391 protein-coding genes, 14 tRNA genes, 3 rRNA genes, 12 pseudogenes and 1 riboswitch (2 of these 421 cut by a window edge) are annotated in these 461,373 nt (G+C 38.9%); of the genes and pseudogenes, 234 read left to right on the top strand and 186 right to left on the bottom strand.

The window, feature by feature from the left end:
* The 6 genes in view from ABLC00_RS16085 to ABLC00_RS16060 are tightly spaced (at most 42 nt apart) and all read left to right on the top strand, a layout consistent with a single transcriptional unit that may run on beyond the window.
* Positions 1 to 1,385, top strand: the 3' portion of a protein-coding gene (locus ABLC00_RS16085; protein ID WP_006582626.1) for an acyclic terpene utilization AtuA family protein. Its footprint begins 421 nt before the window's first position; only the last 1,385 of its 1,806 coding nucleotides appear in the window; its start codon lies off the left edge, out of view; it ends in the stop codon at positions 1,383 to 1,385.
* Positions 1,386 to 1,405: 20 nt separating this feature from the next.
* Positions 1,406 to 2,317, top strand: a complete 912-nt coding sequence (locus ABLC00_RS16080) for an SDR family oxidoreductase (RefSeq protein ID WP_002048713.1) — start codon at positions 1,406 to 1,408, stop codon at positions 2,315 to 2,317.
* A gap of 11 nt (positions 2,318 to 2,328) precedes the next feature.
* Complete coding sequence (locus ABLC00_RS16075) at positions 2,329 to 3,942, top strand: acyl-CoA carboxylase subunit beta (protein WP_004882879.1); 1,614 nt, start codon at positions 2,329 to 2,331, stop codon at positions 3,940 to 3,942.
* A 42-nt stretch (positions 3,943 to 3,984) separates the two neighbouring features.
* Positions 3,985 to 5,142: an acyl-CoA dehydrogenase family protein gene (locus tag ABLC00_RS16070; protein ID WP_004882880.1), complete on the top strand. Its 1,158-nt coding sequence runs from the start codon at positions 3,985 to 3,987 to the stop codon at positions 5,140 to 5,142.
* 15 nt (positions 5,143 to 5,157) lie between these two features.
* Positions 5,158 to 5,994 (top strand): enoyl-CoA hydratase/isomerase family protein, encoded by an 837-nt coding sequence (locus tag ABLC00_RS16065; protein WP_006582628.1) that lies wholly within the window; start codon positions 5,158 to 5,160, stop codon positions 5,992 to 5,994.
* Positions 5,995 to 6,012: 18 nt separating this feature from the next.
* Complete coding sequence (locus ABLC00_RS16060; RefSeq protein WP_004882884.1) at positions 6,013 to 7,953, top strand: acetyl/propionyl/methylcrotonyl-CoA carboxylase subunit alpha; 1,941 nt, start codon at positions 6,013 to 6,015, stop codon at positions 7,951 to 7,953.
* Between the two features lie 51 nt (positions 7,954 to 8,004).
* Here ABLC00_RS16060 and ABLC00_RS16055 read toward each other — a convergent pair whose 3' ends face one another.
* From ABLC00_RS16055 to rplM, 9 genes are all read right to left on the bottom strand, one after another.
* Positions 8,005 to 8,424 (bottom strand): roadblock/LC7 domain-containing protein, encoded by a 420-nt coding sequence (locus tag ABLC00_RS16055; RefSeq protein ID WP_000949092.1) that lies wholly within the window; start codon positions 8,422 to 8,424, stop codon positions 8,005 to 8,007.
* Positions 8,417 to 8,977 carry an ATP/GTP-binding protein gene (locus ABLC00_RS16050; RefSeq protein WP_000586671.1) on the bottom strand — a complete coding sequence of 187 codons (561 nt, stop codon included), beginning with the start codon at positions 8,975 to 8,977 and terminating at the stop codon, positions 8,417 to 8,419. Before ABLC00_RS16050 ends, ABLC00_RS16055 begins: the two co-directional genes overlap by 8 nt.
* 8 nt (positions 8,978 to 8,985) lie before the next feature.
* Positions 8,986 to 9,951 (bottom strand): hypothetical protein, encoded by a 966-nt coding sequence (locus ABLC00_RS16045; protein WP_004882894.1) that lies wholly within the window; start codon positions 9,949 to 9,951, stop codon positions 8,986 to 8,988.
* Positions 9,952 to 10,036: 85 nt separating this feature from the next.
* Positions 10,037 to 10,396, bottom strand: a complete 360-nt coding sequence (locus tag ABLC00_RS16040; RefSeq protein WP_001096608.1) for a hypothetical protein — start codon at positions 10,394 to 10,396, stop codon at positions 10,037 to 10,039.
* Positions 10,397 to 10,737: 341 nt separating this feature from the next.
* Positions 10,738 to 11,394, bottom strand: coding sequence for a hypothetical protein (locus ABLC00_RS16035; RefSeq protein WP_002048692.1), 657 nt, complete (start codon positions 11,392 to 11,394; stop codon positions 10,738 to 10,740).
* 17 nt (positions 11,395 to 11,411) lie between these two features.
* On the bottom strand, positions 11,412 to 11,840 hold the full coding sequence (locus tag ABLC00_RS16030; protein WP_004882895.1) for a ClpXP protease specificity-enhancing factor: 429 nt from the start codon (positions 11,838 to 11,840) through the stop codon (positions 11,412 to 11,414).
* A gap of 6 nt (positions 11,841 to 11,846) precedes the next feature.
* On the bottom strand, positions 11,847 to 12,500 hold the full coding sequence (locus tag ABLC00_RS16025) for a glutathione S-transferase N-terminal domain-containing protein (RefSeq protein ID WP_002048702.1): 654 nt from the start codon (positions 12,498 to 12,500) through the stop codon (positions 11,847 to 11,849).
* Positions 12,501 to 12,670: 170 nt separating this feature from the next.
* Entirely contained in the window at positions 12,671 to 13,057 is a 387-nt protein-coding gene (rpsI, locus tag ABLC00_RS16020) for a 30S ribosomal protein S9 (RefSeq protein ID WP_002048725.1), read from the bottom strand.
* Positions 13,058 to 13,069: 12 nt separating this feature from the next.
* The gene (gene rplM / locus ABLC00_RS16015) at positions 13,070 to 13,498 is read right to left on the bottom strand and encodes a 50S ribosomal protein L13 (protein ID WP_002048731.1); all 429 of its coding nucleotides are present in this window, start codon (positions 13,496 to 13,498) and stop codon (positions 13,070 to 13,072) included.
* A gap of 173 nt (positions 13,499 to 13,671) precedes the next feature.
* On the opposite strand from rplM, the gene pdxA reads away from it, so the two are divergent.
* From pdxA to ABLC00_RS16000, 3 genes are read left to right on the top strand one after another with little or no spacing between them, the layout of a single operon-like run.
* On the top strand, positions 13,672 to 14,655 hold the full coding sequence (gene pdxA / locus ABLC00_RS16010; protein ID WP_004711896.1) for a 4-hydroxythreonine-4-phosphate dehydrogenase PdxA: 984 nt from the start codon (positions 13,672 to 13,674) through the stop codon (positions 14,653 to 14,655).
* A gap of 23 nt (positions 14,656 to 14,678) precedes the next feature.
* Positions 14,679 to 15,491 carry a 16S rRNA (adenine(1518)-N(6)/adenine(1519)-N(6))-dimethyltransferase RsmA gene (rsmA, locus tag ABLC00_RS16005; RefSeq protein ID WP_004882897.1) on the top strand — a complete coding sequence of 271 codons (813 nt, stop codon included), beginning with the start codon at positions 14,679 to 14,681 and terminating at the stop codon, positions 15,489 to 15,491.
* On the top strand, positions 15,492 to 16,331 hold the full coding sequence (locus ABLC00_RS16000) for a symmetrical bis(5'-nucleosyl)-tetraphosphatase (RefSeq protein ID WP_004882899.1): 840 nt from the start codon (positions 15,492 to 15,494) through the stop codon (positions 16,329 to 16,331).
* 38 nt (positions 16,332 to 16,369) lie between these two features.
* Here ABLC00_RS16000 and ABLC00_RS15995 read toward each other — a convergent pair whose 3' ends face one another.
* The 4 genes from ABLC00_RS15995 to hflX form a co-directional block, all read right to left on the bottom strand.
* A complete protein-coding gene (locus ABLC00_RS15995; RefSeq protein ID WP_002048729.1) occupies positions 16,370 to 16,813 on the bottom strand; it encodes a DUF2147 domain-containing protein in 444 nt (147 codons plus the stop codon).
* An 82-nt stretch (positions 16,814 to 16,895) separates the two neighbouring features.
* The gene (locus ABLC00_RS15990) at positions 16,896 to 17,570 is read right to left on the bottom strand and encodes an LrgB family protein (RefSeq protein ID WP_000480818.1); all 675 of its coding nucleotides are present in this window, start codon (positions 17,568 to 17,570) and stop codon (positions 16,896 to 16,898) included.
* 10 nt (positions 17,571 to 17,580) lie between these two features.
* The gene (locus tag ABLC00_RS15985) at positions 17,581 to 17,952 is read right to left on the bottom strand and encodes a hypothetical protein (RefSeq protein WP_002048719.1); all 372 of its coding nucleotides are present in this window, start codon (positions 17,950 to 17,952) and stop codon (positions 17,581 to 17,583) included.
* 42 nt (positions 17,953 to 17,994) lie between these two features.
* Complete coding sequence (gene hflX / locus ABLC00_RS15980; protein WP_002048698.1) at positions 17,995 to 19,329, bottom strand: ribosome rescue GTPase HflX; 1,335 nt, start codon at positions 19,327 to 19,329, stop codon at positions 17,995 to 17,997.
* A gap of 203 nt (positions 19,330 to 19,532) precedes the next feature.
* Here hflX and ABLC00_RS15975 point away from each other — a divergent pair, with 203 nt between their 5' ends.
* Complete coding sequence (locus ABLC00_RS15975) at positions 19,533 to 20,342, top strand: 1-acyl-sn-glycerol-3-phosphate acyltransferase (RefSeq protein WP_002048714.1); 810 nt, start codon at positions 19,533 to 19,535, stop codon at positions 20,340 to 20,342.
* Here the strand turns inward: ABLC00_RS15975 and ABLC00_RS15970 are convergent, their stop codons facing one another.
* Positions 20,343 to 21,968, bottom strand: a complete 1,626-nt coding sequence (locus ABLC00_RS15970; RefSeq protein ID WP_348941256.1) for a phospholipase D family protein — start codon at positions 21,966 to 21,968, stop codon at positions 20,343 to 20,345. It lies immediately after the preceding gene.
* A gap of 106 nt (positions 21,969 to 22,074) precedes the next feature.
* On the opposite strand from ABLC00_RS15970, the gene ABLC00_RS15965 reads away from it, so the two are divergent.
* A complete protein-coding gene (locus ABLC00_RS15965) occupies positions 22,075 to 23,085 on the top strand; it encodes a metallophosphoesterase (RefSeq protein ID WP_004882906.1) in 1,011 nt (336 codons plus the stop codon).
* Positions 23,086 to 23,132: 47 nt separating this feature from the next.
* On the opposite strand, the gene ABLC00_RS15960 is transcribed toward ABLC00_RS15965, so the two are convergent.
* From ABLC00_RS15960 to ABLC00_RS15950, 3 genes are read right to left on the bottom strand one after another with little or no spacing between them, the layout of a single operon-like run.
* Complete coding sequence (locus ABLC00_RS15960) at positions 23,133 to 23,612, bottom strand: OmpA family protein (RefSeq protein WP_001097560.1); 480 nt, start codon at positions 23,610 to 23,612, stop codon at positions 23,133 to 23,135.
* 14 nt (positions 23,613 to 23,626) lie between these two features.
* A complete protein-coding gene (locus tag ABLC00_RS15955) occupies positions 23,627 to 24,850 on the bottom strand; it encodes a diguanylate cyclase domain-containing protein (protein WP_004711907.1) in 1,224 nt (407 codons plus the stop codon).
* Between the two features lie 5 nt (positions 24,851 to 24,855).
* The gene (locus tag ABLC00_RS15950; protein WP_033847069.1) at positions 24,856 to 25,359 is read right to left on the bottom strand and encodes a YfiR family protein; all 504 of its coding nucleotides are present in this window, start codon (positions 25,357 to 25,359) and stop codon (positions 24,856 to 24,858) included.
* Between the two features lie 541 nt (positions 25,360 to 25,900).
* Between ABLC00_RS15950 and ABLC00_RS15945 the strand changes: the two genes are divergently transcribed.
* From ABLC00_RS15945 to rrf, 5 genes are all read left to right on the top strand, one after another.
* Positions 25,901 to 27,438: ribosomal RNA gene (locus tag ABLC00_RS15945) — 16S ribosomal RNA — on the top strand.
* A 59-nt stretch (positions 27,439 to 27,497) separates the two neighbouring features.
* Positions 27,498 to 27,574 (top strand) — tRNA-Ile (locus ABLC00_RS15940).
* A 55-nt stretch (positions 27,575 to 27,629) separates the two neighbouring features.
* Positions 27,630 to 27,705, top strand: a tRNA-Ala gene (locus tag ABLC00_RS15935).
* Positions 27,706 to 28,045: 340 nt separating this feature from the next.
* Positions 28,046 to 30,936, top strand: a 23S ribosomal RNA gene (locus tag ABLC00_RS15930).
* A gap of 179 nt (positions 30,937 to 31,115) precedes the next feature.
* Positions 31,116 to 31,230 (top strand): 5S ribosomal RNA (gene rrf / locus ABLC00_RS15925).
* The 16S, 23S and 5S rRNA genes sit together here with 2 tRNA genes alongside, the layout of an rRNA operon.
* A 155-nt stretch (positions 31,231 to 31,385) precedes the next feature.
* Here rrf and ABLC00_RS15920 read toward each other — a convergent pair.
* Complete coding sequence (locus tag ABLC00_RS15920) at positions 31,386 to 32,759, bottom strand: dihydrolipoyl dehydrogenase (protein ID WP_033854188.1); 1,374 nt, start codon at positions 32,757 to 32,759, stop codon at positions 31,386 to 31,388.
* A gap of 147 nt (positions 32,760 to 32,906) precedes the next feature.
* Here ABLC00_RS15920 and ABLC00_RS15915 point away from each other — a divergent pair.
* Positions 32,907 to 34,387: pseudogene (locus ABLC00_RS15915) on the top strand (hypothetical protein).
* A gap of 291 nt (positions 34,388 to 34,678) precedes the next feature.
* On the opposite strand, the gene ABLC00_RS15910 reads toward ABLC00_RS15915, so the two are convergent.
* A complete protein-coding gene (locus ABLC00_RS15910; RefSeq protein WP_002051574.1) occupies positions 34,679 to 35,014 on the bottom strand; it encodes a TIGR01244 family sulfur transferase in 336 nt (111 codons plus the stop codon).
* A 192-nt stretch (positions 35,015 to 35,206) separates the two neighbouring features.
* On the opposite strand from ABLC00_RS15910, the pseudogene ABLC00_RS15905 reads away from it, so the two are divergent.
* The 5 genes and pseudogenes from ABLC00_RS15905 to ABLC00_RS15885 all read left to right on the top strand — a co-directional run.
* Positions 35,207 to 35,650 (top strand): annotated as a pseudogene (locus ABLC00_RS15905) (alpha/beta hydrolase); the annotation flags it as partial.
* A 75-nt stretch (positions 35,651 to 35,725) separates the two neighbouring features.
* Positions 35,726 to 36,934, top strand: a complete 1,209-nt coding sequence (locus tag ABLC00_RS15900) for an IS256-like element ISAba26 family transposase (RefSeq protein WP_004832869.1) — start codon at positions 35,726 to 35,728, stop codon at positions 36,932 to 36,934.
* A gap of 36 nt (positions 36,935 to 36,970) precedes the next feature.
* Positions 36,971 to 37,429: pseudogene (locus ABLC00_RS15895) on the top strand (alpha/beta hydrolase); the annotation flags it as partial.
* A complete protein-coding gene (trxC, locus tag ABLC00_RS15890) occupies positions 37,430 to 37,867 on the top strand; it encodes a thioredoxin TrxC (protein WP_002051446.1) in 438 nt (145 codons plus the stop codon).
* Between the two features lies 1 nt (position 37,868).
* Positions 37,869 to 38,285: an acyl-CoA thioesterase gene (locus ABLC00_RS15885; protein WP_002051216.1), complete on the top strand. Its 417-nt coding sequence runs from the start codon at positions 37,869 to 37,871 to the stop codon at positions 38,283 to 38,285.
* A gap of 66 nt (positions 38,286 to 38,351) precedes the next feature.
* On the opposite strand, the gene ABLC00_RS15880 is transcribed toward ABLC00_RS15885, so the two are convergent.
* The 3 genes from ABLC00_RS15880 to ABLC00_RS15870 form a co-directional block, all read right to left on the bottom strand.
* A complete protein-coding gene (locus tag ABLC00_RS15880; protein ID WP_002051498.1) occupies positions 38,352 to 38,858 on the bottom strand; it encodes an ester cyclase in 507 nt (168 codons plus the stop codon).
* Positions 38,859 to 38,930: 72 nt separating this feature from the next.
* The gene (locus ABLC00_RS15875; protein WP_004885247.1) at positions 38,931 to 39,428 is read right to left on the bottom strand and encodes a DUF4442 domain-containing protein; all 498 of its coding nucleotides are present in this window, start codon (positions 39,426 to 39,428) and stop codon (positions 38,931 to 38,933) included.
* Between the two features lie 35 nt (positions 39,429 to 39,463).
* Complete coding sequence (locus ABLC00_RS15870) at positions 39,464 to 39,952, bottom strand: YajQ family cyclic di-GMP-binding protein (RefSeq protein WP_002051423.1); 489 nt, start codon at positions 39,950 to 39,952, stop codon at positions 39,464 to 39,466.
* A gap of 91 nt (positions 39,953 to 40,043) precedes the next feature.
* Here ABLC00_RS15870 and ABLC00_RS15865 point away from each other — a divergent pair, with 91 nt between their 5' ends.
* Positions 40,044 to 40,358 carry a rhodanese-like domain-containing protein gene (locus ABLC00_RS15865; RefSeq protein WP_002051246.1) on the top strand — a complete coding sequence of 105 codons (315 nt, stop codon included), beginning with the start codon at positions 40,044 to 40,046 and terminating at the stop codon, positions 40,356 to 40,358.
* A 51-nt stretch (positions 40,359 to 40,409) separates the two neighbouring features.
* On the opposite strand, the gene mnmC is transcribed toward ABLC00_RS15865, so the two are convergent.
* Genes mnmC through ABLC00_RS15845 form a run of 4 tightly spaced genes read right to left on the bottom strand, consistent with a single transcriptional unit; the run spans position 40,410 to position 43,737 of the window.
* A complete protein-coding gene (mnmC, locus tag ABLC00_RS15860; protein ID WP_004885248.1) occupies positions 40,410 to 42,278 on the bottom strand; it encodes an FAD-dependent 5-carboxymethylaminomethyl-2-thiouridine(34) oxidoreductase MnmC in 1,869 nt (622 codons plus the stop codon).
* A 23-nt stretch (positions 42,279 to 42,301) separates the two neighbouring features.
* Positions 42,302 to 42,781, bottom strand: a complete 480-nt coding sequence (locus ABLC00_RS15855; RefSeq protein WP_004885249.1) for a hypothetical protein — start codon at positions 42,779 to 42,781, stop codon at positions 42,302 to 42,304.
* A gap of 4 nt (positions 42,782 to 42,785) precedes the next feature.
* Positions 42,786 to 43,088 (bottom strand): YciI family protein, encoded by a 303-nt coding sequence (locus ABLC00_RS15850; RefSeq protein WP_002051453.1) that lies wholly within the window; start codon positions 43,086 to 43,088, stop codon positions 42,786 to 42,788.
* A 34-nt stretch (positions 43,089 to 43,122) separates the two neighbouring features.
* Positions 43,123 to 43,737 carry a septation protein IspZ gene (locus ABLC00_RS15845; RefSeq protein WP_002051143.1) on the bottom strand — a complete coding sequence of 205 codons (615 nt, stop codon included), beginning with the start codon at positions 43,735 to 43,737 and terminating at the stop codon, positions 43,123 to 43,125.
* 44 nt (positions 43,738 to 43,781) lie between these two features.
* Between ABLC00_RS15845 and ABLC00_RS15840 the strand changes: the two genes are divergently transcribed.
* Positions 43,782 to 44,633, top strand: a complete 852-nt coding sequence (locus ABLC00_RS15840) for a PHP domain-containing protein (protein ID WP_004885250.1) — start codon at positions 43,782 to 43,784, stop codon at positions 44,631 to 44,633.
* A gap of 7 nt (positions 44,634 to 44,640) precedes the next feature.
* Here ABLC00_RS15840 and ABLC00_RS15835 read toward each other — a convergent pair whose 3' ends face one another.
* Positions 44,641 to 45,552: a bestrophin family protein gene (locus ABLC00_RS15835; protein WP_004711921.1), complete on the bottom strand. Its 912-nt coding sequence runs from the start codon at positions 45,550 to 45,552 to the stop codon at positions 44,641 to 44,643.
* Positions 45,553 to 45,614: 62 nt separating this feature from the next.
* Positions 45,615 to 46,334, bottom strand: coding sequence for a DNA repair protein RadC (gene radC / locus ABLC00_RS15830; RefSeq protein WP_079744827.1), 720 nt, complete (start codon positions 46,332 to 46,334; stop codon positions 45,615 to 45,617).
* Between the two features lie 100 nt (positions 46,335 to 46,434).
* Here radC and coaBC point away from each other — a divergent pair, with 100 nt between their 5' ends.
* A complete protein-coding gene (coaBC, locus tag ABLC00_RS15825; RefSeq protein ID WP_004885252.1) occupies positions 46,435 to 47,688 on the top strand; it encodes a bifunctional phosphopantothenoylcysteine decarboxylase/phosphopantothenate--cysteine ligase CoaBC in 1,254 nt (417 codons plus the stop codon).
* 64 nt (positions 47,689 to 47,752) lie between these two features.
* Here the strand turns inward: coaBC and secF are convergent, their stop codons facing one another.
* The 7 genes from secF to queA form a co-directional block, all read right to left on the bottom strand.
* Positions 47,753 to 48,718 carry a protein translocase subunit SecF gene (gene secF, locus ABLC00_RS15820; protein WP_006580293.1) on the bottom strand — a complete coding sequence of 322 codons (966 nt, stop codon included), beginning with the start codon at positions 48,716 to 48,718 and terminating at the stop codon, positions 47,753 to 47,755.
* A gap of 8 nt (positions 48,719 to 48,726) precedes the next feature.
* Positions 48,727 to 50,628: a protein translocase subunit SecD gene (gene secD, locus ABLC00_RS15815; RefSeq protein WP_004711928.1), complete on the bottom strand. Its 1,902-nt coding sequence runs from the start codon at positions 50,626 to 50,628 to the stop codon at positions 48,727 to 48,729.
* A 51-nt stretch (positions 50,629 to 50,679) separates the two neighbouring features.
* A complete protein-coding gene (yajC, locus tag ABLC00_RS15810; RefSeq protein ID WP_000051669.1) occupies positions 50,680 to 51,009 on the bottom strand; it encodes a preprotein translocase subunit YajC in 330 nt (109 codons plus the stop codon).
* Positions 51,010 to 51,107: 98 nt separating this feature from the next.
* A complete protein-coding gene (gene tgt, locus ABLC00_RS15805; protein ID WP_000667232.1) occupies positions 51,108 to 52,241 on the bottom strand; it encodes a tRNA guanosine(34) transglycosylase Tgt in 1,134 nt (377 codons plus the stop codon).
* A 243-nt stretch (positions 52,242 to 52,484) separates the two neighbouring features.
* Entirely contained in the window at positions 52,485 to 53,054 is a 570-nt protein-coding gene (locus ABLC00_RS15800) for a LemA family protein (RefSeq protein WP_022575653.1), read from the bottom strand.
* Positions 53,055 to 53,138: 84 nt separating this feature from the next.
* Positions 53,139 to 54,167, bottom strand: a complete 1,029-nt coding sequence (locus tag ABLC00_RS15795; protein ID WP_004885256.1) for a hypothetical protein — start codon at positions 54,165 to 54,167, stop codon at positions 53,139 to 53,141.
* A gap of 153 nt (positions 54,168 to 54,320) precedes the next feature.
* A complete protein-coding gene (gene queA, locus ABLC00_RS15790; RefSeq protein WP_004885257.1) occupies positions 54,321 to 55,358 on the bottom strand; it encodes a tRNA preQ1(34) S-adenosylmethionine ribosyltransferase-isomerase QueA in 1,038 nt (345 codons plus the stop codon).
* A gap of 182 nt (positions 55,359 to 55,540) precedes the next feature.
* On the opposite strand from queA, the gene ABLC00_RS15785 reads away from it, so the two are divergent.
* The 5 genes and pseudogenes from ABLC00_RS15785 (at position 55,541) to ABLC00_RS15765 (ending at position 62,128) form a co-directional block, all read left to right on the top strand.
* Positions 55,541 to 55,627 (top strand) — tRNA-Leu (locus tag ABLC00_RS15785).
* Positions 55,628 to 56,136: 509 nt separating this feature from the next.
* A pseudogene (locus ABLC00_RS15780) lies at positions 56,137 to 57,405 on the top strand (sensor histidine kinase).
* A gap of 68 nt (positions 57,406 to 57,473) precedes the next feature.
* The gene (gene glnE / locus ABLC00_RS15775; RefSeq protein WP_004885260.1) at positions 57,474 to 60,224 is read left to right on the top strand and encodes a bifunctional [glutamate--ammonia ligase]-adenylyl-L-tyrosine phosphorylase/[glutamate--ammonia-ligase] adenylyltransferase; all 2,751 of its coding nucleotides are present in this window, start codon (positions 57,474 to 57,476) and stop codon (positions 60,222 to 60,224) included.
* Between the two features lie 24 nt (positions 60,225 to 60,248).
* Positions 60,249 to 61,175, top strand: coding sequence for a branched-chain amino acid transaminase (locus ABLC00_RS15770; protein ID WP_004885263.1), 927 nt, complete (start codon positions 60,249 to 60,251; stop codon positions 61,173 to 61,175).
* Positions 61,176 to 61,243: 68 nt separating this feature from the next.
* Complete coding sequence (locus tag ABLC00_RS15765) at positions 61,244 to 62,128, top strand: mitochondrial fission ELM1 family protein (RefSeq protein WP_004885265.1); 885 nt, start codon at positions 61,244 to 61,246, stop codon at positions 62,126 to 62,128.
* Here the strand turns inward: ABLC00_RS15765 and ABLC00_RS15760 are convergent.
* The gene (locus ABLC00_RS15760; protein ID WP_227509139.1) at positions 62,113 to 63,687 is read right to left on the bottom strand and encodes a phosphoethanolamine transferase; all 1,575 of its coding nucleotides are present in this window, start codon (positions 63,685 to 63,687) and stop codon (positions 62,113 to 62,115) included. The two genes, ABLC00_RS15765 and ABLC00_RS15760, sit on opposite strands and share 16 nt — an antisense overlap.
* Positions 63,688 to 63,812: 125 nt before the next feature.
* Here ABLC00_RS15760 and ABLC00_RS15755 point away from each other — a divergent pair, with 125 nt between their 5' ends.
* From ABLC00_RS15755 to ABLC00_RS15740, 4 genes are read left to right on the top strand one after another with little or no spacing between them, the layout of a single operon-like run.
* Positions 63,813 to 64,841 carry a glycosyltransferase gene (locus ABLC00_RS15755; protein WP_004885268.1) on the top strand — a complete coding sequence of 343 codons (1,029 nt, stop codon included), beginning with the start codon at positions 63,813 to 63,815 and terminating at the stop codon, positions 64,839 to 64,841.
* Complete coding sequence (locus tag ABLC00_RS15750; RefSeq protein WP_004885270.1) at positions 64,838 to 65,593, top strand: polysaccharide deacetylase family protein; 756 nt, start codon at positions 64,838 to 64,840, stop codon at positions 65,591 to 65,593. Before ABLC00_RS15755 ends, ABLC00_RS15750 begins: the two co-directional genes overlap by 4 nt.
* The gene (locus ABLC00_RS15745; protein ID WP_004885272.1) at positions 65,590 to 66,354 is read left to right on the top strand and encodes a glycosyltransferase family 2 protein; all 765 of its coding nucleotides are present in this window, start codon (positions 65,590 to 65,592) and stop codon (positions 66,352 to 66,354) included. The genes ABLC00_RS15750 and ABLC00_RS15745 overlap by 4 nt, the downstream gene beginning before the upstream one ends.
* A gap of 11 nt (positions 66,355 to 66,365) precedes the next feature.
* The gene (locus ABLC00_RS15740; protein ID WP_004885274.1) at positions 66,366 to 67,379 is read left to right on the top strand and encodes a glycosyltransferase; all 1,014 of its coding nucleotides are present in this window, start codon (positions 66,366 to 66,368) and stop codon (positions 67,377 to 67,379) included.
* On the opposite strand, the gene ABLC00_RS15735 is transcribed toward ABLC00_RS15740, so the two are convergent.
* Positions 67,376 to 68,266 carry a hypothetical protein gene (locus tag ABLC00_RS15735; RefSeq protein ID WP_004885275.1) on the bottom strand — a complete coding sequence of 297 codons (891 nt, stop codon included), beginning with the start codon at positions 68,264 to 68,266 and terminating at the stop codon, positions 67,376 to 67,378. The genes ABLC00_RS15740 and ABLC00_RS15735 overlap by 4 nt on opposite strands.
* A gap of 68 nt (positions 68,267 to 68,334) precedes the next feature.
* On the opposite strand from ABLC00_RS15735, the gene ABLC00_RS15730 reads away from it, so the two are divergent.
* Both ABLC00_RS15730 and ABLC00_RS15725 read left to right on the top strand, forming a co-directional pair.
* Entirely contained in the window at positions 68,335 to 69,090 is a 756-nt protein-coding gene (locus tag ABLC00_RS15730; RefSeq protein WP_004885278.1) for a glycosyltransferase family 25 protein, read from the top strand.
* A 29-nt stretch (positions 69,091 to 69,119) separates the two neighbouring features.
* Positions 69,120 to 70,049: a hypothetical protein gene (locus tag ABLC00_RS15725; protein WP_004885279.1), complete on the top strand. Its 930-nt coding sequence runs from the start codon at positions 69,120 to 69,122 to the stop codon at positions 70,047 to 70,049.
* Between the two features lie 36 nt (positions 70,050 to 70,085).
* On the opposite strand, the gene ABLC00_RS15720 is transcribed toward ABLC00_RS15725, so the two are convergent.
* Positions 70,086 to 70,304: a hypothetical protein gene (locus ABLC00_RS15720; RefSeq protein WP_004711956.1), complete on the bottom strand. Its 219-nt coding sequence runs from the start codon at positions 70,302 to 70,304 to the stop codon at positions 70,086 to 70,088.
* 203 nt (positions 70,305 to 70,507) lie between these two features.
* Between ABLC00_RS15720 and ABLC00_RS15715 the strand changes: the two genes are divergently transcribed.
* Positions 70,508 to 71,536, top strand: a complete 1,029-nt coding sequence (locus tag ABLC00_RS15715) for a stealth conserved region 3 domain-containing protein (protein ID WP_004885281.1) — start codon at positions 70,508 to 70,510, stop codon at positions 71,534 to 71,536.
* 58 nt (positions 71,537 to 71,594) lie between these two features.
* On the opposite strand, the gene aspS is transcribed toward ABLC00_RS15715, so the two are convergent.
* Positions 71,595 to 73,379, bottom strand: coding sequence for an aspartate--tRNA ligase (gene aspS / locus ABLC00_RS15710; RefSeq protein WP_004711960.1), 1,785 nt, complete (start codon positions 73,377 to 73,379; stop codon positions 71,595 to 71,597).
* A 169-nt stretch (positions 73,380 to 73,548) separates the two neighbouring features.
* Positions 73,549 to 74,313: a DUF4184 family protein gene (locus ABLC00_RS15705; RefSeq protein ID WP_004711963.1), complete on the bottom strand. Its 765-nt coding sequence runs from the start codon at positions 74,311 to 74,313 to the stop codon at positions 73,549 to 73,551.
* 125 nt (positions 74,314 to 74,438) lie between these two features.
* On the opposite strand from ABLC00_RS15705, the gene znuD reads away from it, so the two are divergent.
* Positions 74,439 to 76,451 (top strand): zinc piracy TonB-dependent receptor ZnuD, encoded by a 2,013-nt coding sequence (gene znuD, locus ABLC00_RS15700; RefSeq protein ID WP_004885285.1) that lies wholly within the window; start codon positions 74,439 to 74,441, stop codon positions 76,449 to 76,451.
* Between the two features lie 74 nt (positions 76,452 to 76,525).
* The gene (locus ABLC00_RS15695; RefSeq protein ID WP_004885286.1) at positions 76,526 to 77,989 is read left to right on the top strand and encodes a phospholipase D family protein; all 1,464 of its coding nucleotides are present in this window, start codon (positions 76,526 to 76,528) and stop codon (positions 77,987 to 77,989) included.
* Positions 77,990 to 78,304: 315 nt separating this feature from the next.
* Here the strand turns inward: ABLC00_RS15695 and ABLC00_RS15690 are convergent, their stop codons facing one another.
* A complete protein-coding gene (locus ABLC00_RS15690) occupies positions 78,305 to 78,751 on the bottom strand; it encodes a hypothetical protein (RefSeq protein ID WP_002051512.1) in 447 nt (148 codons plus the stop codon).
* Between the two features lie 163 nt (positions 78,752 to 78,914).
* Between ABLC00_RS15690 and ABLC00_RS15685 the strand changes: the two genes are divergently transcribed.
* On the top strand, positions 78,915 to 79,289 hold the full coding sequence (locus ABLC00_RS15685) for an RcnB family protein (RefSeq protein WP_033846591.1): 375 nt from the start codon (positions 78,915 to 78,917) through the stop codon (positions 79,287 to 79,289).
* Between the two features lie 44 nt (positions 79,290 to 79,333).
* Here the strand turns inward: ABLC00_RS15685 and ABLC00_RS15680 are convergent, their stop codons facing one another.
* The 4 genes from ABLC00_RS15680 to ABLC00_RS15665 form a co-directional block, all read right to left on the bottom strand.
* Positions 79,334 to 79,816 carry a phosphate-starvation-inducible protein PsiE gene (locus tag ABLC00_RS15680; RefSeq protein WP_004885289.1) on the bottom strand — a complete coding sequence of 161 codons (483 nt, stop codon included), beginning with the start codon at positions 79,814 to 79,816 and terminating at the stop codon, positions 79,334 to 79,336.
* Positions 79,817 to 79,934: 118 nt separating this feature from the next.
* Positions 79,935 to 81,716, bottom strand: a complete 1,782-nt coding sequence (locus ABLC00_RS15675; RefSeq protein ID WP_004885290.1) for an acyl-CoA dehydrogenase C-terminal domain-containing protein — start codon at positions 81,714 to 81,716, stop codon at positions 79,935 to 79,937.
* Between the two features lie 167 nt (positions 81,717 to 81,883).
* Positions 81,884 to 83,686 (bottom strand): acyl-CoA dehydrogenase C-terminal domain-containing protein, encoded by a 1,803-nt coding sequence (locus ABLC00_RS15670; RefSeq protein WP_004711974.1) that lies wholly within the window; start codon positions 83,684 to 83,686, stop codon positions 81,884 to 81,886.
* A gap of 291 nt (positions 83,687 to 83,977) precedes the next feature.
* A complete protein-coding gene (locus ABLC00_RS15665) occupies positions 83,978 to 84,355 on the bottom strand; it encodes a hypothetical protein (protein ID WP_004885293.1) in 378 nt (125 codons plus the stop codon).
* A gap of 131 nt (positions 84,356 to 84,486) precedes the next feature.
* Between ABLC00_RS15665 and baeS the strand changes: the two genes are divergently transcribed.
* A complete protein-coding gene (gene baeS / locus ABLC00_RS15660; protein WP_031944210.1) occupies positions 84,487 to 86,148 on the top strand; it encodes a sensor histidine kinase efflux regulator BaeS in 1,662 nt (553 codons plus the stop codon).
* Between the two features lie 19 nt (positions 86,149 to 86,167).
* Positions 86,168 to 86,854 carry a response regulator gene (locus ABLC00_RS15655; protein ID WP_002051374.1) on the top strand — a complete coding sequence of 229 codons (687 nt, stop codon included), beginning with the start codon at positions 86,168 to 86,170 and terminating at the stop codon, positions 86,852 to 86,854.
* A gap of 63 nt (positions 86,855 to 86,917) precedes the next feature.
* On the opposite strand, the gene ABLC00_RS15650 is transcribed toward ABLC00_RS15655, so the two are convergent.
* Together ABLC00_RS15650 and ABLC00_RS15645 are read right to left on the bottom strand one after the other, a co-directional pair.
* Entirely contained in the window at positions 86,918 to 88,360 is a 1,443-nt protein-coding gene (locus tag ABLC00_RS15650; protein WP_033846592.1) for a YdiU family protein, read from the bottom strand.
* Positions 88,361 to 88,473: 113 nt separating this feature from the next.
* On the bottom strand, positions 88,474 to 89,646 hold the full coding sequence (locus tag ABLC00_RS15645) for an acyl-CoA desaturase (protein ID WP_002051241.1): 1,173 nt from the start codon (positions 89,644 to 89,646) through the stop codon (positions 88,474 to 88,476).
* Positions 89,647 to 89,854: 208 nt separating this feature from the next.
* On the opposite strand from ABLC00_RS15645, the gene ABLC00_RS15640 reads away from it, so the two are divergent.
* Positions 89,855 to 90,385, top strand: a complete 531-nt coding sequence (locus ABLC00_RS15640) for an META domain-containing protein (RefSeq protein WP_004885301.1) — start codon at positions 89,855 to 89,857, stop codon at positions 90,383 to 90,385.
* Positions 90,386 to 90,412: 27 nt separating this feature from the next.
* On the opposite strand, the gene ABLC00_RS15635 is transcribed toward ABLC00_RS15640, so the two are convergent.
* From ABLC00_RS15635 to ABLC00_RS15625, 3 genes are all read right to left on the bottom strand, one after another.
* Positions 90,413 to 91,126 carry a glycerophosphodiester phosphodiesterase gene (locus ABLC00_RS15635; RefSeq protein WP_004885303.1) on the bottom strand — a complete coding sequence of 238 codons (714 nt, stop codon included), beginning with the start codon at positions 91,124 to 91,126 and terminating at the stop codon, positions 90,413 to 90,415.
* A gap of 73 nt (positions 91,127 to 91,199) precedes the next feature.
* Positions 91,200 to 91,778: a cob(I)yrinic acid a,c-diamide adenosyltransferase gene (locus ABLC00_RS15630; RefSeq protein ID WP_348941031.1), complete on the bottom strand. Its 579-nt coding sequence runs from the start codon at positions 91,776 to 91,778 to the stop codon at positions 91,200 to 91,202.
* Positions 91,779 to 91,874: 96 nt separating this feature from the next.
* A complete protein-coding gene (locus tag ABLC00_RS15625; protein WP_009503662.1) occupies positions 91,875 to 93,725 on the bottom strand; it encodes a TonB-dependent siderophore receptor in 1,851 nt (616 codons plus the stop codon).
* 22 nt (positions 93,726 to 93,747) lie between these two features.
* A riboswitch (cobalamin riboswitch) is annotated at positions 93,748 to 93,955 on the bottom strand.
* 126 nt (positions 93,956 to 94,081) lie between these two features.
* Between ABLC00_RS15625 and ABLC00_RS15620 the strand changes: the two genes are divergently transcribed.
* From ABLC00_RS15620 to ABLC00_RS15600, 5 genes are all read left to right on the top strand, one after another.
* Positions 94,082 to 94,741: a phosphoribosylanthranilate isomerase gene (locus tag ABLC00_RS15620; protein WP_004711989.1), complete on the top strand. Its 660-nt coding sequence runs from the start codon at positions 94,082 to 94,084 to the stop codon at positions 94,739 to 94,741.
* The gene (gene trpB / locus ABLC00_RS15615; RefSeq protein WP_004711992.1) at positions 94,725 to 95,954 is read left to right on the top strand and encodes a tryptophan synthase subunit beta; all 1,230 of its coding nucleotides are present in this window, start codon (positions 94,725 to 94,727) and stop codon (positions 95,952 to 95,954) included. Before ABLC00_RS15620 ends, trpB begins: the two co-directional genes overlap by 17 nt.
* A 10-nt stretch (positions 95,955 to 95,964) precedes the next feature.
* Positions 95,965 to 96,474, top strand: a complete 510-nt coding sequence (locus tag ABLC00_RS15610) for a DUF1543 domain-containing protein (RefSeq protein WP_033854194.1) — start codon at positions 95,965 to 95,967, stop codon at positions 96,472 to 96,474.
* A 152-nt stretch (positions 96,475 to 96,626) separates the two neighbouring features.
* Positions 96,627 to 96,839: a hypothetical protein gene (locus ABLC00_RS15605; RefSeq protein ID WP_002051387.1), complete on the top strand. Its 213-nt coding sequence runs from the start codon at positions 96,627 to 96,629 to the stop codon at positions 96,837 to 96,839.
* A gap of 267 nt (positions 96,840 to 97,106) precedes the next feature.
* On the top strand, positions 97,107 to 98,102 hold the full coding sequence (locus ABLC00_RS15600; protein WP_004885312.1) for a DUF2804 domain-containing protein: 996 nt from the start codon (positions 97,107 to 97,109) through the stop codon (positions 98,100 to 98,102).
* Positions 98,103 to 98,110: 8 nt separating this feature from the next.
* Here the strand turns inward: ABLC00_RS15600 and ABLC00_RS15595 are convergent, their stop codons facing one another.
* The gene (locus tag ABLC00_RS15595; RefSeq protein WP_004885314.1) at positions 98,111 to 98,986 is read right to left on the bottom strand and encodes a metal-dependent hydrolase; all 876 of its coding nucleotides are present in this window, start codon (positions 98,984 to 98,986) and stop codon (positions 98,111 to 98,113) included.
* 121 nt (positions 98,987 to 99,107) lie between these two features.
* Here ABLC00_RS15595 and ABLC00_RS15590 point away from each other — a divergent pair, with 121 nt between their 5' ends.
* The 5 genes from ABLC00_RS15590 to ABLC00_RS15570 all read left to right on the top strand — a co-directional run bounded on the left by ABLC00_RS15590 (position 99,108) and on the right by ABLC00_RS15570 (position 104,433).
* The gene (locus ABLC00_RS15590; protein ID WP_004885315.1) at positions 99,108 to 100,157 is read left to right on the top strand and encodes an AraC family transcriptional regulator; all 1,050 of its coding nucleotides are present in this window, start codon (positions 99,108 to 99,110) and stop codon (positions 100,155 to 100,157) included.
* 244 nt (positions 100,158 to 100,401) lie between these two features.
* Complete coding sequence (gene trpA / locus ABLC00_RS15585) at positions 100,402 to 101,205, top strand: tryptophan synthase subunit alpha (RefSeq protein ID WP_002051145.1); 804 nt, start codon at positions 100,402 to 100,404, stop codon at positions 101,203 to 101,205.
* The gene (gene accD, locus ABLC00_RS15580; RefSeq protein WP_002051365.1) at positions 101,202 to 102,098 is read left to right on the top strand and encodes an acetyl-CoA carboxylase, carboxyltransferase subunit beta; all 897 of its coding nucleotides are present in this window, start codon (positions 101,202 to 101,204) and stop codon (positions 102,096 to 102,098) included. Before trpA ends, accD begins: the two co-directional genes overlap by 4 nt.
* Positions 102,095 to 103,381, top strand: coding sequence for a bifunctional tetrahydrofolate synthase/dihydrofolate synthase (gene folC / locus ABLC00_RS15575; protein WP_004885316.1), 1,287 nt, complete (start codon positions 102,095 to 102,097; stop codon positions 103,379 to 103,381). The genes accD and folC overlap by 4 nt, the downstream gene beginning before the upstream one ends.
* Entirely contained in the window at positions 103,372 to 104,433 is a 1,062-nt protein-coding gene (locus ABLC00_RS15570) for an SPOR domain-containing protein (protein ID WP_009503673.1), read from the top strand. Before folC ends, ABLC00_RS15570 begins: the two co-directional genes overlap by 10 nt.
* A gap of 13 nt (positions 104,434 to 104,446) precedes the next feature.
* Here ABLC00_RS15570 and ABLC00_RS15565 read toward each other — a convergent pair whose 3' ends face one another.
* From ABLC00_RS15565 to ABLC00_RS15555, 3 genes are all read right to left on the bottom strand, one after another.
* The gene (locus ABLC00_RS15565) at positions 104,447 to 105,040 is read right to left on the bottom strand and encodes a dual specificity protein phosphatase family protein (protein WP_033846596.1); all 594 of its coding nucleotides are present in this window, start codon (positions 105,038 to 105,040) and stop codon (positions 104,447 to 104,449) included.
* Positions 105,037 to 105,849: an MBL fold metallo-hydrolase gene (locus tag ABLC00_RS15560; protein ID WP_185140063.1), complete on the bottom strand. Its 813-nt coding sequence runs from the start codon at positions 105,847 to 105,849 to the stop codon at positions 105,037 to 105,039. The genes ABLC00_RS15565 and ABLC00_RS15560 overlap by 4 nt, the downstream gene beginning before the upstream one ends.
* Before the next feature lie 422 nt (positions 105,850 to 106,271).
* On the bottom strand, positions 106,272 to 106,922 hold the full coding sequence (locus ABLC00_RS15555; protein ID WP_004885320.1) for a peroxiredoxin: 651 nt from the start codon (positions 106,920 to 106,922) through the stop codon (positions 106,272 to 106,274).
* Between the two features lie 406 nt (positions 106,923 to 107,328).
* Between ABLC00_RS15555 and secA the strand changes: the two genes are divergently transcribed.
* Together secA and ABLC00_RS15545 are read left to right on the top strand one after the other, a co-directional pair.
* On the top strand, positions 107,329 to 110,052 hold the full coding sequence (secA, locus tag ABLC00_RS15550) for a preprotein translocase subunit SecA (RefSeq protein WP_004885321.1): 2,724 nt from the start codon (positions 107,329 to 107,331) through the stop codon (positions 110,050 to 110,052).
* 130 nt (positions 110,053 to 110,182) lie between these two features.
* On the top strand, positions 110,183 to 110,626 hold the full coding sequence (locus ABLC00_RS15545) for a hypothetical protein (protein ID WP_002051244.1): 444 nt from the start codon (positions 110,183 to 110,185) through the stop codon (positions 110,624 to 110,626).
* A gap of 66 nt (positions 110,627 to 110,692) precedes the next feature.
* Here the strand turns inward: ABLC00_RS15545 and ABLC00_RS15540 are convergent, their stop codons facing one another.
* Both ABLC00_RS15540 and ABLC00_RS15535 read right to left on the bottom strand, forming a co-directional pair.
* A complete protein-coding gene (locus tag ABLC00_RS15540; RefSeq protein ID WP_004712018.1) occupies positions 110,693 to 112,003 on the bottom strand; it encodes an MFS transporter in 1,311 nt (436 codons plus the stop codon).
* A 134-nt stretch (positions 112,004 to 112,137) separates the two neighbouring features.
* Positions 112,138 to 112,779, bottom strand: a complete 642-nt coding sequence (locus ABLC00_RS15535; protein WP_017394135.1) for a hemolysin III family protein — start codon at positions 112,777 to 112,779, stop codon at positions 112,138 to 112,140.
* A 127-nt stretch (positions 112,780 to 112,906) separates the two neighbouring features.
* On the opposite strand from ABLC00_RS15535, the gene ABLC00_RS15530 reads away from it, so the two are divergent.
* Positions 112,907 to 114,118, top strand: coding sequence for an SAM-dependent methyltransferase (locus ABLC00_RS15530; protein ID WP_348941034.1), 1,212 nt, complete (start codon positions 112,907 to 112,909; stop codon positions 114,116 to 114,118).
* A gap of 66 nt (positions 114,119 to 114,184) precedes the next feature.
* Positions 114,185 to 114,550, top strand: coding sequence for a GNAT family N-acetyltransferase (locus ABLC00_RS15525; RefSeq protein WP_227509140.1), 366 nt, complete (start codon positions 114,185 to 114,187; stop codon positions 114,548 to 114,550).
* Between the two features lie 29 nt (positions 114,551 to 114,579).
* Here ABLC00_RS15525 and ABLC00_RS15520 read toward each other — a convergent pair whose 3' ends face one another.
* The 5 genes from ABLC00_RS15520 to ABLC00_RS15500 form a co-directional block, all read right to left on the bottom strand.
* The gene (locus ABLC00_RS15520; RefSeq protein WP_004885324.1) at positions 114,580 to 115,440 is read right to left on the bottom strand and encodes a patatin family protein; all 861 of its coding nucleotides are present in this window, start codon (positions 115,438 to 115,440) and stop codon (positions 114,580 to 114,582) included.
* Between the two features lie 15 nt (positions 115,441 to 115,455).
* Complete coding sequence (locus tag ABLC00_RS15515) at positions 115,456 to 115,710, bottom strand: hypothetical protein (protein ID WP_004712023.1); 255 nt, start codon at positions 115,708 to 115,710, stop codon at positions 115,456 to 115,458.
* 164 nt (positions 115,711 to 115,874) lie between these two features.
* Positions 115,875 to 118,010 carry a 3-hydroxyacyl-CoA dehydrogenase NAD-binding domain-containing protein gene (locus tag ABLC00_RS15510; protein WP_004885325.1) on the bottom strand — a complete coding sequence of 712 codons (2,136 nt, stop codon included), beginning with the start codon at positions 118,008 to 118,010 and terminating at the stop codon, positions 115,875 to 115,877.
* A 20-nt stretch (positions 118,011 to 118,030) separates the two neighbouring features.
* Positions 118,031 to 119,236 carry an acetyl-CoA C-acetyltransferase gene (locus tag ABLC00_RS15505; protein ID WP_004885327.1) on the bottom strand — a complete coding sequence of 402 codons (1,206 nt, stop codon included), beginning with the start codon at positions 119,234 to 119,236 and terminating at the stop codon, positions 118,031 to 118,033.
* 170 nt (positions 119,237 to 119,406) lie between these two features.
* A complete protein-coding gene (locus tag ABLC00_RS15500) occupies positions 119,407 to 120,417 on the bottom strand; it encodes an AraC family transcriptional regulator (protein WP_002051267.1) in 1,011 nt (336 codons plus the stop codon).
* 210 nt (positions 120,418 to 120,627) lie between these two features.
* Between ABLC00_RS15500 and ABLC00_RS15495 the strand changes: the two genes are divergently transcribed.
* The 6 genes from ABLC00_RS15495 (at position 120,628) to ABLC00_RS15470 (ending at position 128,431) form a co-directional block, all read left to right on the top strand.
* Positions 120,628 to 121,746: a CaiB/BaiF CoA-transferase family protein gene (locus ABLC00_RS15495; protein WP_004885329.1), complete on the top strand. Its 1,119-nt coding sequence runs from the start codon at positions 120,628 to 120,630 to the stop codon at positions 121,744 to 121,746.
* Positions 121,747 to 121,901: 155 nt separating this feature from the next.
* Positions 121,902 to 123,134, top strand: coding sequence for a carbohydrate porin (locus ABLC00_RS15490; protein ID WP_079744820.1), 1,233 nt, complete (start codon positions 121,902 to 121,904; stop codon positions 123,132 to 123,134).
* A gap of 174 nt (positions 123,135 to 123,308) precedes the next feature.
* Positions 123,309 to 125,714 carry a glucose/quinate/shikimate family membrane-bound PQQ-dependent dehydrogenase gene (locus ABLC00_RS15485; protein WP_002051504.1) on the top strand — a complete coding sequence of 802 codons (2,406 nt, stop codon included), beginning with the start codon at positions 123,309 to 123,311 and terminating at the stop codon, positions 125,712 to 125,714.
* Positions 125,715 to 125,877: 163 nt separating this feature from the next.
* Positions 125,878 to 127,521 carry a nitrite/sulfite reductase gene (locus tag ABLC00_RS15480; RefSeq protein ID WP_004885339.1) on the top strand — a complete coding sequence of 548 codons (1,644 nt, stop codon included), beginning with the start codon at positions 125,878 to 125,880 and terminating at the stop codon, positions 127,519 to 127,521.
* The gene (locus tag ABLC00_RS15475) at positions 127,514 to 127,999 is read left to right on the top strand and encodes a DUF934 domain-containing protein (protein WP_004885341.1); all 486 of its coding nucleotides are present in this window, start codon (positions 127,514 to 127,516) and stop codon (positions 127,997 to 127,999) included. Before ABLC00_RS15480 ends, ABLC00_RS15475 begins: the two co-directional genes overlap by 8 nt.
* 78 nt (positions 128,000 to 128,077) lie before the next feature.
* Positions 128,078 to 128,431 (top strand): multidrug efflux SMR transporter, encoded by a 354-nt coding sequence (locus ABLC00_RS15470; protein ID WP_002051463.1) that lies wholly within the window; start codon positions 128,078 to 128,080, stop codon positions 128,429 to 128,431.
* A gap of 52 nt (positions 128,432 to 128,483) precedes the next feature.
* On the opposite strand, the gene ABLC00_RS15465 is transcribed toward ABLC00_RS15470, so the two are convergent.
* The 3 genes from ABLC00_RS15465 to ABLC00_RS15455 form a co-directional block, all read right to left on the bottom strand.
* Positions 128,484 to 128,927: a VOC family protein gene (locus tag ABLC00_RS15465; protein WP_002051396.1), complete on the bottom strand. Its 444-nt coding sequence runs from the start codon at positions 128,925 to 128,927 to the stop codon at positions 128,484 to 128,486.
* 125 nt (positions 128,928 to 129,052) lie between these two features.
* Positions 129,053 to 130,228 carry a thiolase family protein gene (locus ABLC00_RS15460; RefSeq protein WP_004885343.1) on the bottom strand — a complete coding sequence of 392 codons (1,176 nt, stop codon included), beginning with the start codon at positions 130,226 to 130,228 and terminating at the stop codon, positions 129,053 to 129,055.
* Positions 130,229 to 130,336: 108 nt separating this feature from the next.
* Complete coding sequence (locus tag ABLC00_RS15455) at positions 130,337 to 130,852, bottom strand: GspH/FimT family pseudopilin (RefSeq protein ID WP_004712040.1); 516 nt, start codon at positions 130,850 to 130,852, stop codon at positions 130,337 to 130,339.
* 379 nt (positions 130,853 to 131,231) lie between these two features.
* On the opposite strand from ABLC00_RS15455, the gene omp38 reads away from it, so the two are divergent.
* Positions 131,232 to 132,260 carry an outer membrane protein Omp38 gene (omp38, locus tag ABLC00_RS15450; protein ID WP_004885345.1) on the top strand — a complete coding sequence of 343 codons (1,029 nt, stop codon included), beginning with the start codon at positions 131,232 to 131,234 and terminating at the stop codon, positions 132,258 to 132,260.
* Between the two features lie 126 nt (positions 132,261 to 132,386).
* Here the strand turns inward: omp38 and ABLC00_RS15445 are convergent, their stop codons facing one another.
* The 5 genes from ABLC00_RS15445 to ABLC00_RS15425 form a co-directional block, all read right to left on the bottom strand.
* Positions 132,387 to 132,545: a hypothetical protein gene (locus ABLC00_RS15445; protein ID WP_004885347.1), complete on the bottom strand. Its 159-nt coding sequence runs from the start codon at positions 132,543 to 132,545 to the stop codon at positions 132,387 to 132,389.
* Positions 132,546 to 132,548: 3 nt separating this feature from the next.
* Entirely contained in the window at positions 132,549 to 133,754 is a 1,206-nt protein-coding gene (locus tag ABLC00_RS15440; RefSeq protein ID WP_004885349.1) for an RtcB family protein, read from the bottom strand.
* A 278-nt stretch (positions 133,755 to 134,032) separates the two neighbouring features.
* A complete protein-coding gene (locus ABLC00_RS15435) occupies positions 134,033 to 135,493 on the bottom strand; it encodes an amino acid permease (protein ID WP_002051328.1) in 1,461 nt (486 codons plus the stop codon).
* Between the two features lie 21 nt (positions 135,494 to 135,514).
* Entirely contained in the window at positions 135,515 to 136,528 is a 1,014-nt protein-coding gene (locus tag ABLC00_RS15430) for a class I SAM-dependent methyltransferase (RefSeq protein WP_002051385.1), read from the bottom strand.
* A gap of 66 nt (positions 136,529 to 136,594) precedes the next feature.
* Positions 136,595 to 137,953, bottom strand: a complete 1,359-nt coding sequence (locus tag ABLC00_RS15425; protein WP_004885351.1) for a uracil-xanthine permease family protein — start codon at positions 137,951 to 137,953, stop codon at positions 136,595 to 136,597.
* Positions 137,954 to 138,131: 178 nt separating this feature from the next.
* On the opposite strand from ABLC00_RS15425, the gene typA reads away from it, so the two are divergent.
* The 3 genes from typA (at position 138,132) to ABLC00_RS15410 (ending at position 141,147) form a co-directional block, all read left to right on the top strand.
* A complete protein-coding gene (typA, locus tag ABLC00_RS15420) occupies positions 138,132 to 139,967 on the top strand; it encodes a translational GTPase TypA (protein ID WP_004712053.1) in 1,836 nt (611 codons plus the stop codon).
* 256 nt (positions 139,968 to 140,223) lie between these two features.
* The gene (mscL, locus tag ABLC00_RS15415) at positions 140,224 to 140,655 is read left to right on the top strand and encodes a large conductance mechanosensitive channel protein MscL (RefSeq protein WP_004885352.1); all 432 of its coding nucleotides are present in this window, start codon (positions 140,224 to 140,226) and stop codon (positions 140,653 to 140,655) included.
* Positions 140,656 to 140,793: 138 nt separating this feature from the next.
* Positions 140,794 to 141,147 (top strand): gamma-glutamylcyclotransferase family protein, encoded by a 354-nt coding sequence (locus ABLC00_RS15410; protein WP_004885353.1) that lies wholly within the window; start codon positions 140,794 to 140,796, stop codon positions 141,145 to 141,147.
* An 11-nt stretch (positions 141,148 to 141,158) separates the two neighbouring features.
* Here the strand turns inward: ABLC00_RS15410 and ABLC00_RS15405 are convergent, their stop codons facing one another.
* Together ABLC00_RS15405 and mutM are read right to left on the bottom strand one after the other, a co-directional pair.
* Positions 141,159 to 141,449, bottom strand: a complete 291-nt coding sequence (locus ABLC00_RS15405) for a peptidylprolyl isomerase (RefSeq protein WP_002051379.1) — start codon at positions 141,447 to 141,449, stop codon at positions 141,159 to 141,161.
* Between the two features lie 27 nt (positions 141,450 to 141,476).
* Positions 141,477 to 142,292 (bottom strand): annotated as a pseudogene (gene mutM / locus ABLC00_RS15400) (bifunctional DNA-formamidopyrimidine glycosylase/DNA-(apurinic or apyrimidinic site) lyase); the annotation flags it as partial.
* Positions 142,293 to 142,367: 75 nt separating this feature from the next.
* Between mutM and ABLC00_RS15395 the strand changes: the two are divergent.
* The 4 genes from ABLC00_RS15395 (at position 142,368) to ABLC00_RS15380 (ending at position 147,367) form a co-directional block, all read left to right on the top strand.
* A complete protein-coding gene (locus tag ABLC00_RS15395) occupies positions 142,368 to 142,934 on the top strand; it encodes a DNA-3-methyladenine glycosylase (protein ID WP_004885355.1) in 567 nt (188 codons plus the stop codon).
* Positions 142,935 to 143,068: 134 nt separating this feature from the next.
* Positions 143,069 to 145,258, top strand: coding sequence for a TonB-dependent receptor (locus ABLC00_RS15390; protein WP_004885356.1), 2,190 nt, complete (start codon positions 143,069 to 143,071; stop codon positions 145,256 to 145,258).
* Between the two features lie 9 nt (positions 145,259 to 145,267).
* Positions 145,268 to 146,377 (top strand): NADH:flavin oxidoreductase/NADH oxidase, encoded by a 1,110-nt coding sequence (locus ABLC00_RS15385; RefSeq protein ID WP_004885357.1) that lies wholly within the window; start codon positions 145,268 to 145,270, stop codon positions 146,375 to 146,377.
* Positions 146,378 to 146,443: 66 nt separating this feature from the next.
* The gene (locus ABLC00_RS15380) at positions 146,444 to 147,367 is read left to right on the top strand and encodes an AEC family transporter (protein ID WP_004885358.1); all 924 of its coding nucleotides are present in this window, start codon (positions 146,444 to 146,446) and stop codon (positions 147,365 to 147,367) included.
* A gap of 34 nt (positions 147,368 to 147,401) precedes the next feature.
* On the opposite strand, the gene ABLC00_RS15375 is transcribed toward ABLC00_RS15380, so the two are convergent.
* The 3 genes from ABLC00_RS15375 to ABLC00_RS15365 all read right to left on the bottom strand — a co-directional run bounded on the left by ABLC00_RS15375 (position 147,402) and on the right by ABLC00_RS15365 (position 149,987).
* The gene (locus tag ABLC00_RS15375; protein WP_002051569.1) at positions 147,402 to 148,226 is read right to left on the bottom strand and encodes a tetratricopeptide repeat protein; all 825 of its coding nucleotides are present in this window, start codon (positions 148,224 to 148,226) and stop codon (positions 147,402 to 147,404) included.
* Between the two features lie 182 nt (positions 148,227 to 148,408).
* Positions 148,409 to 149,119 (bottom strand): DsbC family protein, encoded by a 711-nt coding sequence (locus ABLC00_RS15370; protein ID WP_004712069.1) that lies wholly within the window; start codon positions 149,117 to 149,119, stop codon positions 148,409 to 148,411.
* 145 nt (positions 149,120 to 149,264) lie between these two features.
* On the bottom strand, positions 149,265 to 149,987 hold the full coding sequence (locus ABLC00_RS15365) for a folate-binding protein YgfZ (RefSeq protein ID WP_004885360.1): 723 nt from the start codon (positions 149,985 to 149,987) through the stop codon (positions 149,265 to 149,267).
* Positions 149,988 to 150,200: 213 nt separating this feature from the next.
* Here ABLC00_RS15365 and ABLC00_RS15360 point away from each other — a divergent pair, with 213 nt between their 5' ends.
* From ABLC00_RS15360 to ABLC00_RS15345, 4 genes are all read left to right on the top strand, one after another.
* Positions 150,201 to 150,653, top strand: coding sequence for an SRPBCC family protein (locus tag ABLC00_RS15360; RefSeq protein WP_348941043.1), 453 nt, complete (start codon positions 150,201 to 150,203; stop codon positions 150,651 to 150,653).
* A gap of 147 nt (positions 150,654 to 150,800) precedes the next feature.
* On the top strand, positions 150,801 to 151,157 hold the full coding sequence (locus ABLC00_RS15355) for a DUF488 domain-containing protein (protein WP_004885363.1): 357 nt from the start codon (positions 150,801 to 150,803) through the stop codon (positions 151,155 to 151,157).
* A gap of 90 nt (positions 151,158 to 151,247) precedes the next feature.
* The gene (locus ABLC00_RS15350) at positions 151,248 to 151,592 is read left to right on the top strand and encodes a zinc ribbon domain-containing protein YjdM (protein WP_004885364.1); all 345 of its coding nucleotides are present in this window, start codon (positions 151,248 to 151,250) and stop codon (positions 151,590 to 151,592) included.
* A gap of 211 nt (positions 151,593 to 151,803) precedes the next feature.
* Positions 151,804 to 152,139, top strand: a complete 336-nt coding sequence (locus ABLC00_RS15345; RefSeq protein ID WP_004885366.1) for a YegP family protein — start codon at positions 151,804 to 151,806, stop codon at positions 152,137 to 152,139.
* A gap of 60 nt (positions 152,140 to 152,199) precedes the next feature.
* Here ABLC00_RS15345 and ABLC00_RS15340 read toward each other — a convergent pair whose 3' ends face one another.
* From ABLC00_RS15340 to ABLC00_RS15325, 4 genes are read right to left on the bottom strand one after another with little or no spacing between them, the layout of a single operon-like run.
* Positions 152,200 to 153,915 (bottom strand): proline--tRNA ligase, encoded by a 1,716-nt coding sequence (locus ABLC00_RS15340; RefSeq protein ID WP_004712081.1) that lies wholly within the window; start codon positions 153,913 to 153,915, stop codon positions 152,200 to 152,202.
* 59 nt (positions 153,916 to 153,974) lie between these two features.
* The gene (locus ABLC00_RS15335) at positions 153,975 to 157,073 is read right to left on the bottom strand and encodes an efflux RND transporter permease subunit (protein WP_025466812.1); all 3,099 of its coding nucleotides are present in this window, start codon (positions 157,071 to 157,073) and stop codon (positions 153,975 to 153,977) included.
* A 15-nt stretch (positions 157,074 to 157,088) separates the two neighbouring features.
* Positions 157,089 to 158,207: an efflux RND transporter periplasmic adaptor subunit gene (locus tag ABLC00_RS15330; RefSeq protein ID WP_004885371.1), complete on the bottom strand. Its 1,119-nt coding sequence runs from the start codon at positions 158,205 to 158,207 to the stop codon at positions 157,089 to 157,091.
* Between the two features lie 59 nt (positions 158,208 to 158,266).
* Positions 158,267 to 158,905 carry a hypothetical protein gene (locus ABLC00_RS15325; protein WP_004885373.1) on the bottom strand — a complete coding sequence of 213 codons (639 nt, stop codon included), beginning with the start codon at positions 158,903 to 158,905 and terminating at the stop codon, positions 158,267 to 158,269.
* A gap of 282 nt (positions 158,906 to 159,187) precedes the next feature.
* Here ABLC00_RS15325 and pilG point away from each other — a divergent pair, with 282 nt between their 5' ends.
* The 6 genes from pilG to ABLC00_RS15295 all read left to right on the top strand — a co-directional run bounded on the left by pilG (position 159,188) and on the right by ABLC00_RS15295 (position 167,817).
* Positions 159,188 to 159,571: a twitching motility response regulator PilG gene (gene pilG, locus ABLC00_RS15320; RefSeq protein ID WP_000389061.1), complete on the top strand. Its 384-nt coding sequence runs from the start codon at positions 159,188 to 159,190 to the stop codon at positions 159,569 to 159,571.
* A 26-nt stretch (positions 159,572 to 159,597) separates the two neighbouring features.
* Complete coding sequence (locus tag ABLC00_RS15315; RefSeq protein ID WP_002051151.1) at positions 159,598 to 159,960, top strand: PleD family two-component system response regulator; 363 nt, start codon at positions 159,598 to 159,600, stop codon at positions 159,958 to 159,960.
* A 57-nt stretch (positions 159,961 to 160,017) separates the two neighbouring features.
* Positions 160,018 to 160,554 (top strand): chemotaxis protein CheW, encoded by a 537-nt coding sequence (locus ABLC00_RS15310; protein ID WP_004885375.1) that lies wholly within the window; start codon positions 160,018 to 160,020, stop codon positions 160,552 to 160,554.
* A gap of 46 nt (positions 160,555 to 160,600) precedes the next feature.
* Positions 160,601 to 162,682 carry a methyl-accepting chemotaxis protein gene (locus ABLC00_RS15305; RefSeq protein WP_004885376.1) on the top strand — a complete coding sequence of 694 codons (2,082 nt, stop codon included), beginning with the start codon at positions 160,601 to 160,603 and terminating at the stop codon, positions 162,680 to 162,682.
* 147 nt (positions 162,683 to 162,829) lie between these two features.
* Positions 162,830 to 167,353 (top strand): hybrid sensor histidine kinase/response regulator, encoded by a 4,524-nt coding sequence (locus ABLC00_RS15300; protein WP_033846601.1) that lies wholly within the window; start codon positions 162,830 to 162,832, stop codon positions 167,351 to 167,353.
* A complete protein-coding gene (locus ABLC00_RS15295) occupies positions 167,350 to 167,817 on the top strand; it encodes a hypothetical protein (RefSeq protein ID WP_004885382.1) in 468 nt (155 codons plus the stop codon). Before ABLC00_RS15300 ends, ABLC00_RS15295 begins: the two co-directional genes overlap by 4 nt.
* Positions 167,818 to 168,066: 249 nt before the next feature.
* On the opposite strand, the gene dapE is transcribed toward ABLC00_RS15295, so the two are convergent.
* The 3 genes from dapE to ABLC00_RS15280 all read right to left on the bottom strand — a co-directional run bounded on the left by dapE (position 168,067) and on the right by ABLC00_RS15280 (position 170,475).
* A complete protein-coding gene (gene dapE, locus ABLC00_RS15290) occupies positions 168,067 to 169,200 on the bottom strand; it encodes a succinyl-diaminopimelate desuccinylase (protein ID WP_004885383.1) in 1,134 nt (377 codons plus the stop codon).
* Positions 169,201 to 169,325: 125 nt separating this feature from the next.
* The gene (locus tag ABLC00_RS15285; RefSeq protein WP_002051109.1) at positions 169,326 to 169,469 is read right to left on the bottom strand and encodes an entericidin A/B family lipoprotein; all 144 of its coding nucleotides are present in this window, start codon (positions 169,467 to 169,469) and stop codon (positions 169,326 to 169,328) included.
* A 112-nt stretch (positions 169,470 to 169,581) separates the two neighbouring features.
* Positions 169,582 to 170,475 (bottom strand): DUF1853 family protein, encoded by an 894-nt coding sequence (locus ABLC00_RS15280; protein ID WP_004885386.1) that lies wholly within the window; start codon positions 170,473 to 170,475, stop codon positions 169,582 to 169,584.
* A 104-nt stretch (positions 170,476 to 170,579) separates the two neighbouring features.
* On the opposite strand from ABLC00_RS15280, the gene ABLC00_RS15275 reads away from it, so the two are divergent.
* The 8 genes from ABLC00_RS15275 to ABLC00_RS15240 all read left to right on the top strand — a co-directional run bounded on the left by ABLC00_RS15275 (position 170,580) and on the right by ABLC00_RS15240 (position 172,463).
* Positions 170,580 to 170,948, top strand: a complete 369-nt coding sequence (locus tag ABLC00_RS15275; RefSeq protein ID WP_004885387.1) for a YbaN family protein — start codon at positions 170,580 to 170,582, stop codon at positions 170,946 to 170,948.
* A 149-nt stretch (positions 170,949 to 171,097) separates the two neighbouring features.
* Positions 171,098 to 171,601, top strand: coding sequence for a cell wall-recycling L,D-carboxypeptidase ElsL (elsL, locus tag ABLC00_RS15270; RefSeq protein ID WP_000077301.1), 504 nt, complete (start codon positions 171,098 to 171,100; stop codon positions 171,599 to 171,601).
* A 206-nt stretch (positions 171,602 to 171,807) separates the two neighbouring features.
* Positions 171,808 to 171,883 (top strand) — tRNA-Val (locus ABLC00_RS15265).
* A 24-nt stretch (positions 171,884 to 171,907) separates the two neighbouring features.
* A tRNA-Asp gene (locus ABLC00_RS15260) sits at positions 171,908 to 171,984 on the top strand.
* Positions 171,985 to 172,031: 47 nt separating this feature from the next.
* Positions 172,032 to 172,108: transfer RNA gene (locus ABLC00_RS15255), tRNA-Asp, on the top strand.
* Positions 172,109 to 172,129: 21 nt separating this feature from the next.
* Positions 172,130 to 172,205, top strand: a tRNA-Val gene (locus ABLC00_RS15250).
* A 39-nt stretch (positions 172,206 to 172,244) separates the two neighbouring features.
* Positions 172,245 to 172,321: transfer RNA gene (locus ABLC00_RS15245), tRNA-Asp, on the top strand.
* Between the two features lie 66 nt (positions 172,322 to 172,387).
* Positions 172,388 to 172,463: transfer RNA gene (locus ABLC00_RS15240), tRNA-Val, on the top strand.
* A 248-nt stretch (positions 172,464 to 172,711) separates the two neighbouring features.
* On the opposite strand, the gene ABLC00_RS15235 is transcribed toward ABLC00_RS15240, so the two are convergent.
* The 4 genes from ABLC00_RS15235 to yccS form a co-directional block, all read right to left on the bottom strand.
* Positions 172,712 to 173,497, bottom strand: a complete 786-nt coding sequence (locus ABLC00_RS15235; protein WP_004885389.1) for a YdcF family protein — start codon at positions 173,495 to 173,497, stop codon at positions 172,712 to 172,714.
* A gap of 126 nt (positions 173,498 to 173,623) precedes the next feature.
* A complete protein-coding gene (locus ABLC00_RS15230) occupies positions 173,624 to 176,170 on the bottom strand; it encodes a PepSY domain-containing protein (RefSeq protein WP_033846602.1) in 2,547 nt (848 codons plus the stop codon).
* Positions 176,171 to 176,326: 156 nt separating this feature from the next.
* Complete coding sequence (locus ABLC00_RS15225; protein ID WP_002051565.1) at positions 176,327 to 176,902, bottom strand: SdpI family protein; 576 nt, start codon at positions 176,900 to 176,902, stop codon at positions 176,327 to 176,329.
* Between the two features lie 100 nt (positions 176,903 to 177,002).
* Positions 177,003 to 179,177 carry a YccS family putative transporter gene (gene yccS, locus ABLC00_RS15220; RefSeq protein WP_348941036.1) on the bottom strand — a complete coding sequence of 725 codons (2,175 nt, stop codon included), beginning with the start codon at positions 179,175 to 179,177 and terminating at the stop codon, positions 177,003 to 177,005.
* 127 nt (positions 179,178 to 179,304) lie between these two features.
* Here yccS and ABLC00_RS15215 point away from each other — a divergent pair, with 127 nt between their 5' ends.
* Entirely contained in the window at positions 179,305 to 180,519 is a 1,215-nt protein-coding gene (locus ABLC00_RS15215) for a multidrug effflux MFS transporter (protein ID WP_004885395.1), read from the top strand.
* Between the two features lie 27 nt (positions 180,520 to 180,546).
* Here the strand turns inward: ABLC00_RS15215 and ABLC00_RS15210 are convergent, their stop codons facing one another.
* Positions 180,547 to 181,251: a nitroreductase gene (locus ABLC00_RS15210; RefSeq protein ID WP_001047584.1), complete on the bottom strand. Its 705-nt coding sequence runs from the start codon at positions 181,249 to 181,251 to the stop codon at positions 180,547 to 180,549.
* Positions 181,252 to 181,758: 507 nt separating this feature from the next.
* On the opposite strand from ABLC00_RS15210, the gene ABLC00_RS15205 reads away from it, so the two are divergent.
* The 6 genes from ABLC00_RS15205 (at position 181,759) to sbmA (ending at position 187,860) form a co-directional block, all read left to right on the top strand.
* The gene (locus tag ABLC00_RS15205) at positions 181,759 to 181,962 is read left to right on the top strand and encodes a hypothetical protein (protein ID WP_002051146.1); all 204 of its coding nucleotides are present in this window, start codon (positions 181,759 to 181,761) and stop codon (positions 181,960 to 181,962) included.
* A gap of 182 nt (positions 181,963 to 182,144) precedes the next feature.
* Positions 182,145 to 182,285: a hypothetical protein gene (locus ABLC00_RS15200; protein WP_079377098.1), complete on the top strand. Its 141-nt coding sequence runs from the start codon at positions 182,145 to 182,147 to the stop codon at positions 182,283 to 182,285.
* Positions 182,286 to 182,383: 98 nt separating this feature from the next.
* Positions 182,384 to 183,859 (top strand): sodium:alanine symporter family protein, encoded by a 1,476-nt coding sequence (locus ABLC00_RS15195; RefSeq protein WP_002051404.1) that lies wholly within the window; start codon positions 182,384 to 182,386, stop codon positions 183,857 to 183,859.
* A gap of 166 nt (positions 183,860 to 184,025) precedes the next feature.
* Entirely contained in the window at positions 184,026 to 184,997 is a 972-nt protein-coding gene (locus ABLC00_RS15190; RefSeq protein ID WP_002051248.1) for a patatin-like phospholipase family protein, read from the top strand.
* Between the two features lie 195 nt (positions 184,998 to 185,192).
* Positions 185,193 to 186,428 (top strand): threonine ammonia-lyase, encoded by a 1,236-nt coding sequence (locus ABLC00_RS15185; RefSeq protein ID WP_004712107.1) that lies wholly within the window; start codon positions 185,193 to 185,195, stop codon positions 186,426 to 186,428.
* A gap of 235 nt (positions 186,429 to 186,663) precedes the next feature.
* The gene (sbmA, locus tag ABLC00_RS15180) at positions 186,664 to 187,860 is read left to right on the top strand and encodes a peptide antibiotic transporter SbmA (RefSeq protein WP_006580367.1); all 1,197 of its coding nucleotides are present in this window, start codon (positions 186,664 to 186,666) and stop codon (positions 187,858 to 187,860) included.
* Positions 187,861 to 187,900: 40 nt separating this feature from the next.
* Here sbmA and ABLC00_RS15175 read toward each other — a convergent pair whose 3' ends face one another.
* Complete coding sequence (locus ABLC00_RS15175) at positions 187,901 to 188,650, bottom strand: DUF4850 domain-containing protein (RefSeq protein WP_004885401.1); 750 nt, start codon at positions 188,648 to 188,650, stop codon at positions 187,901 to 187,903.
* 125 nt (positions 188,651 to 188,775) lie between these two features.
* Between ABLC00_RS15175 and ABLC00_RS15170 the strand changes: the two genes are divergently transcribed.
* Positions 188,776 to 189,843: a DUF1176 domain-containing protein gene (locus ABLC00_RS15170; RefSeq protein ID WP_004885403.1), complete on the top strand. Its 1,068-nt coding sequence runs from the start codon at positions 188,776 to 188,778 to the stop codon at positions 189,841 to 189,843.
* An 83-nt stretch (positions 189,844 to 189,926) separates the two neighbouring features.
* The gene (locus ABLC00_RS15165) at positions 189,927 to 190,445 is read left to right on the top strand and encodes a hypothetical protein (protein WP_004885404.1); all 519 of its coding nucleotides are present in this window, start codon (positions 189,927 to 189,929) and stop codon (positions 190,443 to 190,445) included.
* Between the two features lie 78 nt (positions 190,446 to 190,523).
* Here the strand turns inward: ABLC00_RS15165 and ABLC00_RS15160 are convergent, their stop codons facing one another.
* The 4 genes from ABLC00_RS15160 to gatC all read right to left on the bottom strand — a co-directional run bounded on the left by ABLC00_RS15160 (position 190,524) and on the right by gatC (position 194,587).
* Positions 190,524 to 191,102: a DJ-1/PfpI family protein gene (locus ABLC00_RS15160; protein ID WP_004885407.1), complete on the bottom strand. Its 579-nt coding sequence runs from the start codon at positions 191,100 to 191,102 to the stop codon at positions 190,524 to 190,526.
* Between the two features lie 169 nt (positions 191,103 to 191,271).
* Positions 191,272 to 192,741: an Asp-tRNA(Asn)/Glu-tRNA(Gln) amidotransferase subunit GatB gene (gene gatB / locus ABLC00_RS15155; protein ID WP_004885409.1), complete on the bottom strand. Its 1,470-nt coding sequence runs from the start codon at positions 192,739 to 192,741 to the stop codon at positions 191,272 to 191,274.
* Positions 192,741 to 194,219 carry an Asp-tRNA(Asn)/Glu-tRNA(Gln) amidotransferase subunit GatA gene (gatA, locus tag ABLC00_RS15150; RefSeq protein ID WP_348941038.1) on the bottom strand — a complete coding sequence of 493 codons (1,479 nt, stop codon included), beginning with the start codon at positions 194,217 to 194,219 and terminating at the stop codon, positions 192,741 to 192,743. Before gatA ends, gatB begins: the two co-directional genes overlap by 1 nt.
* Positions 194,220 to 194,272: 53 nt before the next feature.
* On the bottom strand, positions 194,273 to 194,587 hold the full coding sequence (gene gatC / locus ABLC00_RS15145) for an Asp-tRNA(Asn)/Glu-tRNA(Gln) amidotransferase subunit GatC (protein ID WP_000107699.1): 315 nt from the start codon (positions 194,585 to 194,587) through the stop codon (positions 194,273 to 194,275).
* 133 nt (positions 194,588 to 194,720) lie between these two features.
* Between gatC and ABLC00_RS15140 the strand changes: the two genes are divergently transcribed.
* The 6 genes from ABLC00_RS15140 (at position 194,721) to ABLC00_RS15115 (ending at position 199,544) form a co-directional block, all read left to right on the top strand.
* The gene (locus ABLC00_RS15140) at positions 194,721 to 195,761 is read left to right on the top strand and encodes a rod shape-determining protein (RefSeq protein ID WP_000601379.1); all 1,041 of its coding nucleotides are present in this window, start codon (positions 194,721 to 194,723) and stop codon (positions 195,759 to 195,761) included.
* A 16-nt stretch (positions 195,762 to 195,777) separates the two neighbouring features.
* Entirely contained in the window at positions 195,778 to 196,635 is an 858-nt protein-coding gene (mreC, locus tag ABLC00_RS15135; RefSeq protein ID WP_002051136.1) for a rod shape-determining protein MreC, read from the top strand.
* Positions 196,622 to 197,113: a rod shape-determining protein MreD gene (gene mreD, locus ABLC00_RS15130; protein ID WP_002051447.1), complete on the top strand. Its 492-nt coding sequence runs from the start codon at positions 196,622 to 196,624 to the stop codon at positions 197,111 to 197,113. The genes mreC and mreD overlap by 14 nt, the downstream gene beginning before the upstream one ends.
* Positions 197,101 to 197,661 carry a Maf-like protein gene (locus ABLC00_RS15125; RefSeq protein ID WP_033846604.1) on the top strand — a complete coding sequence of 187 codons (561 nt, stop codon included), beginning with the start codon at positions 197,101 to 197,103 and terminating at the stop codon, positions 197,659 to 197,661. Before mreD ends, ABLC00_RS15125 begins: the two co-directional genes overlap by 13 nt.
* Positions 197,662 to 197,774: 113 nt before the next feature.
* Positions 197,775 to 199,229 carry a ribonuclease G gene (rng, locus tag ABLC00_RS15120; RefSeq protein WP_004712131.1) on the top strand — a complete coding sequence of 485 codons (1,455 nt, stop codon included), beginning with the start codon at positions 197,775 to 197,777 and terminating at the stop codon, positions 199,227 to 199,229.
* 141 nt (positions 199,230 to 199,370) lie between these two features.
* Complete coding sequence (locus tag ABLC00_RS15115; protein WP_001103036.1) at positions 199,371 to 199,544, top strand: PA1571 family protein; 174 nt, start codon at positions 199,371 to 199,373, stop codon at positions 199,542 to 199,544.
* A gap of 29 nt (positions 199,545 to 199,573) precedes the next feature.
* On the opposite strand, the gene ABLC00_RS15110 is transcribed toward ABLC00_RS15115, so the two are convergent.
* Complete coding sequence (locus ABLC00_RS15110; protein WP_002051325.1) at positions 199,574 to 200,959, bottom strand: wax ester/triacylglycerol synthase family O-acyltransferase; 1,386 nt, start codon at positions 200,957 to 200,959, stop codon at positions 199,574 to 199,576.
* A gap of 171 nt (positions 200,960 to 201,130) precedes the next feature.
* Positions 201,131 to 201,865: a phosphoadenylyl-sulfate reductase gene (locus ABLC00_RS15105; RefSeq protein WP_004885416.1), complete on the bottom strand. Its 735-nt coding sequence runs from the start codon at positions 201,863 to 201,865 to the stop codon at positions 201,131 to 201,133.
* Positions 201,866 to 202,049: 184 nt separating this feature from the next.
* Here ABLC00_RS15105 and thrH point away from each other — a divergent pair, with 184 nt between their 5' ends.
* Positions 202,050 to 202,667 (top strand): bifunctional phosphoserine phosphatase/homoserine phosphotransferase ThrH, encoded by a 618-nt coding sequence (gene thrH, locus ABLC00_RS15100; protein ID WP_002051289.1) that lies wholly within the window; start codon positions 202,050 to 202,052, stop codon positions 202,665 to 202,667.
* A 57-nt stretch (positions 202,668 to 202,724) separates the two neighbouring features.
* On the opposite strand, the gene ABLC00_RS15095 is transcribed toward thrH, so the two are convergent.
* A complete protein-coding gene (locus ABLC00_RS15095) occupies positions 202,725 to 204,155 on the bottom strand; it encodes an OmpP1/FadL family transporter (RefSeq protein ID WP_004885418.1) in 1,431 nt (476 codons plus the stop codon).
* Between the two features lie 597 nt (positions 204,156 to 204,752).
* On the bottom strand, positions 204,753 to 205,451 hold the full coding sequence (locus ABLC00_RS15090; protein WP_002051318.1) for an NAD(P)H-dependent oxidoreductase: 699 nt from the start codon (positions 205,449 to 205,451) through the stop codon (positions 204,753 to 204,755).
* A gap of 157 nt (positions 205,452 to 205,608) precedes the next feature.
* Here ABLC00_RS15090 and ABLC00_RS15085 point away from each other — a divergent pair, with 157 nt between their 5' ends.
* Complete coding sequence (locus ABLC00_RS15085; RefSeq protein ID WP_006580370.1) at positions 205,609 to 206,643, top strand: AraC family transcriptional regulator; 1,035 nt, start codon at positions 205,609 to 205,611, stop codon at positions 206,641 to 206,643.
* A gap of 53 nt (positions 206,644 to 206,696) precedes the next feature.
* On the opposite strand, the gene ABLC00_RS15080 is transcribed toward ABLC00_RS15085, so the two are convergent.
* The gene (locus ABLC00_RS15080; protein ID WP_004885423.1) at positions 206,697 to 207,677 is read right to left on the bottom strand and encodes a fatty acid desaturase family protein; all 981 of its coding nucleotides are present in this window, start codon (positions 207,675 to 207,677) and stop codon (positions 206,697 to 206,699) included.
* A 107-nt stretch (positions 207,678 to 207,784) separates the two neighbouring features.
* A complete protein-coding gene (locus tag ABLC00_RS15075; RefSeq protein WP_004885424.1) occupies positions 207,785 to 208,585 on the bottom strand; it encodes a PaaX family transcriptional regulator C-terminal domain-containing protein in 801 nt (266 codons plus the stop codon).
* Between the two features lie 344 nt (positions 208,586 to 208,929).
* Here ABLC00_RS15075 and ABLC00_RS15070 point away from each other — a divergent pair, with 344 nt between their 5' ends.
* The 4 genes from ABLC00_RS15070 to hchA all read left to right on the top strand — a co-directional run bounded on the left by ABLC00_RS15070 (position 208,930) and on the right by hchA (position 212,922).
* The gene (locus ABLC00_RS15070) at positions 208,930 to 209,748 is read left to right on the top strand and encodes an undecaprenyl-diphosphate phosphatase (RefSeq protein WP_002051555.1); all 819 of its coding nucleotides are present in this window, start codon (positions 208,930 to 208,932) and stop codon (positions 209,746 to 209,748) included.
* Positions 209,749 to 209,906: 158 nt separating this feature from the next.
* Entirely contained in the window at positions 209,907 to 210,800 is an 894-nt protein-coding gene (locus ABLC00_RS15065; RefSeq protein ID WP_004885427.1) for an AraC family transcriptional regulator, read from the top strand.
* A 46-nt stretch (positions 210,801 to 210,846) separates the two neighbouring features.
* Positions 210,847 to 211,845 carry an NAD(P)H-quinone oxidoreductase gene (locus ABLC00_RS15060; protein ID WP_004885429.1) on the top strand — a complete coding sequence of 333 codons (999 nt, stop codon included), beginning with the start codon at positions 210,847 to 210,849 and terminating at the stop codon, positions 211,843 to 211,845.
* A 201-nt stretch (positions 211,846 to 212,046) separates the two neighbouring features.
* Entirely contained in the window at positions 212,047 to 212,922 is an 876-nt protein-coding gene (gene hchA / locus ABLC00_RS15055; protein WP_004885431.1) for a glyoxalase III HchA, read from the top strand.
* Positions 212,923 to 212,935: 13 nt separating this feature from the next.
* On the opposite strand, the gene ABLC00_RS15050 is transcribed toward hchA, so the two are convergent.
* Positions 212,936 to 213,008, bottom strand: a tRNA-Arg gene (locus tag ABLC00_RS15050).
* A 313-nt stretch (positions 213,009 to 213,321) separates the two neighbouring features.
* Between ABLC00_RS15050 and ABLC00_RS15045 the strand changes: the two genes are divergently transcribed.
* The gene (locus tag ABLC00_RS15045) at positions 213,322 to 213,576 is read left to right on the top strand and encodes a TIGR03643 family protein (RefSeq protein WP_004705831.1); all 255 of its coding nucleotides are present in this window, start codon (positions 213,322 to 213,324) and stop codon (positions 213,574 to 213,576) included.
* Between the two features lie 85 nt (positions 213,577 to 213,661).
* On the opposite strand, the gene ABLC00_RS15040 is transcribed toward ABLC00_RS15045, so the two are convergent.
* Positions 213,662 to 213,802, bottom strand: coding sequence for a DUF2256 domain-containing protein (locus tag ABLC00_RS15040; protein ID WP_023188215.1), 141 nt, complete (start codon positions 213,800 to 213,802; stop codon positions 213,662 to 213,664).
* A gap of 4 nt (positions 213,803 to 213,806) precedes the next feature.
* Positions 213,807 to 215,330, bottom strand: a complete 1,524-nt coding sequence (locus tag ABLC00_RS15035) for a cryptochrome/photolyase family protein (protein WP_004885433.1) — start codon at positions 215,328 to 215,330, stop codon at positions 213,807 to 213,809.
* Positions 215,331 to 215,619: 289 nt separating this feature from the next.
* Here ABLC00_RS15035 and nudC point away from each other — a divergent pair, with 289 nt between their 5' ends.
* A complete protein-coding gene (gene nudC / locus ABLC00_RS15030) occupies positions 215,620 to 216,399 on the top strand; it encodes an NAD(+) diphosphatase (RefSeq protein ID WP_004885434.1) in 780 nt (259 codons plus the stop codon).
* Positions 216,400 to 216,496: 97 nt separating this feature from the next.
* Here the strand turns inward: nudC and ABLC00_RS15025 are convergent, their stop codons facing one another.
* The gene (locus ABLC00_RS15025; protein ID WP_004885437.1) at positions 216,497 to 217,852 is read right to left on the bottom strand and encodes an amino acid permease; all 1,356 of its coding nucleotides are present in this window, start codon (positions 217,850 to 217,852) and stop codon (positions 216,497 to 216,499) included.
* A gap of 378 nt (positions 217,853 to 218,230) precedes the next feature.
* On the opposite strand from ABLC00_RS15025, the gene prpF reads away from it, so the two are divergent.
* The 3 genes from prpF (at position 218,231) to ABLC00_RS15010 (ending at position 220,917) form a co-directional block, all read left to right on the top strand.
* Complete coding sequence (gene prpF, locus ABLC00_RS15020; protein WP_004885439.1) at positions 218,231 to 219,418, top strand: 2-methylaconitate cis-trans isomerase PrpF; 1,188 nt, start codon at positions 218,231 to 218,233, stop codon at positions 219,416 to 219,418.
* A gap of 159 nt (positions 219,419 to 219,577) precedes the next feature.
* Positions 219,578 to 220,489, top strand: coding sequence for a polyprenyl synthetase family protein (locus ABLC00_RS15015; RefSeq protein ID WP_000097114.1), 912 nt, complete (start codon positions 219,578 to 219,580; stop codon positions 220,487 to 220,489).
* 59 nt (positions 220,490 to 220,548) lie between these two features.
* Entirely contained in the window at positions 220,549 to 220,917 is a 369-nt protein-coding gene (locus tag ABLC00_RS15010; RefSeq protein WP_004885440.1) for an MmcQ/YjbR family DNA-binding protein, read from the top strand.
* Positions 220,918 to 220,986: 69 nt separating this feature from the next.
* On the opposite strand, the gene ABLC00_RS15005 is transcribed toward ABLC00_RS15010, so the two are convergent.
* From ABLC00_RS15005 to ABLC00_RS14990, 4 genes are all read right to left on the bottom strand, one after another.
* Complete coding sequence (locus ABLC00_RS15005) at positions 220,987 to 221,841, bottom strand: SPFH domain-containing protein (RefSeq protein ID WP_002051299.1); 855 nt, start codon at positions 221,839 to 221,841, stop codon at positions 220,987 to 220,989.
* 28 nt (positions 221,842 to 221,869) lie between these two features.
* The gene (locus tag ABLC00_RS15000; RefSeq protein ID WP_004885442.1) at positions 221,870 to 222,331 is read right to left on the bottom strand and encodes an NfeD family protein; all 462 of its coding nucleotides are present in this window, start codon (positions 222,329 to 222,331) and stop codon (positions 221,870 to 221,872) included.
* 105 nt (positions 222,332 to 222,436) lie between these two features.
* The gene (locus tag ABLC00_RS14995) at positions 222,437 to 223,354 is read right to left on the bottom strand and encodes a patatin-like phospholipase family protein (RefSeq protein WP_004705841.1); all 918 of its coding nucleotides are present in this window, start codon (positions 223,352 to 223,354) and stop codon (positions 222,437 to 222,439) included.
* Positions 223,355 to 223,421: 67 nt separating this feature from the next.
* Positions 223,422 to 224,048: a lysophospholipid acyltransferase family protein gene (locus ABLC00_RS14990; protein ID WP_004885444.1), complete on the bottom strand. Its 627-nt coding sequence runs from the start codon at positions 224,046 to 224,048 to the stop codon at positions 223,422 to 223,424.
* Positions 224,049 to 224,175: 127 nt separating this feature from the next.
* Between ABLC00_RS14990 and ABLC00_RS14985 the strand changes: the two genes are divergently transcribed.
* From ABLC00_RS14985 to ABLC00_RS14965, 5 genes are all read left to right on the top strand, one after another.
* Positions 224,176 to 225,423, top strand: a complete 1,248-nt coding sequence (locus tag ABLC00_RS14985; protein WP_004885446.1) for an MFS transporter — start codon at positions 224,176 to 224,178, stop codon at positions 225,421 to 225,423.
* Positions 225,424 to 225,964: 541 nt separating this feature from the next.
* Positions 225,965 to 227,299: a DcaP family trimeric outer membrane transporter gene (locus tag ABLC00_RS14980; protein WP_033846608.1), complete on the top strand. Its 1,335-nt coding sequence runs from the start codon at positions 225,965 to 225,967 to the stop codon at positions 227,297 to 227,299.
* Between the two features lie 187 nt (positions 227,300 to 227,486).
* Positions 227,487 to 229,136 carry a phosphoethanolamine transferase gene (locus ABLC00_RS14975; RefSeq protein WP_006580390.1) on the top strand — a complete coding sequence of 550 codons (1,650 nt, stop codon included), beginning with the start codon at positions 227,487 to 227,489 and terminating at the stop codon, positions 229,134 to 229,136.
* Positions 229,137 to 229,150: 14 nt separating this feature from the next.
* Positions 229,151 to 229,825: a DNA-binding response regulator PmrA gene (locus ABLC00_RS14970; protein WP_002051287.1), complete on the top strand. Its 675-nt coding sequence runs from the start codon at positions 229,151 to 229,153 to the stop codon at positions 229,823 to 229,825.
* A 25-nt stretch (positions 229,826 to 229,850) separates the two neighbouring features.
* Positions 229,851 to 231,185 carry a two-component system sensor histidine kinase PmrB gene (locus ABLC00_RS14965; protein ID WP_006580391.1) on the top strand — a complete coding sequence of 445 codons (1,335 nt, stop codon included), beginning with the start codon at positions 229,851 to 229,853 and terminating at the stop codon, positions 231,183 to 231,185.
* Here the strand turns inward: ABLC00_RS14965 and ABLC00_RS14960 are convergent.
* From ABLC00_RS14960 to ABLC00_RS14950, 3 genes are all read right to left on the bottom strand, one after another.
* Positions 231,182 to 231,880 carry a phosphatase PAP2 family protein gene (locus tag ABLC00_RS14960; protein WP_004885453.1) on the bottom strand — a complete coding sequence of 233 codons (699 nt, stop codon included), beginning with the start codon at positions 231,878 to 231,880 and terminating at the stop codon, positions 231,182 to 231,184. The genes ABLC00_RS14965 and ABLC00_RS14960 overlap by 4 nt on opposite strands.
* 259 nt (positions 231,881 to 232,139) lie before the next feature.
* A complete protein-coding gene (locus tag ABLC00_RS14955; RefSeq protein ID WP_004885455.1) occupies positions 232,140 to 233,327 on the bottom strand; it encodes an ammonium transporter in 1,188 nt (395 codons plus the stop codon).
* A gap of 304 nt (positions 233,328 to 233,631) precedes the next feature.
* The gene (locus ABLC00_RS14950) at positions 233,632 to 234,516 is read right to left on the bottom strand and encodes a LysR family transcriptional regulator (RefSeq protein WP_004885457.1); all 885 of its coding nucleotides are present in this window, start codon (positions 234,514 to 234,516) and stop codon (positions 233,632 to 233,634) included.
* 116 nt (positions 234,517 to 234,632) lie between these two features.
* Here ABLC00_RS14950 and ABLC00_RS14945 point away from each other — a divergent pair, with 116 nt between their 5' ends.
* The 3 genes from ABLC00_RS14945 to ABLC00_RS14935 all read left to right on the top strand — a co-directional run bounded on the left by ABLC00_RS14945 (position 234,633) and on the right by ABLC00_RS14935 (position 237,370).
* Positions 234,633 to 235,538, top strand: coding sequence for an AEC family transporter (locus ABLC00_RS14945; RefSeq protein ID WP_004885459.1), 906 nt, complete (start codon positions 234,633 to 234,635; stop codon positions 235,536 to 235,538).
* 99 nt (positions 235,539 to 235,637) lie between these two features.
* Complete coding sequence (locus ABLC00_RS14940) at positions 235,638 to 236,654, top strand: hypothetical protein (RefSeq protein WP_004885461.1); 1,017 nt, start codon at positions 235,638 to 235,640, stop codon at positions 236,652 to 236,654.
* Between the two features lie 137 nt (positions 236,655 to 236,791).
* Positions 236,792 to 237,370, top strand: coding sequence for a methyltransferase domain-containing protein (locus ABLC00_RS14935; RefSeq protein WP_004885462.1), 579 nt, complete (start codon positions 236,792 to 236,794; stop codon positions 237,368 to 237,370).
* Positions 237,371 to 237,434: 64 nt separating this feature from the next.
* On the opposite strand, the gene ABLC00_RS14930 is transcribed toward ABLC00_RS14935, so the two are convergent.
* Complete coding sequence (locus ABLC00_RS14930; protein WP_004885463.1) at positions 237,435 to 240,314, bottom strand: valine--tRNA ligase; 2,880 nt, start codon at positions 240,312 to 240,314, stop codon at positions 237,435 to 237,437.
* A gap of 196 nt (positions 240,315 to 240,510) precedes the next feature.
* Here ABLC00_RS14930 and ABLC00_RS14925 point away from each other — a divergent pair, with 196 nt between their 5' ends.
* Genes ABLC00_RS14925 through ABLC00_RS14915 form a run of 3 tightly spaced genes read left to right on the top strand, consistent with a single transcriptional unit; the run spans position 240,511 to position 242,509 of the window.
* Entirely contained in the window at positions 240,511 to 241,188 is a 678-nt protein-coding gene (locus tag ABLC00_RS14925; protein WP_004885464.1) for a hypothetical protein, read from the top strand.
* A gap of 25 nt (positions 241,189 to 241,213) precedes the next feature.
* Complete coding sequence (locus ABLC00_RS14920) at positions 241,214 to 242,020, top strand: SDR family NAD(P)-dependent oxidoreductase (protein ID WP_004885465.1); 807 nt, start codon at positions 241,214 to 241,216, stop codon at positions 242,018 to 242,020.
* Positions 242,021 to 242,074: 54 nt separating this feature from the next.
* Positions 242,075 to 242,509 (top strand): nuclear transport factor 2 family protein, encoded by a 435-nt coding sequence (locus tag ABLC00_RS14915; RefSeq protein WP_004712224.1) that lies wholly within the window; start codon positions 242,075 to 242,077, stop codon positions 242,507 to 242,509.
* Here ABLC00_RS14915 and ABLC00_RS14910 read toward each other — a convergent pair.
* The 9 genes and pseudogenes from ABLC00_RS14910 to ABLC00_RS14870 all read right to left on the bottom strand — a co-directional run bounded on the left by ABLC00_RS14910 (position 242,506) and on the right by ABLC00_RS14870 (position 253,535).
* Complete coding sequence (locus ABLC00_RS14910; RefSeq protein ID WP_006580394.1) at positions 242,506 to 242,940, bottom strand: YbjQ family protein; 435 nt, start codon at positions 242,938 to 242,940, stop codon at positions 242,506 to 242,508. The genes ABLC00_RS14915 and ABLC00_RS14910 overlap by 4 nt on opposite strands.
* A gap of 7 nt (positions 242,941 to 242,947) precedes the next feature.
* A complete protein-coding gene (locus ABLC00_RS14905) occupies positions 242,948 to 243,298 on the bottom strand; it encodes a YbjQ family protein (RefSeq protein ID WP_002051367.1) in 351 nt (116 codons plus the stop codon).
* A gap of 109 nt (positions 243,299 to 243,407) precedes the next feature.
* Entirely contained in the window at positions 243,408 to 244,862 is a 1,455-nt protein-coding gene (adeK, locus tag ABLC00_RS14900) for a multidrug efflux RND transporter outer membrane channel subunit AdeK (protein WP_002051147.1), read from the bottom strand.
* The gene (gene adeJ, locus ABLC00_RS14895; protein ID WP_004885467.1) at positions 244,862 to 248,038 is read right to left on the bottom strand and encodes a multidrug efflux RND transporter permease subunit AdeJ; all 3,177 of its coding nucleotides are present in this window, start codon (positions 248,036 to 248,038) and stop codon (positions 244,862 to 244,864) included. Before adeJ ends, adeK begins: the two co-directional genes overlap by 1 nt.
* 12 nt (positions 248,039 to 248,050) lie before the next feature.
* Positions 248,051 to 249,301 carry a multidrug efflux RND transporter periplasmic adaptor subunit AdeI gene (gene adeI / locus ABLC00_RS14890; protein ID WP_004885468.1) on the bottom strand — a complete coding sequence of 417 codons (1,251 nt, stop codon included), beginning with the start codon at positions 249,299 to 249,301 and terminating at the stop codon, positions 248,051 to 248,053.
* Positions 249,302 to 249,325: 24 nt separating this feature from the next.
* Positions 249,326 to 249,952, bottom strand: a complete 627-nt coding sequence (locus tag ABLC00_RS14885) for a phosphatase PAP2 family protein (protein WP_002051172.1) — start codon at positions 249,950 to 249,952, stop codon at positions 249,326 to 249,328.
* A 184-nt stretch (positions 249,953 to 250,136) separates the two neighbouring features.
* Positions 250,137 to 252,197, bottom strand: a complete 2,061-nt coding sequence (locus tag ABLC00_RS14880; RefSeq protein WP_004885469.1) for a site-specific recombinase — start codon at positions 252,195 to 252,197, stop codon at positions 250,137 to 250,139.
* A gap of 14 nt (positions 252,198 to 252,211) precedes the next feature.
* The gene (gene sdsA, locus ABLC00_RS14875; RefSeq protein ID WP_004885471.1) at positions 252,212 to 253,189 is read right to left on the bottom strand and encodes an All-trans-nonaprenyl-diphosphate synthase; all 978 of its coding nucleotides are present in this window, start codon (positions 253,187 to 253,189) and stop codon (positions 252,212 to 252,214) included.
* Positions 253,190 to 253,235: 46 nt separating this feature from the next.
* Positions 253,236 to 253,535 (bottom strand): annotated as a pseudogene (locus ABLC00_RS14870) (hypothetical protein).
* 96 nt (positions 253,536 to 253,631) lie between these two features.
* On the opposite strand from ABLC00_RS14870, the gene rplU reads away from it, so the two are divergent.
* The 7 genes from rplU to ABLC00_RS14835 all read left to right on the top strand — a co-directional run bounded on the left by rplU (position 253,632) and on the right by ABLC00_RS14835 (position 259,457).
* Positions 253,632 to 253,943: a 50S ribosomal protein L21 gene (gene rplU / locus ABLC00_RS14865; RefSeq protein WP_000271409.1), complete on the top strand. Its 312-nt coding sequence runs from the start codon at positions 253,632 to 253,634 to the stop codon at positions 253,941 to 253,943.
* 18 nt (positions 253,944 to 253,961) lie between these two features.
* Positions 253,962 to 254,219, top strand: a complete 258-nt coding sequence (gene rpmA / locus ABLC00_RS14860) for a 50S ribosomal protein L27 (RefSeq protein ID WP_000201632.1) — start codon at positions 253,962 to 253,964, stop codon at positions 254,217 to 254,219.
* 240 nt (positions 254,220 to 254,459) lie between these two features.
* Positions 254,460 to 255,155 carry an outer membrane lipoprotein chaperone LolA gene (gene lolA / locus ABLC00_RS14855; RefSeq protein ID WP_002051355.1) on the top strand — a complete coding sequence of 232 codons (696 nt, stop codon included), beginning with the start codon at positions 254,460 to 254,462 and terminating at the stop codon, positions 255,153 to 255,155.
* Between the two features lie 132 nt (positions 255,156 to 255,287).
* On the top strand, positions 255,288 to 256,076 hold the full coding sequence (locus ABLC00_RS14850) for an RsiV family protein (RefSeq protein ID WP_004885474.1): 789 nt from the start codon (positions 255,288 to 255,290) through the stop codon (positions 256,074 to 256,076).
* 118 nt (positions 256,077 to 256,194) lie between these two features.
* Positions 256,195 to 257,466, top strand: coding sequence for a serine--tRNA ligase (gene serS / locus ABLC00_RS14845; protein WP_004712237.1), 1,272 nt, complete (start codon positions 256,195 to 256,197; stop codon positions 257,464 to 257,466).
* 67 nt (positions 257,467 to 257,533) lie between these two features.
* A complete protein-coding gene (cysG, locus tag ABLC00_RS14840; RefSeq protein WP_004885476.1) occupies positions 257,534 to 258,907 on the top strand; it encodes a siroheme synthase CysG in 1,374 nt (457 codons plus the stop codon).
* A 76-nt stretch (positions 258,908 to 258,983) separates the two neighbouring features.
* Positions 258,984 to 259,457: a tRNA (cytidine(34)-2'-O)-methyltransferase gene (locus ABLC00_RS14835; protein ID WP_002051239.1), complete on the top strand. Its 474-nt coding sequence runs from the start codon at positions 258,984 to 258,986 to the stop codon at positions 259,455 to 259,457.
* A 59-nt stretch (positions 259,458 to 259,516) separates the two neighbouring features.
* Here ABLC00_RS14835 and ABLC00_RS14830 read toward each other — a convergent pair whose 3' ends face one another.
* Positions 259,517 to 259,897 carry a helix-turn-helix domain-containing protein gene (locus ABLC00_RS14830; protein ID WP_002051473.1) on the bottom strand — a complete coding sequence of 127 codons (381 nt, stop codon included), beginning with the start codon at positions 259,895 to 259,897 and terminating at the stop codon, positions 259,517 to 259,519.
* Between the two features lie 115 nt (positions 259,898 to 260,012).
* Between ABLC00_RS14830 and ABLC00_RS14825 the strand changes: the two genes are divergently transcribed.
* Positions 260,013 to 260,573, top strand: a complete 561-nt coding sequence (locus tag ABLC00_RS14825) for a flavodoxin family protein (protein ID WP_002051305.1) — start codon at positions 260,013 to 260,015, stop codon at positions 260,571 to 260,573.
* A gap of 37 nt (positions 260,574 to 260,610) precedes the next feature.
* Here ABLC00_RS14825 and ABLC00_RS14820 read toward each other — a convergent pair whose 3' ends face one another.
* From ABLC00_RS14820 to rpoD, 6 genes are all read right to left on the bottom strand, one after another.
* Entirely contained in the window at positions 260,611 to 261,996 is a 1,386-nt protein-coding gene (locus ABLC00_RS14820) for an APC family permease (RefSeq protein WP_009501482.1), read from the bottom strand.
* A 265-nt stretch (positions 261,997 to 262,261) separates the two neighbouring features.
* Positions 262,262 to 263,446, bottom strand: a complete 1,185-nt coding sequence (locus ABLC00_RS14815; RefSeq protein WP_004712246.1) for an iron-containing alcohol dehydrogenase — start codon at positions 263,444 to 263,446, stop codon at positions 262,262 to 262,264.
* A 1-nt stretch (position 263,447) separates the two neighbouring features.
* On the bottom strand, positions 263,448 to 263,981 hold the full coding sequence (locus ABLC00_RS14810; RefSeq protein WP_004712248.1) for a hypothetical protein: 534 nt from the start codon (positions 263,979 to 263,981) through the stop codon (positions 263,448 to 263,450).
* Positions 263,982 to 264,061: 80 nt separating this feature from the next.
* Positions 264,062 to 264,715 (bottom strand): lipoyl(octanoyl) transferase LipB, encoded by a 654-nt coding sequence (gene lipB, locus ABLC00_RS14805; protein ID WP_006580402.1) that lies wholly within the window; start codon positions 264,713 to 264,715, stop codon positions 264,062 to 264,064.
* Between the two features lie 183 nt (positions 264,716 to 264,898).
* Complete coding sequence (locus tag ABLC00_RS14800) at positions 264,899 to 265,186, bottom strand: YbeD family protein (RefSeq protein WP_002051390.1); 288 nt, start codon at positions 265,184 to 265,186, stop codon at positions 264,899 to 264,901.
* A gap of 97 nt (positions 265,187 to 265,283) precedes the next feature.
* Positions 265,284 to 267,170, bottom strand: a complete 1,887-nt coding sequence (gene rpoD, locus ABLC00_RS14795) for an RNA polymerase sigma factor RpoD (RefSeq protein WP_004885483.1) — start codon at positions 267,168 to 267,170, stop codon at positions 265,284 to 265,286.
* A gap of 358 nt (positions 267,171 to 267,528) precedes the next feature.
* Here rpoD and ABLC00_RS14790 point away from each other — a divergent pair, with 358 nt between their 5' ends.
* Positions 267,529 to 267,735: a PA3496 family putative envelope integrity protein gene (locus ABLC00_RS14790; protein ID WP_000099358.1), complete on the top strand. Its 207-nt coding sequence runs from the start codon at positions 267,529 to 267,531 to the stop codon at positions 267,733 to 267,735.
* Between the two features lie 73 nt (positions 267,736 to 267,808).
* A complete protein-coding gene (locus ABLC00_RS14785; protein WP_001274941.1) occupies positions 267,809 to 268,333 on the top strand; it encodes a YecA family protein in 525 nt (174 codons plus the stop codon).
* 121 nt (positions 268,334 to 268,454) lie between these two features.
* Here the strand turns inward: ABLC00_RS14785 and ABLC00_RS14780 are convergent, their stop codons facing one another.
* Positions 268,455 to 269,387, bottom strand: coding sequence for a rhodanese-related sulfurtransferase (locus ABLC00_RS14780; protein WP_006581826.1), 933 nt, complete (start codon positions 269,385 to 269,387; stop codon positions 268,455 to 268,457).
* Between the two features lie 111 nt (positions 269,388 to 269,498).
* On the opposite strand from ABLC00_RS14780, the gene ABLC00_RS14775 reads away from it, so the two are divergent.
* Complete coding sequence (locus ABLC00_RS14775) at positions 269,499 to 269,984, top strand: DUF1289 domain-containing protein (protein WP_004885487.1); 486 nt, start codon at positions 269,499 to 269,501, stop codon at positions 269,982 to 269,984.
* A gap of 71 nt (positions 269,985 to 270,055) precedes the next feature.
* On the opposite strand, the gene gltA is transcribed toward ABLC00_RS14775, so the two are convergent.
* A complete protein-coding gene (gene gltA, locus ABLC00_RS14770; RefSeq protein ID WP_001287579.1) occupies positions 270,056 to 271,330 on the bottom strand; it encodes a citrate synthase in 1,275 nt (424 codons plus the stop codon).
* 953 nt (positions 271,331 to 272,283) lie between these two features.
* On the opposite strand from gltA, the gene sdhC reads away from it, so the two are divergent.
* From sdhC to sucD, 10 genes and pseudogenes are all read left to right on the top strand, one after another.
* Positions 272,284 to 272,685, top strand: a complete 402-nt coding sequence (gene sdhC / locus ABLC00_RS14765; protein WP_006580405.1) for a succinate dehydrogenase, cytochrome b556 subunit — start codon at positions 272,284 to 272,286, stop codon at positions 272,683 to 272,685.
* Positions 272,685 to 273,050, top strand: coding sequence for a succinate dehydrogenase, hydrophobic membrane anchor protein (gene sdhD, locus ABLC00_RS14760; RefSeq protein ID WP_000833672.1), 366 nt, complete (start codon positions 272,685 to 272,687; stop codon positions 273,048 to 273,050). The genes sdhC and sdhD overlap by 1 nt, the downstream gene beginning before the upstream one ends.
* Positions 273,051 to 273,062: 12 nt before the next feature.
* The gene (gene sdhA / locus ABLC00_RS14755; RefSeq protein ID WP_002051114.1) at positions 273,063 to 274,898 is read left to right on the top strand and encodes a succinate dehydrogenase flavoprotein subunit; all 1,836 of its coding nucleotides are present in this window, start codon (positions 273,063 to 273,065) and stop codon (positions 274,896 to 274,898) included.
* Positions 274,899 to 274,912: 14 nt separating this feature from the next.
* Complete coding sequence (locus ABLC00_RS14750) at positions 274,913 to 275,623, top strand: succinate dehydrogenase iron-sulfur subunit (RefSeq protein ID WP_002051353.1); 711 nt, start codon at positions 274,913 to 274,915, stop codon at positions 275,621 to 275,623.
* 283 nt (positions 275,624 to 275,906) lie between these two features.
* A pseudogene (locus tag ABLC00_RS14745) lies at positions 275,907 to 276,035 on the top strand (hypothetical protein).
* A gap of 157 nt (positions 276,036 to 276,192) precedes the next feature.
* Positions 276,193 to 279,033 (top strand): 2-oxoglutarate dehydrogenase E1 component, encoded by a 2,841-nt coding sequence (locus ABLC00_RS14740; protein WP_004885492.1) that lies wholly within the window; start codon positions 276,193 to 276,195, stop codon positions 279,031 to 279,033.
* Positions 279,033 to 280,226 (top strand): 2-oxoglutarate dehydrogenase complex dihydrolipoyllysine-residue succinyltransferase, encoded by a 1,194-nt coding sequence (odhB, locus tag ABLC00_RS14735; protein ID WP_002051292.1) that lies wholly within the window; start codon positions 279,033 to 279,035, stop codon positions 280,224 to 280,226. Before ABLC00_RS14740 ends, odhB begins: the two co-directional genes overlap by 1 nt.
* Before the next feature lie 62 nt (positions 280,227 to 280,288).
* The gene (lpdA, locus tag ABLC00_RS14730; protein ID WP_002051272.1) at positions 280,289 to 281,722 is read left to right on the top strand and encodes a dihydrolipoyl dehydrogenase; all 1,434 of its coding nucleotides are present in this window, start codon (positions 280,289 to 280,291) and stop codon (positions 281,720 to 281,722) included.
* A 149-nt stretch (positions 281,723 to 281,871) separates the two neighbouring features.
* Positions 281,872 to 283,038 (top strand): ADP-forming succinate--CoA ligase subunit beta, encoded by a 1,167-nt coding sequence (gene sucC, locus ABLC00_RS14725; protein ID WP_001048573.1) that lies wholly within the window; start codon positions 281,872 to 281,874, stop codon positions 283,036 to 283,038.
* Positions 283,039 to 283,052: 14 nt separating this feature from the next.
* The gene (gene sucD / locus ABLC00_RS14720; RefSeq protein WP_002051332.1) at positions 283,053 to 283,943 is read left to right on the top strand and encodes a succinate--CoA ligase subunit alpha; all 891 of its coding nucleotides are present in this window, start codon (positions 283,053 to 283,055) and stop codon (positions 283,941 to 283,943) included.
* A gap of 411 nt (positions 283,944 to 284,354) precedes the next feature.
* On the opposite strand, the gene trpS is transcribed toward sucD, so the two are convergent.
* A complete protein-coding gene (trpS, locus tag ABLC00_RS14715) occupies positions 284,355 to 285,368 on the bottom strand; it encodes a tryptophan--tRNA ligase (protein WP_000072941.1) in 1,014 nt (337 codons plus the stop codon).
* Between the two features lie 206 nt (positions 285,369 to 285,574).
* On the opposite strand from trpS, the gene ABLC00_RS14710 reads away from it, so the two are divergent.
* The 6 genes from ABLC00_RS14710 (at position 285,575) to ABLC00_RS14685 (ending at position 310,677) form a co-directional block, all read left to right on the top strand.
* Entirely contained in the window at positions 285,575 to 286,498 is a 924-nt protein-coding gene (locus tag ABLC00_RS14710; protein WP_004885495.1) for a DUF808 domain-containing protein, read from the top strand.
* Between the two features lie 29 nt (positions 286,499 to 286,527).
* A complete protein-coding gene (locus ABLC00_RS14705) occupies positions 286,528 to 287,427 on the top strand; it encodes a neutral zinc metallopeptidase (RefSeq protein WP_004885498.1) in 900 nt (299 codons plus the stop codon).
* 231 nt (positions 287,428 to 287,658) lie between these two features.
* A complete protein-coding gene (locus tag ABLC00_RS14700) occupies positions 287,659 to 289,161 on the top strand; it encodes a sodium:proton antiporter (RefSeq protein WP_002051161.1) in 1,503 nt (500 codons plus the stop codon).
* Between the two features lie 456 nt (positions 289,162 to 289,617).
* Entirely contained in the window at positions 289,618 to 307,152 is a 17,535-nt protein-coding gene (locus ABLC00_RS14695; protein ID WP_369028946.1) for a BapA/Bap/LapF family large adhesin, read from the top strand.
* 148 nt (positions 307,153 to 307,300) lie between these two features.
* Positions 307,301 to 308,956: a hypothetical protein gene (locus ABLC00_RS14690; RefSeq protein ID WP_004885507.1), complete on the top strand. Its 1,656-nt coding sequence runs from the start codon at positions 307,301 to 307,303 to the stop codon at positions 308,954 to 308,956.
* The gene (locus tag ABLC00_RS14685) at positions 308,953 to 310,677 is read left to right on the top strand and encodes a CapA family protein (RefSeq protein ID WP_004885510.1); all 1,725 of its coding nucleotides are present in this window, start codon (positions 308,953 to 308,955) and stop codon (positions 310,675 to 310,677) included. The genes ABLC00_RS14690 and ABLC00_RS14685 overlap by 4 nt, the downstream gene beginning before the upstream one ends.
* On the opposite strand, the gene ABLC00_RS14680 is transcribed toward ABLC00_RS14685, so the two are convergent.
* On the bottom strand, positions 310,674 to 311,390 hold the full coding sequence (locus ABLC00_RS14680) for a hypothetical protein (protein ID WP_006580506.1): 717 nt from the start codon (positions 311,388 to 311,390) through the stop codon (positions 310,674 to 310,676). The genes ABLC00_RS14685 and ABLC00_RS14680 overlap by 4 nt on opposite strands.
* Before the next feature lie 79 nt (positions 311,391 to 311,469).
* Here ABLC00_RS14680 and ABLC00_RS14675 point away from each other — a divergent pair, with 79 nt between their 5' ends.
* Entirely contained in the window at positions 311,470 to 311,799 is a 330-nt protein-coding gene (locus ABLC00_RS14675; RefSeq protein WP_004707331.1) for an MGMT family protein, read from the top strand.
* 25 nt (positions 311,800 to 311,824) lie between these two features.
* The gene (locus ABLC00_RS14670) at positions 311,825 to 312,571 is read left to right on the top strand and encodes a hypothetical protein (RefSeq protein WP_004885515.1); all 747 of its coding nucleotides are present in this window, start codon (positions 311,825 to 311,827) and stop codon (positions 312,569 to 312,571) included.
* Positions 312,572 to 312,608: 37 nt separating this feature from the next.
* On the opposite strand, the gene ABLC00_RS14665 is transcribed toward ABLC00_RS14670, so the two are convergent.
* The 3 genes from ABLC00_RS14665 to ABLC00_RS14655 all read right to left on the bottom strand — a co-directional run bounded on the left by ABLC00_RS14665 (position 312,609) and on the right by ABLC00_RS14655 (position 314,304).
* Positions 312,609 to 313,046, bottom strand: a complete 438-nt coding sequence (locus tag ABLC00_RS14665; protein ID WP_004885516.1) for a universal stress protein — start codon at positions 313,044 to 313,046, stop codon at positions 312,609 to 312,611.
* Between the two features lie 121 nt (positions 313,047 to 313,167).
* Entirely contained in the window at positions 313,168 to 313,800 is a 633-nt protein-coding gene (locus tag ABLC00_RS14660; RefSeq protein WP_004885518.1) for a CatB-related O-acetyltransferase, read from the bottom strand.
* A gap of 114 nt (positions 313,801 to 313,914) precedes the next feature.
* Complete coding sequence (locus ABLC00_RS14655; protein WP_004885520.1) at positions 313,915 to 314,304, bottom strand: RidA family protein; 390 nt, start codon at positions 314,302 to 314,304, stop codon at positions 313,915 to 313,917.
* A gap of 139 nt (positions 314,305 to 314,443) precedes the next feature.
* On the opposite strand from ABLC00_RS14655, the gene ABLC00_RS14650 reads away from it, so the two are divergent.
* Entirely contained in the window at positions 314,444 to 315,031 is a 588-nt protein-coding gene (locus tag ABLC00_RS14650; protein WP_002048596.1) for a TetR/AcrR family transcriptional regulator, read from the top strand.
* Positions 315,032 to 315,110: 79 nt separating this feature from the next.
* On the opposite strand, the gene greA is transcribed toward ABLC00_RS14650, so the two are convergent.
* The 3 genes from greA to carA all read right to left on the bottom strand — a co-directional run bounded on the left by greA (position 315,111) and on the right by carA (position 320,059).
* Complete coding sequence (gene greA / locus ABLC00_RS14645; RefSeq protein WP_002048557.1) at positions 315,111 to 315,587, bottom strand: transcription elongation factor GreA; 477 nt, start codon at positions 315,585 to 315,587, stop codon at positions 315,111 to 315,113.
* Positions 315,588 to 315,674: 87 nt separating this feature from the next.
* A complete protein-coding gene (gene carB / locus ABLC00_RS14640; RefSeq protein WP_004707343.1) occupies positions 315,675 to 318,905 on the bottom strand; it encodes a carbamoyl-phosphate synthase large subunit in 3,231 nt (1,076 codons plus the stop codon).
* A gap of 14 nt (positions 318,906 to 318,919) precedes the next feature.
* Positions 318,920 to 320,059, bottom strand: a complete 1,140-nt coding sequence (gene carA, locus ABLC00_RS14635) for a glutamine-hydrolyzing carbamoyl-phosphate synthase small subunit (RefSeq protein ID WP_000106446.1) — start codon at positions 320,057 to 320,059, stop codon at positions 318,920 to 318,922.
* A gap of 313 nt (positions 320,060 to 320,372) precedes the next feature.
* On the opposite strand from carA, the gene ABLC00_RS14630 reads away from it, so the two are divergent.
* A complete protein-coding gene (locus ABLC00_RS14630; protein ID WP_004885524.1) occupies positions 320,373 to 320,960 on the top strand; it encodes a hypothetical protein in 588 nt (195 codons plus the stop codon).
* A gap of 59 nt (positions 320,961 to 321,019) precedes the next feature.
* On the opposite strand, the gene ABLC00_RS14625 is transcribed toward ABLC00_RS14630, so the two are convergent.
* Both ABLC00_RS14625 and yhbY read right to left on the bottom strand, forming a co-directional pair.
* Positions 321,020 to 321,556 (bottom strand): DOMON-like domain-containing protein, encoded by a 537-nt coding sequence (locus ABLC00_RS14625; RefSeq protein WP_004707346.1) that lies wholly within the window; start codon positions 321,554 to 321,556, stop codon positions 321,020 to 321,022.
* A 14-nt stretch (positions 321,557 to 321,570) separates the two neighbouring features.
* On the bottom strand, positions 321,571 to 321,894 hold the full coding sequence (gene yhbY, locus ABLC00_RS14620) for a ribosome assembly RNA-binding protein YhbY (RefSeq protein ID WP_000729551.1): 324 nt from the start codon (positions 321,892 to 321,894) through the stop codon (positions 321,571 to 321,573).
* A 199-nt stretch (positions 321,895 to 322,093) separates the two neighbouring features.
* Here yhbY and rlmE point away from each other — a divergent pair, with 199 nt between their 5' ends.
* The 4 genes from rlmE (at position 322,094) to ABLC00_RS14600 (ending at position 326,203) form a co-directional block, all read left to right on the top strand.
* On the top strand, positions 322,094 to 322,744 hold the full coding sequence (gene rlmE / locus ABLC00_RS14615) for a 23S rRNA (uridine(2552)-2'-O)-methyltransferase RlmE (protein ID WP_000235573.1): 651 nt from the start codon (positions 322,094 to 322,096) through the stop codon (positions 322,742 to 322,744).
* A gap of 134 nt (positions 322,745 to 322,878) precedes the next feature.
* A complete protein-coding gene (gene ftsH, locus ABLC00_RS14610) occupies positions 322,879 to 324,774 on the top strand; it encodes an ATP-dependent zinc metalloprotease FtsH (protein ID WP_001286662.1) in 1,896 nt (631 codons plus the stop codon).
* A 130-nt stretch (positions 324,775 to 324,904) separates the two neighbouring features.
* Complete coding sequence (folP, locus tag ABLC00_RS14605; protein WP_025466196.1) at positions 324,905 to 325,756, top strand: dihydropteroate synthase; 852 nt, start codon at positions 324,905 to 324,907, stop codon at positions 325,754 to 325,756.
* A gap of 132 nt (positions 325,757 to 325,888) precedes the next feature.
* A complete protein-coding gene (locus ABLC00_RS14600) occupies positions 325,889 to 326,203 on the top strand; it encodes a DUF5713 family protein (protein WP_004707350.1) in 315 nt (104 codons plus the stop codon).
* On the opposite strand, the gene ABLC00_RS14595 is transcribed toward ABLC00_RS14600, so the two are convergent.
* The gene (locus ABLC00_RS14595; RefSeq protein ID WP_002048533.1) at positions 326,204 to 326,545 is read right to left on the bottom strand and encodes a hypothetical protein; all 342 of its coding nucleotides are present in this window, start codon (positions 326,543 to 326,545) and stop codon (positions 326,204 to 326,206) included.
* 75 nt (positions 326,546 to 326,620) lie between these two features.
* Positions 326,621 to 326,706 (bottom strand) — tRNA-Leu (locus ABLC00_RS14590).
* A gap of 196 nt (positions 326,707 to 326,902) precedes the next feature.
* Between ABLC00_RS14590 and ABLC00_RS14585 the strand changes: the two genes are divergently transcribed.
* The gene (locus ABLC00_RS14585) at positions 326,903 to 328,666 is read left to right on the top strand and encodes an alkaline phosphatase (RefSeq protein ID WP_004707360.1); all 1,764 of its coding nucleotides are present in this window, start codon (positions 326,903 to 326,905) and stop codon (positions 328,664 to 328,666) included.
* Between the two features lie 102 nt (positions 328,667 to 328,768).
* Here ABLC00_RS14585 and ABLC00_RS14580 read toward each other — a convergent pair.
* Together ABLC00_RS14580 and ABLC00_RS14575 are read right to left on the bottom strand one after the other, a co-directional pair.
* A tRNA-Leu gene (locus ABLC00_RS14580) sits at positions 328,769 to 328,854 on the bottom strand.
* A gap of 11 nt (positions 328,855 to 328,865) precedes the next feature.
* Positions 328,866 to 328,939 (bottom strand) — tRNA-Cys (locus ABLC00_RS14575).
* Between the two features lie 152 nt (positions 328,940 to 329,091).
* Between ABLC00_RS14575 and folD the strand changes: the two genes are divergently transcribed.
* Positions 329,092 to 329,940, top strand: a complete 849-nt coding sequence (gene folD, locus ABLC00_RS14570) for a bifunctional methylenetetrahydrofolate dehydrogenase/methenyltetrahydrofolate cyclohydrolase FolD (protein WP_001229846.1) — start codon at positions 329,092 to 329,094, stop codon at positions 329,938 to 329,940.
* Between the two features lie 233 nt (positions 329,941 to 330,173).
* On the top strand, positions 330,174 to 330,842 hold the full coding sequence (locus tag ABLC00_RS14565) for a methyltransferase (RefSeq protein ID WP_001278008.1): 669 nt from the start codon (positions 330,174 to 330,176) through the stop codon (positions 330,840 to 330,842).
* A gap of 21 nt (positions 330,843 to 330,863) precedes the next feature.
* Here the strand turns inward: ABLC00_RS14565 and ABLC00_RS14560 are convergent, their stop codons facing one another.
* Both ABLC00_RS14560 and ABLC00_RS14555 read right to left on the bottom strand, forming a co-directional pair.
* Positions 330,864 to 331,286: a hypothetical protein gene (locus tag ABLC00_RS14560; RefSeq protein ID WP_001043188.1), complete on the bottom strand. Its 423-nt coding sequence runs from the start codon at positions 331,284 to 331,286 to the stop codon at positions 330,864 to 330,866.
* A gap of 114 nt (positions 331,287 to 331,400) precedes the next feature.
* Positions 331,401 to 332,732: an MFS transporter gene (locus ABLC00_RS14555; protein WP_006580510.1), complete on the bottom strand. Its 1,332-nt coding sequence runs from the start codon at positions 332,730 to 332,732 to the stop codon at positions 331,401 to 331,403.
* A 373-nt stretch (positions 332,733 to 333,105) separates the two neighbouring features.
* On the opposite strand from ABLC00_RS14555, the gene glpK reads away from it, so the two are divergent.
* Positions 333,106 to 334,614: a glycerol kinase GlpK gene (glpK, locus tag ABLC00_RS14550; protein ID WP_033854159.1), complete on the top strand. Its 1,509-nt coding sequence runs from the start codon at positions 333,106 to 333,108 to the stop codon at positions 334,612 to 334,614.
* A gap of 153 nt (positions 334,615 to 334,767) precedes the next feature.
* Positions 334,768 to 336,285, top strand: coding sequence for a glycerol-3-phosphate dehydrogenase (gene glpD / locus ABLC00_RS14545; RefSeq protein WP_004885535.1), 1,518 nt, complete (start codon positions 334,768 to 334,770; stop codon positions 336,283 to 336,285).
* Positions 336,286 to 336,326: 41 nt separating this feature from the next.
* Here glpD and ABLC00_RS14540 read toward each other — a convergent pair whose 3' ends face one another.
* Positions 336,327 to 338,159 carry a phosphoenolpyruvate carboxykinase (GTP) gene (locus ABLC00_RS14540; protein ID WP_004707365.1) on the bottom strand — a complete coding sequence of 611 codons (1,833 nt, stop codon included), beginning with the start codon at positions 338,157 to 338,159 and terminating at the stop codon, positions 336,327 to 336,329.
* A gap of 391 nt (positions 338,160 to 338,550) precedes the next feature.
* Here ABLC00_RS14540 and ABLC00_RS14535 point away from each other — a divergent pair, with 391 nt between their 5' ends.
* From ABLC00_RS14535 to groL, 4 genes are all read left to right on the top strand, one after another.
* Positions 338,551 to 339,489 carry a diacylglycerol kinase family protein gene (locus ABLC00_RS14535; RefSeq protein ID WP_004885536.1) on the top strand — a complete coding sequence of 313 codons (939 nt, stop codon included), beginning with the start codon at positions 338,551 to 338,553 and terminating at the stop codon, positions 339,487 to 339,489.
* A complete protein-coding gene (locus ABLC00_RS14530; protein ID WP_033846106.1) occupies positions 339,470 to 340,228 on the top strand; it encodes a metallophosphoesterase family protein in 759 nt (252 codons plus the stop codon). The genes ABLC00_RS14535 and ABLC00_RS14530 overlap by 20 nt, the downstream gene beginning before the upstream one ends.
* Before the next feature lie 185 nt (positions 340,229 to 340,413).
* Positions 340,414 to 340,704, top strand: a complete 291-nt coding sequence (gene groES, locus ABLC00_RS14525) for a co-chaperone GroES (protein WP_000065579.1) — start codon at positions 340,414 to 340,416, stop codon at positions 340,702 to 340,704.
* Positions 340,705 to 340,762: 58 nt separating this feature from the next.
* A complete protein-coding gene (gene groL, locus ABLC00_RS14520; protein ID WP_002048605.1) occupies positions 340,763 to 342,397 on the top strand; it encodes a chaperonin GroEL in 1,635 nt (544 codons plus the stop codon).
* A gap of 170 nt (positions 342,398 to 342,567) precedes the next feature.
* Here the strand turns inward: groL and ABLC00_RS14515 are convergent, their stop codons facing one another.
* A complete protein-coding gene (locus tag ABLC00_RS14515) occupies positions 342,568 to 342,942 on the bottom strand; it encodes a diacylglycerol kinase (protein WP_004699662.1) in 375 nt (124 codons plus the stop codon).
* A gap of 107 nt (positions 342,943 to 343,049) precedes the next feature.
* On the opposite strand from ABLC00_RS14515, the gene ABLC00_RS14510 reads away from it, so the two are divergent.
* Positions 343,050 to 344,012, top strand: coding sequence for an MBL fold metallo-hydrolase (locus ABLC00_RS14510; protein ID WP_004885578.1), 963 nt, complete (start codon positions 343,050 to 343,052; stop codon positions 344,010 to 344,012).
* A 44-nt stretch (positions 344,013 to 344,056) separates the two neighbouring features.
* Here the strand turns inward: ABLC00_RS14510 and ABLC00_RS14505 are convergent, their stop codons facing one another.
* Positions 344,057 to 345,196 (bottom strand): glycerophosphodiester phosphodiesterase, encoded by a 1,140-nt coding sequence (locus ABLC00_RS14505; protein WP_004707374.1) that lies wholly within the window; start codon positions 345,194 to 345,196, stop codon positions 344,057 to 344,059.
* A 264-nt stretch (positions 345,197 to 345,460) separates the two neighbouring features.
* Here ABLC00_RS14505 and ABLC00_RS14500 point away from each other — a divergent pair, with 264 nt between their 5' ends.
* Both ABLC00_RS14500 and ABLC00_RS14495 read left to right on the top strand, forming a co-directional pair.
* Positions 345,461 to 348,556, top strand: a complete 3,096-nt coding sequence (locus ABLC00_RS14500) for a multidrug efflux RND transporter permease subunit (protein ID WP_004885581.1) — start codon at positions 345,461 to 345,463, stop codon at positions 348,554 to 348,556.
* A 72-nt stretch (positions 348,557 to 348,628) separates the two neighbouring features.
* On the top strand, positions 348,629 to 349,207 hold the full coding sequence (locus ABLC00_RS14495) for a DUF4112 domain-containing protein (RefSeq protein ID WP_004707378.1): 579 nt from the start codon (positions 348,629 to 348,631) through the stop codon (positions 349,205 to 349,207).
* Between the two features lie 39 nt (positions 349,208 to 349,246).
* Here the strand turns inward: ABLC00_RS14495 and htpX are convergent, their stop codons facing one another.
* Together htpX and ABLC00_RS14485 are read right to left on the bottom strand one after the other, a co-directional pair.
* Positions 349,247 to 350,152, bottom strand: a complete 906-nt coding sequence (htpX, locus tag ABLC00_RS14490) for a protease HtpX (protein ID WP_002048489.1) — start codon at positions 350,150 to 350,152, stop codon at positions 349,247 to 349,249.
* A 257-nt stretch (positions 350,153 to 350,409) separates the two neighbouring features.
* On the bottom strand, positions 350,410 to 351,276 hold the full coding sequence (locus ABLC00_RS14485; RefSeq protein WP_002048562.1) for a lytic transglycosylase domain-containing protein: 867 nt from the start codon (positions 351,274 to 351,276) through the stop codon (positions 350,410 to 350,412).
* A gap of 504 nt (positions 351,277 to 351,780) precedes the next feature.
* Between ABLC00_RS14485 and ttcA the strand changes: the two genes are divergently transcribed.
* Positions 351,781 to 352,686 carry a tRNA 2-thiocytidine(32) synthetase TtcA gene (gene ttcA, locus ABLC00_RS14480; protein ID WP_002048552.1) on the top strand — a complete coding sequence of 302 codons (906 nt, stop codon included), beginning with the start codon at positions 351,781 to 351,783 and terminating at the stop codon, positions 352,684 to 352,686.
* A 208-nt stretch (positions 352,687 to 352,894) separates the two neighbouring features.
* Positions 352,895 to 353,278: an SCP2 sterol-binding domain-containing protein gene (locus tag ABLC00_RS14475; RefSeq protein ID WP_001110719.1), complete on the top strand. Its 384-nt coding sequence runs from the start codon at positions 352,895 to 352,897 to the stop codon at positions 353,276 to 353,278.
* Positions 353,279 to 353,369: 91 nt separating this feature from the next.
* Here ABLC00_RS14475 and ABLC00_RS14470 read toward each other — a convergent pair whose 3' ends face one another.
* On the bottom strand, positions 353,370 to 354,482 hold the full coding sequence (locus tag ABLC00_RS14470; RefSeq protein ID WP_004707379.1) for a transglycosylase SLT domain-containing protein: 1,113 nt from the start codon (positions 354,480 to 354,482) through the stop codon (positions 353,370 to 353,372).
* Positions 354,483 to 354,854: 372 nt separating this feature from the next.
* On the opposite strand from ABLC00_RS14470, the gene greB reads away from it, so the two are divergent.
* The 3 genes from greB (at position 354,855) to ABLC00_RS14455 (ending at position 356,911) form a co-directional block, all read left to right on the top strand.
* Positions 354,855 to 355,349: a transcription elongation factor GreB gene (gene greB / locus ABLC00_RS14465; RefSeq protein WP_033846105.1), complete on the top strand. Its 495-nt coding sequence runs from the start codon at positions 354,855 to 354,857 to the stop codon at positions 355,347 to 355,349.
* 89 nt (positions 355,350 to 355,438) lie between these two features.
* Positions 355,439 to 355,528 (top strand) — tRNA-Ser (locus ABLC00_RS14460).
* Positions 355,529 to 355,696: 168 nt separating this feature from the next.
* Positions 355,697 to 356,911: an integrase arm-type DNA-binding domain-containing protein gene (locus ABLC00_RS14455; protein ID WP_000235462.1), complete on the top strand. Its 1,215-nt coding sequence runs from the start codon at positions 355,697 to 355,699 to the stop codon at positions 356,909 to 356,911.
* 55 nt (positions 356,912 to 356,966) lie between these two features.
* Here ABLC00_RS14455 and ABLC00_RS14450 read toward each other — a convergent pair whose 3' ends face one another.
* Positions 356,967 to 357,233: an AlpA family transcriptional regulator gene (locus ABLC00_RS14450; RefSeq protein ID WP_000572501.1), complete on the bottom strand. Its 267-nt coding sequence runs from the start codon at positions 357,231 to 357,233 to the stop codon at positions 356,967 to 356,969.
* Positions 357,234 to 357,410: 177 nt separating this feature from the next.
* Here ABLC00_RS14450 and ABLC00_RS14445 point away from each other — a divergent pair, with 177 nt between their 5' ends.
* Positions 357,411 to 358,331 carry a hypothetical protein gene (locus tag ABLC00_RS14445; protein ID WP_000022452.1) on the top strand — a complete coding sequence of 307 codons (921 nt, stop codon included), beginning with the start codon at positions 357,411 to 357,413 and terminating at the stop codon, positions 358,329 to 358,331.
* 31 nt (positions 358,332 to 358,362) lie between these two features.
* Here the strand turns inward: ABLC00_RS14445 and ABLC00_RS14440 are convergent, their stop codons facing one another.
* Positions 358,363 to 359,100 (bottom strand): hypothetical protein, encoded by a 738-nt coding sequence (locus tag ABLC00_RS14440; protein ID WP_000101621.1) that lies wholly within the window; start codon positions 359,098 to 359,100, stop codon positions 358,363 to 358,365.
* Positions 359,101 to 359,284: 184 nt separating this feature from the next.
* On the opposite strand from ABLC00_RS14440, the gene ABLC00_RS14435 reads away from it, so the two are divergent.
* Both ABLC00_RS14435 and ABLC00_RS14430 read left to right on the top strand, forming a co-directional pair.
* Positions 359,285 to 361,012 (top strand): hypothetical protein, encoded by a 1,728-nt coding sequence (locus ABLC00_RS14435; RefSeq protein WP_000344079.1) that lies wholly within the window; start codon positions 359,285 to 359,287, stop codon positions 361,010 to 361,012.
* 374 nt (positions 361,013 to 361,386) lie between these two features.
* A complete protein-coding gene (locus ABLC00_RS14430; protein ID WP_000284561.1) occupies positions 361,387 to 362,337 on the top strand; it encodes an inovirus-type Gp2 protein in 951 nt (316 codons plus the stop codon).
* A 57-nt stretch (positions 362,338 to 362,394) separates the two neighbouring features.
* On the opposite strand, the gene ABLC00_RS14425 is transcribed toward ABLC00_RS14430, so the two are convergent.
* The 4 genes from ABLC00_RS14425 to ABLC00_RS14410 are packed head-to-tail and all read right to left on the bottom strand — an operon-like array spanning position 362,395 to position 363,675.
* Complete coding sequence (locus tag ABLC00_RS14425) at positions 362,395 to 363,048, bottom strand: hypothetical protein (RefSeq protein WP_000838342.1); 654 nt, start codon at positions 363,046 to 363,048, stop codon at positions 362,395 to 362,397.
* A 12-nt stretch (positions 363,049 to 363,060) separates the two neighbouring features.
* On the bottom strand, positions 363,061 to 363,288 hold the full coding sequence (locus tag ABLC00_RS14420) for a hypothetical protein (RefSeq protein WP_001087629.1): 228 nt from the start codon (positions 363,286 to 363,288) through the stop codon (positions 363,061 to 363,063).
* Entirely contained in the window at positions 363,278 to 363,418 is a 141-nt protein-coding gene (locus tag ABLC00_RS14415; RefSeq protein WP_001259410.1) for a hypothetical protein, read from the bottom strand. The genes ABLC00_RS14420 and ABLC00_RS14415 overlap by 11 nt, the downstream gene beginning before the upstream one ends.
* Positions 363,419 to 363,420: 2 nt before the next feature.
* Positions 363,421 to 363,675: a hypothetical protein gene (locus tag ABLC00_RS14410; protein WP_000701730.1), complete on the bottom strand. Its 255-nt coding sequence runs from the start codon at positions 363,673 to 363,675 to the stop codon at positions 363,421 to 363,423.
* A 604-nt stretch (positions 363,676 to 364,279) separates the two neighbouring features.
* Between ABLC00_RS14410 and ABLC00_RS14405 the strand changes: the two genes are divergently transcribed.
* The 14 genes from ABLC00_RS14405 to ABLC00_RS14340 all read left to right on the top strand — a co-directional run bounded on the left by ABLC00_RS14405 (position 364,280) and on the right by ABLC00_RS14340 (position 380,199).
* Entirely contained in the window at positions 364,280 to 366,427 is a 2,148-nt protein-coding gene (locus ABLC00_RS14405; protein ID WP_031997562.1) for a glycine zipper family protein, read from the top strand.
* 215 nt (positions 366,428 to 366,642) lie between these two features.
* The gene (locus ABLC00_RS14400) at positions 366,643 to 366,930 is read left to right on the top strand and encodes a hypothetical protein (RefSeq protein ID WP_000058781.1); all 288 of its coding nucleotides are present in this window, start codon (positions 366,643 to 366,645) and stop codon (positions 366,928 to 366,930) included.
* 58 nt (positions 366,931 to 366,988) lie between these two features.
* Positions 366,989 to 368,032: a DUF932 domain-containing protein gene (locus ABLC00_RS14395; RefSeq protein WP_000951122.1), complete on the top strand. Its 1,044-nt coding sequence runs from the start codon at positions 366,989 to 366,991 to the stop codon at positions 368,030 to 368,032.
* 168 nt (positions 368,033 to 368,200) lie between these two features.
* Positions 368,201 to 369,244: a YqaJ viral recombinase family protein gene (locus ABLC00_RS14390; protein ID WP_001090272.1), complete on the top strand. Its 1,044-nt coding sequence runs from the start codon at positions 368,201 to 368,203 to the stop codon at positions 369,242 to 369,244.
* 212 nt (positions 369,245 to 369,456) lie between these two features.
* A complete protein-coding gene (locus ABLC00_RS14385; RefSeq protein WP_000589670.1) occupies positions 369,457 to 370,353 on the top strand; it encodes a hypothetical protein in 897 nt (298 codons plus the stop codon).
* A 156-nt stretch (positions 370,354 to 370,509) separates the two neighbouring features.
* Positions 370,510 to 370,965, top strand: a complete 456-nt coding sequence (locus tag ABLC00_RS14380) for a hypothetical protein (RefSeq protein WP_002086797.1) — start codon at positions 370,510 to 370,512, stop codon at positions 370,963 to 370,965.
* 48 nt (positions 370,966 to 371,013) lie between these two features.
* Entirely contained in the window at positions 371,014 to 372,213 is a 1,200-nt protein-coding gene (locus ABLC00_RS14375; protein WP_000039774.1) for a TolC family protein, read from the top strand.
* A 10-nt stretch (positions 372,214 to 372,223) separates the two neighbouring features.
* Positions 372,224 to 373,699 (top strand): efflux RND transporter periplasmic adaptor subunit, encoded by a 1,476-nt coding sequence (locus tag ABLC00_RS14370; protein ID WP_001041870.1) that lies wholly within the window; start codon positions 372,224 to 372,226, stop codon positions 373,697 to 373,699.
* A 14-nt stretch (positions 373,700 to 373,713) separates the two neighbouring features.
* Positions 373,714 to 376,842, top strand: a complete 3,129-nt coding sequence (locus ABLC00_RS14365; protein WP_000460236.1) for an efflux RND transporter permease subunit — start codon at positions 373,714 to 373,716, stop codon at positions 376,840 to 376,842.
* 11 nt (positions 376,843 to 376,853) lie between these two features.
* Entirely contained in the window at positions 376,854 to 377,225 is a 372-nt protein-coding gene (locus ABLC00_RS14360) for a hypothetical protein (protein WP_000181823.1), read from the top strand.
* A gap of 5 nt (positions 377,226 to 377,230) precedes the next feature.
* Positions 377,231 to 377,944: a HupE/UreJ family protein gene (locus tag ABLC00_RS14355; protein WP_001165581.1), complete on the top strand. Its 714-nt coding sequence runs from the start codon at positions 377,231 to 377,233 to the stop codon at positions 377,942 to 377,944.
* Positions 377,945 to 377,955: 11 nt separating this feature from the next.
* On the top strand, positions 377,956 to 378,594 hold the full coding sequence (locus ABLC00_RS14350) for a hypothetical protein (protein ID WP_000282061.1): 639 nt from the start codon (positions 377,956 to 377,958) through the stop codon (positions 378,592 to 378,594).
* Positions 378,595 to 378,674: 80 nt separating this feature from the next.
* Complete coding sequence (locus ABLC00_RS14345; RefSeq protein WP_000895211.1) at positions 378,675 to 379,982, top strand: MFS transporter; 1,308 nt, start codon at positions 378,675 to 378,677, stop codon at positions 379,980 to 379,982.
* A 91-nt stretch (positions 379,983 to 380,073) separates the two neighbouring features.
* Positions 380,074 to 380,199 (top strand): YHYH domain-containing protein, encoded by a 126-nt coding sequence (locus tag ABLC00_RS14340; RefSeq protein WP_000733641.1) that lies wholly within the window; start codon positions 380,074 to 380,076, stop codon positions 380,197 to 380,199.
* Positions 380,200 to 380,230: 31 nt separating this feature from the next.
* On the opposite strand, the gene ABLC00_RS14335 is transcribed toward ABLC00_RS14340, so the two are convergent.
* Positions 380,231 to 380,500, bottom strand: coding sequence for a metal/formaldehyde-sensitive transcriptional repressor (locus ABLC00_RS14335; protein WP_000018740.1), 270 nt, complete (start codon positions 380,498 to 380,500; stop codon positions 380,231 to 380,233).
* Positions 380,501 to 380,555: 55 nt separating this feature from the next.
* Here ABLC00_RS14335 and dmeF point away from each other — a divergent pair, with 55 nt between their 5' ends.
* The 4 genes from dmeF (at position 380,556) to ABLC00_RS14315 (ending at position 386,450) form a co-directional block, all read left to right on the top strand.
* The gene (gene dmeF, locus ABLC00_RS14330; protein ID WP_001175951.1) at positions 380,556 to 381,491 is read left to right on the top strand and encodes a CDF family Co(II)/Ni(II) efflux transporter DmeF; all 936 of its coding nucleotides are present in this window, start codon (positions 380,556 to 380,558) and stop codon (positions 381,489 to 381,491) included.
* Positions 381,492 to 381,593: 102 nt separating this feature from the next.
* Positions 381,594 to 382,726, top strand: a protein-coding gene (locus ABLC00_RS14325; protein ID WP_225367773.1) for an IS3 family transposase whose coding sequence is annotated in 2 segments (ribosomal slippage) — positions 381,594 to 381,846 and positions 381,846 to 382,726 — 1,134 coding nt in all. Because the reading frame shifts where the segments join, the coding sequence is not laid out codon by codon here.
* Between the two features lie 82 nt (positions 382,727 to 382,808).
* Positions 382,809 to 384,764, top strand: a complete 1,956-nt coding sequence (locus ABLC00_RS14320; RefSeq protein WP_000693745.1) for an alkyl/aryl-sulfatase — start codon at positions 382,809 to 382,811, stop codon at positions 384,762 to 384,764.
* Between the two features lie 553 nt (positions 384,765 to 385,317).
* Positions 385,318 to 386,450, top strand: a protein-coding gene (locus ABLC00_RS14315; RefSeq protein ID WP_223235881.1) for an IS3 family transposase whose coding sequence is annotated in 2 segments (ribosomal slippage) — positions 385,318 to 385,570 and positions 385,570 to 386,450 — 1,134 coding nt in all. Because the reading frame shifts where the segments join, the coding sequence is not laid out codon by codon here.
* A gap of 115 nt (positions 386,451 to 386,565) precedes the next feature.
* Here the strand turns inward: ABLC00_RS14315 and chrA are convergent.
* The 6 genes and pseudogenes from chrA to ABLC00_RS14285 all read right to left on the bottom strand — a co-directional run bounded on the left by chrA (position 386,566) and on the right by ABLC00_RS14285 (position 392,787).
* Complete coding sequence (gene chrA, locus ABLC00_RS14310; RefSeq protein WP_002040866.1) at positions 386,566 to 387,987, bottom strand: chromate efflux transporter; 1,422 nt, start codon at positions 387,985 to 387,987, stop codon at positions 386,566 to 386,568.
* Between the two features lie 46 nt (positions 387,988 to 388,033).
* Complete coding sequence (locus tag ABLC00_RS14305; protein WP_002065076.1) at positions 388,034 to 388,972, bottom strand: chromate resistance protein ChrB domain-containing protein; 939 nt, start codon at positions 388,970 to 388,972, stop codon at positions 388,034 to 388,036.
* A gap of 333 nt (positions 388,973 to 389,305) precedes the next feature.
* A complete protein-coding gene (locus ABLC00_RS14300) occupies positions 389,306 to 390,184 on the bottom strand; it encodes a TIR domain-containing protein (protein ID WP_000027438.1) in 879 nt (292 codons plus the stop codon).
* Between the two features lie 72 nt (positions 390,185 to 390,256).
* The gene (locus tag ABLC00_RS14295) at positions 390,257 to 390,544 is read right to left on the bottom strand and encodes a hypothetical protein (RefSeq protein ID WP_001131666.1); all 288 of its coding nucleotides are present in this window, start codon (positions 390,542 to 390,544) and stop codon (positions 390,257 to 390,259) included.
* 386 nt (positions 390,545 to 390,930) lie between these two features.
* Positions 390,931 to 391,450 (bottom strand): annotated as a pseudogene (locus ABLC00_RS14290) (SgcJ/EcaC family oxidoreductase).
* Positions 391,451 to 391,654: 204 nt separating this feature from the next.
* A protein-coding gene (locus tag ABLC00_RS14285) for an IS3 family transposase (protein ID WP_223235881.1) occupies positions 391,655 to 392,787 on the bottom strand; the annotation gives its coding sequence in 2 pieces (ribosomal slippage) (positions 391,655 to 392,535 and positions 392,535 to 392,787; 1,134 coding nt in all).
* Between the two features lie 567 nt (positions 392,788 to 393,354).
* Between ABLC00_RS14285 and posA the strand changes: the two genes are divergently transcribed.
* The gene (gene posA / locus ABLC00_RS14280) at positions 393,355 to 397,353 is read left to right on the top strand and encodes a delta-poly-L-ornithine synthetase PosA (RefSeq protein WP_348941295.1); all 3,999 of its coding nucleotides are present in this window, start codon (positions 393,355 to 393,357) and stop codon (positions 397,351 to 397,353) included.
* Between the two features lie 69 nt (positions 397,354 to 397,422).
* Here the strand turns inward: posA and ABLC00_RS14275 are convergent, their stop codons facing one another.
* Both ABLC00_RS14275 and ABLC00_RS14270 read right to left on the bottom strand, forming a co-directional pair.
* Positions 397,423 to 397,929, bottom strand: coding sequence for a GNAT family N-acetyltransferase (locus ABLC00_RS14275; RefSeq protein ID WP_004885594.1), 507 nt, complete (start codon positions 397,927 to 397,929; stop codon positions 397,423 to 397,425).
* A 33-nt stretch (positions 397,930 to 397,962) separates the two neighbouring features.
* Positions 397,963 to 398,220 carry a YjhX family toxin gene (locus ABLC00_RS14270; protein ID WP_004885596.1) on the bottom strand — a complete coding sequence of 86 codons (258 nt, stop codon included), beginning with the start codon at positions 398,218 to 398,220 and terminating at the stop codon, positions 397,963 to 397,965.
* Positions 398,221 to 398,696: 476 nt separating this feature from the next.
* Here ABLC00_RS14270 and ABLC00_RS14265 point away from each other — a divergent pair, with 476 nt between their 5' ends.
* From ABLC00_RS14265 to ABLC00_RS14255, 3 genes are all read left to right on the top strand, one after another.
* Positions 398,697 to 399,635: a bifunctional helix-turn-helix transcriptional regulator/GNAT family N-acetyltransferase gene (locus ABLC00_RS14265; RefSeq protein WP_033846103.1), complete on the top strand. Its 939-nt coding sequence runs from the start codon at positions 398,697 to 398,699 to the stop codon at positions 399,633 to 399,635.
* A gap of 445 nt (positions 399,636 to 400,080) precedes the next feature.
* The gene (locus ABLC00_RS14260) at positions 400,081 to 400,419 is read left to right on the top strand and encodes a hypothetical protein (protein ID WP_004885599.1); all 339 of its coding nucleotides are present in this window, start codon (positions 400,081 to 400,083) and stop codon (positions 400,417 to 400,419) included.
* A 17-nt stretch (positions 400,420 to 400,436) separates the two neighbouring features.
* Positions 400,437 to 404,039, top strand: coding sequence for an RHS repeat protein (locus ABLC00_RS14255; RefSeq protein WP_348941297.1), 3,603 nt, complete (start codon positions 400,437 to 400,439; stop codon positions 404,037 to 404,039).
* Positions 404,040 to 404,078: 39 nt separating this feature from the next.
* On the opposite strand, the pseudogene ABLC00_RS14250 reads toward ABLC00_RS14255, so the two are convergent.
* From ABLC00_RS14250 to ABLC00_RS14240, 3 genes and pseudogenes are all read right to left on the bottom strand, one after another.
* Positions 404,079 to 404,324: pseudogene (locus ABLC00_RS14250) on the bottom strand (integrase core domain-containing protein); the annotation flags it as partial.
* A 65-nt stretch (positions 404,325 to 404,389) separates the two neighbouring features.
* A protein-coding gene (locus ABLC00_RS14245) for an IS3 family transposase (protein ID WP_223235881.1) occupies positions 404,390 to 405,522 on the bottom strand; the annotation gives its coding sequence in 2 pieces (ribosomal slippage) (positions 404,390 to 405,270 and positions 405,270 to 405,522; 1,134 coding nt in all).
* Between the two features lie 90 nt (positions 405,523 to 405,612).
* Positions 405,613 to 406,508, bottom strand: a pseudogene (locus ABLC00_RS14240) (IS3 family transposase); the annotation flags it as partial.
* Between the two features lie 77 nt (positions 406,509 to 406,585).
* On the opposite strand from ABLC00_RS14240, the pseudogene ABLC00_RS14235 reads away from it, so the two are divergent.
* The 3 genes and pseudogenes from ABLC00_RS14235 to ABLC00_RS14225 form a co-directional block, all read left to right on the top strand.
* Positions 406,586 to 407,692 (top strand): annotated as a pseudogene (locus ABLC00_RS14235) (RHS repeat-associated core domain-containing protein); the annotation flags it as partial.
* Positions 407,693 to 407,750: 58 nt separating this feature from the next.
* Positions 407,751 to 408,056: a hypothetical protein gene (locus ABLC00_RS14230; RefSeq protein ID WP_004885603.1), complete on the top strand. Its 306-nt coding sequence runs from the start codon at positions 407,751 to 407,753 to the stop codon at positions 408,054 to 408,056.
* A 970-nt stretch (positions 408,057 to 409,026) separates the two neighbouring features.
* Positions 409,027 to 409,581, top strand: coding sequence for a TetR/AcrR family transcriptional regulator (locus tag ABLC00_RS14225; RefSeq protein WP_348941178.1), 555 nt, complete (start codon positions 409,027 to 409,029; stop codon positions 409,579 to 409,581).
* 159 nt (positions 409,582 to 409,740) lie between these two features.
* On the opposite strand, the gene ABLC00_RS14220 is transcribed toward ABLC00_RS14225, so the two are convergent.
* Positions 409,741 to 410,343 (bottom strand): TetR/AcrR family transcriptional regulator, encoded by a 603-nt coding sequence (locus ABLC00_RS14220; protein ID WP_004707394.1) that lies wholly within the window; start codon positions 410,341 to 410,343, stop codon positions 409,741 to 409,743.
* 111 nt (positions 410,344 to 410,454) lie between these two features.
* Between ABLC00_RS14220 and ABLC00_RS14215 the strand changes: the two genes are divergently transcribed.
* The 4 genes from ABLC00_RS14215 to ABLC00_RS14200 all read left to right on the top strand — a co-directional run bounded on the left by ABLC00_RS14215 (position 410,455) and on the right by ABLC00_RS14200 (position 414,557).
* Positions 410,455 to 411,552 (top strand): alkene reductase, encoded by a 1,098-nt coding sequence (locus tag ABLC00_RS14215; RefSeq protein ID WP_004885626.1) that lies wholly within the window; start codon positions 410,455 to 410,457, stop codon positions 411,550 to 411,552.
* Positions 411,553 to 411,580: 28 nt separating this feature from the next.
* Positions 411,581 to 412,630 (top strand): alpha/beta fold hydrolase, encoded by a 1,050-nt coding sequence (locus ABLC00_RS14210; protein ID WP_004885628.1) that lies wholly within the window; start codon positions 411,581 to 411,583, stop codon positions 412,628 to 412,630.
* Between the two features lie 90 nt (positions 412,631 to 412,720).
* On the top strand, positions 412,721 to 413,728 hold the full coding sequence (locus ABLC00_RS14205) for an alpha/beta fold hydrolase (protein WP_004885630.1): 1,008 nt from the start codon (positions 412,721 to 412,723) through the stop codon (positions 413,726 to 413,728).
* Between the two features lie 73 nt (positions 413,729 to 413,801).
* On the top strand, positions 413,802 to 414,557 hold the full coding sequence (locus ABLC00_RS14200; protein ID WP_006580542.1) for a 3-oxoacyl-ACP reductase family protein: 756 nt from the start codon (positions 413,802 to 413,804) through the stop codon (positions 414,555 to 414,557).
* 108 nt (positions 414,558 to 414,665) lie between these two features.
* On the opposite strand, the gene ABLC00_RS14195 is transcribed toward ABLC00_RS14200, so the two are convergent.
* Complete coding sequence (locus ABLC00_RS14195) at positions 414,666 to 415,283, bottom strand: TetR/AcrR family transcriptional regulator (RefSeq protein ID WP_004885637.1); 618 nt, start codon at positions 415,281 to 415,283, stop codon at positions 414,666 to 414,668.
* Positions 415,284 to 415,362: 79 nt separating this feature from the next.
* On the opposite strand from ABLC00_RS14195, the gene adeD reads away from it, so the two are divergent.
* Positions 415,363 to 416,487, top strand: coding sequence for a multidrug efflux RND transporter periplasmic adaptor subunit AdeD (adeD, locus tag ABLC00_RS14190; RefSeq protein WP_006580543.1), 1,125 nt, complete (start codon positions 415,363 to 415,365; stop codon positions 416,485 to 416,487).
* Between the two features lie 9 nt (positions 416,488 to 416,496).
* The gene (adeE, locus tag ABLC00_RS14185) at positions 416,497 to 419,610 is read left to right on the top strand and encodes a multidrug efflux RND transporter permease subunit AdeE (RefSeq protein ID WP_033846100.1); all 3,114 of its coding nucleotides are present in this window, start codon (positions 416,497 to 416,499) and stop codon (positions 419,608 to 419,610) included.
* A gap of 69 nt (positions 419,611 to 419,679) precedes the next feature.
* Here the strand turns inward: adeE and ABLC00_RS14180 are convergent, their stop codons facing one another.
* Both ABLC00_RS14180 and ABLC00_RS14175 read right to left on the bottom strand, forming a co-directional pair.
* Positions 419,680 to 420,285 carry a nitroreductase family protein gene (locus tag ABLC00_RS14180; RefSeq protein ID WP_002048541.1) on the bottom strand — a complete coding sequence of 202 codons (606 nt, stop codon included), beginning with the start codon at positions 420,283 to 420,285 and terminating at the stop codon, positions 419,680 to 419,682.
* Positions 420,286 to 420,322: 37 nt separating this feature from the next.
* Positions 420,323 to 421,105 (bottom strand): SDR family oxidoreductase, encoded by a 783-nt coding sequence (locus tag ABLC00_RS14175; protein ID WP_004885650.1) that lies wholly within the window; start codon positions 421,103 to 421,105, stop codon positions 420,323 to 420,325.
* 121 nt (positions 421,106 to 421,226) lie between these two features.
* Between ABLC00_RS14175 and ABLC00_RS14170 the strand changes: the two genes are divergently transcribed.
* Positions 421,227 to 421,793 carry a TetR/AcrR family transcriptional regulator gene (locus ABLC00_RS14170; protein WP_004885653.1) on the top strand — a complete coding sequence of 189 codons (567 nt, stop codon included), beginning with the start codon at positions 421,227 to 421,229 and terminating at the stop codon, positions 421,791 to 421,793.
* Here ABLC00_RS14170 and ABLC00_RS14165 read toward each other — a convergent pair.
* On the bottom strand, positions 421,790 to 422,947 hold the full coding sequence (locus tag ABLC00_RS14165; protein ID WP_004885656.1) for a glycerate kinase: 1,158 nt from the start codon (positions 422,945 to 422,947) through the stop codon (positions 421,790 to 421,792). The two genes, ABLC00_RS14170 and ABLC00_RS14165, sit on opposite strands and share 4 nt — an antisense overlap.
* A gap of 395 nt (positions 422,948 to 423,342) precedes the next feature.
* On the opposite strand from ABLC00_RS14165, the gene ABLC00_RS14160 reads away from it, so the two are divergent.
* From ABLC00_RS14160 to epmA, 5 genes are all read left to right on the top strand, one after another.
* Complete coding sequence (locus tag ABLC00_RS14160; protein WP_004885660.1) at positions 423,343 to 425,751, top strand: FdhF/YdeP family oxidoreductase; 2,409 nt, start codon at positions 423,343 to 423,345, stop codon at positions 425,749 to 425,751.
* A 78-nt stretch (positions 425,752 to 425,829) separates the two neighbouring features.
* A complete protein-coding gene (gene fdhD / locus ABLC00_RS14155) occupies positions 425,830 to 426,621 on the top strand; it encodes a formate dehydrogenase accessory sulfurtransferase FdhD (RefSeq protein WP_004885663.1) in 792 nt (263 codons plus the stop codon).
* Between the two features lie 119 nt (positions 426,622 to 426,740).
* Complete coding sequence (locus tag ABLC00_RS14150; protein ID WP_004885664.1) at positions 426,741 to 427,133, top strand: YkvA family protein; 393 nt, start codon at positions 426,741 to 426,743, stop codon at positions 427,131 to 427,133.
* Between the two features lie 103 nt (positions 427,134 to 427,236).
* A complete protein-coding gene (locus tag ABLC00_RS14145; RefSeq protein WP_004885667.1) occupies positions 427,237 to 428,304 on the top strand; it encodes a 4-phosphoerythronate dehydrogenase in 1,068 nt (355 codons plus the stop codon).
* Entirely contained in the window at positions 428,301 to 429,275 is a 975-nt protein-coding gene (gene epmA, locus ABLC00_RS14140) for an EF-P lysine aminoacylase EpmA (protein ID WP_004885668.1), read from the top strand. Before ABLC00_RS14145 ends, epmA begins: the two co-directional genes overlap by 4 nt.
* Positions 429,276 to 429,332: 57 nt before the next feature.
* Here epmA and ABLC00_RS14135 read toward each other — a convergent pair whose 3' ends face one another.
* Both ABLC00_RS14135 and radA read right to left on the bottom strand, forming a co-directional pair.
* Positions 429,333 to 430,319, bottom strand: coding sequence for a Tim44 domain-containing protein (locus ABLC00_RS14135; RefSeq protein WP_002048497.1), 987 nt, complete (start codon positions 430,317 to 430,319; stop codon positions 429,333 to 429,335).
* Between the two features lie 82 nt (positions 430,320 to 430,401).
* Positions 430,402 to 431,790 carry a DNA repair protein RadA gene (gene radA, locus ABLC00_RS14130; RefSeq protein ID WP_004707421.1) on the bottom strand — a complete coding sequence of 463 codons (1,389 nt, stop codon included), beginning with the start codon at positions 431,788 to 431,790 and terminating at the stop codon, positions 430,402 to 430,404.
* 175 nt (positions 431,791 to 431,965) lie between these two features.
* On the opposite strand from radA, the gene ABLC00_RS14125 reads away from it, so the two are divergent.
* The 6 genes from ABLC00_RS14125 (at position 431,966) to ABLC00_RS14100 (ending at position 438,288) form a co-directional block, all read left to right on the top strand.
* Positions 431,966 to 433,384, top strand: a complete 1,419-nt coding sequence (locus ABLC00_RS14125; protein ID WP_004885671.1) for an amino acid permease — start codon at positions 431,966 to 431,968, stop codon at positions 433,382 to 433,384.
* 300 nt (positions 433,385 to 433,684) lie between these two features.
* The gene (locus tag ABLC00_RS14120; protein WP_004885673.1) at positions 433,685 to 435,091 is read left to right on the top strand and encodes an amino acid permease; all 1,407 of its coding nucleotides are present in this window, start codon (positions 433,685 to 433,687) and stop codon (positions 435,089 to 435,091) included.
* Positions 435,092 to 435,231: 140 nt separating this feature from the next.
* Positions 435,232 to 435,456 (top strand): lipoprotein, encoded by a 225-nt coding sequence (locus tag ABLC00_RS14115; protein WP_002048546.1) that lies wholly within the window; start codon positions 435,232 to 435,234, stop codon positions 435,454 to 435,456.
* Between the two features lie 22 nt (positions 435,457 to 435,478).
* Positions 435,479 to 436,729: a diaminopimelate decarboxylase gene (gene lysA, locus ABLC00_RS14110; protein ID WP_004885675.1), complete on the top strand. Its 1,251-nt coding sequence runs from the start codon at positions 435,479 to 435,481 to the stop codon at positions 436,727 to 436,729.
* 5 nt (positions 436,730 to 436,734) lie between these two features.
* Positions 436,735 to 437,580 (top strand): diaminopimelate epimerase, encoded by an 846-nt coding sequence (gene dapF / locus ABLC00_RS14105; RefSeq protein WP_002048521.1) that lies wholly within the window; start codon positions 436,735 to 436,737, stop codon positions 437,578 to 437,580.
* Between the two features lie 102 nt (positions 437,581 to 437,682).
* The gene (locus tag ABLC00_RS14100) at positions 437,683 to 438,288 is read left to right on the top strand and encodes an alpha/beta fold hydrolase (protein ID WP_025467341.1); all 606 of its coding nucleotides are present in this window, start codon (positions 437,683 to 437,685) and stop codon (positions 438,286 to 438,288) included.
* Positions 438,289 to 438,330: 42 nt separating this feature from the next.
* On the opposite strand, the gene ABLC00_RS14095 is transcribed toward ABLC00_RS14100, so the two are convergent.
* Positions 438,331 to 438,960 (bottom strand): LysE family translocator, encoded by a 630-nt coding sequence (locus ABLC00_RS14095; RefSeq protein ID WP_033846099.1) that lies wholly within the window; start codon positions 438,958 to 438,960, stop codon positions 438,331 to 438,333.
* Between the two features lie 162 nt (positions 438,961 to 439,122).
* Between ABLC00_RS14095 and xerA the strand changes: the two genes are divergently transcribed.
* From xerA to gyrA, 6 genes are all read left to right on the top strand, one after another.
* Positions 439,123 to 440,010: a site-specific tyrosine recombinase/integron integrase gene (gene xerA, locus ABLC00_RS14090; protein ID WP_079377049.1), complete on the top strand. Its 888-nt coding sequence runs from the start codon at positions 439,123 to 439,125 to the stop codon at positions 440,008 to 440,010.
* Between the two features lie 465 nt (positions 440,011 to 440,475).
* Positions 440,476 to 441,225 carry an electron transfer flavoprotein subunit beta/FixA family protein gene (locus ABLC00_RS14085; protein WP_000646180.1) on the top strand — a complete coding sequence of 250 codons (750 nt, stop codon included), beginning with the start codon at positions 440,476 to 440,478 and terminating at the stop codon, positions 441,223 to 441,225.
* Between the two features lie 17 nt (positions 441,226 to 441,242).
* Positions 441,243 to 442,175, top strand: coding sequence for an electron transfer flavoprotein subunit alpha/FixB family protein (locus tag ABLC00_RS14080; protein ID WP_004699815.1), 933 nt, complete (start codon positions 441,243 to 441,245; stop codon positions 442,173 to 442,175).
* Positions 442,176 to 442,252: 77 nt separating this feature from the next.
* The gene (locus ABLC00_RS14075) at positions 442,253 to 443,095 is read left to right on the top strand and encodes an AraC family transcriptional regulator (protein WP_348941179.1); all 843 of its coding nucleotides are present in this window, start codon (positions 442,253 to 442,255) and stop codon (positions 443,093 to 443,095) included.
* A 90-nt stretch (positions 443,096 to 443,185) separates the two neighbouring features.
* Positions 443,186 to 444,145: an MBL fold metallo-hydrolase gene (locus ABLC00_RS14070; protein ID WP_004885690.1), complete on the top strand. Its 960-nt coding sequence runs from the start codon at positions 443,186 to 443,188 to the stop codon at positions 444,143 to 444,145.
* Positions 444,146 to 444,540: 395 nt separating this feature from the next.
* Positions 444,541 to 447,255, top strand: a complete 2,715-nt coding sequence (gene gyrA / locus ABLC00_RS14065) for a DNA gyrase subunit A (protein ID WP_033846098.1) — start codon at positions 444,541 to 444,543, stop codon at positions 447,253 to 447,255.
* A gap of 56 nt (positions 447,256 to 447,311) precedes the next feature.
* On the opposite strand, the gene ABLC00_RS14060 is transcribed toward gyrA, so the two are convergent.
* The 8 genes from ABLC00_RS14060 to ABLC00_RS14025 all read right to left on the bottom strand — a co-directional run bounded on the left by ABLC00_RS14060 (position 447,312) and on the right by ABLC00_RS14025 (position 456,218).
* Positions 447,312 to 448,958: a glycosyltransferase family 39 protein gene (locus ABLC00_RS14060; protein ID WP_004885695.1), complete on the bottom strand. Its 1,647-nt coding sequence runs from the start codon at positions 448,956 to 448,958 to the stop codon at positions 447,312 to 447,314.
* A gap of 9 nt (positions 448,959 to 448,967) precedes the next feature.
* A complete protein-coding gene (locus ABLC00_RS14055; RefSeq protein ID WP_004707438.1) occupies positions 448,968 to 449,348 on the bottom strand; it encodes a GtrA family protein in 381 nt (126 codons plus the stop codon).
* A 1-nt stretch (position 449,349) separates the two neighbouring features.
* Positions 449,350 to 450,330 (bottom strand): glycosyltransferase family 2 protein, encoded by a 981-nt coding sequence (locus ABLC00_RS14050; RefSeq protein WP_004707439.1) that lies wholly within the window; start codon positions 450,328 to 450,330, stop codon positions 449,350 to 449,352.
* Positions 450,327 to 451,121: a ChbG/HpnK family deacetylase gene (locus ABLC00_RS14045; protein ID WP_004885709.1), complete on the bottom strand. Its 795-nt coding sequence runs from the start codon at positions 451,119 to 451,121 to the stop codon at positions 450,327 to 450,329. The genes ABLC00_RS14050 and ABLC00_RS14045 overlap by 4 nt, the downstream gene beginning before the upstream one ends.
* Before the next feature lie 256 nt (positions 451,122 to 451,377).
* The gene (locus ABLC00_RS14040; RefSeq protein ID WP_004885713.1) at positions 451,378 to 452,469 is read right to left on the bottom strand and encodes an ABC transporter permease; all 1,092 of its coding nucleotides are present in this window, start codon (positions 452,467 to 452,469) and stop codon (positions 451,378 to 451,380) included.
* On the bottom strand, positions 452,466 to 453,596 hold the full coding sequence (locus ABLC00_RS14035) for an ABC transporter permease (protein ID WP_006580551.1): 1,131 nt from the start codon (positions 453,594 to 453,596) through the stop codon (positions 452,466 to 452,468). The genes ABLC00_RS14040 and ABLC00_RS14035 overlap by 4 nt, the downstream gene beginning before the upstream one ends.
* A gap of 3 nt (positions 453,597 to 453,599) precedes the next feature.
* Complete coding sequence (locus tag ABLC00_RS14030; protein ID WP_004885716.1) at positions 453,600 to 454,718, bottom strand: HlyD family secretion protein; 1,119 nt, start codon at positions 454,716 to 454,718, stop codon at positions 453,600 to 453,602.
* Positions 454,719 to 454,730: 12 nt separating this feature from the next.
* Entirely contained in the window at positions 454,731 to 456,218 is a 1,488-nt protein-coding gene (locus ABLC00_RS14025; RefSeq protein WP_004885717.1) for a TolC family protein, read from the bottom strand.
* A gap of 376 nt (positions 456,219 to 456,594) precedes the next feature.
* Here ABLC00_RS14025 and serC point away from each other — a divergent pair, with 376 nt between their 5' ends.
* Positions 456,595 to 457,674, top strand: coding sequence for a 3-phosphoserine/phosphohydroxythreonine transaminase (serC, locus tag ABLC00_RS14020; protein ID WP_001203175.1), 1,080 nt, complete (start codon positions 456,595 to 456,597; stop codon positions 457,672 to 457,674).
* 58 nt (positions 457,675 to 457,732) lie between these two features.
* On the opposite strand, the gene ABLC00_RS14015 is transcribed toward serC, so the two are convergent.
* The gene (locus tag ABLC00_RS14015; protein WP_000691795.1) at positions 457,733 to 457,879 is read right to left on the bottom strand and encodes a hypothetical protein; all 147 of its coding nucleotides are present in this window, start codon (positions 457,877 to 457,879) and stop codon (positions 457,733 to 457,735) included.
* A gap of 33 nt (positions 457,880 to 457,912) precedes the next feature.
* On the bottom strand, positions 457,913 to 458,854 hold the full coding sequence (locus tag ABLC00_RS14010) for a hypothetical protein (protein ID WP_004707450.1): 942 nt from the start codon (positions 458,852 to 458,854) through the stop codon (positions 457,913 to 457,915).
* A 256-nt stretch (positions 458,855 to 459,110) separates the two neighbouring features.
* Between ABLC00_RS14010 and ABLC00_RS14005 the strand changes: the two genes are divergently transcribed.
* Together ABLC00_RS14005 and ABLC00_RS14000 are read left to right on the top strand one after the other, a co-directional pair.
* Entirely contained in the window at positions 459,111 to 459,596 is a 486-nt protein-coding gene (locus ABLC00_RS14005) for a YaiI/YqxD family protein (protein ID WP_079377047.1), read from the top strand.
* Positions 459,597 to 459,606: 10 nt separating this feature from the next.
* Entirely contained in the window at positions 459,607 to 460,515 is a 909-nt protein-coding gene (locus ABLC00_RS14000) for a DMT family transporter (protein ID WP_004885721.1), read from the top strand.
* A 29-nt stretch (positions 460,516 to 460,544) separates the two neighbouring features.
* Here ABLC00_RS14000 and ABLC00_RS13995 read toward each other — a convergent pair.
* Positions 460,545 to 460,646: pseudogene (locus tag ABLC00_RS13995) on the bottom strand (PilZ domain-containing protein); the annotation flags it as partial.
* A 116-nt stretch (positions 460,647 to 460,762) separates the two neighbouring features.
* On the opposite strand from ABLC00_RS13995, the gene ABLC00_RS13990 reads away from it, so the two are divergent.
* Positions 460,763 to 461,373, top strand: the 5' portion of a protein-coding gene (locus tag ABLC00_RS13990; RefSeq protein ID WP_004707458.1) for a lipoprotein-releasing ABC transporter permease subunit. It continues 625 nt past the right edge of the window; the window shows 611 of its 1,236 coding nt (coding positions 1-611); its start codon is at positions 460,763 to 460,765; its stop codon lies off the right edge, out of view.

Here is a 461,373-nt window from a genome sequence, read left to right as displayed (position 1 = left end):
TTAGCGGAGAAGCTTTGCCTGAACAGGTAGCGAGCAGTAATGCTTATTTAGGCGCGGTTGCTATTCGTGACGCCTTAGACTTAGGTGCCGATATTGTGATTACGGGTCGGGTGGTTGACTCTGCTGTGGTGCTTGCACCTTTGCTTCATGAATATCAATGGTCGCTCGATGATTATGACAAATTGGCGCAAGGTTCGTTAGCAGGTCATGTCATTGAATGTGGTGCTCAATGTACGGGTGGTAATTTTACCGATTGGCAATTGGTGCAGGGCTTCGACAACATGGGTTTTCCAGTGGTTGAAGTGAGTGAGGATGGCTCATTTATTGTAACTAAGCCTCAAGGTACAGGTGGTCTGGTTTCTACTGCTACAGTTGCAGAGCAAATTGTTTATGAAATTGGTAATCCTCAAGCGTATTTACTACCAGATGTAATTGCTGATTTCAGCCACGTGCATTTAGAGCAAGCTGGGGAGCATCGGGTTCGTGTAACGGGTGCAAAAGGACAAGCTCCGACTACGCAATATAAAGTCAGCGCGACCTATCCTGATGGTTATCGGGTTTTAGTGAGTTTCTTAATTGCAGGTCGTGAGGCACCACAAAAAGCACAAGTTATTGCTGATGCGATTTTATCTAAATGCGAACGTGTTTTAGCAATGCGCTCAGTGCCGCCATTTAGTGAAAAGTCTGTTGAAATTTTAGGTATTGAAAGTACTTATGGCGAACATGCCCAAACATTAAATAGTCGTGAAGTAGTGGTCAAAATAGCTGTAAAACACATGTTTAAAGAAGCATGTATGTTCTTTGCATCTGAAATTGCTCAAGCCTCTACAGGTATGGCTCCAGCCTTGGCAGGAATTGTTGGAGGCCGACCAAAAGCATCTCCAGTGATTAAGTTATTTTCATTTTTAATAGATAAAAATCAGGTAAGTGTCGAAATCGATTTTGAAGGAAAACGCTACCCAGTTGAGATTCCACAAGAAGTTTTTACAGAGCAATTGCCTACTTTAAAGGCAGGTGAAAATGCAATTTATCAAGGAGATGAAATTGAAGTTCCTTTGATTGAAATTGCGCATGCCCGCAGTGGTGATAAAGGCAATCATAGCAATATTGGCGTGATTGCACGTAAAGCAGACTATTTACCATGGATTCGTGCAGCACTAACTGAACAGTCTGTTGCAAGCTATATGCAACATGTCTTGAATGCTGAGAAAGGGCGAGTAATTCGTTATGAGTTACCGGGTTTAAATGCACTGAATTTTATGTTGGAGAATGCTTTAGGTGGTGGTGGTGTTGCCAGCTTGCGTATTGACCCGCAAGGCAAAGCCTTTGCCCAACAGTTATTGGATATGCCAGTTAAAGTTCCGGCACATCTTTTAGAAAAATAAAATGAATGGATGAAATAAAGATGAGTTATCAATCAATTTTTAGACCAGATGCTTTCGCTAATAAAGTCATTATTGTGACAGGTGGTGGCTCAGGAATTGGCCGTTGTACGGCACATGAGCTTGCAGCCCTTGGCGCTCAAGTAGTGATTACAGGACGCAAAATTGAAAAATTAGAGAAAGTAAGCCAAGAAATTATAGAAGATGGTGGTCGGGTTCATTTTATTGTTTGTGATAACCGTGAAGAAGAACAAGTGAAAAATATGATTGCCGAAGTAATAGAGAAATTCGGCAAACTAGATGGCTTGGTAAATAATGCAGGCGGCCAGTTCCCTTCAGCGTTAGAGAATATTTCGGCGAATGGTTTCGATGCAGTCGTGCGTAATAATTTACACGCAACGTTCTATTTAATGCGTGAAGCTTATAACCAATGGATGGCTAAACATGGTGGCAGTATTGTCAATATGACTGCTGATATGTGGGGCGGCATGCCGGGAATGGGACATTCTGGTGCTGCGCGTTCGGGGGTTGATAACTTAACTAAAACAGCATCGGTTGAGTGGGGGAAATCTGGCGTTCGTGTAAATGCGGTTGCACCGGGGTGGATTGTGTCATCCGGTATGGATAATTATAGCGGTGATTTTGCCAAAGTGATTATTCCAAGCCTTGCTGGCAATGTACCGCTAAAACGTATGGGAACTGAATCAGAAGTTTCATCGGCGATTTGTTATTTACTGTCAGATGCTGCGGCTTTTGTGTCAGGTGTAACTTTGCGTATTGATGGCGCTGCATCGCAAGGGACACGCATGTATCCACTAGCCGAAGCGACAAATAGTCAGTCTTATAATGGTTTCCATCGCGCGTTTATTCCTGAAATTTTTAAAAAAGATAAGACTGAGAAAGCCGAACAAAACAATAGTTTAGGTTTGGAGTGAGGAATAAAAAAATGACCATTCTCCAATCCGAAATTGCTGTTGGTAGTGAACAGTATCAAAAAAATAAAGAGGCACTACTTGCTCAGCTGAGTGAAGTCCGTGCAATTCAGCAAAAAAGCATTGATAAATCGTATGCTGCTAAACCGAAATTCGATAAAAAGGGCAAGATTCTGCCGCATGAGCGTGTACGGTTATTGCTCGATGCCGATTCGCCTTTTGTCGAGCTTTGTGGCTTGGTTGGCTACAACATGCATGATGACAAAGATGGCTCCGAAGCTGGTGGTGGTGTAATTGCCGGCATTGGTTTTGTCAGTGGTGTGCGTTGTCTAGTCTCTGCAAGTAATAGTGCAATTAAGGGCGGGACTATGTCTCCTATGGGCGTACACAAAACTTTGCGTTTGCAAAAAATTGCCTTAGAACAAAAACTCCCGCTGATTACGCTGACCGAAAGTGGGGGCGCTAACTTAAATTATGCTGCTGAAGTATTTACCTATGGTGGTATGACCTTTGCCAATCAGGCACGTTTGTCTGCGGCAGGTATTCCCCAACTTGCAGTGGTGCATGGTAATGCAACGGCAGGTGGTGCTTATCAACCAGGTCTTTCAGATTATGTCATTGTAGTACGCAAACAAACCGAGATGCTTCTTGCAGGTCCCCCTTTACTCTTGGCTGCCACTGGCGAAGTGGCAACAGCTGAAGAGTTGGGCGGGGCAGAAATGCATGCGCAGGTTGCTGGAACAGCAGAATACTTAGCAGGAAATGATGCTGACGGTATTCGGATGGCACGTGAAATTTTTGAACACCTGAACTGGAAAGAGCAAATCAAACCAGTTGATGTGACTTATAAAGAGCCTCGTTACGATACCGAGGAACTATTGGGTGTTATCCCAAGTGATCCTAAACAACCATTTGATATGAAAGAAGTGGTTGCCCGCATTATTGACGACTCAGTTTTTCTAGAATTTAAGCAGGAATATGACGATTTAACGGTGTGTGGCTGGGCAAAAATTGGAGGCTTGCATATCGGTATTATTACCAATAATGGTCCGATTACCCCTCAAGGGGCAGCAAAAGCAGCTCAGTTTATTCACTTATGTGAACAGACTAACCGCCCGTTATTGTTCTTACATAACACTACTGGCTTTATGGTGGGAACCGATGCCGAGCAAAATGGCATTATTAAGCATGGCTCAAAACTGATTCAAGCTGTTGCTAATTGTACTGTACCTAAAATTTCAATCGTTGTGGCAGGGTCATATGGTGCTGGTAACTACGCAATGTGTGGTCGGAGTTTATCGCCAGATTTTATTTTTGCTTGGCCAAATTCGCATGTTGCTGTAATGGGTTCTGCACAGGCCGGAAAAGTATTACGTATTGTGGCAGAAGGAAAGCAAAAGGCTTCTGGTCAGGAACCAAATCAGCAAATGCTCGATTTTCTTGAGCAAAGTACGGCCATGAAATTAGAGCAGCAATCTACCGCGCTTTTCAATACAGCTATGCTTCATGACGATGGCATTATTGACCCGAGAGATACCCGAAAATTACTTATTTTCCTTTTACAAACCATTTATGAAGCACAGCAACGTGAGTTGAATCCGACCCGTTTTGGTGTGTCCCGTTTTTAATCAACCTTTACCGTAATTAAAAAAATTAATAGGAAGAACACCATGAAATTTACTGCCGAACATGAAGCATTACGTCGTACAGCGCGTCAATTTGTTCAAAATGAGCTGAATCCACATATTCCAGAATGGGAAGAAGCAGGACGTTTCCCGATCCACGATGTATTTAAAAAGATGGGTGATCTTGGCCTATTGGGGATTTGTAAGCCTGAGGAAAATGGTGGTCTGGCTTTAGATTACTCTTATAACTTGGTTGTTGCTGAAGAAATTGGACGAGCAGCTTGTGGCGGTGTGCCTTTAGCCATTGGTGTACAAACCGATATGGCAACACCTGCTTTGGCGCGTTTTGGTAGTAAAGAATTACGTGATGAGTTTTTAACTCCAGCCATTGCTGGGGAGTATGTCGCATCCATTGCAGTATCGGAAGTGCATGCTGGTTCGGATGTTGCTGCTATTAAAACGACTGCTAAAAAAGATGGCGATGACTATGTCATTAACGGCAGCAAAATGTGGATTACCAACTCACTGCAGGCGGATTTCTTCTGCCTTTTAGCCAATACATCTGACGATAAACCACACGTCAACAAGTCGATGATTATTGTACCGGCAAAAACTAAAGGGATTAGTTTTTCAGAGCCGTTAAATAAATTAGGTATGCGTTCAACCACCACAGCACAAGTTTATTTGGACAATGTACGTGTACCTCAGCGCAACTTGGTTGGTGTTGAAGGTATGGGTTTCATGATGCAAATGATGCAATTTCAGGAAGAGCGTTTATGGGCCTGTGCTAATGCTATTGGTGGTTTGGAAAATTTAATCCAAAAGACTATCGCCTATACCAAAGAGCGTACGACGTTTGGTCAGCCACTTATTAATAACCAATATATTCACTTCCGCTTTGCTGAACTCATGACTGAAATAGAAGCACTTAAAGCATTAACCTACCAAGCGTGTGAACAGCATATTGCAGGTGAAGATGTGACCAAGCTGGCATCTATGGCAAAACTCAAAGCTGGACGTTTAACTCGTGAAGTTGCTGATAGCTGTCTGCAATACTGGGGTGGTAACGGCTTTATGTGGGATAACCCTGCATCACAGTTGTATCGTGATGGTCGTTTAGGCTCTATTGGCGGTGGTGCAGATGAGATTATGCTGGGGATTATCTGTAAGTTGATGGATATCTTGCCAAAAAAACAGAAATAGAATAAGGGGGAAGCCATGACACTTTCAGCATCTCTACAAGCTATAGATCTTGATGACAGCATTCAATTAGAACAAGACGGCAGTATTTTATATCTCTGGTTAAACCGACCGGAGAGTCGTAATGCTATGAACTTGAATATGGTCAATGCAATTCAACAAGTCTTTAATGCCATTCGCAATGACCTTTCAATTCGTGCAGTCATCATTCGTGGTGAAGGTGGAACTTTTTGCGCAGGTGGTGACATTAAAGACATGGCTGCTTTACGCGTTGAAGCAACTAACATTGGCAGTTTACAACCTTATGCAGACTTTAACCGCCGTTTTGGTGCCATGCTTGAGCAAGTTGAAGCTGCACCACAGACTGTTGTGGTCATTTTAGAAGGTGCGGTGTTAGGTGGAGGTTTTGGGCTGGCATCTGTTTCTGATGTTGCCATTAGCCGTGACAATGCGCAGTTTGGTTTACCTGAAACTGGGCTTGGTGTGATTCCTGCACAAATTGCTCCTTTTGTGGTGAAACGTATTGGCCTGACTCAGGCACGCCGACTTGCTTTACTCGGCATGCGTTTTGAAGGGCATACGGCACTGAGTGTCGGTGTGGTTCATCAAATTGCACATAATGAAATTGAACTTGAACAAGCTTTAGAGGAAACCATTCAACACATTAAACGAGCAGCTCCTCAAGCTTCGCGTGTGACTAAAGCATTGTTACATCGAACACTCAATGAGCCTTTAAATGAATTGCTCAATGATGCAGCTCAGCAGTTTGCCCAAGCGGTTGGTGGAGTTGAAGGACAAGAAGGAACGATGGCTTTTATCCAAAAAAGGTTACCAAATTGGGCCGATGAGTCATAAAAGATAAGGATAAAAATAATGAAATTTTCAAAAATACTGGTTGCCAATCGTGGTGAAATTGCAGTTCGAGTTATGCAAACAGCCAAGGCAATGGGTTACCAAACTGTCGCAGTTTATTCCGATGCAGACCGTAATGCCCGTCATGTGCAAGAAGCAGACGAAGCTGTTTATATTGGTGCTTCAAAAGTATCTGAGTCTTATCTTTCTATTACCAAAATAATAGATGCATGTAAAAAAACTGGGGCAGATGCGGTTCACCCTGGCTATGGTTTTTTGTCAGAAAATACTGATTTTGCTCAGGCATGTATCGAAAATCAGATTACATTTATAGGGCCTACTGCTTCTGCAATTGAGTTAATGGGCAGTAAACGCCTTTCAAAAATCGCCATGATTGAGGCGGGCGTCCCTTGTGTACCAGGTTATGAAGGTGATCGACAAGATCTCGAATATTTAGCAACTCAAGCTGAGCAGATTGGCTTTCCAATTATGGTCAAAGCTTCTGCGGGTGGCGGCGGTCGTGGCATGCGTTTGGTACAACAAGCATCTGAATTGGTTGAGGCGTTGCAAACTGCACGTTCAGAAGCTGAAAATGCTTTTGGTTCGGGGGAGCTTATTTTAGAAAAAGCAGTTATTGCTCCGCGTCATGTCGAAATTCAGGTTTTTGGTGATACTCACGGCAATTATGTGTATTTGTTTGAGCGTGATTGTTCGATCCAACGTCGCCATCAAAAAGTAGTTGAAGAGGCGCCGTGTCCTGTCATGACGCCTGAACTACGTCAGCAAATGGGTGAGGCAGCTGTAGCAGCGGCAAGAGCATGTGCCTATGTCGGTGCTGGGACAGTTGAGTTTTTGCTAGATGCATCGGGTGCATTTTACTTTTTGGAGATGAATACCCGTTTGCAGGTAGAACATCCGGTCACTGAGCTTATTACAGGATTGGACTTGGTTGAATGGCAGTTACGTGTGGCGAATGGTGAGCATTTACCTTTAAAGCAACAGGAATTGAACTTCAATGGACATGCGATCGAAGTGCGCTTGTATGCAGAAGACCCACGTCAGGATTTCTTACCCCAAACAGGCAAGGTTTTACGCTGGAAGCCTGCAACTTTACCAAATGTGCGAATCGATCATGGCATGTTGGCAACTGATGAAGTCAGCCCATTTTACGATCCGATGGTAGCAAAGGTGATTGCATACGGTAAAACCCGTGAGGATGCGATTCGCTTACTGGCTCGTGCAGTCGATGATAGTGTTTTACTTGGAGTGAATAGTAATAAACAGTTCTTGGTCAATTTACTGCGCCATCCAGTTGTTGTTGGAGGGGATACCAATACTGCATTCATCCAACAGCACTTCCAAAATGATCCGAGCTTACACCATCAAGTTTTATCTTTAGAAACTTTAGCGATTGCTGCGGCATTATTTAGCCAAAATAAAGGTACTGCGGTGTGGCAAACTGGGCTTGGTGTGCCATTACCGTTAAAATTACAAATTACCGATCAGCAAATTCAATTGCAGGTTTCATCTGTAAATAACACATTTACGGCTCAGTTCTGTGATCAATCAGTTTGTATTGATGTGCTTGAGAGAACGTCAGAGTACCTAGTTTATTTAATTGATGGTATTCGTCGCCGTGTGCAGTATGTATTAGATAGTGATCAACTTTATCTAGACCGAGATAATGGTAATATTGTGATACGCAATGTGACCTATGCTGCGCCAGAAGCTACCGATGTAGCGGGAGATGGCAAAATTCGTGCACCAATGGATGGTGCTGTGGTTAATATTCTGGTGAATAAAGGCGATCAAGTGGTGAGAGGTCAAACCTTACTAGTGCTTGAAGCTATGAAAATCCAGCAGCAGATTAAAGCTGATGTAGATGGTGTAGTTGAAGATGTGTTAGGGCAACAGGGTCAACAAGTCAAAAAACGGCAAATGCTATTTACTATTCAAACTTAATTGAAAAATACCGCTCTTATTGGGCGGTATTTTTTTATAGCAGTTTAAGAGTTATTCTCCATCTGCCTCTGCAATCACTTGGCTTGCTTTTTTTAGGCTATAAAGCAGCTGCCCTAAAAGCACATCTCTATTACTTAGGGTAACCATAACCATCGGATGATGGAGAGCAGGAATAGCTGTTAAAATGGCTTTGCCATTATCTGCATCTAATGTGATGTTATTACAGCCAGTCAGTTGAATCTCTTTTAAAAATGCACTGACCATGGCCAAAATTGAGCTACTCACCGCTGCTAATTTGGTGGTATTAGGGTAGTTCTTGTGGCTCACTGTTGCCAATTCAAACCCATCTGAAGAACAAATCATGACAAAGTCTACACCACGTGTATTCATAAGAATTTTTTGGGCTTCACTTTTTGCAAGTTGTAGCAATTGTGTTGGAGCGGTTCGTTTTTGAACTGGAATACTAAGCATGATCTTTCCCTTGAGATGTTGCGCCTACCTTAACTTCAAGTGATGCAATTAATGATTCAACCATCATTAAAATTTGCTCTTGTTCTCTTGCATCAATAAAAAATAATGGATATTGAAGTTCGTTTTCTGCTAACCAGTTGCGATACTGTTGGAGTGAAGATTCTTTATTTTCATCAATATGCGTAATACCAATCGCAATATTATCATTATAATTTTTAAAGGTTTCCAAGTAACTTTCTAGTTCAGCAATTGGAGTAGAGCTATTGTGATCTAACAGAAGAATAATACCAATCGCACCTTTACAAATAACTGACCAGATAAAATCAAAACGGCTTTGTCCAGGGGTTCCATATAGCCCAATTTTAATACCATCATCTAAAGTAATTTCGCCGTAATCAATCCCTACAGTTGTTTGTGATTTTTGATGACTTTGTACATCAGTATTAAATGCTTCTGTTTCTAAAATTGGAATTTCAGATAGCGATTTGATCGCTTCTGTTTTACCAGCCCCCATACTGCCTGCGAAGACAATTTTATATTGTTGAATAATCATAGTGTTCCTTAAAAGCCAAAACGGCGTCGAATTTTCCCTATAAACTTTTTTAAAAAATGACTTTCTGTATTTGAGTTTTCTGAATGAGTCTGTGGCGTGTAAAAACACTTATTCGCGGAAACATATTGCCCATTATTTGCCATTAAACATGCTGTAATAAAATGTAGAACAACATCGATAGGTTGGTTGAGTTGTTTAGCTACTTCAGTGACTTTTGCTCCCTGAATAAAACAGGCAGAGAGCTGTAGGCTTACTTTTCTATATTCTTTTTGATAGGGTTGTGGCCAATGATTAATTTTAAAGTAACCATCAGCTGACGCTAAATTCTCAAATTCTTTTGAACACCAAATTAAATTCCACAACCAATCCTGTAAGTAATAATCCTTTTTACGAGAAACCTTAGTAAAGTCTGATGTTTTTGCAAAGGTAAAGTTAAAACTCATATTGGTCTGTGTTTTTTGACGAGAAGGTTCTAACCAAGCAATTTGAGTTCTATTATCAATAATTGCCAAGGTACCCTTGTCATCAAATAAATGTAATTTAATATTTTCAGAGCTATGCAAATTTTTTATAAATTGCTCATCTATGATAGATATTTCATTTAATAAAGTTGAGTTGGAACGAACATCAGTATGTTTTAAAAGAGATAATACATTTACTTGTAACCATGAACGGAGATGTTCTGTTTTTTCTAAAGGGTAGTGTAAGGTATGTTCGTGTAGAGTGCCTCCATTTTCTAAAGGTGTTTTTGTAATTTTTAAATAAGGAAATTTTTTCTTATTAAGAATATTTTGAATATTGTCTGCATCAAAAAAGTTTTCATTAATAATTAATAAATCAATCTGATTACTAGAAATGTTAACCCAGTTAATTCCATATTGATTAGATATCAAATCACGGATTAAGATTTTTAATTCGTCTGAAACTTTTAAGCTTAAACCAGAAACTGCAATATTTATGCAATGGCTATCCATAGTATCATTTTAAATTTTTATTAAGTAATATTGTAATGTTATATGTGCTCTTTATATTAAGTATAAAGAGCACAGCTTAAATTAATTAACTAAAATCGAGCTCTTTTTCAAAGGACTTTAACTCATGACGAGCCATGGCTAAATTCGACTTGGCGCGATCAAGTACTAAATAAAGGAATAAATTATTATTACTTTCTAAAGGACGAATTAAGTGATAAGCCTTCCCTAATGTAATTAAAATATCTTCAATATTGTCATTTAATTTTAATGCGTTAGCTACATTTCGTTTTGCGCGAATGACTTCTGTGTTTCCAGCAGCTGCCAGCTCTAAATCAATATCCCCACCGCCTTGTGTAGCAAGTGATAAACCACTTTCTGAATCAACAAGTGCAGATGCAATAAAACCATCAATTTCAGTTAAGCTATCTAAAGAAAGTTTAGCCATTTTTTTATCTCTCAGGATTATAAAGTTATAATTACTACTTTTTCCTTAAAAGTAGTTAAAAATCATTATATTTTTACTTAAGTTGAAGTCAATAAATCAAATAAATTTCAAAATTGTTGTTTTAGTAAATAAGTGACCAAAAATGTCATCTTATAAAAAATATTATAAGATTGTTTTTACATTAAATATTTAATACTGTGCTCATGTTTGCATTATATAATTTCTATTATTAATTTTAATAATTGTAATAGAATGTTAAAAGAATATTTATTGATAAATTATGTCTATTTAAATAGAAAAAGAGGAACTATAAGTTCCTCTTTTAAATAATTATAATAAAATTAAATAAGATGTGTATAAATACAATATAGGTAACCTAAAATAGCTAAAGCAACAAGAGGTGCGATAACTTTTGACCATGCCGGAATAAAAGTTTCGATAGGTTGCTCTTCGATGTGTAATTCTTCATGATGCGGTTGGGCTTGGTGAACCATTTGGTTGAACTCCTTCATTGTTGCATCCAATGATAGCTCTTCTTGTTCAACAGGTTTAGAACCAATCAGCTCTGTTAGGTGGTTTGTTGACCAAACCCAATCCTCAGCCTGTCCTGATAAATGTTCAACTTGCCCTAAAATGAGCTCTTTTAAACCGTTCTGTCCGAAACCTCCAGTTTCATCAAGTTGATTAAGCTCAGTTAGCTGTAAGGTCAAAATTTCTGAAATACTTTGCTCAAGTTCGGCATTTTTTAAAATCGACTGATTGTGCTTAGAAGTTGTTAAATGACGCGCTATTTCTTGAATATATAATGGATCGGCTGTTTTGATTTCATTATAAATTTTATTGTCGTCTTGACGCCATAAGCTAATTAACTTTCCAAGAGTGAGCACATTCACTTCATCAATCAGCTTATTTTTCTCATTGGCTGGATATTGATTTAAAAGCTGAGGCTTTTGAATTTTTATTTGCTCAGCAAAGTATTGGACTAAATCAAATGCCATACTTTATTCCTCTAAAATTAATCTAAAATTCTTAATGTTGGCTTTTTCTTGGTTGGTTCAGATGTTTCTTGTGTTTCTGAGTCTAGCGTATTTTCTACAGGCGCTACATTGGCATATTCTTCTGGATCAAAGAATAAACCTTGTCCATTTTCGCGTGCATATATACCCAAAACAGCTTGGATAGGGACATAAATATCTTTAGAAACACCGCCAAAACGTGCTGAAAAGGTTACGGCATCATTGCTAATAAGCAGTTGATGTACAGCATGGGGCACAATATTTAAAACAATTTGGCCATCTTTCACAAATTGTTGTGGTACATCCGTATGTGGTTGTGTTGCATCAACGAGTAAATAAGGGGTGAGTTGATTGTCGCAAATCCATTCATAGATTGCGCGAGCAAGATAAGGACGTGTAGGGGTTAATTCAATAGTTTGCTCAGACATATCACACTATTCCATATTTAATTGTTCATTGTAACGGGTTTTCTCTTGGGGCGTCATTGATTTAACAAAAGAAGGGCGGCTAAAGATACGTTTACAGTACAAAAATATAGGCCGACACTGCTGCTTTGGTAAATCAATTCCCATGCTATTAAGCCGCACAAAAATTGGGGCGAGCATACAATCCAAAATTGAAAAATTTTCGGACATAAAATAAGGGAAATGCTGAAATAGGGGAGTAAGAGAAATTAAGGTATCACGTAATTCTTTTTGCGCTTTTTGCTTTTGTTCTACATTTAAAGTATCTGCATGTTTGAGCATATGATCGGCCAATTTAAACCAATCATTTTCAAGGCGCCAAATGTATTGCCGTTGTTCTGCACGTGCCATAGGAGCATCAGCGTAAAGCTTGCTCTGACGATATCGGTCATCGAGATATTCAGCAATAATTGGAGCGGAAAATAATTTGAGGTTTTGCTCAAGTAGCATTGGTAATTGGTTATAAGGGTTTAGACTCGCTAAATCCTCATCTTCATGATCAGTTACGATCAATTGATATTTAATTTGCTTTTCTGCCAATAAAAAACGGATCCAGTGAGAACGGAAATCATCAGCATGGCTGTAAAGGGTAATTCCCTGAATTGAAGTGTTTTCGACCGACATATCACAAGGTATGGTTGTGTGAATCGGTTAGAATACTAAAAATATGAGTGGAAATCACGGTGCCATAGATAGAGTTTCATATATTTATCTGTTTCGCTCATGCTTAAAATGAATAAGCAATAAAAAAGCCTTGGGATAACCAAGGCTTTTTGTCCGATTCGGTAAACGAATTAACGTTTAGAGAATTGAGGACGTTTACGAGCTTTACGTAAACCAAGTTTCTTACGTTCAACTTCACGAGCATCACGAGTAACGAAACCAGCTTGACGTAGAACAGGTTTTAAAGTTTCGTCAGCAGCGATAAGCGCACGAGTAATACCGTGACGGATCGCGCCAGCTTGACCACCGATACCACCACCTTTAACAGTGATGTAAAGGTCAAACTTTTCAGTAACTTCTAAAAGTTCTAAAGGTTGACGAACAACCATACGAGCAGTTTCACGACCGAAATATTGCTCTAAAGTACGGTTGTTAATAACGAGTTTACCTGTACCAGCTGACAAGAAAACACGTGCAGTTGCGGTCTTACGGCGACCTGTACCATAATTAGTAGCCATGTGCTGTATCCCTTAGATGTCCAAAACTTGTGGCTGTTGAGCAGCATGAGGATGCTCAGTACCAGCGTACACTTTCATTTTTTTGATCATTGCATAACCAAGAGGACCTTTTGGTAACATGCCTTTAACCGCTTTTTCAAGAACAGCTTCAGGTTTGTGAGCAATTAACTTCTCAAAGTTAGTCTCACGGATACCACCAGGGAAACCAGTATGGCGATAATATTTCTTATCAAGTGATTTGTTACCAGTCACTTGAATTTGTTCAGCATTAATCACAACGATGTAATCGCCAGTGTCAACGTGAGGAGTATAAGAAGTTTTATGCTTACCGCGTAAACGACGAGCGATTTCAGTCGCAAGGCGACCTAAAGTTTTGCCAGAAGCATCAACAACATACCAGTCATGTTGAACTTCAGCTGGCTTAGCGCTGAGAGTTTTCATTAAACCACTACCTATTATAGTTGGTTTGGACTATGGAATCTGTCCAAACAAAAGGAGCGAGCATTCTAAACGAGTTTGTTCAAAGTCACAAGAAAAATCCAGTTTAAGTTAGATAATTTAATACATAAACTGATGAATGGCAGATATGTTAAAATGAAACAAATTCTTGTTATATGTCTGGGGTGATTGTGCTGCCTTTATATATCACTTCTGGTGAGCCTGCTGGTATTGGTCCAGATATTTGCTTAAGTCTGGCGGAACGCATTGATGAGCGTCCGATTGTTGTTTTGGCTGACCGAAATTTATTGCAACAACGTGCTCAAAAGCTAGGCATGGACATTAAGTTTTTAGAGTATACAGGGCAAGCTGAATCATGTTTGCAAGGCGAACTTTATATAGAGCACGTCGCGTTAAAAACAGAAGTCATCGATGGCCAATTAAACCCAGCTAATGCAGCTTATGTATTAGAACAATTACGTCGCTCAGCTGATTATGCAATGTCAGGTAAAAGTGTAGGTGTAGCTACTGCGCCAGTACAAAAATCGGTCATTAATGATGCAGGTATTTTATTTAGTGGTCACACTGAATATTATCAAGAGTTCGCTGGTGTAGAGCGTGTTGTCATGATGCTCGCAACAAAAACCTTGCGGGTAGCTTTAGCGACTACACATTTGCCTTTAAGAGAGGTAGCCGATGCAATTACCAAACAACGCTTACATCAAGTGATAGACATTTTACTTCATGATTTAAAAACCAAGTTTAAAATTAACGATCCAAGAGTATTAGTGTGTGGATTAAATCCTCATGCAGGTGAAGATGGTTACTTGGGGCATGAAGAGATTGATACGATTAATCCGGTTCTTGAAACTTACCGCTCTCAAGGCATTAAAATCAGTTTAAGTATGCCAGCAGATACTTTATTCACTCCTGATCACCTTAAAAATACCGATGCTGTTCTTGCCATGTACCATGATCAAGGTTTACCTGTGCTAAAATCACAAGGTTTTGGTGAAGCAATTAATATCACATTGGGCTTACCGTTTATTCGAACTTCAGTCGATCATGGTACTGCTCTGTCTTTAGCTGGGACAGGTTTGGCAAAAAGCTCAAGTTTAAATGTCGCTGTCGATTTAGCTTTATCGTTGGCAGCGAGTTAAATTTTTCATGTTGGAAATGTTCTATGTATCAAATTAATGCCCTAAACCCGAAAGATGAAGGGCATAAAGCTCGTAAACGTTTTGGTCAAAACTTCTTACATGATCAGCGAGTCATTGCCAAAATTGTACGCTCTGTTAATCCGCGTCCAGGCGACAATATTGTTGAAATTGGCCCAGGTTTGGCTGCTTTAACCTCTCCTTTAATTGGAGAGTGTGAGGCTTTAACTGTAGTCGAGCTAGACCGTGACTTAGCAGCAGGCTTACCAGAACGTGTACCACATCCAGAACGTTTAACTATCGTAGAAGCTGATGCATTAAAATATGATTTTAGCCAACTTGTAAAAGATGGCCGCCCATTACGCGTTGTTGGTAATTTGCCTTATAACATTTCTACACCATTACTTTTTCATCTCTTGGAATTTGGTAGTCAAGTTAAAGACATGCATTTCATGTTGCAAAAAGAAGTGGTAGAACGTATTACTGCTGAGCCAAATACAAAAGAATATGGCCGTTTATCGGTAATGATTCAATATTATTGCCAGCCTACGTTTTTATTTGAAGTACCTGCCGGCGCATTTAATCCGCCACCAAAAGTGACCAGTGCTGTATTCCGTTTAGTTCCTTACGAACAAAAACCGATTGTTGCGAAAGATGAGAAAGCTTTAGCTCGTTTGGTTGCACACGTATTTACTCAACGTCGTAAAACTCTAAGAAACAGTCTTAAAGGTATGTTAGCTGAAGATGGCTTCGAAAAAGCAGGAGTCGATCCAATGGCTCGTCCAGAAACTTTGACACTTGTTGAGTTCGTAGCTTTAGCAGATCAAATGGTGGCATAAATGACCAAGCGTTATAACTATGTAATTGGAGATGTGCAGGGTTGTTTTGAAGCACTTAAAGCATTACTAAAAGAAATACGTTTTGATCCTGATCAGGATTTTATTTGGTTTGCTGGTGATTTGGTTGCACGTGGGGAGAACTCGGTAGGTGCACTGCGTTTCATTAAGAAACTAGCCGATCGAGGGGCTGCCGCTACAGTATTGGGTAATCATGACTTAACACTCATTGCTTGTGCTCGTGGTCTTAAAGAAATTAAGGAAAAAGATCGTACGCAGGACGTTATTGATGCTGTGGATGGTGATGAACTCATCGACTGGCTGCGTAAACAACCATTATGTTTATTTCCAAATGAACAAACTGTGCTAACGCATGCAGGTATACCTTGTATTTGGAGTGCATCAAAAACGGCTGCGGTAGCGAAAGAAGTTGAAGTGGTATTATCAGATGATGATCTGTCTGTGCTAGATGCTTTTTTGGCTGAAATGTATGGTTCGAAACCGGATCTTTGGACAGATGACTTAACTGGTAATGACCGTCTACGCTGCATTACCAATTATTTAACACGTATGCGTTTGACCAATGCAGAAGGTACTTTGGAATTTAGTTTTAAAGATACTTTAGATGCACCAATGCCGGAAGGTTATTTACCTTGGTTTGAATTTCCAAGTAAAGCTGCACAAACACATCAAATATTTTTTGGACATTGGGCGGCTTTAGAAGGCAGAACTATTAGTGATCATATTCAAAATGTTGATGGTGGTTGTGTGTGGGGAAAGAACTTAATTGCTTACCGTCTTGAAGATCAGCAAATATTTTCAGTAGTTAACCCTGTGATGTAATAAAAAAGCCGCATAAGCGGCTTTTTTATTTTCGAAAATTATTCTAGTCGAATCCAGATTTGATTGCGGCCTAAAGCAGAAACTCCAAGATAGCCGCGCATATGTAGACGGTTACCATTTGCACTGAGTTTGGCTTTTAATCCGTAAACTTTACCAGTATTTGGATCTAGAATTTTTCCTCCGGTATAGGTTGTACTATCAACTTGTTTTAAGCCAGTCGCAATATCCAAACCTACAATATGTTTATTGGTATAAGGCGCTGGACAGTTATCACAAATTTCTTTTGGTGTATAACCCGGACGCGGTGTGATTTTTACAACTTTTCCTGCATACGTACCATTCGCCTCTTTACGTATTTCTACGTGAGCCTTAGGTGTGCCAGTTTTATCGTCAATTGTTTGCCAAAGACCGGTAATATCGGCTGCAAAAGTAGCAGTATTCATTCCCAATAGGAGCAAAGCTCCAACAAAAAATTTCCCCATAATCAAAAATCCTTTTAGATTTGAAAGTCCATCTTATTTCTAATTAATAACGGGTTCAATGTTTATTTAAACTACTTTTTAATCAATGTATTCCAAAAGATAACATGAAGGTGGGTAGCCAGATTGCAGTAAATACCCCATTTAAGGCCATACCAAATGCAGCATAACGACCCGCAACAGGGCCACGCTGCCAAGCTTGAGCAGTTCCAATTGCATGGGCAGCTAAGCCTAGAGCTAAACCTGATGCTCTTTCATCATGAATATGCTTAAGTAAAAATGGTGAAAATGCTGCACCAATAACGCCAGATAAAATCACGATCAGAGTGACTAAAGTTTCTGGAGCATGTAATAAAGTCGCGATATTTAAAGCAATAGGTGTAGTTACGGCGCGTGTAGCAAAAGCCAAAATAGTAGGCTCAGACATATGCAATAAATAAGCAAGTCCCATTGGTAAAGCAACAGCACTAATACTTGCAAAGCATAAAATGCCAATAACCGATTTAAGAGGTAAGTCGTCATAACGCATCGCAGCTAATGGTATAGCTAAAGCAACCGTGACATATCCTAATAAATGGCTAAATAAATCATTTACGTAAAGACGGTATTCTTCATAAGGAACTTTCAAGATTGACAATAAACCAATCACAATGAACATACCAAAAACTAAAAGAGGCACTTGAGGGAAACGACGGTTTAAAGGTTTTGCACAAAGATAGCCAACTAGCGTAATCAAAAATCCATATAAAATCATAAACATTTTATTCTCCTTATAACCAATGTTTGGCCATTTTTGCATAGACCCACAAGGGTATAAGGGTGCTCACCACTAATACGAAGAGAAACAAAGGAATTTCTTTACCCATATGTACCAGCATAATTAATGAACCTGCACAAATAGGTAAAAAAGCAAAACCACTTTCTTTCATAATTTTATTATTGGTGTCGACAAGTCTTAAGGGGATTTTCTTAAACTTGCGCCAAATGAGTAAGATGATGAGTAAACTAATTAAACCAACTAAGTTACCTAATTCTGGATGACCAAAAGCACGCATAACGACGACTGAGCCTTCACGGAAACCGATAATAAGTAGAAAAGTTCCTACCCATGCTGCCCAATCTATACTTTTGATCTTATCCATATTTTTTATCTCTAAAAGTGTACTTATCAAGTTTTAACTGATCTAGTGCTTGATTTCAAACTCTTCCAATGGTCTTTTAAACTGACTCGCCCGTTCACCTAATATCTCGTCGATAGGGAGTTTGGCTTGACGAATTAACTGCTCAAGCTTATGAGGTGCAATTCGTATATCAATATGTAAAATTCCTTCATCATCATAATGTTCAGATTCGATCACGTTTAAAGCATAAAGCTGGGTACGCAATTTGCCATAAGCAGGTTTAAGTTTTAATGAGAATTGTTGAAGTTGTCCCATTAAACATTCTTGGACTGCTTGACGTAGTAAATCTAGCCCTAAACCTGAATGTGCTGAAACATACACACGATCAGGAACATGAGGCTGTGAATAAATAATTTTAGCCTCTTCACCACTTAAATCGATTTTGTTGTAGACACGAAGGACAGGTGAATCTGCTCCAATTTCTTTTAAAACCCCTTCAACAGCTTCAATCTGATCAAGCATGTCATGGCTACTACTGTCAATGACATGTAAAAGTAGGGTGGCTTCAAGCGTTTCTTCTAAAGTTGCTTTAAAAGATTCAACTAGATCATGTTGTAGGTTTCGCACAAAACCTACAGTATCTGCAAGCACAACAGTACCAATGCCATCCCATTCTAAACGACGTAAGGTTGGATCAAGAGTTGCAAACAGTTGGTCCGCTGCATACACATCACTTTTTGCTAAAATATTAAATAATGTGGATTTACCCGCATTGGTATAACCTACTAAGGATACGGTTGGGATTGAAGCTTTTTGTCTTGCCGCCCGCCCTTGTATACGAGTTTGATGAACTTTATCTAACTTATCTTTTAATTGTGTAATACGCACACGAATGAGGCGACGGTCTGTTTCGAGTTGGGTTTCACCGGGACCACGTAAGCCAATACCACCTTTTTGTTGTTCAAAGTCAGCAGACCAACCACGAATCAGGCGAGTTGATAAATGTTTAAGCTGAGCAAGCTCGACTTGTAATTTACCCTCATGGGTGCGGGCACGCAGCGCAAAAATATCTAGAATTAAACCAGTACGGTCAATGACTCGGCATTTTAATATTCTTTCTAAATTTCGTTCTTGAGCAGGTGTTAAAGCATGATCAAAAATAACCAGTCCTGCTTCTAAATCACGAACTTGTTCTGCAATTTCATCGACTTTACCGGAACCAATAAAAAACTTAGGATTTGGCTTATTACGTTGCACTTTAATGTGTTCAAGAATATCTGCACCAGCAGACTGTGCAAGTAGAGCAAACTCTTCGGCATCCAGATCATCTAATAATTGTACAGACACACTCACTAATATTGTGCGTTCACCGCCTTGATGCCGATCAACATATTCCACGTGGTTATAAATCCTGAAAAGGCTAAAACTTTATTCTAGTGGAAACTTGAGTAAAAGGGGAAAGGGTTTGCTCTTATCCTTTAGATTATCTACATACATTTTATTTTTTATTTGCTTCTATCGCATAGCGATGCAAGTTTATTCCGAAACGTATAGAATGGCTCGAGATGGGTATAACAATGATTGATCGTTAGTGAAATTTTATGGCTCAAACGCAAAGTATAGTGAATTCAACATTAAAGAAATTTTCAAAAATAGGTTTATACGGAAAAAAAGTTACTTCAGCGACAGCGGCAATCAGTGAAGGTTTTTATTTAGTTTATCGTCATGGACTTTATAAAGATCCAAATAACCCTGTTAACACACGATACGTCCAATATTTTTGCCGCCGTTTATGTAAAGTCTTTAACCTCGATGTTCAAGTGCATGGCACAATTCCTAGAGAACCGGCTTTATGGGTAAGTAATCATATATCTTGGCTTGATATTGCTGTTTTAGGTTCAGGTGCGCGTGTATTCTTTTTAGCGAAAGCCGAAATAGAAAATTGGCCTATTCTTGGCAACTTAGCAAAAGGCGGTGGCACTCTATTTATTAAGCGTGGGTCTGGTGACTCTATTAGAATTAGAGAGCAAATTGCTGGGTTCTTAAAACAAAATATTCCAGTTTTATTCTTCCCAGAAGCGACTACTACAGATGGTCATTCTGTTAAAAAAGTTCATGGTCGTTTACTTGGAGCTGCTATTGAAGCAGAGCGTCCGGTACAGGTATGTTTAATCTGCTATGTAAATCGTCATGGCGAATTAGATACCGTTGCACCATTTATTGGGGAGATGTCTTTTGTTGAGCATATTCAGCGTGTTCTAGAAATGCCGAAAGTAACGGCTCATTTATTAACATTGCCTCCTATCTCGGTAGAAGGACATGATGTAAAAAGTTTAACTCAAGAAGTCCAACAAAAAATGGTAGAAGGTTTGGCTCAATTACATCAAAAAGTACTTAAGCCAAAAAGTTAATTACATAAAACCTTCGAGAGGCAGCCATGAAAGAAACTTCATGCCTGCCTTTTGCCACCATTTCATTTCTGGCTCTTTTCTATAAATGACAGGGCCTTTTGAAGTTTCTTGTTGCCAATAAATATTATTATTCGGATCTAGTTTTAATTTATAAGCATACTTATTTAAATTTTCATCCATCGTATGGTGAATTGTTTTAGCCAGTGATGGGCTATCTAAAATTACACCAATTTCAGTATTTAAATAGGCTGAACGTGGGTCAAAATTAAATGATCCAATAAAAACCTGTTCATCTAAAGCCATGAGTTTAGTATGTAAACTTGAGCGACTTAAACCTTTCATGTTTACTTTTGCTTTGGTTGCCAACTCATCCGTATTTTTATTTAAATTACGTTTATCTGGAGTTGGTAAAAACTCATAAAGTTGTACGCCGTTTTTCAAAAGCTCTTTTCGATATCGACCATAAAATGCATGAACCACAGCAACATCATTGGCTTTAAATGAATTTGTTAAAACACGAACTTCTACCCCTTCTTTGGCGAGGGTACTTAAAATTTTAGCGCCTTGCTTTTCAGGAATAAAATAAGCAGAAATCAAATCAACATTGCTTTCTGGTTTTTCCAAATGATTAATCAATTGGAAATTCAAATGCTCTTCTTTTTTTGCTTTTGACTTAATTTTATCAGGGGAGTCTTTTACAACCTCTGCCTTCACCCAGTCAAACTGAATGTTATGGTCTAACCATTTATCAAAAGCATGCGATCTAGACGTTAAATTGAGAAAGTTTTGAACAGTGGCTTGTTGATAGTGAGCTTCTAGTTGTTCTTTCAAACTTTCATATCGTAAACGGTGTTGTTGAGCACTGACAATACTCTGGACTGAGTATGCATATTCATGATTCCAGTAGTCATCAAAAGAATTTACGATGTCATCAACAGCAGCACCGACTAACATGACATCGACATCAGAGAATTGATAACTATCACTAACGTTATAATACTGATTTGTCATATTACGCCCACCAATAAGCGCAACCTGATTATCGGCAATAAAACTCTTATTATGCATACGATGATTGATACGCTTTAAGTCTAATAGCATATCCATCGCGCGGTATTTACGAAAACGGTATGGGTTAAATAATTTAACTTCAATATTTTTATGCTGAGAAAGGGCCAGTAAAACACCTTCCATCTTTTTAGCATTATTATCATCAATCAATAAACGCACTTTAACGCCACGATCGGCAGCACGAATAATGGCATGTAAAGCTAAAGCACCGACCTTATCGTTATCCCAAATATAGTACTGTAAGTCTAAAGTCTTCTCGGCTTTATCAATCAACCTTAAACGAGCTGCGAGAGCTTCTAACGGATCATTTAAAATGTGGTAACCCGTTAAATTTGGATTTTGCTCACGTAAAGGTGTAATAATTTTTGCAAGTGAAGTTTGAGATGTATCGATATCACGCGCGTATTGAACTGGTTCAACCCGATGTTTAGGTAGCGTGCTACAACCTGTCAAAGTTACAGCAAAACTTGAACAGACAATTAAAGAAGCTTTGATCAAAAAGCCTTTAGCCTGTTGATGAGTTTGAAGCTGTTTGGAATGAAAGGATTGTGCCATAATCAATACATACGATAAGGTGAGCTAGAGTATAATTCGTGCATATTGAAAGATAAATATTGAATTTGATTACTAGCAATCAATATAAGATAAGTCGAGAATCGTAATGTGGAACCCAAATTCAATCATCTTTTGTTTTTACTTTATTTTTTCAATACTTGCCTTATGGGGAATTGTCGAAGCTTGGGTTCATCAATCGCGTACCGAGACGATTCATCCATTTAAAGCTTTTGTTCACTTACTTGCTTTTTATCTATCTTATCTTCTTATTCCACTTTGGTTCTTTAATTTATATGCAGGTTGGATGGGGTATTACTCAATTCATCAGACTATTTTTATATTTTTATTAAGCGGTATTCTCATTTATGCGCGTTTTATAGAACCACATATGGTACGTGTCGATGTTCATCAGTATCGTTTGAATCCAGACCGCCGTTTTAATAAGCCTGTAAAAGTTGCTTTAATTGCCGATTTACATATAGGTTTATTTTCTGGCCATGAGCGACAACTCAAAATCATTGTGAAAAAACTCAATGAACAAAAGCCAGACCTAGTGGTTGTGGCAGGAGACTGGACTTATGAGCCAGAAGATAAGTTGGTGCAAGAATTGAGCGTACTCAAAGATATTCAGGCCCCTGTGTATTCTGTTCCTGGAAATCACGATGAACAATATCCAGGACCTCCTATTCAACAACTATTAAAAGACGCGCTTTACTACAATGAAGTTATGGATATTGAAGGGAAAATTGTTGAATTTGATGAATTTCGTTTAATTGGTATTGGTGATCTTTGGGCTGGGAAAACCGATATGCGTTCAATGCCAGACTTACCTCAAGATAAGCCTTGGTTAATTTTGTCCCATAACCCCGATACTGTAGATATGGTTCCCAAATTACCTAATCGCCCCTTAATGTTATCTGGACATACTCATGGGGGACAGGTTGAACTTCCTTGGGTAACTAACTATATTATGAAAAAAGTATCAATCTTAGGTCATAAACGTGGCTTTTATTCACATGAACATGCTGATGTTTTCGTCACCGTAGGAACGGGTATGGTTGGAATACCATTAAGATTTCGGGTGCCGCCTACTATTGATATTATTGAGCTTGTATAAAATAAAAAAGCCAATCATAAAGGATTGGCTTTTTTATAATTAGAAACCTAAGGAATAATGACGATTGCAACACGACGGTTAATTGCCCGATTTTCATTGGTTGTATTCGGTACATAGGGTTGAGTTGAACCACGCCCAATAACGTAAATATTTTCCTTTTTAAAACCGTGAGTCAAGAAAAGGTTCGCAACACTTTGCGCACGTTCTTCAGATAACTTTTGGTTGTATTCAGGATTACCTACATCGTCAGTGTGACCAACAATTTTTAATTTATTCAAATCATATTTATTTAATTGATTTGCTAAACGTGTGAGCTCTGCCTCATGACTTTGTTTTAATGTTGCGTCATTAAAATCAAATAATAAGCGTTCTGGTAAACCTAGAGTCCAACCTTCATTAGTAAGTACAAAACCCTCTTTTTTTAGCATTTTTACTTGACGATATTTCAAAGGACCAAAACTCAAGCAGCCTGCAAGCGCAATGCACAGCAATGCAATAAAGGAGAGTTTCAAAGATCTTGTATTCATAAATTAGCCTAAATTTAATTCTCTGGTTTATAAATAAACCAATGTTGCTCAGAAGTCTTAGCCTTATACATCGCTTGATCTGCTTGCATAATAAAATCTTCTGGACTAGACGCAAATTGGGACAAAGCAATCCCTACACTAAAACTGAAATAAATCGTTTGATCATTTAGATGCAAAGGTTCTTTACAGCTTTCGAGTAAATTTTCAGCAATAGATATTAAATGATCGGCATGCGTAATGGAATGCAAAATAACCGCAAATTCATCCCCGCCTAAACGGGCAATAAAATCTTGATGACGTAAACGCGTTTGTAACCTTTTCGCCATCTCTTTTAAAACCTCATCACCAGCTAAATGTCCGAACTGATCATTAATTGATTTGAAGTTATTGTTATCTATAAACAATAAGGCTGACTTATTGTCAAAATCCTTATCTTCAAACATATCTAATAGGATTTGATAAAAATAATGTCTATTCGGTAATAAGGTAAGCTGGTCATGATGAGCTTGAAACGATAATTTACGATTTTCCTTTTGCAGCTGATTATCCCAAATCTGAATTTCTTCAAGTAACTCGTTAAAAACCGTATTTAGATCTTGAAACTCTTTAATTCGGTTATAAGGAAAACGAAGGTTATAAGCTTTTTGTTCACTTACGATTTGAGCAATATTTGTGAGTGGATAAATCGCTTGCATAATTTGACGATAAGTCAAATTCACTGACCACCATAAAGCACAAACAATAAATAACATTGCAATCGCAAGACCGACCATAATCATCTTTAAAAATTGCAATATTTTTTCAGAGCTACCAAAAAGTGTGAGTTCACCTACATTCTGTTGGTGATGATAAATTGTTAAATGTACCGGCTCATTTAAAAACCAGTGATCAAACCATCCTTCTAAAACTGAAGTTTGACTCGACAATTTAAAGCTTTGTGCAATTAAATGATGTTCAGAATCATAAATATGAATTGCTCGAATAGAATGATCATTTGTATATTCATTTAAAATCTGTTCTATCGTGATCTTGTCATTAAATACGACAGCTGGCTGAATACGCTCTAGAAGCGTATGGCTGAGTAACTGCAAATTCTGCTTTGCATAAGTTTCCATAGTAAAAACGGAAATAGATACAAAGGTAAAAGAACAAATAAAAAAAGTAATAGCAAAAATCGTAAATTGAGACTTTCTAAAAAGAGCATGTAGAGAAGTGGACTGATACAACTTGGATATCATAGCCCTTACTCCGCATTCTTAGCCAAGAGTAATACCCTTGGATCAATATGGACCTTGGAGTGGCTTAATGCATCTAAGTTAACTTTAAAAGTGGTGTAATTATTTTGGTCATATAAGCAAAAGATACTACCAACTTCACATTCTGAATTATTAATACTTAAAGAAAGCAAAGAACGATATGGATAATTTTGAATTAAATTTTGTTGCTGCTGAGGAGAGGTTGTAGAGAAATAAACAGCTTGGCAATGCGACTTAGGAAAATCTTTAGCATTAACCGTTTGTACACGATAGTTATAAGATAATTGCTGAATATAAGACTGAAAAGTAGAAGTAATTGAAGCATTATCAATTACACAAAGAGTAGGAGTGCTTACATTCTCCCATTTGCTATAACTTAAAATAGATAAAGTCAGCACATAGAAATTATGTTTTGAATTGGCATACGCAGGCCCACTCGTAGCAAACACTACAAGTATGCAGAATAATACTTTCTTAGCGGAGTGCCACATGGTGAGTTAATGCCAAATCAATTGCACGAATAATCTATTCTACATGAAGTTGATTAACTAAAAAAAGTTTAATATCTCATCTAATTTTGACTAAAAAGCCTAAAAAATGATCGGTTGGTGCGTTGGATGTTAAAAAGGTATTGCAAAGGGATTTGGATGGTCTATAATGCACATCCATCGGCGGTGATGCAGATAGAAACTTGTTGAAAAACAGTTACTTGAGATTAAGTTGATTGCTTTAAGTGATGAATTTGATGTTAAGTTGGTTTAAAAGACAAGTTTTAAAAATATCGAAATTACCTGTTGACTTTTAAGAGATTAAGAGTAATATAGCCGACCTAGCTTGCTGGTGACGAACCAGGAAGAAGATCATTAAGAGAATTGAAGAACAACTTGTGTGGATTTTTACTGATTGATTAATCGAAATAATTTTCATTGATTGATTGGTTTAAATTACTCGAAGTTTATTTGAGCGAAATTTAAGTCAGTAATTGATGAGCCAGAATTGGCACCTTGTCTATAATAAGGTGCAAAATGATTTTAACTGAAGAGTTTGATCATGGCTCAGATTGAACGCTGGCGGCAGGCTTAACACATGCAAGTCGAGCGGGGGAAGGTAGCTTGCTACTGGACCTAGCGGCGGACGGGTGAGTAATGCTTAGGAATCTGCCTATTAGTGGGGGACAACATCTCGAAAGGGATGCTAATACCGCATACGTCCTACGGGAGAAAGCAGGGGATCTTCGGACCTTGCGCTAATAGATGAGCCTAAGTCGGATTAGCTAGTTGGTGGGGTAAAGGCCTACCAAGGCGACGATCTGTAGCGGGTCTGAGAGGATGATCCGCCACACTGGGACTGAGACACGGCCCAGACTCCTACGGGAGGCAGCAGTGGGGAATATTGGACAATGGGCGCAAGCCTGATCCAGCCATGCCGCGTGTGTGAAGAAGGCCTTATGGTTGTAAAGCACTTTAAGCGAGGAGGAGGCTACTTTAGATAATACCTAGAGATAGTGGACGTTACTCGCAGAATAAGCACCGGCTAACTCTGTGCCAGCAGCCGCGGTAATACAGAGGGTGCAAGCGTTAATCGGATTTACTGGGCGTAAAGCGCGCGTAGGCGGCTAATTAAGTCAAATGTGAAATCCCCGAGCTTAACTTGGGAATTGCATTCGATACTGGTTAGCTAGAGTGTGGGAGAGGATGGTAGAATTCCAGGTGTAGCGGTGAAATGCGTAGAGATCTGGAGGAATACCGATGGCGAAGGCAGCCATCTGGCCTAACACTGACGCTGAGGTGCGAAAGCATGGGGAGCAAACAGGATTAGATACCCTGGTAGTCCATGCCGTAAACGATGTCTACTAGCCGTTGGGGCCTTTGAGGCTTTAGTGGCGCAGCTAACGCGATAAGTAGACCGCCTGGGGAGTACGGTCGCAAGACTAAAACTCAAATGAATTGACGGGGGCCCGCACAAGCGGTGGAGCATGTGGTTTAATTCGATGCAACGCGAAGAACCTTACCTGGCCTTGACATAGTAAGAACTTTCCAGAGATGGATTGGTGCCTTCGGGAACTTACATACAGGTGCTGCATGGCTGTCGTCAGCTCGTGTCGTGAGATGTTGGGTTAAGTCCCGCAACGAGCGCAACCCTTTTCCTTATTTGCCAGCGAGTAATGTCGGGAACTTTAAGGATACTGCCAGTGACAAACTGGAGGAAGGCGGGGACGACGTCAAGTCATCATGGCCCTTACGGCCAGGGCTACACACGTGCTACAATGGTCGGTACAAAGGGTTGCTACACAGCGATGTGATGCTAATCTCAAAAAGCCGATCGTAGTCCGGATTGGAGTCTGCAACTCGACTCCATGAAGTCGGAATCGCTAGTAATCGCGGATCAGAATGCCGCGGTGAATACGTTCCCGGGCCTTGTACACACCGCCCGTCACACCATGGGAGTTTGTTGCACCAGAAGTAGCTAGCCTAACTGCAAAGAGGGCGGTTACCACGGTGTGGCCGATGACTGGGGTGAAGTCGTAACAAGGTAGCCGTAGGGGAACCTGCGGCTGGATCACCTCCTTAACGAAAGATTGACGATTGGTAAGAATCCACAACAAGTTGTTCTTCATAGATGTATCTGAGGGTCTGTAGCTCAGTTGGTTAGAGCACACGCTTGATAAGCGTGGGGTCACAAGTTCAAGTCTTGTCAGACCCACCATGACTTTGACTGGTTAAAGTTATAGATAAAAGATACATGACTGATGATGTAAGCTGGGGACTTAGCTTAGTTGGTAGAGCGCCTGCTTTGCACGCAGGAGGTCAGGAGTTCGACTCTCCTAGTCTCCACCAGAACTTAAGATAAGTTCGGATTACAGAAATTAGTAAATAGAGATTTCGGTCTTGGTTTATTAACTTCTGTGATTTAAGTATCACGGTATTAAGCATGACCTGACGAAGGCGTGTTTATTCATTAACAGATTGGCAAAATTGAGTCTGAAATAAATTGTTCACTCAAGAGTTTAGATTAAGTAATTAATCTGAATGAATTGAGAACTAGCAAATTAACTGAATCAAGCGTTTTGGTATATGAATTTAGATTGAAGCTGTACAGTGTTTAAATACACAGTGCTCTAAACTGAAATGTTGAAGTTACTAACTTGTAGGTAACGTCGACTGTTTGGGGTTGTATAGTCAAGTAATTAAGTGCATGTGGTGGATGCCTTGGCAGTCAGAGGCGATGAAAGACGTGATAGCCTGCGAAAAGCTCCGGGGAGGCGGCAAATATCCTTTGATCCGGAGATGTCTGAATGGGGGAACCCACCTACTTTAAGGTAGGTATTGCAACATGAATACATAGTGTTGCAAGGCGAACGAGGGGAAGTGAAACATCTCAGTACCCTTAGGAAAAGAAATCAATTGAGATTCCCTCAGTAGCGGCGAGCGAACGGGGATCAGCCCATTAAGTTATGTGTGTTTTAGTGGAACGCTCTGGGAAGTGCGAACGTAGAGGGTGATATTCCCGTACACGAAAGGGCACACATAATGATGACGAGTAGGGCGAGGCACGTGAAACCTTGTCTGAATATGGGGGGACCATCCTCCAAGGCTAAATACTCCTGACTGACCGATAGTGAACCAGTACCGTGAGGGAAAGGCGAAAAGAACCCCTGTGAGGGGAGTGAAATAGATCCTGAAACCGCATGCATACAAGCAGTGGGAGCACCTTCGTGGTGTGACTGCGTACCTTTTGTATAATGGGTCAGCGACTTATATTCAGTAGCGAGGTTAACCGTATAGGGGAGCCGTAGAGAAATCGAGTCTTAATAGGGCGTTTAGTTGCTGGGTATAGACCCGAAACCAGGCGATCTATCCATGAGCAGGTTGAAGGTTGGGTAACACTAACTGGAGGACCGAACCCACTGTCGTTGAAAAGCCAGGGGATGACTTGTGGATAGGGGTGAAAGGCTAATCAAGCCTGGTGATAGCTGGTTCTCCCCGAAAGCTATTTAGGTAGCGCCTCGGACGAATACCATAGGGGGTAGAGCACTGTTTCGGCTAGGGGGTCATCCCGACTTACCAAACCGATGCAAACTCCGAATACCTATGAGTACTATCCGGGAGACAGACTGCGGGTGCTAACGTCCGTAGTCAAGAGGAAAACAATCCAGACCGCCAGCTAAGGCCCCAAAATCATAGTTAAGTGGGAAACGATGTGGGAAGGCATAGACAGCTAGGAGGTTGGCTTAGAAGCAGCCACCCTTTAAAGAAAGCGTAATAGCTCACTAGTCGAGTCGGCCTGCGCGGAAGATGTAACGGGGCTAAAACTATGTGCCGAAGCTGCGGATTTGACATTAGTCAAGTGGTAGGGGAGCGTTCTGTAAGCCGATGAAGGTGTATTGAGAAGTATGCTGGAGGTATCAGAAGTGCGAATGCTGACGTGAGTAACGACAAAACGGGTGAAAAACCCGTTCGCCGAAAGACCAAGGGTTCCAGTCCAACGTTAATCGGGGCTGGGTGAGTCGACCCCTAAGGCGAGGCCGAAAGGCGTAGTCGATGGGAAATTGGTTAATATTCCAATACTTCTGTGTAATGCGATGAGAGGACGGAGAAGGTTAAGTCAGCCTGGCGTTGGTTGTCCAGGTGGAAGGATGTAGGTATGTATCTTAGGCAAATCCGGGGTACTCTATACTGAGATCCGATAGCAAGCTGTACTTGTACAGCGAAGTGGCTGATACCATGCTTCCAGGAAAAGTCTCTAAGCTTCAGTTACACAGGAATCGTACCCGAAACCGACACAGGTGGTCAGGTCGAGTAGACCAAGGCGCTTGAGAGAACTCTGCTGAAGGAACTAGGCAAAATGGTACCGTAACTTCGGGAGAAGGTACGCTGTTGTTGGTGATGGAACTTGCTTCCTGAGCTGATGACAGCCGCAGAAACCAGGCCGCTGCAACTGTTTATTAAAAACATAGCACTCTGCAAACACGAAAGTGGACGTATAGGGTGTGATGCCTGCCCGGTGCTGGAAGGTTAATTGATGGGGTTAGCGTAAGCGAAGCTCTTGATCGAAGCCCCAGTAAACGGCGGCCGTAACTATAACGGTCCTAAGGTAGCGAAATTCCTTGTCGGGTAAGTTCCGACCTGCACGAATGGCATAATGATGGCGGCGCTGTCTCCAGCAGAGGCTCAGTGAAATCGAAATCGCTGTGAAGATGCAGTGTACCCGCGGCTAGACGGAAAGACCCCGTGAACCTTTACTGCAGCTTGACACTGAACTTTGACCTTACTTGTGTAGGATAGGTGGGAGGCTTTGAAGTTGGAACGCTAGTTCCAATGGAGCCGTCCTTGAAATACCACCCTGGTAATGTTGAGGTTCTAACTCTGTCCCGTTATCCGGGACGAGGACCGTGTCTGGTGGGTAGTTTGACTGGGGCGGTCTCCTCCTAAAGAGTAACGGAGGAGTACGAAGGTGCGCTCAGCGTGGTCGGAAATCACGCGTAGAGTATAAAGGCAAAAGCGCGCTTAACTGCGAGACCCACAAGTCGAGCAGGTACGAAAGTAGGTCTTAGTGATCCGGTGGTTCTGTATGGAAGGGCCATCGCTCAACGGATAAAAGGTACTCTGGGGATAACAGGCTGATACCGCCCAAGAGTTCATATCGACGGCGGTGTTTGGCACCTCGATGTCGGCTCATCTCATCCTGGGGCTGAAGCAGGTCCCAAGGGTATGGCTGTTCGCCATTTAAAGAGGTACGCGAGCTGGGTTTAGAACGTCGTGAGACAGTTCGGTCCCTATCTACCGTGGGCGCTGGAAATTTGAGAGGATCTGCTCCTAGTACGAGAGGACCAGAGTGGACGAACCTCTGGTGTACCGGTTGTGACGCCAGTCGCATCGCCGGGTAGCTATGTTCGGAAGGGATAACCGCTGAAAGCATCTAAGCGGGAAGCCTACCTCAAGATAAGATTTCCCTAGGAATTTATTCCTCTAAAGAGCCGTTCGAGACTAGGACGTTGATAGGTTGGATGTGGAAGCATAGTGATATGTGAAGCTGACCAATACTAATTGCTCGTGAGGCTTGACTATACAACACCCAAGCAGTTGTATATAAAGCATCAATCGATTCATAAATCTACAAAGCAACTTGATTTAGTTATTCCACTAGATAAAATGAACACAGCCAGATTCAATCAGCCCAATCTGTAAAGATTTGGAAAACGCTTCGGCAGTCAATAAGACCAAAGCAAGTATCCATAAACAGTTGTGCTGGCGACCATAGCAAGAGTGAACCACCTGATCCCTTCCCGAACTCAGAAGTGAAACCTCTTAGCGCTGATGGTAGTGTGGGGTTACCCATGTGAGAGTAAGTCATCGCCAGCTCATTATTCTAAACACCCCCATTCTAAAGAGTGGGGGTGTTTTTTATTGCGCGAAATAAAGGGAAAACTCAGTTCCTAAAAAACAGATTTGCACGGTTGCCGAGCTTCAGGGATATAGAGAGTTAACTTTAATTAAGAAAAACCTTATAAGAATAATTATTTTAATTGCCTGCGTGCATGTTTAAGGGCAGTGCGTAGACCTTCTTCAAGAGTTGGATGATAAAAAGGTTTCTCTAAAATATCATTTAAAGTTAATTCTTCACCAATGATCCAACTTAAGAGGTGAGCCATATGTTCTGTCGCCTCAGTAAATAACTCGGCACCAAGTAGTTTATGGCTTTTTCGCTCCATATAAACTTCAATAGCTCCTTTATTTTTTCCAAGAACAATAGCTCTTCCTTGTCTTTCGTAAGATGCTTCACCTGTGACAAAATCTATTCCATTGTCTTTTAGTTGTTTATAACTTTGTCCCACAATTGCCATTTCTGGATGACTAAATACTATTCCTAATGGAGTAAGAGTCTTAACTGAATTAACCTGTGGATAATTCAAACAGTTATAAACAACTTTTTTACCTTCATGTGCAGCTTCATGCTGTAATGGCGTTGAAGTATAAGCGTCCCCAGCAATAAAAATTGGATAGTTATCTAGCTGTTTTGTTTTCGCATTTATAGGCAATAACTTAATATCCTGAAATGATTTATCAATATTCTCTAGTTTTAAGTTATCTAATAAGCTTGAACGGCCTGTCGCGGATAGCACATACTCAGCTTGAAGAGACTTTTCTTCTCCATTGATTCTATAATTTAATATAACGCCACCAGAAGTAGACTTAACTTCGGCTGGTAATGTCTCAAATAAAAAGTTTAATTCTTTGCTTAGCTCTTCTTGAGCAAGTTGCTGTAATTTAGAGCTAGTAAATATTCCAATTCTTTTACTACGAGCAAATATAGTTGTTTCCACGCCTAATCGATGCATAGCTTGTGCGATCTCAAGAGCAATTACTCCATTTCCAATAACGGCAAGAGACTTAGGTAGAGTATCTAATTCAAATATTTGGTCTGTGGTAATAAGGCGATCACCTAATTCTTGTTTCCATGTTTGATCATAATTAGGAGTAGAACCAACTGCCAGAATAAAGCTTTTTGATTGATATTGTTTCCCATTTACTTCAATAGTTTCTGAATCAATAAAATGGGCTTTACCTGAAATTTTATGTTCAGTTGGCCATTGGTCTACATCTTTGAGAGTCGCCTTTGTAAAACGGTCACGTAAGTTTCTTACATGTTTCATAACCTGATCAGTATTAATGTCTACAGAAGCATTTAACCCAACTTCTTGAGCATTTTGGAGGTCATGCATACGATTTGCTGTAGAGATGAGGACTTTACTTGGCATACACCCTACACGTGCGCAAGTTGTATCCCATGGCCCATCATTGATAATTAAAATATTATTGGTATGTTTAACAGCCTCTTTATATGCGCTAATACCAGCAGTACCTGCGCCAATGATAATTATATCGAACATTATAAATCCTAATATCTATAAATTTTTCATTTAATAAGTTACATAATAAAACACAATGTAATTTATGTTTACAGAGTATGGTGAATATGATTACACTAATAATATAAATAATTAAAAAATCTTATACCTTTAGGAAAGATTGGGGAAATGAAAAGTATGTATAAAAAGCAACTTACTTAAAGTTGTCGGCTATTGCTGTGTCAATTATGTTGGCAAGTTGTGGCGGTGGAGGTGGTGATGGTTATTATCAGAATGGTTCATCAAATAGTAATAATTCCTCATCTGGAGGCAATACTAGCGGTTCTGAACAAACGACTGCTACAGCTTTAAAGATAGAACTAGATAAATTATCAGTTGCTGCAACGAATGACACTTTAACGGTTACTGTTAGAGCTTTAGATATAAATAAAGGTGGCGTTGCTGGCGCTAAAGTTAGATTGAAATTAGAAGATCCAACAAATAACGTAACTATAGAAGGAGCATCAATTCAAACTACAGATGCAGCAGGTAATGCTGTATATATTATAAAGACACCAAAAACATCGAGTTCAATAAATGATTTGGTGAAAAATGGTTTTAAATTAATAGCCTACACGAATAATGATACTCTTACGCAAGAACAGACTGTAACAGTAACAGGTAGTAATAGCACTACAGAAGCTGATACTACGAGTATTGTATTGTTTGATGCTACAAAGACCTCATTAAATGTTAGAGGTGATCAGACAACTGTTACATTAACAGCTGTAGATGCAAATGGTGCAACTTTAGCAAATCAAGCGATTACACTTAAAGTTAGAAATTCTGTTTTAAATGGTGTCAAATTTACTCCTAATGCGACACAAACTGATGCAAATGGTCAGATCAGCTATACTTTATCTTTTAGTGAAAATCAAAGATCTTCATCATATAGTGCTGCACAATTTGTGACAGATGATCTTGTTTTAGAAGCTAATTTTGGTCAATCAACAAAAGTTTATACGTATAAACTCGATGTTGTTAATTCTGATGTACCAGTAGCAGTAGGCGCTATTTCTGTAGCATATAATCCGACCACAATGGAAGACTCGAGTGATGGGGTTTACTACTATAAAAATATCTCAGTACAAGTGACTGATGTTGACGGTAAGCCAATACCAAATCAAGACGTAACAATGGGCGTTAATGCGCTTGCTTATTATAAGGGGCAATTTGCTTTTGTTGACACGTCTACTCCTGCAGATGGTAAGCCAGATGAATATTTACCTATGACTAGAGCTGCATGTACTTCACCAGTTCAAGCCGTAAATATTAATGGCGAGGTTGTTAATCAATTAAAGCCGCTGAAAGAAAATTCTACAGTTCAGGTAGTATCGTATATTAATAGTTCAGGTACTGCTGCAACTAATAATAAATATACAACAGATGGAAATGGTCGTTTTGATCTTAAGATTCAATACCCTAAAATTTATGCATCTTGGTTAACTGTTCAGTTAACGGCTAAATCTACAGTTTCGGGAAGTTTAATTAAAGGATCTACATCTTTGACTTTAGGTTATTTAACTAAAGATGTTACTGTAAGTGATCTTATTGCTCCGAATATATTAAGTCCATATGGAATAGATCCAAACTGTTCAAATGGTAATTAATAAAAAAAGAAGCAGCATTTAAGCTGCTTCTTTTTTTAGAGTTGTGTTCCCATACTAACACCTACGGTAGGCCGGACCTGCATAGATGAGCATGCACTAAGAATAAGACAACTGACCAATAAAAATATAAGTTTATTCATAAGAGAACTGAGAAATTTAATGTGATTTGAATACTTTAGCTGAAAATTATTTATATATATGTTGAATTGATACAGTTATATATATTCTTTTTATTAATAAAAGCTCTACTTTTAAGGAAAAATAGAGCTTGTCGTTGGCTCACTCAATAATTTAATCGTCTAATAAATCCATTTGCTTTGCTAATTGATAAAGATTGTTTGAACGATTTCCTGTTCGGCAAAACATGAGAACAGGTTTTGGAAGTTCATTATAGTGATTTGCAAAAGTACGGACATCAAGCTCAGTAATTTGACCTGCAACTACAGGTTGGTAAACGTAATCTAGTCCTGCCTGACGTGCTGCTTCTTCAATTTGAGCGCTTGTTGGTTGTTCTGGACCGCCTTCCATATCCGGACGGTTATTAATAATAGATTTAAAGCCTTTTTCTACAACTTGATCTACATGTTCTGGACCAATTTGACCTGCGAAACCAACATTATCTGACATTTCGTCACTCCAAAATTTAATAAAACCTCTTATGCTGTATCATAGCATTAAGCTTAACCTGAGATACAAGACACTAAAACGTTGTTCCTACATAGATAAAAGTTATGTAAAAGAACAACTATAGATTTTTAAAAGGCGATCAGGATGTTTTTTGTAAATTCATTACTTCGACCATAATGCCACGGAGCACATATGCACGCTTATACGGTTGAGCCTTTATATGTTCCATGTGATCAGGAAATGATCGCAGCTGACTTTTATATTCCAAAAACAAATAATAAATCTGCGGTAATTATCATGGCACATGGTTTTGCCGGATTGCGTCAATTCAAGCTTATCCAATATGCACAGCGTTTTGCACAGGCAGGCTATGCTGTGATTTTATTTGATTATCGATATTGGGGTGGGAGTACAGGTAAGCCCCGAGAAATGATTTCTATCAATTCTCAATTAGAGGATTGGAAGACCATAATTCAATACGCCTCCACCTGTAAGCTTATCGATAATAGAAGGATTGTATTGTGGGGAACATCTTTAAGTGGTGGATATGCTCTAAGTTTAGCTTCTGAATTAAAAAATATTCAGGCCATTATGGTACAAATTCCATATGTAGACGGTGCTGAAACAGCAAAACTAGGGACTGTTCTAAATTTTGTGTAAGTACTTAATTTTCATTTATCCTTCAGAGGATAATTACAAAAGGTACTTCACATGGATGAAGCAACAATCAAAAGTATGGCTGCCGAATTGGCTAAAGGTCTAAAAACACCAGAAGACTTAAACCAAATGACAGCAGTCTTTAAAAAATTCATGATTGAAACTGCACTCAATACTGAACTTTCAGACCATCTCGGTTATGAAAAGCATCAGCCCAAGAAAGGCTCAAATAGCCGTAATGGGTTTAGTTCTAAAACCATTACAACTCAAGATGGACAACTGGCTTTAGATATTCCCCGTGATCGAGAAGGTTCATTTGAGCCACAAATTATAAAAAAGCACCAAACACGCATCACCAGTATGGATGACCAAATCCTCTCACTGTATGCAAAAGGAATGACTAATAGGGAAATTGTAGCCTTCTTCAAAGAAATGTACGATGCCGATGTGTCAGCATCTCTCATCAGCAAAGTTACCGATGCTGTGATTGAGCAAGTGACTGAGTGGCAAAATAGAGCCTTAGATAGCCTTTATCCTGTTGTCTATCTTGACTGTATTGTTGTCAAAGTCCGTCAGCACTCCAATGTGATTAACAAGTCCGTATACCTTGCTTTAGGCATCAATATGGATGGGCAAAAAGAATTACTGGGTATGTGGATTGCTCAGACAGAAGGTGCCAAATTCTGGCTGTCAGTCATGACAGAGCTAAAAAATCGAGGAGTACAGGACATTCTTGTTGCCTGTGTAGATGGATTAAAAGGCTTCCCTGACGCGATAACCTCTGTTTACCCTCATACTGATATTCAACTGTGTATCGTGCATGTTGTACGCAATAGCCTGAGATTTGTAAGCTGGAAAGACTACAAAGCTGTTACGTCGGGTCTGAAAGCGATTTATCAGGCAAGTACAGAGGAAAATGCTTTAAAATCCCTAGACATCTTCTGTGATCAATGGAATCACCAGTATCCCAAAATTGGAGAATCCTGGCGGGCCAATTGGGAAAATATCCGAACGATCTTTAGCTATCCAGCCGAAATACGTCATGCAATTTATACAACAAATGCGATTGAGTCGTTGAATAGCGTAATACGCCATTCAACGAAGAAAAGGAAAATCTTTTCATCTGATGACTCAGTAAAGAAGGTCATTTACTTAGCAACATCAAATGCTGCGAAGAAATGGACGATGCCAATTCAAAATTGGCGTTTAGCAATGAATTGGTTTACGATTCAGTTCGATGATCGATTAAAAGATCATTTATAAAAAATGGAACTTACACAAAATAATTTACAGGCTCCAAAACTATATCCATTACAGCGTTATCCCCAAGCTTTAAAATTATCGAGCCAAGATTATATGGGCTCTAAGATGGGCCTTAATCCCAAGAGATTACCTGTTGTTGACCAATTTAAATTATGTTTTATGCCAACAGCAGATAGTTACTATGGATATTTGTCGATTGTGAATCCAGATTATTATTGGAGTGGCGAAGTCCCTGCGCGTGTTTTTTTTAATTTGATGCGTTACCGTCCAATTCAACTCGTCCGTCAGATTAATATCCCAGTTTTATTTATTGCTGCTCAGCATGATTCTTTAATTCCAATTGAGTCTAGTCGTGAAGCTGCGACCAATATTGCTCCTTTTGTGAGTTATCATGAGTGGGATATGAAACATTTTGATATCTATCACGGCGCATGGTTTGAAAAAGCAGTGACGACCCAATTAGAATTTTTACATCAACATATAGGAGTGATGTAAATGATTATTGTATGTGCATCGTGTGGTGCAAAAAATAGAGTTCCAGAGGAAAAACTTAGTGCGCAACCGAGTTGTGGCCAATGCCATCAGCCATTACTTCCGCTTGCACCGATTGAGTTAAATGAACAAAACTTTAGTAACTATATCACGAATAGTGATCTGCCTATTTTGATAGATTTATGGGCAGAATGGTGCGGACCTTGTAAAATGATGGCGCCACATTTTGCGCAAGTAGCCAAACAGAATCCACGTGTTATTTTTGCCAAGATTAATACTGAAGAATCTCCTCGCTTAAGCCAAGCATTTAATGTGAGAAGTATTCCTACCCTTGTATTAATGAATAAAACCACAGAAGTTGCTCGAATGAGCGGCGCATTACGTGCTCCTGAATTGCAGCAGTGGCTAGATCAACAACTTCAAACGAATTTCGGGAGCTAAGGTGTCAGAAGCTTATACCAAACCAGAAGGAATTTTATCCTTACAAACGATTGCCATGCCAGCAGATACAAACTGGAGCGGTGATGTATTTGGTGGGTGGATCGTGTCACAAATGGACTTGGCTGGAGCAATTCACGCTGAGCGTTTTAGTCGTGGACGTTGTGCCACGATTTCCATTAATCAGATGACCTTTTTGGTTCCGGTAAAAGTAGGCTTTGTGATTAGCTGCTATACCAAAATCTTAAAAGTAGGTAATACCTCTATTCAAATGCAAATTGAAGTTTGGGACAGTCATGATGATTCTCGTGCTCCAATTCGTATCACCGAAGGGGTGTTCACCTTTGTTGCTGTTGATGTAAAAGGTAATAAGCGTCAAATTCCTGAAGAAGCGAAGCAGAAGTTTTTAGAAACTCAATAAAACATTTAAAGCCTGAATATCAGTATTCAGGCTTTAATTTTTCTTTAAATAGTTTAATTTTTAAAACTAAAACATTGTATTAGAGTTTTTACTTTGTTCGGGAATGTTTTGTATAACATCCCAGTGCTCTACAATTTTTCCATTTTCTACACGGAAAATATCAACAATTGCTCTGCCTCTATCTTTGTCATTTTCCGTAGAGTGGACGTGTAAAACCACCAGATTACCTTCAGCGATTGCGCGCTTAATTTCATTTTTTGCTTGTGGATTTTTTTGGAATTTCTCAGTAAAGAAATTCACGAAAGGAGCCTTCCCATCAGGAACGTTGGGATTGTGTTGGATATATTGATGACCAATATAACGGTCGGCATATTCTTTAACTTGATGTTTTAAAAAGACACCTTCATAAAAGTCGACTACTATTTTTTTATTTTGGGCACTTATTTTATCGATTGACTCAGTTTTTGTTTGAACAATTTTATTGGTTTTATTTGTGGGTTCGGCAGCGTGAGTCGTCACAGCTGTAAATATAAAACTGGTAAATAACGAGGATAGGATCAGTATTTTTTTCATTGTGACCTCAAGATATAAAGTTATAGTTTTATATCTTGAGGTAAATATCAATCTAAAAATATTTTAGATTAGTTAACATTTCTTACGTTTAGGTAACCATGCCCACAGCATTTGACATTGAATCGGTTCATTACCCGCATCATCAATAACGGTAACCGGAATAACAAGTTCACCTTTCTCATGATCAGCAATATATTTTTGCTGTTCTGCAGAGAGAGTCGCTGTTGCTGTCAAACCACCTTCAACAACTTTTAAATAATCAACATGTAATGATTTGATTAATAAAATGCGGTTATCAGGAATATGTAAACCCGTTAAAAAACCTGTTGCAGTCTCTGCTAAAAGTGCCATTGCTGCCGCATGTACACCTTTAATATGATTCTGCATGTTTTTCTGGTTCTCTAAGCGAACAGTTACATGGTTTACATCTACTTCTAGATAGCGAATATTTGCTGTACCCACCATTGGCACAATACGGCCAAATGCCTTGCTCCAAAGCGTACTTCGAACACCTTTAGGAAATTTTGAAGTTGCTTTTACCAGTTTTAATAGTCGATTGGATTGAGACATGGGATTACCTTAACTTTGAATGTCGCTAAAAGATATTAATCTTTAAAGTTATTAAACTGTAATGGCACACCGAATTGTTGTTCACGTAAAAAAGTCATGACTTGTTGCAAAGTGTCACGTTTTTTATCGGTCACACGGATTTTGTCGCCTTGAATAGAAGATTGCACTTTAACGCCGCTTTCTTTAATGGCTTTATTAATTTTTTTTGCTGTATCAGAGTCAAGACCATCTTTAAGCTTAATGACTTGTACAAAATTTTTACCTGACGCAGCAGCTTTTTGTGGATCAAGTGCCTGCACATCAATTTTACGTTTATAAAAATGATTTTCTAACATGTTATAAACTTGTTCACACTGGAAATCACTTTCTGTGCTGATTTTAATCTCTTTATTTTTTTCATTTAATTCGATAGAAACATCGTGACCACGGAAGTCAAAGCGTGTTGCAATCTCTTTTTGTGTGTTTTGAACCGCATGATTAACTTCAAATAACTCTAATTCAGAAACAATATCGAAAGAAGGCATAGTTTAGACCTTTACAAAGTGAAAGAATATTTGAGATGCTAAGAGGGTTTTCTTCATTTGCCAAGTGTTGTTTACATCAAAGGAGTGCACAATGATCCGTAAACAAGAAATTACAACATTTGAGTTCCCAGAAAACGCTGTTATCTGGGATGTCCGTGATTCAAGTGCTTATGCAGAAGGGCATGTTAAAGGTGCGGTAAGTCGCCCGATTAATGATTTAAATGCTGATATTTTGAACCAGGTCGCTGCGGATCAGCCGATTTATATTTTATGTGGTGGTGGTAGCAAAGCTCCTCGTGCAGCTGAGAAACTAGAAGACTTAGATGCCTCGCGTGAATATGTCGTGCTGATGGGGGGGACGCGTGCAGCTCGTGATGCAGGTTTACCTCTAGAGCAGGGCGCATAAAAAAAGCACCTTCGGGTGCTTTTTTATTGGAACAAAATTTTCTCAAGTGCACTATTGAGATTGGAAATAAGGCTTTTTCGGTTTAACTTTCTTTTGAAAGCGCTCGGCACTTAATTTCTTTAATAGGCTTCCCGGAATAGGACAAGTCTCACCTAAAATTTGGGCTATAAGTATTTCACTGCAAAGCGGTGCAAATAAAAAACCTTTTGAACCTAGACCTGCAAAGGTAGAAATACGGCTTTCACTCTGCATTTTGCCTACAAGTGGGAAATAATCTGGACTTTGAGCACGTACAGCTGCTCGACCTTGCCATTGATCTACAGGTGGTAATTGTTTTGCATAAGTAGGGAAGACACTGTGGATTAATTCAAAGTTATGCACATGATCGTCAAGCTGTACTTCTTGATCTTCTCGGTTTGGATAGAAAGATGCCCCTAGAATAAGTTGAGAAGAGTCAAGCTGCATGCAATAGCCGCCATAGCTATACGCTTCGTGTAAAGGAAGAGGTCCAAAAGAATTATCAACCCAGCTTACTTGTCCACGTATTGGCTTTAAAGGGAGATAGTTCTCAAATAAAGCGGCACTTTCTCGGGCACAGCACACCACAACATGGTCTGCCTCTGCAATGATTTCGTCATTCGTTTTTAATTGAACTTTATTTTCAAAAGAAACAAGTGCTGTAATATTGGCAATTTTTAATTCAATACCTGAATGCTGCAAAATTTCATCACGTAGTTGATGTGGAGAAACTGCTCCGGCCTCACTTAATACAATGTATGGATAGTCCGATTCAAGTGAGCTTGTTTGATGCGTAACAATATCCGCAGGATATTGTTCTGCAAGATCGAGAAGATCTTGGGCATTTTTTAATGCCATTTGCTGTATTTGAATTGGGCGAAACGCTTGAAATTTTTTATAGAAATTCAGTGCATGTTGCCAGCTTAAAGTCATAAGATGCTCATGACTTTGTTCAATTGGGCATAATTTTGGATTGAGCAATGCTAAAGGGTTGCCAGAAGCTCCTGATAAAGGCGCTGTACGCTCGAATAGACTAACTTGATGCCCACGTTCGGCAAATGCCCAAGCTGTGCTTAAACCAGCAATCCCTGCGCCAATGACGGCGATATGCTGCTTAAAATGAGAACGGGTGAGATCTGGTTCTGATGCAATTTCTTCAGTTAAAGGTAATTTCCAAACTGCTTTAAGCATTTCTCGTTTGTGTCCAAAACCGCGAGGACGTGAAATATCAATTCCATGAGCCTTTAGCCCACGTTTGAGAACACCAGCTACACTAAATGACGCAAAGGTAGTGCCATAGTCAGAAAGACGTACAATATTGTTTAAAACATTCTGCTCCCACATGTCTGGATTGCATGAAGGTGCAAAACCATCTAGGAACCAAGCATTCATTGCTTTCGTTTTTACCATACTTGGAAAAATATCTTGCGCATCTCCTAGCCATAGATCGATGCTAAAACGTTCTTCTGGAAAACTTAAACGATGACAACCTGCAATAGGCAAGGGATATTGTTCAATAAGTTGTTTCGCAAGTGGCTTAAGTTCATCCCATACATCGAGTGCACGGATGAGATCTGCTTTGCTTAAAGGAAATTTTTCTACGCTAATTGCATGTAAATGGCTGTGGTTATTAGGACGGACCTGCTGCCAAAGCTGCCAGAGTGCAAGAATATTTAAACCGGTACCAAACCCGGTTTCTCCTACACTAAAATATTCAAAGTCTTGTAAATTAGCTAATCGTTCTGATAGGTCATTGCCATTTAAAAATACATGTCTTGTTTCGAGCAGACCATTATCTTTAGAAAAATAGACATCACCAAATTGTTTGGAAATGGGAACCTCAATACCATCAATAGATTCCCAATCCAGCTCAGCAGTTTGTATACGGTTTGATTTGTTCATTCGGTTTAATAAGTCGCTCAGAATTACCACTGACGACGACGTTTGGTGTAAACATAACTAGCGATAAAGAAACCAAGTAGTACGCCGCCTGCTAGTGTTACTGCGCCATATAAGAACATTTGAGCACTACGTTCACTTTGTAAAACTTGTACCTGAACAGACAAGTTATCGTTCTTTAGCTGTAACTCTTGGTTTTGTGCAAGTGCTTCAAGATTTGCATGTTCTAGCTGTTTAAGACGAGATGCCTGATCTTGAACTAAAGCTTTGATTTTTGCATCTTGCTGTTGCTTATTTTTTGCGATTTGTTCTGCGGTAAGCGGCTGTGCTGTAGTTGCCGCCGTTGTAGTGGTCGGTTTGGCTACAGTTGCAGAAGTAGGCGCTGGTTTAGACGTCTGAGTTGAAGGCACAGTAGATGGTGTTACTGGCATCGCAGCAGGATCAACTGCTCCGGCAGTTGAACATATCAAACACAAGCCAAGAAAGCTTTTGGTTGCAAACTGCATGCGTTTACCCTTTTGGAAATGCTTTATTAAACGGTTTGACATCAATATGGCTATAAATGCCTTCTTTCAAAAATGGTTCTTCTTTTAACCATTCATCTAAAGCTTCACGGCTATCAAACTCTACAATCATAGTACTACCGTAAAAACCAGCCTGTGGATCATTCGGATCTTTTGGCATAGCTCCAGCGGCAACAAGACGACCTTCATCATCAAGTTTTTGTAAACGTTCGATATGTTGAGGGCGTACTGCTAAACGTTTCTCTAGAGTTCCTTCGTTATCGGTACAGCTTAGAACAAAAAAAGGCATGTCATCGTATCTCTATAATCAAACCGAAATCACATTAAGCATCTGTTGACTTAAAATGTTTGCGTAAAATAATGAACTGAATAATGATAAATGAAAACATGACGATCATGTCACCAAATGCCGTAAATTCACCCCAATATTTTCCGCCATGAAATAAAAACGCGAAGAAGATATGTAAACCGGACATGACGACAAACATAGCTGCCCAAGCGAAATTTAAATTTTTCCAACCTTTTTCGCTTAGCTCTAAAATTGGATCGAATAAACGTTTAATAAGAGGTTTACGTTCCTTACCAAACCAAGGTGAAACTAAGAAAGCACCAGCAAATACTAAGTTCAAAATTGCAGCTTTTAAACGAATATAAAAATCATCGCTTAACATGAGTGTAATGCCACCAAAAATAACTGTCATAAACAGTACAATCCACTGCTGTTTATCTAGGCGGAATTTTTGAATGATGAACAAAGCACCATACACGATAAGCATTGAAATAATTAAGCCTGTTGTAGCGACCAGAATATTATTGTTATTTACACCGCCAGCGGAACCGATCAATTTTAGCAACGGGTGATGAGCATTCGCAGGATCAACGGTTTTATATAAATAGAAGAAAATAATTAATGGAACAAAGTCCAGAAGTGCTTTCATGTTAGAGTATCTGATCAGGTTTGGTGAATGGCATAGTATAAAAGATGCAAGGCATAGATTTACATACACATAGCAATATTTCTGATGGAACTTTGTCTCCGGAATTGCTGGTGCAAGCTGCTGTGGATGTGAAGCTGCATACCTTGGCGCTTACTGATCACGATACAATGGATGGCTTACAGCGTGCAAAGAAAGCAGCGCAAGCCCATGATTTAAAAATTATTTCTGGTGTTGAGATCTCAAGCCAATGGTCTAGACCAAGCACAAAAAAAAGCTATGGCGTGCATATTGTGGCTTTAAACATGCAAGATGAAGCACCAATTTTGGAAGCATTAGAACAACAAAAAAGAATTAGAGCACAAAGAGCAGAAGTTATTTGTGAACTATTAAAAAAGTATATTGGCTTTGATATTTATCAGGATGTGCTTGATAAAGTTGAAAATCAACCAGACCGTATTACCAGAACACACATTGCCAAAACCTTAGTTGAAAAGAATGTAGTGAGTCGTCCTCAACAAGCTTTTGACCGCTTTTTAAAAGAAGGTAAGCGTGCCTTTGTAAAGTTTGAAGGATTGGGTTTAAAAGAAACGATAGAGGTTATTCATAACAGTAAAGGCTTGGCAGTTTTAGCTCATCCAACTCGTTATGATTTATCTGCAACTAATACACGCTATTTGATTGAGTTATTTGCGAGTTGTGGTGGTGACGCCGTAGAGTTGCCGCCACCTGTAGATCCTTTATCTACTCGCCAAATGATTGATCGTATGATTGATCAGCATCATCTGGCGGTTTCAATTGGCAGTGATTTTCATGGTGAAAATATGCCATGGATTAAATTAGGTAATACGCCTAAGCCAAAGAGTGATCAGTTGGGTATTTGGGAACGTTTTCTCTAATAATGTCCTAGAGTAAGTTGTTATCTTGAGCTTGAATTGGAGGAGGTGTTGGTTTACCCAGCGTTCCTAAAAGTTCAATTTCGATACTCCGGACCATTGCATCTAATGGTAAATCATTACTTTGAGTACCAAAAGGTTCTTCAATTTCAGAGCTTAGGGCATCTAGACCTAAGAAGGTATATGCCAAAATTCCAACCAGTAAAGGTGTTGCTAAGCCAAGCAAAGAACCTAAGCTAAATGGCAACATAAAACAGAAAAAGTAAACAGTGCGGTTGAGCAAGACTGAATAAGCAAAAGGAATAGGAGTATTTGCAATACGGTCACAGCCAGTCTGTACAACACTTAAATCTGCAACATTTTTATTCATTTGAGCATAAATAATATCTGAGATTTCACCTTCTTTAAGCGCTTGTAATAACTCCCATTGAATAAGACTGAGCGTATATTGCGGCGCATTATTTTGTTGGTATAGCTGAGTCAAGGCTTGTTGACTCATACCACTGGTTTGTATTAACTCGGTTGGGTTGGCCGTTTGGCGGCGTAAACGGTCACGTAACACATTTGCAAACACAATAACGTGATGAATGACTCGTTCACGACGGGCTTGAGTTAAAATACGACAGTCGCGGTCAAAGTGACGTGAAGTCGCAATGAGTACACCCCATAGTTTCCGTGCTTCCCACCACCGGTCATAACACGCCGTATTTTTAAAGCCTAAAAAAATAGAAAGTACAACGCCAATTAAGGTGAAGCCAACTAAAGGAATTTCTGGAAAACGGTAGAGATTAATATATTCAACCCCACCAATGATTGCCGAAATCAGCATTACCACCCCTAAAGAGGGCAAAATTTTTGGTAATATCGTCCCTCGCCAAGAGAATAAAACTTTAAAAATACTGGGCTGTTCACGAACAATCATTTTATTTTAAACGTCGCTATTTTTGTTTTTGATATTCTAAGCTTAGTGATGCTTTGTCAATATCATTGAACGGCTATTGAAGTAGGGTTGAGCAGTTGTTGTTCAGCAAATGAAAAGCTACCTTCTGGCGAGATAATAAAATGGTCCAGTAGACGAATTTCTAAAAGCTGACAGGCCTGTTCAAGTTGCTCTGTGAGTTTAATATCTTCGAGAGATGGCTGTGCGGAACCAAATGGATGGTTATGTGCGATTACCAATTGGCAAGCGTGCTGTTGTAAGGCATATCGTAAGGTTTGATTCACTGAAACGGCGCAGTGTTGAACTGAACCAAAAAATAACTTTTTAAAATGCAATTTTCGTAGTTCGGCATCTAAGCAAAGTACCGCAAAGACTTCCTGTTTTTCACCTTTTAACTCATAACGCAGATAATCTAGAACTAAATGAGATGAATGAAGGCTTAGTTCAGTTTGACTAAAATGATAGTCGAGATAACGCCGTCCAAGTTCTTTTACGGCCAATAATTGGGAATACTTCGTAGCTCCAATACCATTAAATTGAGCTAATTCATTGAAAGAAGCATCTAAAACAGCATTGAGGCTTCCGAATTGTTGAATCAGTAAGCGGGCGAGTTCAACAGCCGAATGTTGACGTGAACCTGAGCGAAGAAAGATCGCGAGTAATTCAGAGTCAGAGAGACTTTGAGGGCCTTGTTGTAATAACCGTTCTCTTGGCCGTTCTTGTTCTGGCCAATTTTTAATAGAAGTATTCATATTCCCCAGCAATATTCTGCTTAAAAATTTATTTTGTTTGCCCAATCAATCTTGGGTCTGCGCGTATTTAATGCTATTGTGAGCGCCACTGCAACAGAAAGGTATCCTGTTCGTGAGCTTTGATTTAAGTGTTATTCCTCATAAAAACATTGTTTTAGCTATTACAGGTGGGATTGCTGCCTATAAGAGTGCCATTTTGGTCCGTCGTCTTAAAGATTATGGTTTTGACGTTCGGGTTGTGATGACACACGGAGCTCAAGCATTTATTACACCTCTAACGTTTCAGGCTCTTTCTGGAAATCCTGTACATACCGAGCTTTTAGACCCAGAGGCTGAAGCTGGAATGGGCCATATTGAATTGGCTCGTTGGGCTGATTTGTTACTGGTTGCTCCAGCAAGCTGTGACACTCTGGCTAAGTTTGCTAATGGTTTAGCAGATGACTTACTTAGTACTTTATTTTTAGCGACTAAAGCACCTGTGTGGGTTGCACCAGCAATGAATCAGCAAATGTGGGCTGCAAAAGCAACCCAGCGTAATTTGCAAACGTTAGTTGAAGATGGCGTGCATGTGATTATGCCAGATTCAGGTGAACAGGCTTGTGGTGATGTCGGTTTAGGCCGTATGCCAGAACCTGAAGAAATAGCAAGGCAAGTGGCGGGTTATTTCCATCAGGCCCAACGTGCGATTGCTGAAAAATTTGGGTTGTTGGCAGGTAAGCGAGTTGTGATTACTGCTGGACCAACACGTGAAGCGATTGATCCTGTGCGTTATATCTCAAATCATAGTACCGGTAAAATGGGCTTTGCTTTAGCGGCTGCATGTTATGCGGCGGGCGCAAAAGTGACTTTAATTGCTGGTCCTGTAAGTTTAGATACGCCAAATGGTGTTCAACGTGTAAATGTTGCATCTGCACGACAAATGTTAGATGTCAGCATGAGTTCACTTGAGACCGGATGTGATATTTTCATTGCTACAGCGGCAGTAGCCGATTATCGCGTCGCTGAAGTGGCTGAGCACAAGATTAAGAAAGCAGGGGATGAGCTGAATGTTTCCCTTGTAAAAAATCCGGATATTGTGGCAACTATTGCCGCTCAGGAAAAACGTCCATTTATGGTGGGTTTTGCTGCCGAAACGCAAAATGTTGAAGAATATGCAGCAGGTAAACTGGTTGCTAAAAAACTAGATATGATTGCGTGTAACGATGTTTCTCGTGCCGATATTGGTTTTGCTTCGGATGAAAATGCGATGACTGTCTTCTTTGCCCAAAGCTACCATATGAAAAAGCGTGAGTTAGAAAAAGCATCGAAGCAAGAAATTTCTCAACAATTGGTTGAAGCAATTTCGGATGCATTACGCCGTAAATAAATTTTGAGCTTAATAAAAAAACCGCGAATAAATCGCGGTTTTTTTTATAGTCTTATTTAGACAATCAAGGAATTTCATCTTCAAATTCAGGTTTAACCTGAACGATAAAGTCTTGACGGTTAAGACCACGCCACAACGCAAATGCTGTACCGATATAAATCGAAGAGTAAGTACCGACAAAGACACCTACAAACATTGCTACAGAGAACCAGTGTAAGCCATCACCGCCCAAGAACATCATTGCAAGTACAACAAGCAATAATGTCATTGAGGTATGGATGGTACGACGTAAAGTCTCAGTTAAAGCAATATCCACGATTTCACGTGGAGTTGCGCCGCGAATCTTACGGAAGTTTTCACGTATACGGTCTGATACCACGATGTTATCGTTAAGCGAGAAACCAATCACCGCGAGTACAGCAGCTAAAACTGTAAGGTCAAATGGCCATTGGAATAATGCAAAAGCACCAATAATGATGATGATGTCATGGAATAAAGACATTACAGCACCCATCGCGAGTTTAAACTCAAAGCGAATGGTCACGTAGATCAACATTAAGATAAGTGCAAGAGCAACCGCTCCAGCTGAACGAACATAAAGCTCGTTACCCACTTGACCGCCTACAGAATCCACTTTATGAACTTCTGCTGCATTGTTTGGTAATTGCACAGCTTTGGTAATCGCGTTATTAAGATCTTCAACCTTAACTTCTTGTACCGGCATACGCACGAGTAAGTCTTTATTACTACCTAGCGTTTGTACTACGGCATCTTTAAAACCGGCTTTGTCGAGAGCCTGAATAACTTCAGACTGATTTGCTGGTTGCGCATAGTTAAGTTCGGCAGAAACACCACCTGTAAAGTCCAAACCTAAGTTAAGACCTTTAGTCGCGATAAAGAAAATACTCGCTAAAGTAATAAGGATCGAGAAGATTGCTGCTGGTTTAGCAATCTTCATGAACGGGATGATTTTTGCATCATCCGGACGACCATATTGTTTTGAAGGTTGTTGAGTCACTTTAGTCATCATAGATCTCCTTAAATGCTCAACTTTTTCAAATTACGGCGTTTGCCATAAATGATTTGTACAATTGCGCGTGTTACTGTAATTGCAGTAAACATCGAACATACGATACCAATCATTAATGTTACGGCGAAACCTTTAATCGGACCTGTACCAATTGCAAACAGAATGAATGCAACGAGGAACGTAGTTAAGTTCGAGTCAAAGATCGTGTTATAGGCTCGATCATAACCTGCCACAATGGCCTGTTTGGGTGAGGCACCCCAGAGCATTTCTTCTCGAATACGCTCACATATTAGTACGTTGGCATCGACCGCCATACCAATAGTAATAACGATACCGGCAATACCTGGTAAGGTGAGTGAAGCCCCTATCCAAGACATAACGGTTAAAATCATTGCCAAGTTAAATACAAGTGCAAAGTTCGCAATCAAGCCGAATACGCGGAAGAAAACGACCATCCAGATTGCAACAAGTAAGAAACCGATTTGAGTTGATAATACACCTTTATCAATGTTTTCTTGACCAAGGCTTGGACCAACCACACGTTCTTCAACGAAGTACATTGGCGCAGCTAAAGCACCAGCACGTAGCATCAATGCAAGTTCAGATGCTTCTTGAGGTGAACTTAAACCGGTAATACGGAAAGTTGAACCTAAAACAGCTTGAACTGTTGCAGCATTAATAACGACAGATTCGGTATATGGTGTACGAACTTCTGTTTGAGCACCAGTTTTTGGATCTGTAACATAGCTAATCTTTTGCTTGTTTTCGATGAACAATACCGCCATGCGTTTACCAACAGCATTACGGGTTGCATCTGACATGAGCTTACCACCAGCACTGTCGAGCGTAATATTTACTTCGGCACCGCCAGAGTCTTGGCTAAAGCCAGAACTTGCATTTTGAACACGTTCACCAGTCAAGATACGGTTACGTTGCAACAGAAGCTGACGACCGCTATCTAAAGATTGATAAGCGAAAACTTCTGTACCCGGAGGTAAAGGTTGACCGTTATATTTACCCGTATATGGGTCAATATATTGATCATTTAAGTCAGACACCAAACGGAATTCGAGGTTAGCAGTACGACCTAAAACACGTTTAGCTTCTGCTGTATCTTGAACACCCGGTAATTCAACGACAATACGGTTGCTACCCTGACTTTGTACTAATGCTTCTGCAACACCAAGTTCGTTAATACGGTTACGTAGTGTTGTTAAGTTCTGATTGACTGCATATGCCTGAATTTCTTGACGACGTACATCAGTATAAGTGAGTTTTAAGGTAGAACCTGTCGCGCTCGCTAATGCCTGTTGGGTATATTCATTACCATTACGGCGTAAAAAATCCATTGCTGCATCACGATCAGCATTGTCAGCAAATTGAACAGTGATCACATTATTATTTAACGCAAGGTTGTTAAATTTAATTTTGTTTTCACGGAACTGACGACGCAAATCAGTTGCAGAGGTTTCCATACGTTGGGAAATGGCTTTGTCCATATCTACTTCTAGCAAGAAGTGAACACCACCACGTAAGTCCAAACCAAGTTTCATTGGTTTAGCCCCAATTTTTTGCAACCATTCTGGTGTAGTTGGTGCAAGGTTTAGGGCAACAACGTATTGATCACCTAAGTCACGGCGTAATACTTCTTTTGCTTTTAACTGCGCTTCAGAAGAGCTGACACGCAAGAGAGCAGCATTATTTGTAAAAGTATTATCGTGGCTTGCAATATTTGCTGTTTTTAAAATTTGCTCTGCTTTTTGCACCACACTTTGATCAATTTGGGTACCAGCTTTGGCACCGGAAATTTGAACTGCGGGCTCATCCGGATATAGACTAGGCAGTGCGTATAATGTACTGACTACCAGAACAACCAGAATCAGTAAATATTTCCATGCAGGGTAACGCATTCGCTTTCTTCTTAAATGAAAAAGCCGTGCTAAAGCACGACTGTTTTATGATTAAAGGTTATTTAGAGTGCCTTCAGGTAATACAGAAATTACGCTGGCACGCTGAATTTTTACTTCTACACCACGGTTAAGTTCAACAACCGCATAGTCACCTTCAAGTTTGGTTACTTTGCCCATTAAACCGCCAGCAAAAACAACTTCGCTACCTACACCTAAGCTTTCGATTAAAGAACGGTGTTCTTTTGCGCGTTTTGCTTGAGGGCGCCAGATTAAGAAATAGAAGATTGCAACGAATACAACAATCATCAAAATGTTTGGCAAAAGACCAGGGCTTTGGGCTGCTGCTGGAGCTGCATGTGCAGTAGAAATGAACAAGCTCATTTTAATTTCCTAAAGTTAAAAAATATGAGTCAGATACCTGACATAATCCTAATTCGTTTTGCAATTTACCTTGTCTTGAGGTTGAGCGCAAATCTCGCTTATTCATCGACAGGGCAAGGTGGAACTTCTAATCCACGGCGGGCATAAAAGTCCTGAACAAATTCATCAAAAGTGCCATTATCTAATGCGTCACGCATACCTTCAGTTAAACGTTGGTAATAACGTAAGTTATGAATAGTACCGAGCATAGACGCCAACATCTCTCCACATTTTTCAAGGTGGAACAGATAAGCACGGGTAAAGTTCTTACATGTGTAGCAATCGCAGTGTGGGTCAAGTGGTCCTTGGTCATGGCGATATTTACTATTACGAATACGTACCAGACCATCAGTGACAAAATAATGACCATTACGTGCATTACGTGTTGGCATTACGCAGTCAAACATATCGACACCACGGCGCACCGCTTCAACGATATCTTCAGGTTTACCTACGCCCATTAAGTAGCGTGGCTTGTCATGTGGCATTTTGTTTGGAAGATAATCTAAAACTTTGATCATCTCTTCTTTTGGTTCGCCTACAGATAAACCGCCAATTGCATAACCATCGAAACCAACTTCAAGAAGGCCATTTAAAGACTCATCACGTAAGTCTTCATACATACCGCCCTGAATAATGCCGAATAAGGCATTTTTATTTTTAAGCTCATCATGGTGATGCGTTTTACAACGTTTTGCCCAGCGCAAAGAAAGCTGTAATGATTTTTGTGCTTCTTCATGTGTTGCAGGATAAGGCGTACATTCATCAAAAATCATGACGATGTCAGAGTTCAATACATGCTGAATTTCCATTGAAATTTCAGGCGATAAAAACACTTTTGAACCATCAATCGGAGAGCGGAAAGTAACACCTTCTTCCTTAATTTTACGCATAGCGCCAAGACTAAATACTTGGAAGCCGCCAGAGTCAGTTAAAATTGGCTTATTCCATTTAATAAAGTCATGTAATCCGCCGTGTTGCTTGATTACTTCAAGGCCCGGACGCAAATATAAATGGAAGGTATTACCTAAAATAATTTGTGCCTGAATATCTTCGATATCACGCGGCAACATGCCTTTGACTGTACCGTAAGTCCCCACTGGCATAAAAACAGGTGTTTCAACAACACCGTGTTCTAAAGTTAAACGACCACGACGGGCACGTCCCGACTGACCTAATTTTTCAAACTTCATCTAAAAATCCTGAACAATAGCAAGCAATACCGTAGGGCAGTGCAAGGGCGAAAAAACAGTTCGCTGCTAAATAGGGGCTCTAACATTGTGAGCTTTAAAACGGGAAGACCAATTTAAAAACACAAATAGCCCTAAAAATAAGAGGGCTATTTTCCTTGATTCTGCCAAGTAGTTCTACTACTAAATGTAGCTGGCTATAAAATAGGTCAATTTTCCGATTGAATGGCTACTTTTTTATTTAGACTAAAAGTTAGGTTTGTAGTCAAAATTGTCTGTAGCCAAATTATCGCGAAAAGGACGAATTGCTTTTTTAGATAAAGTCATCGTATTAATAATATTATTTGGAAATACTTCAATCTGGTTGTTAAATACTTCGACGTTACGGTTAAAAATGCTGATTGCAGCACCAACATTTTCGTTTTGTTCCTGAATATCATCCATCATTTTACTATAGAGTGTATCTGCTTTTAATTCAGGATAGTTTTCAACTACGACATTTAGGCTGCGGATCAGCTCTTTGCTCATTTTTTCAATCTGCTGTAATTGAGCAATATCAGTATGGTCGACATTTAAACTTAGAATTTGTTGACGTAAAGCAGTCACTTTTTCTAAAGTCGACTTCTCGAACTGAGTATATTGATTGAGAGTAGTTTCTAATGCTTCAAGTGTTTTTACTTTTTGGCGTTCGAAATTTGCAACCTCAGCCCAAGCGCGTTTGGTTGCGTTAAAATAACGCACAATGTTGTTACGAATGTGGATGCCCCAAGCAATCAGTACAACGAATATCCCCAAGAAAATGAATAAGCCTTTCATTTTCACTCCTCTTATTTTTATTCTCTCATTGAACCTTTTAACTTCTTATTTTTAATAAGTTGCCAGTTCGGCACTACGAGAGATTTATTTAATTAAATTAAGCATGAATTGCTGAAATTTTTCATATTGCGGCATGGTCATGGTACGTAAATGTCCACGTAATGCTGGAATATCATGAATTTCACTACGTTTGCTGGTGGTTTGAAAAAGATCTTGCTCACCGAGATAACATAATATTTGCTCTTCATGATGATAAATTAAATCACCGGTAAAATGTTGAAAAAAATCATGAAGTTTTAAAGTTAAACTTGGACTAATTTCTTTAGCTAATTGATGTTGATCAGTACCGAAGATATTGAGCTTTTGGTTAATCAGAATATCAGTACTTTGCCATTCGCTTAAGTAGGGTGCAAAAAAGCGAGAACGTTGATTACTTACAGCAATACCTAAGGCTGGCATCTGAAAAATAAAAGCACCCCATAAGTCTTTATGAATCTCTTTTACTATTCTTTTATCGCTGTTTTGATCTTGAAGAATAGGTAAATTATTTACATAGTGGTATTTAAATAGCAGGACTTGATGATATGTAATGCCATCATTCCATGTCACTGAAGCAAACTCTGTAATTTCATTCGCTTCATTGCCTCGATTAAACAATGGGAAATATTGCTTTAGTCTGCTTAAGACTAAAATGGGTTGGGCTTGAATAGGAAGATAAGCTGGTAAATGTTGAAACTGTAGGCCATAACGTAAAGCAGTCATACGCTTTTCTAAATAGTGAATGACTTCGGTTAAAGGTTTTTGCGGTTCATAGAGCAAATAGGCCAGAAAACCCGTTAAAAATGCCCATAAGAGACTCCAAATATATTGAATATGAGGATGAAGAAAGTATCCAAATAATAAAGTCGTAATACTGCAAATACCTAACAAATGCGGTAATACATTAACAAAACGCAGGTTATGATCTTCACGCCATGGATGTAACGCATTTAAGAGTTCTTGATCTGTTTGTGACTTTTGTCCCGCGTCCCAAAGTCGAGCAATATTACGAAAGACCTGTGTATTTTTTTTACGTCTTATATGAAGTGCTTGTTGTACGGTATCAATTGGCATGAAGGTAATGAGTTGATTATCATAAAGTGCTAAACCTAGATTATCCTTTAAATTGAAAGAGATAAATAGAAATACCAAGACTATTTTTATTTTAATTATAGATGCTGGGTTAAACCTCAAATTAACTAATAGGATTTAACCCAGCTTTAATTTTTAAACTTCTAATTTATCAATCAGCATTGCATCGCCATAACTAAAGAAGCGATAGCGTTCTTTAACTGCATGTTCGTAAGCAGCCAAAATGTTGTCTCTATTTGACAATGCTGAAACTAACATGAGCAGGGTAGACTCAGGTAAATGGAAGTTGGTAATTAAACGGTCTACGATACAGAACTCATAACCCGGATAAATAAAGATTTGAGTATCACCAGTCCATGCTGCGATTTTTCCACCATGTGCTTGGGCTGCACTTTCTAAAGCACGCGTTGCGGTTGTACCAACAGCAATTACTTTATTGCCACGTGCTTTAGTCGCTAAAATTAAATCAATGGTTTCTTGAGGAACATCACACCATTCACTGTGCATGACATGGTTGGTAATGTCATCAGTGCGTACAGGCATAAAAGTACCTGCACCGACGTGAAGAGTCACAAACGCTTTCTTAACCCCTTTTTGATCTAACTTTGCTAACAACTCTTCATCAAAGTGCAAGCTTGCCGTTGGAGCAGCCACACTGGCGATTTTTTCTGGGTTATGGAAAACCGTTTGATAGCGTTCAGTGTCAATTTCTTCTGCTTCACGATTAAAGTAAGGCGGAATAGGTAACTGACCATATTGTTCAAGTACAGGTAAAATTGGCTGTGAAAACTCAACGACAAATAAGTTTTCGTGACGGCCACGCACAATCACAGGAATATTGTCTGCACCGACAAAAAGCTCAGCTCCTGCTTTAGGCGAGTTACTCGCTTTAATATGGCAATACGCTGTGGTGTGGTTCAGCATACGCTCAACCAAAATCTCAATAGCACCACCTGTGGCACGTTTTCCTTTAAGACGAGCCTTCATGACCTTGGTATCGTTGAGTACCAACAAATCACCTTCTTCAAACAGATCGATAATATCTGTGAACATGTGATCGTGATATTGACCCTTTGCGTCTAAATGCAATAAACGTGAAGCACTACGTGATTCGAGAGGGTAACGGGCAATAAGTTCATCGGGTAATTCAAAGGAAAAGTCAGACAGTTGCATATTTAGGAAAAAACACCGCAAAAATTGGGCCTAGTATAAACTTTTTCGCTTTTTTATGGCTGTGCTTCTGGCCTAAATTATGAAAAATGTTTAAATGATCTAAAAGTGAACGATAATATTCACTTAGGGTTTGACAAGTTTTACAAACGCGCTAATATACGCAACACAAACATACTTCCTCTCCCGAGGTGGTGAAATTGGTAGACGCGGCGGACTCAAAATCCGCTGTCAGAGATGACGTGTCGGTTCGAGTCCGACCCTCGGGACCAAGATTCAGAATCTTATGATTCTACAAAAACCCCTAAGCTAACGGCTTAGGGGTTTTTTGTTGGATAAAAAAGTTCATAGACTTCAAGAAATTGTGAACTACTTACTTTAGTTCTGACGGTTGGGTTTGAATCTTTTATACATTTAGAACTTAAAGATTTTTTTAATTTAAGAAGACTTTATTTAAATATGAAATGCATTTATTAAAGCTAAAATTTAAGTCGAAGCTAAGCTTTAATACTTATAAGAAGATTTAAGATAATTTTTACCTTTTTGAATCTCTATTTCTTATTACTTACAACTCCTCACCTTCAAATAATTGTTGTATTTTTCTAAAGCATACCCACTTTATGTATCTGAAAACCTTTAATTGAAACTTCACATTTCTATTTCGAAAAGAAAGTTGCTCTTTTAATGTACTGTGTTAAAGTTTGTATTAGATCATAATGATTATAAGTACATTTCTCAAAGAGCGGTTCCGACTAACAACGACAAAATCTGTGAGGCGGGCATGACACAGCGATTAGAACTACATCAGGTCGAGCAATTAAGTGCTTGTAGAATATCACTATTACTTGGATTAAATGCCGAGCAGAACTATATTGAGCAATTTTTCCGGTTTAGTGTTCGCCTGTTGAAGTGTCAAAAAGCTTTGCTCACTTTTAATCAGGAACCTTATTTCTGGCATCATTGTCCTGAAGGCATGACTGCTATTTCATTTAAACCTTCAAGACACTTAAAACAATGTTTTGCTAAACAACAGGTGATTCATCACGATCATCCTTCTTATCAAAATTTAATCAACTATTTAAAAGAGCTAAATATTGAGTGTGGTCGTGCCTTAGCTGTCCATTTGGTGCAGCCTGACTAGACTTCTATGGGGTTTGCCGTTTTCTTTGATGACGGTGAAACCAATTTTGAAAATGATCAAATTCAGTTGTTGCTCGATTACTGTTCTAGTTTTATGCAACAAATCGAGTTGAAATTTAATTATGAAGAATTAAATGAACTCTATGAGCAACAAGTCGCGCTTAACTCCAGTAAAACAAAGTTCTTTTCTATTATTTCACATGATTTGCGGGCACCATTTCATGGCTTGTTAGGTTTCTCCGAAGTGTTGGCTAAAGAGCGTGAAACACTGGATGAATCGAGTATTCAAAATATTGCCGACTATTTATATGACACTTCTCAATCGACCTATAACTTACTGGAAAGTTTGCTGACATGGGCGATGGCAGAGGGTGGGCGTTTTGTTTATCACCCTATTAATTTTAAACTTAGACAAGTGAGCAATATTGTCTGTGATGTGCTGCATACGTTGGCTTTAAAGAAAAATATTGAATTGGTAAATGCGGTTTCCGAAGATTTAAAAATCTATGCCGATATCAATATGATGACTTCGGTGATCCAAAACTTGGTCTCAAATGCATTGAAATTTACTGATGTTGATGGTTCTGGCAAAGTATTCATTGAGGCGAAGCAAGCGGGCACAAATGTCGAAATCACTGTACGTGATACAGGTCTTGGCATGACCGAACAACAAATGGCAAATTTATTTCACCCACGCATTACAGCCAGTTTTAAAGGTACTGCAGGGGAAAAAGGTGCGGGCTTAGGATTGAGTCTCTGTAAGCGTTTTATTGAGATTAATCAGGGCCAAATTAGTGTGAGTTCCAAAGAAGGTGTAGGAACAACATTTAAAGTTTTATTACCTTCAGCTCAAGAAAGTCATGAGACGCTTATTGAGCATCATGATTCATCTGAAGCAAAATTGGTTTAATCCCTTTTCCTATTACTACGTGAACTGCTATAACTAAAAAGAGAGTCTGAGGAAAAGAGCTTTTTTATATGAATGCGGAGCAGTTACAAAAAACATTGCGTGCCAGCCAATATGCTGAACAAGTTTTAGGGTTACATCAGGCTGTTTTAGAACAAGATTATCAAATAGATCAATTTGCTGCACCGCTCTCAACAGAACAAATTTATCAGCTTGTAGACACCACGCTTGAAGGCATTGCCGATGAAATAACTTGGATGCGTGCGCTTCGTATACTACGCAGTCGTTTAATGTTTCGCTGGATCTGGCAAGATGCCAATCAACTGACGGATGTCGTTACACTTACTCGTGAACTTTCTGACTTTGCCGATGCAAGTATTTGTGCAGCAAAAGCTTTTGCTCGTGTTGCATTGGTTGCTAAACACGGCGAACCATTAAGTTATTCAGGCAAAGTTCAAGATTTGATTGTGGTTGCCATGGGTAAGCTTGGGGCACAGGAATTAAATCTATCAAGTGATATCGACCTGATTTTTGCTTTTGATGAGCAAGGCGAAACCAATGGTCGTAAATGTATTGATGTACAGCAGTTCTGTATTTTGTGGGGACAAAAACTTATTTATTTACTCGAACATATCACCGCAGATGGTTTTGTGTTTCGAGTAGACATGCGCTTACGGCCTTGGGGAGATGGCTCGGCATTAGCGATTAGTCATGCAGCTTTAGAAAAATATTTAAGTCAGCATGGTCGTGAATGGGAACGTTATGCATGGATTAAGGCACGCGTTGTCACTGGGGGTAAAGAAGGGCAAGACTTATTAGAAATGACACGTCCTTTTGTATTCCGCCGTTATGTCGATTACACCGCTTTTGCTGCCATGCGTGATATGAAAGCGATGATTGAACGCGAAGTTTTACGTCGCCATATTGAGGATGATATTAAACTCGGGGCAGGCGGTATACGCGAAATTGAGTTTATTGTTCAGGTTTTTCAGCTGATTTACGGTGGTTCTAAACGTGAGTTACAAGACCGCCAGTGTTTGGTCAGTCTAGAGCATATTGGTGAGGCAGGCTTGTTGGAAAAACAGGCCGTATTAGAGCTTGAAGATGCTTACCTGTTTTTACGCCGTGTTGAACATGCAATTCAGGCTCTTAACGATCAGCAAACGCAATTATTACCCGAAGAAGCAGATTTACGACAACGCATTATAGATACCTTGGGTTTTACGAGTTGGAATGAATTTATTGATGTTCTTAACGAGAAACGCCAAAAAGTAAAAGTTCAATTTAAACAGCTGATTGAAGATACTAGCTCTAATGCTGCAACTGAGAACTTTGGACAGTTAGAGCAGCAGTTAGATGAAGTGTTAGATGATAATGCGAAAAATCTGATTCATGAGTTTTGGCATGGTCATGCACTTAAAAAACTTCCTTCAAATGCCGTGCAGCGTTTAAAAACCTTCTGGCCTCATTTGATTGAAGCGATTTTGCAGTCCGAACAACCACAAACTGCACTGTTACGTTTAATGCCACTGATTGAATCAGTCATGCGTCGAACAGTGTATTTGGTCATGTTGATTGAAAGTAAGGGCGCATTACAGCGCCTAGTGAAAATGGCGACAGTAAGCCCGTGGATTTGTGAAGAGCTGACTCAGTATCCAGTACTATTGGATGAGTTCTTATCGATGGATTTTGAGTTACCAAAACGTAAGGACTTGGAAGATTCTTTACGTCAGCAATTGCTTCGTATCGAAATTGATCAAGTCGAAGATCAAATGCGGGCACTTCGCTTGTTTAAAAAGAGCAATGTGCTCACGGTTGCTGCAAGTGATGTGTTAGCTGAAAGCCCTCTTATGAAAGTATCTGATGCATTAACAGATATTGCTGAAGTTAGTGTCAATGCAACTCTTCATTTAGCTTATCAGACCGTAGCAAAACGTCATGGTTACCCAAAAGATGTCGAGGGAAAACGTTGCTCTCTTGACTATAAAGCCTTTGCTGTCATTGGTTATGGCAAAGTGGGTGGCATTGAGCTGGGCTATGGTTCTGACTTGGACCTTGTCTTTATTCATTATCTAGATGAACAAGCTGACACCGATGGAACTAAGGCTATTAGTGGGTTTGAGTTTGCCATGCGTGTCGCTCAAAAGTTTATGTCTTTAATGACCACTCAAACGCTTGATGGCCGCGTTTATGAAATTGATACACGCTTGAGACCTTCTGGTGAGGCCGGTTTATTAGTGACCAGTCTAAAAGCCTATGAACACTATCAGTTGAAAAGTGCATGGCTTTGGGAGCATCAGGCATTAGTTCGTGCCCGCTCTATTGCTGGTGATGAAACGCTTTGCCAAAAATTTGAAATATTTCGCCGCGAGATATTGACTCAATCTAGAGATGAGGCTTATGTTCGTGAAGAAGTGTTGAAAATGCGTCAGAAAATGAAAGACCACCTAGGTTCGTCTTCTGAACAAAAAAAACATGGTATTTTTCATTTAAAACAGGACGCAGGTGGTATCGTAGATATCGAATTTATGGCACAGTATGCTGTACTTGCATGGAGCGGGACGAAACCCGATCTCGCCCATTATTCTGATAATGTAAGAATATTAGAAGATGCTGCTAAAGCAGACTGCTTATCCAGTGAAGATGCCACAGCATTAATTCGAGCCTATCTTAGTGAACGTGCCGAAAGCCACCGCTTAGCCCTTGCGAATCAATCCATGCAAGTCAGCGCAGCGGACTGGCGTAGTACCCGTGCGGTCGTTTGCAATTTATGGCAAAGATTAATAGACCCAACCGCCTCGGTTGAGTTGGATAGTGAATGATTTTATAACAATTTGGAGTGTTCCATGAATTTGGCTGATCGTGATGGTTTTATTTGGCAAGATGGACAATTAATTGATTGGCGTGATGCAAAGATTCACGTTTTAACTCATACTCTACACTACAGTATGGGCGTATTTGAGGGTGTTCGTGCTTATGAAACTCCTAAGGGTACTGCAATTTTCCGTCTTCAAGACCACACAAAACGTTTGTTAAATTCAGCAAAAATTTATCAAATGAAAGTACCGTATGACCAAGCAGCGCTTGAGCAAGCACAAATCGATGTTGTTCGTGAAAACAAATTAGCTTCTTGCTATTTACGTCCGCTTATTTGGATCGGTTCAGAAAAACTAGGCATTGCTGCAACAAATAACACCATTCATGCCGCAGTAGCAGCATGGGCGTGGGGCGCATACCTTGGTGATGAAGCGATGGCTAAAGGTATTCGCGTTAAAACTTCATCATTTACTCACCACCATCCAAACGTGACCATGTGTAAAGCAAAAGCATCTGGTAACTACACATTATCAATTCTTGCTCACCAAGAAGTTGCGCACTCTGGTTACGATGAAGCAATGCTTATGGACCCACAAGGTTATGTGTGCCAAGGTTCTGGTGAAAACGTATTCTTGATTAAAGATGGTGTTTTACATACTCCAGATATCGCTGGTGGTGCACTTGACGGTATTACACGTCAAACTGTGATGACGATTGCTAGAGATCTTGGTTACCAAGTTGTTGAGCGCCGTATTACACGTGACGAATTCTATATTGCCGATGAAGCATTCTTCACAGGTACTGCTGCTGAAGTTACACCAATCCGTGAATACGATGACCGTCAAATCGGTGCGGGTTGCCGTGGTCCAATTACCACTGAAATCCAAAAGACTTTCTTTGACGCAGTTCAAGGTAAAAATCCAAAATATGAACACTGGTTAACTTACGTAAAATAAGTTAATCCGTTAACATGAAAAGGCGAACATTGGTTTCGCCTTTTTTATTTTTTAGTTAGGGAGCTTTTATGCATATTGTCTATGTCTCTGATGGTAAAGCAGGGCATCGTTCACAGGCTTTAGGCTTGTTTCAGGCAATGCAAAGACAGCAGGCAAATGCAACTTTTGAAGAAGTTTCTATTAATGACTTGCCTATTATTTCCTTAATTAAAGCGCTTTTCTCTTCAAAAACTTCTCTACTTCAGCAAGCACCCGATTTCATATTTGGAGTGGGGAGCCACACTCACTTTCGTGTCTGGTTGCTGGGTAAAGTTTTTAAAAAGGCGAACACTGTTATTTTAATGAAGCCAAATTTACCTATTGCTTGGTTTGACTATGCTGTGATTCCAGAGCATGACGGTATTCTTTCAAATGAGCGCGTTATTGTTACGCGTGGAGCATTGAATCCAATTCGTAATGAAAACCGACATCAGGCAGGCAGAATTTTAATTGCATTGGGCGGTTCATCTAAACGACATCAGTGGAACCATGAAAAAGTATTATTAAGTGTCCAAAAAATTGTTGAGTGTAATTCAAATTCTGAGATTATCCTGACCACCTCACGTCGGACTCCTGTAGGTTTCACTGATATTTTAAAACAACAAAGCTTTGCTAAGCGTTTGCAGATATGTCCGGTTGAGCAAACTCCTCAAGGCTGGATTTTTGAGGAAATGCAAAAGGCAGAAGCTGTGTGGGTAACCGAAGATAGTGTTTCTATGATTTATGAGGCACTTACTGCAGGTTGCCGAGTCGGTGTGATTGCAATGGACAGACTCAAACAAGATCGTATTACCAATTCGGTTGATATACTGCTAGAGAAAAAGTTAATAGCAAATGTATTTGATATAAATTTGCTTCCTGAAGGACAGGTCCTGCAGGAAGCGGATCGGGTTGTGTATCAGCTTACTAAATGACATTGGCTGTCATCGTGACCTTTATCATAGTTGACTGTTTCTGATGTTGCTAAAATTTCTCTTGGGTATGTTTTGTATTTCGAATTAAATAACGATCTCTCTTGAGAAATGTTTTTACAATGAATACCTCTCATATCTAAGAGTGTAGGTAATATATTAATTGAGCTAATAGCACTACTTTGTTCTTTAGAAAGAGTACTCGCCATTTCTGGATGATGTTGCTTCCATGAGTTTGAACTCCACATAATTAACGGAACATCAAAATTATTTTTCATGTCTAAATGCAGTGAACTATTTTCTTTACATTCTCCAAGATTAAGACCATGGTCAGATGTGTAAATTAAGTTGGCGTCCACATTGGTTGCTTTTAATTTTTGAATAACTTCATTGAGCAGATAGTCTGTATAAAGTACCGTATTGTCATAGGTATCTTTAAATTTATTAAATTGTGGTGGATAGCGTTTTGCAAAATCTGCATGTGAACCATAAAGGTGTAACACAATGAATTTATGGTGTGTTTTTTCTGCCAAAGCTCGATCAAATGATTTGAGTAGCTCCTCATCATAATGAGTTTCTAGTGAGGCTGAATATGAATGTTGCGTCAAAAATTGGGTTTCTTGAGCAGAAGACGCATACGCTGAAACAAGAGAATCATATTCTCCATATTGAGATTGTGCGCTAAACCAGTAAGTTTTGTAGCCTGCTGCATTGAAAGCATTCACAATAGAAGGGCTTAAATTATCAGTCCCGTTTAACTTTCCTGTTAATAAGGTCGGTACAGACTTACTGGTCATATAAGAACCTGAAATCGTATTATTAAATAACCATAAATCTTTCTTATATTTTTCTAGATAAGGCGTTGTATTATTTTTGGTATAGCCAAACAAACTTAAACGGTCGCGTCGAGCACTTTCCCCAATAACTAGTACTGTAATGGTAGGGCGAGTTTCCTTAACTTGTGTACATTCAATTTCGTTTTGTGTGGCTATGAAGTCTTTTACTCGATTTACTTCAAGACTCGCTGCTGGTAAACCAAGAAGTAAATTTAAGGGGTAAGATTGTTTAAAATGGCGATATACATTTAGAAACCCTTGCTGATGATCAGGTGCTTTAAGGTAGCGTTGAATTGGCGAAAAAATAAGACATAAGGCTAAAATACGTAGCCATATTGGAGTGCTTAATTTTTGATTTGGAATGAAATAATAAAAGAAAATCAAAGGAATGATGTAAGCAATAATCAAACCAATTGCTAAAGGGAGATCTAATGTCGATAAATAAACTTTGCCTTCAGTTGTAGAGCTACCTAAAATTGTGAGCCACACTGAAATTTCAGTTGGGGCGTTATAGGTAATTTCATAGTACAGTGCAAAAGGGCTTAAAAGATAAATAGGTAAACTAAGCCAGAAAAAACGGCGGTAATGATAAATTAAAAAAACGAAAAAAATAAGCGGATATAAAGCTTTGAAAAAACCATCACTGGAAATAATGCATGATGGAACAAGCAGCATAAAGCAATAAATAAAGAACCATAACTTTCCTGTTTTGAATCGAAAAATCACGCCAAGCTGTTCCAAGTGTAAAAGCGCGATATCATCCTATATTTTGATAACACGGTCTACATAAATTAAGGCATGATATAATATTTTAGTTCATCTCCAGAATTGATGGAATTATAGAGTTTAGAATGAAAATATTGCATATCGCAAATTTTGGCTTTAATAAACAAGGCGCGCATTTTTACTGTACAGACCGTAAAATTTCTGCCGGATTAATTGAAAATGGCCATTTCGTTTATGATTTTAGTTTTCGTGATATGGCACGAATGGGGACGATTTTTAAAACAAAAAAATTGGGTGCCAATTGGGCCAACAAAGAAGTATTAAAAGTCGTCAATAACATTGAACCCGATTTGGTGCTCATTGGACATAGTGACTTGATGAGTCCAGATGTTCTAAGACAAATTAAAGAATCTTATCCAAATACTAAAATTGCATTTTGGTATGTTGATCCGCTTTATTTAGAGAGCAAACTTGGCTTTGTAAAAGCATTCTCCCCGTATTTAGACGCTATCTTTTGTACGACGGGTGGTGAGTATTTACAGAGGTTAAAGCAGCCTCATTTAAGCGTAGCCTATCTGCCTAATGTGGGTCATCGTAACGTTGAAACACTACAGCAATTTTCAAACTCTAAGACTGACAAGACATTTATTTTCTGTGGTGTGGTCTATAAAGAACCTGAACGTGAAAAATTCTTAAAAGATTTGGCAGATGCCCTGCAACAAGGTCATGTAAACTATCAATATTATGGTTGTTTTGAGCAACCTGGTGTTTACGGTAAAGCTTATTATAAGGTTCTGTCTGAAACAAAAATGGGACTTAATTACTCACGTCGTAATGATGTAACCTTGTATAGTTCTGACCGTATTGTACAGTTGACTGGTAATGGTTTACTCACCTTTAGTCCAAGAATTCCAGATTTTGAGAAACTCTACACTGAGCAGGAAGTGGTTTACTTTGATGATCAGTTTGACTTGGCCAAGAAGATCCAATTCTTTGATCAAAATCCAGAGCAGGCTGAAAAAATAGCGAAAGAGGGCTGGGAGAAAACGCGTAAATCTTTCAATGCTAAACGTATCACTCAATTTATGGTTGAGGTGACATTTAAGCAGCCCCTTTCAGAAAATTATGAATGGTCACATGAGGTTTATGCATGATGTGGTTTTTGTACGTTGCGGTAGGCCTATTAATACTTGCTGCACTGTTATATGTGCTGGGTAATTATACATTCTGGCTTCCGTTCCGTTCGAACAAACTACCACGCATAGTGATGTTGCATCAGGTTACCCCTAAGGATGCAGCCTCTGGTATGAACATGCCCCCTGAAAAGTTTGAACAACTCTTACAGTTGTTGACGCGTAAAGGGGCTATCTTCTGCTTTGTTTCTGAGCTTGAACAATATCGGAATCAAAAGAATGTGGTTGCTTTAAGTTTTGACGATGGCTTTATGGATAACTATCTTTATGCCTATCCATTACTTAAAAAATATAATGCAAAGGCAACCATTTATTTGGCGACGCAAATTGAAGGTATTGAAAAGCTCACTCACGATCAAATCCATGAAATGGCGAACTCTGGTTTGATTGAGTTCGGTGCGCATACTCAACATCATGTGAACTTGCTTAAGCTTGATGACCAAACGGCTTACAATGAGATGCTTCAGTCTAAGCGTGATGTTGAAGCATTAGTTGGAAAATGCCCTAGCTTTGCTTATCCATTTGGTCGTTTTAATGAAAAGCACCAGAAAATGGCCCAAGATATTGGCTTTAAAAATGCAGTATCGACTCGTAAAAAAATCGAAGCGTATGAAGTAGATAACCAATTTAATATTCCACGTGTCAGCACGCATGGTGCCATGAATGCTTTACAGATGCGTATCGCCCTTGCTAAAGGACGTTATAAGTTATGAATAAAATTCCATGTAGTGTTTATATTGTCACTTTAAACTGTGGTGCTTGGTTAGAGCGAACTTTGCAAAGTGTCAGTGAGTTTGATGAAGTTATTATTTTAGACTCAGGTAGTACTGATAATACTTATGAAATTGCAAAGCGCTTTGAAAATACCCAAATTTCTCATCAAGACTGGCAGGGTTATGCTGGGCAAAAAAGTTTGGCCTTAGCAAAATGCCGAAATGATTGGGTACTCAATTTAGATGGCGACGAAGTCTTATCTAATGAATTAAAACAAGAGATTGTTGAGACTATTCAGCAGAACAAGCTTGATGCATTAATCACTCCAATTAATGATGTATTTTTAGGTGTTCCGAACAGTAAACATACTAAGAAACATGCGAAAGTGCGTTTTTTCCGTAAGTCTAAAGGGCATTATGATCTTGCCAATAAAGTCCATGAAAATGTAATTGTAGATGGTGAATCTCAGCGCGCTCAACACGATATTTATCATTATGGTGAGTCGAGTATTTTCGTTAAAGTCGAAAAAAATAACCAATATTCCAACTTAAAAGCATTAGAGAAATTCCAAAAAGGAAAGTCTCCAAGCATTGCAAAATTGGTTTTGGTGATGCCAGTGACTTTTATGAAGTCTTATTTTATTCGCCGTAGTTTCTTAAATGGTTGGCGTGGTTTCGTAAATAGTATGATTAACGCGTTTTATGCATTTCTAAAAGAAGCCAAACTGTTTGAACAGACGATGAATAAAGATAAAAAATAAGTAGGCAAGCTATGAAAATTGTTCAGATTATGGCGACAGATGGTGGGAAAATCGGTGGGTTAGAAAAGCATACTTTCCAACTCTGTGCAGAATTATCACAAAAGCAAGAAGTCCATTTATTTTTAGACTTAAACTATCAAAATACACTACCTAAAATAGAGCATCTTCATTGTCATTATTTTGATTTTTCCAAAGGAAGAATGAATATCGGTCTTCTCTATTCTCTTTTTAAAGAAATTAGAAAAATTGCTCCTGATGTTGTCCATGCTCAAGGTGGAAAAGCTTCAAAAATTTTGAGTTTTCTTCTACCGTTTTTAAAAGTACCAAGTGTGGCAACCATTCATGGTATGAAAAATAATATGCGTAGCTATCGGCATTTTAATGAGGTAATAACTGTAAGTCAGGCGGTTGCCGATAAAGTGAGTGAGTATCGACCGGTTCATGTTGTTTATAATGGTGTGGCTCAGGAAAAAGGATTGACTGCCGATATACCTAGAACAACTCTAAAAAAAGTTATCGCAATTGGCCGATTAGATCCAGTAAAAGGCTTTGATCGACTTATAGAAGCATGGCAAGGTTTGGATATTCAGCTAGAAATATTAGGTGAGGGACCAGAGCAAGAACATTTAAGTCAGTTAATTCAAGATCTGCATTTACAGGATAAAATTAAATTAGTTGGTTATCAGCAAGATATTTATCCCTACTTGGCAGCAAGTGATTTAGTGATGGTATCTTCCTTGAGAGAAGGAGGACCTTTAATTGTTGCAGAAGCATTATTGGTACATAAACCTGTAATTGCCACTGATGTTGGTATGGTAAGAGAATTTATTCCAGAAAAATATATAGCAAAAGATAATACCGTATTAGAAATTAATAATTTAATTAAAGTTGCGATTAAAAACTTTGAGCATATTCATCATGACTTTAAGCCTGCATTTGATAAAGCTGAGGCTGAATTGTCTTTAAATGCAATGGTTAATAAAACACTAGATATTTATAAATTAGCGTTGAGACAACAACGCTAATTATCTTTTTCTGTCAAACGGATCGCATCCATAACAATGAAGTTTGAATGTACATCAATAGTGTGACATCCATCATCATCTTTGCTCCATTCAGGATATATTGTTTCGTACAGTTTTTCTTCATATTCCTTTGGACTTAATTTTATGATTTCCTTAAGTTCAATATGTCCACCATAACGTTTTAGAGAGTCTTGACTTGGGCGAACCAGTTTATTCTGATAGAAAAAAGGTTTTCCAGCCATCCTAAATTGAATTTTTCCTTTACACACTGGGTTCATTGGGTGTTCTTGCCAGTTAGGATTTAAAATATCCTCGGTAAAGAATAAATCTAAACGATCACCAAATTTCTTACAGTCACGACGTGTAGAAGTAAAAAGATACCATAAACCTTCATGATAAAAGGGTGTGGTGTCAACTGCTTCAATATTCTCTAAAAGATTAGAATGCTTTTTCCATTTTAGTGGAAAATCAGTACATTTCCAAAGTTCGATTGTTTTGTTGCTAAAAGTCTCTGGTACCATGTACCAAGTATTATCTATTTTAAATACACAAGGATAAGATAGGTGATAGTCGAGCTTTAAAATAGGTTCAGGCGATGTGTATGTACCATCTTTAAAGACTTCTAAAACAGAAAGAAAGCCTACAGGATGCTCATCATCAACTTCTTCAAAGAAGATAAAGTGACGATCATTTTCATAAGCATAAAAACTATCTGCAAAGGTAAACTTTCTAGGGGAGTGGATTTCAAAGAGGGAATCTAATTGCTCAAGTGTTGTAAAAGGTTGTTCTAACCAGCCAAAACGCATATACCAATGGGAGTCAAAAGTTTTCGCTTTTTTTGCTTGTTGGTACTTGTACCATTTTTTTTGGATGAGGCGATTTAGCATTAAATTTTACACTCGATATAACTATAATTAGATAGACTATCCCAGACTCATTTTAACATTTGAATGAAATGAAAAAATATTTAATCAGTATTGAATCTACGAATAGTGAGCGCTTAAAAAAGTTGTTTTCTCAAGCAACATTTTATAAATATCGCGATGAATTTAAGCAATTTGGGGTTATAGGGAAAAATTTAAGTGTTAGTGAGTATTTTGAGCAGGGTGTAGCGGGCAAGAAGAAACCAATGACGCCTGGTGAACTAGGCTGTGCCATGTCTCATATTGCTGCATTAAAAGATTTTTTAAGCTCTGATGAAGAATATGCCATCATTTTTGAAGATGATGTAATCGAACGATTTGAAATTGATTTCCAAGATTTAGAAAAACACATCCTTTCTTTGAATTTAGGTCCTTGCTTTTTCTTAAGCTTGGGTGGTATTCAAATGAAAATTTGCAACCGAGTTCGCGGAAAACTTTTACCTGAAGAATTATATAACCAGAAAATTTTGAAAGTTGATTACGACTATCTTGAAAAACTTGCCTACGCTTATGCCTATGTGGTAGATCGTAAAATGGCACAGATGTTGGTCGATTATCATCAACCGATAAAAATTTATGACCACTGGCAAGACCTCGTTGGGCGTGGTGAATTTAGTTTTTATGTCAGTTTCTTATTCGATCATCCCATTATTGAGAACAATGATGCTTTAAGCTATTTGGAAAAAGAAAGAAGTTTGATCGGTTCGCATTCTCAAGACGAGAGTGATTTTTTGCGATACCTCAGAGTTAAATTAAAGAAATATATACTTAATAAATATATAATTTAGGCCTCTCATTCGTTTTCATTATTAATTTTATGATCAAGCAAAAAAATATTATTATTGGGTCAGCAACAGGATATCAGGCTGACCTTATCTCTTCTTTTGTGCGTTCTTTGGAAAAGTCGGATTTTGATGGGGTCTTGGTTTTAATTATATATCGAGAGCAACTTGCAGAGTTTGTTACTGCATTTTCTCACATTAAGAAATTTAAAATTGACTTTAAAATTTCAACGATTGGTAAGTTTAAATCAAAGTCAAAATATTCTGGGATTTATAAATTTAAATTTTTTAAAAATATTCTAAAGAGAATTATTAGCTTAACAGTAAATGAGGAAAACTCTGCATCAAAGATAAAAGCGCTTAAAATCACAGGTTATCCGCATGTGAGCCGTTTCTTTGAATATAAGGAAATTGTAGAAAGCAATTCTGATGCTTCACATGTATTGCTAACTGATGTTCGAGACGTTTTTTTCCAAAGTAATCCTTTTAAAAATCTTGGTAAAGGGTTATTTGTAGGAATGGAAAATCCAGCCTTTACGATAGGCACTGAGCAATATAACCAAAAATGGATTCTAGATGCATATGGAGAGAGTTTTTATAATTTTGCAAAAGATAAGCAAGTGTCTTGTTCTGGGGTCACTATTGGGGATTATGAATCAATTAACGTCTACATCAATAAGATGATTGAAGAATTCTGCAAACAGCCATATCAAAAAATGTCTGAAAGAATTTATGATCAAGCCATGCATAATAAATTATTAATTACTAATGAGTTAGCAAACACAATTCGTTGTCAGCCATTTGAATCTATTATTGTAACGCTTGGGCTGTATCCAATAGATCAAATTGCAGTTAATGATCAAGGTTTTATTATCAATCGCAAACAAGAAATTATTCCGATTGTCCATCAGCATGATAGACATCCGGAATTGCTTCAGTTATGTGAAAACTATATTGGAAAATAGGTTGAGAATTATCTAATTCTTATGAAGGGGCGGATATTAATTTTTATCCGCATTTCCTTTAAGCACCATATAAATGAGTGCTACAAAAATAAGTAATGCACCTGCGAGGCTGCTTACACAGAAATAAAGAATGCGTTGGTTGGTCGTTAAATTAAATAGTTCATGTGAAAGGATATAGCGCATGAAAAACCATTGCGCAAGAGAGAATACAATCACGACTAAAGCATGTCGACGAACGTCAGGACGCATTGCCATAATCAATTACCATGCGGGAGAAGAGAGCAGCTATTATGCCATTTGCCCACTGTCACCTCAATAGACTATGAATTAACGAAATTGTTTAGAAATAATAAAAATATGAAGGAATTGTGAACTTTAATTAACATTAATAAATAGTAATATCCCTCTTATTTGCTAAAACTTTCATTATCTTGTTGAATTTAGCTGAGGGGAGAATAATGCAGCCTATTGATTTTGTAATGATTTGGGTCGACTCAACTGATACTAAATGGCAGCAAGATTATAAATATTATAAATCTAAAGAAGCAAATACACAGGTGACTGAGGTCATTGATGAATGCCGTTATCGTGATTGGGATAATCTTCAATATTGGTTTAGATCTGTTGAAAAATTCTGTCCTTGGGTACGAAAAATTCATCTAGTAACTTGTGGTCATTTTCCAGAATTTTTAGTACAAAATCATCCAAAATTAAACTTGGTGACCCATGATCAAATAATAAATCCAGACTATTTACCTACTTTTAACTCTCATGCTATCGAAATTAATATTCATAAAATAGAAGGCCTTGCAGAGCACTTTGTCTATTTTAATGATGATACTTTTATTAATAGCCCCCTAGAACCGGAGTTTTTCTTTAGAAATGGTCTACCTTGCGATGGAGTTAGACTACAGCCTTTAATGGTAGTGGGAGAAGAGAACTTTTTAGGTGCTGTTGCTTTGACCGATGTTGCGATTATTAATAAATATTTTGATAAGAGAAAATTATTTCGAAAAAATCCTTACGCACTTTTTAATCATCGTTATTCAATCAGTAATAATTGGGGTAACTTTTTAAGTTTATATAATCGAAAATTCTCAAGCTTTTATAGTAATCATTTACCTCAACCGTTTTTGAAATCGATATTTGAAGAGGTTTGGGAAAAAGAAGAAAACTACTTAAAGGAAGTATCAAGTCATCGATTTAGACAGCCTTTAGATGTTAATCAGTACTTGTTCAGATTGTGGCAGTTATGTTCTGCTCGTTTTTGCCCAGTAAATATATTTGAGCGTGGTCAAAATTTTAATTTAAGAATCCAAAATCTTCCTGAAATTAATCATGTTATTAAAAATGAGCATTTTCCACAGATTTGTTTAAATGATGATGAACAAGTGGTTGATTTTGAAAAACTAAAAAAAGAAATTATTCAGATTTTTGAACAAAAATTTAATACAGTTTCGAGTTTTGAAAAAGAAATATCTCATTAAAAATTATTTATTAAAAAACCCTGCATAAGCAGGGTTTTTTAATTTCACAATCTAATAATTATTTAGATTCTTCAGCTTTTGGTTTTTCACGTAAGCGGATGCCCAAGTCACGAAGCTGGTTTGCTTCAACAGGAGCAGGTGCTTGAGTAAGTGGACATTCAGCAGTTTTCGTTTTAGGGAATGCAATAACGTCACGAATTGAAGTCGCGCCAGTCATAAGCATTACTAAACGGTCAAGACCAAATGCCAAACCACCGTGAGGAGGGGCGCCATAACGAAGTGCGTTAAGCAAGAAGCTGAATTTCTCTTCTGCTTCTTCATCAGAAATACCAAGCGCTTCAAAAATCGCTTTTTGCATTTCTAATGTGTAAATACGAAGAGAACCGCCACCAACTTCAGTACCGTTCAATACCATGTCATAAGCAACAGAAAGTGCTTCGCCTGGATTGCTCTTCACGTCTTCTACGCTAGATTTAGGTAGTGTGAATGGGTGGTGAACAGAAGTCCATTTGCCATCGTCAGTTTCTTCAAACATTGGGAAGTCAACAACCCAAAGTGGAGCCCACTCACAAGTTGCAAGGTTCAAGTCATGACCGATCTTGACACGAAGTGCACCCATAGCATCGTTTACAACTTTGGCTTTATCAGCACCGAAGAATACGATATCGCCATTCTCTGCACCAACACGCTCAAGTAACTTCATTACGATTGGTTCAATGAATTTAACGATAGGAGATTGAAGACCTTCAATTCCTTTTTCGATTTCATTGACTTTGATATACGCCAAACCTTTCGCACCGTAGATGCCAACAAATTTAGTGTATTCATCAATTTGGCTACGAGTTAATGAACCTGCACCAGGTACACGAAGTGCTGCAATACGGCCTTTAGGGTCTTTTGCAGGACCAGCAAATACTTTGAACTCAACTTCTTGCATTAAATCTGCAACGTCAACGAGTTTCAATGGAATACGCAAATCTGGTTTATCTGATGCATAGTCACGCATCGCTTCGCTATATGGCATGCGGCGGAATTTTTCAAATTTTACGCCAAGCAAGTCATTAAATAGTTTAACAGTCATGCCTTCCATCAAATCCATGATTTCATCGTCATTTAAGAACGATGTTTCAATGTCGATTTGAGTGAATTCTGGCTGACGGTCAGCACGTAAGTCTTCATCACGGAAACATTTCGCGATTTGGTAGTAACGATCGATACCACCAACCATCAATAATTGTTTAAACAATTGAGGTGATTGTGGAAGTGCGTAGAAGCTACCATTTTGTACGCGACTTGGTACTAAATAGTCACGTGCACCTTCAGGAGTTGCACGAGTTAAAATCGGAGTTTCAACGTCTAAGAAACCGTGATCATCTAAATAGTTACGGATCAAGTTAGTTACTTTAGAACGGAAACGTAAACGCTCTAACATTTCAGGACGGCGAATGTCCAAGAAACGATATTTTAAACGGTGTTCTTCTGACACGTTAATCGTGTCATCATTTAATGGGAATGGAGGAGTTTCAGAAGCAGCAAGAACTTCGATTTCTTTGCCTAAAACTTCGATTTGACCACTCACCATATTTGGGTTTTCAGTACCTTCATAACGGCGACGAACACGACCTGTAATTTTTAATACATATTCAGAACGTGCTTTATCTGCAGTTGCAAATGCTTCTGGAGTATCTGGGTCAATAACCACTTGAACGAGACCATCACGGTCACGCATATCAAGGAAAATAACACCGCCATGGTCACGGCGACGATGTACCCAACCGCATAATGTAACGGTTTGGTCGATTTGGGCTTCAGTTAAAGAGCCACAGTAATGAGTTCGCATCATGATGAAGATTATCCAAACTATATTGGCTGAAAGGACGGATGCGTAAACCGCGCATCGTCAAAAAAGTAAGTTTTCGATTATGCCCTGTTGAATGGCATGCGACAAGAACTAGATCAAAAAACAGCTATAATTTAGCTAAAAATGAGCAATTTGGCAGCAAGTTTACCGATTAGCCCATTCTTTGTTGTCGATCTAAAAACAGGAATAATAAGCACCCTAAACTAAAAGTGCTTAACCAGCCTTGCATGAATTCATTAATAGATCGACCTGTAAAGTAATAGGTGTCGGTATGCCAAACCTCATGAGGAATGTAACGGGCATAATCCCAAAGTGAAAATAAGCCCAAAAGGGTAGATAAAATAAACAGAGACCATGCAAAAATTTTAATTTTATGACTTATTTTCCAGTGCTGTTTATGTTTTTGATAGTAATGAATACTCATCCAGCCTAAAAAAGGTAATGCTAGAGCAGAAGAACCGAGTTGAAGTAGTCGATGCAAAGGATAGGGACGACCAAAGAAATGAACCGTTTGGGATAAAAAATCTTGGAAGATAAAAGTTCGAAAGTCAGAATGAGTAAGACCATCCCAAATGAGATGAGTGGCAATACCGATAATGAGTGCAAATATAATTCCAATTAAAAAGTAGATAAAACGTTTAAAAGAGTCTAATTTCAAATCATGCTGAATACCAAAAAAACGGTAAACCACAGGTCGATAAAGTAAATACCAAATGACGCAAAACAATAAACCTAATGCAAGGTTTGGGTAAAGCAAGCCCTTCCATTGATGAGTCAGCATACCTGACTGAACTGTAAATAAGCGGTAAAGGTCAGGTGTCATGCTGCCAATAGCTAGGGCGGCAACAGGCAGAGTGTTTCGACTTAGTTTAGCAATCGGTGGAGCAAGAACAGCATGAGAGATTGTAAAAGGCATTGGAAAACGAAGCTTCTCACATCATCAAAACAACGAGTCTAACGAAACATGCCTTTGGTTAATGTTTTTTATTGCAAAACATTTGGAATGTTATAATATAACGTAAAAAATATGGGGCATTGACTATGCAGCTCAAAACACAGCTTTTTGTTCTCTCATTATTATCACTTTCTATTCAGCAAGTGATGGCAGCGGATGACACAAATACTAAGGAAGAGAAACCTGCCGAATTGGCAACAATTACGGTTAAAGCAGAACCCACAGCACCAGCCAATAATACGTCTTTAGCAGAAGGTGCAACGAGTATTGGTAATGCCTTAAATGGTCAAGCAGGGGTTTATTCAGCTCAATATACAGGAGGGGCGAGCCGCCCTGTCATTCGTGGTCAAGACGGTACACGTGTCAAGATCGTACAAAACGGTGGCGATGTAATGGATGTTTCATCTGTATCGCCAGACCATGCCGTTACGGTTGATCCAAACTCTGCCCAAGATATTCAAATATTAAATGGTGCTGAAGCATTATTATATGGTGCAGGCTCTGTGGGGGGACTGGTAAATGTTGTTGATGAAAAAATTCCAACTAGCATGCCAGACAAGGGCTATCAAGGAAAAGCTGGTGTCCGCTACAACTCAGGTAGTGATGAGCTACTATATTCAGGGCAAGCGACAGTCGGTTTAGGGGACCATGTTGCGCTACGTGTCGGCGGTTTAAAGCGCGATGCGAATGACTATATCTTGCCTAGAGATTTACAAACAGACGAGCGTCGTCAGGATAGCACTTTTGCCGACTCTAAAAATTATAATGCTGGATTATCTTGGATTGGGGATCGTGGTTTTATCGGTGCTTCATTTAGCCAGCGTCATGATCAATATGGTATTCCTGCCGATAATGAGCTTTTTGGTTCATGTGAACGTGATGGCTTGCACCTTGTGTGTGGAACTGATGACCCATCAACCGAACATGAGCATGAGCACGAACATGATGCCTCATGGATTAATCTCAAAGAAAAGCGTTATGATTTAAAAGGTGAGTTAAGAGACCCGTTTGCAGGCTTTGCTAAAGTTGCAGCGCAAGCAAGCTATACCGACTATCAACATGAAGAAATGCATAATACTGATGTCGGAACAACTTTTAAAAGCAAAGGGATTGATAGCCGAGTTACATTAGAAAATAATGCTTGGGCGGGTTGGACAGGACAAATTGGCGCGCAATATACCCAACAAAAACTGAATATTGTTGGTGATGAGTCGATTATGGATCCAAGCAAAACCCAACGTTATAGCGTATTTGGTTTGCAACAAAAACAAATCAATAACGTCAATCTTGCAGTTTCTTCGCGTATTGACCATCAAACTATCGACATTGAGTCAGATCAAAAGAATTACACGGGTACTGGATATTCGGTTGCTGGTACAGCAAGCTGGGAATTTATTCCGCAATACAAATTGTCCCTCACAACATCACACCAAGAACGTTTGCCATTTGCTCAAGAGTTGTATTCGGACGGTGTGCATATGGCGACCAATACTTATGAGTTGGGTAATGATGACCTGAAGAAAGAGCGCTCAAATAATGTTGAGTTAGGTTTGCACTTTAATAATGATCTTTTGAAATACAACGTAAGCGTGTTCCATAACCGTTTTGATAATTTCATTTATGCTAATACATTGGATGATTTCCAAGGCTTCCGTCTTATTCAATATAGTCAAGATGCAGCTAAGTTCTATGGTGTCGATGCTGACCTAAGCTACCAAATTTCACCTGTATATAATTTAGGGCTATTTGGTGATTATGTTCGCGGCAAAATTGATAATGAAAATGCACCACGTATTCCGGGTGGGCGTTTAGGTACTAAAGTTAAAGCAGATTTTGGTGATGGATGGGATGGTTCTGCCGAGTATTATCATGTATTCAAACAAGATGATATTGCTAATTATGAAACCAAAGGGCAGAGCTATAACATGCTGAATTTAGGCGTTGGTTATAACGGCAAATATAGCAATATTGGTGATTATCGAGTGTTCTTGAATGCCAACAACTTGCTTGATAGCCGAATTTATCAACATGAGTCTTTCCTTGCAAATGTTCCACAAGTCGGACGTAATTTTACTGTCGGTGTAAACTTTAGTTTCTAAGGCCTAACACGAAACTAAACTTGAAAAATCAAGCTAAAAGACCTAATTTGGAATGATCAAGTTAGGTCTTTTTTATGCGTATTTTTCAGCGAATTCATCAAAAAATAAATTGGTCAGGGCGTCGTTATATGGCGGTATTACTTTGCGTTGTTGCTATTGCATATATTGCATCGGCAATTTACCACACAGTAAAACCATTACCACAGGGCATTAACTTTAGTGGCAAGCTTAGACATGCCGATGTCAAATTTTTAGCAGATAAAACTTATCTGGATGCCAATGGTCAACAGAAGCTTGATCAACATATTTTTGATGAAATTTTAAAAATGATTGATGAGGCAAAGACTACTATTGTGGTCGATATGTTTTTATTTAATTCAGAGGTGGGTGATTCAAAAATAAAGCAAAGACCATTGATGCAGGAAATTACTAATGCGTTGATTAGTAAAAAAAGACAAAACCGTCAAATCCAGATTGTATTAATTACTGACCCGATTAACTCAGTTTATGGCGGTTTAAGTCCGGAGCATTATCGGCAATTACGACAAGCCGGTGTTGATGTTATCGAAACGAATCTGGCACCTTTACGTGCTTCAAATCCACTTTGGTCTGGTTTTTGGTATATTTGTTGCCAAAATATCGGAAATAATCCAGACAAAGGTTGGTTACCCAATCCTTTTGGTAATGAAAAAATTACATTACGCAGTTATCTGAACCTATTTAATTTTAAAGCGAATCACCGTAAAACCTTGGTTGTTGATACTGACGCTGGTTGGAAATCATTGGTCACTTCAGCAAATCCACACGATGGTAGTTCGAGACACTCTAATGTGGCGTTGGTTATAACAGGAGCCACAGCTACTGATATTCTTCAAACAGAAGCTGCTGTTGCGCAGATGTCTGGAAGTAGCTCACCATCACTCATTTTAGGTGACTTCGAAAAAGATATAACCAAGCCTCAGGTTCAAGTGTTAACTGAGGGTGCAATCTATGAATCTGTATTGAAACTAATTAATTCGGCTAAGCCCAAAGAACATCTCGATCTAAGTATGTTCTATTTATCTGAACGCAAGATTATTCAAGCTCTAAAAAATGCTCAAGCGCGAGGGGTTATGGTTCGGGTTCTGCTTGATCCAAATAAAGATGCATTTGGAAGACAAAAGAATGGTATTCCAAACCGTCAGGTTGCTTCAGAACTACATACTGCTGGTATACCAATTCGCTGGTGTGACACGCATGGTGAACAGAACCATAGCAAAATGATTGTGAAATATAACGACCAGCAAGCTGAGTTGATTGTAGGTTCTGCCAATTTCACTGCTCGTAATTTAAAAAATTACAACCTTGAAACGGATATGTTGGTTATAGGCAAAGTTCAAGATCAAGTTTTTAAAGATGCTCAGGATTACTTCAATACTTCTTGGTCAAATCTACAAGGTAGACAGATGAGCGTCGATTATGCGAAGTATGCAGACGAGTCTAAAGTGAAGTATTGGATTTATCGCTTTATGGAATGGTCAGGGTTATCGACTTTTTAATCACTACCTTTGGAGTTTTCCAAAAAAATGGCTTGTGCCTAGAGTCATCCACAACCTGAGCGAGGGAAAGCAAACATCGTTTGCTTCGAGCGCAAGACAAACAAAGTGCGTAGTTCAAACTCAAGCATAGCTTTCGCCTTGCGGTACGGCAAAGATTATTAATCTTTGCTATTCGCACCTCAGGTTTTGTGGATGACAAATGCTTTTGGTTACTTTGGGCGAAACCAAAGTAACGAATTAGCTACTACAAGTAAAACTTAAAGCGGTAAGACCCCGTTGTGCTAATTAAAAATAGAGAATAAAACTTGGAATATTTTAAGGTGCTGGCGGAATCAATTGATCCAAAGCCTTATCATCTAACTTTTCTATTTCACTCAAATCAGTCTTAATCTTCCACTGCGATTCATCATCTACCGGATTAGGTAAACGTGCTTCAAGCCAATCACATACGGCATCAGGGTTAAACTCAGGATGATTACATTGAATAATCCATGACAAAAAGTCTTTTGCTTCGCCATTCATATAAGGCGGTGGTGACACTGGAAAAAATAACGTAGGTAGACGTTCATTCGTCGATAGATAGTTTAAAACATGGCCGAGTTCTTGCACGGTTTGCCATGCAAGTGGGTGTTCTACATCAATACTGAACTTAAACCACCAAGCGTGTTCGCCATCTGCTCCATGCGCCATAATACGGGCTTCTTGTACACTTGGAACTTTGCAGAAAAATTGATGAAGACGTTCAAAACTGATTTCAGACACAGCAATTGACCTAGCTTAGAAAATGCTAATGGTAGCACAGATACAGATTCTTCATATTTTCTTTATAGTCATTACAAACAATATCAATCAAGCCTGTTTTATTCATGGTTTCTCCTTGACTCTCTTTTAATCTAGCTCTATATCAAGACAAAAGGGATGCACCATGAAAAAGCCAATCGTTCTTGTACTTTCAACTTTAATGTTGGGTATGTCTGCTACTGCGATGGCGGATTCAAATAATCGCTGGGATAACTATCACGGTAAAGACTATCGACATTATGAACAGCGCTACGATCATCGTTATGATCGACGCGATGACCATAGACCACCGGTTTGGTCAAATGCAAACCGTGGCCATGAATATGTTGTGTTCAAGCGAGAGGAGCGTATTCCTGTAGAATACCGTGATAACCGTTATTTTGTTTCGGACTGGCGTGCCCATCGTTTATATGAACCACCACGTGGATATCACTGGGTGAAAACACCGAATCAATATTTATTAGTTGATTCACATCACCAAGTTTATCGTGTGCGTTAAAACTAAAATATAAAAATGAAAAGGCCTCAATATTGAGGCCTTTTTTATGCTAATTCGTCATCTTGTGGTTGAGGAGTTTTTAAAGAGTTGGGTGTTTTTGAATGCTTTTCTTTCATTACAGATGGGTAGTGCCAAGAAGCAAAACGAACCACTAAAATTGAAATCGCTAAAATTAAAATTGAACCAGTAATAATCACTTGATCGATATCTGCTTTATGGTCATGTTGAATATCTGAAATCAGTAAACGCGTTAAGGCTGTAATCGCCACATAAATAAGAAAACGTACAGGCATATGATTGGTTTTAAAATAAATACCGACCATTGCGCCGAGTTCCAGATAAATAAATAACAATAAGATGTCATCGATTGAAGCATACTTTTTGACAGTTAAAATTTCATAAACTGTATGTGCTGCTGACCATGCCACCATACAACCGATAATGAATAAAGCCAAATAATGAAAAGCTTCAACGGCATAGTGACCAAACCGGTCGAGCGTTCTTTCAAACTTTTTCGGATCAGGCATAGTAAAATCTTTTTAATATGAGTATGCCTAGAAAATAAACAAATTTTATGCCAATAGAAATAGTAAATACAAAATAAAAAACGCCTGATTACTCAGGCGTTTTTTATAAAAATCTTAATTATGCTTGGTTTGTAAAGTAGTCTTCACTAAAGCCCATAATTAAGTCTGAACCAGCTTTGATTTTAGCAATACGTGCATCAATATCTGGCAAGATACGTTCAACAAAGTATTGAGCTAAAGCAAGTTTGTTTTGGTAGAAATCACCAGATTTATCTTTAGCAGCAGCTGCAATTTTTGCAAACATATAAGAGAAGCTGAGTAAGCCAACTGCATGTAAGTAATCAACAGCAGCAGCATTTGGGAAATCTACATTTTCAGCAGCTTGTTCAATAATAAACTGAGTGATTGCTTCAATTTCAGTTGCAGCATCTAAAGTTGCATCTTTAATGAAGTTCAAATCGGTGTCTAAATCATTTGCAAAGTCACGGATTTCTGTAATGTATTCAGCAATGAATGCACCGCCACATTTAATAGTTTTACGACCAATTAAATCTTGAGATTGAACGCCGTTGGTACCTTCGTAGATTTGCGCAATACGAAGATCACGAATACATTGTTCCATACCCCATTCACGAATATATCCGTGACCACCAAATACCATCTGAGCATCTAAAGTTGCTTGGAATGCGGTATCTGTAAGGTAAGCTTTTGCGATTGGTGTTAAAAGCGCAACGCGATCATTCGCTTTTTTCACAGCTTCTGCATCAGTTGAGAACTTAGTGATATCTAGCTGTTGACCTACATAGACTGCAAATGCACGAGAAGCTTCGTTGTTTGCACGTACATTTAACAACATACGACGTACATCACCATGTACTAAAATGCTATCAGCAGGCTTGCTTGGTGATTGGACACCAGCTGCACTACGGCCTTGTAAACGGTCAGTCGCATATTGAGCAGCATTTTGATAAGCAAATTCAGAAGCACCTAAACCTTGAATACCCATTGATAAACGTTCGTAGTTCATCATAACGAACATCGCAGCGAGACCTTCGTTTTCTTTACCAACGAGGTAACCTTTTGCGCCATCAAAGTTCATTACACAAGTAGCAGATGCTTTGATCCCCATTTTATGTTCAATAGAACCTGGGCCAACATGGTTGCGGTCACCTAAAGAACCATCTTCTTTTACAAGGTATTTCGGTACGATAAATAGCGAGATACCACGTGAACCAGCAGGAGCATCTGGAGTTTTAGCAAGTACCAAGTGAATGATGTTTTCTGCTAAATCGTTGTCACCGCCAGTGATGAAGATTTTAGTACCTGTAATGTTATAAGTACCGTCTTCATTACGTTCTGCTTTAGTTTTAATAATACCTAAGTCAGTACCTGCATGTGGTTCAGTCAAACACATGGTACCTGACCATTCACCGGAATAAATCTTAGGTAAATAAGTTTCTTTTTGCTCTTGAGAAGCATAGCTACTTAAAGCCATACCAGCACCTACTGAAAGAAGCGGGTAGAGCATGAAAGATGGGTTTGTCGCAAATAACATTTCATCGGCAAGAACGGTCAGCATTTTTGGCATGCCTTGACCACCCCATTCTTCATCTGCGCCTAAGCCAATCCAACCACCTTCTGCATATTGACGAAATGCATCTTTAAAGCCAGTAGGCGTAAAGACTTCGCCGTTTTCATAGCGAGCGCCTTCTTCATCACCAGTACGGTTTAATGGATGAGTCACGTTCTGAGCAAATTTAGCCATTTCTTCTAAAATTGCTTCAGCTGTTGCAGCATCTACATGAGCGAGTTTCTCATTAGACTGCCAAAATTGTTCTGCTTTAAATACATCATTTAAGATGAATTTCATATCAGCTAAAGGAGCATTGTAAATTGGCATAATCGTTCACCTTTTTTATGCACATCAACTTGTGCTAGATATCCTGTAAAACGAAATGGATATTGAATTTAAAGTCTAAATTTATCACTGATCTTATAAAAAAAGGACCGTCAAAACTGAGCAGTCCTTTTTTAGTTTTTAACATTGCATATCGCAACTAACTATGGTTAGAAAGCGAAATGTTCAGCATCTAATGACATCAATGGGTCTAAACCACCAGCAATAACGTCTACGTGAGAACGTACGCGTGGCAAGATTTTCTTGAAGTAGAAGCGAGCAGTCGTAACTTTCGCGTTATAGAAATCAACGTCAGTTGTACCTTCTGCTAATTTCTCTTGTGCTACAAGCGCCATACGAGCCCATAGATAAGCTAAAGTCACGTAACCAGCGAAGTAGAGGTAATCTACAGCAGCAGCGCCCACTTCATCCGGATTTTGCATTGCACGCATACCGATTTGCATAGTGAGGTCGCCCCATTCTTTGTTAAGCGCAGCAAGTGGCTCAACAAATTCTTTCATGGCAGCATTGTCTTTATTTGCTTCTACAAACTTGTGAACAATCTTAGTGAAATCACGAAGCATTGCACCTTGAGTTTGTAAAACTTTACGGCCTAATAAGTCTAGTGCTTGAATTTCAGTTGTACCTTCATACAAGCAGGCAATACGTGTATCACGTACGATTTGTTCCATGCCATGCTCAGAAATAAAGCCATGACCACCGAAGACTTGAACACCGTGCTTAGCAGACTCAGAACCTGTTTCAGTTAAGAATGCTTTTGCAATTGGAGTCAATAAAGACAAGATGTTGTCAGCAAACTTACGCTCTTCTTCAGTTTCGCCTTTTTCAACGATATCTGCATATTGAGCAAGTAAGTAAACAAGTGCACGACCGCCTTCAGCAAATGCTTTTTGAGTTAAAAGCATGTTGCGAACAGCAGGGTGAACAATAATAGGATCTGCTTCTTTTTCCGGAGCTTTAGGACCAGAAAGTGAACGCATTGCTAAACGTTCTTTCGCGTAAGCTAAAGCACCTTGGAAAGATGACTCAGATGCAGATAAACCTTGAACCGCAGTACCAATACGTGCTGTGTTCATGAAGGTGAACATACAGTTCAAACCACGGTTTTCAGGTCCGATCAAGTAACCTTTAGCTTGGTCAAAGTTAATGACACAAGTTGCGTTACCATGGATACCCATTTTGTGTTCAATAGAACCACAACGTACTGCATTACGCTCGCCAATCGTTCCGTCTGCATTGACATTGAACTTAGGAACGATAAATAACGAAATACCTTTAGTCCCTTTTGGTGCACCTGGAAGGCGAGCAAGAACGATATGGATAATGTTTTCAGCCATATCATGTTCACCAGCAGAGATAAAGATTTTCTCGCCAGAGATTGCATAGCTACCATCTGCATTTGGTTCTGCTTTAGTACGGATAATACCTAAGTCTGAACCTGCATGAGATTCAGTTAAACACATCGTACCTGTCCAAACACCTGAAACAAGGTTTGGTAAGTAAGTATTTTTTTGTTCATCAGAACCATGATGTTCTAATGTACGTACTGCTCCGTGAGACAAGCCAGGGTACATACCCCATGCCCAGTTAGAGCTACCTACCATTTCTGAAATTGCGATACCTAAAGAGTTAGGTAAACCTTGACCGCCGTATTGTTCTTCTGCTGATAAAGACGGGAAGCCAAGTTCGATGTATTTTTGATAAGCTTCTTTAAAGCCTGTTGGTGTAGTAACAACACCATCATTCCAAGTACAACCTTCACGGTCGCCAACTTGGTTTAACGGAGAAAGTTCATTTTCACAGAAGTCTGCCGCAGCTTCTAAATATTGATCAACCAATTCACGGCTTACGTTACCTTGAAAGTCAGGTAATTTTGCATAGTGTTCTTCAGCATTTAATAATTCATGCAAAACAAATTGCATATCACGTAAGGGCGCTTTGTATTGTGGCATATCGGGTTCCTCAATACTGGTGAAACCAGAGTTATAATCCTAATCTACGATAATGTGCCATAAGAGGCACCTTGAACCATTACATCGTGCAACAACTTGCATAACTGTACAAGCACCTCAGGGCCTTTACTTTGTGACTGCAAAGTCAAGAAAAAAATACTTGAACTATGTAAGTGCTTTGAGTGTAAACACTTTTGGTGAAGTTTAGATGAGACAAATAGTCAAAATCGTAAGTAGTTATGTACACAAAAAAGGCGCCGATAGGCGCCTTTTATTGCAGTATTTTTAAAATTATTTTGCTTGTGGTGCTACTGGAGCTGGAGCATTCATTGGTGGTTGAGGACGCTTTGGTTCGAAACGAAGATTACAAGTCCCTTCAAGTGTTCTATCTCCAACTTGGACATTTACAGCTTGACCATTTGCCTTGCCTTCACATGCTTTTTGAATCTGTTCAAAACGAGTTTGACGTTCTGCGCGGTGCTGTTCCCACGCTGCTTTTTGCTCAGGTGTAAATTCACGATGTTTCATGCGGTGATGACCATCACGTGGACCATCTTTCATCATATGATGGTCTGAATTAGGCGTTTGAGGGTTTGATTGACAAGCTGCCAAACTGCCCATAGTTACAATTGCTGCACTGAATAATGCGATTTTAGCCGTCATTTTCATGTTTAAAGCCCTTTAATGTTTGTTTTAAGATGACTTAAAGATTAGATAATAAAGATGAAGAAACAATGGAGAGTTTTTCTTTTCGTTGTTGGTTACAATGCAAAATATAGGATAAAAATGAGAGAATGCTTTTGAACGTTCTACGTGTTCCCATTGCATTGCGGCTATTTTTAACGGTCTTGCTTACCACGCTGTTAATTGCAACCGCAAGTTTGAGTGTTCTGCACTGGACCATGCAAAAGAACTTTGCCAAATATGTGGCTGATGTTGAAATGCAAAAGCTAGATCGGCTCATGACCAATCTTGGAAATGTTTATAACGTTTATCATGATTGGGGAAACGCGATTCAAGCCCAAATCTTACAAATTGAAGGAACAGCCGCTCCAGATGATTACGATCGTCTTTCACAGTGGTGGTTAAGACGCCAATATGACATTGCCATTCAGCAGCATTCTTTCGATGAACACACTCTCATTAATGTTTCTCCAGATGGTGCATCTCCAAATAAAAATTCTATTTTTAGCGATGAAGAGTTACGCACACTAGAAAAAAACTTACCTTCTGAATATCAACCATTTGAAGGTTTAAAATTCCCGTTAAGTGCTAACCAGTTTCGTCCACGTGATGACAATAAAAACAAGTCAAAAAGAGGAAGTCTCAAAGATATTGAGACACAAAATGGTAAGAAGCGCTTTATTGCTTTACCAGACCGTTTAGGCTTAAGTTCTCGTTTATCCTTATATGATGCCAAACATCAGTTTGTAGTGGGCGAACCGCCATCTTCAGATCAAATGTCGTACCGTCCTATCATCGTCAACAATGAGGTGGTAGGGTATTTAGGACTAAAACCAGTCCTAGATAAAGAAGATGCTTTAAGTATTAATTTCTTTAGTAATCAAAAGCGTTATTTACTTTTAATTTATGCCTTAACATTGCTGTCGAGTTTAGTTGCAGCACTTTTAATGGCAACTTATTTTAAAAAGCCAATTCAGCGTTTATTAAATGCAACAAATGAATTAACTAAAGGTAATTATCAGCATCAAGTTGTGATTAAACGAAATGATGAACTAGGTGACTTATCAACTCAACTAAATCATTTAGCCGAGATTTTACATCAACATGAAGAATCACGACGTCAATGGGTTGCAGATACATCTCATGAGTTAAAAACACCATTAGCTGTATTGCAAGCGCAAATCGAGGCAATGCAAGATGGTATTCGAAAGGCGACTCCTGAACATCTCGATGCCATGATGAGACAAGTTTCAAGCTTAAAGAAACTCACTCAAGATCTTGCAGACTTGGCACAGGCCGATGCCCAGCAACTTAAATGCTATTTAAGTTCGGTCAACCCTTGGGATGTTGTACTGCAAGAAGTTGAAAATTTCAGGCCTAAACTCGAACAGGCAGAGCTGGAAATTGAGGTGGAAGGTGAGGGCGTTCCATTATTATTAGACCGTGATCGCTTTAAACAAATTATTGTTAATTTAATTAGTAATAGTATTCGTTATACCGAAACAGGTGGAAAGATTCATATTCATACAAGTCAAACGTCTCAGGAGTGGACTTTATATGTCGATGACAGTCCGTTTGGTTTAAGTGATGAGCAATTATCACGTTTAGGTGAACGTTTTTATCGTGTAGATGATTCGCGCACGCGTAGTACAGGTGGAACAGGACTAGGCTTAGCTTTATCTTGTAAAATTGCGCAAGCGCTTGGTGGTACACTAAGTTTTGAACACTCACCATTAGGTGGTTTACGTTGTGTACTTACCTTTAAAAAGCAGAGTTAAATAAAAGGAAAAATGGCCCATGAAACATGTAATGTTGGTTGAAGATGAAGTCGAGTTAGCGCATCTGGTGCGTGATTATCTTGAGGCTGCTGGTTTCGAAGTAAGCATGTTTCATGATGGTCAAGATGCTTATACGAGCTTTCAACAACGTAAACCTAATTTAATGATTCTGGACTTAATGGTTCCAAGAATGGATGGTTTAACGATTTGCCGTAAAGTACGTGAACAGTCAGACTTACCAATTATTATGGTAACTGCACGTACTGAAGAAATTGACCGTGTTTTAGGGCTAAATATGGGAGCAGATGATTATGTGTGCAAACCTTTTAGTCCAAAAGAGTTGGTTGCCCGTGTACAAGCAGTTTTACGCCGTTTGGAACGTAAGGCTGAGCCAGAACAAAATGATTCGTTCCGCATCGATAAAGCCCAACAAAGAATTTGGTATCAACAAAAATCTTTAAGTTTAACGCCGACAGAATTTCGCCTACTTGAGCTATTTTTAGAACATGTGGGGCAAGTTTATTCACGTGCACAATTATTAGATCATATTAATCCGGATAGCTTTGATGTTGCTGACCGAGTTATTGATAGCCATATTAAAAACTTGCGTCGAAAAATCACGGAAGTGGCGGAAACTGGTAACCGTCATGAGTGGATTCAAGCTGTTTACGGTGTAGGGTATCGCTTCGAATATCCTGAAGAATAATTGCTTAGAAAAGTTATTCTGTGGATAACCACAATGTTATCCACAGAAAATGTGGATAAAAAATTAAGACGAACAGCTCACTGCTACATCAGGTACATCGTTTGGCAATGGCCCTAAGTCTTCAGGTTTTTCCAAATCTGGTTGTCTTGTATAAGGATGATTGAGTAACTTAAACAAACGGTCTACTTCACTAAAATCATCTCGCTCCGCTGCTTCAATCGTTCGCTGTGCCATATGATTACGTAAAATATAAATCGGATTTGCTTCTTGCATGTTCGCATCAAGTTCATCGGTATCTTGATGTTCACGAATATTTTCATATTGCGTAAGGAAAGCATCAAATTGTCGAATATCAAGGCAATCATCACGTAAAACCTTATATTCTTTATTTTGAAGGCGAATAAAGCTTTGAGTGTAATCAAGTTGCTCTGTTTGCAAAATACGTAAAAAGCTTAAGCCGCATTCAGTACTGTCTTTATGAAAATGAGGAAGGCCCATTTTTTTGCATAAACCAGTGGTGTAATGCTCAATAAAAGTTGGTTCAAATTCTTCTAGACAAGCGGCCAACGATTCTTTGAATTGCTCCTTTTGCTCAGGCTCAGCAAGTGGAATGAGATTATTTAACCAAGTCCATAAATTCCAGTGCGCAATACTCGGTTGGTTTTGATAGGTATAACGTCCTTGGTAATCAGAATGGTTGTTAATCCAGTTTGGACGGAAACGTTCCATAAAACCGTATGGGCCAAAATCGAGTGTAGAGCCCGTAATATTCAAGTTATCGGTATTCATCACACCGTGAGCAAAACCGACCAGCTGCCATTTAGCAATCATAATGGCTGTATTTCTAATCACAGCTTTAGCAAAAGCTAAAATAGGCTGTTCTTCTTGTTGGCATTCTGGATAGTGCCATTCAATGCATTTTTGAGTGAACTCGGCCAATAACTCAGGCGCATATTGATTGATCCATTCAAAATGCCCTAAACGAATATGGCATTCAGATGTTCTAAGCAGCATCGCGCCCGGTTCTAGTTTTTCACGTTGGACACCTTGGGTAGAGCTTGTAAAACCTATTGCATGACTTGAGGCGACTCCTAGAGCATTTAAGGCATGACCTGCTAAATATTCGCGAATAACTGAACGTAAAACTGCTCGGCCATCTCCCATGCGTGAATAAGGGGTAGGGCCTGCACCCTTCAAATGCAAATCGATGGTTTGACCTTTTTTATTCAGAATTTGTCCAATGAGTAAACCGCGTCCGTCGCCTAGCTGACCTGCCCATTGTCCAAATTGATGGCCTGCATAAACCATTGCCAAAGGTGGAAACTCTGGGAAAGTCCGCTGGCCACTACAGATCTCAACCCATGCTTTTTTTTCTTCATCTGTCCATTGTAATTCTTCGGCTAAAGCTAGATTAAAGTGTCCAGCCTTTGCACCTCGAAGAGGGGAAGGCTGCTGTATATGAAAAAGCTTAGAATTGAGTGATGAATAAAGCGGATTAAATTGCATAGGCTGGACTAAATAATTGAGGCGAACTTCACTATACCATAGTTAAAAACGAGCCAAAAAAATAGCGCCTGCAAAGCATGGCTTTACAGGCGCTATTTCGAACTAGAGTCGTATTAGTCTGGTACGACGTTTGTGTTCTTTTTAATGTTACGCATTAAAGTTTCTAGACACTCACGATGATGACTCAAACGATGTTCAAGCAATTGGAAATCAACTTTTAACTTATGATCCATTTTATGAATCTTTTCAGCCATTGCTGCTTTCTTTGCTTGTAACTCTTGTTCTTTGAGTTTCGCCCAGTCATTTAAAGTATGCGTAAATGCTTCATATTCTTGAGCAATACGTTGCTTCATTTGACTAATGTCGGCATTTACATCGTGACCATAAATCGCAAGATCCTGTTCAGCATATTTAAACTTCATTGCCAATTCTGCTTTTTTAATATTAAAGCTTGGAATACGACGTAGGTTCTTTGCTAAACCAATCTTAGAACATGTCCAAATTAGCCATTTAGTTGGGTCATATTGCCACCATTTCACACCATTACGATAATCGTATTGGAAAATATGGTGATAGTTGTGATAACCCTCGCCCCATGTTGCAATCGCTAACCAGAAGTTATCGCGTGCTGAATTTTCATCGGTATAAGGACGTTTACCAAACATATGGCAAAGAGAGTTAATGAAGAAAGTTACTTGATGGCTAATGATTAAACGTACTAAACCACCGAGAAGAACAACTCCCCATAAATCGCCAGTTGCCCAGCCGACTAAACCTAAAATACCAACGTGAACTGCTACGACAAGTAAAGCATAGTATTTATGCTGGAACATCACCAGTTTGTCATTGAGTAAATCAGGCGCATTTTTAAAGTCTGGCTCAGATGGAGAATGATCGCGAATCATCCAACCCATATGGGCATACCAGAATCCACGTTCAATTGAATATGGATCTTCATCCACATCGTCAACATGGCGATGGTGGGTACGGTGACCAGATGCCCAAAACAGAATACTGTTTTGTACAGCAAATGTGCCGCCAATCATTAAAAGAATTTTAAGAGGTAACGACGCTTCATAAGCACGATGTGCCCAAAGACGGTGATAACCAGCAGTAATCCCCATGCTACTTAAAGCTAAAAGAAAAAATAAGCTTACCCATGCGCTTACACTAAAATCATAATAATACGCGTAAATCGGGATTATGATTGCAGCAAGAATTGGTAAACCAATTAAGGTAATGCTAGCGGTCCAGTTAATTGGGGCCTTGAGTGGGGCGGAAGTCATATCCGGCAGCGCTCCTAGAAACCTTGTCATACAAGGTAAAAAGACAAAACGACATAGCAAAACCAATCATCAAGATTTATTGCTATTTTGCACACCATATTAGCACGTGCATAGTGAGAATCACTAACATTATTGTACAGATGTATCGAAAGAACCGTAACAGAATTAAACCATGCTTGGCAACATTTCAGATAGGAGAAGTTGTGTAATGAAAATACAGCGATTGAGAAAAAAGAATAGCATTGATATTGCAGGAAAATTGCCATTGAAATGTCTTTTCATCGCAATCAGCCTTGTATTGGCAGCATGTCAAAGCGCGCCGCAACAAAATGTTCAAAAAGGCCATGTAAAACCCATACACCATGCACAAACTCCGGTAGTTAAAAAGAAAGTGAGCCCGGAAGGTGTTCAAGATATTGATTGGCAAATCACTCAGATTAATGGTCATAAGGCAAAATTCTTTAACCAATGGCCGACTCTTTCACTGAACTCAGCAGTCAAAACTATAACCGGCCATACCGGATGTAACCGTATTTTTGGACGATACACTTTTGATTTCAACCAAAAGAAACTTGATATGGAAGTTAATGCGGGACATTCAAGTTGTGATGGTGCTTTGGCACAAGAAGCAGAACTAGTTGATTCCTTACAACGTATTCAACGCTTCCAGTTGGTAGGTAATACCCTATATTTACTTGATCAGAATGGACAACGCCTGATTCAGGCCGAGAAAAAATAAAAGGTGGTTAATACCACCTTTTTTCATTTAAAGTGTTTCGAGCATTGTTGTAGGAATATCTGTAATTAAGCCCTGAATATCTAAATCACGGAGCTTCTTCGCTCTTTCTACATCATTTACTGTCCATACACTAATGTTTAAACCTGCTTGGTGAGACAATTGAATCATTTCATCTGTAGCAAGCTGGTCATACCAACCAATATGACAGCAACCAAATTGATGAGCGAGTTCAATCGCTGTAGCTCCAACCGGAAGTTCAACTAACAAACCGCGTTTAAATTGAGAGTTGATATCACGTAAGGCAGTTAGAATTTGAAGATCGAAACTTGTAATAGTCACGACTTTTTCATACCCCTGTAATTCAGACTCAAGCTTTTGAACTAACTTTTCTGCAAATGCCATATCTCTGACAGCTTTAACCTCAACTTCAATATGATCAAAGTTATCAAGTAAATTTAAAACGCCTGTAAGAGTAGGGGTTGGCTCTGAATTTGGCCAATTGGGCCAGTTTTGTCGATGATCAAATGATAAAGCTTGAGCCAAAGTAGATTGCTCAACAATTTGGTCGACTCCAGCTGTACGTAAAAAATTATCATCATGAATAACGACCAGTTCTTGGTCCTGAAGCTGGCGAATATCAAATTCGACACCACGAATACCTAAATTTTTTATGTGCTGAAAACCACCTAAAGTATTTTCAGGAGCTTCTCGGCGTGCACCACGATGACCAATAATGCGCATAATTTTCTTCTATTCAGTTATTGTTGATTATGGCCTCTTCAAAAGTAGAGACCATACTTAAATTAGTCTATTTTTAAATAATCTCATTAATATTTTTTTGCCAAAGCACTTCTTGTCCACCTTCTGCACGTTGTAAAGCACGAGATGCGACAAATAACCAGTCAGATAGGCGGTTTAAAAGTTGGAGTGCTGTGGCTTGAATATTTTGGTCACGAGTCTGTACCGACATAAGTGATCGTTCTGCACGACGGCAAACAGCACGCGCTTGATGAGCGTAACTGCAAGATAAAGAGCCAGATGGCAGAATAAACTCTTTCAGCATAGGCAAATCTTCATTCATACGATCAATTTCTTTTTCCAGAAATTCAATACAAATGGGCTGAAGCAAATTGTAATTGGGAATACAAACTTCGCCGCCTAAATCGAAAAGCCAATGTTGGATCAAGCTCAGGCTTTTGTCCCAATCTGCTTTATTAGTCACTTGGCTGGCTGTGATTTGTGCACGCAGTACACCAATAATGGCGTTCAATTCATCGACATCACCAAGTGCCGCAATTCGTAAATCATCTTTGGCAACACGAGAGCCATCGCCTAAACCTGTGGTACCTGAATCGCCTTTGCGTGTATAGATTTTGCTTAAACGGTGTCCCATGATGGATATCCTGAACATAAAAAAGGGGATAATGTCGGTCAGAACATTACCCCGAAACTGGAGTTAAGAAAATATTTTTATAATGAGGGTGAAAAATTAATAGCGGAAAGTTACGCCAACAGAAGCTTGGCGGCCTGTATTAACATACCAGTCATTTGAAGGATATGTATTTAATACTTCACGATATTGAACATCACCTACGTTTTGAATATTGGTAAATAATTTTACGTTAGGAATAACATTCCAATAAGCATTTAAGTCTACTGTTGCATAACCTGGTACTCGCATAGAGTTTGCAGAATCTGCATAAGATTTAGCTCTAGCGATTAACGAAGCACTAATTCCATACACTGCATTTTCTAGACCAGTGCTTACAGTGAGAGTCTGGCGAGGTCGATAAGCAATTTCTGTATTGTCTTTTTCATTTTCTGTTTTTACGTAAGCATATTCAGTAGATAAGAACAGATCATCTTGATGCCACTTTATTCCAGCTTCGCCACCAATAAAGTTCGCCTTAGCTATATTTGTATTCGTGCCTGCATTGTAGGCAATAAGATCTTTAATTTTTGTATGATAAACAGAAAAATTAGTACTCACATTGGAAGTAAGATCATAGTTCACACCCATTTCATAAGAAGTACTTTTTTCTGGCGCTAAGTTTTCATTACCACCCCATTGTGAATATAGTTCATTCAAGGTCGGAGCCCTGAAAGCACTACCGATATTTGCATATACACTAGCATTAGGTAAGAAGTGATAACGGATAGCACCTTGTCCAACAGTATGAGTACCAAAGCGCTGGTTATCTTCTAAACGAACGCCAACTTGGGTGTCAAAAAGATCATTCTTTAGTTGATGCTGTAAATAATATCCCGTGCTATTTACACTCTTATCTGAGTTAAGAATGGTATTACTTTTATAATTTGCATCATTATATGTTGCACCAACCAAAATGTTCTGATTTGGAGTAAATTTCCATTTCAGGTTTAGATCGCTTTCATTGTTTTCAGTATTGTAATATGAGTCGTAAGCAGGAACATTTTGTTTATCTTGGACATTTGCATAGTGTGCATTAATGATGAGATCAGGCAAAATATTATAAGCAACTTTTGTGTTGATAACTCGATTTTCGAATAGACGCTGTGCTGTGTTGGTTATGTAATCATTACTGAAAATATTAGTGCCTTTATTTTCACTAATTGAAGCAGAAGCATCTATTAAGTTTTCTTGAAAGAAGCCCACTTTAGCGTGATAACCTTTTTGATCATATCCAGCCTTTTCATTTTCTGGTTGGCTTTCAAAAATACGTGTTCCATCACTTTCTAAGCGCTGACCACCTAGTTGTGCATAGAAACCTTGATCACTTACAAGATTGGCATTAACAATAGTCTTATAGGTATTATTTTCACCATAAATACCCGTTAGCTCAGCACCTGTTTTCTCAGGTTTTTTAGAAATTAACTGAACTACACCGCCAATAGCATCACTTCCATACTGAACTGATGCTGGACCTTTTAATATTTCAATTTGTTGAACATCTGTTGTATCTAAAAATGCGGGATATAGTGGACCAAGTTCATTTTGACTATTTAAACGAGCGCCATCTTTAAGAACCAATGTATGAACTGATTTAGTACCACGAAGCGAAATTTCAGAAATCTGACCTAGACCACCGCTTTGTTTTACATAGATGGATGGGTCACGTTGAATAATATCTGAAACGTTTAATAATGGATTCTGCTCAATGGTTTTTTCATCAATCACTGAAATGCGCGCCGGAACTTCACTCGCTTTTTCTGCGCTTTTTGAAGCAGTCACTACAATTGGATCGAGCTGAGTTGCGGTAGTTGTATCTTCAGCAAAAATAATAGGTGAACACCCCATCGCAATAGCGATAGCCCCTACCAGACGAGTAGGTTGAAAAGACTTAGACATAACATGCTCCATACATTCACCCCACGTGAATGATCGGGTAGATAATGAAACAAGCAGGTCTCCGGACTTCAGCGCCATAATTCATTTATGGACATATTCACCTTCCCACATCACTGCAGTGGTGTAAGTCGATCTCGACTTAAAAAATATGCTTTACATTGTTACCGTTGCGGGGGCAGTGCCGGATTTTCACCAGCTTCCCTAAAGCATCAATTGCTTACACTTGCTTCCATTTGAACGCAGTATAAAGTGCTGAATTGCTTCCTACAATGTCATTTCGAGCAATTCCCGGAGAACTTTTACGCAAGGGACTAAAATTGCATTACAATGACGCTTATTTTAAAAAATGGTTGTAGTTTAGGCAGATCATGAGCCCATCAAACCAAAAACGTACTCGAGCAAAAATTTGTGGAATTACTCGTAAGCAAGATGTTCAAGCAGTGGTCACAGCTGGAGCAGATGCGATAGGTTTTGTTTTTTTTCCGCCAAGTCCAAGAAACGTAACAGTTGAACAGGCAGAAGAATTGGCAAAACTTATTCCACCTTATGTACAAATGGTTGGTTTGTTTGTTAATGCAAGTGCCACTGAAATTCAGGATGTACTTGATTGTGTTCCCCTAGATGTATTACAACTACATGGCGATGAAACTCCAGAACAATGCCAAGACATCGCTCGCCATTGTAAACGTCGTTGGTATAAAGCAATTCAGGTTAAACCTGATCTGGATGTAGTTGCTGAAATTCAAAAATATCAGGCAGCTGGTGCCAGTGCTGTATTGCTCGATGCATGGCATCCTGAGCTTAAAGGGGGCACAGGACATCAGTTTGACTGGTCTAAATTCCCAAAACTTGATATTCCATTAATTTTGGCAGGTGGTTTAACCCCTGACAATGTCATTGACGCTATTCATACTACCGGTGCTTTTGCAGTAGATGTGAGCGGAGGCGTAGAGTCCGCAAAAGGTATAAAAGACCAACAACTCATTGAAAGATTTATGCAAGGAGTCCAACGTGGATCAGCAAAATAATGTGATTGACTATACCCAATTCCCAGATGCAAATGGGCATTTCGGTATCCATGGCGGACGTTTTGTGTCAGAAACTTTAATGGCGGCATTAGAAGATTTAGAAAATCTCTATTCCCGCATGAAAAATGATGAACAGTTTCTGGCAGAATTCGACCGTGACCTCGCCTACTATGTAGGTCGTCCTAGTCCACTTTATTATGCTGAGCGATGGTCAAAAGAGTTAGGTGGTGCACAAATTTACCTTAAACGTGAAGACTTGAACCATACAGGCTCACATAAGGTAAACAACACGATTGGTCAAGCACTACTTGCAAAGCTTTCTGGTAAAAAACGTATTATTGCCGAGACAGGTGCAGGCCAGCATGGCGTTGCAACAGCAACAATTGCGGCACGTTTAGGTCTTGAGTGTGTTGTGTATATGGGTGCTGAAGACGTTAAACGTCAAGCCATGAACGTTTACCGTATGCGTTTGCTGGGTGCAACAGTTGTACCTGTACAAAGTGGCTCTAAAACGCTTAAAGATGCCATGAATGAAGCAATGCGTGACTGGGTAACTAACGTTGATACGACTTACTATGTCATTGGTACAGTTGCAGGTCCGCATCCTTATCCTCAACTCGTTCGTGATTTCCAGTCGATTATTGGCCGTGAAGCACGTAAACAGATTTTGGAGCAAGCAGGTCGCTTACCAGATGCATTAGTTGCATGTGTAGGTGGTGGTTCAAATGCAATGGGCTTGTTCTATCCGTTCTTAAACGATGCCAATGTGAAAATGTATGGTGTTGAGGCTGCTGGCTTCGGTATTGAAACTGGTAAACACTCCGCGCCTTTAAATGCAGGTCATGTGGGCGTATTGCATGGTAACCGTACTTACCTCATGAGTGATGCACAAGGCCAAATTATCGAGACACATAGTATCTCGGCAGGTTTGGACTATCCGGGTGTGGGTCCTGAACATAGCTTCTTAAAAGATATGAAGCGCGTTGAATACGTGCCAATTAATGATACTGAGGCGCTGCAAGGTTTCCGTGACTTAACCAAAATTGAAGGGATTATTCCTGCGCTTGAAAGCTCACATGCTATGGCATATGTATCTAAGCTTGCACCAACCATGTCTAAAGATCAGATTATTATTGCGACTGTTTCAGGCCGTGGCGATAAAGATTTAATGACAGTTGCACGCATTGATGGCGTAGAAATGGTTGAGATGTAAGAGGAAAAAAATGCCAAGTTTGTTTATGGTAATGTTGGGTGGCCGTCATGCGCGTGCCAATACAGAAGTCCATGACATCGTTATGGCCGTAGGGGATACTTTAGAAGAAGTTTACCCTCAACTTAAACAGGCTTGGTTTGGTGAGGCTCAAGGGTTGCATATCGATGCTTGGGCCAAGCTTTCAGGAGTTAGCTGTCAAGGGCAGAACTATCAAATCCAGTTTACCGATGCAGCCCCATCAGCTTCAGATCTAAAGTTATATTTGATTAATCTGGGGGGATATACACCCCAAGCTTTTGGTGAGTTGCATAGTTATCATTTGGTTGTTGCACCTGATGCGGTAAGTGCAAAACAATTAGGTAAACAGTTTATAGATCAAGAGTGGCATAAACCACACACTGACCGTGTAGTGGATATTGATGATTGTATTCCTATTGACCATATTGCGGGTCGTTATATACAGTTAGTGCAAGGTGAGTTCAATCCAACACGTTGGGAAAATACTTATTTACTTCTTTAACTGTTCTTAAAAAAAGCTTAAAGGCAAAAATAAAATATAAAAAGTTGCTGATCTCATGTATAGCTCGCTCAAATCGCAACTTTTTTGTACCACTATTTACAATTCATCTGCTTAGACTAGAAGCTCAACATAAGCTCTTTGGAGTAATCAAAATGGGTCTTCTAGATGAAGTAGGTAAAATTGCTGGTGCAATTATCGCGGAACAAGGCGTCGATAAATTAGATCCAGATGCAGGTTTTCTAGAAAAAGCAGCTGGTGCTTTTGCTGGCTATGAAGCAGCAAAAATCGCTGAGAAAAAATTGGAAAATCAGGACAGTAACGAGCAAGAATCAGAGCCAGAACAGGCAAGTGACGATGATGCTTAACTTTTAGAAATTGAATTACACTTAAATCGAGAGTTGAATTTGATTTTGTTGATGGAGTGGGTCATAGCTACTGAAATAGACCCTCAAAGAGTTTAAGTTATCGTATATAGATTTAAGTGAATATCACAAAAAAGAGCATATCAATATGCTCTTTTTTTATGGCTAAATAAAAGTCATTTGAAGATCAAAACAGATAAGTAGCCAACTGGTCAGTGATCAGTCTATTATTAGTCAATAGATGAACAGGAAATCAACGGATAATAAATAATGGATTTAATTCAAGAAAATGGACAGCCTCGTTATGGGCGTTTTGAATCTGTACCGTCGACTATTCATGTACAACGTTATATCTATAAAACGCCTTATGGTAAGGTTTTAAAGGGCTGGCGTAAGCAATTAAAGTATAAAAAATTTAAATTCTGTGGCATTCAGCATAAACACTACAGTATTGGTCTAGCCATTGCAGATATTGGTTGGGTTGGACATGGTTTTTTCTATATTTTTGATCATGAAACAGGACAAGTCATTGAGTGGAACGCTATTCAACCTTTAGGTCATAAAACTCATCTTGATGAGCAGCCATTATTTAATCAAAGTTATTTTTCTAAATCGCCTTATCAAATAGATATTCAACATGCTAATGGTGTGCGATATATTCGGGTGACTAAATATGGGGAAATTTGCCTGAGTGCCCGTATTTTTTGTGCTGGAACAGATATTTTAAGTTTGTGTACCCCAACAGGTATCAATGGTTGGACCTATACCCAAAAGCAGACCACTTTGGCTGTTGAAGGTATGTTCATGAGTAAACAAAAACAACTTGTGCAATTTGATGAAAAGACATTTGCATCCTTAGATGATACCTGTGGTTTTTTACGTCCTGAAACAGCGTGGTTTTGGCTTTCATGTAATTTTTGGGATGAGCAGGGTCGACGTATTGGGTTGAATTTGGCTTCTGGGGTTAATGAAAGTTTTGGTAATGAAAACTGTTTATGGGTGAATGGCGTTTTATTTCCACTTACAGATGTTTTATTTGAAAAAATAAATGATGAGACATGGAAAATTAGCTCTTTAGATCAAAAGCTTAATCTGCACGTCCATATTGGTTGGTGTCGATACGAAAACATTAATCTAAGGATGATTGGAAGTCAGTTCAATCAGTGGCAAGCTAAAATTAGCGGCAGTATTGAACATGAGGCAATTGATACAATCACTTGCAATGAGCAATACGGACTATTAGAACAACATTATGCAAAATGGTAACAAGCAGGTTATAAACCTGCTTGCCAAAATGCTTCACCCGCTGCGATTGGGTCATTTGTTTTTTCTAAAGTTTCAATCCAAACAGGATACTGACGAATAACTGGATGTTGGCTTGGGTGAAAATCTTTTTTAAACCAGTCCAGATATTGTTTTTTCATAGCCGTTAATGTGCCATTTTTCCCAAAGAACCAAGGTAAACCTTTGAGTGTCATCGATAACCTTTCTTTAGGGCTAAACCCATCACATTTCAACATGATGTTGGTTCTATAGAGGGTAAAACCAAACATGAGTACAGTTGTTAAAACAAGTACAAAGCGACGGGTTGACTCTGGAACTTCACCCACCTGTCTCATGACATCAAATGCCACATCACGATGCTCCATTTCTTCGATAGCATGCCATGCAAATAATGCGCGAACGTAAGGATGAGCATTTTCCAAGGTTTTTTTATTGCTATAAAAGGTTTCTGCCATTAATGCTGTTAAATGTTCAGCCGCGGCTGTCATTGCAATATTGTATTGTGGTGAACGTTTGGTGAGCTCAAAACGGAAAATTTTTTTAAGTGTGCTTGTGAACTCATCCACAGGCATACCTTGTTCTTTCATGAGCTGATTCATTTTGTCATGGGCAATACCATGTTGAGCTTCTTGTTTAATAAAATCTGCAACTCGCTTTTGTAGTTCCGGGTTATCAATTTTGTCACGGAACATTCGCACACATTCAATGAAGTAACGCTCTCCGTCGGGAAAGGTTAAGCTGAGTGCATCAAACATGCGAGTCAAAAAAGGATCGTTATTAAACCAAAAGCGTGGTGCTTCGTTTAAATGAAAATCTAGATCTTTGCGAACCACTGGCTCGACCTGATAAGAAACATGTGCGTTCATCTTTGTATTTCTCGCAACTAAGCTTTTCATTAGTATGTCGTGAATGGTCGGCTTTGTTTTGACAGTTATCGCCAATTTTTATACAGTTTGCGACAAGATGGCAGTAAAAAAAGGAAACGCCATGCAAGAGTTTACGATCTCAAATGGATACTTTTATCTTTGGAATACGTATTTAAAAGAAAAGGGAATAGCATGGCAGTCACTCAATTTAAATGACACTCAAACTCGGCAAATACAAAATATTTTATCTGCCTCTATTGATGCTCAGTCCTCCTTACATCTTTTTACTGAGCTTTTAGAACTGACCGAATCTCAATTACAAGTGTCCAATTTAGCTTTAGAAATGGCAGCCTGTATTACACCAGCCAATTTTGGCGTGCTGGGTTATATGGCCTCCAGAAGTGATACCTTAGGTCAAGTGGTTAAATATATTGCTAAATTTCATCGCCTAGTAATAGATGGGGAGCAAGTTGTACCCATACAAATCGAGCAAGATGCTTCCAAAATTCGCTTGTATTGGCCTTTGGTTGATGACAGTAATATTGTGCTTAGTGAGTTAACCTTAGCCGCAATGGTACAGCTTGCTAAAGAGATTGCTCCCTTACATGATTTTCTTTTACAACATGTCGAATTTGTACACCGACCTCGGGGGCCATTGGTTCTTTATCAACGCTTCTTTCAGTGCAAATTGTCATTTGACCGACCGTACTATGCATTAACTTTTGCAAGTGAAAGTTTAAATGTTCGCCCCCAGCATGCAGACCCGACTTTAGTGCAGCTTTTAGTAAAACAAGCTGAAGAAGCTTTGGTTCAACGGAAAATACATACCGATTTAGTTCAGCAAATACATTGGATCGTACAAGAATATTTAAAGCATAAGCAGCAGGCTCCAAAAATAGAAGATATTGCCATCGAACTTAATGTTTCAGTACGAAGCTTGCAGCGTCAACTACAGGCATTAAACACTTCATTTAAATTAATTTTAGATACTGAGCGTATGAAGCGCTGCGAGATATTGTTAAGTCAAAATGAAAGTCTTACTGCGATTGCTGACCAGTTGGGTTATTCCGATCAGTCTGCACTTGCAAGGGCACATAAAAATTTAACAGGGCAAACATTGTTAACTCGTAAAAAGCAATTGCAACTCACCCATAAAAATACAGAGAAATAGATTTTTTGATGATTTTTTATTCATATTGCAAACGAATAATGGCTCAAAAATAGGAAGCTTTGATCATTGAGAAAAGTTTCAAAATATTGATAAATGTACGCCATGGGTTGTATGAATCATACAATCGAATATCGCCATAACGTTAGGCCTGTTCAATGAGCAAAAAATAGCGTTAAAATGCGGTGTTCTTGTATTTCTACAAACAACTCCTCAATTTTAAATAATTCAAGGAAAGCACAACCCTATGTCACGTCTTGCCACCCGTTTTGAAAAGCTGCAGTCCCAACAACGTAAAGCGCTTGTATCTTATGTCATGGCGGGTGATCCACAGCCACAAGTAACAGTTCCGTTACTTCATAAAATGGTTGCGGCAGGAGTAGACGTTCTTGAGCTTGGTTTACCATTTTCAGACCCGATGGCTGATGGTCCGGTTATTGCGCTTGCTGCGGAACGCGCGCTTGCGGCAGGGACGAACACCTTAGATGCATTGAACATGGTAAAAGAGTTTCGTGAACAGGATCAGGAAACACCTGTTGTTTTGATGGGTTATCTCAATCCTGTTGAAGTGATTGGTTATGAGAAGTTTGTTTCTTATGCGAAACAATGTGGTGTAGATGGCTTATTACTTGTGGATTTACCACCAGAAGAGTCAAAAGAATTTGGTGCGATCTTAAAACAGCATGATATGGACCAAATCTTCTTACTTGCACCAACTTCAACTGATCAACGTATTCAACACGTAGCAAATCAGGCAAGCGGTTTTATCTACTATGTTTCACTTAAGGGTGTAACAGGTGCAGCGACTTTAGATACTTCTGAAGCGGCTGCGCGTATTGAAAAAATCAAAAGTATAACTAACGTTCCTGTTGGCGTTGGTTTCGGAATTAGTGATGCTGCATCAGCGAAAGCGATGGGTAGCGTTGCAGATGCCGTGATTGTAGGTAGTGCTTTCGTTAAATCTTTTGCAACGTTAACAGCTGATGAAGCTGTTGAACAGACGGTGAATAAAGTCAAGGAGCTTCGAGCAGCGCTCGATGAGTTAGTATGAATCAAGAAGTGAAATCAGGGAAAGTTCTTAGCCCTTCGACGCCATGGACACAGCGTCCAGTTCCAGGTATTGAAGTTGCAGATGAGCAACAGACTCTCAAAGCAACATTTACTGAGCCGACTATTGAGTGCCCTGAATGTCATGCTTTAGTGACACGTACAGCTATATCTTTCAATGCGTATGTATGTCCACAGTGTGACGAACACTTAAAAATGAAAGCTCGTGATCGCTTAAACTGGTTCTTCGACAATGTTGTAGCTGAATTAGGTCAAGAATTTAGCGCGAAAGATCCTTTAAAGTTTGTCGATAGCAAACCGTATCCAGAACGTATGCGTGAAGCGCAAACTAAAACTGGTGAAACGGAAGCCCTCATCGCTATGCAAGGAAACTTAAATGGCGTAGACATGATTGCATGTGCTTTTGAGTTCGACTTTATGGGTGGCTCAATGGGTACTGTAGTAGGTGACCGTTTTGTTAAGGCGGCTGAGCTTGCAATTGAAAAACGCCAACCTTTAATCTGCTTTGCAGCTTCTGGTGGTGCACGCATGCAAGAAGGTATGTTGTCACTTATGCAAATGGCGCGTACTTCTGCTGCAATTCAAAAATTAAAAGATGCAGGTTTACCTTATATCGTAGTGTTAACACACCCAGTTTATGGTGGTGTAACTGCTTCTTTAGCAATGTTGGGCGATATCCATATTGCAGAACCTAAAGCAATGATCGGCTTTGCTGGTAAACGTGTAATTGAGCAAACTGTACGTGAAACATTGGAAGAACCGTTCCAACGTGCTGAATATTTGCTTGATCATGGTGTAATCGATCAGATTGTTCATCGTCATGCTTTACGTGATACTGTATCTCGACTTGTATCGAAATTGATGAACTTACCTTGAAACAACAAGCTCCACTTTCAACAGACTCTTTAGATACATGGCTCAATTATTGGAGCCATGTTCACGTTACAGGGATCGATCTTGGTCTGGAACGTGTTATTCCCATAGCAGAAAAATTAGGAGTGACAAAACCCACTGCTAAAGTTTTCACTGTTGCCGGAACAAACGGGAAAGGTTCAACTACAACAACACTTGCGTCTATATTAAAAGCACAAGGTTATAAAGTTGGGTTGTATCAATCGCCGCATATCTATCGTTTTAACGAACGAGTCAAATTAGGTGGAGTCGAGGTTGATGATCAAAGCCTGATTGATGCTTTTGTACAAGTTGATCAGGCTCGTCGCGATTGCGATTTAAGCTTATCGTTTTTTGAAGCAACCACTTTGGCTGCTTTTGTCATTTTTAAACAGCAACAATGCGATGTATGGGTGCTTGAAGTCGGTTTAGGCGGACGTCTGGATGTCGTCAATGTCATTGACCCTAATATTGCTGTGATCACCAATATTGGTCTTGACCACACTGACTGGTTAGGCGATACCATCGAGAAAATTGCTTTTGAAAAAGCAGGTATCATTCGTCCTGATATTCCAGTCATTTTTGCAGGTGAGCAAGTTTTACCTCAAGCCATTCAAGATAAAGCCAATAGTTCAAAAGCGACACTATATGCGATTAACAGAGACTATTTCTATAAACTCGCAAATGATGGGAAACACTGGTATTTTGCAAGTGAAGGAACTACTTTAAAACTGCCACTAGGATCACTTGCAATTGAAAATATTGCAGGAGCAGTTGCTGCTGTATTAAATAGCGGACTTGAAATCTCACAATCGGCGCTAGAGAAGGGCATTGAAAATGCTCGCTTGGCAGGACGCTTTGAAGTGCGTCAAGTCAATGGAAAAACCATAATTTTCGATGCTGGACACAATCCACATGGTGTTGAATTTTTGTTAAAGCAATTGCGAAATTTCTTAGAATACAATAAACAGTACACAGAAGTTGTCGCAGTATTTTCAATGCTGGCAGATAAAGATATAAAATCAGTAGTCGATTTATTGAAACCTACTGTTTTACATTGGAAAATTGCTGAGTTGAATGTGCCGCGTGCTGCACCGATTCAGCAATTGAATGACGCCCTACAAGGCCAGACAATACAACAATTTAGCAATATCAAAGAGGCTTTTAAATCAGCGCTTGAGCAGACAAATAACAATCAGCTGATTTTAGCCTGTGGTTCGTTTCATACTTTAGAAGCGATTTGGGAGTATTTGGAAGAATGTCAATGAATAACAAACAACGCTGGATGGGTGGCGTTGTTTTATTAGGTGGTGGTGTTTTATTGGCAGCATTACTTCTAAAAGGAAATGAAGAAATAAAACATGTGGGCGCTGAACCACAAACCTCTACATCACCGAAGCCACAAGCTAAACCAAAGCCATCCGCACAAGAAGGGCAGATGGTACAGCTACAGCCGCTTGCAGTAGATGTGGAAACAGAGAAACGTCTTCTTGAAGAACAACGCCGTTCCCGTGAAAAAGCAGTCGCGGAACAAGAAGCTCGTGCTGCTCAGTTCTTGGCAATGCAACAACAAGCAGAAGCAGATGCAGCGCGTAAAGCTGCTGCAGAATATGCTGCGATTAATGCACGCCGTGCTGCTGCGCAGGAAAGTTCAGATAATATCCCTCCTGAAGTTGCAGGTGGTGAGGGTAAGGCAAAAGGACAGCAGACTGATACAAAAAAGCCAGTAGATACAGCTAAAGCAGATGCAGATAAAAAAGCTGCTGAAGCGAAGAAACAAGCAGAAGCCGACAAAAAAGCCGCTGAGGCAAAGCGTCAGGCCGAAGCTGATAAAAAAGCAGCAGAAGCTAAGAAACAAGCAGAGGCAGAAAAGAAAGCTGCTGAGGCTAAAAAGCATAAGGCTGAAGCTGAGAAAAAGGCTGAAGAAGCTAAACATCAAGCTGAGGCGGAAAAGAAAGCTGAAGCTAAGAAACATACTGAAGCAGAAAAGAAAACAGCAGAAGCTAAACATAAAGCTGAAGCAGAGAAAAAAGCTGAAGCTGAGAAAGCGCGTGAATTGCTTGAAAATGGCGATAAGAAATGGATGGTACAGGTTGCATTGGCTGCTAATCAGGCAAATGCAGATGCTGTTGTTTCTAAACTACGCGCTAAAGGTTATAAGGTCACGACAAGCCCAACCAGTAAAGGTATTCGTATTATGGTTGGACCAGCAAAAGACCGTGATACTGCAGATGCAGCTCGTAAGAAAATTACCTCTGACTCCAGTTTAAACATGAAGTCAGCTTGGGTGATTGATTGGGTGCCATTAGATCAGCGCTAATCTGATCATAAGTTTATTCAAGATCTAGTTTAGATGGATTCGACAATTGTTGTTGAATCCATTTTACATTTTCAGGGGTGAATAAACGGTCAATATTTTTCCAAATAATATGATAACCATACCCACCTTGTTTCATTTCTTTAACAGCATCATCAATTGTCCAATCTTCAAAAATAATTCGGTACATTGCAACGCTAGCACCGGTACGGTCTGAACCATGGTAACAGTGTAATAAAACACGTTGGTGATTTTGTTTGGCAATTTTAATTTGCTGCATGACTTCTAATAGATCTTGTCTGTTAATAGCCCATGTGTCGATAGGAATGTGAACAAGATTAAAATTTTCATTTTTAAATACTAATTCATCTGAGTCTTTAGCTCTTAAATTAATAATAGTTCCAATTTGATGGTGCTTTAACTCGGGAATCATTGCTGCATTTGGTTGTTCGCTACGAAAAACATCATTACTCACTTGATAGAAATTATGGGTTTGAGAAACTAAAGTTCCCCAATCTTTGGGTCTATGCTCATGTGCAATGCTTTCATGTTGCATACATCCTTGTAGGTTTAAACACAGAACAAAAGCAATGAGGGAGAGTTTTTTCATGTTTGATACCGTCGAAGCTCATGAGGATCATGGGCACAAATAATTTCAATCGTTGGCTCATGTTGAGCCAAATGCTGTATTTTTTTCAGGTTAACAAGACGCTTTTCATTGTCTTCTGCAAATGTTTTTTCCAGAAGGGTCAGCGATCTTAATTTATTTTTAGGATTTAACTCTAGGTGTGAGTAGTAAGCATCTCCGCAGAACAATAACCACTGATTTTGCTGTTTGATGGCAATACCACAATGTCCTGCGGAATGGCCTAATAATGGCACCATTAAAATTTCGTCTTGGAATAACGGGAAACCTTTGACTTTTTCAAGATTAAACCATTTTTCACCCTGCTGATATTCAACAAAATTCCAGTATCGATGATGATTATATTGATTGGTTCTATAACGAAGCTTACCTTTAAAATTAGGCAATTGTGCAGCATTATATTCAGCGGCTAACACATGAACTGTGGCATGAGGAAAATCCGAAATGCCACCTGCATGGTCAAAGTCGAGGTGAGTCACAAAGATGTGTTGTACATCGTTAGGATGAAATCCTAATTTTTGTATTTGCTGGATCGCACTGAATTCAAGATTCGGCTCAATTTTCCCCAAACGTTTGACTAAAGAGCCAAGGCGCTGTTGCATGTGTAAATAGTCTTGCAGACCAAATCCGGTATCAATGAGCACAAGGCCTCGATCAGTTTCTACCAAAAGACAATGGCATACAACGTCAGCTTTCCAGCCTTTCTGCCCAAATAAAGGTGCGCAGACAGGACACATACTGCCGCATTTCAAATGGTGAATTTTATGGATCATGTTTTTTGTTTTTTGCACAAACTCCTTGGGAGTTATAACTGATCTCGACAGTAAAAACCATGTGTATTCAATAATGCAAAAAAAAGCCATCGGGTGAGATGGCTTGGAGATGGAAACATTCGTTTATGAGCTTTAGTTAGTTTTCTTTGCTTTTTCTTATTATTGATTACGCGCTTTATTGGTTTTTTAGGCAACTTTTCAAATGTCTACCTATGCGCTTCGCTTGTTTTGCAGGGAACCTTTCAGATGCTTGCCTACGCACTGCGTTTGTCTTATAGTCAAATTTTCAAATGTTTGCCTACGCGCTTCGCTTATCTTGCAGGGAACCTTTCAGATGCTTGCCTACGCACTGCGTTTGTCTTGTAGCCAACTTTTCAAGTGTTTGCCTACGCGCTTTGCTTGCCTTGCAAGCAATAAAACCTTTAGTCGGTTTTATTGCTTTCAGGCTGTGGTGTGAGGCGCAAGTAAGGTTTCACCGCAGTATAGCCTTTAGGGAAACGTTGTTTAATTTCTTCTTCATCTTTTAAAGAAGGAACAATCACAACATCTTCGCCTTGTTGCCAGTTCGCTGGAGTAGCTACTTTATGCTTGTCGGTTAATTGTAATGAGTCAACAACGCGTAAGACTTCGTTGAAGTTACGACCAGTCGAAGCAGGGTAAGTAATAATTAAACGAACTTTTTTGTTTGGATCAATAATGACTAAAGAGCGAACTGTAAGCGTTTCACTAGCATTTGGATGAATAAAACCATAGAGCTCAGATACTTTGCGGTCTTTGTCGGCAATAATTGGAAAATTAACAGTAGTATTTTGAGTTTCATTAATGTCATTAATCCAGCCTTTATGCGACTCAACGTCATCTACAGATAGGGCAATCGCTTTAACATTACGTTTTTCAAATTCATCTTTTAATTTCGCTGTATAGCCTAATTCTGTTGTACATACAGGGGTATAGTCAGCGGGATGCGAGAATAAAATACCCCAACTATTACCTAAAAAATCATAAAAACTAATTGTGCCTTCGCTTGATTCTTGTTGAAAATCAGGGGCAGTGTCTCCTAATCGCAATGTCATGATCTTTCCTCAGTTGCTTAAAATTTGTTATATGTTGAAATGACTATGCCGCAATTTATTTATTATTAAAATTATTGTTTTTGTATTTTATTATGAAATTTTTATATAAGTGTAAATATATATGACTAAAACTCGTTAATTTATGGCCTGAATCAATGTAACTTTAAGATAAATTTGCTAAATTAGATTTCTCGGAAGTTGTGTTCAATAGATAAGCGTTAATGTTGAGTTTCAGGTGCCAGATGCATTAAAGGGGCTTAGATAAAGGGTAAAACCGTTTATCTAACTATCAGATTTTTTTTATGGGTTTTGTGCAAACCCCTTGTACTTCAAATTTCTGACACCATAATAAACGACTGAGAAAAAATTTATTCATTTGACCAAGCAAGATTTAGAGAGTTTATCCATGTTGGCAAGTCTGATCGGAGGTATCTTCGGTACAAAAAATGAGCGTGAACTCAAACGCATGCGCAAAATTGTTGAGCAAATCAATGCGCTCGAGCCGACGATATCAGCTTTAAGCGATGCAGACTTATCTGCAAAAACTCCAGAATTCAAACAACGTTATAACAATGGCGAAAGTTTAGATAAGTTACTCCCTGAAGCGTTTGCAGTTTGTCGTGAGGCAGCAAAACGTGTGATGGGCATGCGTCACTACGATGTGCAATTGATTGGTGGTATTACTCTCCACGAAGGCAAAATTGCCGAAATGCGTACCGGTGAAGGTAAAACCCTTATGGGTACTTTGGCGTGTTACTTAAACGCATTAAGTGGCGAAGGCGTTCATGTGATTACCGTGAACGATTACTTGGCACAGCGTGACGCTGAGTTAAACCGTCCATTATTTGAGTTTTTAGGTTTAAGCATTGGTACAATTTATTCAATGCAAGAACCGTCAGAAAAAGCAGCGGCTTATCTTGCTGACATTACTTATGGTACCAATAACGAATTTGGTTTTGACTATTTACGTGACAACATGGTGTTTTCTTTAGCAGAAAAGAAACAACGTGGTTTGCACTATGCCATTATCGATGAAGTTGACTCAATCTTAATTGATGAAGCGCGTACCCCATTAATTATTTCTGGTCAAAGTGAAGACTCTTCACATCTCTATACGGCAATCAATACAATTCCACCAAAACTACGCCCGCAAAAAGAAGAAAAAGTTGCGGATGGTGGGCATTTCTGGATTGATGAAAAGCAACGTTCAGTTGAAATGACTGAAATCGGTTATGAAACTGTAGAGCAAGAACTTATTCAAATGGGCTTGTTGGCTGAAGGCGAAAGCTTATATTCGGCAACAAACCTAAACCTTGTTCACCATGTATCTGCAGCTATTCGTGCGCATTTCTTATTCCAACGTGACGTTCATTATATTATTCATGATGGTGAAGTCATCATTGTTGATGAGCATACTGGCCGTACAATGCCGGGTCGTCGTTGGTCAGAGGGTCTGCACCAAGCAGTTGAAGCAAAAGAAGGTTTGGAAATTCAGCCTGAAAATCAGACCTTAGCGACAACTACATTCCAGAACTATTTCCGTCTTTATAAAAAGCTTTCAGGTATGACAGGTACTGCTGATACTGAAGCTGCGGAAATGAAGGAAATTTATGGTCTTGATGTTGTTATTATTCCGACACATCGTCCAATGATTCGTAATGACCAAAACGATTTAATCTATTTAAACCGTAACGGCAAATATAATGCGATTATTCAAGAAATTATGAATATTCGTGAGCAAGGTGTTGCACCGATTCTAATTGGTACGGCAACCATTGAAGCCAGTGAAATTCTATCTTCTAAATTGATGCAAGCTGGTATTCACCATGAAGTGTTGAACGCTAAACAGCACGAACGTGAAGCAGACATTATTGCTCAGGCGGGTAGCCCGAATGCAGTAACAATTGCAACCAATATGGCTGGTCGTGGTACAGATATTATCTTGGGTGGTAACTGGAAAGCCAAGCTTGCCAAGCTTGAAAACCCAACAGCAGAAGATGAAGCACGTCTAAAAGCACAGTGGGAGCAGGACCACGAAGATGTATTGCAAGCAGGTGGTTTGCACATTATTGGTTCTGAACGCCATGAATCACGTCGTATTGACAATCAGTTGCGTGGTCGTGCGGGCCGTCAAGGTGACCCTGGTGTTTCTCGTTTCTATTTATCTCTTGAAGATGACCTCATGCGTATTTTCGCAGGTGACCGTGTTGTTGCCATGATGCGTGCAATGGGCTTACAAGAAAATGAAGCGATTGAACACAAAATGGTAAGTCGCTCTATCGAAAATGCTCAGCGTAAAGTTGAAGCACGTAACTTTGATATCCGTAAGAACTTATTGAAATACGATGATGTGAATAATGAACAACGTAAGATCATTTATTCACAACGTGATGAAGTGTTAGCTGAAAATACTTTACAAGATTACGTTGAAGAGATGCATCGTGAAGTCATGCAAGCCATGATTGCCAACTTTATTCCACCTGAGTCAATTCATGACCAATGGGATATTGAAGGTCTAGAAAATGCTTTACGTATTGATTTAGGTATTGAACTTCCGGTTCAGGAATGGTTAGAACAAGACCGCCGTCTTGATGAAGAAGGTCTGGTTGAGCGTATTAGCGATGAAGTGCTCGAACGTTATCGTCAACGCCGTGCGCAAATGGGTGATGAGTCAGCAGCAATGCTTGAGCGTCATTTCGTTCTAAACTCTCTTGATCGCCACTGGAAAGATCATTTAGCTGCAATGGATTATTTGCGCCAAGGTATTCACTTACGTGGCTACGCGCAAAAGAACCCTGAGCAGGAATACAAAAAAGAAGCGTTTAACCTGTTTGTGAACATGTTAGGCGTCATTAAAACTGATGTTGTGACTGATTTGTCTCGTGTACATATTCCAACACCAGAAGAACTTGCAGAAATGGAAGCTCAACAGCAGCAACAAGCTGAGTCGATGAAGCTTTCTTTTGAACATGACGATGTAGATGGCTTAACAGGTGAAGTGACTGCCTCTCAAGAAGTACTCAATGAGCTGGCTGGTGAACAACAAATGTTCCCAGTACCAGAAAGTCGTAATGCACCATGTCCATGTGGTTCTGGTTTAAAATATAAACAGTGTCACGGCAAAATTTAATTTTCATGATAAAAAAAGCAGAACAATCGTTCTGCTTTTTTTTCATTTGTAGTAAGCCTGTGAATAATGTTTGCAGTTTTAAGTATTAAATGCTATTTACTTCTCATCCAGAGTGTATGTTGGAAAGACAATGAAAAAAGTATTACAACCTTTATTTTTAACTGTTCTTGCTGTACCAAGTTTTGTTTTCGCAGCAGAAACAGCTTCAGCACCTCAAACCACAACGGTTGATAAGGTTCTTGCGGCAAAAGGCCCAACTTCGGCTCAGGCTGTAGTGAAACAAGAGAATACGACGGTAATTAGCCCTCGTACAGGTATTCGTTATACATTGGGTAACACAGGTAATCGCCCAATCATTTTACAAACTGCTGCGATTGCTCCAGCAAACTCTGCAAACATTAACCGTATTGTGGCAACGAACCCAGCTCTATCTGCAAAAAGCCAAGAAAAAGCAAAAATTGCATTAATTGGTGAAGCAGCAGTTGCGGGCGCAGCAGCTGTGGCGGCAAGTAATGTAACTGCTCCTGCAGCGACAAACAGTGTTGCACCAGCAAACCCTGCATCAATGAATTAATTTTTATATATAAAAAAGCCGGTCAATTTTGAACCGGCTTTTTTATGTTAGGGTGTTTGAAAATACTTAAATCTGATTATTCACATCTTCATTCTTGGTTTCACGAATAAGTAAAAAGGCAACCAATGATAAAAGTGATGCCGCTGTAAGATAATAACCTACAGCATACAAACCATAAGTTTCAGCAAGTTTTGTGGCAATTAATGGCGCAAAAGATGCACCAAAAATACCAGCTAAGTTAAAGGTTAATGCTGAACCTGTATAACGAACTGAAGTTGGGAAAATCTCAGAAAGAACCGTACCAATCGGGCCATAGGTCAAACCCATAATTGATAGGCCAGTGCATAAGAAAAGAAAAACGATAAGAGTATTTCCAGACTCTAACATGCTAGAGAAGAATAATCCGAAGATCGCAGCAGCGATACATACACCAACTGAAGTTGCTTTACGTCCAAATTTTTCTGCAAAAATAGCAGATAAAGGTATGAAGGCTGCAAAACAAAGTGTGGCAAAAAGTTGAAGTTCTAAAAACTCACCACGTGCATATCCCAGTTTTGTCGTTCCCCAGTTAAGTGCAAACACTGTGGTCAAATAAAACACCACGAAAGTACAAATTGCGGCAATTGTGCCGAGAATAAGCTTTCCAGTGTGTTTCGTGACAACTTCTTTAAATGGAATATTAACTTCTTTTTGCTTATCTAAAACTTTCTGGAAAGCTGGAGTTTCATGGAGTTTTAAACGGATATATAAACCAACAATAACCAAAATTGCACTGGCAATAAATGGAATACGCCAGCCCCATTGCATGAATGCTTGTTCAGGAATAGCTGCACTTAAAAGTAAGAATGAACCCGTTGCTAAAATAAAACCAATAGGTGCGCCAAGCTGTGGGAACATGCCATACCATGCACGCTTACCTTCTGGAGCATTTTCAGTGGCAAGTAGTACAGCACCACTCCATTCGCCTCCTAGACCTAAACCTTGTCCTAGACGGCAAACTGCTAACAGTAAGGGCGCGACGATCCCGATTTGGGCATAAGTCGGAAGTAAACCAATACATACTGTTGATATACCCATAGTAAGCAAGGCTGCCACTAGGGTTGCTTTACGGCCGATTCGATCCCCTAAATGGCCAAATAGCGCTGCACCAATAGGGCGGGCAATAAAGGCAATCGCAAAGGTTGCTAGTGACTGTAAGACTGCGGCACTGCCACTGCTAGCAGGGAAAAACAGATGTGGAAAGATAATCACGGCAGCAGTTGCATAGATATAAAAGTCGAAGAACTCAATGGTTGTACCGACTAAGCTTGCAAACAAAACCCGTGTTTTTGAATTGGTGGCTACTACAGGAGCAGCTGTCGCAGAGGTTGACTCCATATAAGTCCTTATATCAGTTAAAATTTATTTTTAGTTTACTATTCTCTTTAAAGGCATATTTTTCTTCAAAGAATAGTGTGAAAGAACATCTTCCATGACTCTTTCAGGATCACTGAATATGAGTGAAAAATGGATTAAACAACGTACCAATAGATTGCAAGAAAGTGTGCACCTGCACCTAAAAGTACAAAAATATGCCATATCGCATGGGTATATCTTACCTTTTTTAACGCGTAAAACAATGCTCCAACGGTGTAAGCTAAACCTCCAGTAATCAATAACATCAAAGCATCTTTACTTAAATAGATACGCATATCATCCATTACAAAAACGGCAAGCCACCCCATAAGAACATAAGCGAGCAAAGAGATTTTCTGAAAACGATGAATAAAAACTAACTTGAAAAGTGTACCAATTGCAGCAATGCTCCAGAGTGCAATAAGCAGAATATGAGCTTTTTGTGTAGGTATCGCAATACTCAAGAACGGGGTATATGTCCCAGCAATTAAATAATAAATAGCAGTGTGGTCGAGTTTCTTATACCAGTAACGTAAGTTTTGGGTCTGGGCAAAATGATAGAGAGTCGAACTGGTAAAAACGAGAATGAGGCTAAATGAATATACCCACAAACCTACCCACTGTGCGGTGGAAAGATAAGAACCTTTTATAATTAAAAGGATAGATGCAATCACGGCCATAACAACGCCAGCACCATGGCTATAGGCATTAAAAAGTTCTTCTTTAGGATCGTAAGTTTCTAACACCGATTTGCTCATAAGTTTATTTTTTTGATTAAAAATACAAATGTATAGAAATACAAAACAGTCGTAAAGTTATTTTATTTTTAATCCTATACCCTTTAAACTTTCACTTTATATGAGTCACCATTCTTTAGGTATATCTGTGTCGGTTTTCTCCTTTGAGCAAGAACAGCAATTCTTTCATGAAATCAAACAAATGCTTGATGAGCAAAGTTTTGAGCGTTTGATTTTGAGCCAATATAAAGGAGAGATGGCACAGCTAGAAAAAATCACTTTCCGTATTGTGGAGTTAAGTGGGAAAAAACAGCTTTCAGCTTTATATCATTATACTACTCAAGATGTGACCAAAAACTATACCTTTGAAGAGGGTTTAGAACAGATCGCAACACTGATTGTTCAATGCAAACAAGCAAATTTATTTTCAACTCTGCAAGAAATTCAGCTTAAAAAAAATAAGAAAAAAGCCATGCTTAATATGGGTAAAAAGCAAAGAGTGACTACCGCTCCAACTGTACAAGCGCATGATCGTGAAAAACAACGTTATGTACAGCAGAATAGTGCATTTTTAAAAGAGCTTGGCATTACCGATGAAAAAGCTCAAATCATTCCAAGTATGGCTCGTAAATGGAAGCAGATTAATAAATTTATCGAAATTTTTGCGAGCGCATATGAGCAGATTGATGCTGAGCAAAAAGAGATAAACATCGTCGATTTTGGTTCAGGAAAAGGTTATTTAACTTTTGCCTTATATGATTATTTACAGGAACAACAAAAGATACCGCTCATTACAGGTGTAGAGCTGCGCCGTAACTTGGTGGAGTTTTGCCAGAATGTAGCCGAAAAAGTAGATTTTAACCACTTAGACTTTTTCGAAGGTGACGTTCGTAGTTATCAGCCGGAAAAGCTGGACGTTATGATTGCTTTACATGCATGTGATATTGCGACTGACTTCGCCATTCATACTGGAATTCGTTTAAATGCTTCAATGATTATGTGCGCACCGTGCTGTCACAAAGAATTACGTCCACAACTACATAGCCCTGAAGTTTTACAACCCATGCTACAGTTTGGTATTCATGCGGGGCAACAAGCCGAGATGTTGACTGATACATTACGTGCTTTACTTTTAAAAGCTTATGGCTATGAAACTAAAGTTTTTGAGTTTGTATCGCTTGAACATACCAGCAAAAATAAAATGATTTTGGCAACAAAACGCAAAAACGTTTCTCAACCTGATGCAAAGATTATGGCTCAAATTCAAGCATTGAAAGAAATGTGCGGGATTAAAAAACAGACCTTGGAATTGTTGTTACAAGATCAGTTACCAATCGAAAATATTGGTTGCAAATGCTAGGAAGGTGAGTGGATGTATAAAATTATAGCGGGTGATTAGAAACAGCTTGAGAAGGACGCCAAATACATCCGTGAACAAGTTTTTATTCAAGAGCAAGGTATTGCACCCGAAGACGAGTGGGATGATTTTGATGCCACTGCTGTGCACTTTATGGTGTATGACAAAGAGCAGCCTATCGCTACAGCACGCTTGTTACCGCAGCATAGTGTAGGACGTGTTGCTGTTTTAATACCTTATCGAAAGCAGGGTATAGGTAAAATTTTAATGCAGCATATTATTGACTATGCCCGTAATCAAAAATTGCCTTATTTAAAGCTTTCCGCGCAAACTTATGTGACAGCTTTTTATGAAGCTCTAGGTTTTAAAGTGCAGGGTGAGGTTTACCAAGATTGTGGTATTCCACATATTGATATGACTTTAGCGTTAAGTTGAGATTCCTTTTTAGAAATCTCAACTTTGAATTACTTCATAGCATTCCAGTTTTCGATGGCTTGTAAGCCTGTTTCCAAACCAACTTCATAACTGTAACGAAGCTTTTTCGGATTTGTCGTTAAACGACCTGCCATATTTTTAAGAGGCGGTGGACATACCTCTAAAATTTGCTGTTCAGGGTTACTGCTACGAACAAATTCAACTGAAGCATTATAACGGGCACAGCGGTTACGCAAGCTATTTGCAAAACCGTAATGGTGTTTAAAAGCATATTTTGCAAGGAATTGGTCGCCTCGACTACTTGCTTTAAAGTAGTTCTTCGGGCGAGTTCGTAAAACTAATAGCTTTTTGACACCACTTTGCTGAGCCGTCCAGCGAACAGGTAGAGCATCTGCAACGCCGCCATCAAAGTAGGGTTCACCCATAATATCGACGGGATGACGAGTTAAAACCGGAATTGAGCTAGAAGCACGCAGTGCATTTAACAGATTATCTTTACCAGCACGAAGATATTCGGCATGACCTGTTTTAGCATGCGTCAACACCATATAAAAATCTGGATTTTTGGCAAAAAGGCTCTGTTGATCAAGTGGATGTTCTTTTTCACCAATTTCCCACATCCATTTTAAATCAAGTAAATCGCCACCTTTAAAGAAGCGCTTATAATCGATAAATTCAGGACGTAATGAATGGTCAACATAGAAGGTTAAAGTCCGACCTTGCTGACCTGCCAAGTAGTTAGCCACATTGGTCGAACCAGAAGATACACCAACGTATAAGTCAAAAGGATTGAACTGTTGTTGTAGAAAAGCATCAAGTACACCACTGGTAAAGGCACCACGCATGCCTCCACCTTCTACAACCAGTGCGTTGCGGGAAAAATCTGTCATTTGAAAAATATCTGATTACTGATGTGAATGCTGATGTTCTTGCATGTCCATTTCAGGCATGTTGTCATGCTGACTTTGTTGATCTGTCGATTTTTCAGCTTTTTGTTGCATTTCGTGCTGTTGAGCTTTGCGCTGAGCACCTGGCATATAGTCAGGTTCATTACTCATTGCTAAATAGAAGAAGCCAAGGAAAATCGCACTTAAAACACCAACGATCAGAACAAATTTCCAGCCTAAAACTGCTGACTCGGAAGAATTTTTATCGGACATAAGGATTTCTCGAATGTGCTGTAGAAGCACAAAAATGAAGTCTATTTATAGCATATTTAGGCAGTAGGCTGAAATCTTAAAGGTCATAAAGAAAAACCCATATAAATAAAATATATTTATATGGGTAAGGTTTATGCAGTTTTTAAATATTTAATAGATTTAAATTATTGAATATTTTGTTTCTGCTCAGCTTTGGTTTTGAGTAACGCTGGGGGCGTGAAGCGCTCACCATATTTGGCAGCCAACTCTTCAGCACGTTTCTCTGCTTTATCAATACCATACTGATTTAGGAATTGAATCGCTCCGCCAGTCCAAGGGGCATAACCAATTCCAAAAATAGAACCGACATTCGCATCAATAACCGACTCCAACACACCTTCTTCGTAACAACGTAAGGTATCTAAGGCTTGTACAAACAAAATGCGATCTATCATATCCTGCTCAGAAATATCATGATCTTTCTGCCAGCGGTTTAAGCCTTCCCATAGGTGCTTTTTACCATTTTCAGGATAATCATAAAAACCTGCGCCAGCAGCTTTACCTTTACGGTTTAACTCATGAATCATGGTATGAATCACTTCATCTACTGGTGTTTTCGGTAGCTCTTTGCCTTCGGCTTGCAGCGCTTTACGTGCTTCACTGGCAACATGCTCTGTCAAAGTTAAAGACACTTCATCTTGAATCGCAAGTGGTCCCACAGGCATGCCTGCTTTCAGTGCTGCCATTTCAATACGTGCTGGGTGGACACCTTCTGCAAGCAAGCGCATACCTTCTTGAATAAAAGTACCAAACACACGACTGGTAAAGAAGCCACGGCTGTCATTAACAACGATTGGCGTTTTTCCAATTTGCTGTACAAAGTCGTAGGCTTTAGCAAGCGTCTCTGCCGAGGTGTTTTTACCTTTAATAATCTCAACCAACTGCATTTTGTCGACGGGGCTAAAGAAATGCAGACCGATAAACGCTTTATCATCCTTGCTTGCTTGCGCTAAACCTGTGATCGGTAGGGTTGATGTATTTGATGCCATTACGCCATTAGGCACCAAATATTGTTCGGCTTCTTGAGTGACTTTCGCTTTGAGCTCTTGGTTTTCAAATACGGCTTCAATAATCAGATCACAACCTTGTAAGTCTTCAGCAGAAGCTGTAGCTGTAATGAGCGATAAAATCTGATCACGTTTTTCTGCCGTCATGCGGCCTTGTGAAACACGTTTATCTAGCAATTTCTGAGAATATGCTTTGCCTTTCTCTGCATTTTCAACAGATACATCTTTAAGTACAACCGGAATGCCTTTAATTGCAGTGGCGTAGGCAATACCGGCACCCATCATGCCCGCACCTAACACACCAACTTTAGTCGCTTGCCATTTTGCAACATCGGCAGGGCGGCTTGCACCAGACTTAATTGCATTTAGGCCATGCCAGAACGTGCCAATCATATTTTTAGAAATTTGGCCTGTTGCTAGTTGGGTAAAATAGCGAGACTCGATGCGCAACGCCGTATCAACATCAACTTGAGCGCCTTCCACTGCGGCAGCCATAATCGCTTCAGGAGCAGGGTAGCAGCCCTTGGTTTTGTCTTTTAACATGGCTGGTGCAATGGCAAGAACTTGTGCAACTGCCGGAGTTTTTGGATCGCCACCCGGAATTTTATAACCCTTCACATCAAAAGGCTGTTGAGATTTCGGATTTGCCTTAACCCATGTAATTGCTTTATCTAAAAGCTCTTGCTCACTTTCAGCTGTGTCATGAATTAAGCCTAAAGATTTTGCTTTATCGACACCGAACTGCTTACCTTCCATTAAAAATGGAAATGCATTTTGAAGGCCAAGCAGACGTACCATACGTACAATCCCACCGCCACCCGGAAGTAAACCTAAAGTAACTTCTGGTAGGCCAAATTTGCTTTTTGGATCATTGATTGCAATACGGTGATGGCAACTTAAAGCTATTTCCCATCCACCGCCCAGTGCCGTTCCATTCAATGCTGCAACAACTGGAATACCAAGCGTTTCAATTGTACGTAAATGACCTTTTAACTTCTCAACCATATTGAAAAAGTCAGTTGCATGCTCAGGTTGAACTTGAATCAGTTCATCTAAATCACCACCAGCAAAGAATGTTTTTTTAGCTGAACGGAAAATAACGCCTGAAAGTTCCGTTTCTGCTTTAAGTTTCTGAGTGACCTCATCAAGCGAGTCACGAAACTCAGCATTCATGGTGTTTGCAGATTGTCCAGTTGAATCAAGCGTTAAAATGACAATATTATCGGCATTTTTTTCGTATTGAATTGCACTCATCTTTATCTATCCCTAAATTTTTATACACGTTCAATAATGGTGGCAATACCCATACCACCGCCGACACAGAGCGTCGCTAAACCGCGTTTTTTATCTTGTCGTTCAAGCTCATCAAGCAGGGTGCCTAAAATCATGGCGCCGGTTGCGCCTAAAGGATGTCCTAAAGCAATTGCACCGCCATTTACATTGACTTTCTCAGCAGGGACATTGAGCTCATTTATAAAACGCATCACGACAGCTGCAAATGCTTCGTTGACTTCAAATAGGTCAATATCATCAATTGTTAAACCAGCTTTTTCCAAGGCTTTGCGTGCAGCAGGTGCAGGACCAGTTAACATGATGGTTGGGTCGGTACCGACTAGGGCAGTCGCCAAAACTTTAGCGCGTGGTTTTAAGTTTTGTTCTTTCACTGCTTTTTCTGAAGCCAGTAAAACGAGAGCTGCTCCATCGACAATGCCTGATGAGTTACCTGCGTGATGAACATGATTTACTTTTTGTGCTTCTGGATATTTTTGTAAAGCGACTGCATCAAAACCCATTTGCCCCATCATTTCAAAACTTGGGTTGAGTTTTGCAAGGCCTTCGAGTGTGGTATTGCCTTTAATAAATTCATCTTTTTCTAAAATCGCCACACCTGCGTGATCTTTGACTGGCACAACTGATTGATCGAAATAACCATTTGCTTGAGCTGCCGCTGCTTTTTGTTGCGACTTTACCGCAAAATTATCAACATCTTCACGGCTATAGCCGTCTAAGGTTGCGATAAGATCAGCTCCGATACCTTGTGGAACAAAAGATGATTTAAGGTTGGTTTCTGGATCTAACGCCCATGGTCCGCCATCAGAACCCATTGGAATACGCGACATTGATTCAACACCGCCAGCAACCACTAAATCTTCCCAACCAGAGCGGACTTTCATGGCTGCCATGTTGACGGCTTCTAAACCTGAAGCACAAAAGCGGTTAATTTGTACGCCAGCAACATCATCATTCCAACCAGCAGCAATTGCTGCGGTTTTGGCAATGTCCCCACCTTGATCGCCAATTGGTGTTACGCAGCCCAGAACAATATCGTCCACTTTAGATGTATCAAGCTGATGGCGTTGTTGCAATTCGTTTAATAGGGTGGTGAGTAATGATATTGGTTTTACTTCATAAAGAGAGCCGTCTTTTTTTCCTTTTCCGCGTGGTGTGCGAATGGCATCAATAATGTAAGCCTCGCTCATAACAGTTCCTTTTTTATTGCTTAAAATTTATTTGTGCTTTGAGTGTACTGGTTTTAATAGCGAGCGCAATGACGATAAGCGCACCAGTCAGGTGATGATTTTTGCCAATAGAGATATAAAAAAGCCCAAGTTGAACTTGGGCTAGATGTGAATATAAAGAGATTTAAGAATTAGTGGTAACCATGTAGTTGGCGATATAAGCCAGGAGTTACACCAGTCCACTTTTTAAATGCACGGTGGAATGTACTGGTTTCACTAAAGCCTACCTGTTGAGCAACATCTTCAAGTGTTAATTCAGGGTTGAGCAATAAGTGAATCGCAGCATCTCGACGTAGAGCGTCTTTTACGCCTTGATAGCTTTTACCTTCAGCAGCTAAGCGGCGGCGTAAAGTTTGCGGAGATAAATACAGCATTGATGCAACGTCGTTAAGCGTTGGCATTTCTTCACCAATTTGACTCTTAAGTACGTCACGAATACGAGAAGTCAGCGAGTTGGTGTTCTTGAATTTTACTAAAAGCTGAGCAGGGGCTGCTTTCAAGAACTCTTCTAGCGTTTTTTCATCTTGACGGATTGGTAAATCAAGATAATCAGCTGCAAAGGTTATTTCAGTACGTGGTGCATCAAACTGCATAACTGGCGCAAAGAATAAAGCATCATATTCATCTGCATGTGCAGGGCGCGGATAGCTAAAATGAACACGTTCTAATGGTAAGCGGCGTTCAATCAGCCAAGATGCCAAACCATGCCAAATCATGAGCATACTTTCAGTAATGAAATGATCTGGATCTAATGTTTTTGGAATGAGAGGTACTAAACGCGCTTCGTGTTTGTCACGCTCTAGCGTTACTGACCATTCATCACCAAATAATTTATAAAACTGAGATGAGAGTTCAAGGGCTTGGCCCAAGGTTTTTGCATGAATAATCAACTGACACATAATGGCAAAAGTGCCCAAACGACGCGGCTGTACATCAAAGCCGACGTGTTCATCTTGTGTGACCATCCATAACATTTTTATAAAACGGGTATATTGTTCTGGTGAGATTCGAGCTTTAGGTTGACGTAATAGTTCCGCTTCGATACCCACATGTGAAAGTAACGTCTCGACATCCATGCCAAGGCGTTTTACGCCTGTCAAAGCCGCATTCACGAAGTGGATGCTAATCGTATCGCGACTCATATTGAATCCTTCAGTCTCTTTGATGTTCACTTTAAATTGACCTAAATGACCGTCTAAAAAAATAAATTGGCGATTTACAACAGTGTAAAAGCACTTTTTACATGTTAAATTGCCGAAATGATCAAGGTAAATGGCTGAACATGACATTGTTTTAGAATATTTGCTTAACTAATATAAAAGAAAATTCGAATAATAGTGGTTAAAAATACGATGACGACAGCATTAAATGGACTTAAAGTTCTCGATTTCTCGACGCTCTTACCTGGACCTTTTGCCACAATGTATTTGGCCGATATGGGGGCAGAAGTCATCCATATCGAATCTCCATCACGTCCAGATCTCATTCGGATAATGCCGCCATATGCCAATGGACAGGCGACTGCACATAGTTATCTAAACCGAAATAAACAGTCGATTGTTCTCGACTTAAAAGATGCTGCCAGTATTGATCTGATAAAAACCAGGATTTCCGAGTTTGATATTGTCATAGAACAATTTCGACCAGATGTCATGCGCCGTTTAGGATTGGACTATGCAACGCTTGCAGAAATTAACCCGCGTTTAATTTATTGCTCAATTACAGGTTATGGACAAACAGGAAGCTACAAAGATCGAGCTGGACACGACATTAATTACTTAGCTTTAGCAGGTATTTCTGGATATAGTGGCCGACAAGATAGTGGTCCACCACCGCTTGGCATTCAGGTTGCCGATATTGCAGGTGGATCATTACATGCAGTTATTGCGATTTTGGCTGCGGTCGTTGAGCGCAGTCGTAGTGGTATAGGCCAATATATTGATATTTCCATGACGGATTGTGTGGCGAGTCTAAATAGTATGGCTGCGTCAGCTACGCTTGCAGGACAAGTTGAACAGGCGCCAGAACAGGGAATGCTTAATGGAGGTATTTTCTATGACTATTATATGACGCAAGATGGCCGTTATCTTTCTATCGGTAGCCTTGAACCGCAATTTATGGCAGGTTTGTCTGCAGCACTAGATTTACCTGTGTTATTACAAAAAGGTGCGTCATTAGATGTGCAAGATCGACAGGAAGTTAAGCAAGCCATTCAAGAAAAAATTAAAGCCAAAACATTTAAAGAATGGCATGAAATTTTTGCAAATCTCGATGTTTGTGTAGAACCCGTATTGAGTTTAAGTGAGGCTTTAAATTCACCGTTAGCACAACAACGTGGATGGATTGTGAATGTTCCTTTGCAAAATAATACGACAGATACAGAACCTCAAATTGCATGCCCAATTAAGTTCTCACGTTCCCAAATGCGATATTCCTTTGTAGGTCAAAAGCTTGGCGAGGGGCAGTGGTAAGGTTAGAGGGCTATTTCTTATACAGTAAGTACTAAGATTATTATCTGATTAATCAATTGATTAACATTTTGAATAATTTCTTTACATAAAATTAGCGTAACCTTTATAAACAAAGACATAAAAGGTTCGTAAACATGAAAACGCATAAATCTTTGATGGTTTCCTGTTTATCCGTTTTATCAATTACTCTTTTTGTTCAGCATGCACAAGCTGCTGCTGCATTTGACCCAAATAGTTCTTGGATGTTGGGTGATTGGAACGGGCAACGTACAGCGTTACAAGCACAAGGTTATGATTTTTCTTTTGGATATACCGGTGAATACGCCGGTATTTTAGATTCAAAGAATACTTCTACACACGGTAGCGCTTATACAGGGCAACTTGCTTTAGGTTCGCATTTGGACCTAGGTAAAATTTTAGGGTGGCAAGATACTGAAGCTCAAATCACTTTAACTTATCGTGATGGGCAATCGCTTTCTGAACATTCTCCAGCTTTAGGTGGACACATTAGTTCTGCACAAGAAGTGTGGGGGCGTGAGCAAACTTGGCGTTTAACAGACTTGTGGATTAAGAAAAAATTCCTTGATCAGAAGTTAGATGTAAAAGTTGGTCGTTTTGGTGAAGGTGAAGACTTTAATAGTTTTGACTGTGACTTCCAGAACTTGGCCCTCTGTGGTTCACAAGTGGGTAACTGGGTAGGCGATCAGTGGTATAACTGGCCAGTTAGCCAATGGGCAATGCGTGTTAAATATAATGTGCAACCCGATTTATATACGCAAATTGGTGTATATGAATATAACCCAGAGAACTTGGAGCGTGGCAAAGGTTTCAACCTAAGCACAGATGGTTCTCACGGTGCAATTATTCCGGCAGAGGTCGTTTGGTCACCTAAATTAGGCGTGCAAAGCATGCCTGGTGAATACCGTTTAGGTTATTACTACAGCACTGCTGATGCAGAGGAAATTACTAATCCAACCAAAACATCTCATAAGCAAGGTGTTTGGGTAACTGCGAAACAAAAATTATTCCAGCCAGCTGATCAAACTGATCGCGGTTTAACAGGTTTTGTGAACCTTACTTTCCACGACTCAGATACTAATAAAGTTGATAACATGCAAAATGTAGGCTTAGTCTACAAAGGTTTGCTCAATCAACGTCCACAAGATGAGTTGGCACTTGGCGTTGCTCGTATTCATATCAATGATGACTGGAGCGATATTCAAGCCAAAGAATATGACACTGAATATAATACCGAGCTTTACTATGGTATTCATGCCACTAACTGGCTAACTATTCGTCCAAATGTGCAATATGTTCGTCATGTTGGTGCATTAAAAAATGGTGATAACACTTGGGTAGGCGGTATTAAATTCTCAACCGTATTCTAAGTAATTATTCCGAAAAACGGATTGTCGAGGGCTAAATCATTGATTGAAGTATCCAGACCTTCCGTTTTTTTCTTTATGCCTGAATTTTGTTTTATATGTATTGGTGATGCCATTTTTCTATAAGGTTTTTGGCACATCTTTCCGATAAAAATGATGATTGATAAGAGGTGGTTTATGAATCAACCTTCTTCAAGATCAGGATTAACGACATTTACCGTAATCATTATTGGGTTATTGGCGTTATTCCTGTTAATTGGAGGTATTTGGCTCGCTACACTAGGCGGTTCAATTTACTACATTGTAGCTGGAGTCTTACTTCTCATTGTTACATGGCAACTCTACAAGCGCGCTTCAACTGCTTTGTGGGTTTATGCTGCATTAATGCTAGGTACTATTATCTGGAGTGTCTGGGAAGTTGGAACAGACTTTTGGGCGCTTGCACCTCGTTTAGATATTTTAGGTATTCTTGGTTTATGGTTATTGGTTCCGGCAGTGACTCGTGGAATCAACAACCTTGGATCAAGTAAAGTTGCCTTATCTTCAACTTTAGCGATTGCAATCGTGTTGATGGTTTATTCTATCTTCAACGATCCACAAGAAATTAATGGTGAGATCAAAACTCCTCAACCAGAAACTGCTCAAGCCGTTCCAGGTGTAGCAGAGAGTGATTGGCCAGCTTATGGTCGTACTCAAGCTGGTGAGCGTTATTCTCCGCTCAAACAAATTAATGACCAAAATGTCAAAGATTTGAAAGTAGCATGGACACTACGTACTGGTGATTTCAAAACAGATAATGATTCTGGTGAAACAACCAATCAGGTTACGCCAATTAAAATTGGTAATAACATGTTTATCTGTACGGCTCACCAACAATTAATTGCGATTGATCCGGCTACTGGTAAAGAAAAATGGCGTTTTGATCCGAAACTTAAAACGGATAAATCGTTCCAGCATTTAACTTGTCGTGGTGTAATGTACTACGATGCAAACAATACTACTGAGTTTGCAACGAGCCTCCAAAGCAAGAAATCTAGCTCTACACAATGTCCACGTAAAGTCTTTGTTCCAGTTAATGACGGGCGCTTAGTTGCTGTGAATGCTGACACTGGTAAAGCATGTACTGACTTTGGTCAAAATGGTGAAGTGAACTTACAAGAGTTTATGCCATATGCTTATCCAGGTGGTTATAACCCAACGTCTCCTGGTGTTGTGACAGGTTCAACAGTAGTTATTGCTGGTTCTGTGACAGACAACTATTCAAATAAAGAGCCATCTGGTGTGATTCGTGGATATGACGTGAACACTGGTAAGCTTCTTTGGGTATTTGATACTGGCGCAGCAGATCCAAATGCTATGCCAGGTGAAGGCACAACTTTTGTTCATAACTCTCCAAATGCTTGGGCACCTTTAGCATACGATGCCAAACTTGATATCGTTTATGTTCCAACAGGTGTAGGTACTCCAGATATTTGGGGTGGTGACCGTACCGAGTTGAAAGAACGTTATGCAAACTCTATGTTAGCGATTAATGCTTCAACTGGTAAATTGATTTGGAACTTCCAGACAACCCATCACGACTTATGGGATATGGACGTACCGTCACAACCATCTTTGGCAGATATTAAAGACAAATCTGGTAAAACTGTTCCAGCAATTTATGTATTGACCAAAACAGGTAATGCCTTTGTTCTTGATCGCCGTAATGGTCAGCCAATTGTTCCTGTAACTGAGAAACCAGTTCCACAAACAGTTAAACGCGGACCACAGACTAAAGGCGAGCATTATTCAAAAACTCAGCCATTCTCTGACTTGAACTTGGCACCACAAGATAAATTGACTGATAAAGATATGTGGGGTGCCACTATGCTTGATCAGCTTATGTGTCGTGTGTCATTCAAACGTCTCAATTACGATGGTATTTATACACCACCATCTGAAAACGGTACTTTAGTTTTCCCTGGTAACTTAGGTGTGTTTGAATGGGGCGGTATGTCAGTTAACCCTGATCGTCAAGTTGCTGTCATGAATCCGATTGGCTTGCCATTTGTAAGTCGTCTAATTCCTGCTGATCCAAACCGCGCGCAAACTGCAAAAGGTGCAGGTACTGAGCAAGGTGTTCAGCCAATGTATGGCGTACCGTATGGTGTAGAAATCAGCGCATTCCTATCTCCGCTTGGTTTACCTTGTAAACAACCAGCTTGGGGATATGTGGCTGGCGTAGATTTGAAAACTCATGAAGTCGTTTGGAAAAAACGTATTGGTACTATCCGTGATAGCTTACCAAAACTGTTCCAATTACCAGCTGTTAAAATTGGTGTTCCTGGTTTAGGTGGTTCAATCTCTACTGCCGGTAATGTTATGTTTGTTGGTGCAACTCAAGATAACTACATCCGTGCGTTTAACGTCACGAATGGTAAGAAATTATGGGAAGCGCGTTTACCAGCAGGTGGACAAGCAACACCAATGACTTATGAAATTAACGGTAAGCAATATGTAGTGATCATGGCCGGTGGTCATGGTTCATTTGGTACAAAAATGGGCGACTATTTAGTGGCTTATGCATTGCCAGATAACAAATAAACGTTTGCTATCAAAAAAGCCCAGATTTATCTGGGCTTTTTTATATCGATGTATATAAGCTTATCAATAAAATCGTTATTAAATATGCAAAAAAAGCATTTTATTGATGAATAAAAGCTCGCTATGCTATCCGCCTTAATAATGAATCTACTAGCCATACGCCATGTATTTATATACCGATTTCGACCAGCAGCTGGTTAATGAACGAGTTGCTCAGTTCCGTGATCAGACTGAACGCTATTTAGCTGGCAAACTTTCTGAAGATGAATATCGTCCATTACGTTTGCAAAATGGTTTATATGTGCAACGTTATGCGCCTATGCTGCGTATTGCTGTGCCGTATGGCTTAATGAATTCAAAACAATTACGTAAAGTTGCTGAAGTTTCAACAAAATATGATCGTGGTTATGCACACGTATCAACACGTCAAAACATTCAGTTAAACTGGCCTGCACTTGAAGATGTGCCAGATATTTTGGCAGAACTTGCAACTGTACAAATGCATGCTATTCAAACGAGTGGTAACTGTATTCGCAACACGACAACTGACCAATATGCGGGTGTGGTTGCTGGTGAAATTGCAGACCCTCGCCCAACATGTGAATTGATTCGTCAGTGGAGTACATTCCACCCTGAATTTGCATTCTTGCCACGTAAGTTCAAAATTGCTGTTTCTGCACTTGAAGAAAAAGATCGCGCAGCAACTGCATTCCACGATATTGGTGTTTATATCGTGCGTAATGAGGCAGGTGAAATTGGCTATAAAATTATGGCTGGTGGTGGTTTAGGCCGTACTCCAATCATTGGTAGTGTCATTCGTGAGTTTTTACCACGTGAAGATTTAATTGCTTACTTAGAAGCTGTTCTTCGTGTTTATAACTTGCATGGCCGTCGTGATAACAAATATAAAGCGCGTATCAAAATCTTGGTTAAAGCATTAACACCTGAAGTATTTGCACAGAAAGTTGAAGCTGAATTTGAACACACACGTGAAGCACTAAAAATTCAGCCAGAAATCTTGAAAAAACTGGATGAAGAGTTCACTCCGTTTGATTATCAAGATTTGGCAGATGAAGATTTCACGGATTTATTCTCTGAGCATCCAAAATTCAAACAATGGTTCAATATCAACACGCATGCACATAAAGTGAAAGGCTATCGTATTGTTACGATTTCTCTAAAACGTGCAGGCATCGCACCAGGTGATATGACCACCGAAGAAATGAATTTTATTGCAGATCTTGCTGATAAATATACGTTCGGTGAGCTTCGTACCACTCACGAACAAAATATTGCTTTGGCAGATGTGCCTCAAAAAGACTTGTTCGATGTATGGCAAGCACTTGAACAACACAATATGGCACGTGCACATATCGGCTTTATTACCGATATTATTAGCTGCCCGGGTGGTGATTTCTGTTCACTTGCAAATGCGAAATCAATTCCAATTGCTGAAGCGATTACACGTCGTTTTGAAGACTTAGACAAAGTTTATGATCTTGGTCATTTAGATCTAAATATTTCTGGTTGTATGAATGCTTGTGGTCACCACCACGTGGGTAACATCGGTATTTTAGGTGTAGATAAAAAAGGCGCTGAGTTCTACCAAATTACATTAGGTGGTAATTCAGACCATGATGCATCTATCGGTGACATCTTAGGCCCATCATTTGCAGCAGATGCTGTTCCAGACGTTATTGAAGAAGTATTAAATACTTATCTTGATTTACGTACTGAAGGTGAGCGTTTCGTCGATACATATCGCCGTGTAGGAATTCAACCATTTAAGGAGCGTGCATATGCTTAATACAGCTCTACCAGTGCTTTATAAAGACGGCACAATTGCAGACAATACTTATCAAATCATTGCAGAAGATGGTGTGGTTCCTCAAGGTGATGTTGTTGTAACAACCGTTCAACTCGATCAATTAGCTAACGTTCAAGGCAAAAAAGCTTTGTATGTGACTGTGAGCGATTCACCAGAAGATCATACATTCCCACTTAGCGAACTTGATGCGATCTTTATTGAGTTTGCTGGCTTTGGTGATGGTCGTGGATATTCATTTGCAGCGCTATTACGTCGTCAAGGTTTCCAAGGTGAACTGCGCGCAACTGGCGATGTGTTTAAGGATGTCTTAAACTACTTAAAGCGCTCAGGTTTTGATAGTTTTGTAATTAAAGAAGGTAAAGATGTGCAAGAGGCGGCAGCTGGTTTGCAAGACTTTACCAACCCGTACCAAGCTTCAACAGCTGTACCGCAAGCAAGTTATCAAACTGGTGCTTAAATAATTTTAAATGAAGAAGCTGAACTTAGGTTCAGCTTTTTTTATAATTACTTTTTAATAAATGAATGAAGAATAAGAATGTTAGGCTTAATTTCAAAAATAAATCCCGGTGCTTGGTGGTTAATATTTGCTATTGCGACAGATGTGCTCTCAACATTTTATTCGGCTAAAGGCAATGGATTAGTTAATAAAACTGCTCAAGGAATTGCTCTAGTTTTATATATTGGGTCTTTTGCATGTGCAGCTATTGCTTTGAAATATATGCAGGCGGGAATTTTATATGTGCTTTGGTCTGGAATAGGTGTATTAGCAACTGCTTTTCTTGCAAAGATTTTTCTTGGGCAGAATATTGATGTAGCTGGATGGGTAGGTATAGGTTTTATTACCGTTGGTTTAATGATTATTGCGCAGTATTCTAATATTAATGTTTAAGACCCTTATAGAAATAGTAAGTGTCTCTATAAGGGTCTGATCTTAAAAAATATTATGTATCAAGCTGACAGTTAACCATCCACTTTATGCCAAACTGATCGGTAAATGCACCGTATAATGCACCCCAGAAAGTTTTTTCTAATGGCATTTCAACTTGTCCATTTACAGATAGAGCATCGAACAGCTGTTTTGCTTTTTCTTGCTCATCTTTTTCAAGGTTGATTGCGATGTAATGATTATTACCTTTAGTAAATACACTATTCGGGGTACAGAATTGATCGATAGTGTCTGATGCCATGAGTACTGTGTACTCATTAATCGGTAGAGAAACGTGCAGCACTAAATTTTTTTCGGCTTCCGATAATGTTACACCCTCATTAGGTGGCATGTCGCTATAACGGCTCAGCATAGCAAATTCACCACCAAAGACCGATTTATAAAAATTAAAGGCTTGTTCTGCCTGACCTTGGAAATTGAGATAGTGATTGAGTTGCATTGTTATTGTCCATTGTTGTTTTCGTTTAAAGGAATAAGTTAAAACTTAAAAGTGATTTTGTGGGTCTTTTTTTGTAAATTTTTCATAAAAAATCCCACCGAAGTGGGATTTTAAACAGATTTTAATTAAAGAATTTCAATGGCAACAGCTGTTGCCTCACCACCACCAATACAAAGTGCGGCAATACCTTTTTTACCGCCAGTACGTTTAAGCGCATGAATAAGTGTAAGAATAATACGAGAACCTGTAGAACCTACCGGATGACCTAGGGCACAAGCACCACCATTGATATTCACTTTCTCTGCATCAAGTTTGAAATCATCAATTGGACACATGGTAACCATAGCAAATGCTTCATTAATTTCCCAAAGGTCAACGTCCTGAGCATTCCATCCAGCTTTTTTAAGAACTTTCTCGATAGCACCCACAGGAGCGATGGTAAATTCTGAAGGATGCTGAGAATTTGAAGCTGTTGCAATAATTTTAGCAAGCGGTTTTAAGCCACGTTGTGCTGCAACTTCACTTGATGTTAATACCAATGCAGAAGCACCATCAGAAATAGAACTCGCATTTGCTGCGGTAATTGTACCGTCTTTTGCAAAAGCTGGTTTAAGTGAAGGAATTTTATCAATCTTCGCATTTAAAGGTTGTTCATCTTGGTCAACAATCACATCGCCTTTACGTGTAGAGACAGTAACAGGGACGATTTCATCTTTGAAATAGCCTTCAGTAATTGCAGTTTGAGCACGTTTTAAAGAGCGAATGGCAAAGTCATCCATTTGCTCACGTGTATAACCACGTGTATTTGCCATATCTTGAGCAAATGAACCCATTAAACGACCTGTTTCAGCATCTTCTAAACCGTCGAAGAACATATGGTCTTTAATTTCGCCATGACCCATACGGTAACCAGCACGTGCTTTGGGCAATACATAAGGAGCATTAGTCATTGACTCCATGCCACCTGCAACCACAATTTCAGCACTGCCTGCTTTGATCATGTCTGCTGCTTGCATCACGGCTTTCATGCCTGACCCACAAAGCTTATTAATCGTCACTGCACCTGTAGAGTCAGGTAAACCAGCTTTACGCATCGCTTGACGAGCAGGGCCTTGTTTTAAACCCGCAGGTAGTACACAACCCATAATGACTTCTTCGACATCAGTAGGTTGCAAGCCTGCTCGTGCGATTGCTTCTTTAATTGTTACTGCACCTAGTTCAGGAGCAGTTAGACCAGATAGTGATCCTTGAAAACCACCCATAGCAGTACGAGCACCATTAACAATTACGATGTCAGTCATTGTTGTAATCTCCGATTGTTCTTTATCTCAAATTAAGAAAACATTAAAACTTAAGCAGTATATTGCAAAATGAGGGATGTATTGGTCTCGGCATTAGACTGTAGAGTTCTAACAATTTTTTAATTCTTCGACACGCACATGCCCCATTTTGCTAAGAACTAATTTAAAATTTTTAAGCTGATCATAAGAACAGTAAATAAAACTACCATTAGACTCGATTGGAAGTCCCGAGCTTCCTTGAAAAACAATACTATTTTGTTTTTTACCAAAACGTTGTAATTTCATAGAACCATAAGTATGGTTAAGATCTATAGAGGTTAATAATTCTTCATTTAAATCATGCTGTAGATTACGGTTACTATCTATGAAGCTGATTAAGTGTTTATTCCAATCTGTATTACAGATTACCTGATCTGAACTTGGACACAGAACAATGTTCTTATGCTTAATAATTGCGTCCGATTTGGCTTTTTGTATATGAATTGTGAGTACACGCGAAGTATTTTTTAATTCTACAGATGCCATAAATTGATGGTATAAAGGAATGGCTATAACTGACATAATCACAAGAATTACGAGGGTTATAGAGAGCTCAACTATAGTAAAACCAGGAGATCTAAACATTAAGAAACCTTAATATATGTATAAATAGAGCAATTTTATGTTTTCTGACAATGATTTATATTATTTTTTATAATAAGGAAACACAAAATTAAATAAGGGTTATCAGTTGGCTAGAATACTGGTAAAATCACCGCAAGCGAAACAAAGAAGTTATTCATTTTTGCTAGTTGAGTAAAAAATTACCGAATTACAACGGAAATTGTAAGTAATTTTGTCAATAATTTACTTGATTAAAATTATCAAGCACTTGGAAAGTTTATCAAGTGTTTGTATGATTCAAATGTGAATAGCTTAAAAATAATACTGGGGTAAAAATATCTCAGGGGCCAATAAATTTAGGCTGAGCTTGAACAACAATTGTTATCTCTGGAGGATATCCATGAAATTGAGTCGTATTGCACTTGCTACTATGCTGGTTGCTGCTCCATTAGCTGCTGCTAATGCTGGCGTAACTGTTACTCCATTATTAGTTGGTTACACTTGGCAAGACAGCGAGCATAACAACGATAAATTAACAAGTCATGCTGAATTACAAGATGATTTATTCGTTGGTGCTGCACTAGGTGTTGAATTAACTCCTTGGTTAGGTTTTGAAGCTGAATATAACCAAGTTAAGGGTGATCTTGATGGTACTGGCGTAGCTGGTGCTGAATATAAACAAAAAACTGTTGCTGGTAACTTCTACGCAACTTCAGATTTGATCACTAAGAACTACGACAGCAAATTTAAGCCGTATGTATTATTAGGTGCTGGTCAAACTAAAACTGAATTTGATGGCATTTATGCAGACAAAAAAGATACTATCGGTAACGCTGGTATCGGTGCGTTCTATCGCTTAAACGATGCTTTATCTCTTCGTACTGAAGCTCGTGGTACTTATGACTTTGACGAAAAATACTGGCGTTATACAGCTTTAGCTGGTTTAAACGTAGTTCTTGGTGGTCACTTGAAGCCTGCTGCTCCTGTAGTAGAAGTTGCTCCAGTTGAACCAACTCCAGTTGCTCCACAACCACAAGAGTTAACTGAAGACCTTAACATGGAACTTCGTGTGTTCTTTGATACTAACAAATCAAACATCAAAGACCAATACAAGCCAGAAATCGCTAAAGTTGCTGAAAAATTATCTGAATACCCTAACGCTACTGCACGTATCGAAGGTCACACAGATAACACTGGTCCACGTAAGTTGAACGAACGTTTATCTTTAGCTCGTGCTAACTCTGTTAAATCAGCTCTTGTAAACGAATACAATGTTGACGCTTCTCGTTTGTCTACTCAAGGTTTCGCTTGGGATCAACCGATTGCTGACAACAAAACTAAAGAAGGTCGTGCTATGAACCGTCGTGTATTCGCGACAATTACTGGTAGCCGTACTGTAGTAGTTCAACCTGGTCAACAAGCTCAATAATTTGAGTTTCTGAACAGTAAAAAAGCGACTCGTTAGAGTCGCTTTTTTTATTGTGATTTTTAAAATATCTTTCATTTCTCTATCTCCTTGATAATATGTACTCAGTTGTTCATAGTTAGATCAGTTTTACCAAACCCCTTTTTTTAATTGCTGTTTAGTATCTTGTCTATCTCGACGATGCTGTGCACGAGGTTTTTCTGTCTCATGCATGCCACCTTTTTGAAGTAAAGGTGAAAGGGCTACGTGGTTGCGAGCCTTAATTTTTGACATTTCTTTAATTTTCATGTTTTAACCTTTAATACATAAAACTTGTTTAAGTGTATGGACCACTTCAATAAGATCTGACTGGTTCGCCATAACTTCATCAATGTCCTTATAAGCGCTTGGAATCTCATCGACAACACCACTGTCTTTACGACATTCAATTCCTTGCGTTTGTTCAATTAAGTCTTGTTGATTAAAAAGTATTTTTGCCTTGCTTCGGCTCATTTTGCGGCCAGCTCCGTGAGAGCAAGAACAAAAAGACTCAGGATTAGCTTTTCCTCTAACAATATAAGAACGTGCTCCCATAGAACCTGGAATAATTCCTAACTCATTTAAACCCGCTCTAATCGCTCCTTTTCTGGTAACTAAAAGATTTTCACCAAAATGGGTTTCTCGACTTACATAATTATGATGGCAATTAATTGCTTCTTTTGTCATTTGAAAAGAGGGTAGAAGAGGTCGAATTGCTTCTAAGACTAATCGCATCATTTCTTTGCGATTTTCGAAAGCATATTCTTGTGCCCATTCCACAGCTTCTACATAATCATTAAAACTATTTGAACCTTCAGCAAAATAACTTAGGTCTTTATCAGGTACATGCCCGAAGCGATGTTGTGCTTCTTTCTTGGCAAGTTCAATAAAATAAGTACCAATGACATTACCAAGTCCGCGACTACCTGAATGGAGCATGACCCATACATCTTGATTTTCATCAATACATAACTCTATAAAATGATTACCACCTCCTAATGTCCCTAATTGTTTTTGCCAAGTTGCATCAAACTGCCGAAGCATACGAACTAGACCTGGATGTTTCTTTATAATCGGTTGTAAACGCTTTTCGAGTGGAATAATACTCGACGCTTTAGCTTTGACCTGTTTATGTAAAGCAAAACCGACGGGTACTTTACGTTCGATTGCATCACGTAAACGGCTTAAGTTATCTGGAAGTTGTGACGCTTTTAAACTCAAACGAATTGCATTCATTCCACAACCAATATCTACACCGACTGCAGCTGGAATAATTGCATGTTTAGTCGGAATAACACTACCTACAGTCGCGCCTTTTCCTACGTGAACATCTGGCATAACAGCAATATGTGAGTATATGAATTGCAGTTGTGCAATTTTCTTTAGTTGTTCGATACTTTCACTATCTATATCTTGAGTGAAAATTTTAACCGGCACACCATACAGTGCCTCTTCGTTTAATATTTTTTGTATGCCCATAATTTTTCTCTTATTTTTCTGTCCGAATAGGCATAAAAAAAACCTAGCGAATGCTAGGTCTTAAATTCGAGCATTCGGACAAGTGAATTAAATTTGTACACTTGTCCGTGAGCTGACATCGTGCCAAATCGTTACTGTGTTTTACCTTGTAGTGTTGGCATGATGTCCTCCTTTTTTAAAAAGTGCCGTTGAAAATCTGAACGGCATTTTACCTGTTTTTAACTAAAGATCAAGTTTTTGACATTTAGTTATTTTTGATTAGCTCTTTAAGCTTACTATTAATCTTGCTCTGGTTTTACATCCATTTGATCGTAAGGTATTAATTTAGTCTTATTTTTCCATTTATATCCGAGCCAAATTACTAAGAATAAAGGTAAGCTAATATAGGTAGAAAGTAAGCCCATCCAGTCAATTTTTCCACCTAAAACAGCTTGATAGTTCTGGCCAAGGATAATGACAGAACAAAGAATAAAGGCAAACCATGGAGCAAATGGGAAAAACTTAGCACGGTAGGCAAGATCTTCGAGCTTATAACCTTGAGCAATATAACCTTTACGGAAACGATAATGTGAAATTGCAATACCTAGCCAAACAATGAAACCACACATCCCAGACATATTGAGAAGCCAGTTAAAGACTTGTTTTTCCCCAATAAAAGTCGTTAAGAAGCAGAATGCAGCAATAAATGTAGTCGCATATAAGGCATTCATTGGAACACCACGATTGTCGAGTTTTGCAAACCATTTTGGTGCGCGGCCTTGTTGAGCCATATCAAATAACATACGGGTAGAAGAATACATACCTGAGTTACCTGCCGACAAAATAGCTGTCAAAATAACCGCATTCATTAAGCTCGCAGCGAAAGCAAAGCCTACTTTTTCATAAAGCAAGGTAAAAGGAGAAAGTGCAACATTTTCTGTTGTCGCAGCTTGTAATAGGTTTGGATCATCATAGGCAATGAGTGTACCGATAATGAAAATACACAATACATAGAATAATAAAATTCGCCAGAAAATCTGTTTAATCGCAAGTGGTATCGTTTTCTTTGGATCTTTCGATTCACCCGCAGCCACACCCACCATTTCGGTTCCCTGAAATGAGAACCCTGCAATCATGGCAACACCAATCATGGCTTGTAAACCACCTACAAAAGGCGCATCTTTGTAAGTCCAATTACCAAAAGTGGCCACACCTGGTGTCAACATCACCTTAATAATCATGGCAATACCAATGATAATGAAGGCAACAATAGCGATAACTTTAACCATTGAAAACCAGAATTCGCTTTCGCCAAATCCTTTTACACTCATCGCATTAATCATAAAAATAATGACGAGGAAGAGCGCACTCCAATAGAACCCAGGAATATCTGGAAACCAGAACTTCATAATAAACTGTACTGCAACGAGTTCAAACGCAACCGTGATTGCCCAGTTATACCAGTAGTTCCAACCTAGTGCGAAACCAAAGCCTTCTTCCACATAGCGACTGCCATAGGTGAAGAATGCGCCAGATGTCGGTGTATGAGTTGCAAGTTCGCCCAAGCTGGTCATTAAGAAATAAATCATAATACCAATGAGGGAATAGGCGAGTAACGCCCCACCTGGGCCTGCATTTGCAATGGTTGAACCAGAAGCAAGGAAGAGACCTGTACCAATGGAACCACCAATGGCGATCATATTCAGATGACGAGCCCCAAGCTTTCGCTGGAGTTTTTCAGGAGCATGTGTTTCGCTCATGGAGATTCCTTACATAGTTTGTTATGCACAGGCATATAACACCTTAAAGCCTTGTAGATCAGTTTTAATCTCACACTGACCAAAGTGCTTCTCGATTAAGATCGGATAGTTTAAAAAACGGTTTGCTACAATCCATAGCTCACCTGATGCCTTTAAATGTTTTTTAGCGTTCTGGCAGAGTCCTTCACTTGCATCGTAGTTGGTATGAATACCTTGATGAAAGGGGGGATTACTGACAATGGCATCAAGTTCTGTTGGGGCGTCTGCAATTCCCGTAACGGGCTGCAATCTCAACTGGTCTGAACCTATTCCATTTCGACTAAAAGTCATTTCCGTTGACCGTAAAGCGAAGGCATCAATATCTAGGGCATGAATAATATTACTTGAATTTACTTTTGCCAAATAGCAACTGATAATTCCCGCACCACACCCGAAGTCGGCAATTCTACCTGATTTCACCTGATTTAGATAAGGGAGTAAAACAGCAGTTCCGACATCTAGATGATTTTGACTAAAAACGCCAGGTAGCGCGCAAATGGTAAGTTCTTGTTCATTTGCTTGAACAGTATAGGTTTTTAACCAGCTTTCAAGAGGCTTGATTTTTTCAGTTTTTTCAATTTTTAAATGCCATAATTGACAATGGCGTGCACTATCGAGTTTAAGTATCTGGCCAAAACTTTGTAATTGTTTAGCTGCTCTTTCAACACCGCCTTTTTTCTCGCCTACTAGAAAAACTGATTGATCAGCCTTTAAATGGCTCATCACTACATGCAATATATAGTTTAAAAGCTCTTTTGATTTAGGCACAAAAATTAAAGCCTGATCAAATTCTTGTGATGGAAACTCAACTGAGAAATGTGCTGGGGTACCTGTATTAATGAAACCTTGGTAGTCGGCATAATTCCATGTCCAGACTGAGGCATCAACCGCAGTAGGTAATTGACTGACTAAGGCATCATTGGGTGCATTAATCAACAAGAGTCTACCTTTTAAATAGTCTTGCTGTCTTAATACCACTTCACTTCTAGGATCCATGTACATCTCTCATGAAGAAGAATGCCCAGTGGAAACTGGGCAGTAATCAAAAAATTAAAAAATAGGTTATTTGTGGGTTTCAGGCAGAACAATATTTAAAATTAGTGCTGCAATACCACCTGTTGCTACACCAGAACTAAAAATATTTTTAAATAACTCTGGCAAGTGCTCCAAAATTTGTGGAACTTGGGCAACACCTAAACCGAGTGCAAGTGAGATTGCAATAATTAAAAGTGCGCGACGATCGAGATGGATAGATGAAAGAATGTTAATGCCTGAGGCAGCAACTGCACCAAACATTACCATAACTGCTCCGCCTAATACTGCCTGTGGTACAGCTTGTATTACACCCGCTACAGCTGGGAATAGCCCTAATATAATGAGTAAAGCTGCAATCCAGATCCCTACGTAACGACTAGCCACACCCGTGAGTTGAATAACACCATTATTTTGGGCAAAAACAGAACTAGGGAAAGTATTAAATAATCCTGCAAGTAAAGAGTTTGCGCCATTTACTAACACCCCACCTTTAATGCGTTGCATCCACTGAGGGCCATCTACAGGTTGGTTTGAAAGTTTGCTGGTTGCTGTGACATCACCAATTGCTTCTAATGAAGTCACCAAATAAATGAATGCCATTGGAATAAATAAGCCCCATGAGAAGCTTAAGCCAAAGTGCATTGGTGTTGGAATTTGAATGACTGGGGCGTCTTTTAGACCAGAGAAATCTAAATAACCCATGAAGCCGGCAAGAATGTAGCCAATAACTAAAGCAATCAAAATAGCTGAGCTTTTAATCCACACTATGCGTATGCGATTTAAGACAATAATGATGGCAAGAACTGTACAAGACATTATAAGGTTATCGGAACTTGCAAAAGTATGATCTTGCATGGCTTGATAACCACCACCCATACTAATCAAGCCTTCCTTAATAAGTGTCAAGCCAATCAGAAGTACAACAATACCTGTCACAAGCGGAGTAATCAGTCTTTTTACCCATGGCAGAATTTGTGAAACACCCATTTCAATAAATGAACCAGCAATCACCACACCAAAAATAGCAGCCATAACTTGATTTACTGGCGTACCTGCAGCAACCATTGCACTACCGATACCAATAATTGGTCCAATAAAGTTAAAGCTTGTTCCTTGAACAATGAGTAGACCTGCACCGAAAGGACCAACTTTTTTGCATTGTAAGAAAGTTGCAATTCCTGAAATGACCAAAGACATGGATAAAATCATGTTAGTTTCGGTACGTGAAACGCCCAAAGCTAAACAAATGAGAAGTCCAGGTGTAACAATCGGGACAATAATTGCAAGCAAATGTTGAAAAGCTGCTAGAAAAGCCACGAAGGGTTTTGGTCGGTCATCTAGTCCATAAACGAGGTCAAGATGGTCTTGTGATGGTTGATTGGACATGGGGGTAAGTACGCCGCAATTTCGCAAATTGGCGCTATTCTAATCGAGATACCTATCTTTACAAAACGAAATACAAGCTATTGGGAAATTTTTTTGTCAATGTCAATAAACTGTCACTACTCAAGAGTAGTGTTTTTCTGTATAATTTGCCCTCAAATTTCAGGCGTTTCTAATTTTCATGTCAGATATCAAAAATCTCCGTAATATCGCAATTATTGCGCACGTCGACCACGGGAAAACCACACTTGTCGATAAACTACTTCAGCAATCAGGTGCTCTCGGTGACCGAGCAGGCGAGATTGAGCGTGTCATGGACTCGAATGCGCTTGAAAGTGAACGTGGTATTACCATCTTAGCGAAAAACACTTCTATTACTTGGTTGGATAAGCGTACTGATACAACTTACCGTATCAACATCGTGGACACCCCGGGACACGCCGACTTCGGTGGTGAAGTAGAACGTGTTATGTCGATGGTTGACTGCGTATTACTTCTTGTTGACTCTCAAGAAGGCCCAATGCCACAAACTCGTTTTGTGACACAAAAAGCCTTTGCTCGTGGTTTAAAACCAATCGTTATTATCAACAAAGTTGATAAACCAAGTGCGCGTCCAGACTGGGTAATCGATCAAGTGTTTGATTTGTTTGATAACCTTGGTGCAACTGATGAGCAACTTGATTTCCCAATCGTTTATGCATCAGGTTTACGTGGTGTAGCGGGTCCTGCTCCTGAAGAACTTGCAGAAGATATGACTCCGTTGTTCGAAACGATTGTAGACATCGTTGAGCCACCAGCGGTTGACGTTGATGGTCCATTCCAAATGCAGATTTCATCACTTGACTATAACAGCTTCGTAGGCGTTATCGGTGTTGGTCGTATTCAACGCGGTTCAGTAAAATTAAACACTCCTGTTACTGTAATTGACAAAGATGGCAATACACGTAACGGTCGTATTTTAAAAATCATGGGTTACCATGGTTTAGAGCGTATTGATGTTGACTCAGCATCTGCTGGTGACATCGTATGTATTACTGGTATTGATGCACTTAACATTTCTGACACGATTTGTGATCCGAAAAATGTTGAAGCATTACCAGCTTTATCTGTAGATGAACCTACAGTATCTATGACTTTCCAAGTAAACAACTCTCCGTTTGCTGGTAAAGAAGGTAAATTCGTAACTTCACGTAATATCCGTGAACGTCTTGATCGCGAATTAATTCACAACGTAGCTTTACGTGTTGAAGATACTGACAGTCCAGACCGTTTCAAAGTATCTGGCCGTGGTGAACTTCACCTTTCAGTTTTAATTGAAAACATGCGTCGTGAAGGTTTTGAAATGGGCGTATCACGTCCACAAGTAATCATCAAAGAAATTGATGGTGAAAGACAAGAACCTTACGAAAACGTAACGTTTGACGTTGAAGAACAGCATCAAGGTGCTGTAATGGAACAAATGGGTCACCGTAAAGGCGAAATGACTAATATGGAAGTTGACGGTAAAGGCCGTATCCGTATTGAAGCGACTGTTCCTTCACGTGGTCTTATCGGTTTCCGTTCTGAATTCTTGACTATGACTTCTGGTACCGGGATCATGACTTCAAGCTTCTCGCATTATGGCCCTGTTAAACAAGGTACTGTTGCGAAACGTCAAAACGGTGTGTTGATTTCTATGGTTCAAGGTACTTGCTTGGGCTATGCATTGTTCAGCTTGCAAGACCGTGGTCGTTTGTTCGCTAAACCACAGTTAGAAGTTTACGAAGGTATGATCGTGGGTATTAACTCTCGTTCAGACGATATGGTTGTAAACCCAACTAAAGCGAAACAATTAACTAACGTTCGTGCATCTGGTACAGATGATGCTTTAACTTTAGTACCAGCAATTGAATTTACGCTTGAACAAGCGCTTGAATTCATTGAAGATGACGAGTTAGTAGAAGTTACTCCAAAATCAATCCGTATCCGTAAGCGTTACTTGACTGAAAACGAACGTAAACGTAATCGTGATAAATAATTTTTCTTAAATGAAAAAAGAAAAACCGCTAAATTCGTTTAGCGGTTTTTTATTGCTTACTGGTAAAGCTGAAAGTAAACTTAAAGTCATATTTTTCTTGTAAGCAAATATGTTGTTAAAGTGTGAAATAGCTTTCTTTTTTTGAAAAAAATATTAAATTATCAATATCATGGCGAGTACTATCTAGACGGATAAGAGGCCAGTGAAAAAAGAAAAATATGATGTGTTCCTCCCCCCTACATCTGGAGATGTTTAGATGAGTATTATTCAAGAATTTAAAGAATTTGCCATTAAAGGCAATATGATGGATTTAGCCATTGGTGTAATTATTGGTGGTGCTTTTGGCAAAATCGTAGACTCGTTAGTAAAAGATATCATCATGCCGCTTATCACTGTAATTACAGGTGGTGGTGTTGATTTCTCGCAGAAATTTATCGTATTAGGTGCAAACCCTAATAACTTACAATCTCTAGATGCCTTACAAAAAGCAGGTATCAATGTATTAACTTACGGTAACTTCCTGACCATTTTAATTAACTTCCTGATTTTGGCTTGGGTTGTGTTCTTAATGGTTAAATTATTAAACAGACTTCGCCGTGATAAGAATGAGCCAGAAGCTCCAGCTGCAACTCCTGAAGACGTACAATTATTGCGCGAAATTCGTGATGAGTTGAAAAAGAAAGCTTAAGCAGATTTCAAATAAAAAAACGGTACTTAGAGTACCGTTTTTTATTACATAGCATTTTATACTGGACTAGAGATATTGATAAAATTGCAAGGTCGCAGTTAAGTTTAGCTAAGCATATTGAACAAGGAACATAAATTAATGAATCAGCTTTTTGTATATGGAACCTTATGTCCTAATAAAGCAAATGCTCATATTTTAGAGCAGATTGGTGGAAGCTGGACGAAAGCTAGTGTACGAGGGGTAATTCATATTTTAGATTGGGGCCCAGACAAAGGTTTAAAAGCGTTAGAGTTAGATTCGCAAGCAGATTGGATACAAGGTTATGTGTTTAGCACAGAAAAACTTGCTGAAAACTGGCAAATGTTAGATGACTTTGAAGGCTTTCAATACCAACGTGTAATCGCTGATATAAAACTAGAGTCGGGTGAATATATTAAAGCCTGGACATATCAAATGAATGCACAGGCTAATACTTTTGAAAACGACAATTAAATTAATGAGTCCTAACGTAAGCTGCCCATTCGGAATTTAACTTCTAAAAGATGATAGCCAAACTGACTTTTGATAGGACCTTGTAACACGCGTTCAGCAGCAGTAAAAACGACTTTGTCGATAACAGGTACCAACTGTCCTTTTTTGACTTCACCAAGTTCACCGCCACGTTTAGCTGAATTACAGGTAGAATATTGCTTGGCAAGTTTGGCAAAGTCAGCCCCACTTTGTAGCTTCTTTTTTAGCTGTTCGGCTAAGTCTTTATCTTTGACTAAAATATGTCGGACAATTGCTGTTTGCATGTTGTCTTCCTCCAAAAAATTAAGGCTTTTCAGCTTTTTAAGCGGTTGGCATTGTGGGCAAAATACACTGGCGCGTTGACCAAGTTTTAAGTTTTCTAATGTGGTTTCACAGTTAACACACATTTCTCCGGCACGACCGTATGCGAGCAATGTTTGCTGAAAATAACCATTTTCACCCATGGCATTGCTGTAGTCTCGTAAAGTCGAGCCGCCTAAATCAATTGCCGATTTTAAAATGCGCTTAATCTCGATAACCAGTTTCTCAATTTGTTGCATAGTCAAATCGCCAGCAGGCTGAGCTGGGTGAATGCCAACATTAAACAAGCTTTCGGTTGCATAGATATTGCCAACACCAACCACTACATGATTATCCATGAGTGCAATTTTTATGCCGACAGCTTTATTCTTGAGTTTGGAAGCTAAATATTCTGCATGAAAGTCAGTACTTAAAGGCTCTGGGCCTAAAGTATCGATGAGTTTGCCTTGAGTTTCAGGGTTAAGCCAAAGAATGCAGCCAAAACGACGTGGGTCGTGGTAACGTAACTGCTGATCTTCAAATTGAATAATCAGATGATCATGCTTTCTCAATTCATCGTTTGGTTGACACAGACGAAAGCTACCTGACATTCCTAAATGCCAGAGCATTTGATCTTGTTCAAACTCAGCCAAAATATATTTTGAACGACGATTTAATCCAATCAGGCGTTGCCCAACAAGTCTTTGAATATCATCTGGTATTGGCCAACGTAAGCTAGGATTACGTACTTCAACACTTAAAACTTTTTGATTCAATAAGGGAAATAAACTGGTTTTGGTTGTTTCGACTTCGGGTAACTCAGGCATGCCAACTCTCAGAATTAACAGATATACTGGATTAATCAAGTATAACGTGTGGTATGTAATATTTCAGAGAATACTATGTCAGATATTTTACCATTAAGCTGGTTTCAACGAGAAACTTCGGAAGTAGCATATGATTTAATCGGCTGCGTATTATGTAAGCGACAGCCTGATGGACAAGTTATCCGCTGTACAATTAGTGAAACAGAAGCTTATTTGGGCGTGCGTGATAAAGCCTGCCATAGCTACAATGACAAACGTACCGCACGAACAGAAGTGATGTATCGCCATGGTGGTACCATTTATGTCTATTTAATTTATGGCATGTATGAAATGCTCAACATTATTACTCAAACAGAAGGTGTACCTGAAGGAGTGATGATTCGATCAGCATTTTTAAATAGTGCTTCAACTAAAAAAGAATATAAGCTTTTGGCTGGACCTGGCAAACTGACACGTTATTTGAGCATTGATCGGACTTTAAAAGGCCAGACTTTAGGTGAAGAATCTGGACTATGGATTGAGGCAGCCACTACACAGCCAGAAGTGGTTTTAACGCCACGTATTGGAATTGATTATGCCGAGGAAGCAAAAGATTGGCCTGAACGATATTGCTGGAAAGATCATCCATCTTTGAGCCGATAACTCTTAAACTGGAAATCAATTTTTATATCGCAAAACGACTGTTCCAGATTTACAACAATGTAAACCGAATTCTATATCCAGACAAGACACTGCTTTTTGTTATCATAACTACAATATAAATAAAGGAAATAAGCATGTCCTTATTACGCTTAGACCGACTTCATTACTGTATTTTGATGAGTATGGGCTGTATTTCTAGCCCACTTGTTTGGGCAGAAGACTTAAATTCAGACGTTGCCAAATTGCCAACTTTACATGTAGAAGCAACGCGTACTGATACTACTTACTTACAAACACCTGCTTCGGTTTTCCGAATCGAGGCACCTCAGGCGGATAGTTCTTCACAAGTAAATTTAACTGAAGTTGTGAAGGGCATACCGAGTTTACAGATTCGTAACCGTGAAAATTATGCGCAAGATTTACAGCTTTCTATGCGTGGTTTTGGTGCACGTTCTACGTTTGGTGTCCGTGGTATTCGTCTTTATGTGGATGGTATCCCTGCAACAATGCCAGATGGGCAGGGCCAAACATCTAATATCGACTTAAGCAGTCTAGATCATGTTGAAGTCCTAACAGGGCCTTTTTCTTCACTTTATGGAAATTCATCAGGCGGGACTATTTTAACTTCTACTAAAGAAGGGCAAGGGAAAGACTCAATTGAGCTGAGCTATTCGGGCGGTAGTCACGATAAAAGCCGAGCAGGGGTAGTGCTACAAGGTGGGGCAAAAGGGGCGAATGAACCAAGTTATATTATTAGCTCATCATACTTTGATACCGACGGTTACCGTGAACATAGTGGTGCAGAAAAAGTATTAAATAATGCAAAGCTCAGCTGGAATCTTGATGATGGTAGTAAAATCAACTGGGTAACCAACTATGTAAAAATCCACGCCGATGATCCGCAGGGACTAACGCATGATCAGTGGAATGCTAATCCTAAACAAGTTAATGATGCGGATAATACTTATAAGGTTCGTAAAGATATTGAGCAAACCCAAACAGGGGTGACATGGTCTAAACCAATCAATGATAAAAATGAACTCTATGCCATGGCATACATAGGTAATCGTCAAGTCACTCAATATCAATCTATTTCAAAAGGCGATGTAACATTAAAAGATGGTAAGCCTATTTACACAGGCCAAGCAAATCCTAATCATGCGGGTGGTGTAATCGATTTTGATCGTAATTATTATGGTGCTGATTTCCGTTGGACAGGTAAAGAACTACTGCCAAATACCACTGTAAGCGTCGGGGTTGCACTCGATGCAATGGATGAAGACCGTAAAGGTTATGAAAATTTTAATGCGAATGGTATTTATGGTGTGAAAGGTAAATTACGCCGTGATGAAGATAATACTTTATGGAATATCGATCCATATTTACAAGCTTCGTGGCAGTTCTTACCCAAATGGCGTTTAGATACAGGCGTGCGTTATAGTAATGTGCATTACAAGTCAAAAGATCATTTTACTTCAGGGCCTGATCAGTATGGGACTGTTAACGGTGATGATAGTGGCAAAACAGATTACGATAAAGTTTTACCGTCGCTTGCTTTAAGTTGGCAAATTTTACCTGAACTCATGGCTTATATGGGTTATGCCAAAGGGTTTGAAACACCGACCTTTACTGAAATGGCTTATCCAGCCGATACGTCAAAATCTGGTTTTAACTTTGATTTAAAGCCATCGACCAGTGATACCTATGAGGCTGGCTTAAAATCACAAAACTCATTAGGCGATTTTACTTTAGCTGTTTTTCAAACGAAAACGAAGAATGATATTGTTTCAGCAGGAAGCTCAAATGGTCGTTCTACCTTCCGAAATGCGGATAAAACTTTGCGTGAAGGGGTAGAGTTTGCATGGAACAAAAAGTTATGGAGAGATTTAACAGCGACTGCAAGTTATGCGTATTTAGATGCGACTTTTGATGCCGATATATCCGCTTCTGGCAGTTCTAAGCAAATTCCCTCAGGAAATGCAATTCCGGGTATTGCCCAAAATCAGGCTTTTGTCTCTTTAGCTTGGCAACCGAGCCACGGCTTATATGGTGGTGTAGATGTACAGTATATGGACAAAGTATACGTGAATGATACCAACAGTGACGCAGCACCGAGCTACAGTGTAACTTCAGCAAATATTGGTTATGCATGGGATCTAGGTGATTGGAAAGTCAAAAGCTTTGCTCGTGTAGATAACTTATTTGATAAAAACTATGCGGGTTCAGTGATCGTAAACGATTCAACTCAACCAGTTGGACGCTACTTTGAACCGGCTGATGGGCGTAACTGGAGTGCAGGTTTACGTGTAATTAAACAATTCTAGGAATTAAAAATGGCAAAATTATTTGAAACGGTTAATTTTGATTCGCTACAACTGGTCAATAGAATTGTAATTGCCCCAATGTGTCAGTATTCAGCAACTGATGAAGGCGAAATTACCTATTGGCATGAGCAGCAATGGGCAAATTACGCGTTGTCTGGAGCTGGGTTATGCATTGTGGAGGCTACGGCTGTACAAGCGGAAGGTCGAATTAGTTACGCAGATCTTGGACTTTGGAATGATCAGCAACGTGACCAAATCAAAACTTTATTAGGAAAAGTTAAAACACTTTCTCCTATGCCATTTGGAATTCAGTTAGCTCATGCTGGACGTAAGGCATCAACTGAAAAGCCTTGGTTGGGGAAAGGTCAAATTGCAAAAGATCAGCCACATGGTTGGCAAACAGTTGCTCCAAGTACAAGTACTTTTTCAGTTCACGATGCTGCGCCACATGCATTAACAATCGATGAAATTAAACAAGTTCAACAAGACTTCGCCGCTGCGGCAAAACGTGCAGTTGAAGCTGGCTTTGAGCTAATTGAAGTACATGCAGCACATGGCTACTTGTTGCATCAATTTTTATCGCCAATTGCCAATCAACGTACTGACGAATATGGCGGTTCTTTAGAAAATCGTATGCGTATGACGCTTGAAGTACTTCAGGCAATTAAACTTGCTGTTCCTGCAGGTTATCCTGTAGGGATACGTTTATCTGCAACTGACTGGATGGATGGTAATGAGCAGTGGGATATTGAATCTACGGTTGGTTTATCAAAAGCCTTAGAGCAGTTAGGTGCGGCCTATATTCATGTCTCTAGTGGTGGTTTACATGAACACCAAAATATTACCATCGGGGCAGGTTATCAAGTTCCTTTCGCGGAACAGGTTAAAAAACATGTGTCTATTCCTGTGATTGCGGTAGGTCTTATTACTGATCCACAGCATGCTGAACAAATTTTAGAAAACCAGCAGGCTGATGTCATTGGTCTTGCACGTGCAATGTTATATGACCCACGTTGGCCATGGCATGCTGCAGCTACATTGGGGGCAAAAGTCAAAATTGCTCCTCAATATTTGCGTTGTCAACCACATGGGTTAAAACAGCTTTTTGATTCTTTTTAGTTTTTAAATATGCGGGCAAATTAAGATTTGCCCGTTTTTCTTTTGAAATGAGTGAGGAAGTAGTCTGTGGTTTTTCAGGTAATCTTACCAATTTTGATTTTATTATTGATGGGGTACTGTAGTGTTCTCATTAAACTGGTAACACCTGAACAAATTAAGGCTCTGAGTGCATTTGTTATTAAAATTTCTTTACCTGCTTTTTTAATCCAATCTTTAGCCAATAAAAACTTACAAGATATTTGGCACCCAGCTTATTTTATTGCTTATGGTGGTGGCTCTTTAATCTTGTTTTTTCTGGCTTTTATCATTTATCGGAAATATTTTAAAAACAGCCTAACCCATAGTGCAGTCATATCGATGGGCGCTTCTATGTCAAATACAGGTTTTATGGGTACAGCGATTCTAACCATGCTAATGGGTAGTCATGCTGCAATCTATATATCTTTAACTTTAATCATTGAAAACTTATTAATCGTCGCTTTAATGCTTATTTTGGCAGAAGCGGGATTACATCAACAGCAGCGGCTTTTGCCTTTACTGAAAAAAACATTCATAAATTTAATTAAAAATCCTGTAATTATTGCAATTTTAGTGGGGATGAGCTGTATCTTGCTAGGTATTCATCTGCCTTCAAAACTTGGGCAAGCTTTAGAACTTTTAGGAAGGACAGCTTCGCCTCTAGCACTATTTGCTATTGGCGGCAGCTTGGTTGGTATAGGTATTACCGCCGTGAATTTACAAAGTGTATTGTTGGCTGGGTTTAATGTCATTCTTATGCCAGTTGTGATTTTTGGGTTATTCCTTTTATTACCAAACGTCAGTCAAGAGATGTTATATGCTGGAACATTAATTGCGGCACTTCCAATGCCAATTGCTTTTGGTATTTTTGGGCAAGCATATGGTTTAAATGAAAGAGCATTAACACCTTTAATGATAAGTACCATTATTGGTTTTATTGGAGTAAGTGGACTTATCGCTTTGTGGTGGTAAAAGAAAAGCCCCATACGGGGCTATTGTTTCTTTGCTATTTTTTAGGTGCAGGCTGTGTGGGGGCGGCTGCAGCTTGTTTATTCTTCTCAGCAATAATCTTTTCGACTGAAGCTAAAGACTCTCTAGCATTAGGAACATTTTGGTTAGCAAGTTCAGTAAAAATCTGTTTTGCTTGAGGCAAGTTCTGAGGAATAATATTGCCATTTGCCATCATAGTCGCTAAAGCCATAGATGCTGGTGCATAACCTTTTTGTGCAATTGCTTGTAAAGCTTCAATGCCTTGGCGTTTCATTAGCGGGTTTTTATTTTCAACCCCTTGGCTAATATCATAAAGTGCTTTGACTTGAATAGCAGGGTAGTTTCCTTTTCGAATTAAAGGCGCTAGCTTTTGTAAAGCAATTTGATGAGACTGTGGCTTTTTCTGAGCAAATAAAATGGTCGCAATTTTTACCGTTGCATCATCAGAGCCTTGAGCTGATGCTTTTTGCACATATTGGCTAAATTTATTACTATCTTTTGCAACGCCTAATTCACCAGTTTCATAAATCTGTGCAAGTCTATAACTGGCCTGAGCATAACCTTTGTTTGAAGCGTCTTCATAATATTTTAGAGCTTTGGCATTATCTTTAGGGGTGCCTTGTCCCATTTGCGTCATATAGCCTAAGTTATAGATCGCTTGAGCATTACCTGTCTGCGCAAGGCGCTGCACTTCTTGGAAAGCAGCAGGATAATTTTTTGCCGCATACAATTGTTCAGCCTGTTTAAAGACATCATTTTTTGCCACAGATGCTGTAGTGTCTGCCGCAAAGATTGATGAACTTGAAATGGCGATTAGGCTGGCGATGAGTAATTTCTTCATTTCTTTTTAACCTTTTACTTTGTAGCTACATCATTCCATCGATGTATTGAATCAACTCAACTTCTCATGATAAATATTGATAGATGAAAGTAAACAGCCGATTTGTATATAAAACGATGTCTATAAAGCAAACTATGGAGAAAAATAATATGCCACTCTACTTCTGAGAGTGGCATATAGCATTATTTTACTGATTTAAGTAATGCTTCAATTTGTTTTGCATCACTTGGTACACCAGAGATCCGTTGTCCATCTTGTAAGAATAGGGTTGGTGTTCCATCGATATTTAATTTTTGTCCTAAAGCGATATTCTTTTGAATTGGGCTTGAGCAACTTTTGCTATTAGTTGGCAATTTGCGGTTAAGCATATAACTGGTCCAAGCTTCAGACGGGTTCTTTGAACACCAGATCTGATTTGAAACTTTTTCAGCATTGGGGTGCAAACTGGTCAGCGGATATAAGAATACATATACCGTTACGTTATCAACCCCAACCATATTTTGTTCTAGACGCTGACAGTAAGGACAATCAGGGTCACTGAAAATATAAAGAGTACGTTCTCCTTTACCTTTTACATATTTAATCGCTTGGTTGAGAGGTAGGCTTTTAACATCAATTTTACCCAATTCGGCAATTCGTTCTTCTGTCATATTTTTTTGTTGTTTGATATCAACTAAATTGCCTACAAAAAAGTATTTAGCATCTTGATTGGTATAAACAATACGACCGCTTGTATACACTTCATAAATACCTTGCACAGGTGATTGATAAACACCTTTTACAGGTAAGTCTGGGTAATTTGTTTTCAGATTTTGTTCAAGTGTTTTGACATCAGCATGAGCAGAACCGAAAAAAGCCAGACTCAACATGAGTGTAGCAAGTTTAGTTTTCATATTTTTTCTCTTAGATTTCAATCTGGATTATGATGGCATAGAAAAATTAAAAAATTGAGGCCCTAATTAAATGAATTTATTAGAATTTTGTATCTATAGAAAAGCCCGTAGGGTCATCCACGGGCTTTTTATTTGCTAAACCTGCTTATTGTGGTCTAGCAACATCACCACTTAAAGCTTCCGGTAAATCGAGAACTTGAAGGCCGAGTTCAGCTAGAGCAGCTGGTTTTGCAACCACTAACGCAATATATCCGTCAGTGGTTGGGGTACTATTTACTACTTCAATATCGTTATTTAATTGAGTAGCTGGAGCAGGTGCTTCACCTGTACCTTGAACTAGATGCAACCAGTGTTTTGGTTTTGCTTTAAACCAAAGGCGCGCCACAATTTCCTGACCTAAGTAACAGCCCTTATCGTAATTGACGCCTTCACGTTGATGTAAACGTAATTCTTGTGGTTGGAACTCATGTTCGGTCGCTTGAGCAATCCATGCTTGACCCGTCATGATGGCTTGTTTTTGCCATTCGGAAATATCAGTTTCTGTAGAGCTGAACTCAGTGTGACCATTCACAACTTTTGGAAACACAACGCCTTGTTCACTTAAGGTCATTTTTGAAAATGCGCCATATTTTTTAATATGCTTAGCAAACTCTTCAGCTTGATCTTGAGTAACAACAATCTCAAAACTTTCAGCGTTAATCTTTTTCAACCATAGGCCAAAATGAATACGGCCTTTAAGATCACAAATGGCTGTATAGCGTGTTTCATTTTCAGCTAAACGCTCAGTATCGACAGTCACTTGGCCTTGTAAAAACTTCTGTGCATCTACACCGTTTAATGCATATGAGGAGAAAGCGAGCAGACTCATGATTAATCTCAAATTCAATATGTTTCTTTATGATTGCTGACTATTTTGCTCCATTTTTATCAAAAAATCAGCCTTAGTTTTCGTAATTTAGTTTTGTCAGAAGCTGGTTATATAAATGGAAAAAACACCAAAAATATACGTTAAATGAAATTCTAGGGTTTAAGCTACTAAACATAACTTCTATAACCTAAATGGACTTAAAATAAGGAGAACATAATGACAACAGGTACAGTAAAATTACATCGCGTATTTAAAGCACCCGCTGAACGGGTTTATCGTGCTTTTCTCGATCCAGATGCTTTAGTTAAGTGGATGGCACCTCACGGTTTTACTGCGAAGGTTCATAGTTTTGATGCAAAAGTAGGTGGCTCATATAAAATGAGTTTTACCAACTTTTCAACAGGTTCAACACACTCATTTGGGGGAACTTATGTTGAACTCATTCCAAATGAATTAATTCGCTATAACGACCAATTTGATGACTCAAATTTACCTGGTACGATGCAGGTCACTATTACATTAAAAACTGTATTGGTAGGCACAGAAATTCACATTACTCAAGAAGGCATACCAGAAGTTATTCCTGTGGAAGCATTTTATTTAGGTTGGCAAGAATCTTTATCTTTATTGAAGTTGTTGGTGGAAGCCGAGATTCCAGATCAGTAATCGCCTTTTAAAATTTTAAATATTAAATAAGAAAAGAGTGAGTAGAGAGGCTACTCACTCTTTTCTTTTTAAGTACATTAAAAGAGAACAAAATATTAAATCTGTTTATAAAGCCTAAACAATGAGGCGTTCTAGTGAGAAAAAGAGATGAACATACAAATTAAAAGAATTTATGAACAAGCAAGTATCGAGGATGGAAAACGAATATTAGTTGATCGGCTATGGAGCCGAGGGATAAGTAAAGAAAATGCTCATTTGGATTTATGGTTAAAAGAAATAGCTCCCTCAACTGAGCTACGTAAGTGGTTTCATGCAGAGTCTGCAGAACATTGGGATGAGTTCAAACAGCGTTATTTAAAAGAACTAAGAAGCAACCCAGCAGTTAAAGAGTTACAAAACATTGTGTCACATCATAAAGTCACGCTTTTATATTCGGCAAAAGATGTGGAACATAACCATGCAATTATTTTAAAAGAATACTTATTAGAAAAGAGCAAAAGTTAAATATATAAATTTTTTTTTGGTAAAAGTCTTTTATTTAAAACTTTAAAAAATGAGTCATATCTCGCATAATATACTTTTTGAGATTTTTTTATGTCTTTACCAAATTGCCCAAAATGCCAATCAGAATATACCTATCAAGACGGCGACTTATTAATTTGCCCTGAATGCTCACATGAGTGGAAGGAAGGGGAAGCATCAATTGCTGATGAACAAGAAGTGATTAAAGACGCAAATGGTAATGCCTTGGCAGATGGCGATAGTGTCACTGTGATTAAAGACTTAAAAATTAAAGGTTCATCGTCAGTTGTTAAAGTGGGAACAAAAGTAAAAACAATTCGTTTAGTACCAGATGCAAGTGATGGTCATAATATCGATTGCAAAATTGATGGTATTGGTCAGATGAAATTAAAATCTGAATTTGTAAAAAAAGCTTAATTTGTTAATTTTAATTACATTTCGGTAGAGGTACCTATCAGACCTCTACCTTTTTAAACTTTCAACATCCTTATAATTTTATTACGATAATGTATAAAAAGTAGACTATCCAAAGTTACATTGCTCATTTATATTGTCATTAATAACAAATAACTTTCGTCCAGAATAATAACGAAAGTCATACCCACACCAACAAAAAAACGAGGTTCTTATGGCAGGATGGTACGAGATTTCACAAGCGAGTGATGGACAATATCGCTTTGTACTCAAGGCTGGTAATGGCGAAATTATTTTAAATAGTGAGCTATATAAAGCGAAAGCATCGGCAGTCAATGGTATTGAGTCAGTTCAAAAAAATAGTGGTGACGATGGACGATATGATCGTTTAACTGCAAAAAATGGAAAACCTTACTTCAATTTAAAAGCTGCAAATCATCAAATTATTGGTACAAGTCAATTCTATGCGAGCGAAGCATCGCGCGATAAAGGGATTGAATCGGTGAAAACCAATGGATCTTCAGCAACCATTAAAGACTTAACGGTTTAGGCGTAAAATTAAATGTAAAAAAAGCAGCTTCTAAAAGCTGCTTTTTTATTTATGTCTTTATTAACGCGCTAACTTAGCTAAAAGTTCTTCTTTAGTTAAATTGCTCGCTTCAGCATCGCGGCGGCCTTTATATTCAAATGTACCAGCATCAAGGCCTTTCTCACCAATTACGATACGGTGTGGAATGCCCATTAACTCAAGGTCAGAGAATTTAACACCTGGACGTTCATTACGGTCATCAAGTAATACATCAAAACCTTGAGCTTGTAATTCAGCATAAAGTGCTTCAGCTGCTTCAAGAGTGCGAGGTGATTTGTGTGCATTCATTGGAACAATTGCGATTTCAAAAGGAGCAATTGCTTGTGGCCAAATAATCCCTTTGTCATCGTAGTTTTGCTCAATTGCAGCTGCAACTACGCGCGTTACACCAATACCGTAACAACCCATTGTTACTGTAAATGGTTTGCCATCTTCACCTAAAACTTTACAGCCTAATGCTTCAGAGTATTTAGTACCAAGTTGGAAAATATGACCCACTTCAATACCGCGTTTAATTTGTAGTGTGCCTTTACCATCTGGAGATGGATCGCCTTCAACCACATTACGCAAATCAAAGATTTCAGTAATTTGTGCATCACGTTCCCAGTTTACGCCTACAGCGTGTTTATCAGCTTCATTTGCACCAGCAACAAAGTCAGAAAGAACAGATGCAGCACGGTCAACAATTACAGTGATACCTTTTTCAACCAAACCTTGTGGACCTGTAAAGCCAGCAGTTAAGCCAAATGCTTGAAGTTGCTCTTCTGTTGCAAATGTAAGAGGAGCGGCAACTAAAGGATGTTTCTCAGCTTTAATTTCATTGAGTTCGTGATCGCCACGTAAGAATAGGGCAACCACAGGTACATTACCTTTTTCGTCTGCAATACCTTGAACCAATAACGCTTTTACTGATTGTTTAGGATCAGCATTTAAGAACTGGCATACATCAGCAATTGTTTTTTGGTTTGGTGTTTCAACCAACTTAAATTCTTGTGCAGGCGCTGCGCGTTCACCTACTAAAACAGCCTCAGCCATTTCAACGTTTGCTGCATAATCAGATTCAGTTGAAAATGCGATGTCATCTTCACCACTTGAAGCCAATACGTGGAACTCATGTGAAGCTGAACCACCAATTGAACCTGTGTCAGCTTGAACTGGGCGGAAGTCTAAACCTAAGCGAGTAAAAATACGGCTATAAGTGTCGTACATTACATCATAGGTTTCTTGTAATGATTCTTGAGTTGCATGAAAAGAATATGCATCTTTCATAATGAACTCGCGTGAACGCATTACACCAAAACGTGGACGAATTTCATCACGGAATTTGGTTTGAATTTGATAGAAATTTACAGGAAGTTGTTTATAACTTTTTAGCTCGTTACGTGCTAAATCGGTAATTACTTCTTCATGTGTAGGACCAAGCACAAACGGGTTGTCGTGACGATCTTTGAAGCGTAATAATTCAGGGCCGTATTGTTCATAACGACCTGATTCTTCCCACAAGCTTGCGGGTTGAGTCACGGGCATGAACACTTCCATAGCACCTGAACGATTCATTTCTTCACGAACAATCGCATCAACTTTTTTAAGCACACGTGTTCCCATCGGCAGCCATGTATATAAACCAGATGCCAATTTACGAATCATCCCCGCACGTAACATAAGCTGATGTGAAATCACTTCAGCATCGTTTGGGGTTTCTCTCAACGTTGCAAATAAAAAGCGGCTTGCGCGCATGGAAAAAGTCCTAAAAAGTTAAGCGTTATAAAAACGCAGATTATACGATAGTTGCTGCATTATGACATGAATCGTCGAGTTTGACGCAGCATAAAGTTTTTCAAGTCATCCAGATAAGTGAAAATGACGGGTACTACTACAAGAGTCAATAAGGTAGAGGTGATTACACCACCAATAACAGCATGGGCCATCGGCGCACTTTGCTCTCCGCCTTCGCCCAAGCCTAAAGCTAATGGAACCATACCCATGACCATAGCACTAGTAGTCATTAAAATAGGGCGTAAACGGGTTTTACCCGCTTGTAAAATAGCATCATAACGACTTTCCCCATGTTCCATGGCCTTTTTAATAAAGTCGATAAGTAAAATCGCGTTTTTGGTTACTAGCCCCATGAGCATAATAATGCCAATAATTGAAAATAGGTTTAGGGTACTTCTGAACAAGAACAGTGCAAGAAACACCCCAATCAATGACAGGGGCAAAGATGCCATAATCGCAGCTGGGTGAATAAAACTATTAAACTGAGAACCCAAAACAATATAAATAAATACAATGGAAAGCGTAATAGCAGTTAATGCATAACCCGCAGACTCGGCCATATCTGCATTGGCACCTTGGGTATTGAAGGTATAACCGCCAGGCAACTTAAATGCTTTTTGCATTTTATCGATGTCTTTCCCGATATCCCCACTTGGGCGTCCTGACGTATTGGCTTGGATGAGTACTTCGCGCTCAAGATCGCGTCGGTTAATTTGTGACGCACCGAATTTTTGCTCGGTTGTTGCTACTGCACTCAATGGAACTAATATCGGTTGTCCATTTGCACCAGTTTTGTTTGAGTTGAGATATAGGTTTTGCACGTCTTGCGGAAGCATACGTTTGTTTTCATTTAAACGGATATTTACATCATAAGTTTCGCCGTCACGGTCTTCCCACGTTGTGACATTATCGCCCGCAATGAGTGGTCGAATCGCATTGGCAACTTGGGAAACAGACAACCCTAAGTCACTTGCCAGTACACGATTAATATGAACACCTAAAGTTGGTTTCGGTTCTTTTAACGAGCTTTCTAAATCGACCACACCTTTAATTTTACCCATTTCAGTCATAAATCGATTTGAAATTTTTTGAAGTTCATTCAGGTCAGTTCCTTTAATCGAAATCATGATTGGCTTTTGACCACCAGAAACTGAATCTTGAGCCGCAGCAACGGAGGTAACACGAATACCCGCTACGGTTTGCAAACGATCACGGAATTCATTATTGAGCGTTGTTAAATCTGAACTACGTTGTTGTTTTGGTTTTAAAGTCACTCCTAAACCAGCGTGGTTTTTACCAGAGTCTATTGTGCTATTTACAACCCCGTAGGTAGAAACCACATCGGGAAATTGCCTAATAATTTGATCGACTTGATGTAACTTGGCTTGAGTATATTCTAAAGAAGCATCGACAGGCGTCTCGAACTGAATACGGATTTCACCTTTATCTGGAACTGGTACAAATTCGGTTCCAATCAATTTAGATAAACCTAAGGCCGCAACCAGTGAAGCAATCGCAATAATGACTGTAATAAAACGAAAGCGCAGAGCAAGTTTCAACAGCTTTTCATAAATATGGGTAAGGCCATCTAGTAATTTAGAAATGTGATTAAAGAAACGTTGTAGTCGACTTTCTTTTTTCTTTACCGGGTCTTTCCAATGTGCTGAAAGCATTGGGTCGAGTGTAAAACTGATAAACATAGAAATAAGAACAGCTGTACTTACAGTTACCCCAAACTGGTAGAAGAAACGCCCAATTAACCCCCCCATGAAAGCAACAGGTAAAAATACCGCCACAATGGTAAGTGTAGTTGCGAGTACTGCTAACCCAATTTCTTTGGTGCCATCTAAAGCGGCGGTGACATGGTCTTTGCCAAGCTCTGTATGCCTAACAATGTTTTCTCGAACTACAATCGCGTCATCAATTAATAGACCAATACTGAGTGATAGAGCTAACAGCGTCATCATGTTAATACTAAAACCAAAAGCCCAAATGAACGTTAAAGTTCCAAGCAGGGTAATGGGTAAAGTTAAACCTGTAATGACGGTAGATCGGAAAGAACCTAAAAAGAGTAAAACAATTAAAACTGCTAAACCTGCTCCTTCAAGAATGGTACGTACTACATCTTTAATTGAAGCGCGAATACCTTTGGAGCTGTCTGCGACGACTTTATAGTTTAATCCAGTAGGCATTTGAGCTTTTAGCTTCTCTAAGGTTTGGTAAGTCTTATCGACAACTTGAATTACATTGGCATCTGAACTTTTTAAAATATCGATGGAGACTGCGGTTCTTCCATTATAAAAAGCACTGGATTGCAGTTCGGCTTGAGTGTCTTCAACAGTTGCCACTTGTTTTAGAAAAATAGGCGAGCCATTTTTATTAGCAATGACCAAGTCACCAAAACCAAAAGGATGAATAACTTTTGATTGAATCTGTACCACTAGTTCAGAATTCTTTTGCTGTAAAGTTCCTGCAGGTACTTCTATATTTTCATTTTTTAGTGTGTTAATGACCTGATCAATGCCAATACCATAGCTTTGTAATTGTTCAGGATGAACTTTTATACGAATTTGGCGTTTCGCATCACCTAATAAATTGACATTACCTACACCAGAAACGGTTTTAAGTTGCGGCACAATTTTTTTGTCTACATAAGAACTTAATTGAGCCAAGCTCATCGTATTCGACTCAAACACCACCGACATAATCGGGCTAGATGAAGGATCGTAGCGTTGCACAATCGGCGTATCAATTTCATCACGAAATTGAGCGATAACCGGAGCAATTTTGTCGCGAACATCTTGAGCAGCAATTGCTGAAGAGGTGTCTAGATTAAACTCGGCAATCACCATCGATGATCCTTCACTTGAGCGTGAAGTAATTTGTTTAATGCCCGAAATTGTATTGATTTGATCTTCGAGTTTTTTTGTAATATCCGATTCAACCGCTTCAGGTGAAGCACCAGCATATTGCGTGGTAACCACTACAAATGGGAAATCTACGTTAGGAAACTCTTCAACGGTCATGCGCTTCCAAGAGGCTAACCCGAGTACCATTAAGCACAGCATCATCATAATGGTAAAAACGGGGTACTTCACACTGATTCGGGTAAACCACATAAGCTATTTGCTACCTTATTTATTTTTTTCGGCTGTAAGCGTCACTTTTTTATTGATATCGGAATCGTCAAACTGGATACGACTTATCTGATCTGTGCTTTGTAGACCTTGTACCAAAGCAATATTTTCATTGTAACGCTGCTCAACTACCCGAATTTTGACCTTTTGAATGGTTTGATTGCGTATCACCCATACGAAAGGATCTTGTTGCAGGTTTTGAATACTATCTAAAGGAATGGTTTGTCCTTGATTGCGATCATTTTGCAAAATAATGCCATTAATAAAAGCGCCGATACTGAGTGAGTCAATCGCTTCTTTAGGAGCTGCAAAAAATTCAATTTGTCGACTATCTTGGTCTGCTACAGGTGAGACCCGAGTCAGTATGGCATGTAATTGTTTTGAATTACCCTGAATCTGATATTGAATAGAGCTGCCGACTTTTAGTGCAGATTGTTGCTCAATAGGCAACTTTGCCTGTATTTCTAATTGATCAGGATTAACGATTTCAAATAATGTTTGTCCAATCGAAACAGTTTGTCCCGGTTCAACTTGTCGTTTAGTAATGACACCTGAAATCGGGCTAGTAATAATACCATCTCGATCAGCCTTTTTAGCAATATCAACATTGGCTTGCTGAGCTCTAACACTTTCAAGTTGACCCTTATAATCTACCTGACTCTGTTCAAACTCTACACGGGCAATAAAGCCTTGATTAAGTAGTCTTTGTTTTCGATTCATCAAATTACGTGCAAGCTCTGCTTGTGCCTGAGCTGAAGCAAGATTTGCTTCAGCCTGAGCTAAACGTGCAGCATTATCTTGATTGTTTAATCTGACTAAAACTTGGCCTTTTTGTACTTTTTGTCCTACATTTGCATTAACAGATGTTGCTGTCGCACTGACTTGAGCTTGAATAGAGCTTTGTTGTACCGCACGAATAGTTCCTGTAAAGGCAGTCTGAGCAGCAAGCGAACCTTCTTTTACAGTAATTAAATCTTGAGGAATCAGTTCAATTTTTTTTGGTTCAGATGCTGTGTTTTTTGGTACTTCTTGCTGATGACATGCAGTTAAAATCAAACTCAGGCTAATTAAGCTTAATTTAAAAAAAGTAGAAGGGGTAAGATGCGTTGTGCGCATACAGCATCATCCTGTAATTCAAATTTTATTTTGCCCCTATTCTTGATAAAGCTGTGCGCTTATTCAAGCTTTTTTAAACGTTCGATAATATTTTCATAGTCTTTATTGGTGCGGTTATAGTTTTTTGAAAGTATTTCAAGTGTTTGTTTAACCTTATTAATATTCATCAGATTGTTTTCAATTAGGGTTTTATGCCTTTCAGGAACCTTTTCACCTTTACGAAAATATTCCATTTCCTGACGTTTAAATAAAATTTTGTCTTGTTGTAATTGGCTCAGTTGTTCCTGTTGATAATTCATTTGTTTTTTGATTGCCAATAAAGCTTGGTCTCTTTTAATCAACGCAGTTTTACTATTGCTATATGCTTTTTTTAACTTGTTATCTTCTTCCCTATATCGAGCAGATAATGCACGTTGTGAAGATTGATTTAGATCAGCTTCAGAATTATAGGGATGATTTCTTTTAATGACCTGCATATTTTGGTCAAGTGCCTCATATCCATAGCGAATATGAGCGGGAGTTACAGATGTACTAATATTAGCAATGCCATGCTGGTCGTAATAGCGATACCAAACAGCTTTAGGAACACCATTTGCAGCTAAAGTTGGGGATGAGAAAAACAGGGCTCCGCAAGAAGCAATGCTTATAAAAACAGACAAGCAGGTCCTATAAAAGGCATATTTCATCCGCTTATTCATAAAATTCCCCAAAAAAGAAAGCTAAACCGCTTATTTTTAAATAATTAATCTTAAATATATTAGTTATTATTTAACTGAATAAAAATATCGACATTCTAAAAAAAATGATAATTTTTTCGAAAGTGTGATGAGGTTAAAAGTTATTGTTTATAAATGAGAAAGTAGACAAAAACCTTTCATTGAAAATAGAAGTATAGATATGTTAAAAATGCGTATAAATCTGTAAAAACAAATTTAAGTTAAATTGCATTTATATTTTATGTTATGGGGATGGAAGATTAAATGGAAGATGCGTTCCAAAATCTGAAAGTAATGGTTATTGATGACTCAAAAACTATTCGCCGTACAGCAGAAACATTATTGCAACGTGAAGGTTGTGAAGTGATTACTGCTGTCGATGGATTTGAAGCTTTATCTAAAATTGCTGAAGCGAATCCGGATATCGTTTTTGTAGATATCATGATGCCTCGTTTAGACGGTTATCAAACTTGTGCTCTGATTAAGAACTCTCAAAATTATCAGAACATTCCCGTTATCATGCTCTCTAGTAAAGATGGTCTATTTGATCAGGCAAAAGGGCGTGTGGTAGGTTCAGATGAATACTTGACGAAACCATTTAGCAAAGATGAATTGTTAAATGCGATTCGTAATCATGTAAGTTCATAATTAAGTAATTTAAGGGCAAAGAAGAAATGGCACGTATTCTTATTGTTGATGACTCACCAACAGAAACTTATCGTTTTAGAGAAATTCTAACTAAGCACGGTTACGATGTAATTGAAGCATCTAATGGTGCAGATGGTGTAACTTTGGCAAAAGCAGAACAGCCTGACTTAGTGTTAATGGATGTTGTAATGCCAGGTGTAAATGGCTTTCAGGCAACACGCCAGATTACCCGTGATGAAGACACTAAGCATATTCCAGTTGTTATTGTAAGTACTAAAGATCAGGCAACTGACCGAGTATGGGGTAAACGTCAGGGTGCTCTCGATTACTTGATTAAGCCTATTGAAGAAAAGCAACTGATCGATGTAATTAAACAATTTCTAAATTAACTCATCCATCCATAAAAACATAAATGGCGGGTCTACACCCGTCTTATAGGATCGAGTATGGCCGCGAACGGATTTATTGAGTTACTTCGTTTGTCTAAACGGGGTAACAAGAATTACGCTTCAGTCCAAAATGAAGCAGAGCGATGGTCAGGAATTGCTTTTGAAATGAGAGGGCAATACTTCGTCGCACCACTTGGGGAAGTGTCAGAGGTTATCTATCCACCAAAATATACACCTGTTCCAAATACCCAAAGTTGGGTGAAGGGACTGGCAAATATTCGGGGAAGATTACTTTCAGTTTCTGACTTGGCACATTTTATTTCAGGGCAACGAAGTTCATTTTCGGCTGCCCAAAAAGTGTTATGTATTAGCCATCAAGACCAATATGTGGGATTGGTTGTTGATCAGGTCTTGGGGATTCAACACTTTAATAAGAAAAGCTTTTTTTCTCAAAGTTCAAACTTGGAGGAAAATTTAAAAGAATATTGCCAAGGGTATTTTCACCAACACAATCAGCATTGGCATGTTTTTTTATTTAGTCGATTATTGCAAAACCCACATTACATGAATGCATCGACAAAATTTATAAACTAATTTTTATGCTGTTAATACACAGTGTATTTTTCTGGGGAGAAGCTGTATGGGCTTTAAACTTAAAAAGAAAAGTGGCAATCGTAGTGTAAACGAAAAATCGAGTGTCAACTTTATTGCGAAAATTCAGTCACAAATTGAGCAATACGCCAGTTTATTTGGGGAAAGTAAAAAGTCCAAGCCTATCCTTTATGTAGCGTTATTATGTTTAGTATTAGCTTCAACTTCGCTTGCTTACTTGTTTTATAGTGTACCTCGACATAACGAATTAACACGTAGTATGGGTGAGTTACGTTTACTATCACAAACGATTTCTAGACAGGCTACAGAAGCGACAGCTTCTGGTTCACCTCAAGCCATGAAAGACTTGGTTGAATCGCGTCAAACTTTTGCCAAAAATATAAAAAATGTCGAAAATATTTATGGTACATCTTCAAAAGAATATAAAAAAGTAGCGACTCTGTGGAAATCTTTGTCTTATGACATTGACTTGATCTCATCACAACAGGACGTAATTAACCAGTTATATAATATGAATATCTCGATTAGTGATTCTATTCCTGAGATTCAAGCTGAATATAACTTGATGGTTGATAAGATGGTCCGCGAAAAAGTATCAAGTAATCAGGTCGTAATTGCTAAAAACCAAGTATTTATTGCGGAACGTATTTTACGATCTATTAACTCGGTTTTCGTTGGTACAGAGAACTCTGAAAACTCAGCGCATGACTTTAGTGTTGATATTGAGACTTTTGGTGTGTACTTAGATGCACAGCTAAATGGAAATGCGGAGTTGGGGGTAGCTAAAGTTGAATCTCCTGAAGTGCGTGAATCTTTGGAAGGTATCAAAACTGAATATGATAAAGTTTTAAAATCTGCTGCAACTTCTGTCCTCAAGCATACAAACCAGATCGTAAACGTACGTCAATCATCAAGTGAGATATTCTCTCAATCTGATGCAATGTTAACTGCTTTAGGTGATCTTTCAGAACAAACCCAATATGGCTGGAAGGCTTTTGCGTTAGTTGCTGTACTGACATTATCACTTCTTGGCTTAATTACTTCTGTTTTAAAGCTTTTATCACTTCGTAGTAAAGCAGATAAACAACGTGTAGCTACATTACAAGAAGAATATGATCGTAACCAGAATGCGATTTTACGTTTACTTGATGAAATTGCCGATCTTGCAGATGGTGACTTACGTTCATATGCAACGGTATCTGAAGACTTTACTGGTGCGATTGCCGACTCGATTAACTTTGCGATTGACCAGTTACGTGACTTAGTATCACGAATCCATGAAACTTCTCAGGAAGTTGCACGTTATACGCAAGATACTCAAAATATTACTAACCAGTTAGCAGAGGCATCTGAGCACCAAGCACAAGAAATTGCCGGTGCATCAACTGCAATGAACGAAATGGCATTGTCGATTGACCAAGTATCTGCCAACGCTTCTGAATCTGCTCAAGTAGCACAACGTTCGGTATATATTGCATCTAATGGTGCACAAGTCGTAAACCGTTCTATTGAGGGTATGGATACCATTCGTGAACAGATTCAGGAAACCTCGAAACGTATTAAGCGTTTGGGTGAGTCTTCACAAGAAATTGGTAACATCGTATCGCTTATTAACGATATTGCAGACCAAACAAACATTCTAGCCTTAAATGCAGCAATTCAAGCATCTATGGCCGGTGAAGCAGGTCGTGGTTTTGCCGTGGTTGCTGACGAAGTCCAACGTCTTGCAGAACGTTCAGCTTCGGCAACTAAACAGATTGAAACGCTTGTTAAAACGATTCAAACGGATACCAATGAAGCCGTTATTTCAATGGAACAAACGACAACAGAGGTTGTACGTGGTGCTAACTTAGCGAAAGATGCGGGTATTGCACTTGATGAAATTCAAAAAGTATCGGGTGACTTGGCAAACTTAATTGCGAGCATTTCTGATGCAGCAAAACTTCAATCAGCTTCTGCGAGTCACATTGCTGCAACCATGACTGTTGTACAAGAAATTACTTCACAAACAACAACGGCAACTTTCGATACTGCTCGTTCTGTATCTGAATTGGCGAATATGTCGGAGTCATTACGTGAGTCAGTAACGGACTTTAAATTACCTGACTAAATTGGGGGATGAGAATAGCTATTCTCATAATAGCTATTCTTTTAAAAGTATGAGCAGCGCCAGACAAATATTGGGGAAATAGCTATTTTTCTGGTGTTGACTCTGTAGTTTTCCCCATTCAGGGGGTAAGCAAAAGAAGCCTTTGCTATGAAAGAAATATTAAAAACTTTAACTGAAGCAATGACGCTACCTGAAGATAGCTATTCTGAACAAGATGCTGAGTTTCTTGAAATTTTTGTTGAAGAAATTGAAGAAATTTTTGTTGATTTGCAACCATTATTAAATGAATGGATGCAGTCTGAGAATACTGCTACGCTCACTGAAATCCGCCGCCATTTCCACACTTTAAAAGGTTCTGGAAGAATGATTGGTGCTAAATCTTCAGCTGAGCTTGCTTGGACAGTTGAAGATACGCTTAATCGCGTAATCAATCAAACCCTTAAATTGACTCCAGCAATCCAGAGCTATGTTCAATTAGTATTTAAGTTCTATTTTCTTAAATTAGTAGATAACTTTAAGCAAAAAAGAGCACATGCAGTAGATTTTCGACCGCTTATTTTATTAGGCCAACAACTGCAACAACAGCAAAGTTTAGAACCTGCTTTAGAAGAGCTTTTACAGCTTTCAAATACGCTTACTGCCGAAACAATGACTGGGCTTGAGCTAGACTATATTGAGCAAAACTCATTGGCTGAGCCAATTGTTGAAGACGTAGATACTGAAATTGCAATAAATCTAGATGAAACTTTGACCTTGTTTATGGAAGAGGCAGAGGAGCATTTAACTACAATTCATCAGTTCTTAAATCAAGAGCTGCATCAGTATGATAGTTATAATGCCTTAATACGCGCGCTACATACTTTGCGTGGCAGTTCTGCGATGGCGCAGGTCGAAACAATTTTTGAAGCAAGTACCAAAGTTGAGCACTTATTTAAAATACTATTGCAAGAAGAACTCTCTTCTAACTCAGATGAAATTTTATTATTACAAGAATATCGTGAGTTTATTAGAGATAGCTTAGAGCTTCTATCTAAACATAGTTCAAATGAACAGCTTGAAGCTCGATTGCAGCAGTTTAATCAATCATGGGATGCTTACGTTGAGCAACATGGTGACCGAACAGATCCATTAACACCTTCTCATGGTTTGGTATCACAACTGTTGTTGTTAGATGTTTCTGAATTATTAGATGCAGAGTTAGATTTTGAGAAAGGCATTCGTAATGAGTTTCCAGATTATCTTGAACGTCTAAGTGAACAAGCTGATCTACTGTTACAACATACACATTCTCAAGCAATGCTGGGTTTACATGAATATACCAGTCAATTGAAAGAAAGTTATGATGTATTACTTGATAAACCTCTATTATTGCAATCAGATTATATATTTGAAATTTATCAAAAAGCGCATCAACAGCTTATTCAATTGTTCGATGCCTTGGCTGCTGGTCAGCGAGTTGGTATTGTTAAGCAACATCAAAGCATTCTAGAAGAATTAAAACTTTATACCCTACATACTCCGAGCGTTCACAATGACCTGTCTCAGCAAGATCCTGCTTCTGTTGAGCCACTATTTAATATCGAACCAGAGCCAGAAGCTGCTGTTACGGTAGAGAATTTATCAGACTCTGCAGACTGGGCAGTATTAAGCCAGAGTGTACAGCAAGATCGCCAATATATTTCTTCTACACAGGTAAATCAAAACTTTGATCCTGACCTTTTAGATATCTTTCTTGAAGAGGCTGATGAACTACTGGAGGGAATTGATACCGATCTCAATATTTGGGTAGGTGAGCAAGAAAACTTTGCAGCCCTGAATAATCTAATGCGCTATTTGCATACCTTGAAAGGTGGAGCAAATATGGTTCAGGCGACTTATCTAGGTTCGATTACCCATGAATTAGAAAGCATATATGAGCGTTTAATTCAAAAGCAGTTAGTTGCAACTTCACCTTTAATTGATTTTATCCGTTTAGTACAAGATGACTTGGCTGACCGTCTGCAAATCATGCGTGAACAACAATTAGATTATGCAGCTCCTTACACAATTAACGCGTTAAAACGAGCAGGTCAAACCTCTAACTTCCAACCTGTACCAGTGGTTGAAGTATTTGATAGTGAAAGTGAGATTTTCTCTGAACAAGAGCTGATATCTGAAGTATTAATCGATGAAGTACCGGCAGAAATTGAGCCTGTTCTTACAGAATTAGAAGTTCATAATGATCAGCTGGTATTTGATAACGTTGTTACTGAGTTAGCTACGCCAGTTGAAGCAATAACATCTGTTACATCAGAAGAGAATGAAGCGGTAGTTGAAGAACAGGATATTACGGCTGTTGTTGAGCAGACATTCTTAGAAGAAGCTGCTGAATTGTTAGAAATGGCTGATGGGCTATTGAAACAATGGTTTGAGCAGCGTACAAACCGTAGTATCTTGCTTCAATTACAAAGAGCTGTGCACAGTTTGAAGGGTGGTGCACGAATGGTCGGTTTAGAAGCCGTCTACGCGATTGCCTATCAACTCGAAAATACATTCGAACAATTTGCACTGCATCACTTCAACTCGAATATTTATGACCATTTGCTCGAAAGTGCAATTGCATGGCTAAAAGATGCTATTTTCAAGCATAACTATCAGCATTTCGATGGATTACAACAAAGTTTAGAAAATATCCAATTCTTTGAAACGAATATCCAAATTCCGGCTAAGTTAACGAAAACTGATTTGTTTAGCTCAGAACCTGTGATGACCTTCATTCAAGGTGATGGTACAGAACCACCACCAATGATGGGCGCATGGGAGCAAACAGAACGTCTAGATCAGAACAATGAAATGATCCGTGTTTCAGCAGACTTGATCGAGAAGATGATTGACTTGTCTGGTGAGAACTCGATTAACCGTTCACGAATTGAAATGGACTTGAGTCAGTTCGGTCATACATTGGTTGAAATGGAATTGGCTATTCAACGACTGGCCGATCAGTTACGACGAATGGAAGGCGAGTTAGAAACACAAATTATTGCTAAACACGGTATTGAGCATTCTCGCTATACCGACTTTGACCCTTTAGAGATGGACCAATATTCATCTTTAAACCAGTTATCGAAATCTCTTGCTGAATCTGCATCGGACTTGGTCGACTTTAAAAATACGTTATCTCACAAGATCAGAGATACAGAAAGTTTGCTTTTACAACAGTCGCGTATTCAGGCAGAAATTCAAGAAGGCTTAATGCGAACACGTCTAGTTCCATTTTCACGTTTGTTACCGCGTTTGCAGCGAATTGTGCGTCAAACATCTACAGCCTTGAATAGACCTGCTGAGCTTTTCGTAAATAATACCGAAGGTGAGTTAGACCGTAACATTTTAGAACGCTTAGTGACACCACTCGAGCATATGCTCAGAAATGCAATCGACCATGGTCTAGAAGACCGGGCACAGCGCCAAAAGGCGAATAAACCGGAAGCAGGGCGTATTGAACTGAACATTCAGCGTCAAGGAACAGACGTTGTTGTTGTCTTTAGCGATGATGGACAAGGTATTGATGTAGAAAAAGTCCGCCAAAAAGCACTGCTTGCTGGTCTGATCAAGCCAGAACAAGATTTAGAAGAGCAAGATATTCTACAGCTAATTTTCCATCCAGGTTTAAGTACCGCAGAACAGATTACTCAGATTTCTGGACGTGGTGTTGGTCTTGATGTCGTACAGAGCGATATTAAAGCTTTAGGTGGACATGTTAGCGTTGACTCTGTTTATGGTAAGGGAACAACATTTACGATACGTGTACCGACTACTGTAGCTGTAAGTGATGCCTTAATGGTAAAAGTGGCAGATCAGCAATTTGCAATTCCACTTGCTCAAATTGATCGAATTGTTCGAGTTTCGCCAGCTTCTTTAGAGCAGTATTTTGAAAGTCCTAAAGAACTATTTGAATATGAAAATAAGCGTTATCCATTACGTTATCTTTCAGAATTTGTTGGTAATCAACCAATGCCACGACTAAATGGCATGATGTATTCATTACCTGTCTTAATGATTAAAGCCAACAATGGCCAAACTGTGGCGTTACTTGTCGATCAGTTAATTGGTTCTCGAGCTCAAATTGTAGTGAAACCAATTGGTCAACAGTTCTCTAGCATTGGAGCAATTGCAGGTGCCACGATTTTAGGTGATGGACAGGTTTGTTTAATTTTAGACGGGCAAAATATTGCGCGACAAATTCAGTCTACACCGCGTCATAAACAGCTTAGTGAAGCAGTATATAGACAACGTGAATCAGACGAGCGCCGCCTCGTTATGATTGTCGATGACTCCGTAACTGTACGTAAGGTAACGTCTCGATTACTTGAACGCCAAGGCTACGATGTTGTTACGGCTAAAGATGGCGTTGATGCCATAGAACAGCTAGAAAATATTAAGCCGGATTTGATGCTGCTTGATATTGAAATGCCACGTATGGATGGTTTCGAAGTACTTAATCTTGTACGACATCATGATATGCATCAATACATGCCAATTATTATGATTACATCCAGAACAGGTGAAAAACATCGTGAACGGGCATTCTCGTTAGGTGTAAGTCAATATATGGGTAAACCGTTCCAAGAAGAAGAGTTACTAGAAAATATTGATGCTTTACTTGTAGCATTTGAAAGTGAGGTCAAATCATGAAAGGTAGTGTAAATACATCTTTGATCGGTAATATGGACCAACAAGAGCTACAGCATCTTATTACGGTTTCAACTGGTTTTATTGATGCCTATATCATTGAATGTAATGATGAGGTACCTATGCTGTTGCCGCAAAATATTGTGTTATCCGCCATGGACGTAAAAAATGGCGTAAAACATATTGAGTGGCATGATGTAAAGTTACCTATATACTCAGTCCATAATGCAACTGATCAATATGCTGTAGCACTGGTAATTGAAGGGGAAGATATCAGCCAACGTTTTGCTTTAATGTGTAAAACTATGCCGATCTCTGTTCGTTTACGTATTTCTGAAATTGTTGATGAAATAGATGAACACCAAGAAGCTGAACAGCACCCTACAGTATTTAAATATGTGCGTATGCAAGATCAACGCTACCACATACCTAACCTAGAATATATTGAAAAAACTCTAGGTTTATAAAGAAAAAAGGAACTCAAATGAGTTCCTTTTTTATAAAAATTAAATAAATTTTAAAATATAAAATCATATATTCTAGTATAGAGATAAGCATTCAAAAGAATGCTATATAAAGATTCTCAAAAATAAATTATCTAATTTAATAACCACGAATTATATTTCAGAATTTTCAAATGCATATTCATAATTAAAAATAATAAAAAAGCACCCTAAAGAGGATGCTTTTTATATAGATCAATGATCTTTAAGCTTTTAAGCAAGTAAGTTTTCTAAAATTTGCTCATAAATATCAGTTAAAGGATCAAGATCATGTACATCTACATGTTCATTAATTTGATGGATAGTTGCATTTAGAACACCTAGTTCTAAAACTTGTGCACCTGTTGGTGCAATAAAACGTCCGTCAGATGTACCACCACTAGTAGATAGCTCAGTCTCAGTACCAGTCACATTTAGAATAGCAGTCTGAGCAGCATTAACTAATTCACCTACTGGTGTCAAAAATGGCAAACCAGATAAGTTCCAGTCAATCTCATATTGCAAACCATGTTTATCTAAAATTTCATGAACACGCTGTTTAAGCTGCTCAGCTGTAACTTCTGTTGAATAACGGAAGTTAAAAGTAACTTCTAAGGTACCTGGAATGACGTTGGTTGCACCAGTACCTGAATGAATATTTGAAATTTGGAATGAAGTTGCAGGAAAGTATTCATTTCCATTGTCCCAAACAGTTTGGCATAACTCTGCTAAGGCAGCTGAAGCTTCATGAATGGGATTGCGAGCTAAGTGAGGATAAGCCACATGACCTTGCTTACCGTGAACATGTAGTACGCCATTTAAAGAACCACGGCGGCCATTTTTAACAATATCACCTAATTTACTTGTACTTGATGGTTCACCGACCAAACACCATGTAATTTTTTCATTACGCTCTTCAAGTGTTTCAATAACTTTAACTGTACCGTTAACAGCAGGGCCTTCTTCATCTGAAGTAATTAAAAAAGCAATTGACCCTTTATGGTTTGGATGCTTTGCTACGAAACGTTCAGATGCAACCACCATCGCAGCCAACGCAGTTTTCATATCAGCTGAACCACGACCATAAAGTTTGCCATCACGAATTTCTGGTGCAAATGGGTCTGAATTCCATGCATCTAGACGACCTGTTGGAACAACATCGGTATGTCCGGCAAAACAAAACACAGGACCTTCAGTGCCGCGTCGAGCCCATAAATTGTCAACGTCCCCAAAACGCATTGGTTCAATATGAAAGCCAGCTTTGGCTAGACGATCAGCCATAATAGTTTGGCAAGTATGGTCAACAGGAGTAACAGAAGGCTGTTGTAAAAGTTCTAAGCTAAGCGAGAGAGTGTCTGAGTGGTTCATACCGGAAATTGCATGCTGAGTAGGGGAAATATAGTCCGATATAATAGGCGAATCTCTGAAGGTTGGGTATTTAAAAATAAAAAAACCTTATCGAAGTGATAAGGTTTTTCGAAGCTGTGCATAACTTACATTTTATTCTCAGTTTTTTGTGCGGTATTACTTACAGCATCACCAGCTTTAGAGACATCTTTACCAAAACCCTTGAACGTATTACAGCCAGTTAATACAAATGCAATCATTACAGACGCGACTAAAACTTTTTTCATCATTTTCTCCGTTTAAATTTAATAATGAAGTAAATTTAGATTAAAAAACAAACGTAAAAAGAAACATGACTATTTAATAGTAAAAACGTTATAAATTGTTTCTAGAAGTCCATACCTACTTGTAAAGTGGCATTTTTTCGTTGTTAACAAGTGCTAGGCTTAGTAGAGGAGGACGTCTAAACATATAAAACTGTGTATCTTCGTTGTTCTTACAATATAAGCCATCTGTCCACCAATAAGCAGCGTTTGAACTTGCTTGTCTATTAGGACAAAGCCATTCATGTCTTTCTAGGCGATAAAATTTAGAGTCAGGAATAGTTGTGCCCCAGTATCCGAGTCGACGTGTTGAATTTACCCAATTGGGTATGGATTGTTTTTTGCCTAAATTCAAAGGTAGGTAGAGCTGACCTTTTAAAACAGCAAAACGCTGTTGTACCTTAAAATCTAAAGCTTCTGAAAATTGGAACTGCTTATCGGTAAAGTGATACAGCTTTTTGCTCAAAGTATCTTCTCTATTTAAGCCAATCCATTGTTCTAAATTTAACTGACCTTCACCCAAGTAATATTTTAGAGCAACTTCCCAGTGTTCAACTTGTTGTGTTTCTTTATTTAAAATTAAGAAATCGAGTTCACCTAAAGTTCTTGCACCCTCAATTTTTTGAATGCTATGGCCTAATAACTGATAAGAATGGTATTGATCTTCCTGTAACCAAAACCAAAGTAAATTCTCAAAACGTAAACCTAAACGTGTACTTTTAAGGCGAGACATAAATTGGAGTAAAGGCTCAGGCGTCTCATCAAGCTGGTATAAACGTGGTAAATAATTTTGAAAATGTTGTTTCCAAGTCTGGTCAGAATGTAATTGAAAACTATGCCGAATAGAAAGGCTTTGGGGAAGTTGGCAAAGTAAATTAGGACTAGCAATGGTAAATGCTAATTGTCTTACCATTGGGTGGTTGAACTGTAACCATGGTTCAAAATAGGATGTCTTAACTGAGGCAATATTCATACGTTTAGTACTCGAAATAATTCATCCCAATTTCATGGTCGATCAACAAAACAATACCAGAAAAACACTTTATACTACGATCAACAATAGCTTAAGGTTTATATATGCGAACATTGTTTTGGCGAACTCTGGTCGTGATTTTTATCACGCTTGGTATTATTGGAGCAATTTTACCAGGCATGCCGACAACAGTGTTTCTTATTCTGGCTGCTTGGGCTGCCTCAAAGGGATGGCCTCAAATGGATGCATGGTTGTTAAATCATCCAAAATATGGACCAACTCTACGTGACTGGCGAGCAAATGGCACAGTACCGCGTAAAGCGAAGTGGATTGCCAGTATTATGATGACCGCAAGCGGTATTTTAATGCTGTTTACTTCTGCACCATTTTGGGTGAAAGTTTTCACTGATACTACCATGCTCGTTGTTGCAATTTGGTTATGGCTACGCCCTGAGCCAAAAATAAAAGATTGATAATCTTTTATTTTTGGCTCAAGACAAGCGGTGAAGCCGCGCGTGGATAAAAGAAGATTGATAATCTTTTACTTGTGACGTATGACAAGTTTTCCATTAATTTTTATTAAAGCTCAAAATAGTTGAGTTGATATAAGAGAAGAAATTCGATGTCCCAATTTAAACTTGAAGATGCAGATATTCTTATCGATTTAGCAAATCAAACTTTAAGCCTCCCTAAACATAATAAGTTTTATGTGGTTTCTACGGGTAAGAATGGAATTGGGGAACAGGAAAATACGGGGAAAACCCCACGTGGATGGCATCGGGTTGCCAAAAAATTTGGTATGCAATCTCCCAAAAACGCAGTTTTTATTGCACGACAACCTACAGGTGAAGTCTATAGCAGTGAATTAGCCGCACAATTTCCTGAGCGAGATTGGATATTGTCACGCATTCTTTGGCTAGATGGTCTAGAAGAGGGCTTTAATAAAGGCGAAGGCCACGACACTATGCAACGTTATATTTATATTCATGGTACACCTGATAAAGAACCGATGGGGGTTCCAATGTCACATGGGTGCATTCGAATGCGTAATGAAGAAATTATTGAATTGTTTGATTTAGTCTCTGAAGATGCGCTTGTCTATTTGTCTGAACAATCTTTAACCTAAAATGGGATTTTAAAGATTATTGTTTAATTAGCCGAATGATCAAAATATTAAAATAAGTGCTTAAATAAAATACAAAAAATTGTTTTTTACTTAATAATGACTTATTTTTAATCATTCATTCGCATTTTTTTGAAAAGTTTTCGAAAAGCGTTTGACACCTGTTAAAGATTCTCTATAATGCACCTCACAAACGATGAAGACGTTAAGGGCGCTTAGCTCAGTTGGTAGAGCGTCTGCCTTACAAGCAGAATGTCGGCGGTTCGATCCCGTCAGCGCCCACCAAGCCTTTACGTTAAGCTCTCAAGTGCAGCGGTAGTTCAGTTGGTTAGAATACCGGCCTGTCACGCCGGGGGTCGCGGGTTCGAGCCCCGTCCGCTGCGCCACTTAAGACTTAACATCGTTTACCCCACAATTGCGATATTGTGAAAGTGCAGCGGTAGTTCAGTTGGTTAGAATACCGGCCTGTCACGCCGGGGGTCGCGGGTTCGAGCCCCGTCCGCTGCGCCACTTTTATAAAACGCTTTTGCAGGGCGCTTAGCTCAGTTGGTAGAGCGTCTGCCTTACAAGCAGAATGTCGGCGGTTCGATCCCGTCAGCGCCCACCATAATTTGTGACCATACTTTATTTTTAAAGTATTGCAAGTGCAGCGGTAGTTCAGTTGGTTAGAATACCGGCCTGTCACGCCGGGGGTCGCGGGTTCGAGCCCCGTCCGCTGCGCCATTCTCTTGATTCCCTGATCTAGAGGATGTAATGTATAAAGACTTCGGTTGTTGTCTTTTTCAATCAGGGCGCTTAGCTCAGTTGGTAGAGCGTCTGCCTTACAAGCAGAATGTCGGCGGTTCGATCCCGTCAGCGCCCACCATGATTTTTCAAATTTAAAAAATTATATGCACTAATTTATTTAGTGTTTTTTGCATTTCTGCTATTTATATTTCCTATCTATTTTATCTTTGCTATTGTTGGTCAAAACTTCTCTTTCTCTTTCTCTTTCTCTTTCTCTTTCTCTTTCTTAATTTTTTAAGTTCAGATTTATTACTTTAAATTGTGATTACTCTCTCGTTTAATGAAAGCTGCCATACCGTAAAGCAATAGCAGCTTTCTGAACCAAGATTAATACTCGTTTAGAATCCAGCCACTCGCGTACGCAAAGTATTCACGCAGCCAAGCGTTATAGCGACTGACTAAAGGAGTTTCGGCAGCAACTGTATAAATATGGGTATAGCCTTGTTTCTTTGCAATAGCTGCAGCTCTTGGGGTATGAAAGTCACTTGTAACAATTGCAATAGGTTGATCAATACTAATATGAGCTTGCTCAAGTAATGGTTTACTGTTTTTAAGGTTAAGTTCAGTACTTGTACTTTTATCTTCAAGAATCATTCTTTCTTTGGCTATGTGAAAGTGCTGTTCAAGGTAATGAGACATAACTAATGCTTCGGGTTCTTTCTCTGAAAAGTCTAAACCACCTGTTAAAACAACTTTCGCTTGAGGTTGTGAAAGGGCAACAGGGGCTGCCGTATCAAGGCGTTTTGCAAGAATGGCTGAAGGCTGTCCATTTTCTACACCACTACCTAAAACAATGATTGCTTTCACCGCGGGAATATTTTGGCCTGTATCTTTATTATCTTTAATAAAACTAAAAAAATAGCCTAAGCCAATCAACCAGATCCAGAAACATAACCATCCGAAACGCCAAATTGAATGCAGGCGATAGTGATAAAAGAAAAAACGTTCCAGATGATAATAAAATAAGGCATAGAGGCAGAAAAATGCCCCTAAGATTAAAGGAACAATTGTGCCTACATGAATTTTATTTAGGAAAGCTAGAAATAAGCCGTCCAAAAATAAAATCGAACCAATGATGGCCAAGAAAATCCGAATCCACTTACTGACTTGCATTGTGTTTAGAGTTGCGATTTAAATTGCAGACAGTGTATGCAAAATCATTCCAAATTCAATGCTGATCGCAATAAAAAGCCGAGTAAAGCTTTTCGGCTATTACTCGGCTTTATTATTTATTGATGTTTAATAAACATCACGGCGATAACGACCTTGTTGTCTTAGCTCATCAACTTGTTCTTCACCTAAAATATCAATCAGTGCTTGATCTACTCCGCTAGCCATTCCTTCAATGCTTCCGCAAACATAAAGAACTGCGCCGCGTTCAATCCAGTTGGCCAATTCAACTGCATTTTGTCGAATGATATCTTGAACATAAACACGTTGCTCTTGATCCCGTGAGAATGCCAAATCAAGTCGTTTTAACATTCCCATTGTTTGCCAAGCTTCAATGGTTGATGCATAGAAGAAATCATGAGCGCGTTGGCGTTCACCGAAAATTAGCCAGTTTTCAGTATAGTTATGACGAGTTCGCGTATGAAGTAAACTCATTAAACCCGCGATTCCCGTTCCATTACCAATACAGATAATTGGACGATTATCATCGATCAAGTGAAAAGACTCATTGGTGCGAATACGTAATGCAATACTCTGATTAATTTCTGTGTATTGAGTCAGCCAGCCAGATCCTAACCCTAAATGACCAGATTCATCGGTTTGCTGGCGAACAACCAAACGAAGCACTTGCTGAGAAGGGATACTAGCAATTGAATATTCTCGTGTTGGTAGAGTAGGGAGTTGTTCTAATAAGTGGTCCAGATTAGCAAACGGTTCAATCTCACCCGTTAAATTTTTATTCCAAAGCGCTTTTTCAATGGAGATTTGTAGCGAGTCTACCACTGCATTTCTAAGAATATGATGGTGTTGTAAAAACTCATTAATACGTTCAGGGCTATTACCCGGTTGTATTTCAGCAATGTCTCCAGCTTGCCATATAGCTTCATGATTTGCTGTAAGTTCAATATTGTAAGCTGGTTGCCCTAGACTATTTGGGTTGAGCAAGTCACGTTGTTGTAATGTCCAATTATCAAACACTTTTTCAAGATTAACGGCATGCAACTCTAGTTTAGTTGCTTTTACAAGAGCTTGATTCCAGTTTTGAATATGTGTTGGATTTGCATTATCTACCTCGATAGTATCGAAGTAAGCTTTTGCACCATTGTTTTTAAGCCATCCATCTACAGTGTGACCAAAACTACAATATGTATCAGGATATTCTTTTGAACCTAAGGCTAATACGGCATATCTGAGATGCTGAAGCTCTAATTTTGTTTTTAATAGCTTTTTTGCAAAATTAGAAGCTAAGTCTGGTGCCTCTCCAGTACCATAAGTACTGATCACAAAAAGAATTTGTTCATGTTCCTGTAAATCCGCTTCAGTTAACTGCTGTATAGATTTAACCTGAACAGGCTGATGTGCTTCTTGTAAGCTGGTTGCGGTACTCCACGCAAGTTGCTCTGCAACTCCTGTTTGGGTGGCATAAGTAATTAACCAAGGTTTCGCATTTTCATCAATGTAGTGACCAGCTAAAGACTGACGAGCTGCCTGTGTCAATTTTTTCTGTTTACGGCGTTTTAGATAAAGCATCCAACCGGTAACAAAGAATAATGGCATGGCTAAAGACGCAAGCATTGCTACAAATTGATAGACTGGTCCAAAAAAGCTGCCACGATGTACAGGTAACATGCTGCTCATGATTTTTTGATTAAGCTTTTTATCTTCATAAAGCTCCATCTTTTCAATATTGGCAGTTTTATAGTTATAGACAGCTTGGTTACGTGCACGCTCGTGTTGTGGCATTGCATCTACAAAACTTAATTCAACTTTTCCATCGTCTTTTTTCGGTAAGTTTACTGTTAAAGTTGAATAGTCACGTCCAACTTGATTATTAAAACCGCTCCAGGTTTGGTTGAGGGCAGTAATCAGCTGAGTGCTATCTAATTTAGTTTCAGAAGATTTGTCTTTATTGCGTCCAGCTCCGCCATGTCCTTGCATTTTAGGTTGTTCTACACCTAATACTTTGAACATACCGCTACGCCACCAGTCATATGACCAATATAGACCTGTACATGCAAAAAGAAGATAAAAAACAATAACCCAAGTACCTACAACAGCGTGTAAATCCCAAATAAAATTTCGACCTTTAAGTTTGGGTTTAACGGCAAGCCATTGACGTGCAGAGTGCTTCTTTGGCCAACGTAAATATAATCCGCTCAAAACAAAATAGATGAGCATTAAGGCACAAGCGCCGGTAATTTGTTTACCGAATTCACCAGCAGTTAAGTTTCGGTGAATTTGTTGTATTAATAAAAGTAACTCGCGACCTTTAACATCAGGCAATACCTGTGCTGTGTAAGGGTTGACCATCATATTGTAGCCACGTCGTTCGCCTTCTTTTTCAATATTGACAACAGAGGAGGCGGTAGGGTCTTTGGCAATCGTAATACTATTAATTTTAATTTCTGGCTGGGTTGTTACGAAATGTTGGTAAAGTTGAGCAGGGGTAAGCTTAGGAGTGCTTTCTGCTTGAACAACATAACTATCTGTATTTACCCATTTTAAAATTTGTTGATCATAAGAATAAATTGCGCCTGTAACACCCATAATAGATAAGATGAGGCCAGCACTAATACCCAGAAACCAATGAATTTGAAATAAAAACTTTTTAAACATGGTCGAAAATGTAAATATGATGGAGATCTTGTAACGAAGTATAGCCGAAGATTGCGTAGATAATATGGATTTTGGAGATAATATTAATTTTCATTATCATTTATTTTTAGCTTAATAAAAAACCTCCTATAACGGAGGCTTTTTAATGGGGTGAAATTATAAAGTTTTCGGTTCACCTACAGTTTCTTTCAAATGCTTACGAATTGTATTGAAAGAAAAGTTTTTAGAGTCCATGCGTTTAGGCAAGATATACGCACCTTGCTGTTCTTGGCCCTTAGGATCTTTTACTTTAAAGTTAACTAAAATAAAGTCAGGGGTGTTGTACCATTCATAGATGTTTTTCCATCCAATGGTCCCAACGCCTTCTTGTAATCCCATTTGCTGGCGCATTACGATACCGTGAGGTTGTACACCTAAGCGAATACCTTTGATTTCCTGTACAGGAAACTCATTCATCTTACGCTTAACGTACCATTCCAAACCATATGTGCGGCCAAGGTAATAAAGTACTACACCAACAATGGCTACCCAGCAAATCACTGTAGAATAGTTCTTAATAAAAATAAGACCTAAAATCGCAAGGGCTAAAATTACGCCCATAATTGCCCAGATTTTTGTGCTGATTTTATTGGTGCTGCGCCAGATAAGAAGTTGTGCATTACGTTGTTCAGCTTCTGTAACCTCGTAAGGAACTGGCTGAAGCGTATAAGCATATAAAGTTTTCGCGGTCATAGTGCAAATAACAAATTGTAAACTGTTTTAAGTTTAGCATTAATTGGCATAATTCAGGAAAGGATATTATGCCAATTTCATACTAAATTCCGACTCAAATTTATAATGATGCAAGTTCGCTGGCATCATTATCTAGATCATGACTTAGGCGTTGTTTCAACATACTAAATCGATTCAAAACACTTAGCATCAGTGATAACTGCTGTAAAATAATGAGTGATTTCTGGTCATCTTCATCATTTTGGCTTAAACGCTGACGTATCGTCTTAAGCATATTTTGTGCTGTCAAATCAGGCATTTCATCTCTTAACAGCGCTCCTTGTATATCGTCTAATGCTTGATCTAAAACGTTAAGAACCGCTTGATCCTGAATCTTTTCTCTATGCGCTCCAAGTGCTGCGATATAACTTAAAAATGTATGATTAAGGCATAAAAATTCAAATATATCTGACTTGCGAGTAGGATCAAAGTCAGGCTCTGTCGCTAATGTTGAAATAAGCGAGGCGACTTCAGCATCGGTATTATGAGCAGCGCGGCGAACAATACGATAATTGAGCGCATGGTTATGACCTTCATGGTATTGCTTTACCACTTCCGCTAAATAATTACATTGTGCTTTTAAAGAGCGTCGAATGCTGCGCGGTAGACGACGGAATTTCCAGTCAGGCCAAATAAAGGTGACACCAAACCACGCTAAAGCACATCCAATTAGGGTATCTACAAATCTAGGAATAGCCGCAGCGACTGCCGAGCCATCTAAGTTAAAGTTAATTAATGCCAAAATTGTGATGAAAGCGGTTGCTTGAGCATATTGCTTACTGCGTAACTCGAAAAATAGTACGCCGCTTAAGACCAGCATGACTAATTGTCCTTCTACGGAAGGTACGAGGAATACCACGCTTAGTCCGACAATAATTCCGACTAATGTCCCAACTATACGTAAACGTAAGCGACGTTTGGTCGCGTTAAAGTTAGGTTGGCTAACGAATAATGCTGTCAACATAATCCAGTAGCCATATTCGATTCGGGTGGTTTGAATAAATACATATCCAATAAAAAGAACAATCGAAACTCGAATGGCATGACGAAACAGTACAGATTCAGGGGTTAGATTTTGTTTTATTCGTACAACAATATCATTCCAACCTTTTAAATCATCATCTTTGAGTTGGTTTTCAGCCTGCTTTACTTTGTCTGACTGAATATGCTGTTCCGTTTCTAAGTTGAGTAATTGTGAGTCAATAGACTTTAAGTTTCGGTATAAGGCAAAAAGAGCATTTACCCATAACAAGTCATACTGTTGATCTTTTCTTAATTTTTCTAAAGATAAGCGTAAGTTCTCAAAACTCTGTTTAAAACGTTTGTTATGGATATATGGTTTGCGTTGTAAAATACATTCATTCAACTCTTGGCAGGCTTTACCCTGAACCGCCAAAATACGCTGAAATCTGAATAAAATATCACTGTGCTGAAAAATCTTTGCTAACTTTTGATAGTCGATATGAGCAGAGTCTGCACGTTCATGAATATCTTGTGCGACAAAATAATAATGTAGGCTACGGCGAGTGTCTTTTTGTCCTCGGTCACCTTTTAAGCGGGTTAAAAGGGCGGTATTAAGATCATTAAAAATAGTAATCAATTTGCCATTTTCTAATGAAAGATCAATCATGCTTTGCTGATAACTGGCAGGAGTCATATCAACATCAAATAAATTGGATTTGGCAAATAGGAAGTCACCTAACGAACCATAAGAGGCTGCTAGTTTGTCTTGAAGTTGGCGAACAGGAAATAATAAAAAGCTAATGGTTGCAATAAGTCCGTACCATGCTGCTCCCGCAACTAAAAGCGCTGGCTGAATATACCATTGGTCAAATAAATGAACCCCCAACATGGTATAAACCGAAACAACCAGACATCCATAAGAGATTGTCGCGTAACGGCGGCCTAGTGACCCGAGTAGAATCCAACCAATACAAGAGGCAATCAACCCTAGTGCAAAAAGCATTGGATAAGGGAAAAGTAATTGCACGGAAGCGGCAGTAATGAAGAAACCAATATAGGTGTAAATCAAATTCATGATTCGCACTGAAAAGCGATCATCAATATCACTTAAACCAGCTGCGACCACACCTAAAGTGAGGGGAATTGTTGCTAATTGATGGCCTAGAAAATAAGGCACGAACGCAGTTCCTGAAAAGGCAATCAGCATCCGCACGTTATACATAAATGATGTGTTATAAGTCGCTCTTTTTAGGCGTTTAAACCAAGATTTCAAATGAAGTCCTTGCTGATCAACCTGAGTGATAAAGGATTTGCGTATTTCTACACCAATGTTGCACAAATCATACGATAGACAGTGTAAGCTTGTCTGTATGCAAATGATTGAAAAATGAAATATCGTTATGTCTGAACAAACAGCCCAGCGTCAATATTCTATTGGCTGGATTATGTTGCTCGCTTTACTCACGGCTTTAGGGCCATTATCCATTGATATGTACTTACCTGCGTTGCCTCAAATGGCCCATGATTTTGGGGTGAGTACGCAAATGGTAGCAAATACATTGCCAGCTTATTTTTTTGGTTTAGCCATTGGACAACTGGTATATGGTCCTTTAAGCGACCGTATCGGTCGAAAAAAGCCTCTTTATTTTGGGCTTGCGCTTTATGCAGTCGCAAGCTTGTTTTGCGTGCTCGCTACAAATGAATGGAGTCTAATAGCTGCCCGTATTTTACAAGCTTTAGGTGGTTGTGTAGGTGTGGTTATGGCTCGTGCTGCTATACGCGATCGGTTAGATGTACAAGGTTCGGCACAAGCTTTTTCTAGCATGATGATTGTAATGGGTTTAGCGCCTATTTTGGCACCTATGATTGGGGCCTGGATTTTAATCTGGTTTCCGTGGCAAGCGATTTTTATTGCGCTTTCAATTGTGGGCGCAATCTGTTGGCTATGTGTACATTTCTTTTTTAAAGAAACTTTGGCAACTGATAAGAGGCTCAAATTATCTCTATATCAAGTGGCTACCTTATATGGTGCTATTTTCAAAGATGCGAGCTTCCGTTTGCCTATGTTTGCAGGATGTTTAACAGGTGCAGCGCTATTTTGTTATATCAGCTCAGCTCCCGCCGTTTTTATGGATCAGTATGGGCTAAATCAACAAGAGTTTGCTTATGTATTTGGACTGAATGCTTTTGGCATTATGTTAATGTCATCTTTAAATAAGCACTTAACTACACGTGTTGAAATTACTAAGCGTTTAAAAGCCGGTTCAATGGTACAGGTGACAGGTGCAAGTATTGTATTGATTGCTGGTTTAATTTCTGCAGCACCTTTATGGCTAGTAATGTTAGGACTGTTTTTAGCGATTTCAGGAATTGGTTTAACTGGACCAAATGCCATGGCTCTAGCCATGTCAAAGCAAGGTGCTCGTGCAGGAACCGCTAGTGCAATTATGGGCAGTATGCAATTTGCTTGCGGTTTATTGGGTGGCGTACTTCTTAACTTCCTTATTTGGTCTGCATCACTCAATATGGGAGTGATGATGGTGTTATTTACATTAAGTGGTTTTATTGTTGTTTTAAAAGCGACGCGACAAGCAAAAAGCCAAGCACTCTCTTGATTTTAAGAGAGTGGTTTGCTTGAGTCTTTAATCAAGAAAAACTGCAAAATTCTCAACAGGCTCTCTAGGCGTAATAAAGGTATTCACAATGTGTGCAGGGTCGGCATGACCTAGCGCAATTGCACATACCAACTCTTCGTCATCTGCTGCGCCTAAAATATCTAACACTAACGGATGGAAATGGTTCCAAGCGGCTTGAGGGCAGGTGTCTAATCCCCGAGCCTTGGCCGCGACCATGACATTTTGAATCATCATGGCGATATCCATTTTGGAACCAATTCCCATTGCTTTATTGACTGTAAAGAAAATTCCGACTGGTGCATCAAACAGTTTGAAGTTACGTAACTGCTGTGCAGCCATTTTTTCTTTTTCGCCCTTTTTAATCTCTAAGAGACCATAAAGTCCCCAGCCATTTTCTCGGCGACGGTCAATAAAAGGTGAAATCCATTTTTCAGGATAATAGGCAAAAGTTTCTTTATATTGTTCTGCAAGTTCTGGATTTTTAGAAATCTCAATCTGTGCTGTACAAACACGCTCTACCATTTCATCACGTTTTTGTCCTGTCACGACATAGACTTTCCACGGTTGAGTATTGGTTCCTGAAGGTGCTCGGCTCGCGACTTTTAAGATATCCTTAATGATTTCGGGCTCAATGGGTGTGTTTAAAAAAGCACGGACAGAGTGTCGAGAGGTAATGGCCTCGTCAACAAGGCGGATTTGTTCCAGATTCATGAGGACTCCTGATCTTATTCTCAATGTTTAATGTTTATAAAAGTCTAATTTTGTGCGCCAAAATTGATGCATTTATAAACAAAAAATATTAGAAAAGTGATTTCCTTATATGTATGATGACTCGATTCGTTTAGACAAATGTCTAATCAATGAGAGTTTGAAAGTGTCATTTTAGATTTAAATAGACAAAATATTGTGACTTGTTTGGTCATTAAATTAAAATGAAAATAAAGTTTGAGTAAAAAATATTCAATTAGAAAAAGGTATAATATGTTTAAAAACAGTACAAAACAGATGGTTTTGTATGAAAAATAACCTTAAAGAGCATAATCTTTTAATGAAAAACATACACAAAATTTTAAATTTCTGCATAATACCGACTTTTTTACGCAGGTATGATTTCTCCATACTCACGTTAGGAAAAAGTAGTGGCTGCATAACAAAATACTTTTACAAAAAGGATTTTGTGCAGGAATGGAGAAATACACGAGGTATAAGGAGCTTTACATGAGTTTACCGCTCATCAACAAGCAGTTCATGAAACAAGGATTGGCGATTACCATTGCGACCATGAAAATGAACTTAACTCACGCAACGACTAAGCCACAAAAAATACAACAGCTTGGTACACATCTCAACGCACTCTTCTTGAATAACAAAGAAAGGGGCGCAGATAGTCGCGTCATAGCGATGGCTTGTTACAGTCTTTGAAATTTAAATCCAGTTTAGACATTCGCCCAAAAGTATATGTAAATATGCTTATTGGCTTAAATCCAGTTTTTATAACTCGATTAATTGATGGGAATCATTAAGCGAGCTGATTTAGCGGTGGTCATTTGTTAGTTTCCAAGTTTGTAGCCGAGTCGATGCATACTGTTCACCCAAATGGGAATATGTTCAGTAATGCGATGAATTCATTTTATTTGAAGGATGCTTTCTCTCATGCGACCTTCAAAGGCTTAGTGCTGGGCATCATGTTGCTTAAACTTGTGACGATAATTGCTATTCAATTGACATTAAAAGTTTTTTCTTAAATGTACTGAAAAAGTCCCTATTGCTAGGGGCTTTTTTGTTTATTGCAGATTTTGGCTTGTGCTAATAGCACTTTAGCAAGAACGTAAGCGGACCGAGTATGAATGAACAACTCAATGCCACACTGATGTCGTGGGTAAAATTTTTTAATGACCCTTTATGGGATTTTCTGGTTATTTTCTTGCTGGCTGTCGGTATTTTTTATACGGTCTTAACAGGAGCAGTGCAAATTCGCATGTTCTTGCAAAGTATTCGTGTTATGAAAAGCAGTCGTACTGAAGGCGAAGACGAGCATGGTCTTACTCCTTTTCAGGCGTTCGTAACAGGCCTTGCGAGCCGTGTTGGGGTAGGTAACATTGCTGGTGTAGCAATCGCTATCGCAATTGGTGGTCCTGGTGCAGTGTTCTGGATGTGGGTAACCGCTGTTCTTGGTATGAGCTCGGCTTTCATTGAGTCTACACTTGCTCAGCTATTTAAAGTGAGAGACAACAAGAGCAAACAGTTCCGTGGTGGACCGGCTTACTATATTACTCAAGGTTTACGTAGTAAAACCTTTGGTGTAGTTTTCGCACTGGCATTAATCTTTACCTATGGTTTCGTATTTAACTCAGTTCAAATCAATGCGATTGCAAATGCATCTTCACATGCATGGGGTTGGGATAAAGCCAATCTTATTGCTCATTTAGGTGGTGTTGATTTAGAAATTTCATGGGTTGGTCTTGCTCTTGTTGTGATGGTTGCATTGGCAATTTTTGGTGGTATTAAACGTATCGCTAAATTTGCAGAAATGTTTGTACCTTTAAAAGCGGGTCTTTACCTATCTGTTGCGTTGTATATTGCATTAAGCAACTATGCAATTTTACCTGACGTGTTAAAACTCATTGTAACTGAAGCTTTCCATTTCAATGCTGCGGCAGGTGGTTTCTTCGGTGCTGCCATATCAATGGCAATGATGCAGGGTATTAAGCGTGGTTTGTTCTCAAACGAAGCTGGTATGGGTTCTGCTCCGAATGCTGCCGCTGCTTCTGATGTAAAACATCCTGTAAACCAAGGCTTAGTGCAAATGCTTGGTGTATTCGTAGATACCTTCATTGTATGTACAAGTACAGCAATCATCATTTTGGTTTCTGGTGTTTATCATGATGCAGGCTTTGTTGGTGTTGAATTAACTCAACGCGCATTAGAGACTCAAGTTGGACACTGGGGTTCTGACTTCCTGGCAGTTCTATTATTCTTGTTCTGTTATTCTGCTGTATTAGGGAACTATGCTTATGCGGAAAGTAATGTGCAGTTCATTAATAACAACCCGAAAATTATGTTCATCTTCCGTATTTTTGTATTGGTGATGGTGTATTTCGGTGCAATTGGTAGTGTTCCATTAGTTTGGTCAATGGCTGACTTGTTTATGGGTATCATGGCTACTATTAACTTAGTCGCAATTTTACTGTTAACACCTGTAGCTCGTACTTTATTGAAAGACTACCGTGAGCAATTAAAACAAGGTATTAAAGAACCAGAATTTAAAATTAATAAATATCCAGAGTTGAAGAAAAAAGTCGATTCAGATATTTGGTAATTTTCAAAAAAGCCTCTTAGAAATAAGGGGCTTTTTTTATGGAGCATAAAAACACTTGAGTATAAAATTTAAACATGACAAATTAAATAAATTCACTACAGCTTTTCACAAAACGAGCAACTAAAATTGCAATTCGGAAATTAATGTCATAGTGCAAAGATGGGCCATGAAACAGCTTAAATTGTGGGTTCTCGGACTTTCTATGGTGTTGGCTGGGTGCCAGACCACCTCACACTTATCTGCCTTAAAACCACAAACGGCAGAGGCATATTCACGTTTTGTCGACCAGCCTTTTGCACAGCTTAAGAAGCAGCATAAAAAACCAGTTGTCGCATTGGTGTTAGGTAGTGGAGGTGCTCGAGGTTATGCACATATTGGTGTTATTGAAGTCTTAGAGCAACATGGTATTCGCCCTGATTTTATTGTAGGAACTAGTGCAGGTAGTATTGTTGGGGCAATTTATGCCAGTGGAAAAACACCTGATGAACTGCGTGATACCGCATTAAAAATGAAAGCGGGTGACGTTCGTGATATCAGTATTGGTTTAAAAGGTTTTTTTGACGGGAAAAAAGTTGAAGACTATGTAAATCAGCAAGTAAATAATTTACCACTCGAAAAAATGAAAATACCAATGTATGTGGTCGCAACAGAGCTTAAGCATGGTACCAAAACAGTATTTAACTACGGCAATACTGGGCAAGCTGTAAGAGCCTCAGCCTCAATACCAAGTATGTTTGTCCCCACTAAAATTGGTAAATCTGAATATGTAGATGGCGGTTTAGTGAGTCCGGTTCCTGTTGAAGTAGCACGAGACTTAGGTGCAGATGTCATTATTGCTGTAGATATTCTGGCTCAACCGATCTATACGGAAACCTCGAATGTATGGGGGCTGTTTAACCAAAATATTAATATTATGCAAGGACGTTTAGCTGCTGAAGAACTTCAATATGCAGATGTCGTGATTCAACCGGATTTAAGAGAAAAAGCGCATATTTTTGATGTGAAAGGCCGTGAAGCTACTATGCGAGCTGGTGTTGAGGCAGCAAATGCAAAACTGTCCGATATTCAGTTTGCGATTGATGAAAAAATAGCTGAACAGAATCTCTCTACCGATGGATTAAGCGCTCAGTCAAAATAAATTAAAAGCAAGTATATGAAAATTAAATAAAAGCCCGAGAAGGGCTTTTTTGTTGAAAAATAAAAGATTTGTATGTACTGACAAAAATTTTTGTATAGTGGAGTTATGCTGAAAACTACTCATGACAGATATGAGAAATTCATGCTATTTTCAAAAAAATAATTGATTTGTAACATATTGAGGCCGATTAATTAGATGATTCAGCAACAGGTAAAACATGAGTTTCCAACATTAGAAGATATACATGCCGCTGCAGAGCGTTTAGATGGTTTAGTGGTTAAAACGCCTTTTGTTTTTTCAGAAACCATTTCTAAAACTTTAGGGGCAGAAATGTGGCTGAAATTTGAAAATCTACAATTTACGGCTTCTTTTAAAGAACGGGGCGCATTAAATAAGCTTTTAAGTTTATCTGAGCAGGAAAAGCAACATGGTGTAATCGCTGCTTCAGCCGGTAACCATGCACAAGGCGTCGCTTATCATGCTCAGCGTACGGGTGTAACTGCAACGATTGTCATGCCTAAATCGACACCCAATGTAAAGGTACAACGTGTACGTGAATACGGTGCACGGGTTATTTTGCATGGACAAGACTTTTCAGAAGCTGCTGCTGAAATGCACCGTGTTGCCCAAGAAGAATCATTAACTATTATTCATCCTTTTGACGATGCTGAAATTATTGCTGGTCAAGGCACCATTGCACTTGAAATGCTAGGTGCCGTACCTGACTTGGACATATTGGTGGTCCCTATTGGCGGTGGTGGTCTCATTTCAGGTATTGCGATTGCGGCAAAATCGATAAATCCTAAAATTAAGATAATCGGGGTTCAGTCGGTTGTTTACCCAAGCATGGCGAAATTGCTTTGTAACTATCAAATTGCGGTTTCATTAGGTTCAACCGTAGCTGAAGGTATTGCGGTTAAAACTCCGGGTGAGCTTACGACCCAAGTGGCTAAAGAATATGTTGATGATATTGTGGTAGTCACTGAAGACATGATTGAAGAAGCGATTGCGCTGTTGCTTAACATTGAAAAAACAGTGTGCGAGGGAGCAGGGGCGACAGGTATCGCTGCAATTATGTCTCGACCAGATCTATTTTTAGGTCATAAAGTCGGCGTGGTGTTATCTGGGGGCAATATTGATACACGTGTAATGGTTTCGGTATTACAGCGTCACTTAACGCGTACGGGACGTATGGTTCGTATTCGTGTTGAATTACCAGATAATCCGGGGGCTTTAGCACGTTTAACAGCAATTATTGCTGAGCAGGGAGGTAATATTTATGAACTGCGCCATGAACGCTTTGCTGCCACAAGTCGCGCAAAAGAAAGTGCGGTAAGTGTCGATGTTGAGTTAAAAAGTGCTCCAGATCTGGAACCTTTAATTCAGGCTATGCAGCTTGAAGGCTATATTGTTCGTAAAGAAGAGATTTAAACACTCATATTGCTATGATATAAAAGCTGTATATGGCTCTTAAGGGAGTCATATGCAAAGCAATTTAAACGGATTAAATTGCAACAAGGATGAATTTACAAAAAAACGATCAAATCCTTCAATGAAACGGGAAAAACTGACAATTCTCTAAACTTTGCCCTTCACAATTTTAAGGTTTAGGTTTTAGTATTCTCCTCATTGCAAATTTGAAGAAATATAGGGATAACAACGCTCAATGTTCAAATCATTTTTTCCATCACCACGGTATTTTTTTATATCTGTAGTTATTTGGCTCGCGCTAAATATGGTGCTTTGGTATACAGGGGGGGATCACTGGGGACAGTATCTAGGTTTTCCTCAAGGATATGCAGATGCTGAGCTACCTATTGGCGTAAGTCGCTTCTGGTCACCTGCTTTTTTATGGTTTTACCTCTGGTTTTTAGTCTCCACAGCTCTGTTTGCTGGTTTTTGGAAAATTATTTCCAATAATCCATGGCAGCGTTGGTCTATCTGGGGGTCGGCTTTTATTCTATTTAATATCTGGTTTGCTGTTCAGGTTAATGTTGCTATTAATGCATGGTACGTACCATTTTGGGATTTAATCCAAAAAATGCTTTCGAGTGGTGGGGGGGATATCTCGACATTATATAGTGAAACTCTAGTATTTCTTTACATTGCAATGGTATACGTAACTTTGGGTGTTATTACTGCTTTCTTTACAAGTCATTACGTATTCCGTTGGCGTACAGCAATGAATGAGTACTACACTGAACATTGGGAAAAGCTTCGCCATATTGAAGGTGCTTCGCAACGTGTACAAGAAGACACTATGCGCTTCGCAACTATTATGGAAGATTTGGGTGTTGAACTAGTTAAATCGGTGATTACTTTAATTGCTTTTTTACCTATTTTATTTCATTTGTCTAAATATGTGCCTGTATTACCATTAGTTGGTGAGCTCAATCATTCTTTGGTATGGGCTGCAATTGTATGGTCAATTTTTGGTACTGTTTTACTCATGGTGGTTGGTATTAAATTGCCTGGTCTACAATTTAACAATCAAAAAGTAGAAGCAGCTTATCGTAAAGAACTAGTTTATGGTGAAGATCATATTGAACGTGCAAAACCGGCTACTTTAAAAGAGCTTTTTAGTCGAGTCCGTACAAACTATTTCCGTCTTTATTTTCATTATGCTTACTTTAATATGACTGCAACATGGTATGGTCAACTTGATATTCTATATAATTTAGTTGTTCTTTTCCCGTCTATTGCTGCTGGTAAACTTACTTTAGGTTTAATGCAGCAAATTATGAATGTTTTTGGGCGTGTGCGGGATTCATTCCAATATTTAATTAGTTCATGGAAAACCATTATTGAACTGCTTTCGATTTATAAGCGTTTAAAAGCTTTTGAGTCTATATTGCATAAATAAAAGAAAACCCGCGAAAGCGGGTTTTTTTATGGTTATTGATTTAATGGGTTGCATTATAAAAATTAAGGATAGGGCCAACTAGAGACTGCTGCGACTTATCTAAGGTGACTTGAATCTCTTTATAGTTAAAAGTGTCTTCATCATCATACTTGGCAATACCATGGGTTTTATTGTTCACTTGAGGAATTTGGTAGCTAAAAAAAGCGACTTTTTTAGAGGGATGAACAATATTGATAAGGTTTTTAGGGTCTTTCAAACCACCATATTCATTTTCAACACTTTCTTTTAACAGTTCAGGAAAATACAGCGTTGCATTTGGTAATCCACACCCAACGCAAAAAGAAGAGTCATAAAGTTCTATCGCTTGTTTTTGATCTGGACTCATTGCTAAAGCAAAACCAGTTCCATTTGCACCTGCATTTGCTTGTACATCTTGCCAATTTCTTGGAACAAGTACTAAACCTGTTTCAGGTAATGCAAGAAGCTTGAGTTGCTTGGCATGTTGAGCATCAAGATTAAAATTAAAGCTACAGCTTTTAAGCGTGCATCTTTCAAAATTTTTAAGTAAACCATCTTCTATTGGGTTCTGTGCCGTTACACCATAAAAAGGGACTGCAACGCCGTTTAAAAAATTTGCTTCTCCAAGCTTATAGAATTGATTATCTGCTTTGCGGGTTGCAGCAGAGCTATAAAATTGGGGGAAATGAGGGGTAAAGTTTTTTACTTCTGCATAAACAGTTGAATTTAGGCTGACTAATGATGCCCATAAAAAAGAATTTAATTTTTTCATTTTTAGAAAGTAATCAATTTAAAATCTTATATAAATCTAACATATTCTTTTAAACTATAAGGTAATTCAAAATTGAATACTGTTTTTAACTTCATAATAAAAACAGACTTATAGAGATATGGAAAATGAAAAATATACTTTCAATTTGCTGCTTAGCGGCAATAAGTTCTTATAGTTTTGCTCAAGACATTAAAGGCATTTCATTTTCTCATCAAGAGTGGGAAATCTATTGTAGTAATACAGGTACTTGTAAGGCTGCTGGCTATCAAAATGAAGACAATGGTGATAATCCAGCTTCAATTTTAGTAACGCGTAAAGCAGGGCCAAAACAACCTGTGCAAGTTGAGTTTGCTTTGTCTGACTATGAACAAAGCATACCTGCAAACCAGCTTAAAAATATCCATTTTTATATCAATGGCAAAGACTTAGGACCGGTAGCTGTAGATGGTACTGAGCTGCCAATTATGGGTAAACTAAGTAGCTTACAAGCTAACGCTCTACTACAGCAGTCTAAACAGAAAACTGAAATTGTATTTAAAAATGCGCAGCATAAATGGAAAATTTCCGATGCTGGTATGACTGCTGTGTTATTAAAAATGGATGATTTTCAAAAGCGTATCGGAACGGTTGGGGCTTTAGTCAAAAAGGGCAGTGCCAATGAAAATCAAGTGCTTATGCCTGAGCCAAAACTAGTTGTGAAGCGTATTAAGACTTCAACCAAACCTTACTTAACTTTACAGCCAAAAAATAAACAGTACCAAACAATATACCGTAGTTTAATGGCAGCTAAGCTGAATCCGAAAGAAGACGGCTTTTGTGAAGGCGTTTATGGTGGGAATAGTGATGGAGCTGAACCACAAGAAATTGAACTATATAAATTAACCAATAAGAAAGTTTTGGCGACTACCTTGTGTTGGAGAGGTGCTTATAACGAAGGGTATGGTGCTTGGGTACTAGATGAGTCTTTAAACGGTAAAGCGACTTTTGTGACTGAAACTGCTTCAGATTTTGATAGCGGTTTGATTAGTAGTGCTCAAAAGGGAAGAGGCATTGGAGATTGCTGGGCAAGTGAAGAGTGGGTATGGGATGGCAAGAGTTTTGTACACACGAAAGATATGTGGACAGGCATGTGTAAAGGCTTGGCAGCAGGTGGAGTGTGGGAGCTTGATCGAATAGAGTCTGTGGTGAAATAAGTATTTTGAAGTTACAGAGTCATAACAGGTAACGTTGGTGACTCTGTGATAAAAAGAACAGATTATTTATTGGAGCTAGACCTATGTCACGTCATCTTTACGCTATTGCTCGCCGTAAGTTTTCACACCTGAGCCGTTCAATATGTGTGGCGGCGGCTGTACTGGGTGCAACACAAATTACGATGGCTGGTCCAACGGTCGATCAGCTCAGTGATTGTTTAGTTAAAGCAACGACAGCTTCAGATAAAACCACGGTGCTTCAATGGACATTTACCGCTTTAGCGGCTCATCCAGATTTAAAAGCATTTAGTAATGTAACGCCTGAGCAAAAAGATCAGTTAGACCAAAAACTGGCTCAAGTTTTACAGCGGATAATTGTAGAGCAATGTTCTGCTCAAACAAAGGCCGTGATTAAAGCAGAAGGTGTGAAGGCAGTTGGAGAAGCTTTCCAACAGTTAGGTCAAAGTGCTGGTGAAGATATTGTTAAAGACCCAGCCGTTAAACAGCAGTTGCAGGGCACATTGCGCTATATCGACTTAAACAAATTGGTGACAACGTTTTTAACCCCAGAAATTTGGAATAAGCTGGGAATTACAAGATAAAAATCTAGTTTTCTATTTTAGTAATAAAGCCTGCTATCTAAGAACAGGCTTCATTGTATTTAGTATAAAGAGATCTATTTAGATCGTAATTGTAGCCCCTAAAACTTTCACAAATTGTGCTAACCAAGCTGGATGGGCAGGCCAAGCCGGAGCTGTTACTAAATGTCCATCTGTAACTGCTTCAGTCACAGCAATGTCTGCATATTGACCACCTGCGAGTTTTACTTCGGCAGTACATGCTGGATAAGCAGAACAGAGACGGCCTTTTAAAATGTCAGCCGCAGCGAGTAATTGAGCACCGTGGCATACAGCTGCAATTGGTTTTTTTACTCTATCAAATTCACGTACAATTTCGACAACACGTTCATTCATACGTAAGTACTCTGGTGCTCGACCACCCGGAATAACTAGACCTACATAGTCTTTAGTATTAACGGCATCAAAATCATAGTTAATCGCAAAGTTGTGGCCACGTTTTTCGCTATAAGTTTGCTCGCCTTCAAAATCATGAATCGCAGTCGCAATATGGTCGCCGTTCTTTTTATTCGGGCAAACAGCATGCACGGTATAACCTAAACCTGTTAAGAACTGAAATGGAACCATAGTTTCATAGTCTTCAGCATAGTCACCGACTAACATTAAAATCTTTTTAGACATGATTTATCCCTCTTTTTAAAATATAAGTGATTTCTATTTTTAATTTAAATTAGCACAATGAAAGTATGATTTTTAGCAAAAAGCACATTCTTTAGTCGAAGGGTGCTTCATAAGGGATATAAAAAAGCCTCGATAAATCGAGGCTTTTTTGTTGAATTAGCTGATGAACTCAACCAATCAATTTTTTCATTAATTCATTGACTTGCGCAGGGTTAGCTTTCCCTTTAGATGCTTTCATGACTTGACCAACAAGACCGTTAAAGGCTTTTTCTTTACCAGACTTGTATTCTTCAACCATTTTTTCATTGGCTGCAAGTACTTCTTTAATGATTGCTTCAATTGCACCAGTGTCGGTTTCTTGCTTTAAGCCTTTTTCCGCAATAATGTCATCGGCAGATTTACCTTCCGATTCCCACATAAAGCCAAAGACTTGTTTAGCAATTTTACCGCTAATGGTGTTGTCAACAATACGTGCAATCATGCCGCCAAGCTGTTCAGCAGAAACAGGTGAGTCTGTTAACTCTAAGCCCGCTTTGTTTAAAGCACCAGAGAATTCGCCCATTACCCAGTTTGCAGCAATTTTACCTTGCTTCGCACCGCCAGCCGCAGCAACAACATCTTCATAGAAGTCCGCCATTTCGCGTGAGAGCGTAAGTACGTGCGCGTCGTATTCAGTTACGCCAAAGTCTGCAATAAAGCGTGCACGGCGTGCTGCTGGCAACTCAGGCATAGTTGCTTTGATGGCCTCAATTTGCTCATCTGGAATAATTACTGGTAACAAGTCTGGATCAGGGAAGTATCGGTAGTCATTCGCTTCTTCTTTAGAACGCATAGAACGCGTTTCCATTTTGTTTGGATCGAACAAACGAGTTTCTTGATCAATTTCGCCGCCCCATTCCAAAATTTCCATTTGGCGTTCAATTTCAACATTGATCGCTTGCTCAATGAAACGGAATGAGTTGAGGTTTTTAAGCTCACAGCGTGTGCCAAACGGTTGGCCCGGACGGCGTAAAGACACGTTACAGTCCGCACGGAATGAACCTTCAGCCATGTTACCGTCAGAAATACCTAACCAACGTACTAGTGTGTGAATGGCTTTGATGTAGGCAACGGCTTCTTCCACCGAACGCATATCTGGTTCAGAAACGATTTCAAGCAAAGGTGTACCAGCACGGTTTAAGTCAATGCCAGACATACCTTCAAATTGGTCGTGTACAGATTTACCCGCATCTTCTTCAAGGTGAGCACGAGTTACGCCAATACGTTTAGTCGTACCATCTTCAAGTTGAATGTCGATGTGACCCAAGCCCACAATCGGGTTATCCATTTGGCTAATTTGATAGCCTTTTGGTGAGTCAGGGTAGAAGTAGTTCTTACGTGCAAATACTGAAGCTTGGTCGATGTAAGCATCAATACCTAAACCAAAACGAATTGCAAGATCAACCACTTTTTCATTCAAAACTGGAAGTACACCCGGCATTGCTAAGTCTACCAGGCTCGCTTGTGTATTTGGGTCTTGACCAAATTCAGTCGATGAACCAGAGAAAATTTTAGAATTGGTTGCAAGCTGAGTGTGAATCTCAATACCAATAACGACTTCCCAACCGTCAATCAATTTCAACTTTTGAGCTTCAGCCATTATGCATTCTCCTCAGCAATTGCCGCACGTTGAGTATGGAAATCGGTATTTTGTTGATATTGATGAATAATTGACAACAGTTGTGATTCTGACCAGTAGTTACCAATTAATTGTAAACCTACAGGTAAGCTGTCTTTATCAAAACCAACAGGAGCATTAATGGCTGGTAAGCCTGCTAGGTTCACTGCAAGTGTATAGATATCGCCTAAATACATTTCAGTTGGACTTAAGTTCGCACCGATTTTATATGCAGTTGTTGGCGCAGAAGGAGCTGCAATCACATCTACATTTTCAAAGGCTTTTAAAAAGTCTTGTTGAATTAAACGACGTACTTTCTGTGCTTTCACATAATAAGCATCGTAATAACCCGCAGAAAGCGCATAAGTACCAATGAGGATACGGCGTTGAACTTCTGGACCGAAACCTTCTGAACGAGAACGTTTATAAAGATCCATCAAGTCTGTTGGGTTTTCACAGCGGTAACCGTAGCGAACACCGTCATAACGTGACAAGTTAGAAGATGCTTCCGCTGGTGCGATGAGGTAATACGTTGGTACATAAGCTTCGGTCATGTTGAGGTCAATCTCAACAAGCGTTGCACCCATTTCTTCAAGCTTTTTCAAAGACTCTTCAACACGTGCTTTTACGTCGGCATCTAAACCTGCAACGTTAAAGTACTGTTTAGGAATACCAATACGTAAACCTTTTACAGATGTGCCATTTAAGTTTGCAACGTAGTCATCAACTTCTTTTTTAACCGAAGTTGAGTCTTTTGCATCATGGCCTGCAATTACATTCATGAGGTAAGCACATTCTTCAGCAGAGCGTGCCATTGGACCTGCTTGGTCTAATGATGATGCATAAGCAATGATCCCGAAACGAGATACACGACCATAAGTTGGTTTTAAGCCTGTTAAGCCGCAGAAAGACGCAGGTTGGCGAATTGAACCACCTGTATCGGTACCTGTAGCAAATGGTGCTAAATCAGCAGCTACAGCCGCAGCCGAGCCACCTGATGAACCACCAGGTACATGGTCAAGTGCCCAAGGGTTGCTTGTTGCGCCTACATATGAGCTTTCAGAAGTTGAACCCATCGCAAACTCATCCATGTTCACTTTACCTAAAGTGACAAGACCAGCTGCTTTAGTTTTTTCAACAACAGTTGCATCGTAAGGAGAAATAAAATTATCTAATATTTTTGAACCAGCAGTGGTTTTAATACCTTTGGTACAAAAGATATCTTTGTGAGCAAGTGGAATACCCGTTAAAGCAGTTGCATTACCTGCTTTTAAAGCTACATCGGCTGCGTCAGCTTCAGCAAGTGCTTGCTCAGGTGTAACCGTCACATAGCTTTTTACCAGTGGGTCAATTTTAGCAATACGTTTTAAATAGTGTTCAGTCAGTTCGCGAGACGAAAACTTCGCTTGGCTTAAGCCTTCAGCAAGTTCGCGAATTGATAAGCGATGTAAATCAGTCATGAGTAAAATTTCTTTACATTCAAAATAGGGAAGATGTGTTAATTGAGTAAAAGTTATTCAATCACGCGAGGAACAAGATACAAACCATCTTGAGTTGCAGGCGCAACTGCTTGGTATTCGTCTCGATGATTGCTTTCAGTTACCACATCAGCACGTAAAGGTTGAGGATTGTCAAAAGGACTCTTTAAAGGTTCTACGCCTTCCGTATCAATGCCTTTTAAGGTTTCCATCATGCCTAAAATTTTATTTAGACTTTGAGCATATTCAGCAGATTGCGTATCATTGAGCGACAATCGAGCAAGATTGGCGATTGCTGAAACTGTTTGTGCATTTAAATCTGCTGAATGCTGTGCATCCGATGTAGACATAACATCACCTAATCAGTATTAAAAATTTTCAAAATATCGTGCGTTATAATAAGCGATTGACTTGTTCAAATCATCACATTTAGTTTAAAGTTGCCACCTTGCATCCACATGAAAGTTTAACTGAGAACGAACCGTGATTCTAAAACGACTAATTGGCTTGTTTTCGCCGGATCTAGCCATTGATTTAGGTACAGCAAATACACTTATTTATGCACCAGGCCGCGGCATTATATTAAATGAACCAACAGTTGTGGCAATTCGTCACAGTGGTTCACAAAAAATTGTTGCTGCTGTAGGGCTAGATGCTAAGCAAATGTTAGGCCGTACACCTGCGAATATTTCTGCAATTCGTCCAATGAAAGACGGTGTAATTGCAGATTTTGAAGTGACTGAAACCATGTTGAATCAGTTCATTGGTAAAGTTCACGAAAAACGTTTGTTCCCACCTGCACCTCGTGTAGTTGTATGTGTACCATGTAAATCAACTTTGGTCGAGCGCCGCGCAATTCGTGAAGCCGTATTTAATGCTGGTGCACGTGATGTACGCTTAATTGAAGAGCCAATGGCTGCTGCAATTGGTGCTGGCATGCCAGTTGAACAAGCATGTGGTTCTATGGTTGTGGATGTTGGTGGTGGTACAACTGAAATTGCAATTATTTCATTGCAAGGTTGTGTCTATGCCGATTCTTTACGTATTGGTGGCGATGTATTTGATGAGCAAATCATTAATTATGTTCGTAAAGCTCACGGTTGCGTAATTGGTGAAACCACAGCTGAAATTATTAAGAAAGAAGTAGGTATGGCGGTTTCTGATGGTACGACATTAGAAATTGAAGTACGTGGCCGTAACCTTGCAGAAGGTGTACCTCGTGCGATTACTGTAACTTCTGATGAAATTACTCAAGCGATTTCTGACCCATTACAAAGCATTGTAAGTGCGGTGAAATCTGCTCTTGAACAAACTCCTCCTGAACTTTCTTCTGATATTGCTGAGCGCGGTATTGTGTTGACAGGTGGTGGTGCGTTACTTCGTAACCTCGACAAATTGTTAGCGCAAGAAACTGGTTTACCAGTTGTTGTTGCTGAAGATCCTCTTACTTGTGTGACCCGTGGTGGTGGTAAGGTATTGGAATTCTTCGATAACCCGAACCATGACATGCTTTTCGTCGGTTAAGTTTAAGGATTAGGCGGTGCAACCGAATATTTTTTCAAGACAGCCGCCATCTTTCCGCTCGTTCATTATTGCGGTCATTACATGCTTGGTTGTGCTGTTCTTTGATTGGCGCATGCCTTATGTAATTCAGCCAGCAAGGGATGTCTTGTACGCTGCATATAATCCAATTTATGCGCTTGCAAGCTATCCGGTACTGTCGAGAGAATGGCTGAATCAACAAACTAAATCTGAAACACAACTGCGCCGTGAAAACACTGCAATGCAGGCTGAGTTGTTACAGGCTCAGGTCCGTTTGCAGAAACTATCTGAATTATCTGCTGAAAATACCCGATTACGCGGTTTACTTGATACGCCATTAATTATTGATGGTCGTATGGAAATTGCCGAAGTGATTGGAACAGATGCCGATCCGCTACGTCACATTATCATTATTAACCGCGGTTCAATGGATCACCTTAAGGTTGGTCAAACGGTTCTAGATGATAAAGGGATTATGGGGCAAATCATCAATGTATATCCTCATAGTTCACGTGTGATGCTACTTTCAGACAAAGAGCATTCACTCTCTGTTCGTTTAGAGCGTACAGGTATGCGTGCGATTGTTTCGGGAACTGGTGATTTAGGTCGCTTGAAAATGGAATATGTTCCAACTAGTGCAAATATTCAGGTTGGCGATAAAGTATTGAGTTCTGGCTTAGGTGAGCATTTCCCGGCAGGTTATGCAGTGGGTACGGTGGCTAAAATCCGTCGTCATAATTCAGGTGAGTTTGCTGAAATTGATATTACTCCAGCTGCTCAGCTTGCAACAGGACATCACGTGGTTGTGCTTTTCTCTGACTCATTAGCGAAGGAGCAACCTTATGCCGATCGCTAAATTGAAACGTGAGAAGCGTAAAGATCCACTATGGGGAATTATCCTCTCCGTTATCGTGGGTTCTGTGCTCATGGTTTACCCACTTTCCTACGATATTTCTGGCTGGCGTCCATTGTTCATGCTTATGATCATGTTGTTTTGGGTCGTTTGCCAACCAACATGGTGTGGGGTGTGGTTTGCATTTGGCATGGGAATTTTTACAGACCTTTTGCTTGATGCACCTTTGGGCTTAAATGCCTTAAGTTTTGTTATTGTTACCTTTGTTACCCGCTTTTTAATACGTGAACGTCGGATTTTAACTTTCGTTAATTTATGGACGATTGCCATTTTAGTGATTATTGCTCACTTGGCATTTATGTGGGTAACCCAAACGATGGGGGGCATTCATTTTTCGATTGCTCGTCATTGGCAACCATTAATAACAAGCATCTTAACTTGGCCTGTTGTTTATTATTGTTTAGCAAAATGGCGCATTTAGTTTTAGCTTCCAGTTCTCCGCGTCGTAGAGAATTGTTGCAACAGTTGGGCTTAAATTTTGAAATTTATAGCCCTGATATTGATGAATCTATTCATGATGGTGAGTTGGTTCATCAATATGTTGAACGTTTAGCAAGAGAAAAAGCGCAAGCTGTATTAAATATTTTTCCAGATGCCGTGGTTATTGCTGCCGATACAAGTCTTGGGCTTGATGGTCAGATTATTGGTAAACCTGACTCAAAACAGCATGCCTTTGAAATCTGGAAACAATTATCTGGCCGTTGGCATGATGTGTTTTCCGGAATTTGTATTGCGACACAGCAGCAAATCTTGAGTCAAGTAGTGCAAACTCAAGTTGAGTTTGCATCAATGACTGCGCAAGATATGGAAGATTATTGGGTCACAGGTGAACCTGTAGGGAAGGCCGGTGCATATGCAATTCAAGGAATTGCTTCGCAATATATTCCCAAAATTCAAGGAAGTTATAGTAATGTGGTAGGGCTTCCTTTGTACGAATTTTCACAGTTATTCAAAAGAGTGAAGACATAAGGGGTTGTTGATAATTCTTGATTGAATTGCATTGTCGATGAATAGTGGACAAAGCGACATTAACAGTCCCTCTGACTCTTTAATAAAAATTTTATAATGCTTTGAGTTTATGTATGTCAGAAGAACTACTTATTAATGTCACACCTATGGAGTGTCGGGTGGCATTAATCGAAAATGGAACTGTTAATGAGCTGTATGTTGAACGTACAGTGAAGCGAGGACTTGTCGGCAATATCTACAAAGGTAAAGTTGTCCGCGTGCTTCCGGGCATGCAAGCGGCTTTTGTTGATATCGGATTATCTAGAACAGCCTTTTTGCATATTAATGATATGGTTTGGCCTCGTTCACAGCCAACTCCCAATGTTTTTGAATTACTTCATCCAGGGCAAATTCTGACCGTTCAGGTGATGAAAGACATGCTCGGTACCAAAGGTGCTCGTCTAAGTACAGATCTTTCTATTCCTTCTCGCTATTTAGTTCTTATGCCGTATGGTAACCATATTGGTGTTTCACAACGTATTGAGTCAGAAGAAGAGCGCGAACGCTTACGTAATATCATCGAAGGTATTCAGGCAGAGCATAATCTACCCGGTAGTGTAATTGTCCGTACTGCTGCTGAAGGCGTAGATGATGCTGAGATTGCACAAGATATGTGTTACCTCAGCAAGCTATGGGAATATATCCAGCGTAAACAAGTAGATGTTGCAGTTCCTTCTTTAATTTTTGAAGAACTACCACTACCACAACGAATTATTCGTGATTTGGCAAGCGAAGAAACAGCAAAGATTTATGTCGATTCGAGAGAAATTCACGGCAAACTGCGTGAGTTTGTAGATGAATTTGTGCCGAATATGCAAAGTCGCCTGATTCATTATCCGGGTGAACGACCATTATTTGATCTCTATAACGTCGAAGAAGATATTCAAAAAGCTCTACAAACACGTGTTGCTCTAAAGTCTGGTGGTTATCTAATGATTGACCAGACAGAAGCCATGACTACCATTGATGTCAATACAGGTTCATATGTCGGTGGTCGTAGCCTCGAAGACACAGTCTTTAAGACCAATATGGAAGCGACTCAGGTGATCGCACGTCAGCTCAGACTAAGAAATCTGGGCGGTATTATCATTATTGATTTTATTGACATGCAAGAAGCCATTCATCGTGAAGAGGTGATGCGTCAATTTGAAAAAATGCTTGAACGTGATCACGCCAAAACAAAAATCACACAGGTGTCTGAACTTGGCTTAGTCGAAATGACACGTAAAAGAACACGTGAATCATTAGAACACTTGTTATGTGAGTCGTGTCCAACGTGTCAGGGACGTGGTTTTGTCAAAACGGCAGAGACAGTGTGTTACGAAATATTTCGAGAGATATTACGATATACGCGTGCATTTGAGTCTACGAGTGGCTTTACTGTCGTTGCTCATCCTTCTGTAATTGACCGATTATTAACGGCAGAAGCCCCTGCAGTGGCTGATTTAGAGCACTTTATCAACAGAGTTATTAAATTTCAGGTCGAAAATTTATATACGCAAGAGCAATACGATATCATTTTAAGTTAAAGTTGTAACAAGATATCGCTTAATCCTTGTTACAACTGAAATTTTACTTTCATTCATGAATTTTAAATACTACTTGCATACAGTAGCCGTAGACGTTCTCCCTGTTTAAAACGTCTTAGCAAACAATAAGAGGTATAACCCATGAATGTAAGTGAAAACCTAATTAGCAACGGTCTTAAACATGTTTTAGAAAGCACGCCAGTAAATAGCTGCTATATGTTGAATGACCAAGGTAAAGAAGTACCGATTACAACTGCGATGATCCGTTCAGTATGTCATCAGTTGCTTAACCAGTGCCGCGCAATTAAAAAATAAGGGGCCATTTCAAAGCCCCTTAATTTTTCTTAACTTGCTGAATGATGTTTCAGCTGTTTTTCCTCAATAATTTCTTCAAACCGTTGAATCTCATCTTCAAGATGGGTTAAAAGGTTTTGCATCTTAGGTAAAGCATTTCGACATGCTGTTAAACCTACTTCAAGCTTATCCAGATAGCTTGTCATCGTAATATTAAGCGCTTGCCCATCCATGACTATAGAAGCAGGGTAGAGCGCATCTAATTTCGCACCATTCCAATAAAGTGGCTCACGTGGGCCAGGTACATTAGAAATCACTAAATTGAATGCCTGACGCTTAGGAAGCATTCCAGACATGATGTTTAGACCTGCTGGGCCATAAACTACAGCGCTATAGTTTAAAATCTCATTTGCAGTCATTCGGCTAAAGCGTTGCTTTGAATTTTGCATACTACGACGAATAATTTCGAGTCGTTCTAGAGGCTGGTCTTTATGGGTCCCCAAATTCGCTAGAATCATCGTAATGCGATTACTTACGTCAGAGTCATCTGTACGCAGTGAAGCGGGCACCATCGCAATAAGAGGCTTTTTAGGCAAGCTATTATGGCTAATCAGGTATTCACGTAATGCTCCAGAACATACAGCAAGTACGACGTCATTAATGGTCACACCAAGCGCTTTAGAAATCTTTCTAAGGCGACTTAATTCAAAAGATTGGGCTGCAAAGCGACGTGAAGCGCTTACGCGTTGATTCAAAATTGAAACTGGCGCCTGAAAAGTCGATACATAGTCAGGATTTTTCCCCATTTCTTTAAAGATGGTTTGTGATAACTCATGCATGACCTTCGGAGTAACTTCAAGCTGTGACTTGATGCCTCCTAAAATACTTTTGATTTTACTAGTACTTGGTTTTGGTACTTTTAAGCGTTTTGTTCTTTTACTTTCTACGCACCAAAGTGGAACCACATGTTTTTCTTCTGGTGTTTTTGACAGAGACTTCTCAATTAAGCGCATACCCGCAACGCCATCTACCATGGCATGATGAATCTTAAAGTACATCGCGAAACGATTACCTTCGATCCCTTCAATAATGTCGCAGGTCCACAGAGGTTTTGCACGGTCAATTAAAGAACTGTGCTGCTGCGAAATATATACGAGTAATTCACGAATTCGGCCAGGATGAGGCAAGGCAATATGGCGGAAATGATGATCGATATCGAATTCTTCATCTTCATCCCAAAATAAGCCATTTAAACGGTTATTAAAGGGAGGGACAGGAATACTTTTTGATTGGCGAATTTCTTCTACTAAATCACGAACAAAAGTTTCAGGGGCATTTTCAGGAATTTCAAATAAAAACAATCCGCCAACATGCATCGGTTGTTGTCTTTTTTCTAACGATAGAAAAATAAAATCAATAGGGTGTAATGGACGCATAACTCGTTGTGCCTCATGCTTTTTTCTAAGAAGCCCTTAACTGAGCTCTTATTAGAATTATAGAACCGTAAAATTTAGTATATAGCGTTTATTACAGATTAAATATGACTTTGTGTACGAGATATAACTGTAAAAAAACCACTGATTCATCAGTGGTTTTTTTATACCAGACTATTTTTTTAAGTTGCCTGCATGTAAGCCACATTCTTTTTGTGTTGCTTCTTCCCACCACCAACGGCCTTCACGTTCATGCTGGTTTGGAAGTACTGGACGTGTACATGGCTCACAGCCAATAGAAACAAAACCACGCTCGTGTAGAGGGTTGTATGGAATTTCCATCATGCGGATGTAACTCCACACATCAGCACTAGACCAGTTCGCAAGCGGGTTATATTTAATGAGTTGCTTACCCGGACCAGAGAAACCAGCATCTGCTTGTACCACCGGAATTTCAGTACGTGTACCCGGACTTTGATCTTTACGCTGGCCTGTAATCCAACCATCTAAAGTCGCAAGTTTCTTACGTAAAGGCTGAACTTTTCGAATACCACAGCACTCTTGGTGTCCATCTTTAAAGAAGCTAAATAAGCCTTTTTCATTTACCATGCTTTGCACAGCTTCAGATTCCGGGAAGCAAATCTCGATATTAATATTGTAGTGCTTACTAACAGTTTCAATAAATTGATAAGTTTCAGGATGCAGCCGCCCAGTATCAAGACTAAAAACACGGAAGGGTTTACCTAAACGTGAAGCCATATCAATTAAGACTACATCTTCTGCTCCAGAGAAAGAAATTGCGATTTCACCTTGTTGGCTTAATGCAAGCTCTAAAATCTCACGTGGGCTTTTAGCTGCATATTCAGTCGCGAGAGCATCAACGATATCAATAGTCGGAATAACGGTCATGGGTGTTCCTGGCAAAAGGCTTGGGCGCATTGTGTTATGAAAAATATTCTAAAGGATAGTGAATAAATTGCTTAGCACTTTAATTTCAATCCTTATGAATAAAATTGATTTGATCAATAACAACGCAAATCTGAAAATCTTAATGGTATGATACAGCAATTTTTAACCAACGTTGGAAGCATTCATGGAAATCGTATGCCTAGATCTTGAAGGAGTTTTAGTTCCTGAAATCTGGATCAATTTCGCAAAAAAAACAGGGATTAAAGAACTAGAAGCAACAACTCGTGATATTCCCGATTATGATGTTTTAATGACTCAGCGTCTGAATATTTTAAAACAACATGGTCTAGGCCTAAATGATATTCAAGAAGTTATTGCCGAGATGGGGCCATTACCAGGTGCCAAAGAGTTTGTTGAATGGGTGAGTAATCATTTCCAACTGGTCATTTTGTCCGATACTTTCTATGAGTTTGCTCATCCTCTAATGAAGCAATTAGGCTGGCCAACAATTTTCTGTCACAAATTAGAAACTGATGAAAATGGGATGATTACAGCTTATAAACTTCGTCAACCAGACCAAAAACGCGAGTCAGTTAAAGCGCTTCACGGTTTAAATTTCCGTGTAATCGCGGCAGGGGATTCATATAATGACACAACCATGCTTGGTGAAGCTGATCATGGCTTCTTATTTGATGCACCTGCCAACGTCATTGCGGAATTCCCACAGTTCCCAGCAATTAATGGATATGATGCCCTAAAAGAAGCAATCCGTTCAGTTTCGCAGCGTAATATTCCTGCTTAAGAATGGGCAATAAAAAAGGCGCTTAAAGCGCCTTTTTTATATGAATGAGTTTGAAACTTAGAATTTATAGCCAAGTTTTAAACCATAGGCGATCGCGTTGTTATCAGAGAACTCTGCAACATATTGATCGCTACCAGCTTGTGCACCAGTTTGTGCTTTAGCATCACCCAACCAGAAGTATTTCACACCACCAGCAATAAATGTTTGTGGAGTAGGGCTATATTGAACACCTACACCTACGTTCCAGTAACCTTCTGTTGGGCCCAATGTAGTCACCGGGTTACCTGCGCCAGAGTCCCAACCGACAGAGACATTACCTGCCCATTTATCATTAAGCTTACGACCCACACCAGCATTCACTGTCCATTGATCGTCTGAATATTCAACTAGGTTAAAGCCATTTGGACGGCCAACCAGACCACCCACAGCTTCTGAAACTTTACCAAATTTATATGGTTGAATTGAGAAGTCTTTCCAGTTCACCCAACGTACATTGGCGAATGCAACGGTATCAGCCATGATCCCTGTTTGAAAATCAAGGTTAACAGACTGTGGAGTAGTAATTGTCGTTTTACCAGATGAGTTAATTGCTTGGATTTTAGAAGCTGGAACATCTAAACCACCAAGTACTGAAGTAAGACCAGGGAAGTTTAATAAAGATAAATTTTCATTAATATCCACTTTATGGTCAATTTCAGAACGATAAGTTACAGATGCTCGAAGTGCGATTTCAGGAATTTGATAAGCTGCACCTGCTAACCAACCAGCGCCTGTAGTTTCTTTGATATTTGCATCATAGCCATTATAAAGGCTATACGCTTGGCCTCGTAAACTTACATTACCTTTAACTGTTTGTAATACAGGACCTGCGTAGAAATTAAAGTTTTTTGTTGGTTGATAACCAAATACAAAAGATAAATTTTGTGTATCAACTTTAACTTTAGTTCCACCATTACCTAAATAATTATTTGCTGCAGCAAGAGCGCCAGCGAGTTGTTTAAATTGTGGGCTTGCTAAAACTTGGCCTTTTGCTAAAGCTAAAGTTTGATCATTGACAGGTAAACCTTGTGCTTGCAAAGCATCAGTTGCTTTTTTAGTAACAAGGCCATCGATAGCTGATGCTGATAAAACAGAATCAGTACCAGGATTAGAAACGAATACATTGTTACCTGAATATTCTGCATCTGCTCCAAATGGTTGGTCATAGAGTAGACCAAAAGAGAATTTATCGTTAAGTTGTAGTTTTAATGCTGCACTTGGGAAGTAGTAATCATTAGCCATATCACTAATATCACGACGTGTTGCACTCGAACCTGCTTCTTTACCCGATACATCTGGGTCTAAAACAGAAATACCTGCTTCAAAATAATTACCAGGTTGAAAGAATGCGGACATTGACTGTCCAGAGCGATCCAAAGCTGCTGCAAAAACCCCAGTTGCAGGCAGCGTTGCTAAAATCATTGCAGTGCTCAGATGTTTTAATTTCATTTTAATCTTTCCTTGAACTTCAAGACATTTTTTTAAAAGTAACAGAGTTAAACCGTTTAAACTGTGTTGCCTTCAAAGCTTTTAATTACAAGTTTCAAAGCTTTGATAACTCCATGTAACAAAAATAGCATAATTACACTAAGAGTAAATCTGTTATATGAACTGGGGAGTACTCATTTTTTATACAAAAAATGTCAATAATGAATGAAATATGGAGAAATATTTACATTATTAAATTATTTTAAATATTTGATATTTATATTTTTTATCTATTATTAATAGACTTTAGTTTTATGACATTTTTGTCATAAATCCAAAAAAAATGGCCAAAGATTTTTTTGTAAAAATATGAATTGATTGGTTATGAATTGAGTATTAGTTATCATTTTTACTGGACAAGTCTAGTTTCTCTACATGTGTATATTATTGATTAAGTTTTATATTCTTAATTAATGGGTGGAAATTAAGCAATTTTTTTACCAATTGATCAATTTTTGGGAGGGTTTAAAGACTAGTTAAGATCTTTTATATTCCAAAGAATAACCAAAAAATGAGAAGTATGTCTGGTTAGTCTGCTTTTAGAGCTAAAACATACCATTAAAGGGGATATAACTTCTCATCAAATTCTTCAAGTTTGGGAAATTTTAAAGGTTCTAGCTGGTCGAGGTGAGTAAGGTACGTTATATAGTCTTCAAGAATTGTTTCTCGTGCCTCTTGGCTAATATAAGGTACATGGTAGGCAATGAATGGTGGAAGAACCTCAAAACCAGTATAAGCCAAGGTGCCGCGTTGAATGGGTGAGAGATAATGTTCAATTGGTCCGTGAATTGAGCTCTCGCCAAACATATGCGTTCTACCGCCCAGTGTTAAACAGAGCATCGCTTTTTTACCCGCCATACCACCGTGGTTATAAAAACGCTTTCCGCCATAAAAAAGTCCTGAAACGAATACGCGATCAATCCATCCTTTTAAAATTGCCGGGACAGAAGTCCAGTAAAGAGGGAAGTTTAAAATGATCAAATCTGCTCGTTTTACCTTTTCAATTTCCGCTTGGATATCAGGTGCTAAAAGGTTTTGCTTGGCGGCATTACGTTGTTCTAATGCGTAATTGAAATAGTCGGGTTGATTGAGTTCTAAAAAATCCTCTTTGGAAGCTACAGGGTTGAATTGCATTGCATACAAGTCAGAAACTTCTACACGATGACCCAACTTTTTAAAAGTTTGCTGGGCTGTGGTTTTTAATGATGTTGTAAAAGATAGTGGCTCTGGATGAGCATGAACGATCAGAATATTCATAAGGTGACCTGTATTCTTTTTAGAAATTGTGTTGTCTAGTGCAATTTAGCGGGTTTCGTTTTGAACAACTATGCATCAATTTAAAAGCATGGCATAGTTCATGAACTGACAGTTTTTACCATTTGGCGCCATATTTATGATTTCTAGTGGACCAAACCTGAACCCAGAATTACCTGGAACTTATATTAATTTATTAGTTGATATGGTTAAGCGCTTGAATATCTCTGCTGAGCAGTTTTTAGATGGAAGTGGCATAACATTAGAAAAATTAAACAAACCGTATTGGTATGTTGAGTTTAATACCTTAAATAACTTACTTAAGCATGCGATTCAACGCACTCATGAGCCAGCATTGGCGGGTTATTTGGCGTTGGAAATGAAAGCGTCTTGTTATGGTTCGGTGGGTATGGCGGCCATGGTCAGTACAAATTTGGGAGAGGCCTTAAAAATATTTGAGCAATTTATAGCGGCTCGTTGTGATGCCTTTAAACCTGAGTTAAAGCAAGAACAAGATTATTTTTACTGGTCTATACACCAGCCTTTGAAAGCTTTTCAGTTGAGTCCAGATGCTACTATTTTTTTATTATTAGGTTTTGTTCAAATCGCGAAGCATCTAACAGGATTATCTTCTTTAGGTACAGTGCAATTGAATATGCCCGAACCACTAGGTTTTTCAAAAATAAAAGATAAATTAGGCGTAAGTTGTTTATTTGACCAAAAACATAATCTTTGGATTTTTCCTAAAGAATATTTAATGCAGCCTATACTAACGGCTGACCCTATGCTGGCACCTTTACTGAAAGCACAGTGTAAAAAAGATATTGATAAATTGAAGTTACGAAGTGGATGGAAAGCAGAAATTAGCCAAGTCATAAAAAAATTATTGATTAATAATCAGGGAGAAATATTAAAAGTTAAGCAAGTCGCTCAAATGATGAATATGTCAGAACGTAGCTTACAGCGGTACTTGGCAACCGATAATACAAGTTTCTCAGCATTAGTTGATTTAACTCGAAAGCAATATGCACATCATCTTTTAGAAAATAGTTCTACATCAATTGAAACTGTGGCTTTAAGTTTAGGTTATGCAGATACATCTCATTTCACTCGCGCTTTTAAACGCTGGATGGGAGTGACACCTAAGTATTATCGAACTCAGTTAAAACTAAAAAATTTAGATATAAGTGAATAATCAAGAAGACCACAAAATTGAAAGTGATCTTCTAATATGCCTTAAATTGATGATTATGGTTTCGATGAAAGTGAGTGAATCACTTCAAAATAGCTAGGCGGGACTGGAACATGCCCTCGTTTTCTTAATATCTGGTGCATACGTGGTAATTTAAAATATGGTACAGAAGCCATTAAATGGTGTTCCATATGGTAGTTTACGTGGATTGGTGCAACAAAACTTCTCGCAATCCATCCAGCTCGTGTTGTTCGAGTATTGGTTAAAGCAGTATTGCTGGTTTTCATACCAGCGTGTTCTGCCATAGAGCGAATACGTAAAAAAAGTGGGAATGGAGTTAAGTAAGCCAGAGGCCATAACCAATAAAAACGTTGTTGACCAAATGCTTTTAAAACGCCATAAAGTGCTAAATTCGTTGCAATAGCACCTGTACTGTTTTTTGCAATACTCTTTGCATAGTCAACGAAATTTTTATGACTGCGGTCTAACCAAATTTGATCATTGGCAACAGTCCATTTCATGACATCCAGATCCATTAAAACTCGACCTAAGCTAAACTTTAAGCCAGTCATACCTGTTAAGTCGCGTAAGAATTTACGAGTCAGAGACTTTTTACTGACAGGAAAACCAGCAACTAAAGAAAGATCTGGGTCATCTGGAGTAGAGGTTTTTGCATGGTGACGAACATGGTGTACACGATATTTTTGAAGATCATTCCAGATGGGGCGGGCGCATAGCCATTCACCTACGAAATCATTTATTTTTTTATTTTTGAATAAACTTTTGTGAGATGCGTCGTGCATTAAAATTGCGAGGCATAACTGACGACCCGCCAAGATTGCTAAGGCAAGCATACATGCTAATAATTTACCCCAACTTGGCAAGTAGTCCCACATCATTATTAAGCTAGCGAATGTTCCGCCAATAACAGCCCATGTGCTGGCAACAGCCCAAGCTCCATATGCATCTGAAGGTTCTGTAAGCTCTTGTATTTCTTCTCTGCTAAATAGGTCCGTAACACTTACCTGCGTATTCATTGTTATTCTCCCAAATTAGAGTTCGGTATCTATATTTTTATATTACAAATATAGTCATAAAAAATTAAAAAGTGAAATATTTGTTTGTAAAAAAATAAATCAGATGATTATAGATTTAGTTCTTGTTCATATATTTTTTTCCAAAGTTTTTGGCCGATCGCGTCTAACTGCTGTACATCTTGAGCAAATTGATTACGCGCAGACTCATTTACAAATGGTGCTGGTAATAGGGGATCATTCATGAGTAAAGCAATTGTTTCCCTACCTAAAAGAAGGGCTTTAACTGCAGCATCATTTAAGGAGAGGTGAGTATAGTTTTCAAGCCAGTGTGTGATATCTCGACTATACATTTCATAATTTTTTTCGAGTTGTTTGGTATCCCACAAAGAAAAAATTTGCTTAAGCGTTGAGGGTTCGAAATGCTGAATAATACAAATTTTTGCTTCTTTCTCTAGCCCAGCTAAAACAAGCTCCTCACAGGTTTTTTCAAAACTATAAGCTAAATTGTCTGGGCGGATGTAAATACCAGTTTCTAATTCTTTAAAACCAAATTGACGCAGTACACGTTCACGCTTTTTAAGAGCAGTTCGGTCTATACGGCCCAGTGTGCCTGTAAATACAGCAAGATAATGTTGCTGCCATTCTTTAGTTTGTTTAATACCATTTTTACGATTGAGTATTACTTTTGCCCAATCTTTCGTAGAAGGTGAAAGTTGATAAATTCCGCGTTCTACGCTTTCAATCATGCCTTCATTTAATAAACGGGTTGTCGCAACTCGAATACCATTTTCACTTAAGTTAAACAGTTTGGCAGCCACCAAAATTTGTTTAATCGTAAGTTGAGGGTAAGCAGAGGAAAGAAAGAGATCGATAATCAGATGACGTGCGTTGATTTTAGTATTTTTCATTCTGTTTAAATTTTAAATATAAATGACATATACTTGAAATAATATCATGTTTGTTTGATGTTTTAAGATGGTTTCTTGGCCTGTTTAAGTTTAAGAGCTTTTATTTATAACTAGAAGACGATTTGTTTTTGATTAGATTTTATCTTTTTACGATAGTTAACCTAAGTTTGTCATAATGATGTGATACATTATTGCACTTTAAATAATCGGTCTTTAATTAAAGGCAATAACCAAAATGCTAGAAATGATCTGATATTGAACATGAACTTAGCCAAAATGTTGGTTCGTTCATGATATAAAACAAATTTTTAGACCTTTCTAGTGATTAACTTTTTGAGCAAGTGATGGAAAATTTTGAAGTTATAAAAGCACTATTTCTAGGGTTTGTTGAAGGTTTAACTGAATTTTTACCAATTTCCAGTACTGGCCATTTGATTTTATTTGGTCATATTATCGATTTCCATTCAGATGGTGGTCGTGTATTCGAAGTAGTGATCCAGTTAGGTGCTATTTTGGCAGTATGCTGGTTATATCGACAAAAAATTATTAACTTGATTAAAGGCTTCTTTAGTGGCGATGTAGAGTCGCGTCATTTTGCTTTTAGTGTATTAATTGCTTTTTTCCCAGCAGTGATTATTGGTGTTTTAGCCGTCGATTTTATTAAAAGCGTTTTGTTTAGCCCAATTGTGGTTGCGATTGCCCTCATTGTTGGTGCACTGATTATTTTCTGGGTTGAATCTAGACAGTTTGAGCATAAAACACTAGATGCGACAAAAATCACGTTTAAGCAGGCACTTTTAGTCGGTCTTGCTCAATGTGTTGCGATGATTCCGGGAACTTCTCGTTCAGGTGCGACAATTGTAGGCGGGATGTTTGCAGGTTTATCACGTAAAGCCGCAACAGAATTTTCGTTCTTCCTTGCAATGCCGACCATGTTAGGTGCAGCGACATTTGACTTAATTAAAAATGCTGATGTGTTGACCTCAGACAATATGATTAATATTGGTGTTGGTTTTGTTGCAGCATTTATTGCAGCTTTATTTGTAGTAAAGGCACTGGTACTTTTTGTTGAGCGCCATACGCTACGCGTATTTGCTTGGTACCGTATTGTGCTCGGTGTCATTATTTTGATTGCAGCAATGTTCTTTAACTTATCTGCTTAATAGTCAGACTAAGTGAAAAAACCTAGAATCTTCTAGGTTTTTTTATGCCTAAAAATAGTTTTAACTTGCTTATTTATACAAAGTACTACCAAGAAACGCTTTTTCCTTTTAGTTTGATTGATATAGTAAATCTTAAATAGCCTGTAAAAAATAAAGCAATGCAACAGAATGATCTGATGAAAAGTTTGGTAGGGGCTTTTTTATATTTAGCTCCTCAAGAAGGGCTATATCCCACCTATATTTCAAATATCACTCTTATGAGGGTTGATCATTCCACACAGCCTGTTGCTGTATTACAAGAGCCTTCAATTGTTTTAGTCATACAAGGCGTAAAGCGTGGTTATATAGGAAAAGAAACTTTTCAGTTTCAACAAGGCCAGTGTTTACTCATCTCGATTGCTATTCCTTTTGACTGCGATACATGGGTTGAAAATGAACCGATGCTGGCAATTGCGATTAAATTTGAATCACAAATGATGGCTGATTTAGCCACTAAAATGAACAAAGAGCAGCAGTTATCTATAGATGAACTTGAAAAAAGAGATATAAAGCTCAGTTGTGGTTTAAATATTATAGAAATGAACTCTGTTATATCTGAAGTTGCTTTACGTTTGTTGCATTTACTTCGTTCTAAACAAGATACCGCGATATTGGGAGAGCAGATAAAACGAGAACTCATTTATAGGGTTTTACAGGCCGGTAGTCGTGATTTAATCGAAAATCTTTCGGCTATGATAAGTCGAAATAGTGTGATTTATACAATTTGTGAAATTATTCAAAGAGATTACTATCATAATTTAACGGTTCAGGAACTTGCTAAACAAGCAGGAATGAGTGTCTCTCTTTTTCATCAAGCGTTTAAGAAAGTCACGAACTATTCTCCATTACAGTACATTAAGATTACTCGATTACATAAAGCACGTGATTTAATCTTAAATAATCAAATGGGTGTTGCGGAAGCTGCCTATCAGGTTGGGTATGTAAGTGCCTCACAGTTTAGTCGAGAGTTCAAACGGCTGTTTGGAGTTCCACCTAAATCTTCAATGAATTAAAGTAAATCAATACATTTAAAATATAAACCAAACATGGAGCATATCAATGAGTCTTCCAACAACCATGAAAATTGTTGAAATTACGGTTCCTGGCGGACCTGAGGTCTTAAAACTTCAAGATTCAGATGTTCCAGTTCCTCAAGCAGATGAAGTGTTAATTGAGATAAAAGCTGCTGGAATTAACCGCCCAGACGTATTGCAGCGTATGGGCTTATACCCAATGCCAAAAGGTGTTACGCAAATTCCGGGTCTTGAAGTCGCTGGGGTCGTAGTTGCTGTAGGTGATCAAGTGCAACACTTCAAAGTTGGAGACAAGGTTTGTGCTTTAACCAACGGTGGTGGTTATGCAGAGTATTGTACTGTCACTGCAACGCAAGTACTTCCCATACCTGAGAATTTATCATTTACTCAAGCTGCTGCAATTCCGGAAACATTCTTTACAGTTTGGGCAAATCTGTTTGATATCGGCCGTTTAAAAGAAAATGAAACAGCACTGATTCATGGTGGGGCAAGTGGTATTGGGACCACCGCTTTAGCGATTTGCCATGCTTTAGGGATTAAAACTTTTGCTACAGTTGGAAGTGAAGATAAAGTTGAAGCACTCTCTAATTTAACGACTGCAATTAACTATAAAACCCAAGATTTTGAGCAAGAAATTTTGAAACACACCCAAGACCAAGGTGTTGATGTGATTTTGGATATTGTGGGTGGTTCGTATTTCTCGAAAAACTTAAATCTATTAAAGCGTGATGGTCGACTGGTCATTATTGGTTTTATGGGAGGGCGAATTGCAAAAGAATTTGATTTACAAAAACTGATTTTAAAACGTGCAACGATTACTGGCTCAACCATGCGAGCGCGTAATAGCCAAGAAAAAGCACAGATTGCTCAGTCCTTACATGAACATGTATGGCCATTATTGGCGCAAGGCAAGTGCTTACCGCAAATCTATAAAACCTATGATTTTTCAGATGTACAAAGTGCCCATGCATGTATGGAGCAAGGTGACCATATTGGAAAGATCGTTTTAGAGATCAATACCTAATTTAACGCGTGATAGTTTAGGTGAACGTCATGTTTGCCTAAACTGAAATTTATAATTATTAATTGTGCCTATTTCTATATAAAAATTGCCAAATTCTATTGGCGTGTTGCACCAGTTTCTTGATCTAAATATACATGTACTAAGAAATAATAACTGGCTTAAAGCTGTTATTTCGTTCTTCAATTCTAAAGGATGGTAACAATGAATACCCCAGCATCAAATGATAAAAATCCAACTCCAGATTTGGCTGAAGATAATGCGTTCTTCCCATCACCATATTCACTGAGTCAATATACTTCTCCTAAAACAGATTACGATGGCACAACCTATCCAACGCCGTATACGGGCAATAAAAAAGTCTTAATGATTGCAACTGATGAGCGTTATATCCAGATGCAAAACGGTAAGTTCTTTTCTACAGGAAACCATCCAGTAGAAATGCTTTTGCCGATGTTTCATTTAGATAATGCAGGCTTCGAAATTGATGTCGCGACCCTTTCAGGGAATCCAGCCAAACTTGAAATGTGGGCAATGCCAAAGCAAGAACAAGTGGTATTAGATACTTTCCAAAAATATGCAGATAAATTAAAAAATCCGTTAAAACTTGGTGATATTTTAGAAAATGTAGTCGGTGAAAACTCTCTATATGCGGCTGTATTTATTCCGGGTGGGCATGGGGTGTTAGCGAAGATTCCGCATAGCCTTGAAGTGAAGAAAGTTCTTAAATGGGCAGTTGAACAAGACAAATTTATTATTACGTTATGTCATGGTCCAGCTTCGTTACTGGCTGCCGCAATAGATGAACAGCCTGAGAATTATATTTTTAAAGATTATCAAATTTGTGTATTCCCTGATTCATTAGATAAGGGAGCAAATATTGATATCGGTTATATGCCGGGAGCTTTACCGTGGTTAGTCGGTGAGAACCTTGAAAAACTCGGTGTGAAGATTCTGAACACTGGTATTACCGGACAATGTCATAGAGATCGTAAATTGTTAACGGGCGATAGTCCGCTTGCTTCTAATAATTTAGGTAAACTTGCAGCTGAAACATTGCTGGCTGAAGTGAAGGATTAAGTTATTCAATATGTGCGCCCTGCGGGACTCGAACCCACGTCGGTCGCTTAGGAGGCAACTGCTCTATCCAGTTAAGCTAAGGGCGCATAATTTTATGATTATAAACAAAAAAGCTATTGCTAAGGCAATGGCTTTTTTCATGTTTTAGGTATTAAAAATTTTGTCATAGTGGTTAATAAAAAGTTAAACCACTCAAAGGTTTTAGAGCTGTTTATGTCTTATATAAAAAATAGAGTTTATAAAGCTAAAAAATCACAAAAAATTCATGTTTACCTTTCTATGATCTGAAGCAAAACACGAAAACATTCAAGGCAAGCAATCGGGTAAGTGAAGCTATTTTCAGAAGGTTGTTTGTTAAAGAATCAGATTTGGCTACAACATAATTTAAAAGGGCATAACATGAAAAAAATTGATGAACAGGACCTATCTAGAATTATTGAAATGGCATGGGAAGATCGAACCCCATTTGAAGCAATTGAGCGAGAGTATGGCTTACGTGAAAGTGAAGTTATTCGTTTAATGAGATATAACTTAAAATCGAGCAGTTTTAAACTCTGGCGTAAGCGTATGGCAGGGCGTAAAACCAAGCATCAGCAATTACGTTCACCAGAAGTTGAACGAGCTTACTGTTCTCGTCAGTATAAATATGCTTAAGACCATCAAATATAATCAATTGAAATACAACTGATTCAACAATGAAGAGTAGTGTTGAATCAGTTAAAACAATCCGGTGAAATATTTACTTATTCGAGCGGGCGTGTCGTTTACATCTTTCAGAGCAATATTTTACTTCTTCCCAGCAACGCTCCCATTTCTTTCGCCAGTTAAAAGAGCGTTGACAATAGACACATATTTTCTGGGGTAGATGCTGTTTTTTCATGATGTTAAAGCTCATCAAGTTGATGAATAAGTAACTTTGCATGCTTCATGACAGAAGCTTTATCTTTCATACGATCAAGGTTTTTGTAGACCATCGCCATTCTGGGATTTTGACGAAATATGGCCTCATGCTGGCTCATAAAATACCAATACAAGCTGTTAAATGGACAACTGTCTGGTTCAGTTTTGGTTTTGACGTTATATGTACAGTGCTGACAATAATTTGACATTTTATGTATGTAATTACCTGATGCAGCATAGGGTTTACTTGCCATGATGCCGCCATCTGCATACATCGCCATGCCTAAAGTATTCGGTAATTCGACCCATTCATAAGCATCTACATAGACAGCTAAATACCATTCGCAAATTTCTGATGGATTTACACCTGCTAAAAGCGCAAAGTTGCCTGTAATCATTAAACGCTGAATATGGTGAGCATAGCCATGTTCAAAGGTAGTTCTGAAACACTCGGCCATACATGCCATTTTTGTATCACCTGTCCAGTAATATTGTGGCAGCGGCGTGGTGGCATGAAGGGTATTTTGATCGCTATAGTCAGGCATAGATAACCAATAGATTCCACGCACATATTCCCGCCATCCTAAAATTTGGCGAATAAATCCTTCTACTGCATTTAAGGGGGCCTGTCCGTTGTAATAGGCTGTTTGAGCAGCGTCACATATCTCTTTGGGTAATAATAATCCACAATTTAAATAAGGCGAGAGCAGACTATGAAACATAAAGTCTGAACCATAAACCATAGCATCTTGATAATCGCCAAAGTGGGTTAGGTTGTTAGAAATAAAATCATCTAAAGCAAGCAAGGCATTTTGACGGGTAGTTGCCCATTGAAAGGAATCGATATTGCCGATATGTTGAGAAAATTCTTTCTTGACCAGTCGAATAACATCTATATCAATTTGATCATGCTCAAACGCTAATTTTGGTGGCAAAGGTGGATCGCCTGACCATGCTTTTCGATTGGCTTGATCAAAGTTCCATTGCCCGCCTATGGGTTGTTGGTCATACATTAAATATTGAGTTTGCTTGCGCATTTCTCGGTAAAAGTATTCCATTCTTAGCGTTTCATATTTCTTTGCCCATTGCTTGAATTGTTCTACGGTACAAAAGAAGCGATCATCTTCTAAACAAATAACAGATAGTTTTAGTGAGTTAGCCCATGAACTTTCGATTTCATGCTGCAAACGATATTCACCACATTGGGTAATGACGAGAGCATTCGCGAAGAAGTGTTGCTGCTGCAAAGCAATAAAGTCGACTAACTTTTTTATATGACTTTCGCGCTTAAATGTGTGATAACGGATTTTCCAGCCCTGTGCTTTTAATTCTTTTGCAAAGTGTCGCATTGCACTAAAAATCAGCGCTATTTTTTGTAGATGATGAGCAACATAAGATGTTTCCTCAAGCACTTCAGCCATCAAAATAACGTCTTCATTTCGGTTTAAATACTTGAGCGTTGCGAGTTGGTGATTTAATTGATCACCCAGAATTAAACCAAATCGCATATTTTTTGCTTCATGAGATGGAACTAAAACTAGTCTAAGTTTTCATAGATCAATTTTATGTGAAGCAGTGCTGCTAAGTTCATCACTGGTCAGTTAGCTATAAAGTCATAGTTATAACTTAAAAGCATAGTATACGTGAATAAAATGTGATTTTAATCAAAAAGATACAAATTAAATAAATTGAAGGTGTTTACCAATATGCGTAAGATTTTTGAAAAATATGTTTTAAGTCTGATCCTTTTGAAGGAGCTATAGAGGCCGTCGAAAGGTTCTTCACTCGAGTATATAAATGGATACCGACAACCTTTCTATTGCTTATATTTTTCAGCAGCAACAACTTTTGGTTGATGCGAATTTTAATCTGCCTTGCCTTAAACTGCAGGAACATGATTTACATATACAAGCAGACCCTCAAGTAATAGCAAGAGATTTCCAAGAAGGTGAACCTATACCAAATGGATATCAATTCATACCTATTCGCCAACTCTTGCAGTATTGGACTAAACCGCAATTTGAACAAGCGAGTCGTGCTTTTCAGTTACTCGAGTGGCGTCGTAATCATCAGTTTTGTAGCCGTTGCGGACATAAAACCCAGCAGCATAAGACCGAATATTCTATGACTTGTCCTGTATGTAATTTCAGTCAATATCCTAGAGTTAACCCTTGTGTGATTACTATTATTAGACGTGGAGAGAACGAGATTTTGCTGGCTAAAAGTGCCAGAAATACGGGCCAGATGTACAGTTTAGTCGCTGGCTTTGTCGAGGTGGGGGAAACACTAGAAGATGCTGTGCGACGTGAAACATTAGAAGAAGTTGGATTACACATTAAGAATATTCAGTATTTGGCGAGTCAACCATGGCCATTCCCGAGTAACTTAATGTTGGCCTTTAAAGCCGAATATGAAGCGGGCGAAATTGAAATTCAGGAGAAAGAACTGAGTGATGCTCAATTTTTCAAACTTGATCAATTACCTGAAATTCCATTTAAAGGCAGTATTGCGCATGCAATGATTATGCATGTTATTCATGGCACACCTGTCGCTGATGATACGAAACAGTGGCTCTAAATAGACATTCAAATATGGTTTTAATCTTATCGTCTTAAATAAAAAAGCCATTGTCGAGACAATGGCTTTTTTCATGTTTTAAATACAAATGTTCAGATTATTGTTCTTTAGCATTGAGTACTTTAAACAAAATAAACATAAGAACAATCCAGATCGGAATCATCATTACAGACTCTTTAAAGCCTTGGCTCCACATAATGTAGAGTACAACAGCAATGAAACCTAAAACCAAATAGTTACTAAATGGTGCCCAAAGTGCAGGGAAGTGAGTTTTTTGACCGAGTTTTTTCATTGCTGATTTAAACTTAAGGTGAGTCATACTGATCATCGCCCAGTTTAATACCAATGCTCCAACTACAATGTACATTAAGTGACTTAGTGCATTTTCAGGTACAAAGTAATTTAAAAGAACACAGCCAAAAATGAGTAATGCAGATAATAAAACTGCTGGTACAGGTACACCTTGTTTATTTACTTTCTTGAAAATTTTTGGCGCATTACCTTGTTGAGCTAAACCGTAAAGCATACGGCTATTGGCAAACATCCCACTGTTATAAACAGAAAGGGCAGCGGTTAAAATAATAAAGTTAAGTAAGTGTGCAGCCCAACCAATACCCATTTGACTAAAAATCATAACAAATGGACTTTTATCGAGACCGCCAAGGTCTAATTGGTTCCATGGCACTAATGAAAGTAAAATTGCCAATGAACCGATATAGAAAATCAAGATACGGAAAACAACTTGGTTAATTGCTTTTGGAATGGTTTTTTTCGGATCTTTTGCTTCTGCTGCAGCCATACCAATCAGTTCAATACCACCAAAGGCGAACATCAAGAAAGCCAACATGTAGAACAGGCCACTAAAGCCATTTGGAAAGAATCCGCCATGTGTCCAAAGGTTGCTAAATGAAATGCTTGAACCTACATCTGCTGTAAATAGCAAATATAGTCCAAAAACAATCATTGAGATAACCGCAACAACTTTAATAATAGCGAGCCAGAATTCGGACTCACCATAAAATTTGACGTTTGTTAGGTTAATTGCCGTAATCACGACAAAGAAAAATAAGACAGACGTCCACGCTGGAATATGAGGCCACCAATAATTAATATATTTGGCTACCGCAGTAAGTTCGCTCATTGCGACCAGAACGTAGAGTATCCAATAATTCCATCCAGCTAAAAATCCGGGAAATTTACCCCAATATTTATAAGCAAAATGGCTGAACGATCCTGCAACAGGTTCTTCAACAATCATTTCTCCCAGGTGGCGCATAATTAAAAAAGCAATTAAGCCACCAATGGCATATCCTAAAATAATGGATGGTCCCGCAGATTGAATCACTTGCGCCGAGCCTAAAAATAATCCGGTACCAATTGCTCCACCCATAGCAATTAATTGGATATGTCGATTTTTTAGTCCTCGTTGCAGTGTAGAAGATTCGTTGGTCAAAGGTCTTCACTCACTATGAATAAGTAAATTATTCTAATAGATGGATTTATTTTAGCCTAGACTACAAATTAACAAGCGGTGACTGAAAAGTAACACTAAAAAATATTTAAAATCATTAACTTGCTTTTAATAATTTAAAAATGATTAAAAAATATTCTAAAAATATATTTTTGATAGACTCTTTTTTTCATGATTTTGCTTAATTCGGTCATTGCGAGCATGAATCTAAATTCTCAAAATAAGTCTGCGTCAATACGATTGATGTATAAAAGCATAACGCTATCTCTAGATCACAAAACGATTTAAGATGAAGCGGATGACTAAACAACTCTGTTTGTTTCGAGATATAAAAACACAATAGTAAGGATAACAGTTGATATGAGCTCAGTACCGCAAATTAAAATTCCAGCAACTTACATGCGTGGTGGAACCAGTAAAGGCGTATTTTTTAAACTTGATGATTTGCCGGAAAGAGCTCAGGTGGCAGGTCAAGCAAGAGATCAACTCTTACTACGTGTCATTGGTAGCCCAGATCCTTATGGAAAGCAAATTGATGGAATGGGTGGAGCGACTTCAAGTACCAGTAAAACCGTTATTCTCGCTAAAAGCACACAGCCAGATCACGATGTAGACTATTTATTTGGACAGGTTTCAATAGATCAGCCTTTTGTGGACTGGAGTGGTAACTGCGGTAATTTAACTGCTGCGGTTGGTTCATTTGCGATTTCAAATGGTTTGGTTGATGAAAATCGAATTCCTGAAAATGGCCTCTGTACTGTTCGAATTTGGCAAAAAAATATTCAAAAAACCATTATTGCTCATGTACCTATCACCAATGGTCAAGTTCAAGAAACTGGTGACTTCGAACTGGATGGAGTGACTTTCCCTGCTGCAGAAGTTCAAATTGAGTTTTTAGACCCAGCCGATGATGGTGAAGAGGGCGGTGATATGTTCCCGACAGGGAATGTTGTTGACCAATTAGATGTGCCTGAGATTGGTAGTTTTCAAGCCACATTTATTAATGCCGGTATTCCAACCATTTTCTTAAATGCAGAAGATTTAGGATACCAAGGTACAGAACTGCAAGATCATATTAATGGTGACGCAGCAGCACTAGCACGTTTTGAAAAAATTCGTGCATATGGGGCTGTACAGATGGGTTTAATTAAAGATATTTCAGAAGCAGCTGCACGTCAGCACACACCAAAAATTGCATTTGTCTCTAAGCCGAAAAATTACACAGCTTCAAGCGGTAAAAACGTTTCAGAAAATGATGTCGACTTACTGGTTCGTGCTTTGTCGATGGGTAAACTTCACCATGCCATGATGGGAACTGCAGCGGTAGCAATTGGTACGGCTGCTGCCATTCCGGGTACATTGGTAAATTTAGCAGCTGGTGGTGGCGAGCGTGAAGCAGTGCGTTTTGGACATCCATCGGGAACATTACGTGTTGGTGCTCAAGCTGAACTTACAAATGGTCAATGGGTAGTGAAAAAAGCCATTATGAGCCGTAGTGCACGTGTCTTAATGGAAGGTTGGGTACGTGTTCCGGGTGACAGTTTCTAAAAGTCATTTAAATGAAAAGCCTCTCTACCATAGAGAGGCTTTTTTACTTCTGACATCCATAACTCATCACGCACTTTTTACAGTGAATCGTGTATGATGTAGCACATGAATGTTTCATCACATTCAATAAAATTTCTCTACTGATTTTACGAGGCGACTGTGTCATCACTCTCTCAAGTTAATGCGGATGTTTTAAAACAAGCTCAACAACGTATTCAACAAGATTTATTGACAACACTCGCCGCATTTTCAATTCCTGAACCTTTAAAAAGCGCAGTACACCATGCAGTTATGCTTGGTGGAAAACGTGTGCGTCCAGCTTTGTGTTATGCCACAGCTTCTTTACAAGACAATCCAAATTTTGCGGCTGCTCGCCGTGCGGCAGTTGCGGTTGAACTTATTCATTGCTACTCGCTAGCGCATGATGATTTGCCTTGTATGGACAATGATTTACTTCGTCGTGGTCAGCCAACTTGCCATGTAGCATTTGGTGAAGATACCGCTTTACTTGCAGGTGATATTTTACAGTCGATGGCTTTTGAGGTTTTAGGGAGTCGTTTGTTTGATGAACAAGGGCAGGGAACTGATGCTGCAATTGTATTAAAGCAAATTCAAATTTTAGCAACAGCCAGCTCTAAAATGGTTTGTGGACAGGTTTTAGACCTACAAGCTGAAGCTAAACAAATTTCTCAAGACGAACTAGAAAATATCCACCGTAATAAAACGGGAGCGCTTATTCAGGCTGCCATTATGATGGGTGCAGTGACAATTTTCTCTGGAACAGATCAGGCAATTCCAAAACTACGTCAATACGGACAAGCGATTGGACTGGCTTTTCAGGTCCAAGATGATATTTTGGATATTACGTCAAGCACTGAAACTTTAGGCAAAACCGCTGGTAAAGACGAACAAGTACAAAAGTCGACTTATCCTGCTTTAATGGGACTTGAGCAAGCACAGGTTTATGCAAAAGAGTTGCATGATCAAGCTTTTGAGGCTTTAGCGCATTTTGGTGAAAATGCAAAAGAATTAGTTGAGATTTCACAATTCCTTTTAGCCCGTACCAACTAATATAAAATCAAATTAATAATCCTGCTTGTATTCATATTCAATGAATAAAGGAGATAAGAATGAATGGTGATCAGCTCCATCAAGTTGCAATAGAGATTGCGTGTAATCTTCCTTTTAGTGAGCAAAGCCAACCCTTTGGTCCAGAATGCGATGTCTTTAAAATTTTAGAAAAGGTGTTTTTATTAGTAGGGGAAGGAACGGGCACAAAAATGATTACTGTTAAATGTGATCCATATAAAAGTCAGGAATATCAGGAGCTTTATCCTTTTATTATTCCGGGGTATCACATGAATAAAAAACACTGGATCTCTATTACTCCGCATAAAAACTTAACTCGTGATTTACTTCAAGATTTGATTCGAGATTCTTATGACTTAGTCGTAAAAAAGCTACCTTTGAAAGATCAAAAAAGATTAAACAACCAATAATACTCAATATGAAAACGGCGACCATCAGGTCGCCGTTTTTATTTCAATGACTTATTGAAAGCAGTTAAATTAATTATGCTTTCCCATAATGCCACGGATTGTATTTAAAACATCAGCAGGTAATACAACAGTTTTAGCATTGCTCGATTTAGCCATGTCTTGCATTGCTTTAACGTACTGTTCACCTAATAGATAAGCGACAGGTGTTTCTTTATCGCCGACTGCGCTTGTTACCATTTCAATCGCTTTTTGAGATGCTTCTGCTAAGACAACTTGTGCTTCTGCATCACGGCGAGATGCTTCTAAACGACCATCTGCTTCTAAAATAGCAGCTTGTTTTTCACCGTCAGCTCTAGTCACTGTAGCACGACGTTGACGTTCAGCAGCAGCTTGAGCTTCCATAGCAGCTTGCATGGTTGAAGATGGCTGAATATCTTGAATTTCTACAGTTTTTAAAGTGATACCCCAATCCGAAATATCATCAGAGATCGCAGCTTTGAGCTTCGCTTTAATGTGATCTCGTGAAGACAGTGCATCATCTAGATCCATTTCACCAACAATAGAACGTAATGAAGTCTGTACAAGGTTTTGAATGGCCCATGTATAGTTTTCAATACCGTACACTGCTTTTTCAGGGGTTGTTAAATTGATATAAGCTACTGCATTCATAAGCAATACAGCATTGTCACGGGTAATCACTTCTTGAGATGGAATATCAAGCACAATATCTTTAGTCGTGACTTTATAAGCTACGTCATCAATATAAGGAATAACGAAGTTCAAACCTGGATTAAGCGTGGAATGATATTTCCCTAAACGCTGAACAATCCATTTATAACCTTGAGGAACAATACGTACCCCTTTAAAAATAGTAACTGCTACAAAAGCCAAAAAGGCTAAAACAATAATGGTACCAACTGGCATGAAAATAACCTCTCTTTATCTTTAATGTTTATGAAGTACTGTGGGGCTGGACAATTAAGTCATTGCCCGAAATATCAATGACACGGACTCGATCACCGACTTTCACAGGGCTAGTGCTGCGACAGTTCCATTCATCGGCCCCTAAAATAGGCATAGGGAAACGTACAATAATTTGGTCATGAGCAAGTCCCGTTTGAATCACCATACCAATTTGTCCAATGGTGGCCTCACGAGGTAAACCTGCTTTAGTTCTATCAATCGATAAGGGTTTAATAAATTTGAACCAAAGAATGGTGCATAGCACCGATAAAATAATCCACAATACAATTTGGGTTGTAAGGCTAATATCTGGAAATAACCAATAGAGAAAGCAAACCATAATGGCTGCAATACCAAACCAGAGAGCGGCAAAAGCAGGGATAATCAGCTCAGAAAGAATAAGTAAGATACCCAATACAAACCAGTGCCAAGGTTCTACAACAAACTCCATAGATCTGCTCTTTTATATATCTTTATGATGGGTAAAAGTGATCTCATATCACTTTTACCACTGTAGCAGATGATAGTAAGTGTGGATAGAAAAAAACCACCTCAATTAAAATTTAGGACGTGGTGCTGGCTTAAATGCGGCTGGAGATTTTTTGAAATTCGCAATTGCAGTTTCAATTTGACGAATTTGGCCTTGAGCAGCTTTCTCTCCCTCTAAAATAGCTTCATTACTTGATTTTAAATCGAGTGTACCTAAGTGCCCAACTTTAGGTTGGATGACTACGTTTGCTAGCTTTAACTCTTCATTAATACTTTGTTGACCCATAATATTAATGGTTTGATCAAGTAATCCCCACATATTCGCTGGGCGATTTCCTGCTGGACGTGCTGAAATATCAACGGCAATCACAATATCTGCACCCATATCACGTGCTGTTTTTACAGGAATTGGGCTAACTAATCCGCCATCTACGTATTTTTGATTGCCAATAGTGGCAGGTACAAATACGTTTGGAATACTACAAGACGCACGTACTGCTTGACCTGCGTTACCTTTAATAAAGTCAGCTTTTTGACCATTATCAAGACGGGTTGCTACCGCGGCAAAACGAATTGGGAATTTCTCAATAGGCTTATTGCCCACGTTACGGTTCACATAATCTTGTAGCTTTTGCCCAAGAATAATACCTTGGCGATTAAGCGTTAAATCACGAATATCCGATTCTTGTAATTTAAGTGCAAGATTTTGGAGCTGATAAGGTGTTTGCCCACTGGCATAGATACTTCCTACAAAACTACCGGCACTTGTACCCGTAACAATTTTAGGTTTAATACCATGTGATTCTAAGACCTTGATAACACCAATATGTGAAAATCCTTTTGCTCCACCGCCGCCTAAGGCAAGTGCAATAACTGGTTCGCGTGCTTTAACTGAAGTGGTCGGTGTTGGTGTTTTGCTGAATTTATCACAGCCGAATAGGGCTAAAGAGATAAATCCGATACTGGCAAATTGAGCAATTTTCATCTTTGAAAAACAATCTATAGCAAGATAAATTAAGATGGCCCATCAGACCAGATTCGCTCAATTTTTGCTAGGTTTTTTTCACAAGATTTTGTAAAGGTTCTGCAAGCCAATTACGATTTTTCGGTGATATTTTTCCATCATAACGCTCAAAAATTTTGGCGAGATCTTCATCATAATTTCCGCTAGGAGTTAAATAGCCTAAGCAGTGAATAGTCTTGCGATCATAATCAAAAGAGAACATCACAATCGGGATATTAGCCTTTGCAGCAATATGGTAAAAGCCACTCTTCATTTTTTTTGCTTTCTTACGTGTGCCTTCTGGCGCCATTCCAATCCAGATTTTGTCATAATCCTGAATGGTTGCAACCACCTGTTCAGTCAGTCCATTGGCAGAGTCACGTTTTACCGGAATAACACCTGCCCAATCTAAAACACGTTTAAAAGGAGGTTTAAATAAGCTGTCTTTACCTAGTACTGTAATTTGAATGCCAAGCCCAAAAATAGCTAAAAAACCATACCAGCCATCAATATTGGATGTGTGAGGAGAAATAATGGCTACAGCCTTAGGAAAGTTAGGAACTTCACCTTCTATAGTCCAGCCTTGAGCCAAAAAAAGTTTTTTAAATAATGCTCGACTTAAAGCATTACCACGTTGAGGGACCTGTGGAGGTAGCTTAGGGAAATGTTGTTCCATATTTTTAAGTTTTAAATCATCCTTTGTTTTATCTTAATCTTTTGAAATCTATGCTTCATTGGCAAAATGTAAGACTACGCATGGTATTTCATGTTATTACCGCACAAAGAAATAAAAGTAGGTATATATGTTTCGACAGCAAAATCTTTATCTTTTGCTATTTTCCTTATATTGGGCGCAAGGTTTACCTGTGGGTTTTATGACCCATGCTTTGCCCGTAATATTAAGAGCTCAAGGTGTATCACTCGCGCATATTGGTGGTTTTGGGCTGCTTATGGTGCCTTGGTCAATCAAAATATTTTGGGCACCGTGGGTGGATCGACACGCAATTTCCCGTTTAGGTCATTATCGTAGCTGGATTTTACCCACTCAGCTTTTAACGGTGGCAGTACTTTGTATTTTATCTTTTTTTCCTATTCAGGCTTTAGATCAGCCTTTGTACTTATTTATATTTTTTATTGCACTGTTATTTATGAACTCGACGGGCGCAACTCAAGATATTGCAACCGATGCTTTAGCTGTCAATTTATTACAACATGATCAGCAACATTGGGGAAATACATTTCAAGTTGTAGGCTCTCGGCTTGGTTTTATTGTAGGTGGGGGAGCTGTGTTATGGTGTTTAGATTGGTTGTCATGGCAGCCAACTTTTTTATTATTAGCTGCTTTAGTATTTATCAATACTCTACCTGTTTTACTATTCAAAGAACCTCCTCATACTTCTCATTCTGACAATCAATCTAGCCAGCCAAATTTATTGATAAAAATTAAGTCTTATTTGAGTTATTTTTCTCAAAATAAAGAGCTTCGCTCTTGGTTAATGGTACTTATCACTTTTAAAGTGGCAGATGGCTTAGCCGGGCCATTACTTAAACCCTTAATGGTTGATATGGGATTAAGCTTTACCCAAATTGGTGTTTACATCACTATGCTAGGTGCTGTAGCTGCTTTAGTGGGGGCATTTATTGCAGGATGGGTATTAAAGTATTTTTCTAGACCAGCTACCTTAATTAGTTTTTCAATATTAAAAATCATGAGTTTAGGTGCGTATGTTTATTTGGCCTATGCTTATGAGCAGAAGATAAAAATAAATACATGGCTTATCTATTCTGTAAATGCTTTGGAAGATGCTTTTGCTGCCATGCTATTGGTTGTAATGCTAACCTTGGTTATGCATTACAGTCGAAAGAACTATGCGGGTACCGATTTTACTTTTCAGGTTTCGATTATGGCGACTGTAAGTGGGGGACTTTATACCTTGAGTGGAATCATTGGAGATGTACTTGGTTATTTCCATTATTTGATAGCTATTGTCACTATTGCTGTACTATTTTTAATTCCTATTTACGTATGGAAGGCAGCAAAAGCTGTATAAAAAGTGATATTAAGCTGATGAAATAAAGAAACTTAATTCATATTAAGTTAAGCTAAAAATTTGTGCTTATAACTTTACTCATTCTTTTAAAAATGTATATTTTTAGCTATTCAAATGGCTTATTAATTGTGCCATCTTGTTTGGGTAGCAAATGGACGCTAGAAAGGAAAAAAGGGTGGAAGTAACAAGAAAAATTATGTGAATCAAGCAACGTCGGTAAAAAAATATTCACTTAGACGGTTTATTAGCCTAAAGTCTAAAAAAGAATAATGAAATAATGATTTAATCATTCTATAAGATAAGAGAGTTGTGTAGGATTCGTTACAACATGAAGTCAAGGTAAAAGTTCTGTAAACAAAAGTATGTCTTGCTTCTTTTGATTTGGAATTTTTAATCTTACCCAGCGTTAAAATTGGTTTTGATTGCGGTAATAAAATTAATGCAATCAAATTTGGAGAATAGTTGATTTTTTAGTGCTCAATGGTCACCGAATCAACTTGGCATGGATAAGCAACATAAAATATATTTTTAGGAGTTTTTGATGGATCTATTCCTTAATCGTAAATCGTTTGTTGTTAAAAGTTTAGCTATTACAGTAACAGCTTTAATGATGAGTGGGGCAAATGCGGCAACCTCTGAAAAAGAGGAAATTCAAAAACTTCGTCAAGAAGTTGAAGCATTAAAAGCATTAGTTAAAGAACAGCGCCAAGTACAGCAGCAACAGCAACAAGTACAGCAACAACAGCAAGTGCAGTTAGCTGAAGTTAAAGCACAGCCTCAACCTGTTGCAGCTCCTGCTTCTCCATTAGCAGGTTTTAAATCTAAAGCTGGTGCTGATGTAAACCTTTATGGTTTCGTTCGTGGTGATGCTAACTATATTATCGAAGGTGCCGATAACGACTTTGGTGATGTTAGTAAAACTGATGGTAAAACAAAAGATAAATTACGTTCGACTGCTAAAACCACACGTCTTGGTTTAGATTTTAATACACCTGTTGGCGATGCTAAGGTAGGCGGTAAACTCGAAGTCGATTTTGCTGGCTCAACAACAGATTCGAATGGCTCATTACGTATTCGTCATGCTTATTTAACGTATAACGACTGGTTATTTGGTCAAACGACGTCTAACTTCTTGTCAACTCATGCACCAGAAATGATCGATTTCTCGACAAACGTTGGTGGTGGTACAAAACGTGTTCCTCAAGTACGCTATGGCTACAAGTTAGGTCCAACTACACAATTGTTTGTTTCTGCTGAAAAAGGTGATAGTACTGCTCTTAATGGTAAACAAGATGCAAATGGTAGCTGGTTAAATGACAGTGTTAAATATAGCTTACCAGTATTGACAGCAAAAATTACTCAAGGTTATGCGGATGGTAAAGGTTCTGCATCAGCTCGTGCATTAGTAGAAAATTATAAATCACCAACTGGTAATAAGGATAACAAAACTGGTTGGGGTATTGCTGCAGGTACGGACTTTAAAGTATCTGATCCTTTAAAACTTTTCGCTGATGTTTCATATGTAGTGGGTGATAGTAGCTATTTATATGGTAGTAACGCTGCCTATACTTTGGTAAATAACGATATCGAGCAAAATAAATTTGTTGCTGTACAAGTAGGTGGTACTTATAAAATTTTACCTAACTTACGTTCAACTTTAGCGTACGGTTCAGAGTTTGCTGATGACGGCACTGATTATGCAAAAGCATATACAGCTGGTAATGAAAAAGTTCAGCAAGCATGGATTAACTTCATCTATACACCTGTTAAACCAATTGATTTAGGCCTTGAATATGTCAATGGTAAACGTGAAACGTTTGCTGGCCAGTCTTATAAAGATAACCGTATTGGTTTAATGGCTAAGTATAGCTTCTAATTTCTCAATGCTTTTTAGCGAAATGAGTCGAGATTCATATGAGTCTCGACTCATTTTTTTAATTGAAATAAATAAGTAGCGTAAAGCCGTTAAAAATGGTTTATACCGATCATTCTATTATTTAAGTCATTTTTAAGTTTCAATTTTTACAGTAGAGCATCATAAAAAAAGGTCGTAGTAACCAGAGATGCTGAGTTTTTTTTCTACATTAAGAAATAAGCAGATTTCCCTGTTTATGTTCAACTTCATTATAGCCATTTGGTTAGGTGCAATTCTAAATTTTGGTTTTTATAAGAAAGTTCATTTGTTAACGCCATATTTAGGTATAAAAGCGACCTTTTTCTTAGCGGCTACTGTAGTGATTGTTGTTGCTACCTATTATGCGGCTTTACAAATTTTAAACTGGAAATGGACGGCCAAAATTTTTGCCATTTTACTGGTATTTATTGGTGGTTTTAGCTCGTACTTTGTAAATACTTTAGGTGTCATTATTTCACCTGATCAGATTCAGAATATTGCTCAAACAGATGTTGCTGAAGCTACAGATTTACTGTCTTTGCGTTTTGGGCTCTGGACAATCTTCTTTGTTATTTTACCTATTTTTTTAATTACTCAGGTAAAACTCAAATCAGAAAAAATACTTCCGCTTTTGCTTAAAAAAGTACTTTCAATCGCTCTTGCATTTGCCGTTGTAGGTGGTTTGTTGTTTGCATATTATGTTGATTTTGCAGCAATATTTAGAGAGCATCGTGATTTAAAAGGAATGATCTCTCCTCAAAACACTATTTCTTCGGTGATGTCTTATTATCGTAAAAAAGCGCCTAAGAAAAATCTTCCTCTTGTGAAGTATGGTGAAGATGCCCATCAAGTTCAGCAAACTCAAAAAGATTTACCTAAACTCATGGTACTTGTAGTGGGCGAAACTGCACGTGCAGAAAGTTTCTCGCTCAATGGGTATGCTAAAAATACAAACCCAGAGCTTTCTAAACAAGATATTTTAAACTTCTCTCAAGTGAGTTCATGTGGTACGGCAACAGCAGTTTCTGTGCCATGTATGTTCTCTGGTATGCCTCGTACTGATTATGATGAGCAATTGGCAAGTCATCGTGAAGGCCTACTAGATATTGCAAAACGCGCAGGCTATCAAGTGACTTGGATTGATAACAACTCGGGTTGTAAAGGTGCATGTGATCGTGTTGAACAATACCAGATTCCAGAAGACTTAAAGCAAAAATGGTGTAAAGATGGTGAATGTCTTGATGGTATTCTCATTGATAGCTTAAAGCAGTATTTGGCCTCTATTCCTAAAGACGATAAACGTCCACGTTTAGTTGTATTACATCAGATGGGTAGCCATGGGCCAGCATATTACAAACGGGCACCTGAGGGATATCAACCATTTAAACCAACTTGTGATACTAATGCGATACAGGGTTGTTCACCAGCTGAGCTATTAAATAGTTATGATAATACAATCGTGTATACAGACCATGTATTAAGCCAAATGATCAATACTTTAAAAGAAGTATCGAATTATCAAACAGGTTTATGGTATTTATCTGATCATGGAGAGTCGACAGGTGAGCATGGTATGTATTTGCATGGTTCGCCTTACTCAATCGCACCGAGCCAACAAACACATATTCCAATGATTATGTGGTTCTCTGATGGCTGGAAACAACATAATCTTGCTCAAGTAAATTGTTTAAACCAACAAACTAAACAAAAGTTAAGTCAGGATAATTTATTCCCAAGTTTGTTAAGTTTGCTGGATGTACAAACTCAGGTCATCAACCCTCAACTGGACATGTTGCACTCTTGTGCCCATGTAAACTAAAGCGAGCCTAGAACATGACAAAAATCTTGATGATTGAAGATGATTTTATGATTGCAGAATCAACAACGACGTTGCTGCAATATCATCAATTTGAGGTGGAATGGGTCAATAACGGTTTAGATGGTTTGGCCCAATTAGCAAAGAATAAGTTTGATCTCATTCTTTTAGACTTGGGATTGCCAATGATGGATGGTATGCAAGTTTTAAAGCAGATTCGTCAAAGAGCAGCAACACCAGTCTTAATTATCTCTGCACGTGACCAACTGCAAAACCGTGTTGATGGTTTGAATTTGGGAGCAGATGATTACTTAATTAAGCCTTATGAGTTTGATGAATTACTTGCTCGTATTCATGCTTTATTACGCCGTAGTGGCGTAGAGGCTCAACTTGCAAGCCAAGATCAACTACTAGAAAGCGGTGATCTGGTTTTAAATGTTGAACAGCACATTGCAACATTTAAAGGGCAACGTATTGATTTATCGAATCGTGAATGGGCAATCTTGATTCCGCTTATGAGTCATCCAAATAAAATTTTCTCAAAAGCTAATTTGGAAGATAAGTTATATGACTTTGATAGTGATGTGACCAGCAACACGATTGAGGTATATGTCCATCATTTAAGGGCTAAGTTGGGTAAAGACTTTATTCGAACTATCCGAGGACTGGGTTACCGTTTAGGGCAATCATAATTTAAGATTTCGGGACTTCATGAACGTGCATTATTCATTAAAAAAACGACTGATTTGGGGCACCTCAATTTTCAGTGTCATCTTAGGTTGTATTTTAATTTTTAGTGCTTATAAGGTTGCACTTCAGGAAGTCGATGAAATTCTAGATACTCAAATGCAGTATTTAGCGGAAAGAACGGCTGAGTATCCCTTAAAAACAGTAAGTAGTAAGTTTGATTTACATCGGACTTACCACGAAGAAGATTTATTTTTAGATATTTGGGCTTATAAAGACCAAGCGAATTTATCTCATCATCTACATTTACTGGTTCCTCCAGTGCAACAAGCTGGTTTTTATTCACATAAAACCGCTGAAGGTGTAGTCCGAACATATGTTTTACCGTTGAAAGACTACCAAATTCAGGTCAGTCAACAAGAGCGGGTTCGTGAAGCTTTCGCATGGGAGCTTGCAGGCAGTATGTTCATTCCTTATTTAATTATTTTACCTTTCGCGATATTTGCCTTGGCTGCCATTATTAGTCGTGGTTTAAAACCAATAGATGATTTTAAAAATGAGTTAATGGAGCGTGATTCTGAGGAGTTAACACCAATTGAGGTGCATGATTATCCTCAAGAGCTTTTGCCTACCATTGATGAAATGAACCGTCTGTTTGATCGTATTTCTAAAGCACAAAATGAACAGAAGCAATTCATTGCTGATGCTGCTCATGAACTACGAACACCTGTTACTGCATTGAACTTACAAACCAAGATTTTGTTAAGCCAGTTTCCTGAGCATGAATCGTTGCAAAATTTAAGCAAAGGTTTAGCTCGTATTCAGCATTTAGTGACGCAGCTTTTAGCGTTGGCAAAGCAAGATGTAACTTTAAGTATGGTTGAACCTACTGGCTATTTCCAGCTCAATGATGTGGCTTTAAATTGCGTTGAGCAGTTGGTTAATTTAGCCATGCAAAAAGAAATTGATTTAGGCTTTGTTAGAAATGACCCTGTCGAGATGCATAGTATTGAACCTACCGTACATTCGATTATTTTTAACTTAATTGATAATGCAATTAAATATACACCACATCAGGGGGTAATTAACATTTCAGTTTATACCGACCCAGATAACTTTGCTTGTATTCAAATCGAAGATAGTGGCGCAGGTATAGATCCTGAAAATTACGATAAGGTGCTTAAACGTTTTTATCGAGTACACCATCATCTTGAAGTGGGAAGTGGTTTAGGCTTATCAATTGTAGACCGTGCAACTCAAAGACTTGGTGGAACTCTAACTCTCGATAAAAGTTTAGAACTTGGTGGTCTTTCAGTTTTAGTGAAGTTACCTAAGGTTTTACATTTACATGAAACAAGAGCTTAACTAAGCTCTTGTTTTAATTGTTTTTCGAACTCAAAGCGATGAATACAAATCGCATAAAAGAAAATGTTCACTGCCCAAACAACCCAACCTGTCCATAAGTTATGACTTAGGAAATGTGCTCCTCGCATCATTTGTGCCCAACCCATCATAAATCCTAATAAAATGCCTGAAAATAAATAAAAATAAGCTCGTTTTGGTTGTTCAAGACGATAAACAAAATAACCGGTCATTATGATAAATCCAGCACTGGCATGACCACCTGGAAAACAATGACCATGTTTTGCTGTAAAGTCCCAAATATAGCCACCTAAACTATTAGGATGAACCATATTCCAAGGGCAGGCATGAGCAGATTGTGATTTTAATAAACCAACAACACCGCTACCAATCATGCTGACAAAAAACATATAACCATATTGCCAGCGATAGATTTTTAACTTTTCTACTTTAAATGAAGCAAGCCACAGACCAAAAAAGATGACATAAACCGCAGTGATAATGTCTTTTACGATTTGATGATTAAGCCTTTCGAGATACCAATTTTCCCGATTAAAAAATTGACCAGTTGAATCAATCCAAGGTTGGATGAGGTACATATCAATTTTTCCACCCACTGGGAATACAAATAAAAGTATAAAAAAGCTGATAGCAAGAAAAATAAGCTGAAGCTGAAAAAAATGTTTTTGTTGATTCATTGTGTTTTAACATCAATTTAAGCGTGAATTGAAGGCATTACATAAAATAAAACTTAAATTGTTCTTAAACTAAACAGGATTTCATCTTTAAACCTTAAAAAAATATTCAATTTAATATATTTTTCAATATATTAAATTGAATATATGGAAAACTAAAAGTATAGTTTTTAATCAAGGAAAGTTATTTTTAAACTAAGAGGTTTTATTTGTAAGAGGTATATGAAGCAGAATATTTAAATCCTGCTTCATAATCATTGAATCAAAACATGCCTTCTTCAGAGTTGGCAGAGATTTTATGAATAGACAAATCTGCACCACGAAACTCATCTTCTTGAGATAAACGAATACCAATGGTCGCTTTAAGGATGCCATAAACAATAAAACCGCCAGCAAGTGCAATAGCAATCGCGAGTACTGTACCAATGAGCTGTGAGGCAAAAGATACACCGCCTAAACCACCTAGCCATTTTTGACCAAATAGCCCCACTGCAATACCGCCGAAGGCACCGCAAACCCCATGTAAAGGCCATACACCTAGTACATCATCTACTTTGAGTTTATTTTGAGTATAGGTAAATAGGTATACGAACATGGCACCAGCTATACCACCAATAACAAGTGCACTCACGGGATGAACAATGTCAGATCCGGCACAAATAGCAACTAAACCGGCAAGTGGACCATTATGTAAGAAACCTGGGTCATTTTTCCCAATTGCATTTGCTGTAATCGTTCCGCCAACCATTGCCATAAGTGAATTAATAGCAACTAGCCCAGAAATAGCATCAAGACGTTGAGCACTCATTACATTAAAGCCAAACCAGCCCACGATTAAAATCCATGAACCAAGTGCTAAAAATGGAATTGAAGAAGGAGGGTGAGCACTTACACGACCATCTTTCTTATAACGACCAGAACGAGCACCTAATAAAATAACCGCAGCGAGTGCAATCCAGCCACCCATTGCATGGACTACAACTGAACCAGCAAAGTCGTGAAAAGCTGCGCCAAAGGTCGCTTCTAACCATTTTTGTAGACCATAGTTACCATTCCAGACCATACCTTCAAAAAAAGGATAGACCAGACCTACTAAAGCGAGCGTTGCTATTGCTTGTGAACGCATTTTGGCGCGTTCTGCAATACCACCTGAAATAATTGCAGGAATTGCCGCAGCAAAAGTCAGTAAAAAGAAGCAGCGCATTAAGTTGTAACCATGATCACTTGCTAGCGCTGTACCATCATGGAAGAAATGCTGGCCATAAGAAATGTAATAACCAACAAAGAAATATGCGATTGCGGAGAGGGCAAAGTCAGTCAGAATTTTACTAAGCGCGTTCACCTGATTTTTGTGGCGAACTGTACCAAGTTCCAAGAATGCAAAACCTGCGTGCATGGCAAGAACCAAAACTGCACCAAGTAACAAGAAAAATAGATCTACATTTTGCATAGCATGCTCGAAAAAAGTGCTAAATTCCATTTTGGAACAAATCTGGGTCTGTAAATTGCACCAAAATAGATTTAAGGAACCTAAAAACCTAAGTTTGCCGAAACAAACTCAATTGCATAAAGTGAATATGCAATAAGCGCACCAATTTGGATTGTGAAATTAGTTTTTGGCGATAAATGGTGCGTTAATTTGCTTTAAATAGGCTGTAATGGCACATTTTTATGATAAAAGTCATCTAATTTGTTTATAAAATGACCCAAATGAGTACGTTATTAAAATATAAAACGAATTAAATTCTACTAAATTATTTATTAGACCAAACCTCTTGAGCAACCTCTATAAATGCTTTTACGGCTGGACTGATATGTTTCTTGTTTTTTACTGCAAGGCCAATAGAGCGTTTAAGGTTTGGCTTAAAAGGGCGTTTAACTACATTTGGATAAAGTGAGAGTAACTCTTTGGTGATGACCATATCAGAGACTATTGAGATTCCTAACTGGTTGTGTACCATACTGACGATACTTAGAATTTGGGAAACATAAAATTTAATGTCTGGTTTCACATTAAAGTTTTTTAAAATTAATTCGACCTGATGTCGACTACCAGCCATTGTCATTATAAAAGGGCAGTTTTCTAGTTGGGCTGGATCAATATAGAGTTGCTGGGCAAGCGGGTAACCACTCGGAATTAAGGCAACAAAACGATCTTCGATTAAAGGGAATGTATCGAATCGCTCATCTGGCATAATTAAAAAACCAACCTCTATGCGCCGTTCCAATAACCACTGAGCAACTTCTTTATCTTCACCTTCATCAATATAAATTTCGATTTTAGGATAGCGCTGCCGAAAGGTTTCTAAAATTTCAGGCAGTAGATAAATAGAGGATGATGCCCCAAAAGAACCAATACGTAATGTTCCTTCATTTAAACCGTGGATGGCAGCCACTTCTTTTTCTAATGTATCGGAAATACTCAATAACTCTTTTACATGGGTCAATAACTGCTGACCTGTCGTGGTGAGTTCAATATCGCTTTGAGTTCTTGAAATGAGGTTAATGCCCCATTGTTGTTCTAATGATTTAAGGGCATGAGAAACTGCTGACTGTGAAATTCCCAGCTTTTCTGCTGTGGCAGTAAAACTTTTTAGTTCAGCAATGAGTGCGAAAATTTCAAGCTGGGTAAAGGTCATATTGGATTTGTTATGAGTAAAAACTCATTTTATCATGAGTTTTCATTATCTTTAATATATGAGTAAGCCAAGCTAATTGCCAAAACAGCAAGCCCTAACAAAACTCGAGTAAAGAAATGAATAGCATTGTTTTATCTCTTTTTCCTTTAGTTGCATTAATTGCATCGGGATACTTATTTAAAAAATATCGTTTTTTTAGTGATGAGTTTTGGGCTGGGGCAGAGAAGCTTAATTACTATATTTTGTTTCCCGCTTTGCTTTTCGGTACGCTATCGACCGCAAAAATTGACTTACAAAGTTTGAGTACAGCCATTATTGCGATGTTGATTGTGGTCTTAGCTGTGACCGCCTTTTTATACATACTCCGAATGTTTTGGCATATACCGCCTGCACGTTTTGGTGTGCATGTACAAAGTATGGTTCGCTTTAATACTTATATTGGTTTGGCTTTAGTGACTTCGCTTTTTAAAAGTGAAGGAATGGCAATTCTGGCGATTTTATTGGCACTTTGCATTCCACTGGTAAACGTTATTTCGGTGCTTGCTTTAACTTCTAAGGAACACATGGCAATTAAACCTGTTTTGATTGCACTCCTTAAAAACCCTTTAATTGCATCATGTGTGGTCGGTGCAGCAGTTAATGCACTTCACATCCCGATTTGGGGCGGCTTTACCCAGTTTATTAAGCTTTTTTCAGTGTCGAGTTTGCCACTAGGTTTGTTATGTGTTGGCGCAGCTTTGCAGTTTATGCAAATTAAAAAAGATATTGTGGTATTAGCAGCAGACACGTTTGCTCGACTTTTAGCAGTACCTGCTTTGGCTTACGCGGTCTGCATGTGGTTTGGTTTACCAAGCTTGCAAACACAGATTTTAGTCATTTTCTTTGCGCTACCAACTGCTTCTGCTTCATACATTTTAACCAAAGTTTTGGGTGGCGATAGTCAGCTTATGGCAGCCGTGATTAGCTTTCAAACGTTATGCGCCGCCGTGACTTTGCCATTAGTGATTTGGTGGATTTCTTAAGATATAAATCTTTAGGCTGACTCATATTTAAAGAATGCTTGGCTACCTTCCTCATCTGATTATTGCTACACTTTTTTCTTTTTCAGGTGGATGAGTAGTATGTCCTTTGATCTCAAAGTGAGCTTGCAGCAAAGGTCTGAACCGTCTGCACAGCAGAAAAAATTGAATCGCCTGATTGATAAAATAGAACAGCAAAAAGTGAGCCTTGCCACATGGCAAAATGCACAAGCCGAGATTCAACAGCACATTCGGCAAAAACTGATGCCTGTGTATAACGATTTACATATAGTGCTATTTCAGCAGTTAGAGCAACTTTGGAATATATTGCATAGCCATGAGTTTTCTAAAGCGGATATACAACAACTCGATGAAAAAATTGCCCAGCTTGCACAAATGTTGAAGTGCTCTAAAATGCTGTCTGCTGAACAGTTGGAGCTAGTAAAGCAGATTGATACCTTTTATCAGCAGCATGCAGGGGAATCGGTAAAAAAGAATAGAAAAGCTCAGTCAATAAAATCTGAATATGAAGAAAGCGTTGATCAACGTGCAGATTTAGAAGAAGACTTTGAACGGTATGCGGCTGAGCAACAACAAGCGCGTGAACAAGCCAAACAGCAAAGGCAGCAACAGAAACGTGAACAAGCTGAACAAATGGCAGCGCAGTCACTCAAAACAGTTTATTTAAAAATTGCCGCGATGATTCACCCAGACCGTGAGCAAGATGAAACAAAGAAACAGGAAAAAACTGAGTTGTTTCAACAAGCAAGTCAGGCTTATGAAAAACAGGATTTGTTTTATTTACTCAAACTCCAATTACAGCTTGAACAGAATAAAGGGTTAGGCGCTAAAGAATTATCTGCCGAACAGTTACGGTTTTATAAACTGGCTTTAGATGCACAAAGTCAGCAGCTTGAAAGCCAAATTGCTGAGATTTTAGATTCTTTTCAGTTAGCCAAGAATGTAAAAGCAGAGCATGTACATATTAGTGATGTGTATAAAGCTATAGATGCTGATTGTGCTGAGTTAAAGCAGCAGGTGAAATGGGAAAAGGAGCGTTTAAAGCACCTGAAAAGGGTGAGTGGGGTAGAGATGTTGTTGGGGCATGAGGCGCTTTAATTAGCTTCTAGGCTTTATATGCAGCCATGAGGCTACCGATGATTTGATAAGGAATAAATTCTGAAATAAGAAATCGTTGAGGTTATATTCTTTATAAAATATAGTGTGGAAATTATAAAAATTAAAAGATCGGATTTATGAATGAAAAATTTATTCAATTATCAAAAGAACTTAAACATAGACCTATTTTAGAGAAGGCTTTAGGTTATTTTCCTAACTTACCTTTAGTTGCTATCGATTGTGGCTGTGGCGCTGGCAATGAATCTGCTTATCTACTCTCAAAGGGATTTAATGTTCATGCTTTTGATATTTCAATTGATGCGCAAAAAGTTTGTACTGAGCGATTCAAAGATGACTCTAAATTTATTTTCTATCATGAATCTTTTGAAGACTTTAATTTCCCGTCTGCAAGCTTAATTATTGCTTCATCAAGTCTATTCTTTTGCGATCCAAGTTATTTTTATAGCGTAATTAAACGAATGATAAATGCTCTTTCTGAAGGCGGAATTCTGGTAGTTGATTTATTGGGGACTCAAGATGAATGGGTTACTAGAGAACCTGCAAAATTTATAGGTTTTACTTATCAAGATATAGCCGACTTATTTTTATGTGACTTTAATTTATTGTTTCATAAAGAAATGAATGAAAATTTACCTTTATTAAATGGTTGCATAAAATCATGGCATCTCCATATGCTGATTCTACAAAAAAAGTGATTTGAAATATAGAAAAACCCAGAACCTGTTTGCACAGATTCTGGGTTTATTCGACTAAAAAAGCTTAAAGCGCAGCAATTTGCTCCATATTCGCTTTAACTTTATCTAACTGCGCAGCAAACTCAGCAAGCTTCGCTTTTTCACCTTCAACAACCGCTGCCGGTGCTTTAGATACAAAGCCTTCATTTGCAAGTTTATTTGCAATTTGGTCGTGTTGCTTTTGGATTTTATCCAAGTCTTTTTGCAAACGGCCAAGCTCAGCTTTAGGGTCAATTAAGCCTTTCATTGGTACAAATACCGATGCATGACCTACAACACTTGAAGAAGAAAGCGGTGGTTCTTGGTCTTTACCTAAGAACTCAATACTTTCAACTTTAGCCAATGCTTTGAACAATGCTTCAATACGAGTAATTTGTTCACGTTCAGCATCAGAAATGTTTTGAAGTAATACTGGTAATAAACGCGCATTACCTAAGCCCATTTCACCGCGAATGTTACGTACCGCACCAATCAAACCTTGAAGCCATTGCATATCTGCTTCAGCTTGTTCATTGATTTTTGCTTGCTCAGGAATAGGGTATTGAGCAGTCATAATCGTTGGGCCGCCTTGACCAAGCATTGGAGCAAGTGTTTGCCAGATTTCTTCTGTCAAATACGGCATTAACGGATGAGCCAAACGTAATGAAGCTTCCATCACCGCAAGCAATACACGGCGTACTTCAGCTTTACGCTCTTCTGAAACTTCTGCATCGTTCAGAACCGGTTTAGTTAACTCAACATACCAGTCACAGTATTCATTCCAGATAAAGTCATAAATCGCTTGAGCAGCAAGGTCTAAACGATACGTTGCAAACGCTTGATGCACAGCAGCTTCAGCTTTTTGCAGACGGCTCATAATCCATTGTTCTGGAAGTTCCCATAGATCAGGGCGAGCTTGTTGACCAACGGTTTGACCTTCAACATTCATCAGAACGAAACGCGTTGCGTTCCAGATTTTGTTACAGAAGTTACGGTAACCTTCAACACGTTTTAAGTCGAACTTGATGTCACGACCAGTGTTTGCAAGGGCACAGAACGTGAAACGAACTGCGTCAGTACCATAAGCATTAATGCCTTCTGGGAATTCTTTACGCGTTGATTTTTCAATCTTCGCAGCATCTTTCGGGTTCATGAGGCCAGTCGTACGTTTTGCGACTAAGCTTTCTAAATCAATACCGTCAATCAAGTCTAATGGGTCAAGTACGTTACCTTTAGACTTCGACATTTTTTGACCTTCACCATCACGTACCAAGCCGTGAACGTAAACAGTCTTAAATGGAATTTGAGATGAACCATCTTCATTTTTCATGAAGTGCATGGTCATCATGATCATACGGGCAACCCAGAAGAAGATAATGTCAAAACCAGTCACTAACACATCAGTTGGGTGGAAAGTTTTGAGTTCAGGTGTTTGTTCTGGCCAGCCTAAAGTTGAGAATGTCCAAAGTGCAGATGAGAACCATGTATCAAGTACGTCTTCGTCTTGTTTAAGCTCAACATCAGCCGCGATGTTATTTTTCGCGCGAACTTCGTCTTCGCTACGGCCAACATAGATATTGCCATCTGCATCGTACCAAGCTGGAATACGGTGACCCCACCAAAGCTGACGTGAAATACACCAGTCTTGAATGTCACGCATCCATGCCATGTACATGTTGCTGTACTGCTCTGGAACAAACTTAATACGACCATCTTGAACCGCTTCAATTGCAGGCTCAGCAAGAGGTGCAATTTTTACGTACCATTGGTCAGTCAATAATGGCTCAATAATCACGCCAGAACGGTCACCGCGTGGCGCTTTTAAGTCATACGGTTGGATTTGGTCTAACCAGCCTTCAACTTCCGCTTGAGCAACTAGTTTTTTACGTGCTTCAAAACGCTCTAAACCAGCATAATCTGCAGGTGCAGTAATGGTTTTAGAAATTTGTTCACCAGCTTTGGCAATGTATTCAAACTCACCTAAAACTTCAGCGTTTTTGTTGAAGATATTGATGATTGGCAAGCTATTGCGTTTACCTAACTCATAGTCGTTAAAGTCGTGAGCAGGCGTGATTTTTACACAGCCAGTACCGAAGTCTTTTTCAACGTAGTCGTCAGCAACGATTGGAATTAAACGACCAGTAATTGGCAATACAATATTTTTACCAACAAGGTGTGCATAACGCTCATCTTCAGGGTGAACAGCAACAGCAGTATCACCAAGTAATGTTTCAGGTCGAGTCGTTGCAACTACGAGATAGTCTTTGCCATCTTGAGTTTTAACTGATTTATCTTCAAAGAAATATTTAAAGTGCCAAAGTGAGCCTTTTTCTTCTTTGCTTTCTACTTCAAGGTCAGAAAGGGCAGTTTGAAGTTTAGGGTCCCAGTTTACAAGACGCTTACCACGGTAAATTAAACCGTCTTCGTGCAAACGAACGAATACTTCTTTAACTGCGTTTGATAAACCTTCATCCATCGTGAAGCGTTCACGTGACCAGTCTACGGACGAACCTAAACGACGAATTTGTTTGGTAATTGTGCCGCCAGATTGTTCTTTCCATTCCCAAACTTTTTCGATGAACTTTTCACGGCCTAAGTCGTGACGAGTTACACCTTGTAAGCCAAGTTGACGCTCAACCACCATTTGAGTTGCAATACCAGCATGGTCAGTACCCGGTTGCCACAAAGTGTTTTTACCCATCATACGGTTATAACGGGTGAGGGCATCCATAATGGCATTGTTAAAGCCATGGCCCATGTGCAAACTACCAGTGACGTTTGGTGGTGGAATCATGATACAGAATGATTCACCGTGACCAGAAGGTTTGAAGTAACCTTGTTCTTCCCACGTTTTGTACCACTTCTTTTCGATCTCGGTTGGATCGTAGGTGGTGGCAATATTTTGAGCGGTTTGAGCGTCAGTCATAGTAGCTTAGATCGAATATGCATAAAAAATTGCATCTATTGTAGCAAAAAAATGCCTCGAAATTAATGTGCTGAAAACAGATAAACGGTTTTGTATTTTTTTCAAAAAACGGTAGATTTATGAAGCATGGATCACAAGTTAATCGTGTAGCGGCACGGCAGAAAAATTACAAAAGAATTGATAAGGGATGCGATATATGAGCTACAAAGTTTTTTTAAAGATTTCCGATTCAACCTATATCCAATTTGCTTCAATTCGAGAGAAATTACACGCAGGGGTAAAAGAAAGCCAATCTAAAGCATTGGGTAGTGTTCTTTCCGATTTATCTTGTGAAATTATTGAGCAAGTTTTCTCAGTATTGTTAAAGGATGAGCAAGACAACTCTACCATGACTGAAAAACAGCGCCATGAGTCCGAGAAAGTTCTTCAACAAATTTTAGATACTTTCCGAAAATATATGCCTTGGTCAGTCTCTTTTTTCGGCAATGAACGGCTATTACCTTTGGTTGATTATATGACATCACTTATGAAAGAGCGTGAGCACGATGTTTATATTACTTACCCAATCACACCACAACTTGTGCAACAGGCCCAAACACTGACTGAACAAATACGTGCGGGCAATATGCAAAGCGTAGAAGAAGCTTTTCAGACCTTGATTCAAATTGTGGATTTAGGTGTAACAAGCCTAGTACGTGAACCTAAAAAACGTTTAAAATTTAATTTGGTTGTCGACAAAACCCTAAATGGGGTCATTAATATGACAACGCATTTGGGCTATAAACGTTTGGAAAAATTGGGGACGCAGGTTGATCAGACCACAGCAACTCATTATATCAATCACTTTTTGGCCTTCATGCATCAAGCAGCATAATTTAAAAAGATAATAGGAAGTCAAAATGGCCAAACTTGATACTTTGCAAAATAAAGTGGTGTGGATTACTGGAGCATCTTCCGGTTTAGGTAAAGCTTTAGCTGGTGAGTTTGCTTTGCAAGGGGCTCAAGTGATTTTAACTTCGCGTCGCTTTGAAGAGTTAGAAGAAGTTCGCGTTGGTTTACTCCATCCGGATCAGCACTTATCGGTAGTTGCAGACATTACCAATCAAGAGCAAGTTCAAGAGGCTTATGAGCAGATTTTAAAAGCAAAAGGACGAATTGACTGGCTTATTAATAATGCAGGTTTAAGTCAGCGTGCTCTAATTCAAGACACCACAATGGAAACTGAAAGAGCCATTATGGAAGTCGATTATTTCTCACAAGTGGCATTAACCAAAACTGTGCTACCGACCATGCTTAAACAAAAGTCTGGCCGAGTCGTATTTGTGTCGAGTGTGGCAGGCCTTCTAGGTACGCAGTACCGTGCAAGTTATTCGGCTGCTAAAGCTGCTATTCACATGTGGGCCAACAGTTTACGTGCCGAAGTTGCCGATCAGGGTGTTGAAGTTTCTGTTATTTTCCCGGGCTTTGTAAAAACTAATGTTTCGTTTAATGCGTTAAATGGCGCAGGGCAACCTCAAGGCCATCAAGATGAAGCAATCGAAAATGGACTAGAAGCCGATGTTTTTGCAGAACAGTCAGTTAAGGCATTAATGCAAGGACAAGAATATATCGTGGTAGGCGGTACTAAAGAAAAATTAGGTGTGATGGTTTCCCGTATGTCACCGAAATTACTCTATAAAATGATTCGAAAAACAAAAGTGAAATAAAAAAGAGATTTTGCCGTGCTAAATTGATGGAAAAACCCACATAGAAGGTTCACCATGGATCAAGACTACCATCGTATCTTAGACGTTGTTACGCGTTTTCAATTGGTCTTTGACCAGAAAAATTGGGATGCGTTCGATGAGTTATTGGCCGATCAACTTGAGGTGGACTATTTCCAGTTTAGAGGGGAGCCTTTATGTGTGGTGTCTTGTCATGAATATAAAGGTTCGCGGCAACAAGCTTTGTCACATTTGCGACTACAACATAATTTGAGTAATCCTCTTATTCGGATTGAACAAGACCGAGCATGGCTAGAGTGTAATTATCAAATTTACCGTTTTTCTGAAAATGATTATTTTCATTCTTTTGGTCGCTATTATTTTACCTTGGCAAAACAACAGGACAAATGGAAAATCACTGGAATTTGCCAACACTTAACTAAAAATATTGGCAATCCACGTATTCACTTTTCTGCTATGGGGCAGTGCTAGTCTTTGACTGCTGTACCATAAGCAAAAACTTCAACCATTCCGCCTTGCATACCGAGTTCGGTTGTACTCAACCGAACTCCCATAATATGGTTAGCATCCGCATTATGGGCTTGCTGTTTTAAACGAATAATCGCTTCACGGCGAGCTCGTTCAACAATGCTTTCATAACTGGTCAGCCGACCCCCTAAAACATTTTTTATAGAAGCCAGTACATATTTAAAGTAGTCGTGAGAAATGACTACATTACTGCTAATAAAATGGCCTAATTGATCACTCGTTGCAAAACGATTGGTATCAATTCTGATATGTGCAAATTGTTGCTCTTTTTCTAGAAGTTCATTTAAATGTTTTCGTTCAATATGGCGGCCAAAAGCCCAACCAATACTGAAAAGAATAAGAAAAATAACAAGCTGAAAAATAAGATTGTCCATTTTCTACCTATGCATTAAATGGATCGGGTAGATGAGGTGCTTGGGGCTGCACAACGACTGCTGTGCCATATACAAATAACTCGGAAGCACCTTGGGCAATGTTTGAAGTTGAAAAACGAATGCCAACAATTGCGTTAGCACCAAGTTGCTGTGCCTTAGCAATCATGCGATCCATTGCTTCTTGGCGGGATTCTTCTAAAAGTTCGGTGTAGCCTGTGAGTTCTCCACCTACAATATTTTTTAAACTTGCCATGAGGTCACGGCCTACATGTTTACTACGAACAGTGCTGCCATATACAACATCAAGTTGTTTTAAAATTTGATGGCCTGGAACGCTTTCTAAATTACTTAATAACATTGTTTTTTATCAATCAAAATTTATTAAGGTTTCAAGATAAAAAATATTCACATTGGTTGCAATAAAAAAGCCCACCGAAGTGAGCTTTTATAAGAATGTGATTTAAAGCTTATTGCTTTTTCAGTTCAGCACTTGATGGTTGATGTACCACTGTATCTGAAGTGTTTGCTTTTAAACCGCCACCTAGAGTTTTATATAACTCGATTTGGTTGTTTAAGTTTGCTTGTTGAAGCAATAACAAACCTTGTTCAGCTGAATAAGATGAACGTTGTGCATCGAGAACTGTCAAGTAACTATCAATACCTGCACGGAAGCGGGCATTTGAAAGTGTGTAGTTGCGGTTAGTTGCTTCTACTAAACGTTGTTGAGCTGTTAAACGTTCACCAATGTTGGCACGTGTCGCAAGTGCATCATTAACTTCACGGAATGCAGACTGAACTGATTTTTCATAATCAGACAATGCAATTTTCTGATCGGTTTCAGAAATTTTTACATTGGCACGACGAGTACCCCAGTCAAAGATTGGTAAATCTAAGCTTGGACCAATTGACCATGCAAAACCACCAGACTTAAATAGATCACTTAAGTCAGTTGATGCATAACCTGCTGAACCCGTTAAGCTAATGGTTGGGAATAAACGTGCTTTTGCTGCACCAATATTCGCACCCGCAGCGCTTAAGTTATATTCGGCCGCTTTTACATCTGGACGGTTATTTAACAAATCACTTGGTAAACCAGCAGTGAATACATTTTGCTGAGCAATACGTTTCACAGGCTGTGTCGGTAACAAGTTTTGTGCAACTGGTTGGCCTACAAGTAAGTTCAACAAGTTTTGTGCTTGAGCAATTTGAGTTTTGTAGTTCGCTACATCGTTACGCGCAGTTTCTACAGAAATCTGTGCCTGACGTAATGGAACTTCACTGTCGATACCTACATCAAAACGTTTTTTGTTGAGATTGTAAGAATCTTGCTGCGCTTTAAGTGTTTGCTCTGCAAGTCTTAAATTCGCCGTTGCAAACGAATAGTTTAACCATGCTTGAGCAACTTGACTGATCAAACTGATTTGAGTCGAATCACGTGCACTTTGTGTTGAAAGGTAATTATCTAAAGCAGCGTCTTTTAGACTACGAACACGGCCCCAGAAATCAAGCTCATAAGCAGTTACACCCAAACCTACTTGGTAAGTAGAGTAGGGGTTATTCGGATCACGACTTGGCGTAACCTGACGAATTGCACTACCACTTGCTCCGATTGTTGGAAGCTGGTTGTTCTTCGTAATCTGATACTGCTCTTGAGCACGTTCAATATTGAGCGTTGCTTTACGTAAATCACGGTTATTCGCAAGAGCCAAGTCGATTACTTCAAGCAAACGTGGGTCAGCAAAGAACTGTTTGTAGCCCTGTTCAGCAATAGATGTACCAGAAGCGCTGTTATATGCATAGCTCTGTGGAATATCGGTTTTCACGACTGGTTCTGGGCCGCGCATGCTTTGACAAGCTGCCAAAGCAAGCGCAAGTGCAGATACCGCAATGCTACGACCTGAAATAGACCATACTTTTTGCATCACGATTTATGCTCCTGAGTGTTTATGGTTTTTGGTTTGTACTTAAAGATACTACGAATCCACACATAGAATACAGGGATAAAGAAGATACCTAAGAATGTCGCGCTGAGTACGCCACCAAGTACACCGAAGCCTACCGAGTGCTGACTTCCTGCACCAGCACCTGTTGAAAGTGCAAGCGGAAGTACACCAAAACCGAAGGCAAGGGTTGTCATGATAATTGGACGTAAACGCATTTTTGCAGCATGTAAGGTTGCGTCAAGTAGATCTTCACCTTTCTCTTGCAGCTCTTTTGCGAACTCAACAATCAAGATCGCATTTTTTGCAGAAAGACCAATTACCGCAATAATCGCTACCTGGAAGTAAATGTTATTCGAGAGATTTGGATCTCCTTTAATAATCATACCCAAGTAAGTCAATACAATCGCACCAATGACACCAAGCGGTACCACAAGTAAAACCGAGAACGGAATTGACCAGCTTTCATACAATGCAGCCAAGCAAAGGAATACGATTAACAATGAAAGCGCATATAAGAATGGCGCTTGAGCACCAGACTCACGTTCTTCAAGTGATAAGCCTGTCCATTCATAGTCGAAACCTTGTAAGCCCATAGATGGTAACTTACCAATAATTTCTTCCATTGCTTTCATGGCATCACCAGAACTCACGCCAGGTGCAGGTGTACCTTGAATGTTAACCGATGATACGCCGTTATAACGTTCAAGACGTGGAGAACCATATGTCCATTTGCCAGTAGCAAATGCCGAGAATGGAACCATCTCACCTTTGTTATTACGTACATACCACTTGTTTAAATCTTCAGGCATCATACGGCTACCCGCATCACCTTGAACATAAACTTTTTTCACACGACCGCGGTCAACGAAATCGTTAATGTATGAACCACCCCAAGCAATACGCATTGTATTGTTGATGTCAGCAATGCTAACACCCATAGCACCAGCTTGAGCCTGATCTACATTAATTTGATATTGAGGCGTATCTTCTTGGCCATTTGGACGTACACCCATGAGGCGTTTATCTTGCGATGCCAAGCCTAAAATAGTGTTACGTGCTGCAATTAGTTTCTCATGGCCTTGACCACTTGAATCTTTAAGCTGCAAGTTAAATCCGGCAGTTACACCCAATTCAGGCATTGCAGGAAGCTGTAACGGCATAACATATGATGCATCTTTAATGATCATGTTTAATGCCATACCACGCTTAATTAATGCGCCGATTTGGGTTTCCGGTGAAGTACGTTTGCTCCAGTCTTTCAACTTAACGAAGCCAATACCAGCGTTTTGACCCACACCTGTGAATGAGAAACCAGAAACAGTGAAAATTGATTCTACTGTGTCTTTTTCATTCATAAAGAAGTTTGTCATGGTGTCAATCACTTTACCTGTACGGTCAAGCGTTGCATTTGGTGGTAATTGAACAAGTGTCATTACAACACCCTGATCTTCTTCTGGTAAGAATGAAGATGGGAGTTTTTGGAACAAGAAGACTAAAAGGGCAACTACAACAGCGTACAGCACGCCAGAGAAGATTTTGCCTTTAAGCATGCGGCTAACACCATTTTGGTAGCTGTGCGACATGCGGTCAAAACCGTTGTTAAAGCTTCTAAAGAAACGCGCGAAGATATTATTGCTTGGTTCTTTATTTGGATCATGCTGTTTTAGAATAGTCGCACAAAGTGCAGGTGTGAACGTCAACGCTACAATTAACGACAGTACCATTGCAGTTACAAGGGTAATCGAGAACTGGCGGTAAATTACACCTGTTGTACCACCAAAGAAGGCCATTGGTACGAATACCGCTGTCAATACACTGGTAATACCCACTAACGCACCAGAAATCTGCTGCATTGAGCGTGAAGTAGCCGTAACCGGATCAGTATGATCTTCACTCATTACACGTTCAACGTTTTCCACTACAACAATAGCGTCATCGACCAGAAGACCGATTGCCAATACCATAGCGAACATGGTTAAAGTGTTAATTGAGAAGCCAAAAATATTAATAACAGCAAATGTACCTAATACAACCACTGGAACTGCAAGCGTTGGAATAATCGTTGCGCGCCAGTTTTGTAAAAATAGGAACATGACAATGAATACCAAAATCACGGCTTCAATTAATGTGTGTACTACACTTTCAATTGAAAGACGGATAAATGGAGTTGTGTCATAAGCTAGTTTATCTTGTAAACCTGCTGGATAGTTCTTACGTAATTCAGATAAACGTTGTTCAACAGCAGCTGCCGTATCCAGTGCGTTAGCACCTGTAGCAATTTTAATTGCAAGACCACCTGCTGGTTTACCATTAAATTTCGAGTCGAACTGATAGTTATCCGAACCTAACTCTACGCGAGCCACATCTTTTAAACGAACTTCAGCACCAGATGCTGTGTTCTTTAAAAAGATATTTCTAAACTGCTCAGGAGTCTGTAACAAGCTTTGAGCATTCACTGTTGCGTTAAGTACTTGACCTTGTACAGCAGGCGCACCACCTAACTGACCTACAGCAACTTGCGAGTTTTGTGCTTGAAGCGCAGTCGCAATATCACTAGGAGTGAGTTGGTAACTTGTTAACTTGGCTGGATCGAGCCAAATACGCATTGCGTATGAACCACCAAAGACCTGAACTTCACCCACACCAGCAACACGGCTAAGCGGCTCTTTAATTGAAGAGTTTACGTAGTCTTTAATGTCTGAGTCTGAAAGGCTGTTATCTGGTGAATAAAATGCAATAACTTGTAGGAAGCTTGCACCAGATTTAGTAACTGTTACACCTTGACGTTGTACATCTTCAGGTAGAAGCGCAGTTGCAGATTGCAATTTGTTCTGAACCTGAACTTGTGCGATATCAGGGTCAACACCTTGTTCAAAGTTTAATTGAATAGATGCTTGTCCGTTACCAGCACTGTTAGAAGAAATATAACGTAAACCATCGAGACCATTCATTTGTTGTTCAATGATCTGGGTTACGGTGTTTTCAACTGTTTCAGCCGATGCACCAGGATAAGTCGCAGCAATGGTGACTGTCGGTGGTGCAATCGTTGGATACTGTGCAATAGGCATTTTTGTTAGCGTGAGAATACCCGCCAACATAATGACTAATGCAATCACCCACGCAAATATGGGGCGATGAATAAAAAATTGTGCCATTCAATCTACCCCTTATGCATTTGAAGCTGCTTTCTGTTCTGCTTGAGGTTTACCTGATTGAGCCGGTTTCGCAGCACTTGGAGCTGCACCTTGAGGATTTGCTGGTTGAGCTTGATAAGGTTTTGCTGTTACTTGTTGCCCTTCTTTGACTTTGGCAACGCCATCAACAATGACTTTATCGCCAGCTTTTAAGCCGTTAGTCACAATCCAGTTTTGTCCTTGAACACCTGAGGTTTCAATTGGACGACTCTCAACAGCCCCTTTGGCATTAACAAGCATTGCTACAGCTTGACCTGTAGGTAAACGTGTAACCGCAGCTTGAGGAATCAGATAAGCATTTGGAACAACACCCTGAACAATTTGTGCAGTGGTATACATACCCGGAAGCAATAAATGATTCGGGTTAGAGAATACGGCACGTAAAGTAATTGTTCCTGTATCTTGGTTTACAGAAGCGTCAGAGAAAGCAAGTTGGCCTTCGATCGGGTAGGTAGAACCATCTTCAAGCTTTAATTTTACTTTCGTATTGTTACTGTTGTTCAAACTGCCTTTACTTAATTGTTGACGTAAACGTAACAACTCAGCGCTAGACTGATTAATATCAACATAAATTGGATCTAACTGTTGAATCGTCACTAACGCATTAGTCTGATTTGCAGTAACTAAAGCACCAGCCGTTACTGATGAACGTCCAGATTGTCCAGAAATAGGAGAGCGAATTGTAGAATAACCAAGATCTACATTTGCATTTGTTACTTGAGCCTTAGCTGCTGCAACTTGTGCTTCTGCAACATTAACTTGACCAAGTAAGTCATCATATTCCTGTTTAGACACAGCATTACTAGAAACAAGTTGTTTATAACGATTTAACTTGGTACGTAGTGAAGCTAGATTTGCCTGTTGTTGTAGGAGTGATGCTTTTGCATTTTCTAACGTTGCACGGTTCGTTCTAGAGTCGAGCTCATAGAGTGCCTGACCTTCACGAACATAACTTCCTTCAGCAAATAAGCGCTTTAAAATCACGCCACTTGTTTGAGGACGAACTTCAGAAATTTGATATGCTGAAGTACGGCCTGAAAGCTCAACGCTTTGTTCAACACTTTGTGGTTGAGCAACAATAACACCTACTTCTGCAGGCGGCATTTTCTGAGCAGCAGCAGCTTGCTGTTTCTCATCGGAGCCTTTGCTACAACCAACAAGTGCGATACTTGTTGCTAATGCGCAAGCAGTAAGGGCTGGTGCCCAAAGCTTAGCCGACATCATTGTTCCACCTCGTTTAGATAAAATCTAAAAATATATTTGTTTTCTACTTAACCTACTTTGTGTTTGTAATAACCAGAGCCAAAGCAGTGCAATCCAAATAAAACCAATGCCCCAACCAGCGAGTACATCTGTTGGGAAATGAACTCCTGCATATATTCTTGAAAGCCCCATACACACAAACCAAAGACAGGAGATCAAAACAATATAAGGAGAGTTAATGTTGTGCTTACGGCATAACATAATCATTGCCAGACAAGCTAGTGTTGATGCATAAACACTATGTGCACTTGGGAACGATGCACCATAACTTTCAACAATATGATATGCCTCAGGAGGTCTAGGCCGGTTAACACACCATTTGAGCAGCCAACCAATGGTGATACTGCCAAAAACTCCCAAGCTAATGAAAATAACAGTAATATATTTTTTATACCATGCTAAATATACACATATTAGAAAGGATAAAAAACATACAAAAGGCATGCCGCCTATGCGTGCAAGAAAGGTGGTTATAGTATTAAGATAATCTAAACGATGGTGACTCAATGTTTGAACGGTGAGCAAGTCCAAAGATTGAAGACTTGGCACAAATAGACCAAGAATACCTAATCCTAAAAAAACGCAACCAATACAAAGCAATAGATAGGGCATATACACACCTTTGCTTATTCATGTAGTTTTCTACTACTGAACGCCGTTGAAAGTGTACTTGCCAGTACACTTTTTTTCAAGCCTGATAGATCATCGTAAATTCATTTTGAAATTTTTTTAACATTTGGAAAAACAATCACAACAAAATTGACGGATATCACATTTTGTGTACAAAGCAAAACAGTTAGTGTTCTGCTTTTTTTCCACTATTGGCTTGGGCATTTTCTTCTAATTCTAAAGGCTGTTTTGGAGGCCAGAAGAAGTCGCTCGGACGTGTAAGAAAATGGGTCATGACCAGTTTAGCCAAAGGTTTCCATTGTTCAAAGCGTACTCGGCGTGCGCGTAGAGCCACAATAATCGTTAAAGTGAAACTCACAAATAAGTTCGTGAGACCGATACAGAGTACGCCTAAAAACGAAACAATAATCAAGCCAATATCTGGACTACCGTTTATAGTCATTAAACCTTGAATAAAGTTTGCTGATGCAAAGGCAATATGTCGGATATCTAGAGGTAAACCTAAAATAAAACCTATTGTTCCCATACTTCCTAGCATGACACCAAATAGAAAGTTACCCGCAAGTGCACCTAAATTACGTTCAATATATTCTGCAAAACGATTAAGACGTTCTTGTCCAAATAAATTGCGTAGTCGGCGATGAGCTTTTAAACGCGGTCCTACTTTTCGGTAAACTGCCATGTTATCGAAGTAACCAGCAATCAGGCCTGATAAAAACAAGCAGACTCCTGCAATTGCTGCATGAGGAACAGCTAACGACGTAAAAGGATTTAAGCTATGTAATAAATAGGTTGCTTTGGTATGGGTTAATAAGGGCTCATCAAGATAGAACTGCCAAGCAAAGGTAATGAGTGCAGCGGTAGGAATCGCAATCGAGATATTACCCAAAATAGCAATAAACTGAGTTCGAATAATATTGATAATAAGCGCTGCTAATTCTGCAATTTGTGCAGTTTTAGAACCTTTACGTTGCTGTACAGTTGCAGCGAGTGCAGCAGCGGTCATTGCTGGCTGTTTTGTTGCAACTGTAAAGTGCAATACGTGAATTAGAATAAAGCCAAGAGAATAGTTCATACTGAACGTAAAGGCTTGCATGAGTGGCGCCATCGTCATTCGTGCAGCAAGAATCTTTAATGTTGCCATACAGGCGATAATGACACCTGCACCGGCAGCGGCTTTATACATTCCCCAAAAGCCTTTAGTATCTGTACTTACATAGTGCTCACCGGTACGGCTCGCATTTTCTGTGACTTGAAAGGCAATAAGCTCACTAGTCGTGCTAAGTAAAGAACGGACGCTTTTTTCACTATAATGAGCTTTAGTTAAGTCCGAAATTAAGTTTCCTAAAGAAACGTAACGTCCTTCGCTGTTATCAACAACCAAATAGAGCAATAATTCAATTCGGTCTAAACATTGTTCAAGTAAGGACAATAGATATGTCAAACTTAAACTAACACCAATTCTTTTTGTTGCTCGACGTATCTTTAAAACGACATCCCGACATTGTTCCAACATTACAAATGCTTGAGATGCATCTGGAGGTACAGTTACCACAGTGTCATCTTGAGAAATATCTTGTTTTTTATATTTTTCGATAAACTCAATAATTTCACGATTCTGTACTAAAAACGGCGATTCATATTCAGTTAGCTCAGGCTGAGCATTAATAAATTCAGGATAAAGCCCAATACCACTAATACGATAAGATAGAACCGTAATAGCCTTGATCATTTCTCGCTGAATGGCATGTTTTTCTTCAACATTACTATTACTTTGCCCAATTAGACCGAATAAGGTTGCCCAATCCTTGTCATCAACATTGTTTAACCAGACTGAATCACTTTCTAAATAGAAAATTTTTCCAATTAAAATTTTGAGTTGGCTTGCATCTTCAATAAGCGGTAGAAAATGGCCGCCAAGTCTTTGCCCAAGCTGGTTCCAGAAACCATCTAAAGACAAAATACCGCTATCTGCATATAAGCTCACTTGCTTATATTGATTAATTAAACGTAATAAAAAGGTTTGTAAAAGGGCAGGAGCGGTAGGAGTAAGTAATAAGCTGTCAATAAATGCTTGTATTTTTTGCTCTATCTCATCCGTATCATGAGGATCGGATGGCCGTAAGGCATTGACTAAGTCAATGAGGATATTTTCGTCGATAACAGCTTGAGGGTTTTCAAGCTGTTTCTGGATTTTTAAAAAATGATCTGAAAAATTTATATGCATAGGCAAAATAATATCTACTGTATTCGATGTAATGCAAGCCGAGTGAGGTTAATCAATGCTTGGCGATAAGGTGTATCAGACAAGATTGATAAGGCTTGCAGTGCTGCTTCTGTTTCTTCTTGGGCACGGCGCTGGCAATAATCTAAAGCACCAGACTTTTGCACAATTTCAATTACTCTGGTTAATTGGTCAACCCCACCTGTCGCAATACTACGACGAATAATGGCGTGTTCTTCACCAGTTGAATGTGCTAATGCTGAAATTAACGGTAAAGTCGGTTTACCTTCCATTAAATCATCACCAATATTTTTACCTAATGTTTCAGCATCTGAAGTGTAGTCTAAAATATCGTCAATAATTTGGAATGCATTTCCGAAATGACCTGCAAATAATCTTAAAGGTTCACGATAAGCTTCTTGTCCCGCCAAAATGGCAGCACCTTCAGTTGCAAGTTCAAATAAACGAGAAGTTTTCCCGTGAATAATTTTTAAATATGTTTCTTCGGTTGTATCTGGTTGATGCTGAGATTGAAGCTGTAATACCTCACCTTCAGCGATTTCACATGTACCTGTTGAGAAGTCTTTTAATAAGGTCATGTTGTTTAAATCAACCAATAAGTCAAAAGCACGGGCAATAAGGAAGTCACCCACTAACACGGCAGTTTGGTTGTTCCAAGTTGCGTTGGCAGTAGGACGACCACGGCGAAGCCCCGATTCATCGACCACATCATCATGCACTAAAGTTGCGGTATGAAGCATTTCAATAATGGCAGCCAAACGCTGTGCATGTTGCATATTGTCGAGGCCACAAGCGCGTGCTGCAAGTAAGCACATGATTGGACGCATACGTTTGCCGCCAGCTTCAACGACATGTTTACTCACTGACATGACCAAGCCGACTTTTGAGCTAATTCCTTCATTAATCAAGTGATCCATCGCAGCAAAGTCTGTAGCAACAGGAGCGAGAATGTCTTGCTTAAAATCGATGACCATATGAAGAAAAACCCCGTATTGGTGATAAGTGGCGTTAGTGTATCAATTAAAAGTGCATTAAACAGGGAAACAAGCAATTGATATGAATCATTTGTATGTTCATGAAGAGTTCTTTGTTCTTTATTTCGGCAAAACGGTGTGTTTCCGACAAAACAATAAATTTTAATAACGTCAACATGAATACAGCTTGTTCTTGTTGCAAGTTGTGTTTGGAACTGTATTTTAAATTTCATTCAGAATCAATGAAAAGTACTAAATTCGAATTTAAGCTGTTTTTATTATGTAAGAATAGCGGTCTCTATTGCCCAGATAAAGATAAAGCACTTGTCGTTTGATCAAATTTCACTTAAAATCTGTCGCCTTGTATAACCCCAGTGGCGTTCGTTTTAAGATCGATATATCCCTTTATCGGCACGACGACACGGGCTGATTGGAGTACGTTATGTACGCAGTAATCCAAAGCGGTGGTAAACAGCACCGTGTAGTTGAGGGTGAAACCCTTAAAGTTGAATTATTGAAGGCTGAATCTGGCGCAACTATTACATTTGATGATGTATTAATGGTTGTAAACGGTGACAACATTCAAATCGGTGCTCCAGTTGTAGCTGGCGCTAAAGTAACTGCAGAAGTGATTGGTCATGGTCGTCACGACAAAATCCGCATCATCAAAATGCGTCGTCGTAAACACTACCGTAAGCAACAAGGTCACCGTCAATGGTTCACTGAGTTGAAAATTACTGGTATTTCAGGCTAATCACGAGGAGTAAGAGACATGGCAACTAAAAAAGCCGGTGGATCGACGAAGAACGGTCGTGATTCAAACCCAAAAATGTTAGGTGTTAAAGTTTACGGTGGTCAAACTGTAACTGCTGGTAACATCATCGTTCGTCAACGTGGTACAGAATTCCACGCTGGTGCAAATGTTGGTATGGGCCGTGACCATACTTTATTTGCTACTGCTGACGGCGTAGTAAAATTCGAAGTGAAAGGTCAATTTGGCCGTCGCTACGTAAAAGTTGAAACTGTTTAAGTTTTAGCTTAAGAAAAAGCCCACATTTTGTGGGCTTTTTTTATGGAATTTCATTAATTTTATCTTCATCATGATGAATGAAATTCTACAAACTATATGAACAACATAACAAAATATCTTATTTTCTCAATGATTAGCACAGAGTTTGTCGGTTAATATGAGTCTTGAATGAAGAGCTTGTTTGGCTGAGTTAAATTAAAAGCGAACAAGTTATCTTACAGCAACTAAAAAGGTGATGACATGAATATGCTTCGTAAAACCATGTGTGCTATTACACTCAGCGCCTCAGTGCTTGCTCCTGTAATGAGTACTACAGCGTTTGCTGCACCAGTAGCAGCACCGGAGCAACAGGCAATTGGGAACCTGGTAAATCAGTTATCAGGATTACAGCGTTTAACTGCTGATTTTGAACAAACAACCAAAGCAAATACAAAAGCTGTAGCACAGAAAAAAGGTCTAGGTGCTCAGCATATGAACCAGACATTTAAAGGTTCAATGAAAGTTGAACGTCCGGGGAAATTTTATTGGGAAACTGTGAGTCCGTCTAAACAAACTATTGTGACAAGTGGTAAAACAGTATGGATTTATGACCCTGATTTACAGCAAGCTGTACGTCAAAGCTTAGATTCGCAAGTAGCCGATACTCCAGCTTTATTGCTCTCTGGTAATACTAGTCAAATCATGAAGTCTTACCGAGTGACTCAGCCAGATAAATCTAAATTATATTTCACTTTATTCCCGAAAAAAGAAGATGGAGCTTTCCAAAGCTTAACTATTAGTTTTGGTGCCAACAAAGCACCTACGTTAATGGTATTACAAGATTCTTTAGGTCAAACCACTTACGTGAAATTTAATAATGTAAAAGTGAATGCCTCAATTCCAGCTTCAACTTTTAATTTTACACCACCAAAAGGCACAGATATTATTGATCAATAATTATTGTGCTTCGTTAAGAAAGCCACCTAAAAGGGTGGCTTTCTTTTTATATATCAATCCTAGATACATTTTTTAACCCCGTCTTATTCCTACGCTTTGTATAGTGATAAAACAGATTACACGGGGATTAACATGCGACTTTACGATAAGAAAATTATTTTCATTCTTCCTATGGTGGCTGCCATGGCGGCAGTAAGTGGTTGTCAGCCAAAATCTGCAGCTAAAGATGAGCAACCTGCATCTAGTGCTTCAGTAAAAGAACAAAAACAAGCAGAAGTTCCAGTGATTCAGGCAAAAGTAATTCCAGTCAAATTACCAAAATCTAAAGTTTGTCTTGAAGATGGCTGTACTGAATATGATTTTCAGACAGTACAAACCAACCAAAAATGGATTAATGATTATTTTACGAACCGTATAAAAAAAGCAGACCCGAATGCTTTTGCAAACTTGGCTGATAAACCTGTCGAGGTACCAGAAGGGGAGCCGAGCTCAAGTCAAAGTGCAATTTATGTCCGTTATTTGGGACAAAATTATAATCTTGCAACCTTTGCCTTACAGACATACTCATACTCTGCGGGTGCAGCACATGGCATGTCTCATCAAGAATTTGTAAATTTTGATTTATTAAATAAAAAACACATTACTGTTGCGGAACTCCTTAAGCCAGATGTTGAAAAGCAACTCGTTGATGCACTTTTTGATGCGAATACGAACTGGCTTCAAGACCACAATATTAGCCGTGAAAAACTGCAACTAAGTGATAATTACTATTATGGTGCCAATGGGATTGTTTTTGTCTATCCTGTCTATGAGTTAGCTTCTTATGCAGAAGGAATGACTGAATTAATACTGCCATATTCTGAGGCAGCTAAGTTCATTAAACCTGAGTATTTACCGAGTGTGCCAAACTACAACATGTAAAATATGAGGTCTCTTCTTAGAATTGTGTGAAAGCTATTCGATATGAAGATGATCACTATATTTTTTAGTGTTAAGGGCTTACACTATAGCCAGTTTTTTACCCATATTATGATTAATTATGATCGACCCTAAGTTACTCAGAAATAATATTGAAGTCGTTAATGCAGCTTTGGCAAAACGTGGTGTTCAGTTAGACGTTCAAGAATGGGCGTCTTTAGAGACTCGCCGTAAAGACTTGCAATCAAAAACTGAAAAGTTACAGGCAGAGCGAAATGCCGGTGCTAAACAAGTGGGTCAGATTAAAAAATCCGGTGGCGATGCTTCTGAAATCATGGCACGCATGCAGGCGATTGGTGATGAGATTAAAGCAGCTGAAGTTGCTTTATCAGAACTACAAAACGAGATTGAGCAAAAAGCACTTAGCATTCCAAACTTACCGGATGAATCTGTGCCAGCTGGTAAGGATGAGAGTGATAACGTTGAAATCTCAAAATGGGGTACACCTCGTCAGTTCGATTTTGAAATCAAAGATCATACTGATTTAGGCGAGTGGATGGGTGGACTAGAGTTTGAGACTGCGACCAAACTCACTGGTTCACGTTTCAGCGTATTGAAGGGGCCTTTAGCGCGTCTACAACGTGCTTTAACTCAGTTTATGCTTGATACCCATACTCTAAAGAATGGCTATACTGAAGCATACGTGCCTTATTTGGTTAATGCTGACTCACTTCGTGGGACAGGACAATTACCAAAATTTGAAGAAGATTTATTTAAACTTCAAGGTGAAAAAGAATACTACCTTATTCCTACAGCTGAAGTTCCAGTCACTAACTTTGTTCGTGATGAAATTATTGACGCAGACCGTTTACCATTAAAATATGCAGCGCATACACCATGTTTCCGTAGTGAAGCTGGTTCTTATGGCCGTGATACACGTGGTTTAATCCGTCAGCACCAATTTGATAAAGTTGAAATGGTGCAAATCGTTAAACCAGAAACGTCTATGCAGGCCCTTGAAGAACTTACTGCACATGCTGAGGGCATTTTGCAGGCACTTGGTTTGCCATACCGCAAAATTTTGCTCTGTGGTGGTGATATGGGCTTTGGTGCGATGAAAACTTACGATTTAGAAGTATGGGTTCCAAGCCAAAATACATATCGTGAGATTTCAAGCTGCTCTAATATGGGTGATTTCCAAGCGCGTCGTATGAAAGCACGCTTCCGTATGGATCAGAAGAAGACTGAATTAGTGCATACGCTAAATGGTTCAGGTCTTGCAGTAGGACGTACTTTGCTTGCAGTAATGGAAAATTACCAACGTGAAGACGGCTCAATCGAGATTCCAGAAGTATTACGCCCATATATGGGTGGTGCAACTTTTATTGACTAAACTTTGCATCTAAATTGTGCACGTTTTTTGCTTAAACATAATCAGATGATTGATGTAGAGGTTTAAGGTGGATATTTTTCCAATCTCTTTGAAGTTGCAGCAGCAACGTTGTCTGATTGTGGGCGGAGGGCATATTGCTTTACGCAAGGCAACCTTATTAGCTAAGGCGGGGGCAATAATAGATATTGTTGCTCCTGAAATTGAAGAGCAGCTTCTGCAATTAGTAACAGCAACAAGCGGTCAGCATTTTGCTGAAGTTTTCTCTGAGAAGTTTTTAAGTACACCCTATCGTTTAGTCATTGCTGCGACTAACGATCCGCAAGTCAATAAAACAGTCTTTGAGCAATGTGAAGTACGTAATTTACTTGTAAACAGTGTTGACGATATTCCACATTGCCGCTTTATGGTTCCTGCGATTATTGACCGTTCACCTTTAGTGATTTCGGTTGCTTCAAATGGGACGTCTCCTGTTTTATCTCGTCAAATCCGTACACAGTTAGAGACATCCATTCCGCATGGAATGGGGAAGTTAGCGGAATTTTCTGGAAAATGGCGAAATCAGGTTAAAGAAAAAATTTCTAATCCTGATGAACGCCGTATTTTTTGGGAAAACTTGTATGCAAGTCCCTTAAAAGAGCAGGTTTTTAACGATAATCGTGATGTTGCAGATAGCATGCTTGAACAAGCATTGCTGGAGTGGAAAGCACCTAAAGGTGAAGTTTATTTGGTGGGTGCAGGTCCAGGTGATCCTGAACTGCTTACCTTAAAAGCTTTGCGTTTAATGCAACAAGCTGATGTAGTTATTTATGATCGTTTGGTATCTCAACCCATTTTAGAATTATGCCGTCGAGACTCGACAAAAATATATGTTGGTAAAGCTCGCTCAAATCATTCTGTTCCTCAAGACGGGATCAATGCTTTACTCGTTGAATATGCTCAACAAGGAAAGCGTGTTTGTCGTTTAAAAGGCGGTGATCCGTTTATTTTTGGGCGTGGTGGCGAAGAGATCCAAGAATTGTTCCAAGCTGGTGTACCATTTCAGGTGGTTCCGGGCATTACGGCAGCGTCAGGCTGTTCAGCTTATGCTGGTATTCCGCTCACTCATCGTGACTATGCTCAGAGTGTACGTTTTCTAACTGGTCATTTAAAAGAAGGTTCTCCTGAGCTTCCTTGGAATGAGCTGGTATATGAGAACCAGACTTTAGTTCTTTATATGGGCTTAGTGGGCTTGGAACGTATTTGTGAGCAACTGATTGCACACGGACAGCGTCCAGATATGCCAGTCGCATTAATTTCAAAGGGTACAACCCCTGAACAAAAGGTTGTGGTGGGGTCACTTGCTGATATTGCATCTAAAGTGACAGAACATCAAATTCATGCGCCGACTCTCACAATTATTGGTGAGGTCGTACGTTTGCGCGAACAGTTACAGTGGAATTAGTAGGCCAATTACTATCTACAAAAGAGATGTAACTATTGCCTAAGCTAACCAACAAGTAATTTAAGTGAGTAATTAAGTGATTCATGTTGTTCTATACGAGCCTGAAATCCCTGCAAACACAGGGAATATTATTCGACTATGCGCGAATACAGGGGCTCAATTGCATTTGGTTAAGCCTTTAGGTTTTGAGCTTGATGATAAAAAGCTTAAACGTGCGGGGCTTGATTATCATGAATGGGCAAGAATGCAGATTTGGGACAATATTGAAGCATGCCTCGCAGACTTAAAGTCAAAAGGTGTTGAGCATGTCTTTCCTCTAACGACGAAGGGTTCTGCAACTCCGCATACAGTTGATTTGAATCGACCTGTGGCTTTACTGATGGGGCCAGAAACACGCGGCTTGCCTGAGCATGTTCGCTTGATGTTCCCTCAAGAGCAGTGGATTCGGTTACCCATGGCTGAAAACTCTAGAAGTTTGAATTTGTCTAATGCAACTGCAGTGATTGTTTACGAAGCATGGCGTCAGCAAGGTTTTAAAAATTTAGGTTAGTTTCCTAAATACAAAAAATGAGGCCCTAGGTGGCCTTATTTTTTTGATCTAATTTTAATTTAAGCTTGTTCTAGTATTTTTTCGTCATACATGATTTGTGCTGCTAAAACTTGTTCGATGTTTGTTTCAGCCCATTCTTTTAACTGGAATGCCATTGAAGCGACATTTTGGCCTAAGGGTGTAAGTGAATAGTCAACACGAATAGGTGAAGTGTCTTGAATCTTTCGTTCGATAAAGCCATCTCTTTCTAGCATTTTTAACTTTTGTGACAAGACTTTAGGTGAAATACCTTGAATGTTCTTTTTGAGTAAATTGAAATGCTGAGTTTCTTCCTCAAGAATATTTAAGATGAGTAAAACCCACTTATCTGCAATTTTTTCAAAAAATAAACGAGCAGGGCAATGTTGTTGAAAAATATTATATTTTAGACATTCACTCATACCATTTACCTACTTATTTCTAAAAAAATATACTAGTTACCATATGGTAACTAATTGACACCTAGTTTCTAAAATATATCATAAAACAGAATTTAATAAAACACAGGTTCCTCCCATGTCTAATTCTAATATTGCGGTTGTATATTTCTCTGGTTATGGCCACACGAAAGTAGTTGCTGAAACTTTTGCTAATGAAATTAATGCTCAACTTATCCAGATTGATCAGGAAGGTAATATTACTGAGCAAGATTGGGAAACATTAAACAATGCAAAAGGTATTGTTTTCGGTGCTCCGACTTACATGGGTACAGCACCATGGCAGTTTAAAAAATTTGCTGATGCAACTTCAAAAGTTTGGTTTACACGTGGTTGGGAAGATAAAGTATTTGCAGGCTTTACCAACAGTGCAAGTCTAAATGGTGATAAGCAAGTTACGCTTATCCAATTACAAACTTTAGCATCACAACACGGTGGTATTTGGGTGAGCTTGGGTCTGTTACCAGCAAATACTAAAAATGCAAAACGTGAAGATGTTAATAACCTAGGTGGTTCGGTAGGTTTGCTTGTTCAGTCGCCATCAGACGCAAGTGTAGATGAGATTCCAACAGGGGATTTGGAAACAGCAAAACTTTATGCAAAACGCGTACAAGGTATTGTAAATAAAATATTTGGATAATAAGTCCATAAAAAAGGCGCTTTAAGCGCCTTTTTTATTATTCATGCTCGTTGTGTTGAGGAGCATTGTATTTAAAGCCTTTGGTTTTGTAAGCAAGATAACCTACACCAACCACTGCCCAAGCCAAGCCGATTTGTAAAGCAAGCTTGTCGATCTCCAACCACATTAGGAACACGCTGGCAAAGCCAAGCGTTGGTACGATAATGTAATTAATAATATCTTTAATAGATTTGTTTTTACCATCTCTAAGCGCATAACGCGAAATTACAGAGAAGTTCACAAAACTAAAAGCAGTTAAGGCCCCGAAACTAATTAAGTTAACAATATGTTCAAGGTCTAAAAAGCCAGCAGACAATGCAACTACACCAACGATAAGAATGTTGTAAGTTGGTGTATGTAGTCTTGGGCTAATATGACCAAATAACTTTTTATTGATAACCCCATCACGACCCATTACATACATTAAGCGAGATACACCAGCATGTGCTGAAATACCCGATGCCATAACTGCAACTACAGCAAAATATAAAACTAACGTTTTAAAGGCAATACTGCCAATTGCTGCAACCATCACAGGTTGTGATTCATCTAATGGCTTAAAATAAGTATTTGGGTTACTTGGAAAATATAACTGGATAAAGTAAGTACTTATAATAAAGATGACACCAGCAAGTAATGCTGTTGAGAAAATCGCTTTTGGCAGCGTTCTTTCAGCATCCTTTGTTTCTTCGGCAAGTGAAGATAAAGCATCAAAACCTGTAAAAGAAAAACACAGTACTGTTGCACCACCAATCAAAGCACTAATAGAAGTCATATCATTCCAAAAAGGAGTGAGTGACCATAGCTCTGATTTATCTGGATTCAGCGTGCCATCAGCATATACCCCTTGAGTAAGCAAGGTATATACTTGATAAACAAAGTAAAAGATAACACCAAGTTGAATAACTACAATTGTACTGTTAAAACGAGCAACGAAACGTGCGCCGAATAAGTTAATCACAGTCATTAATGCAGTTAAGCCAATAACCCATAACCAATTATTTACTTCCGGAAACAATGCTCTTAAATAAATATCGGCCAAAATGATATTGACGAGTGGTGAAAGTAAATAGTCTAGCCAAGATGACCAACCCACCATAAAACCAACATTAGGGTGAATTGACTTTTGGGCGTAGGTATATGCCGATCCTGAAGAAGGATAGCGTTTGATCATGTGTCCATAACTGATCGACGTCAATAAAATTGCAACTAAGGCAAAAATATAAGAAGTAGGTACATGACCACCACTTCGTTCTGATACTAAACCAAAAGTATCAAATAAAGTTAATGGCTGAATATAAGCTAAACCAATAATAATAATGTGCCATAGCACAAGATTCTTTTGAAGTTTAGCTGTTGGTTTAGTCCCAGATAAGTTTGTCAACGGCGTTATCCTCATAATCGTTGATCAAGGATCAGCTTGGTGTTAAGGATCGTTTGAGACGAACGATCCCCCCTACATAAAAGATAAAGTGCGCCAATCTATCCTAAATTGATGCAAATTGTCAGTACTTTCGTGGAATTTTTAGCAAATTTTTTGCCATATTTCCAAATAAAATGATGAATAAAAATTCATAGATATAAAAAAGGTCTGATTTATTATAAAAATCAGACCTTTAAGTTTTTACTTGAGCTAGCTAAAACTTAAATTACCAAGCTTTTTGTAAGATCTCACGTATATCTTTTAAGCTTGCTTCTTTAGGGTTAAAAATAATAGAGCCATCATTTAGTGCTTTTTCTGCAACTTCATCAAGCTGTGCTTCAGTAACCTTGCCAGTTTCGCGCAAAGTACGTGGTAATTTAGTTAAACTAAATAAGCGATCACGCATTGCTAAAATTGTTGCAATTGCTCTATCTGCTCGTTGATTGGCAGGAGTCTGGGCATAGATGTCAGCACCTGCAAGTGGTAATAGTAACTCACTAATTTTCTGCCCATTAACTTGTTTGTTATATTCAAGCACATAAGGTAGGAATAAATTCATACATAGGCCATGAGGGAGGTGAGCAACTGCACCTAAAGCATGACCTAACGAATGTACAAGTCCTACCATTGAGTTAGAAAAAGCAATACCAGCCATAGTCGATGCTTGTGCTAGCTCTAAACGCCCTTGTGAGTCATTTGGGTTTTCCAAGACATTGAATAGATTTTCACTAATCTTTTTGATACCTGCACTTGCATAGGCATCACTGAGTGGATTTGCTGCCAAGCATGTATAGGCCTCAACACAATGGGTTAACGCATCCATACCTGTCATTGCTGTTAGGTGGGGAGGTAAAGTTAATGTCATGCGCGGATCTAAAATAGCTGCGTGTGGCATGAGATACGCAGAAGTAAATGCTAATTTGACATTTCTTTGTGTATCCGAAACTACGGCCACCATAGTTACTTCCGAACCTGTACCTGATGTAGTTGGAATAACAAAAAATGGTTTTAGGGGTTTTGGTAAGTTATGTGCGCCTGAATATTGAAGAAGGTCATCTCCACCTTCTGAAACTAAAATATTAGTTGCTTTAGAGGTATCAATAACAGAGCCTCCACCCACAGCAATAATCGCGTCACATTTATTGGTGCGATAAGCTTCTGCTGCAAGGCGAACGACTTCAAGACTTGAATCAGGTGGAACATCGTCAAAGATATAAGCGATAACAGCATCAGTTGTGCTAAATGCAGCTTCAATAGGATTTAATAAGCCATTTGCACGTACACCTTTATCGGTAATGATAAGAGGACGTTTTGCACCCAAGGTCGCGAGTTCAAACGGAATATGTTCTAATGCAGCATTACCGGCAATAACTTTTACAGGACAAAAGAATTCGTAATATGGTTTAGCCATGTTATGCGCTCCGCTTGAAGTAAGACTTAGCTACTTTTAAATAAATATTTGCAGCTTCGTTGAATTTTTCTTTTAGGGTAAGTTCGGTTGGATATTGCTTGACTGCTAATGAGGCAACCAATTTAGGTAAGATAAGAATTTCCAACTTATTTAAGCAGCGAACAAAACGGATTCCTGCGGATACATCTCCATCGGCAATCATTCGATCATTTGCATATGCTTGCGCTGTACTTTCCTGAAAAGTAAAAACCAAAAAAGCATGGCTTACATGCTTAAATGTAATGGTTAAATCAGGTTTTTTTTCCGCTCTTTTTAGCAGCTCTAATTGTTTATCTTCTGTCACTCGGGCAAAAAATGCTGGTCCATTTGGGAAGACATTCATTGAAAGTACAAAGTGAACAGGAAATTTGGACACTTCCTCTTGTATTTCACTATCTACTTGACTCGCCATGACTAAGCCACGACCAACAACATCCATCATGAGCTTAACATAGGCAAGTTGCAGAGTGGGCTTTACAGCTTTTGTCGAAATCACTTGCTATCCCTTCTTAAAATTATGCAAAAGCAAATTTAGAGTAATTACTCTAATCTATTTTTATTCCATCTCAAAATCATTTATTCAATTTTGACTTCAGGGTCATTAAAGAACCCAGAGGCCTTAATATACTCAATAAAGTCCTGACAAAGTTGCTCAAATGATGGATATGGAGTCACTAAATCTTGTATGCGAACCATTTCTAAACCTGCATAACCACAAGGGTTAATAGTTTGAAAACCAGTTAGAGCACAGTCCAAGTTTAGGGCTAAACCGTGATAACTACGACCACGACGAATTTTGAAACCTAAGGAACCAATTTTTCTATCATTTACATATACGCCTGGAGCATCAGGTTTTGCATATGCTTCAATATTATATTTCTTTAAAACATCAATCATAAATTGTTCAGCAAAACTAACCAATGTACGTACATTCCACTTTAGCCGATTAAGATCAAACATAAAGTAAGCAACCAGTTGGCCTGGTCCATGCCATGTCACTTGCCCACCACGGTCAGTTTGAACGACAGGAATATTCGATGGAATTAGAATATGCTCTGGTTTTCCAGCCTGTCCTTGAGTAAGGACTTCGTGATGCTGGAGCAACCACAGCTCGTCTGCTGTGTTTTCATCACGTTGATTGGTCAGGTTCTTCATCAATTCGAATTTGCTTTGATAATCTTGTAAATCGTTCCACTGACGAATAATCAAAGTGGGTTTATCAAGGCTCATTAAACATTTTCCTGTGCGATGTACTAAACAGAAGGGCAGTCTCACAATATTAAGTTATGAGAATATGCTCTTGATGAGTTTAAAGTATTTTGCTTAAACGATTCTAAATATTTGTGATTATTTATAATAAGGTTGTTATAAATAAAAATGCCATGACATTAAAGTTGTCATGGCATCTTAAAATTAAAGTGCAGTTCTTATTTGCGGACAAGCAGCCAAGTCTGCATACAAAGCATGAACTTGTTCCAATTCATCAAAGCGTAATTGTGCGGTTAATGAATGGTATTTGCCTGTACGAGATTCTTGTACTTTTAACGTTGATTGGTCAAAGTCAGGAAAATGTTTTACTAGAATATCAACTACAGCTATACGTAATTCTTCACCCGCATCGCCAATGAGTTTAATTGGATAGTCCATTGGAAATACCCAAAGGTCTTCACGGAGTTCGCGAGATGGAGTGCGGTCTAACATAAGTAACCTCATCATGTGAAACGCCTGCATCATCGCAGGCGTTTGTAGCTCTTTCTATTAAATTGGGACTAGTGTCGAAATTTCAAGATTTCAAAACTTAGTCATTCTCTAAGAAAGAACGCAAGTGTTCAGAACGAGAAGGGTGACGTAATTTACGTAATGCTTTCGCCTCGATTTGACGAATACGTTCACGTGTTACATCAAACTGTTTACCCACTTCTTCTAAAGTATGATCGGTTGGCATATCGATACCAAAACGCATTTTTAATACTTTAGCTTCACGTTCAGTTAAATTTTCTAGAACTTCACGAGTCGCTTCTTTTAAGCCTTCTGAAGTCGCAGCATCAATTGGAGAAGTGATGTTCTGGTCTTCAATAAAGTCCCCAAGATGCGAATCTTCATCATCACCGATTGGAGTTTCCATTGAAATTGGTTCTTTAGCAATTTTAAGAACCTTACGAACTTTGACCTCATCCATTTCTAAACGTTCACCTAACTCTTCTGGAGTAGGTTCACGGCCCATTTCTTGTAACAATTGACGAGAGACACGGTTAATCTTGTTAATCGTTTCAATCATATGTACAGGAATACGAATTGTACGTGCTTGGTCTGCAATAGAACGGGTAATTGCCTGACGAATCCACCAAGTTGCATAAGTCGAGAATTTATAACCACGACGGTATTCAAACTTATCTACGGCTTTCATCAAACCAATGTTCCCTTCTTGAATCAAGTCAAGGAACTGTAAACCACGGTTGGTGTATTTTTTCGCAATCGAAATTACCAAACGAAGGTTAGCTTCTACCATTTCTTTTTTCGCACGACGTGCTTTGGCTTCACCAATCGCCATACGTTTAGAAATATCTTTAATTTCAGCAACGCTTAAATTAAGTTCTTTCTCAATATCTGCAATTTTTTGCTGGAATGCTAAGACATCTGGACGAACTTTTTCTAAATGAACCTTGATTTCTGCAGGAGCTTTAGCAATTTGTTCATCTAACCAAGCTGGATTAGATTCGTGTTTAGGGAAAGATGTACGGAATTGAGTACGATCCATACGGCCACGACGCACTGCATAACGCATAATTTCACGTTCGTTGGCACGGATTTGCTCGTGAGTTCCGCGAATCATTTCTGAAATGATGTCAAATAAACGTGGAGTAAATTTAAACATCATGAATACGGTTGCTAAAGACTCAAGAGCTTCATTTGCTTCAGGGCTATTACGGCCATGTTTTTCAATCACAGCTTTAGTTTGAGCCCATGCAGCTTCTAATTCAGCAAAACGAACTTTTGCAACTTCAGGGTCTGGGCCTGAATCACCTTCAGAGTCGTCATCACCTTCAGACTCTTCTTCTTCATCGTCATCATCAAGCTTAACTTCTTTCGTTGACTTTGTAGATGATTCGTCTTCTTCCTCAAGCTCTTCAACTTCTTCTAAAACTTCAGGAATATCTTCATCAGTTTCAGGGTCTAAATAACCAGATAAAATATCGGCAAGACGGCGTTCGCCAGTTAAAAAATCATTATATTCTTTTAATACAACCTCAACAGCATTTGGCCAGTAAGCGATTGAGTTTAGGACATCACGAATCCCTTCTTCAATGCGTTTAGCAATGCTGATTTCACCTTCACGGGTTAATAGTTCTACTGTACCCATTTCACGCATGTACATACGTACAGGGTCTGTCGTACGTCCAGGCTCATTTTCAACAGATGCAAGTACGGCAGCAGCTTCTTCTTCAGCAACTTCATCAGTTGCGTCAGCTGACTCGCCGAACATGGTATCGTCAGATTCAGGTGCACGCTCGTGTACAGGAATACCAACGTCTTGAAGCATCTGGATGATGTCTTCAATCTGTTCGCTTTCAGTAATCGAGTCCGGCAGATGATCGTTAACCTCAGCGTAAGTTAAGTAACCTTGTTCTTTGCCTCGGCTAATCAGAGCCGCTACTTGAGAAGTAGGGGAATGCATATCGCTCATCTTTGCTTACTCTTTGTTGAATCTGTGGCAGTGAAAAACCGTGCATGATAGCACAATTTGCTTGAAATGTTTCGGCTTTGATCGGTGACCGTTAAATAAAAAATATCTTTGAATTCACGACTATTTTTTGAATATTGGGCTAAAATCATTTTTTTCAAGTTTAAATCATAGAAAAATTTGTAGAAATCTTCGATTATCAAAAGACTGTGCTGTTTTATAAATACACAATTTTTTGGGCGAAAAAAAGTACAAATGAGCAATTAAATGAAAAAAATATAAATAAAACTTGACAAGGAAAAGTAAGACAGATAAATAGCGGCTAGACCCATTCACATTTTTTCATTATGAGGTAGTTTTAGTGTCTTCTACAGATTTTGAACTAGATGATAACTACGGCGATGATGATGATGTCGGTTTTGATGAGTCATCAGGCAAAATCAGTGCAAAAGAATCGTTGGAAAAACGTAGATTAATTGATGATCTATTGGCACAGCGCCGTTTAGAGCGTGAGTTAAAAGATTTCGATTATGATTTAGACGATGATGATCTTGATGATGAAGACTAATCAAAACTAAATAGGGCATCGTCGGCTTAAGTGCTATGCTATCGTCAATTTCTTTTTAAAGTCAGGTAACACAATGAGTGCATTAGATTTAGACCAGTTAAGTGAATATCTAGATGGAGACCACAATGAGTATGGTCTAGACTTTGCTGCAACTCATGGTTTTTTGTGTGCAATTGCAGTAGGCCCTCAGTTTGACCGCTGGTTAGATGAATTATTCGAAGGTAACCAGAAAAAGGTTCCGGCAGAAATTATTCAGCAAATCAAGGTTTGGCTAGAGTCGATTCGTCAAGATTTAGCAAATGAAAATGGGATTGAATTTCCATTTGAAGTTGAAGAAGCTGATGTTGAATCAAGCCTAGGCGATTGGAGTGTAGGGTTTGTTGATGCAATGTTCTTAAATGAAGAGGCATGGTTTGCTCCTGAGTATGAAGAACAATTGGTTGATTTGACTTTACCGATCATGGTTTTTAGTGGAATTGATGAAGAAGATCCACAAATGGAGTCTTTCCGTCGCAATGGACAGTTAATGGATGAACTGGCAGAAGAAATTCCAGATAATTTGAATGAATTATATTTGATGTACCATACTCCAAATTAATTTATTAGAAGAAATAATAAATAACGTCCTTTCTAGGGCGTTTTTTATTATTAGCACTTATTTAGAAGAAACAAAAAAGGCATTTAGAAAACTAAATGCCTTTTGTAGTTACTTTTTAATTTTATAGGCGTTTACGCTTAGCAGCAGCAATTTGTGACTGGCGCATACGGAAACCAGCTTTTTGTTTCTCTGTTGTTTTATCGATGCAATATACGCAAGAAACACCATGTTCATAGCTTGGTAGCGCTGATTCTTCAGGAGTTAAAGGCCAGCCACAAGCATGACATTTAATGTTTGCGCCTTCTTCGACACCATGAGTTACCGCAGTACGTCCGTCAAATACGAAACATTCACCTTCCCAAAGACTTTCATCAGCTGGTGTTTCTTCTAAATATTTGAGAATACCGCCTTTTAGGTGATAAACCTCTTTAAATCCTTTTTGAAGAAGTAAAGAAGTTGATTTTTCACAACGAATACCACCAGTACAGAACATCGCAATTTTTTTGTCTTTATGCTGTTCTAATTCTTTTTTAACGTACTCAGGAAATTCGCGGAATGTTTCTGTTTTAGGGTCAATTGCACCTTTGAAAGTACCGGCTTTGTATTCATAGTCATTACGTGTGTCGATTAAGATGACATCATCGCGTGCAATAAGCTCATTCCATTCTTTAGGATCAAGATAGTGACCAACTAAATCACGAGGTTTTACTTCTACGCCTAAAGTCACAATTTCTTTTTTAAGCTTAATTTTCATTTTACGGAAAGGTTTGTCAGAACTATGGGATTCTTTATATTCCATAGCATTGAAGCCTTCATTTAATAAAAATTGATGAATTGTATCAATTGCCTCACGGTCTCCTGCAACCGTACCATTAATTCCTTCACCTGCTACAATCAGAGTTCCGCAAAGGTTAATTGTTTTCACTAAGTCTAAAAGACGTTGTTGAAGATCGGCCGGATCTTGAACTTCTTTAAATTGATATAGTGCTGCAACAACCCAACCCGCGGTCGCTTGCTGTTCTACAGGTGCAAGCTGTTCTACAGTAGCGTTCATGGAATACTCCAAATGTATTAAGATAGAAATTTAAGGCGCGTATTTTAGCGCGAAAATTTGTAATAAGCGAGAAAACCATAAAAAGTATATGGTTTATTTAAGGAGTTTGTTTTGAGTAATGATCATCGAACGCTCTCTCTCACCCCATGTGCAGGGCGTTGTTCAACAGTTTTTGGTGATCAAGTATGTCGTGGTTGTCGCCGTTTTAACCATGAAGTAATTCAATGGAATACTTATACAGTAGAGCAGCGTTTAGCTGTCTGGAAGCGCTTAGATGATCAATTAGACCAAATTTTGGTGCCTATGTTGCCACAGGCAAATATCCAGCATGTGGAAGGGTTTATATTAAGTAAGCGTGTTCGGTTAATGGAAGGGGCGAGTAAAGGGCGTAAACTCTACCATGCCTTAAAAATATGTGAAAAGAATAAGCATTTAGCTCCTGAGAGTGGTTTAGGGATTTCAGAAGCACAAGTTAAAGACATATGGACTGAGTTTGAAAGGCGTATTTTAGCTTTAGCTAAAGCAAGTTATGAGTTGGCTTGGTTAAGAGCGGATGGTATTAGTCATCACTTGTTAAATATGTTTGAAGAAGAGTAACTTTTAAAAAAACTTATTTATAAAAAAAGCTGCCATAAGGCAGCTTTTTTACATTAATGTTCTTTCGAATATTAACGCTTGATGTCACGTTGCACTTCACCAGTGTAAAGTTGACGTGGACGACCAATTTTGTAAGGACCGCTGTGCATTTCTAACCAGTGGCTGATCCAACCAACTGTACGTGCAAGAGCGAAGATAACAGTAAACATTTCTGTTGGGATACCAATCGCTTTAAGGATGATACCAGAGTAGAAGTCTACGTTAGGGTAAAGTTTACGTTCAACAAAGTACGGGTCGTTCAATGCAATACGTTCAAGTTCCATAGCAAGCGCTAATTGAGGATCGTTGATACCTAATGCTTCAAGAACTTCGTCACAAGTTTGCTTCATTACTTTAGCACGTGGGTCGAAGTTTTTGTAAACGCGGTGACCGAAGCCCATAAGTTTAACTTCTTTGCGTTTAACTTTTTCCATGAACTCAGCAACATTTTCAACGCTACCGATTTCATCAAGCATTTTAAGAACTGCTTCGTTCGCGCCACCGTGTGCAGGTCCCCAAAGAGCAGAGATACCAGCAGAGATACACGCATATGGATTCGCACCAGTAGAACCGGCAAGACGAACTGTAGACGTAGAAGCGTTTTGTTCGTGGTCAGCATGAAGCGTGAAAATACGATCCATTGCGCGCGCAAGAACAGGGTTTACTTTGTAGTCACGGTCTGCAGGAGTTGCAAACATCATGTGTAAGAAGTTTTCCGCGTAATTTAAGTCGTTACGTGGATAGATGAATGGCTGACCTACAGTATATTTGTAGCTCCAAGCAGCAAGCGTTGGAATTTTAGCAATCAAACGAATCGCAGTAATTTCGCGGTGGTTGATGTCTTCAATGTCAAGGTTGTTGTGATAGAACGCAGATAATGCGCCAACTACACCAACCATGATTGCCATAGGGTGTGCGTCACGACGGAAACCATTGAAGAAACGGCTAACTTGATCGTGAACCATAGTGTGAGCACGAACTTTCGCATCGAACTCAACTTTTTGTTCAGCAGTTGGTAACTCACCATTTAATAATAAATAACAAGTTTCAAGGTAGTCTGCTTGAGTCGCTAACTGGTCAATCGGGTAACCGCGGTGTAATAAAATACCTTTGTCACCATCGATAAATGTGATTTTAGACTCGCATGAAGCTGTCGCCATAAAACCAGGATCAAAAGTAAAGTGACCTGAGGCCAATACATCTTTAACGTCGATTACATCGGGACCTAATGTGCCACTGTAAATTGGTAATTCAATTTCTTTGCCATCAAGATGTAATACGGCTTTTTTGCCAGTTGCTTCAGACATTCAATAGATCTCCTGTCCTGGTGAATGATTATCTGACTCGAAATCCTAATTTTCTCATGTGCGAATCAGACGGTGTCAAAATTTGCTATAAGATTAGTGAGTACTGAAATTTTGTCAATTATACTTATGGATAAAAAATGACGTTCCCACAGAGAGTTAGTCATCAAGACCCGAGCAAAAAAGTCAGTAAAATCACTGCATCGGGATGGTATCATAAGTCAATTCAAGAAGAACGTGCAGAAAAAAAATGAAGCGTGAGTACAATTGTAAGCAAATTTTTAAATTAGAATTAAGAATTAGACATGGTTATAAAATGCCAATCCGCTTAAAAAAATCATAAAACTCAGTCTGTAATTTTAAATTGCGATTCAAAAATTGCCTAATTATCACTATTTGATAATTCTAAAAGTTGTACTTTTTTTAAGTTTAATTGTTTAAAAAATAGCTTGTTGAACATCCTTAAAAATTTAAAACTCTTTTTTTGTAAAAATACTACTCACTGTTAAGAGTCAAGTAGCTCTTTATTACATTTAAGGTAAATGATGATATTGGATATTTTTAAAATAAAAATGATTAAAATTAGTATGTAACGGTAAATTTGGTTTATGATTTTGATTAGGCTTGATGAATTATTAACTTTATCTTTAGTCTAAAACTCACTTATTTTAGATAAAGCAGTAGAAAAGATATTTTTTATAAAAGATGTTGTTAAACAAGCATATGTTTTGTTTAGTCTTAAATTTTGGATAGGGAAGACTACTGTTTGGCTATGTGAATGATTCTTATTTAATGAGTTTTTGCGGAAAAGGCAAAGTGGATTGTTTGTATTTTGATATTTCGCGTTTTATAATTCAGTGTCGTTTATAGGTTAGGCATGAGCTGTGCTTGCCTAACAATGCCAGCTTTCCTTGGAATTAATTCAACAAACTCCGGTCGGAGTTTCTACCTACAGGATGCCCGCTGTGAAAAGCAACAGACCTGTCAATTTGTCCATGGGTCAGGTGTTAGCGGTAAATTTACGCTCACCCGTGGCTATTGCATCAATTTTACACCGTTTATCAGGTGTCATCGTTTTCTTATTAGTACCAGTTCTCTTATGGATTCTAGATAAATCATTATCTTCACCAGAAGGATTTGACTACGTTAAAAATGTCGTTTTCGGAAATATCCTTGTACGTTTTATCGTTTGGGTATTTGTAGCCGGCTTAATTTTCCACTTTATTGCTGGGGTTAAGCATTTGCTTGCAGATCTAGGTTTTGCTGAAGAACTGCAAAGCGGTCGTATTGCAGCGACAATTTCATTGATCTTATCTGTGGTAGCCATTATCGCAGCCTTTGTATGGATTATGTTCTAATGAAAAGTGCTACAGGTTTAACAGGTTCAGGTTCTCGTGATTGGTTTATCCAGCGTGTAAGTGCTGTGGTATTGGCAGCTTATACTGTTGTTCTTTTTGGTTGGATTCTCTGCAAAGGCGGATTTGACTATCAACAATGGGCTGGCTTCATGATGACATTACCAATGAAGATTTTCTCTTTATTGGCAATTTTGTCGCTTATCGCACACGCATGGATTGGTATGTGGCAAGTTTTCACTGACTATGTCACTACTCGTCAAATGGGTCCTTCAGCGAAAGGTTTACGCCTTGTACTGACTACGGCTGTCATTATTGCAGTGTTTGTGTACGCAATCTGGGGTATCCAGATTTTCTGGGCGAATTGATAGGAAGATATCATGGGCGCGATAAACCCTAAAGAAGATTATTCAAATATTCAAAACCTCACTTTCGATGCAGTTATCGTTGGTGGTGGTGGTTCTGGTATGCGTGCATCTTACCAACTTGCTCAAGCAGGTTTGAAAGTTGCTGTACTTACTAAAGTTTTCCCAACACGTTCACATACAGTTGCTGCTCAGGGCGGTATCGGTGCGTCGTTAGGTAACATGCAAGAAGATAACTGGCATTTCCACTTTTACGATACGGTAAAAGGTTCTGACTGGTTAGGTGACCAAGACGCAATTGAATTTATGTGTCGTGAAGCACCAAAAGTTGTGTATGAACTTGAACATATGGGTATGCCGTTTGACCGTAACGCTGATGGTACAATTTACCAACGTCCGTTCGGTGGTCACTCTGCGAACTATGGTGATAAACCAGTTCCACGTGCTTGTGCTGCTGCTGACCGTACTGGTCACGCATTATTGCACACGCTTTATCAAAGCAACGTGAAAATGGGTACTCAATTCTTCGTTGAATGGATCGCTCTTGATTTGATCCGTAACGAAGCAGGTGATGTGCTTGGTGTGACTGCAATTGACCAAGAAACTGGTAATATTGCCGTATTCCAAGCAAAAGCAACATTGTTTGCAACTGGTGGTGCTGGTCGTGTTTACCGTGCATCAACAAATGCTTATATCAACACTGGTGACGGTCTTGGTATGGCTGCTCGTGCTGGCATTCCATTACAAGATATGGAATTCTGGCAATTCCACCCTACGGGTGTTGCGGGCGCAGGTGTATTGTTAACTGAAGGTTGTCGTGGTGAAGGTGCGATCCTTCGTAACAAAGACGGCGAACCGTTCATGGAACGTTATGCACCGACTTTAAAAGACTTGGCTCCACGTGACTTCGTATCACGCTCTATGGACCAGGAAATTAAAGAAGGTCGTGGTTGTGGTCCAAAAGGTGATTATATCTTACTTGATATGACTCACTTAGGTGCTGACACAATCATGAAGCGTTTACCATCTGTATTTGAGATCGGTAAAAAATTCGCAAACGTAGACATTACTAAAGAACCAATTCCAGTAGTGCCAACAATCCATTATCAAATGGGTGGTATTCCTACGAATATGCATGGTCAGGTGTGCTTACCAGAACCTGGTACAGACAACTACACTAAACCTGTAAAAGGTTTCTATGCAATTGGTGAATGTTCTTGCGTATCAGTACATGGTGCAAACCGTTTAGGTACTAACTCACTTCTTGACTTGGTTGTATTTGGTAAAGCTGCTGGTGAGCACATTATCGACTACGTAACTAAGCATCATGGTGATGAATATGCACCGCTTCCAACAAACGTATTAGAGCAAACTTTAAATCGCGTACGTAAGTTGGATGAATCAACTTCTGGTGAAAATGCACAAGAAGTTGCTGATGCAATTCGTGATATCGTTCAAGACCACGCTGGTGTGTTCCGTACTCAAGCATTGCTTGATAAAGGTGTTAAAGAGATTCTTGCTCTTGAACCGCGTGTGCGTAACATTCACTTGAAAGATAAATCTAAAGTATTTAACACTGCACGTGTTGAAGCGCTTGAAGTTGAAAACTTATATGAAGTTGCAAAAGCTACATTAATTTCAGCTGCTGCGCGTAAAGAATGTCGTGGTGCGCATACGGTAGTTGACTATGAATTACCAGCTGATCACCCAACTTATTCATACGGTCGCCGTGATGATGAGTGGATGAAACATACTTTATGGTATTCATCAGATAACCGTTTGGAATATAAGCCAGTGCGCTTCAAGCCGTTAACTGTTGATCCAATTCCACCAGCACCACGTACATTCTAATCGGGAGTATAAAGATGAGTAGAGGTACTCGTACATTCGAAATCTACCGCTATGATCCTGATAAGGATAAAGCGCCGTACATGCAAACTTTCAAACTTGAATTGACTGATAAGCACCGTATGTTGCTTGATGCATTGCTTGCTTTGAAAGTTCAAGATGAAACGTTAACATTCCGTCGCTCTTGCCGTGAAGGTATTTGTGGTTCTGATGGTGTGAACATCAATGGTAAGAATGGTTTAGCTTGCTTGCAAAACCTTAATGACTTACCAGAGAAAATTGTAATTCGTCCATTGCCAGGTTTGCCGGTTGTTAAAGATTTGGTTGTTGATATGAACCAATTCTATGATCAATATGACAAAATTCAGCCATTCTTGATCAATAATCAGCCAGCTCCACCTAAAGAGCGTTTACAGTCTCCGGAAGAGCGTGAACACTTAAATGGTTTGTATGAGTGTATTCTTTGCGCATGTTGTTCAACTTCATGCCCATCATTCTGGTGGAACCCTGATAAATTCTTGGGTCCTTCAGCATTGTTGAATGCATACCGTTTTATTATTGATTCTCGTGATACTGCGACTGCAGATCGTTTGGCTCGTCTTGACGATCCATTCAGTTTGTTCCGCTGTAAAGGTATCATGAACTGTGTGTCAGTATGTCCTAAAGGTTTGAATCCAACAAAAGCTATCGGTCACATCCGTAATATGTTGTTAGATCAAGCGGGTTAATTCTGCACAAATAGAGAACGCACATCCTTGATGTGCGTTTTTTTTTAATTTTATAATAGACGTCTTATACTTTAGTCGTTAAAAGAGGGGTTTTTATATAAAGCACCATATATTAATAGATAAAATTGGATATGTATTTCGCCAATTTATAGATGGTATGTGTCAAAAAAATCAATCGTTCGTTAAGAACATGATACGATTTGCCACAAAGTTGTAGGTAAAAAAAGCGTATACTAGTGAAATTAAATTAAGTGGCACGATCTTAGATCAGTGCTTAATTTTTATGGTCAAAGTCATTTTAGAAAAGTTAATTGTATAGTTAATTTTTCTAAAAAGATTTGCAAAAAATTGCTCGGTTTTAATCGAGTATAAGGTGAGTGATGATGCCATTGAGGGCGTTGTGATTCATTAATTACCTATGGAGTTTTCTCTCTAGGTAGTATGACGCCCCATGGTCTTGAAGACCTGTTGGGTAAGTAGTGTCATTTTTACCAATTTGACATTATGCATCATGGGTGTGCTTAAAAGGCAGCCTGTAATATTTTTTGCAATAGGAAATGGGTCCACAAATGCAAGAAGTTGCTGACGCATTGCGTCTTGACACTGAACTTTCCGCTGATAGTGCAGCGTATATTGAAGAACTTTACGAGCAGTACCTGACTTCCCCAACCTCCGTCGCTGAGGACTGGCGCCAATATTTCGATAAATATCCAAAGGGTGACCAACCACACAGCGCTGTGCGTGAGCAATTCCTATTACTAGGACGTAATGCTAATCGTGTTCAACCTGTTGTACAAAGTACTGTAAGTACTGAGCATGAGCGTCGTCAAATTGGCGTTTTACAACTTATTGCTGCTTATCGCAATCGCGGACATCAAAAAGCTAAATTAGATCCATTAGGTCTTGCTAAGCGTGAAGATATTCCTGATTTAAATCTTTCAGCACACGGTTTAACCAAATCAGATTTAGATACAGTATTCAATACAGGCAATCTTGAGATTGGCAAGAGCGAAGCAACGCTTGCCGAAATGATTGAAGCAATGGAAGCAATCTATTGTGGTTCAATCGGTGTTGAATACATGCACATCGTGGACACAAAAGAAAAACGTTGGATTCAACAGCGTCTTGAAAGTGCCCGTGGTAAATTCAATTTCTCAAATGATCAAAAGAAAGGCTTCTTAGAGCGTTTAACTGCTGCTGAGGGGCTAGAAAAATATCTCGGTAATAAATACGTCGGTGCTAAACGCTTTGGTGTTGAAGGCGGCGAATCTTTTATTCCTATGGTAAATGAGATTATCCAGCGTGCTGGTGCTGTAGGTTGTAAAGAAGTTGTTATCGGTATGCCACACCGTGGCCGTTTGAACCTTCTTGTTAATATTATGGGTAAAAATCCGGCGGACTTGTTTGGTGAGTTCGAAGGTAAATCACTTCATAAGAAAGGTTCTGGTGACGTTAAATACCACCAAGGTTTCTCAAGTAATGTAATGACTCCAGGTGGTGAAGTTCACTTGGCATTGGCATTTAACCCATCTCACTTGGAAATTGTTGGTCCTGTAGTTGAAGGTTCTGTGCGTGCGCGTCAAGTACGTCGTAGAGACATCGGCGGTGATGACGTATTGCCAGTTATTGTTCATGGTGATGCTGCATTTGCAGGTCAAGGCGTGAACATGGAAACCTTCCAAATGTCACAAACTCGTGGCTATACAGTTGGTGGTACGGTTCATATTATTGTGAATAACCAAGTTGGTTTCACAACTTCTGATCCACGTGATGCTCGTTCTACAGAGTACTGTACAGACGTTGCTAAAATGATTCAGGCACCGATTTTCCATGTAAATGGTGATGATCCTGAAGCTGTTATCTTTGCTACTCAATTAGCACATGATTTCCGTCACGAATTCCGTAAAGATGTTGTTATCGATTTGTTCTGTTATCGCCGTCGTGGTCATAACGAAGCGGATGAGCCATCTGGTACACAACCATTGATGTATCAAGTAATTGCGAAGAAAGCAACTACTCGTACACTTTATGCTGATCAACTTGTACAAGAGAAAGTACTTGATCGTGCTGAAGCTGATCAAATGGTTGAAGATTACCGTTCTGATTTAGAAGCGGGTAATCATGTAGCAAATGCATTGATTCTTGAACCAAATACCAAAATGTTTGTTGATTGGACTCCATATTTGGGCCATGACTATACAGACGATTGGGATACTTCATTTGACTTGAACCGCCTTAAAGAATTAGGCGAGGGCATGAGCAAACTTCCTGAAGGGTTTGTAATGCAGCGTCAGGTTCAAAAAGTAATTGAAGATCGCGTGAAAATGCAAACTGGCGAAACTCCTTTAAACTGGGGTGCAGCAGAAACTTTAGCTTATGCGACTTTATTGGATGAAGACTATCTAGTTCGTATTACTGGTGAAGACGTAGGTCGTGGTACCTTCTCACACCGTCATGCGAAATTGCATAACCAAGTTGATGGTTCAACTTACATTCCTCTTTGTCATGTTAAAGAGAACCAACCACGTTTCGCGATTTACGATTCTTTGTTATCTGAAGAAGCAGTTCTTGCATTTGAATATGGTTACGCAACTACAATTCCTAAGAGCTTAATTATTTGGGAAGCACAATTTGGTGACTTCGTAAACTGTGCTCAGGTTGTGATTGATCAGTTTATTGCTTCTGGTGAGACTAAGTGGGAGCGTGTTTGTGGTTTAACGATGTTGTTACCACATGGTTTCGAAGGTCAAGGTCCAGAGCACTCTTCAGCTCGTTTAGAACGTTTCTTACAGTTATGTGCTGAAGACAACATGCAAGTGATCACTCCAACGACACCTGCACAGATTTTTCATGCATTACGTCGTCAAGCTGTACGCCCAATTCGTAAGCCATTAATCGTAATGTCACCGAAATCTTTACTTCGTCATAAACTTGCGACTTCTACTTTAGAAGAGCTAGCACATGGTTCATTCCAAACTGTAATTGACGAAATCGATCAAATTAACAAGTCAGATGTAACTCGTCTTGTACTTTGTGGCGGTAAAGTTTATTACGACTTACTCGAAAAACGTCGTGAACAAAACTTAACTAATGTTGCAATCGTACGTATTGAACAGTTGTATCCATATCCAGAGCAACGTCTTGCGGAAATCTTGGCTGCTTATCCAAATGTGAAAGAACTCGTTTGGGCACAAGAAGAGCCGAAGAACCAAGGCGCTTGGTTGTTTATCGCACCGCGTTTATATGACGATATCTTAAAATCTGGCAAACAAATCCGTATCAGTTTTGCAGGTCGTGAAGCTTCTGCTGCACCAGCTTGTGGCTCACCGTACTTGCATGCAAAACAACAAGCTCAGCTAATTAATGATGCATTGGCAATCGAAGCTGAACAATCAGGAGATTCTCAATAATGGCAACCGAAATTAAAGCACCGGTATTCCCAGAGTCTGTTGCAGATGGCACCATCGCAACTTGGCATAAAAAGGTGGGTGAACCTGTATCACGTGATGAAGTAATCTGTGATATTGAAACCGACAAAGTTGTTTTAGAAGTTGTTGCTCCTGCAGATGGTAGCTTGGTTGCAATCATTAAAGGTGAAGGCGATACAGTTCTTTCTGACGAAGTTATTGCTCAATTCGAAGCTGGTGCTGGCGCAGCTGCTGCTCCTGCAGCAGTAGAACAAGCAGTTGCTCAAACTCAAGCTGGTGCAGCTCCTGTTGTTGAGCGTACAGAAACTGTGTCTGATCAAGCTCCTGCGGTCCGTAAAGCGTTAACTGAATCTGGTATTGCTGCTTCTGACGTACAAGGTACTGGTCGTGGTGGTCGTATCACTAAAGAAGATGTTGCAAACCATCAAGCTAAACCAGCTGCTAACGTTACTCCGTTAAGCGTTGCTGTTGGCGAGCGTATCGAAAAACGCGTTCCAATGACTCGTTTACGTAAACGTGTTGCTGAGCGTCTTCTTGCAGCTACTCAAGAAACTGCAATGTTAACTACATTTAACGAAGTTAACATGAAGCCAATCATGGAATTGCGTAAGCAATATAAAGATGCTTTCGAAAAACGTCATGGTGCTCGTTTAGGCTTCATGTCATTCTTCGTTAAAGCAGCAACTGAAGCGCTTAAACGTTACCCAGCTGTAAATGCTTCAATTGATGGCGACGATATCGTTTATCACGGTTACTATGACATCGGTGTTGCAGTATCTTCTGATCGTGGTCTTGTTGTACCAGTATTACGTGATACAGACCGTATGAGCTACGCAGAAGTTGAAGCAGGTATTGCTGCTTATGCTGCTAAAGCACGTGATGGTAAATTATCTATCGAAGAAATGACTGGTGGTACTTTCACTATCACTAACGGTGGTACTTTCGGTTCATTGCTTTCAACTCCTATTTTGAACCAGCCGCAAACTGGTATCTTGGGTATGCACAAAATCCAAGAGCGTCCTATGGCGGTAAATGGTCAAGTTGAAATCTTGCCAATGATGTACTTAGCGCTTTCTTACGACCACCGTATGATCGATGGTAAAGAAGCTGTAGGTTTCTTGGTAGCAATCAAAGAATTGTTAGAAGAGCCAGCTAAACTCATCCTTGATCTTTAATTTCTTCGAATAAATACCTACCAGGATAGAGCGTTCCTCTATCTTGGTTTATGGAGATAAAAATGTCTCAACAATTTGATCTTGTTGTCATCGGCGGTGGTCCTGGTGGTTATGAAGCTGCGATTCGTGCTGCTCAACTAGGCTTCAAAGTCGCTTGTATTGAAAAACGTATTCACAACGGTAAGCCTTCTTTAGGTGGTACTTGCTTAAACGTAGGTTGTATCCCTTCTAAAGCTTTGCTTGATTCTTCTCATCGTTATGAAGATACAGTGCATCACTTAGCTGATCACGGTATTACAACTGGTGAAGTGAATTTCGATCTTGCAAAACTTCTTGCTCGTAAAGACAAAATTGTTGACCAATTAACTGGCGGTATCGACCAATTGCTTAAAGGCAACGGTATTGAGTGGTTAAAAGGTACAGGTAAATTACTTGCTGGTAAAAAAGTTGAGTTCGTTTCTCATGAAGGTGAAACTCAAGTTTTAGAACCTAAATACGTGATTCTTGCGTCTGGTTCTGTGCCTGTAAATATTCCTGTAGCTCCTGTAGATCAAGATATTATTGTTGATTCAACTGGCGCATTAAACTTCCCAGAAGTACCTAAGCGTTTAGGTGTAATTGGTGCAGGTGTAATCGGTTTAGAACTTGGTTCAGTATGGCGTCGTCTTGGTGCTGAAGTTGTTGTATTTGAAGCAATGGATGCATTCTTGCCAATGGCTGATAAAGCTTTGGCAAAAGAATACCAAAAGCTTTTAACTAAGCAAGGTCTTGATATTCGCGTTGGTGCTAAAGTTTCTGGCACTGAAGTTAATGGTCGTGAAGTGACTGTTAAATACACTCAAGGTGGCGAAGAAAAAACTCAAACTTTTGACAAATTAATCGTTTGTGTTGGCCGTAAAGCTTATGCAGAAGGTTTATTGGCTGAAGATTCAGGCATTAAATTAACTGAACGTGGTTTAGTTGAAGTAAACGATCACTGTGCAACTTCTGTAGAAGGTGTATATGCGATTGGTGACTTGGTTCGCGGTCCAATGCTTGCTCATAAAGCAATGGAAGAGGGTGTAATGGCTGTTGAACGTATTCACGGTCATGCTGCTCAAGTAAACTATGACACAATCATTTCTGTTATCTATACACACCCTGAAGCGGCGTGGGTTGGTTTAACTGAAGAACAAGCTAAAGAAAAAGGTCATGAAGTAAAAACTGGTCAATTCGGTTTTGCTGTAAATGGTCGTGCTTTAGCTGCTGGTGAAGGTGCAGGTTTTGTTAAGTTCGTTGCTGATGCAAAAACTGACCGTTTATTAGGTATGCATGTGATTGGACCTGCAGCATCTGATATCGTTCACCAAGGTATGATCGCTCTTGAATTTGTATCTTCTGTTGAAGATCTTCAGTTGATGACTTTTGGTCACCCAACATTCTCTGAAGTTGTTCATGAAGCTGCACTTGCTGTAGATGGTCGTGCAATTCACGCGATTCAACGTAAGCGTAAATAAAATTAAAGAGCGGTTTCTCCGCTCTTTTTCACATTCGATGGTGTGATTAAAAAATCATCAAGTTGATAGACGTAGACAGCAATTTGCACATACAACATGAGAATGTTGCGCAAATTGAAGACAACAAACAAAGTTAAGTAGGTAACTAAATGAACTTACATGAGTATCAAGCTAAAGCGTTATTGAAAGAATATGGTATGCCGGTACAAGAAGGTATCTTGGCAACCAATGCAGACGAAGCAGTTGCTGCATTTGAACAGCTTGGTGGTAAATTCGCTGTAATGAAGGCGCAAGTTCATGCTGGTGGTCGTGGTAAGGCTGGTGGCGTTAAAGTTGCAAAATCTAAAGAAGATGTTATCGAATTTGCAAACAATATCATTGGTACTCGTCTTGTAACGTATCAAACAGATGCAAATGGTCAACCAGTAAACAGCATCATTGTTGCTGAAGACGTATATCCAGTTGAGCGTGAGCTTTACTTGGGCGCGGTTGTAGACCGTTCTAGCCGTCGTATTACTTTCATGGCTTCTACAGAAGGTGGTGTAGAAATCGAGAAAGTTGCTGAAGAAACTCCAGAAAAAATTATCAAAGTTGAAGTTGATCCATTAGTTGGCTTACAACCATTCCAAGCACGTGAAGTTGCGTTTGCTTTAGGTTTGAAAGACAAACAAATCGGTCAATTCGTAAAAATCATGACAGCTGCTTACCAAGCATTTGTTGAAAACGATTTTGCTTTATTTGAAATTAACCCGCTTTCTGTTCGTGAAAACGGCGAAATTTTATGTGTAGATGCGAAAGTAGGTATCGACTCTAACGCGCTTTACCGTTTACCTAAAGTTGCTGCTTTACGTGACAAATCTCAAGAGAATGAGCGTGAATTAAAAGCATCTGAATTTGATCTTAACTATGTTGCTTTAGAAGGTAACATCGGTTGTATGGTTAACGGTGCTGGTCTTGCAATGGCAACTATGGACATCATTAAACTTTATGGTGGTCAGCCTGCAAACTTCCTTGACGTTGGTGGCGGTGCAACTAAAGAGCGCGTAATTGAAGCGTTCAAAATCATCCTTGCTGATACATCTGTACAAGGTGTTTTAATTAACATCTTCGGTGGTATCGTACGTTGTGACATGATTGCTGAAGCAATTATTGCAGCGGTTCAAGAAGTAAACGTAACTGTTCCAGTTGTTGTTCGTTTAGAAGGTAACAACGCTGAGTTAGGTGCTAAATTACTTGATGAATCTGGTTTGAAATTAATTTCTGCGAACGGTTTGTCTGATGCCGCAGAAAAAGTTGTAGCTGCAGTTAAAGCGTAAGGGGAGTATCAATCATGAGCGTATTAATTAATAAAGACACTAAAGTATTGGTACAAGGTTTTACTGGTAAAAACGGTACTTTCCACTCTGCACAAGCTTTAGACTACGGTACAAAAGTTGTTGGTGGTGTTACTCCAGGTAAAGGTGGTACAACTCACCTTGACTTACCAGTATTCAACACAATGAAAGAAGCTGTACGTGAAACAAATGCAGATGCATCTGTAATCTATGTACCAGCTCCATTCGTTTTAGACTCAATCGTTGAAGCGGTTGATTCAGGTGTTGGCCTAATCGTTGTGATCACTGAAGGTGTTCCAACAATCGACATGCTTAAAGCAAAACGTTATTTAGAAACTAACGGTAACGGTACTCGTTTAGTTGGTCCTAACTGCCCAGGCGTGATCACTCCGGGTGAATGTAAGATCGGTATTATGCCTGGTCACATCCACCAACCAGGTCGTATTGGTATTATCTCACGTTCAGGTACATTGACTTATGAAGCTGTTGCTCAAACAACTAAGCTTGGTTTAGGTCAGTCTACTTGTATCGGTATTGGTGGTGACCCAATCCCAGGTATGAACCAAATCGAAGCGCTTCAATTGTTCCAAGACGATCCAGATACTGATGCAATCATCATGATCGGTGAGATCGGTGGTACAGCGGAAGAAGAAGCTGCTGAATTCATCAAATCTAACGTGACTAAGCCTGTAGTAGGTTACATCGCTGGTGTAACTGCTCCTAAAGGTAAGCGTATGGGTCACGCTGGTGCGATCATTTCTGGTGGTCAAGGTACTGCTGAAGAGAAATTTGCTGCATTTGAAAAAGCAGGTATGGCTTACACTCGTAGCCCAGCTGAGCTTGGTTCAACTATGTTGCAAGTATTAAAAGAGAAAGGTTTAGTTTAATAGCTACCTTAAATCTTTAAAAAATACCGCATCTGAAAAATGATGCGGTATTTTTTTGCATCATTGAAAAGTAGCATAAAATGAAATGAGAAATAATAACGCTAAAAAGAGACAAAAAAATACGCAATGATTGGGGTGATCATTGCGTAGAACAACGAATCTGTTAAAAACAGTTTCGGCTTAAGGAGAAATGTCGTGAGGTTCATATCAACCTACTTGAGCTATATTAGTGAGGTGTTCATATTTGTTCATTAAGGTTCACGTTAATTAGTGTTACTTCACGTTAAAAGGGTAAGAGCGTGTGAATCATAATAAATATATAGAAATTGTAATAACTTAAATTATTGAATCTAAATGTAATTATGAAAAAAGCCCCGTAGGGCTTTTTGAATTATATTTTGAATCTAAGAATTAGAATTTAAATAAGCCTAAGCCATCTTTAACTTCATCTAAAGTTTGCTGAGTAATGATTCGACATTTATCAGTACCTTGACGTAAAACATCCATAATGTAATCAGGGTCTTTAGCAAGTTCTTCACGGCGCTCACGAATAGGAGTAATTAATTCTTTTAACACACCTTCGAGACGTTTTTTAACAGTACCGTCACCAAGACCACCACGACGGTAATGAGCTTTTAATTCCTCAACTTCTTCTTTGTTTGGATCAAATGCATCTAAGTAAGTAAATACGATGTTTCCTTCAACCTGACCTGGATCTTCGATACGAAGATGATTTGGGTCAGTGTACATTGCGTTTACAGCTTTTTTAATGTCTTTGTCAGAAGCATTTAAAACAATGGTATTACCTAATGACTTAGACATTTTTGCTTTACCATCAAAACCAGGTAAACGAGCCATATTAGAAAGCAACGCTTTACATTCAGGTAAAAGGTCTTGACCAATTTGACGGTTTACACGACGCACGATTTCATTCGTTTGCTCAATCATTGGAATCTGATCTTCACCTACTGGTACTACAGTTGCTTTAAAAGCCGTAATATCAGCCGCCTGTGCAACAGGATAGCAAAGGAAGCCCGCAGGAATGTCACGTTCAAAACCGCGCATTTGAATTTCAGATTTAATAGTCGGGTTACGTTCTAAACGAGCCACAGTTACAAAGTTAAGATATAGCATTGTAAGTTCATTCAGTGCTGGTAAACATGACTGAACACAAATAGTTGTTTTAGTCGGATCAATACCAACAGCTAAATAATCTAGAGCAACTTCTAAAATGTTACGACGTACTTTATCTGGGTTATCTGCATTATCTGTTAATGCTTGTGCATCTGCTAATAAGAGGTGTTGATGGTGGCTATCCTGTAAACCTACACGTGAACGCAAAGAACCGACAAAATGCCCAAGGTGAAGTTGTCCGGTTGGGCGGTCGCCTGTCAAAATAATTGGACGCTGATCAACATTACTCATTATTTATTCCACTATCGTATTGGCTTAATCAGGGATAGTAAGCCCTGTAATATAAAAGATTGACATTATTGTACGGGAAATAAATTTTTTTCGTCAGCGATTGGTTAAACTTTCTTAAAATAATATTGTGAATTTATTCAGTAAAATTACAGAAAACGGAATATTTCATCTTACAATAGCTAGATAAATACAAACCTGGATAAGAAATGGCAAGTGGCTTACTTTTATTACTAGATGATATTGCAACAATTTTAGATGATGTCGCTTTAATGAGCAAAATGGCAGCAAAGAAAACTGCCGGTGTTTTAGGTGATGATTTGGCTTTAAATGCACAACAGGTAACAGGTGTACGTGCAGATCGTGAATTGCCTATCGTATGGAAGGTTGCCAAAGGTTCTTTAGTTAATAAGCTTATTTTAGTACCTTTAGCTTTATTAATTAGTGTTATCGCACCGTGGCTGATTAACCCTTTATTGATGCTAGGTGGTTTATTTCTATGTTATGAAGGTGTTGAAAAAGTTCTTCATACAATTATGCATAGAAAAGCTTCAACCTCTGAGGAAGCAGAAAAAGAATTTAACAATGAAGAGCTGGATCTGGCTACTTTTGAAAAAGAGAAAGTAAAAGGAGCTATTCGAACTGACTTTATTTTATCTGCTGAAATTGTTGTTATTTCTTTAGGAACGGTTGCTACGGCGGCTTTAATAACAAAAATAAGTGTACTTAGCATTATTGCTGTTGTGATGACACTAGGTGTTTATGGCTTGGTTGGTGTGATTGTTAAGATTGATGATTTAGGATTATATTTAACAAAACAGGCTGCTTCTTTTAAACAAACTCTAGGACGTGGTTTACTTGCTTTTGCTCCTCTTTTAATGAAGCTACTTTCTATTGTTGGAACTATTGCAATGTTTTTAGTAGGTGGAGGGATTATTAACCATACAATTCCTTTACTTCATCATATTACTGATAGTACCGTCGATCATGTAGAGAATATACCCGCAGTAGGCAATATTATTGGAGCTTTAACACCGACATTAATGAACTTTGCGATTGGTATGATTGCTGGGGCGGTTGTGTTGCTAGTGGTGAGTTTAATACAGAAAATGTGGCCAAAAGCTTCTGACTAATCAGGCCATTTAATAAGAAGAGGGACGTTATGCGCTGGAGAGATCGTAGAGTCAGTACCAATGTTGAGGACCGTCGAGGTGGGGGCGGTGTTAAAGCAGGTGGTATTAGTATTATTGGTTTGGTCGTGGCATTTGTCGCATGGAAATTTTTTGGCGTTGATCCGCAAATGGCTTATCAGGCAACACAGCAGGTTACTGCTTCACAACAATCAAATGCAACCTCACCAGAAAGTTTAACACCTGAGCAAAAAGAAGCATCGGATTTTGTGGGAACTGTATTAGCTGATACAGAAGATACGTGGACACCTATATTTAAGCAATTAGGGAAAACTTACACGCCACCAAAGTTAGTTTTATTTAGTGGAATGACTCGCTCAGGTTGTGGTACCGCTCAATCTGCTATGGGACCTTTTTATTGCCCAGCTGACCAAAAAGTTTATATTGATACCGAATTCTTTAAAGATATGCGCGAGCAAATGGGGATTTCGGGTGAGCAAAATAAATCAGAGCTTTCTCGCCAAGATCAGGCAGGGGATTTTGCCCAAGCCTATGTTGTTGCGCATGAAGTAGGCCATCATGTTCAAACCTTGCTTGGTATTTCATCTCAAGTGCAACAAGCTCGTTCGCAAGTCAGCCAAAGAGAGGGTAACCAATTATCTGTTCGACAAGAGTTACAAGCTGACTGTTTAGCAGGTATATGGGCAAATCATAATCAACAACGTACTCAGTTTTTAGAGTCTGGTGATGTTGAAGAAGCAATGGATGCAGCTCAAAAAATTGGTGATGACTATTTGCAAAAACGTGCGACAGGACAAGTTGTACCTGATAGTTTTACGCATGGTACGAGTGAACAGCGGATGCATTGGTTTCAAGTGGGCTTAAAGTCCGGTGATATCAACCAATGTGATACTTTTAATAATCCTATCTAATGTTAAAGATGAGTTTATTAAAACACTTTAAATAAGCTCATCTTTTAATACCCCAACTTCATAATTAATGTTAAGAAATTTAACTGATCGATAGAATGATTAAAGTAATTCGTTAAACTTATATTCCAACTTTTAACTGTTTAGGCCCTTATAAGGTGCCTACTTCCTCATTCTGTTCAGTTTAGCTGTCTAGGTTTTTTATTTGGTCATTGACCCAGAAGAAGGGTATTCATGGGTAATTTTTTCTTATTACAAGCACTTACAGTTGTATTTGCTTTATCAATTGCAACGACTATATTCAATAAGCGTATTTTAGGCTTTCCTCAAGCTATTGGCGTGCCTCTTGTTTCTGCAATCTTTGTCTTCATTTTGCAATGGGGAGCTAGTCTCTTAAATGGTAATCAGTTCATTACCATTAATATTCACAATATTGAAGAAGCAGTACGTCATATCGATTTTTATGACTTTTTAATTAATGGCGTCATTTGTTTTATTCTGACATCTTCTGCACTGAAATTTAAAATTTCAGACTTAAGAAGTTATTGGCGACAAATTAGTATTCTAGCGACTATTGCACTAGTTATCTGCGCCGTATTGTTTGGTGGCTTACTTTACGGCTTCCAATTACTGGTTGGCCATCATGTACCAATTTTAGTTCTTCTATTATTAGGCGCGGCATTGGGAGCAACTGACCCGATCGGTATTAAAGGTGTTTTAAGTTCGATTCGTGCGCCCCATCATTTAATTGTCAAATTAGAAGGCGAATCTTTATTTAACGATGCAATGTGTATTGCACTATTTATGACATTGCTGAACGTTTTACAAGGTGAACATTTTTCGTTAGTTGCGACTTTAGAAGCTTTACTTTATGAAATTGTGGTTGCTGTCGGTATTGGATGGGCATTCGGTATAGGAACATTACGTCTATTACGTGGCAAACACGAAATGGAGTCCCTGATTCTAACAACTGCCTTACTTGCTAGCGGAGCATATTTAGTTGCTTTGTTTGCTCACGCTTCTGCTCCGATTGCTTGTGTGATTGGCGGTTTAATCGTTGGTAATAAATGGAAAGAAATCCGTGAAGAGCGTGAGATTAGAGAAGTTAATCATTTTTGGCATACAGTAGAAGGAATTATCAATTCATTCTTATTCACTTTAATTGGTCTTGAGCTATTTATTCTTGATTTGAATTTTAGCCTGATCTTAGGGGGAATAGTTGCTTTCTTTATTTTGCATATTTCTCGCTTTGCAGCAAATTTTATGTCTTTTGCTTTCTTCCCAACAATGCGTAAAACCAAAAGCTACAATGGTAGTTTAACTATCTTATCTTGGGGTGGCGTACGAGGCGGGATTTCACTTGCTTTAATTCTGGCTGTTGCAAATATTCCAGCACTTAGTCCTTATAGTAGTATTCTTATTGGATATACCTTTATTAGTGTACTGTTATCTGGTGTGGTGTGTGGTCTTGGTCTACCGGCAGTAATGAACGCATTTTATTACAACCCTAATGAAGAAACCGAAGGACTTAAAGGCTTTTACCAAAAGTTATGTCACAAAATGAATCGCCGTGGCTTTCAATATATTGTAGGAGAAGATGCGTTAGGAAGAGAAACTATTACTATCTTTAACCCTGATGTTATTGTTGATCAAAAAACAGAAGATGGTATTGCAACTATGCATGACCCTAATAAGTTACAAGAAGTAAAACGTTTTGAGAGTCCAGATAATTTTTAACTTAACTTAAAAATCTTTTTAATTAGTATTAAAAAATTAGGCTTTAGTGTAATAGTAAAATATTATCTGAAGCCATTTTTTTCTATATATATCATTATTAATATATTTTATTTTATTGAGATATTAAAAATTGTTATATAAAAAATTAAATTAAAATAGTTTTCAATAAATTTTCAATAATAAAAAATTAAATTTGTTTTATATATAAAACAGTTGCTAGTTATTTTTCGTAATTTATAAGAATAAGAACGAGAATTTTATTTATATAAAATTTGTATTAATTAAATTTTTTTCTTTAAGGACTTTAGTATTTATTTTTTTTATTTTAAAGTGGTTAATGTAAAAATGATCACATTACTTAATGTTTTTAAGTTGTAGGTCAAAAACTCGAAAACATTAAGTAAAAAGAATTATACAAAAAATCATTTAAATCAATAATATAAAAGGAATATAGATATGCCTGAGATACAAATTATTGCCAAGGACAGTCACAAAACCTTGGTAACAACAGAGGGAACTTCTGCAAAACTTTCAGAAGCGTCAGTTGTATTGGTAAAAGTAGCTGCCAGTGATGTACTGGTAGTCAATAGAGAGGGTACTAATGCAGTAATTCGCCTAAAAAATGGCGAAACTATTGTTATTGAAGGCTTCTTTAGTGGTACTGCTGAACCAGCTGATAACAGTCTTGTATTTCAAGATCAGAATGGTCAACTCATTTGGGCAAAATTTAAAGATGCTGAAAATGATGCAGATGCTGACAGCGATGCAGATGCAGATGCCGACAGTGATGTGGAGCCACAAGCACTTTTAGGTGAAGACTTACCAGCAGCACTACCAGCAGAAGCACCACAGGCATTAGTGTCTGATGTTATTTATCAACCAATTTCTTCAATTCAGCCATTACTTTATCATGATGCAGGTGTGAACCCATGGTTATGGGCAGCAGTACCTCTAGTTGCAGGCGGTATCATTGCCGCTGCATCAAATAGTGGTAGTAGTAATGACTCTTCTCCTGCAGATACTACACCCCCAAATACAAATGGGGTTACTTTCTCTGTTGATCCTATAACTTCAGATAATGTTATTAATTCAACTGAAGCTGCTGGTAACGTTACTGTTACAGGCAGCTTAAAAAATATTCCAGCAGATGCTGCAAATACTGTCGTTACTGTAGTTGTGAATGGTGTAACTTATACTGCAACTGTAGATAAAGTAGCAGGAACATGGAGCGTAGTTGTACCAGGCAGTGGATTAATTGCAGATAGCGATAAAACCATTGATGCAAAAGTTACGTTTACTGATGCAGCGGGTAATAGTAGCAATATAACTGAATCAAAAACTTATACAGTAGATACCACTGCGCCAAGTGCACCGGTAATTGATCCAATCAATGCAACTAATCCTGTAACAGGTACAGCAGAAGCTGGTTCAACAGTTAAGGTCACTTTCCCGGATGGTACGACAGCGACTGTAGTTGCAGGCCCGGATGGTAAGTGGACAGTACCAAACCCAGGTGATCTTAAAGATGGAGACAAAGTTACAGTTGTTGCAACTGACCCAGCGGGTAACCCGTCAGCACCATCAACTGGCACAGTAGATGCGGTTGCACCAGCAGTAACTGTAACAACCACATTAACCAATGACAGCACACCTGCGTTAAGCGGTACAATAAATGATCCAACTGCGAAAGTTGTGGTGACTGTAGACGGTGTGAACTACCCGGCAACCAATAATGGTGATGGCACCTGGACCCTTGCAGACAATACACTTCCAGTGTTGACAGACGGTCCGCATACCGTGACTGTGACAGCAACCGACCCGGCAGGTAATGTAGGTACAACTAATGCTGTGGTAACTGTTGATACCACTGCGCCAAATGCACCAGTAATTGATCCAATCAATGCAACTAATCCTGTAACAGGTACAGCAGAAGCTGGTTCAACAGTTAAGGTCACTTTCCCGGATGGTACGACAGCGACTGTAGTTGCAGGCCCGGATGGTAAGTGGACAGTACCAAACCCAGGTGATCTTAAAGATGGAGACAAAGTTACAGTTGTTGCAACTGACCCAGCGGGTAACCCGTCAGCACCATCAACTGGCACAGTAGATGCGGTTGCACCAGCAGTAACTGTAACAACCACATTAACCAATGACAGCACACCTGCGTTAAGCGGTACAATAAATGATCCAACTGCGAAAGTTGTGGTGACTGTAGACGGTGTGAACTACCCGGCAACCAATAATGGTGATGGCACCTGGACCCTTGCAGACAATACACTTCCAGTGTTGACAGACGGTCCGCATACTGTGACTGTGACAGCAACTGACCCGGCAGGTAATGTGGGTACAACTAATGCTGTGGTGACTGTAGATACGGCAGCACCAAATGCACCGGTACTTGATCCAATCAATGCAACTAATCCTGTAACAGGTACAGCAGAAGCTGGTTCAACAGTTACCGTGAGCTTCCCGGATGGTACAACAGCGACTGTAGTTGCAGGCCCGGATGGTAAGTGGACAGTACCAAACCCAGGTGACCTGACTGATGGTCAAACAGTAACAGCGACAGCGACTGACCCAGCGGGTAACCCGTCATTACCTGGCACAGGTGTAGTAGATGCAGTTGCCCCAACAGTTGCAGTAACAACAGCATTAACCAATGACAGTACACCTGCATTAACCGGTACAGTGAACGATCCGACAGCGAAAGTTGTGGTGACTGTAGATGGTGTGGCTTATCCAGCGGTGAACAATGGTGATGGCACCTGGACCCTTGCAGACAATACACTTCCAGTGTTGACTGACGGTCCGCATACCGTGACTGTGACAGCGACTGACCCGGCAGGAAATGTAGGTACAGGCAATGCTGTGGTAACTGTCGATACGACAGCACCAAGTGCACCGGTACTTGATCCAATCAATGCAACTAATCCTGTAACAGGTACAGCAGAACCTGGTTCAACAGTTACCGTGAGCTTCCCGGATGGTACAACAGCGACTGTAGTTGCAGGCCCGGATGGTAAGTGGACAGTACCAAACCCAGGTGACCTGACTGATGGTCAAACAGTAACAGCGACAGCGACTGACCCAGCGGGTAACCCGTCATTACCTGGCACAGGTGTAGTAGATGCAGTTGCCCCAACAGTTGCAGTAACAACAGCATTAACCAATGACAGTACACCTGCATTAACCGGTACAGTGAACGATCCGACAGCGAAAGTTGTGGTGACTGTAGATGGTGTGGCTTATCCAGCGGTGAACAATGGTGATGGCACCTGGACCCTTGCAGACAATACACTTCCAGTGTTGACTGACGGTCCGCATACCGTGACTGTGACAGCGACTGACCCGGCAGGAAATGTAGGTACAGGCAATGCTGTGGTAACTGTCGATACGACAGCACCAAGTGCACCGGTACTTGATCCAATCAATGCAACTAATCCTGTAACAGGTACAGCAGAACCTGGTTCAACAGTTACCGTGAGCTTCCCGGATGGTACAACAGCGACTGTAGTTGCAGGCCCGGATGGTAAGTGGACAGTACCAAACCCAGGTGACCTGACTGATGGTCAAACAGTAACAGCGACAGCGACTGACCCAGCGGGTAACCCGTCATTACCTGGCACAGGTGTAGTAGATGCAGTTGCCCCAACAGTTGCAGTAACAACAGCATTAACCAATGACAGTACACCTGCATTAACCGGTACAGTGAACGATCCGACAGCGAAAGTTGTGGTGACTGTAGATGGTGTGGCTTATCCAGCGGTGAACAATGGTGATGGCACCTGGACCCTTGCAGACAATACACTTCCAGTGTTGACTGACGGTCCGCATACCGTGACTGTGACAGCGACTGACCCGGCAGGAAATGTAGGTACAGGCAATGCTGTGGTAACTGTCGATACGACAGCACCAAGTGCACCGGTACTTGATCCAATCAATGCAACTAATCCTGTAACAGGTACAGCAGAACCTGGTTCAACAGTTACCGTGAGCTTCCCGGATGGCACAACAGCAACTGTAGTTGCAGGCCCGGATGGTAAGTGGACAGTACCAAACCCAGGTGACCTGACTGATGGTCAAACAGTAACAGCGACAGCGACTGACCCAGCGGGTAACCCGTCATTACCTGGCACAGGTGTAGTAGATGCAGTTGCCCCAACAGTTGCAGTAACAACAGCATTAACCAATGACAGTACACCTGCATTAACCGGTACAGTGAACGATCCGACAGCGAAAGTTGTGGTGACTGTAGATGGTGTGGCTTATCCAGCGGTGAACAATGGTGATGGCACCTGGACCCTTGCAGACAATACACTTCCAGTGTTGACTGACGGTCCGCATACCGTGACTGTGACAGCGACTGACCCGGCAGGAAATGTAGGTACAGGCAATGCTGTGGTAACTGTCGATACGACAGCACCAAGTGCACCGGTACTTGATCCAATCAATGCAACTAATCCTGTAACAGGTACAGCAGAACCTGGTTCAACAGTTACCGTGAGCTTCCCGGATGGTACAACAGCGACTGTAGTTGCAGGCCCGGATGGTAAGTGGACAGTACCAAACCCAGGTGACCTGACTGATGGTCAAACAGTAACAGCGACAGCGACTGACCCAGCGGGTAACCCGTCATTACCTGGCACAGGTGTAGTAGATGCAGTTGCCCCAACAGTTGCAGTAACAACAGCATTAACCAATGACAGTACACCTGCATTAACTGGTACAGTGAACGATCCGACAGCGAAAGTTGTGGTGACTGTAGATGGTGTGAACTACCCGGCAACCAATAATGGCGATGGCACCTGGACCCTTGCAGACAATACACTTCCAGTGTTGGCTGACGGTCCGCATACTGTGACTGTGACAGCAACTGACCCGGCAGGTAATGTAGGTACAACTAATGCAGTGGTAACTGTAGATACCACTGCGCCGACAGTTGGTTTAAGTGATGTCACCACCAATGACAGTACACCTGAATTAACAGGTACAGTGAACGATCCAAGTGCGACAGTTGTGGTGACTGTAAATGGTGTGAACTATACTGCGGTGAATAATGGCAACGGTAGTTGGACCCTTGCAGACAATACACTTCCAGTGTTGGCAGATGGTCCACATACTGTGACTGTAACAGCAACCGACCCGGCAGGTAATGTAAGTACAACCAGTGCAGTCGTGACTGTAGATACTGCAGCAGCGAACCTGCTTGGTCCGATTACAGTACCGGATGACTTAAATGCTGATGGCTTCATCAATGCATCAGAACTTGGCACAGACGGCAGCTTTAATGCCCGTGTAGCATTGGGTCCAGATGCAGCGGTAGGTACTGTTGTGAATGTTAACGGCACTGACTACACAGTGAGTGCAACTGACTTAAGCAATGGCTATATCACAGCATCGATTCCTGTAACAGCGGATGGCCCAATTACCATCCATGCCCAAGCAGTGGATTCACAAGGTCATATCAGCAGCCCGACAAATGTAATCGTGACTGTCGATACGGCAGCACCAGGTACACCAGTACTTGATCCAATCAATGCAACTAATCCTGTAACAGGTACAGCAGAACCTGGTTCAACAGTTACCGTGAGCTTCCCGGATGGCACAACAGCAACTGTAGTTGCAGGCCCGGATGGTAAGTGGACAGTACCAAACCCAGGTGACCTGACTGATGGTCAAACAGTAACAGCGACAGCGATTGACCCAGCGGGCAACCCGTCAGTACCTGGCACAGGTGTAGTAGATGCAGTTGCCCCAACAGTTGCAGTGACAACGACATTAACCAATGACAGCACACCTGCGTTAAGCGGTACAGTGAACGATCCGACTGCGAAAGTGGTGGTGACTGTAGATGGTGTGAACTACCCGGCAACCAATAATGGTGATGGCACCTGGACCCTTGCAGACAATACACTTCCAGTGTTGACTGACGGTCCGCATACTGTGACTGTGACAGCGACTGACCCGGCAGGAAATGTGGGTACAGGCAATGCTGTGGTAACTGTCGATACGACAGCACCAAGTGCACCGGTACTTGATCCAATCAATGCAACTAATCCTGTAACAGGTACAGCAGAACCTGGTTCAACAGTTACCGTGAGCTTCCCGGATGGCACAACAGCAACTGTAGTTGCAGGCCCGGATGGTAAGTGGACAGTACCAAACCCAGGTGACCTGACTGATGGTCAAACAGTAACAGCGACAGCGACTGACCCAGCGGGTAACCCGTCATTACCTGGCACAGGTGTAGTAGATGCAGTTGCCCCAACAGTTGCAGTAACAACAGCATTAACCAATGACAGTACACCTGCATTAACCGGTACAGTGAACGATCCGACAGCGAAAGTTGTGGTGACTGTAGATGGTGTGGCTTATCCAGCGGTGAACAATGGTGATGGCACCTGGACCCTTGCAGACAATACACTTCCAGTGTTGACTGACGGTCCGCATACTGTGACTGTGACAGCGACTGACCCGGCAGGTAATGTGGGTACAGGCAATGCCGTGGTAACTGTCGATACCACTGCGCCAAGTGCACCGGTACTTGATCCAATCAATGCAACTAATCCTGTAACAGGTACAGCAGAACCTGGTTCAACAGTTACCGTGAGCTTCCCGGATGGCACAACAGCGACTGTAGTTGCAGGCCCGGATGGTAAGTGGACAGTACCAAACCCAGGTGACCTGACTGATGGTCAAACAGTAACAGCGACAGCGACTGACCCAGCGGGTAACCCGTCATTACCTGGCACAGGTGTAGTAGATGCAGTTGCCCCAACAGTTGCAGTAACAACAGCATTAACCAATGACAGTACACCTGCATTAACTGGTACAGTGAACGATCCGACAGCGAAAGTTGTGGTGACTGTAGATGGTGTGAACTACCCGGCAACCAATAATGGCGATGGCACCTGGACCCTTGCAGACAATACACTTCCAGTGTTGGCTGACGGTCCGCATACTGTGACTGTGACAGCAACTGACCCGGCAGGTAATGTAGGTACAACTAATGCAGTGGTAACTGTAGATACCACTGCGCCGACAGTTGGTTTAAGTGATGTCACCACCAATGACAGTACACCTGAATTAACAGGTACAGTGAACGATCCAAGTGCGACAGTTGTGGTGACTGTAAATGGTGTGAACTATACTGCGGTGAATAATGGCAACGGTAGTTGGACCCTTGCAGACAATACACTTCCAGTGTTGGCAGATGGTCCACATACTGTGACTGTAACAGCAACCGACCCGGCAGGTAATGTAAGTACAACCAGTGCAGTCGTGACTGTAGATACTGCAGCAGCGAACCTGCTTGGTCCGATTACAGTACCGGATGACTTAAATGCTGATGGCTTCATCAATGCATCAGAACTTGGCACAGACGGCAGCTTTAATGCCCGTGTAGCATTGGGTCCAGATGCAGCGGTGGGTACTGTTGTGAATGTTAATGGCACTGACTACACAGTGAGTGCAACTGACTTAAGCAATGGCTATATCACAGCATCGATTCCTGTAACAGCGGATGGCCCGATCACCATCCATGCCCAAGCAGTGGATTCACAAGGTCATATCAGCAGCCCGGCAGATGTCATCGTGACTGTCGATACGGCAGCACCAAGTGCACCGGTACTTGATCCAATCAATGCGACTAATCCTGTAACAGGTACAGCAGAACCTGGTTCAACAGTTACCGTGAGCTTCCCGGATGGCACAACAGCAACTGTCGTTGCGGGTCCTGATGGTAAGTGGACAGCGCCAAACCCAGGTGACCTGACTGATGGTCAAACAGTAACTGCAATAGCAACAGACCCAGCAGGTAACCCATCATTACCAGGTACAGGTACTGTAGATGCATTGGCACCGACCGTTGCCTTGAGTGACGTGTTAACTAATGACAGTACACCTGCATTAACCGGTACAGTGAACGATCCGACAGCGAAAGTTGTGGTGACTGTAGATGGCGTAAACTACCCGGCAACCAATAATGGCGATGGCACCTGGACGCTTGCAGACAATACACTTCCAGTGTTGACTGACGGTCCGCATACCGTGACTGTGACAGCGACTGACCCGGCAGGTAATGTGGGTACAGGCAATGCTGTGGTAACTGTAGATACGACAGCGCCGACAGTTGGTTTAAGTGATGTCACCACCAATGACAGTACACCTGAATTAACAGGTACAGTGAACGATCCAACTGCGACAGTTGTGGTGACTGTAAATGGTGTGAACTATACTGCGGTGAACAATGGCAACGGTAGTTGGACCCTTGCAGACAATACACTTCCAGTGTTGGCAGATGGTCCACATACTGTGACTGTGACAGCAACCGACCCGGCAGGTAATGTAAGTACAACCAGTGCAGTCGTGACTGTAGATACTGCAGCAGCGAACTTGCTTGGTCCGATTACAGTACCGGATGATTTAAATGCTGATGGCTTCATCAATACATCAGAACTTGGCACAGATGGCAGCTTTGATGCCCGTGTAGCATTGGGTCCAGATGCAGCGGTGGGTACTGTTGTGAATGTTAATGGCACTGACTACACAGTGAGTGCAACTGACTTAAGCAATGGCTATATCACAGCATCGATTCCTGTAACAGCAGATGGCCCGATCACCATCCATGCCCAAGCAGTGGATTCACAAGGTCATATCAGCAGCCCGGCAGATGTCATCGTGACTGTCGATACGGCAGCACCAAGTGCACCGGTACTTGATCCAATCAATGCGACTAATCCTGTAACAGGTACAGCAGAACCTGGTTCAACAGTTACCGTGAGCTTCCCGGATGGCACAACAGCAACTGTCGTTGCGGGTCCTGATGGTAAGTGGACAGCGCCAAACCCAGGTGACCTGACTGATGGTCAAACAGTAACTGCAATAGCAACAGACCCAGCAGGTAACCCATCATTACCAGGTACAGGTACTGTAGATGCATTGGCACCGACCGTTGCCTTGAGTGACGTGTTAACTAATGACAGTACACCTGCATTAACCGGTACAGTGAACGATCCGACAGCGAAAGTTGTGGTGACTGTAGATGGCGTAAACTACCCGGCAACCAATAATGGCGATGGCACCTGGACGCTTGCAGACAATACACTTCCAGTGTTGACTGACGGTCCGCATACCGTGACTGTGACAGCGACTGACCCGGCAGGTAATGTGGGTACAGGCAATGCTGTGGTAACTGTAGATACGACAGCGCCGACAGTTGGTTTAAGTGATGTCACCACCAATGACAGTACACCTGAATTAACAGGTACAGTGAACGATCCAACTGCGACAGTTGTGGTGACTGTAAATGGTGTGAACTATACTGCGGTGAACAATGGCAACGGTAGTTGGACCCTTGCAGACAATACACTTCCAGTGTTGGCAGATGGTCCACATACTGTGACTGTGACAGCAACCGACCCGGCAGGTAATGTAAGTACAACCAGTGCAGTCGTGACTGTAGATACTGCAGCAGCGAACTTGCTTGGTCCGATTACAGTACCGGATGATTTAAATGCTGATGGCTTCATCAATACATCAGAACTTGGCACAGATGGCAGCTTTGATGCCCGTGTAGCATTGGGTCCAGATGCAGCGGTGGGTACTGTTGTGAATGTTAATGGCACTGACTACACAGTGAGTGCAACTGACTTAAGCAATGGCTATATCACAGCATCGATTCCTGTAACAGCAGATGGCCCGATCACCATCCATGCCCAAGCAGTGGATTCACAAGGTCATATCAGCAGCCCGGCAGATGTCATCGTGACTGTCGATACGGCAGCACCAAGTGCACCGGTACTTGATCCAATCAATGCGACTAATCCTGTAACAGGTACAGCAGAACCTGGTTCAACAGTTACCGTGAGCTTCCCGGATGGCACAACAGCAACTGTCGTTGCGGGTCCTGATGGTAAGTGGACAGCGCCAAACCCAGGTGACCTGACTGATGGTCAAACAGTAACTGCAATAGCAACAGACCCAGCAGGTAACCCATCATTACCAGGTACAGGTACTGTAGATGCATTGGCACCGACCGTTGCCTTGAGTGACGTGTTAACTAATGACAGTACACCTGCATTAACCGGTACAGTGAACGATCCGACAGCGAAAGTTGTGGTGACTGTAGATGGCGTAAACTACCCGGCAACCAATAATGGCGATGGCACCTGGACGCTTGCAGACAATACACTTCCAGTGTTGACTGACGGTCCGCATACCGTGACTGTGACAGCGACTGACCCGGCAGGTAATGTGGGTACAGGCAATGCTGTGGTAACTGTAGATACGACAGCGCCGACAGTTGGTTTAAGTGATGTCACCACCAATGACAGTACACCTGAATTAACAGGTACAGTGAACGATCCAACTGCGACAGTTGTGGTGACTGTAAATGGTGTGAACTATACTGCGGTGAACAATGGCAACGGTAGTTGGACCCTTGCAGACAATACACTTCCAGTGTTGGCAGATGGTCCACATACTGTGACTGTGACAGCAACCGACCCGGCAGGTAATGTAAGTACAACCAGTGCAGTCGTGACTGTAGATACTGCAGCAGCGAACTTGCTTGGTCCGATTACAGTACCGGATGATTTAAATGCTGATGGCTTCATCAATACATCAGAACTTGGCACAGATGGCAGCTTTGATGCCCGTGTAGCATTGGGTCCAGATGCAGCGGTGGGTACTGTTGTGAATGTTAATGGCACTGACTACACAGTGAGTGCAACTGACTTAAGCAATGGCTATATCACAGCATCGATTCCTGTAACAGCAGATGGCCCGATCACCATCCATGCCCAAGCAGTGGATTCACAAGGTCATATCAGCAGCCCGGCAGATGTCATCGTGACTGTCGATACGGCAGCACCAAGTGCACCGGTACTTGATCCAATCAATGCGACTAATCCTGTAACAGGTACAGCAGAACCTGGTTCAACAGTTACCGTGAGCTTCCCGGATGGCACAACAGCAACTGTCGTTGCGGGTCCTGATGGTAAGTGGACAGCGCCAAACCCAGGTGACCTGACTGATGGTCAAACAGTAACTGCAATAGCAACAGACCCAGCAGGTAACCCATCATTACCAGGTACAGGTACTGTAGATGCATTGGCACCGACCGTTGCCTTGAGTGACGTGTTAACTAATGACAGTACACCTGCATTAACCGGTACAGTGAACGATCCGACAGCGAAAGTTGTGGTGACTGTAGATGGCGTAAACTACCCGGCAACCAATAATGGCGATGGCACCTGGACGCTTGCAGACAATACACTTCCAGTGTTGACTGACGGTCCGCATACCGTGACTGTGACAGCGACTGACCCGGCAGGTAATGTGGGTACAGGCAATGCTGTGGTAACTGTAGATACGACAGCGCCGACAGTTGGTTTAAGTGATGTCACCACCAATGACAGTACACCTGAATTAACAGGTACAGTGAACGATCCAACTGCGACAGTTGTGGTGACTGTAAATGGTGTGAACTATACTGCGGTGAACAATGGCAACGGTAGTTGGACCCTTGCAGACAATACACTTCCAGTGTTGGCAGATGGTCCACATACTGTGACTGTGACAGCAACCGACCCGGCAGGTAATGTAAGTACAACCAGTGCAGTCGTGACTGTAGATACTGCAGCAGCGAACTTGCTTGGTCCGATTACAGTACCGGATGATTTAAATGCTGATGGCTTCATCAATACATCAGAACTTGGCACAGATGGCAGCTTTGATGCCCGTGTAGCATTGGGTCCAGATGCAGCGGTGGGTACTGTTGTGAATGTTAATGGCACTGACTACACAGTGAGTGCAACTGACTTAAGCAATGGCTATATCACAGCATCGATTCCTGTAACAGCAGATGGCCCGATCACCATCCATGCCCAAGCAGTGGATTCACAAGGTCATATCAGCAGCCCGGCAGATGTCATCGTGACTGTCGATACGGCAGCACCAAGTGCACCGGTACTTGATCCAATCAATGCGACTAATCCTGTAACAGGTACAGCAGAACCTGGTTCAACAGTTACCGTGAGCTTCCCGGATGGCACAACAGCAACTGTCGTTGCGGGTCCTGATGGTAAGTGGACAGCGCCAAACCCAGGTGACCTGACTGATGGTCAAACAGTAACTGCAATAGCAACAGACCCAGCAGGTAACCCATCATTACCAGGTACAGGTACTGTAGATGCATTGGCACCGACCGTTGCCTTGAGTGACGTGTTAACTAATGACAGTACACCTGCATTAACCGGTACAGTGAACGATCCGACAGCGAAAGTTGTGGTGACTGTAGATGGCGTAAACTACCCGGCAACCAATAATGGCGATGGCACCTGGACGCTTGCAGACAATACACTTCCAGTGTTGACTGACGGTCCGCATACCGTGACTGTGACAGCGACTGACCCGGCAGGTAATGTGGGTACAGGCAATGCTGTGGTAACTGTAGATACGACAGCGCCGACAGTTGGTTTAAGTGATGTCACCACCAATGACAGTACACCTGAATTAACAGGTACAGTGAACGATCCAACTGCGACAGTTGTGGTGACTGTAAATGGTGTGAACTATACTGCGGTGAACAATGGCAACGGTAGTTGGACCCTTGCAGACAATACACTTCCAGTGTTGGCAGATGGTCCACATACTGTGACTGTGACAGCAACCGACCCGGCAGGGAATGTATCGATTCCGGCAACTGGTACGGTAACGATTAGTTCTTCTAGTATCTTGGCCTTTGATAACACTGATCATGCAGTCCTTAGTCCGCAACCATCTCTTGTTGGTAATGATGTAAGTTTAGGCAGTACTTCTTATTTAGTACTTACATCTGTAGCAGGCTTAGACCTTCAACTTGGTGGTAATTCGTTAGGATTTACCGTCGCTGCTGGACACGAAGGTGAGGTCACTTTCCAATATAGTGGTTTAATCGATGCAGCTGTACTTTCTGACTACAAGTTAGTAGTTCAGAAGTTCAATACAACAACGAATCAATGGGAATCTATACATGGTGATGCTAATTCATCATTAATTAGCTTGCACTTGTTAGGCATTGGTACAGGAAATGTTCCTGGTGCAGTCCTTGATGGTTTAGATGCGGGTCAATACCGTGCATTCTTAGCCTACGATGGCTTGTTAGGATTGGGTGTGTTAGGTTCTCTGTCTGCCACTATGGATGATTATGATCTGTCTGTAGCAGGTGGTTATCAGGTTGGTAACGCTGAAGGTAACGTGATTACTGATCCGGATCCAACAACAGGTCAAGTCGATCAAGTAACAGCAACTACTTATGTTTCGTCAGTGAATGGCCATCCGATTGATGCTAATGGGGAAACATTTGCAGGTACTTACGGAACAATTACTTTCTATCAAGATGGTAGTTACGTTTATGTACCAAATGCAGATGGCTCTGGTATAGGTCAAACAGATGTATTCACTTATACGTTAACTGACTCAGCAACTGGAGCAACAGGTCAAGCTAATCTTAATATCGTGTTTGATTCGATTCGTGCAGCGGATAACCTTGTTGAAGTTGAACTCAACCCACAATATCAATTGGTGGGTACAGAGACTGATTCAGCATTCTATGGCGTTCTATTGAATGTCGGAAATATTGTTGACCTACAACTACTCACAGTAGATACGGTTGACTTTACTATCGCTGCTGGTCAGGAAGGGGTTGCAACATTTAACTTCAATAGCTTGATTGGTGCATCTGCCTTAGGTAACTACAATGTTGTGTTGCAAAAATACAATGATGTGACAGGACAATGGGAAGCAGTGAATGGTACAGGTGATCGTTCATTACTGAACTTGACCTTACTCGGTAATACGCCAACTGCGCAAATAGGTGGGCTTACAGAGGGTGAATATAGAGCGTTCTTGTCATTCAATGGTTTGGTAGGTGGAGCAGTAGCTGTCACATTAAACGGCAGTGTAGATGTCTATAACCCTGCGGTTATTACTGGTTACAATGTAGTGGCAGCTCATGGCAACCTAATCTCTGATCCAAATACAAATGGTGCTGTTGATATTGCTACACCTAACAGCATTATCAGTGAAGTCAATGGGGTTACAGTTGGTGCATCTCCAACTGAGATTATCGGTACCCACGGTACTTTACTCATCTATGCAAATGGTGATTATACCTATACGCCAAATGCGGATAGTGCTGGTTTAGGTCAAGTTGATCAATTTACCTATACCTTGTTAGACCCAGCTTCTAATACAACTTCACAAGCTACGTTCTATGTACATCTAGATAGTAAAGTTGTGGATATGAACTGGAATGCAGCAGACCCATCACAACCTGCTACTGTAACGATTACAGCGGTAGATGATGCTGTAAATGCGGCAATTGCTGCTGAGCCTCATCTCATCGAAGATGACAGAGCATTGGGTAGCGCAACTTATCTTGCATTGTTATCGTTGGCTGGCATCAACCTACAAGCTCCTTTACCATTCGTGAATAGTACTGTGAACTTCAATGTAGGTGCTGGTGAAACTGGAACTGCAACCTTTAAATACAGCAGTTTAATCAATGAAGGAGCGCTTGGTGATTACCAACTTGTAGTACAGAAATTCAATACTGCTACAAATCGTTGGGAATCAATTACTGGTAGCAGTGAAGCTTCTTTACTGAACCTAAGTGTATTGGGTATAGGTGTGAACGCAACACCAGGAGTGGTTGTTGAAGGACTTGACGAAGGTCAATACCGTGCCTTTATGACATATAACGGTCTATATGGTAAGAGTATCCTAGGTACATTGTCTGGTACGATGGATGTTTATGATCCAAACCAAATTGACTTTACTGGTTTAGCATCTGAAGGCAATGTCATTACTGGCCTTGGTGTAGGCACACATGCTGATGTTGTAACGGGATTCACAATTGTTGATTCAGTTACTGTAAACGGTGTGACTACAAATATTGATCCAAACACTGGAACAATTATTCAAGGTCAATACGGTACGCTTCAAATATTCGCAAATGGTGATTACATCTATACGCCGAATAATACGAATGCAAACCTAGGTCTAGTCGATCACTTCACTTATACATTATCTGATCCTCTGGGTGGCAATATAAGTGCAAGTCTAGACTTCACTATTGGTAATAACACGCCTGTGATTGCGGTCGATGATCTTGCTGTCGCAGTCATTAATCCTGAATATCTGCAAATTGGTAACGATGTTGCGGTAGGTAGTACTACATATCTAGCGTTATTGTCATTGACCGATAATTTTGACTTCCAGGCTGGTGGCCAAAGCGTTAACTTCACTTTAACTAACGCAACATTAAATGATGTAACGTTTAACTATAGTGCGCTTATCAGTGCAAGCTTGTTAGCCGATTATGTTCTTGTAGTACAAAAATTTGATACCGCAACGAATCAATGGGTAGCTGTAAATGGTACTGGAGATGCTAACTTACTTAGTCTTGCAGCCTTTGGTGGAAATTCAGTGACATTGGAAGGCCTAGCTGCTGGTCAATATAGAGCTTATATGACTTATGCTGGTAGTGGTGTTGGAGTTAGCTTATTAGGTACATTGTCAGTTCAGAAAGATGTATTTGATGCGACAAATATCACAGGCTACAGTACAAAAGTTGCTGAAGGTAATGTTATCCATGATGTTGGATTAAATGGACACGCAGATACTGCTTCTGGTTTTAGTACAGTAACGAGCGTTGAATTTAATGGCATAGCACATGCGGTTAATCCGACAGGTGTAACAAATATTGTTGGTGACCATGGTACATTGTCAATCTATGCTAATGGTAATTACAGCTATCAACCAAATGGTGAGGCTGCAAGCCTTGGTCAAGTTGATCAGTTTACTTACACCTTGTCAGATGGTCTAAATACATCGCAAGCGACCTTGTATCTCCATATTGATAGCGACGCTGTCGATATGACTTGGAATACAAGTGATCCATCACAACCTGCTGACATCACAATTACTCCTGTAGATGCAATTGATAATGTGGCTTCTGCTGCTGTAGATATCGTTCCTCAAGGCGACCTTGGTGTAGCTGTAGGTTCTGCAACCTATTTAGCACTGATAGGAATTACAGAGAATTTAAATGTACCTGTTTTAGGAACTCCTAGTGTTGGTTTTACTATTGACGCTGGTCACGAAGCTGAAGTGACCTTCTCATACAGTGCAGCACTATCAGTATCATTATTGAATGATTATAAAGTGGTATTGCAACAAAAAGGTTCGGATGGTTCTTGGTATAACATTAATGGTGGTACAAGTACGGGCTTACTTAATATTGGTTTATTAGGAAGCGGTGGTATTGGTGTAACTGTTCCAGATCTAGGCCAAGGTGAATACCGAGCATTTATGGTTTACACCGGTTTAGGAGTAGGTATCTTAGGTACAATGAGTGTAGTGAAAGATGACTTCAATTACACAGTTGCTCCTACAAATAACGCTATCGTTGCAGATGGTAACGTATTGACGAATGATATAACGACCTTAACTACACAGGTTTCAACTGTAACCTCTGAAGTTGTAGGTGCTTTACCACAAACAGTAGGAACAGATACTGTTATAAATGGTGCATACGGTACATTGGTTATTTCTACAAATGGTCACTATACCTACACACCAAATACAATTGATACAAGTGCAATTGGTAAAGTGGATTCATTCACTTACACAATTCGTGATGCATTAACAGGAGCAACAGATACAGCGACATTACATGTTCAGGTTGGTTCTCCAGATGTAAATATCACTTGGGACAGTGCTAACCCTGGTGCAGATGGCGTAATTCCGTTACCTGTAGCAAATGCTGATACCAATCATGCAACTATTAGTATGAAACAAGTGACTGATGCAGTTGCTGATGTACCAAGTGGCACGGTAACTATTGGTAACCTTACAGGTTTCCCGCCATTACCTGTATTAAGCAATACAGTCACTTCGAATCAATTCGTTATTGCTAATAATACGGTAAGTGATGTTCATGTTGAGTTAGACTATACGGCAACATTAAGCTTGTCAGCTCTTCCAACAACTGGTTATAAAATCCAGCAATTGGTTGGTGGAACATGGGTAGATACTGTTTACTCGGGTTCTGCGACAGCCTTGGCAGGAGTTTTAGGTGCACCAGCATACTCAGCTGATGTATCTCACTTATCTGCTGGTACTTATCGAGTGGTATTTAGTTTATCTAGTCTGATTTCTTTAGGAACTGTGACTCTAGATTCTGCAGTAACTACAAAAGCTACACATCTAGATCAATACACACCTGATGGTCAGTCTGATTGGATTCACGGTAATATCTTGTTAGGCGATACAACTGGTGGAGTTGCAGATACTTCAACTGGCTCTCAACTATATGTTGAAGTTACACCAGGTAATTACCAAATTGCTGCTGGTCAGGCGATCAATACTGGTGAAGGTACGTTGTATCTCTACCATGATGGTTCGTACCATTACAAAGCTCTTGATACTGCGGCAAATGCTACGATTGATACGATTAACTACAAACTTGTATCAGTGACTGGTGCAGAGTCAACTAGCACATTAACTATCAACTTAAGTCAAGAATTGAATAGCCTAGCTGTAAGTACAGGAGCAAATGATACATTTACGCTTGGAAATGGCTCGGATACCTTGATTTACAACACGTTGACTGCTGCTAGTGTGAATAGTCCAACAGGAGGAAACACAACTGCAGGTGGTGTAGATACATGGACTGATTTCCATGTAGGTAATACAGCAACTGATAACCAAGCCGATAAGATCGATATAAGTAACCTGTTACTTACTCATCCAAACAGTTTGACTATTGGTCAGTATGTCTCTGTAAGCTATAACGCAGCGACACAAAATGCCACCATTAGTGTAGACCGTGATGGCTTAGGTACGACTTACACAAGCACACAATTGTTGACGATTCATATAGATGAACCAAGAACATCATTAACGCTTAATGATCTTCTCAACAATGGTCAAATTATCTATTAATAGATAATTAACCAAATAAAAAAAGAGAACCCTAGGGTTCTCTTTTTTTATGTTTAAACAATACGTTAACTTAGCTTTTAAAGACTTCATGCTATGATGTATTGAAAATTTTATAGAACAACAAATAACGAATAGGGACTTAATTCGAGTGGCGGTATTTTTAGACTTTAAAAGACAACTTAAGCTTTGGTTGGAACATTTCGTTCAGCATGTTCCAGACCTTCCGGAAAAAACAATTTTGTTTATATCATTTGGTCCTAAAGATCAAAGATGTAGTGTCTGGCATACCGAAAAAACAGCTTTTTCACAAGCAACTATACAGTTACTCGATTTTATTGATAACCAGTTTTCTCCAGATCAACTTCCAGACTATATAAAAATTGATGTTGCGTACAACCTGGAAAAACAAAGTTGGAGTCAAATAGAACAACTTGTTCATCATCAATTTCATAATAATCATTACCGCAGAGGAATTGCATTTGATGAAGCATGTTCGGTGGTTTTTCTGGAGCAAGAGATATATGGCAAAGCAATTATTCGAGGTTTGAGTTATGACAAACCTAACTTTTTTGATGAAACCAATCTCAACTATGCAATTAAGCAAAAATATAACGCTCCTAAACCACAAATTAGACTACAAGAGCTGCAAGACATTTGGACTTTCGATACCTATGCAACTTTTTATGAAAATGGACAGTTTATTAATTTAGCAAGCCGTTATGATGCAAATGGTATTAGAGGTATTGCGACCAATAAAAAGCTGCATTTTAGAGAGCTCATTGAGAAAAATGCAGCGTTTTTGCACAGCCAGATTCAAGAAAATGGCAAATTCATTTATGGCTATTTTCCTGCCTTCGATCGAGATATCCGCAACTACAATACTGTACGTCATTGCACATCACTTTATGCACTATTAGAAACTTTCGAATTACAAGATAAATCTGAGTACTGGCCTAAAATTATTGCAGCAATTCAATACGCTCTTACTACTTTCTATAAAGAAAAAGACTCTACAACTGCTTTTATGATTGATGGTAAAGAAGGGGAGTTTGAAATTAAATTAGGTGCAAACGCAGCAGCTATTTTAATGTTAACGAAATATCAGGAAATTACTCAAAAAACAGATTATTTAAAATATGCAGAGAAACTTGCAAATGGTATTTTAAAATTAGTTGATTCAGATGGATTAACTACTCATGTATTAAATTATCCAGACTATGATTTAAAAGAAAAGTTTAGAATCATTTATTATGATGGAGAAGCAGCATTAGCTTTACTCAGGTTGTATCAAATAAATCAGGATAAAAGATTATTAGACACTGTTAAATTAATGTTTGAAAATTTTATTTATAAAAGATATGAAAAATATCATGATCATTGGTTAAGTTACTGTACCAATGAGCTTACAAAAATATGTCCTGAAGAAAAATATTTTATTTTTGGTTTAAATAATTATTTAAAACATTTTATTTTTATTCGAAATAGAAAAACAACGTATGCAACTTTGTTAGAAATGCTAATGGCTGCTTATAAAATGGTAAATCGTTTAAAAAAGCAAGGCTATCAAAAACTTTTTGAACAAGCTTATATGCACGAATTAAAAAAACTGATTACATTTCGGGCTGAGTTTCAAACCACAGGTTTTTTCTATCCGGAAATAGCGATGTACATGGCGCGTCCAGATAAAATATTAAATGCTTTTTATGTACGACATGATCGTTTTAGAGTAAGAATTGATGATCAGGAACATAACTTGTCTGGCTACATTGCTTACGTAAAAGATTTCGAAGGAGAGGAGATATGACTGATCCTCTATTTGAAATTAAGCTGCTAGCCTCTCTTGATCATGCTCAATTTGAAGAGGCAATTTGGACATTTGAAATTGATGGAGACATTTCTACTTTATTATTGATTGATTATGCATTAGAACAATTCCATCAAAAAAAAGTTCAAGCTGATAAAGTCTATCGGGTTTCTGAACAAAAAAATAAGAAAATTGGTGAACAATATTTGGGCTTGGAAAAAAATGAATCTTATACATTTGCCCAGCTTTTACAATTCGTAATTTTTACTCAGGCAAATGATGTTAAAGATGCCTTAAGCAATATACTGTTTGATTCCGTTGAGCAAGCTCAATTGATCTTGTCTAAGAGAGCGGAAAACTACAAATTAACTTTAAAAGCACCTAATCAATTAAAAAATCTATTTTTGTTGGTAAAACACATTTATAGCTACCCAGCCGAGCTGAAAAAACTTTTCTTTATCAAAACACTTTTTTTTAAAAATAAAGTATATCAACCGATTACGCCTTTGCTTGCTCATCCAGTACTCACCTCGGTTTTATATCTCTCACATACCTTTAGACAGATTTATATCACTTATTCCGAACAGAACCAGAGCATTGGATTTTTCTCTTTTTTAGATGATATTCACCGTCTTGAGCATTTGGTTCCTTACTACCATTTTTTTCAAGAAAAGTATGTCGAGGCAAAAAAATGTTCTTCTCAAACAGGCATTATCAATATTCTGGGAGATACCTATTTCGGTGAAATGTACACTGAAAAGCGTAAGTCTAGAGGACAAACAGATGCTTTACAGCAGTATGGATATCACTATTCATTTCAAAAAATACAGCCATTTTTAGGTAAAAATGACATAAACATAGCTAACTTTGAAGCAGTCTTTTCTTTAGAAAATCAATCGCCGTTAAAAGATAAAAAGCCATTCATTCTAAAAGCCGACGCTAAAAAAACATTAGAAGAGCTTAAGAGCATTCATTTGAATTATTTGGTGTTGGCGAACAATCATCTGAAGGATTATGGTGATGAAGGGTTGGCCCATACATTACAACAGTTGGATCAGGCGAGTATTGCTTATATTGGCGCTGGACTGAACCAAAAAGATGCTCACAATTACTTTGAAATAGCTTTTGAAGCTAAGCACTATGCGATTTTTAATGGTTATTGGCATAGAGACAGTGCTTATCTAGACTATGATTTCTATGCACTAGGGTCAAGAAGTGGAGTAGCTTGTTTAAACGCTGTTTTACTTGAACAAATAATGCGTTATAAGCAGAATCATCCAGAGCGCAAAATTATTGTTATTTGTCATTGGGGTATCGATTTTAAGCCTATTACAAAAGACCAAACTAAACTCGCGACTATTCTTGCTCAAGCAGGAGCTGATCTTATAGTTGGTCATGGCGCTCATACTATTCAGCCAATCCAGATCATCAACCAAAAGCCTGTTGTGTTTGGTATTGGTAATGCTGTGTTTAATAGTGATGGAGAATATGAACAGCAAAATGCTTTGCCATTTGGTTGTATAGCCAAACTCGATTTGGCAAATGACTTACTTCGTCTTTATCCAATTTATACGGATAACTTAAAAACTTTTTGGCAACCGTATCCAGTAGATATTGAAGATTTCTCAAAGGCCAGTACTTATATGACATCTTTACTGACCCATGAGAATTATATGGCATCCCAAGATAACTTGGGGAGATATGTTGAAATTAAATTTTAAGAATATTGTTTATAAGTTGATAAGATGGTTTGAAGCTGTGTTTGAGTAAACCCCAAATTTCTTAAACCGCCACTGCCTAATTTACACTCAGCACTGGCCATAATATTGGTGGGGGTGGTTTTGGTTGCATTAGGTACACACACATGTTTTAAGCCGAAAGCATGGCCCATTTCATGAATACTACCCGCTTGAATGTTGTAATTTAATCGATTCCAGTCTAATAAAATAAAGGGTTTTCCATTATTACGGAATGTACGACTAGTAACATCATCAAATTCTAAGTTTTTTGAATACGCATCGTATATAAAGACTATGACCTCTTTACGTGCTGTTCGTTTAGGAAAGCATGCATTCACGCTTGCAGGAATCGAGCCTATAGAAATAGGACGAGCCTGGTTTATTTCATTACCAAGTTCGCAATGCATTTTTGAAAAATCTTGGTAAGAAATATAACGGTTTAATTTGAAATTAAAGATTTTATTGCCTTGGTCATCTAAATAATATGTATTTAATATGCGGACTTCTTTTCGCATTTGTGTAAGGTTATCAAAGCGTGCAGCAGAAGGATTGTCTGTAGTAAAAACGAAAGTAACTGGAACTACAGGTCTATTATTGGCAGGTTCCTCTGATAAATCTGGCGTTTGTAGAGGAGGGCGGGTCGTACAAGAAACACACAGAAGTGTCCCTGTAATCATCAGTAAGGTTTTTTTCATATTCATCGCAATGTCTCTGCATATTCTTTTAAAGAGATTTAAAGTAAATTTTTATATGATATGAACGATGTCAATTTTTATGGATTCCATTTTGACAACTCAGTATGAACTACATCGACAGATTTTAGAAGTCATTGCTCTAATTCCGTATGGAAAAGTAGCAACTTACGGACAAATAGCACGTATGGCAGGGTTACCCAAACACGCCAGATTAGTAGGTTATGTTCTTAAGCATCTTGATGCAGATCATCAAGTTCCTTGGTACCGTGTTATTAACTCACAAGGTAAAATTAGCCTAAGTAAGTTTAATGAAAAAGGTGAAAATGTTCAGCAGTTAAAGCTTGAAGCTGAAGGAGTCTATTTGTTGAATGGCAAAGTGAACTTAAAGCAGTTCGCATGGCAACCTTAAAATTATTAATAGAGAACAAATACAAATGCAGAATTATAAATGGCAGAGTCTAGCCATATTACTACTAGGTTTAACAGTGCAATCGAGTTTTGCAGAGCAGGCTATTTCAGCTCAACCTTTTATAAATGTGAAAGTCTCCTCACAAGATATACATTCGATTTGTCAGCAGTTAAGTCATAAATGTAGCGATGAAGCTAAGCTATGGAAAGTCAAAAACACACAAGATCAGACTTATTATTTAATAGATGAAACTCCACAAATTGCTGAAGTTAAAAAGCAAAATAATCAATATACGGTGTTGAATCAGTGGAATTTTAAAAATTATGAACATAGTAATAAAGAGCCACATTCTGATGATTTAGGCCCTAATGGACTCAAAATCTTTCCAGCACTATATCCACTCAATAAAAATGAGCATGCAATAGCAGTGCTAAACACATGGTTTACTGGTTATTCTGGAGGAGGGCGTTTTGAGGAAAACGCTGATTTTATTGAGCTTAAGTCTAAAGGTCAGTATCAAGTTGCCTTAAAAGATATTAATTTTTCTTCAAGTAAAATGATTCGAGCATGTTTTTCAGAACAAGAGTATAAGAAGTCACCGCATTGCCATGATGAAACATGGATGACATTAAATATTAGGTTTAAAGATATCGGTCAATCTTACTATTTATGGCAGTTAAATTATAAAAATTATTCTTGGGATGCTTTTAAAAGTAAAAAAACAATAACGGTTGAGCAATCAAGAGAAGACGTTATTCCTTTTAAAAAATAGGTGCCTATCTGGCCGAATTGAGCCAGACAGGCATTTTTTAGCGAACAATTAAAACAGGAATATGGCTTTCACCTAAAACTTTTTGTGCAACACTTCCTAATACAAGTTTTCGTACGCCTGTACGGCCATGAGAGCCCATTATAATCAAGTCAGCATTAAGCTCTTGTGCAGCTTGAATAATTTCTTCATGCACAACGAAACCTTCAAGTAATTTGGTTTCTACGCTAAGACCTTCTTGTAAAAACTGTTGTTTGGCTTGTTCTAAAATATCAAGTAAGTATGTTCTAGTCCGCTCAATTAGTTCATTGGTTTGGCCAGTCTTGACATAAAGATCTGCAATAATTGGATCAAGTGCCATGACCTGTACGATAGTAATTTTACTATTTAATGCTTTGCCAAGTTTGATCGCTTCTTTCATAGCGACCATAGATGTTTCAGAACCGTCAATTGGTACAAGAATATGTTGGTATAACATGAGAATGTTCCTTATTGTAATGATGCTTATTTATTCAATACTTTATACTTCTTTTCTTACGATTTAAATTCGACCACGTAATCATTTGTGGTTTTTAAACAAGAAAATTTGAGAATATATTTTACTTATCTCTTAAATTTTCAATATAGATTGTTAAAGCGTCAATATCATCAGTTTGCAAATATTCCCGCATTTTTAAAACTTGTTTTTCATCTAAATCATAAATCTTTAAAGCGAGTAGTTTTTCTATTTGCTCTTGAGGAAAACGGTATTTAATAACTTTTGCCGGAACTCCACCTACAATTGCATAGGGTGGGACATCTTTAGTGACGACAGCTCCAGTTGCAATAACAGCACCTTCACCGATTTTTACACCTTGCATAATCATGGCACGGCTTCCAATCCAGCAACCATCTGCAATGATGGTGTCACCAGCTGGTAAAAAACTGCGGGTATCAAAAGGGAAAGTCGAAATCCAGTCTGGTCTATGAAGCTGATTACCACCCATCATAATCACACACTCAGCCCCAAAACATACAAAATTACCAATATAAAGCTGATCGATTGGTTTATCGGGAGTAGATGGTTTGTCGTGTAAATAGCGTACGACACAGCGTTCAAAACCTTGATCCCAGTAGGCTGAGTAGTAAGAATAATTACCTTTAATATGGATATTCGGATTTTTTACAGTTTTGGAAATAAATTCAAATTCGCACCAATGACGGACAGGGGAGCTAATTAACTTTTCAGCCATAAGGAAGATATAAAAAGGGAATAGGTCATTATACCCAATTGCGATTCAAGCTGAACCAATAATCTTAGTTCAGCTAGTGAATCGAATACTAAAGCACGTACTAATTTGTCTTCATTACTTATGAGGAATACGTGCAATGACTTTAATTTCAAAATCAAAACCTGCTAACCAAGTTACGCCAACAGCTGTCCAGTTGGGATAAGGCTTTTGTGTAAAGATTTGATTTTTAACCTTCATAATACTTTCAAACTGCCGTTCGGGATCCGTATGAAAAGTAGTGACATCAATAATATCATCGAAAGTGCAACCTGCTGCTTTTAATGTCTCTTCTAAGTTTTTAAAAGCTTGTGTTACCTGTTTTTCAAAATCAGGTACAGGCGAGCCATCTTCAAGGCTACCAACCTGCCCTGAAACAAAGAGTAAATCTTTCAATTGAATTGCGGCTGAATAGCCATGCTGTTCATATAAGGCATGACGATTTTGGGGAAATATTGCAGTTCTCATCAGGTTTGTTCTCCTTCAGTATTTAACTTCTAATCAATAAATGTCGGTTAATTTTCACATACGCCTCGTATGTAAACTTAATTGACATACGAGGCGTATGTCAATTAATATTTTTTGTGATGATTAGCAGGTGAAATATATGTCTGTTCGTGAAAGAAAAATGGCGGAAACCCGCAAAAAACTAATTGAAGTAGCACGTCATGCATTTGCGGAATATGGCTATACCGATACTTCAATGGATAAACTCACGGCCGAGGCAGGATTGACTCGTGGGGCGCTTTATCATCATTTTGGCGATAAGCGTGGTTTATTTGCAGCAGTTGTAGAACAAATTGATTCACAGATGGCCGAATATGCTCAGCAGCATCGAGAGCAGTTTGATGATCTTTGGGAAGGATTACTAGTTGAAGGGCAGACTTATATTCAAAATGCTTTGAAGCCTGAATTTCAGCGTATTGTGCTACGTGATGGCCCTGCAGTGTTGGGTGATCCGGCGCATTGGCCAAGTCAAAATAGATGTTTGCAGTCTACTCGGGAGTGCGTTGAACAGCTTTTGATAGAGGAACGAATTAAAATTGTAGATCCAGAAGCAGCAGCAGTGCTTTTAAATGGTGCTGCCATGAATGCAGCCTTATGGGTGGCTTCTAGTGAATATCCTGAACAGGTACTTCCTGAAGCATTAAATGCTTTTCAAATCTTTGCATCAGGTTTTTTAAAAGACGCATAGTGAATTTTTTACTATTTATCTTAAATGTAAAAACCCCTCAATTGAGGGGTCTTATAGCCTAAGTATATCTAATTAAAAATTAAAGATATTCTACACTTACAACTTCGTATTCAACTTCGCCTTGAGGAGTGGTAATTTTTACTTCATCACCTTCATTTTTACCCAAAAGGCCACGTGCAATTGGTGAATTTACTGAAATTTTATTGATTTTAAAATCAGCCTCATCATCACCAACAATCTTATAAGTCTTACGTTCTTCAGTATCAAGGTTTTCAATCGTTACCGTAACACCGAATACAACACGACCGTTTTGTTCTAAGTCTTTAACATCGATGACTTGTGCAGCACCCAATTTCCCTTCGATATCTTGGATACGGCCTTCACAGAAACCTTGCTGTTCACGAGCAGCATGGTATTCTGCGTTTTCTTTTAAGTCCCCATGTTCACGTGCTTCAGCAATCGCTTGAGTAATACGTGGACGTTCAACAGATTTCAGATGTTGTAATTCTTTCTCTAAGGCGATTTTACCTTCAGGGGTCATTGGATAACGTTGCATTTCGGTCCCTCTTAAGTTGAGAAAACACAGTTAAAAAAATGAAAAAATCCCGCCACCGATAAGGTGGCGGGACTTATCGGAAAAAAATTAACCTACAGTTAAATCTTGCAAGCGGTATACATCCATTGGCAATTTCACAGCAAAGGCTTGGCAAACTGCTTCTGCACCATTGATAGTCGTTGTGTAATAAACTTTGCCTTGGAGGGCAGCACGACGAATCATTGCAGAATCATATTGAGCTTGTTTGCCTTCAGTAGTGTTGACAATAAGGTGTATTTCACCATTTTTCAAGCGGTCAACAATATGTGGACGTCCTTCAGTTACTTTATTTACAGATTCACATTCCAAACCTGCTTCTTTAAGTACTTTATACGTTCCACCTGTTGCTACCAGTTTGAAGCCATAAGCTACGAACTTTTTAGCGATATCAGCAATATATTTCTTATCAGATTCACGAACAGATAAGAAAGCAATCTTTTCTTCGCCTTCAGTTGGTAGACCAGGTAAACGATCATTCGAACCTAAAACGGCTTTATAGAATGCTTCGCCAAATGTTTTACCAACACCCATTACTTCACCTGTAGATTTCATCTCAGGCCCAAGCATTGGGTCTACGCCTTGGAACTTAGCAAATGGGAAAACAGCTTCCTTCACAGCAAAGTGAGTTGGAATGATTTCTTTAGTAAAGCCTTGAGATTCAAGTGATTGACCCGCCATACAACGAGCAGCTACTTTTGCTAAAGATTCACCAATACATTTTGATACGAACGGAACAGTACGTGATGCACGTGGGTTTACTTCAAGAACGTAAATATCGTCGCCTTTAACTGCGAACTGAACGTTCATCAAACCAACTACACCAAGTTCTTTCGCCATAGCAACGGTTTGACGACGCATTTCATCCTGTACTTCTTTAGAAAGAGAGTAAGGAGGGATAGAACATGCAGAGTCACCAGAGTGAATACCAGCTTGTTCGATGTGCTGCATGATACCGCCTATTACGACATCTTTACCGTCAGATACGCAGTCAACGTCAACTTCAGTTGCATCATCAAGGAAGTGATCAAGAAGAACAGGCGCTTCATTAGAAGCCTGTACTGCTTCACGAAGGTAACGTTTAAGTTCATCTTCGTTATATACGATTTCCATTGCACGACCACCTAATACATAAGATGGACGAACAACTAACGGATAACCAACTTTCGCAGCTTCAGAGATACCTTCTTCAGCAGATTTTACGATGCTGTTGTTTGGTTGGCGAAGCTGTAAACGTTGAATCATTTGTTGGAAACGTTCACGGTCTTCTGCGCGGTCAATGGCATCTGGAGAAGTACCGATAATAGGAGTACCAGCTTCTTCTAAAGCACGTGCTAACTTAAGTGGAGTCTGACCACCGTATTGTACAATTACGCCTTTTGGCTTCTCAGTACGTACGATTTCAAGAACATCTTCAAGTGTTACAGGTTCGAAGTATAAACGGTCAGATGTGTCATAGTCGGTAGAAACAGTTTCAGGGTTACAGTTCACCATGATTGTTTCGTAACCGTCTTCACGCATTGCTAAAGCAGCGTGTACACAGCAGTAGTCAAATTCGATACCTTGACCAATACGGTTCGGACCACCACCAATAACCATGATCTTGTCACGATTTGATGGATTTGCTTCACACTCTTCATCATAAGTTGAATACATATATGCAGTACCGGATTCAAACTCGGCAGCACATGTATCAACACGTTTGTAAACTGGATAAACGCCCAAGTTCCAACGTTGCTTACGGAATTGCTTTTGAGAAATACCCATAAGGTTCGCAATACGAAGGTCAGATAAACCTTTACGTTTGAACGAACGGATATTTTCAGCAGTTAGATCGCCAAAACCTAAAGTTTTTACTTGGGCTTCTGTCTTAACGATATCTTGAATTTGGATCAAGAACCAACGGTCAATCTTAGTTGCTTCAAATACGTCATCTAAAGAAAAGCCATGACGGAATGCATCTGCTACGTACCAAATACGCTCAGGACCCGGAACTTTAAGCTCTTTTAAAATGGTTTCTTTTACGTTTGTTGCACCAGCTTCGATTTTTTCATCAAAACCACTTACACCAACTTCAAGACCACGTAATGCTTTTTGTACAGATTCTTGGAAGTTACGGCCAATTGCCATGACTTCACCAACAGATTTCATCTGAGTGGTTAATACAGGTTCTGCTTGTGGGAATTTCTCGAAGTTAAAACGAGGAATCTTCGTTACAACATAGTCGATTGATGGTTCAAAGCTCGCAGGAGTTACGCCGCCAGTGATGTCATTTTTCAATTCATCAAGGGTATAACCAACAGCTAGTTTCGCAGCAATTTTTGCAATCGGGAAACCAGTTGCTTTAGAAGCAAGAGCAGACGAACGAGATACACGAGGGTTCATCTCGATCACAACCATACGGCCGTCTTTCGGGTTAATACCGAACTGAACGTTAGAACCACCTGTCTCAACACCAATTTCACGAAGAACCGCAACTGAAGCATTACGCATCAATTGGTATTCTTTGTCAGTTAATGTTTGAGCTGGTGCTACAGTGATTGAGTCACCTGTGTGAACACCCATTGGGTCAAAGTTTTCGATCGCACATACGATAATACAGTTGTCGTTTTTGTCACGAACAACTTCCATTTCGTATTCTTTCCAGCCAATTAAAGATTCATCAATCAATAACTGGTGAGTAGGAGATAGGTCAAAACCGCGTTCACAAATTTCAAGGAATTCTTCACGGTTATATGCAATACCACCGCCTGAACCACCCATTGTAAATGATGGACGGATAATTACTGGGAAACCAAAGCGAGATTGGATTTCCAATGCTTCTTCCATGGTTTCAGCAATAGCAGCTTTTGGACATTCCAAACCGATTTTGCGCATAGCGATGTCGAAGAGTTTACGGTCTTCAGCTTTTTCAATCGCTTCTTTCGTTGCACCAATAAGTTCTACGTTGTATTTCGCTAATACGCCGTTTTCATCAAGTGCAAGTGCGCAGTTCAATGCAGTTTGTCCACCCATAGTTGGAAGGACTGCATCTGGACGCTCTTTTTCAATGATTTGAGCAACAGTTTGCCAAGTAATTGGCTCAATGTAAGTTGCATCAGCCATTGAAGGGTCAGTCATAATGGTCGCTGGGTTAGAGTTAACCAAAATAACACGGTAACCTTCTTCACGAAGCGCTTTACATGCTTGAGCACCAGAGTAGTCAAACTCACAAGCCTGACCGATAACAATTGGACCAGCACCAATAATTAAGATGCTTTTAATATCCGTACGTTTAGGCATTATTCGCTCCTTAATTACTGTTTAGATGCTTCGATAAGTTCGATGAAATGATCGAACAATGGTGCACAATCATGTGGACCCGGGCTTGCTTCAGGGTGACCTTGGAAGCTGAAAGCTGGTTTGTCAGTACGATGGATACCTTGTAAGGTGCCATCGAACAATGATTTATGCGTTGCTTTTAAGTTAGCCGGTAATGTCTCTGCATCTACAGCAAAACCATGGTTTTGAGAGGTGATCATCACTGTACCATCTTCAAGATTTTGTACAGGGTGGTTCGCACCGTGGTGACCATGATTCATTTTTACAGTTTTTGCACCAGAAGCGAGTGCCAAGATTTGGTGTCCTAAACAGATACCAAATACAGGTAATGTTGTGGTTTCAACAATAGTTTTTACAGCTTCGATAGCGTAATCACAAGCAGCTGGGTCGCCAGGGCCGTTTGAAAGGAATACGCCATCTGGATTAAGTGCTAATACTTTTTCAGCCGGAGTTTCAGCAGGAACAACAGTGAGTTTGCAACCGCGGTCTGCAAGCATACGCAAGATGTTGGTTTTGACACCATAATCGTATGCAACCACGTGGTATTTTAACTCAGGTTGAGTAAAGCCTTTACCTAATACCCACGAACCTTCAGACCATTCAAAGCCTGTTGGATCACAGCACTCTTTTGCAAGGTCTAAACCATTTAAACCACCAAAAGCGCGAGCTTTAGCAATCGCTTCTTCTTCAGTAATATTTTCGCCGGCAAGGATGCAACCATTTTGTGCACCTTTATCACGTAAAATACGAGTAAGTTTACGTGTGTCAATATCAGCAATTGCGACAACATTGTGTGCTTGCAGATATTCACTTAATGATTGCTCAGAACGGAAGTTGCTGTGTAATAGTGGAAGGTCACGAATAATTAAACCATTCGCCCATACTTTATGGATACGACCAGATTCAACGTCTTCTTCGTTGCAACCAGTGTTACCAATATGAGGGTAAGTTAATGTCACAATTTGTTGTGCATAACTTGGGTCAGTCAAAATTTCTTGATAGCCTGTCATGGCTGTGTTAAAAACGACTTCTCCAGTCGTACTTCCCGTTGCGCCGATTGACGTTCCTTTAAAGATCGTTCCATCTGCGAGGGCTAAAATGGCGGGGGTGCTCAAACCAAAGCTCCTGAATTTCGGCTGTAAAAAAGCGAGTAGACCTAAAAAAGATAGGCAATGTTCTAAAAAAACATGCCCCTCCCTATCGGTCTGCCCGCTTGTAACTTAACAGCGCATTATACGCATGGAACCCTAAAAAGTCTATTTATTTTCGATTAAAAAATATAATTCCTTGCTTGCTTTTTGCAAAAAAACTCATCCGCTTGTCTGAAATTGATACTTTTAGCAAATTGTCTAACAATCTGGTGGCTGAAATAAGTCAATTCCACTTATTGTAATGCTAGCTAAAAAATAAACAATATGAGGAAATAGCATGAGCAATAATCAAGTTTCAAAAGATATAGCTGAGAATGCTTCGTCTGTAGCAGAGACGGTTAAAGCCGAAGTAACTGAAGCAAAAGAAGCTGTAGCGAAAACAACAACTCGAGCTAAAAAAGCAGTGAGTACAAAAGCAACACAGGTAAAAGAAGTTGTAGCTGAAAAAACAGAACAGGTGAAAGAAGTCGCTCATGAAGCAACTTCGCAAGTTAAAGAGGCTATTGCAGAAACTCAAGAACAAGTTAAAGCTGTAATTACCGAGACTGAAGAAAAAATTGAGGCTGAAACTCAAGAATTGAATCAGAATATTCAAAACCAGCTTGCTCAGATTAAACAAGATATTTTGCATCGTCTTGATGTGATTAAAGCTCAGTTCAATACTTCTCAAGAAGGACTAAATGAACTGAAAAATACATTAAAAGCTGAAATTAATGCATTAATTGAAGATTTAACGAAAGTGACTAAAGAACTTAAGGGTGACATTAGTCAAATTTCTTTAAAACATAAAGATTCTTTAAGTGAGAGTTTAAAGCGCACAAAAAATAATGCGGTTGAGGCTTGGAACAAAGCAAGAGATCACTAAGAATTGAAGATTAAAATTCAATAAAAAAGCGAGAATTAATTTCTCGCTTTTTTATTTTTTTAAAACTGATGCAGCCAATCACGTTTATTGTGAAAATCAGCATTCTTGCCACTATGCTGCATTGCATAGTACTGCATACCATCTTTTGTTTTTAAAACAGCAGTTAAACCTAAATAAAGGTTTGCCCATTTCAAACGGTGCTGCTGCATAAACTGACCTAAATCAAGACTTACATTTAAACCATAATGGGTACGCTTGAGATGATTTAGTTCGATATCGTAAGCAACGAGGGGAGGCATGCTTTCTGGATATCGATATTCTTCAAACTGGTAGGTCTGCCATGCTTGAGAAGGGGAAAGGTTAATTTCCCGGTAGAAATCTTCATCATGCACGCCGATAAAAATTTCAAAACAAGTATCTTCCCACAAAAAATCTTGACGAGGATGAGCCGCGACTTCTTGGGGCCAGATAATAAGTTGGTTTGGATCACGAATCCAAAAACCCACATTTAATGTATGCGGGGCTTGCTGTTCAATTGCGCCAACAACAGAAACAGCATGAAAACGATCAAAAGCTGAAAGTTCGTAACTTGCCATAAGTAGTCAATAAGTTAGTTTGCTAAGTGAGCGTGACGAACGAGGTTAGATAAGTGTTGGTTTTGCTTAGCTGCTTTTTTGTAGAGTAAAACGATTTTACCAATTTTCTGCACAGCTTCAGCGCCAGTTGCTTCTACAATTGCATCAATTACAGCTGCGCGAGCTTCACGGTCTTCACCAGCAATTTTTACTTTGATGAGTTCATGATCATTTAAAGCACGAAGCGTTTCTTCGATTACAGCATCTGTTAAGCCTTGTCCACCAATCATGACAACCGGATTAAGCACGTGACCAATTTGACGTAAACGTTTACGTTCATGAATAGATAAAGCGGCCATTAAAAATACCTGATTTTAAAAACGACTTAGTATAGCAAAAAACTTAAAATCAAATGTACGAAAAACTGTATAAATAATCGATCAACATTATTGGAAAAAAACTGTAAAAGTTATTGAGATTACGTTACATCCGTACTGTAATGAGAGTAATTTTCACGTACAATGAGCAATCAGAAGTTTTTTTGATATTTAGTGAGTTATGGCAACACGCATCACAAACCAAAAATTGTCTAAAAGTAGTCGTGCGTGGATGAGGGAACATCTAGACGATCCTTTTGTAAAAAAAGCACAAAAGGAAGGATATCGTGCACGAGCAGCCTATAAACTTCTTGAAATTCAAGAAAAATATAAGTTGATCAAGCCAGGCATGACAGTGGTTGATTTGGGAGCAGCTCCTGGGAGTTGGTCGCAAATTGCTGGGAAACTTGTTGGTAGCAAGGGTTTAGTTATTGCTTCCGATATTTTACCTATGGATGCTTTGCCGGATGTCACTTTCTTACAAGGCGACTTCAGAGAAGAAGCTGTATTTGAAAAATTGTTAAATATTTTAAACGGAAGACAAGTAGACATTGTAATTTCTGATATGGCCCCCAATACATCAGGTAATAGGGCTGTTGATCAACCTCGACAGATTTACTTGTGTGAACTTGCTTTAGACTTTGCTCAGAAAGTCTTGGGTCCAAATGGACAGTTTGTTGTTAAAGTGTTCCAAGGCGCAGGATTTGATGAGTTTCGTAAACAAGTCGTTGATAGTTTTGATGTGTTAAAAACAGCAAAACCAGCAGCTTCTCGGGCACGATCTAAAGAAGTTTTTTTGGTTGGACAAGGGCGTAAGAAAGCATTGCAATAAAGTTTACTTGCCAAGCTCCTAAAAATTGTGCATTTTGTATCTTTTAGGTTATCCGCAAGCAAGACAATTGCTGTTTTTAAGACGATCGGCCAAGATTGGGCATGATCAAATTAGATCGATATGGGAATAAAGCTTTGAGCGATTACTTCAAGAATGCCGTATTGTGGCTAATAATACTGGGTGTTCTGATTTTAATTTTCAGTAATATCAGTGACCGCAATAAGCCTACTGCAATGAAATATTCAGATTTTGTTGCAGCGGTGAATGCTGGCCAAATTAAGCAAGTCACGATTGACGGTTTAAATATTAGTGGTGAAAAAACTAATGGATCTCAGTTTGAAACTGTTCGTCCGCAAGTTGAAGACACTGAACTTATGCCAAGCTTAAACAAGCAAAATGTTGTTGTAGAGGGCACAGCACCACAACGTCAAGGCATTTTGATGCAACTTCTCATTGCTAGTTTCCCTGTACTGTTAATCATTCTGTTATTCATGTTCTTTATGCGTAACATGGGTGGTGGTGCAGGCGGTAAAAATGGTCCGATGAGTTTTGGTAAATCGAAAGCGAAAATGCTTTCAGAAGACCAAATCAAAGTGACTTTTGCTGACGTTGCTGGTTGTGATGAAGCGAAACAAGAAGTTGTGGAAATTGTAGATTTCTTAAAAGATCCTGCAAAATTCAAACGCTTGGGCGCTACGATTCCACGTGGCGTACTTATGGTTGGTCCTCCAGGTACTGGTAAAACGTTATTAGCCAAAGCAATTGCTGGTGAAGCAAAAGTTCCATTCTTTAGCATTTCTGGTTCTGACTTTGTTGAAATGTTTGTGGGTGTGGGTGCGTCTCGTGTCCGTGACATGTTTGAACAAGCAAAACGTCATGCACCATGTATCATCTTTATCGATGAGATTGATGCAGTAGGTCGTCACCGTGGTTCGGGTACAGGTGGTGGACATGATGAGCGTGAGCAAACCTTAAACCAAATGCTCGTAGAGATGGATGGTTTTGAAGGTAATGAAGGCGTAATCGTTATTGCTGCGACTAACCGTGTTGATGTATTGGATAAAGCATTATTACGTCCAGGGCGTTTCGACCGTCAAGTTATGGTTGGTTTACCTGACATTCGTGGTCGCGAACAAATCCTGAATGTGCATTTGAAAAAATTGCCTTCAGTTACTGGTGTAGATGTTAAAGTTTTATCTCGTGGTACCCCTGGTTTCTCTGGTGCTCAGTTGGCAAACCTTGTAAATGAAGCTGCTTTGTTTGCTGCTCGCCGTAATAAGAACACTGTCGATATGCATGACTTTGAAGATGCAAAAGATAAGATCTATATGGGTCCTGAACGTAAATCAATGGTTTTACGTGAAGAAGAGCGTCGTGCAACTGCTTACCATGAAGCTGGACATGCAATTGTTGCTGAGATTTTACCGGGTACTGACCCTGTGCATAAGGTAACAATTATGCCGCGTGGTTGGGCTTTAGGTGTAACTTGGCAGTTACCTGAACAAGATCAGATTAGCCACTATAAAGACAAAATGTTGAATGAAATTGCAATTTTGTTTGGTGGACGTATTGCTGAAGAAGTTTTCATTCAGCAACAATCGACTGGTGCTTCAAATGACTTCGAACGTGCTACAAAAATGGCTCGTGCGATGGTAACGAAGTACGGTATGTCTGATAAAATGGGTGTTATGGTTTACGAAGATGAAAACCAAAATGGATTCTTCGGTAATGTAGGTAGCCGTACAATTTCTGAAGCTACTCAACAGCAAGTTGATCAGGAAGTACGCCGTATTTTAGATGAACAGTATAAAGTTGCTCGTGATATCTTGGAAAATAATAAAGATATCGCACATGCAATGGTTAAAGCGTTGATGGAATGGGAAACCATTGATCGTGATCAAATCCGTGACATCATGGAAGGTCGTGAGCCTCAACCACCTAAAGTTTATATTGCTGAAAATCCGGTATCTGCGTTTGAACCACCAAAAGATGGTCCATCTACTCCACCGCCATTACCAGCAATGAATTAAGTTAATTAATAAAAAAGCCACAATCATGTGGCTTTTTTATTTGTCTTAAATTTCGATAAAGCTGAAAGAAATCGACAGCATGTAAAGCATACTTGTTAAAATAGCCGTTGATTTTGAACCGGAGCTTTTTATGCAGTTAATTTCTTTACCTAAGCAGATTTTACAGTGTGGACAGCTTCAATTAGATTTATCTCAACCTCATGTCATGGGTATCTTAAATGTTACCCCTGATTCTTTCAGTGATGGTGGCAAACATAACCAATTAGACCAAGCGGTTGATCATGCACTTAATATGATTGAGCAAGGTGCGACTATTATTGATATTGGAGGAGAATCTACAAGACCTGGTGCTTCAGAAGTTGCAGTAGAAGAAGAAGTGCGCCGTGTGGTACCTGTTGTGGAAGCTTTATCTCGTCATAATATTATTTTATCGATCGACACGAGCCAGCCAGAAGTTATTCGCGCAGCAAAAGCAGCAGGGGCACATATCTGGAATGATGTTCGCGCCTTAACACGTCCTAATGCTTTAAAAACCGCTGTAGAGCTAGATATCCCTGTGGTGATTATGCATATGCGTGGTGAGCCAACTACAATGAATCAGTTGGATCAATACGCTGATGTAACATTAGATGTAATGCAAGAATTGCAACAACGTATTGATGAGGCTTTGGCTGTTGGGGTAAAAAAGCACAACATTATTGTTGACCCTGGATTTGGTTTTGCAAAAAATGCTCAGCAAAATTTAAAACTATTAAAAGAATTTTGGAAACTTAATGAATTGGGCTATCCAATTTTATCTGGTCTTTCTCGTAAACGGTTTATCGGAGAAGCTTTAAAAGGTGCTGCCGCTGATCAACGTGCTGTCGGAAGTGTTACTGGGCATTTGCTTAGTATTCAACAAGGAGCTTCCATTGTCAGAGCACATGATGTAAAAGCAATGCATGACGCTATCTCGGTTTGGCAAGCTATGCAACAAGCTTGAAATTTCCTTGTATAAATAGACTAGGGTATGGGTGTCTTAAATAAAGTGGATGAGTGAGTCGGGTAAAAATCTCGTGATTTTTGTGAAAATATGTTATAAGCGGCAAGTTTTTGCTGTTGTGTAATCTTTTGTATGTTCGAAGACCTACTTCTCCCGATGTTTGATGATGAATATTATCCAGATATTTTGGTCGCTGAACTTAAGCAGCTTATTGAACAATTTGCTAAAAAAGTTCAAAAGCCTGCTTTAGCTGATCAAGATGTTTATCGATATGCTCATCAGACTATAAGTGAAATTAATGAAATGAAACCGCAGTTTGAAGATCTAGATTCATCGCTTGATGATAGTGCTGCTGATTATATTGCGGAGGCAATGATGATGGTGGTGCAAGATGCAGGATTTTTAGATCTTGAAATGGAAGAGCTGGTTATGAATCGAGAGTGGTAATTACTCTCGATTTTCAAAGCTTTCAAGTGCATCTAATAAATGACATGAAGACCCTAAATGAACTTCATCTATTTTCTCAACTTCCAATATTAAATTTCCATTCTGCTGTACTTTGACATCTGCTAATAAGCTTACCCAATATTTTTTCTCTTTCTGCTGTAATGCTTTTAATTGAGTAATCACATCTTGAGAAGCTTCAATTAAATAGTCATCTTGAGTGATAGAGCAGCGTATAAAATGCCAATATTTATTTTTAAATAGGATAGTGCCGTTAAAAATATCTCCAGCATTTGTAGAAGGTATAAAGAGTAGAGAGGATATAAATATTAATATTCTTATCATGGGATCATTTTCATTAGGCATAAAAAAACCAGCTTACGCTGGATTCTTTGTAGCACCAAATTCAATAGTTGAAAATGGTGCCCGGGGCCGGACTCGAACCGGCACGCTTTGAGGGCGGGGGATTTTAAATCCCCTGTGTCTACCTATTTCACCACCCGGGCATGTGCGCAATAATAGAGGACAAGTACGCGATTGGCAAGAGAAAATCGGAGAGTTTGCTTTATTTTCAATCAGTTCTTATCGGTATTTATATAAATTAACCAATTTTTGTCATGATTTGTTCATCAAACTGAGATCAGCTGTTCATGTTATGTACTTAAGTTTAAAGCACTCATTGCTTAAAACTTAGAGAATTTTATGTCAGAGAAAATTTCACGCCGAGAATTAATTCAAAAAAGTCTATTCGGTTTTGGGGCTTTATCTATACCTGTTGCTTTTACAGGTTGCAACGATGGTTCCGATGAAGAAAATCCGCAAGTACAAGCAGATTTTCTTCATGGGGTTGCAAGTGGAGATTCTTTGCAGGATAAAGTCATTTTGTGGACACGAGTAACTCCAGTAGATTTAGGAGTGCGTTTAAAAGTTGTATGGGAAATTTCAACCGATAATCAGTTTAAACAAAATTTAAAGACAGGAATGGTTGAAACAACGAAGACTGATGACTTTACAGTGAAAGTTGATGCAGCTGGGTTACAAGCAGATACGGTGTACTACTACCGTTTTAAATTTGGTAGTAAAGTCTCACCAGTAGGACAGACGAAAACATTACCAACTTCTACGAATAAAGTGAGCTTTGCAGTATGTTCTTGCTCGAATTATCCTGCGGGTTACTTTTATGTCTATCGGGAAATGGCTAAACAGAATGTCGATGTCATTATCCATTTGGGGGACTATATTTATGAATATGGGGCAGATGGCTATGCGGCGGAAGATGCAGTAAAACTTGGGCGTACGCTACCTACTGATAATAATAAAGAAATTATTAAATTAGAGGATTATCGCAAACGTTATGCACTTTATCGTCAGGATAAAGATTTGCAAGCTGCTCATCAGCGCCATCCTTTTATTGTAATTTGGGATGATCACGAACTAGCGAATGATGCTTGGCGTGATGGCGCGGAAAATCATCAAAGCGATGAAGGGTCTTTTTCGGACCGTAAATTAGCTGCTCTACAAGCTTATTTTGAATGGATGCCAATTCGCCCAGTCTCTAGTTCTGACCATTTAAATATTTATCGTCAGTTTAACTTTGGTTCACTTGTCCAATTAACCATGCTAGATACGCGTATTATTGCGCGTGATAAGCAGCTTGAATACAAAGACTATATGACAGCCTCTGGTTTGGATATTGCCAAATTTCAGGCAGATTTAACTAATCCAGCGCGTACTTTAATGGGTTATACGCAAAGAGATTGGCTGGTTGATAAATTGAAGCAATCTACAGCTACATGGAATGTTGTGGGGCAGCAAGTCTTGATGAGTAAAATGTGGATTCCAGCTGAGCTATTGGCATCTTTAGGGCAAATTACTTCAGGGGGAACTTCGCCTGAAACACTTGCTAAAATGAATACACAAATCACCGAGTTGGTTACTTTAAAACTTCGTTTGCAACAAAATGATCCGACATTAACAGCCCAAGAAAAAGCAAGAATTATGACGGTGGCACCATACAATTTAGATGCTTGGGATGGTTACTATGCTGAGAGAGAGTTTGTATATGACAAATTGGCAGAGTTTAATAAAAAGATCATTGTGTTAGCGGGGGATACTCATAACGCATGGGCATCTTATTTATATAGCCAGAAAGGGAAGTATATTGGAGTTGAATTGGCAACTAGTTCTGTATCGTCTCCTGGTTTAGAAAAATATTTAAGTATTCCACAGGCTCAACTGCAACAGTTTGAATTTGCTTTTACTACATTAATTGATGAATTAGCCTACTGTAATTTAAATCAACGAGGATACTTATTGGTTACTCTAGATCAGGCACAAGTTCATTCTGAGTGGAGATTTGTAGATTCAATTAAAAATACCGAATATCAGATAGATTCAAGCCGACAAAACGATATTGTATTGGATCTAAATTTGATGCCGTTAAAGCAAGATCAAAAGACTGCTTGAAACTATAGAAAAGTAGAGGGTTGCTGAGGTAACCCTTTTTTTAGGCATAAAAAAACCAGCTTACGCTGGATTCTTTATGACACCATATTCAGTACTTGAAGATGGTGCCCGGGGCCGGACTCGAACCGGCACGCTTTGAGGGCGGGGGATTTTAAATCCCCTGTGTCTACCTATTTCACCACCCGGGCTTTACCAAATTTGGAGGCGGAGGTCGGAATCGAACCGGCGTCCACGGAGTTGCAGTCCGCTGCATGACCACTCTGCCACCCCGCCTACATTTGGTGATGCACATATTAGCAACCTTTACAAAAAAAACAATACTGTTTTGAGCGAAGATGCACATAAAAACAACATCTAGAATAAAATTGTCGAAATTATCATGTATTATTGGCACATTAAATTCATGTCTACCTTGGAGATGTGCTGTGGCATTGGTTTTAGACGGTCGTGCATTAGCAAAGCAAATTGAAGAAAATTTGTTGGTACGTGTTGAAGCTTTAAAAGCGAAAACAGGTCGTACCCCAATTTTAGCGACTATTTTGGTTGGGGATGATGGTGCTTCTGCAACTTATGTACGTATGAAAGGGAATGCCTGCCGCCGAGTAGGTATGGATTCATTAAAAATCGAATTACCACAAGAAACCACAACAGAACAATTATTAGCTGAAATCGAAAAGCTTAATGCCAACCCAGATGTTCACGGTATTCTTTTACAACATCCAGTTCCTGCACAAATTGATGAGCGTGCGTGTTTTGATGCGATCTCATTAGCAAAAGATGTTGATGGCGTAACTTGCCTTGGTTTTGGCCGTATGGCAATGGGTGAAGCTGCATATGGTTCAGCAACTCCTGCGGGTATCATGACAATTCTTAAAGAAAACAACATCGAAATTGCCGGCAAACACGCGGTTGTGGTTGGCCGTTCAGCAATTTTAGGTAAACCAATGGCAATGATGTTGTTACAAGCAAATGCAACAGTAACGATTTGCCATTCACGTACACAGAACTTACCTGAGCTTGTGAAACAGGCTGACATTATTGTTGGTGCTGTAGGTAAAGCTGAACTTATTCAAAAAGACTGGATTAAACAGGGTGCAGTTGTTGTAGATGCTGGTTTCCACCCACGTGATGGAGGCGGTGTAGGCGATATTCAATTACAAGGTATTGAAGAAATTGCTTCTGCTTATACACCAGTACCGGGTGGTGTTGGTCCAATGACCATTACTACTTTGATTCGCCAAACTGTAGAAGCTGCTGAAAAAGCTTTAGGTTAATTTAATTTATTCACGACGGCGTCCTACCGTTTAACGCAAATGTTAGGAGCTCGTATGTTACTTTTCTTTCGGGAAAAGTAACCAAAACCATTTGTCATCCGCAAAACTCGTCAGCTACTGGTTAGCTATAGATGAGTCACAGAAACATTTTAGTTTAATGTAGTCCTACCTCGAACAATTGCGGATGACGTTAACGCGTATCAAATAGTAATTGTAAATTGTTGAGCTTATTTATGAGCTGCACCTTTCAACTGTCTAAAGCCCCTGAACATTTACTTCAAGCCCTACATGAAGTCATTCCTCATTGTGAATTAATGGCACAACAGTTGCCAGAAACTCCAATTTCTTTATGGTTGATTCCACCAGTTTTCCCGACCGATCGTTTAGATGACGAAGTTATTCGCCGTATTTGGAATGACACGCCGTATTGGATTTTCTGTTGGGCATCAGGTTTGGCGATGGCTCAGTGGATACTTGCAGAGCCGCACCATGTTAAAGATAAAGTGGTGTTAGATTTCGGAGCAGGTTCTGGTGTAGTGGCAATTGCTGCGAAAATGGCTGGAGCAAAACGCGTAATCTGCTGTGATATTGATCAGGTTAGTCTAAATGCTTGCCGTGAAAATGCTTTACTTAATGATGTAGAGCTCGAATATCTGGATGATTTATATAAAGCTGAGCAGGTTGATGTTTTACTCGCTGCTGATGTGTTATATGACCAATGTAACCGCTTTTTCTTAGACGAATTTTTAAAATTTGCACCAGAAGTATGGGTAGCCGATAGCCGTGTTAAAAATTTTAGTCATCCAAAATATGAAAAAATTGAAGAAAGAAGTGCGACAACGTGGCCAGATTTGGATGAAGCAAAAGAATTTAGAAATGTAAGTTTTTATAAGACGCTGTAAAAGAACAGCGTCTTTTTTATGTTATGAACAAGTATAACGAACAACTTTCAATGTACTTGGGCGTGCTTCAAGTGCTTGGCGTGTCGCATAATCTTCACCATTATTTAAGCTAGGTGTATTTGATAAGCCAAAAGACGCGCGAGTTTCACCGAGTTGAATTCCATAATGCTCATCTTTAGCTGGATTAGGAATTTCGTTGATACTTAGAATTGATAATTTATAAACTTTCTGGGCACCTAACACATTCTGACAAGCACGTTGTAATTTGCGCTCATCAAGTTGCTGGTTACTACGGCCAGCTAAAGTATAAGCTAGAGTCGCTGAAGTTTTAGTTTGGTTTTCAATCTGATAGCCAGTTGAACCATTATATTGTCGAGGCGTAGTCTGACAAGCAGTTAAAATAAACATACTACTTAATGCCAAACATAAAATACTTTTATTCATCAGTATCATCCTTATTTTCTTATACGCAGTATCTCATAAAATAGAAGAGTTGTTTGTGGTTATTCACTAGTTTAGAGCTAACATCGGCTTATGATATTAGCTCTAATAAAAATATTAATGTTCTTTGATTTTTGAATGATGTTTGGTGTCTTTCATAAAGATGTAAATCAGCAATGAAATGAAAATCATAATACTGACATAAATGAAATACCAAGATTCATGACCAGCTTCTTTAAAACTTAAGGCGAAGAATTCGGCTGTTCCTCCAAATAAAGTGTTTGCAATTGCATAAGGGAGAGCTACGCCCAAAGCACGAATATGTGCTGGGAAAAGTTCAGCTTTCACGACAGCATTAATTGAAGTGTAGCCAGTCACCATGATCAGGCCCCCAAAGCATAACCAGAATGCAGTCCAGTAGTTATGCGTGTTTGCGAGAGCATCAAATAGAATGTAGGTGAATAAAACACCTGTTACCCCGAAGAAAATCATCAGTGGTTTACGCCCAATTCGATCTGATAATGCACCCGCCAATGGCTGTAAACACATAAAAATAAATAATGCTAGAGTAGTAATTTGAGTCGCTTCAGGTTTGGTAAAACCAGATGTATTGACTAAATATTTTTGTAGATAGGTGGTGTAAGTATAAAAAGCGAGTGTACCACCAGCAGTTAAGAACAATACTGTAAAGGCTTCTTTAGGATAATGCTTAAATAAAGCAAACATTCCTGATTTTGGCTGATCTGTCTCTGTTTGAGCATTTTTAAAAGATTGTGTTTCTAATAGCCCACGGCGAATACGGAATACCACAATTGCTAAAAGTGCACCAATGAAAAAGGGAATACGCCATCCCCAGTCATGCAATTGCTGCTCGTTGAGTACCATTTGCAAGATGAGTAGTACACATAAAGCTGTAAGTTGTCCTGCAATTAAGGTGACATATTGGAAGCTTGAGAAAAAACCACGGCGGTTCTTTTCAGCCATCTCACTTAAATATGTGGCACTTGCACCGTATTCACCACCTACACTTAAGCCTTGAATTAAACGTGCAATAACTAAAAGTAATGGTGCAAATACGCCAATACTTTCGTAGGAAGGGGTAACCGCAATGAGTAGAGAGCCAACACACATTAAGGTGACAGAAAGCGTAAGGCCAGCTTTACGTCCTTTACGGTCTGAATAAATCCCCATTATCCATGCGCCAATCGGACGCATAAGGAAGCCTACTGCAAAAATTGCAGCTGCTTGAAGAAGTTGAGCAGTTTGGCTCCCTTTTGGGAAAAAAGCATGAGCAAAATAGAGCGTAAATGCGGCATATACATACCAGTCGTACCATTCGACAAGGTTGCCAGCAGAACCGCCCAAAATTGATTTTAGACGAGTTTTTGTATCTAAATTAGAATGTGGAGGTGTTGCGGTAGAAGGTTGATCAACCATGAGTCGCTCCATGTTTCGCTTGGGTTGAATGCTAAAGAAGAGAAGATTTATTCCGTTTTTACATATTATCTTGAGGAGTATTTCACTTTATTTTTTTTATGTCTGTAAAACAATGTTTATTATTTAAGCAAAGGAATAAGTTGAATATTTATGTGATTTCAAATTGGCCGATCAGTTCATTTTTATAAGCTTACTCGGATTTTTAGAATATTATTTTTTCCCAAGTAGTAAAAACCGATAAAGAATGAGTAATGTTTGGGCGAAGAAAACCTATATCCCTTAAAAATAATGATATATTCCAAAGAAAATTTTAAATAAATACAGTTAGGCATAATGTCTTTGCATTGTGGACTAGATGTGTGTGGATAATGAAAGGGACATTCAGATGTCAAATTGCCCAAAGAAATATATTGTTGCTTTTGATCAGGGCACAACAAGCTCAAGAGCAATTGTTTTAGATCATGATGCAAATGTTGTCAGTATTGCTCAAAGAGAGTTTACCCAGATTTACCCTCAGCCGGGCTGGGTTGAACATGATCCAATGGAAATTTGGGCAACTCAAAGCGCTGTGTGGGTAGAGGCTTTGGCTCAAGCAGGCATCAAGAGTGAGCAAGTTGCGGCAATTGGGATTACAAACCAGCGAGAAACCACCATTGTCTGGGATAAGAAAACAGGTAAGCCTATTTATAATGCCATTGTTTGGCAAAGTCGACAGACGACTGAAATATGTAATCAATTGCATAAAGCTGGTTGGCAAGAATATATCCGTAAGACCACAGGTTTAGTGATTGATCCATATTTTTCGGCCACAAAAATTAAATGGATTTTAGATCATGTGGAAGGCAGCCGTGAGCGTGCTGAGCGAGGAGAGTTATTATTTGGTACGGTGGACACCTGGCTCATTTGGAAACTAACTAATGGGGCCGTCCATGTCACTGATTTTACCAATGCTTCACGGACTATGCTGTTTGATATCGAAAAGCTTGAATGGGATGAAAAACTTTTACAAGCTTTAGATATTCCTAGAGCAATGCTACCTGCGGTACGTAGTTCATCGGAGGTCTATGGCTACACACATACCATTAGTGGCCAAGAAGTAGGTATTCCTATTGCGGGAATCGCGGGTGATCAACAGGCTGCACTTTTTGGTCAAATGTGTGTTGAGTCAGGGCAGGCTAAAAATACCTATGGTACAGGCTGCTTTCTACTCATGAACACAGGTAAAAAGATTGTTCGTTCAGAGCATGGATTACTGACCACTATTGCATGCGGTGCAAGCGGTGAAGTGAATTATGCTTTAGAAGGTGCCGTGTTTAATGGTGGCTCTTGTGTACAGTGGTTACGCGATGAATTGAAGGTTATTAAGAACGCTAAAGATTCTGAGCATTATGCAACACGAGTAAAAGACAGTAATGGCGTATACGTTGTTCCAGCTTTTACCGGATTAGGGGCACCGTATTGGGACCCGACAGCACGTGGGGCAATTTTTGGTCTGACGCGTGGGGCTAGTATTGAACATATTATTCGTGCAACTTTAGAGTCCATTGCTTTTCAAACTCGAGATGTTTTAGATGCTATGCAGCAAGATGCAGAAGAAGAACTTCGTACGCTCCGTGTTGATGGTGGAGTAACGGAAAATAACTTCTTGATGCAATTTCAGTCTGATATTTTAGCAACCCCTGTAGAACGTCCAATAATGAAAGAAACCACTGCTTTGGGCGCTGCTTTCCTTGCAGGTTTAGCAACGGGTTTCTGGCAAGATCTTCACGAGTTAAGAAATAAATCTGACATAGAAAAAGTTTTTGAACCCAAAATGTCTGCTGAACAATCTGAGTTTATTTATAAGGGTTGGTTGAAAGCAGTGAAACGCAGTCAAAGTTGGGCTGAGGATTGATTTGTTCTTTAATGACTTAAATTAAAAGTAGAGTAATCAATTAGCGGCTCAATGTTTATTTATTCAAAATTGATTATTCTACTTTTTTGATTGTTGTTTCATCAATTTGATGTTTTAATTTTTATAAGATCAACAATAAAAAGAATATGAGAAATGACAGTACAAACTAATGATTATTCAAAAGTATATGATATTGCTGTAATTGGTGGCGGTATTAATGGAGTGGGTATTGCCAACGATGCAGCAGGCCGTGGACTATCGGTATTTTTGTGTGAAAAAGATGATTTAGCCAGTCACACCTCATCTGCTAGCAGTAAATTAATTCATGGTGGTCTACGCTATTTAGAACATAAAGAATTCAGGTTAGTCAGAGAAGCATTAGCAGAGCGAGAAGTGTTGTTGGCTAAAGCGCCACATATTATTGCACCAATGCGTTTTATTATGCCTCATCGACCGCATTTGCGTCCTGCATGGTTAATTCGAGCAGGTCTATTTTTTTATGATCATTTGGGAAAACGAGAAAAATTATTAGGTTCAAATCTGATCTATTTCAAAGAAGATAGTCCCTTAAAACCAGCGATAACACGTGGCTTTGAATATTCTGACTGTACTGTAGATGACGCACGTCTTGTGGTGTTAAATGCGCTACAAGCTAAAGAGCAGGGTGCCAAAGTCGTGACACGAACACGATGTGTGAAGGCGTATAAAGAACAAGAACTTTGGCACTTGGAACTACAAAGTGGAGCTGAGGTTTATCAGATACGTGCAAGAGCTTTAGTAAATGCAGCTGGTCCTTGGGTTGAAGAAATTATTAGTGAAAATCTAAATTTAAGATCTCCTTATCAAGTCCGATTGATCCAAGGAAGCCATATTGTTGTGCCAAAGCTATATAACTGTCATAAGGCTTTTATTATGCAAAACGAAGACCGACGGATCGTTTTTGCAATTCCTTATTTAGAAAAATATACCCTCATTGGTACAACAGATCAGGAATACACAGGTGATCCACAAAAGGTAGAGATTACTGATGTAGAAATAGATTACCTTTTGACAGTGACAAATTCACATTTTAAAAAGCAGTTAACGCGAGCAGATATTGTAAGTCAGTACTCAGGTGTACGTGCTTTATGTGATGATGAGTCTGATAACCCTTCGGCAATTACCCGCGACTATACTTTGGCACTACAGACGGAAGATAAAACGGCACCATTGTTATCGGTATTTGGTGGAAAGATTACGACTTATCGGAAACTGGCTGAGGCCGCTTTAGAACATCTGTCTCCGTTCTTTAGTGAAATGGCAGAGGAGTGGACTGCCAATGAACCATTACCGGGTGCTGAGAACTGGACTACATTAGTTGATTTAATCAACCAGATTCAATTAAGTGTAAATGGAGTTTCAGAATCCCTTGCCAAACGTTGGGCACATGCATATGGCACAAGAGTTTGGAACATGCTTCATGAACAAAATAGTATAGAACAATTGGGGCAAAATTTTGGTCATGATTTATTTGAATGTGAAGTTAAATATTTATGTGAATATGAGTGGGCAAATACTGCAGAAGACATACTCTGGCGAAGATCTAAATTAGGTTTGGCGTTTAATGAGAAACAGGTGAAAGTGTTAGAAGCTTACTTGTCTAAACGTCGACTAAAAGATGATGCCGCATAATAAAAAAGGCCGCATGAAGCGGCCTTTTTTATATTTAGCAATTAGAAGCCAGTTTTTACAGCTTCAAGTAATGCTGCTTGACGTTCTTTTAATGCTTTTGGTAAGCGCTCGCCAAGTTTATTGAATAACTCAGTGTGGCTTTCAATTTCAGTAACCCACTGGTCTTTATCTTGAGTAGTGATAAGGTCAAATTGTTCTTTACTGAACTCAGTACCTTTCCAGTTCAAGTCTTCATATGTTGGAACAAAACCGATTGGTGTTTCAACAGCGTTTGCACGGCCTTCACAGCGGTCAATGATCCACTCAAGAACACGCATGTTTTGACCGAAACCAGGCCATACGAAGTTGCCTTCAGCATCACGACGGAACCAGTTTACGTTGAAGATTTTCGGTAATTTGTTGCCAGAAGCTTCAGCTTTCTCGCTTACTTTTGCACCAAGGCTTAACCAGTGGTCAAAGTAGTCAGCCATGTTGTAGCCAGCAAATGGAAGCATTGCGAATGGGTCACGACGAACGATACCTTGTTGACCAACAGCAGCAGCAGTAGTTTCAGAACCCATAGTTGCCGCTTTATATACACCGTCAACCCAGTCAAAAGCTTCAGAAACTAAAGGAACTGTATCTGCACGACGACCACCGAAGATAAATGCAGAAATTGGAACACCTGCTGGGTTTTCCCAGTCAGCATCGATAGATGGACATTGACCAGCTGCAACAGTGAAACGAGCATTTGGATGTGCTGCTTTTTCGCCGTTTACGTGAGGTTGACCTTTCCAGTTCGTTAAGTTTGATGGAACTTCTTTAGAAAGACCTTCCCACCATACTTGACCATCTTCAGTTACTGCTACGTTTGTATAGATAACATCTTTATGAAGTGTTGCCATACAGTTCGGGTTAGTTTTGGTATTTGTACCAGGTGCTACACCGAAGAAACCAGCTTCTGGGTTGATTGCATATAAGCGGCCATCTTCACCTGGTTTGATCCAAGCAATATCGTCACCTACAGTTTCGATTTTCCAACCTTCATAACCTGCTGGTGGAATTAACATTGCAAAGTTTGTCTTACCACAAGCAGATGGGAATGCAGCAGCGATGTAGTGTTTTTCACCTTGAGGGTTAGTCACACCAAGAATAAGCATGTGTTCAGCTAACCAACCTTGTTCGCGTCCCATGACAGAAGCGATACGAAGAGCTAAACATTTTTTACCAAGTAATGCGTTACCGCCGTAACCAGAACCGAAAGACCAGATTTCACGAGTTTCTGGGTAATGAACGATATATTTCTCTGGGTTACAAGGCCATGCAACGTCTTTTTGACCTTCAGCAAGTGGAGCACCTACTGTGTGTACACAAGGAACAAATTCGCCGTCTGTACCTAATACATCATAAACAGCTTTACCCATACGTGCCATTTTGCGCATGCTAACAGCAACATAAGGAGAATCAGTTAACTCGATACCGATATGAGCAATATGGCTACCTAAAGGACCCATAGAGAAAGGAACAACGTACATCGTACGGCCTTTCATTGAACCTTCAAATAAACCATTTAATTTTTCACGCATAACAGCTGGATCTTCCCAGTTGTTTGTCGCACCAGCATCTTCTTTATTTTGAGAGCAGATGTAAGTACGATCTTCAACACGCGCAACGTCAGATGGGTCAGAATTTGCAAGATAAGAACCAGGATGTTTTTCTTGGTTTAATTTCTGCATGGTGCCGTTAGCGATCATCAAGTCGATTAGACGTTGATACTCTTCTTCGCTTCCGTCACACCATTCGATTTTTGCTGGTTTGGTTAAGTTTGCAATTTCTTCAACCCATGCTATAAGCTTAGGATGACGAACGAATTCTGGTGCGTTCACTGTGGTCATGGTGAGGCCTATTCAAAATATGTACAACGTACAAGTCTATTCATTGGGGTACAATGAAAGATCAAATAAAAAAGTGGCTGTATTAAAGCATAAAATCATAAAAAAAATAAGACTAAAGACTAACAATTAGATATTTGGAATTCCGATTGTTTTTATATGAAAATCATTTGCTTATGATGTTTTATATAGTTTTTACTTTTATATTTTTATGTTGTATGTGTGTTATTTACTTAAGTTATTTTATTTAAAATCAATAAATTAACTCTTAAATTTTTTTTGAGAATTATTATTGATTAAACAAATGAAGATCATTCAAAATTTACATAAAGAGACTTTTAATAGGTGATTTTATATACAAAATAGAATAAACATCTTACTTTACGATAATAAAATGCGGCCCTTGAAACCTCTTTCGATCATCTATAACGAAAAATCAGGATTTCACGCTTCAAAACATGAAGATGTTTATGAGCAACTGATGACTGTATTTACTGAACATGGTTTTGAAATACAAGTATTTGAATTAAATGAAAATACATTGTTCGATGATCTGATGAATAATGTTATTCATCGGCATTCACAAAACGAAAATATAGGGGTGGTTGTTGCAGCTGGTGGGGATGGCACATTAAATGCTGTTGCATCTAAACTTAAGAATACTTCTATTCCAATGGGAATCTTGCCTTTAGGTACTTTTAACTATGTCGCTAAAGTTTTAGATATTCCGCTAGATCTTTTAGAAGCAGCAGAAGTGATTGCTACAGGCATTCCTCGGTCAGTACATATAGCAGCAATCAATGATCATATTTATTTAAATAATGCTAGTTTAGGTCTATATCCACTCTTTATCAAAAAGCGCGAACTCTACAATAAATATTTAGGAAGGCTTCCTTTACATGCCTATACATCCGCTTTAGATGTTTTGTTAAGAGAAAATAAGTCAATGAAGCTATCTATAACAGTAGATGGTAAAAAATATCCCGTTAAAGCACCTCTTATTTTCTTTGGGAATAATCAATTACAACTATGTGATATGAAACTTAGAATTGCAGAATGTGCAGCACAGGGACGAGTTGCTGGAGTTGTAATTACAAAAAGTGATAAGCTGAGTTTACTGAATATGCTTTGGCAGTGGATTCAAGGTAAAGTTGAAGATGCCCAAGATGTATATAGTTTTTGTGCAGATCATGTTGTAGTCGAATGTGCAAAAAAATCGAAACTTACAGTTGCTTTAGATGGTGAAATCATAGAGATGAAACCACCTTTAAATTTCACTGTAGAAAAAAATGCTTTAAATATAATGGTGCCGAATGTTATTACATCTGTCTGATTTACACTTTGGAACGGAAAAACAAGAGTGTTTAGAGGCAATTAGGCACTTCTGTATTCAGCAACAGCCTGAAGTAATTGTTATAAGTGGAGATATTACTCAACGTGCCAAATACGAACAATTTTTTAAATGTCGGCAATATTTAGATAGTCTCAATATTCCTTATTTAGTGGTGCCAGGCAACCACGACATTCCTTTGTATCATGTCTGGAATCGTTTTTTTTCTCCATTTACTCGTTATCGATATTTTTTTGGTGAACTGGAGCCAACTTTAGAAACTGAACATTTTTATATTGTTGGTGTAAATAGCATACGCCGTCGTTACCATACGCGTGGTCATATTTCGATTGAACAAATTCAAGATACTTATGAGCGTTTACAAAAAGGGCCTAAAGATAAATTAAAGCTAGTGGTTTTCCATCAACCTTTTTATACACCACCAGATAATAAGCATGGAATAAAGGATTGTCCGGTTTTAGGAAAAATCGCCTTAGAGAAGTGGAGTACAACTGGATTATTCGGAATGCTGCATGGTCATCTTCATAAAACGGCTATATATGATTTAACTCAAATTTACCATCTGGAAATAGATCATCCTATTTATGATATTCATGCGGGTACAGCAACTTCTACTCGTTTATATCATCATAATCCAAATAGCTTTAATACGGTTTCAAATACAGGAAAGATTCAGCATTATTGGTTTAATGAACAGCAGGCTGAATTCACTACAGATTGATTTGGTTTAGATGAGATTAAATATTTGATTGTTTAAAAAATATTCAAAAAACAGAAAAATTTTTCTTATTTCCCCTTGAAGCCATTTTTTTCATCCCCACAAAAGTGACATCTAAATATTTTGTTATTGCTCTGGATTAAAGCAATAACGATTAATCAAAAAGACTAAGTCTGATGGAGTTAATTATGAGCAACATTCGTCCATTACATGATCGCGTTGTGATTCGTCGCGTAGAAGAAGAAACCAAAACTGCTGGCGGTATTTTATTGCCAGGTTCTGCTGCTGAAAAGCCATCTCAAGGTGAAGTAATTGCAGTAGGTAATGGTCAAATCACTGATAACGGCGTACGTGCTTTGGATGTTAAAGTTGGTGACAAGGTGTTATTTGGTACTTATGCAGGTACAACAGTTAAAGTAAACGGTGAAGAACTCTTAATCATGAAAGAGTCAGACATCTTAGCTGTATTAGAAGGCTAATCGATCCATAACTCAATTCATTATCAGATTCAGTATTTAAAAAGATTCGGAGTTTAATATGTCAGCTAAAGACGTAAAATTTGGTGATTCAGCTCGCTCAAAAATGATTGCAGGGGTAAACGTACTTGCAGATGCGGTTAAAGTGACTTTAGGTCCTAAAGGCCGTAACGTTGTAATCGACCGTTCTTTCGGTGCGCCGCACATCACTAAAGACGGTGTAACTGTTGCCAAAGAAATTTCATTAAAAGACAAGTTTGAAAACATGGGTGCTCAACTTGTACGTGAAGTTTCAAGCAAAACTAACGACATCGCAGGCGACGGTACGACAACTGCAACTGTACTTGCTCAAGCAATTTTAAACGAAGGTATCAAATCAGTAACTGCTGGTATGAACCCAATGGATTTAAAACGTGGTATCGACATTGCAGTAAAAACTGTAGTTGAAAATATCCGTTCTATTGCTAAGCCAGCTGATGATTTCAAAGCAATTGAACAAGTTGGTTCTATCTCTGCTAACTCTGATACTACTGTTGGTAAACTTATCGCTCAAGCGATGGAAAAAGTAGGTAAAGAAGGCGTAATCACTGTAGAAGAAGGCTCTGGCTTTGAAGACGCATTAGACGTTGTAGAAGGTATGCAGTTTGACCGTGGTTATATCTCTCCATACTTTGCTAACAAGCAAGATACTTTGACTGCTGAACTTGAAAATCCGTTCATCCTTCTTGTTGATAAAAAAATCAGCAACATTCGTGAATTGATTTCTGTTTTAGAAGCAGTTGCTAAAACTGGTAAACCACTTCTTATCATTGCTGAAGATGTTGAAGGTGAAGCGCTTGCAACTCTTGTTGTAAACAACATGCGCGGTATTATCAAAGTATGTGCTGTTAAAGCTCCTGGTTTCGGTGACCGCCGTAAAGCAATGCTTCAAGACATCGCGATCTTGACTGGCGCAACTGTTATTTCTGAAGAAGTTGGTATGTCTTTAGAACAAGCGACTCTTCAAGATTTAGGTACAGCGCACAAAATCACTGTTTCTAAAGAAAATACAGTTATTGTTGATGGTGCTGGTGATGCTGCTGCTATCGCTGAGCGTGTTCAACAAATCCGTGCTCAAATCGAAGAATCTACTTCAGAGTATGACCGTGAAAAATTACAAGAACGCGTTGCTAAATTGGCAGGCGGTGTTGCTGTAATTAAAATCGGTGCAGCAACTGAAGTTGAAATGAAAGAGAAGAAAGACCGCGTTGACGACGCTCTTCACGCAACTCGTGCAGCAGTTGAAGAAGGTGTTGTTGCAGGTGGTGGTGTTGCGCTTGTACGTGCCGTAAATGCGCTTGAAGGCTTAAAAGGTGCTAACGAAGATCAAACTGCAGGTATCAACATTTTACGTCGTGCGATCGAAGCTCCACTTCGTCAAATCGTTGCGAACGCTGGTGATGAGCCATCTGTAGTAATCAATGCAGTTAAGAAAGGTGAAGGTAACTTCGGTTATAACGCTGCAACTGGTGAATATGGCGATATGTTAGAAATGGGTATCCTTGACCCAGCTAAAGTAACTCGTTCTGCACTTGAGCACGCTGCTTCTGTTGCTGGCTTAATGTTGACTACAGAATGTATGATCACTGACATTCCTGAAGACAAACCAGCTGCTCCAGACATGGGCGGTATGGGTGGAATGGGCGGCATGATGTAATAAACATCAACGTCTAAATAAAAAATCCCTGCAAATGCAGGGATTTTTTTATTTCTTATATAAATTAAGAAAAAGTTAAGTTGATATTCTTAAACTTATAGTCAGGAACAGTAGCTGTAGTTCCTCTTTTTTGTTACACCATGCTTATCCTCTTATAAGCATGGTTTTTTTTAACCTAATAAAATGATAAGCCATGTCACTGCAATAATTGAAAGCGCGACAAATTGAGCAGCACTTCCCATATCTTTAGCATTTTTAGAGAGTTGGTGTTTTTCAAGTGATACACGGTCAACTACCGCTTCAATCGCAGAATTGAATAGTTCTACAATAATTGCAAATAAACACACAACCACCATAAGTGCATGTTCACCGCGAGTTACATCTAGAAAAAAGCTAGTAGGGATAAGCACAACATTAATTAAAACAATTTGTCGGAAAGCGGCTTCATTTTTATAAGCTGCCTTAAATCCTGAAATTGAATAACCTGTCGCATTCAAGATGCGCTTTAGTCCACTTTTGCCTTTGTAGGGAGAATAACTATTCATTCACTTATATTTTTAACACTTTTCATGCATTATATATCGCGGCCCTTAAAAAAAATATTAAATCTTTTTTAAAGATTTTGACTTTATAACTTGATAGAGAAGAAGAGATGAAAAAATTATTTGTAGCATTAGGACTTGTCATGGGTGGGTTACATGTAAGCTATGCAGAGCCTGCCTCAGCTCAACAAGTACCGGGATATTATAAGCATCAATTTGGTAATTACCGCATTACCTCATTACTTGACGGTACCATCTATTTAGACCCTAAGTTATTTAAAAATTTGAGTCAGGCTGAGAAGACTAAAATTTTAACAAAATACGCCGCTGTTAATGAGAAAGGGGTTCAAACTTCGGTAAATGCATTCTTGGTAGATGACGGTAAAAGTTTAACTCTTGTTGATAGTGGTGCTTCAAGTTGTTTTGGCCCACAGTTGGGTTCAATTGCTAAAAATCTTGAATTGGCAGGCTATCAACTTGCTAACGTGAAAACGGTTTTGTTAACCCATCTACATCCAGACCATGTTTGTGGTATTGCTCAAAATGGAAAAGCTGTATTTCCTAATGCAACTATTTATGCACATGAACGTGAAGCTGACTATTGGTTAAATCCAGCTTCTGAAAAAACTGTACCCGCAGATAAAAAAGAAAACTATTTAGGCACGGTTAAAAATATAAAAGCTGCGCTTGCACCGTATCAAGCGAAAAAAGCTTTCAAGACCTTTAAAGATGGCGATGTCATTCAAGGTTTTGAAGTAATCAATACACAAGGGCATACACCGGGTCACCACAGTTTCCGTTTAAAGAGTAAAAATCAACAAATTGTCTTTGTGGGAGACATTGTCCACTCACATTCTTTACAGTTTGATGCTCCAAAAACCGGCGTAGATTTTGATGTAAATTCTGAGCAGGCAATTAACACTCGTTTGAAAATGTTTGCTGAAATCTCAAATAAACAGCAATGGGTAGCTGCTCCACATTTGCCATTCCCAGGAATTGGCCATGTGTATAAAGTAAATGCAGAGCAATACCAATGGATTCCTCTATATTTTAATAACAGTGTTGATAAGTAAAAAAACAGGGCATTGAATGCCCTGTTTTTTTATTAAGTCTTTAACTATTTAGTTGCTTTCTCAAAATTATTGACTGCTTCACGGCCGAGTGCTGGGTCATCTGTAAAGATACCATCTACACCTGCTTTGAAATATGCTTCAAACTCTTTTAGAGCACCTGTCGGGCAACGCTCGGCAGGTTTGTCGCTACATTTTAAAGGCTGAGGTAAAAAGTTATTTTCTGGACGGAAAGTATATGGGTGTACTTTTAAGCCAGCGGCATGTGCATCGCTAATAAATGAAGTAGTTTGTACTGAACCATCATTATTGAAATTGAGAATATAGTTTTTGCTTGGGCCTACACCATTTGCATATTTAGCAACATCTTTTAAGCTTTGCGCTGTAGCTAAATCACCATATGTTTTAGAAACACCAGATTCAACAAAGTCTGCTGGTCGAGAGGTTTTTGCATCATATAACTGAATGATTTGTGCATGTTTAAGTGTTTTATGTAGATCAAGTTGATCTTTTAAATACTTTAAATTGCTGACTTCGAACGATTGCAAATAGATAGGGGCAATATCACGTGTATATTGATATTTGGCAAGAGTTTTAAGAAGTGTGTCTTCCATGGCCAAATTCTTGTTTTTAAAATAAGTTGGATGTTTGGTTTCAATATATAAGCCAATAATCTTTCCGGTTTTTTTATAATTTGCTTCGGCAAGTTCAATGACTTGTTCAAGTGTTGGAATTGAATACAGATCGTTATAAGCCGTATTTGCTGGTCGGAACTCAGGAATACGTTCACGTGCTTTAACTTGTTGTAATTCATTTAAAGTGAGGTCTTCCGTAAACCAACCCGTTAAATTGACACCATCAATATTTTTTGTGGTTTTACGGTCTGCAAATTGGGCAAGAGTACTGATATTGGTAGTACCACCAATTTCGTTTTCATGACGAGTAACCAATACACCGTCTTTTGTTGAAACCAGATCAGGTTCAATAAAGTCAGCACCATCATCAATCGCTTTTTGATATGAAGCCAAAGTATGTTCAGGACGTAAAGCGCTAGCGCCGCGGTGTCCAATCACTAAAATTTTAGGAAGTTGATATTCTGGTGTAGTTGGAGTTGTTTCGGTTTTATCATCGTCATTGCAACCGACCAAGCCAATTAAACTTAAGCATAAAAGTGCTTTTCTAAACATAATTCTACTCATATTGTTTTAGTTGAAACGACTCAAGTATTAGGATTTAGTTTGACGTGATCATGAAGAATTCATGAATTTTAAGTGACACTATTTAACTGGTTCTTTATTGCTTTGTTGGAAATAGTGAATCACGCTTTGTTTTTGTCTTAATTACATTTATTGTTTTAATTCCACTTGTCTTTTTTACACCGCTCGTTGATGATCACAAGGTCTCAAAGCGGCATTTACTCCTGTTAATTAACGACATCATACCGAGCAGCCATGCTATCTAAATTTTTTATTCAGCGCCCCATTTTTGCCAATGTACTGGCGATCATTGTCATGGCTTTTGGTATTTTTTCGGTGATGCACTTGCCCGTAGAACGGTATCCCGATATTGCACCTCCGAAAATTACAGTGTCGGCAAGTTATAGCGGGGCAGATGCACAAACGGTCGAGCAAAGTGTTACCCAAATTTTAGAACAACAAATACAAGGGATTGATCACTTACTCTATTTTAGCTCATCAAGTGATTCATCAGGACGTAGCCGAATTACCATTAGTTTCGATAACGGAACCAACCCCGATACTGCTCAGGTCCAAGTCCAAAATAGTATTAGTGGTGTCATACGCCGTTTACCCGATGAAGTACAACGTCAAGGGGTGACAGTCAGTAAGTCACTAGGCGATACCTTTATGGTAATTGGTTTATACGACTCGACTGGTAAAACCGGAAATATTGAGCTGTCGGACTATTTAACTACACATGTCGTTGATAACTTAAACCGTATTGAAGGGGTGGGTGAAACGGATGTGTTCGGTTCGCAATATGCGATGCGTATCTGGTTAAATCCAGACAAGTTAAAGCAATATAATTTAATGCCCAGTGATGTGGCTAATGCAATCACTGCTCAAAATACCCAAGTTGCTGCAGGTGCAATCGGTGATTTACCAGTCATTGATGGTCAATATCTAAATACAAAAGTGACGGCAGGTTCTCGACTAAAGACTGTTGATGATTTTAAAAATATTGTCGTAAAGTCAGATAAAACGGCGAGTTATGTTTATTTAAAAGATATTGCAAGAGTTGAGCTCGGTGCAGAAAACTATCAGTCTTTCAACACGATTAATGGTTATCCTGCTGCGGGTGTAAGTATATCTCTGTCCTCGGGCGCAAATGCTATTCAAACTTCTAAGCTCATCCATCAAACCTTAGATCAGCTCGCCGCTAAATTACCAGCAGGCTATAAAATCGTTTATCCACGAGATAATACGCCGTTTGTTCAAGAGTCGATTAAGGAAGTTGTAAAGACGCTTGTAGAAGCCATTATTTTGGTAATTTTGGTGATGTTCCTGTTTTTGCAAAGCTGGCGTGCAACACTCATTCCGAGTATTACCGTTCCGGTTGTGATTTTGGGAACTTTTGCAGTCTTATATGTGCTTGGTTTTAGTATTAATACTTTAACGTTATTTGCACTGGTACTTGCTATCGGCTTGTTGGTTGATGATGCGATTGTGGTAGTTGAAAACGTTGAGCGGCTCATGCATGAACAGCACTTAACTCCAAAAGAAGCTGCAATTGAGTCAATGGGGGAAATTAGCGGTGCATTAGTCGGCATTACATTGGTTTTAACTGCTGTTTTTATTCCAATGTCTTTTTTAGGTGGTTCAATTGGCGTGATTTACCGTCAGTTTTCCATTACTTTAGTTGCCGCTATGGCATTATCGCTTACGGTTGCACTCATTTTAACGCCTGCATTGTGCGCATTAATTTTAAAACCTAATCCTGAACCTATGCGCTGGGCAGTGTGGTTTAACCAAAAAATTGATCAACTTAAAAATAAATATATCAAGCTTGTTCAGACGAGTATTCATTACAGTAAATCGGTTATTGTGATTTTTGTGGCACTGATTGCAGTTTTTATGCTCTTCTACAGTGGTTTAAAAAGCGGCTTTATTCCTAAAGAAGACCAAGGTATTTTAAGTGTGCAAATTAAGCTGGTAGACAGTGCTCCAATTTCTGAAAGTCAGAAAATTGGTGAACAAGTGCGCCAATACTTTCTCACTAAAGAAGATAACAATGTTGATCTGGTTTTAATTCGTTACGGTCGAAATAATGCCGGGACAGGACAAAATTTAGCGCAAGGCTTTATTGCTTTAAAACCTTGGGATGTACGTACGGCGAAAGAGGACTCGGCTGACGCTATACAAAAGCGTGCAATGAAATATTTCAGAAATTTTAGTAATGCTCAAATTAACGTGACCTTACCTCCTTCGGTAAATGGTTTGGGGCAGACTGATGGCTTGGATTTCTGGATTCAAGATTTAAATGGACAAGGGCAAAACTTCTTAGATGGTATGTTCCGTCAGTTACAGGCTCAAAGTAAAAACTATTCAACGTTTGAAAACTTTGATAAGCAGTCTACCAATAGTAAAGCAAATCTGAATATCAAAATTGACCAGAAACAGGCTTTGGCAAATGGTTTGGAACTCTCTGCAATTAATAACACTTTGTCGAGTGCATGGGGCGGAACTTACGTAAACGACTTTATTGATCGTGGACGTATTAAACGTGTCATGATTCAAGGCGATGCCGAGTTCAGATCTAAACCTGAAGATTTATATAATTGGTCTGTGCGTAATAATCAAAATGAAATGGTGCCTTTTAGTTCGTTTGCTAACTTTAGCTGGGGTGGGGCACCAGAAATTGTAAAACGCTATATGGGATATAGTGCTTTACAGTTACAGGCTGATGTTGCCGGTGGTAGCAGTTCTGGTCAGGCTATGAAAGATGTTGAACAACTCGTCAACCAGCAAAAAGATATTGGTTTGGCTTGGACTGGTCTGTCTTTTGAAGAACAGAAGTCGACCAATCAGGCGGTATGGTTATATCTGATTTCGGCAGGTTTTATTTTCTTATGTTTAGCTGCTTTGTATGAGAGCTTAAGTATTCCTGCTGCCGTGATGACTTCTATTCCGCTAGGTGTAGGAGGAAGTGTCATTTTCTCTTATATCTTTGGTTTACCAAATGACGTGTATTTCCAAATTGCACTTCTAACCACGATTGGATTGTCATGTAAAAACGCAATTTTAATTGTTGAGTTTGCTGCATTAGCCCAAGAGAAAGGAAAGAATGCTATTCAGGCCGCTTTAGAAGGCGCGAGCTTGCGTTTAAGACCGATTTTAATGACTTCTTTAGCCTTTGGTGCAGGTGTGATTCCACTTGTATTTGCACAAGGCGCTGGTGCGGTGAGCCGCCAAGAAATTGGTATTAGTATTTTAGGTGGCGTAATGTTTGGTACTGTACTGGTTCTATTCTTTATTCCAGTTATGTATGTGTTATTGCGTTCATTGTTTAAATCGAAAGCTTCAAGTTAAAAGCAAACAATTTAAAAACCGGCGTTAAATCAAGTATATTAAGTTTAACTTCTCTTCATATATTTGATTTAGATGCCTCAAGAAAAAAAACTAACACAGCAGCAGGTCATCGCACTAGAACGGGACCTTGCCAAGTTTGCAACCATGATGGATAGCGCCGTCCGTATTCCTTTTACAAAGCAGGGTATTGGTGCCGATGCTGCTTTAAGTACTATTCCAATTGCTGGTGATGTTGCGGGTTTTGTCCTGACTTGCTACGCCATATATAAAGCCAAGCAAATTGGTGTGCCACAGCACAAGCTTACTCCCGTCATAAAATTGGCTGTAGTCGATGCTGTGGTGGGGTGTGTACCAGTTGCAGGAACCATTTTCGATATTTTTATACGTCCTAGTAGAAAAGCATTAGATGTGGTTCATACCCATATACGTGAAGAATATGCGATTCAAAGTGATATACATGTTATTCACCCGTATTTACATGAAAAGCTTGAAAAGAAACAGCAACACTCAGCCTTCTGGCGTAATCCTGTTGTGAGTTGGCTATGGCTACATATACCGGATTTATTAGGGGTATTGGTGCTTGTTCTGATTGGTTTAGCAATGTGGTGGGGGATTAGTTTTCTTTGGGGACTGGCCCATCATTCAGCCTAATAAAAAAGCCTCCAACTGGAGGCTTTTTTATTTACTGGGTTATGGGCAATCTAACTGATGTAGAGCTGCGACACGCTGTTCAATCGTTGGGTGAGTTTGGAACAAAGCAGCTAAGCTGAAACCTTGTTCTTTACCTTCCGCAATCGCGAACGCTTTCATTTCTTTTGGCATTTGGTCTGGTAACTCTGTTTCAGCTTGCAAACGTAATAAAGCAGAAATCATTGCTTGTTTACCAGCTAAACGTGCACCGGCTTCATCTGCACGGTATTCACGGTAACGAGAGAACCACATTACAATAGCAGAAGCTAGAATACCGAACACGATATCTAAAACCATCGTAATGAGGAAGTAACCCATACCAGGTGCTTCATTGTCTTGACGACCAAAAACATTACGGTCGATAAAATCACCTACTACACGAGCAAAGAACATAACAAAGGCGTTTACAACACCTTGGATGAGTGCCAAGGTAACCATGTCACCATTTGCAACGTGACCAATCTCGTGCGCAAGCACGGCACGTAGCTCATCTTTGTTCATACGCTCAAGTAGACCGCTTGAAACGGCAACTAACGCATCATTTTTATTCCAGCCTGTTGCGAAAGCATTAGACTGATATGAAGGGAAGATACCAACTTCTGGCATATTAATACCAGCACGTTGAGAAAGTTCAGCGACTGTTTGCAATAACCAGCTTTCAGCTTGGTTACGAGGAGCATTTGGGTCAATCAGTTCTGTACCAGTAGTTTTCTTAGCCATCCATTTGGACATAAATAGAGAGACTAAAGAGCCCACCATACCAAACACAAAACAGATGACTAAAAGGTTGCCTAGATTTAAGCCACCCGCGCCATGGTAACTACCGACACCGAAGAGTGACAAAATAATGCCAGCTACAACCAGTACCGCGAGGTTGGTAAGCAAAAACAAACCAATCCGCATCATTGAGAAAATCCTCTTATAAATAAAATATTATCTGATTTATAAATTATAAATCACTCAGCTAATATGCGGCGCTTGGGGGAAAAATTCAAGGAAAAAATAAGGAATCGATACATTCTTTCCGGTATACGAATGTATTCAAATTAAACAAGTTATTTATAAGGCCCGTCTAAATACTAGGGTCGGGGTAATAGATCATTACAATTTTTAGACGATGGGCCTTATTAAAGTATGAGCTGCAAAGTATGCGGTTTTTAATTTTACTCAATTCTGATATGGGCAATTGCCGTTGCATTATTGGTGACATAAGTCCCTGTTGGTGCATCTGTATAGGTGCCATCAGACAATGTCACGATTTGGCGTGCAGAAGAATATTTAACAGGTTTAGCCGATACTTGTTGAGTTGTGGTGGTTTGGGTCAACTCTGGCTGATTTACAGTCTGGGTAGAAATATTTGAATTACTAAAAGATGAAAGGCTTACACCAGAAGAATATAAGTTTTGATATCGACTTGTGACTCGTCGTACATAATCTTGGGTTTCACGGAATGGCGGAATGCCGCCGTATTTATCCACGTTCCCTTCACCTGCATTATAAGCCGCAAGAGCCATTTGCGTATTGCCGTTAAATCGTTTGAGCAACCAACTTAGATATTTAGCACCAGCAAAGATATTTTGCTGAGGATCATAAGCATTAGATACGTTAAAACGGCGAGCAGTAGCTGGCATGAGTTGCATTAAACCTTGCGCACCCACAGGAGAGTGAGCATTCACATTAAAACCAGATTCGGTATGCATGACTGCCTTAATTAGACCTTCGGATACACCATGCTGTTGTGCTGCCTGTTTAATAATATGGTCAAAAGCATTTTTATTTTTGCTATAGCTTGGTAGAACAGAAGCTTCTGAAGCGCCCCAGTTTGTATAACTATGAATATTACTATCGGGGTAGTAAGTCACCTTTACTTTCTTGAGTGAATGGTCATAGCTTTTACGGTTAGTAAGTAAAGTGCTGCCATTTTTGTCTTGGTAAATGTACATTTGACCCGCTAAAGTCGGTGTTATACCTACCGAAAAAGTGGTCATCCCCAGTAAACACGAAAAAAGATATTGAACCGAATTTTTCATTTTATGTTATTCACAATTTTAAGGTATTCGTAACTAGTCAAAGAGTTTATCAAAAAATATTACAGAAAGAAGTTTTGTGTAATTTTTTTTATTTTTGCTCTTTTAAAAAATCAAGCTGTTTTGTTCGAATGATCATCAAAAAAAATTAAAAAAAATTTTTAAAATGATTCTATTGACTTGTCTAACTATTTGAAAATTAAAGGTAAAAATCATTGGTTAAAAAATGATCAATTTAAATAAAACCCTTAACAGAAGGTGAAAACAGTTTGTCAAGTATTAAGAAATCCACAATTTTATCCACAGGTTTTGTGGAAAACTGTGGAAAAGTCCAAAAAGTAAGCATTTTGCGCAAAAAATGAACTCGTCGGTCAAAATGGAGCACCGCTTTTGCATCATGCCTGAGCATTATGACGACTTCAAGAATTGAAACTATTCTTTTGATGCGATTCCCGTCCGAATCATATAAAATTGCGCGGTATTTTTATTTATGGGTATATCTCGTCTATGTACGCGCCAGTTGAGTCCAACGAAGGATTTAATTTTAAGCCTGAACTTCCAACAAGCTCGGCCTATTATCGTTTGCTTAAGAAGCTTCGCCGTCAAGTTGGACATGCCATCCGTGACTTCAACATGATTGAAGATGGTGACAAGGTCATGGTGTGTGTGTCTGGTGGTAAAGACAGTTATACCTTGCTCGACATTTTGTTGCAGTTCAAACGTATTGCACCAATCAACTTTGATATTGTTGCGGTTAACCTTGACCAAAAACAGCCGGGTTTTCCAGAAGATGTGTTACCACGCTATATGGAAGAAAATAACATTCCATATTACATTTTGGAAAAAGACACTTATACCATTACCAAGCGTTTAACACCTGAAGGTAAAACATACTGTGCAGTGTGTTCACGTTTGCGCCGTGGTTCGCTTTATGGCTTTGCTCAAGAAATTGGTGCCACTAAAGTTGCGTTAGGCCATCACCGTGATGACATCATTGCAACTTTCTTCTTGAACTTATTCCATGGCGGTAGCTTAAAAGCAATGCCACCTAAGCTTTTGTCTTCGGATAAGAAAAATATTTTGATTCGTCCTTTAGCTTATGTTGAAGAAAAAGACATTATCAAATATGCAGAATTACGTAAGTTCCCAATTATCCCGTGTAACCTTTGTGGTTCACAAGAGAACTTACAACGTGCCATGCTTAATGAAATGTTGCGTGAGTGGGATAAACAATATCCGAAACGTTTACACAGTATTTTTGGTGCGTTACAAAACGTGTCTCCGTCTCAGTTAGCAGACCGTGATTTGTTTGATTTCGAAGCGCTAGATTCTCAGCGCGAGATCGACTTTAAAGACCCTGAAGAACTTAAAAAACGTTTAGATGTCGTTAACTTAAGTTTTGCTGCTGAATAAAACAATTAAGTAAGTCAATTAAAGGCACTTTATAAACAAGTGCCTTTAATGTATCAAAATACTAAAAAATGAATGTTCCGTACAAAAAGTCATAGCCCAACCTTAAAATTACATGCTATAACAACGCACAAGCAGAAGTGCTTCATATGATGTTGTCTGGATAGGCAACTAACTAGAGAAATTGAACAAATAAATTTGAGGAAGAATCATGCCTGCATTTTTAACTGATGATTGGTTTGCGACTGTCGAAAAATTAACTGCTGAAGCAGGTGATCTTAATTTGCCACCAGCTCTTGCGAATTTGGCAATTAATTTAGTAGTTACAGATGCTTCTGGAAATACCGAATTAGCGTTAGATGGGGGTAAAATCCAAAAAGGTTTGTCTTCAAATGCCAAAACAACTTTAAACATGGATGCTGAAACTTTACGTAAAGTATTCCTAGAGTTTGATATGGCTGCAGCTATGCAAGCATTCATGACTGGTAAAATTAAAGTTCAAGGCGACATGTCTCAGTTAATGGCTTTACAAACAGCTAAACCAAGCCAAGAACAAAAAGATTTGTTCAAGAAAGTATTAGAACAAACAGCTTAATTCTAAAAGAATTCATATAAAAAGCTTACCCCAAGAGGTAAGCTTTTTATTGATACAAACAATGAATTTATCAACTTTTAAAACAATAAAACTAGATATTGATTCGTGTTTGAGCCGTTTTAATATGCTCAAGATAAGCACGGATACGAGTCACATACTGTACCGCTTGTTTGTATCGACCATTTCGCATTTGATTGCGTTGTAAATAGTCATAGAGATTAACCCATTGGTTTGGGTCTTTTCCTTGGGTTTGTAAGCGCTTCTGGATCTGGTTGACTGCTCCCGGACCCATATTGTAGGCCACAAGGGCATACCAGTTACGATCTGGGTAGGGAATATCACCATACTCACTTAGCATGAGATCATAATATTTCGCACCGCCCTGAATGCTTTGCGCTGGATCGCTACGGTTACTTACACCCATTGCCCGAGCTGTACTGTTGGTTAACATCATTAACCCGCGTACGCCTGTTGGTGAAACAGACTCTGGCTTAAGATACGATTCTTGATAGCTCATTGCTGCAAGCAAATGCCAATCTAAATCATACTTGGCCGCGCTTTGTTTAAAGCTGGCTTTGTAAATAGGTAGACGTGTACTTATATCACGTTGAATCGTCGACCAAGACTCAGGTTTTACAACGTTACGGTTGTAAAATGAAGCCAGTTGTTGAGTCAGACCATTTTGCTTGCTTTGACAAACAAAACCACTGGCTGTTTGTGTAAGAGGATCATCTGCTTGTTTAAACACCCAGCTTAAATCGGGATTTAATCCATTTTTTTGCAAATTTACGATGTCACCACAACTTGCAGAAAAAGACATTAAACCTTTGTTCTCGATTGAGCTTAAGCTCGCGGTCGTCATGGCAAGATTTGCTTTACCTTGCTGGACCCACTTGAGTGCGGTGGCGTTATCTGCCACGATTTTGAAGTCCAACTTTACATTTAAGCTTTGTGCATAGTTACGAGCCAAGTCATAACCGAAGCCATGTAAAAATTGATCTTCTTTAAAAACAGTAGTTGGGCTTTCTACAGCAACTACGGTTAATGTGTTGGTGTTAACTACAGTATTGTACTGTAGGGTTTTTCCTGCATTAATACTATGAAAGGGAAAAAACATAGTGCTGAGTGCAAGAACTTTCAATGGGAGAGAAGAAAATAAAGAGCTAAGGCCAAGCCTCGACCCAGAACTTGAATTACTGTGCATGTTGTCTCCGCTACAGATAATTTATGCCCTAAAAGCCAGACAAAAAGCTGCCATAACTTTTAAAAGTTGATAAATTCAATAAGGGGTGGGCAGTCATGACGTCATTCAAAATGACATGAAATGAAAAAAATAAACTATGTAGAAAATCTACAAAGTTTTTGGTTGGGTTAAAAAATACTCAACATTTAAGATGCGCGCATCATAATCTTCAAAAAAAAGATTGTCAAATTTTGAACAATTAAATATTCGATATATCAACATAACAACATGAATTTATTAAGGAAGAAAATTTATACACTTCTGATATGAGTAAATAGGGTATAAAATGCTACATCTTGTAAGCAGTATGTTGTTCATCAGTGGTTTTTTATCATGAAATCTAACTTAATCACTCGGTCAGGACATGACAAATTAGTTGCTGAATTAAAACAACTTTGGCATGGAGAACGACCAGAAATCACAAAGAAAGTGAATTGGGCGGCAAGCCTTGGCGACCGCAGTGAAAATGCCGATTATCAGTACAATAAGCAGCTGCTTAGAAAAATTGATCGACGGGTACGCTATTTAGGAAAACGTTTAGAAGAGTTAAAAATTGTCGATTATGCTCCCGAGCAAGAAGGCAAAGTTTACTTTGGCGCTTGGGTCGAAATTGAAAATGAAGAAGGTGAACAAAAAACTTTACGTATCGTAGGGATTGATGAAATTTATGATCATCATCCTCAACATATCTCGATTGAGTCGCCAATGGCACGTGCACTCTTGAGTAAACAAGTCGATGATGAGGTTGAAGTGCACACTCCTTTAGGTAAAAAGCTTTGGTATATCAATGCAATTCGTTATGAAAAGCCTAAAAATGATGAAATTTAAATAGATTTGTTTTTATTTTGAGCGTTTGAATTAAAAATTAAATAAAAGATTTGCTAACTTGCATTTTTGTTTATATTATAACGCTCGTTGGAAGCGTGGCAGAGCGGTTTAATGCACCGGTCTTGAAAACCGACGAGGGTGTGAGTCCTCCGTGAGTTCGAATCTCACCGCTTCCGCCAAATTCAAGTTTCTGACACTGTTTAACACTATATAAGTTTATGATTTATAAGGTTAAAGTTGGAAATATACGATATGACAAGCCGTGACGCACTACGCCAATCGGTAGTTATAAAGTAGTAAAAAATGCAGTAAGATTATTTCTTACTGCATTTTTTTATGTCTGAATTATGGCGACTCGTGGAATCAATAAGCTTAGTGCTTTACAAGTTAAAAAAGCTAAACCTGATCCTGACAAGATGTATAAGCTGTCTGATGGGGGAAACCTGTACCTGCGTATTGATCAGAGTGGTAGCAAGTACTGGATATTCAATTACACACGTCCATTTTTAGCCAAACGTAATGATTTATCTTTAGGTACTTATCCTGAAGTTTCACTGGATGATGCTCGCACTATTCGTGATGAATATAAGAAGCTCATTAAGCAGGGCATCGATCCAGCAATGGAGCGGATTGAAACCAAGTCCCAGAAACAGAAAGAAGCAGAAAATACCTTTCGTATTGTTGCTGAAGCATGGCTATATAAACGTGAGCTAGAGCAAAAACAGGATGAAGAGACGATCCGTCGTTTAAAGCACGATGTCTATCCCTATATTGGTGATTTAACCTTTCCACAGCTTACCTTGGAAATTCTTGAGATTAAGGTCTTTAAGCGCATTATTGAACGTGGTGCATTGTCAGTTGCCAAACGCCTAAAATCGGACTTGAACCAGATATTTAAGTCAGCACGTAAAAAGAAGCTGATTCAATACAATCCTATTGAGGATATTGAACTGCCCAAACCACAGGGTGGGAACTTTGCAGCCGTGACAGAGGAGCAGGAACTAGCTCCAATGCTCAATAAAATTTGGAACTACTCCAAACTTTATCCACGTTGTTCACATATCACACAAGTGGCGTTAAAAATCTCCGTGTTGACCTTTCAGCGACCTGGGGAGATACGCAAGCTGAAAAAGGAGTATTTCTATTGTGAAGAAAGATGCTTTAAATTTACAGCTAGTAAAACCAAGCAGCTTCATATTGTACCATTGTCAGATCAGGCCTTTGACTTAATTGATTCAATTATTGATCTGCACCCATACAGTGAATACATTTTCGTGGGTCGGGATGGTAAAACTTTTATTTCTGATAATACGATTAACTCAGCGTTAAAACGCTTGGGCTATGCTGGGAAGCAAACGGCACATGGATTACGTGCAACCGCACGAACCATGTTGGATGAAATATTAGAACAACGTGTAGACTTTATTGAGCATCAATTGGCACATAAAGTAAAAGATAATAATGGTACAGCCTACAATCGAACCAAATTTTTAAACAATCGTCGGGAGATGATGCAGGAGTGGGCGAATTACCTAGAATCATTGCTGGATCAGCAACAGTAAAAAGATGAAAATCCAATGATAAAAAAATAGCCTGTCAAACGACAGGCTATTTAATTTATGCTGCTTTAAGCTCTTTGAGTTCAAGCCATTCAATAATCTGGCTTTCAGCCCATGTGGGCATACTTGCTGTTAAATAGGTAGGTTCAGGAAAATCACCCCGACGAATCATTTTCCAGAAGGTGGATTCTGCAATATTCAATATCCCTTTGGTTGCAGGCTTATAAGATAGCTTTCGTCTGCGACCACCACGATCTACATAGTCCTTGGCAGGGCGTTCAGGGTAGTTGACTAAGTCTTTGACACGATAATGCTGTTCTATCATTTTCCACCTCTAGGATTTTATACACATAAATATTAACAGTATGAAAGTATTGATATTGAACATTGCATACTTTCATATGGCTCATGATAGACAGTGGTATACAGTGATAAAAGAACAGTGCATAATTATAAAAAAACATTACTATTATACATTGTTAACATATTGGAATATAAAAATATGTCTATTATAAAATTTGAAGACTTAAATGAATTGGAACAGGAGTTCATTGATTGTCTGTTTACTTATTATGAATCCAGTTTTTTACAAAATGAGGCATGTGGAAATATAAAAACAGCTGATGAGCCAGAAAAAAGAATCATCGTTGCTGAGTTAAGCGATATACAGCGAAAGGTGCTGAACGAGCGACTACACCTCAATGATTTAATTCTGAAAGAAATAAATGAATTTCATCAACTGATTTTAGGTGAGAATACTGTCATTTCACCTATGCAGATAGTAGTACTATTGGAACAGCTAAATGCATTAAAAGACGAGTTTGATACGCTTTCAAATACAATTCAAAAAAAACGTTATAGTGTCATTTTACAGGCTTATCAGGCTCTGGATGAAAATATTTGCACCCAACGCAATTTAAAGATTTTGAAACGAATGAGAGGTATTCGGGCAGTCAAAGTTCGTAATGATAAGAATGTATACCCACGGCATCAAATTCTGTATCGGGTTTTAAGGGATGAAGCTCATAAAAATGGTCGGTGGGAGAATTTATCACAGGCGGTAAAATCAATTTTGCCAATACTTAGACTTGAATATCAAAAAAATAATCTGGTCTGGATTCAGAATGAAATAGATTCTAAGCTGGCATTGATTGAAGAATTGGAAAAGGGACGACTCATTAATTCCCATAATAAACAGAATGAAAATTATCATGGAAAGGTTTATCAGAATCGTAAATATCAGAACAGGATCGACAAACTTCAGTTAGAAATAAACGAATTAATCATTGCTCAGAAGTCAACTGACCCTGCTTTGCTGCTGGGGAAAAAAATACCCTATAACACCATTTATAATGATGAAAGTATTCTTCACCACTTAAGGGATTGTACTGAACTGTTACAGGATATTCTTATTCAAAAGTGATAAGAAGTACTCATAAAAAACAATCATCAGCTTATTCATTACCAAAAGTATCAGAAGCAATTTGATCAACGGATAGGTGCCTGATTTGCTCTAGCTGAATATTTTTCTGTATTTCCTTTAAAAACTGGAGTTTTAATTTCTGAATTTCACTGGCGTCCTGAAGGGGGCTATTGGTTAATTCATTAATGGTAATTTTACTGTTGATTAATTCATTAATGAGATACTTCTGGATGACTTCATCCTGTTTGCGTACCTGAAGCTGTTTAATATAAAGCATTTTATCAAGGGCTTTGATGCGTTGGTTCAATTCCTCAATAATCATGTCTTTTTCATTTAATTTTTGCTTATAGGGTGGAGGGAGCGTTTGCTTTGCCTCATACGTATTCATCAGGAATTCTAGACACTCTGCCTCAGTTTTAAGTTTGAGCTTTTCAGTCAATGCCTCCATTTTTTTGGCTGTATGTGAGGTTAGATAAAATTGCTTTCTCACATTCGCATGATTTTTCTTGGAATATTTGAAATTTCTGAATCTATTTTTTAGATCGGAAAAATATTTTTCATTGAGTAAAAGTACCCATTGATTCGTTATTTCTGCTACGAGTAATGGGTGGATCATGGTTTCGATGGGCTGAATTTGCAATCGTCCATCAGGAAGCTGAACTATCTGCAGTAGTGCCTGCTCTTTGTTACATTCGTGCTCTAAAAACAAGGATTTTAATGTCTGATCTTTATCAAGCCATTGTTGCAATGTCAGTTGTTTTCTTGCCATTTTGATGTTCTATGATGTTTGAAATTCTAATATGATTATAGATTTTAATTAAGGTGGAATAAACATTTCTAAATACGTTTAGTAAATGTTTATTTGTTTTAAATTTATTTTATAGTAAATATTTGTGCCTATCTAAAAATAATTCTAAAATTTACTAATAGCAATGTTGAATGAATAAAAATGTATGGATGAAATGACAGAAGAGCATAAGCAGCTCATTTTTAATTTTAATGAGTTATCACCACATAGATTAAGTTCCTACGCTAGACTGGTGCTGATTAAATTTATTAGTCTCTTTGGTACACAAAAAACCAACGATTCATTGTTGGAATTGTCTGAAAAGATAGGTGTGCAACATAAAAAATTAAAACTGGTATTGGAGGAGTTATCAGGCTTTGAGATATTGGAGTTTTCATATCCAGAAACAGGTCGGCGGGCAAGAGTTAGAACAATACAGCTGAATTTAGATTATTTAAATCTGCTATTGAGTAAAGTTAATCAACATGAAACATCCCATCATAGGTATGTCCGCCTTAAGAGAGCGATTAAGCAGTTTGACCTTTTAATGCTTATTTTAATCAAATTATCTCAAGTCAGAGTGACCACTAAAAAGTTTGATTTACTACCCGAACAAAAACTGGATTTTAGGGTATTGTTGACATTATCAAACTTGACTCGCTCATGTGATGCTTATGGGGTGATACGTAATATAGGTACAACACAACTGGTTGCTAAAACAGGGTTAAATAAGCAAGCAATATTTGATTCGATCTACTTTTTGAAAAAGATAGGTCTGCTTCGGGTACATGTGCATGGGACGATCAATAACAAATTTATAAAAAATATAACGCCAACCTACGTGTTGAATTTATCTCATACCTTTTGGGGTAATCATGCTCGGTATGGTCGGTTTTATATATTGGAAGCGAGTGAAAGACATCATTTTGAAATAAAAATGATTGCTGATATTTTTACGGTAATTTCTGAGCAGGTGCAGCCGTTGGATTCTGACAACTCACGCGATCTCAATCACCTTACGACATTGGTTCTTAAGGGGCTTGATTCAGATAAAATCAACATTATTTCTGGAACAATGATTGAGCGTATCCAGTCTTCATCACAAGTTCAGGAGACGATTTCTAGTTTCATTAAAGAATGTCTAATTCATTATTTGCAATTACAACAATGCCATCAGGAACAAGGAGATTTGACAGTATTTGCAAAAGTGTTCAAACAAGCATTAATCAATAAAAAGAAGCAACATATCAAGTTGAATGATTTGGATTCAAATTTGACAATGATGCAATGCTATTTTGAATCATGGTGTTGCAGACTGCTTGATCAGCGGGGTTTACGTCAGCATATCTTACAAGGTTCACTGTTATATGGTGTAGATATTTTAAATCGGACTACAATTGAAAAAGATATTTATCCTTTTGTCTTTCAAGAAAAATACCGTTTGGAATTGATTACAAATCCTGACTTAATCAGAAACAGCGATCCAGATGCGGACATCCAAATACAGATTCAGAAGCTAGAGAAACAGGAGCAACGGTTCATCCTAGAATTCTTATTATTTTGTTTGAATTTGATTGCCAAAAATCAGATTTTACCATTTTTAAAAAGTACGCGAAGACTCAGTCATGTAGCAGGCAAGTTTTTTCAAATTATACCAAAAGTCGAGTCGCAGAAAATGTATAGTTGTATCTATGTGCCCGATTCAACACTCACTAAAGATGAGTTTTTTCTGATCGATATCCCTCATCCAATTCGTGGGAAAGAGGAGGAATATTCGAACGAAGACTATTTGCTGAAATTCATTGAACCTAGTGTTGATGACATGAAAAAATATGGATTGCTGGATCAGTTTTATACAGGAGGAACTGAATTGCTGAATAAAAAAGTAGCGTAAGTTTAGCTTCTGTAATATTCCCATAATTTGGTTATTCTCGCTGTATGGCGCAGTGGTGTAATGGTCAGTCTAGACAGGTTTGCTTAACAGGTAATATATATTATTATCTATTAATAATATAAACAATAACTTATATCGTTGATTAAATACAGTGAGTTATTTAGTTAAGTATAGCCCATACTCAAATGGGTTATAGACAATGTATCAATATCAAATCACTAAAAGCATTCTAAATTAACCCTATAGTATGTTCCAAAGTCTCTAAGCATGTTCAGCTAAGCAGGATGACCACAACATCCTGCTTTAGAATCATGATCAGTAAAATTTTACATCTCTCACTTAGATATGAACCTTATGTTTCAGTGAGAACCTAAATGTACCAGAATAATCCATTAGAAAGTGAATCATCCATTCTTATCTCAATCGAAGATTTTATGGTTAGTACATGCCATGAGCAATTTGTTGATGATCATGAAGAATTCAAGCGAGAGCTGTTGGATGCTGTGTGTGCTTTTAAGGTGATTTACAGAGAAGATTTTACTTATTCCAGAATCATTAATGTTTTCAAAAGAGTGATTAATCTCGTAGATTACATTATGGATAAATTGGACTCCCATCTTTATGAAGATATTTTACGATTTGAACTAAACCACATCTTCCATATTCAAGGCATAATTCAACATGAGATGAAAAATACAATACGAGAACAATTCGATTTTCAGCGTCAAGAACAACGTAATCGCTTTAAACTGGAATGCTACCTAAATAAACTGCTTACACACTATGCTAGATTACAGTTTGTTCGAGTAGATATCTCTATTCTTAAAGAATATCAAATCCATTGGGGTATTCAAGACTTTAAGTATGCATTGGATATTCTATGTAATCGTATGTCAAATAAAGATACCTGTTTTAAGCACTTACAAGGTTATGTATGGGCATTAGAGCAGGGTGTAGAAAAAGGCTATCACTGCCATTTATTACTCATCTATGATGGGAATAGTCGTATAGAGGATTCAGGTTTAGCAAAACTGGTGGCTGAGTATTGGAAGCACATCACCAATCAACAGGGTACTCACTACAACTGTAATACCAAAGACAACAAGGAAAAATTTGATAAAAATGGATTGCTTGGGGTTGGAATGATTCATCGTGATCAACCAATACAAGTTACAAATGCGATTCGTGCAGCGATGTACTTGGTCAATCCTGAAAAAGAAGATCAGCGCTTACGGGCTAAAACCTCTCCACAGATGCGGACTTTTGGTACAGGTCAGTTTGAAGTAAAATGGCGCAGAGATATTGAACAAAATGAGTCATTATGATATTAAAAATAGAGAACACGACTATCAGATGTATTCTCTATCTTGTACAGTTTGACATCAAAAAGACAAACTTACATTTCCTTGATCGGTGATTAATTCAGCTTCAAGCACCTGATCACCACGGCATTTCAATAAGTACGATACTGTAGAGCTATAGCTCATTTGCACAGGCATCTTGCTATGAAAGTCAGCGGTGTAATAACCACAACGACCACGATTAATTTTCATGCCTTGTAGAACAAAAGGCTGATTGCTGGTCGATTGAATTTCAAGAATATATTCAATTGCCCCTTGTACATTAAAAGCAGATTGAGATTCTCTAGCACTAATGCGAGCCTTAACATTTAGATCGCTAACTTGTGCAGATTCATTCTCAAGCGGAATGTCAGCAGCTTCCTGAGTGTTGTTTGGATTAAGGTCAGTTTCCATCATGGCTTTCAGCACATCAGGATACTTATTCCATCCACTGATATAAGACTCCGCTTCCTTGACCTCAGCAGGTAAATAGACATGACCATTGTCAATAATCATCTGCATTTCATTGAGTTTAGCTTTAACTGCTTCCTCGGTATAAGGAGCATAGATTGATTGAGTATGCTGAGCAGCATTATTGGTAGGCTCACCTGAAGTATCAGTTTTTGGTGGTTGATTGTTCTGGCTACATGCCATTAACAGGGAACACAAGGCAATGGTGGAAAATAATGATTTCATGATTGCACTCCCTTATAATTTAGGACGAATAACAACAAACCAGACGAATAGTAGAATCAAAATTCCACCAACAATTTTACCGATTACAGGAAACATCACCGCAGGCCACACTAAGCCTTGCCCTAAATTGTAGGTAAATGGCTTATAGTTATACTGCCCCCAGAAATGTTGATAGATGGCAAAAAAGAATCCAATGACCAGATAAGTGCTGATCAGTCCAGCTTTAAGATTAGAATTCATTTACTTCCCCCCCAGTTGCAAATTTTGCCAATGCAATAAAAATTCCCATCACGATCATGAAGCTAATGAAGGGTAGACCCAGTACACAAATCACAGCGATGACGCAGATAATGCCTGCAAGTGTTCTCATGGCTACTCCTTCATACACTGATAGGACACATTGACCATATCCATCTGGAAGGATTCAGTTTGTTGTAAGGTGTAGATATTTTCTTTCAGTCCACCCTCACCATATTTCTTTTCAAGTTTGTCGTAGATGCATGAACAAGTGCTGTCATTAATGCCGCCTGTTTTACAACCACTGATAAACTGGCGTTCGGTTTTGCTGGCACAGCCTGATGCTAGAAGTGCAACTGAGACAACAATGAGTGAAGTTTGAATTTTCATCATTTCCCCTAATTTTTATTGTGTTATTTGATGTGTAATATATTTTGCTGAATTGACTAAAGTGTAGATCTGAAAAAGCTTTCCAAGGCTAGATAGCGTTTAGATCAGTCAAATAAGCAAAAAATTTTGAAAGTTGCTATTGCAACAGAGGAATAGAAAATCGTTTTAGGGAAAATAATATAGATAGAAAGTGCTGAGTCATGGTGACTACTCCTTTTGTATGAAAGAGAGTCTTACCAAATTACTGTCAAATAATGGTGGCAAGACTGGGCGGGTTGACAGACTGATACAAAAGGAAATCAGCGCACGCAAGCGTGCCCCTCCCAGTCTCACCGTAAAGGCGTGACTTAAGAGAACGCACAAAACCATCACAGCGTTGTTGTGCGCCTTTTGTAAACGGTCTGTCAAAACCGACTGACGATGTAGGTCAGCAGTCGAATGATAAAATTAAGGGTGAGTTTAGTCAATCGAGGTTATGAAAATATATAAATAAATCAATAATTTTATTATTTTTAATACACTAGTACTTTTTCAATTTTAAGTAATATAATTCTGGTGTCTAAAATAGTAAATTATCTGAAAATTCAAAAAATTAGGGGGATATATGAATTTTAAATTACTTAAAGTACGACTAGATAGAATTAAAACTCAAAAACATACACTTACTCCAGAAGATATGTTGATGTTAGTTACTCAAGAAAAAGCTGATCTTAATTCGGGGTTTTTCTCTCGCTTATTTAGTGTGACTATTCCACAAAAATGGGAATTTTCTATCAATTCATCTGAGGAAATTGGCGTTGCTTTAGAATTGGTTGAATTGATTGAAACAGTATTTATCCCTCACTATCAGGGGCATGCAAAAAATTATGCTTGGTTAGAGCAATGTATTTTATTCAAACTCAAGCATCAAGCGTCGATGAATATTTCTGAATTAGTCAGTCGGTATTTATCGAAGATTGAAAAAAGTGAACATTTACAGATTAGTCGAGAGATCTTAAAAATTTTATTTGAGCGTGAGCCTAGCAATGCTGTCATTAAAGCACAGGCGATAGTGTACAAACGTAGTGAAATCTATACCAGCGCTATAGAAAAGTTTGAGTACTATTTTGAGCATTGTCCTTATCAAGAAACATTATATTTTGATTATCTTGAATGCTTAATAATGCGGAAGAATGTTATCTATAATCAGGAAAAAGGAGAGTTTGGTGATTTGCAATATGCTGTATATTTACTTTGCTCTATAGACGATGCGAAAGATAGAGCATTACAAGGGAATCTACTCAATCGTGCTATAACAGCCCTTTTACCAGAAGACGTTATTGCAACTCGTCCTGAAGATACTAATTTCTTAGCTGACATGGGACGTGGGCTAAATAGTTTTAGTAAGGGCGTTGGTACATTTTTTGGAGGGCGTGATTCGCAGATTCCATATAGTGAAGGAATTATTGCGAGTGCACCAAAACTTTTGAAAAATAAAAAAATTGTTGAGTGTCTTAACCAAAATCAAAAAGCACAAAAAGAGCTAGAAAAAATATTATCTGATCAAGGGCTAAAGGTGGGTGTGGGCTTAACGGCATCCGCATATTCTTTAGGATTAATTTGGGATTATGCACATATTGATCCATCTGTATTAGATGCATTGAGCTTTGCATCAAAAGGAAATCCTGAAAATTTAAATACTTTACAAGACATTTCAGCGAATACACTAGATAGTGCAGGAGCAGTGACTCGTTTAACTGGTTATGTTGCTGAACAACAGGTTGCACTGAATTTACAACAACAAGGACATACAGTTGAATTTCCCGATAGCGCAAACCAAGCTGGTTATGATTTGATTGTTGATGGCACACCGATGCAAGTTAAGTGCTCAATGGATGCTGATTATGTATTAAGTCATTTTGATAAGTATCCAGATATTCCAGTGATTGTGAACAGTGAACTTGCAGAGCAGCTAGGTAATCATCCGATGGTGTTAGTGGATACCACTTTAAGCTATGAAGCTGTTCAGGAAACTACTGGTGTAGGACTAGAGCAAGTTTCAGATTTTGCGGATGTAGGAGATATGCTACCAATCCCACTATTAACGATTGGTTTAGCGGCATATCGTAATTATGGTGATTTTAATTCAGGTAAAGTGGATGGCGAGCAATACTTAAAAAATGTTGGCAAAGAAACTGCTGCAATTGCTGGAGGTGCAATGACAGGGTCAATGCTACTCGGCGCATTAGCAGGTCTTGCTACAGGTGGTGTTGGAGTCATTGTTGCGAGTGGTATTGGTGCATATATGGGAGGGGTTGCTGGTTCTACAGGTGCAAATAGTATGAATCGAGAAGCCTTGTGTAATCAGAGAGATATCGTAGTGAAATTACTCATTGAATTCGCAGCGTGGTTCAATGAAAATTTATTGGTTCATCGAACAAATGTGCTATTCAAACAGCTACAAAGTTTTGAAACTCATATGTTGAATAATGCTGATCGTATTATTACTTTTAGTACTTTATTGATCTATCAACATGAAGCTTATATGCGTGCCTATCATCTGAACCAATGGATATTACATAAGTTGCAAAAAGGTAATGAAATGGAAAAGGTTCAAGCTGGTTGGGTGGCTATTGATGAGTCAAGTAATTTTATATCAGTTGATCTACAGCCAAAAATTAATGAAATTAATCGTCAATTAGAGATTTATAGGGAACTTGCCAAACCTGATTCAGCACAGCCTAATCGTACTCATCAGCTTAAACCTGCTTGAGTGTTGGAATAATATTGATAGTTGTATTTGAAATAAAAAATTGGAGAGATTATTTACTAATTGAATTAGTAAATTAAAAGTTATTCCAAATAATTTCAGACACATAATATCCTAATGAGAATCATGAAACTCTTTTGAGTTCTTCATGAAAATATGAAAACAAAGTCTGCCATCGAGCAGGCTTTTTTTATGCACAAAATTTAAGGAGTCGAGCTATGAGCTTGAGCTGTCCCTTTTGCCATTCAACGAATGTGATATTGGTTGAAGCAAGTACACAACAATCAAATACGACCTTAACCAATTTGGTCACACCGACCACATTGGGTGCATTGGGAACCACGGTCGCAAAGTCTTTCAATCTGCCACCGATTGTCGGTGGAATAGCAGGAACGGTACTCGGCAGTGTGTTGAATTCATTTACCGAACAAAGCACACCACCACAGCAGAATTTATGCTTCTGCCACAACTGCTACCAAAAGTTTCCAGCGCACCTTTTGCATTAAAGATCGTTAGTAACCACACAAATTCAAATTTCATTTTCAAATTAAAAGGAATAAAACTATGGCACATCAACTTGAACAAATGGCGTATGTCGGAGAAACCCCTTGGCACGGACTAGGGAATCAACTGACACAAAACCAACCGATTGAAGTCTGGGCACAGCAGGCAGGTATGGATTGGCGGATTGAATCTTCTAATGTCAGTTATATGGCGCAGAATGACCGTGGGCAAAGCATCATCATGCCTTATGAAGAACAACGAGTTTTATATCGCTCTGATACCCATGCTCCACTGTCAGTCGTCAGTCAACGCTTTCAGGAAGTGCAACCGAGAGAGATTTTAGAATTCTATCGTGACCTCACCGAGCAATCAGGTTTTGAACTTGAAACCGCAGGTGTACTCAAAGGTGGCAAGAAATTCTGGGCACTAGCACGTACAGGGCAAACATCCATGTTGAAGGGCAAAGATGTCAGTAATGGCTATATGCTCTTGGCAACAGCATGTGACGGAACCCTTGCCACCACCGCACAATTTACCTCGATCCGAGTAGTGTGCAACAATACTTTAGCGATTGCCTTAAAAGGACAGAACAGCAGTGCAGGTGTGGTCAAAGTTCCACACAGTACTAAATTTGATGCTGATAAGGTCAAACAGCAACTCGGTATTTCAGTACGTGCATGGGATGAACACATGTATGAAATGAAGCAACTGACACAACGTAAAGTGAGTCAGATGGAAGCATCCGCTTACTTTGATGCCGTGTTCAATAACAGCACAATGAACAACGTGGTGGATCAGGAGGACAACATCATCCAGTTCTACCGTGATGTAGCCTTACAAGCCCAAGCCAATGGCAAGGACAAAGCTGAACCAAATGCCAAATCGATGAGTCGAGCTATGGAAATGTTTAATGGTCAAGGACGAGGTGCGGAGCTAAGTTCAGCCAAAGGAACAGCCTATGGATTACTGTGTTCAATCACAGAATTTATAGACCACGAACGTCGTGCCATGAGTACCGATCACCGGCTTGATTCAGCTTGGTTTGGTGCTGGCGCATCGATCAAACAACGAGGATTGGAACAGGCACTTAACATGCTTGCATAGTGCGGAATATACATTTTTCAATCATGGAAAGTTAGACCTAACTAAGCATTTTTAAATGGAATTTCGAATTTTAAAAATTATTAAAACCATAGCTTCGGCTGTGGTTTTTTTATGCCCATTTTTTGTGATCCCCATCATTTTACATAGCAAAATAATCAGGACTTCAATATGAATACCGCAATTTTAAATCCATCTATGCAACAGGCAAGTACCCCATTTATTGCCCCAAAATTATTCACAGCCAAACGCTTGGTCAATACAAAGAATATGACTCAAGCAGAATGGCTTGAAGTCAGACGCCAAGGTATTGGCAGTAGTGACTGTGCCGCAGCCTGTGGACTTAATCCCTATATGTCGATGCTAGAACTGTGGATGATCAAGACAGGTCGAGTTAAACAATCCATTGAAGATGAAAGCACAGGTCATGCCCCTTTATATTGGGGTAAACAACTTGAACCTTTGGTCGCTGAATACTACAGCATGCATACCAACAACAAAGTTCGTCGTATCAATGCCGTACTACAACATCCTGATGAGGATAAGCATTTTATGCTGGCTAACTTAGATTACTCGGTGGTAGGTAGTGAGGAAGTACAGATTTTAGAATGCAAAACCGCAGGGGAATATGGAGCAAAGTTATGGCGAGATGGTGTGCCTTTATACGTATTGTGTCAGGTGCAACATCAACTCGCTGTAACAGGCAAAAAGGCAGCGCATATTTGTGTGCTGATCTGTGGTCATGAAACTCGTATCTATAAAGTGGCACGCAGTGAATCAGTCATTCAACATATTGTGAATGCAGAGCGATACTTTTGGGAGTGTGTGGAAAATGACACGCCACCTTCAGTCGATGCCAGTGAATCGGCAGCTAAAGCCATTCAGCAACTCTATCCTCAACATATTCCACTCAGTGTCGAAGATCTCAGTCAAAATGAACAAGCCAATCAGTTGTTTGCTCAACTGATTCAAGAAAAGCATCATATTGAAAAACACCAAAACAGCTTTGATGAAACTAAGCATCAAATTCAGATGTTAATGAAAGATGCTGAACGAGCAACTTTTGCCAATGGTTCAGTGACGTGGAAACGATCTAAAGACTCCATTGCTTTAGATAATAAGGCTGTATTGAAAATGCATCCTGAACTAATCAATGAGTTTCCACAAAACAAGGTGGGGACACGACGTTTTCAAATCTATAGCAATGATGACTGACCCGATCAAAACCATGCATCTATATCGCTAACTATATATGCATGAAATATCCATTCTTCCCAAAAGCGCAAAAAAACCACCCCCGATCTACCGACTCCCGAAGGAGCGGTAGACCAACAATGGCGGTTTTTGCGAAGTCGTAGCTTTTCATATTTCTGTTTACTTACATAGCAAGGGGTAATCAGTAAAATTTTACTTATAGGACAAACAACATGATCAAAGGTTTAGCGATTACACCGCCAATACTCGGCAGAATTAGTATCGGTAAAGTGGTCGAAAAGAATGGTAAACGTCTGCCTGAAAAAGATGATCAATTTACGATTACTAGCCAAATTCAGAATAAGGATGGCTGGGTGAAACACCCACTGGATGAGCAGCTAAGAGCCAAGGCACAAAACCAGAAACTCAGAACCATTCCTGTCCGGATGATTTTTAATGATCCTGAACTCAACTTGCGAGCTGAGTACACTCTATTCGACCGACAAACTGGTCGGCCCATCTGTACTGGTAATGGTGAAACCTGTCAGCGACTTGGACAAAACGGGGTTGAACAGCATCCATGTCCATCACCTGATTTATGCCCCTTGGCCCAAGGTGGACACTGCAAGCCTTATGGGCGGCTTTACGTCAATCTAGATGAGTCGGATGAGTTGGGTACATTCATTTTTAGGACTACAGGTTTCAATAGCATTCGTACCTTAGCTGCACGGCTTCGTTATTACCATGCGGCTTCAGGTGATTTACTTTCATGTTTGCCATTGCAACTGACCTTACGAGGAAAAAGCACAACGCAAAGTTACCGTACCCCAATTTATTACGTGGACTTAACCTTACGTGATGGAATCAATCTACAAGAAGCCATTACTTCAGCCAAACAGATCGATGGACAAAGCAAGACAGCAGGGTTTTATCAGGAGGCTTTAGATCATGTGGCAAGGCTAGGTTATGGTAATGCCAGATTTGAGGTAGGAGGTGAGGAGGGACTGGATATTGTTGAGGAGTTTTATATCAATGAACCAAAACCAGAGCAGGGTCAGCAGCTTAGTGATTTAACTCATGTTCAAGACATTCAGAAAGGGTTGCAGCATTCTGTGCAGGCTCTCAATTGAAATGGACCTAGTTAGAAAAGAGTACTTGTACTCTTTTTTTTGCAGATTTTGGACTGTAGATAAGAAAATACTCACTCCTAGAATTTTTGAGAGATGGATTTACTTTAATAACGCTTTTTAGTATTTTGGTAGCAAATCAGAAGTATGTTCATGACTATGCGTTCAAGTAGGTTTTCTAAGCTTATACTCGCATTTGTCCTGTTTTTGTTTACCATAACAATTACGGGAGTTCATGCGTGGGCGCCTGTTCTACTTGAAAATATTGAACATCAGCATGAGTTGAGTATCATTGTAGAGGATGATGCTTCTAGTCATTGGTCTTTACAGCACTCAGATGATTCTCTAAAAAGTTCTGCTGATCATGATGCAGAAGCACATACGTGGAAGAATTTTGATGAGCCGATCTATCATCATTCAGTAAAGCCAATTTCTTCTGATAGTGATTTCAGCATAGATCCAATCTTTATTCTTAGTTTCGCACTTCCACTAGTTTTATTCTTTTTCCAGCTTTTTGAAAAGCCCGTTTATCGAGTCTTTTTAAAGCGGCGATCCCCTCTAGTATTTAGTAATTCTTATACTTTCTCTAAAGATTTAATCGTCCTACGTAATTGATCTTTCTATACAAAAAATAGTTTTTAATTTTTTTGTATAGGTAAAGTCATGTCTAAAAAATATCAGATATTTCTTACCTGTGGATTTGTAGCAACAGCAGCAAATGTATTCGCAGAAACGAATTATGCAGAACTACAAAAGCAGGTAATCGCAAATGATGCTGTACTCAATAGCTTACAGCAGTCCGAGCAAGCTTATGAAATCAATCAAAAGTTTGCTGGCAGATTAATTAATCCGACTTTCAATATGGAGTTGGATAATCTCGGTAATTCAAAATTGAAAGATTTGGATGGCCCAACAACCTTGCTGGGGCTATCACAAGAGATCCCCCTCAGTAATAAACTTTCCTTGAGAAAACAGATTGCGAGTTTTCAAGGTGATCGTAATCAGTTCGAAATAGCAAAGCGTCAGGCTGAACTCAAAGCAGATTTAAGAATCTGTATGGCGAACTGGTATGTAGCTACTCAGCGTGCTGAAATTTATTCTTCTGAGAGTAAATTGAATGCCAGACAAGCTAACGTTCTTTCCGAACGTCTTAAGTACGGGCGAGTAATTCCTTCCGATGCTCAACTAAGCATAGCACTTTCATCTGAGTCGAAATTGCGCCATCAAAATGAAGTGAAGAAGATTCAGTTCCAGAAAAATCTATGTTCTAAGTTCACTTCCAACCTGCCCAGTAGTGCATTGGAGGTTCCGCTAAGCTTTAATTTCACAGACAAAATAAGTTTGTCTGAGCAAGAAGCAACTTTAAGTTCAAAGCTGAAAAAAGCTCAGTTTGAGTTGGCTCGTAAAGAAGCAATACCAGATATTACTTTGGGAGTAGGGGTTAGAAACTACCAAGAAACCAATGACAAAGTCTTTCAGGTTTCGACATCAATACCCCTCAATATTTTTAGTCGAAATAAAGGCAATATTGCGATCGCTCAAGCAGAGCATACGAAAGCAGAAACACAGTCGGTGCTTGTGAATCGTAATTCTAAAATTGAATTGGAAAACAAGGCTATTGAGGTTTCCAACTTGATTGATGCGATTAAGCAATATGATCAAACGGTTTTGCCCGCAACAAATGAGAGTCTCCGAATTGCTGAAATGGGATACCAAGCAGGGAAAAACTCTTTACTTGAATTCAATAATATTAAGCAAATTTGGTTAGACAAACATCTTGCTCGATTCGATATGTGGTTGGCTTTGCAAACTGAAATTGCAGATGTCGAACGTAACTACATTACTCATTTAGATCAAGAATAAGGGCAAGAATATGAATAAACAAACCAATACATTGATTGCAACTGGTGTCGTTGCCTTACTTATCGTCTTATGTGCAATTGCTTGGTATAAATCGGGCAATAAAACACAAGCGAGCGCACATGGTGAGGTCGCCGAAGAAAAAGTAGCTGTGGCTGGAGATGAGAAAGGGCCTCACGGTGGTCGTTTATATCGAGATGGAGATTTCTCTGCTGAGGTCAAGATATTTGAGGAAGGAGTGGAACCACACCTCCGTGTTTATGGGTATTTGAAAGATAAACTACTTAAACCTGAAGACTTAACAGCAAATATCTACATCAAACGTTTGGATGCCGAGCAAAATATTCAATTTCAACCTGAGAGTGATTACTTAATTGGGAATGAAATTGTTTACGAGCCACATTCCTTTTTAATGATGATAAACGTTGATTATCAAGGGAAAAAGCATACTTGGAAATGGGATACGAAGGAAGGCCGTGTCACCATGTTGGACAGTAGTATTAAGAGCAGTGGATTAGAGCTTTTAAAAGTTGAATCAAAGATGTTTGAAAATGCTTTGGAGTTAAAAGGCGAACTGAAGTTTCCTGATAATTTTGAAAGCTTTATTACGCCTAAAGCCAGTGGGACATTGATCAAAACTTACCGTAATCTAGGTGATAAGGTGAGTCAGGGAGACTTACTTGCTGTAGTTCAAAGCCAAGATGTAATTCGTTTGAATGCCGATCGTAAAGTTGCTTTGGACAGCCTACAGTTTGCTCGTCAAAAAATGGAACAGGAACGAGCGCTATGGCAAAAGCGTGTATCACCTGAAATTGATTATATTTCAGCAAAACGAGACTTTGACGCAGCACAAACTCGTGCAAATGAGTTGAATAACTTAATCAACTCTTATGGTGGTTCTAGTAATGGTACTGTTGAAGTTCGTGCTGCAATGTCTGGAACAATATTAGAAGTCCTTGGTGCTGTTGGATCAAATGTAAGTTCTTCAACACCTATTTTTAAAATCGCAAATACTTCTCAACTTTTAGCAGTTGTTAATGTTCCCGCTGACAGGCTAAATGCTATAAATCCTAACAATAAGGTTAAAGTTAAACCTCAAAGCCCTGTGGATACAGAAGAAGCTTTAGGACGAATTAAATATATCAGTGATGTCATTGATCCAAAGACACGTACAGCACAGGTCTTTATTGAAGTACCAAACCAGTTTAAGTGGCGCTCAGGACAGTTAATCACGGCCCAAATTTTTGAAAATCAAAGTTTGAAGCCGATGGTTGTGCGTGAAGATGCTCTACAGAGCTTCCGTGATTGGGATGTTGTATTCATTCGTGTTGGCAATGATTTTGAAGCTAGGCCTCTGGAGCTTGGTGAAAAGTACAATGGGTATGTGGAAGTTAAATCTGGATTACGCGTAGGACAGGTTTATGCCGCTGGAAATTCATATCTTTTAAAAGCAGAGCTAGGGAAATCTGGCGCTACTCATGACCACTAAGGGGAGTAGCGACTATGTTTGACCAGATTGTTAAGCTCTCGATTAAGAATCGTTGGCTTGTACTTATCGTATTTTTATTTGTTGGTGCATTAGGGGTTTATAACTATTTCAAGTTACCGATTGATGCAGTCCCTGATATTACGAATGTACAAGTCCAGATTAATAGTGAAGCTCAAGGACTCTCTCCAATGGAGATGGAGTCTCAAGTGACCTATCCCATTGAAACTGCTTTGGCAGGTATTCCAAATTTAGACTATACACGCTCCGTATCTCGATATGGTCTATCTCAAGTAACGGCAATTTTCAAAGAAGGGACGGATATTTATTTTGCCCGACAATTAGTCAATGAGAAGCTACAAGGAGTGACACCAAATCTTCCCGTTGGAATTGCAACTTCTATGGGGCCTGTTTCTACAGGACTTGGCGAAATCTTCATGTATACCGTTGAAAATGCCAAGAACAATCCTAATCCACTTTCACCAACGGAATTACGCACCTTACAAGACTGGGTGATTAAACCTCAGCTTCGAAATGTAGAGGGTGTTAATGAAATCAATACCATTGGTGGTTATCTCAAACAATTTGTAGTTCAACCTGATTATGCTTATTTACGTAGCATAGGGCTGGATCAGAAGACAATTTTAGAGGCTATCTCTAAGAACAGCATGAATAAAGGCTCGGGGTATATTGAGAAAAATGGTGAACAGTATTTAATTCGTTCTGATTCTCAAATTAACTCGATTGAGCAAGTCCAGAATATCCCGATTACGACGAGCAATGGTTATATCCTCAGATTGAAAGATGTTGCCAAAATATCTATTGGTCACGAATTACGTACAGGTGCTGCAACTAAAGATGGGCAAGAAATTGTACTGGGTACAGCATTCATGCTTATTGGTGAGAACTCACGAAATGTTGCTCACGCTGTTGATCAAAAGCTACAACAGGTTCAAAAATCATTACCAGAAGGTGTGGAAGCAAAAGCTGTCTATAACCGTACAACTTTGGTTGATGCAACGATACAGACGGTGAAAAAGAATCTTTTAGAAGGTGCGATTCTGGTAATCGTTGTTCTGTTTGTATTTCTTGGTCACTTCCGTGCTGCGCTGATTACCGCTTTGGTCATTCCTTTATCCATGCTGATGACAATCACAGGTATGGTGAACCAGAAAATTAGTGCAAACCTTATGAGTCTTGGGGCACTAGATTTCGGGATTATTGTAGATGGTGCTGTTGTAATTGTTGAGGCCTCCTTAGCAAAGTTGGCAATTAAACAAAAAGAGCTTGGGCGAGTTTTAACAAGGCAAGAACGCTTTACGACTGTGTTTGAGGCGACTAAAGAATCCCGCAAAGCGATTCTCTATGGTCAATTGATCATTATCTTGGTGTATCTACCTGTAATGACTCTGACTGGTGTTGAAGGAAAGATGTTTACACCAATGGCTGCAACAGTGGTTATGGCTTTAGTGGCAGCAATGATTCTTTCAATTACGTTTGTCCCTGCAATGGTGGCATTGGTCACTACTGGTGAAATTAAAGAAGAAGAGTCAAAAATCGTCCATGGCATCAAAAGATTTTATAACCCAATTCTAGATTGGTCTTTAAATCACAGATATTTGCTAATCGCTTTTGTCTCTATTTTCTTTGTTTTTAGTGCAAGTCTTTCGACTCGTTTAGGCTCAGAGTTTATACCTTCCTTGGATGAGGGAGATGTAGCACTACATGCCTTGCGTATCCCTGGTACGTCGTTGACTCAAGCAATTGAAATGCAATACACGTTAGAAAAAGAGATTAAGAAAATTCCAGAAGTTCAGACTATTTTTGCCAAAGTGGGGACTGCTGAAATTGCGACTGATCCTGTTCCACCTAACGTAGCAGATAACTTTGTCATGCTGAAACCTCGTAGTCAGTGGCCTAATCCTGATAAGGAAAAGTCTGCGGTTGTTGCTGAAATTGAACGCGTATCTAAAGGCGTATATGGAAACAATTATGAGTTTACACAGCCGATTCAAATGCGTTTTAACGAACTTATTTCAGGTGTCCGAACAGATGTTGCCGTAAAAATTTATGGTGATGATTTAGAGCAGTTGCTTGAATCAGCAAACGCTGCCGCTAAGATTTTAGAGGGAGTCAAAGGTACTGCTGATCTTAAAGTCGAACAGATGTCTGGTTTACCCATGGTTTCTGTTGAGCTGAAAAAAGACATGATTGCCAACTATGGGCTTGATGCAGAGGATGTACAAAAACAGGTTTCTAGCCTAATCACAGGTGAGACAGTAGGTAAGGTGTTTGAAGGAGATCGAAAGTTCGACATTGTGGTACGTATGGATCAAAACTCGGTAACAGATCTAGAAAAGCTGTATCAGATTCCTGTGAGCTTAGCTGATGGTTCGAGTGTTCTTTTATCAGAATTGATCGAGTTAAAAAACGTTCAAGGACCAAACCAGATTTCTCGCGAAAATGGTAAACGGCGTATCGTCATTACAGCAAATGTTCGTGGAACTGATATTGGTAGTTACATTTCAGAAGCACAATCTAAGCTGAATGCTGATTTTAAATTACCAGATGGTTATTGGCTGACTTGGGGCGGTACGTTTGAGCAAATGGAATCTGCTTCAAATCGTCTTATGGTTGTAGTACCGATTGCTTTAATTCTGATCTTTGCCATGATCTATATGGCTTTAGGTAATGTTAGAAACAGTATCTTGGTATTCACAGGTGTGCCATTTGCACTAACAGGTGGTGTGATTGCTTTAGCACTACGTGATATTCCATTCTCAATTTCTGCGGCTGTGGGTTTCATTGCCTTATCGGGTGTTGCTGTGCTGAATGGTTTGGTTCTTGTTTCAGCCATTCAGCGACTTAGAGTTCAAGGTGAAAGTGTCATTGATGCAGTGAAACATGGTGCAATGGAAAGACTCCGTCCCGTGTTGATTACAGCTTTAGTCGCTTCATTAGGTTTTATTCCGATGGCCTTAAACGTAGGCATTGGCTCTGAAGTTCAGCGCCCAATTGCAACTGTTGTTATTGGTGGGATTATTTCATCAACCTTACTGACTTTGATTATTTTGCCAACCTTATATGTGTGGTTTAACCAAGGTAGGTCAAGAAAATCAAACGAAGCTGCTAAACAGGTTGTTTAGGGGCATCTTTAATGACAAATATATTGCGAGATAAACAAAACAAATTTGTGATGATGTTGCTAGTCTGCATGATCAGTCTCGCTTTATGTTTGCACTTTAAAGAGCATGTAACTGAAAATGAATTTCAGAGACACGTTTCAATTGATGCAATTAACTCTCACCATCATGAGATAAGCCAACAACATTCACATAGTCACCAAGATAATTACTATGAACATTTTGTTGGCTATGACGTACTTAAATCGGCCGCTTTAGCTCATCTCTTAAAAGGGATTTCGATTTTAGATTGGTCAAAAGAATATGTTTATCTGATGGTGAGTCGTATTTTTAAACCGCCCAAAAAGTTAATGGATTTTCAATTCATTTTAAATTTTGGAGTTTGATATACATGCAAATTATTGCTTCACACATTGTGAAATTAAGTGCTTACATAAAGCTATTACTTGCTTTATTCATTACATTGGTAAGCCCTACACTTTTTGCTCATGGAGTAGCGGAAGGTGATAAGGGCTATATTCAAGAAATTTATGGCATTCATGTGATTCCATTCATCTATTTGGGTGCGAAGCATATGGTCACTGGATATGACCATTTACTATTTCTTGTTGGCATTATCTTCTTCTTATACCGAATGAAAGATATCGGCTTGTACGTCAGCCTATTTGCACTTGGGCATTCGATTACGATGCTGGTGGGTGTTTATTACAATATCTCGATAAACGCCTACATCATTGATGCAATCATTGGTTTTTCGATTGTTTATAAGGCTCTAGATAACTTGGGGGCTTATCAGCGTTGGTTTGGTTTTCAACCAAACACGAAAATCGCGACTTTAATTTTTGGTCTGATTCATGGTTTTGGACTCGCAGTAAAAATTCAGGAATATGAAGTTCCGAGTGATGGACTGTTGGCAAATTTAATCTCATTCAATATTGGGGTTGAATTAGGCCAGTTTATGGCTCTGTGCATCATCTTGTTATTAATGACGTTTTGGAGAAAGACACCTTATTTCTTTAAAACAGCTTATCAAAGCAATGTCTTCCTCATGTTCCTCGGTTTTTTACTTGTTGGCTATCAACTTACTGGCTTCATTACTCAATAAGGATCTAAATTATGTATAACGCTGAAATTCCAAAAGATATCGAATTACCTTCATCAAAAAAGTTAATTAAATCAACAGCAATTGCTGCCGTAAGTGCCGTTATTGTGCTAGTTACCTGTGTCATGCCTGCGGAGTATGCAATTGATCCGACAGGTATGGGTAAAGTGCTTGGTTTAACGAAAATGGGAGAAATCAAACAATCACTAACTGAAGAGTCAGAAAATGGTATCAATGCTGCACAGGCAGTGAATAGTGTTGAACAAATATCAGTAGAAACTTCGACTCAAACGGCAACTGATAATGCTCAAATGATTATGCCTGCTATTAATAAAGAGAGCATTAGTATTGAGCTTAAACCGGGCCAAGCAACCGAAGTGAAACTGACGATGCCACAAAGTGCAAGTGTCAACTTTGACTGGAAAGCTGTTGGAGGTGGTCTTAATTATGATACCCATGGTGATCCAGTGAACGCTCCTAAAGGGTTCTATCATGGCTATGGAAAAGGAAAGAATGAAACAACTCAGCAGGGTGTCTTAAAGGCAGCTTTTGATGGCAAGCATGGTTGGTTCTGGCGTAACCGTACGGAAAATCCAGTGACTGTAACTCTACTTGTAGAAGGGCAGTTTAGTGAAATGAAGAAAGTCTTTTAAGTTTTGATCAATCTCCTTGGAATAATATTCCAAGGAGATTCAATTGCTAAAGAAGTCAGGTTCTAAAAGGAATCCATAAGATGCTAGAAGTACTAAAAAACACAACATATCGGCATTTGTTTTTGGCCCAAGTAATAGCGCTAATCGGAACGGGGTTAATCACAATCGCCCTAGCTTTACAGGCGTACGATATTGCAAAGGGGGAAGCAGCCCAAGTTCTTGGTATTGCATTGGCAATTAAGATGATTGCTTATATCGGTGTAGCGCCTATAGCATCTGCATTTGCTGAGCGATTACCAAGAAAAAAAGTATTGGTTGGGCTAGATGTTATTCGAGCATTAACAGCATTGTGTCTACCGTTTGTGACACAAATTTGGCAAATTTATATTCTCATTTTTATTTTGCAATCTGCTTCTGCTGCATTTACACCAACATTTCAGGCAATGATTCCAGATGTTTTACCTGAAGAAAAAGACTATACCAATGCGCTATCATTATCACGATTGGCCTATGATTTAGAAAATATTATTAGTCCGATGCTCGCGGCATTTTTATTAACTTTGATGAGTTATCACAACTTATTTTTGGGAACGGTATTAGGTTTTATCGGTTCTGCTTTGTTTGTGGTAAGTGCGAAATTACCAGTTGCCAAAGTACCTGCGTTTAGAGGTGTTTATAGCCGTATTAAGCAGGGAGCTAAAATTTATTTTAATACGCCTAGACTTAAAGCATTGCTTGCTCTCAATTTAGCAATTGCGTCAGCAAGCGCTGTAGTGATTGTAAATACCGTGGTATTGGTTCAATCGACATTTAAGCTAACTGAAAATGCGACTACTTGGGCTTTTGGTTTATTTGGATTTGGTTCAATGCTTTCGGCTTTCATTTTGCCTAAGATATTGGATAAGTTCCCAGATCGATCAGTGATGTTGACGGGAACAACAATTCTTGTAATTGGGCTGTTAAGTGGTTATTTCATTACATCTTATAATGGTTTGCTTGTACTTTGGTTTGTGCTTGGTATTGGATATTCTGTTTCACAAACACCTACAGGCCGTTTGATTCGAAAATCTGCATCGAGTGAGAGTAGGACCTCTCTATTCGCAGCGCAATTTGCGTTTTCACATGCTTGCTGGTTAGTGACTTATCCCTTGGTTGGATGGCTCACTACTAACATAGGAACATTACAAACTTTTATACCGATGGCAGTGATTGCAACGATTTCTTTATTACTTGCAATGCGTTTGTGGCCATCACAGGATGAGGCTCTTTTACCCCACAGTCATGATGATTTACCTCCAGATCATGAGCATTTGCAGCAGCATCGAATCAATGGAGTACACGTCCATGAATATATTATTGATGACTATCATGAAAAGTGGCCTAAATAACTCTTTTTCGACTAATGACTTAGAAAGATTCCGTTTGTTTGTTGTACAATTATAAGCTTATTTTATTGTTCAATAAAAAAAGGGGAACAACATGAAAAAACTAATCTTGGTATGTTTAATGGGGCTTGCGGTAACAAATGCTTTTGCTCATTCAGGTGGTACTGATTCTTCAGGCTGCCACACGAATAGCAAGACAGGGGATCGTCACTGCCATTAATAATAAAAATGAGTAGAACATTTTGTTCTACTCATTTTGAATAACGATCTAATAATAATAAGTACTGTTTCATTTCTTCTTCATCAAAATTTTGATCCCCTTTCAATACATGTTCTCTTAAATGTTGTTCAAGAAGTTGCTGCATTAACCCATTAACAGCACCTTTAATTGCTGCAACTTGTTGTAATACTTCAAGACAAGAGCTTTCAGGTGTTAATAATGACTTTTCAACAGAAGTAACCTGTCCTTGAATCCGCTTGATGCGATTAAGTATTTTTTTATCTTGATGCAAATGAGACATGATTTTTCCTAAAAAAAATATATACTGGGGGGAGTATCTTGGAAAGATAAAATTTATGCAACTTCATAGTAACTTAGATCGTCGTCATTCTCATCAATTCGATGAAGGAAATCCTTTAGCACAAAAGAAAATACTGATTGCGACAATTCTTACAGCAATCATGATGGTACTAGAGATATTGGGGGGATGGATTTTTAATTCGATGGCCTTACTCGCAGATGGCTGGCATATGAGTTCACATATGGTTGCTCTCGGCTTAGCTTATTTCGCATATCGAATGGCCCGACATTATGCTCATGATCAGCGATTTAGTTTTGGTACTTGGAAAATTGAGATTCTAGCAGGGTACAGTAGTGCTATTTTACTTATGGTTGTAGCACTTTTAATGGGTATTCAATCTATCGATCGATTAATGAATCCCGTGAATATTCATTACAATGAGGCAATACCAATTGCAATTGTTGGTTTATTGGTAAACTTGGTTTGTGCATGGTTATTACATGACGGAGGCCACCACCATCACCACGAGCATGATCATCACCATGAACACGACCACCACCACGATCATCATGACTTAAATCAAAAGGCGGCGTTTCTGCATGTAGTAGCTGATGCGGTTACTTCTGTATTGGCAATTGTTGCATTGTTTGCGGGGAAATATTTTGGTTGGAGTTTCTTAGATGCACTATTAGGTGTAGTTGGAGCTATTCTTGTCGCTAAATGGTCATGGGGATTATTAAATGAGACAGGAAAGACACTACTCGATGCAGAAATGTCTCACCCTGTGGTTGATGAAATCAAAGAGGTTATAGAGGAATTTCCTCAAGTTAATATTACTGATTTACATGTTTGGAAAGTTGGTAGAGGCAAGTTTTCTTGCATCTTGGCTTTAGAGAGTACAGGTGTAGATTTAACACCAGATGTAGTGAAACAGGCACTCTCTATCCATGAAGAAATTGTGCATGCAAGTGTTGAAATACATTTTATTTGAATTATTGAATGGTTAGAGGTGGATCAGGAAATTTGAACAACACTTATAAGTGATATTTTGCTCCCCAAATGATGTTATAAACATCAATATATGGAGTATTTTATGGCACGTAGACCAAGAAGAAATCATTCAAATGATTTTAAAGCTAAGGTAGCACTTGCTGCGATTAAAGCAGAAAAAACACTTGCTGAATTGAGTGCTGAATTTGATGTTCATCAAAACCAAATTATCGACTGGAAAAATCAACTGATTTCAGCTTCCTCGCAAGCTTTCGATCAATCAAAAGCTCCAACAGAACCACCCATCGATCTAAAAAAACTACATGCAAAAATCGGTGAGCAGGCATTAGAAATTGATTTTTTAGAAGGTGTGTTGAAGAAACTGGGCCGCTTCAACCACAAAAGTTAATCGATGACTCACTTCAGATTTCAGTATCTAAGCAAGCTCAGCTGCTGAAAGTCTCCCGTGGTTGTTATTACTATCGCCCAAAACCTGTGAGTGCATCAGATCTGAAGCTGATGCGCTGTATGGATGAGTTACATATGCAATACCCTTTTGCAGGTAGCCGTATGATGCGTGATTTGTTGAATCGTCAAGGACATCATATAGGACGACGTCATACACGTACTTTAATGAAGAAAATGGGCATTAATGCGTTATATTGCAAACCAAATTTAAGCCAGGCTAATCAAGCTCACCGCAAATATCCATATCTGCTCAAAGGATTGGCTATTCAGCGCAGTAATCAAGTGTGGTCTACGGATATAACGTATATCCCTATGGCAAAAGGCTTTGTTTATTTATGTGCTGTGATTGATTGGCATAGCCGCAAGGTACTTGCGCATAGAGTATCGATTAGTATGGAGGTTACATTTTGCATAGAAACATTAAATGAAGCTATTGAAAAATATGGTCGACCTGAAATATTTAATACAGACCAAGGCAGTCAGTTTACCAGTGATGCATTTATTGATGTATTGAAATCAAATGACATCCAAATCAGCATGGATGGTAAAGGTCGATGGGTTGATAATGTGATGGTTGAACGATTATGGCGGAGCGTTAAATATGAAGAGGTGTATCTCAAAGCCTACAGCAATGTTTTGGATGCGAAGAAGCAATTAAACGCATATTTTGAATTTTATAATTTGAAACGACCTCATTCGAGTCTGGACAAAATGACTCCAGATGAGTTTTACTATGACCAGCTACCACAACAAAATAAGGTAGCTTAACTAGAGCAGAGTATCACTTATAAATAAGCTTTTAGTTGTTCAAACATGTGGGACCACCTCTTATTTAAAAAAAGGAAAGAAGATGAAAATTAAGTTTTTAACAGTTTCATTGATGCTTATTCTGCCATTTTCTGTTTTTGCAGCAAATACTGTAGTAGAAAAAGCGGTCATTGAATCAAATAATACATATAAGGCGAAGTATAACTTAGAGGATATGACTGAGTTTAATCAGGCTCAAAAGGGCTTTATTGCCAAGCCAACAGGTCAAATTAAAAGTGAGAAAGGCAATGTTATCTGGGATTTTGATGCATTTAGTTTTTTACAAGATCAAGCACCAAATACCGTTAATCCCACTCTATGGCGACAAGCAAAATTAAACAACAATGTTGGGCTATTTAAAGTAACAGATCGAGTTTGGCAAATTCGTGGTTTTGATTTGGCAAATATGACCATCATTCAGGGTGATACTGGCTGGATTATTGTGGATACATTAACCTCTAAAGAAACGGCTGAAGCAGCACTTAAATTTGCTAGACAGCATTTAGGTGAGCAAAAAATTTCAGCCATTATCTTTACCCATAGCCATATCGATCATTTTGGTGGTGCATTAGGCGTTCTTTCTAGCGAAGAAATTAACGCTAGAAAAACTCCAATTATTGCGCCAAAAGGCTTTATGGAAGAAGCGACCAGTGAAAATGTGATGGCAGGTTCAGCCATGATACGTCGTGCGACTTATATGTATGGAACTTTTCTACCTAAAAATGCGGAAGGATTGGTGGATACAGGTTTAGGTAAGGCTGTTGCTGTGGGAAAAATGGGCATCCTTGAGCCTACACAACTGATCACTCAACCAGAACAGAAAATGACGGTTGATGGCTTGGATTTTGTGTTTTATAACGTGCCGGGTTCAGAAGCACCAGCAGAATTAACGTTCTCTATCCCATCATTGAAACTTTATAACGGCGCAGAAATTCTATCTCATACCATGCATAATCTTTATACCCTTCGGGGTGCTAAAGTCCGTGATGCCTTAAAATGGGTGGGCTATCTAGACCAAGCAATGCAGCATGCCAAAGCATCCGATGTATTGATTGCACAGCATCATTGGCCTGTCTGGGGCAATGACAATATTCAAGATTTTATTAAAACCCAGCGAGATGTTTATAAGTTCACGCATGATCAGACGGTGAGATATATGAACTCTGGTTTTAATGGCGCTGAAATTGCCGAAAAAATTAAGCTTCCAGCGGCACTTGATCAAAAACTATATGCTCATGGCTATTATGGAACCCTAAAACATAATGTAAAAGCAGTATACCAATATTATATGGGATGGTTCGATGCCCATCCTTCCAATTTAGATCCATTACCCCCTAAAGCTGTTGCAAAAAAATATATTGAGTTAGCAGGTGGGGAGAACAATGCATTGAAAAATGCGCGGGATGCCTACGCTCAAGCTGACTATAGATGGGCTGCCGAGATTTTAAAACATATTGTGTTGAATAACCCTCAAAACCAACAAGCAAAAGACTTATTGGCGAATACTTATCGTCAATTGGGCTATGCTGCTGAGGCTTCAACTTGGCGTAATTTCTTTTTGGTGGGCGCTCAAGAGCTACAAAATAATGTACCCCTACAAAATACTTCTGATCCGAGTGATTTATTGATTCATACACCAACTGAAAGATTTCTTGAAGCTATGGCGACAAATTTAGATGTGGAAAATTTAAAAAATGAAAACCAGTGTATCAATCTGGTTTTGTCGGATACCAAAGAGCATTTTTCATTATGGGTTGAAAACTCAGTCATGCAGTTTAAGCGTTATGATGAAAGTAAAGATTTGGCATTGGATTGCCCTACATTAACCTTAACCAAGCCCTTATATCTAAAAATGATTACAGGTCAAATAGAAGGGGTAAAAGTCCTGCTTTCTAAAGACAGTAAAGTCAAAGGTAATCCACTGAAAATTGGAAAATTCTTTGCAATGTTTAAACGTCCAGATTCAATTTTCCCGATTGTGACTCGACCAAATGGCTAAGCTCAAATAAGTAAAGTCGAAACTTAAATTAATAGATCCAAAGAAATGGGTGAAATTATCAACTTGGTTCTCCCAATCTTATAACAGGAATACAAGAAATTATTTCTTGTATTCCTCTTTAAAATTAAAAGTAAGCTATATGTATTTTAACTCTATTGATACTTTATTAAATGGTTTTTGAATTTTTATACTTTATTTTCGATGGAGATATTTTTATTAGTAGCTTGTTTAAAAAAGATTTGTTTATTTTTCTATTAATTGCTTCTAAATAATAACTTCAATATTTTTGTGGTTAAAAGGCAAGGGGGTATTATGATGTGTTTTTTATTGAAAATAAGCTTTTATATTAGGTTAACTTGATTGCACTATTTGATGATTATATTGAGTAAATATATAGGTCATGATGATCATATCAATATCCGATAGTTTAAGAGCTCAATATTTGTTTTGCCAAGCTTATATTTTAGAGGTGGATCAGGAAATTTGAACAACACTTATAAGTGATATTTTGCTCCCCAAATGATGTTATAAACATCAATATATGGAGTATTTTATGGCACGTAGACCAAGAAGAAATCATTCAAATGATTTTAAAGCTAAGGTAGCACTTGCTGCGATTAAAGCAGAAAAAACACTTGCTGAATTGAGTGCTGAATTTGATGTTCATCAAAACCAAATTATCGACTGGAAAAATCAACTGATTTCAGCTTCCTCGCAAGCTTTCGATCAATCAAAAGCTCCAACAGAACCACCCATCGATCTAAAAAAACTACATGCAAAAATCGGTGAGCAGGCATTAGAAATTGATTTTTTAGAAGGTGTGTTGAAGAAACTGGGCCGCTTCAACCACAAAAGTTAATCGATGACTCACTTCAGATTTCAGTATCTAAGCAAGCTCAGCTGCTGAAAGTCTCCCGTGGTTGTTATTACTATCGCCCAAAACCTGTGAGTGCATCAGATCTGAAGCTGATGCGCTGTATGGATGAGTTACATATGCAATACCCTTTTGCAGGTAGCCGTATGATGCGTGATTTGTTGAATCGTCAAGGACATCATATAGGACGACGTCATACACGTACTTTAATGAAGAAAATGGGCATTAATGCGTTATATTGCAAACCAAATTTAAGCCAGGCTAATCAAGCTCACCGCAAATATCCATATCTGCTCAAAGGATTGGCTATTCAGCGCAGTAATCAAGTGTGGTCTACGGATATAACGTATATCCCTATGGCAAAAGGCTTTGTTTATTTATGTGCTGTGATTGATTGGCATAGCCGCAAGGTACTTGCGCATAGAGTATCGATTAGTATGGAGGTTACATTTTGCATAGAAACATTAAATGAAGCTATTGAAAAATATGGTCGACCTGAAATATTTAATACAGACCAAGGCAGTCAGTTTACCAGTGATGCATTTATTGATGTATTGAAATCAAATGGCATTCAAATCAGTATGGATGGTAAAGGTCGATGGGTTGATAATGTGATGGTTGAACGATTATGGCGGAGCGTTAAATATGAAGAGGTGTATCTCAAAGCCTACAGCAATGTTTTGGATGCGAAGAAGCAATTAAACGCATATTTTGAATTTTATAATTTGAAACGACCTCATTCGAGTCTGGACAAAATGACTCCAGATGAGTTTTACTATGACCAGCTACCACAACAAAATAAGGTAGCTTAACTAGAGCAGAGTATCACTTATAAATAAGCTTTTAGTTGTTCAAACATGTGGGACCACCTCTGTTTTAGTTGGACAAATAAGTCCAACTAAAACATTTTTATATAGTTATAAGTGATTAGCCGCTTATCCCGAAAAAGTGAAGAATAATTCCTATAGCGCAGCAACCAGCTAAAGTAGTCATCATTCCAAGTTTGAAACGGAATAAAGCAAGCATAGCTATGATTGATAACATTAGTGACCATGGGTTAATGCTGGATAAAACTGGAACTTGTAAAACCATTCCATATTTATGAATTACATTAACTTCAGCAAATAATGTATGTAATGCAAACCACACTGATAGATTAAGGATCACTCCAACAACAGCTGCTGTAATTGTCGAAAGTATGGCATTTAAAGCCTTATTATTTCTTAATGCTTCAATATATGGAGCACCAATAAAAATGAATAGAAAAGAGGGTACAAATGTTACCCATTTCGCTAATATACCTCCAAGAGTACCAGCCAAGGCAGGATTCAATGATCCTGGGTCTCGATACGCTGCCATAAAGCCTACAAACTGAACTACACTAATCAGGGGGCCAGGGGTGGTTTCAGCCATACCAAGTCCGATCAGCATTTCACTAGGTTTAAGCCAATGGAAGTTTTCGACGGCTTGCTGTGCAACATAAGATAAAATTGCATAAGCACCACCAAACGTAAGTACGGACATTTTGCTGAAGAATAGAGCGATATGCGTATAAACATTATCTTTGCCCATTAAAGTAATAAAAGCTATAAGTGGGCCGAGCCATAAGACCAAACCAATGAGAGTAATTTTTAGAGCTCTTGTATGGGAAGGTTGTACATGCTCTGGGATCTGCTTAGCAAAAGCAGCATCAATAGCTGCTAATGAAGCATTAGAGCTATTAGCGTCAGAATGAGATGAGGAGGCGTTAAATGCTTTACTTCCACTTTTATTTCCGATGTAACCGATAAGCGCAGCAACTAAAATAATAAATGGAAAAGGCAAAGCAAAGATAAAGATGCCGATAAATGACAAGATAGCGACAATGACCATCACCTTGTTTTTTAAGGCTCGACGACCTACACGCATGACAGCTTCAAGAACTACTGCAAGTACGGCTGCTTTTAATCCAAAGAATAATGCTTGAACAATACTAATCTGACCATAACTTGCATAAATCCAGCTTAGTATTCCTAATGCAAGTAGACCCGGTAAAATAAAGAGAGTACCCGCAACGAGTCCGCCACGTGTTCGGTGTAATAACCAACCTATGTATACAGCCAACTTATGTGCTTCAGGACCAGGAACAAGTGTACAGTAATTTAAGGCATGTAAAAAACGCGTTTCACTAATCCATTGTTTCTCTTCAACTAAAATTTTATGCATTACTGCGATTTGCCCCGCAGGTCCACCAAAGCTAAGCGCAGCTACTTTAAGCCATACCCAAAAAGCTTCACGAAATGAAACACCATGAAGTTCATGTGGGGGAATGCTTTCAGCTAAAGCAGTGGAATCTTCATTTGTATTCATTGCTATTTCACCTAAATTTTTGAAATTTAAAAAGTATTTGATGCGTTTAATCATTCAGTACAGAGCTATTTTTATTAAAGCTAGACAATAGGCCATTAAAGATTGCATTTGATGCGACTAATAATTGGTCATCATCTGTAATGTTTTCATGTATTCCTGCAAAGACGGTTTCTATGCCTGAAGCTTCGGGTGGCTCAATCCCGCCAATATCAAGATAGTGGACAATCTCTGCAATTTTTTTCAAAGCAGGTGTTTCTAAATTAAAACTATGTAAAAGAACTTCGAAGGTAACCCAGTGATTGATATGACTGAAAGCTGCACCATCAAAATCGAATCCTAAAGCTTCTTCTGGACATTCACTTGGTGTTTCTAACCAAATAAATGTAGGAGTTGAATCAATAAAAGTCTTGATTAGCCATGCAGAGGCTAGACGATCAATCCAAGGTCTCTTACGAGTTGCCCATATTTTGTTTTGATAACTATTTTTATCTAGAAGTTGAATATGTGCTTGTATTGCTTGAGGCTCATTCACTTCACCAAGTCGAGCTATTGAAAGCTCTAAAGCAGAAAGTTCATTTAGTACCTGTGCTTGAGTCTCATCGGGGTAATAGTCAATTTCTACGAGTGCATCGATACTTTTTCTTAATTTACGGATTTGCTTGAGCAGCTCTTTCTTTTCATCTTTAGATTGACGATCTCTTAACTCAGAGAGTTGTTTATAGAGGACATCGTATTCTTCTTTTCGACTGAAGAAAGGAGCTAATTCAAGGTTTAAAGGCTGCTCCGCATGGAATACATACGCAGAGCCTTGCTCTGAAATAACGTCACTTGCAATAGGATCAAATTTCTCGCTATGAGAAATGGGAAGTAAATACACACCATCTCTAAGGATTGCGGCTCCACTTGCTTTAAGAGAACGCCATACTCTCATACGTGTAGATGTGTTCTGTGTAGGCAAAGAGGATATGAGTAAAGATATTTTCATGTTGTATACTCAACTTATTTGTTAAATATATAACATTAATTTGGCTTGGATACAAATATGAAGAATCGATTTCTTATATCAAAAGAAATATTAAAGGGCGGAAATGGCTAAAGAAGAATTTTTTAAGTTTTTGATTTTATATAAATTATTTGGTTTTATTGTTTCAATATACATCAATATTTGTGAATTCAGTATTACTCATCACAAAAAAAATTGTTTTAGTTATAATTAAATTATTGATTGTAAAGTGTCTAAATTGTAGGGTGTTCAAAAGTTGACTGAGAATTAGGTTATTTGTAAATCTCAGTCAAAATTTTAATTTTTAGAAGGCGCTTATCGATTTAAGATAACATCAGCTAATTGATGGGCAATTTCCTCAATACTATTTACAGAAGTATTTAAGGCGACTTTATCGGCTAAATTCGGACTATAATCTAAAACGTCATTTTTAGTAATTTTGTGCCAAATCGGTAAAATCATTTTATGGCCATTCATTTCTCGAGCTACTAAGCCATCAAGTTCATAGTTGGTCCAGTCTTTCTTAATAAAGTCAGTTGAAAGAACAACGGTACCGTATTTAGAGTTTCGGAGACCACTATCAATTTTTTGACGTAAACTGTCCCCAACTTTTAACGTGAATTCATCGTACCAAACGTTTACTCCAAGTTGCTGTAATGTCTCTGCAAGCGGTCTGACAAAATCTTCTTTATCTTCTGAAGCGTGTGAAATAAACAAATCATATTCTGGTTCCGTCTCAGGTATTGTATTGTTGTAAGATGATATTGAAACATCAGTAATATATTGGGTAGAAGCTTTAATAGCATCAATTTCACGTTTCAGCTTCTTTTGATGTTCAATTTCGTCTTTCTGCTGTTTTTTAGTCAGGACCTCTAATTTTTTTCTTTCCAGTATTTCTTCTTTTATAAGGTTCTGCTTTTCTTTCAGCAGCTTATTATCAATATCAATCTTTTTCTTTTGTAAGTCTGAAAGTTTTGATTGTATACGAGCGTTTTCTTGTTCTTTCCTACTAATTTCTGATAACTTTGTTTTTAATGTAGAGGGGCTAGTTGTCTTCCCGATAGAATTTTGAATTTGTAAAATTTTAGAAATTATATCAGCTCCCTTTTTCTGCTCTAAGCTCATTCGATGAGTAATATCTGCTAACTCCTTATTTAACCTTGTTATGGTACTGCTTATAGTTTGTATTGACATGTTGGCTCTATGATAAATATAAAGGGTAAGATTATTATTTGGTTAGGCGAAATACAAGGTTTATGTGTTACATCACTCTGTAAGCGTAGAGCAGTGCTCTGCCCAATCTGCCATTAATTCTTTACGTTTATCTAGATAATCTCCACGCAAGTAAGAAGCTTCAACTTTATCTGGTAGTTTGTGCGCTAATACATGTTCACAGACTTCACGCGCATAATTAGTTTTTTCCGCAGACCAGTCACGAAAAGTAGACCGAAAGCCATGTGTGGTAATTATACGATTCTGTTTTGGATCAATATAGCCTAAGCCATTTTTTAGTTCTTGTTCATGCATACGCTTGATTAGTGTAGTCAATGGCATGTCGGAAAGCATTTCACCACTACGTGGGGCGGGGAATATAAAATCTTCTAATTGAATATATTCTCGAATGAACTCTTAATTGAGGTAAAATTACATGAACTGTCTTAGAATGGGTAGTTTAAGATGATTTGTAATTTACAATCATTAGCTTACTAAGCAAGAATAGTGTCAGGTGAATGAAATATAAACAAATGATTGGTTGAAATTTTATTGTAGTAAAAATAACAGTAAAAAACTAAAATTAAATTATTTTTTGTATGTTTATCAGTGGTTTGGTTGTTTAATTTGACTAACACCGCTTCCGCCAAAATTCTTAAAAGCCCTTGTTAATGACAAGGGCTTTTTTTTATGTCTATAAATTACTTAAAAAATTATATTGCTCTGTTTCATAAATTTCTAAGTATGATCTCTCCTGTGCGTGGGTTAGTTAAAGTCACATTTTCTAGCGCCTGAATACACCAAGAGTTATTTTGCTTAACAAGGACGGTGAGAAGAAGGGTATCAATTTGATGGGGACCCTGAGGATGAGCTAAGCCTGCGGTTAGACGACTCCAAAAATGTGAAATACAGATATCATTAGTTAAAGAGGTGACGTCTATGAGCTCATTCTCTAGTGTTGAATCGCTATAAATGGTTTCATGAATAGGCTGGTGAAGAGCAATAATTTCATTAATGCCTTTAACGTAATGACCGAAACGATTAACAAAAGTCGCATCTTGATGAAAAAGCGCTGCAAAGGCCTTCATATCATGATTATTCCAAGTGGCTTGAAATGCTAGGGGAATGTCTTCTGGGTTTATTATGTGTTGACTCATATGATCCCTACTATTTAAGTTCTTAAGTCTATTTTCAATGTATTATAAATGAAGGGACTTCGACCTGCTTAAACGTAACAGCAGCTCTCATTCTTCATATGTTTGAGATTCTATATAAACAAACAATACTTGCAGCGCAAAATATGGAGTGTTCCCTCATAACTAAACGATATTAAATATATGTAAGCTTGAGTTAAGCAATCGCAAAGGTTTTTTAGAAAAATACAGATAAAAAGAGGTGGTCCCACATGTTTGAACAACTAAAAGCTTATTTATAAGTGATACTCTGCTCTAGTTAAGCTACCTTATTTTGTTGTGGTAGCTGGTCATAGTAAAACTCATCTGGAGTCATTTTGTCCAGACTCGAATGAGGTCGTTTCAAATTATAAAATTCAAAATATGCGTTTAATTGCTTCTTCGCATCCAAAACATTGCTGTAGGCTTTGAGATACACCTCTTCATATTTAACGCTCCGCCATAATCGTTCAACCATCACATTATCAACCCATCGACCTTTACCATCCATACTGATTTGAATGCCATTTGATTTCAATACATCAATAAATGCATCACTGGTAAACTGACTGCCTTGGTCTGTATTAAATATTTCAGGTCGACCATATTTTTCAATAGCTTCATTTAATGTTTCTATGCAAAATGTAACCTCCATACTAATCGATACTCTATGCGCAAGTACCTTGCGGCTATGCCAATCAATCACAGCACATAAATAAACAAAGCCTTTTGCCATAGGGATATACGTTATATCCGTAGACCACACTTGATTACTGCGCTGAATAGCCAATCCTTTGAGCAGATATGGATATTTGCGGTGAGCTTGATTAGCCTGGCTTAAATTTGGTTTGCAATATAACGCATTAATGCCCATTTTCTTCATTAAAGTACGTGTATGACGTCGTCCTATATGATGTCCTTGACGATTCAACAAATCACGCATCATACGGCTACCTGCAAAAGGGTATTGCATATGTAACTCATCCATACAGCGCATCAGCTTCAGATCTGATGCACTCACAGGTTTTGGGCGATAGTAATAACAACCACGGGAGACTTTCAGCAGCTGAGCTTGCTTAGATACTGAAATCTGAAGTGAGTCATCGATTAACTTTTGTGGTTGAAGCGGCCCAGTTTCTTCAACACACCTTCTAAAAAATCAATTTCTAATGCCTGCTCACCGATTTTTGCATGTAGTTTTTTTAGATCGATGGGTGGTTCTGTTGGAGCTTTTGATTGATCGAAAGCTTGCGAGGAAGCTGAAATCAGTTGATTTTTCCAGTCGATAATTTGGTTTTGATGAACATCAAATTCAGCACTCAATTCAGCAAGTGTTTTTTCTGCTTTAATCGCAGCAAGTGCTACCTTAGCTTTAAAATCATTTGAATGATTTCTTCTTGGTCTACGTGCCATAAAATACTCCATATATTGATGTTTATAACATCATTTGGGGAGCAAAATATCACTTATAAGTGTTGTTCAAATTTCCTGATCCACCTCTAAAATATAAGATAAATAGAAATGACTCATAATGACTTTAATATATTGTTAATAACTAAATACCCTCTAAAAATTTAAATAGAATTTTCCATTTTTAGGACTTTTTAAATGTTCACAATGAATCAATTAAGTTTAAAATATGGAGAATTTGTATATCGGATAGCATTTATTAGTTTTATTAAAATTAGAGTTATATAAATCTTGTGAATTATAGGTTTTTACTTGGCTGTTTTTGTACGTTTTTCATCCTGATTAGTGTGGTGAAATTAAAATATTGTAGCTAAGAGCTTAATTTTTTTAGAAAAAATGAGCCTAAACAATCGGAATTTATATATTATTAAATAGACTTTAAAACTAAAACTTTAATCTTGATTTAAGTTCAATTATTTAATTTATGACATATCTTGATTTCTTTAATGGGTCACAAAAACAAACATGACTTCATTTGAGCCAAATCAGAAAATTAAAGAGAGTATAAAAATGAACCAGTTTGTAACAAACACGAATAATATTATTCGTGGAAAGTATCATCCGGAATTTTTGCAGCATGAAGTCTTGGCCGATATTTTTGTCCATACTGCACAAACTCTTCCTGATAAGACGGCTTTAATTGAAGCAGATAAAACGTTGAGTTATGGTGAGTTATATCAGCAAGCTTTAATCATGGCTCAGCATTTGACGATAAGAGGGGTAAAACCAGGTCATATTGTTGGGTTATGGTTGCCTCGTGGTATTGAGCTTTTAAAAGCTCAGTTGGCAATTTGTTTAAGTGGTGCAGCATGGCTTCCATTCGATATGGATACGCCGGCTGACCGTATAGCAGTTTGCCTTGAAGATGCCGAAGCTGTAGGAATGATTACTACAGATGAATGGTATGCACATTTAGATGAAGTACCACAAACAAAGTGGACCAATACTGAATTGCAAAAGCCGCTCAGTGAAAATATTCCTTTAGCTAAAACGACCCCAGAACAACCTGCGTATATCATTTATACATCCGGTTCAACAGGTAAGCCGAAAGGGATCGTGATTACCCAAAGAAATATTTGCCACTTTTTACGTAGTGAAAATAATGTTTTGGGTATTGAAGAGCAAGATAAAGTCTATCAAGGCTTTTCTGTTGCTTTTGACATGTCGTTTGAAGAGATCTGGCTTTCTTACTTGGTTGGTGCAACATTGTGGATTGCACCTAAGTCACTTGTGAGTGACCCTGAACGTTTATGCCAAACATTAAAGCAAGAAAACATTACGGTATTGCATGCTGTACCGACATTACTTGCTTTATTCCCAGAAGATGTACCTAACTTAAGAATTATTAACTTAGGTGGGGAAATGTGCCCGGATTCACTAGTTGACCGTTGGGCATTGCCTCATCACAAAATGTTTAATACGTATGGTCCAACTGAGACTACGGTTACAGCAAGTCTTGAGGCATTGGAGCGTGGCAAACTCGTTACGATTGGTAAGCCTTTACCAAACTATGGCATGTTGGTCATAAACGCTGAAAGAGAATTACTACCCCAAGGTGAAACAGGTGAGCTCTGTATTTTCGGGCCAAGTGTGGCAGAAGGATATTTAGGCAGACCTGATTTAACGGCTGATAAGTTTATTCAAAACCCTTGGGCAGAAGGTCCAGATGAACAATCGCTCTATCGTACTGGTGACTTGGCTAAAATTGATGAATTTGGACAAGTACATTGCTTGGGACGTGCCGACGATCAGGTAAAAATTCGTGGTTTCCGTGTTGAACTCGGTGAGATCGAAGCTGCGCTTTGCGATATTGAAGGTATTGGTACTGCGGCAGTTATTCTTCGTCCTGAAGACGGTATTGACCAGCTCATTGCGTTTATTGCACCAGAAATTGATGCAAAGAAAGCAATCGAAATTAAAGAGATTCGCCATAATCTCAGCCAACGATTACCACCTTATATGGTGCCAAACCGTTTTGAGATTATTGAAGAAGTTCCGCGTTTATTGTCAGGAAAAATTGACCGTAAGGCTTTAAAAGCACGACCACTCACCAGTGTGATTGATCGAAGTGAATCTGACCAACCACAGAACCTGGCCGAAGAAGTTTTATTTGGAATTTTAAATCGCTTGTTTCCAAACATGCCGATTAAACTCGACTCAGATTTCTTTGATGACCTAGGTGGGCATTCACTGCTAGCGGCGGTTTTAATTTCGAACCTACGTGAACATCCGGAATATAGCCACTTAACTATTCAAAACTTATATCAAGCGAGAAGGGTTGGGGCAATTGCTGCACTCATGCTAGAGCAACCAACGCCTACTGTATTTGATAGCCAGATTGGACAAGATAACCCTCGTAACCAAACTTATAAGTGGTTATGTGGTATTGCTCAGTTTATTACTATTCCAGTTTTAATCTCGATTAATATCTTGCAGTGGTTAGCGCCATTCTTTACCTATCATTATTTTACCGGTGGAACACGAGATAGTATTCCAAATGCAATCGCGATGTCTTTATTGGTTTATATCAGCGTAATTATTGCCAGTTTTGTGGTTTCAATTACGGTAAAACGATTATTAATGACAGGCGTTGGTGCAGGGCAATATCCATTATGGGGATTAACTTATTTCCGTTGGTGGTTAGCAGACCGTATTAGCAATATTTCACCAGTCTATCTTTTGTCAGGTTCAACTTTACTTAACTTATATTTGAAAGCGCTTGGTGCGAAAATCGGCCATGACGTAACGATTAGTTCAGTACATATTCGTATGCCATCTTTACTTACTGTTGAAGATGGGGTGAGCATTGGTTCTCAAGTAAACTTGGAAAATGCCAAAGTCGAACATGGTCACTTGGTATTAGGCTCAATTCACTTAAAAGAAGATAGTTATGTGGGTTCTTATGCTGTATTAGAAGAAAATACAGTGTTAGAAAAACAAGCTCATGTAAATGCCTTAACCTCAATTGAATATGACACAGTGGTACCAGCCGGAGAAATTTGGGATGGTACACCTGCGAAGAAAATTGGGCATGTGGACGAACACGCTAAATTGCCAGAGCGTCCAAAATTATCGTTTATTCGTAAAATTGCTGAATATGCATATTATGGAATTAGCGCATTAATTATTGCCTGTCTGTTCTTTATTCCAATTTTCCCAAGCTTCCTTTTGGTCGACTGGTTAGATGCAAACGTCTTTAATATTAGTACCAACGACCATTTGCAAATCGCACTTTACTATTTCATTTTAGCGATTCCAGCTAGTGCAATGATGATGATGATTACTGCTGTTATTTCTTCAGTCATTCGTAAAATTGCATTGCCTCGTCTTGAAACTGGAACCTATGCGGTTCATGGCGGCACGTATTATCGTAAATGGTTTGCGTCTCAAATCTTGGAAACAAGCTTACAAACTTTACATGGCTTGTTTGCGACCATTTATGCGCCAACATGGTTCCGTATGCTCGGTGCAAAAGTAGGTAAAAATACCGAAATTTCTACCGCAAACGGTGTTATTCCAGAAATGCTGACTTTGGGTGAAGAAAGCTTTATTGCCGATGCTGTGATGCTAGGTGATGAAGAAATCAAAGGCGGCTGGATGACATTAAAATCGACCAAAATTGGTAACCGTAGTTTTGTCGGAAACAGTGCTTATATTGCTGATGGTACCGTGTTACCAGACAACGTCTTAATTGGCGTGCAATCTAAATCACCAGATAACCGTGAACTGTATGATGGACAAACTTGGTTTGGTTCTCCACCATTGTTATTACCTGCACGTGAAGCTGCTGAGAAATATCCAGATCATTTAACATTCTTGCCAAGTATCAAGCGCCGTTTAATGCGTGGTTTTATTGAAGGCCTTCGTGTTGTATTACCTGCCGCTCTTGCGATTGGTGTGGGTTATATGATTGTGCTTGAGATTATTGATGTTATTAACAAATACAACATTCCAACTGGTTTGTTGGCTTTAACGCTTGCTGGTTTGCTCTATGGTGTAGGCTGCTTCGTTATTGTTGCATTGTTGAAGTGGATTTTGATTGGTCGTTATCAACCACGTTCAGCTCCAATGTGGACCATGTTTGTATGGTTAAGTGAAGGGATCACGAGCTTATATGAGTCAGTTGCGATTCCTAACTTCTTAAACTACTTGAGAGGAACGCCAATGCTGCCATTCTTCTTGCGTATTTTAGGTGTTCGCATTGGTAAAGATGTTTATATGGATACGGCTGATATTACAGAATTTGACTGTGTAAGCATCGGTGACCGTGCTGAGTTTAATAGCTTCTCGGGCCCACAAACTCACTTGTTTGAAGACCGTATTATGAAAATCGGGCAAGTGAATATCGGTAACGATGTTGTGGTAAATACACGCAGTATTATTTTGTATAATGCCAACGTAAGCAACCATGCTGTGTTAGGTCCATTAACATTGGTCATGAAAGGTGAAAACATTCCGGCTAAATCTGCTTGGATTGGTTCACCAGCCGTTCCTTGGGTTCATAAATAATTAAGTATTAAGTTAATAAAAAGCCTCTATAAATAGAGGCTTTTTATTATGTGTTGGAAGTGAACTTATTTATTCAGTTGCCATAAATGCTTCATGATAAGAAACTTCTCCTGAGGGAATATATTTGCTGAAACTTATAGCTTGAAAGTATTCATTTGGAACATCAGGTAAATTTAAATCTGAATATGATTTAAAACCAAATCGACTGTAATAATTTGGATCACCTAATAGAACGCAACCTTTTCCACCTAATTCTTTCAACTTTTGAAGTGCTGCATTCATTAAAAGAGAACCAATGCCAATTCCTTGTTTATTTGGGCATACAGATATAGGGCCTAGGCCATACCAGCCAGTTTCACCTGACGTGATTGTAACTGGTGAAATAGCCACATGACCTACAATTAAGTCGTTTTCTGTGGCGACCAAAGAAATCGTGAGTTGCTTATGTTTGCGAAGGCTATTCACAATAAATTGTTCGGTGTGGCTAGAATGTTCTGCATTCAGAAACGCTGCTTTGGTTAACTCTTCGATATTTTTAATATCTTCGGGTTGTTCATCTCGAATTATAATATTCATATTTTTCTTTCTCTTAATAAATAGCAACTTATATCAACGGTTGTCTAGTTGAGGACGAACAGTCTGTAGCCCTAACAATGTAATTTGATAAGGTTGGCTATTTTTAGACTTGATTAAACGTTTTGCTTTTAGCTTTTTAAATACATCTAAGGAACAATCAGATAGCACGAAACCTTCTCGTGTATAGCATTCAACGAAATAGACTGTGCCTGATGTATTACGTTGGTATTTAATATGTCCGCCTTTGGCAAGGACATGGAGAGTTCGTTGTTCGAACTTTGAAAGATTCATGTTGGAGCCTTGATAATAATCAAACGTGCAAATAGAGGTGATCAGAAACATGACCACAGAAAAATTGCGACATTGATAATCAACTCAATAGTAAAAATTGAGAGTGATTATCAGATGATTACTATCTCCAACATATAAACCTCTTTTAGAAGGGGGATACTTTTATTTAAAGAATATATTAACTGTATATATCACTTAATAACAAATGTTTTTTATATTCATAGAATATTCATTATGAGGTTAATGACATTCATTTAAATATGAAATTTGATATCTATCTTTTTTGTTCTATAAAATGGATATACACAAATCCTGATTTTCCGATATGCATACCTGTGATTAATTGCTTTTGTCCTGCTCCTTGTAGTTTAGCTACGTTTCATTCGTAAGACGTTACTTGAATTAACCCGTAAATAATAATTGACTAAAACCTCCAAATATAGTTGTATAATGCAACTATATTTGGAGGTGTTCGCATGATAGATCGCAAATTAATTGAGGAAATTCGTAGATCTTCACGAATTATGGTTCGGGAACTTGGATTTATGAATGCCACTCTTGCTGCTACAGACTATTCACCTTCAGCAGTTCATACATTGTTAGAGATTGAAAATTATGGTGCTATAACTGCTATCCAGTTAGCACAAATCTTAGGATTGGAAAAATCTAGTGTAAGTCGAATGCTCAGTAAATTAATAGAAGCTGATGAAATTAAAGAAGTTCAAGCAATAAATGATGGTAGATCTAAATCACTTCAATTGACTGATAAAGGGCGTAATACGGTTAAAAAAATAAATGCATATGGTGAAATGAGGGTAATTCGCGCTATAGAAAATTCAGAACCATTTGAACAGAAACAAATTGCTCAAGGTCTTACATCATATGCAAAAGCTTTAGTTGCTTGTAGAACTAACCCAATTGTTGAGGTAAGTAAAAATATTGAGATAGTGTCTGGATATCGTGCTGGAATGATTGGCCGCATCGCAGAAATGCATGGAAGATATTATGCAAAAAACTATGGCTTTGGACATTTTTTTGAAGGTAAAGTTGCATTAGGTCTTGCTGAGTTTTCGGAACGACTGCATGACGAAAATAATAACATTTGGCTTGCTATACATAATGATCAGATTATTGGATCTGTAGCTATAGATGGCCAAGATTTAGGAAATAATGAAGCTCATTTACGTTGGTTTATTCTTGAGGATGGATATCAAGGTAGTGGTATTGGAAAAAGATTATTAGCAGAAGCTATAACTTTTTGCGATCAAAAAGAATTCTCTGCTGTGCAATTATGGACATTTAGTGGTCTTGACGCAGCTCGTAAACTTTATGAGTCGTTCGGTTTTAAATTGACAAAAGAATGGGAAGGAAATCAATGGGGGAAAACCATGCTTGAGCAGCAATTTACCCGATAGATTCTTGTTAAGACCGTATTATAAAAATCGAACAAATAAATATTGGTCATGAAAGGCAAAAATATTCTGACTAAATCTGCTTGGATTGGTTCACCAGCTGTGCCTTGGGTTCATAAGTAAATAATACTTAATTGAAAAAAAGCCTCTATAGAAAAGGGGCTTTCCACATCTGTATTTCTCTACTATTTACCTTAGTTAAATTTGTCAATGAGAATATTTTTTTAAATACTTAGTGTATATGTATATAAAAAATAGTTAATTATAAGGTTAAATTTTTCCTATATTTTAAAATGATTGCTAAAAAAAGAAGCTAGAAAGGATCATTACAGTGCAATATTAGTATATTTTTGTGCATTTTTTAAATGAATATCTTTGAATTATGTTTTTTTTATTTGGCATATTTAATGCATTAATTGTTGAAAATTAGAAAAAACAGGGGTGAGAGGTGAATAAGCTATACAAAATAATATTAATTTTGACAGGAGTAATATTTTTATTTTCTGGGTGTAGTCGTGATCCGATTAGAGAGGTTTTAAAAAATGTGGAAGGTGTGCCTCGTAAGGAAAAAGATCGATCAATTAACTGGTACAAAATGAATCCCCAGATAAGTGAAAAAGTAAAAAATGCTTGTGATCAAAATACTAGTAAATATTTTCAGAGAGAAGATTGTATAAATGCAAAAGCTTCTCTGAATTTATTGTTGCTTGAGTCTAGCACTGATTTAAGTAACAACATAAGGCTTAGTCGTGATCGTGAATATTTTAATAAAATATCAAATAAATAGCATAAAGTGATATTATTATGATGAATCTAATTAAATCAAAAGTATTGAAATTAATATATGTTTTTTTTAGTATTTTAACTATTTTATATCAGTATAGCTATGCTGATATGTATACAGTAGATAAAGAATCTATTGTTTCATTTGATCCAAATATAAAATCGTGTACAGCAGGTTATAATCTACTTTCAGGGCAAATAAATTATAGTAAAAATTTAATTTCCGGAGCACTTCCTTACAATCTTCATTACCGGAAAGCGACACGTTTGCAAACAATAGATCAAGAAAACTCAATAGGAGTGGACTCATGGTCAGATAATTATGATGGTTTTGTGAATGTTTTTTATGGTACTTATCGTGCTAAATATGGTTATATTACGATTACAAACTATGTAATAAAATTACCGAATGATAACCACCGTTATTATTTTAAATATGGTCCTACGAGTTTTAAAGAAACTGGTTATCCTGAACCATTTCTTCAAGAAAATAATCGTGCTTTATATAGACTATATACTTCTTCAGAACCCGAAGCCTCTAGTTTACCTGGTGGTGGGTATGTTAGTGGAAATGCTTCTACAGATTTTGGTGAAATTAAATTCTCAATTGCATCTAACTCAATGACTGTTACTCGTGCAGGGGTGGTTTATAGCGCGACAGTTTCTAAGTCTATCAATAATGAAATTTTATTTAGGTTCAATAAAATTACTTATCCAAATGGAAATACTATTAATTTAAGTTATGATAATCAACTTAATTTAGTACAGGTAACTGATAATAAAAATAATAAGCTTTCTCTAGTTCGAAATGGCTCACAAGTTAGCTCAGTAAGTTTTACAGGCGGAACACAAGCGGATAGTCAGAAATATGATTTAACTTATTCCTCTATACAGGCAGGAGGAATAAGTTATCCTCAGCTAACTCAAGTTAAGAATGCTAAAAATGGCAGGAAAGAAGACTATACTTATGATGCTGCTTTATCATTATCTCATTATGAGACAGCGTTAGATAATAATGTTAGTAATCCAGAAACTGCAGCCCAGCGACCAATATTAAAATCAGTTTCAGATAACTCTAATCAAGTTAGACAGACCTGGAAAGTTGATTATCCAAGTGTGGTTGTAACAACAAGTGGAATTTATAAAACGATCACTGCTGTAAAAGTTATTTTACAATCATATCTCGGGGAGAGCACAGGAACTAAGGCACTTGATACGACAACAACTTACGATGATATTCAAAATTCTAGTAAAATTTCTATGCTTTTTTCTCCAGATGGAAATCAATCTGCAAATACAGTAATTAATACAACACATCCTGATTATAAAAAAACAATTATTGATGTATCAGGTTTTCCATGTCTAACAACAGGAGACAATCGACCAATTAAGTCTATTGTTTACGCACCAAGCGAAATCCATCCAACACAAATTACTGACCAAAATGGTAATATTACTGCGTATGCTTTTGATACGTTAAATCGTATTCTACAAGTGGTTGAAGCATCAGGTACAACTATTAGTAGAACGACAAATTATGTCTATGGAGTATTATCCAATGGACTTGAAAACTTATTCAATATCCCTACAACAATTAAAACCTCAAATTTCACAATAACAAATGAAATCAATGAAAAAGGTCAGATAGTCAAACAAACTGAATCTTCTACTCAAGTGCAAAGTACGTCTAAAGTTACAACATATAATTATTTTACGGATATTACTAAACCAAATAATGGTCTTTTAAGTAGTAAGGATGGTCCACGTTCAGGTACTTTAGATAAAATAAGTTATACATATGATAATTATGGGAATTTAGCATCCGTTTCTACGACTATTAATGGTACTGAAAGGACTGAACAATATGTTGGATATAATTCATTTGGAGATCCCGAACGTATTGTTTATCCAAACGGGATGGTTGAGAAATATACTTATAATGACGATGGTACTATAAGTAGTGTTGTAACAGGAAGTGGCTCAACTGCAGGGACTATTACGGGAAAAACAGTTACTTTTAGCTATGATTCACTTGGTCAACTAGTAGGTAGCTTGAATGAAGATGGAGAAAAGACAAGCTATTACTATGATAATTTAGGCCGCATTATTAAAACAATTTATTCTGATGGAAGTATTAGCACAAAAAATTATTTTAATAACAATATTATCAGTAGTGATGAGGTAAAAGATAGTTCTGCTATTACAGTTTTTAAAGGTTTGTATCGGACTTTAGATTTAAGTGGGCGGATAAATAAAATTCAAATCGGAACTGATTCTACATCAAATTGGAAAACATTAGGTTATGACGGAAATGGTAATGTTATACAAACAAAAACAGCGCAAGGAATCATTGAAAGCTGGACTTATGATGCATTAAATCGACCTATTAGTCATATTGATGGATCAGGTAATACCGATACTAAAACTTATGATGCTTTAGATAATCCAATTACTGTACTTGATGCATTATCCTCTGGAACTAATCCTTATCTCTATCGGAATGGTAATGTCTTGGCTCAAGAGACTAATAAAGATTTTGGCATTAAAAGTTATAGTTATAACGAGGCTGATCAATTAGTTCAGAGTATATACGGTAATCGCAAATGTAGTTTCTCGAATATAGATGAAATTGGGCGGAATAAGACTATTCAGTGTCAAAGTAATAGTTCTAGTACACCTGATATGCTTACTTATGATGATACTTATACATTTGATTCAAGTCGTTATAGTCGATTAGATAAAATAGTCTCTAATAAGCCTTATGGAGTTGATATCAGTTATGTCTATGACTTATATGATCGCATTATTGGGAAGAGTCAATCTAATAAAGCTTTAACTGCATTTGGATCTAGTGCAAATACTTTATCGAATACCTATGCATGGAGTATTGGTAATAAGATCACAGGGATAACTTTACCTTCTGGTCGTAAGCTTACTTATAATTATGACAACACATCGAAAGGCCAAATTACAGGTTTAACTTTAGATGGCAATGCTTTGTTGAGTAATATTGGTTATGACGCAAGTGGACAAATGACAGGCTGGACATGGGGAAGTAATGCTGGAAGTTACACATGGACTTATAGTTCAGCAAAAGATGGTGTCATTAATCAAATTAGTAATAAAAACAGTGGAGGGGCTGTTACTTATAGCCTTAATTATAGTTTTGATCGTGATAACCGTATTATAAGTATTAAGCGGAATAATAACTTAAATGATAATTTTAGTTATGATCAGGAAGGACGTTTATTGACAGAAAGTCGAAGTAATGATGCAAGCTCTATCTACGCTATTACCTATACTTATGATAAAAATGGCAATCGTTTAAGTTTACGAGCGTCCGGCACTCATTTACAGCCTGCTGCAAATGTGGATTATGCCTATACAGGTAATAAACTTACCACATTAACAAAAAATGGAACAGCTCAGCCACTTAATTATACTGCAAATGCAGAATTATATATGGGTGAAATCTTACCGAGTTACGATTATGCAGGGCGACGTCGAGGTGAAGGGACATCAACAACTATTAATCGTTATATGAGTTATAACGCTAATAATGAAAGAACACTAAGTGGAAGTACAAGTGCATGGAGTAATACAGAGGTGGTCCCACATGTTTGAACAACTAAAAGCTTATTTATAAGTGATACTCTGCTCTAGTTAAGCTACCTTATTTTGTTGTGGTAGCTGGTCATAGTAAAACTCATCTGGAGTCATTTTGTCCAGACTCGAATGAGGTCGTTTCAAATTATAAAATTCAAAATATGCGTTTAATTGCTTCTTCGCATCCAAAACATTGCTGTAGGCTTTGAGATACACCTCTTCATATTTAACGCTCCGCCATAATCGTTCAACCATCACATTATCAACCCATCGACCTTTACCATCCATGCTGATTTGGATGTCATTTAGAGGTGGTCCCACATGTTTGAACAACTAAAAGCTTATTTATAAGTGATACTCTGCTCTAGTTAAGCTACCTTATTTTGTTGTGGTAGCTGGTCATAGTAAAACTCATCTGGAGTCATTTTGTCCAGACTCGAATGAGGTCGTTTCAAATTATAAAATTCAAAATATGCGTTTAATTGCTTCTTCGCATCCAAAACATTGCTGTAGGCTTTGAGATACACCTCTTCATATTTAACGCTCCGCCATAATCGTTCAACCATCACATTATCAACCCATCGACCTTTACCATCCATACTGATTTGAATGCCATTTGATTTCAATACATCAATAAATGCATCACTGGTAAACTGACTGCCTTGGTCTGTATTAAATATTTCAGGTCGACCATATTTTTCAATAGCTTCATTTAATGTTTCTATGCAAAATGTAACCTCCATACTAATCGATACTCTATGCGCAAGTACCTTGCGGCTATGCCAATCAATCACAGCACATAAATAAACAAAGCCTTTTGCCATAGGGATATACGTTATATCCGTAGACCACACTTGATTACTGCGCTGAATAGCCAATCCTTTGAGCAGATATGGATATTTGCGGTGAGCTTGATTAGCCTGGCTTAAATTTGGTTTGCAATATAACGCATTAATGCCCATTTTCTTCATTAAAGTACGTGTATGACGTCGTCCTATATGATGTCCTTGACGATTCAACAAATCACGCATCATACGGCTACCTGCAAAAGGGTATTGCATATGTAACTCATCCATACAGCGCATCAGCTTCAGATCTGATGCACTCACAGGTTTTGGGCGATAGTAATAACAACCACGGGAGACTTTCAGCAGCTGAGCTTGCTTAGATACTGAAATCTGAAGTGAGTCATCGATTAACTTTTGTGGTTGAAGCGGCCCAGTTTCTTCAACACACCTTCTAAAAAATCAATTTCTAATGCCTGCTCACCGATTTTTGCATGTAGTTTTTTTAGATCGATGGGTGGTTCTGTTGGAGCTTTTGATTGATCGAAAGCTTGCGAGGAAGCTGAAATCAGTTGATTTTTCCAGTCGATAATTTGGTTTTGATGAACATCAAATTCAGCACTCAATTCAGCAAGTGTTTTTTCTGCTTTAATCGCAGCAAGTGCTACCTTAGCTTTAAAATCATTTGAATGATTTCTTCTTGGTCTACGTGCCATAAAATACTCCATATATTGATGTTTATAACATCATTTGGGGAGCAAAATATCACTTATAAGTGTTGTTCAAATTTCCTGATCCACCTCTTTTGATTTCAATACATCAATAAATGCATCACTGGTAAACTGACTGCCTTGGTCTGTATTAAATATTTCAGGTCGACCATATTTTTCAATAGCTTCATTTAATGTTTCTATGCAAAATGTAACCTCCATACTAATCGATACTCTATGCGCAAGTACCTTGCGGCTATGCCAATCAATCACAGCACATAAATAAACAAAGCCTTTTGCCATAGGGATATACGTTATATCCGTAGACCACACTTGATTACTGCGCTGAATAGCCAATCCTTTGAGCAGATATGGATATTTGCGGTGAGCTTGATTAGCCTGGCTTAAATTTGGTTTGCAATATAACGCATTAATGCCCATTTTCTTCATTAAAGTACGTGTATGACGTCGTCCTATATGATGTCCTTGACGATTCAACAAATCACGCATCATACGGCTACCTGCAAAAGGGTATTGCATATGTAACTCATCCATACAGCGCATCAGCTTCAGATCTGATGCACTCACAGGTTTTGGGCGATAGTAATAACAACCACGGGAGACTTTCAGCAGCTGAGCTTGCTTAGATACTGAAATCTGAAGTGAGTCATCGATTAACTTTTGTGGTTGAAGCGGCCCAGTTTCTTCAACACACCTTCTAAAAAATCAATTTCTAATGCCTGCTCACCGATTTTTGCATGTAGTTTTTTTAGATCGATGGGTGGTTCTGTTGGAGCTTTTGATTGATCGAAAGCTTGCGAGGAAGCTGAAATCAGTTGATTTTTCCAGTCGATAATTTGGTTTTGATGAACATCAAATTCAGCACTCAATTCAGCAAGTGTTTTTTCTGCTTTAATCGCAGCAAGTGCTACCTTAGCTTTAAAATCATTTGAATGATTTCTTCTTGGTCTACGTGCCATAAAATACTCCATATATTGATGTTTATAACATCATTTGGGGAGCAAAATATCACTTATAAGTGTTGTTCAAATTTCCTGATCCACCTCTTACGGCAGTTCAATTCATCTACGATGAAAAAAGTCATTTGATTGGTGAATATACAGCTACTGGAATTCCACTTGTAGAATATATTTGGTTAGGAGATAAACCAGTTGCAGCAGTTTACGAGAGTGGAGCAACTACCAAGATTTATTATATTGTAACGGATGTACAAAATACCCCGCGTCGACTAATTGATAGCAATGGTAGTGTTGTATGGAGTTGGGACAGTACAGCTTTTGGCCTAGGTAGTCCTGTAAGTACGATAACATTTAATTTACGTTTTCCTGGACAGTACTATGATGCAACTACAGGGCAGTTTTATAACCATAATCGTTTTTATAACCCTGAACTTGGTCGATACATGGAACCAGATCCGATTGGTCTTGCAGGTGGATTAAATCCATACATATACGCATTAAATAATCCTGTGATGTATGTAGATATGACTGGTGAAAACCCAATATTAATTGCAATGGGTGTGAGCGCAGCAACAGCAGGTGCATTTTATACAGGAGAAGTATTTTTTAATGCAGTATATGACGCATATAAAAATGACCAAAGTATATTAGATAGTTTTTCTAAATCATTTTCAATTAAAGAGTTAGGTCAACAAATGGTTATAGGTGCAGCATTTGGTGGAGTTGGTAAAGCTGCTTTTTTAGCTGCTGATGTACATATAATTAGTAAAGCTGCACCTACTATCATTCCAGCGGGAACATCGGTTCTGAAACGGTGGGGGTTAAAAGGTTTAAATGCAATTAACAATATGGCTAAAACTAGTAAAATTAATAAAATAAGAGAAGTAACTACTCCTGCTGGATTGGTTCTCACAGGAAATATAATTGCAGGTAAAACAACAACAAACTTGATATTAAATGATATTAATGAACGGAGTTCTGCTCGTAGACAAGGGGGTGGTGAAGTTGGTAATAGTGGTATTAATCAAGGCTCTGATTATTTAGGTTTTAAAAGTTATCAACCTAATGGTTATGTAGCAGGATATTCAGAGATGTATATTAACGGTGTATATAATGGTAGGTTATGGACTATTTACTTTGATTCAGGTGATACTGTTCAATATGGTTGTTATCTTAAGTGCGCATTGCCATTGTAAATGATTAGAAAGGTGAGTATACGAAAATATATTCACCTTTTAAAAGGAAAGAATAATTATGTCTATTATATTTTTTTGTATTTTTTTCACAGCTTTATTGATATTTGGATATTTGGCTGTTAAATCAAAATGGAAGATTAAGAATTTAGCATTTGTGTGTTTTGTAAGTGTGTTTTTATTTGTTTTTAGTGTTTTTCTATTAATACTTCATATAGATGGTAGATATGTTCAATTTTTTATAGATGGGAAGTTTTCTTTAAATTCACGTGCAATAGACCTATTTTTTGTTGCAGGTATGTCTTCTTTTTTAGCTACATTATTACTTGTTATTGTAGTGTGGGCTGTGCGTAATAAAGTATTCTAGTTTTAAAACAAGTGATTATTGATTTTGTTGTGACACAATATCTATATTTTCAAATAGATTTATTTTTTAAATCTAGTTTTTGAAAATTAAAAGAGTTGAAAATTTATTATAATTAATATTTTAATTAGTTTGAAGTGTATTTTATAAATTTGATTGTTAATTTGGGTTTTATTGTAATTTTATGAGCGATTATAAATATTTTTTAAAAAATTTTGATGTATTTAATGGGGTTTATTTTTTATTAATATAGGTTCTATAGGCTATATTTTAGCTAATAATGTAGTGAGGAAGTAGAAATAATATAGTTGATTTAAACTTCTTTATAAAAATATTTGATGCCTTCATTTTCTCCTTTATAAACCCCCATTTAACAATAACACACCCATTATTTATCCTTACTTTTTAATGATCTAAATTAAAACAAATGTCATTTTGTGTGCTTGACTGCAAAAGGGTTGAGCACTATTCTTTGCCTGCTGGCCACATTGCCAGTCGGTTTTAGCAGACCGCATAATAACTCCCGCATCAGAGCCATTCCTTCTGAGGAATACTCATATGTGGTAGCCACTCGTTCCTTTCCCGTAGCGGTAGGACGGGAGAGGGACACCTACGGGTGTGCTAGTTTGAGTTATTACTAGTCTGCTAACCCTTTCTCGTTCTGCCACCATAATTTTATAAATGTCTGGCAGAACTCCAAATAAAAAGGAGTTGGCTTTGCACATCCATTATTTCTTGGCAACCTTTGCCAAAAGCTATAACAACACAACTTAGTTTTTAACAAGTTTGATCGCCATGCGGCAAATCAGGCTTTAAATCGTCACGACTAAAAACTTGCAGCAACAATAAAACTTGAGATGTGCCAAGCACAGTCTTTATGGCTTTGCTATGCCTTTTTTTCAGCTTTAAAAAAATAAAAGGCTTTTATATCTCATTTATATACAACAACAATTTATTTTATAACGGTAAAACTATGCCAAATTTAATTCTCCCAACACGTGCTTTTGAGGTTGTAAAAAAAGGGATCGACTTATTTCACTACGGTGGCTTTCATATGGTCGGCGTCGACAAAATTGTGAAAGAAACCGAAGTGAATAAAATGACGTTTTATAATTATTTTCACTCTAAAGAACGCTTCATTGATATCTGTTTAATTGTGCAAAAAGAACGGCTCCAAGACCAAGTGGTTGCAATAGTGGAGTACGACCATGAGACAAGCACAATCGATAAACTTAAAAAACTTTATGTATTACATACCGACTTAGAAGGTCCGTACTACTTATTATTTAAGGCTATTTTTGAAACTAAAAACAGTTATCCAAACGCTTACCAAACTGCGGTCAGATACAGAACATGGCTTAGCAATGAAATTTATAGTCAGCTTAGATTACTAAAAAACGATGCAGCCTTTAATGACGCCAAAATATTACTATATATGATTGAAGGCGCAATTATTCAGCTTTTAAGCTCAGAACAGGTCTATCAAAAAGAGAGGTTATTTAATTACTTTCTAAATGCTTTGGCTTAGCTAAAAGTGTGGAAATGAAAAGTTAGAAACAATAAAAACCATCAAGGTGAGCGTTTTTTTTCACTAACCTACAAACCTTATTGGTTGTTTAAAGCAATCTTATCTTAGTGATTTAAGTTGAAATCAAACCAAATGATTTCAACTATAAAATCATTAAAATTAATTGTTTAAAGTTTTTAAAGCCATTTCTACACTGTCGTATAGATTTTCAATAGGCACATTATCTTTTGCTTGAACCGTAATACCAAATAGAATCATGCCAAAATAATCTGCTAAAACATCTAAGTTTAAGCTTTCAGCCACATCACCATCTTTTTGACCTTGTTCAAGTCTCGCTCTAATAAGAGCAACGGTTTTTCTGCGTTCATTACTCAAGATGTCTTGTACATTTTTACTTTCAGATGAACCTGATAATGCAGCAGAGACAACTAAACAGCCTGTTTTATCAGGCTTACTATAAAATTGATCAATCGTTCTGATTAACAAATTTTTAATGCCTTCTTGAGCAGTTAAAGACTCTTTGAGTGCCTCAATTCGATAATTACCAAAATTTTTAACATAATAATCAACAGCTTCAATAAACAATTTTTCTTTGTTTCCAAAAGAAGCGTAAAGACTTGGCGGGTTGATTTCCATTGCTTTTGTCAGGTCATTAATCGACGTCGCTTCATAACCATTTCGCCAAAATAGATTCATCGCTTTGTCTAATGCAGCATCTCGATCGAAATTACGAGGGCGGCCACGACCTGCGGTTTTATTCATTTTGCTCTCCATTTTGTATCAATCACTACAAAAACATGTTGACTGTATTTTAGCACGATTATATAGTGATCACTACATAAATAATCTTATGCATATTTTAAGGGCTAACATATGAATCACAAATTATTTAATCCAGTGATTGTGGGCGATGTTGAACTAAGCAATCGTATTGTTATGGCACCGATGACCAGATCAAGAGCAGCACAACCTAATGATGTGCCGACCGAGCTTAATGCACTTTATTATGGTCAACGTGCAAGTGCTGGTTTGATTATCACCGAAGGCACACAAGTTTCTGATGTGGGTAAAGGCTATTCTTTTACGCCCGGTATTTATTCAGAAGAACAAATCAAAGGTTGGGCTTTAGCGACTCAAGCTGTACATGAAAAAGGCGGAAAAATTGCTGCTCAGTTATGGCATGTTGGGCGTATGTCACACTCTTCACTGCATAGCAACCACGAACAACCCATTGCACCATCTGCTATTCAGGCCAAAGCTTCAGTATTTATTGCCAATGAAAAAGGTGAAGGGGCAATGGTGCCTGCCGAAATGCCAAGAGCAATGGATTTTGATGATATTCAAAACGTTAAACAGGAATTTATTCAAGCTGCTCGCAACGCTGTACAAGCAGGTTTTGATTTAGTCGAAATTCATGCCGCGAATGGTTATTTATTTGACCAGTTCTTATCTACAGATGCGAACCAGCGTACTGATAACTATGGTGGATCTGTTGAAAATCGTGCACGTTTCTTATTGGAAACTGTCGACGCATTGATTGATGCGATTGGTGCCGGCCGAGTAGGTGTGCGTTTATCACCTTGGGGAACGATTAATGGCATGACAGACCAACAACCCGAAGAAATTACTCTTTATTTAGCTGAACAATTACAAAGAAGAAATATTGCCTATATCCATTTGGCTGAATGGGACATGCTTCCACATGGTGATACTTATCCAGTAGGTTTCAGAGAAAAACTTCGTTCATTGTTCACAAATACATTAATTGTTTGTGGAAATTATTCACTCGAAAGAGCCGAATCTATTCTTGATAAAGGCTTAGCAGATGCAGTGGCATTTGGACGTCCTTTTATTTCCAACCCAGATTTAGTTGAGCGTTTACAGTCAGGCCATGCTTTAGCGCAAGCCAAATCTGAATATTTCTATGGTGGCGATGCAACGGGTTATACCGACTATCCTACTGCTCAATAAGCTCACACGATAAATTAAGGTTAAGAAAATGAAAAAGTTTTTTAAAGTTATGACTTTATCCGCAGCAATGGGGATGTTTGGGTTAAATCAAGCAAATGCAGAATATGACCCAAACTTAAAGTCGATTGATACGCCACCAGCTGTTTCACAACAAATGTTTAATAAGGTGAAATCTAATGGGTTAGGGCAATATGCTTATGCAAAGGGCCTATCTAGTAAGTTTATCGAGTCTGAAGGCGTAAAACTCCATTATGTTGAAGGTGGATCTAAAGGCACGCCGATCGTATTTATTCATGGTTTTGGTTCGACATGGAAAATGTGGGAACCTGTCATGCTTTCTTATATGAAAGATCATAAAGTCATTGCGATTGATTTGCCGGGTCTAGGCCAATCTGGTCCCATACTTAATGATGATTATTCAGCAGAAAATACCTCAAAAATTTTAATTGGTGCGATTAAGAAAATTGCTGGGAAGGGGCCGATCTATTATGTCAGCCACGATTTAGGCAATACGGCTTCTTATCCACTCGTTGCCAATAATCAAGGCTATATCAAAAAAGCGGTATTTATGGACTCGCCAATTCCGGATCGTGCGATGTTTGAATATCCGGGGTATACCGCAGATGGTCCGGGTCTAGGTTGGCACTTTGGTTATTTTAGTTTTGGTGATATTGCTGAGAAGCAAATTGCAAATGATCCAAATTTATTTTTCTCATACTTTATTAAAACGTATGCAGGTAAAAAAGAAATTTTTACGCCTGAACTGCTTGCTGAGTTGATTGAGCCGTATTCGACTCGAGATAAATTAAAAGCAGCTTTTGGATATTACCGTTCGCATGCCGACTCAATTCGTCAAAATGAAGCACTGCTCGCTAATGGTAAAAAGTTAACAATACCTTCTATGGCGCTTACTGGCCAAAAAGGCGTAAATGATGTTTTGGTGAAAGAGATGCGAGCAAGATTTGTCGCTGATCCTGCCCAATACACTGCCATTATTTTGCCAGATACAGGACACTGGATGGTGGAAGAAAATGCTGAAGGTGTTGAAAAAAGTTTATCGAACTTTTTATTTAAATAATGACTAAAACTTTTATATCCGAATCTATCTTGGATTCGGATGTAACTCACCTAAAACATCTTTATTCCAAGTGGTTGGGAGAAATGATAGATGAAAAATAAACTTCCATTCTTGTCTTTATTTTTTGCTTGTCTCACTGCGTCATCAGTTAGTTATGCAAATAATGTCTATGGCGAGCATTTAGAAGGATTTAAATATCCTTACCCACTCCAGTATTTTAATTTCTCATCCCAACAGCAAAATTTAAAAATGGGATATATGGATGTTCAACCCAAGAAGCCGAATGGACAAACAGTAGTGGTTTTTCATGGCAAAAACTTTTGTGCTGCAACTTGGGAAGAAACCATTAATTTTCTAATACAAAATGGTTATCGGGTGATTGCTCCCGATCAGATCGGTTTTTGTACTTCTAGTAAACCCGATCATTATCAATATAGTTTCCAACAGCTTGCACAAAACACTCATGCTTTACTCGAAAAACTGGGTGTTAAACAACCGATTTTATTAGGACATTCAACAGGTGGCATGCTCGCAACGCGATATGCTCTTATGTATCCCCAACAAACAAAACTCCTCGCAATGGTTAATCCAATTGGACTAGAAGATTGGAAAGCAAAAGGGGTTCCGTATCGTACTATTGATCAATGGTATCAGCGTGAACTGAAGGTGAGTGCTGAGTCAATTAAAGCCTATGAATTAAAAACTTATTATCAAGGCGTATGGAAGCCAGAATATGACAAATGGGTTGATATGCTGGCTGGACTAAATGCGGGCAAAGGACACGAAAAGGTCGCATGGAATTCAGCTCTTATTTACGACATGATTTTTACACAACCCGTCTATTATGAGTTTTCTCAACTTAAAGTACCTACCGTGCTTTATATCGGTACGGGTGATACGACTGCAATTGGTAGTGATATAGCTCCACCTGAAGTTAAGCAAAAAATTGGTCAATACAGCGTGCTGGGTAAAGAAACCGCAAAAATGATTCCAAATGCTGAATTAATTGAGTTTGAAGGTATGGGACATTCGCCACAAATGCAAAATCCTAAAATGTTTCATGATGCTTTGATCGGAACATTAAAGAAATACGACTAACTATTTTGGTCTGTTACCAAGATAAAAATAATTTATTTAAATTCAATTAAATAGTTTGTGAGAGGAATAAGTTATGAACACGACTTCATCACATGATTTAGAACGTAAAATTGCATTTGTACAAGGTGGTTCACGTGGTATAGGTGCGGCTATTGTCACTAAATTGGCTGAACATGGAGCAACAGTAGCCTTTACTTATGCAAACTCAGATCAGGCAGCTAACCGTTTGGTAGATGAACTTAAAGCGAATGGCTTAAAAGTGATGGGAATTAAAGCTGATAGTGGTTCACCAGAACAGGTTATTCACGCCATTCATAAAGTTGCAGATGAGTTCGGTCGAATTGATATCTTAGTGAATAATGTTGGTATTTTTGTGATGAACAAAATACAAGATGTGACATTAGAAGAAATAGAAAAGATCATGGCCGTAAATATTAAAAGCGTGATTGTAGCTTGCCATGAGGTTGTTAAATATATGCCTGATTATGGGCGTATTATTAATATAGGAAGTATCAATGCTGAACGTGTGCCTACAGCTGGATTAACTTTATATGCTATGACTAAATCTGCGGTGAATGGCTTAACTAAAGGTATGGCGCGAGATTTGGGTGAACGATTTATTACCGTAAATAATATTCAACCGGGACCTGTCGATACTGATATGAATCCGGCAGAAGGCGAAATGGCAAATTCACTTTTAGACCTTATGGCGATTAAACGTTATGGTAATAGAAATGAAATTGCAGATTTAGTTTTATGGCTCTGTAGCGAGCATGCGGGATATATCACTGGTTCAAATATTAATATTGATGGGGGGTATGGTATTTAGGTGAGGATGTGGTTTAGATTGATATGGTCAATATTGTTTAGCATGTTTTAGTTATGAGCCTATTTTAAAAAGCCCCGTTGAATAGGGGCTTTTATCATTTTTTTGCAGTTATTCTTTATACTGCCATGCTTTTAAAAACATAGTACAAGTTTCTTCATTGAGTTTTTTTAATTCTTCTGGTGTTGGCACTGCGCCTCCTAGAAGGGTTGCCGGATAGGCATATCCCATCACTGCGCCCAAAAAGGCTTTAGCTGCTTCGTCGGGATGTTCAACTTGAATCACGCCAGCATTGTGCGCGGTTTCAAGAATATGACTTAAAGACCTTTTTATATTACCTTGAGTACGGGTCTGAATTTTAGGAAGAATTTCTTTCATTTCAACTAAAGCAATAATCAGTAATCGTTGCAGGCGAATTACATCAATATTATAAAAATGATTTTGCACGGCTTGCCCAATGTCTAACAATCGCTGATCCAGTCGCTTATTGTTGACCTCATGTTGCTCAATAAAAGGGGCTTCCATTTCTGTTTTTAAATGATCAAAAACTTCGATTAGCAGTGCAGTCTTCGTTGGGAAATGGTTGTATAAAGTTTGTCTATTGGTGCCTGCTTTCGTAGCGATTGCCTCTAAACGAACTTCTAAACCATGTTCAAGAAAGAGTTCACGTGCTGCTGCCACAATAGTCGGGCGGATTCGAGAGGGACGTCCTGGAGATTTTTTTAACATATTGAGGTTTTCTTGCACATCTTATTTATTTACTTTACAGTAAAGTAAATAAATTGTCCATAAGTCTGGGGTCCCAGATATGCCAAAAGTTCGTTTTCTTGGTCGTAATACCTTGTATTTATTGCCTTTGATTGTTTTTCTTAATGGATGTGATTCTGATAAGCCTATTGTTAAAAATAATCAAAAGGTCGGCATTATCACTATAAAAAAAGAGACTATTGAATCTTCTTACCAGTTAGCTGGGAGAACAGTGGCCTCTGAAATTTCTCAGGTGCGGCCACAAGTAAATGGAGTAGTTGTCGAGCAATTATTTAAAGAAGGCTCTCAGGTAAGTAAGGGACAGCCTCTTTATAAAATTGATTCATCACTCTATCGCGATAGCGTTGATGAGGCTGCTGGTAACCTTGCACTTGCTAAAGCGACAATGAATTCAACTCGTCTTCAAGCTGAGCGTTATAAAGAATTAATTAAGGTAAATGGCATTAGTCAGCAAGAACTTGATAATGCGTTAAGTGCCTATGAACAGGCAAAAGCCACCGTTGCTGTAAATGAAGCAGTATTAAAAACAGCGCGAACTAATTTGCGTTATACACAAGTTACTGCGCCTATTTCAGGGCGGATAGGGCGCTCTTCGATTACACGCGGAGCTTTAGTGACTTCTGCACAAACAGATCCTTTAGCAACCATTCAAAAACTTGACCCGATGTATGTCGATTTAACTCAGTCGAGTGATGAATATATGGCGCTACGTAAACAGCTCACTGAAAATGGAATAAAACCAACTGAACTTTCAGTACGTTTACAGCTCGAAAATGGCACCACTTATTCGCAACAAGGAACTTTTAAGTTCAGTGATATTGCAGTAGATGAAGCAACTGGAAGTATTACGTTGCGTGCAGCATTTTCAAATCCAAATCATGGTTTATTGCCGGGAATGTATGTACGTGCAGAGCTTGGAACGGGTACGCGATCTAACAGCATTTTAATTCCCCAAGGAGCACTTTTTAGAGATGCAGATGGAAACGCGCTTGTATGGGTGGTTGGAAAAGATAATAAAGCTGAACAACGAAAAATTACGCTAGGAAATGCAATTGATAACCGTTGGTTAGTGAAATCGGGCTTGAACGAAGGAGATCAAGTCATTGTTGATGGCCTGCAAGGTTTAAGTGCCGGTATGGCGATTGAACCTACTCCAATGACCTGAGGATGCGCTATGTTGTCGAGTTTTTTTATTGCACGGCCTATTTTTGCTTGGGTTCTTTCTATTTGTATTATGGCCTTGGGTACCATTTCTATTTTGACCTTACCCATTGAACAATATCCAGATATTGCACCACCGGGTGTAAACGTCACTGCAAATTATCCCGGGGCATCTGCCAAAACTGTTGAAGATAGTGTAAGCCAGATTTTGGAACAGCAAATTAAGGGCATTGATGGTTTACTGTATTTTTCATCGAGTAGCAGCTCCGCTGGCCAGGCACGTATAAGCTTAAGTTTTAATCAAAAAACAAACCCGGATACCGCTCAAGTTCAGGTCCAAAATGCAGTCAATCAGGCGCTTAGCCGACTACCGCAAGAAGTGCAGCAGCAAGGTATAACCGTGACAAAGTCACAAGGCGATAGTTTATTGGTTTTTGCACTTTACGATGAAAGTAATACAAGAACTTCTGTCGATATATCCGACTACATGGTGAGCACACTTCAAGACCCACTAAGTCGCGTCGATGGCGTAGGTGAAATCACAGTATTTGGTGCTCAATATGCAATGCGCATATGGCTCGATCCACATAAACTAAATAGCTATGGCCTTATGCCTTCAGATGTCAGAACTGCAATTGAAGCTCAAAATGCACAAATTACAGCAGGTGAGTTGGGGGCATTACCAACTCGTGACGGACAGGCTTTAAATGCAACCGTAACAGCATTATCCCGTCTACAGACCGTAAATCAATTTGAAAATATTATTTTACGGACTCAAACAAACGGAGCTGTAGTTTTACTTAAAGATGTAGCTCGTGTAGAGCGCGGTGCAGAAAATTATCAAACCTCTACACGTTTGAATGGAAAGCCAGCTTCGGGTATGTCTATTCAACTTGCTTCGGGTGCCAATGCTTTAGAAACAGCTGAAAGAGTAAAAGCTGAGGTCACGCGTTTAACCGGTTCTATGCCATCAGGGTTAAAAGTTGCATATCCACGTGACAGTACTCCATTTGTTGAAGCATCTGTAAAAGGAGTGATTAAAACTTTAGCTGAGGCAATTGTTCTAGTCGTTATTGTCATGTTCTTATTTTTACAGAGCTGGCGCGCCACTTTAATTCCTGCTATTGCGGTTCCGGTCGTATTGTTAGGAACCTTTGGTGTACTCAGTATATTGGGTTATAGCATTAATACGCTGACTTTATTTGCGATGGTACTTGCAATTGGTTTACTAGTAGATGATGCAATTGTCGTTGTAGAAAATGTAGAGCGGGTTATGCATGAGCAACATATTGATGCCCGGCAAGCTACCCTAATTTCAATGAAAGAAATATCGGGTGCGTTGGTCGGTATTGCGATGGTACTTGCTGCGGTATTTTTACCTATGGCTTTTTTTGGTGGTTCTGTCGGCATTATTTATCGCCAATTTTCGGTAACACTCGTATCGGCTATGGTGCTTTCAGCCATTGTTGCTTTAACCCTTTCACCTGCGTTATGTGCAACCTTACTTAAACCTGCAAATGAAAAACAAAAGCAGAGAAAATTCTTTACTTGGTTCAATCGTAAAGTCGAACAAGGGCAGTCAAGCTATCGTATAAAGCTGCTCGCTGTTTTAGGTAAGCCCAAAATATTTATGATCATATTCTTAGGTATTACAGCTTTGTTAGGCTGGCAATATACGCGTATGAATACTGGGTTTTTACCACAAGAAGACCAAGGCTCAGTTATGGTCCAGTTTAGTACACCAGTAGGCACAACACTCGCTGAAACAGAACGGGTGGGTAACTTGATAGCAGATTATTTCCTGACGAAAGAAAAGGATAATCTCAATGTGATTTTCATGGTGATGGGTAGAAATAACGCGGGCAGTGGGCAAAATGTGGGAATGGCATTTGCTGGACTCAAACATTGGGATGATCGAGAAGGGAGTGAAAACACAGCAGAAGCAGTGATTGCTCGGGCAAACTCATATTTTAAGTCGCTGCGTAACGCACGTGTTCAGGTACTTTCACCAGCCGCAGTAAGGGGGCTTGGGCAATCAAGTGGTTTTGAGCTTTGGTTACAAGATGCTGAAAATAAAGGACGTGATGCTTTACTGGCGGCACAAAACACTGTGTTAAAAGCAGCAAGTGCTGATTCTGGCTTAGCAGCAGTCCGTCTAAATAGTTTAGAAGATAAAGCTCAGTTACAAGTCGATATCGATCAAAGAAAAGCCAGTGCACTTGGTTTGGCTCAAACAGATATCAGTAATACGCTATCTTCGGCATGGGGTGGATCTTATATTAATGATTTCATCGATCAGGGACGTGTTAAGCGAGTTTATATACAAGGAGACGCGATTTATCGTTCCTTACCTCAAGATATTGGGCAATGGTATGTTCGCGGTGCTACAGGTCAGATGACACCATTTTCTAGTTTCTCTTCTGTAAAATGGCAAATGGGACCACAAATGCTGCAACGCTTTAATGGTCTTTCAGCTGTACAAATACAAGGCTCTGCGGCAACTGGTGAAAGTTCTGGTGGGGCTATGGATAAAATGCAGGAGTTAGTTGATCAACAACAAGGCTTTAACCTTCAGTGGAGCGGGTTGTCTTATCAAGAGAAGTTAGCTGGCGGTCAAACCATTTGGTTATATTTAGCATCCATTATCTTTATCTTTTTATGTTTGGCAGCACTTTATGAAAGTTGGTCCATTCCTGTTTCTGTCATGCTAGTGATTCCTTTAGGTCTGATTGGAGCTGTGATGGCTGCAAGTCTGGCTGGTTTTGTGAATGATATTTACTTTCAGGTAGCTATGCTTACTACCATTGGACTTTCTGCCAAAAATGCTATTTTGATTGTTGAGTTCGCGGCAGCCAAGTTAGAGGCAGGTCAAGCATTAATGGAAGCGATTATTGAAGGAGCAGGTCAGCGATTACGTCCCATTATTATGACATCTCTGGCATTTGTTGCGGGCGTTCTTCCCTTGGCTGTATCTACAGGAGCAGGAGCTGTTAGCCGTAAAGAAATTGGTATAGCCGTAACGGGCGGTATGATTTCAGGAACCTTGCTTTCTATTTTCTTTGTGCCTTTATTCTTTCTTTTAGTTCGCCGTTTAACCAATAAGCTAAACGAAAAAAAGATGTCATAAAATAATGAAAGTCATTAAAAATTAGACCCTCACACTATTTATAGCATGAGGGTCTAAAAGACTTATCACTTAGAATGTATTTTGAATAATGACTTCATCGAAAGGAAGTTTACCCACACGTGGATAAGGTTCAGAAGCTGACTTACCAACAGCAATCATTAAACACACCACATGGTCTTCAGGCAAGTTAACGAGCTTCGCCATTGCGTCAAAGTCAAAACCATCCATCGGGCAGCTATCTAAACCATGTTCTTGGGCAAGTAACATCAGAGTTTGAGCAAAAATCCCCGCACTACGCATAACTTCGTCACGTTGGGTTTGTGGGCGGTCACGGTAATACTGGTCAATCGCGCCGGCCATAATATTTTGAACTTCTGGAGTCGCACCATCCCATACACGTTTAGCATCAACTTCCCATGTATTTAATTTTGCACATAATACAATGAGTAAAGATGCTTCTGTAACTTGTGGTTGGTCCCAAGCAATAGCACGAATTTTTTGTCTTAACTCAGCATCTTCGACAACAACCGGACGCCAATGCTGCAAGTTAAAAGCACTTGGTGCATTTGCTAAAACTTCTTGTAATAACTGCTTTTTGTTATCTTCAGATAACTGAAAAGAAGGGTCGAAGCGTTTAATTGCACGGCGCTTACGGAGAGCATCAATAACATTCATAAGATTTTCCTACTTGAGAATTGGGTAGCTGTACTTGTTAGTTTGTATAACGTTGGGCTACTTCAGCCGAAGAAAAGTTTGGTAATAATGTCATACGTGATTTTTCAAAATTATTCCATTGATTTTCGTCTTTTAGCACAGGAATTGTAATTGTTTCTTTACGATCAAAGCCGATTAGAGCAGCATCCACCAAATCATTGACGTCCATTAATGGCGGAACTTGGCTTAAATCGATACCTGAACGTTCCCAAATTTCAGTTTTGGTTGCAGAAGGCAATACGGCTTGCACATGTACGCCATGATCTTTTAACTCTAAATGTAAGCCTTGGCTAAAAAAATGTATAAAGGACTTACTTGCACCATAAATGGTAGAACCAAATTCAGGAGACAACCCAACAACAGAACCTAAATTAATAATTGAGCCTTTACCTTTACGTACGAGTTGCTCGGAAACCGCATGAGACAAACGAACAACCGCAGTCATATTTAAAGTCATGAGTGTTTCAATTTCTTTAATATCTTGAGTTAAAAAATTTCCGCTAAGTGTAATACCTGCGTTATTTACCAAAATTTCAATATCAGCATCGTTTTTTAGAACATCTTCAATTTTGCTAATGTCTTGATCCTTTGATAAATCGGCCTGAATAAATTCGACCTGTACACCGTATTTTGCTTGAAGGTCTCTCGAGATTTTGTCTAAGCGGTTGGTATCTCGTGCAACCAAGATTAAGTGATGGCCACGTTGTGCAAAACGGTCTGCATAGACAGAACCAATTCCTGACGAAGCTCCTGTAATAAGTACTTTTGATTGAGCTGACATGTGATGTCTCCACGCTTTATTTTTAGATGATGATCATAATCTAAAATAACTAATTTTTGATGTCAATCATAATCAATGTATAATTATGACCAGTCGGGTGAATAAAAGTGGGTGCGCCAACATGAAAGTCAGTAAAACTCAGGTAAAAGAAAACCGAGATAAAATTGTTGAAAAGGCGACTCAACTGTTTCGTAGCAAAGGCTACGATGGAGTCGGCATTGCCGAATTAATGTCTAGCGCAGGCTTTACCCACGGCGGCTTTTATAAACATTTCAGTTCGAAAACAGACCTTGTCTCAATTACTGTTAAACATGGACTTGAGCAGGTTTTAAAAAGAATAGAAGGTTTAAACTTAACTCAATTTATTCAGCTTTATGTGTCCCGCACTCATCGAGATAATCGGGATTTGGGCTGCACACTAACGGCGTTATCTTGTGATGCTGCAAGACAGCCCGACGAAGTAAAAGTCGAGTTTGAAGAGGGTATTGAGCAACTTATTCAGTTCATTATGACCGAGCGAGCCAAACAAGTTTCTTTAGAAAAAGAAGAGTTGAGAAAGCAAGCCATTAATATTCTTGCCCAGTCTGTAGGGGCAATTGCTTTATCTCGCGCATGCCCAGATCAATCAAACCTTAGCGATGAAATCTTAGAAAGCTGTAAAGAGAGCCTTTTAAAATTAGCCAATTAAGCTTTTTTATCTTTCCAGTTCATTTGGCTAAATTGAATTAATCTCGCAATATCGACTGTTCTTTCATAAATAAGTTCCGCCGCATGTTCACAGGCTCGTTCTAATGTAATGGGACCATTGGCTAGCGAAAAAGCAGCCGTAACCCCATGTTCATAAAGTGCTTGGTAGCCTTCGCCTAAAGTCCCAGCAATCACAATCACAGGTACGTTGTGAGCTTTAGCAATTTGGCTCACCCCAAAAACAGTTTTGCCACTTAAGGTTTGCTGGTCAAATTTACCTTCACCCGTAATTACCCAATCTGCGTTAGCAATTTTATGTTCAAGTTGGTTTAGTTCAGCCACCACTTTAACGCCAGCTTTAAAGTCTGCATTTAAATAACTTTTGGCTGCAAAACCCAAGCCACCAGCAGCACCAGAACCTGCTTCATTTCGTTTGTCGAAACCTAAAAGCTCCGCTGAGACATCGGCAAAATGTGCAACCGCTGCATCGAGTAACTGTACTTGAGCAGGGGAAGCCCCTTTTTGTGGGCCAAAAATATGTGATGCACCATTTGGGCCGCAAAGTGGATTGGTCACATCGGCAGCCAGTAAAAACCGTGTGTGCTGAATGCGTGAGTCGAAATGTGTTAAATCAATTTTGGATAGGTTGCTTAGAGCAAGTCCACCGGCGGGTAAGGCGTTTTGGTTAGCATCGAGTAAAACTGCACCCAAAGCACTGAGTAAACCTGTACCGCCATCATTGGTGGCGCTGCCGCCCACAGTTAAAATCATCTCTTTTGCACCTGCATCTAAAGCATCTAAAATGAGCTGCCCTGTGCCAAAGGTTGTACTGTGGCAAGCATCACGCTCAGACGGTGGGACTAACTGTATGCCGCTTGCTTGAGCCATTTCAATGATGGCGATCTTTTGATGTTCTAACCATCCCCATTTGGCTTGAACAGGCTGACCTAATGGCCCAACCACCGTTTTTTCACGCCATTGACCTTCGCAGACTTCTAAAACAGCTTCAATGGTTCCTTCACCGCCGTCTGCCATCGGGCACAAAACAGTTTCGGCATCGGGAAAAACAGCTTGCCATCCTTTGGCAATGGCTTGAGCTACCTTCAAAGCAGATAAGCTGTCTTTAAATGAGTCAGGGGCGATCACAAGCTTCATAAACGTTCTAATACGGATAGATTTCTCATTGTTTTATACTGCTTAATACGAAAAAAACATAGATAAACATATGTAGGCGTCAATTTTTAAATACTTTCAATCTGATAAAAATGAAAATCAATAATGTTTTTATCTGTAAAAAATTGGATTATAAAATTTTTAAACCATTGTTTTATAAGTTTTTATATAAATAGTATGGTTGTTTTGAATGATTGTAATTGTAAACAATATGGCACATATTATAAGAAGGGTTGAGCCAGCTTTTAAAATAGCGGAAACCTATAAAAAGTAGACTCTACAAATAAGCTAAACAGCAGATTGTCTTGATATAACCATAATTTAAATTGTGATTTTATTGGATCTGTTGAATGTAAAAGAAATAAGAGGATGAAAAAGTGGATAATTCAGAAGAACAAAAGCATATACAGGAAAATAACGGTTTTGCGCGAATTGAGCCATATACTCATCCTGCTGGTGGGTGGGGCGCACTTCTTAGTGTCGCTCGAAACCTAAAGCGACAAGATATTTTAGGTAAAGGTTCAATTACCTTACTCAACATTAACCAGCCTACAGGTTTTGACTGTCCCGGTTGTGCATGGCCCGAAAAGAAAGATGCCCATGCCTTTAACTTCTGTGAAAATGGTGCCAAAGCAGTTGCTTTTGAAGCAACCAGTAAAACCGTTACTCCCGAATATTTTGCAGGCCATACGGTTAGTTGGCTATCAGAACAAAGTGACTTTTTTTTAGAAGACTTAGGCCGCTTAACAGACCCGGTTCGTTATGATGCTGCAACCGATAAATATGTTCCTATTTCATGGGATGATGCCTTTAAGCTCATTGCTCAACATTTACATGCGCTAGACCATCCAGACCAAGCGGCATTTTATACATCTGGCCGTGCCAGTAACGAAGCTGCATTTTTATATCAATTGTTTGTGAGAAGCTTTGGTACAAATAACTTTCCAGACTGTTCAAACATGTGCCATGAAACCACAAGTGTAGGCTTGCTCGACTCAATTGGTTTAGGAAAGGGCACCGTTACTTTAGAAGATTTTGATTTAGCCGATGCCATTTTTAGTTTTGGGCATAATCCGGGAACCAACCATCCACGTATGTTAGGCACTTTGCGTGAAGTGTCTAAACGCGGTGGCAACATTATTGCGATTAACCCGATTAAAGAACGAGGCCTAGAGCGTTTCCAAGACCCGCAAGCACCGCTTGAGATGATGACCAATGGCAGTACGCCAATTAGCCGTTATTATTTCCAGCCTAAAATTGGTGGCGACTATGCACTGATGTTAGGAATGTTAAAGCACTTAAATGAATGGGATAAAAAAGCACTTGCTTCAGGTAAACCAAGCGTTTTTGACCGAAACTTTATTGCGGTGAATACCGTTGGTTTCGATGAGATGATTGCTGAGGTGGAAAGAACTGAGTGGGCAGATATTTATAAGCACTCAGGTCTGTCGCCTGAACATTTAGAAAAGCTCGCTAAACTCTTTTTAGAGTCAGAGCGCTCCATTTTCTGTTGGGGGATGGGGATTACCCAGCACCGACACGGAACTGCTAACGTACATATGCTGGCAAATTTATTGTTGGCACGTGGTCAGATTGGTAGACCGGGTGCAGGGCTGTGTCCGGTTCGTGGTCATAGTAATGTGCAAGGCGACCGCACCATGGGCATCAATGAGCTGCCTAGCCCTAAACTACTCGATAACATTGACCGTGTATTCGGTATTAAATCACCAAGAAAAAATGGATATGGCGTGGTCGAAACGATTAAAGCCATGGCTGAAGGCGAGATAAAAGTCTTTATTGGTTTAGGTGGAAATTTTGCAGTTGCAACTCCTGATACCCCATATACGCAAGAAGCGCTTAGAAAATGTGATTTAACCGTCCATGTAGCAACCAAGTTAAATCGTAGTCATTTGGTATGCGGTAAAGATGCACTTATTTTGCCATGTTTAGGCCGTACCGAAATAGATGAGCAGCTTCATGGCCCACAAGCCATTTCGGTTGAAGACTCCATGAGTAATGTTCACTTGTCGGCAGGACGTAATACGCCAATTTCTAAAAACATATTGTCTGAACCGGATATTGTGGCAAGAATGGCTGAAGCTGTTCTTCCAGACAGTCAGATTAAATGGAAATGGTATATTGAAAGTTATGACCGCATTCGTGACTCCATTGCCGATGTGTTTGATGAGTTCCATGACTTTAATTTACGTGTTTATAAACCGGGCGGTTTCCACCTAGAGCATCCTGCTAATCAGCACATCTGGAATACCAAGAGTGGTAAAGCGCAATTTCTGATTACGCCACTTGAAGAAGTCTACGCGGATAAAGAAAACCAGTACGCTGCCGCATATACCGAAAGTAAGGTTTATACCTTAATGACTACTCGTTCTCATGACCAATACAACACCACTTTATATGGTCTGGATGACCGTTACCGTGGGGTGTTTGGTCAGCGCCGTGTGTTGTTTATGAACCAAGCCGATATTGATGAAGCGGGCTTTGAAGCAAATCAGTGGGTCGATATTGAAAGTGTTTTCTCGGATGGTGTGAAGCGCATTGTGCACAGTTTCCGTATTGTGCCCTACAACATTCCACGAGGCAGCTTGGCGGCTTACTATCCGGAAACCAATCCTTTGGTGGCCTTAAGCAGTCATGACAAATATGCCAAGATTCCGGCTTCTAAAAGTGTTCCTGTGATTTTACATCCCGGAAATGCACCAGAGCACTTTAACTTGGCAACAGCCGTTGACCCTGAAGATGCCAATAAGAAAGTCAGCAGCATCTAAGTGAACCTGTTTTTTAAAATGAAATCTAAGCAAATGGCGCTCTAAACAAGCGCCATTTTTGAAATAAAGGAAATAATTTTGACACCACATGCTTATGGGGTTGAAACATTACAAGTACAGCGGTTTAACAAAACCGAATCTGAAAATGTTTTAGATCATATTGTGCAAGAGTACCCAATTGCTTTGGTATATAACGGTATTTCACATGCGGTGATGATGGCAACACCGACCGATGTCGAATTATTTGCCAAAGGTTTTAGTCTCTCTGAAGGCATTTTGACCAGTTTAAAAGAGCTATATGTTCTTGATGTGCATCAAAATGAGTTGGGCATTACGGTTGAAATGACCATTTCATCGAGAGCATTTGCTGCATTAAAAGAGCATCGTCGCATGATGGTTGGTCGTACAGGCTGTGGTTTATGTGGCATTGAAAGTTTGGAGCAGTTTCAGTTAGATGTTCCCAAAATTACAACGCATGCATCAAAGCTATGGCTTGAGCAAATTCCGACTGCCATTTCCCATTTAAAAGCCCAGCAAGAAATTACCGCTTTAACAGGTGGGGCACATGCCGCGGCGTGGGTGGTTGATGGTCAAATCGTGGCTTTATTCGAAGATGTTGGCCGCCATAATGCTTTAGACAAATTAATTGGTTATATAGCGCAAGAAAACTACGACACCAGTTTAGGTTTTGTTGTCATGACCAGTCGGGCAAGTTATGAACTGATACGAAAATGTGCTCAGCTGAATATTAGCTTGCTTGCTTCAATTTCTGCACCGACCAGTATGGCCATTCAGTTAGCCAAACAATCTGGCCTGACATTGGCAAGTTTTTGTAGGGGAGACCGGTTTGTTTTATATACGGAAATTTAAAATATATCGTTCAATATGATGGGCTTAAAACCAAGCTCATCTAACATCTCTGTTGCTTTTAAGCTATGGATAGATTTTATAGATTATTATAAAACTCAAAAGGTTCAGAGTCTGTCCAAATGTCTTGGTTACAATCACTAAAAGAATGGGCAAAACGTCTAAAAAAACAAATTATTATGCTTTGGTTTGCCTCAAGGCATCCTCAAATGCCGTGGTTACCCAAAATTATTGCGGTAGTGGCTGTGGCTTATGCTTTTAGTCCTATCGACCTAATTCCAGACTTTATTCCTATATTAGGCTTTATTGATGATGCCATCATTTTACCCATACTCATTTGGTTAGCGCTTCGTTTTACGCCTCAGCAAGTCATTTTCGATGCAGAACAACAAGCCAAAGAATGGTTAGATGAACATGAGAAAGGGCCACGAAATTATTTGGTTGCTGTACTGATTATTTTAATTTGGCTCACACTTGCCGTGATGGCTTACTTTTATTTTGGTGGTGGTTTGTAGTTGAACTGAGTCTTAAAACCTGTGCGAATTTAATACCCTTAACATTGTGCTTTGCTACAACTCAAAGGATAATAACGTTTTTATAAACTATGGGTTGCAGACCATGAAAATCGTCGCAGATGAAAATTTGGCGTTTACCGATTACTTTTTTTCAGAATTTGGCGATATTCAACATCATGCAGGACGCACCTTAACGTACGCAGATGTGAAAGATGCTGAAGCTTTATTGGTCCGCTCAGTTACTGTTGTAAATGAAAGTTTAATTCAAAACACCGCTTTAAAATATGTAGGTAGTGCCACAATTGGTACTGATCATTTAGATATTCAAGCCCTAGAAAAACATAATATTACATGGGCCAATGCCGCAGGTTGTAATGCACAGGCAGTTGCTGAATATGTGATTACCGCTTTACTTCATTTAGATGGTAGCCTTTTAGAACAACAAGAAAAATTTACGCTAGGCATTGTGGGGCTTGGAAACGTGGGGAAACGTTTAGCTTATATGGCTCGGTTGCTTGGCTGGAACGTAATTGGCTTTGACCCATATGTAAAGTTAGATTCAATTGAAAATGTGAACTTTAAAGCCCTATTACAACAAGCGAATGCTATTTCAATTCATGTGCCGCTTACGAAAAACGGTGAACATGCGACATATCATCTTTTCAATGAAGAAACTTTTGCAGCGCTTCAACCAGATACGATTTTAATTAATAGCGCTCGTGGTCCGGTTGTGAAAGAAGCTGCTTTAATCGAAGACATTCAACGTACCAAACGTAAAGTTGTACTTGATGTATTTGAACATGAGCCAGTGATATCAGATGAGCTTTTAAATATGTTGGCTTTGGCGACACCGCATATTGCAGGTTATAGCTTGGAAGGAAAAGCTCGTGGTACACAAATGATTTATGAAGCGTTTTGCCAAAAATTTGGCTACGACATTAATAAGCGTTTCGAAACGCAGTTGCCTGCATGTGAAGATTATTTTTCAGGACATGACTTAAAAGCAGTGTTAAAGCAAAAAATATCTCATATTTATGATATTGCTCAAGATGATGCCAATATTCGTGCCTGTGTTAAAGATGGCAAAGTAGAGCAAAAAGCATTTGATTTATTACGTAAGAATTATCCACTGCGCCGTGAATGGGCAGCACACGGGGGACCGCAAGCATGAGTTTAAGTTATCAACCTACGTGTTCAATTGATGCTTTAAATGCTCGTGCCAAGCTTTATACCCAAATCCGTCAGTTCTTTGCAGAACGTGGGGTCATGGAAGTTGAAACACCCGTAGTTTCACAAGCAGGCGTTACCGATGTACATTTAGCCTCGGTTCAGGCTTTACGCCATATCAATGGCAAATTACAGACTCAGTATTTACAGACTTCTCCTGAGTTTGCCATGAAACGTTTGCTAGCAAGTGGTAGCGGACCGATTTATCAAATATGCAAGGTTTTTCGTGACGATGAACACGGGCGTAAACACAACAGTGAATTTACCATGCTCGAATGGTATCGTCCGGGTTTAGACTTAAAAGCATTAATGCATGAAACAGCCGATTTATTGCAAACCTGTTTACAGCATCGTTTTGGCGAAGTTCGTCCATTTATTTTAAGTTATAAGCATGCCTTTCAGGACCGTTTAGATATTAACCCGTTACAAGCAACTTTAAAGCAACTCAAAGATACTGCAAATCGTGTTGGTTTAAATCTTGATTTAGGTGATGACCGCTTAGCTTATATGGACTTGTTGTTTTCTCATTTTGTTGAGCCAAGTTTAGGTTTTGATGCACCTGTCTTTTTAACTGACTTTCCGCCAGAAATGGCGTCTTTGGCAAAAGTGAAAGTAGATGAAGATGGGGAAGAGGTCGCAGCGCGTTTTGAGGTTTATATCGAAGGTCTGGAACTTGCCAATGCTTACGATGAATTGCTTGATGCAGACGTGTTACGTTCACGCTTTGAAGCAGATAATGCAGAACGGGCTAAGCAAGGGCTTCATGTTGTGCCATTAGATGAGTATTTGTTAGCAGCTTTGCCTCATATGCCAGAATGTTCAGGAATTGCTTTAGGCATAGACCGATTACTCATGGTTGCAACCGAACAACTTAAAATTGAAAAAGTCATCGCATTTCCAGCCGAAATTGCCTGAGTGCGAGCAAATAAAAAAGCCACATATTGTGGCTTTTTTATTTGGAGCTTATTTAAATTAAGCTTGTTGAATCCCTGCAACCACCCAGTCTTGCTGAGAGCCAACAGGTTTTACAAAGTGCCAGATTTCTGTAAATGGCTGTGGCAAGCTATTTAAATCTTCACTTACTGTACCTGTGAAGCGTACGCTCACAATGTATTGACCATTTTCAGTCGCACTGTCTACAACCATTGCATTTAAGTTACTAAACTCAGCAACGTCCTGATCTTGATTCTCCATGATGTCGTTATACATAGAGTTATAAAGTTCAGGTGTTAAGTAGCGACGAATTTCTTCGATGTTACTTGCACTGTTGATTGACTGAATGTGGTTAAAACGCTGACGGGCAACACGTAAGAAAGAAGCAGGTTCACTACCATCTGGTAACTGGTTGCCATTACTTGTTGTTGCACCACCAAACGGTGCTTGAGTTGCTGTACCACCACCAACAGACTGACCAAAAATATTGGTATTGTCGTTTGAGTTAGTTGGTGCAGCTGAACGGCCAAATGTGTTTTGACCGTTGCTGTTTGGAGCGTAAGGATTATTTGCTGCTAATTTTTTTTTCCCGCCCAATTTGCGGAATACAAAAAAGGCAACAGCAGCAGCAAGTAATACCCATAACCAGCCTGGGATACCACCTTTCTTCTCTTGTTGCTGTTGAGCTTGAACCGCTTGTTGCTCGTTATCTGGCTGGGTTACACGTTGTTCAGTTGATGTTGGTTTGTCATCAGCTAAAGCATGTGCTGCAACAGCACCTACGGCAGCACCAGCTACACCAGCTGCAACCATTGAACCAACACCCGGACCAGATCTTTGAGGTGCTGTAGCAGGTTGTTGAACTGGAGTCACTTGACGAGGTTGTTGATATGACTGGCTTGAAGTGGTAGAGCGTGCCATGCCGTGGCTTTTACCACCACCTGCACGTTTTGCTTCAGCAAGAGGAGAAATTGCCAAAGCAGCCATTAAAATACCGGTTATCAAGCCGCGCTGGTGTACTTCCATAGGAAATTCCTGTTTAAAATTAATTTGTAATTGTATTTATGCAGTCATTTACACTAAATTTCAACTATAAAAATATGTTTTTTTATGTCAATTCATCGCTGAGCTGCATCGCTTCGGTAAGGGCTTCATGTAAGCGCGCCACAGCAATTACTTGTACTCCCGGAATCGCTTTTTGTGGTGCGTTGCCTCTAGGTAAAATGACATATTTAAAGCCGTGTTTTGCTGCTTCTTTTAAGCGCTCTTGACCATTCGGTACAGGTCGAATTTCACCTGAAAGACCAACTTCACCAAAAACTGCAAGTTGCTGAGGCAATGCCTTGGTACGTAAACTTGATGCACAAGCTAGTAAAACAGCCAAGTCAGAACCTGTTTCAGTAATTTTTAAACCACCGACAATGTTGACATAAACGTCTTGCCCTGTAGTTTGTACACCACCATGACGGTGCATTACAGCAAGCAACATGTTTAAACGGTTTTGTTCAAGACCAAGAGCGACACGTCTAGGTTGTCCTTGAGCATCATCAACTAAAGCTTGAACTTCAACTAAGAGTGGGCGAGTTCCTTCACGGCTAATCATGACAATTGAACCGGGAATGGCTTCGTCATAACGACTTAAGAAAATAGCAGAAGGGTTAGCCACTTCACGTAAGCCTTTATCGGTCATGCCAAATACACCAAGTTCATTGACTGCACCAAAACGGTTTTTCACCGCACGAATCATACGATAGCGTGAGTCTGATTGGCCTTCAAAATAAAGTACACAGTCCACCATATGTTCTAAAACGCGTGGGCCTGCTAGTGCACCTTCTTTGGTCACGTGACCAACAATAAATAACGCCGTGCCACTATTTTTTGCATAGCGGGTTAATAACGCAGCAGATTCACGAATTTGTGAAACCCCACCAGGTGCAGATTGAAGCGTTTCTGTGTAAAGCGTTTGAATCGAGTCCAAAATTGCTACCACAGGACGTTCTTGCTCTAAAACTTCACAAATGCGTTCGACACAGGTTTCAGCCATGACTTTTAACTGGTCTGTAGGCAAGTCAAGGCGCTGTGCACGCAAGGCCACCTGAGACAATGATTCTTCACCCGTAATATAAAGTGCAGAACTTTTTGCACTTGCCATGTGGGTTGCTGTTTGTAAAAGAATGGTCGATTTACCAATACCCGGGTCACCACCAATCAGGACTACTGAGCCTGTGACCAAGCCACCGCCAAGTACGCGGTCAAACTCGCTAATACCTGTAGGTAAGCGGGTTTCATGAGAAACTGAGACTTTATTTAGTGTTGTTATATTGGCAACTTGGCCTGCGTAGCCCCCAATTTTAGGACGAGCGCGATGGGCTGTAGTAGGTTCGAGTTTAACTTCAGTCAGAGAATTCCATTCACCACACTCTGAACATTGACCAGCCCATTTAGGATGATCCGCACCACATTGTTCGCAACGGTAAACAGTTTTGACTTTGCTCATATTCGACTTCGGTTTGTTAACTTCATAATCAGTAAAAACAGAGTATAGCAAAACGACACCCTGAACGTAGGCAGAACCCGATCATTTTTCAAAGGCTTATTTTTCACGCGTTGTCCAAAAATATTGGAATGTATTTTGCTTTAGCTAAGGTGGGAAATTTTTAGGATATTTACCTATGTCTAATCTTCAGCATCATGATCATGCTGGCGACTTACAGCGTAAGCTGACCAATCGCCATTTACAATTGATCGCTATTGGAGGGGCCATTGGAACAGGCCTGTTTATGGGGTCGGGCAAAACTATTTCATTGGCGGGGCCATCAATTTTATTTATCTATTTAATTATCGGCACCATGATTTTCTTTCTTATGCGTGCTTTGGGAGAGGTTTTACTTTCAAACCTAAATTATAAATCGTTTGTCGATATGGCTTATGACCTGATTGGGCCTTGGGCTGGTTTTTATGTCGGGTGGACCTACTGGGTAAGTTGGGTGCTCGTAGGTATGGCAGATTTAACTGCGGTGACGAGCTATCTGAGCTTTTGGCTCCCCAATGGAGTTAGTTTTAGCCCAATAGAACAGGCAATGATTAGTGCAGGCTGTGTTCTCTTTCTATTGATTTTAAACTTATTGACGGTTCGTTTATTTGGCGAAGTCGAATTTTGGTTTGCGATTATTAAAATTGTTGCCATTATTGCTCTAGTTCTTGCCGGCATCTATATGGTAGTGACCAAGTTCCAATCACCATCTGGCTCTGTTGCGGCTATTTCTAATATTTGGAATCATGGCGGTATGTTTCCTCATGGGGTAAATGGTTTCCTTGCCGGCTTCCAGATTGCGATCTTTGCTTTTATTGGGGTAGAACTGGTCGGGACTACAGCTGCTGAAACTAAAGACCCTCATAAACATTTGCCTAAAGCAATTAACGCAATTCCGATTCGCGTCATTTTATTCTATGTATTGGCATTAATGGTGGTGATGTCTGTAACGCCTTGGGATCAGGTAAAAGCAGACCGTAGTCCATTCGTTGAACTATTCTTAATGGCAGGTATTCCAACTGCTGCAATTATTATGAATCTAGTGGTGTTGTCATCGGTCATGTCATCGATGAATAGCGGTATTTTTTCAACTAGCCGAATGATGTATGGCTTATCGCGTGATGGTCAAGCACCTGAAACATTAGGTCAGTTGACTAAAAGTGCAGTTCCAGCAAATGGTTTAATTTTTTCCTGTGCCTGTATTATGGGTGGTGCTTTATTACAATATTTTGTGCCCAATACGATTGAAGCATTTACCTTGGCAACAACGTTATGCACTATTTTATTTTTAACGGTATGGATTTTGATTTTGATGTGTTATATCCGCTACCGTAAGTTATCTCCTGAACTGCATGAAAAATCGAACTTTAAAATGCCGGGTGGGGTAGCGATGAGTTATGTCGTTATTGTTTTCTTCTTATTTACGATTGCGATTTTAAGCCTTGAAGCAGACACAGCTAAGTCGCTTATGGTCAGTCCAATTTGGTTCCTCGTTCTTGCAATTGGTTACTTTGGTTTTTACAAGTCAAAAATAAAACGTAATTTTGCCCAAGAATAAATAACTTAGAAGCAAAATATAAAAAGGCAATCGATCTGATTGCCTTTTTTAATTGAAAAATCAAAGTGGTTCAAGTCTTAATTTTAGACTGGAAGGTGCGTTGTATTGCTATGTTCTTGTGCGTATTATCGGATTTAATTGTATGTATCTTGAAATTATCAGCCATACAGACAAAAATTGGTTAGCTGAAAAGTTGTCAAAAAATATACATTTAAAAGATACCTGCAAATGGTGCGATATCGTCTTTTTGATTTGAATTTAGCTAACGGACTAAAAAAATTACTGGAGTGTATTCATAAAATGTCGAATCAAAATCTGAGTGATCCTCATGAACAAGGTGAGCTCCATCGTAGTCTTTCCAATCGGCATTTACAGCTGATTGCAATTGGTGGTGCCATTGGTACTGGTTTATTCATGGGGTCAGGTAAAACAATTAGTCTTGCCGGCCCATCTATCTTATTCATTTATTTGATTATTGGTGTAATGGTGTTTTTTGTCATGCGTGCGCTTGGCGAATTACTCCTGTCAAATTTAACCTATAAATCATTTATTGATTTCACCACAGATTTAATTGGCCCATGGGCAGGTTATTTTGTGGGATGGACCTATTGGTTGTGTTGGATCACGATTGGTATTGCCGATCTGTCTGCAATTATCTATTACTTACAATTTTTCAATAACGGCCAGCCTTTCTCACCAGTTGAAGGGGCAATGATTAGTGTGGCTGCTATTGTATTTATTATGGGTTTGAACCTGTTAACTGTACGCCTATTTGGTGAATTAGAGTTCTGGTTTGCGCTTATTAAGATCCTTGCGATTATTATTTTAATTGCAGTGGGTCTATGGATGATCTTTACTGGCTTTACTTCTAGTACGGGCGAGGTGGCTTCATTTACTCATTTATGGGCAAATGGCGGTTTCTTCCCAACAGGGGTGCATGGCTTCTTGGCTGGCTTCCAGATCGCGATCTTTGCTTTCGTGGGTGTAGAACTTGTGGGAACAACAGCTGCTGAAACCAAAGATCCTGAGCGTAACTTACCTAAAGCGATTAACTCAATTCCAGTTCGTATCATTATTTTCTACGTCTTGGCATTGCTTATCGTGATGTCGGTAACTCCGTGGAATAGAATTGATCCGGCGATCAGCCCATTTGTAAACTTGTTTAGCCAAGCTGGTATTGCGGCAGCAGCGATCTTGATGAACTTAGTAGTATTGTCATCAGTTATGTCTTCGATGAACAGCGGTGTATTCTCAACAAGCCGTATGTTGTTTGGTTTATCTCGTGAAGATCAAGGTCCAAAAGCTTTTGGTAAATTGAACAGACGTGCAGTACCTGCAAATGCATTGTATTTTTCTGCTGCATGTTTATTGTTAGGTGCGGCATTACAGTATTTTGTACCAAATACAGTTGAAGCATTCACTCTTGCAACAACGCTTTCAACTATTTTGTTCATTTGCGTGTGGTTACTGATTATCTGGAGTTATATCCGTTACTACACGACACGCCCTGAACTGCATGCTAAATCAACATTTAAATTGCCGGGCGGCCTATTTACCTGTTGGATCACGATTATTTTCTTTGTTGGCATGATTTATGTGCTGTCTTTAGAGCCAGATACTTTTAAAGCACTGAAAGTCAGCCCAATCTGGTTTGTTATCCTGATCATTGGTTATTTCTTCTTCTATAAACCACGTCATAAAAAGTAATGAAATTGATTTACTTATGGCTAAACGCCAGCTGAAAAGCTGGCGTTTTTTATGCATATTGTTTTTCTATTCAAGTTTACTCTTTAGCCGCTTGCATGATCACGGTATACTGCATCGAATTGTTTAAATCAGGTGCTCAGATGCTTCGTGTCATTTGCCTCATCAGTTTATTGAGCAGCAGTATTTTGCTTACAGCTTGCGGTCAGTCAGGAGCATTACAGCTACCTTCTGATCCAAATTATGACCACCGTGCAAAATACTTGCTCTATCGTAATAAAGAATCAAAACAAGTTGTGCAAAAAGATGAAAAGGCTGAACAGCCAGTCGAGTCATCATCAGCTCCAACCCAAACAACTTCACCTTAAGCTTTGAAATAAGGACACATTCATGAGTTTCACCCGCATTAATGGAGTATTGCATGCAGAGCAATGTTCTCTAGAGCAGCTTGCGCAGCAATTTGGCACACCGTTATATGTTTATTCAAAAACAGCTTTTGAAAAACATTATTTAGATATGGACCGTGCCTTTGACTTTATTGATCATCAAATCTGTTTTGCGGTGAAGTCTAACTCAAACTTGGCTGTTCTTAGTGTTTTGGCAAAACTTGGTGCGGGTTTTGATATTGTCTCTGGTGGTGAGTTGGCTCGTGTTTTAAAAGCGGGTGGGGATGCTTCTAAAATCGTATTTTCAGGTTTAGGTAAAACTGAAGTCGATATTGAAACCTCACTCAATGTAGGCATTGCTTGTTTTAATGTTGAGTCTTATGCAGAGCTAGACCGCATTCAAAAAGTAGCTGCTCGCTTAGGTAAAAAAGCGCCTATTTCTTTGCGTGTAAATCCTGATGTCGATGCAAAAACACATCCTTATATTTCAACTGGTTTAAAAGAAAATAAATTTGGTATTCCAAGTGATGCTGTTTATGAAACTTATCAATACGCAGCTTCTTTACCTAACCTTGAAATTGTAGGTATTGACTGTCACATTGGTTCACAGCTCACTGAAACTAAACCATTTGTTGATGCTTTAGACCGTGTCATTGTGATGATTGATGAGTTGAAGAAACTAGGCATCAATCTTAAGCATATCGATATAGGTGGTGGTTTAGGGGTTTGTTATAAAGATGAGACGCCACCAAGTGTTGAAGAATATGCAAACTCTATGAAACCTGCTTTAGAAAAGTTAGGTCTTAAGGTTTATATGGAGCCGGGCCGTAGCATCAGTGCAAATGCGGGCGTACTTTTAACTAAAGTTGATTTGCTTAAACCAACTACACATCGTAACTTCGCTATTATTGATGCAGCAATGAATGATTTAATCCGTCCTGCTTTATATGAAGCTTGGATGGATATTCAGCCTGTTGTGCCACGTACCGATACTGAAGAAAAAGTATGGGACCTCGTTGGTGCGATTTGTGAGACAGGTGACTTTATTGGTAAAGACCGCTCACTTGCATTACAAGAAAATGACTTGTTGGCTGTACTCGGTGCAGGGGCTTATGGCTTTGTGATGAGTTCAAATTACAACACGCGTGGTCGTGCTGCAGAAGTCATGGTATCAGGTGAAAACAGCTATTTAATTCGTGAACGTGAAACGGTTGAGTCGCTTTGGGAAAAAGAACGTTTATTGCCTGAGGAGTAAATGAGATGTTATTAGAATTTACCAAAATGCATGGTTTGGGCAATGATTTCATGGTGGTTGACCTAATTAGCCAAAGAGCTTATTTAGATACTGCAACCATTCAACGTTTGGCAGATCGACACTTTGGTGTTGGCTTTGACCAGCTTTTAATTGTTGAACCACCAGATGTACCAGAAGCTGACTTTAAATACCGTATTTTCAACGCAGATGGTTCTGAGGTTGAACAATGTGGTAATGGCGTACGTTGTTTCGCTCGTTTTGTGCATGAACGTCATTTAACCAATAAAACCAACATTACCGTACAAACCAAAGCAGGTATTGTTAAGCCTGAGCTTGGGCAAAATGGTTGGGTACGCGTAAATATGGGCTACCCAAAGTTTCTACCAAATGAAATTCCATTTGTTGCGGAAGAGCCAGAAGCCTTATATACCCTTGAGCTGGCAAATGACCAAAACATTAGTATTGACGTAGTCAACATGGGGAATCCTCATGCAGTCACTATTGTTCCAGACGTACTCACTGCTGATGTAGCAGGTATTGGTCCACAAGTTGAATCACATAAACGTTTCCCTGAGCGTGTTAATGCCGGCTTTATGCAAGTAATTGATGAAAAACATGTTCGCTTACGTGTATTTGAACGTGGTGTTGGTGAAACATTAGCTTGTGGTACAGGGGCATGTGCTGCTGCGGTAAGTGGTATGCGCCGTGGTTTGCTTGCGAACTCAGTTGAAGTTGAACTTGCTGGTGGTAAGTTGCAAATTGAATGGCAAGAAGGTGACGTGGTCTGGATGACTGGTCCAACAACCCATGTATATGATGGGCGTTTGGATTTACGTTATTTCCAAGGTTAATCGCGTAGCCTAAATAGAAGCCTCTTTTCATCAGTTAAAGCGATAAAAGAGGCTTTCTTTTATATGTACAATAATTTTTTAATTTCATTACCTTATAAAAAAATGAATAATTTAATTTTCTTACCCGGTGCGTCAGGCAGTACTGCATTTTTGTATCCCTTAATTGAAAAATTACCTCAGCAATACCATACAAAAATTATTGGTTACCCCGGTTTCGGTGATACACCAGAATCTCTTGAAGTAAAAAGTTTTGAAGACCTAACAAATTATGTGGTCGACCAAATTAATGAAGAATCTATCATTGTTGCCCAATCTATGGGTGGGATTTTTGCCGTTGCCGCAGCGCTACAAAAACCTCATTTGGTGAAAGGGTTGGTCTTAATTGCAACTTCTGGTGGAATTAACCTTAAACGATTTAATGTGCAAGACTGGCGTGAAGCATATCGCCAAACATTTTTAAAATATCCAGATTGGTTTGTTACCACTAATGCTAACTATGAAGAGTTTTTGTCAGATATAAATGTTGAAACTTTATTAATCTGGGGTGATAAAGATCCGGTAAGTCCAGTTTCGGTGGGCCAATATTTAAATCGAAAGTTTGAAAAGTCGACTTTATATGTTGTGAAAGATGGGGACCATCAATTAGCAGAAAAACATGCCGATGAAGTAGCAGTCAAAATAGAAAGCTATTTAAGAAACCTAATGTAAATCTTTAACTATTATTTAGCGTGCTATGGGTTAGCACGCTTTTTAAAATTTATTTTTACTTAAAGCTAATTTCAATGCGAACAGAACAAAAATACTGCCCGTAATTCGGTCCATATATTTCACAAATTTAGGTTGTTTTAAATAACGTGAAAGTGGTTGCATAGCCATAATTAATAGACTTGACCATAATACGCCAATCACGACATGAATCATTACAAGTCCCATCACCCAAGTGATAGCAGATGCTTGGGCTGGAATGAATTGTGGAAGAAATGAAATATAAAAAATACCAACTTTGGGATTGAGTAAATTGCCAAAGAAACCTTTAACAAACCAATTCTCTGATGTAGAGCGATTTGGATTATTTTCTTGTATGTCTGCAAGTTGGCTACGTGGTTTTAAAATCATATTTAAACCCAGCCATGCTAAATAAGCTGCACCCATCCATTTCAATAGATTAAAAGCTAAGTCAGATGCCATCAGTAGGGCACCTAGACCGCATGCCACGACAATTCCCCAAGCAATACAGCCAAGACTAATTCCAAGAGCTGCTTGAAATGCTTTAGATTTACCTTCAAGTGTGGCAGTGCGAATAATTAAAGTTGTATCTAAGCCGGGAGTAAGCGTAAGTAGAGTAATTGCAATTAAATAAGGTATGAGTATGGTGGTCATGGCAGTAAGGTCCAATGAATACTTGGTATAAATTGTAATATATAAGTTAGATTCATTATGCTGTGCGATATGAAATTTTTATGTTCAAATAGTTTTTGGTACACTCAAAAAAATGGGCAAATAATGGAGAGCAATTTGGATTTTGCATTACAACTGCTCTCAATGTGGTTAAAAGAAAGAAAAATTCAGAACCAGTCTGAGCATACAATCACGGCTTATGAGCGAGATGTGAAAAGCTTTCTTGAATTCTGTGACTCAAAAAAAATTAATTTAAAAAATGTTGAAGCTTCAGATTTACGTGAATATCTGGCTCAGCGTGTTGAGCAAGACCAGTTAAGCGCAAGTAGCATGCAGCGTCATCTCACTTCTATACGCCAGTTTATGAAGTGGGCTGAACAGGGCAAATACCTAGAAATTAATCCTACTGACGATTTTAAATTGAAACGTCAGCCTAGACCTTTACCGGGCATGATCGACATAGAAACGGTTAATCAAATTTTAGATCAACCCATGCCGGAAAAACCAATTGATCAGCAATTGTGGTTGCGAGATAAAGCCATGTTGGAACTACTGTATTCAAGTGGTTTACGACTCGCTGAACTACAAGGCCTCACAATTAAAGATATCGATTTTAATCGTCATCTTGTTCGTATTACGGGTAAAGGAAATAAAACCCGTATTGTCCCGTTTGGGAAAAAGGCAAAAGAAAGTCTATTGAACTGGCTCAAAGTTTATAAAATCTGGAAAGGGCATTTTGATCAAAATGCTTTTGTTTTTATTTCACAGCATGGTGGTGTGCTCACTCCACGACAAATTGAAAAACGAGTAAAACTTCAGGCACAACGAGCAGGTGTAAATGTCGACTTACATCCACATTTACTTCGACATTGTTTTGCTAGCCATATGTTATCAAGTAGTGGTGATTTGCGTTCAGTCCAAGAAATGTTAGGCCATAGCAACTTATCGACTACCCAAATTTATACGCATATCGATTTTGATCATTTGGCTCAAGTATATGATCAGGCCCATCCACGAGCGACTAAGCATTAAGACATTTAAGATAAATTATCCATCAATAAGCAACTTTGATTGCATTGAATAAGATGAATGTAGAGATCATTTGTACTTTTTTACAAATTTGTTTAAAAGAAATATGTGAAATTACCCAATTGACCATTTTGAACTTTGCACATTTTGTCGGCATATATGGCCTAAAAACGATAAAATTTGACTCATTTATAAGGCGTTTATGTTTCTGGCTGATAAGGTGAATAAGATAAAAAAATAATAAAAATCAATGTATAAAATAGACTTTAAAAAGAATAAAATAAGGGTGAGTCAGGTGTGAAATTTTTTTTATGAACTGATCATTTCATTTTTTTTGTACTGTTCCAGAAAATTGTGACTTGACCGAAATGCCAAACACATTGCAAGATAGGGTACCTAAAAAATTTGAATTGAAGAGTTAATATACTTTTCTCAACATTTACTTTTGCTAGAACAGCCGAGGATTACATGAAGGCTCTTGTTGCTGTAAAACGTGTGGTTGATGCCAACGTTAAAGTTCGTGTTAAGCCGGACAATAGTGGGGTTGACCTTACCAACGTTAAAATGTCAATTAACCCATTTTGTGAAATCGCAGTGGAAGAAGCGGTTCGCTTAAAAGAAAAAGGAACAGTATCAGAAATCGTTGTTGTTTCTATTGGTCCTAAAGAAGCTCAAGAACAAATCCGTTCTGCAATGGCTTTGGGTGCAGACCGCGGTATTTTAGTTGAAACCACTGATGAAATTGGCGCTCTAGAAGTTGCTAAAATCTTAAAAGGTGTTGTTGATGCTGAGAAACCAGAACTTATCCTTCTTGGTAAACAAGCAATTGATGATGACTCAAACCAAGTAGGTCAAATGCTTGGCGCATTATTAGGTGCTGGACAAGGTACGTTTGCTTCTGAAGTGAAAGTGGATGGCGGTAAAGTACAAGTGACTCGTGAAATCGACGGTGGTTTACAAACTGTTGAACTTGCGCTTCCTGCAATTATTACAACTGACTTGCGTTTAAACGAGCCACGTTATGCTGCATTGCCTAACATTATGAAAGCTCGTAAAAAACCGCTTGATACTAAATCTCCTGCTGATTACGGTGTTACAGCTGGTACTAAGCTTAAAACTGTTAAAGTTGAAGCGCCTGCAGAACGTAAAGCTGGCGTACAAGTGAAATCTGTAGATGAGCTTGTTGAAAAATTGAAAAATGAAGCGAAAGTGATCTAATACGGAAGGATAAAATCATGAGTATTTTAGTTATCGCTGATCACAACAACCAGACACTTAACGGTGCTACTTTAAACGTTGTTGCTGCAGCTCAAAAAATCGGTGGTGATATTACTGTATTAGTTGCTGGTTCAGGCGCTCAAGCAGTTGCTGACGCTGCTGCTAAAGTTGCTGGTGTAAGCAAAGTATTACTTGCTGACAACGCTGCTTATGCAAACCAATTAGCTGAAAATGTAGCTGGCTTAGTTGCTGACTTGGCTAAAGGTTACAAATACGTTTTAGCTGCTTCTACAACGACTGGTAAGAACATTCTTCCACGTGTTGCTGCGCTTCTTGATGTAAGCATGATCACAGACATTATTTCTGTTGAATCTGCGAACACATTCAAGCGTCCAATCTACGCTGGTAACGCGATTGCAACTGTTCAATCTGACGAAGCAATCATTGTTGGTACTGTTCGTGGTACAGCATTTGATCCAGTTGCTGCGGAAGGTGGTTCGGCTGCGATTGAGACTGTTGGCGAAGTAAAAGACGCTGGCATTTCTAAATTCGTATCTGAAGAAATCGTTAAACTTGATCGTCCAGAATTAACGGCTGCTCGTATTGTTGTATCTGGTGGTCGTGGTGTAGGTTCTGGTGAGAACTACCACAAAGTACTTGATCCATTAGCTGACAAGCTTGGTGCAGCACAAGGTGCTTCACGTGCAGCAGTTGATGCAGGTTTCGTACCTAACGATTTCCAAGTTGGTCAAACTGGTAAAATCGTTGCACCTGAGCTTTACATTGCTGTAGGTATTTCTGGTGCGATTCAGCACTTGGCTGGTATGAAAGATTCTAAAGTTATTGTTGCAATCAACAAAGACGAAGAAGCGCCAATCAACAGCGTTGCTGACTACTGGTTAGTTGGTGATTTAAATGCTGTAGTACCAGAGTTGGTAAGCAAGTTGTAATTTACAGCTTAATACTTATTCGAAAAACGCCCTTGTGCTATAACTAGCCAAGGGTGTTTTTTATTTCGATCATTATTATGAATATTAACTATTCTGCTTCCATAAAAGCTCATCAATTGCATCAGTCATTGGTGAGATTGGCACGGGCAGATATGGCACGAGATTATTTATGTATTCGATCTAAAAATCAGCATGGACTAGCCAATATTAAAGTTAACCAGTTGCACATGGGATTTATTTTATATGGGCAACAACAATTAAATCTTCAAAAAAAACAATTCAATTTTAATGCCGGTGATCTATACATTATAAAACCCGATACGGTTATCGATGCAGTTAATTTGCCTGACCCTATAACGGGTGAATACCTCACTATTCTTGTGCCTATGTGTGATGAAGTTATTCAAGCTGCACAAATGATTTGGGCAAAGCCAGTTGTAGACAGAACCGACGCAATATTAATGTTTTCAATCGATGCTTTCGCTACATCATTAACCGAGTGGCAAAGGGCTTTGTTTAATGATGATGTAGTGAAAGCACGTTTATGTATTACCGCTATACTTGTACAGTTATGCCAACGGCATTGTTCAGATGTATTAATTGTACCGCCACCTAAATTGACAAAAATCATTCACGATTGGGTAATAGAGAATCCACAGCACCATTGGCAGTCTAGTGAGTTTGAAATGCGACTAGGTTTGAGCAGCGCAACACTTCGCCGCAAACTTAGCCATGAAGATACAACCTTAAGAGAAACGATTACGCATGCACGTCTTACATATGCGCTTGAGTTGTTGTATTCGAAAAAGTTACCTATGAAAACGATTGCAGCAAAATCTGGATACCAGTCTGTTGCTATTTTTCGTGATCGCTTTGTAGAGCGTTATGGGGTAGATCCAGCTGTTCTAGCTGCAGAATAAGTCAATTTGAGCGTTTCTTATCGCTTATTGAGCGATTTAAATAGATAAAAACCAATAGAGTTAAAGTATGAAAATACCAAGGACTCTATGATGAAATCATTAAAATCACTTACGATATTATTGCTGCTGAGTGCCAGTACAGTTATACATGCAGAACAAAAGCCAAGTGTACATCAGGTTGATGGATACTTTTTACAACAAGTAGGAAACCTTAAAGTAACGGCTTTATTTGATGGAGAGTTAGGATTGCCTCGTAGTGATTTACTGGGTATTTCTGCTGAAAAAGCCAATCGACTTTTTGCAGAAAACTTTGTTCCTATAGATGAGCATAATCAGATTGTCACGGATTTCTCTGCCTATCTTGTACAAACACCGACTCAAAATATTTTAATTGATGCAGGGACTGCAAAATGTTTTGGTCCTACCTTGGGGCATGTGCCTGAAAATTTAAAGAAAGCAGGTGTACAACCTGAACAAATAGATACGATTTTAATTACACATGCCCATCCTGATCACTTATGCGGTATTACATTCGATGGCAAAATGGTTTATCCAAATGCGAAGGTTTATCTAGCTAAAGAAGATGTAGATTTTTGGACATCATCTGCAAATGAAGCAAAAGCCACTGATTTTTTTAAACCAATATTTAAAATGACGCGTGATGCATTACAGCCATACCAAAAGGCAGGGCAGTTAGTTGCGTTTACCAAATCCTCTTTTAACGTACCGAATGTTCAACTCATCGTGACTCATGGTCATACGGAAGGTCATTCTTCATACTTAGTAGATGGAAAAAACGGACAAAAGTTCTTAGGTCTAGGTGATGTTGTGCACTATGGTGCGGTACAGTTTCCTTATCCTGAAGCAAGCTATAAGCCCGATACTGACTCGAAACTAGCCATAGCTGTCCGTAAAGATATCTTTGAGCAAGCCTATAAAAACCATTGGTGGATAGGGGCGGCACATATCGCTTTTCCTGGCATTGGACACATTGGTAAAAGCTCAACAGGATACCAATGGATACCGGCTCAATATCGCCCTGTAAATTGATTCTTCAAAAAGTGTAATTAGCTTTAAAAATGAACTCGGAATCTTTAACTCAAATATCGCTAAGTTGAGCTAAGACGAAAAGTTAGATTCTTTAAATAGATGAAATGTGTTCTAAAAAGAGCACTTTCATGCTGTTTATATTTTGGTCGAATAATTGAGTTTTAATGAATACATTTAAAAGTAGAAACCTATAATTTTAACTTATTAATTCTAATAGAATTTTTATTGTAAAAAAATGCTATTTTCAGATCGCTAAACTCCCAGTTATCGAGCAATTTATGCTATAGTATACAGCTATATTTTTTTCGATTTTAGTTCACTTTCCGGAACTAAATTTTTTGCAAGATCAAGACATATAAACGGATAGAAATATCTATCTGTAAGAAGGAGTATGCATGAGCGTATCGGAAATCCGACCGATTGCCATTGAGGACGAACTCAAGCATTCATATTTAGATTACGCAATGAGTGTAATCGTATCTCGTGCATTGCCGGATGTGAGAGACGGTCTTAAACCTGTTCACCGTCGTGTGCTTTATGCCATGCACGAATTGGGCAATGACTATAACAAAGCCTACAAGAAATCTGCTCGTGTCGTTGGGGACGTAATCGGTAAATATCACCCGCATGGTGACTCAGCTGTTTATGAAACCATTGTTCGTATGGCTCAAGACTTTAGCTTACGTTATTTATTGGTTGATGGTCAGGGTAACTTCGGTTCGATCGATGGCGATAGCGCCGCGGCGATGCGTTATACCGAAGTCCGTATGACTAAGCTGGCACATGAGCTTCTTGCAGATTTAGAAAAAGACACAGTTGACTGGGAAGATAACTACGACGGTTCGGAACGTATTCCTGAAGTACTTCCGACACGTGTTCCAAACTTGTTAATTAACGGTGCTGCGGGTATTGCTGTAGGTATGGCTACCAACATGGCACCACATAACATGACTGAAGTTGTGAATGCATGTTTGGCTTATGCTGACAATCCGAATATCTCGATTGAAGGATTGATGGAATATATTACCGGTCCTGACTTCCCTACAGGCGGTATTATTTACGGTAAATCAGGTATTGTTGATGCCTACCGTACCGGTAAAGGTCGTTTGCACATTCGTGGTAAATACCATTTCGAAGAAGATGAAAAGACAGGTCGTACAACCATCGTCTTTACTGAAATTCCATATCAAGTAAACAAAGCAAGAGTGATTGAACGTATTGCCGAGTTAGTAAAAGAGAAAAAACTTGAAGGTATTTCAGAACTTCGTGATGAGTCTGACAAAGAAGGTATGCGTATTGCAATTGACTTGAAACGCGGTGAAAACGCAGAAGTCGTTGTAAATAACTTATTCTTAAATACCCAGCTTGAAAACTCATTCAGCATCAACATGGTTTGTCTAGACAATGGACAACCAAAATTGATGAATCTGAAAGATATTATTGCGGCATTTATTCGTCATCGCCAAGAAGTTGTGACACGCCGTACCATGTTCGAATTACGCAAAGCGCGTGAACGTGGTCATATCTTGGAAGGTTTGACAGTTGCCTTAGCTAATATTGATGAAATTATTGAAACCATCAAAACTTCTGCTAACCCTGCTGAAGCGCGTGAGCGTTTACTTGCTGGTGAGTGGGCAGGTGGTGGTGTTGTTTCATTACTTGAAAAAGCAGGTGCTATTTCTGTTCGCCCAGATGAAATTGAAGGTGAAGATCCAAATCGTCCATTTGGTCTAAGCGATTCAATTTACCGCTTATCTCCGACACAAGTAGGCGCAATTTTAGAATTACGTTTACACCGTTTAACAGGTCTGGAACAAGACAAGTTACACGCAGAATATACTGAAATTTTAGGTCAAATTGCTGAACTTACAGCAATTTTAAACGACTTCAACTTGTTGATGGGCGTTATTCGTGAAGAGTTAGCACAAGTATTACAACAATATGGCGATGCACGTCGTACTGAAATTGTTGAATCTCGTGTTGATTTCTGCCGTGAAGATTTGATTCCGGAAGAGCAAGTTGTATTAACTGTTTCACAAACGGGTTATGCAAAAACTCAACCACTTTCAGACTATCAGGCACAGCGTCGCGGTGGACGTGGTAAGTCTGCAACCTCAATGAAAGATGATGACTTTATTCAACATCTGATTGTGGCATCGAATCACGCGACTGTACTTTGCTTTACCAATGTAGGTAAAGTGTACCGTCTAAAAGTATTTGAGGTTCCTCAAGCATCACGTGGGGCAAAAGGTCGTCCAATCGTGAACTTGTTACCTCTAGATGCAACAGAAACAGTAACTGCAATCTTGCCGTTAACAGAGTTCCCAGAAAACCACTATGTGTTTATGGCTACAGCTTCTGGTACGGTTAAGCGTGTTGAGTTAGAACAATTTGCAAACATTCGTTCAAATGGTCTACGTGCTATTGAGCTTAATGAAGAAGATACCTTAATTGGTGTTGCGATTACTGATGGTAATCAGCAAATCATGTTGTTCTCTAACGAAGGTAAAGCAATTCGTTTTGCTGAAACTGACGTACGTGCAATGGGCCGTACAGCGAAAGGTGTACGTGGTATGCGCGTGAGCTTTGCAAGCAGTACTTTAAGCGAAGAAGATGCCGAAGTTGAAAACGATGAATCAGATGATAATGATGATTCAGCAGATTCAAGTCTAGTAAGCCGTATCGTGTCGCTTGTAGTTGTACCTGAGACTGGTGAAGTACTGTGTGCGAGTGCCAACGGTTACGGTAAACGTACTCCTGTAAATGACTTCCCAACCAAGAAACGTGGTGGTAAGGGCGTTATTGCAATTAAGACAAGTGAACGTAATGGTGAGCTAGTTGGTGCAGTTTCTATTGATGAAACTAAAGAATTATTGTTGATTTCTGATGGTGGTACGCTTGTTCGTACACGTGCAGCAGAAGTTGCAATGACAGGCCGTAATGCTCAAGGTGTTCGTCTCATCCGTTTAAGTGAAGAAGAAACCCTCGTTGGTGTAGTTTCAATTGAAGCTGTAGAAGAGGAAGAAGAACTTCTTGAAGGCGAAGTAGATACGACTGAAACTGATAGCGAAGAAGTTGTATCTAATAATGAAGATACTTCTGAAGAGTAAAACGTTTTAAAATAAAAAAAAGGAAGCCTAGGCTTCCTTTTTTATTTCTCGTCTATTTATTTTGCTGGATGGAAAATAAATACATCATAGTTTCGGTAATGTAGAGTTTTTACCGATGGGTCTTTAGTCGAAAAATTATTTGGTTGACTTACCACGATTAGATCTTGCTTTTGAGATAAAGCATCTTTGAGCTGCTGTTCGCTCCACAAATACTTTTTAAGTTGGGGCTCAAATAACAAGCCATCTTTAATTTCTAAAGAAGCACTATCGGAATGGACACTATCCCATTCATTTACAATATAGACAGGCTGTTTAAGCTTTAAAAGGAATGGCACATCATAAAAATAGTAATTGTAGAAAACTATTTTTGTAGATGGAGTAATGTACTCAGCAAAATCTGTTTGGCCAACATTATTTTTGGTATCTAAAATACGAACGGCAAAAGGAACAGAGCTACATAAAACAATTAAACTTATAAAAATATAGTTTAAATAGCTCACTTTTTGCTTTTTGTATAACCACACTAAAACCAGTGGGAGCACAATTAACAGCGCACCAATGGTATAAATAAATACAGCTTCGTGTTGGAAAAAAGGTTGATTTGCACGAATAAAACGAGGTGTAGCAGCAATACCAATTCCAAGAAGTATAATAAATACAGGAGTACCCCAAATCTGTAATTTGGTTTTATAACTGCTTTCAAGAACCTTATTCATCACAAGTGCTAAGAAAATAGCAAGAGGTGGCACAGCAGGTAAAATATAGCCTGCTAGCTTGGAAGGCGGAATAGAGAAGAAAACCGTAACAGAAATAAACCACCATACAAGCAGGGCAAATACACCTGATTGCTTATAGTCTTTAAAGATGGTCTTAATAGATTCAAATCTACTCGCAAAAAACCATGGTAAGCAGCTGACAAATAAAATAAGCAGATAGAAACACCATGGTTGTTTATTATTAAATTCTTTTGAACTAAATCGACTAAATTGTTGGTCAATAAAGAAGTAATGTAAAAATTGAGGATATTTACTTTGTACTGCGTAGAGCCATGGACTAATGATGAGCAAAAATAGCAAGATCGCCAATGGATTAAGAAGCGAAGGTATTTTCTTCCATTGTTTTGTGTAGAGTATCCACGGCAACAGGATCATACCTGGAATGAGAACGCCAATGAGACCTTTACTTAGAAAAGCAGCTGCACCAGCGATGTAACCTAAAAATAAAATAGGTTTACGTGCAGAAATGGTGAAATCAGCAAAGCATAAAACACTAATCGTAATCCATGAGGCTACTAGTAAATCATGGTTAATATATTGACTACTGCCAAAAAAAAGCAGGTTGGTCGCTAAAATGATAACCGTAAGCTGTGCTACGCCTTCCGAAATATACTTTTTTACAAATAAGAATAGTCCCACTAACATGAGGGTACCAGCTAAAACTGGTACTAACCGTAACACCCATACATGTACGCCAAAAAGCTCCATAAAAATAGAACTTAACCAGTGTAGTAGAGGGGGTTTATGCATGAATGGCAAACCATCGATTCGTGGAGTTAACCAATCTCCAGACTCGACCATAGCTCGGCTAATATCTCCATAGCGTCCTTCATCAGGTACAGATAGAGGTCTTATCCAAGAAAGAAGAAGTAACCAACACGGTAAAAAAAATAATAAAAATTTGGAATTACGAAGCCATTGCTGCATACACAATCCTTAATGTTGAAATGCAAAAAAACGGTTAAGCAAGAAAGTCACGACAGAAGTCAGAACAATTGCAATACACACTAAGGTTGAAACAGGGACGTTAAAATAGAGGTTCGAGAGTAGAAGAAAACTTTCATTAAATAAAAAACCTAAGCCTGCAACCAATGTGAATTTTGGTAGAGTCTGACGATGATCAAGATGCTGTGCTTTAAAAGTAAAAATACGATGCCCGAAATAGCTCACCCAATAGGCAACTAAAAATGCGAGTAAATTGGCATATTGCAGTGCAACATGCTTCTTAAACAGAAGCATGGCGACACTGTAGTGAGTAAGTGCTGCTGCGGCTCCGGTAGTAGCAAACCGCGTGAGCTGAAGAATATGAGCAAACATGTTAGAAACTAGAGAAAGTATTTTCCGGCTTTGTGATAGATTTTTCTTGTTTAATACGAGAATGTTCGGATGCAACAATATATTTTGGTCTATTTTTTACTTCAGCATAAATACGACTAATATATTCACCAACAATACCTAGGAATAACAGCTGTATACCGCCAAGTAAAGTCATACCTGCTGCAAGTGTTGCCCAACCTGGGACAGAAATTCCTTCGATCAACGTTTTAATGATGATCCATACGCCGTAGCCCATAGCACCTAAAGCCAGAATTGCGCCTAAATAAATACAGATGCGTAAAGGTAAATCTGAAAAACCAGTTAAACCTGACATAGCCAAGTTAAATAGAGATTTTACGTTAAAACTAGAACGGCCGTGCTGACGTTCCTGTTCAGAAAAATTAACGCCTATACTTTTAAAACCAACCCAAGCATATAGGCCTTTCATATAGCGATTTTTTTCTGGCAATTGTTTAATTGCTTCAACAACTTTTGCGTCTAATAGACGAAAGTCTCCAGCACTTTCTGGAATATCGATCGGTGAGCTTAAGTTTAATATACGATAGTAACCTTGAGTTAAAACACGTTTAAGCCAAGATTCAGTGGAGCGATTACGAATGCCATACACCATGTCATAACCATTTTTCCAAAGGTTGATCATGGTTGGAATTGCTTCAAATGGGTGTTGAAAATCCGCATCAATTAGTAAAGTAACTTCGCCTGTCACATGATCTAAACCAGCACTTAAAGCTGCTTCTTTACCAAAGTTGCGTGAAAGTTCAAGCACAACTAAGGGATAGTCATCAATCATTGTTTGCAAAATTGGAATAGTATCGTCTTTACTCCCATCATCGACCACAATAATTTCAAAGCTAAGATTTTGCTGTTTTAGACTATTTGCTAAAGCAGGAATAAAAGTTTTTAAATTTTCTGCTTCGTTATAAGCTGGAACAACGCAGGATAAAAATGGTTTTGTGTTCATTGCATTGCCCCTAGTCTAGTGAGCTGGATACCATATTGCTGACAATCAATTTGAAACTGATCCGAACTAAAATATTCATATTCTTGTATTCGGGCGTGCTGAATCGGATCTTGATCATTTGATTCTGCAAGTGCTGGATGGCACATTATCAGTAAATGATCTTTTGCATGTGCAAGCCAGTATTGATTGAGTTCGCCATAATCAGTTTGCTTAAAATCATAAATACCAGCAAATTGGTCATTCTGATTAAATTGATATGTTTGACATGCTTTTGCCAAAGAGTTAGAACCAAGTGCAGAGAGCACACGAGTCTTAAAACGATAGTGAGGTAAATCAATCGGATGCTGTAAATTTCGAATCCAGCCCGTAAATTTCTTCTCTTTTAACAATTGCAGCAAAATATCGCGTATAAACGGAAATTGATGAATATGTTGATGTCCATCAATAAAGTCTGGCTGTTTTCCCATGACTGAAACAAATAAGTCCCATTGCTCTTCAATACATTTCGTAATTAATTCACGATTCAGGCTTGAAGACCATGCACGTAAAATAAGCATAGGTAAGGAAAAAACAGTATTACCTGAAGCGAATTGATGGGTAAGATTTAAATGCAAACCGATATCAATTTGATCGCTAAAAGGTTTTAATTTGGCAGCAGAAGTTTCCCACAATTCAGATTGGGTCATACATGAGGTTGCCTGTAGGGCACCTTGTTCAATGAGTTGAATAATTGCGTCTGATATTTCTGCATTCATTGCAAAGTCATCTGCGCAATAACACACTTTTGCCATATCCAGATTCCGTCATAGGCAGGATTACAGAATACTCTGCGTAGCTGCTGAAAAACTATACTAATTACTATGGAGAAAATTTCTTAATTTCAACTTAAAGTTTTCTTAAGGTTTCATGACAATTGATACAAATTAATACTTTGAATTTATTTGTTTTTTTAGAATTTTTTGGTCAATTATTTAAGAAATAAGCTTTAACTATAAGATTTTATAGTAAATAAAAATATAATTTATGCACATTTATGAGCCCTTAAATTTATTTGGAATTTTTTAAACGTGAATGAGCAATAATTAAAAAAATGATTCCAATTGTTGCAAGAAAAATCAATTTAGGAATCACCACATTTAAAGGAACACCCATTTGATTAAGCTGTACAAACATTTGTACACCGTGTGTAGAAGGTAAGCACCAAGCAAACCATTCTAGCCATTCAGGCATGGCATGGTGGGGCCATGCGGTACCAGTTAATAAGAAAAGAGGAACTGAACTAAATACGATAATATGTCCGGCACGTTCAGGCATATCTAAAAGTGAACCAACTAACATGCCTAATCCAATCACACAACTAATAAAAATAGGAACCGCGACGAGTAAACCAATAAAGTTTCCACCGTGTGGGTAGTCGTTGAACCACAAGGTAAAACCAAAAAGGTAAAAACTGCTTAAACAACCAGTCGTAAAGAGGCTGGCAAAAATTCCAGCAAAGCGAATGGAGGTAATTTTTTCATGCTTTTCGCGGTAGCTTGCAATCAGCATGGCTAAGCCTAATACAATCGTTTGATGAATAATGAGTGTTGCAACTGCTGGAAAAATATAGCTTCCATAACCTGAAAGAGGGTTAAATAAAGGAACCTGATGAATAGAAAGGGCTGGTTGGAAATGTGTACGCTCTCCAAATTTTTCAACATATTCTTTTAATGTGGCCTCAATAGATGTAGCAAGACCTAACCCAATTTCTTTAGTTTTTAAAAAGTTGGTTGTACTTAAGTATAAGCCAATTCCACCAGTTTCTCCGCGGCGTAGGCTCTGTGTTAAGTTGTTGGGTAAAAGCAAAATACCATCTGCTTTTTGCTCGCGAACCATTTGCTCAGCTTGGAGAAAATTAGCAGTCACATTAACAATTTTAACGTGCGGACTATTGCTTGCTTGTCCAATAATTTGAGAGCTTAAAAGACTCTGTTCTTCATCAACCACGACAATTGGAATTGATTCGGCACGTTCAGCTTTATAAGCAGTTGGATAAAAAAAGCTATAAAGAATGACTGATAAAATCAGTGTCGTGAAAACCGAACTGTTACCAACAATATCTTTAAACGTTTGGGCATAAGCCTTTAAGAACTCTTTCATTGCGCTGCCCCCCGAACTAGTTTTTTAAGCAGCAAGGAACTCAAAATAAAATAAATAAGGCAGTAGCCAATCAGTATTAAAAAGGGCGTCATTGAAATAAAAAGTGGACTTCCAATCACCCATTGTTCGGTTTGGAGCTTTGCATAAGGTGTATATGGAATAATTAAAGACCAAAATTTAGTGAAAATCGGTGCGTTATTTAAAGGTAGGGTAACCCCTGCAAAACTTAAAGAAGACCCGCCGTATACTGCAATAAAACCAAAAGTTTTACTTAAATTTTTGGTAGCTAAAATAACAGTACTACTAATGAGTGCATAAGAAAAATAAAGCAAAAACTGGGCAGCTAATAAAAGACTAAGAGAACCTGCTACAAACCAACCGCGAATCTCAACGAGCCAAAACATCCATAACCAAGTCCAGAGACAAAAAATAAAGCTATAAAGTAAATTTTTAGCCAGTAAGCCGCGAATAAAATTTTCACGGTTGACCCACTGGGTTAATGTGCCGCGTTTAAGCTCTTGTCCAATAGCAAAAGCCACACAACAACAGAGTAATAGATGCAAAACAGCAGGAACCATGAAAGGTTCTAAATAAAATTCATAGCTCATACTTGGGTTATAGAGTGTTGAAATTTTAACGTGCGCTGTAGGGACATCTAAATAAGGAATATTATTTGCAAGATAACTCTGGCCTGCATAGTCTGCTAAAGCATTGAGTGTACTGACTAGCATTGCTGAGGAAATCGTATTTCCTACGCTAAAAAATGACTGATTAAAAGCAATACTGATTTGTGCGTCTTGAGCTTTTACAAAACGTTTTTCAGCGCCGTCAGGAATAAAAACATAGCCCCAAATTTTGGTTTCATTGAGTAGTTTTTCAGCTTCGGTCGAGCTTGTAGTAATTGTTTTAACATCTACTGTATGATTTAACGAAAGATACTTTTCAATATTGCGGCTCAGCTCACTTTGATCCTGATCAATAACCGCGATAGGTAAATGTTCAGCCTTACCTGCATAAAACATGCTGCTAAACAAAAAAATGATAAAAGCAGGGATAAGTGTCACCATACACAAATCCCATTTATTGCTTCTTAGATAGTTTAGTTCACGTAATATACTGGCAAACATGCTTTATTTTTCTTCTTTAATTTTAAATAGAACACTCATGCCAACTTTTAAATCTTTGACAGGACGCTCAGGTACCAAATGCAATTTAAAGCTACGGATATCATAACCGCCGGTTTGACGTGTGGTTTTAATGGTGGCAAATTCACCTTCGGCATCAATATTTTTCACTTTAAACATTACGGTTTGATTCAGCGCAGGAATGAATCCCTCTAGCGTTTTGTTTTTATAAACAGAAGCGTACTGATTTTCACCGACATTTAAACTCACCCACAAATCATCATCTTCTAAAATGCTGACAACCGGTACACCCATCGCAACGAGTTCAGAAGGTTTGCCATAAGTTTTTGAAACTGTACCTGAAATAGGAGCGAGTAGGCGGGTTTCTGCCTCAAGTGCTTGAGCTTCACTGACTGCTGCTTTGGCAATATCAACTTGTGCATCTGCTGTAGATTTCTGCTGACTGGTACTTCCGCGCTTTGCTCGAGCATATTGTTGATAAGCTGCTTCACTTAACTCTTGAGCAGAGGTTTGTGCAGCTAACATCTCATCTCGTCTTTGACGAGAAATAACACCTTGTCTATATAAATTTTCACCACGTTGATAAGTGGTTTTTGCAAGGTTCGCTTGAGCTTTCATACTTTGCCAGTTGGCATAAAGTGTATCAATATTTTCCTGTTGCGAACCACGGTCTACAGTAGACTGAAAAGCTAAAGCTGATTGTAGTGTAGCTAAAGCTTGCTGCTTTTTAGCTTCAATTTCTGGGCTGACTAAACGAACCAGAGGTTGTCCTTTAGAGACTTTTTGGCCTTCTTGCACATAAATTTCTTCAATACGACTTGGAACTTTAGTACTGACGTGAATCGTTTCAGCCTCAACTCTGCCTTGTAACTCAATAGGCTTAGGTTGATAACTTTTCCATAAACCGAAAATGATTAGCCCTAATAGAGCAATAGTGACCACCGCAATAATTAGTTTAATTTTTGAACTTTTAGGCTGTTGAGAACTTTTACTCGTTTTTACTTCTTGCGCATTGTCGGTTTGAATATTTTGTTGATCTTGACCTGTATGCTCTGTATCCGTAACAGGTGAATCTTGCTGAGAAGAAGATGTTTCTTGATTCATGTTATGCCCCCATTAGCGGATATAGTCGGTGTGTGGTTGAGTCACATAAGCTTTAAACTGATCCATAGAACCATGGCTTTGCAATAGCGTTGCGAGCGACATGACATATTTATAAGCATTTAAAGCCATTTCTGTTTTTAAAGCACTTAACGCATTTTGCGCGTCAATGACTTGTGTGGCTGTTCCCATACCTTCACGGAAAGAAAGCTCCTGAATACGTAAGTTTTCTTGAGCTGCATTGATATTTCTTTGAAGTAAGGTATGACTTTGCTGCGCTGAATTGAGCTCGTTATAAGACTTATTCAATAAAGCTTCAATCTCTTGTTTAGTTCGTTCAGTCATGAGTTCTGAGGCATAACGTTTTAACTCGGCAGCATGAATATTCTTATTTTTATCTACGCCAGAAAACAGATTGTATTTTGCCATGACACCTACAATCCAGTTTTCATTTTCATCGAGTGAATATTCACCAAAAGCAAAGAGGCTTGGCTTTTTAGCTGCTTGTTGAGCCTGAATATTCGCATTAGCCAATTGAGTGTCTAACTGCATTTTTTGCACCAGGCTCGATTTTTGAGAATAACTACTTAAAAGAGATTCTAACGATTGGCTACGAACTGTATTTACAAAAAGAGGAGTACTCAAATCAGGATTACTTTGCTGATGAAGAAGATTGTTTAAACTGAATTGGCTGGCATTCAGATTTGCTTGAGCATTTTGTAAAGTTCGTTCGGCATTGTTACGGGCAACTTCAAATTGCATGCGTTGTCCTTTACTAATAAAACCTTGCTGTTCGAGCTTTAGCGCGTTGCTGTAATGCTTTTGCATTGCATTAAAGTTAAATAAGCTACTCGCGACCAGTTGTTGTTGTAATTGCACATTAAAGTAACTTTGTACGACTTCGAAGCGCTGTATATCTTGCTGTTGTTGGCTTGAAAGCTCGGAACGTTGAGCTTGAATATTAGCTATTTTCTTTGCACTAGTCGTCAAGCCTCCTGTATAGATTGGCATCACAACTGAAATAGAGGGGCGGACTACTTGGTCTTCTACAGTCAAATTAGCATAGTTAGGAAAACGATTGATTCCATCATGGATGATTTGGTTTGAACCTTCTTGAACTTGTCCTAAAACATCTGATGGAATGACATTGTTCCACTGAGACAATTTGTCGTTTAATCCTTGGCTTAAATCATTCTCAAGTTTTTGCTTAAAACCACTAAGTGGCACATCTGTTTCACTATGAAACGCGTATGCTCTAACGTTTAAATCAACTCTGGGTAAGCCTAAACCTTTTACTGCTTCGGCTTCTAATTGAGAGGCTTGTTGTAAAGCTTGGTTGGCTTGAGTGCTATACGAGCTTTTTAAAGCTTGTTGTTCTGCTTCAGCATAACTTAAGCTTTGTGCATAAATAGGCGTTGCAATAAATACTCCCAATACCAACGCAAGGTAATTGGGTTTAAAGAAAAAAGGGCGTATTGACTGTCGATACTGATGTGTTGGCATTTTATATAACAATTTTTGATCATCCCTTATAGTTTAAATTTCTTGTTATTAAATTCAATTATCATATTGTTTATTATACAATTGTATAAAAGCACAAAATGATTTTGAGTTTATTTTGCTTGACGGAAAATCATACAGCAAACTTTATATATTCCTCACAGTATGGGGAACTCGATTAACAAGTCAAGTTGAACTTTATTTAATAAAACTTATAAAAAAATAAGTGAAAGCAAAGAAATAAATAAAATAGTTATTGAAAAAATAAACCTAAATACGCCCTAGCATTGAAATATTTACTAGAGAAGCTGCTGCAAGCTTAAGCAATCTGTGGTTAAATGCCTTTTTTTATTGTGTTTCACTTTACAAGGGAAAAATCATGCGCGCGTACAATTTCTGTGCTGGTCCTGCTGCATTACCTACTGCCGTTTTAGAAAAAGCTCAAAAAGAGTTGTTGGATTGGCAAGGTAAAGGTCTATCCATCATGGAAATGAGTCACCGTAGTGCTGACTATGTTGCCGTAGCTGAAAAAGCTGAAGCAGATTTGCGTAAGCTTATGAATATTCCTGAAAACTATAAAGTACTGTTTTTACAAGGCGGCGCGTCATTACAATTTTCAGCAATTCCTTTAAACCTGCTTGGTAAAAATAACAAAGCAGATTATATCCATACAGGAATTTGGTCTGAAAAAGCGTTAAAAGAAGCAAAACGCTATGGTGATATTAATACTGTAGAAGCAGGTATTAAAGTAGATGGTAAGTTCGCCATCTCTGATCAAAGCGAATGGAACTTGTCTGACGATGCAGCATATGTTCATTATGCAGATAACGAAACAATTGGCGGATTACAGTTTGCAGGTATTCCTGATGTTAAAGCGCCACTTGTATGCGACTATTCATCAAGTATTTTATCGGCTCCATTAGATGTGACCAAGTTTGGTTTAATTTATGCTGGCGCACAAAAAAATATTGGTCCTGCTGGTTTAACAATCGTTATTGTTCGTGATGATTTACTTGACCAAGCTAAGCCAGAAATTCCAAGCATTTTAAAATATGGTGACCAAGCGAAAAATGGTTCTATGGTAAATACTCCTTCAACTTATGCTTGGTACTTGTCTGGTTTAGTATTCGAATGGTTACTAGAGCAGGGTGGGGTAGACGCTATTCATAAAGTTAACCTTGAAAAAGCTCAGTTACTTTATGGTTATATCGATTCAAGCGATTTTTATAATAACCCGATTGCTATTCCAAACCGTTCAATTATGAATGTACCATTCACTTTGGCAGATGAAGCTTTAGAAAAGCAATTCTTGAAAGAAGCTGAAGAAAATCATTTATTGAACTTGGCCGGTCACCGCTCAGTTGGGGGTATGCGTGCAAGTATTTATAACGCTGTGCCATTAGAAGGCGTGCAAGCACTTATTCGCTTTATGGATGATTTTGCTAAACGTAATGGTTAAGTAAATCAAAAAAATAAAGCCCTCAAAAAGAGGGCTTTATTTTTATATAATTTATTAATTAAAAAGGCATAAAACCAAATTGATGTATCATCATCGCGGCTAAGAACATACCTAAAACGAAAAAGCAAAACGCACCAGTATCGACCCTTATACGTGGGTTACTAGTTTGAATGAGGCTGGTGGTTTGTTCAGGTATAATCTTCATTCAATAGCCTAATTTTTAAAATATTAGTGAAATTCAATTAGTTTCACTATTTTTAGCATAAATATTCGCCTGAATCCAGATATTACCGCGAATATATTCACCAATATTAAAGTTTTTGTACAAATCATTTTGGGTCGCGATGCGCACTAATATGGCAGGAAGATTGTCTTCTAAAACTAAAGTGACATCGTAAAGGGTATATTCTGCACCCATAAATGTCATTGAAGTTTTACCGACAATATTACCTTGGAACCATGCTTCGTCTTCTTGACCAAGATTTTCCCCATATAAATATGCAACCATTTTTGAAAAATCAACCGTCACAGGTTGTTGATCTTCCTCAGTTTTCGGTTGCCATTCATTAATGAGTTCTTGTAGGTTTTCAGGTGCAATACCATTATTTTCAGTTAAAATTGCATTTAACGCACGGTGATGCTTAATTGATGCCGGATCATCTACAACAATTGTTTCGCCGGCAGGGACGGACTCTAATTCATAAGCCCATGCATTAAATTGAACTTGGTAAGTTTGGGTTTTGTCATATTGACAACGATTAACACTAAATAAATTATCAAATGCATAAACAGTCGTATTTTTATTTAATCTTAAACTTAATACTGCCTGAGTTGCTGAATCACAAGTAATGATGCGTTCAATTTGTGCATTATATTGATACGGGCTTTCAAAACTAGGAAATGCTGTTTTTAAAGCACGAGGCTTTTGATTTTCAACTGCAATAATTTGGTTAATGGTGACATTTTGCCCTTGAGGACCTTGAATCAGCCAAAAAGATTGATCCATTTCATCTTCACTTTGGCATAAACCCATTGGCATTACAGGAGCATCAAGCGCCAGTCCAAGCCATTTTGGTACATCTGTCTCTGGATGGGCGGTCAGTAGATTCCAATGCTCGCCATGACTACCAAAATTTTGGTCGTTTACCGTAATAACTTCTGGACTGTTTTGATTTTTCATAAGTACGATTGATGTTGGGTTTATCTCACTTGTTATATTAAATCGAGGGTAATTGCTATTTTTCAAGTCAACATATGTAAATTCTCTTGCAAAAGCACATATTTACTTATTAAAAAGCCTTTCAATAGGCAAAACACGTGCTTTTAAGAGTGAATATAGTCGACTTTTAAGAGATTGTTAAAATTAAATTTAGAAAACAAGTTTTATATTTAGCGCTATTCTCTAATGAAATGCATCTGTTAGACTTATATTTTTAGTGGAAATAGAGAATAACGTGCTGCCATTTAAGTTATGGGTAGACGCAGATGCATTACCTAAAATTCTGCGTGAAGTCATTTTGCGAGCTTCAGATCGTTATCAGTTAGAAGTGATTTTTGTAGCCAATCAAAATGTCGGCATTACCCCATCGGTACGCATTAAATCAATACAGGTTTTAAGTGGGGCTGATCAGGCCGATCAGGAAATTGTTGATCGTATGTCTGAAAATGACATTGTCATTACACAAGATATTCCGCTTGCTGCTCAAGTTATTGAAAAAGGTGGTATCGCGATTCATCCACGTGGTGAGATTTATACCACTGCAAATGTTAAGGCACGATTGCACTTACGTGACTTTATGGACACGCTGCGTGGTGCTGGAGTCCAGACAGGTGGTCCTCCTCCAATTTCAGAACGTGATAAGCGTGAATTTTCCAGTGCACTCGACCAAACAATTTTAAAGCAAAAACGTAAAACTGCTTAGTGAGCTTCTTATGCCATCCCAGACCAACTTGGCTTCAACTTATGTCTTGCTTGTATTTATTTGGGCAACGACACCTTTAGCCATTGTATGGAGCGTGTCTGACTTACATGTCATGTGGGCCTTACTATTACGTTTTTATATTGCTTTACCTCTTTCAGTTATTGTTTTACTTATTCTAAAAACTTCTTTTCCCACTCATAAGCAAGCTCTCCATAGTTATTTTGCAGGGTCTTTTAGTTTAATTGGCTCTCAAATTTTTACTTATGCTGCAACTCAATATTTAAGTTCAGGCATGATCGCACTCATGTTTGGTCTGGCGCCTATCATGGCTGGATTAATTGGCCGTTTTGCTTTTGGTCAGCATCTTTATAAATTGCAGTGGTTTGGTATGGCGATTGCCGTTTGTGGTCTAGCAATCATTTGTTTGAATGGATCTGGTCAGCACGTGCATCCATTTGGCATTGTTTTAATGTTGATCAGTGTTTTTGTTTATTCATTTTCTATTTTTTGGGTAAAAAAAGTGAATGCCCAAATTCAACCTATGGCTCAGGCAACAGGTTCAATCTTGGTCTCATCGCTTTTGGCGAGCTGTCTTATTCCATTTATTTGGCAATATGCTCCGACCCATTTGCCGCAAGCTAAATCCTTATTTGCTCTAATTTATACAGTTCTTATGGCTTCACTCGTTGCTATGTTCTGTTATTTCAAACTTGTACAAAATATCAAAGCAACTACTTTATCGCTTACAACCGTTATTACGCCTATGTTAGCTATGATGATTGGTGCTGTTTTAAACCATGAACATCTTTCAATGATGGTTTTTGTGGGGGCATTTATTATCTTGTTTGGTCTATTCCTGTATTTCTATAAAGACATTCAAGCAAACCGTAATTTTGCCCAACATATTAAATCTAAATAGGAGAAGATGAGGGTAATTTGTTGAGCTTATTCATTAAATTGTTCTAATTCGTAGCTAAATGCATGATCAAATTGATCTCATATCTTAAGTAGTAGAAAATAGCGCAGCAATATAATATTAGGATTGTTAAGGGTAGGTCAGAACTTACTGATTTTTAAACCTTAATACAGCATCTAACGATATGGCTAAATAAGAAGTGTGGATCGCACTTCTCTATTTTCCATCAATGACCTTGGATTTAGAAGGTATGTTTAAACCAATCTCACTGTATATAGGGTTGAGATATACTCGCGCACGACGCAGTAATCATTTTATTTCTTTTATTGCATTGGTTTCGATGGTCGGTTTGACACTTGGTGTCGCTGTACTGATCACGGTACTTTCTGTAATGAACGGTTTTGACCGCGAATTGAAAAATCGTGTTTTGGGAATGGTACCGCAAGCGACAGTTTCTTCAACGCAAATTCTTACGGATTGGCCTGAGCTGATTAAACGAGTTGAAAATCATCCCCATGTGACTGGAGTTGCACCTTTTACTCAATTACAAGGTATGTTAACTGCTCAAGGGCAAGTGGCTGGTATCATGGTGACGGGTATTGATCCGAAATATGAAAAGAATGTGTCTATCATTCAAAATCATATTGTTGCCGGTAGCCTCGACTCACTTAAAAAGGGTGAGTTCGGTATTGTGCTTGGTAAAGACATGGCCGATTCACTTGGTTTACGTCTAAATGACAGTGTGACATTAGTATTACCAGAAGCAACGCCATCTCCAGCAGGTGTTGTGCCTCGTTTTAAGCGCTTTAAAGTGGTGGGTATTTTCAGCGTAGGTGCTGAAGTGGACTCAATGGTCGGATA

The sequence above is a fragment of the Acinetobacter nosocomialis genome, from assembly GCF_041021905.1.
Classification (GTDB): Bacteria; Pseudomonadota; Gammaproteobacteria; order Pseudomonadales; family Moraxellaceae; genus Acinetobacter; species Acinetobacter nosocomialis.
Note: the sequence above shows the minus strand (reverse complement) of the source record. Positions and strands in the feature narration are given on the sequence as shown.

What these genes read in the sequence shown, in the direction of transcription:
- ABLC00_RS15165 (WP_004885404.1), top strand. Translation starts at nt 189,927, where the DNA reads ATGTCACGTCATCTTTACGCTATTGCTCGCCGTAAGTTTTCACACCTG.
- ABLC00_RS15235 (WP_004885389.1), bottom strand. Translation starts at nt 173,497, where the DNA reads ATGCAAGTCAGTAAGTGGATTCGGATTTTCTTGGCCATCATTGGTTCG.
- ABLC00_RS15330 (WP_004885371.1), bottom strand. Translation starts at nt 158,207, where the DNA reads ATGCGCACAACGCATCTTACCCCTTCTACTTTTTTTAAATTAAGCTTA.
- adeE (WP_033846100.1), top strand. Translation starts at nt 416,497, where the DNA reads ATGTTGTCGAGTTTTTTTATTGCACGGCCTATTTTTGCTTGGGTTCTT.
- ABLC00_RS14530 (WP_033846106.1), top strand. Translation starts at nt 339,470, where the DNA reads ATGTTATTACATCTGTCTGATTTACACTTTGGAACGGAAAAACAAGAG.
- ABLC00_RS14165 (WP_004885656.1), bottom strand. Translation starts at nt 422,947, where the DNA reads ATGAAGCTTGTGATCGCCCCTGACTCATTTAAAGACAGCTTATCTGCT.
- lolA (WP_002051355.1), top strand. Translation starts at nt 254,460, where the DNA reads ATGAATATGCTTCGTAAAACCATGTGTGCTATTACACTCAGCGCCTCA.
- ABLC00_RS14995 (WP_004705841.1), bottom strand. Translation starts at nt 223,354, where the DNA reads ATGAAAATTGCTCAATTTGCCAGTATCGGATTTATCTCTTTAGCCCTA.
- ABLC00_RS14555 (WP_006580510.1), bottom strand. Translation starts at nt 332,732, where the DNA reads ATGGAGCGACTCATGGTTGATCAACCTTCTACCGCAACACCTCCACAT.
- ABLC00_RS15610 (WP_033854194.1), top strand. Translation starts at nt 95,965, where the DNA reads ATGCCAAGTTTGTTTATGGTAATGTTGGGTGGCCGTCATGCGCGTGCC.
- carB (WP_004707343.1), bottom strand. Translation starts at nt 318,905, where the DNA reads ATGCCTAAACGTACGGATATTAAAAGCATCTTAATTATTGGTGCTGGT.
- ABLC00_RS15665 (WP_004885293.1), bottom strand. Translation starts at nt 84,355, where the DNA reads ATGAAAATGACGGCTAAAATCGCATTATTCAGTGCAGCAATTGTAACT.
- ABLC00_RS15595 (WP_004885314.1), bottom strand. Translation starts at nt 98,986, where the DNA reads ATGAACGCACATGTTTCTTATCAGGTCGAGCCAGTGGTTCGCAAAGAT.
- mreD (WP_002051447.1), top strand. Translation starts at nt 196,622, where the DNA reads ATGCCGATCGCTAAATTGAAACGTGAGAAGCGTAAAGATCCACTATGG.
- znuD (WP_004885285.1), top strand. Translation starts at nt 74,439, where the DNA reads ATGCAGCTCAAAACACAGCTTTTTGTTCTCTCATTATTATCACTTTCT.
- ABLC00_RS15900 (WP_004832869.1), top strand. Translation starts at nt 35,726, where the DNA reads ATGGATGAAGCAACAATCAAAAGTATGGCTGCCGAATTGGCTAAAGGT.
- ABLC00_RS14300 (WP_000027438.1), bottom strand. Translation starts at nt 390,184, where the DNA reads ATGTCAATACAAACTATAAGCAGTACCATAACAAGGTTAAATAAGGAG.
- ABLC00_RS15625 (WP_009503662.1), bottom strand. Translation starts at nt 93,725, where the DNA reads ATGGAGCATGTTATGTCTAAGTCTTTTCAACCTACTCGTCTGGTAGGG.
- ABLC00_RS15680 (WP_004885289.1), bottom strand. Translation starts at nt 79,816, where the DNA reads ATGCCTGATCCGAAAAAGTTTGAAAGAACGCTCGACCGGTTTGGTCAC.
- ABLC00_RS14040 (WP_004885713.1), bottom strand. Translation starts at nt 452,469, where the DNA reads ATGAAAGAGTTCTTAAAGGCTTATGCCCAAACGTTTAAAGATATTGTT.
- ABLC00_RS14800 (WP_002051390.1), bottom strand. Translation starts at nt 265,186, where the DNA reads ATGTTAGACCGCACTCCATCTCGCGAACTCCGTGAAGACCTTTGGGTA.
- yhbY (WP_000729551.1), bottom strand. Translation starts at nt 321,894, where the DNA reads ATGGCCGCTTTATCTATTCATGAACGTAAACGTTTACGTCAAATTGGT.
- ABLC00_RS15985 (WP_002048719.1), bottom strand. Translation starts at nt 17,952, where the DNA reads ATGGATAAGATCAAAAGTATAGATTGGGCAGCATGGGTAGGAACTTTT.
- ABLC00_RS15865 (WP_002051246.1), top strand. Translation starts at nt 40,044, where the DNA reads ATGATCCGTAAACAAGAAATTACAACATTTGAGTTCCCAGAAAACGCT.
- ABLC00_RS15770 (WP_004885263.1), top strand. Translation starts at nt 60,249, where the DNA reads ATGAATTTGGCTGATCGTGATGGTTTTATTTGGCAAGATGGACAATTA.
- ABLC00_RS14930 (WP_004885463.1), bottom strand. Translation starts at nt 240,314, where the DNA reads ATGACTGACGCTCAAACCGCTCAAAATATTGCCACCACCTACGATCCA.
- ABLC00_RS14560 (WP_001043188.1), bottom strand. Translation starts at nt 331,286, where the DNA reads ATGAATAAAAGTATTTTATGTTTGGCATTAAGTAGTATGTTTATTTTA.
- ABLC00_RS14075 (WP_348941179.1), top strand. Translation starts at nt 442,253, where the DNA reads ATGAATATTAACTATTCTGCTTCCATAAAAGCTCATCAATTGCATCAG.
- greB (WP_033846105.1), top strand. Translation starts at nt 354,855, where the DNA reads ATGAAATCTAACTTAATCACTCGGTCAGGACATGACAAATTAGTTGCT.
- ABLC00_RS15430 (WP_002051385.1), bottom strand. Translation starts at nt 136,528, where the DNA reads ATGGATCCTAGAAGTGAAGTGGTATTAAGACAGCAAGACTATTTAAAA.
- ABLC00_RS15720 (WP_004711956.1), bottom strand. Translation starts at nt 70,304, where the DNA reads ATGGCAATGCGTCCTGACGTTCGTCGACATGCTTTAGTCGTGATTGTA.
- gatB (WP_004885409.1), bottom strand. Translation starts at nt 192,741, where the DNA reads ATGGCTGAAGCTCAAAAGTTGAAATTGATTGACGGTTGGGAAGTCGTT.
- ABLC00_RS14970 (WP_002051287.1), top strand. Translation starts at nt 229,151, where the DNA reads ATGACAAAAATCTTGATGATTGAAGATGATTTTATGATTGCAGAATCA.
- ABLC00_RS15160 (WP_004885407.1), bottom strand. Translation starts at nt 191,102, where the DNA reads ATGTCTAAAAAGATTTTAATGTTAGTCGGTGACTATGCTGAAGACTAT.
- ABLC00_RS14925 (WP_004885464.1), top strand. Translation starts at nt 240,511, where the DNA reads ATGAGCTACAAAGTTTTTTTAAAGATTTCCGATTCAACCTATATCCAA.
- ABLC00_RS14270 (WP_004885596.1), bottom strand. Translation starts at nt 398,220, where the DNA reads ATGAATCTTTCAAAGTTCGAACAACGAACTCTCCATGTCCTTGCCAAA.
- ABLC00_RS14230 (WP_004885603.1), top strand. Translation starts at nt 407,751, where the DNA reads ATGTCTATTATATTTTTTTGTATTTTTTTCACAGCTTTATTGATATTT.
- ABLC00_RS15225 (WP_002051565.1), bottom strand. Translation starts at nt 176,902, where the DNA reads ATGACCGCGAAAACTTTATATGCTTATACGCTTCAGCCAGTTCCTTAC.
- ABLC00_RS14275 (WP_004885594.1), bottom strand. Translation starts at nt 397,929, where the DNA reads ATGAATATTATAATTCGAGATGAACAACCCGAAGATATTAAAAATATC.
- ABLC00_RS15655 (WP_002051374.1), top strand. Translation starts at nt 86,168, where the DNA reads ATGAAACATGTAATGTTGGTTGAAGATGAAGTCGAGTTAGCGCATCTG.
- xerA (WP_079377049.1), top strand. Translation starts at nt 439,123, where the DNA reads ATGTGGTTAAAAGAAAGAAAAATTCAGAACCAGTCTGAGCATACAATC.
- ABLC00_RS15200 (WP_079377098.1), top strand. Translation starts at nt 182,145, where the DNA reads ATGTTCAGTAATGCGATGAATTCATTTTATTTGAAGGATGCTTTCTCT.
- ABLC00_RS15855 (WP_004885249.1), bottom strand. Translation starts at nt 42,781, where the DNA reads ATGCAGTTTGCAACCAAAAGCTTTCTTGGCTTGTGTTTGATATGTTCA.
- gltA (WP_001287579.1), bottom strand. Translation starts at nt 271,330, where the DNA reads ATGTCTGAAGCAACTGGCAAAAAAGCCGTATTACATCTTGATGGCAAA.
- ABLC00_RS15315 (WP_002051151.1), top strand. Translation starts at nt 159,598, where the DNA reads ATGGCACGTATTCTTATTGTTGATGACTCACCAACAGAAACTTATCGT.
- ABLC00_RS15210 (WP_001047584.1), bottom strand. Translation starts at nt 181,251, where the DNA reads ATGAATCTGGAACAAATCCGCCTTGTTGACGAGGCCATTACCTCTCGA.
- ABLC00_RS14345 (WP_000895211.1), top strand. Translation starts at nt 378,675, where the DNA reads ATGCTAGAAGTACTAAAAAACACAACATATCGGCATTTGTTTTTGGCC.
- ABLC00_RS16050 (WP_000586671.1), bottom strand. Translation starts at nt 8,977, where the DNA reads ATGATTATTCAACAATATAAAATTGTCTTCGCAGGCAGTATGGGGGCT.
- ABLC00_RS15185 (WP_004712107.1), top strand. Translation starts at nt 185,193, where the DNA reads ATGATTCAGCAACAGGTAAAACATGAGTTTCCAACATTAGAAGATATA.
- ABLC00_RS14265 (WP_033846103.1), top strand. Translation starts at nt 398,697, where the DNA reads ATGATAGATCGCAAATTAATTGAGGAAATTCGTAGATCTTCACGAATT.
- ABLC00_RS14975 (WP_006580390.1), top strand. Translation starts at nt 227,487, where the DNA reads ATGCTGAGTTTTTTTTCTACATTAAGAAATAAGCAGATTTCCCTGTTT.
- ABLC00_RS15000 (WP_004885442.1), bottom strand. Translation starts at nt 222,331, where the DNA reads ATGGAGTTTGTTGTAGAACCTTGGCACTGGTTTGTATTGGGTATCTTA.
- serC (WP_001203175.1), top strand. Translation starts at nt 456,595, where the DNA reads ATGCGCGCGTACAATTTCTGTGCTGGTCCTGCTGCATTACCTACTGCC.
- ABLC00_RS15295 (WP_004885382.1), top strand. Translation starts at nt 167,350, where the DNA reads ATGAAAGGTAGTGTAAATACATCTTTGATCGGTAATATGGACCAACAA.
- ABLC00_RS14055 (WP_004707438.1), bottom strand. Translation starts at nt 449,348, where the DNA reads ATGTTTGCTCATATTCTTCAGCTCACGCGGTTTGCTACTACCGGAGCC.
- ABLC00_RS15205 (WP_002051146.1), top strand. Translation starts at nt 181,759, where the DNA reads ATGAGTTTACCGCTCATCAACAAGCAGTTCATGAAACAAGGATTGGCG.
- ABLC00_RS14980 (WP_033846608.1), top strand. Translation starts at nt 225,965, where the DNA reads ATGGATCTATTCCTTAATCGTAAATCGTTTGTTGTTAAAAGTTTAGCT.
- aspS (WP_004711960.1), bottom strand. Translation starts at nt 73,379, where the DNA reads ATGATGCGAACTCATTACTGTGGCTCTTTAACTGAAGCCCAAATCGAC.
- sdsA (WP_004885471.1), bottom strand. Translation starts at nt 253,189, where the DNA reads ATGGTCATCGATTTTAAGCAAGACATTCTCGCTCCTGTTGCTACAGAC.
- ABLC00_RS15035 (WP_004885433.1), bottom strand. Translation starts at nt 215,330, where the DNA reads ATGCGATTTGGTTTAATTCTGGGTGATCAATTAAATCACCAACTCGCA.
- ABLC00_RS15735 (WP_004885275.1), bottom strand. Translation starts at nt 68,266, where the DNA reads ATGCTAAATCGCCTCATCCAAAAAAAATGGTACAAGTACCAACAAGCA.
- ABLC00_RS15040 (WP_023188215.1), bottom strand. Translation starts at nt 213,802, where the DNA reads ATGAAAAAACAGCATCTACCCCAGAAAATATGTGTCTATTGTCAACGC.
- ABLC00_RS16035 (WP_002048692.1), bottom strand. Translation starts at nt 11,394, where the DNA reads ATGGCATTTGATTTAGTCCAATACTTTGCTGAGCAAATAAAAATTCAA.
- ABLC00_RS14675 (WP_004707331.1), top strand. Translation starts at nt 311,470, where the DNA reads ATGGATTCCATTTTGACAACTCAGTATGAACTACATCGACAGATTTTA.
- ABLC00_RS14495 (WP_004707378.1), top strand. Translation starts at nt 348,629, where the DNA reads ATGCCTCAAGAAAAAAAACTAACACAGCAGCAGGTCATCGCACTAGAA.
- posA (WP_348941295.1), top strand. Translation starts at nt 393,355, where the DNA reads ATGAACCAGTTTGTAACAAACACGAATAATATTATTCGTGGAAAGTAT.
- ABLC00_RS14825 (WP_002051305.1), top strand. Translation starts at nt 260,013, where the DNA reads ATGTCTAATTCTAATATTGCGGTTGTATATTTCTCTGGTTATGGCCAC.
- ABLC00_RS14440 (WP_000101621.1), bottom strand. Translation starts at nt 359,100, where the DNA reads ATGGCAAGAAAACAACTGACATTGCAACAATGGCTTGATAAAGATCAG.
- ABLC00_RS15405 (WP_002051379.1), bottom strand. Translation starts at nt 141,449, where the DNA reads ATGCAAACAGCAATTGTCCGACATATTTTAGTCAAAGATAAAGACTTA.
- ABLC00_RS14100 (WP_025467341.1), top strand. Translation starts at nt 437,683, where the DNA reads ATGAATAATTTAATTTTCTTACCCGGTGCGTCAGGCAGTACTGCATTT.
- ABLC00_RS15765 (WP_004885265.1), top strand. Translation starts at nt 61,244, where the DNA reads ATGCATATTGTCTATGTCTCTGATGGTAAAGCAGGGCATCGTTCACAG.
- ABLC00_RS15425 (WP_004885351.1), bottom strand. Translation starts at nt 137,953, where the DNA reads ATGTCCAATCAACCATCACAAGACCATCTTGACCTCGTTTATGGACTA.
- ABLC00_RS14095 (WP_033846099.1), bottom strand. Translation starts at nt 438,960, where the DNA reads ATGACCACCATACTCATACCTTATTTAATTGCAATTACTCTACTTACG.
- ABLC00_RS14380 (WP_002086797.1), top strand. Translation starts at nt 370,510, where the DNA reads ATGCGTTCAAGTAGGTTTTCTAAGCTTATACTCGCATTTGTCCTGTTT.
- ABLC00_RS15345 (WP_004885366.1), top strand. Translation starts at nt 151,804, where the DNA reads ATGGCAGGATGGTACGAGATTTCACAAGCGAGTGATGGACAATATCGC.
- ABLC00_RS16045 (WP_004882894.1), bottom strand. Translation starts at nt 9,951, where the DNA reads ATGGATAGCCATTGCATAAATATTGCAGTTTCTGGTTTAAGCTTAAAA.
- ABLC00_RS14885 (WP_002051172.1), bottom strand. Translation starts at nt 249,952, where the DNA reads ATGCCCTATCTATTGCTTTGTATTGGTTGCGTTTTTTTAGGATTAGGT.
- mnmC (WP_004885248.1), bottom strand. Translation starts at nt 42,278, where the DNA reads ATGAACAAATCAAACCGTATACAAACTGCTGAGCTGGATTGGGAATCT.
- ABLC00_RS14710 (WP_004885495.1), top strand. Translation starts at nt 285,575, where the DNA reads ATGGCAAGTGGCTTACTTTTATTACTAGATGATATTGCAACAATTTTA.
- ABLC00_RS15835 (WP_004711921.1), bottom strand. Translation starts at nt 45,552, where the DNA reads ATGATTGTTCGTGAACAGCCCAGTATTTTTAAAGTTTTATTCTCTTGG.
- ABLC00_RS14940 (WP_004885461.1), top strand. Translation starts at nt 235,638, where the DNA reads ATGTCCTTTGATCTCAAAGTGAGCTTGCAGCAAAGGTCTGAACCGTCT.
- ABLC00_RS14000 (WP_004885721.1), top strand. Translation starts at nt 459,607, where the DNA reads ATGCCATCCCAGACCAACTTGGCTTCAACTTATGTCTTGCTTGTATTT.
- ABLC00_RS14960 (WP_004885453.1), bottom strand. Translation starts at nt 231,880, where the DNA reads ATGAATCAACAAAAACATTTTTTTCAGCTTCAGCTTATTTTTCTTGCT.
- ttcA (WP_002048552.1), top strand. Translation starts at nt 351,781, where the DNA reads ATGTACGCGCCAGTTGAGTCCAACGAAGGATTTAATTTTAAGCCTGAA.
- ABLC00_RS15650 (WP_033846592.1), bottom strand. Translation starts at nt 88,360, where the DNA reads ATGCAATTTAATCCGCTTTATTCATCACTCAATTCTAAGCTTTTTCAT.
- ABLC00_RS15800 (WP_022575653.1), bottom strand. Translation starts at nt 53,054, where the DNA reads ATGAAAGGCTTATTCATTTTCTTGGGGATATTCGTTGTACTGATTGCT.
- ABLC00_RS15955 (WP_004711907.1), bottom strand. Translation starts at nt 24,850, where the DNA reads ATGATATCCAAGTTGTATCAGTCCACTTCTCTACATGCTCTTTTTAGA.
- ABLC00_RS15695 (WP_004885286.1), top strand. Translation starts at nt 76,526, where the DNA reads ATGCGTATTTTTCAGCGAATTCATCAAAAAATAAATTGGTCAGGGCGT.
- rpoD (WP_004885483.1), bottom strand. Translation starts at nt 267,170, where the DNA reads ATGAGCGATATGCATTCCCCTACTTCTCAAGTAGCGGCTCTGATTAGC.
- ABLC00_RS14680 (WP_006580506.1), bottom strand. Translation starts at nt 311,390, where the DNA reads ATGAAAAAAACCTTACTGATGATTACAGGGACACTTCTGTGTGTTTCT.
- ABLC00_RS14655 (WP_004885520.1), bottom strand. Translation starts at nt 314,304, where the DNA reads ATGAGAACTGCAATATTTCCCCAAAATCGTCATGCCTTATATGAACAG.
- ABLC00_RS15970 (WP_348941256.1), bottom strand. Translation starts at nt 21,968, where the DNA reads ATGGCACAATCCTTTCATTCCAAACAGCTTCAAACTCATCAACAGGCT.
- ABLC00_RS15845 (WP_002051143.1), bottom strand. Translation starts at nt 43,737, where the DNA reads ATGAAAGCACTTCTGGACTTTGTTCCATTAATTATTTTCTTCTATTTA.
- adeJ (WP_004885467.1), bottom strand. Translation starts at nt 248,038, where the DNA reads ATGGCACAATTTTTTATTCATCGCCCCATATTTGCGTGGGTGATTGCA.
- ABLC00_RS15715 (WP_004885281.1), top strand. Translation starts at nt 70,508, where the DNA reads ATGCAGCCTATTGATTTTGTAATGATTTGGGTCGACTCAACTGATACT.
- ABLC00_RS16080 (WP_002048713.1), top strand. Translation starts at nt 1,406, where the DNA reads ATGAGTTATCAATCAATTTTTAGACCAGATGCTTTCGCTAATAAAGTC.
- ABLC00_RS15195 (WP_002051404.1), top strand. Translation starts at nt 182,384, where the DNA reads ATGAATGAACAACTCAATGCCACACTGATGTCGTGGGTAAAATTTTTT.
- ABLC00_RS16075 (WP_004882879.1), top strand. Translation starts at nt 2,329, where the DNA reads ATGACCATTCTCCAATCCGAAATTGCTGTTGGTAGTGAACAGTATCAA.
- ABLC00_RS15675 (WP_004885290.1), bottom strand. Translation starts at nt 81,716, where the DNA reads ATGCCAATTTACAATGCTCCTTTAGCTGATATGAAATTCATCTTAAAT.
- ABLC00_RS15455 (WP_004712040.1), bottom strand. Translation starts at nt 130,852, where the DNA reads ATGTTTAGATCTCCTGGTTTTACTATAGTTGAGCTCTCTATAACCCTC.
- ABLC00_RS15460 (WP_004885343.1), bottom strand. Translation starts at nt 130,228, where the DNA reads ATGACTGACATCGTAATTGTTAATGGTGCTCGTACTGCTATGGGTGGT.
- ABLC00_RS14365 (WP_000460236.1), top strand. Translation starts at nt 373,714, where the DNA reads ATGTTTGACCAGATTGTTAAGCTCTCGATTAAGAATCGTTGGCTTGTA.
- ABLC00_RS15990 (WP_000480818.1), bottom strand. Translation starts at nt 17,570, where the DNA reads ATGTTTATGATTTTATATGGATTTTTGATTACGCTAGTTGGCTATCTT.
- ABLC00_RS14195 (WP_004885637.1), bottom strand. Translation starts at nt 415,283, where the DNA reads ATGTTAAAAAAATCTCCAGGACGTCCCTCTCGAATCCGCCCGACTATT.
- ABLC00_RS14500 (WP_004885581.1), top strand. Translation starts at nt 345,461, where the DNA reads ATGCTATCTAAATTTTTTATTCAGCGCCCCATTTTTGCCAATGTACTG.
- ABLC00_RS15645 (WP_002051241.1), bottom strand. Translation starts at nt 89,646, where the DNA reads ATGACTTCCGCCCCACTCAAGGCCCCAATTAACTGGACCGCTAGCATT.
- ABLC00_RS14255 (WP_348941297.1), top strand. Translation starts at nt 400,437, where the DNA reads ATGATGAATCTAATTAAATCAAAAGTATTGAAATTAATATATGTTTTT.
- ABLC00_RS15080 (WP_004885423.1), bottom strand. Translation starts at nt 207,677, where the DNA reads ATGAATACGCAGGTAAGTGTTACGGACCTATTTAGCAGAGAAGAAATA.
- ABLC00_RS15755 (WP_004885268.1), top strand. Translation starts at nt 63,813, where the DNA reads ATGAAAATATTGCATATCGCAAATTTTGGCTTTAATAAACAAGGCGCG.
- pilG (WP_000389061.1), top strand. Translation starts at nt 159,188, where the DNA reads ATGGAAGATGCGTTCCAAAATCTGAAAGTAATGGTTATTGATGACTCA.
- ABLC00_RS15370 (WP_004712069.1), bottom strand. Translation starts at nt 149,119, where the DNA reads ATGAAAACTAAACTTGCTACACTCATGTTGAGTCTGGCTTTTTTCGGT.
- ABLC00_RS15410 (WP_004885353.1), top strand. Translation starts at nt 140,794, where the DNA reads ATGAATCAGCTTTTTGTATATGGAACCTTATGTCCTAATAAAGCAAAT.
- ABLC00_RS14585 (WP_004707360.1), top strand. Translation starts at nt 326,903, where the DNA reads ATGTCAGAGAAAATTTCACGCCGAGAATTAATTCAAAAAAGTCTATTC.
- ABLC00_RS14215 (WP_004885626.1), top strand. Translation starts at nt 410,455, where the DNA reads ATGAATCACAAATTATTTAATCCAGTGATTGTGGGCGATGTTGAACTA.
- ABLC00_RS15535 (WP_017394135.1), bottom strand. Translation starts at nt 112,779, where the DNA reads ATGAGCAAATCGGTGTTAGAAACTTACGATCCTAAAGAAGAACTTTTT.
- ABLC00_RS15305 (WP_004885376.1), top strand. Translation starts at nt 160,601, where the DNA reads ATGGGCTTTAAACTTAAAAAGAAAAGTGGCAATCGTAGTGTAAACGAA.
- ABLC00_RS14030 (WP_004885716.1), bottom strand. Translation starts at nt 454,718, where the DNA reads ATGAATCAAGAAACATCTTCTTCTCAGCAAGATTCACCTGTTACGGAT.
- ABLC00_RS15395 (WP_004885355.1), top strand. Translation starts at nt 142,368, where the DNA reads ATGTCAGATATTTTACCATTAAGCTGGTTTCAACGAGAAACTTCGGAA.
- ABLC00_RS15600 (WP_004885312.1), top strand. Translation starts at nt 97,107, where the DNA reads ATGGATTTAATTCAAGAAAATGGACAGCCTCGTTATGGGCGTTTTGAA.
- ABLC00_RS14515 (WP_004699662.1), bottom strand. Translation starts at nt 342,942, where the DNA reads ATGAATAGTTATTCTCCCTACAAAGGCAAAAGTGGACTAAAGCGCATC.
- ABLC00_RS15500 (WP_002051267.1), bottom strand. Translation starts at nt 120,417, where the DNA reads ATGAGTCGCGATACGATTAGCATCCACTTCGTGAATGCGGCTTTGACA.
- ABLC00_RS15170 (WP_004885403.1), top strand. Translation starts at nt 188,776, where the DNA reads ATGAAAAATATACTTTCAATTTGCTGCTTAGCGGCAATAAGTTCTTAT.
- ABLC00_RS15115 (WP_001103036.1), top strand. Translation starts at nt 199,371, where the DNA reads ATGAATGTAAGTGAAAACCTAATTAGCAACGGTCTTAAACATGTTTTA.
- ABLC00_RS14050 (WP_004707439.1), bottom strand. Translation starts at nt 450,330, where the DNA reads ATGAACACAAAACCATTTTTATCCTGCGTTGTTCCAGCTTATAACGAA.
- odhB (WP_002051292.1), top strand. Translation starts at nt 279,033, where the DNA reads ATGGCAACCGAAATTAAAGCACCGGTATTCCCAGAGTCTGTTGCAGAT.
- ABLC00_RS14395 (WP_000951122.1), top strand. Translation starts at nt 366,989, where the DNA reads ATGGCACATCAACTTGAACAAATGGCGTATGTCGGAGAAACCCCTTGG.
- trxC (WP_002051446.1), top strand. Translation starts at nt 37,430, where the DNA reads ATGATTATTGTATGTGCATCGTGTGGTGCAAAAAATAGAGTTCCAGAG.
- sdhC (WP_006580405.1), top strand. Translation starts at nt 272,284, where the DNA reads ATGCCCGCTGTGAAAAGCAACAGACCTGTCAATTTGTCCATGGGTCAG.
- ABLC00_RS14565 (WP_001278008.1), top strand. Translation starts at nt 330,174, where the DNA reads ATGAGCTGCACCTTTCAACTGTCTAAAGCCCCTGAACATTTACTTCAA.
- ABLC00_RS15385 (WP_004885357.1), top strand. Translation starts at nt 145,268, where the DNA reads ATGGCAAAATTATTTGAAACGGTTAATTTTGATTCGCTACAACTGGTC.
- rpsI (WP_002048725.1), bottom strand. Translation starts at nt 13,057, where the DNA reads ATGGCTACTAATTATGGTACAGGTCGCCGTAAGACCGCAACTGCACGT.
- sucC (WP_001048573.1), top strand. Translation starts at nt 281,872, where the DNA reads ATGAACTTACATGAGTATCAAGCTAAAGCGTTATTGAAAGAATATGGT.
- ABLC00_RS14045 (WP_004885709.1), bottom strand. Translation starts at nt 451,121, where the DNA reads ATGGCAAAAGTGTGTTATTGCGCAGATGACTTTGCAATGAATGCAGAA.
- ABLC00_RS15920 (WP_033854188.1), bottom strand. Translation starts at nt 32,759, where the DNA reads ATGTTCGATATAATTATCATTGGCGCAGGTACTGCTGGTATTAGCGCA.
- ABLC00_RS14600 (WP_004707350.1), top strand. Translation starts at nt 325,889, where the DNA reads ATGTTCGAAGACCTACTTCTCCCGATGTTTGATGATGAATATTATCCA.
- ABLC00_RS15560 (WP_185140063.1), bottom strand. Translation starts at nt 105,849, where the DNA reads ATGATCCATAAAATTCACCATTTGAAATGCGGCAGTATGTGTCCTGTC.
- ABLC00_RS14205 (WP_004885630.1), top strand. Translation starts at nt 412,721, where the DNA reads ATGAAAAATAAACTTCCATTCTTGTCTTTATTTTTTGCTTGTCTCACT.
- ABLC00_RS14985 (WP_004885446.1), top strand. Translation starts at nt 224,176, where the DNA reads ATGTTTCGACAGCAAAATCTTTATCTTTTGCTATTTTCCTTATATTGG.
- ABLC00_RS16030 (WP_004882895.1), bottom strand. Translation starts at nt 11,840, where the DNA reads ATGTCTGAGCAAACTATTGAATTAACCCCTACACGTCCTTATCTTGCT.
- ABLC00_RS14740 (WP_004885492.1), top strand. Translation starts at nt 276,193, where the DNA reads ATGCAAGAAGTTGCTGACGCATTGCGTCTTGACACTGAACTTTCCGCT.
- ABLC00_RS15175 (WP_004885401.1), bottom strand. Translation starts at nt 188,650, where the DNA reads ATGAAAAAATTAAATTCTTTTTTATGGGCATCATTAGTCAGCCTAAAT.
- ABLC00_RS15995 (WP_002048729.1), bottom strand. Translation starts at nt 16,813, where the DNA reads ATGGGGAAATTTTTTGTTGGAGCTTTGCTCCTATTGGGAATGAATACT.
- sdhA (WP_002051114.1), top strand. Translation starts at nt 273,063, where the DNA reads ATGGGCGCGATAAACCCTAAAGAAGATTATTCAAATATTCAAAACCTC.
- ABLC00_RS16055 (WP_000949092.1), bottom strand. Translation starts at nt 8,424, where the DNA reads ATGCTTAGTATTCCAGTTCAAAAACGAACCGCTCCAACACAATTGCTA.
- ABLC00_RS14475 (WP_001110719.1), top strand. Translation starts at nt 352,895, where the DNA reads ATGCCTGCATTTTTAACTGATGATTGGTTTGCGACTGTCGAAAAATTA.
- ABLC00_RS14470 (WP_004707379.1), bottom strand. Translation starts at nt 354,482, where the DNA reads ATGCACAGTAATTCAAGTTCTGGGTCGAGGCTTGGCCTTAGCTCTTTA.
- ABLC00_RS16060 (WP_004882884.1), top strand. Translation starts at nt 6,013, where the DNA reads ATGAAATTTTCAAAAATACTGGTTGCCAATCGTGGTGAAATTGCAGTT.
- ABLC00_RS14505 (WP_004707374.1), bottom strand. Translation starts at nt 345,196, where the DNA reads ATGTTTAGAAAAGCACTTTTATGCTTAAGTTTAATTGGCTTGGTCGGT.
- ABLC00_RS15230 (WP_033846602.1), bottom strand. Translation starts at nt 176,170, where the DNA reads ATGTTTAAAAAGTTTTTATTTCAAATTCATTGGTTTCTGGGTATTAGT.
- rsmA (WP_004882897.1), top strand. Translation starts at nt 14,679, where the DNA reads ATGTATCAAATTAATGCCCTAAACCCGAAAGATGAAGGGCATAAAGCT.
- ABLC00_RS15635 (WP_004885303.1), bottom strand. Translation starts at nt 91,126, where the DNA reads ATGCGCATTATTGGTCATCGTGGTGCACGCCGAGAAGCTCCTGAAAAT.
- htpX (WP_002048489.1), bottom strand. Translation starts at nt 350,152, where the DNA reads ATGATGCGGATTGGTTTGTTTTTGCTTACCAACCTCGCGGTACTGGTT.
- yajC (WP_000051669.1), bottom strand. Translation starts at nt 51,009, where the DNA reads ATGAGCTTGTTCATTTCTACTGCACATGCAGCTCCAGCAGCAGCCCAA.
- rng (WP_004712131.1), top strand. Translation starts at nt 197,775, where the DNA reads ATGTCAGAAGAACTACTTATTAATGTCACACCTATGGAGTGTCGGGTG.
- ABLC00_RS15545 (WP_002051244.1), top strand. Translation starts at nt 110,183, where the DNA reads ATGAAAAAAGTATTACAACCTTTATTTTTAACTGTTCTTGCTGTACCA.
- ABLC00_RS14625 (WP_004707346.1), bottom strand. Translation starts at nt 321,556, where the DNA reads ATGGCAAGTTACGAACTTTCAGCTTTTGATCGTTTTCATGCTGTTTCT.
- ABLC00_RS14905 (WP_002051367.1), bottom strand. Translation starts at nt 243,298, where the DNA reads ATGTTATTAAGTAATTTAGAAAGCGTTCCAGGCCATCAAATTTTAAAA.
- ABLC00_RS16000 (WP_004882899.1), top strand. Translation starts at nt 15,492, where the DNA reads ATGACCAAGCGTTATAACTATGTAATTGGAGATGTGCAGGGTTGTTTT.
- mscL (WP_004885352.1), top strand. Translation starts at nt 140,224, where the DNA reads ATGAGTATTATTCAAGAATTTAAAGAATTTGCCATTAAAGGCAATATG.
- ABLC00_RS15375 (WP_002051569.1), bottom strand. Translation starts at nt 148,226, where the DNA reads ATGAAGAAATTACTCATCGCCAGCCTAATCGCCATTTCAAGTTCATCA.
- ABLC00_RS15125 (WP_033846604.1), top strand. Translation starts at nt 197,101, where the DNA reads ATGGCGCATTTAGTTTTAGCTTCCAGTTCTCCGCGTCGTAGAGAATTG.
- ABLC00_RS15670 (WP_004711974.1), bottom strand. Translation starts at nt 83,686, where the DNA reads ATGCCACAATACAAAGCGCCCTTACGTGATATGCAATTTGTTTTGCAT.
- ABLC00_RS15435 (WP_002051328.1), bottom strand. Translation starts at nt 135,493, where the DNA reads ATGAGCGAAACACATGCTCCTGAAAAACTCCAGCGAAAGCTTGGGGCT.
- ABLC00_RS14880 (WP_004885469.1), bottom strand. Translation starts at nt 252,197, where the DNA reads ATGCATATAAATTTTTCAGATCATTTTTTAAAAATCCAGAAACAGCTT.
- serS (WP_004712237.1), top strand. Translation starts at nt 256,195, where the DNA reads ATGATCGACCCTAAGTTACTCAGAAATAATATTGAAGTCGTTAATGCA.
- ABLC00_RS15065 (WP_004885427.1), top strand. Translation starts at nt 209,907, where the DNA reads ATGCAACAGAATGATCTGATGAAAAGTTTGGTAGGGGCTTTTTTATAT.
- rpmA (WP_000201632.1), top strand. Translation starts at nt 253,962, where the DNA reads ATGGCAACTAAAAAAGCCGGTGGATCGACGAAGAACGGTCGTGATTCA.
- glpK (WP_033854159.1), top strand. Translation starts at nt 333,106, where the DNA reads ATGTCAAATTGCCCAAAGAAATATATTGTTGCTTTTGATCAGGGCACA.
- ABLC00_RS14540 (WP_004707365.1), bottom strand. Translation starts at nt 338,159, where the DNA reads ATGACCACAGTGAACGCACCAGAATTCGTTCGTCATCCTAAGCTTATA.
- ABLC00_RS14180 (WP_002048541.1), bottom strand. Translation starts at nt 420,285, where the DNA reads ATGAATGTTATTGATGCTCTCCGTAAGCGCCGTGCAATTAAACGCTTC.
- ABLC00_RS15390 (WP_004885356.1), top strand. Translation starts at nt 143,069, where the DNA reads ATGTCCTTATTACGCTTAGACCGACTTCATTACTGTATTTTGATGAGT.
- ABLC00_RS14355 (WP_001165581.1), top strand. Translation starts at nt 377,231, where the DNA reads ATGCAAATTATTGCTTCACACATTGTGAAATTAAGTGCTTACATAAAG.
- ABLC00_RS15795 (WP_004885256.1), bottom strand. Translation starts at nt 54,167, where the DNA reads ATGCCAATTGATACCGTACAACAAGCACTTCATATAAGACGTAAAAAA.
- ABLC00_RS14830 (WP_002051473.1), bottom strand. Translation starts at nt 259,897, where the DNA reads ATGAGTGAATGTCTAAAATATAATATTTTTCAACAACATTGCCCTGCT.
- ABLC00_RS16070 (WP_004882880.1), top strand. Translation starts at nt 3,985, where the DNA reads ATGAAATTTACTGCCGAACATGAAGCATTACGTCGTACAGCGCGTCAA.
- ABLC00_RS14445 (WP_000022452.1), top strand. Translation starts at nt 357,411, where the DNA reads ATGTCTATTATAAAATTTGAAGACTTAAATGAATTGGAACAGGAGTTC.
- ABLC00_RS15640 (WP_004885301.1), top strand. Translation starts at nt 89,855, where the DNA reads ATGAAAATACAGCGATTGAGAAAAAAGAATAGCATTGATATTGCAGGA.
- ABLC00_RS15520 (WP_004885324.1), bottom strand. Translation starts at nt 115,440, where the DNA reads ATGACAGATTTTTCCCGCAACGCACTGGTTGTAGAAGGTGGAGGCATG.
- ABLC00_RS15725 (WP_004885279.1), top strand. Translation starts at nt 69,120, where the DNA reads ATGATCAAGCAAAAAAATATTATTATTGGGTCAGCAACAGGATATCAG.
- ABLC00_RS15340 (WP_004712081.1), bottom strand. Translation starts at nt 153,915, where the DNA reads ATGCGCGCAAGCCGCTTTTTATTTGCAACGTTGAGAGAAACCCCAAAC.
- ABLC00_RS14015 (WP_000691795.1), bottom strand. Translation starts at nt 457,879, where the DNA reads ATGAAGATTATACCTGAACAAACCACCAGCCTCATTCAAACTAGTAAC.
- ABLC00_RS14010 (WP_004707450.1), bottom strand. Translation starts at nt 458,854, where the DNA reads ATGAAAAATCAAAACAGTCCAGAAGTTATTACGGTAAACGACCAAAAT.
- ABLC00_RS14070 (WP_004885690.1), top strand. Translation starts at nt 443,186, where the DNA reads ATGAAATCATTAAAATCACTTACGATATTATTGCTGCTGAGTGCCAGT.
- ABLC00_RS15685 (WP_033846591.1), top strand. Translation starts at nt 78,915, where the DNA reads ATGAAAAAGCCAATCGTTCTTGTACTTTCAACTTTAATGTTGGGTATG.
- lpdA (WP_002051272.1), top strand. Translation starts at nt 280,289, where the DNA reads ATGTCTCAACAATTTGATCTTGTTGTCATCGGCGGTGGTCCTGGTGGT.
- ABLC00_RS15470 (WP_002051463.1), top strand. Translation starts at nt 128,078, where the DNA reads ATGTTAGGCTTAATTTCAAAAATAAATCCCGGTGCTTGGTGGTTAATA.
- ABLC00_RS15445 (WP_004885347.1), bottom strand. Translation starts at nt 132,545, where the DNA reads ATGAAAATTAAAGAAATGTCAAAAATTAAGGCTCGCAACCACGTAGCC.
- ABLC00_RS15325 (WP_004885373.1), bottom strand. Translation starts at nt 158,905, where the DNA reads ATGAATAAGCGGATGAAATATGCCTTTTATAGGACCTGCTTGTCTGTT.
- ABLC00_RS14150 (WP_004885664.1), top strand. Translation starts at nt 426,741, where the DNA reads ATGTCTTGGTTACAATCACTAAAAGAATGGGCAAAACGTCTAAAAAAA.
- ABLC00_RS15590 (WP_004885315.1), top strand. Translation starts at nt 99,108, where the DNA reads ATGCAAGAGTTTACGATCTCAAATGGATACTTTTATCTTTGGAATACG.
- adeK (WP_002051147.1), bottom strand. Translation starts at nt 244,862, where the DNA reads ATGCAAAAAGTATGGTCTATTTCAGGTCGTAGCATTGCGGTATCTGCA.
- ABLC00_RS15840 (WP_004885250.1), top strand. Translation starts at nt 43,782, where the DNA reads ATGCAAGGCATAGATTTACATACACATAGCAATATTTCTGATGGAACT.
- ABLC00_RS14320 (WP_000693745.1), top strand. Translation starts at nt 382,809, where the DNA reads ATGAAAATTAAGTTTTTAACAGTTTCATTGATGCTTATTCTGCCATTT.
- ABLC00_RS14420 (WP_001087629.1), bottom strand. Translation starts at nt 363,288, where the DNA reads ATGAATTCTAATCTTAAAGCTGGACTGATCAGCACTTATCTGGTCATT.
- ABLC00_RS15705 (WP_004711963.1), bottom strand. Translation starts at nt 74,313, where the DNA reads ATGCCTTTTACAATCTCTCATGCTGTTCTTGCTCCACCGATTGCTAAA.
- ABLC00_RS14850 (WP_004885474.1), top strand. Translation starts at nt 255,288, where the DNA reads ATGCGACTTTACGATAAGAAAATTATTTTCATTCTTCCTATGGTGGCT.
- radA (WP_004707421.1), bottom strand. Translation starts at nt 431,790, where the DNA reads ATGAGCAAAGTCAAAACTGTTTACCGTTGCGAACAATGTGGTGCGGAT.
- dapE (WP_004885383.1), bottom strand. Translation starts at nt 169,200, where the DNA reads ATGAACCACTCAGACACTCTCTCGCTTAGCTTAGAACTTTTACAACAG.
- ABLC00_RS14370 (WP_001041870.1), top strand. Translation starts at nt 372,224, where the DNA reads ATGAATAAACAAACCAATACATTGATTGCAACTGGTGTCGTTGCCTTA.
- sucD (WP_002051332.1), top strand. Translation starts at nt 283,053, where the DNA reads ATGAGCGTATTAATTAATAAAGACACTAAAGTATTGGTACAAGGTTTT.
- lysA (WP_004885675.1), top strand. Translation starts at nt 435,479, where the DNA reads ATGAGTTTCACCCGCATTAATGGAGTATTGCATGCAGAGCAATGTTCT.
- groES (WP_000065579.1), top strand. Translation starts at nt 340,414, where the DNA reads ATGAGCAACATTCGTCCATTACATGATCGCGTTGTGATTCGTCGCGTA.
- ABLC00_RS15285 (WP_002051109.1), bottom strand. Translation starts at nt 169,469, where the DNA reads ATGATGAAAAAAGTTTTAGTCGCGTCTGTAATGATTGCATTTGTATTA.
- ABLC00_RS14305 (WP_002065076.1), bottom strand. Translation starts at nt 388,972, where the DNA reads ATGAAAATATCTTTACTCATATCCTCTTTGCCTACACAGAACACATCT.
- hchA (WP_004885431.1), top strand. Translation starts at nt 212,047, where the DNA reads ATGAATACCCCAGCATCAAATGATAAAAATCCAACTCCAGATTTGGCT.
- ABLC00_RS14780 (WP_006581826.1), bottom strand. Translation starts at nt 269,387, where the DNA reads ATGAACGCTACTGTAGAACAGCTTGCACCTGTAGAACAGCAAGCGACC.
- ABLC00_RS14360 (WP_000181823.1), top strand. Translation starts at nt 376,854, where the DNA reads ATGACAAATATATTGCGAGATAAACAAAACAAATTTGTGATGATGTTG.
- ABLC00_RS16025 (WP_002048702.1), bottom strand. Translation starts at nt 12,500, where the DNA reads ATGTCGGTCGAAAACACTTCAATTCAGGGAATTACCCTTTACAGCCAT.
- ABLC00_RS15310 (WP_004885375.1), top strand. Translation starts at nt 160,018, where the DNA reads ATGGCCGCGAACGGATTTATTGAGTTACTTCGTTTGTCTAAACGGGGT.
- ABLC00_RS15570 (WP_009503673.1), top strand. Translation starts at nt 103,372, where the DNA reads ATGTCAATGAATAACAAACAACGCTGGATGGGTGGCGTTGTTTTATTA.
- ABLC00_RS14455 (WP_000235462.1), top strand. Translation starts at nt 355,697, where the DNA reads ATGGCGACTCGTGGAATCAATAAGCTTAGTGCTTTACAAGTTAAAAAA.
- ABLC00_RS14910 (WP_006580394.1), bottom strand. Translation starts at nt 242,940, where the DNA reads ATGGACAATCTTATTTTTCAGCTTGTTATTTTTCTTATTCTTTTCAGT.
- chrA (WP_002040866.1), bottom strand. Translation starts at nt 387,987, where the DNA reads ATGAATACAAATGAAGATTCCACTGCTTTAGCTGAAAGCATTCCCCCA.
- ABLC00_RS16040 (WP_001096608.1), bottom strand. Translation starts at nt 10,396, where the DNA reads ATGGCTAAACTTTCTTTAGATAGCTTAACTGAAATTGATGGTTTTATT.
- ABLC00_RS14430 (WP_000284561.1), top strand. Translation starts at nt 361,387, where the DNA reads ATGTACCAGAATAATCCATTAGAAAGTGAATCATCCATTCTTATCTCA.
- ABLC00_RS14035 (WP_006580551.1), bottom strand. Translation starts at nt 453,596, where the DNA reads ATGTTTGCCAGTATATTACGTGAACTAAACTATCTAAGAAGCAATAAA.
- ABLC00_RS15960 (WP_001097560.1), bottom strand. Translation starts at nt 23,612, where the DNA reads ATGAATACAAGATCTTTGAAACTCTCCTTTATTGCATTGCTGTGCATT.
- ABLC00_RS14450 (WP_000572501.1), bottom strand. Translation starts at nt 357,233, where the DNA reads ATGATAGAACAGCATTATCGTGTCAAAGACTTAGTCAACTACCCTGAA.
- ABLC00_RS14335 (WP_000018740.1), bottom strand. Translation starts at nt 380,500, where the DNA reads ATGTCTCATTTGCATCAAGATAAAAAAATACTTAATCGCATCAAGCGG.
- ABLC00_RS15355 (WP_004885363.1), top strand. Translation starts at nt 150,801, where the DNA reads ATGAACATACAAATTAAAAGAATTTATGAACAAGCAAGTATCGAGGAT.
- ABLC00_RS15605 (WP_002051387.1), top strand. Translation starts at nt 96,627, where the DNA reads ATGGGTCTTCTAGATGAAGTAGGTAAAATTGCTGGTGCAATTATCGCG.
- ABLC00_RS14210 (WP_004885628.1), top strand. Translation starts at nt 411,581, where the DNA reads ATGAAAAAGTTTTTTAAAGTTATGACTTTATCCGCAGCAATGGGGATG.
- ABLC00_RS14085 (WP_000646180.1), top strand. Translation starts at nt 440,476, where the DNA reads ATGAAGGCTCTTGTTGCTGTAAAACGTGTGGTTGATGCCAACGTTAAA.
- ABLC00_RS14705 (WP_004885498.1), top strand. Translation starts at nt 286,528, where the DNA reads ATGCGCTGGAGAGATCGTAGAGTCAGTACCAATGTTGAGGACCGTCGA.
- ABLC00_RS14660 (WP_004885518.1), bottom strand. Translation starts at nt 313,800, where the DNA reads ATGGCTGAAAAGTTAATTAGCTCCCCTGTCCGTCATTGGTGCGAATTT.
- thrH (WP_002051289.1), top strand. Translation starts at nt 202,050, where the DNA reads ATGGAAATCGTATGCCTAGATCTTGAAGGAGTTTTAGTTCCTGAAATC.
- ABLC00_RS15870 (WP_002051423.1), bottom strand. Translation starts at nt 39,952, where the DNA reads ATGCCTTCTTTCGATATTGTTTCTGAATTAGAGTTATTTGAAGTTAAT.
- ABLC00_RS14225 (WP_348941178.1), top strand. Translation starts at nt 409,027, where the DNA reads ATGCCAAATTTAATTCTCCCAACACGTGCTTTTGAGGTTGTAAAAAAA.
- ABLC00_RS14990 (WP_004885444.1), bottom strand. Translation starts at nt 224,048, where the DNA reads ATGGAACAACATTTCCCTAAGCTACCTCCACAGGTCCCTCAACGTGGT.
- tgt (WP_000667232.1), bottom strand. Translation starts at nt 52,241, where the DNA reads ATGAAGTTTGAAAAATTAGGTCAGTCGGGACGTGCCCGTCGTGGTCGT.
- ABLC00_RS14510 (WP_004885578.1), top strand. Translation starts at nt 343,050, where the DNA reads ATGAAAAAATTATTTGTAGCATTAGGACTTGTCATGGGTGGGTTACAT.
- ABLC00_RS14535 (WP_004885536.1), top strand. Translation starts at nt 338,551, where the DNA reads ATGCGGCCCTTGAAACCTCTTTCGATCATCTATAACGAAAAATCAGGA.
- dapF (WP_002048521.1), top strand. Translation starts at nt 436,735, where the DNA reads ATGTTATTAGAATTTACCAAAATGCATGGTTTGGGCAATGATTTCATG.
- ABLC00_RS14025 (WP_004885717.1), bottom strand. Translation starts at nt 456,218, where the DNA reads ATGCCAACACATCAGTATCGACAGTCAATACGCCCTTTTTTCTTTAAA.
- ABLC00_RS14685 (WP_004885510.1), top strand. Translation starts at nt 308,953, where the DNA reads ATGACTGATCCTCTATTTGAAATTAAGCTGCTAGCCTCTCTTGATCAT.
- ABLC00_RS15950 (WP_033847069.1), bottom strand. Translation starts at nt 25,359, where the DNA reads ATGTGGCACTCCGCTAAGAAAGTATTATTCTGCATACTTGTAGTGTTT.
- pdxA (WP_004711896.1), top strand. Translation starts at nt 13,672, where the DNA reads ATGTCTGGGGTGATTGTGCTGCCTTTATATATCACTTCTGGTGAGCCT.
- trpS (WP_000072941.1), bottom strand. Translation starts at nt 285,368, where the DNA reads ATGAGTAATGTTGATCAGCGTCCAATTATTTTGACAGGCGACCGCCCA.
- ABLC00_RS14415 (WP_001259410.1), bottom strand. Translation starts at nt 363,418, where the DNA reads ATGAGAACACTTGCAGGCATTATCTGCGTCATCGCTGTGATTTGTGTA.
- ABLC00_RS14060 (WP_004885695.1), bottom strand. Translation starts at nt 448,958, where the DNA reads ATGCAGCAATGGCTTCGTAATTCCAAATTTTTATTATTTTTTTTACCG.
- ABLC00_RS15045 (WP_004705831.1), top strand. Translation starts at nt 213,322, where the DNA reads ATGAAAAAAATTGATGAACAGGACCTATCTAGAATTATTGAAATGGCA.
- dmeF (WP_001175951.1), top strand. Translation starts at nt 380,556, where the DNA reads ATGCAACTTCATAGTAACTTAGATCGTCGTCATTCTCATCAATTCGAT.
- ABLC00_RS15005 (WP_002051299.1), bottom strand. Translation starts at nt 221,841, where the DNA reads ATGCCAGTTGGTACCATTATTGTTTTAGCCTTTTTGGCTTTTGTAGCA.
- ABLC00_RS14435 (WP_000344079.1), top strand. Translation starts at nt 359,285, where the DNA reads ATGGATGAAATGACAGAAGAGCATAAGCAGCTCATTTTTAATTTTAAT.
- ABLC00_RS15975 (WP_002048714.1), top strand. Translation starts at nt 19,533, where the DNA reads ATGGCTCAAACGCAAAGTATAGTGAATTCAACATTAAAGAAATTTTCA.
- ABLC00_RS14405 (WP_031997562.1), top strand. Translation starts at nt 364,280, where the DNA reads ATGAATTTTAAATTACTTAAAGTACGACTAGATAGAATTAAAACTCAA.
- ABLC00_RS15515 (WP_004712023.1), bottom strand. Translation starts at nt 115,710, where the DNA reads ATGTCCGATAAAAATTCTTCCGAGTCAGCAGTTTTAGGCTGGAAATTT.
- ABLC00_RS14670 (WP_004885515.1), top strand. Translation starts at nt 311,825, where the DNA reads ATGCAGAATTATAAATGGCAGAGTCTAGCCATATTACTACTAGGTTTA.
- gatA (WP_348941038.1), bottom strand. Translation starts at nt 194,219, where the DNA reads ATGACTGATTTACATCGCTTATCAATTCGCGAACTTGCTGAAGGCTTA.
- ABLC00_RS14665 (WP_004885516.1), bottom strand. Translation starts at nt 313,046, where the DNA reads ATGTTATACCAACATATTCTTGTACCAATTGACGGTTCTGAAACATCT.
- ABLC00_RS15880 (WP_002051498.1), bottom strand. Translation starts at nt 38,858, where the DNA reads ATGAAAAAAATACTGATCCTATCCTCGTTATTTACCAGTTTTATATTT.
- ABLC00_RS14220 (WP_004707394.1), bottom strand. Translation starts at nt 410,343, where the DNA reads ATGAATAAAACCGCAGGTCGTGGCCGCCCTCGTAATTTCGATCGAGAT.
- groL (WP_002048605.1), top strand. Translation starts at nt 340,763, where the DNA reads ATGTCAGCTAAAGACGTAAAATTTGGTGATTCAGCTCGCTCAAAAATG.
- ABLC00_RS15215 (WP_004885395.1), top strand. Translation starts at nt 179,305, where the DNA reads ATGTCTGAACAAACAGCCCAGCGTCAATATTCTATTGGCTGGATTATG.
- ABLC00_RS15555 (WP_004885320.1), bottom strand. Translation starts at nt 106,922, where the DNA reads ATGACATTGCGATTAGGAGACACTGCCCCTGATTTTCAACAAGAATCA.
- gyrA (WP_033846098.1), top strand. Translation starts at nt 444,541, where the DNA reads ATGAGCGTATCGGAAATCCGACCGATTGCCATTGAGGACGAACTCAAG.
- ABLC00_RS15335 (WP_025466812.1), bottom strand. Translation starts at nt 157,073, where the DNA reads ATGTGGTTTACCCGAATCAGTGTGAAGTACCCCGTTTTTACCATTATG.
- typA (WP_004712053.1), top strand. Translation starts at nt 138,132, where the DNA reads ATGTCAGATATCAAAAATCTCCGTAATATCGCAATTATTGCGCACGTC.
- trpA (WP_002051145.1), top strand. Translation starts at nt 100,402, where the DNA reads ATGTCACGTCTTGCCACCCGTTTTGAAAAGCTGCAGTCCCAACAACGT.
- ABLC00_RS14750 (WP_002051353.1), top strand. Translation starts at nt 274,913, where the DNA reads ATGAGTAGAGGTACTCGTACATTCGAAATCTACCGCTATGATCCTGAT.
- ABLC00_RS14120 (WP_004885673.1), top strand. Translation starts at nt 433,685, where the DNA reads ATGTCGAATCAAAATCTGAGTGATCCTCATGAACAAGGTGAGCTCCAT.
- ABLC00_RS15475 (WP_004885341.1), top strand. Translation starts at nt 127,514, where the DNA reads ATGCTTAATACAGCTCTACCAGTGCTTTATAAAGACGGCACAATTGCA.
- ABLC00_RS15095 (WP_004885418.1), bottom strand. Translation starts at nt 204,155, where the DNA reads ATGAAATTAAAACATCTGAGCACTGCAATGATTTTAGCAACGCTGCCT.
- ABLC00_RS15090 (WP_002051318.1), bottom strand. Translation starts at nt 205,451, where the DNA reads ATGAATATTCTGATCGTTCATGCTCATCCAGAGCCACTATCTTTTACA.
- sbmA (WP_006580367.1), top strand. Translation starts at nt 186,664, where the DNA reads ATGTTCAAATCATTTTTTCCATCACCACGGTATTTTTTTATATCTGTA.
- ABLC00_RS14115 (WP_002048546.1), top strand. Translation starts at nt 435,232, where the DNA reads ATGCTTCGTGTCATTTGCCTCATCAGTTTATTGAGCAGCAGTATTTTG.
- rplU (WP_000271409.1), top strand. Translation starts at nt 253,632, where the DNA reads ATGTACGCAGTAATCCAAAGCGGTGGTAAACAGCACCGTGTAGTTGAG.
- folP (WP_025466196.1), top strand. Translation starts at nt 324,905, where the DNA reads ATGCAGTTAATTTCTTTACCTAAGCAGATTTTACAGTGTGGACAGCTT.
- ABLC00_RS15075 (WP_004885424.1), bottom strand. Translation starts at nt 208,585, where the DNA reads ATGAAAAATACTAAAATCAACGCACGTCATCTGATTATCGATCTCTTT.
- rplM (WP_002048731.1), bottom strand. Translation starts at nt 13,498, where the DNA reads ATGAAAACTCTCAGCGCTAAGCCAGCTGAAGTTCAACATGACTGGTAT.
- ABLC00_RS14915 (WP_004712224.1), top strand. Translation starts at nt 242,075, where the DNA reads ATGGATCAAGACTACCATCGTATCTTAGACGTTGTTACGCGTTTTCAA.
- ABLC00_RS14080 (WP_004699815.1), top strand. Translation starts at nt 441,243, where the DNA reads ATGAGTATTTTAGTTATCGCTGATCACAACAACCAGACACTTAACGGT.
- ABLC00_RS15490 (WP_079744820.1), top strand. Translation starts at nt 121,902, where the DNA reads ATGGTTTCCTGTTTATCCGTTTTATCAATTACTCTTTTTGTTCAGCAT.
- ABLC00_RS15630 (WP_348941031.1), bottom strand. Translation starts at nt 91,778, where the DNA reads ATGGGACACCGTTTAAGCAAAATCTATACACGCAAAGGCGATTCAGGT.
- ABLC00_RS15350 (WP_004885364.1), top strand. Translation starts at nt 151,248, where the DNA reads ATGTCTTTACCAAATTGCCCAAAATGCCAATCAGAATATACCTATCAA.
- sdhD (WP_000833672.1), top strand. Translation starts at nt 272,685, where the DNA reads ATGAAAAGTGCTACAGGTTTAACAGGTTCAGGTTCTCGTGATTGGTTT.
- ABLC00_RS14815 (WP_004712246.1), bottom strand. Translation starts at nt 263,446, where the DNA reads ATGGCTAAACCATATTACGAATTCTTTTGTCCTGTAAAAGTTATTGCC.
- ABLC00_RS15300 (WP_033846601.1), top strand. Translation starts at nt 162,830, where the DNA reads ATGAAAGAAATATTAAAAACTTTAACTGAAGCAATGACGCTACCTGAA.
- ABLC00_RS14695 (WP_369028946.1), top strand. Translation starts at nt 289,618, where the DNA reads ATGCCTGAGATACAAATTATTGCCAAGGACAGTCACAAAACCTTGGTA.
- ABLC00_RS14145 (WP_004885667.1), top strand. Translation starts at nt 427,237, where the DNA reads ATGAAAATCGTCGCAGATGAAAATTTGGCGTTTACCGATTACTTTTTT.
- prpF (WP_004885439.1), top strand. Translation starts at nt 218,231, where the DNA reads ATGAGCTCAGTACCGCAAATTAAAATTCCAGCAACTTACATGCGTGGT.
- adeI (WP_004885468.1), bottom strand. Translation starts at nt 249,301, where the DNA reads ATGATGTCGGCTAAGCTTTGGGCACCAGCCCTTACTGCTTGCGCATTA.
- ABLC00_RS15745 (WP_004885272.1), top strand. Translation starts at nt 65,590, where the DNA reads ATGAATAAAATTCCATGTAGTGTTTATATTGTCACTTTAAACTGTGGT.
- ABLC00_RS14200 (WP_006580542.1), top strand. Translation starts at nt 413,802, where the DNA reads ATGAACACGACTTCATCACATGATTTAGAACGTAAAATTGCATTTGTA.
- ABLC00_RS14785 (WP_001274941.1), top strand. Translation starts at nt 267,809, where the DNA reads ATGAGTGCATTAGATTTAGACCAGTTAAGTGAATATCTAGATGGAGAC.
- ABLC00_RS14135 (WP_002048497.1), bottom strand. Translation starts at nt 430,319, where the DNA reads ATGGAAGTACACCAGCGCGGCTTGATAACCGGTATTTTAATGGCTGCT.
- ABLC00_RS15620 (WP_004711989.1), top strand. Translation starts at nt 94,082, where the DNA reads ATGAGCCCATCAAACCAAAAACGTACTCGAGCAAAAATTTGTGGAATT.
- ABLC00_RS14385 (WP_000589670.1), top strand. Translation starts at nt 369,457, where the DNA reads ATGATCAAAGGTTTAGCGATTACACCGCCAATACTCGGCAGAATTAGT.
- nudC (WP_004885434.1), top strand. Translation starts at nt 215,620, where the DNA reads ATGGATACCGACAACCTTTCTATTGCTTATATTTTTCAGCAGCAACAA.
- ABLC00_RS14955 (WP_004885455.1), bottom strand. Translation starts at nt 233,327, where the DNA reads ATGCAAAATGTAGATCTATTTTTCTTGTTACTTGGTGCAGTTTTGGTT.
- ABLC00_RS15495 (WP_004885329.1), top strand. Translation starts at nt 120,628, where the DNA reads ATGACGACAGCATTAAATGGACTTAAAGTTCTCGATTTCTCGACGCTC.
- ABLC00_RS15965 (WP_004882906.1), top strand. Translation starts at nt 22,075, where the DNA reads ATGTGGAACCCAAATTCAATCATCTTTTGTTTTTACTTTATTTTTTCA.
- ABLC00_RS15060 (WP_004885429.1), top strand. Translation starts at nt 210,847, where the DNA reads ATGAGTCTTCCAACAACCATGAAAATTGTTGAAATTACGGTTCCTGGC.
- ABLC00_RS15275 (WP_004885387.1), top strand. Translation starts at nt 170,580, where the DNA reads ATGCGAACATTGTTTTGGCGAACTCTGGTCGTGATTTTTATCACGCTT.
- accD (WP_002051365.1), top strand. Translation starts at nt 101,202, where the DNA reads ATGAATCAAGAAGTGAAATCAGGGAAAGTTCTTAGCCCTTCGACGCCA.
- ABLC00_RS15875 (WP_004885247.1), bottom strand. Translation starts at nt 39,428, where the DNA reads ATGTCTCAATCCAATCGACTATTAAAACTGGTAAAAGCAACTTCAAAA.
- ABLC00_RS15485 (WP_002051504.1), top strand. Translation starts at nt 123,309, where the DNA reads ATGAATCAACCTTCTTCAAGATCAGGATTAACGACATTTACCGTAATC.
- ABLC00_RS15505 (WP_004885327.1), bottom strand. Translation starts at nt 119,236, where the DNA reads ATGAGCGAGGCTTACATTATTGATGCCATTCGCACACCACGCGGAAAA.
- ABLC00_RS15440 (WP_004885349.1), bottom strand. Translation starts at nt 133,754, where the DNA reads ATGGGCATACAAAAAATATTAAACGAAGAGGCACTGTATGGTGTGCCG.
- ABLC00_RS14400 (WP_000058781.1), top strand. Translation starts at nt 366,643, where the DNA reads ATGAGCTTGAGCTGTCCCTTTTGCCATTCAACGAATGTGATATTGGTT.
- adeD (WP_006580543.1), top strand. Translation starts at nt 415,363, where the DNA reads ATGCCAAAAGTTCGTTTTCTTGGTCGTAATACCTTGTATTTATTGCCT.
- ABLC00_RS14350 (WP_000282061.1), top strand. Translation starts at nt 377,956, where the DNA reads ATGTATAACGCTGAAATTCCAAAAGATATCGAATTACCTTCATCAAAA.
- ABLC00_RS14650 (WP_002048596.1), top strand. Translation starts at nt 314,444, where the DNA reads ATGTCTGTTCGTGAAAGAAAAATGGCGGAAACCCGCAAAAAACTAATT.
- ABLC00_RS15850 (WP_002051453.1), bottom strand. Translation starts at nt 43,088, where the DNA reads ATGCCTTTTTTTGTTCTAAGCTGTACCGATAACGAAGGAACTCTAGAG.
- ABLC00_RS15190 (WP_002051248.1), top strand. Translation starts at nt 184,026, where the DNA reads ATGAAACAGCTTAAATTGTGGGTTCTCGGACTTTCTATGGTGTTGGCT.
- ABLC00_RS14485 (WP_002048562.1), bottom strand. Translation starts at nt 351,276, where the DNA reads ATGAAAAATTCGGTTCAATATCTTTTTTCGTGTTTACTGGGGATGACC.
- ABLC00_RS14935 (WP_004885462.1), top strand. Translation starts at nt 236,792, where the DNA reads ATGAATGAAAAATTTATTCAATTATCAAAAGAACTTAAACATAGACCT.
- ABLC00_RS15740 (WP_004885274.1), top strand. Translation starts at nt 66,366, where the DNA reads ATGAAAATTGTTCAGATTATGGCGACAGATGGTGGGAAAATCGGTGGG.
- queA (WP_004885257.1), bottom strand. Translation starts at nt 55,358, where the DNA reads ATGCAACTGTCTGACTTTTCCTTTGAATTACCCGATGAACTTATTGCC.
- ABLC00_RS15510 (WP_004885325.1), bottom strand. Translation starts at nt 118,010, where the DNA reads ATGAGTGCAATTCAATACGAAAAAAATGCCGATAATATTGTCATTTTA.
- ABLC00_RS14340 (WP_000733641.1), top strand. Translation starts at nt 380,074, where the DNA reads ATGAAAAAACTAATCTTGGTATGTTTAATGGGGCTTGCGGTAACAAAT.
- secA (WP_004885321.1), top strand. Translation starts at nt 107,329, where the DNA reads ATGTTGGCAAGTCTGATCGGAGGTATCTTCGGTACAAAAAATGAGCGT.
- ABLC00_RS14945 (WP_004885459.1), top strand. Translation starts at nt 234,633, where the DNA reads ATGAATAGCATTGTTTTATCTCTTTTTCCTTTAGTTGCATTAATTGCA.
- ABLC00_RS15280 (WP_004885386.1), bottom strand. Translation starts at nt 170,475, where the DNA reads ATGAATATTGCCTCAGTTAAGACATCCTATTTTGAACCATGGTTACAG.
- ABLC00_RS15365 (WP_004885360.1), bottom strand. Translation starts at nt 149,987, where the DNA reads ATGAGTCTGCTCGCTTTCTCCTCATATGCATTAAACGGTGTAGATGCA.
- ABLC00_RS14630 (WP_004885524.1), top strand. Translation starts at nt 320,373, where the DNA reads ATGAGCAATAATCAAGTTTCAAAAGATATAGCTGAGAATGCTTCGTCT.
- ABLC00_RS14410 (WP_000701730.1), bottom strand. Translation starts at nt 363,675, where the DNA reads ATGAAAATTCAAACTTCACTCATTGTTGTCTCAGTTGCACTTCTAGCA.
- ABLC00_RS15480 (WP_004885339.1), top strand. Translation starts at nt 125,878, where the DNA reads ATGTATTTATATACCGATTTCGACCAGCAGCTGGTTAATGAACGAGTT.
- epmA (WP_004885668.1), top strand. Translation starts at nt 428,301, where the DNA reads ATGAGTTTAAGTTATCAACCTACGTGTTCAATTGATGCTTTAAATGCT.
- ABLC00_RS15465 (WP_002051396.1), bottom strand. Translation starts at nt 128,927, where the DNA reads ATGCAACTCAATCACTATCTCAATTTCCAAGGTCAGGCAGAACAAGCC.
- glpD (WP_004885535.1), top strand. Translation starts at nt 334,768, where the DNA reads ATGACAGTACAAACTAATGATTATTCAAAAGTATATGATATTGCTGTA.
- ABLC00_RS15910 (WP_002051574.1), bottom strand. Translation starts at nt 35,014, where the DNA reads ATGTCAGATAATGTTGGTTTCGCAGGTCAAATTGGTCCAGAACATGTA.
- ABLC00_RS14595 (WP_002048533.1), bottom strand. Translation starts at nt 326,545, where the DNA reads ATGATAAGAATATTAATATTTATATCCTCTCTACTCTTTATACCTTCT.
- ABLC00_RS15565 (WP_033846596.1), bottom strand. Translation starts at nt 105,040, where the DNA reads ATGAAAAAACTCTCCCTCATTGCTTTTGTTCTGTGTTTAAACCTACAA.
- ABLC00_RS15070 (WP_002051555.1), top strand. Translation starts at nt 208,930, where the DNA reads ATGGAAAATTTTGAAGTTATAAAAGCACTATTTCTAGGGTTTGTTGAA.
- ABLC00_RS15730 (WP_004885278.1), top strand. Translation starts at nt 68,335, where the DNA reads ATGAAAAAATATTTAATCAGTATTGAATCTACGAATAGTGAGCGCTTA.
- ABLC00_RS16065 (WP_006582628.1), top strand. Translation starts at nt 5,158, where the DNA reads ATGACACTTTCAGCATCTCTACAAGCTATAGATCTTGATGACAGCATT.
- rlmE (WP_000235573.1), top strand. Translation starts at nt 322,094, where the DNA reads ATGGCAACACGCATCACAAACCAAAAATTGTCTAAAAGTAGTCGTGCG.
- ABLC00_RS15110 (WP_002051325.1), bottom strand. Translation starts at nt 200,959, where the DNA reads ATGCGTCCATTACACCCTATTGATTTTATTTTTCTATCGTTAGAAAAA.
- omp38 (WP_004885345.1), top strand. Translation starts at nt 131,232, where the DNA reads ATGAAATTGAGTCGTATTGCACTTGCTACTATGCTGGTTGCTGCTCCA.
- secD (WP_004711928.1), bottom strand. Translation starts at nt 50,628, where the DNA reads ATGCGTTACCCTGCATGGAAATATTTACTGATTCTGGTTGTTCTGGTA.
- ABLC00_RS14425 (WP_000838342.1), bottom strand. Translation starts at nt 363,048, where the DNA reads ATGAAATCATTATTTTCCACCATTGCCTTGTGTTCCCTGTTAATGGCA.
- ABLC00_RS15105 (WP_004885416.1), bottom strand. Translation starts at nt 201,865, where the DNA reads ATGACCGTTATTCCGACTATTGATATCGTTGATGCTCTCGCGACTGAA.
- lipB (WP_006580402.1), bottom strand. Translation starts at nt 264,715, where the DNA reads ATGAGCCTTGATAAACCCACTTTGATTATTCGTCAGTGGAACGATTTA.
- ABLC00_RS14175 (WP_004885650.1), bottom strand. Translation starts at nt 421,105, where the DNA reads ATGTCAGCTCAATCAAAAGTACTTATTACAGGAGCTTCGTCAGGAATT.
- ABLC00_RS14950 (WP_004885457.1), bottom strand. Translation starts at nt 234,516, where the DNA reads ATGACCTTTACCCAGCTTGAAATTTTCGCACTCATTGCTGAACTAAAA.
- elsL (WP_000077301.1), top strand. Translation starts at nt 171,098, where the DNA reads ATGTCCCAATTTAAACTTGAAGATGCAGATATTCTTATCGATTTAGCA.
- ABLC00_RS14375 (WP_000039774.1), top strand. Translation starts at nt 371,014, where the DNA reads ATGTCTAAAAAATATCAGATATTTCTTACCTGTGGATTTGTAGCAACA.
- greA (WP_002048557.1), bottom strand. Translation starts at nt 315,587, where the DNA reads ATGCAACGTTATCCAATGACCCCTGAAGGTAAAATCGCCTTAGAGAAA.
- ABLC00_RS15540 (WP_004712018.1), bottom strand. Translation starts at nt 112,003, where the DNA reads ATGGAGTCAACCTCTGCGACAGCTGCTCCTGTAGTAGCCACCAATTCA.
- ABLC00_RS14170 (WP_004885653.1), top strand. Translation starts at nt 421,227, where the DNA reads ATGAAAGTCAGTAAAACTCAGGTAAAAGAAAACCGAGATAAAATTGTT.
- ABLC00_RS15750 (WP_004885270.1), top strand. Translation starts at nt 64,838, where the DNA reads ATGATGTGGTTTTTGTACGTTGCGGTAGGCCTATTAATACTTGCTGCA.
- ABLC00_RS14295 (WP_001131666.1), bottom strand. Translation starts at nt 390,544, where the DNA reads ATGCCATTGACTACACTAATCAAGCGTATGCATGAACAAGAACTAAAA.
- ABLC00_RS14125 (WP_004885671.1), top strand. Translation starts at nt 431,966, where the DNA reads ATGTCTAATCTTCAGCATCATGATCATGCTGGCGACTTACAGCGTAAG.
- ABLC00_RS14700 (WP_002051161.1), top strand. Translation starts at nt 287,659, where the DNA reads ATGGGTAATTTTTTCTTATTACAAGCACTTACAGTTGTATTTGCTTTA.
- ABLC00_RS14390 (WP_001090272.1), top strand. Translation starts at nt 368,201, where the DNA reads ATGAATACCGCAATTTTAAATCCATCTATGCAACAGGCAAGTACCCCA.
- glnE (WP_004885260.1), top strand. Translation starts at nt 57,474, where the DNA reads ATGAATGCGGAGCAGTTACAAAAAACATTGCGTGCCAGCCAATATGCT.
- ABLC00_RS15010 (WP_004885440.1), top strand. Translation starts at nt 220,549, where the DNA reads ATGAATGGTGATCAGCTCCATCAAGTTGCAATAGAGATTGCGTGTAAT.
- gatC (WP_000107699.1), bottom strand. Translation starts at nt 194,587, where the DNA reads ATGTCTACATCGGATGCACAGCATTCAGCAGATTTAAATGCACAAACA.
- secF (WP_006580293.1), bottom strand. Translation starts at nt 48,718, where the DNA reads ATGATGACTAAAGTGACTCAACAACCTTCAAAACAATATGGTCGTCCG.
- ABLC00_RS14920 (WP_004885465.1), top strand. Translation starts at nt 241,214, where the DNA reads ATGGCCAAACTTGATACTTTGCAAAATAAAGTGGTGTGGATTACTGGA.